The 456819-nt window shown below is 63.0% G+C and carries 388 protein-coding genes, 3 tRNA genes, 8 pseudogenes and 1 riboswitch (2 of these 400 running past the window's edge); of the genes and pseudogenes, 174 read left to right on the forward strand and 225 right to left on the reverse strand.

Annotated features, from left to right (window positions below):
• On the forward strand, nucleotides 1-831 hold the 3' portion of the coding sequence (locus tag LG385_RS07590; RefSeq protein WP_225773743.1) for a LysR family transcriptional regulator. The gene continues 84 nt to the left of window position 1, outside the view; only the last 831 of its 915 coding nucleotides appear in the window; the start codon falls outside the window, past its left edge; its stop codon occupies nucleotides 829-831.
• A 43-nt stretch (nucleotides 832-874) separates the two neighbouring features.
• Here the strand turns inward: LG385_RS07590 and argE are convergent, their stop codons facing one another.
• The 9 genes from argE to LG385_RS07635 form a co-directional block, all read right to left on the reverse strand.
• Nucleotides 875-2026: an acetylornithine deacetylase gene (argE, locus tag LG385_RS07595; RefSeq protein WP_225773745.1), complete on the reverse strand. Its 1152-nt coding sequence runs from the start codon at nucleotides 2024-2026 to the stop codon at nucleotides 875-877.
• Nucleotides 2023-2700 (reverse strand): DUF1028 domain-containing protein, encoded by a 678-nt coding sequence (locus LG385_RS07600; RefSeq protein ID WP_225773747.1) that lies wholly within the window; start codon nucleotides 2698-2700, stop codon nucleotides 2023-2025. The genes argE and LG385_RS07600 overlap by 4 nt, the downstream gene beginning before the upstream one ends.
• A 13-nt stretch (nucleotides 2701-2713) precedes the next feature.
• Nucleotides 2714-3130 (reverse strand): RidA family protein, encoded by a 417-nt coding sequence (locus tag LG385_RS07605; protein ID WP_181116550.1) that lies wholly within the window; start codon nucleotides 3128-3130, stop codon nucleotides 2714-2716.
• 2 nt (nucleotides 3131-3132) lie between these two features.
• Complete coding sequence (locus LG385_RS07610) at nucleotides 3133-4452, reverse strand: flavin-containing monooxygenase (protein WP_225773749.1); 1320 nt, start codon at nucleotides 4450-4452, stop codon at nucleotides 3133-3135.
• A 153-nt stretch (nucleotides 4453-4605) separates the two neighbouring features.
• Nucleotides 4606-5445 (reverse strand): ABC transporter ATP-binding protein, encoded by an 840-nt coding sequence (locus tag LG385_RS07615; RefSeq protein ID WP_181116544.1) that lies wholly within the window; start codon nucleotides 5443-5445, stop codon nucleotides 4606-4608.
• Entirely contained in the window at nucleotides 5433-6236 is an 804-nt protein-coding gene (locus tag LG385_RS07620) for an ABC transporter permease (protein ID WP_181121322.1), read from the reverse strand. Before LG385_RS07620 ends, LG385_RS07615 begins: the two co-directional genes overlap by 13 nt.
• A 10-nt stretch (nucleotides 6237-6246) precedes the next feature.
• The gene (locus tag LG385_RS07625; protein ID WP_225773751.1) at nucleotides 6247-7233 is read right to left on the reverse strand and encodes an ABC transporter substrate-binding protein; all 987 of its coding nucleotides are present in this window, start codon (nucleotides 7231-7233) and stop codon (nucleotides 6247-6249) included.
• Between the two features lie 370 nt (nucleotides 7234-7603).
• On the reverse strand, nucleotides 7604-8056 hold the full coding sequence (locus tag LG385_RS07630) for a type II 3-dehydroquinate dehydratase (RefSeq protein ID WP_225773753.1): 453 nt from the start codon (nucleotides 8054-8056) through the stop codon (nucleotides 7604-7606).
• A 14-nt stretch (nucleotides 8057-8070) separates the two neighbouring features.
• Nucleotides 8071-9438: an MFS transporter gene (locus LG385_RS07635; protein WP_225773754.1), complete on the reverse strand. Its 1368-nt coding sequence runs from the start codon at nucleotides 9436-9438 to the stop codon at nucleotides 8071-8073.
• 152 nt (nucleotides 9439-9590) lie between these two features.
• Between LG385_RS07635 and LG385_RS07640 the strand changes: the two genes are divergently transcribed.
• Nucleotides 9591-10484, forward strand: coding sequence for a LysR family transcriptional regulator (locus LG385_RS07640; RefSeq protein ID WP_225773755.1), 894 nt, complete (start codon nucleotides 9591-9593; stop codon nucleotides 10482-10484).
• A 27-nt stretch (nucleotides 10485-10511) separates the two neighbouring features.
• Here the strand turns inward: LG385_RS07640 and LG385_RS07645 are convergent, their stop codons facing one another.
• On the reverse strand, nucleotides 10512-11891 hold the full coding sequence (locus tag LG385_RS07645) for an aspartate aminotransferase family protein (RefSeq protein ID WP_413247308.1): 1380 nt from the start codon (nucleotides 11889-11891) through the stop codon (nucleotides 10512-10514).
• A gap of 127 nt (nucleotides 11892-12018) precedes the next feature.
• On the opposite strand from LG385_RS07645, the gene LG385_RS07650 reads away from it, so the two are divergent.
• On the forward strand, nucleotides 12019-12639 hold the full coding sequence (locus LG385_RS07650) for a TetR/AcrR family transcriptional regulator (protein WP_225773757.1): 621 nt from the start codon (nucleotides 12019-12021) through the stop codon (nucleotides 12637-12639).
• Here LG385_RS07650 and LG385_RS07655 read toward each other — a convergent pair.
• Complete coding sequence (locus LG385_RS07655; protein ID WP_225773758.1) at nucleotides 12636-13535, reverse strand: LysR family transcriptional regulator; 900 nt, start codon at nucleotides 13533-13535, stop codon at nucleotides 12636-12638. The genes LG385_RS07650 and LG385_RS07655 overlap by 4 nt on opposite strands.
• Before the next feature lie 128 nt (nucleotides 13536-13663).
• On the opposite strand from LG385_RS07655, the gene LG385_RS07660 reads away from it, so the two are divergent.
• Nucleotides 13664-15013 (forward strand): MFS transporter, encoded by a 1350-nt coding sequence (locus LG385_RS07660; RefSeq protein ID WP_225773759.1) that lies wholly within the window; start codon nucleotides 13664-13666, stop codon nucleotides 15011-15013.
• Nucleotides 15014-15192: 179 nt separating this feature from the next.
• On the opposite strand, the gene LG385_RS07665 is transcribed toward LG385_RS07660, so the two are convergent.
• Together LG385_RS07665 and LG385_RS07670 are read right to left on the reverse strand one after the other, a co-directional pair.
• A complete protein-coding gene (locus LG385_RS07665; RefSeq protein WP_225773760.1) occupies nucleotides 15193-15516 on the reverse strand; it encodes a hypothetical protein in 324 nt (107 codons plus the stop codon).
• A 12-nt stretch (nucleotides 15517-15528) separates the two neighbouring features.
• Complete coding sequence (locus tag LG385_RS07670) at nucleotides 15529-15999, reverse strand: Lrp/AsnC family transcriptional regulator (RefSeq protein ID WP_181116511.1); 471 nt, start codon at nucleotides 15997-15999, stop codon at nucleotides 15529-15531.
• Nucleotides 16000-16120: 121 nt separating this feature from the next.
• On the opposite strand from LG385_RS07670, the gene LG385_RS07675 reads away from it, so the two are divergent.
• The 3 genes from LG385_RS07675 (at nucleotide 16121) to LG385_RS07685 (ending at nucleotide 20971) form a co-directional block, all read left to right on the forward strand.
• Nucleotides 16121-18199, forward strand: a complete 2079-nt coding sequence (locus tag LG385_RS07675; protein ID WP_225773761.1) for a transketolase C-terminal domain-containing protein — start codon at nucleotides 16121-16123, stop codon at nucleotides 18197-18199.
• Nucleotide 18200: 1 nt separating this feature from the next.
• The gene (locus LG385_RS07680) at nucleotides 18201-19385 is read left to right on the forward strand and encodes a 2-oxo acid dehydrogenase subunit E2 (protein WP_225773762.1); all 1185 of its coding nucleotides are present in this window, start codon (nucleotides 18201-18203) and stop codon (nucleotides 19383-19385) included.
• Nucleotides 19386-19462: 77 nt separating this feature from the next.
• On the forward strand, nucleotides 19463-20971 hold the full coding sequence (locus LG385_RS07685; RefSeq protein ID WP_225773763.1) for a xylulokinase: 1509 nt from the start codon (nucleotides 19463-19465) through the stop codon (nucleotides 20969-20971).
• 9 nt (nucleotides 20972-20980) lie between these two features.
• On the opposite strand, the gene LG385_RS07690 is transcribed toward LG385_RS07685, so the two are convergent.
• The 5 genes from LG385_RS07690 to LG385_RS07710 all read right to left on the reverse strand — a co-directional run bounded on the left by LG385_RS07690 (nucleotide 20981) and on the right by LG385_RS07710 (nucleotide 26241).
• On the reverse strand, nucleotides 20981-21946 hold the full coding sequence (locus LG385_RS07690; protein WP_181116503.1) for a sugar-binding transcriptional regulator: 966 nt from the start codon (nucleotides 21944-21946) through the stop codon (nucleotides 20981-20983).
• Nucleotides 21947-21978: 32 nt separating this feature from the next.
• On the reverse strand, nucleotides 21979-22842 hold the full coding sequence (locus LG385_RS07695; protein ID WP_225773764.1) for a carbohydrate ABC transporter permease: 864 nt from the start codon (nucleotides 22840-22842) through the stop codon (nucleotides 21979-21981).
• A gap of 1 nt (nucleotide 22843) precedes the next feature.
• Nucleotides 22844-23752, reverse strand: coding sequence for a carbohydrate ABC transporter permease (locus tag LG385_RS07700; RefSeq protein ID WP_225773765.1), 909 nt, complete (start codon nucleotides 23750-23752; stop codon nucleotides 22844-22846).
• Nucleotides 23753-23820: 68 nt separating this feature from the next.
• The gene (locus LG385_RS07705) at nucleotides 23821-25155 is read right to left on the reverse strand and encodes an ABC transporter substrate-binding protein (protein ID WP_225773766.1); all 1335 of its coding nucleotides are present in this window, start codon (nucleotides 25153-25155) and stop codon (nucleotides 23821-23823) included.
• A 54-nt stretch (nucleotides 25156-25209) separates the two neighbouring features.
• The gene (locus tag LG385_RS07710) at nucleotides 25210-26241 is read right to left on the reverse strand and encodes a zinc-dependent alcohol dehydrogenase (RefSeq protein WP_225773767.1); all 1032 of its coding nucleotides are present in this window, start codon (nucleotides 26239-26241) and stop codon (nucleotides 25210-25212) included.
• Between the two features lie 148 nt (nucleotides 26242-26389).
• On the opposite strand from LG385_RS07710, the gene LG385_RS07715 reads away from it, so the two are divergent.
• The 6 genes from LG385_RS07715 to LG385_RS07740 all read left to right on the forward strand — a co-directional run bounded on the left by LG385_RS07715 (nucleotide 26390) and on the right by LG385_RS07740 (nucleotide 31978).
• Nucleotides 26390-27529 (forward strand): sn-glycerol-3-phosphate ABC transporter ATP-binding protein UgpC, encoded by a 1140-nt coding sequence (locus LG385_RS07715; protein ID WP_225773769.1) that lies wholly within the window; start codon nucleotides 26390-26392, stop codon nucleotides 27527-27529.
• Between the two features lie 109 nt (nucleotides 27530-27638).
• Complete coding sequence (locus LG385_RS07720) at nucleotides 27639-28685, forward strand: haloacid dehalogenase-like hydrolase (protein ID WP_225773771.1); 1047 nt, start codon at nucleotides 27639-27641, stop codon at nucleotides 28683-28685.
• Between the two features lie 211 nt (nucleotides 28686-28896).
• Nucleotides 28897-29622 carry an RHS repeat-associated core domain-containing protein gene (locus tag LG385_RS25655; protein ID WP_225776195.1) on the forward strand — a complete coding sequence of 242 codons (726 nt, stop codon included), beginning with the start codon at nucleotides 28897-28899 and terminating at the stop codon, nucleotides 29620-29622.
• A gap of 226 nt (nucleotides 29623-29848) precedes the next feature.
• Complete coding sequence (locus LG385_RS07730; RefSeq protein ID WP_225773772.1) at nucleotides 29849-30682, forward strand: RHS repeat-associated core domain-containing protein; 834 nt, start codon at nucleotides 29849-29851, stop codon at nucleotides 30680-30682.
• A 225-nt stretch (nucleotides 30683-30907) separates the two neighbouring features.
• Nucleotides 30908-31573 carry an RHS repeat-associated core domain-containing protein gene (locus LG385_RS07735; RefSeq protein WP_225773773.1) on the forward strand — a complete coding sequence of 222 codons (666 nt, stop codon included), beginning with the start codon at nucleotides 30908-30910 and terminating at the stop codon, nucleotides 31571-31573.
• Nucleotides 31574-31645: 72 nt separating this feature from the next.
• A complete protein-coding gene (locus tag LG385_RS07740) occupies nucleotides 31646-31978 on the forward strand; it encodes a hypothetical protein (RefSeq protein WP_225773774.1) in 333 nt (110 codons plus the stop codon).
• Here LG385_RS07740 and LG385_RS07745 read toward each other — a convergent pair.
• The 3 genes from LG385_RS07745 to LG385_RS07755 all read right to left on the reverse strand — a co-directional run bounded on the left by LG385_RS07745 (nucleotide 31966) and on the right by LG385_RS07755 (nucleotide 35976).
• Nucleotides 31966-34446, reverse strand: coding sequence for a TonB-dependent siderophore receptor (locus LG385_RS07745; protein WP_225773775.1), 2481 nt, complete (start codon nucleotides 34444-34446; stop codon nucleotides 31966-31968). The two genes, LG385_RS07740 and LG385_RS07745, sit on opposite strands and share 13 nt — an antisense overlap.
• A gap of 96 nt (nucleotides 34447-34542) precedes the next feature.
• Nucleotides 34543-35460 (reverse strand): DUF4880 domain-containing protein, encoded by a 918-nt coding sequence (locus LG385_RS07750; RefSeq protein ID WP_225773776.1) that lies wholly within the window; start codon nucleotides 35458-35460, stop codon nucleotides 34543-34545.
• 3 nt (nucleotides 35461-35463) lie between these two features.
• Nucleotides 35464-35976: a sigma-70 family RNA polymerase sigma factor gene (locus LG385_RS07755; RefSeq protein ID WP_225773777.1), complete on the reverse strand. Its 513-nt coding sequence runs from the start codon at nucleotides 35974-35976 to the stop codon at nucleotides 35464-35466.
• A 229-nt stretch (nucleotides 35977-36205) separates the two neighbouring features.
• On the opposite strand from LG385_RS07755, the gene LG385_RS07760 reads away from it, so the two are divergent.
• Nucleotides 36206-39265, forward strand: coding sequence for an autotransporter outer membrane beta-barrel domain-containing protein (locus LG385_RS07760; RefSeq protein WP_225773778.1), 3060 nt, complete (start codon nucleotides 36206-36208; stop codon nucleotides 39263-39265).
• A gap of 15 nt (nucleotides 39266-39280) precedes the next feature.
• Here the strand turns inward: LG385_RS07760 and LG385_RS07765 are convergent, their stop codons facing one another.
• Together LG385_RS07765 and LG385_RS07770 are read right to left on the reverse strand one after the other, a co-directional pair.
• Nucleotides 39281-39586, reverse strand: coding sequence for a protealysin inhibitor emfourin (locus tag LG385_RS07765; RefSeq protein ID WP_181116469.1), 306 nt, complete (start codon nucleotides 39584-39586; stop codon nucleotides 39281-39283).
• A gap of 38 nt (nucleotides 39587-39624) precedes the next feature.
• A complete protein-coding gene (locus LG385_RS07770; RefSeq protein ID WP_225773779.1) occupies nucleotides 39625-40683 on the reverse strand; it encodes a M4 family metallopeptidase in 1059 nt (352 codons plus the stop codon).
• 190 nt (nucleotides 40684-40873) lie between these two features.
• On the opposite strand from LG385_RS07770, the gene LG385_RS07775 reads away from it, so the two are divergent.
• From LG385_RS07775 to LG385_RS07785, 3 genes are all read left to right on the forward strand, one after another.
• Nucleotides 40874-41095, forward strand: coding sequence for a helix-turn-helix domain-containing protein (locus LG385_RS07775; protein WP_225773780.1), 222 nt, complete (start codon nucleotides 40874-40876; stop codon nucleotides 41093-41095).
• A complete protein-coding gene (locus LG385_RS07780; protein ID WP_225773781.1) occupies nucleotides 41092-42345 on the forward strand; it encodes a HipA domain-containing protein in 1254 nt (417 codons plus the stop codon). Before LG385_RS07775 ends, LG385_RS07780 begins: the two co-directional genes overlap by 4 nt.
• Before the next feature lie 81 nt (nucleotides 42346-42426).
• Entirely contained in the window at nucleotides 42427-43275 is an 849-nt protein-coding gene (locus tag LG385_RS07785; RefSeq protein ID WP_225773782.1) for a PhzF family phenazine biosynthesis protein, read from the forward strand.
• Nucleotides 43276-43340: 65 nt separating this feature from the next.
• On the opposite strand, the gene LG385_RS07790 is transcribed toward LG385_RS07785, so the two are convergent.
• From LG385_RS07790 to LG385_RS07805, 4 genes are read right to left on the reverse strand one after another with little or no spacing between them, the layout of a single operon-like run.
• A complete protein-coding gene (locus LG385_RS07790; RefSeq protein ID WP_225773783.1) occupies nucleotides 43341-44717 on the reverse strand; it encodes a heavy metal sensor histidine kinase in 1377 nt (458 codons plus the stop codon).
• Nucleotides 44707-45384 (reverse strand): heavy metal response regulator transcription factor, encoded by a 678-nt coding sequence (locus LG385_RS07795; protein WP_225773784.1) that lies wholly within the window; start codon nucleotides 45382-45384, stop codon nucleotides 44707-44709. Before LG385_RS07795 ends, LG385_RS07790 begins: the two co-directional genes overlap by 11 nt.
• A complete protein-coding gene (locus LG385_RS07800; protein ID WP_225773785.1) occupies nucleotides 45359-48484 on the reverse strand; it encodes a multidrug efflux RND transporter permease subunit in 3126 nt (1041 codons plus the stop codon). The genes LG385_RS07795 and LG385_RS07800 overlap by 26 nt, the downstream gene beginning before the upstream one ends.
• Nucleotides 48481-49644 carry an efflux RND transporter periplasmic adaptor subunit gene (locus LG385_RS07805; protein WP_225773786.1) on the reverse strand — a complete coding sequence of 388 codons (1164 nt, stop codon included), beginning with the start codon at nucleotides 49642-49644 and terminating at the stop codon, nucleotides 48481-48483. Before LG385_RS07805 ends, LG385_RS07800 begins: the two co-directional genes overlap by 4 nt.
• 399 nt (nucleotides 49645-50043) lie before the next feature.
• On the opposite strand from LG385_RS07805, the gene LG385_RS07810 reads away from it, so the two are divergent.
• Nucleotides 50044-50691 carry a serine protease gene (locus tag LG385_RS07810; RefSeq protein WP_225773787.1) on the forward strand — a complete coding sequence of 216 codons (648 nt, stop codon included), beginning with the start codon at nucleotides 50044-50046 and terminating at the stop codon, nucleotides 50689-50691.
• Between the two features lie 2 nt (nucleotides 50692-50693).
• On the opposite strand, the gene LG385_RS07815 is transcribed toward LG385_RS07810, so the two are convergent.
• The 5 genes from LG385_RS07815 to LG385_RS07830 all read right to left on the reverse strand — a co-directional run bounded on the left by LG385_RS07815 (nucleotide 50694) and on the right by LG385_RS07830 (nucleotide 68086).
• Nucleotides 50694-51905 carry an HlyD family type I secretion periplasmic adaptor subunit gene (locus tag LG385_RS07815; protein ID WP_225773788.1) on the reverse strand — a complete coding sequence of 404 codons (1212 nt, stop codon included), beginning with the start codon at nucleotides 51903-51905 and terminating at the stop codon, nucleotides 50694-50696.
• Nucleotides 51902-52150 carry a hypothetical protein gene (locus LG385_RS25430; RefSeq protein WP_263974680.1) on the reverse strand — a complete coding sequence of 83 codons (249 nt, stop codon included), beginning with the start codon at nucleotides 52148-52150 and terminating at the stop codon, nucleotides 51902-51904. The genes LG385_RS07815 and LG385_RS25430 overlap by 4 nt, the downstream gene beginning before the upstream one ends.
• Nucleotides 52119-54050: an ABC transporter transmembrane domain-containing protein gene (locus tag LG385_RS07820; protein ID WP_263974681.1), complete on the reverse strand. Its 1932-nt coding sequence runs from the start codon at nucleotides 54048-54050 to the stop codon at nucleotides 52119-52121. Before LG385_RS07820 ends, LG385_RS25430 begins: the two co-directional genes overlap by 32 nt.
• Nucleotides 54047-55447 carry a TolC family outer membrane protein gene (locus LG385_RS07825; protein WP_413247362.1) on the reverse strand — a complete coding sequence of 467 codons (1401 nt, stop codon included), beginning with the start codon at nucleotides 55445-55447 and terminating at the stop codon, nucleotides 54047-54049. Before LG385_RS07825 ends, LG385_RS07820 begins: the two co-directional genes overlap by 4 nt.
• 105 nt (nucleotides 55448-55552) lie before the next feature.
• Entirely contained in the window at nucleotides 55553-68086 is a 12534-nt protein-coding gene (locus LG385_RS07830; protein WP_225773790.1) for a BapA/Bap/LapF family large adhesin, read from the reverse strand.
• Nucleotides 68087-68510: 424 nt separating this feature from the next.
• Here LG385_RS07830 and arfB point away from each other — a divergent pair, with 424 nt between their 5' ends.
• On the forward strand, nucleotides 68511-68924 hold the full coding sequence (gene arfB / locus LG385_RS07835) for an alternative ribosome rescue aminoacyl-tRNA hydrolase ArfB (RefSeq protein ID WP_225773791.1): 414 nt from the start codon (nucleotides 68511-68513) through the stop codon (nucleotides 68922-68924).
• A gap of 6 nt (nucleotides 68925-68930) precedes the next feature.
• On the opposite strand, the gene LG385_RS07840 is transcribed toward arfB, so the two are convergent.
• The 5 genes from LG385_RS07840 to LG385_RS07860 form a co-directional block, all read right to left on the reverse strand.
• Nucleotides 68931-70244: an APC family permease gene (locus tag LG385_RS07840; RefSeq protein WP_225773792.1), complete on the reverse strand. Its 1314-nt coding sequence runs from the start codon at nucleotides 70242-70244 to the stop codon at nucleotides 68931-68933.
• A gap of 121 nt (nucleotides 70245-70365) precedes the next feature.
• Entirely contained in the window at nucleotides 70366-70635 is a 270-nt protein-coding gene (locus LG385_RS07845) for a hypothetical protein (protein WP_225773793.1), read from the reverse strand.
• Between the two features lie 77 nt (nucleotides 70636-70712).
• Nucleotides 70713-71132 (reverse strand): NUDIX hydrolase, encoded by a 420-nt coding sequence (locus LG385_RS07850; protein ID WP_225773794.1) that lies wholly within the window; start codon nucleotides 71130-71132, stop codon nucleotides 70713-70715.
• Nucleotides 71133-71284: 152 nt separating this feature from the next.
• A complete protein-coding gene (locus LG385_RS07855; RefSeq protein ID WP_181116426.1) occupies nucleotides 71285-71710 on the reverse strand; it encodes a nuclear transport factor 2 family protein in 426 nt (141 codons plus the stop codon).
• A gap of 75 nt (nucleotides 71711-71785) precedes the next feature.
• A complete protein-coding gene (locus LG385_RS07860; protein WP_225773795.1) occupies nucleotides 71786-74332 on the reverse strand; it encodes an EAL domain-containing protein in 2547 nt (848 codons plus the stop codon).
• 166 nt (nucleotides 74333-74498) lie between these two features.
• On the opposite strand from LG385_RS07860, the gene LG385_RS07865 reads away from it, so the two are divergent.
• A complete protein-coding gene (locus tag LG385_RS07865) occupies nucleotides 74499-75275 on the forward strand; it encodes an SDR family NAD(P)-dependent oxidoreductase (RefSeq protein ID WP_225773796.1) in 777 nt (258 codons plus the stop codon).
• A gap of 146 nt (nucleotides 75276-75421) precedes the next feature.
• Nucleotides 75422-76456, forward strand: a complete 1035-nt coding sequence (locus LG385_RS07870; RefSeq protein WP_225773797.1) for a sensor domain-containing diguanylate cyclase — start codon at nucleotides 75422-75424, stop codon at nucleotides 76454-76456.
• A 6-nt stretch (nucleotides 76457-76462) separates the two neighbouring features.
• Here the strand turns inward: LG385_RS07870 and LG385_RS07875 are convergent, their stop codons facing one another.
• Complete coding sequence (locus LG385_RS07875; RefSeq protein WP_225773798.1) at nucleotides 76463-78055, reverse strand: ABC transporter substrate-binding protein; 1593 nt, start codon at nucleotides 78053-78055, stop codon at nucleotides 76463-76465.
• Nucleotides 78056-78491: 436 nt separating this feature from the next.
• On the opposite strand from LG385_RS07875, the gene LG385_RS07880 reads away from it, so the two are divergent.
• Nucleotides 78492-79238, forward strand: a complete 747-nt coding sequence (locus tag LG385_RS07880; RefSeq protein ID WP_225773799.1) for a zeta toxin family protein — start codon at nucleotides 78492-78494, stop codon at nucleotides 79236-79238.
• A gap of 9 nt (nucleotides 79239-79247) precedes the next feature.
• Here the strand turns inward: LG385_RS07880 and LG385_RS07885 are convergent.
• The 6 genes and pseudogenes from LG385_RS07885 to LG385_RS07910 form a co-directional block, all read right to left on the reverse strand.
• A pseudogene (locus LG385_RS07885) lies at nucleotides 79248-79930 on the reverse strand (SDR family NAD(P)-dependent oxidoreductase).
• A 117-nt stretch (nucleotides 79931-80047) separates the two neighbouring features.
• On the reverse strand, nucleotides 80048-80986 hold the full coding sequence (locus LG385_RS07890; protein WP_225773800.1) for an alpha/beta hydrolase: 939 nt from the start codon (nucleotides 80984-80986) through the stop codon (nucleotides 80048-80050).
• Nucleotide 80987: 1 nt separating this feature from the next.
• Nucleotides 80988-81995, reverse strand: coding sequence for a transketolase family protein (locus LG385_RS07895; RefSeq protein ID WP_225773801.1), 1008 nt, complete (start codon nucleotides 81993-81995; stop codon nucleotides 80988-80990).
• A complete protein-coding gene (locus LG385_RS07900) occupies nucleotides 81992-82834 on the reverse strand; it encodes a transketolase (protein ID WP_225773802.1) in 843 nt (280 codons plus the stop codon). Before LG385_RS07900 ends, LG385_RS07895 begins: the two co-directional genes overlap by 4 nt.
• Nucleotides 82835-82851: 17 nt before the next feature.
• Nucleotides 82852-84150, reverse strand: a complete 1299-nt coding sequence (locus tag LG385_RS07905; protein WP_225773803.1) for an MFS transporter — start codon at nucleotides 84148-84150, stop codon at nucleotides 82852-82854.
• A gap of 74 nt (nucleotides 84151-84224) precedes the next feature.
• Entirely contained in the window at nucleotides 84225-84974 is a 750-nt protein-coding gene (locus LG385_RS07910; protein ID WP_225773804.1) for an SDR family NAD(P)-dependent oxidoreductase, read from the reverse strand.
• A gap of 195 nt (nucleotides 84975-85169) precedes the next feature.
• Here LG385_RS07910 and LG385_RS07915 point away from each other — a divergent pair, with 195 nt between their 5' ends.
• Entirely contained in the window at nucleotides 85170-86084 is a 915-nt protein-coding gene (locus LG385_RS07915) for a LysR substrate-binding domain-containing protein (RefSeq protein WP_181117960.1), read from the forward strand.
• Between the two features lie 58 nt (nucleotides 86085-86142).
• Here LG385_RS07915 and LG385_RS07920 read toward each other — a convergent pair whose 3' ends face one another.
• Nucleotides 86143-87402: an aromatic amino acid transport family protein gene (locus tag LG385_RS07920; RefSeq protein ID WP_225773805.1), complete on the reverse strand. Its 1260-nt coding sequence runs from the start codon at nucleotides 87400-87402 to the stop codon at nucleotides 86143-86145.
• A gap of 211 nt (nucleotides 87403-87613) precedes the next feature.
• Between LG385_RS07920 and LG385_RS07925 the strand changes: the two genes are divergently transcribed.
• Together LG385_RS07925 and LG385_RS07930 are read left to right on the forward strand one after the other, a co-directional pair.
• Nucleotides 87614-88243 (forward strand): LysE family translocator, encoded by a 630-nt coding sequence (locus LG385_RS07925; protein ID WP_225773806.1) that lies wholly within the window; start codon nucleotides 87614-87616, stop codon nucleotides 88241-88243.
• Between the two features lie 105 nt (nucleotides 88244-88348).
• Nucleotides 88349-89731: an MFS transporter gene (locus LG385_RS07930; RefSeq protein ID WP_225773807.1), complete on the forward strand. Its 1383-nt coding sequence runs from the start codon at nucleotides 88349-88351 to the stop codon at nucleotides 89729-89731.
• Here the strand turns inward: LG385_RS07930 and LG385_RS07935 are convergent.
• The 10 genes from LG385_RS07935 to LG385_RS07980 form a co-directional block, all read right to left on the reverse strand.
• A complete protein-coding gene (locus LG385_RS07935; protein ID WP_225773808.1) occupies nucleotides 89701-90669 on the reverse strand; it encodes a 2-oxoglutarate and iron-dependent oxygenase domain-containing protein in 969 nt (322 codons plus the stop codon). The genes LG385_RS07930 and LG385_RS07935 overlap by 31 nt on opposite strands.
• 63 nt (nucleotides 90670-90732) lie before the next feature.
• Complete coding sequence (locus LG385_RS07940) at nucleotides 90733-91764, reverse strand: BMP family ABC transporter substrate-binding protein (RefSeq protein ID WP_219854598.1); 1032 nt, start codon at nucleotides 91762-91764, stop codon at nucleotides 90733-90735.
• A gap of 143 nt (nucleotides 91765-91907) precedes the next feature.
• On the reverse strand, nucleotides 91908-93266 hold the full coding sequence (locus LG385_RS07945; protein ID WP_225773809.1) for an 8-oxoguanine deaminase: 1359 nt from the start codon (nucleotides 93264-93266) through the stop codon (nucleotides 91908-91910).
• Between the two features lie 113 nt (nucleotides 93267-93379).
• Nucleotides 93380-94306, reverse strand: coding sequence for an ABC transporter permease (locus tag LG385_RS07950; RefSeq protein ID WP_181117953.1), 927 nt, complete (start codon nucleotides 94304-94306; stop codon nucleotides 93380-93382).
• Entirely contained in the window at nucleotides 94306-95409 is a 1104-nt protein-coding gene (locus LG385_RS07955) for an ABC transporter permease (protein WP_181121231.1), read from the reverse strand. The genes LG385_RS07950 and LG385_RS07955 overlap by 1 nt, the downstream gene beginning before the upstream one ends.
• An 11-nt stretch (nucleotides 95410-95420) precedes the next feature.
• Nucleotides 95421-96989 carry an ABC transporter ATP-binding protein gene (locus tag LG385_RS07960; protein ID WP_225773810.1) on the reverse strand — a complete coding sequence of 523 codons (1569 nt, stop codon included), beginning with the start codon at nucleotides 96987-96989 and terminating at the stop codon, nucleotides 95421-95423.
• 233 nt (nucleotides 96990-97222) lie between these two features.
• The gene (locus LG385_RS07965; protein ID WP_225773811.1) at nucleotides 97223-98371 is read right to left on the reverse strand and encodes an acyl-CoA dehydrogenase family protein; all 1149 of its coding nucleotides are present in this window, start codon (nucleotides 98369-98371) and stop codon (nucleotides 97223-97225) included.
• Nucleotides 98372-98381: 10 nt separating this feature from the next.
• A complete protein-coding gene (locus LG385_RS07970; protein WP_225773812.1) occupies nucleotides 98382-99575 on the reverse strand; it encodes an acyl-CoA dehydrogenase family protein in 1194 nt (397 codons plus the stop codon).
• A 15-nt stretch (nucleotides 99576-99590) separates the two neighbouring features.
• The gene (locus LG385_RS07975; RefSeq protein ID WP_225773813.1) at nucleotides 99591-100772 is read right to left on the reverse strand and encodes an acetyl-CoA C-acyltransferase; all 1182 of its coding nucleotides are present in this window, start codon (nucleotides 100770-100772) and stop codon (nucleotides 99591-99593) included.
• Nucleotides 100769-102874, reverse strand: a complete 2106-nt coding sequence (locus LG385_RS07980) for a 3-hydroxyacyl-CoA dehydrogenase NAD-binding domain-containing protein (RefSeq protein WP_225773814.1) — start codon at nucleotides 102872-102874, stop codon at nucleotides 100769-100771. The genes LG385_RS07975 and LG385_RS07980 overlap by 4 nt, the downstream gene beginning before the upstream one ends.
• Nucleotides 102875-103172: 298 nt before the next feature.
• On the opposite strand from LG385_RS07980, the pseudogene LG385_RS25660 reads away from it, so the two are divergent.
• Together LG385_RS25660 and LG385_RS25665 are read left to right on the forward strand one after the other, a co-directional pair.
• Nucleotides 103173-104234: pseudogene (locus LG385_RS25660) on the forward strand (cache domain-containing protein); the annotation flags it as partial.
• A gap of 12 nt (nucleotides 104235-104246) precedes the next feature.
• Nucleotides 104247-105083, forward strand: a complete 837-nt coding sequence (locus tag LG385_RS25665; RefSeq protein WP_413247363.1) for a methyl-accepting chemotaxis protein — start codon at nucleotides 104247-104249, stop codon at nucleotides 105081-105083.
• Nucleotide 105084: 1 nt separating this feature from the next.
• Here the strand turns inward: LG385_RS25665 and LG385_RS07990 are convergent, their stop codons facing one another.
• Entirely contained in the window at nucleotides 105085-106497 is a 1413-nt protein-coding gene (locus tag LG385_RS07990; RefSeq protein ID WP_225773816.1) for a YncE family protein, read from the reverse strand.
• 341 nt (nucleotides 106498-106838) lie between these two features.
• Between LG385_RS07990 and LG385_RS07995 the strand changes: the two genes are divergently transcribed.
• The 7 genes from LG385_RS07995 to LG385_RS08025 all read left to right on the forward strand — a co-directional run bounded on the left by LG385_RS07995 (nucleotide 106839) and on the right by LG385_RS08025 (nucleotide 118048).
• Complete coding sequence (locus LG385_RS07995) at nucleotides 106839-107504, forward strand: amino acid ABC transporter permease (RefSeq protein ID WP_225773817.1); 666 nt, start codon at nucleotides 106839-106841, stop codon at nucleotides 107502-107504.
• On the forward strand, nucleotides 107485-108144 hold the full coding sequence (locus tag LG385_RS08000; protein WP_225773818.1) for an amino acid ABC transporter permease: 660 nt from the start codon (nucleotides 107485-107487) through the stop codon (nucleotides 108142-108144). Before LG385_RS07995 ends, LG385_RS08000 begins: the two co-directional genes overlap by 20 nt.
• The gene (locus LG385_RS08005) at nucleotides 108141-108902 is read left to right on the forward strand and encodes an amino acid ABC transporter ATP-binding protein (RefSeq protein ID WP_225773819.1); all 762 of its coding nucleotides are present in this window, start codon (nucleotides 108141-108143) and stop codon (nucleotides 108900-108902) included. Before LG385_RS08000 ends, LG385_RS08005 begins: the two co-directional genes overlap by 4 nt.
• On the forward strand, nucleotides 108899-109777 hold the full coding sequence (locus LG385_RS08010) for a transporter substrate-binding domain-containing protein (RefSeq protein ID WP_225773820.1): 879 nt from the start codon (nucleotides 108899-108901) through the stop codon (nucleotides 109775-109777). Before LG385_RS08005 ends, LG385_RS08010 begins: the two co-directional genes overlap by 4 nt.
• Nucleotides 109778-110503: 726 nt before the next feature.
• On the forward strand, nucleotides 110504-114592 hold the full coding sequence (locus tag LG385_RS08015) for a M10 family metallopeptidase C-terminal domain-containing protein (protein ID WP_225773821.1): 4089 nt from the start codon (nucleotides 110504-110506) through the stop codon (nucleotides 114590-114592).
• A 150-nt stretch (nucleotides 114593-114742) separates the two neighbouring features.
• Nucleotides 114743-116788 (forward strand): M10 family metallopeptidase C-terminal domain-containing protein, encoded by a 2046-nt coding sequence (locus LG385_RS08020; RefSeq protein ID WP_225773822.1) that lies wholly within the window; start codon nucleotides 114743-114745, stop codon nucleotides 116786-116788.
• Nucleotides 116789-117184: 396 nt separating this feature from the next.
• The gene (locus LG385_RS08025) at nucleotides 117185-118048 is read left to right on the forward strand and encodes a CAP domain-containing protein (RefSeq protein WP_225773823.1); all 864 of its coding nucleotides are present in this window, start codon (nucleotides 117185-117187) and stop codon (nucleotides 118046-118048) included.
• Between the two features lie 21 nt (nucleotides 118049-118069).
• On the opposite strand, the gene LG385_RS08030 is transcribed toward LG385_RS08025, so the two are convergent.
• Nucleotides 118070-118663, reverse strand: coding sequence for a cell wall hydrolase (locus LG385_RS08030; protein WP_225773824.1), 594 nt, complete (start codon nucleotides 118661-118663; stop codon nucleotides 118070-118072).
• A 174-nt stretch (nucleotides 118664-118837) separates the two neighbouring features.
• Here LG385_RS08030 and LG385_RS08035 point away from each other — a divergent pair, with 174 nt between their 5' ends.
• Both LG385_RS08035 and LG385_RS08040 read left to right on the forward strand, forming a co-directional pair.
• A complete protein-coding gene (locus tag LG385_RS08035) occupies nucleotides 118838-120253 on the forward strand; it encodes an FAD/NAD(P)-binding protein (RefSeq protein WP_225773825.1) in 1416 nt (471 codons plus the stop codon).
• Between the two features lie 787 nt (nucleotides 120254-121040).
• On the forward strand, nucleotides 121041-123698 hold the full coding sequence (locus tag LG385_RS08040; RefSeq protein WP_225773826.1) for an excinuclease ABC subunit UvrA: 2658 nt from the start codon (nucleotides 121041-121043) through the stop codon (nucleotides 123696-123698).
• A gap of 4 nt (nucleotides 123699-123702) precedes the next feature.
• On the opposite strand, the gene LG385_RS08045 is transcribed toward LG385_RS08040, so the two are convergent.
• From LG385_RS08045 to LG385_RS08075, 7 genes and pseudogenes are all read right to left on the reverse strand, one after another.
• The gene (locus tag LG385_RS08045) at nucleotides 123703-125514 is read right to left on the reverse strand and encodes an ABC transporter ATP-binding protein (RefSeq protein ID WP_225773827.1); all 1812 of its coding nucleotides are present in this window, start codon (nucleotides 125512-125514) and stop codon (nucleotides 123703-123705) included.
• 198 nt (nucleotides 125515-125712) lie between these two features.
• On the reverse strand, nucleotides 125713-127053 hold the full coding sequence (locus tag LG385_RS08050) for an MFS transporter (protein WP_225773828.1): 1341 nt from the start codon (nucleotides 127051-127053) through the stop codon (nucleotides 125713-125715).
• Nucleotides 127054-127270: 217 nt separating this feature from the next.
• Nucleotides 127271-128047: a MetQ/NlpA family ABC transporter substrate-binding protein gene (locus LG385_RS08055; RefSeq protein ID WP_225773829.1), complete on the reverse strand. Its 777-nt coding sequence runs from the start codon at nucleotides 128045-128047 to the stop codon at nucleotides 127271-127273.
• Nucleotides 128044-129225 (reverse strand): N-methyl-L-tryptophan oxidase, encoded by a 1182-nt coding sequence (solA, locus tag LG385_RS08060; protein ID WP_225773830.1) that lies wholly within the window; start codon nucleotides 129223-129225, stop codon nucleotides 128044-128046. The genes LG385_RS08055 and solA overlap by 4 nt, the downstream gene beginning before the upstream one ends.
• Nucleotides 129226-129373: 148 nt before the next feature.
• The gene (locus tag LG385_RS08065) at nucleotides 129374-130657 is read right to left on the reverse strand and encodes a sugar MFS transporter (protein ID WP_225773831.1); all 1284 of its coding nucleotides are present in this window, start codon (nucleotides 130655-130657) and stop codon (nucleotides 129374-129376) included.
• A gap of 383 nt (nucleotides 130658-131040) precedes the next feature.
• Nucleotides 131041-131199: pseudogene (locus tag LG385_RS08070) on the reverse strand (general stress protein); the annotation flags it as partial.
• Nucleotides 131200-131524: 325 nt separating this feature from the next.
• A complete protein-coding gene (locus LG385_RS08075) occupies nucleotides 131525-132088 on the reverse strand; it encodes a type 1 glutamine amidotransferase domain-containing protein (protein ID WP_225773832.1) in 564 nt (187 codons plus the stop codon).
• 339 nt (nucleotides 132089-132427) lie between these two features.
• Between LG385_RS08075 and LG385_RS08080 the strand changes: the two genes are divergently transcribed.
• Entirely contained in the window at nucleotides 132428-136042 is a 3615-nt protein-coding gene (locus LG385_RS08080) for a hypothetical protein (protein ID WP_225773833.1), read from the forward strand.
• 5 nt (nucleotides 136043-136047) lie between these two features.
• On the opposite strand, the gene LG385_RS08085 is transcribed toward LG385_RS08080, so the two are convergent.
• Nucleotides 136048-136233: a hypothetical protein gene (locus tag LG385_RS08085; protein WP_181118385.1), complete on the reverse strand. Its 186-nt coding sequence runs from the start codon at nucleotides 136231-136233 to the stop codon at nucleotides 136048-136050.
• Nucleotides 136234-136339: 106 nt separating this feature from the next.
• Nucleotides 136340-137083, reverse strand: coding sequence for a Mut7-C ubiquitin/RNAse domain-containing protein (locus LG385_RS08090; RefSeq protein WP_225773834.1), 744 nt, complete (start codon nucleotides 137081-137083; stop codon nucleotides 136340-136342).
• 87 nt (nucleotides 137084-137170) lie between these two features.
• Between LG385_RS08090 and LG385_RS08095 the strand changes: the two genes are divergently transcribed.
• On the forward strand, nucleotides 137171-138151 hold the full coding sequence (locus LG385_RS08095) for an MBL fold metallo-hydrolase (protein ID WP_225773835.1): 981 nt from the start codon (nucleotides 137171-137173) through the stop codon (nucleotides 138149-138151).
• Here the strand turns inward: LG385_RS08095 and LG385_RS25670 are convergent.
• Nucleotides 138141-138845, reverse strand: a complete 705-nt coding sequence (locus LG385_RS25670; protein ID WP_375139720.1) for a methyl-accepting chemotaxis protein — start codon at nucleotides 138843-138845, stop codon at nucleotides 138141-138143. The two genes, LG385_RS08095 and LG385_RS25670, sit on opposite strands and share 11 nt — an antisense overlap.
• Before the next feature lie 153 nt (nucleotides 138846-138998).
• Nucleotides 138999-140024, reverse strand: a pseudogene (locus tag LG385_RS25675) (cache domain-containing protein); the annotation flags it as partial.
• 301 nt (nucleotides 140025-140325) lie between these two features.
• Between LG385_RS25675 and LG385_RS08105 the strand changes: the two are divergent.
• Together LG385_RS08105 and bamA are read left to right on the forward strand one after the other, a co-directional pair.
• Nucleotides 140326-140769, forward strand: coding sequence for a hypothetical protein (locus tag LG385_RS08105; RefSeq protein WP_225773837.1), 444 nt, complete (start codon nucleotides 140326-140328; stop codon nucleotides 140767-140769).
• A gap of 191 nt (nucleotides 140770-140960) precedes the next feature.
• Nucleotides 140961-143330 (forward strand): outer membrane protein assembly factor BamA, encoded by a 2370-nt coding sequence (gene bamA, locus LG385_RS08110; RefSeq protein WP_225773838.1) that lies wholly within the window; start codon nucleotides 140961-140963, stop codon nucleotides 143328-143330.
• Nucleotides 143331-143344: 14 nt separating this feature from the next.
• Here bamA and LG385_RS08115 read toward each other — a convergent pair whose 3' ends face one another.
• From LG385_RS08115 to LG385_RS08125, 3 genes are all read right to left on the reverse strand, one after another.
• The gene (locus tag LG385_RS08115) at nucleotides 143345-143482 is read right to left on the reverse strand and encodes a hypothetical protein (protein WP_181111785.1); all 138 of its coding nucleotides are present in this window, start codon (nucleotides 143480-143482) and stop codon (nucleotides 143345-143347) included.
• A gap of 172 nt (nucleotides 143483-143654) precedes the next feature.
• Nucleotides 143655-143909, reverse strand: a complete 255-nt coding sequence (locus LG385_RS08120) for a hypothetical protein (protein ID WP_225773839.1) — start codon at nucleotides 143907-143909, stop codon at nucleotides 143655-143657.
• 121 nt (nucleotides 143910-144030) lie between these two features.
• Nucleotides 144031-144447: a J domain-containing protein gene (locus LG385_RS08125; protein ID WP_181111787.1), complete on the reverse strand. Its 417-nt coding sequence runs from the start codon at nucleotides 144445-144447 to the stop codon at nucleotides 144031-144033.
• 180 nt (nucleotides 144448-144627) lie between these two features.
• Between LG385_RS08125 and LG385_RS08130 the strand changes: the two genes are divergently transcribed.
• Nucleotides 144628-145509 carry a transporter substrate-binding domain-containing protein gene (locus LG385_RS08130; protein WP_225773840.1) on the forward strand — a complete coding sequence of 294 codons (882 nt, stop codon included), beginning with the start codon at nucleotides 144628-144630 and terminating at the stop codon, nucleotides 145507-145509.
• A gap of 102 nt (nucleotides 145510-145611) precedes the next feature.
• Nucleotides 145612-147234 (forward strand): methyl-accepting chemotaxis protein, encoded by a 1623-nt coding sequence (locus tag LG385_RS08135; protein ID WP_225773841.1) that lies wholly within the window; start codon nucleotides 145612-145614, stop codon nucleotides 147232-147234.
• A 73-nt stretch (nucleotides 147235-147307) separates the two neighbouring features.
• Here LG385_RS08135 and LG385_RS08140 read toward each other — a convergent pair whose 3' ends face one another.
• Nucleotides 147308-148192 carry a LysR family transcriptional regulator gene (locus tag LG385_RS08140; RefSeq protein WP_225773842.1) on the reverse strand — a complete coding sequence of 295 codons (885 nt, stop codon included), beginning with the start codon at nucleotides 148190-148192 and terminating at the stop codon, nucleotides 147308-147310.
• 124 nt (nucleotides 148193-148316) lie between these two features.
• On the opposite strand from LG385_RS08140, the gene LG385_RS08145 reads away from it, so the two are divergent.
• From LG385_RS08145 to LG385_RS08160, 4 genes are all read left to right on the forward strand, one after another.
• Entirely contained in the window at nucleotides 148317-149657 is a 1341-nt protein-coding gene (locus LG385_RS08145; RefSeq protein WP_225773843.1) for an MFS transporter, read from the forward strand.
• Nucleotides 149658-149693: 36 nt separating this feature from the next.
• Nucleotides 149694-150968 (forward strand): glucarate dehydratase family protein, encoded by a 1275-nt coding sequence (locus LG385_RS08150; protein WP_225773844.1) that lies wholly within the window; start codon nucleotides 149694-149696, stop codon nucleotides 150966-150968.
• An 86-nt stretch (nucleotides 150969-151054) separates the two neighbouring features.
• The gene (locus LG385_RS08155; RefSeq protein ID WP_225773845.1) at nucleotides 151055-151981 is read left to right on the forward strand and encodes a Gfo/Idh/MocA family protein; all 927 of its coding nucleotides are present in this window, start codon (nucleotides 151055-151057) and stop codon (nucleotides 151979-151981) included.
• Between the two features lie 76 nt (nucleotides 151982-152057).
• The gene (locus tag LG385_RS08160; RefSeq protein WP_181119544.1) at nucleotides 152058-152243 is read left to right on the forward strand and encodes a hypothetical protein; all 186 of its coding nucleotides are present in this window, start codon (nucleotides 152058-152060) and stop codon (nucleotides 152241-152243) included.
• A gap of 5 nt (nucleotides 152244-152248) precedes the next feature.
• Here the strand turns inward: LG385_RS08160 and LG385_RS08165 are convergent, their stop codons facing one another.
• From LG385_RS08165 to LG385_RS08190, 6 genes are all read right to left on the reverse strand, one after another.
• Entirely contained in the window at nucleotides 152249-153859 is a 1611-nt protein-coding gene (locus tag LG385_RS08165; protein WP_225773846.1) for a gamma-glutamyltransferase family protein, read from the reverse strand.
• Between the two features lie 21 nt (nucleotides 153860-153880).
• Nucleotides 153881-154651 carry an amino acid ABC transporter ATP-binding protein gene (locus tag LG385_RS08170; RefSeq protein ID WP_225773847.1) on the reverse strand — a complete coding sequence of 257 codons (771 nt, stop codon included), beginning with the start codon at nucleotides 154649-154651 and terminating at the stop codon, nucleotides 153881-153883.
• 1 nt (nucleotide 154652) lies between these two features.
• Nucleotides 154653-155420: an amino acid ABC transporter permease gene (locus tag LG385_RS08175; protein WP_225773848.1), complete on the reverse strand. Its 768-nt coding sequence runs from the start codon at nucleotides 155418-155420 to the stop codon at nucleotides 154653-154655.
• 11 nt (nucleotides 155421-155431) lie between these two features.
• Nucleotides 155432-156250 (reverse strand): ABC transporter substrate-binding protein, encoded by an 819-nt coding sequence (locus LG385_RS08180; protein ID WP_225773849.1) that lies wholly within the window; start codon nucleotides 156248-156250, stop codon nucleotides 155432-155434.
• A 57-nt stretch (nucleotides 156251-156307) separates the two neighbouring features.
• Nucleotides 156308-156979: a GntR family transcriptional regulator gene (locus LG385_RS08185; protein WP_225773850.1), complete on the reverse strand. Its 672-nt coding sequence runs from the start codon at nucleotides 156977-156979 to the stop codon at nucleotides 156308-156310.
• A gap of 254 nt (nucleotides 156980-157233) precedes the next feature.
• A complete protein-coding gene (locus LG385_RS08190) occupies nucleotides 157234-158157 on the reverse strand; it encodes an NADP-dependent oxidoreductase (protein WP_225773851.1) in 924 nt (307 codons plus the stop codon).
• Nucleotides 158158-158312: 155 nt separating this feature from the next.
• On the opposite strand from LG385_RS08190, the gene LG385_RS08195 reads away from it, so the two are divergent.
• Nucleotides 158313-158699, forward strand: a complete 387-nt coding sequence (locus LG385_RS08195) for a hypothetical protein (protein WP_225773852.1) — start codon at nucleotides 158313-158315, stop codon at nucleotides 158697-158699.
• Between the two features lie 51 nt (nucleotides 158700-158750).
• Here the strand turns inward: LG385_RS08195 and LG385_RS08200 are convergent, their stop codons facing one another.
• Entirely contained in the window at nucleotides 158751-159422 is a 672-nt protein-coding gene (locus tag LG385_RS08200; RefSeq protein ID WP_225773853.1) for a response regulator, read from the reverse strand.
• A gap of 3 nt (nucleotides 159423-159425) precedes the next feature.
• Nucleotides 159426-160811, reverse strand: a complete 1386-nt coding sequence (gene baeS / locus LG385_RS08205; RefSeq protein WP_225773854.1) for a sensor histidine kinase efflux regulator BaeS — start codon at nucleotides 160809-160811, stop codon at nucleotides 159426-159428.
• Nucleotides 160812-160872: 61 nt separating this feature from the next.
• Here baeS and LG385_RS08210 point away from each other — a divergent pair, with 61 nt between their 5' ends.
• The 5 genes from LG385_RS08210 to LG385_RS08230 are packed head-to-tail and all read left to right on the forward strand — an operon-like array spanning nucleotide 160873 to nucleotide 169862.
• Entirely contained in the window at nucleotides 160873-162162 is a 1290-nt protein-coding gene (locus tag LG385_RS08210) for an MdtA/MuxA family multidrug efflux RND transporter periplasmic adaptor subunit (protein ID WP_225773855.1), read from the forward strand.
• Nucleotides 162159-165326 carry an efflux RND transporter permease subunit gene (locus tag LG385_RS08215; protein ID WP_225773856.1) on the forward strand — a complete coding sequence of 1056 codons (3168 nt, stop codon included), beginning with the start codon at nucleotides 162159-162161 and terminating at the stop codon, nucleotides 165324-165326. The genes LG385_RS08210 and LG385_RS08215 overlap by 4 nt, the downstream gene beginning before the upstream one ends.
• Nucleotides 165323-168436, forward strand: coding sequence for an efflux RND transporter permease subunit (locus tag LG385_RS08220; RefSeq protein WP_225773857.1), 3114 nt, complete (start codon nucleotides 165323-165325; stop codon nucleotides 168434-168436). The genes LG385_RS08215 and LG385_RS08220 overlap by 4 nt, the downstream gene beginning before the upstream one ends.
• Entirely contained in the window at nucleotides 168433-169296 is an 864-nt protein-coding gene (locus LG385_RS08225) for a TolC family protein (protein WP_225773858.1), read from the forward strand. Before LG385_RS08220 ends, LG385_RS08225 begins: the two co-directional genes overlap by 4 nt.
• A complete protein-coding gene (locus tag LG385_RS08230) occupies nucleotides 169278-169862 on the forward strand; it encodes a TolC family protein (RefSeq protein ID WP_225773859.1) in 585 nt (194 codons plus the stop codon). Before LG385_RS08225 ends, LG385_RS08230 begins: the two co-directional genes overlap by 19 nt.
• Nucleotides 169863-169889: 27 nt before the next feature.
• On the opposite strand, the gene LG385_RS08235 is transcribed toward LG385_RS08230, so the two are convergent.
• The 14 genes from LG385_RS08235 to LG385_RS08300 form a co-directional block, all read right to left on the reverse strand.
• Entirely contained in the window at nucleotides 169890-170435 is a 546-nt protein-coding gene (locus LG385_RS08235) for a hypothetical protein (RefSeq protein ID WP_225773860.1), read from the reverse strand.
• Nucleotides 170436-170699: 264 nt separating this feature from the next.
• Nucleotides 170700-170969, reverse strand: a complete 270-nt coding sequence (locus LG385_RS08240) for a hypothetical protein (protein ID WP_181111811.1) — start codon at nucleotides 170967-170969, stop codon at nucleotides 170700-170702.
• Nucleotides 170966-171610: a cytochrome c oxidase subunit 3 gene (locus LG385_RS08245; RefSeq protein WP_225773861.1), complete on the reverse strand. Its 645-nt coding sequence runs from the start codon at nucleotides 171608-171610 to the stop codon at nucleotides 170966-170968. Before LG385_RS08245 ends, LG385_RS08240 begins: the two co-directional genes overlap by 4 nt.
• The gene (locus LG385_RS08250) at nucleotides 171597-173210 is read right to left on the reverse strand and encodes a cbb3-type cytochrome c oxidase subunit I (protein ID WP_225773862.1); all 1614 of its coding nucleotides are present in this window, start codon (nucleotides 173208-173210) and stop codon (nucleotides 171597-171599) included. Before LG385_RS08250 ends, LG385_RS08245 begins: the two co-directional genes overlap by 14 nt.
• Nucleotides 173207-174154, reverse strand: a complete 948-nt coding sequence (gene coxB / locus LG385_RS08255) for a cytochrome c oxidase subunit II (protein ID WP_225773863.1) — start codon at nucleotides 174152-174154, stop codon at nucleotides 173207-173209. The genes LG385_RS08250 and coxB overlap by 4 nt, the downstream gene beginning before the upstream one ends.
• Nucleotides 174151-174951 carry an SCO family protein gene (locus LG385_RS08260; RefSeq protein WP_225773864.1) on the reverse strand — a complete coding sequence of 267 codons (801 nt, stop codon included), beginning with the start codon at nucleotides 174949-174951 and terminating at the stop codon, nucleotides 174151-174153. The genes coxB and LG385_RS08260 overlap by 4 nt, the downstream gene beginning before the upstream one ends.
• Entirely contained in the window at nucleotides 174948-175328 is a 381-nt protein-coding gene (locus LG385_RS08265; RefSeq protein WP_225773865.1) for a hypothetical protein, read from the reverse strand. The genes LG385_RS08260 and LG385_RS08265 overlap by 4 nt, the downstream gene beginning before the upstream one ends.
• A complete protein-coding gene (locus LG385_RS08270) occupies nucleotides 175318-176292 on the reverse strand; it encodes a hypothetical protein (protein ID WP_225773866.1) in 975 nt (324 codons plus the stop codon). Before LG385_RS08270 ends, LG385_RS08265 begins: the two co-directional genes overlap by 11 nt.
• On the reverse strand, nucleotides 176289-176828 hold the full coding sequence (locus LG385_RS08275) for a c-type cytochrome (RefSeq protein WP_225773867.1): 540 nt from the start codon (nucleotides 176826-176828) through the stop codon (nucleotides 176289-176291). Before LG385_RS08275 ends, LG385_RS08270 begins: the two co-directional genes overlap by 4 nt.
• Complete coding sequence (locus LG385_RS08280) at nucleotides 176825-177358, reverse strand: DUF3341 domain-containing protein (RefSeq protein ID WP_225773868.1); 534 nt, start codon at nucleotides 177356-177358, stop codon at nucleotides 176825-176827. Before LG385_RS08280 ends, LG385_RS08275 begins: the two co-directional genes overlap by 4 nt.
• Nucleotides 177355-178704, reverse strand: coding sequence for an NrfD/PsrC family molybdoenzyme membrane anchor subunit (gene nrfD, locus LG385_RS08285; protein WP_225773869.1), 1350 nt, complete (start codon nucleotides 178702-178704; stop codon nucleotides 177355-177357). The genes LG385_RS08280 and nrfD overlap by 4 nt, the downstream gene beginning before the upstream one ends.
• A complete protein-coding gene (locus LG385_RS08290; protein WP_225773870.1) occupies nucleotides 178704-181619 on the reverse strand; it encodes a TAT-variant-translocated molybdopterin oxidoreductase in 2916 nt (971 codons plus the stop codon). The genes nrfD and LG385_RS08290 overlap by 1 nt, the downstream gene beginning before the upstream one ends.
• Before the next feature lie 4 nt (nucleotides 181620-181623).
• Nucleotides 181624-182280: a cytochrome c3 family protein gene (locus LG385_RS08295; protein WP_181111821.1), complete on the reverse strand. Its 657-nt coding sequence runs from the start codon at nucleotides 182278-182280 to the stop codon at nucleotides 181624-181626.
• Between the two features lie 12 nt (nucleotides 182281-182292).
• Complete coding sequence (locus tag LG385_RS08300; RefSeq protein ID WP_225773871.1) at nucleotides 182293-183291, reverse strand: COX15/CtaA family protein; 999 nt, start codon at nucleotides 183289-183291, stop codon at nucleotides 182293-182295.
• A gap of 142 nt (nucleotides 183292-183433) precedes the next feature.
• Between LG385_RS08300 and LG385_RS08305 the strand changes: the two genes are divergently transcribed.
• The gene (locus tag LG385_RS08305; protein WP_225773872.1) at nucleotides 183434-183601 is read left to right on the forward strand and encodes a hypothetical protein; all 168 of its coding nucleotides are present in this window, start codon (nucleotides 183434-183436) and stop codon (nucleotides 183599-183601) included.
• 133 nt (nucleotides 183602-183734) lie between these two features.
• Here the strand turns inward: LG385_RS08305 and LG385_RS08310 are convergent, their stop codons facing one another.
• Entirely contained in the window at nucleotides 183735-184019 is a 285-nt protein-coding gene (locus LG385_RS08310) for a hypothetical protein (protein ID WP_225773873.1), read from the reverse strand.
• A 202-nt stretch (nucleotides 184020-184221) separates the two neighbouring features.
• Here LG385_RS08310 and LG385_RS08315 point away from each other — a divergent pair, with 202 nt between their 5' ends.
• The gene (locus LG385_RS08315) at nucleotides 184222-185367 is read left to right on the forward strand and encodes a zinc-dependent alcohol dehydrogenase (protein WP_225773874.1); all 1146 of its coding nucleotides are present in this window, start codon (nucleotides 184222-184224) and stop codon (nucleotides 185365-185367) included.
• On the opposite strand, the gene ftrA is transcribed toward LG385_RS08315, so the two are convergent.
• Nucleotides 185339-186340: a transcriptional regulator FtrA gene (gene ftrA, locus LG385_RS08320; protein WP_225773875.1), complete on the reverse strand. Its 1002-nt coding sequence runs from the start codon at nucleotides 186338-186340 to the stop codon at nucleotides 185339-185341. The two genes, LG385_RS08315 and ftrA, sit on opposite strands and share 29 nt — an antisense overlap.
• Nucleotides 186341-186433: 93 nt before the next feature.
• Between ftrA and LG385_RS08325 the strand changes: the two genes are divergently transcribed.
• The gene (locus LG385_RS08325) at nucleotides 186434-186871 is read left to right on the forward strand and encodes a rhodanese-like domain-containing protein (protein ID WP_225773876.1); all 438 of its coding nucleotides are present in this window, start codon (nucleotides 186434-186436) and stop codon (nucleotides 186869-186871) included.
• Nucleotides 186872-186883: 12 nt separating this feature from the next.
• Here LG385_RS08325 and LG385_RS08330 read toward each other — a convergent pair whose 3' ends face one another.
• The 9 genes from LG385_RS08330 to galB all read right to left on the reverse strand — a co-directional run bounded on the left by LG385_RS08330 (nucleotide 186884) and on the right by galB (nucleotide 195303).
• The gene (locus LG385_RS08330) at nucleotides 186884-187993 is read right to left on the reverse strand and encodes a major royal jelly family protein (protein WP_225773877.1); all 1110 of its coding nucleotides are present in this window, start codon (nucleotides 187991-187993) and stop codon (nucleotides 186884-186886) included.
• Between the two features lie 104 nt (nucleotides 187994-188097).
• Complete coding sequence (locus LG385_RS08335) at nucleotides 188098-188841, reverse strand: GGDEF domain-containing protein (RefSeq protein ID WP_225773878.1); 744 nt, start codon at nucleotides 188839-188841, stop codon at nucleotides 188098-188100.
• Nucleotides 188842-188923: 82 nt separating this feature from the next.
• Nucleotides 188924-189358 carry a hypothetical protein gene (locus tag LG385_RS08340; RefSeq protein WP_225773879.1) on the reverse strand — a complete coding sequence of 145 codons (435 nt, stop codon included), beginning with the start codon at nucleotides 189356-189358 and terminating at the stop codon, nucleotides 188924-188926.
• Between the two features lie 129 nt (nucleotides 189359-189487).
• A complete protein-coding gene (locus LG385_RS08345; protein ID WP_225773880.1) occupies nucleotides 189488-190438 on the reverse strand; it encodes a GlxA family transcriptional regulator in 951 nt (316 codons plus the stop codon).
• Between the two features lie 66 nt (nucleotides 190439-190504).
• Entirely contained in the window at nucleotides 190505-191407 is a 903-nt protein-coding gene (locus LG385_RS08350; RefSeq protein WP_225773881.1) for an NAD(P)-dependent oxidoreductase, read from the reverse strand.
• Entirely contained in the window at nucleotides 191404-192705 is a 1302-nt protein-coding gene (locus LG385_RS08355; RefSeq protein ID WP_225773882.1) for a cation:dicarboxylate symporter family transporter, read from the reverse strand. The genes LG385_RS08350 and LG385_RS08355 overlap by 4 nt, the downstream gene beginning before the upstream one ends.
• A gap of 67 nt (nucleotides 192706-192772) precedes the next feature.
• A complete protein-coding gene (locus tag LG385_RS08360) occupies nucleotides 192773-193846 on the reverse strand; it encodes a 4-oxalomesaconate tautomerase (RefSeq protein ID WP_225773883.1) in 1074 nt (357 codons plus the stop codon).
• 3 nt (nucleotides 193847-193849) lie between these two features.
• A complete protein-coding gene (locus LG385_RS08365; RefSeq protein WP_225773884.1) occupies nucleotides 193850-194566 on the reverse strand; it encodes a 4-carboxy-4-hydroxy-2-oxoadipate aldolase/oxaloacetate decarboxylase in 717 nt (238 codons plus the stop codon).
• Nucleotides 194563-195303, reverse strand: coding sequence for a 4-oxalmesaconate hydratase (gene galB / locus LG385_RS08370; protein ID WP_225773885.1), 741 nt, complete (start codon nucleotides 195301-195303; stop codon nucleotides 194563-194565). The genes LG385_RS08365 and galB overlap by 4 nt, the downstream gene beginning before the upstream one ends.
• Nucleotides 195304-195433: 130 nt before the next feature.
• Between galB and LG385_RS08375 the strand changes: the two genes are divergently transcribed.
• The gene (locus LG385_RS08375) at nucleotides 195434-196615 is read left to right on the forward strand and encodes a LysR substrate-binding domain-containing protein (RefSeq protein ID WP_225773886.1); all 1182 of its coding nucleotides are present in this window, start codon (nucleotides 195434-195436) and stop codon (nucleotides 196613-196615) included.
• Between the two features lie 50 nt (nucleotides 196616-196665).
• Here LG385_RS08375 and LG385_RS08380 read toward each other — a convergent pair whose 3' ends face one another.
• Genes LG385_RS08380 through LG385_RS25685 form a run of 3 tightly spaced genes read right to left on the reverse strand, consistent with a single transcriptional unit; the run spans nucleotide 196666 to nucleotide 197629 of the window.
• Nucleotides 196666-196965 carry a hypothetical protein gene (locus tag LG385_RS08380; protein ID WP_225773887.1) on the reverse strand — a complete coding sequence of 100 codons (300 nt, stop codon included), beginning with the start codon at nucleotides 196963-196965 and terminating at the stop codon, nucleotides 196666-196668.
• Nucleotides 196966-196991: 26 nt separating this feature from the next.
• Nucleotides 196992-197324, reverse strand: coding sequence for a nuclease-related domain-containing protein (locus tag LG385_RS25680; RefSeq protein ID WP_413247309.1), 333 nt, complete (start codon nucleotides 197322-197324; stop codon nucleotides 196992-196994).
• Nucleotides 197321-197629 carry a nuclease-related domain-containing protein gene (locus tag LG385_RS25685; protein ID WP_413247310.1) on the reverse strand — a complete coding sequence of 103 codons (309 nt, stop codon included), beginning with the start codon at nucleotides 197627-197629 and terminating at the stop codon, nucleotides 197321-197323. Before LG385_RS25685 ends, LG385_RS25680 begins: the two co-directional genes overlap by 4 nt.
• 181 nt (nucleotides 197630-197810) lie before the next feature.
• On the opposite strand from LG385_RS25685, the gene treA reads away from it, so the two are divergent.
• A complete protein-coding gene (gene treA / locus LG385_RS08390) occupies nucleotides 197811-199439 on the forward strand; it encodes an alpha,alpha-trehalase TreA (protein WP_225773888.1) in 1629 nt (542 codons plus the stop codon).
• A gap of 194 nt (nucleotides 199440-199633) precedes the next feature.
• On the opposite strand, the gene LG385_RS08395 is transcribed toward treA, so the two are convergent.
• Together LG385_RS08395 and LG385_RS08400 are read right to left on the reverse strand one after the other, a co-directional pair.
• Entirely contained in the window at nucleotides 199634-200914 is a 1281-nt protein-coding gene (locus LG385_RS08395) for an MFS transporter (protein WP_225773889.1), read from the reverse strand.
• 121 nt (nucleotides 200915-201035) lie between these two features.
• Nucleotides 201036-201983 (reverse strand): LysR family transcriptional regulator, encoded by a 948-nt coding sequence (locus LG385_RS08400; protein ID WP_181111841.1) that lies wholly within the window; start codon nucleotides 201981-201983, stop codon nucleotides 201036-201038.
• Nucleotides 201984-202151: 168 nt separating this feature from the next.
• On the opposite strand from LG385_RS08400, the gene denD reads away from it, so the two are divergent.
• The 5 genes from denD to LG385_RS08425 are packed head-to-tail and all read left to right on the forward strand — an operon-like array spanning nucleotide 202152 to nucleotide 208442.
• Nucleotides 202152-203123 carry a D-erythronate dehydrogenase gene (gene denD, locus LG385_RS08405; RefSeq protein WP_225773890.1) on the forward strand — a complete coding sequence of 324 codons (972 nt, stop codon included), beginning with the start codon at nucleotides 202152-202154 and terminating at the stop codon, nucleotides 203121-203123.
• Between the two features lie 58 nt (nucleotides 203124-203181).
• Nucleotides 203182-204555, forward strand: a complete 1374-nt coding sequence (locus tag LG385_RS08410) for an MFS transporter (protein WP_225773891.1) — start codon at nucleotides 203182-203184, stop codon at nucleotides 204553-204555.
• On the forward strand, nucleotides 204552-205460 hold the full coding sequence (locus LG385_RS08415) for an NAD(P)-dependent oxidoreductase (protein ID WP_225773892.1): 909 nt from the start codon (nucleotides 204552-204554) through the stop codon (nucleotides 205458-205460). Before LG385_RS08410 ends, LG385_RS08415 begins: the two co-directional genes overlap by 4 nt.
• Nucleotides 205453-207237, forward strand: coding sequence for an IlvD/Edd family dehydratase (locus LG385_RS08420; protein ID WP_225773893.1), 1785 nt, complete (start codon nucleotides 205453-205455; stop codon nucleotides 207235-207237). Before LG385_RS08415 ends, LG385_RS08420 begins: the two co-directional genes overlap by 8 nt.
• Nucleotides 207238-207263: 26 nt before the next feature.
• Nucleotides 207264-208442 carry a fumarylacetoacetate hydrolase family protein gene (locus LG385_RS08425; protein WP_225773894.1) on the forward strand — a complete coding sequence of 393 codons (1179 nt, stop codon included), beginning with the start codon at nucleotides 207264-207266 and terminating at the stop codon, nucleotides 208440-208442.
• 89 nt (nucleotides 208443-208531) lie between these two features.
• On the opposite strand, the gene LG385_RS08430 is transcribed toward LG385_RS08425, so the two are convergent.
• The gene (locus LG385_RS08430) at nucleotides 208532-209110 is read right to left on the reverse strand and encodes a plasmid pRiA4b ORF-3 family protein (RefSeq protein ID WP_225773895.1); all 579 of its coding nucleotides are present in this window, start codon (nucleotides 209108-209110) and stop codon (nucleotides 208532-208534) included.
• Between the two features lie 84 nt (nucleotides 209111-209194).
• Nucleotides 209195-209404, reverse strand: coding sequence for a hypothetical protein (locus tag LG385_RS08435; protein ID WP_181111848.1), 210 nt, complete (start codon nucleotides 209402-209404; stop codon nucleotides 209195-209197).
• Between the two features lie 125 nt (nucleotides 209405-209529).
• Between LG385_RS08435 and LG385_RS08440 the strand changes: the two are divergent.
• The 3 genes and pseudogenes from LG385_RS08440 to LG385_RS08450 form a co-directional block, all read left to right on the forward strand.
• Nucleotides 209530-209766, forward strand: a pseudogene (locus tag LG385_RS08440) (Na+/H+ antiporter NhaA); the annotation flags it as partial.
• Nucleotides 209767-209890: 124 nt separating this feature from the next.
• The gene (locus LG385_RS08445; RefSeq protein ID WP_225773897.1) at nucleotides 209891-214063 is read left to right on the forward strand and encodes a PAS domain S-box protein; all 4173 of its coding nucleotides are present in this window, start codon (nucleotides 209891-209893) and stop codon (nucleotides 214061-214063) included.
• Nucleotides 214064-214165: 102 nt separating this feature from the next.
• Nucleotides 214166-214444 (forward strand): DUF6021 family protein, encoded by a 279-nt coding sequence (locus tag LG385_RS08450; protein WP_181112217.1) that lies wholly within the window; start codon nucleotides 214166-214168, stop codon nucleotides 214442-214444.
• 40 nt (nucleotides 214445-214484) lie between these two features.
• Here the strand turns inward: LG385_RS08450 and LG385_RS08455 are convergent, their stop codons facing one another.
• The 5 genes from LG385_RS08455 to LG385_RS08475 form a co-directional block, all read right to left on the reverse strand.
• Nucleotides 214485-214853, reverse strand: coding sequence for an FxLYD domain-containing protein (locus LG385_RS08455; protein WP_225773898.1), 369 nt, complete (start codon nucleotides 214851-214853; stop codon nucleotides 214485-214487).
• 147 nt (nucleotides 214854-215000) lie between these two features.
• Nucleotides 215001-215411, reverse strand: coding sequence for a low affinity iron permease family protein (locus LG385_RS08460; RefSeq protein WP_181111852.1), 411 nt, complete (start codon nucleotides 215409-215411; stop codon nucleotides 215001-215003).
• A 73-nt stretch (nucleotides 215412-215484) separates the two neighbouring features.
• Nucleotides 215485-217413 (reverse strand): DNA topoisomerase III, encoded by a 1929-nt coding sequence (locus LG385_RS08465; RefSeq protein WP_225773899.1) that lies wholly within the window; start codon nucleotides 217411-217413, stop codon nucleotides 215485-215487.
• 85 nt (nucleotides 217414-217498) lie between these two features.
• Complete coding sequence (locus LG385_RS08470; protein WP_225773900.1) at nucleotides 217499-219838, reverse strand: FdhF/YdeP family oxidoreductase; 2340 nt, start codon at nucleotides 219836-219838, stop codon at nucleotides 217499-217501.
• Between the two features lie 117 nt (nucleotides 219839-219955).
• A complete protein-coding gene (locus LG385_RS08475) occupies nucleotides 219956-220993 on the reverse strand; it encodes an NADP(H)-dependent aldo-keto reductase (protein WP_225773901.1) in 1038 nt (345 codons plus the stop codon).
• A 311-nt stretch (nucleotides 220994-221304) separates the two neighbouring features.
• Here LG385_RS08475 and LG385_RS08480 point away from each other — a divergent pair, with 311 nt between their 5' ends.
• Nucleotides 221305-221493, forward strand: a complete 189-nt coding sequence (locus LG385_RS08480; RefSeq protein ID WP_225773902.1) for a hypothetical protein — start codon at nucleotides 221305-221307, stop codon at nucleotides 221491-221493.
• A 62-nt stretch (nucleotides 221494-221555) separates the two neighbouring features.
• Here LG385_RS08480 and LG385_RS08485 read toward each other — a convergent pair whose 3' ends face one another.
• From LG385_RS08485 to LG385_RS08500, 4 genes are all read right to left on the reverse strand, one after another.
• Nucleotides 221556-222683, reverse strand: a complete 1128-nt coding sequence (locus tag LG385_RS08485; protein ID WP_181111857.1) for a mechanosensitive ion channel family protein — start codon at nucleotides 222681-222683, stop codon at nucleotides 221556-221558.
• A 76-nt stretch (nucleotides 222684-222759) separates the two neighbouring features.
• Nucleotides 222760-223047 (reverse strand): hypothetical protein, encoded by a 288-nt coding sequence (locus LG385_RS08490; RefSeq protein ID WP_225773903.1) that lies wholly within the window; start codon nucleotides 223045-223047, stop codon nucleotides 222760-222762.
• A 3-nt stretch (nucleotides 223048-223050) separates the two neighbouring features.
• Nucleotides 223051-223224, reverse strand: a complete 174-nt coding sequence (locus LG385_RS08495) for a hypothetical protein (protein ID WP_225773904.1) — start codon at nucleotides 223222-223224, stop codon at nucleotides 223051-223053.
• 56 nt (nucleotides 223225-223280) lie between these two features.
• Nucleotides 223281-223673, reverse strand: coding sequence for a hypothetical protein (locus LG385_RS08500; protein ID WP_225773905.1), 393 nt, complete (start codon nucleotides 223671-223673; stop codon nucleotides 223281-223283).
• A gap of 123 nt (nucleotides 223674-223796) precedes the next feature.
• Between LG385_RS08500 and LG385_RS08505 the strand changes: the two genes are divergently transcribed.
• Together LG385_RS08505 and LG385_RS08510 are read left to right on the forward strand one after the other, a co-directional pair.
• A complete protein-coding gene (locus LG385_RS08505; protein ID WP_225773906.1) occupies nucleotides 223797-224324 on the forward strand; it encodes a DUF4946 domain-containing protein in 528 nt (175 codons plus the stop codon).
• A 23-nt stretch (nucleotides 224325-224347) separates the two neighbouring features.
• A complete protein-coding gene (locus LG385_RS08510; RefSeq protein WP_225773907.1) occupies nucleotides 224348-225040 on the forward strand; it encodes a metallophosphoesterase in 693 nt (230 codons plus the stop codon).
• A 43-nt stretch (nucleotides 225041-225083) separates the two neighbouring features.
• Here the strand turns inward: LG385_RS08510 and LG385_RS08515 are convergent, their stop codons facing one another.
• On the reverse strand, nucleotides 225084-226616 hold the full coding sequence (locus tag LG385_RS08515; RefSeq protein WP_225773908.1) for a diguanylate cyclase: 1533 nt from the start codon (nucleotides 226614-226616) through the stop codon (nucleotides 225084-225086).
• Nucleotides 226617-226844: 228 nt separating this feature from the next.
• On the opposite strand from LG385_RS08515, the gene treS reads away from it, so the two are divergent.
• The gene (treS, locus tag LG385_RS08520) at nucleotides 226845-228911 is read left to right on the forward strand and encodes a maltose alpha-D-glucosyltransferase (protein ID WP_225773909.1); all 2067 of its coding nucleotides are present in this window, start codon (nucleotides 226845-226847) and stop codon (nucleotides 228909-228911) included.
• A 93-nt stretch (nucleotides 228912-229004) separates the two neighbouring features.
• Here treS and tkt read toward each other — a convergent pair whose 3' ends face one another.
• Both tkt and LG385_RS08530 read right to left on the reverse strand, forming a co-directional pair.
• Nucleotides 229005-231077, reverse strand: coding sequence for a transketolase (gene tkt, locus LG385_RS08525; RefSeq protein WP_225773910.1), 2073 nt, complete (start codon nucleotides 231075-231077; stop codon nucleotides 229005-229007).
• Nucleotides 231078-231273: 196 nt separating this feature from the next.
• Complete coding sequence (locus LG385_RS08530; RefSeq protein ID WP_225773911.1) at nucleotides 231274-231996, reverse strand: pirin family protein; 723 nt, start codon at nucleotides 231994-231996, stop codon at nucleotides 231274-231276.
• Nucleotides 231997-232107: 111 nt separating this feature from the next.
• Here LG385_RS08530 and LG385_RS08535 point away from each other — a divergent pair, with 111 nt between their 5' ends.
• Nucleotides 232108-232995: a LysR family transcriptional regulator gene (locus LG385_RS08535; protein WP_225773912.1), complete on the forward strand. Its 888-nt coding sequence runs from the start codon at nucleotides 232108-232110 to the stop codon at nucleotides 232993-232995.
• On the opposite strand, the gene LG385_RS08540 is transcribed toward LG385_RS08535, so the two are convergent.
• The 9 genes from LG385_RS08540 to LG385_RS08580 all read right to left on the reverse strand — a co-directional run bounded on the left by LG385_RS08540 (nucleotide 232990) and on the right by LG385_RS08580 (nucleotide 243194).
• Entirely contained in the window at nucleotides 232990-234195 is a 1206-nt protein-coding gene (locus LG385_RS08540; protein ID WP_225773913.1) for an MFS transporter, read from the reverse strand. The two genes, LG385_RS08535 and LG385_RS08540, sit on opposite strands and share 6 nt — an antisense overlap.
• Nucleotides 234196-234831, reverse strand: coding sequence for a response regulator transcription factor (locus LG385_RS08545; RefSeq protein ID WP_225773914.1), 636 nt, complete (start codon nucleotides 234829-234831; stop codon nucleotides 234196-234198).
• The gene (locus tag LG385_RS08550) at nucleotides 234828-235913 is read right to left on the reverse strand and encodes a sensor histidine kinase (protein ID WP_225773915.1); all 1086 of its coding nucleotides are present in this window, start codon (nucleotides 235911-235913) and stop codon (nucleotides 234828-234830) included. The genes LG385_RS08545 and LG385_RS08550 overlap by 4 nt, the downstream gene beginning before the upstream one ends.
• 160 nt (nucleotides 235914-236073) lie before the next feature.
• The gene (locus LG385_RS08555) at nucleotides 236074-237672 is read right to left on the reverse strand and encodes an ABC transporter ATP-binding protein (RefSeq protein WP_225773916.1); all 1599 of its coding nucleotides are present in this window, start codon (nucleotides 237670-237672) and stop codon (nucleotides 236074-236076) included.
• Between the two features lie 12 nt (nucleotides 237673-237684).
• A complete protein-coding gene (locus tag LG385_RS08560; RefSeq protein WP_225773917.1) occupies nucleotides 237685-238707 on the reverse strand; it encodes an ABC transporter permease in 1023 nt (340 codons plus the stop codon).
• The gene (locus LG385_RS08565) at nucleotides 238704-239762 is read right to left on the reverse strand and encodes a microcin C ABC transporter permease YejB (RefSeq protein ID WP_225773918.1); all 1059 of its coding nucleotides are present in this window, start codon (nucleotides 239760-239762) and stop codon (nucleotides 238704-238706) included. Before LG385_RS08565 ends, LG385_RS08560 begins: the two co-directional genes overlap by 4 nt.
• Nucleotides 239759-241609, reverse strand: a complete 1851-nt coding sequence (locus tag LG385_RS08570) for an extracellular solute-binding protein (protein WP_225773919.1) — start codon at nucleotides 241607-241609, stop codon at nucleotides 239759-239761. The genes LG385_RS08565 and LG385_RS08570 overlap by 4 nt, the downstream gene beginning before the upstream one ends.
• A 153-nt stretch (nucleotides 241610-241762) precedes the next feature.
• Nucleotides 241763-242044 (reverse strand): peptidylprolyl isomerase, encoded by a 282-nt coding sequence (locus LG385_RS08575; RefSeq protein WP_181111874.1) that lies wholly within the window; start codon nucleotides 242042-242044, stop codon nucleotides 241763-241765.
• Nucleotides 242045-242117: 73 nt separating this feature from the next.
• Nucleotides 242118-243194, reverse strand: a complete 1077-nt coding sequence (locus LG385_RS08580) for a 3-deoxy-7-phosphoheptulonate synthase (protein ID WP_225773920.1) — start codon at nucleotides 243192-243194, stop codon at nucleotides 242118-242120.
• A 522-nt stretch (nucleotides 243195-243716) separates the two neighbouring features.
• On the opposite strand from LG385_RS08580, the gene LG385_RS08585 reads away from it, so the two are divergent.
• Together LG385_RS08585 and LG385_RS08590 are read left to right on the forward strand one after the other, a co-directional pair.
• Complete coding sequence (locus LG385_RS08585) at nucleotides 243717-244172, forward strand: GNAT family N-acetyltransferase (RefSeq protein ID WP_225776197.1); 456 nt, start codon at nucleotides 243717-243719, stop codon at nucleotides 244170-244172.
• A gap of 269 nt (nucleotides 244173-244441) precedes the next feature.
• Complete coding sequence (locus LG385_RS08590) at nucleotides 244442-246529, forward strand: putative bifunctional diguanylate cyclase/phosphodiesterase (RefSeq protein ID WP_225773921.1); 2088 nt, start codon at nucleotides 244442-244444, stop codon at nucleotides 246527-246529.
• 147 nt (nucleotides 246530-246676) lie between these two features.
• Here LG385_RS08590 and LG385_RS08595 read toward each other — a convergent pair whose 3' ends face one another.
• Together LG385_RS08595 and LG385_RS08600 are read right to left on the reverse strand one after the other, a co-directional pair.
• Nucleotides 246677-248062: an MFS transporter gene (locus LG385_RS08595; RefSeq protein WP_181111878.1), complete on the reverse strand. Its 1386-nt coding sequence runs from the start codon at nucleotides 248060-248062 to the stop codon at nucleotides 246677-246679.
• Nucleotides 248063-248250: 188 nt separating this feature from the next.
• Nucleotides 248251-248454: a hypothetical protein gene (locus LG385_RS08600; RefSeq protein ID WP_225773922.1), complete on the reverse strand. Its 204-nt coding sequence runs from the start codon at nucleotides 248452-248454 to the stop codon at nucleotides 248251-248253.
• Between the two features lie 63 nt (nucleotides 248455-248517).
• Between LG385_RS08600 and LG385_RS08605 the strand changes: the two genes are divergently transcribed.
• Nucleotides 248518-249018: an MgtC/SapB family protein gene (locus LG385_RS08605; RefSeq protein ID WP_225776198.1), complete on the forward strand. Its 501-nt coding sequence runs from the start codon at nucleotides 248518-248520 to the stop codon at nucleotides 249016-249018.
• 7 nt (nucleotides 249019-249025) lie between these two features.
• Here LG385_RS08605 and LG385_RS08610 read toward each other — a convergent pair whose 3' ends face one another.
• The 4 genes from LG385_RS08610 to LG385_RS08625 form a co-directional block, all read right to left on the reverse strand.
• Nucleotides 249026-249820 carry a class I SAM-dependent methyltransferase gene (locus tag LG385_RS08610; RefSeq protein ID WP_225773923.1) on the reverse strand — a complete coding sequence of 265 codons (795 nt, stop codon included), beginning with the start codon at nucleotides 249818-249820 and terminating at the stop codon, nucleotides 249026-249028.
• A gap of 140 nt (nucleotides 249821-249960) precedes the next feature.
• Nucleotides 249961-250869: an AraC family transcriptional regulator gene (locus LG385_RS08615; RefSeq protein ID WP_225773924.1), complete on the reverse strand. Its 909-nt coding sequence runs from the start codon at nucleotides 250867-250869 to the stop codon at nucleotides 249961-249963.
• A 73-nt stretch (nucleotides 250870-250942) separates the two neighbouring features.
• Nucleotides 250943-251848 (reverse strand): MurR/RpiR family transcriptional regulator, encoded by a 906-nt coding sequence (locus LG385_RS08620; protein WP_225773925.1) that lies wholly within the window; start codon nucleotides 251846-251848, stop codon nucleotides 250943-250945.
• 401 nt (nucleotides 251849-252249) lie between these two features.
• Entirely contained in the window at nucleotides 252250-252639 is a 390-nt protein-coding gene (locus LG385_RS08625) for a response regulator (RefSeq protein ID WP_225773926.1), read from the reverse strand.
• A gap of 219 nt (nucleotides 252640-252858) precedes the next feature.
• Here LG385_RS08625 and LG385_RS08630 point away from each other — a divergent pair, with 219 nt between their 5' ends.
• The 5 genes from LG385_RS08630 (at nucleotide 252859) to LG385_RS08650 (ending at nucleotide 259436) form a co-directional block, all read left to right on the forward strand.
• On the forward strand, nucleotides 252859-256344 hold the full coding sequence (locus LG385_RS08630) for a response regulator (RefSeq protein ID WP_225773927.1): 3486 nt from the start codon (nucleotides 252859-252861) through the stop codon (nucleotides 256342-256344).
• Nucleotides 256345-256385: 41 nt separating this feature from the next.
• Nucleotides 256386-257207: a CheR family methyltransferase gene (locus LG385_RS08635; protein ID WP_225776199.1), complete on the forward strand. Its 822-nt coding sequence runs from the start codon at nucleotides 256386-256388 to the stop codon at nucleotides 257205-257207.
• 13 nt (nucleotides 257208-257220) lie between these two features.
• Nucleotides 257221-257799, forward strand: coding sequence for a chemotaxis protein CheB (locus LG385_RS08640; protein ID WP_225773928.1), 579 nt, complete (start codon nucleotides 257221-257223; stop codon nucleotides 257797-257799).
• Nucleotides 257793-258992 (forward strand): hybrid sensor histidine kinase/response regulator, encoded by a 1200-nt coding sequence (locus tag LG385_RS08645; protein ID WP_225773929.1) that lies wholly within the window; start codon nucleotides 257793-257795, stop codon nucleotides 258990-258992. Before LG385_RS08640 ends, LG385_RS08645 begins: the two co-directional genes overlap by 7 nt.
• A 66-nt stretch (nucleotides 258993-259058) precedes the next feature.
• The gene (locus LG385_RS08650; protein ID WP_225773930.1) at nucleotides 259059-259436 is read left to right on the forward strand and encodes a response regulator; all 378 of its coding nucleotides are present in this window, start codon (nucleotides 259059-259061) and stop codon (nucleotides 259434-259436) included.
• 8 nt (nucleotides 259437-259444) lie between these two features.
• Here the strand turns inward: LG385_RS08650 and LG385_RS08655 are convergent, their stop codons facing one another.
• The 9 genes from LG385_RS08655 to LG385_RS08695 all read right to left on the reverse strand — a co-directional run bounded on the left by LG385_RS08655 (nucleotide 259445) and on the right by LG385_RS08695 (nucleotide 269255).
• On the reverse strand, nucleotides 259445-260695 hold the full coding sequence (locus tag LG385_RS08655; RefSeq protein ID WP_225773931.1) for an ATP-binding protein: 1251 nt from the start codon (nucleotides 260693-260695) through the stop codon (nucleotides 259445-259447).
• Between the two features lie 111 nt (nucleotides 260696-260806).
• Entirely contained in the window at nucleotides 260807-261862 is a 1056-nt protein-coding gene (locus LG385_RS08660; protein ID WP_225773932.1) for a tetratricopeptide repeat protein, read from the reverse strand.
• 78 nt (nucleotides 261863-261940) lie between these two features.
• Entirely contained in the window at nucleotides 261941-263566 is a 1626-nt protein-coding gene (locus LG385_RS08665) for an NADP-dependent glyceraldehyde-3-phosphate dehydrogenase (RefSeq protein WP_225773933.1), read from the reverse strand.
• Nucleotides 263567-263634: 68 nt separating this feature from the next.
• A complete protein-coding gene (locus LG385_RS08670; protein ID WP_225773934.1) occupies nucleotides 263635-264810 on the reverse strand; it encodes an MFS transporter in 1176 nt (391 codons plus the stop codon).
• Between the two features lie 5 nt (nucleotides 264811-264815).
• The gene (locus LG385_RS08675) at nucleotides 264816-266045 is read right to left on the reverse strand and encodes a hypothetical protein (RefSeq protein WP_225773935.1); all 1230 of its coding nucleotides are present in this window, start codon (nucleotides 266043-266045) and stop codon (nucleotides 264816-264818) included.
• Complete coding sequence (locus LG385_RS08680) at nucleotides 266032-267150, reverse strand: aminotransferase class I/II-fold pyridoxal phosphate-dependent enzyme (RefSeq protein WP_225773936.1); 1119 nt, start codon at nucleotides 267148-267150, stop codon at nucleotides 266032-266034. Before LG385_RS08680 ends, LG385_RS08675 begins: the two co-directional genes overlap by 14 nt.
• On the reverse strand, nucleotides 267147-268088 hold the full coding sequence (locus LG385_RS08685) for a C-terminal binding protein (protein WP_225773937.1): 942 nt from the start codon (nucleotides 268086-268088) through the stop codon (nucleotides 267147-267149). Before LG385_RS08685 ends, LG385_RS08680 begins: the two co-directional genes overlap by 4 nt.
• A gap of 31 nt (nucleotides 268089-268119) precedes the next feature.
• A complete protein-coding gene (locus LG385_RS08690; protein ID WP_225773938.1) occupies nucleotides 268120-268416 on the reverse strand; it encodes a hypothetical protein in 297 nt (98 codons plus the stop codon).
• Between the two features lie 20 nt (nucleotides 268417-268436).
• The gene (locus LG385_RS08695; protein ID WP_225773939.1) at nucleotides 268437-269255 is read right to left on the reverse strand and encodes a radical SAM protein; all 819 of its coding nucleotides are present in this window, start codon (nucleotides 269253-269255) and stop codon (nucleotides 268437-268439) included.
• 218 nt (nucleotides 269256-269473) lie between these two features.
• On the opposite strand from LG385_RS08695, the gene LG385_RS08700 reads away from it, so the two are divergent.
• Together LG385_RS08700 and LG385_RS08705 are read left to right on the forward strand one after the other, a co-directional pair.
• Complete coding sequence (locus LG385_RS08700) at nucleotides 269474-270898, forward strand: PLP-dependent aminotransferase family protein (protein ID WP_225773940.1); 1425 nt, start codon at nucleotides 269474-269476, stop codon at nucleotides 270896-270898.
• A 98-nt stretch (nucleotides 270899-270996) separates the two neighbouring features.
• Nucleotides 270997-271842: an NAD-dependent protein deacetylase gene (locus LG385_RS08705; protein ID WP_225773941.1), complete on the forward strand. Its 846-nt coding sequence runs from the start codon at nucleotides 270997-270999 to the stop codon at nucleotides 271840-271842.
• Here LG385_RS08705 and LG385_RS08710 read toward each other — a convergent pair.
• The gene (locus LG385_RS08710; protein ID WP_181119679.1) at nucleotides 271824-272066 is read right to left on the reverse strand and encodes a DNA-binding protein; all 243 of its coding nucleotides are present in this window, start codon (nucleotides 272064-272066) and stop codon (nucleotides 271824-271826) included. The genes LG385_RS08705 and LG385_RS08710 overlap by 19 nt on opposite strands.
• A gap of 80 nt (nucleotides 272067-272146) precedes the next feature.
• Here LG385_RS08710 and LG385_RS08715 point away from each other — a divergent pair, with 80 nt between their 5' ends.
• From LG385_RS08715 to LG385_RS08745, 7 genes are all read left to right on the forward strand, one after another.
• Nucleotides 272147-272503, forward strand: a complete 357-nt coding sequence (locus tag LG385_RS08715; protein ID WP_225773942.1) for a helix-turn-helix domain-containing protein — start codon at nucleotides 272147-272149, stop codon at nucleotides 272501-272503.
• Nucleotides 272504-272600: 97 nt separating this feature from the next.
• Entirely contained in the window at nucleotides 272601-273245 is a 645-nt protein-coding gene (uvrY, locus tag LG385_RS08720; protein ID WP_181111900.1) for a UvrY/SirA/GacA family response regulator transcription factor, read from the forward strand.
• Between the two features lie 3 nt (nucleotides 273246-273248).
• The gene (gene uvrC, locus LG385_RS08725) at nucleotides 273249-275072 is read left to right on the forward strand and encodes an excinuclease ABC subunit UvrC (protein WP_225773943.1); all 1824 of its coding nucleotides are present in this window, start codon (nucleotides 273249-273251) and stop codon (nucleotides 275070-275072) included.
• A 32-nt stretch (nucleotides 275073-275104) separates the two neighbouring features.
• Nucleotides 275105-275662 (forward strand): CDP-diacylglycerol--glycerol-3-phosphate 3-phosphatidyltransferase, encoded by a 558-nt coding sequence (gene pgsA, locus LG385_RS08730; protein ID WP_225773944.1) that lies wholly within the window; start codon nucleotides 275105-275107, stop codon nucleotides 275660-275662.
• Between the two features lie 67 nt (nucleotides 275663-275729).
• Nucleotides 275730-275805 (forward strand) — tRNA-Gly (locus tag LG385_RS08735).
• A 37-nt stretch (nucleotides 275806-275842) separates the two neighbouring features.
• A tRNA-Cys gene (locus LG385_RS08740) sits at nucleotides 275843-275916 on the forward strand.
• A 224-nt stretch (nucleotides 275917-276140) separates the two neighbouring features.
• Nucleotides 276141-276359, forward strand: a complete 219-nt coding sequence (locus tag LG385_RS08745) for a hypothetical protein (RefSeq protein ID WP_225773945.1) — start codon at nucleotides 276141-276143, stop codon at nucleotides 276357-276359.
• Between the two features lie 68 nt (nucleotides 276360-276427).
• Here the strand turns inward: LG385_RS08745 and LG385_RS08750 are convergent, their stop codons facing one another.
• The gene (locus tag LG385_RS08750; protein ID WP_413247364.1) at nucleotides 276428-277603 is read right to left on the reverse strand and encodes an MFS transporter; all 1176 of its coding nucleotides are present in this window, start codon (nucleotides 277601-277603) and stop codon (nucleotides 276428-276430) included.
• A 242-nt stretch (nucleotides 277604-277845) separates the two neighbouring features.
• Here LG385_RS08750 and LG385_RS08755 point away from each other — a divergent pair, with 242 nt between their 5' ends.
• The 7 genes and pseudogenes from LG385_RS08755 to LG385_RS08785 all read left to right on the forward strand — a co-directional run.
• On the forward strand, nucleotides 277846-278739 hold the full coding sequence (locus LG385_RS08755) for a LysR family transcriptional regulator (protein WP_181111904.1): 894 nt from the start codon (nucleotides 277846-277848) through the stop codon (nucleotides 278737-278739).
• Between the two features lie 81 nt (nucleotides 278740-278820).
• Nucleotides 278821-279201, forward strand: coding sequence for a MerR family transcriptional regulator (locus LG385_RS08760; RefSeq protein ID WP_181119687.1), 381 nt, complete (start codon nucleotides 278821-278823; stop codon nucleotides 279199-279201).
• A 60-nt stretch (nucleotides 279202-279261) separates the two neighbouring features.
• The gene (locus LG385_RS08765) at nucleotides 279262-280443 is read left to right on the forward strand and encodes an isovaleryl-CoA dehydrogenase (RefSeq protein WP_225773946.1); all 1182 of its coding nucleotides are present in this window, start codon (nucleotides 279262-279264) and stop codon (nucleotides 280441-280443) included.
• A 32-nt stretch (nucleotides 280444-280475) separates the two neighbouring features.
• Nucleotides 280476-282083 carry a carboxyl transferase domain-containing protein gene (locus LG385_RS08770; RefSeq protein WP_225773947.1) on the forward strand — a complete coding sequence of 536 codons (1608 nt, stop codon included), beginning with the start codon at nucleotides 280476-280478 and terminating at the stop codon, nucleotides 282081-282083.
• Nucleotides 282084-282134: 51 nt separating this feature from the next.
• The gene (locus LG385_RS08775) at nucleotides 282135-282938 is read left to right on the forward strand and encodes an enoyl-CoA hydratase-related protein (RefSeq protein ID WP_225773948.1); all 804 of its coding nucleotides are present in this window, start codon (nucleotides 282135-282137) and stop codon (nucleotides 282936-282938) included.
• Nucleotides 282935-284836 (forward strand): acetyl/propionyl/methylcrotonyl-CoA carboxylase subunit alpha, encoded by a 1902-nt coding sequence (locus tag LG385_RS08780; RefSeq protein WP_225773949.1) that lies wholly within the window; start codon nucleotides 282935-282937, stop codon nucleotides 284834-284836. The genes LG385_RS08775 and LG385_RS08780 overlap by 4 nt, the downstream gene beginning before the upstream one ends.
• Nucleotides 284823-285719 (forward strand): annotated as a pseudogene (locus LG385_RS08785) (hydroxymethylglutaryl-CoA lyase); the annotation flags it as partial. The gene LG385_RS08780 and the pseudogene LG385_RS08785, both read left to right, overlap by 14 nt.
• A 55-nt stretch (nucleotides 285720-285774) precedes the next feature.
• On the opposite strand, the gene LG385_RS08790 reads toward LG385_RS08785, so the two are convergent.
• Nucleotides 285775-285860 (reverse strand) — tRNA-Leu (locus LG385_RS08790).
• 225 nt (nucleotides 285861-286085) lie between these two features.
• Here LG385_RS08790 and LG385_RS08795 point away from each other — a divergent pair.
• On the forward strand, nucleotides 286086-286943 hold the full coding sequence (locus tag LG385_RS08795) for an SDR family oxidoreductase (protein ID WP_225773950.1): 858 nt from the start codon (nucleotides 286086-286088) through the stop codon (nucleotides 286941-286943).
• 111 nt (nucleotides 286944-287054) lie between these two features.
• Here LG385_RS08795 and LG385_RS08800 read toward each other — a convergent pair whose 3' ends face one another.
• The gene (locus tag LG385_RS08800; RefSeq protein WP_181119709.1) at nucleotides 287055-287279 is read right to left on the reverse strand and encodes a DUF6555 family protein; all 225 of its coding nucleotides are present in this window, start codon (nucleotides 287277-287279) and stop codon (nucleotides 287055-287057) included.
• Between the two features lie 202 nt (nucleotides 287280-287481).
• On the opposite strand from LG385_RS08800, the gene LG385_RS08805 reads away from it, so the two are divergent.
• The 4 genes from LG385_RS08805 (at nucleotide 287482) to LG385_RS08820 (ending at nucleotide 293019) form a co-directional block, all read left to right on the forward strand.
• On the forward strand, nucleotides 287482-289728 hold the full coding sequence (locus LG385_RS08805) for an ATP-binding protein (RefSeq protein ID WP_225773951.1): 2247 nt from the start codon (nucleotides 287482-287484) through the stop codon (nucleotides 289726-289728).
• Between the two features lie 31 nt (nucleotides 289729-289759).
• Nucleotides 289760-290221 carry a response regulator gene (locus LG385_RS08810; RefSeq protein WP_225773952.1) on the forward strand — a complete coding sequence of 154 codons (462 nt, stop codon included), beginning with the start codon at nucleotides 289760-289762 and terminating at the stop codon, nucleotides 290219-290221.
• 16 nt (nucleotides 290222-290237) lie between these two features.
• Entirely contained in the window at nucleotides 290238-292640 is a 2403-nt protein-coding gene (locus LG385_RS08815) for a hybrid sensor histidine kinase/response regulator (RefSeq protein WP_225773953.1), read from the forward strand.
• A 70-nt stretch (nucleotides 292641-292710) separates the two neighbouring features.
• Entirely contained in the window at nucleotides 292711-293019 is a 309-nt protein-coding gene (locus LG385_RS08820) for a hypothetical protein (RefSeq protein WP_181111916.1), read from the forward strand.
• 49 nt (nucleotides 293020-293068) lie between these two features.
• On the opposite strand, the gene LG385_RS08825 is transcribed toward LG385_RS08820, so the two are convergent.
• From LG385_RS08825 to LG385_RS08840, 4 genes are all read right to left on the reverse strand, one after another.
• Nucleotides 293069-294493 carry an efflux transporter outer membrane subunit gene (locus tag LG385_RS08825; RefSeq protein WP_225773954.1) on the reverse strand — a complete coding sequence of 475 codons (1425 nt, stop codon included), beginning with the start codon at nucleotides 294491-294493 and terminating at the stop codon, nucleotides 293069-293071.
• Nucleotides 294490-297675 carry an efflux RND transporter permease subunit gene (locus LG385_RS08830; RefSeq protein ID WP_225773955.1) on the reverse strand — a complete coding sequence of 1062 codons (3186 nt, stop codon included), beginning with the start codon at nucleotides 297673-297675 and terminating at the stop codon, nucleotides 294490-294492. The genes LG385_RS08825 and LG385_RS08830 overlap by 4 nt, the downstream gene beginning before the upstream one ends.
• 12 nt (nucleotides 297676-297687) lie before the next feature.
• A complete protein-coding gene (mexE, locus tag LG385_RS08835; protein WP_225773956.1) occupies nucleotides 297688-298923 on the reverse strand; it encodes a multidrug efflux RND transporter periplasmic adaptor subunit MexE in 1236 nt (411 codons plus the stop codon).
• 182 nt (nucleotides 298924-299105) lie between these two features.
• Nucleotides 299106-299987, reverse strand: a complete 882-nt coding sequence (locus LG385_RS08840; RefSeq protein ID WP_225773957.1) for a LysR substrate-binding domain-containing protein — start codon at nucleotides 299985-299987, stop codon at nucleotides 299106-299108.
• Nucleotides 299988-300082: 95 nt separating this feature from the next.
• On the opposite strand from LG385_RS08840, the gene LG385_RS08845 reads away from it, so the two are divergent.
• The 5 genes from LG385_RS08845 to LG385_RS08865 all read left to right on the forward strand — a co-directional run bounded on the left by LG385_RS08845 (nucleotide 300083) and on the right by LG385_RS08865 (nucleotide 307347).
• Nucleotides 300083-300532, forward strand: a complete 450-nt coding sequence (locus tag LG385_RS08845) for a PACE efflux transporter (protein WP_225773958.1) — start codon at nucleotides 300083-300085, stop codon at nucleotides 300530-300532.
• Between the two features lie 18 nt (nucleotides 300533-300550).
• Nucleotides 300551-300761, forward strand: a riboswitch (cobalamin riboswitch).
• Between the two features lie 88 nt (nucleotides 300762-300849).
• Entirely contained in the window at nucleotides 300850-301914 is a 1065-nt protein-coding gene (cobW, locus tag LG385_RS08850) for a cobalamin biosynthesis protein CobW (protein WP_225773959.1), read from the forward strand.
• 3 nt (nucleotides 301915-301917) lie between these two features.
• Nucleotides 301918-305691, forward strand: a complete 3774-nt coding sequence (cobN, locus tag LG385_RS08855) for a cobaltochelatase subunit CobN (RefSeq protein WP_225773960.1) — start codon at nucleotides 301918-301920, stop codon at nucleotides 305689-305691.
• A 1-nt stretch (nucleotide 305692) separates the two neighbouring features.
• The gene (locus tag LG385_RS08860) at nucleotides 305693-306694 is read left to right on the forward strand and encodes an ATP-binding protein (RefSeq protein WP_225773961.1); all 1002 of its coding nucleotides are present in this window, start codon (nucleotides 305693-305695) and stop codon (nucleotides 306692-306694) included.
• 89 nt (nucleotides 306695-306783) lie between these two features.
• Nucleotides 306784-307347, forward strand: coding sequence for a vWA domain-containing protein (locus LG385_RS08865; RefSeq protein ID WP_413247365.1), 564 nt, complete (start codon nucleotides 306784-306786; stop codon nucleotides 307345-307347).
• A gap of 74 nt (nucleotides 307348-307421) precedes the next feature.
• Here LG385_RS08865 and LG385_RS08870 read toward each other — a convergent pair whose 3' ends face one another.
• From LG385_RS08870 to LG385_RS08880, 3 genes are all read right to left on the reverse strand, one after another.
• Nucleotides 307422-308111: a DUF421 domain-containing protein gene (locus LG385_RS08870; protein ID WP_225773963.1), complete on the reverse strand. Its 690-nt coding sequence runs from the start codon at nucleotides 308109-308111 to the stop codon at nucleotides 307422-307424.
• A 37-nt stretch (nucleotides 308112-308148) separates the two neighbouring features.
• Nucleotides 308149-308427, reverse strand: coding sequence for a hypothetical protein (locus tag LG385_RS08875; RefSeq protein WP_181111926.1), 279 nt, complete (start codon nucleotides 308425-308427; stop codon nucleotides 308149-308151).
• A gap of 210 nt (nucleotides 308428-308637) precedes the next feature.
• Complete coding sequence (locus tag LG385_RS08880) at nucleotides 308638-309174, reverse strand: AAA family ATPase (protein ID WP_225773964.1); 537 nt, start codon at nucleotides 309172-309174, stop codon at nucleotides 308638-308640.
• 229 nt (nucleotides 309175-309403) lie between these two features.
• On the opposite strand from LG385_RS08880, the gene LG385_RS08885 reads away from it, so the two are divergent.
• Both LG385_RS08885 and LG385_RS08890 read left to right on the forward strand, forming a co-directional pair.
• Entirely contained in the window at nucleotides 309404-310234 is an 831-nt protein-coding gene (locus LG385_RS08885; protein ID WP_181119729.1) for an undecaprenyl-diphosphate phosphatase, read from the forward strand.
• A 182-nt stretch (nucleotides 310235-310416) separates the two neighbouring features.
• Nucleotides 310417-311454 carry an alpha/beta hydrolase family protein gene (locus LG385_RS08890; protein ID WP_225773965.1) on the forward strand — a complete coding sequence of 346 codons (1038 nt, stop codon included), beginning with the start codon at nucleotides 310417-310419 and terminating at the stop codon, nucleotides 311452-311454.
• A 1-nt stretch (nucleotide 311455) separates the two neighbouring features.
• On the opposite strand, the gene LG385_RS08895 is transcribed toward LG385_RS08890, so the two are convergent.
• A complete protein-coding gene (locus tag LG385_RS08895; RefSeq protein ID WP_225773966.1) occupies nucleotides 311456-312652 on the reverse strand; it encodes an MFS transporter in 1197 nt (398 codons plus the stop codon).
• A 95-nt stretch (nucleotides 312653-312747) separates the two neighbouring features.
• Complete coding sequence (locus tag LG385_RS08900; RefSeq protein WP_181111931.1) at nucleotides 312748-314334, reverse strand: ABC-F family ATPase; 1587 nt, start codon at nucleotides 314332-314334, stop codon at nucleotides 312748-312750.
• A gap of 306 nt (nucleotides 314335-314640) precedes the next feature.
• On the opposite strand from LG385_RS08900, the gene LG385_RS08905 reads away from it, so the two are divergent.
• Nucleotides 314641-314880 (forward strand): hypothetical protein, encoded by a 240-nt coding sequence (locus LG385_RS08905; protein WP_181111932.1) that lies wholly within the window; start codon nucleotides 314641-314643, stop codon nucleotides 314878-314880.
• A gap of 113 nt (nucleotides 314881-314993) precedes the next feature.
• Here the strand turns inward: LG385_RS08905 and LG385_RS08910 are convergent, their stop codons facing one another.
• From LG385_RS08910 to LG385_RS08935, 6 genes are all read right to left on the reverse strand, one after another.
• A complete protein-coding gene (locus LG385_RS08910; RefSeq protein WP_225773967.1) occupies nucleotides 314994-316274 on the reverse strand; it encodes a TRAP transporter large permease in 1281 nt (426 codons plus the stop codon).
• Complete coding sequence (locus tag LG385_RS08915) at nucleotides 316275-316802, reverse strand: TRAP transporter small permease (RefSeq protein WP_225773968.1); 528 nt, start codon at nucleotides 316800-316802, stop codon at nucleotides 316275-316277.
• Nucleotides 316803-316863: 61 nt separating this feature from the next.
• Entirely contained in the window at nucleotides 316864-317847 is a 984-nt protein-coding gene (locus tag LG385_RS08920) for a TRAP transporter substrate-binding protein (protein WP_225773969.1), read from the reverse strand.
• Nucleotides 317848-318084: 237 nt separating this feature from the next.
• Nucleotides 318085-318471: a response regulator gene (locus tag LG385_RS08925; protein WP_225773970.1), complete on the reverse strand. Its 387-nt coding sequence runs from the start codon at nucleotides 318469-318471 to the stop codon at nucleotides 318085-318087.
• A gap of 183 nt (nucleotides 318472-318654) precedes the next feature.
• Nucleotides 318655-318921, reverse strand: a complete 267-nt coding sequence (locus LG385_RS08930; protein ID WP_225773971.1) for a hypothetical protein — start codon at nucleotides 318919-318921, stop codon at nucleotides 318655-318657.
• A 130-nt stretch (nucleotides 318922-319051) separates the two neighbouring features.
• Nucleotides 319052-319936, reverse strand: a complete 885-nt coding sequence (locus LG385_RS08935; RefSeq protein WP_181119744.1) for a Ku protein — start codon at nucleotides 319934-319936, stop codon at nucleotides 319052-319054.
• Between the two features lie 340 nt (nucleotides 319937-320276).
• Between LG385_RS08935 and LG385_RS08940 the strand changes: the two genes are divergently transcribed.
• Nucleotides 320277-320549 carry a DUF1652 domain-containing protein gene (locus LG385_RS08940; protein ID WP_181111939.1) on the forward strand — a complete coding sequence of 91 codons (273 nt, stop codon included), beginning with the start codon at nucleotides 320277-320279 and terminating at the stop codon, nucleotides 320547-320549.
• 52 nt (nucleotides 320550-320601) lie between these two features.
• On the opposite strand, the gene LG385_RS08945 is transcribed toward LG385_RS08940, so the two are convergent.
• Complete coding sequence (locus LG385_RS08945) at nucleotides 320602-320877, reverse strand: peptidylprolyl isomerase (protein WP_225773972.1); 276 nt, start codon at nucleotides 320875-320877, stop codon at nucleotides 320602-320604.
• A gap of 66 nt (nucleotides 320878-320943) precedes the next feature.
• Nucleotides 320944-323073: a response regulator gene (locus LG385_RS08950; protein WP_413247311.1), complete on the reverse strand. Its 2130-nt coding sequence runs from the start codon at nucleotides 323071-323073 to the stop codon at nucleotides 320944-320946.
• Between the two features lie 106 nt (nucleotides 323074-323179).
• Between LG385_RS08950 and LG385_RS08955 the strand changes: the two genes are divergently transcribed.
• Nucleotides 323180-324340, forward strand: a complete 1161-nt coding sequence (locus tag LG385_RS08955) for a PilT/PilU family type 4a pilus ATPase (RefSeq protein ID WP_225773973.1) — start codon at nucleotides 323180-323182, stop codon at nucleotides 324338-324340.
• A 7-nt stretch (nucleotides 324341-324347) separates the two neighbouring features.
• On the opposite strand, the gene LG385_RS08960 is transcribed toward LG385_RS08955, so the two are convergent.
• Nucleotides 324348-325169 (reverse strand): aldo/keto reductase, encoded by an 822-nt coding sequence (locus LG385_RS08960; protein WP_225773974.1) that lies wholly within the window; start codon nucleotides 325167-325169, stop codon nucleotides 324348-324350.
• A gap of 18 nt (nucleotides 325170-325187) precedes the next feature.
• The gene (locus LG385_RS08965; protein ID WP_225773975.1) at nucleotides 325188-326093 is read right to left on the reverse strand and encodes a LysR family transcriptional regulator; all 906 of its coding nucleotides are present in this window, start codon (nucleotides 326091-326093) and stop codon (nucleotides 325188-325190) included.
• Between the two features lie 116 nt (nucleotides 326094-326209).
• On the opposite strand from LG385_RS08965, the gene LG385_RS08970 reads away from it, so the two are divergent.
• The 3 genes from LG385_RS08970 (at nucleotide 326210) to LG385_RS08980 (ending at nucleotide 329117) form a co-directional block, all read left to right on the forward strand.
• The gene (locus tag LG385_RS08970; protein WP_225773976.1) at nucleotides 326210-326908 is read left to right on the forward strand and encodes a CoA transferase subunit A; all 699 of its coding nucleotides are present in this window, start codon (nucleotides 326210-326212) and stop codon (nucleotides 326906-326908) included.
• A 26-nt stretch (nucleotides 326909-326934) separates the two neighbouring features.
• Nucleotides 326935-327591, forward strand: a complete 657-nt coding sequence (locus LG385_RS08975) for a CoA transferase subunit B (protein ID WP_225773977.1) — start codon at nucleotides 326935-326937, stop codon at nucleotides 327589-327591.
• 107 nt (nucleotides 327592-327698) lie between these two features.
• Nucleotides 327699-329117 carry a short-chain fatty acid transporter gene (locus tag LG385_RS08980; protein WP_225773978.1) on the forward strand — a complete coding sequence of 473 codons (1419 nt, stop codon included), beginning with the start codon at nucleotides 327699-327701 and terminating at the stop codon, nucleotides 329115-329117.
• Nucleotides 329118-329191: 74 nt separating this feature from the next.
• On the opposite strand, the gene LG385_RS08985 is transcribed toward LG385_RS08980, so the two are convergent.
• The 4 genes from LG385_RS08985 to LG385_RS09000 all read right to left on the reverse strand — a co-directional run bounded on the left by LG385_RS08985 (nucleotide 329192) and on the right by LG385_RS09000 (nucleotide 331799).
• Entirely contained in the window at nucleotides 329192-329353 is a 162-nt protein-coding gene (locus LG385_RS08985; RefSeq protein WP_225773979.1) for a hypothetical protein, read from the reverse strand.
• A gap of 12 nt (nucleotides 329354-329365) precedes the next feature.
• Entirely contained in the window at nucleotides 329366-329680 is a 315-nt protein-coding gene (locus tag LG385_RS08990) for a hypothetical protein (protein WP_181111949.1), read from the reverse strand.
• 169 nt (nucleotides 329681-329849) lie between these two features.
• The gene (locus LG385_RS08995) at nucleotides 329850-331202 is read right to left on the reverse strand and encodes a GntP family permease (protein WP_181111950.1); all 1353 of its coding nucleotides are present in this window, start codon (nucleotides 331200-331202) and stop codon (nucleotides 329850-329852) included.
• A 3-nt stretch (nucleotides 331203-331205) separates the two neighbouring features.
• Nucleotides 331206-331799, reverse strand: a complete 594-nt coding sequence (locus LG385_RS09000; RefSeq protein WP_181119757.1) for a gluconokinase — start codon at nucleotides 331797-331799, stop codon at nucleotides 331206-331208.
• A gap of 238 nt (nucleotides 331800-332037) precedes the next feature.
• Here LG385_RS09000 and LG385_RS09005 point away from each other — a divergent pair, with 238 nt between their 5' ends.
• The 7 genes from LG385_RS09005 (at nucleotide 332038) to LG385_RS09035 (ending at nucleotide 339832) form a co-directional block, all read left to right on the forward strand.
• Nucleotides 332038-333054 carry a LacI family DNA-binding transcriptional regulator gene (locus tag LG385_RS09005; protein WP_225773980.1) on the forward strand — a complete coding sequence of 339 codons (1017 nt, stop codon included), beginning with the start codon at nucleotides 332038-332040 and terminating at the stop codon, nucleotides 333052-333054.
• 130 nt (nucleotides 333055-333184) lie between these two features.
• Complete coding sequence (locus LG385_RS09010) at nucleotides 333185-333829, forward strand: hypothetical protein (protein WP_225773981.1); 645 nt, start codon at nucleotides 333185-333187, stop codon at nucleotides 333827-333829.
• Between the two features lie 44 nt (nucleotides 333830-333873).
• Nucleotides 333874-334284: a phage holin family protein gene (locus tag LG385_RS09015; protein ID WP_181112197.1), complete on the forward strand. Its 411-nt coding sequence runs from the start codon at nucleotides 333874-333876 to the stop codon at nucleotides 334282-334284.
• Nucleotides 334281-335156, forward strand: a complete 876-nt coding sequence (locus tag LG385_RS09020; protein WP_225773982.1) for a DUF3618 domain-containing protein — start codon at nucleotides 334281-334283, stop codon at nucleotides 335154-335156. Before LG385_RS09015 ends, LG385_RS09020 begins: the two co-directional genes overlap by 4 nt.
• A 271-nt stretch (nucleotides 335157-335427) precedes the next feature.
• On the forward strand, nucleotides 335428-337152 hold the full coding sequence (locus LG385_RS09025; protein ID WP_225773983.1) for a type I secretion system permease/ATPase: 1725 nt from the start codon (nucleotides 335428-335430) through the stop codon (nucleotides 337150-337152).
• Nucleotides 337145-338497: an HlyD family type I secretion periplasmic adaptor subunit gene (locus LG385_RS09030; RefSeq protein WP_225773984.1), complete on the forward strand. Its 1353-nt coding sequence runs from the start codon at nucleotides 337145-337147 to the stop codon at nucleotides 338495-338497. The genes LG385_RS09025 and LG385_RS09030 overlap by 8 nt, the downstream gene beginning before the upstream one ends.
• Nucleotides 338498-338539: 42 nt before the next feature.
• Nucleotides 338540-339832 (forward strand): TolC family outer membrane protein, encoded by a 1293-nt coding sequence (locus LG385_RS09035; protein WP_225776202.1) that lies wholly within the window; start codon nucleotides 338540-338542, stop codon nucleotides 339830-339832.
• A gap of 3 nt (nucleotides 339833-339835) precedes the next feature.
• Here the strand turns inward: LG385_RS09035 and LG385_RS09040 are convergent, their stop codons facing one another.
• Nucleotides 339836-340825, reverse strand: coding sequence for a threonine/serine dehydratase (locus LG385_RS09040; RefSeq protein ID WP_225773985.1), 990 nt, complete (start codon nucleotides 340823-340825; stop codon nucleotides 339836-339838).
• A 176-nt stretch (nucleotides 340826-341001) separates the two neighbouring features.
• On the opposite strand from LG385_RS09040, the gene LG385_RS09045 reads away from it, so the two are divergent.
• Nucleotides 341002-341154: a hypothetical protein gene (locus LG385_RS09045; RefSeq protein WP_181111959.1), complete on the forward strand. Its 153-nt coding sequence runs from the start codon at nucleotides 341002-341004 to the stop codon at nucleotides 341152-341154.
• A 19-nt stretch (nucleotides 341155-341173) separates the two neighbouring features.
• Here the strand turns inward: LG385_RS09045 and LG385_RS09050 are convergent, their stop codons facing one another.
• A complete protein-coding gene (locus LG385_RS09050) occupies nucleotides 341174-342232 on the reverse strand; it encodes a hypothetical protein (protein ID WP_225773986.1) in 1059 nt (352 codons plus the stop codon).
• 361 nt (nucleotides 342233-342593) lie between these two features.
• Between LG385_RS09050 and LG385_RS09055 the strand changes: the two genes are divergently transcribed.
• The 4 genes from LG385_RS09055 (at nucleotide 342594) to LG385_RS09070 (ending at nucleotide 347286) form a co-directional block, all read left to right on the forward strand.
• A complete protein-coding gene (locus LG385_RS09055; RefSeq protein ID WP_225773987.1) occupies nucleotides 342594-343943 on the forward strand; it encodes an MFS transporter in 1350 nt (449 codons plus the stop codon).
• 23 nt (nucleotides 343944-343966) lie between these two features.
• Nucleotides 343967-345520: a galactarate dehydratase gene (garD, locus tag LG385_RS09060; protein ID WP_181111962.1), complete on the forward strand. Its 1554-nt coding sequence runs from the start codon at nucleotides 343967-343969 to the stop codon at nucleotides 345518-345520.
• Nucleotides 345521-345633: 113 nt separating this feature from the next.
• Nucleotides 345634-346785, forward strand: a complete 1152-nt coding sequence (locus LG385_RS09065; RefSeq protein ID WP_225773988.1) for an MFS transporter — start codon at nucleotides 345634-345636, stop codon at nucleotides 346783-346785.
• Between the two features lie 27 nt (nucleotides 346786-346812).
• Nucleotides 346813-347286, forward strand: coding sequence for a GFA family protein (locus tag LG385_RS09070; protein WP_225773989.1), 474 nt, complete (start codon nucleotides 346813-346815; stop codon nucleotides 347284-347286).
• Here the strand turns inward: LG385_RS09070 and LG385_RS09075 are convergent, their stop codons facing one another.
• The gene (locus tag LG385_RS09075; protein ID WP_225773990.1) at nucleotides 347287-348336 is read right to left on the reverse strand and encodes an AraC family transcriptional regulator; all 1050 of its coding nucleotides are present in this window, start codon (nucleotides 348334-348336) and stop codon (nucleotides 347287-347289) included.
• Between the two features lie 241 nt (nucleotides 348337-348577).
• Here LG385_RS09075 and eat point away from each other — a divergent pair, with 241 nt between their 5' ends.
• The 3 genes from eat to eutC are packed head-to-tail and all read left to right on the forward strand — an operon-like array spanning nucleotide 348578 to nucleotide 352197.
• Nucleotides 348578-349939, forward strand: coding sequence for an ethanolamine permease (gene eat, locus LG385_RS09080; RefSeq protein WP_225773991.1), 1362 nt, complete (start codon nucleotides 348578-348580; stop codon nucleotides 349937-349939).
• Nucleotides 349940-349942: 3 nt separating this feature from the next.
• Nucleotides 349943-351337 (forward strand): ethanolamine ammonia-lyase subunit EutB, encoded by a 1395-nt coding sequence (locus tag LG385_RS09085; RefSeq protein WP_225773992.1) that lies wholly within the window; start codon nucleotides 349943-349945, stop codon nucleotides 351335-351337.
• Nucleotides 351338-351360: 23 nt separating this feature from the next.
• Nucleotides 351361-352197, forward strand: coding sequence for an ethanolamine ammonia-lyase subunit EutC (gene eutC / locus LG385_RS09090; RefSeq protein ID WP_225773993.1), 837 nt, complete (start codon nucleotides 351361-351363; stop codon nucleotides 352195-352197).
• A 24-nt stretch (nucleotides 352198-352221) separates the two neighbouring features.
• Here the strand turns inward: eutC and LG385_RS09095 are convergent, their stop codons facing one another.
• Nucleotides 352222-352884: an HAD family hydrolase gene (locus LG385_RS09095; RefSeq protein WP_225773994.1), complete on the reverse strand. Its 663-nt coding sequence runs from the start codon at nucleotides 352882-352884 to the stop codon at nucleotides 352222-352224.
• 161 nt (nucleotides 352885-353045) lie between these two features.
• On the opposite strand from LG385_RS09095, the gene LG385_RS09100 reads away from it, so the two are divergent.
• The 4 genes from LG385_RS09100 (at nucleotide 353046) to LG385_RS09115 (ending at nucleotide 361087) form a co-directional block, all read left to right on the forward strand.
• Nucleotides 353046-354698, forward strand: coding sequence for a VRR-NUC domain-containing protein (locus tag LG385_RS09100; protein WP_225773995.1), 1653 nt, complete (start codon nucleotides 353046-353048; stop codon nucleotides 354696-354698).
• A complete protein-coding gene (locus LG385_RS09105; RefSeq protein WP_225773996.1) occupies nucleotides 354695-356965 on the forward strand; it encodes an ATP-dependent DNA helicase in 2271 nt (756 codons plus the stop codon). Before LG385_RS09100 ends, LG385_RS09105 begins: the two co-directional genes overlap by 4 nt.
• Before the next feature lie 81 nt (nucleotides 356966-357046).
• Complete coding sequence (pgm, locus tag LG385_RS09110) at nucleotides 357047-358690, forward strand: phosphoglucomutase (alpha-D-glucose-1,6-bisphosphate-dependent) (RefSeq protein ID WP_225773997.1); 1644 nt, start codon at nucleotides 357047-357049, stop codon at nucleotides 358688-358690.
• Nucleotides 358691-359113: 423 nt separating this feature from the next.
• The gene (locus tag LG385_RS09115) at nucleotides 359114-361087 is read left to right on the forward strand and encodes a UvrD-helicase domain-containing protein (RefSeq protein WP_225776203.1); all 1974 of its coding nucleotides are present in this window, start codon (nucleotides 359114-359116) and stop codon (nucleotides 361085-361087) included.
• 9 nt (nucleotides 361088-361096) lie between these two features.
• Here LG385_RS09115 and LG385_RS09120 read toward each other — a convergent pair whose 3' ends face one another.
• The gene (locus tag LG385_RS09120) at nucleotides 361097-361357 is read right to left on the reverse strand and encodes a DUF1652 domain-containing protein (RefSeq protein WP_181111973.1); all 261 of its coding nucleotides are present in this window, start codon (nucleotides 361355-361357) and stop codon (nucleotides 361097-361099) included.
• Between the two features lie 326 nt (nucleotides 361358-361683).
• On the opposite strand from LG385_RS09120, the pseudogene LG385_RS25690 reads away from it, so the two are divergent.
• Nucleotides 361684-362226: pseudogene (locus LG385_RS25690) on the forward strand (MCP four helix bundle domain-containing protein); the annotation flags it as partial.
• A gap of 378 nt (nucleotides 362227-362604) precedes the next feature.
• Nucleotides 362605-363309: a methyl-accepting chemotaxis protein gene (locus LG385_RS25695; RefSeq protein WP_413247366.1), complete on the forward strand. Its 705-nt coding sequence runs from the start codon at nucleotides 362605-362607 to the stop codon at nucleotides 363307-363309.
• Nucleotides 363310-363345: 36 nt separating this feature from the next.
• Here LG385_RS25695 and LG385_RS09130 read toward each other — a convergent pair whose 3' ends face one another.
• Complete coding sequence (locus LG385_RS09130) at nucleotides 363346-363510, reverse strand: hypothetical protein (protein ID WP_225776309.1); 165 nt, start codon at nucleotides 363508-363510, stop codon at nucleotides 363346-363348.
• Between the two features lie 9 nt (nucleotides 363511-363519).
• Nucleotides 363520-363822 (reverse strand): DUF1883 domain-containing protein, encoded by a 303-nt coding sequence (locus tag LG385_RS09135; RefSeq protein ID WP_181111975.1) that lies wholly within the window; start codon nucleotides 363820-363822, stop codon nucleotides 363520-363522.
• 119 nt (nucleotides 363823-363941) lie between these two features.
• Between LG385_RS09135 and LG385_RS09140 the strand changes: the two genes are divergently transcribed.
• The 3 genes from LG385_RS09140 (at nucleotide 363942) to gorA (ending at nucleotide 366701) form a co-directional block, all read left to right on the forward strand.
• Nucleotides 363942-364295 carry a hypothetical protein gene (locus LG385_RS09140; RefSeq protein ID WP_181111976.1) on the forward strand — a complete coding sequence of 118 codons (354 nt, stop codon included), beginning with the start codon at nucleotides 363942-363944 and terminating at the stop codon, nucleotides 364293-364295.
• A gap of 144 nt (nucleotides 364296-364439) precedes the next feature.
• Nucleotides 364440-365276 (forward strand): UTP--glucose-1-phosphate uridylyltransferase GalU, encoded by an 837-nt coding sequence (gene galU, locus LG385_RS09145; protein WP_181111977.1) that lies wholly within the window; start codon nucleotides 364440-364442, stop codon nucleotides 365274-365276.
• Nucleotides 365277-365345: 69 nt separating this feature from the next.
• Nucleotides 365346-366701, forward strand: a complete 1356-nt coding sequence (gene gorA, locus LG385_RS09150; protein ID WP_225773999.1) for a glutathione-disulfide reductase — start codon at nucleotides 365346-365348, stop codon at nucleotides 366699-366701.
• A gap of 8 nt (nucleotides 366702-366709) precedes the next feature.
• On the opposite strand, the gene LG385_RS09155 is transcribed toward gorA, so the two are convergent.
• Together LG385_RS09155 and LG385_RS09160 are read right to left on the reverse strand one after the other, a co-directional pair.
• A complete protein-coding gene (locus LG385_RS09155) occupies nucleotides 366710-367348 on the reverse strand; it encodes a response regulator transcription factor (protein ID WP_225774000.1) in 639 nt (212 codons plus the stop codon).
• A 34-nt stretch (nucleotides 367349-367382) separates the two neighbouring features.
• Complete coding sequence (locus tag LG385_RS09160; protein WP_318781389.1) at nucleotides 367383-367625, reverse strand: LuxR family transcriptional regulator; 243 nt, start codon at nucleotides 367623-367625, stop codon at nucleotides 367383-367385.
• Nucleotides 367626-368048: 423 nt separating this feature from the next.
• Here LG385_RS09160 and ahpC point away from each other — a divergent pair, with 423 nt between their 5' ends.
• The 4 genes from ahpC to LG385_RS09180 all read left to right on the forward strand — a co-directional run bounded on the left by ahpC (nucleotide 368049) and on the right by LG385_RS09180 (nucleotide 371369).
• A complete protein-coding gene (gene ahpC, locus LG385_RS09165; RefSeq protein ID WP_181111981.1) occupies nucleotides 368049-368612 on the forward strand; it encodes an alkyl hydroperoxide reductase subunit C in 564 nt (187 codons plus the stop codon).
• A gap of 142 nt (nucleotides 368613-368754) precedes the next feature.
• Entirely contained in the window at nucleotides 368755-370317 is a 1563-nt protein-coding gene (ahpF, locus tag LG385_RS09170; RefSeq protein WP_225774001.1) for an alkyl hydroperoxide reductase subunit F, read from the forward strand.
• Nucleotides 370318-370514: 197 nt separating this feature from the next.
• Nucleotides 370515-370787: a DUF1652 domain-containing protein gene (locus LG385_RS09175; RefSeq protein ID WP_181111983.1), complete on the forward strand. Its 273-nt coding sequence runs from the start codon at nucleotides 370515-370517 to the stop codon at nucleotides 370785-370787.
• A gap of 252 nt (nucleotides 370788-371039) precedes the next feature.
• Complete coding sequence (locus LG385_RS09180; RefSeq protein ID WP_225774002.1) at nucleotides 371040-371369, forward strand: hypothetical protein; 330 nt, start codon at nucleotides 371040-371042, stop codon at nucleotides 371367-371369.
• A 19-nt stretch (nucleotides 371370-371388) separates the two neighbouring features.
• Here the strand turns inward: LG385_RS09180 and LG385_RS09185 are convergent, their stop codons facing one another.
• Nucleotides 371389-372093, reverse strand: coding sequence for an SOS response-associated peptidase family protein (locus tag LG385_RS09185; protein WP_225774003.1), 705 nt, complete (start codon nucleotides 372091-372093; stop codon nucleotides 371389-371391).
• A gap of 163 nt (nucleotides 372094-372256) precedes the next feature.
• Between LG385_RS09185 and LG385_RS09190 the strand changes: the two genes are divergently transcribed.
• Nucleotides 372257-372493: a hypothetical protein gene (locus LG385_RS09190; RefSeq protein WP_225774004.1), complete on the forward strand. Its 237-nt coding sequence runs from the start codon at nucleotides 372257-372259 to the stop codon at nucleotides 372491-372493.
• A gap of 5 nt (nucleotides 372494-372498) precedes the next feature.
• On the opposite strand, the gene LG385_RS09195 is transcribed toward LG385_RS09190, so the two are convergent.
• The 3 genes from LG385_RS09195 to LG385_RS09205 form a co-directional block, all read right to left on the reverse strand.
• Nucleotides 372499-373284 carry a sulfite exporter TauE/SafE family protein gene (locus LG385_RS09195; RefSeq protein WP_225774005.1) on the reverse strand — a complete coding sequence of 262 codons (786 nt, stop codon included), beginning with the start codon at nucleotides 373282-373284 and terminating at the stop codon, nucleotides 372499-372501.
• Nucleotides 373285-373556: 272 nt separating this feature from the next.
• Nucleotides 373557-374507 (reverse strand): LysR substrate-binding domain-containing protein, encoded by a 951-nt coding sequence (locus LG385_RS09200; protein ID WP_225774006.1) that lies wholly within the window; start codon nucleotides 374505-374507, stop codon nucleotides 373557-373559.
• Nucleotides 374508-374597: 90 nt separating this feature from the next.
• On the reverse strand, nucleotides 374598-376085 hold the full coding sequence (locus LG385_RS09205; protein ID WP_225774007.1) for an MFS transporter: 1488 nt from the start codon (nucleotides 376083-376085) through the stop codon (nucleotides 374598-374600).
• Between the two features lie 168 nt (nucleotides 376086-376253).
• Here LG385_RS09205 and LG385_RS09210 point away from each other — a divergent pair, with 168 nt between their 5' ends.
• On the forward strand, nucleotides 376254-377468 hold the full coding sequence (locus LG385_RS09210) for a maltoporin (RefSeq protein WP_225774008.1): 1215 nt from the start codon (nucleotides 376254-376256) through the stop codon (nucleotides 377466-377468).
• A gap of 4 nt (nucleotides 377469-377472) precedes the next feature.
• On the opposite strand, the gene LG385_RS09215 is transcribed toward LG385_RS09210, so the two are convergent.
• Nucleotides 377473-378879: an MFS transporter gene (locus tag LG385_RS09215; protein WP_225774009.1), complete on the reverse strand. Its 1407-nt coding sequence runs from the start codon at nucleotides 378877-378879 to the stop codon at nucleotides 377473-377475.
• A 313-nt stretch (nucleotides 378880-379192) separates the two neighbouring features.
• Between LG385_RS09215 and LG385_RS09220 the strand changes: the two genes are divergently transcribed.
• Nucleotides 379193-379510: a hypothetical protein gene (locus tag LG385_RS09220; RefSeq protein WP_225774010.1), complete on the forward strand. Its 318-nt coding sequence runs from the start codon at nucleotides 379193-379195 to the stop codon at nucleotides 379508-379510.
• 88 nt (nucleotides 379511-379598) lie between these two features.
• Here the strand turns inward: LG385_RS09220 and LG385_RS09225 are convergent, their stop codons facing one another.
• The 8 genes from LG385_RS09225 to LG385_RS09260 all read right to left on the reverse strand — a co-directional run bounded on the left by LG385_RS09225 (nucleotide 379599) and on the right by LG385_RS09260 (nucleotide 386916).
• Nucleotides 379599-380240: a membrane integrity-associated transporter subunit PqiC gene (locus LG385_RS09225; RefSeq protein ID WP_225774011.1), complete on the reverse strand. Its 642-nt coding sequence runs from the start codon at nucleotides 380238-380240 to the stop codon at nucleotides 379599-379601.
• Nucleotides 380237-381910: an intermembrane transport protein PqiB gene (locus LG385_RS09230; protein ID WP_181112201.1), complete on the reverse strand. Its 1674-nt coding sequence runs from the start codon at nucleotides 381908-381910 to the stop codon at nucleotides 380237-380239. The genes LG385_RS09225 and LG385_RS09230 overlap by 4 nt, the downstream gene beginning before the upstream one ends.
• A complete protein-coding gene (locus LG385_RS09235; protein ID WP_225774013.1) occupies nucleotides 381879-382517 on the reverse strand; it encodes a paraquat-inducible protein A in 639 nt (212 codons plus the stop codon). The genes LG385_RS09230 and LG385_RS09235 overlap by 32 nt, the downstream gene beginning before the upstream one ends.
• Nucleotides 382514-383161 carry a paraquat-inducible protein A gene (locus LG385_RS09240; RefSeq protein WP_181111995.1) on the reverse strand — a complete coding sequence of 216 codons (648 nt, stop codon included), beginning with the start codon at nucleotides 383159-383161 and terminating at the stop codon, nucleotides 382514-382516. Before LG385_RS09240 ends, LG385_RS09235 begins: the two co-directional genes overlap by 4 nt.
• Before the next feature lie 91 nt (nucleotides 383162-383252).
• Nucleotides 383253-384134 carry an EamA family transporter RarD gene (rarD, locus tag LG385_RS09245; RefSeq protein WP_225774014.1) on the reverse strand — a complete coding sequence of 294 codons (882 nt, stop codon included), beginning with the start codon at nucleotides 384132-384134 and terminating at the stop codon, nucleotides 383253-383255.
• A gap of 42 nt (nucleotides 384135-384176) precedes the next feature.
• A complete protein-coding gene (locus LG385_RS09250) occupies nucleotides 384177-385751 on the reverse strand; it encodes a cyclic diguanylate phosphodiesterase (protein WP_225774015.1) in 1575 nt (524 codons plus the stop codon).
• Nucleotides 385752-385873: 122 nt separating this feature from the next.
• Nucleotides 385874-386122, reverse strand: a complete 249-nt coding sequence (locus tag LG385_RS09255) for a hypothetical protein (RefSeq protein WP_225774016.1) — start codon at nucleotides 386120-386122, stop codon at nucleotides 385874-385876.
• Nucleotides 386119-386916: a CSS-motif domain-containing protein gene (locus LG385_RS09260; protein ID WP_225774017.1), complete on the reverse strand. Its 798-nt coding sequence runs from the start codon at nucleotides 386914-386916 to the stop codon at nucleotides 386119-386121. Before LG385_RS09260 ends, LG385_RS09255 begins: the two co-directional genes overlap by 4 nt.
• 248 nt (nucleotides 386917-387164) lie before the next feature.
• On the opposite strand from LG385_RS09260, the gene LG385_RS09265 reads away from it, so the two are divergent.
• Nucleotides 387165-389177, forward strand: a complete 2013-nt coding sequence (locus LG385_RS09265) for a PAS domain-containing sensor histidine kinase (protein WP_225774018.1) — start codon at nucleotides 387165-387167, stop codon at nucleotides 389175-389177.
• Here LG385_RS09265 and LG385_RS09270 read toward each other — a convergent pair.
• The 4 genes from LG385_RS09270 to LG385_RS09285 form a co-directional block, all read right to left on the reverse strand.
• Nucleotides 389159-390136, reverse strand: a complete 978-nt coding sequence (locus tag LG385_RS09270; RefSeq protein WP_225776204.1) for a lysylphosphatidylglycerol synthase domain-containing protein — start codon at nucleotides 390134-390136, stop codon at nucleotides 389159-389161. The genes LG385_RS09265 and LG385_RS09270 overlap by 19 nt on opposite strands.
• Before the next feature lie 89 nt (nucleotides 390137-390225).
• A complete protein-coding gene (gene clsB, locus LG385_RS09275) occupies nucleotides 390226-391461 on the reverse strand; it encodes a cardiolipin synthase ClsB (RefSeq protein ID WP_225774019.1) in 1236 nt (411 codons plus the stop codon).
• Nucleotides 391458-392270 carry an endonuclease/exonuclease/phosphatase family protein gene (locus LG385_RS09280; RefSeq protein WP_181112003.1) on the reverse strand — a complete coding sequence of 271 codons (813 nt, stop codon included), beginning with the start codon at nucleotides 392268-392270 and terminating at the stop codon, nucleotides 391458-391460. Before LG385_RS09280 ends, clsB begins: the two co-directional genes overlap by 4 nt.
• Nucleotides 392271-392540: 270 nt before the next feature.
• Nucleotides 392541-393455, reverse strand: a complete 915-nt coding sequence (locus LG385_RS09285) for a LysR family transcriptional regulator (protein ID WP_225774020.1) — start codon at nucleotides 393453-393455, stop codon at nucleotides 392541-392543.
• 203 nt (nucleotides 393456-393658) lie between these two features.
• Here LG385_RS09285 and LG385_RS09290 point away from each other — a divergent pair, with 203 nt between their 5' ends.
• The 7 genes from LG385_RS09290 (at nucleotide 393659) to LG385_RS09320 (ending at nucleotide 402793) form a co-directional block, all read left to right on the forward strand.
• Nucleotides 393659-394681 (forward strand): zinc-dependent alcohol dehydrogenase family protein, encoded by a 1023-nt coding sequence (locus LG385_RS09290; RefSeq protein ID WP_181112004.1) that lies wholly within the window; start codon nucleotides 393659-393661, stop codon nucleotides 394679-394681.
• A 181-nt stretch (nucleotides 394682-394862) separates the two neighbouring features.
• Nucleotides 394863-396317 carry a hypothetical protein gene (locus LG385_RS09295; RefSeq protein WP_225774021.1) on the forward strand — a complete coding sequence of 485 codons (1455 nt, stop codon included), beginning with the start codon at nucleotides 394863-394865 and terminating at the stop codon, nucleotides 396315-396317.
• A 15-nt stretch (nucleotides 396318-396332) separates the two neighbouring features.
• Entirely contained in the window at nucleotides 396333-396953 is a 621-nt protein-coding gene (lexA, locus tag LG385_RS09300) for a transcriptional repressor LexA (RefSeq protein ID WP_225774022.1), read from the forward strand.
• Nucleotides 396950-397579 (forward strand): translesion DNA synthesis-associated protein ImuA, encoded by a 630-nt coding sequence (imuA, locus tag LG385_RS09305; protein ID WP_181112007.1) that lies wholly within the window; start codon nucleotides 396950-396952, stop codon nucleotides 397577-397579. The genes lexA and imuA overlap by 4 nt, the downstream gene beginning before the upstream one ends.
• 7 nt (nucleotides 397580-397586) lie before the next feature.
• Nucleotides 397587-399002 (forward strand): Y-family DNA polymerase, encoded by a 1416-nt coding sequence (locus tag LG385_RS09310; RefSeq protein WP_225774023.1) that lies wholly within the window; start codon nucleotides 397587-397589, stop codon nucleotides 399000-399002.
• Nucleotides 398999-402076 carry an error-prone DNA polymerase gene (locus LG385_RS09315; RefSeq protein ID WP_318781390.1) on the forward strand — a complete coding sequence of 1026 codons (3078 nt, stop codon included), beginning with the start codon at nucleotides 398999-399001 and terminating at the stop codon, nucleotides 402074-402076. The genes LG385_RS09310 and LG385_RS09315 overlap by 4 nt, the downstream gene beginning before the upstream one ends.
• Nucleotides 402077-402157: 81 nt before the next feature.
• Complete coding sequence (locus tag LG385_RS09320) at nucleotides 402158-402793, forward strand: HAD family hydrolase (RefSeq protein WP_225774025.1); 636 nt, start codon at nucleotides 402158-402160, stop codon at nucleotides 402791-402793.
• Here the strand turns inward: LG385_RS09320 and LG385_RS09325 are convergent.
• Nucleotides 402790-404139 (reverse strand): cation:proton antiporter, encoded by a 1350-nt coding sequence (locus tag LG385_RS09325; RefSeq protein WP_225774026.1) that lies wholly within the window; start codon nucleotides 404137-404139, stop codon nucleotides 402790-402792. The genes LG385_RS09320 and LG385_RS09325 overlap by 4 nt on opposite strands.
• A 49-nt stretch (nucleotides 404140-404188) precedes the next feature.
• Nucleotides 404189-405064: a bifunctional transcriptional activator/DNA repair enzyme AdaA gene (locus LG385_RS09330; RefSeq protein WP_225774027.1), complete on the reverse strand. Its 876-nt coding sequence runs from the start codon at nucleotides 405062-405064 to the stop codon at nucleotides 404189-404191.
• Between the two features lie 193 nt (nucleotides 405065-405257).
• Here LG385_RS09330 and LG385_RS09335 point away from each other — a divergent pair, with 193 nt between their 5' ends.
• From LG385_RS09335 to LG385_RS09345, 3 genes are read left to right on the forward strand one after another with little or no spacing between them, the layout of a single operon-like run.
• On the forward strand, nucleotides 405258-406697 hold the full coding sequence (locus LG385_RS09335; RefSeq protein ID WP_225774028.1) for an ATPase domain-containing protein: 1440 nt from the start codon (nucleotides 405258-405260) through the stop codon (nucleotides 406695-406697).
• A 19-nt stretch (nucleotides 406698-406716) separates the two neighbouring features.
• On the forward strand, nucleotides 406717-407085 hold the full coding sequence (locus LG385_RS09340) for a response regulator (RefSeq protein ID WP_181112014.1): 369 nt from the start codon (nucleotides 406717-406719) through the stop codon (nucleotides 407083-407085).
• Between the two features lie 27 nt (nucleotides 407086-407112).
• Nucleotides 407113-408918: a monovalent cation:proton antiporter-2 (CPA2) family protein gene (locus tag LG385_RS09345; RefSeq protein WP_225774029.1), complete on the forward strand. Its 1806-nt coding sequence runs from the start codon at nucleotides 407113-407115 to the stop codon at nucleotides 408916-408918.
• On the opposite strand, the gene LG385_RS09350 is transcribed toward LG385_RS09345, so the two are convergent.
• From LG385_RS09350 to LG385_RS09370, 5 genes are all read right to left on the reverse strand, one after another.
• On the reverse strand, nucleotides 408915-409241 hold the full coding sequence (locus LG385_RS09350) for a DUF202 domain-containing protein (protein ID WP_225774030.1): 327 nt from the start codon (nucleotides 409239-409241) through the stop codon (nucleotides 408915-408917). The genes LG385_RS09345 and LG385_RS09350 overlap by 4 nt on opposite strands.
• Nucleotides 409238-409630, reverse strand: coding sequence for a YidH family protein (locus tag LG385_RS09355; RefSeq protein ID WP_225774031.1), 393 nt, complete (start codon nucleotides 409628-409630; stop codon nucleotides 409238-409240). The genes LG385_RS09350 and LG385_RS09355 overlap by 4 nt, the downstream gene beginning before the upstream one ends.
• Before the next feature lie 65 nt (nucleotides 409631-409695).
• The gene (gene aroQ, locus LG385_RS09360) at nucleotides 409696-410133 is read right to left on the reverse strand and encodes a type II 3-dehydroquinate dehydratase (RefSeq protein ID WP_225774032.1); all 438 of its coding nucleotides are present in this window, start codon (nucleotides 410131-410133) and stop codon (nucleotides 409696-409698) included.
• Between the two features lie 74 nt (nucleotides 410134-410207).
• Nucleotides 410208-412223 (reverse strand): mechanosensitive ion channel family protein, encoded by a 2016-nt coding sequence (locus LG385_RS09365; RefSeq protein WP_413247312.1) that lies wholly within the window; start codon nucleotides 412221-412223, stop codon nucleotides 410208-410210.
• Between the two features lie 150 nt (nucleotides 412224-412373).
• Nucleotides 412374-413441 carry an NAD(P)-dependent alcohol dehydrogenase gene (locus LG385_RS09370; RefSeq protein ID WP_225774033.1) on the reverse strand — a complete coding sequence of 356 codons (1068 nt, stop codon included), beginning with the start codon at nucleotides 413439-413441 and terminating at the stop codon, nucleotides 412374-412376.
• Between the two features lie 311 nt (nucleotides 413442-413752).
• Here LG385_RS09370 and LG385_RS09375 point away from each other — a divergent pair, with 311 nt between their 5' ends.
• A complete protein-coding gene (locus LG385_RS09375; protein ID WP_225774034.1) occupies nucleotides 413753-414181 on the forward strand; it encodes a response regulator in 429 nt (142 codons plus the stop codon).
• A 100-nt stretch (nucleotides 414182-414281) separates the two neighbouring features.
• The gene (locus tag LG385_RS09380; protein ID WP_225774035.1) at nucleotides 414282-414953 is read left to right on the forward strand and encodes a DJ-1/PfpI family protein; all 672 of its coding nucleotides are present in this window, start codon (nucleotides 414282-414284) and stop codon (nucleotides 414951-414953) included.
• A gap of 11 nt (nucleotides 414954-414964) precedes the next feature.
• Here the strand turns inward: LG385_RS09380 and LG385_RS09385 are convergent, their stop codons facing one another.
• Genes LG385_RS09385 through LG385_RS09395 form a run of 3 tightly spaced genes read right to left on the reverse strand, consistent with a single transcriptional unit; the run spans nucleotide 414965 to nucleotide 418804 of the window.
• Nucleotides 414965-416329, reverse strand: coding sequence for an LLM class flavin-dependent oxidoreductase (locus LG385_RS09385; RefSeq protein ID WP_225774036.1), 1365 nt, complete (start codon nucleotides 416327-416329; stop codon nucleotides 414965-414967).
• A 12-nt stretch (nucleotides 416330-416341) separates the two neighbouring features.
• The gene (locus tag LG385_RS09390; protein ID WP_225776207.1) at nucleotides 416342-417523 is read right to left on the reverse strand and encodes an SfnB family sulfur acquisition oxidoreductase; all 1182 of its coding nucleotides are present in this window, start codon (nucleotides 417521-417523) and stop codon (nucleotides 416342-416344) included.
• Between the two features lie 39 nt (nucleotides 417524-417562).
• Nucleotides 417563-418804 (reverse strand): SfnB family sulfur acquisition oxidoreductase, encoded by a 1242-nt coding sequence (locus LG385_RS09395; protein WP_225774037.1) that lies wholly within the window; start codon nucleotides 418802-418804, stop codon nucleotides 417563-417565.
• A 187-nt stretch (nucleotides 418805-418991) separates the two neighbouring features.
• Between LG385_RS09395 and LG385_RS09400 the strand changes: the two genes are divergently transcribed.
• The 3 genes from LG385_RS09400 (at nucleotide 418992) to LG385_RS09410 (ending at nucleotide 420359) form a co-directional block, all read left to right on the forward strand.
• Nucleotides 418992-419768, forward strand: coding sequence for an exodeoxyribonuclease III (locus LG385_RS09400; RefSeq protein WP_225774038.1), 777 nt, complete (start codon nucleotides 418992-418994; stop codon nucleotides 419766-419768).
• Nucleotides 419769-419845: 77 nt separating this feature from the next.
• The gene (locus LG385_RS09405; protein WP_225774039.1) at nucleotides 419846-420202 is read left to right on the forward strand and encodes a hypothetical protein; all 357 of its coding nucleotides are present in this window, start codon (nucleotides 419846-419848) and stop codon (nucleotides 420200-420202) included.
• Nucleotides 420189-420359, forward strand: a complete 171-nt coding sequence (locus LG385_RS09410; RefSeq protein ID WP_225774040.1) for a hypothetical protein — start codon at nucleotides 420189-420191, stop codon at nucleotides 420357-420359. Before LG385_RS09405 ends, LG385_RS09410 begins: the two co-directional genes overlap by 14 nt.
• Before the next feature lie 45 nt (nucleotides 420360-420404).
• Here LG385_RS09410 and modC read toward each other — a convergent pair whose 3' ends face one another.
• The 3 genes from modC to modA are packed head-to-tail and all read right to left on the reverse strand — an operon-like array spanning nucleotide 420405 to nucleotide 422939.
• Entirely contained in the window at nucleotides 420405-421490 is a 1086-nt protein-coding gene (gene modC / locus LG385_RS09415; RefSeq protein ID WP_225774041.1) for a molybdenum ABC transporter ATP-binding protein, read from the reverse strand.
• On the reverse strand, nucleotides 421487-422170 hold the full coding sequence (gene modB / locus LG385_RS09420; RefSeq protein ID WP_225776208.1) for a molybdate ABC transporter permease subunit: 684 nt from the start codon (nucleotides 422168-422170) through the stop codon (nucleotides 421487-421489). The genes modC and modB overlap by 4 nt, the downstream gene beginning before the upstream one ends.
• Nucleotides 422166-422939 (reverse strand): molybdate ABC transporter substrate-binding protein, encoded by a 774-nt coding sequence (gene modA, locus LG385_RS09425; protein ID WP_225774042.1) that lies wholly within the window; start codon nucleotides 422937-422939, stop codon nucleotides 422166-422168. Before modA ends, modB begins: the two co-directional genes overlap by 5 nt.
• A 133-nt stretch (nucleotides 422940-423072) precedes the next feature.
• Between modA and LG385_RS09430 the strand changes: the two genes are divergently transcribed.
• Nucleotides 423073-423810 (forward strand): alpha/beta hydrolase, encoded by a 738-nt coding sequence (locus LG385_RS09430; RefSeq protein ID WP_225774043.1) that lies wholly within the window; start codon nucleotides 423073-423075, stop codon nucleotides 423808-423810.
• A gap of 165 nt (nucleotides 423811-423975) precedes the next feature.
• On the opposite strand, the pseudogene LG385_RS09435 reads toward LG385_RS09430, so the two are convergent.
• Nucleotides 423976-426444, reverse strand: a pseudogene (locus LG385_RS09435) (glycosyl hydrolase family 28-related protein); the annotation flags it as partial.
• Between the two features lie 405 nt (nucleotides 426445-426849).
• On the opposite strand from LG385_RS09435, the gene LG385_RS09445 reads away from it, so the two are divergent.
• The 6 genes from LG385_RS09445 (at nucleotide 426850) to LG385_RS09465 (ending at nucleotide 434207) form a co-directional block, all read left to right on the forward strand.
• A complete protein-coding gene (locus LG385_RS09445) occupies nucleotides 426850-428457 on the forward strand; it encodes a PvdJ/PvdD/PvdP-like protein (RefSeq protein WP_225774044.1) in 1608 nt (535 codons plus the stop codon).
• A 303-nt stretch (nucleotides 428458-428760) separates the two neighbouring features.
• Nucleotides 428761-429981 (forward strand): putative DNA modification/repair radical SAM protein, encoded by a 1221-nt coding sequence (locus tag LG385_RS09450; protein WP_225774045.1) that lies wholly within the window; start codon nucleotides 428761-428763, stop codon nucleotides 429979-429981.
• On the forward strand, nucleotides 429978-430847 hold the full coding sequence (locus LG385_RS09455) for a TIGR03915 family putative DNA repair protein (RefSeq protein WP_225774046.1): 870 nt from the start codon (nucleotides 429978-429980) through the stop codon (nucleotides 430845-430847). Before LG385_RS09450 ends, LG385_RS09455 begins: the two co-directional genes overlap by 4 nt.
• 90 nt (nucleotides 430848-430937) lie before the next feature.
• A complete protein-coding gene (locus LG385_RS25700; RefSeq protein ID WP_413247313.1) occupies nucleotides 430938-431519 on the forward strand; it encodes a cache domain-containing protein in 582 nt (193 codons plus the stop codon).
• Between the two features lie 321 nt (nucleotides 431520-431840).
• Nucleotides 431841-432830, forward strand: a complete 990-nt coding sequence (locus LG385_RS25705; RefSeq protein WP_413247367.1) for a methyl-accepting chemotaxis protein — start codon at nucleotides 431841-431843, stop codon at nucleotides 432828-432830.
• A 90-nt stretch (nucleotides 432831-432920) separates the two neighbouring features.
• A complete protein-coding gene (locus LG385_RS09465; RefSeq protein ID WP_225774047.1) occupies nucleotides 432921-434207 on the forward strand; it encodes an MFS transporter in 1287 nt (428 codons plus the stop codon).
• 1 nt (nucleotide 434208) lies between these two features.
• On the opposite strand, the gene LG385_RS09470 is transcribed toward LG385_RS09465, so the two are convergent.
• A complete protein-coding gene (locus LG385_RS09470) occupies nucleotides 434209-434595 on the reverse strand; it encodes a DUF4124 domain-containing protein (RefSeq protein ID WP_225774048.1) in 387 nt (128 codons plus the stop codon).
• Nucleotides 434596-434703: 108 nt separating this feature from the next.
• Between LG385_RS09470 and LG385_RS09475 the strand changes: the two genes are divergently transcribed.
• The gene (locus tag LG385_RS09475; RefSeq protein ID WP_225774049.1) at nucleotides 434704-435483 is read left to right on the forward strand and encodes a DUF72 domain-containing protein; all 780 of its coding nucleotides are present in this window, start codon (nucleotides 434704-434706) and stop codon (nucleotides 435481-435483) included.
• On the opposite strand, the gene LG385_RS09480 is transcribed toward LG385_RS09475, so the two are convergent.
• The 3 genes from LG385_RS09480 to LG385_RS09490 all read right to left on the reverse strand — a co-directional run bounded on the left by LG385_RS09480 (nucleotide 435451) and on the right by LG385_RS09490 (nucleotide 438178).
• A complete protein-coding gene (locus LG385_RS09480; protein WP_225774050.1) occupies nucleotides 435451-436641 on the reverse strand; it encodes an MFS transporter in 1191 nt (396 codons plus the stop codon). The two genes, LG385_RS09475 and LG385_RS09480, sit on opposite strands and share 33 nt — an antisense overlap.
• Nucleotides 436642-436751: 110 nt before the next feature.
• Nucleotides 436752-436994 carry a DUF3253 domain-containing protein gene (locus LG385_RS09485; RefSeq protein WP_263974682.1) on the reverse strand — a complete coding sequence of 81 codons (243 nt, stop codon included), beginning with the start codon at nucleotides 436992-436994 and terminating at the stop codon, nucleotides 436752-436754.
• 26 nt (nucleotides 436995-437020) lie between these two features.
• Entirely contained in the window at nucleotides 437021-438178 is a 1158-nt protein-coding gene (locus LG385_RS09490; RefSeq protein ID WP_225774052.1) for an aldose epimerase family protein, read from the reverse strand.
• Nucleotides 438179-438385: 207 nt separating this feature from the next.
• Between LG385_RS09490 and LG385_RS09495 the strand changes: the two genes are divergently transcribed.
• From LG385_RS09495 to araH, 4 genes are all read left to right on the forward strand, one after another.
• Nucleotides 438386-439276 carry an SMP-30/gluconolactonase/LRE family protein gene (locus LG385_RS09495; protein ID WP_225774053.1) on the forward strand — a complete coding sequence of 297 codons (891 nt, stop codon included), beginning with the start codon at nucleotides 438386-438388 and terminating at the stop codon, nucleotides 439274-439276.
• A 126-nt stretch (nucleotides 439277-439402) separates the two neighbouring features.
• A complete protein-coding gene (locus LG385_RS09500) occupies nucleotides 439403-440407 on the forward strand; it encodes a substrate-binding domain-containing protein (RefSeq protein WP_225774054.1) in 1005 nt (334 codons plus the stop codon).
• A gap of 23 nt (nucleotides 440408-440430) precedes the next feature.
• On the forward strand, nucleotides 440431-441981 hold the full coding sequence (araG, locus tag LG385_RS09505) for an L-arabinose ABC transporter ATP-binding protein AraG (RefSeq protein ID WP_225774055.1): 1551 nt from the start codon (nucleotides 440431-440433) through the stop codon (nucleotides 441979-441981).
• Nucleotides 441974-442942 carry an L-arabinose ABC transporter permease AraH gene (araH, locus tag LG385_RS09510; RefSeq protein ID WP_181112045.1) on the forward strand — a complete coding sequence of 323 codons (969 nt, stop codon included), beginning with the start codon at nucleotides 441974-441976 and terminating at the stop codon, nucleotides 442940-442942. The genes araG and araH overlap by 8 nt, the downstream gene beginning before the upstream one ends.
• Before the next feature lie 9 nt (nucleotides 442943-442951).
• Here araH and LG385_RS09515 read toward each other — a convergent pair whose 3' ends face one another.
• Nucleotides 442952-445567 (reverse strand): ATP-binding protein, encoded by a 2616-nt coding sequence (locus LG385_RS09515; protein WP_225774056.1) that lies wholly within the window; start codon nucleotides 445565-445567, stop codon nucleotides 442952-442954.
• 210 nt (nucleotides 445568-445777) lie between these two features.
• On the opposite strand from LG385_RS09515, the gene LG385_RS09520 reads away from it, so the two are divergent.
• Complete coding sequence (locus LG385_RS09520; protein WP_263974683.1) at nucleotides 445778-448345, forward strand: M10 family metallopeptidase C-terminal domain-containing protein; 2568 nt, start codon at nucleotides 445778-445780, stop codon at nucleotides 448343-448345.
• Nucleotides 448346-448395: 50 nt separating this feature from the next.
• Here the strand turns inward: LG385_RS09520 and LG385_RS09530 are convergent, their stop codons facing one another.
• The 4 genes from LG385_RS09530 to LG385_RS09545 form a co-directional block, all read right to left on the reverse strand.
• Entirely contained in the window at nucleotides 448396-450906 is a 2511-nt protein-coding gene (locus LG385_RS09530; protein ID WP_225774057.1) for an ATP-binding protein, read from the reverse strand.
• Between the two features lie 20 nt (nucleotides 450907-450926).
• A complete protein-coding gene (locus LG385_RS09535) occupies nucleotides 450927-451232 on the reverse strand; it encodes a DUF6482 family protein (RefSeq protein ID WP_225774058.1) in 306 nt (101 codons plus the stop codon).
• Between the two features lie 82 nt (nucleotides 451233-451314).
• Nucleotides 451315-452412 (reverse strand): tartrate dehydrogenase, encoded by a 1098-nt coding sequence (locus LG385_RS09540; RefSeq protein WP_225774059.1) that lies wholly within the window; start codon nucleotides 452410-452412, stop codon nucleotides 451315-451317.
• A gap of 132 nt (nucleotides 452413-452544) precedes the next feature.
• Entirely contained in the window at nucleotides 452545-452874 is a 330-nt protein-coding gene (locus LG385_RS09545) for a hypothetical protein (RefSeq protein ID WP_181120806.1), read from the reverse strand.
• A 483-nt stretch (nucleotides 452875-453357) separates the two neighbouring features.
• Here LG385_RS09545 and LG385_RS09550 point away from each other — a divergent pair, with 483 nt between their 5' ends.
• Nucleotides 453358-454821 carry a PLP-dependent aminotransferase family protein gene (locus LG385_RS09550; protein ID WP_225774060.1) on the forward strand — a complete coding sequence of 488 codons (1464 nt, stop codon included), beginning with the start codon at nucleotides 453358-453360 and terminating at the stop codon, nucleotides 454819-454821.
• Here the strand turns inward: LG385_RS09550 and LG385_RS09555 are convergent.
• The gene (locus LG385_RS09555) at nucleotides 454812-455261 is read right to left on the reverse strand and encodes an acyl-CoA thioesterase (RefSeq protein ID WP_225774061.1); all 450 of its coding nucleotides are present in this window, start codon (nucleotides 455259-455261) and stop codon (nucleotides 454812-454814) included. The two genes, LG385_RS09550 and LG385_RS09555, sit on opposite strands and share 10 nt — an antisense overlap.
• 209 nt (nucleotides 455262-455470) lie before the next feature.
• Here LG385_RS09555 and LG385_RS09560 point away from each other — a divergent pair, with 209 nt between their 5' ends.
• On the forward strand, nucleotides 455471-456819 hold the 5' portion of the coding sequence (locus tag LG385_RS09560; RefSeq protein WP_225774062.1) for a serralysin family metalloprotease. Its footprint extends 64 nt past the window's final position; the window shows 1349 of its 1413 coding nt (coding positions 1-1349); it begins with the start codon at nucleotides 455471-455473; its stop codon lies beyond the right edge, outside the window.

A 456819-nucleotide genomic window follows, 5' to 3' on the forward strand; every position in this document is an offset into this window, starting at 1 on the left:
TATATCGCCCAGCCGTCGGTGTCTACCGCGATCAAGCAGCTGGAAGAAAGCTTTAACGTGCAGCTGTTCATCCGTCATCATGCCCAGGGTATGTCGCTCACGCCCAGCGGTTCGCGGTTCTATCGCAAGGCGCTGGAGCTGCTGCGGGTAGCCCACGAGTTCGAGCAGAACGCCCTGGCCGATAATGATGTGGTGGCCGGGCAGATCGACATCGGTTGCTTCGAAACCGTGGCGCCGTTGTACCTGCCGCGGTTGATCGCAGGCTTTCGGGATCGGTGGCCGGGAGTGGAAATCCGCATTCGCGACGGCGAGCAGCAAGAGCTGGTGCAAGCCCTTACCGGGGGCAGCATCGACCTGGCCATCCTGTACGAGCACGAGCTGGACAGCACCATCGAAACCGTTGCGCTGATGCCCCCGCAGCAGCCCCATGCGCTGCTCCCCGAAGGGCACCGTTTCGCCCAGCAGGCCAAGGTGTCGCTGAACGATCTGGTGCTCGAGCCGATGATCCTGCTGGACGTGCTCCCCAGCCGTAATTATTTCGTGAGCATCTTCGAAGAACTGGGCCTTAACCCCCACATCGTGTTCAGCTCGCCTTCGATCGAGATGGTGCGCGGCATGGTTGCCCGGGGCTTCGGGTTTTCCATCCTGGTGACCAAGCCGTTCTCGGACTACGCCTACGACGGCCAGAAAATCGTGTGTGTACCCTTGGCCGAAACCGTCACTGGCTCCGGCCTGTCCGCCGCCTGGCTGCGCAGAGGCCAGCTCACCAAGCCTGCGCAGTTGTTCGTGGATTATTGCCAGGAGGAGCTGGGGAAGGGGCGGGACGGTTGATTGGCTCGGTAACTTGCCCAGGGTTCGCGGGTTTCACCCGCCCCTACGCGCGGGCGAAGGCGAGGATTTTTTGCAGCATCCGGTCGCAGGTGGCCAGCTGTTCCAGCGACACAAACTCATCCGGCTTGTGACCCTGGTCCATGCTGCCGGGGCCGCACACCACGGTAGGGATGCCGGCCGCGTCGAACAGCCCCCCTTCGGTGCCAAAGGCTACGGTGTCGAACGCCGTGGAGCCGCAAAACGACGCGATCAGCTCGGCCGCCTGGCTTTGCGGGCTGGTGGCCAGGCCGGGGTAGGCTGAGAGCTCGGTAAAGCGGATACCACTCTGGGCACTCACCGCCTGCATACGGGGCAATACATGCTCCTGCGCATAGCGTTGCAACGTTTGAGCGACGGCGTGCGGGTCATGCGCCGGCAGCGCGCGGATTTCGAAATCGAACCGGCACTCCTGCGGCACGATGTTCAGCGCCTGGCCACCGCTGATCATCCCCGTTTGTACGGTGGTGAAGGGCGGATCGAAGCGGGGATCGTGCTGGTCCGGGGTTTTCAAACCGTCGCCGATCCGGCCCAGTTCATTGATCAGTGTGGCGGCGTATTCGATAGCGTTTACCCCTTGTGGGGCATACGCCGAATGGCAGGCATGGCCGCGCACGTCGCAGCGCATGGCCAGTTTGCCCTTGTGGCCTAGTACGGGCCGTAACTCGGTAGGCTCGCCAATGATGCACAGCCTCGGTTTGATCGGCCGTGCTTCCAGCGCCGTGAGCAAAGCACGCACACCGAGGCAGCCGACCTCTTCGTCGTAGGACAGCGCGATGTGCACCGGCAGGCGCAGCGGTGCTTCGAGCAGGGCGGGCACCAGCGCCAGCACACAGGCGATATAGCCCTTCATGTCGGCTGTGCCGCGGCCATACAGCCGGCCATTGTGCTCAGTCAGCGCGAAGGGGGGAAACGTCCAGGCCTGGCCGTCCACGGGCACCACGTCGGTGTGGCCGGACAGCACGATGCCAGGGCAGTCGTCCGGCCCGATCGTGGCAAACAGGTTGGCCTTGCTGCGCTCGGTGTTGTACACGCGCTGCGCGGCCACGCCGTGCTGGGCGAGGTAGCGCTCCACGAAGTCGATCAAGGCCAGGTTCGACTCTCGGCTGGTGGTGTCGAAGGCCACCAGCTCGCGCAACAGGGCCTGGCTATGGCTCATCGGTCGTCACCCGGCACGCCATAACCGGGGGCTTTCATCGGGTCCAGCGCGCGGTCGATGTAGTCCTGCAACTGGGGCCGGTAGGCCTGCCAGAGTTCGCCGAGTTTGCCGATGGGGTCGGCGTCGGCCCAGTCCACCCGCAGGTTGACGATTGGCCAGGTCAGCTCGCCTACCACAACCAGCGCGGCCGAGTGCACCGGGCCCGCCTCGCCGCCAGCGAGCTGGCCCGCGGTGAGGGCCGCGAGCAAACGGTCAGCCAGTTGCCCTTCGGCGGTTTCGAACGCTTCTACCATTGCCGCGATCACTGCCGTATCGGCGAGCATGTTGCCGGCCGCCACGCATTGCTCGCCGGCTAACGCATTGTGTGTGCCCAGGGTTTCACCGCCGCTGAAGTGCGCGGTGCGGCCCAGGTGATCGATGGCGGTAAGCTGGCGGTATTGGCTATAGCCGTTGCGGGTGAGCACCTGGTCCACAGCCTCGGTGGGCGCCAGGCCTGATTCCAGCGCATCGAGTACCTCCGGGCCCAGTGCGGGAAGGGTGATGTTCTGGCTGGCCACCGCGCCGACGCCCGGGCGCAGCCACGGGCAGCGCGCACCTACGGCGATGCTGGAAGAACTGATGGCAATGCCCAGCTGCCCTGTTTCGGCGCACCGCCCAACGATGGAAAACGTCATGGCCTGGCTCCTGTCATTCCGGAATGACTGCGATCACGTCGATTTCCATCAGCCATTGGGGCTGGCCCAACGCGGAAACCACCAGGCCGGTAGAGATGGGGAACACGCCCTTCAGCCATTTGCCCACTTCCTGATACACCGGCTCGCGGTAGCGAGGGTCGGTGAGGTAGGTGGTGGTTTTCACGATGTGGCTAAGGTCGCTGCCAGCCTCTTCAAGCAACTGCTTCACGTTGCGCATGGCCTGTTCCGCCTGGGCGCGGGGGTCACCCAGGCCCACCAGTTGGCCGTCGAAATCGGTGCCCACCTGGCCGCGCACATACACCGTATTGCCGGCGCGTACCGCCTGGCACAGATCGTTGTCCAGGGTTTGGTTGGGGTAGGTGTCGCGGGTATTGAACATGCGAATGCGGGTATGGGTTGGCTGGGCCATGGTCAAACTCCTGCGACGGCCGAACGCTTCGGCATAGGGCTGGCTGGGTGGGAGGAGGCGGGCAGCGGGCCGCTTTCATACGCCTCGTAAGTGCGTTGCTTGGCGATGTGGCCAGCGATGTGGCGGGCGTCGTGCCACACGCCCCAGATAAATGCCGAGCCACGCCGGGTGAGCCACGGCAGGCCCAGGAAATAGATGCCCGGCTCGCTGCCCACGCCGCGCTGGTGCTGGGGCTTGCCGGCGCTATCCAGGGCGTTGCCTTCCAGCCAGCTGAAGTCCACCGCGTAGCCGGTGGCCCAGATGATCGAGGTGATACCTGCGGCGGCCAGGTCCAGCGACAACAGCGGCTGGGTCACGCAGTCAGGGTTGGGGTACACCCGCCGTGCCTCGGGCTCTTCGGGAAGGTCCAGGCCGTTACGGGCGATGTAAGCGTCCGCCGCGTCCAGCAGCGCCTGGTAGTTTTCGTCGCCACGGGCGAGGTTGTCGACCAGGTCTGGCGCGAAGCTCACCACGCCGTTATCGAAGGCGCGGGTAAGGCCAACGAGGGTGATGCCTTGGTGGGCCAGCGCGCGAAAGTCCACGGTGCGTCCGCCATGGGCGCCGCTCACCGCGATGGTCACATGCTCACGGCCCGGCTTGCGCACTTCGGCGTCCCATTCGCCGAGCACGCCCAGCCACCAGCAAAAGTCCCGGCCACGGTAGGCGCGCGGCGGCCGATCATGGGCGCCGACGGAGAGGTAGACCTGCCGCCCGGCGCCGCGCAGTTCGTCGGCGATCTGTACGCCGGACGAGCCCGCACCTACTACCAGCACCGCCCCTTCGGGCAACTGCCGTGGGTTGCGGTACTCGGCCGAGTGCAGTTGCAGCAAACCTTCGATGGCCGGCGCAATGGCCGGGATCACTGGCCGCTGGAAGGGCCCGGTAGCGGCCACCACGCGGCGGGCCTCGAGGGTGCCTTCGGACGTGTCCACGGTGAACCCTGGGCGGCCGACGTTGCGGGTCACTCGTTTGACCTCCACGCCGGTACGGATCGGGGCGTTGATCTGCCGTGCGTAGGTTTCGAAGTAGGCGGCCACGTCGTCCTTGCCGGCAAAGCCGTCCGGGTGAACGCTGGCAAATTCGAGCCCGGGAAAGCGGTCATGCCACGCTGGGCCGTTGGCGACCAGTGAATCCCAGCGGCCAGTGCGCCAGGCTTCGGCGATACGGCTACGTTCAAGTACCAGGTGGGGCACGCCCAGCGCGCCCAGGTGTTCACTCATGGCCACGCCGGCTTGCCCTGCGCCAACCACCAGTGTGTCGATGAAAGTATTGTTCAGTGTCATCGGTGTTTCCTTGAAGAAGACCGTGTTACATCAGGCTAGAGCGGGGCAGGGCACCGGTAAAATAGTATTAAGTTGGGCACTGAATATATTTGAGCGAAGTGCTGCTGTAGCGAGTAGGTAACTTTGGAATGCCCGCGTTAACTAACGGCGCTGTCAATGTTCTTCGCCTTCGTGTAACAAGTGAAAGATTTCTTTTTTCATCGATATAAACCCTGGGTCCATCACCATGTCCAGGTGGCGCGGCCGTTCTATGGGCACGTCCAGCACTTTCTTGATACGCCCCGGGCGCGCGCCCATGGCGAAGATCTGGTCGCCCAGCAGAATGGCCTCGTCAATGTCATGGGTCACGAACAACACCGTCTTCTTGCTGTGCTCCCAGACCTTCAACAGCAGTTGCTGCATTTGCAGGCGGGTCTGGCTGTCCAGGGCGCCGAAGGGTTCGTCCATGAGCAGGATTTGCGGGTCGTTGGCGAGCGCCCGGGCGATCGCCACCCGTTGCTTCATGCCGCCGGACAGCTGCTTGGAATAATTGTCGGCAAAGCGGGTGAGGCCCACCTCGTTGAGATAATGCTCAACGATGTCCTTGCGTTCGGCGGCGCCGACCTTGCGGCGTTTGAGCCCGAACTCGATGTTCTGCCGCACGGTGAGCCACGGGAACAGGGTGTAGGCCTGGAACACCATCCCACGGTCCGCGCCGGGGCCGTCCACCGCCTTGCCGTTCACGAAAATGTCGCCGCCGCTGGGCTCAGCCAGGCCAGCGGTGAGGTACAGCAGGCTGGACTTGCCGCAGCCCGAAGGCCCTACCAGCACCGCGAACTGCTGGTCTTTTACCTCCAGCGACACGTTTTCCAGCGCGGTGAATACGCCGCCATCCGGGGTGGGATAGCGCAGGCTCACGCTGTCGATCTTCAAGCTGGTCGCGGCGGCAGGCGCGCCGGCCTGGCCGGCAGCCACGCCGCCGAAACGGTTGGACGCTGCGGTTATTGTGCCCATGCTGCCACCTTCAAACGGATCAGACGGAAAAGTTGGTCAGTGATCAGGCCCAACAGGCCGATCACCGCAATGGCCAGGAAGATCACGTCCACCTGGAAGCCGCGCATGGCCTTGAGGCTCAGGTAGCCCAGGCCACTGGAGGCAGCTACCAGTTCGGCAACCACCAGGTAAGTCCAGGCCCAGCCCATGGTCACCCGCAAGGTGTCGAGAATGCCGGGCACCGAGGCCGGGGCAATCACATGCACCAAGGCATCGCGGCGGTTCGAACCCAGGGTGTAGGAGGCGTCGACCAGGTCCCGGGAAATCCCGCGGGACACGTCGGCGATCATCACCAGTTGCTGGAAGAACACGCCGAAGATGATTACCGACACCCGTTGCTCGATACCGATGCCGATCCAGAGGATGAACAGCGGCACGAACGAGGTGACCGGCAGGTAGCGAATGAAATTCACCACTGGTTCAAGGAACGCCTGCACCACCCGGAAGCTGCCCATCAGCAGCCCCAGGGGTACGGCCACAATGGAGGACACAATAAAGCCCACCATCACCACTTCCAGGCTGGCCCATACGTGTTCGCTCAGCGCGCCGTCCCGCGACAGCCGCAGCGCGGCATCCACGACCGCACCGGGTGTGGGCAGGAACATCGCCGGCACTATGCCGCCGTACGACAAACCCGCCCAGAGGCCGATCATCAAGGCCCAGGCCAGGGCGCTGGCGCTCCATACCACGGGCATGGGCAACGAGGTTTTCGGTGTGATGCACCGGTTCAGCCATGAGCTGCGCTTGAACATGGAAGGCTCCTTACTTGGGCGTCACGAAGCGGTTATCGACCAGTTCGTCGTAGGTCACGTTGTAAGGCTTGCCTTGCAAGGCGCTGGCGGCTTCGTTGGCCAGCTTCAATACCGCGGCGGCTTCGCCCGGCTTGCCGTTGCTGCCCAGCAGCTTCTCGCTCATGGCCTGGTCGTAGAAGCGCACGCCCTTGGCGGCGGCGGCGAGTTCTTTCGGGTCTGCCAGGTAACCGCCCACACCCTTGGCCATCGCGGCATAGGCCTGCTCAGGATGGTCCTTGGTGTATTGCACTGCCTTGTAGAGGCCACTCACCAGCGCCTTCACGTCGGCGGGCTGCTTCTCGATCACGTCGCAGCTCAGCGCCACCACGTCAACGATCACCCCGGGGGTGCTGCTGCTGTCCACCAGCACCTTGCCCTGTTGCTTGTTGCGCACCATGGACAAGTGCGGCTCCCAGGTCACGGCGGCAGGCACGCGGCCGGCGATAAAGGCGGTGGCGGCATCGTCTGCGGTCATGTTCTGAATCTTCAGGTCGCTCATCTGCATGCCCGCCTGCTTGAGCAGGTAGCTGAGCCAGAACTGCGACACCGAGCCTTCGTTCACCGCAATGGCCTTGCCCTTCAGGTCGCTGAGGCTGTTCACATCCTTGCCGACCACCACGCCGTCGCCGCCATAGCTTTCATCCAGCGCGGCCACCGCCTTGAAGCAGAACTGTGGGCGGTACTTGAGGATTTCATCCAGGGTAGAGGCCGAGCCAGACAACTTGCCCGACGCCTGCGCGGCCATGTACATGGAGGCTTCTTCGATGGTGGGCAATTCGACTGTAAGGCCTTGCTCCTTGAAGTAGCCCAGATCCTGGGCCAGGTACAGCGTGCCGTAGCCCACCCAGGTGGTATGCCCGATGGACAGCGTGCCGGCCTGCGCCGTAGTAGCGGCGCCAGCCAACAGTGCACCGGATGCCAGCAGCGTGGCGCAACGCGAAACGAAAGAATGGACCATGAATCACTCCCGAGATCGACAGAGAAGGGTTGTTCGAGTTGTCTGGGCAGGAAGCGAAAAGCGAAGGAAGGTACGGCTTCTGACGAGCCTTGATCGGTGGGGCAAGGCGATGGTGGCCGATTGGGAGGGGAAGGAAAATTATTAAATATGTGGTTTGGAACGAGGAAAAAGCTAACGGCGAGGGGCCGAAGTTATCTTCGGCCGCCACCACGCGGGCAGGGCCGAGCTGTAGCAGCCGGCCTTGGCCGCGACCGGCCCGGCAGGGGCGCAGATTCCGCGGTGGCGCGTCGCCTGTAGCAGCCGGCCTTAGCTGCGACCGGCATGGAAGGGCCGTAGATTCAGCAGGCTCTGTCGCAGGCAAGCCTTGCTGCTACGGGTTCGTGTTGGCCTCCAGCAACCCGGCCACCGCTCTGATCGCCAACGGGTACCCCTGCGCGCCCAGCCCGCAGATCACCGCGTTGGCCACCGTGGACATGATGGAGTGGCGGTGCAGTTCGTCCCGGGCATGGATGTTGGACAGGTGCAGCTCGACCAGCGGCGCTTCGATCAGCTTCAGCGCATCGAGCACGGGAATGGAATGGAAGGACAGGCCCGCCGGGTTGATCACTACCGCCGCGCCTTGCTCGAACGCTTCCTGCAGCCAGTCAACCATCACACCCTCGTGGTTGGTCTGGCGAAAGTCACAGCGCAGGTCAAGCTGTGCAGCGGTGGCTTCGGTAAGCCGCTGAATGTCGGTCAGGGTGGTATGGCCGTAGATATGAGGCTCGCGGCGCCCCAGCAGGTTCAGGTTGGGGCCATTGAGTACAAAGACGGTACGGTTCATGGAGGTCTGCCGGGTCATTTGGAAAATTGTTTGGCGAAGAGCGCGTTCCGCTGCTCATCGTCTGGCTGTTCGGGCACCACGTGGTTGAGGTCGATGCCCCGGGTTTCCGGGCCGATGCAGATCATCGCCAGGGACACCAGGTTGATCGCCGCGCACAGCGACACCAGCGGCCATGGGGAGTTACCGGACTGGCTCATCAGCCATACCGCGATCATCGGCATGGGGCCGCCTACCAGCAGGTTGGCACCGGTATAGGCGAGCGCCGAGCCGGAGTAGCGCACCTGGGTGGGGAATGCCTCGGCGAAGGCCACGGGCTGAATGCCGCTCTGGAATTGGGTAAAGCCCAGGAACAGCCCCATGATCGCCATGATTGCGCCCAGGTTGCGGGTATCGAGGATCGGGAAGTACACCATCAGGATCAGCAGGGTCATGCAGGAGCCAAAGGCCAATGCCTTCTTGCGGCCCCACCGGTCAGAGAGGTAACCGCCGGCCAACGCACCAACGATTGCACACACGTTGGCGACCATCAGCGACATGAACCCCGTGGACTGGCTCAAGCCAAGGTGCTTGGTGAGGTAGCTGAGGGAGAAGATCACGATCAGGTAGAACAGCGCCGCTGGCGAGCAGAAGAACAGCATCAGCCGCGTGATGGTTTTGCCGTGGCCGCTCAAGGCGGATTTCAACGGGCTGCGCACTTGTTTGACTGACGCACTTTTCAACGCAACGAAGGCCGGGGTTTCGTCCACCTTCAGGCGGATGAAAATAGCCACCACCACCAACACGAAGCTCATCAGGAACGGGATTCGCCAGCCGTAGCTGTCGAACTGTTCCGCGCTTAACGTCGCCGCGAGGGCCATCAGCACTGCGTTGGCCAGTATCTGGCTCAACGGCGAACATAAGCCCAGCAGGCCGGAATAGCGCCCGCGCCTGTCAGGGGCGGCATGCTCCAGGGCCATAAGCTGCGCGCCGGTCGACTCCCCCCCAAGCGCGAAGCCTTGGATGATGCGCAGCATCACCAGCAACACCGGGGCCCATACGCCCACTTGGTTGTAGGTAGGCAACAGCCCCATCAGTACCGAGGCCAGGCCCATCATGGTGACGGTGGCGAGCATCAGGTTGCGGCGGCCCAGCTTGTCGCCCAGGTAGCCGCAGGTGATCGCACCCAGTGGCCGCGCGGCAAGGCCTACGCCGAAGGTCGCCAGCGAGGCGAGCAGCCCGGCGGTGGGCTCCATCGCCGGGAAGAACAGCTTGGGCAAAACGGTGGCCGACACCGCGCCGTACAGGGTGAAATCGAACCATTCCAGCGCCGTGCCGATGGTCGCGGCGGTAACGGCCCGGCGCGGCATGTGCGAAGCGTGGGGAGAACCGGTGGTTGCGTTCATAAGAAGCCTGCCATTGTTTTTATGGTTATGGGCCCGCTCCTGGCGCCGAAGCATGCACAGGGGAAGACGTGACTGGACGGTACTCCAACGCACCCGCAAAATAACTGGCATTGGCCGAGCAAATCCATAAGGCCGCCTTATGAGTGCGCGCCATGGAACTCCGTCATCTGAAAGCCTTCGTGGTTGCTGCTGACCTCCAGCATTTCAGCCAGGCCGCTGAACACCTCGGTATCGCGCAGCCGGCGCTCAGCCAGTTGATCCGCACGCTTGAGAAAGAGCTCGGGCTGTCGCTGTTCCGGCGAGAAGGGCGGGGCGTAGCGCTCACGCCAGCAGGGCACGCCTTTCTCCCCCATGCACGGCAGTCGATCGAAGAGGGTGAGCGTGCGGTTGCGGCGGCACGGCGGGCGCGGCGTGGTGAAGTGGGTGAGATCAACATCGGTTTCCATTCGGCGCTGCTCGAGCCGAACCTGCCCCAGCTGCTGCGCTACTACTTCAGCGCGTTCCCACAGGTGACCGTGGCGTTGGTGGACGCCGGTATTCGCGGCCAGTTCGAGGGGCTGCTGGACCACACCATCGACCTGGCGTTTGCACGGGTGTTCAAGGACCACCTGCCCGAGCGCCTGCGCACGCACCCGTTCAGCCACGCCAGGCTGGTGCTGCTGATCCCGGATAACCACGAGCTGGCGCACAGCTTTTCCGGAGAGCTGGCGGCCCTCAGGCATGAACAATTCATTTTCCTGCAGGACCCGGCCGGCATCGGCCTTACTTCTCATACCTTGCAGGCGTGCCGGCAAAACCAGTTGCACCCAGGCAACATCCGCTACGTGCCCTCGCTGATGAGTATCCCGGGGCTGGTGGCGGCCGGTATCGGCGTCAGCATCGTGCCTGAGCCCGTGGCGCGGCTGACCATGCCCGGCGTGCACATCGTGCCGCTGGCGCAGCCGGAAATGGTCAGCGAGCTATCGCTCATCTCCCGTATCGATGAACGCTCCAGCGCGGTGCTGCACTTTATCGAAGAGGCCAATGCCTGGGGCCGAACCGCCTGAACGCCAGCGCGGCGCGGCCCAGCTGGGTCAACCGTGGCCAATTTCCTGCGCGGTACGGTCCACGGCCAGGCGGGTCTTGTTCACCAGCTCGTCGATGTCCGCATGGGTGGCGATCAGCGCGGGCGCAAGGATCATTCGGCCCAGTGTGGAGCGGATGATGATGCCTTCCTCGAAGCCAATGGTGCGGCAACGCCAGGCGATGTCATTTTCGTTGTCGAAGCGTTTGCGGGTGGCGCGGTGTTCAGCGAACTGCAGCGCTGCGACCATGCCAAGGCCCTGAATCTCGCCTATCAACGGGTGATGTTCGAACGCTTCCCGCAACCGCTGTTGCAGGTAAGGCCCGGTATCGCTTTTCACCCGTTCCACGATGCCTTCGTCCCGCAGGGCCTTCAGGTTGGCGATGGCCACGGCAGCGGCTACCGGGTGCCCTGAATACGTAAGGCCGTGGGCGAACACACCGCCTTTCTCCACCAGGGCCTCGGCCATGCGCCGCGACAGGATCAGCCCACCCATGGGGATGTAGCCTGAGGTCAGCCCCTTGGCGATGGACAGGGTATCGGGCTCGAAGCCGAACGCTTGGTGCGCGAACCACTCGCCGGTGCGGCCGAACCCGCCGATCACTTCGTCGGCGCACAGCAGCACATCGTATTGGCGGCAGATGCGCTGGATTTCCGGCCAGTAGGTGGCGGGTGGAATGATCATGCCGCCGGCGCCCTGGAAGGGTTCAGCCACGAACGCCGCCACGTTTTCGGCGCCCAGTTCGAGGATTTTTTCTTCCAGCTGGCGTGCGGCTTGCAAGCCAAATGCCTCCGGGGTGAGGTCACCGCCATGGGCATACCAGTACGGCTCGTCGATATGGGCCACGTCCGGGATCAGCCCGCCCATTTCGTGCATGAATTTCATGCCGCCCAGCGCCGTCGCTGCCAAGGTAGAGCCGTGGTAGCCATTCCAGCGGCCGATCATGATTTTCTTCTGGGGTTGCCCCATGACCTGCCAGTACCGCCGCACGGTACGGATCAGCACCTCGTTCGCTTCGGAGCCAGAGTTGGTGTAGATCGCATGGCTGTAGTGGCCGGGTAGCAGGCTGAACAGCAGCTCGGACAGCTCCACCACCGCGGGGTGGGTGGTGTGGAAGAACATGTTGTAGTAAGGCAGCTCGGCCAGCTGAGCGGTAGCGGCGGCGGCCAGGTCCTTGCGGCCATAGCCAAGGTTGGTGCACCACAGCCCCGACATGCCATCCAGGTAGCGCGTGCCGTCGTTGTCCCACAACGTGAGCCCGTCGCCTTTGACCATCACCCGGGGCTTGCTGGCGTTCAGCGCCTTTTGATCGACGAAGGCATGGATGTGGTGCGCGGCATCCAGCGCCTGGTAGTCCTCGGTGCTGCGTTTTACAGAAGGCTGGGCCACGGTCATGTCCTCTGGAAGAAGTGGGGAGCAATTCTTCGCATGCAAAAATATTTTTGTAAACAAAATATTTTTAATGGGAAAGCGTTTCCGGTAGCGTCTACTTCTCCAGCACTCGCGAATCGTGCCCATGAACGACCCGGAAACCCCTGGCCTGAGGGCCCGCCAGAAACAGCAGCGGCGCCAGCAGATTGCTGCCGCCGCGTTGGAGGCATTTGTCGCCAATGGTTTCGCCGCCACCACGCTTGATCAGATCGCCAGCCGTGCGGGTGTGTCCGCGCCCACGGTGGTGAACTACTTCGGCGGCAAGCAACAGATACTGCTGGCGCTGCTCAGCGAGCCAGACCAGCAAGCGATGCGTGAATTTCGCCATCGCTTGCCAGCGTACCGGCATCCGCTGGAAGCGCTGTGTGACCTTGAGCAACTGATGACTCGCAATCAGCTGGACGCTTTACCGGCCTCGCTCTGGCGAGAGCTGGCGCCTTACCTGTTCACGGGCGAAATGGCGGAAATATTCCAACCCTGGAACGCCGCTGTGGTGGAGCAGGCCCGTGCCGTGCTGGAGCATTTCAAGGCCGAGGGCCTGGTCAGCGACGCCACCGATGTGGACGTGGCCGCCACGGTGTTCAACCAGTACGCCAACGTGGCATTCATTCGGCTGGCCACCGAGGCCGAGCCCGACCGGGCCGGCCACGCGCGGCATATGCGCAGCGTGTTCGAGTTGCTGTGCATAGGAATGCTGCGCCACTAGGCTGGGCGGCCAAGGTTGGCGAAGTACGCCTGCGCCATTCGCAGGAACGGTCCCAGCGCCGGGTTATCGTTATCCTTGCGCGAGGCCATGTGCACTTCGGCGAACGCTTCGGCGCCCAGCAGCGGGCGGAACTCCAGCTGGCCAGGGTAGAGGTCCTGGGCTGCCGCGGGCACGATCGCCACGCCCAGCCCGGCGCGTACCAGGCCAAGGATCGAATGGGTTTGCCCCAGGTGATACAAGTAGCGCGGGGTGACACCGGCGGCTGCGAACAGGCCGGCGATGCAGTCATAGAAATAGCGGCCTTCATCAGGTGCGTACATCACGAAGGGGTGTTCGGCCAGGGCAGGTAACCCAATGCGCTCATGGGCCGCCAAAGGGTGCCCGCTGGGCAGCGTGACCAGTAGCGGTTCGCGGCAGATCAGCTGATAGTCCATTTCATCCTGCGCCGCCGCGCGCCGCACGAAGCCGATGTCGATCATTTGCGCCGCCAGCGCTTCGGCCTGGGCACCGGATACCATCTCCTGCAACTCCACTTCCACGTCGGGCAGCACGGTACGGGCGTGGCCAAGCATGCCCGGGATCAGCGCGTAACCGGAGACGGCCGTGAAGCCCAGCATCAACCGCCCGGCCTCGCCGTGGGCCAGGCGGCGCGCCGAGTTACCGGCCTGTTCGGAGTAGCTCAGCACATGGCGGGCGTCCCGCAGAAAGTGGCGGCCGGCGACGGTGAGCTTGACCTGGCGGTTGCTGCGCTCCAGCAACGTGACCCCGAGCGAACGCTCCAGCAACTGGATTTGCCGGCTGAGGGGCGGCTGGGTCATGAACAGCCGCTTGGCCGCGCGGCCGAAGTGAAGCTCTTCGGCCACGGTAACGAAACAACGAAGCTGATGCAGTTCCACGATTCAATTCTTGTATTGATCCATTCAGTATCTATGTTAGACGCGCATGGCTGGGTTTCCTACGCTGGGCTTGCAGGGCTACACCGATTCCAACAATAAACCTCCCTTGAAGGAGGCCGGAGACCGCCATGACCGCCAGAACCGCCTCAATGGCCGCACCCATTGCCCAGGCACGGGTCGGCCGCCGCCGCTTCGTGATCCTCGCGCTGATCTTCATCGTCACTGTGCTCAATTACGCCGACCGCGCCACCATGTCCATCGCCGGTACCGGTGTGGTGAAAGACCTGGGCCTGAACCCGATCATGCTTGGGATGATCTTCTCCGCCTTCGCCTGGGCCTACGCGCTGGGGCAGATTCCGGGCGGCTGGCTGCTGGACAAGTTCGGCGCGCGGCGGGTGTACGGGTGCAGCCTATTCCTATGGTCATTGTTCACCATGTTGCAAGGGACGGTGGGCTGGATCGGCCTGGTAGGTTCGATGGCGGCGCTGACGCTGTTCGGCATGCGCTTCATGCTCGGGCTGGTGGAATCTCCTGCGTTCCCGGCCAACAACCGCATCGTGTCGTGCTGGTTTCCTACCAGCGAGCGCGGTACCGCCTCGGCGCTGTTCAACTCCGCCCAATACATGGCGGTGGTAGTGTTCGCCCCGCTGATGGCCTGGCTCACCCACGCGTGGGGCTGGGAACACGTGTTCCTGTGGATGGGCGCCCTGGGGCTGGTGGCCACGGTGTTCTGGTTCGCCCTGTATCGCGAGCCCTTCAGCGATTCGCGCCTGAGCGAGGCTGAACTGAGCTACATGCGTGACGGCGGCGCCCTAGTGGACCTGGAAACCACCCGCCGCGAGCAAAAGCCCAAACTCAAGTGGCAAGAGGTGAAGCAGCTGTTCACCAGTCGCACCTTGTGGGCCGTCTACCTGGGCCAATACTGCATCACCGCGCTCACCTACTTCTTTATCACCTGGTTCCCGATCTACCTGATCAAGGGCCGCGGCATGACCATCATGGAAGCCGGCTGGGTGGCCGCGCTGCCGGCCATCTGCGGCTTCTCTGGCGGGGTGCTGGGCGGGGTGGTATCCGACTATCTGATCCGCAAGGGTGTGCACCCGTCCCGCGCACGCAAAACGCCGTTCGTGATAGGCATGGCGCTGGCTTCCAGCCTGGTCTCGGCCAACTTTGTGGACGCAAACTGGATGGTGATCGCCCTCATGGCGCTGGCGTTCTTCGGGAAAGGCCTGGCGGCTGTAGGCTGGGCCGTGCTGTCCGACACCGCGCCCAAAGGCATGGTGGGCCTGAGCGGGGGCGTGTTCAACGGCATCGGCAACATCGCCGGGATCGTTACCCCGGTGGTGATCGGCTTCTTCGTGGCCTCCACCGGTTCGTTCAACACTGCCCTCTGGTTTGTCGCGGCCCACGGCCTGATCGGCATCGCAGCGTATACCCTCTTGGCGGGGCGGTTCGAGCGGGTGGTGATTGGGGAATAGGCCTTACCTGGGAGTCGAATGATCCACTTTGTTCGCAGGCTTCGCATATTCCTACAGGGTTGGCGCGGGCTGGAGCAATACCCCTGTGGGACCTGGCGTAGCCAGGGAATGTGCGCTGGGGGAAGGTAGGAAGGCGAACCGAGCTCTCACACCGACGTTCCCCCCCTCTGCCGATGCAGCTACAGGCCGAACTCGGCCTCATACCACAGCGCATAGGGGCTGTTCTTCACCAAGTAACGATTCATGTCCGGGGCGCCGTCGTCCCACCACACCGGGCCGCGTTCGCCCAAAGCCACCTTGGCCGCATTCACCTGCTCGCGGGCTTGCTTCAGCGCGGCGGCATCCTCGGCGGCTTTGGCGGTTTTTACCGCCCGGCGCGCATTCATCAGTGCCTTCACATACTCGGCTCGGGTCGCTTCGGGCAATGCCGGGTTGCTGCACCGCCACAGGCGGCCCTTGACCACGAAGTAACGGCCGTCGGGCGTGGAAGGGTAGGTGGTCATCTTCGGGCCTCGTTATACCGGCAGGGCACCGTGGCTTTTGACCTCGCGCAGCACCACGGCCGAGCGGATGTCATTCACCCCGGGTAGCTTGAAGATCACTTCGTGCAAAAAGGCGTCGTAGCGGGCGATGTCGGGCGTGACCACCTTGAGCACGTAGTCCGCCTGGCCGGTGGTGCTGTAGCACTCCACGATAGCCGGGCACTCGCGCACGGCTTGCTCGAAGGCTTCCACCACGTTTTCCACGTGGCGCGCCAGGTTGATCTCCGCCAGCACGCAAGTGGCCAAGCCGACCTGGGCCCGGTCGATCACTGCGGTGTAACGCTGGATCGCCCCGCTCAGCTCCAGCGCCTTCAACCGCTTCCATGTAGGCGTAGTGGATAGCCCAATGCGGTTGGCCAGGTCTTGCACCGAGAGGCGGCCATCTTCCTGCAGCGCGGCAAGGATTTTCATGGAATGAGGATCTGGCTGATGTTTGTTATTCATATAGGGCTCAGCGAACAGGTTCATGCTCGAATCTGCCCTAAACGGCGAAAAATAAAAAGCCTATTCTCCGCAGCTGTCCCTAGCATGTGCTTACGCCTTTACCGCAAGGGACAATAACAAGATGACGGTATTACAGAGCGAAGCGCTGGCCACGCCCTTGGCTATTGCCGCCCCGGACTGGGCCCGTGTGGCGTACCTGTTGAAGGTGTCACGCGGGCTGGATGAGCTGGAAGAAAAAAACCTGGTGCCGCAGAAAAAGGTGCTCTACCAGTTTTCGGCGCGGGGCCATGACCTGGCGCAGATCCTCCTGGGCCTGCAACTCACCGATCCTCACGACGCCGCGTGTGGTTACTACCGCTCGCGGCCGCTGTTGCTGGCGCTGGGGGTGGAGCTTGCCGACGCGCTGGGCTCGTCCATGGCGCGGGCCGGGGGCTACTCGGACGGGCGCGACATCGGCGTGGTGTTCAACTACCCCAACCCCGGCGGCGTGGCGGCGCTGCCGATGTGCGGCGGGGTAGGCGCCCAGTACACGCCTACCGCTGGCTGGGCGCAGGCGCTGGAATACCGCACCAAAGTGCTCAGGCACCCCGGTTACGAACGTGCGATCAGCGTGGTGCTGGGCGGCGATGGCTCGGTGGCCACCAATGGCTTCTGGTCCGCGCTCACTATCGCTACCACCCAGCAGTTGCCGATGCTGTTTTACATCGAGGACAACGGCTTCGGGATTTCCGTCCCATCGAACTTTCAAACGCCTGGCGGCGACATTGCCCGCAACCTCGGTAGTTTTCAGGGCCTTCACGTGCTGTCAGGCGATGGCAGCCAGCCAGAGCAGAGTGCCCGATTGATCGCCGAGGCCGTAGCGCATGTGCGCTCCCGTCGCGGGCCATGCCTGCTGAGGCTGACGGTGCCCCGGCTGGAGGGCCACAGTTTCCAGGACACCCAAGCCTACAAGCCAGCGGCCACGATCAAGCGCGAATGGTCCCGCGACCCCTTGCCCCGGCTGCGCGAGCTGCTGATACCCAGCCATTTCAGCGCCACGGCCTGGGACCAGCTAGAAGAGCAGGCCGCCGAAGCCGTGCGCCAAGCGTGTGAGCAAGCCGAAGCCCGCCCTCTGAGCGACCCTGCCCGCGTCACCGATCATGTGTTTTTCGACGGGACCTTGCAGCAGCGCGGCGGCCAGTGGCCAGAGGGATACCAACCTCCGCCCACCAGCCTTACGCCCAGGCCCGAAGGGCAGCGCGTGAACATGGTGGCCGCGATCCGGCGCACGCTGGATCACGAGCTGACCGTGAACCCGCGGGTGGTGCTGTTCGGGGAAGACATCGGCCCCAAGGGCGGGGTGCATGCGGTAACCCTGGGCTTGCAGGAAAAGCACGGCGCGCAGCGTGTGTTCGATACCAGCCTGTCAGAGGAGGGCATCATCGGGCGTGCCGTGGGCATGGCGCTGGCGGGGCTGGTACCGGTGCCCGAGATACAATTTCGCAAGTACGCCGACCCCGCCGTGGAGCAGCTCAACGACTGCGGCACCTTGCGCTGGCGCACCCATAACCGTTTCGCCGCGCCCATGGTCGTGCGCATCGCCGGTGGCTTCTTCAAATGCGGCGACCCCTGGCACAGCCAGACCAACGAAGTGCAGTTCGTGCATTCCCCCGGCTGGAAGGTGGCCGTGCCCTCCAACGCCGAGGACGCAGTAGGGCTGCTGCGCACAGCGCTGCGCGGAAACGACCCGGTGATCTTTTTCGAGCACCGCGCCATGCTCGATGCGGCTTCGGCGCGCCGCTGCTACCCCGGCGACAACTTCACGCTGCCGTTCGGCAAGGCCCGTCAGGTGCTCAGCGGCGATGGCATTACCGTGGTGGCCTGGGGTGCGATGGTGGAACGCTGCGAAGCGGCCGCGCAAGGCCGGCCCGTGGACCTGCTGGACCTACGCACGCTGATGCCCTGGGACCGGGACGCGGTACTGGCCTCGGTGCGCAAGACCCACCGCTGCCTCATCGTGCATGAAGACCTGGGCACCGCAGGCTTCGGCGCCGAGGTGGCGGCGGTGGTGGCAGACGAGGCCTTCCTGGACCTCGACGCGCCGGTATCCCGGTTGACCATGCCCGACATCCCCAGCCCTCATCACCCCACGCTGCTCGAAGCGGTGCTGCCGTCGGTGGCGCGTATCCAGGCCAGGCTCGATGAACTGCTGGGGTTTTGAGATGAACGACATGACACTGGGCCATCAGAACATCCTTGCCCCCCTGCAGCAGGAAGGTACTCGCGCCGTGCTGCGCACTTGGCTCAAGGGCGCTGGCGCCGAGGTCAGCCAGGACGAGCCGGTTGCGGAACTGGAAACCGACAAGGTGGTGGTGGAAGTGTGCGCGCCATGCGCGGGGCATTTGCAGGTGGTGCTGGAGGAAGGCGCGGCCGCCGAACCCGGCGCCGTGCTAGGCAGGGTGAGCGTGAGGCCGCTGCAGGCAACGTTACCCCAGCCTGCCCAGGAACCGCTCGCCGACCCGGTCGAGACCCGGCTGTCACCTTCCGTGCGCCGTTTGCTGGCGGACAGCGGCCTGACCGCCGAGCAGCTCAAGGGCCGAGGCACCGGGCGCGGCGGGCGGTTGACCCGCGCCGATGTAGTCGCCGCCCTGGAACAACCCGTCGCGAAGCCGGTGCCCCTGTCCGTGGAAGGCCCCGGCCCTCGTGTGGCAGCGCGCATACCCCACAGCCCCATGCGCAGGGCCATCGCCGAGCACATGCAGCGCTCGGTGAGCACCGCTCCGCATGTGACAGCCATGGTGGAAGCCGATTTCAGCGCCATCATCGCCCACCGCAACGCGCACAAGGCACGGTTCGCCGAGCAGGGCTGCGCGCTCACCTTCACCGCCTATTTCCTCGCAGCTGCCGCCCAGGCCATGGCCGCCGCACCGGCCGTGAACAGCCGTTGGCACGATGATGAGCTGGAGCTGTTCGAAGACATAAACATCGGGGTGGGCACCGCGTTGGGTGATGAAGGCCTGGTGGTACCGGTGGTTCATCGGGTGCAGGAGCTTTCGCTCCCGGGCATCGCCCGGCGCTTGCAGGAGCAGACCGAGGCCGCGCGCGCCGGCCGCTTGCGGGCGGCCGACCTGCGGGGCGGCACCTTCACGTTGTCCAACCATGGGGTGGCCGGCACGCTGCTGGCCACGCCCATCATCATCAACCAGCCGCAATCGGCGATTTTGGGGATTGGCGCGCTGGAGAAGCGGGTGGTGGTCAAGGAGGTGGACGGCATCGACACCCTTCAAGTGCGGCCGCGCGCCTATGTCACCCTCACCATCGACCATCGCGTGCTGGATGGCAGCCAGGCCAACGCCTGGCTCAAGCGGTTTGTGCAGGTACTTGAACGCTGGCCGCTCGAAAGCTGATGCCGGGCGCGGTGGTGTACCCGGCGTTGCGCTAGGCTGTTGCTATCCAAAAATAACAACCAGCGCAGGGGCGGCCCATGGCCAACGTCGTTATCGGCATCGATCTGAGTACAACTACCTGCAAGGCCATCGCGTGGGACGCTGCGGGCAACCTGGTTGCCCAGGCCCGGGCACCGCTCACGCTGCAGCAACCCGTACCTGGCGCTTATGAGCAAAGCCCGCATGAATGGTGGGCGGCGGCCCAGTCGGCGCTTCAAGCCTTGATGGCGCAATTGAACGGGCACACTGTGGCGGCGCTGGCGGTGGTAAACCAGCGTGAAACCCTCGCAGTCACCGATGCCGAGGACCGCCTGCTGCGCCCGGCGCTGTTGTGGCTGGACGAGCGCCGCCAGCATCAAGTGGCCGGTGTGGCCGAGCGGGTAGGGCGTGAGCGCTTGCATGCGCTCACCGGCAAACCCTATGACTGGTCGCCGGCGATCTACAGCCTGGCGTGGATGGCCAGCGCCGAGCCGGAGCTGTTCGCTCAGGTTGCTCACGTGTATGACCCTCACGCCTGGCTGGTGCGCCAGCTCACTGGTGAATTCGCCACCAGTTGGGCCAGCGCCGACCCCTTCGGGGCCTTCGACATTGCCGGGCACCGCTGGGCGCAGGAAGTGCTCGATGCCCTCCCTGGCAAGGTGGCCGCGCAGGCGTTTGCCCAAGCCATGGCGCCGGGCAAGGTGCTGGGTGAAGTGAGTACGATTGCAGCGGCCGCCACTGGCGTGCCGGCCGGTACACCGGTGGTAGCGGGCGGTGGCGATGGCCAGGCGGGTGGCCTGGGGGTTGGCATGGTGCGGCCCGGTATTGCTTATCTCAACCTCGGTACCGCCGTGGTGTCAGGCATGTACTGCGAAACGCCAGCGGTTGACCCGGCGTTTCGAACGATGTGCGCGATCGACCGTCAGGGCTATGTGCTGGAAACCTCCTTGCGTGCAGGCACGTTGTTGGTAAACACCTTGGTGCGGCAATTCTTCGGGCTGGACCCGGCCAGTTGCCTGCCGATGCTGGAAGCCGAAGCTGCGAAGGCCCCTCCAGGCAGTGGTGGGTTGCTGTTGTTGCCTTACTGGAATGGGGTGATGAACCCGTGGTGGGATGCCCAGGCGCGGGGCTGCCTGCTGGGCCTGGGGCCGGAACATGGCCGTGGCGAGATTTACCGCGCACTACTCGAAGGCATCGCCCTGGAGCAGGCGGTGGCGACCCGGGCTGTGCTTCAGGCCACTGGCGGTACGGTGGAACAGTTCGTGGCCATTGGCGGGGGCGCGGCCAGCCGTGTGTGGTGTCAGATCGTGGCTGACATCTGCGACCGGCCCGTGGTGCGGGCCACCACCCAGGAAGCCTCCAGCCTCGGCGCCGGTATCGCCGCCGCCGTGGGCGCGGGCTGGTACGCCGAATTTGCCACCGCTGCTGCGGCCATGACCCAGGGCGGCGAAACCCTGCTGCCCAACGTTGCCGAGCGGGGCTTCCATGCCGAGCTGCTGGCGGTGTACAGCGACCTTTATCCCGCCCTGCGGCCGCTGTATCCACGGCTGGCTGGGCTCAGGAGGTAGCAATAGCGGCTACAGCAACTCCTGCGCCGCCGCTTCGTCGATCACCAGTTCATGCACGAAGCCGCGCTTGAGCACAGCGCGGATGATCTCAGCCTTGTACGGCCCGCCGGACACCAGCACCACGTGCTTGATCCGGCGCAGGTCTTCCAGTTCGATGGACACGGCGCGGCGGTTGAGGGGGTGGTCCACTTCCTCGCCGTCGGCGTTCAGCCAGCGGCCAAGCAGGTCGCCCACCGCACCCGCAGCTTTGAGGCTGTCGCCATCCTCGGGATTCACCAGCCCCAGCTCCAGCATCAACGAGCGCTCGGTGAGATCGCCCACGGTCAATAACGCCAGGTCGGCCTGCTTCGCCTTGCCCAGCACGGCCTGCACCGAGGCCTCAGCCAGGATCATGTCGCGGTAGTGCTCGGAAGGGGCGAACACCGGCGCCGCGAGGTAGTAGTACTCCCCGCCGAACAGCCCGGCCAGGCTGGAGGCGATCTCTACGGTATTGTTCGCCGAGCCGTAGTGAAGCCCCCCCAGCAACGAGAGCACGGTAACCCCTGGCAGTGCGCGGCCCTGCAGCTCGCGAACGGCTTCGCGCAGCGTACGGCCCCAGCCCACGGCAACGATGCTGCCTTCGCCTACATGATCCTGAACCCGCGGCGCGACGCCTACGCCCAGCACGCGGAAAATCATGCGAGGATCATCCGGCGTGGGCACCACCACTGCCCGTTGCAGGCCATAGCGATCCTGTAATTGGTGCTCCAGCGCCACGCAGCTGGCCAGGGGCGAGTTGATACGGATCTGCACCACGCCGTTTTCCCGGCTGGCGGCCAGGGCCTTGTTGACCCTTGCGCGGGTGATGCCGAAGCGGTCGGCGATCTGCTGCTGGGTCATATCGGTGACGTAGTAATACCAGGCGATGCGGATGTTCAGCTGGTCGTCGGCATTGACCGTGTCGGCGTCTGCAAAATCAGGTGGACGAATGTGCACGGTGTGTTCCCTTGGCCCGTAATGCGTGCGCGCTATTTCACCGCGCCCATGGTCAGCCCTTGTACCAGATGCCGCGAAACCATCAACGCGAAAATCACCACCGGGAACACGATCAGCGTGCCGGTCGCGGTGATCTCGCCCCACGGCAGGTCGTAGCCGCTCATGAAGCTGGTAGCGCTCACCGGCGCGGTGCGGGCGTTGTTGCGGGTAAGCACCAGGGCATACAACAGTTCGTTCCAGGAGAAAATGAACGAGAAGATCGCTGATACCGCCACGCCCGGCATGGCCAGGGGCAGCGCGATGCGCCAGAAGATCGCCCAGCGCGACGCGCCCGAAAGCCGTGCAGCTTCGTCCAGGTCCTTGGGCACGCCGCGAAACTGGTCGGTGCAGATCCACACCACGATGGGCAGGTTGAACGTCAGGTACACCAGGATCAGCACCAGATGGGTGTCGATCAAATTGAGGGTACGTGCCATCAGGTACACCGGCAGCGCCACCACAATCGGGCTAAGCATGCGGTTAGTGATGAACCAGAACCACAGATCCTGCTTGCCGCGGAATTCGAAGCGCGCCAGCGCATACGCCGCCGGGGTGCCCAACCCCACCGCCAGCGCCGTGGTGCTCAACGCCACAATCAAGGAGTTGCCCAAGCTGCTCAGCACGTCGCGCTGGAACAGCACCTGTGTGTAGTTATCCAGGCGCGGCGTGAACAGCCATACCGGCGGCGAGGCCAAGGCTTGGGCCTGGGTTTTCATGCTGGTGGCGACCATCCAATAGAACGGGAACACCGCGAACAGCACGATGGCCAGCAGCCCGACCAGGTGCCAGGCATGAATCCGGATGCGGGGGCGTGCCATGCTGTGCGCCGCGCCGGCGGGCGTAGCCAATGTGCTCATGTCAAACCTCCCGGTAAACGAATCGGATATACAGCCGCGCCAACACGATGGTGACGATTAACAGCAGAATCGCCTGGGCCGAGGCCACGCCCTGATCGAACACACGAAAGCCCACGCGCTGGATGTACACGCTCACCAGTTCAGTGGCCGCGCCCGGCCCGCCTCGGGTCATGGTGAACACGGTGTCGAACATCTTCAGCACGTCGGCGGTGCGCAGGATCAAGATCACCGTCACGCTAGGCAGCAAAAAGGGCAGTTGCACATAGCGCAGCACCTGCCAGCGGCTGCGGGTTTCCAGCCGCGCGGCTTCTTCCACTTCGGTGGGTACCATGGTCAGCCCCGCCAGCAGCACCAGCGCGCAGAAGGGCGTCCATTGCCAGATGTCCATCAGCGCCACGGCGAAGAAGGCATTGAGCGGGTCGCCCAGCCACTCCACCGGGCCGGCACCGGCCATGCCGAGCAGGGCATTGGCGACACCGAAGTCCCGGTTGAAGATCAGCCGGCCGATCAAGCCCGCCACGGCCGGCGCGGTGGCCAGTGGCACCACCAGGCTCATCCGCGCCAGCAACTTGAAGCCGCTCAAGCCAGGCTTGTGCAGCAACAGCGCGATGATCAGGCCCAGTGCCAGCTGAACGGGCAGCACGGTGAGCAGGAAGCTGAACGTGCGGCCCAACGCCGCCCAGAAGGACGGGTCTTGCAGCACGCTCAGGTAATTGTCCACGCCAATGAACGGCGTGGGGTCTTTCGGCCGGGCCAGGTTGTATTGGCGGAACGAGTTCACCAGCGCGAACACCGTGGGGAATATCCCGATCAGTGCCAGCGCCACCGTGGCCGGCGCCAGAAACGCCAGCGCCGCGCGAGTGTTGTTCCACAGGGCAGGGCCCAGTTCGCGTACAGGTTTGCCCGGCATGCCGGCGTTCCTCCGCAGGTGTGCGTAACTGCGGCGCCACAGCCGCAAAGCCATGGCGCCGGTTGAGGTCATTTACGCAGGGGCTTGTCGCCTTTGTAGTAACCAGCCTTGCCAAGGATGTCTTCCACGCGGGCGCCTATGGTCTTGGCACCATCACTTACGCTGGCCTTGCCCAACATCATGGCAGTGCCGTGCTCGCCGATCACTTCAGACACTTCCGGCCACTCGGGGAAGCGTGGCCGGTAGTCGGGCACGCCGCCTTCCCATGAGGTCACCATGGGCTGCACGAAGGGGTAGCGTTTTTGCACGTCAGCGTCTTTGTACACGCTGGTGCGCCCGCTCACGCCACCGGCTTCCAGGTAGGGCTTGGCCATGGCTTCGGAGGTCACCCACTGAATGAACAGCCAGGCCGCGGCTTTTTTCTCTTCCGAACTGTTGGCGTTCACGCCCAGGGAGAAACCGCCCAGTGCGGGCTTCAGCCCGGCGGGGCCTTTGGGCTCGGTAGCCACGGCCAGGCAGCTGGTGATCTTGGATTTGTTCGGGTCGGCCAAGGTGCTGTAGAACGCCGACCACTCGGTGATCATCGCCACCTTGCCCTGAGCCAGCGCGTTCACCGCCTCGTTGTGGTCATAATCGACGATGCCTGGCGGCATGAACTTCATCAGGTCCTGGCGGAACTGCAGGCCGGCCTGGGATTCCTTCGAATTGAGGTTGGATTTGAAGTTGGCGTCCAGCAGCGAGCCGCCAAACGGCCAGAGCATGCGCATGAAGCTGTCTGCCGACTGGGTTTCACCCCGCCGGGATTGCAGCGCGTAGGCGTACTGCCCCTTGCCGGCGTCGGTGAGCTTGGGCGCGTAGGTGTGCAGCAGTTCGTCCCAGGTGGCCGGTGGCTTGTCAAAGCCGGCGTCCTTGAGCAGGCACTTGTTGTAGAACAGCAGCCCGGAATAGTTATCGAAAGGCAGGCCGTACAGTTCATCGCCCCAGCCGCCGAAGGATTTGAGCAGGATCGGGAAAAAGCCGTCCAGCTTGAGCTCCGGGTCGGCCAGCGCCTTGTTGCCGGTGAACGTTTTGACCGGCTCCAGCCAGCCGTTGCCGGCGAATTCACCGATCCACACCACGTCGGTGAGCACCACGTCCAGTTCGTCGCCGGAGGTGAAGCTGAGCACCTCGCGTTCGCGGCTGTTTTCGTAAGGCACGGTTTCGTAGCTGACCTTGATGCCGGTGGCCTTTTCGAACTGTGGCAACAGCTTGATGGCGGCGGCGTAACCGGGGCGGTCGAGGAAAATCGCCTTGATGGTAGTGCCCATGTACGGCTTGGCGGCTTCTTCGAGCGTCCAGGCGTGGGCGCCGACGCTGCCCAGGGCAAGGCCGAGGGCCAGTGCCCGGCAAACAGGCTTGTTCATGTACGCAACCTCTCTTTTATTGTTGTGGGTGAACGTCACGTGGGGTGGGGGGCCCTAGCCCGGGTTAGGCAAAATGACCGTTTTCAATGCACCGTCGATGAACTCCGCCGGGTACTGGAAGGCATCGGCGGCGCGGCCCAGCTCGAAGCGGTGGGTGACCAGGCAATCCACATCAACCCGGCCATCGGCCACCAGGTTGATCGCGCGGTCGTACACATGGCCCATGCGCCGGGACATGCGCACGTCCAGCCCTTTGCGCCGCAATACCGACGCACTCAGTGACGTGTATTGGTCGCCGTCGGGAATGCCCACCAGCACCACCCGGCCTCCGATGCGCGCGGTGTCGGCGGCGATCTGGAAGCCTTCCGGCGAGTTGGTCGCCTCTAGCACCAGGTCAACACCGCGGCCGTCGGTCCATTCGGCGATGGCGCTGTGGTGCGCCGCTACCTTGGTGGCCCCCAGTTGCGCAGCCTTGTCGGTGCGATAGTCGATGGGGTCGATGGCGTAGATCGCGTCCTTGCAGCTCATGCGCGCCAGCTGCAACAGGCACAGCCCGATGGGCCCGCAGCCGATGATTGCGACCGTTTCCAGCACGCGTTTGGTCTTGGCCAGGTCCATGGCATGGATCGCCACGCCCAGTGGTTCGAGCATCGCCGCCTGCACACTGGTGAAGTTGGGCGGCACCGGGTAGATCTGGCTTGGCGAGACTACGATGTACTCTGTCATGGCGCCGTGCAGGTTGGGCGGCGAGCCCAGAAACTGTACGTGCGGGCACAGGTTGACATGCCCGCGGTGGCACCATTCGCAATGGCCGCAGGGCTTGGCGGGGTCCACGGCTACGAGTTGCCCGTCGGTAAGACCATGCTGTGGGTGGTCGCCTACCACGTAGCCGGCGAATTCGTGGCCGCAGATGAACGGCTGGGTGATACGGGCGTGGCCGATGGCGGCTTCCTTGTAGTAGTGCAGGTCGCTGCCACAAATGCCCACCGCGCTCACCTTGAGCAGTATTTCGCCCGGGCCCGGGACTGGCTGGGGCCGTTCGGCGATTCGAACGTCCCGCACCCCGTGGATGTAAGCTGCGCGCATGGCTGCTCCTTGACATTTGTATTTTTGGAATTACAAATGATCGTAGAGTGAATTACTTGCCTGTCAAGCCGCCGAGCGCGGCTTCGTTACACACCCGTAAAAACACGCGGGCACTGCCCATCCAGAACAAGAAACAGGGGTAACGACTGTGACCGAGCTCAGCCTGCATGGCGTGGAAAAAGCCTACGGCGACATCAAGGTGCTGCATGACATCGAGCTGAGCATTGCCAGCCGCGAGTTCGTGGTATTCGTGGGGCCATCCGGCTGTGGCAAGTCCACCCTGCTGCGCAGCATCGCGGGCCTTGAGAACATCACTGCGGGCAGCATTCACATCGGCACTCGCGACGTGACCGCGCTGGAACCTGCGGATCGCGGGGTGGCGATGGTGTTCCAGTCTTACGCGCTGTACCCGCACATGAGCGTGTACGACAACATCGCCTTCGGCCTGAAAATGCAGAAAGTGGACAAGGCCCGTATCGAGGAAAAAGTGCATAACGCCGCGCGCATCCTCCAGCTTGAGCCGCTGCTGCAGCGCAAGCCCAAGGCGCTCTCGGGCGGGCAACGGCAGCGGGTGGCCATCGGCAGGGCGATCGTGCATGAGCCTCAGGTGTTCCTGCTCGACGAGCCACTGTCCAACCTCGACGCTTCGCTGCGAGTGCAGATGCGCATCGAAATCGCCAAGCTGCATACCCAGCTGCAAGCCACCATGATCTACGTGACCCACGACCAGGTCGAAGCCATGACCCTGGCTGACAAGATCGTAGTGCTGAACAAGGGCGGCATCGAGCAGGTGGGCTCGCCGCTGGAGCTGTATCACCACCCGCGCAACCGGTTCGTGGCGGGGTTCATCGGTTCGCCCCAGATGCGATTTTTGCAGGTGCCGGTGCTGGCGGTCGGGCCCGAGGGCGTGCATGTGAGCTTGCCGGGAGGGGAACGGTTGTTGGTGCCGGTGCAGGCCGGCGGTGTGCAACCCGGGGCCAGCCTTACCCTGGGCCTGCGGCCGGAGCACTTGTACGCCAACGGCCAGGGCGATGCCCGCATCGCCGCCCAGGCAATTGTGGTAGAGCACCTGGGCGGGGAAACCTTTACCCACGCTGTCGCCGCTGACGGCCAGGAGTTCACGGTGAAGGGCGAGGGCCACCTGGCGGTCACCGCTGGACAGGCCTTGGCTATCGGCGTGACCGGCGGCCGCTGCCACTTGTTCACCGAGGACGGCGCGGCATTGCCGCATTTGCAGCATTACACCGCAGCGCAGGAGGAAGCCGGGCCGGCTGCGGCTGCCAGCTGAGCACGGGTTGTAGAAGCCGGTGGCGTAAACGGAACGGCCATCGTCGCAGCCAGCCCATGCTTGTCACAAGGCTCTGCTAGGGTGCTGAAATCTCCCGGGGAGCACACCGATGAAGCTGATTGCCGCTGCGATTTGCCTGGCCCTCGCAGGGCCTGCCCTTGCCGCCACCGAACTCAAGCACTGGCCACCCGAAGCGGCCAAACAGCTGGACGCCATGATCGCCGCCAACGCCAACAAGGGCAATTACGCGGTGTTCGACATGGACAACACCAGCTACCGCTATGACCTGGAAGAGTCGCTGCTGCCGTTCCTGGAAATGAAGGGCGTGCTCACCCGGGACAAGCTGGACCCTTCGCTCAAGCTGATGCCGTTCAAGGACACCGCCGACCACAAGGAAAGCCTGTTCAGTTACTACTATCGCCTGTGCGAAGTGGACGACATGGTCTGCTACCCCTGGGTGGCTCAGGTGTTTTCCGGTTTCACGCTCAAGGAATTGAAAGGGTATGTGGACGAGCTGATGGCCTATGGCAAGCCCATACCCGCCACCTACTTCGACGGCGACAAGGTCACCGCGATGGAAGTGCAGCCGCCCAAGGTGTTCACCGGGCAGACCGAGCTCTACAACAAGCTGATGGAAAACGGCATCGAGGTGTATGTGATGACCGCAGCCTCGGAAGAACTCGTGCGGATGGTCGCCGCAGACCCCAAATACGGCTACAACGTGAAGCCCCAGAACGTGATCGGCGTAACCACCCTGCTGAAAAACCGTGATACCGGCGAGCTCACCACGGCGCGCAAGCAGATCAGCGCCGGCACTTACAAGCCCGAGGCTAACCTTGGTCTGGAACTCACCCCCTACCTCTGGACGCCCGCCACCTGGATGGCCGGCAAGCAGGCGGCGATCCTCACTTACATTGACCAATGGAAAAAACCCGTGCTGGTGGCCGGCGACACCCCCACCAGCGACGGCTACATGCTGTTCCACAGCGTGGATGTGAGCAAAGGCGGCATCCACCTGTGGATCAACCGCAAGGCCAAGTACATGGACCAGCTCAACGGCATGATCAAGCACAACGCCGAGGCTCAAAAGGCCCAGGGCCTGCCGGTGACGGCGGACAAGAACTGGGTGGTGGTCAAGCCGGAGGAGGTTCAGTAAGGAGGGTTATGAGGCCCCGCCAGCCACCCGATTCAAGCTACGCCCTGCTAGTTTGCCAGGTGGCGGCCCGTGACGTCTGCTTGTTAAATAGCCACTCACCCTTCGATCGATAGCTGCCATGGCCAAGCACCTGTATAACGCCCACTCATTGATTGCTGCGGACTGCCTCACTTCGGTGGTGAGTACGCGTAACCCAGGCGGTAAAGCGCGTATGGCCTATACGTCTTTTGGGCATTCGACGGCTACAGAGAAAGCCCATATGGCATTCACTGGCCAGCGGCGGGAGTGCCAGGAAGCTTATATGTTGGGGAATGGCCGACGGATGTACTGTCCGATACTAATGCGTTTCACCCAGCCCGACCGTTACAGTCCATTCGAAAAAGGGGGGTTGAATGCCTATGCCTACTGCATGGGCCAGCCAGTCAGTCAGAGCGATCCCACGGGTAACTCGCCTCTGCTACACCTCTTTCGGTTGGGTATTCTCCAGACCACCCTATTCGGTGGTTTGACAATAGCTACTGCCGTTGCGGCCGACTCCGAGCCGGTTACCACGGCGTTAGGCATAACCACGGCTGTGTTCGCTCTGGGAACCTTTGCTGTTGGCGCTCGGCTCGCGAGGAGCAGTCGGCGACGCATCAGTACAGTTGCGGCCACGGAGCGGGAGCTATCATCTATGGAAGCTGTTTCTGAGATGTCCCAGGTTGACGCGGCTCGGGCTCGAGCTTCGCTCTTGGCGTGGCTCGACAGTATTAACGAACGTCTCCAGGCCTCCAGATCTGCCCGATCTTCTAATAGCCTACGAGCCCCGGTGCCGGGCCCCTCGCGGCGATTATCTATTGAGCAGCAACGACCACCCTCACCTGTGATCAATTATCAACATTGGCGGGGCCCGAGGCGTTCCTCGACCAACTCGGGGATATTCGAAAGCACTGTGTAACAGGCGCTGCCGCCTGCCGGGTCTATATGCCTTTTCGGTGAATCTGCTATCAATTTGCAACGGCATCAAGCGTAACGCTTGCAAAAGACCGAACATGCTGAGCGTTCGAACGCTGGTGAAACACGGTGTTTACGAGAATACCCAGCATAAGCATCCTCAAGTGCACGCTCCTGAAAAATAGCGACCCGCTCGCCAATTAGATCAATACTGATATTGGGTGACATCCATGATCCTGCAGCCAACTCGCTATAGTGCCTTAACCGTTGTAGATCCGCTGGGTTCGGTTTTGGGGTCGCTTGAGCAAAGCAGCAGTATATTTACAGCCTATATGCCTTTTGGCCACTCCCGGAATAACTCGCCCGCTTGCATGGCGTTTACAGGGCAGTGGCGTGAGAAACAGGGGAGTTATCTACTTGGGAATGGTCGGCGCTCATTTTTACCAACGCTTATGCGCTTCAGTCAACCGGACCACCACAGCCCCTTTGGTAAAGGGGGAATTAACGCATATGGATACTGCGAGGGCCAACCGGTCACCAAGAGCGATCCTACAGGTTGCAGTTCCAGAACCAAGGCCATGCTAAGGTTTTCCTTATTAGGTGCCAGCCTCTTCGGCTTTTTTACCGCTGTTACGTTAACGGCTGATAAGAAGCAGCCGGTAGTCCCAGCGTTGGCCGGGCTTTTCACAATGACTGCTATTGCTTCCGGAATTGGCTGGAAATGGCGAAGGATCCTGCAAGCACAACCGGGTATACGCAAGGCGGTGGACGCTTCGGCCAATATCGCCACCACAGCGCGCACCAATGCTCGCAATGGAATTTCAAGGTTGAATCAATTTCCCGCAGAATTTTACGAAAGACGCGGAGGCGTTGTGGATTTTTTATACCACTACAACCCTTTCAACGGGCCCTATTTTCCACGAAAAGGGAGGATCACAGGCCTCGAAATGCCGGTTCATGCTCCTGAGCTCGATATTTTCGAAGGTTACTATCGAGCTGGGCCTGCTGGCGGGGCATATGTAGACCTTGATCAATTCATGCACGATTACCGCGCCATAAGGTAGTGCTTCAACCATGAATGGGGGGCTGCGGATAGGTTCAAAACGCCGAAGTTCAAAAGGCTTAAGGCCTGTCAGTAACGGCCAATGAGAACTGTGTGATAGTGAAGCCGAAGGAGGTTCAGCAGACGCCGTAAAGAAGCGTTATCGACGTGGCCTGATAGTTTGTCAGGTAGCACCGGGCGATTTATTAGGATCAGATGGTGCGACACGTCATACCGGGTATTCGAAATGTCTGGGTTTGTTAACAACGCCGCTGTATTGCTCTCTACAGATTTGCTCGCTTCGGTGTCGGGTACGTTTGGTCGCAAGCAGAAAGCACGATGGGCCTATACCCCTTTTGGGCAGGGTTTCAACCCTGTGCGGTGCGCTGTTGCGTTCACCGGGCAGCGGCAGGAAAGCCACGGTGCTTACTTGCTGGGGAATGGCCGACGGTTGTTCTCGCCGCCTCTCATGCGCTTTACATCCGCGGATAACAAAAGCCCTTTTGGCGAGGGCGGAATAAACAGCTACTGCTATTGCGCCGGGCAGCCCGTGAGCCATAGTGACCCATCAGGTGAAGCCGCACTGGCGGCGGTCCTTATGGTTTCCGCATTAGGGACCGCGGGTTTCGGGTTTGCAACGATTGCCTTGATGTCGCGCAAGCCCAAACTGGCGGTCTTGCTTGGGTCGGCTGCAGCGGTTTCTCTTGTGGTTTCAATAGGTAGCTGGGCTGCTCTGGTCAGGCGCTCACGCATTCGGTTGCACCGCAGGGGAACTTCCATAGCAAGCGACGGCATTTCCATGCATAGCCTGCAGCGGGACGATCCCCCTCCCACCTATCAAGAGGCGGTGTTTAATCGACAGTTTGACCCGCCAAGCTACGAAGCCGCCACGTCACGGCGGGCCATCATCTAGCTGAAGGCCTCCCAGTACTTTTTTTGAAGTGGAAGTTTGCCGAAAGCGAGGCACCGGCCTCGCCTCGCCCTGTTGGCCGCGCTGATCGCCGCTGAGCCCGCCTATGCCAGCTGCGCCAGCGGCACGATCTATACGGCGGTCACCGAGCCGTGTGTGCTGGGGGGCAACAAGACCCTGGTGGCTACCGAGGAGGGTTCGATCACCGTGAATAGCGGGGCGGCGGTGACGGTCGACCATGTCATGGCGGGAGGCAACCGCTTATATAACAGCGGCAGCCTCGGCGGTGACCTGACCAATCATGGCCAGTGGAATCCAAAGCCATACCCCATTCCCAGGCTCCGCCGGATGGCCGACCCTCATCTCATCAGGTCAGCCGCACTCAGGGCGTTGCCTCAGAAGTCGTAACTCACCGTCGCCATCACATTGCGGCCTTCGCCGTAGTAGCACTGGTACAGGCTGTTGCACGCCGCCACGTATTTTTCATCGGTGAGGTTGTTGAGGTTCACCCGCACGCCTACGCCTTTGAGGCCCACCTGGCCCAGGTCGTAGCCCACCAATGCGTCGTAGAGGGTGTAGGCGGGGATGCGCAGGGTGTTTTCGGCGTCGGCCCAGCTTCGCCCGAAATAACGCACGCCGGCGCCGAGTTGCAGGCCAGCCAGCGCATCTTCGCTGAAGTGGTAGCTCGCCCATAGCGAGGCCATGTTGCGCGCGACGGCGGTAGGGGTGTTGCCCTTGTTGTTGACCCCGGCGGTGCCGACGAAGTCCTTGGTGTATTCCACGTTCAGGTAGGTGTAGCTGGCGATCACGTCCAGATCCTTCACCGGCTTGACCCGCGCTTCAAGTTCCACCCCGCGGGATTCGATCTCGCCGACCGCGCGGTAGAAGCTTTCGTTGGAATCCTTGCTGGCCAGGTTGGATTCGGTGAGTTCGAACACCGACGCGGTGAACAGGTTATCGGTGCCAGGCGGCTGGTATTTGACCCCGGCTTCGTATTGTTTGCCTTTGGTAGGCTTGAGTAGGGCCAGGTCCCAGCCCGTGGTGGTCTGGTTGTACGCGCTGGTGGTGTTCGGGTTGAAGGATTCGGAATAGCTCACATACGGCGAAACGCCATTGTCGAAGGCATACAGCACGCCCACGCGACCAGTGAACTGGCTGTCCTTGTCATGATCGGACTGGTCGCCGTAATAGGCGTCCTCGGTGTGCTGGAATGCTACGTCTACCCAATCCTGGCGTGCCCCCAGGGAGAACCGCCAGCGGTCCAGGCTGATGAGGTCCTGCACGTAAAGGCCGGTTTGTTTCAGCTGGCGGCTTTCATCGTACTGGTGCGCCGTGGTCAGGCCGGCGGGCGGGGTGTAATCGGTATAGGGGTTGCTTGACGTGAGCGCGCCGGCGGCGCTGTCGTAGTCCACCTTGGCCCAGCGGCGCTGGTAATCCAGGCCTGTGACCAGAGTGTGGCTCAGCCAGCCGGTGTTGAATTCGAACTGCAACTGGTTATCCAGGCTCCACGCGTGCAACACCTCGTTGGCCCCGGTGTACGCCCGGTACAGGTCCCCGGCGCTGGTGGTATAGCCATACTGATACACCTGCCGCGAATCCACCCGCGAGTCCACGTACATCAGGTTTTGCCGCGCCGAAACCACATCGTTGAAACGGTGCTCCAGCTGATAACCCAGCATCTGCTGGTCACGCTTGAACCGCTCCAGGTTGTCGTCGCCTTCGAAGAACGAGCGCGATATCCGCTGCCCGTTGAACGAGGTCACCGTACCGCTGGCCGGCAGGCCGCCGTGGTAGCCGCTGGAGGGGTCATGCTGAAGCATGGCCAGCAGGGTGAGGCGGGTTTCTTCGGCCAGGTCGATGCTCAAGGAAGGCATCAGCGCGTAACGCTCTTCGTCCACCCCATCGACCTGGTTGCCGGCCTTGCGCGCCACGCCGGCCAGGCGGTAGGCCACGTTGTCCGTCAGCGGGCCGGTGAGGTCCAGCGCGGCCTGGCGTTCGTCCTGGCTACCGTAGGACAGCTCCAGATGGCGGTGGCTTTGGAACTCCGGCTTCTTGCTGGTCAGGGCCACTAGGCCGCCGGGCAGGCTACGGCCGTAGAGCACCGACGATGGCCCCTTGAGGATGTCGATCCGTTCGATGAAGAACGGGTCTACCTGCAGGCTGCTGTAAGTGCCGCTGTCACCCAGCAACTTTTGCCCGTCGAGGAAGATATTGTCGACCGAGCCGTCATTGATGCCGCGCATGGCCACGTAATCGTAGCGGGTGGTGGCGCCGTAGGGGCTGCTCATCACGCCTGGGGTGTAGCGAACCGCCTGGGCCACCGTGCGCGAGCCCTGATCGTCCATCTGCTGGCGGGTGACCACCGAAACGGTTTGTGAGGTTTCGGCCAGCGGCAGGCTGGTCTTGGTCGCCACGCTGCTATGAGTGGCGTTGTAGCCCTCCATGCTGCCCAGTGCGTTACCCAAGGCGAAGCCTTGCACGGTGGTGGTCCCGAGGGTAACGCCGTCCCCGTCAGGCAGGTTCATCAAGCTGTAGTTGCCGCTGCTGTCGCGCACGGCTTGCAAACCGCTGCCTTGCAGCAGGCGAGCCAGCCCTTCGTCCACGCTGTAGTTACCCTGTACGCCCGGGCTTTGCTTACCTTGGGTCAGCTGAGCGTCCACGGCCAGCAAGATGCCGGCGTCACCGGCAAACTGGCTCAGGGCCGAGGAGAGGGGGCCAGCAGGAATGGCGTACGGCTGGCTGGGCGCGCGCTGGACGCTCGGCAACGTTTGCGCCTGCACGGGTTGCATAGCCAATACTGGGGCAGCGAGGAGGGCGGCGCGCAGGGCAATGGGCAGCGAGCGCGCGGGCAACCGGCGAAGGGGCAGAGGGGGCATGCGTCACATCCTTTATCAGCGTTGCGGGCCGATACGAGGGCCCTTTGCCTGTAAGCCACGCGAGCGCCGAAAAAGGGAACCGCCCGGCTGACTTTTTTACGCCAGGGGCTGGCGCGGCTGCACTGTGAGCCACCACGGCAACGGCCGCCGCACGATCACCGGCAAGGCTCGCTCCAGCGCGGCGAAGATCTGTTCAGGTTCCGCCAGGGGGAACGCGCCCACCAAGCGCAGCTCGGCGACCCGGGGGTCGCACCCCAGATAGCCGTGTTGGTAACGGCCCAGCTCCTGAATGAACGCCCCAAGCGGCATGTTATCGGCCTGGAGGACACCATGGGTCCAGGCTTGCGCTCCCGGGTTCAGCGCGCCCAGCGGGCTCAACCCGTCACGGCGCAACCGGCCGCGCTGGCCCGTCAGGAGGGTGCCTCCAGCCTCTGCTGTAACAGTGCCCTGATAGGCGATGACCTCGGTATGCCCCGGGTATTCACGCAGGCCGACCCGCTGGCCATCCAGGCGCAGGTTGCCGTCGGGAGTGCCCAGGCGCATCCCCATGGCGCCTTCGAGCAGAAGTTCGCCGCGGTACAGGGTGATGCTGTCAGGGCTCAGGTCCGCTGCGCTTCGGGTGTTGAGCCACAGGCCCGCGCCGCCGGGCAAAGGCACCTGGCGGATCTCACCGAGCGCGGTGCTGCGGTCGGCCCGCATCGGCTGCCAGGCCCCGGAACGTTCGCCCATCGCCAGAAGGCAGCCGCCACCCAGCACCGCTCCGATGCTGAGTAATCGACGCCGGCTCACGCCTGTACGTAACGCCTGGTGCGCCGCTGCCGGCTGTGGAATACGCGCGAACTGGCCGCTGATGGCTTCCACGCGGTTCCAGGCCTGGCGGTGCTCGGGGCGCGCATTCATCCACGCCTGCCAGGCGGTGCGTTCGTTGGTGCCGTGCTCACCTTGGAGCGTCGCAAACCACTGTGCCGCCTGCTGCAATACCTCATGGGCCAATGGTTCATGGGAGGTGGCCATGGGTCAGTCCTGTACCGCGGTGAGGCAATGCAGCATCGCTTGCGCCATGTACTTCTTTACCATCCGTTCGGAAACCCCCAGCCGCTCGCCGATCTCCCGGTACCCCAGGCCGTCGAGCTGCGACAGCAGGAACGCGGTGCGCACCTTGGCCGGTAAAGCCCGGAGCAGAGCGTCGACCTCCAGCAAGGTAGCGATGACCAGTTCGCGAGCTTCCGGCGAGGGCGCCACGGCGATCGGCTGTTGCGCCAGCGCTTCAAGGTAGGCGCGCTCGATGGTTTGCCGCCGCCACCGGTTCACCAGCAGCGAATGCGCCACGGTCGCTAGATAGGCCCGGGGTTCGCGCAGCAACGACAACTCCTGCTCCCTGGCGAGCAGGCGGACGAAAGTGTCCTGGGCGAGGTCGGCGGCATCATGATGGCAGCCGGTGCGCTTGCGCAGCCAAGCCTGCAGCCAGCTGTGGTGGTTTTGGTAGAGCGCCGCCAGAGGGGCGCCCGCGAGTGCTGCGCTGCGGGTCATGAAAGGCACGGTTCGCAAATAGGTGCTAAATGATAATGCTTATCAACTGATTTTTACAATTGTCATCGGCCACACCGGCCAGCGGAAGGCTTTGTATTGCTTTTGACACATCCTCGGCACCTGCCTATACCTTGGTTTCACCTCTAGCAGGCAGGGTCGTGTCATGGACAGCGTCAACCCTGGTCAGCTTCGGCAGTTGGCCTGCGCACCTGTTTCTCGTCCTCCATTCATGGCTACCGGTCTCAGTATCGCCCTGGTGGCCGCGCTGATCGCTGCCGAGCCTGCCTACGCCAGCTGTGCCAGTGGCACGATCAATACGCAGGTGGCCGAGCCGTGCGTACTTGGCCGCAACAAGAACCTGATGGTTACCGAGCAGGGTTCGATCATTGTGGGCAGCGGCGCGGCAGTTACCCTTGAACACGCCACCGCTGGGGGGAATAGCCTTTATAACAGCGGCATTCTCAGCGGTGATCAGGCCCTTGTACTCAACGGCACCACAGCCACAGGAACCCTGCAAAATACGGCCACTGGTGTGATGGAAAGCCTCACGGGTTCGGCAGTGCGGATCAGCGGCAGCACCTTTACAGGCAACTTCGCCAACGCTGGGCAGATATCAGCACCGCAAAACGGTTACGGTGTAGAGGTGTTGCAAAGCACCTTGAAGGGCTCGCTAAGCAACAGCGGCACAGTGCAAGGCGGCATAGGGGTGTTCGAAAGCCGCGTGACCGGGGACATCAGCAACACGAAAGCCGGGACGATGGAGTTGTACCTCAACGGCACTACCCTGGATGGCTCGATACGCAACGCTGGCAACATGGCTGCCGGCAACACCGGGCTGGCGCTGGCCAACGCGCTGATCAAGAAGGACGTGCTCAATTCGGGTGTGATGGGCGGGCTGGAGGGTGTGAGCATCCTGTCTACCACCGTGCAGGGCAGGGTGAGCAACACCGGCGAAATCAACGGCACCACCCAAGGCCTGTTTATCAACGGCTCTACCTTGCGGGGCGGGCTGAGCAACGCCGGTGAAATCATCGGCTACAGCCAGAACACCATTCGCTACAGCACCCTGGGCGGCCTGGAAAACAGTGGCACCATCCGCAGTTACATTACTGCGCTGTTGCTCGACAACACCTTTATCCGCGGCAACCTGAGCAATAGTGGCAGTTTTTTAACCTCTAACACGGGCCATGCGGGGCTGGAAATGATTGCCGGCACCGTGACCGGCAACCTCGTCAACGCTGGCACGCTCAATGGTGGCCCGCGCGGATACGGGCTGATCACCTCGCTGGGCACGGAAATAGATGGCGATGTGCTCAACAGTGGCTATGCCATCGGCTACCAGGGCATGCGCCTGAACGACACCGAAATCGGCGGCAGCTTCACTAATACCGGGCGGTTGTTGGGTGGCCTTACCACTGGTCAAACCGTGGGCGATGGGCTGATGATGGTCAACGGCCGTATCGGCGGTAACCTCAGCAACCGTGGCGCGGTGCAGGGGCGCGACGATGCGATCGTGCTCGTGGGCGCGCACATCGAAGGGCAAGTGGTGAACACCGGCTTCCTGGCGGCGGGGCGCAATGCGTTGCGTCTGTTGAACACGCAAGTCGACGGCGGGCTGGTGAACTCAGGCTCTATCGCTGCCCGGGAAGGTGGATATTCCCTGTACGTGGACAGCGACAGCCGGCTGGATGCGCTCTACATCGCCGACGACCACGCCCGCTTCGAAGGGGAGGTGTATGCGCCGGCCACTACGGCTACGGTGTACAGCACAGCCCGCTACATCCTTGAGGCAGTAGACCGCTGGACCGTGGGCAGCCTGGTGAACCGCGGCACGCTGGTGTTGCAGGCGCCTGCCAGCCGCGCTGCCACGCCGGCAACCATTACTGGGGACTACACCCAGCGCAGCAGCGGGGTATTACGCACCGAGGTGAACGACGCCACCCACTACGGCAAGCTGGTGGTCACCGGCACGGCAACCTTGCCCAGCGCGGCGCGCATTGACGTGGACGTGGCCAGCGCCAGCCAGCCGTTCCGGGTAGCGCAGTTGCAGAATGTGCTCAGCGCAGGCACCTTGAAATCCGATGGCACCTATGCCGTGACAGGCAATTCGGCGCTGTTCGATTTTGGCGCGGTGAAGGATGGCAACACGGTCGACCTCACGCTTGCGCCTCGTGCCGACAACGGCGTACGCGCCGCAGTGGCCGCCGCTGGCCGGAGTGAACTGGCCAGCGTGGCCGCAGTGGTGGATGCACAGATCAGCCAAGTTAGCGCGAGTGCGCTCACGCCTTATTTTGTAAGCGCGGGCAGCACCGCAGAAGTGGCGGGCAGCCTGGGCCAGACAGTGCCGCTCGGCAGCGCTGGTTTGCGTGCCAGCCAGGCCGCCTTGATGGAGATGAGCGACGCCCTGCAAACCCGCCTGCTACCCACCTCGACGGGCGCGGGGTTCAACCCGGGGCAACCGGCGCAATTCTGGTCCAGGTCGTTCAATACCCTCGCTGGCCAAGGCCGGGATGCCCGCAGCGGCAACACTGGCACCGTGATCGGCATCGATACGCGCGTATCACCCAGCCAGCGGGTGGGCCTGGCATTCGCCTATGCCAAGGGCGATGCCGTGGGGGGCGGGCTCGATTCCCCCCAAAGCAGCCGCCTGGACCTGTGGCAATTCAGCGGCTACAACGCCTATACCCTGGCGCCCGACACCGAGCTGATGCTGTACGCCGGTGCTGGCCGTAACACCATCAATGGCCAGCGCAACCTGGATATCGCCGGGCTGAACGGGGATGCCAAAGCTCAGTACACCAGCCTGATCGCTACCGTAGGCAGCAGCTTGGGCCATGCCTATCAGTTGAGTGAAGCCACCCGCCTGGTGCCGGCCTTGCGGCTGGACTACAGCCATATTCGCGATGACAGCTATCAGGAGCGCGGCGTGAGCGCGCTGGCGCCCTTGCTGCTCAAGGTGGATGCGCGCCAGACGGACCAGCTGATCGCCGGGTTAGACAGCCGGCTGGAGCATGCCTTCAGCCCGAACGGCGCGCGGCTGAGCCTGAACGTGGGAGTAGGGTACGACCTGATCAACGCCGACAATAGCGCTACCGCCAGTTTCGCCGGTGCGCCGGGGCAGCGTTTTACCACCGCCGGCAGCGAGGCCAGCCCCTGGCTGATGCGCGGCGGCCTGAGCTTCGCCACGCCGTTGCCACGTGGGGCGGAACTGTCGCTGAGTTACGATGTGCAGACTCGCAGTGACTACAGTGCCCAAGCAGCTACGTTGCGGGTGAGCCTGCCGTTTTAGCCGGCGGCGGCAAGCTCAATCATTGATATGCCGCCGCACACACTGCACTAGCCCCTGCAACGGCCCGGCTTCCACCGGGGCCAGCACGCATACCGTGTGCTCGCGTTCACCTTCGCTCACGGTAAGGGTGTAATGCTGGGCGCCCCTTGGGGCCCGCGTGGGTTGTTCCCCCTGTGGCAAGGCAAAAAACCGCGAAGCCTCCACCAGCCCGCGCAGCTCCTGTTGATCGGGCGGGGGCAGGGTGTCCACTTCCAGGGTGCGGGGCTTGCTCAGGCCGGGGAAAACTGCTACCCCGCCGGTTTCGCAGAACGAAATACGCATGGTGCATGGCTCCCTGGTGGTTCAGCTCAAGGCGATCATCATAGCGCGATCCCTACCGCCGCCCAGCCTTCCTTCACCGCTTGCTGCGGGGCTTCGCCCACGCCATACAAGCGGCCGGCCACGTCGAAGCTGATGCGGGCGAACCGCAAAAATCCCGTGTTAGGCCGCAGCCGCGGGTCACGCAGGGTGTCGTACCAGATCCGCCCGGCTTTCTCCCACGCCGGCCCGCCGATGCGGGTGGCTACCTGGTAGAACGCATGATTGGGAATGCCGGAATTGATGTGCACGCCGCCGTTGTCGTCGAAGGTATGCACGAAGTCGTCCATATGGCCGGGCTGCGGGTCCTTGCCCAGCAGCTTGTCATCGAAAGCTGTACCAGGCGCCTTCATCGAACGCAGCGCCACGCCGTCGATCTTCTTGGTGAACAGGCCCTCGCCGATCAGCCAGTCGGCGGTTTCCGCGGTCTGCTTGAGCGCGTATTGCTTGATGAGCGAGCCGAACACATCCGACATGGACTCGTTCAACGCGCCGGACTGGTTGAAATACATCAGCTTGGCTTCATCCTCCGTCACGCCATGAGCCAGCTCATGGCCGATGACGTCGAGCGCCACGGTGAAGCGATTGAACAACTGCCCGTCGCCGTCGCCGAACACCATCTGCGCCGAATTCCAGAACGCGTTGTTGTAGCCCTTGCCGAAATGCACGGTGGCATCCAGCGCCAGGCCCGCATCGTCGATGGAGTTGCGGTCGAACACCTCGGCGAAGAAATCGAAGGTTGCGCCCAGCCCGTCATAGGCTTCGTCCACGGCCGGGTCACCACTCGCCGGCTGCCCCTCGCCGCGCACCAGGGTGCCAGGCAGGGTTTCGGTTCCGTCTGCCGTATAAATTGACCGCCGCTTGCCCACGAACGCCGTAGCTGCCTGCGCCCTGGCACGGGTGGGCTGCGCCGCCATGCGCAGCGAGCGGAACGTGCTGTCCTTCGCGCGGGTGCTCAACGCGGCATCACGCTGCGCCTTGTTGCCATGGCGGGCGATTTGATCCAGCAGGTAAGGAGGAATAAGGCAGAGGATGGGGTTGCGAGAGTGGTGTTGGCACATGCGCGGCGTCCATCGGAGGGAGATGAAGGCAGTCTAGACCATTGAACTGAAGTGATATTTCTAAGGTTTGGTTTCGTTTTTAAGCAAAAACGCTTTGGTTTCATAAAAACGAAGGTATAGTTTCGAAATGCAGTACTACTGCGGTCGCGGATACGAAAACGAAACTATAGCTTCGATTCTGGAGAGGCTCATGTCCTATAAGCAGGTGCAAAGCCCCGAGGAAGTGGGGGCAATCATTCAACAGCTGCGTAAACGCACAGGTATTCGCCAGGACGATATGGCGGCCATTGTGGGGCGTAGCCACGTCACCCTGCGGGATGTCGAGAAAGGCAAAGCGAGCGTGGCGATTGGCACCGTGCTGCAACTGCTCGATGAGCTCGGCGTGCGGGTGTATCTGGACGTACCTTCATGAGGCTGCTTCAGGTGTTCCTGGACGAGGCGGAAGTAGGCGAGCTACAGGAACACGAAGGCCTGTGGCGTTTCAGCTATGCGGACAGCTGGCGGGCTTCTTCCTCGGCTTTTGATCTCTCGCCAGCCATTGCGCGGGCGGCAGGTACCGTCATTGATGGGAGCAGCGTGAGGCCTGTTCAATGGTTCTTCGATAACCTGCTACCTGAGGAGGGCGCCCGGCTGCTGCTGGCCAGGGACGCTGGTGTCGAACAGGCGGACGCCTTCGGGTTGCTGGCGTGTTATGGAGCAGAATCCGCAGGCGCGCTCACGCTGCTTCCACCGGATGGCCAGTTGGAAACGGGTGGCCTGCTGGCTCTGACGGATCACCACCTGAGCGAGAGAATTCGTGCCCTGCCGCGAATATCGCTAACCGGGAATGCTCCGAAGCGGATGTCACTCGCCGGCGCGCAGCACAAACTTGCCGTTTCCATCCGGGAAGGACTGCTTTTCGAGCCTGTTGGCAGCTACCCATCTACCTACATTCTCAAACCGGACCATCCCGATACGGAGGGCTACCCGCACAGCGTAGTGAACGAGTGGTTCGCAATGTCGGTTGCCAGGCACGCGGGGCTCACCGTGCCTGAAGTGGAGATACGCCGCGTACCTGAACCGGTTTACCTGATTCAGCGCTTTGATCGTACGTTCGGTGAGGAACCTGCAAAACGGTTGTACGTGCTTGATGCGTGTCAGCTCCTGGGGATCGGGGCCATCTGGAAGTACCAGAAAGCCACGCTCGAAACCCTCGCCCAGATCCTCGACCTTTGCCGCTTCAAGGCTGCAACACGGATAGCGCTTTTCCGGTGGCTCGTGTTCAACCTGTTGATAGGCAACAACGATTCACATCTGAAAAACCTATCGTTCTTCGTAAAACCCGACGGCGTTGAGCTGGCCCCTCACTACGATCTTCTATGCACTGCTGTCTATTCGCCGGCCAACGATTGGCTTGGCTCGGATCTGGTCTGGAAGTTAGGCGGGATGCGCTGCCACGCCGATGTAACCCGCGCCAGTGTGCTGGAAATGGCTGCTGCTCTGGGTGTACCAACAAGCCTGGCAACCCGGGAGTTGGACAAGCTTTGCGCAACGGTGCCAGCCGGGGCAGCACACTGGTACACGACGTATATGCAGCAGCTATCGGCTGGCGAAGCCCGGCTGGTGCGGCAGATCATTCACGGCGTAATGAAAGACATGTTGGCTCGGCTCGGCCCAGGGTAGGCTCTTTTCGCAGGCCTGGGTCAACAGGCCGCAAACTGTGCGCTACCATCACAGGCCTTCGATGTCACACAGGCCGAATCAATGCCAACCCGCCCCCGCAGCTTCAAGCAAGTCGATGTCTTCACTGCCACACCGTTGCTGGGCAACCCGCTGGCCGTGGTGCTGGATGCCGGAGGCTTGAGCAATGAGCAGATGCAGGCGTTTGCCCGCTGGACCAACCTCAGCGAGACCACCTTCGTGCTGCCCCCCACAACAGCAGGGGCGGATTACCGGGTGCGGATCTTTACCGCCGTTCGCGAGCTGCCGTTTGCCGGCCACCCTACGCTGGGTACCTGCCATGCGTGGCTTGAAGCCGGGGGCAAACCACAGGGTGAGGAAATCATTCAGGAATGCGGTGTAGGCCTTGTACGGGTGCGTGAGCAAACGAGCCAGCTGGCGTTCGTGTGCCCGCCGTTGTTGCGCTCGGGCTCCCCGACCCGCGAGGAACTGGAGCGGGCCTGCCGCGGCTTGCGGCTGGACCCGACCGAGGTTGTATCCGCCGAATGGGTGGACAACGGCGCCGGCTGGCTGGCGCTGCGCCTGCGGGATCGGCCCACCGTGCTGGGCCTGGAGCCCGATTACGCCGCGCTAAAGGGCTTGGCCATCGGTGTGTTCGCGCCGTGGAATGAAGCGCTGGACGGTGGCGAGGCGCAATTCGAAGTGCGCGCGTTTATCGCTGATGACGGCATGCCTGAGGACCCGGTGACCGGTAGCTTGAATGCGGGCATCGCCCAATGGCTGCACCGCGAAGGCCTGGCGCCGGACCGTTTCGTGGTCAGCCAAGGCACCGTCCTCGGCCGTGCCGGGCGGGTGTACGTGGAGCGCAGCGGCAAGGACATCTGGCTGGGTGGGCATGTGAGCACCTGCATCGATGGGCAGGTGAGGTTGTAGGGCTACCGTTCGCGGATTGCGTAGGAGTAGGCGACAGCCTGCGAACATTCCCGGTTTCACAGTTTTCAAGCCACATGGCCAGTCACCGGCAAACTCAAGCCAAAAGTATTCTCCCCACCGCCACTGCGCGCGAACACGCTACCGCCGTGCAGCGAGGCCACGGCCTTGACGATAGCCAGGCCCAGGCCGTGGTTGCCGCCTTCGTTGTAGCGGGCGGCGTCGGCGCGGTAGAAGCGCTCGAACAGCAACGGTAGTTGTTCGTCGGCGATGGGCGGGCCGGGGTTGCTCACGGCGACACTTACGTATTCGCCTTCGGCCAATACGGTGACGTCGATCACCTGCCCCGGCTGGCTGTGCTGGGCGGCATTGTGAATCAGGTTGGTCAGCGCCCGGCGCAGATGGCTGCGTTCCACCCGCACCTGGGCGTCGCCGCTTACGCGGACCGACACGCCAGCGTCTTCGAGAATGAAATCCAGGTAGTCCAGGGACGCGGCCACTTCCTCGGCCAGGCTGCTGGTGACAAGGTTGCGGGCGCGGTCCCCCTGATCGGCGCGGGCCAGGAACAGCATGTCGTTGATGATGTTGCGCAGGCGCTCCAGGTCCTCAAGGTTGGATTGCAGCACTTCGAAGTAATGCTCGGCGCTGCGGCCACGGGTGAGTGCCACCTGGGTTTGCCCGATCAGGTTGGTCAGCGGCGAGCGCAGTTCGTGGGCCACATCGGCATTGAACGATTCCAGCCGCTGATACGCACCTTCCACCCGCTCCAGGGCGGCATTGAACGCCTCCACCAGTTGCTCCAGCTCGGGCGGCAGGTGGCTGGGGCGCAATCGCCCGGACAGTTTTGGCGGCGCAAGCTGCTGCGCCTGACGCGACACGCGGCGCAGCGGGCGCAGGCCGATCCGCGCCACCCAATAGCCGAGCGCGCTGGCCAGCAACACCCCGAGCGCGGCGCAGCCGATCAAGGCCATGGCCAGGTCGTGGTGGGTTTGCCGCACGTTGTCAACGTCAATGCCGATCAGGAAGCGCAATGCCGGCCGCTGATCATGGCCGGGCAGGGTGCTCACCAGCACCTTGAGCGGTGTGCCGTCGGGGCGCTGCCAGTCGTGAATGCCCAGCGGCCCGTTGGCCAGCCCCCGGGTGGCGGCATCGGGTTGGCCGTATTCATACGCGGGATCGCCACTCACCACCCAGAAGTGCAGGCGTTTGTCTTCCTCGCTGAGCAGGTTCAGCTTGTTGTGCAAGCGGGCCCAGTGCTCCGGGTCGCCGAAGCGGGTGATCGCCGACTCCAGTACGCTGTAGCGGGCCTCCAGTTCCGCGTTGGGCAATATGTCGAGGCTCTTGTCTACCTGGCGGTACAGCGCGCCACCGATGACCACGAACACCCCGAGCGCTACGAGTGCAAACAACCCCCCCAGGCGAAAGGCGATGGAGTCAGTGCGCATGCCGGCGCTCCAGCACATAGCCCATGCCACGAATGGTGTGCAGCAGCTTTTCCTCGAAGGGGTTGTCGAGCTTGGCCCGCAGCCGCTTGATCGCCACTTCCACCACGTTGGCGTCACTGTCGAAGTTCACATCCCACACCATCTCGGCGATGGCAGTTTTCGAGAGGATCTGCCCTTGGCGCCGCGCCAGTACCGTGAGCAGGGAAAACTCCTTGGCGGTGAGGTCCAGCCGTTGGCCGGCACGCAGGGCCTTGCGGCTGATCAGGTCGATCCACAAATCGCCCACGCTGATCTGGACTGGCTCGTGGCCGCCGCTGCGGCGGGGAAGCGCCTGCAACCGGGCCACCAGCTCAAGAAACGAGAAGGGTTTGCCCAGGTAGTCGTCGGCACCTTCACGCAGGCCATGGATGCGATCTTCCACGCGCTCCCGCGCGGTGAGCATGATCACCGGTGTCTGCTTGCGCCCGCGCAAGGCGCGCAACACGCCGAAGCCGTCCAGGCCGGGCAGCATCACGTCCAGCACGATCACCGCGTAATCCAGCTCCAGCGCCAGGTGCAGGCCGTTCACGCCGTCATGGGCCACGTCCACGGTGTAGCCCTGTTCCGTGAGGCCACGGTGCAGGTAGTCCGCGGTCTTTTCTTCATCCTCGATGATCAGGATGCGCATGGTGGCCCTCCGGGGCTGGGCCGGGCGCGACGGCGGCGCGGCGGTGGAACAGGCGTTCGAGCTGCAAGTATATGATCGGCGTGGTGAACAGCGTCAGCGCCTGGCTCACCAGCAACCCGCCGACCACGGCAATGCCCAGCGGCTGGCGCAGCTCCGCGCCGGCGCCGTAGCCCAGCATCAGTGGCACCGCGCCCAGCAGTGCCGCCAGGGTGGTCATCACGATAGGCCGCAAACGCGTGAGGCAGGCCTGGCGGATGGCTTCGCGCGGCGCCAGGCCATCGTTGCGCTGGGCATTCAGCGCGAAGTCGATGAGCAGGATGCCGTTCTTTTTCACGATGCCGATCAGCAGCACCAGCCCGATCAGCGCCATGATCGAGAAGCTCTGGCCGGCTGCCCACAGCAATGCCAACGCGCCCAGGCCGGCAGAGGGCAGGGTAGAGATGATGGTGAGCGGGTGCACCAGGCTCTCGTACAGCACGCCCAGAATGATGTACACCGCCACCAGCGCCGCCAGGATCAGCCACGGCTGGCTCGCGAGTGAGCTGCGAAACGCTTGGGCCGCGCCCTGGAAGGTGCCGCTGATACTCGCCGGCATGCCCAGTTCGCGCTGGGTGGTTTCCAGCAGGCTGACCGCATCGCCCAAGGCCACCCCCGGCGCGAGGTTGAAGGAGAGGTTGGCCGCTGGGAACATGCCGTCGTGGGCGATGGACAGCGGCCCGCTGCGGGGCGTGCCCACATGGGCAAGGGCGGCCAGCGGGATCATCTCGCCGGTGAGCGGCGAGCGCAGGTAGAAGTAATTCAGGCTCTCGGCCTGGCCCCGCTGCGCGGTGTCCAGCTCTAGCACCACTTTGTATTGATTGGTCTGGGTCTGGAATTCGCTCACCTGGCGCTGGCCGAAGGCATCGTAGAGGGCCTGGTCCACGTCGCTGGCGCTCAGGCCAAACCGCGCGGCGGCGCCACGGTCGATCTCGATAGGCGTGGTGCTGCCGCCCAGCTGCAGGTCGTTGGACAGGTCGCGGAAGGCGGATTTTTCCCGCAGGGCTTCGGTCAGCCGCTGCGCCCACAGGTTCAAGGCATCCCCATCGTTGCTTTTGAGCACGTACTGGTACTGGCTGCGGCTGGGGCCCGAACTGAGGTTGATGTCTTGCCCGGCGCGCAGGTACAGCACAATCCCCGGTACCTGCGCCAGTTGCGGGCGAATGCGGTCGATGAATTCGCTGGCGCTCACGTTGCGGTCTTCGCGAGGCTTGAGGGAGATCCAGAAGCGCCCGTTGGCCACGGTCTGGTTGCTGCCAGTTACGCCCACCGAGTGCGAGAACGTACGAACGGCGGGGTCTGCCGCCACGATTTTCGCCAACGCCAGGTGGCGCGCCACCATGTCGCCGTAGGAGGTGTCCGCCGCCGCTTCGCTGGTGCCCAGCACAAAGCCTGTGTCCTGGACGGGGAAGAAGCCCTTCGGGATGTACACATAGCCGGCCACGGCCAGCCCCAGCGACACGGCGAATATGGCCAACATCAAGCGCTGATGGTCCAGGGCCTTGCCCAGCAGCCGTTCGTAGCCGGCTAGCAGGCATTCGGAGAAGGTCTGCCGCGAATGGGCACGGTGTTTGGGCGCGTTCATGTACAGCGCCGCCAGCGTCGGCGCCAGGGTAAGCGACACCAGCACCGACAGCAGGATGGTAGAGGTGGCGGTAAGGGCGAACTCTTTGAACAGCCGGCCTACCACGCCGCCCATGAACAGCAGCGGAATAAAGGCCGCGATGAGCGAAAAGCTGATCGACACCACGGTGAAGCTGATCTCGCTGCTGCCGCGAATGGCCGCTTCGCGCCGGCTCATCCCTTGCTCCAGGTAACGGTGGATGTTTTCCACCACCACGATGGCGTCGTCCACCACAAACCCCACCGCGATCACGATGGCCACCAGCGTAAGGTTGTTGAGGCTGAAGCCCAGCACGTACATCCAGGCAAAGCTGGCCACCAGCGATACCCCCAGCACCGCGCACACTATCAACGTAGCGGACAGCTGGCGCAGGAACAGCGCCATCACCGCGACTACCAGCAGGATGGCGATCAGCAGCGTGAGCTCGACTTCGTGCAGGGAGGCGCGGATGGTTTGCGTGCGGTCGGTGAGCACGTTGATGTCCACCGAAGCCGGGAGCATCGCCTGCAGCCCTGGTAATGCGGCCTGGATGCGGTCCACAGTGTCGACGATATTCGCGCCGGGCTGGCGGGAGATCACCAGGTTCACCCCGGGCTGGTTCTCCGACCATGCCTGTACGTAGTCGTTTTCAGCCCCCGCCACCACCTTGGCCACGTCCAGCATGCGCACCGGGGCGCCGTCACGGTAGGCCACGATCAAGTCGGCATAGTCGGCCGGCTTGAACAGTTGGTCGTTGGCGGCGAGGGTGGATATGCGCGTGTCACCGTAGAGCGCGCCTTTGGCCAGGTTAAGGCTGCCGGCCTGGATGGCGCCGCGCAGGTCAGCCAGGGTGATGCCTACGGCGGCAAGCTTGTCCGCCTGGGCTTGCACGCGAATGGCCGGGCGTTGCTGGCCGGTGATGTTCACCTGGCCCACCCCGTCGATCTGGCTGATCTGCCGGGCGAGCAACGTTTCCACCTGGTCGCTGAGGTCAGGCCCGGTGAGCTGGGCCGAGCTGATGCCGAGGATAAGTACAGGGCTGTCCCCGGGGTTCACTTTTTTCCACGTGGGCAGGTTGGGCAAATCCTGAGGCAAGCGCCCCGCCGCGGTGTTGATCGCCGCTTGCACCTCCTGGGCGGCAGAGTCGATGTTCTTATCCAGGGTGAACATCAGCGTGAGGGTGGTGGAGCCCAACGCGCTGGTAGAGGTCATCTGGCTTACGCCGGGGATGGCGCTGAACTGCACCTCCAGCGGCGTGGCCACCGAGGAGGCCATGGTTTCCGGGCTGGCGCCGGGCAGTTGTGCCATTACCTGAATCGTCGGGAATTCGGCTTCGGGCAGCGGTGCCACCGGCAGCCGGGGGAAGGCGATGCCGCCCAGCAGCACCAGGGCAAACATCAACAACAGGGTGGCTATCGGGTGGTCGATGCACCAGGCCGAGGGGGAGCGCACCCCGCTCATGGCTGTGCCTCGGCGGTCGTGGCATTCGCGGGCGGCGGGTCACGTAGTACAGCTACCCGCATGCCCGGCTTGAGCCGGGACTGGCCGTCGCTTACCAGCTTATCGCCCGCTGCTACGCCGTCGATCACTGTGCGTTCGCCGGCCTGGTCGACGACCTTCACCGGCACGCTTTCCACGTTCTCACCCTGCAGGCGGTACACATAGGTGCCGTTCACGCCGCGCTGCACCACGGCATTGGGCACCACCAGAGCGTTACGGCGCAGCAGGGTTTGCAGCCGTACATTCACCAGCTGGCCCGGCCACAGGGTTTGCCCGCCGTTGGCGAACTGCGCCTTGGCTTTTACCGTGCCCGTGGTGCTGGACACTTGATTGTCAATGAGGCTGAGGCGCCCCTGGGCGAGTGGCTCGCCGCCGTTGATGTCACCACCGGCGTAGGCAGTCACAGCCGCTTGCTCCGGTGCCCTGAGCAGGCCCTGTAGTGTGGGCAGTTGGGCCTGGGGGAGGGCGAACTGAACCGAGATAGGGTCGAGCTGGGTCACGCTGAACAGGCCCTGGGCATCGCTCACCCGTAGCAAATTGCCTTCGTCCACTGCGCGAATACCCACTCGGCCGGCGAGCGGCGAGCGGATCTGCGTATAGGACAGCTGCACCCGCGCCGCTGCAGCCGCGGCCTCGTTGCCTTGCAGGGTTGCCTGGAGTTGGTCGTGCAGCGCTTGCTGCTGGTCCAGCTGCTGGCGCGGGATGCTGCGGTCTTGGGCCAGTTCGGTGTAACGCTTGAGGTCCACTTCGGCCACTTTCAATTGCGCCCGCGTTTGCGCCGCCTGTGCCGTGGCCTGATCCAGGCTGGCACGCAGTGCGCGGTCGTCGATGCTAGCCAGCAATTGGCCCTTTTCAACGAATTGACCTTCCTTCACCCACAAGCGAGTGAGGATGCCATCCACCTGGGCCCGCACGGTCACGCTTTGCAGCGGCGTAACCGTGCCAATGGCCGACACCAGTTGCGGCACATCCGCCGACGCCACCTGGATCACCTTTACCGGTACGGCGGCGGCCTTTGCCGGTGCGGCTGGTGCCCTGGCAGGACGGCTGAGCCACCAGGCGGCGCACACGAGAAGGACCACGGCAGCACAGGCGATCGACAAGCGAAGGGGCTTTTGCATGGGGCAGCTTATAAAAAAGAGGGAAGGGGTCACCCGCTTTATAGCGGGTTCAACGGTACGCCAGCATGACGGCTAACTGTCAGGTTTGTCAGCTAGCGAGAGATTCTGTTGAAGAAGGTGCAAAACCCGGAAAAACCTATGACCGTTCGGCTGGATCCGGGTTGACAAATCTGGGATCCAGCCAATTTGGATCCGTCGAGAATATTTCGCTTTGCCGCTCGAGTCCCTCTACGACGGTGGTTTGAAGATGTTGTAAAGCGCGCTAAATATACAGTCCGCCAAATATCGTGGATCCGAACATTTTGTTCACATGGATCCAGACAAAAGGTGCTGGCACCAGTGATGGCTCACTGACATATTCGCGCCACTTCAACAACAACCTAGCAAGTAGCCATCACCATGTTTCCCTTCAAGTCACTTCTGGCAGCCTGCGTGCTGCTCAGCGGGTGCAATGGAGTGCCAACCGCTTATCTCAAGGACCCTGTTTACGACCAAGCCTTCGTGGTGCATTCCGGCGGGCCGCTGCCCCTGATGCTGATGGGCAGCGCCGTGCAGTGGAACGAGGACTACGCAGTCACCGTCAAGCATGTGCCTTATCTGTCAGGTTCGGTTCACCAAGGGAAAGGGGACGTGCAGTTCTTCCGTCACAAGGCTGACCACGCGCCGCAGTGGCGCCAATATGTGCCGGGCGAAACGCTGACGGCGGTGGGCTACAACTCTCTTTATGTGCCTATCACCGGCGCGGGCAAGGCCTTGCCGGCCATGGTGCGGTTGAGCGCCACCGATAACGTGATGTATGGCACCCACAACGGCCCCACCGCCAAGGGCATGTCCGGCGGGCCAGTGTTCGCCGCAGACGGCGAGGCGGTCGGCATCAACGTGGCCTACCTCACCAAGGGGGACCTGCAATCCCTGAACCGGCGCGACCTGACCGACCAGCCCCGGGTAAGTATTTTCATGCCCTACAACGAAATCGCACGGGAATGGAAACGCTTTCAAACCCAGGAGCTGATCGAGGGCCGCGGGGCTCAGTTCGCGTCCAAGTAACATCACCGCTCGCGCAGCGCCTCCTTGGCCTTGTTCAGCGGTTTGAGCAAGTAGGCCAGTACGGTCTTGGCGCCGGTGCGGATGTCCACGCTGGCGATCATCCCCGGCACGATCGGAAAGGTGCTGCCGGCCTTGTTGCGCAGTACGTCATCGGCCGTGCGGATGTACGCACGGTAGTAGAAGACCTCCGGCTTGGCCTCATCCTGCAAGGTATCAGGCGAGATGTTCACCACCGTGCCGTCCAGGCTGCCGTAGATTGAATAGTCGTAGGCGGTGATCTTCACCTTGGCCGACTGCCCCGGATGGATAAAGGCGATATCTCGCGGGGCGATGCGGGTTTCGATCAGCAGGCGGTCGTCCATGGGCACGATCTGCATCAGTTGCCCATTGGGCGGTACCACGCCGCCAAGGGTAGTCACCTCGATATCTTTCACCACACCGCGCACGGGCGAACGCAACGTAAGCCGCGACAGCGAGTCGGCACGGCCCCGAATCACCTGGGCCAGGCTGTCGGCCTCTGCGCTGGCCTTGGCCAGCTCCTCACGGGCGCGCACCACGTATTCGGAACGCGCTTCGCTGGCCTTGAGCTCCAGTTCCGAGCGCTGGCGATTGAGGCGGATCACTTCTACCCGGCTGGAAGCGCCGATCTTGGCCAGGTTTTCGGTGATTTCCAGTTCGCTGCGCACCAGCGCGAGAGACTGATTGATCCCTTTGAGGGTGGCCTCCAAGCCGCGCTTGCGGCTGTTGTACAGCTGCGTTTCGCTCTGGACCAGATCGGGCGAGCCCTGCAACGACGCCGGGAAGCTCAGCGGCTGGTCGCTGGCCTCGGCCTGCAACCGCGCCACGCTGGCCAGGGCGGCGCGGTACCTGGCTTCGCTTTCACCCACGTTGGATTCGTTCTTGGTGGGGTCCAGCTGGGCCAGCACGTCACCGCGCTGCACCACATCGCCTTCGCTCACGTTGAGTGCGGCGACGATTCCGCCCTCAAGGGACTGGATCACCTGTTCCCGGGAGCTGGGCACTACCTTGCCAGTGCCGTTGGAAACCTCCGCCACTTCGAAGTTGGCGGCCCACAGCAGGAATGCCCCCAGCGCCAGGGCAGTGACCCATACCACCCGGCTGGCGCGCACCACCGCGGTGTCGTCGCTGCCGTCCAGGTAGGAGGGGCTGTCGGCGGGTTTCGCCACGGGGGTAACCGGTATCAACGGCTTCATGCCTGGGGCCCTCCGGGTTGGCGCAAGCGCGCAAGAGCAGTGTCCCGCGCGTCATCGATCACGATACGGCCGTTGTCTACCACGATGATCCGCTCCACCAGTTGCAGCACGCTCACCCGGTGGGTCGCTACGATCAACGTTCGGCCGCGGCTCCATTTGCCCAGGTCTTCAAGCAAGGTGCGTTCGGTCACGTCATCCAGTGCGGCGGTCGGTTCATCCAGCAGCAGCACTTGGGGCTGGCGCACCAGCAGCCGGGCCAGCAGCAGGCTTTGCCGCTGCCCCCGACAGCCCCAGCCCACCCTCATGCAGCAAGTGATCAAGGCCCTTGGGTAACTGCCGCACGAAGTCCAGCGCGCCGGTGGCGGCCAGCGCGGCAACCAGTTCCTGATCGCTGGCCAGCCCCGCGCCGAGCGTGAGGTTCTCCCGCAGGGTGCCGTGGAACAACCGCGCTTGTTGCAGCAGCAGGCCCACGTCCCGGCGCAGGTCGGCGGGGTCGATGTGGTTGATGGCAATGCCGTCCAGAGTCACCTGCCCGGTAGCCAGGTCCATGCTGCCAGCCAGTGCCTGCAGCAAGGTGGACTTGCCCGCGCCGTTGCGGCCCAGGATAGCGATGCGCTCGCCGGGGCGAATGCGCAGGCTGGCCACCGTGAGGGCAGGGGGTGCTTCGGGGTTATAGCGGAAGCTGGCCTGTTCCAGCGCATAGTCGCCGCGGATCGCCGGCAGGTGCACGCGGCTGCTGCCCTCGGGGTGGTCCACGGGCAGGCGCATCAGCCGGTCCAGCCCCTGCAGCGCCACCTTCGCCTGTTGCCAGCGGGTGAGCACGCTGGTGAGCTGCGCCATGGGCGCCATCATGCGTGAGGCCAGCATGGACAGCGCCACCAGGCTTCCGGTGGTGAGGTCGCCGCCAATCACCATGGGTGCGCCGATCACGATCACCACGGCGAACACCGCGTTCTGCACGTTCTGGGTCCAGGTCACCAAGGTATTGGTGAGAGTACGCAGCTCCAGGCTGCTTTGCGCGGAGGCGGCGTTGTAGCGGTTCCACTGTTGCTGGAAGCGCTGCTCGGCCTGCAGGCCCTTGAGGTCGTCCAGCCCCTGGATGCTTTCCACCAGCATGGCGTTGCGCAGCGCGGACTCGCGCAGGTTGGCGTTGGCCAGCCGAGCCAAGCGGCGCTGGCACAATACGCCGGGAATGAACATGGCCAGCAGCGCTACCAACGGGATGCCCACCAGCGGGCCGCCAATCAGGTAGAACACCACCGCGAACAGGAAAAAGAACGGCACGTCGGCCAGGGCAGTGGCGGTGCTGGAGGTGATCAGGTCGCGGATCTGCTCCAGCTCGCGCAGCTGGGCAATGAACGACCCCGTGGAGCGCGGCCGTACCGAGTTGCGCAGGCGCAGCGCGTGGCCGTACACCACATCCGACACACGCAGGTCGGCGCGCTTGCCCAGCAGGTCGGTGATACGCAGGCGCATCAGGCGCATCACGAAGTCAAACGTCACCGCCAGCATCACCCCGCCGAACAACACGTAGAGGGTGGGGAGGGATTCGGCCGGTACCACGCGGTCGTACACCTGCATGGAGAACAACACGCCCGCCATGCCCAAGAGGTTGGCCACCAGCGATGCCAGCATCACATGCCCGTAAGGCCGCAGGTCCTTGAGCACGATACGGCGGAACCAGTGTTCGTCATAAGGCGCGACGTAGTCGTCGGTGCGGGCGTCGGCCAACGGCCGGCTGGGCCGTAGCACCAAAATCCGCCGCAGTTGGCCGCTCAGCTCAGCCAGGGTGAGGCGGCTTTGCAGGCCCTGATCGCCGCTGAACACCACGCCCAGCTCGCCGTCCGCGCCCAGGCCCTGGGCTACGCCCACCTGGCCATCGTTCAGCTCTAGCACCAATGGCATACGCCAGCGGCTCAATACCCGGGCGTCCGCGCCGCTGAACTTGGCGGTAAGCCCGGCCTGACGCGCCATCTGGCGCACCACCTGCTCCAGAGGCTCGTCGCGGTGCAGCGAGGCCAGGCGAACGCTTTCAGGGGAGACGTCCAGGCGGTAATGCCGGGCTACCAGCAGGATCGCATCCATCCATGGCTGGAAGTCCGGCGGCGGTGCGGTGGTGGCAGGCACTTGGCTGGCTTCGATCATGGCAATACCTCCACGCCTTGAAGGTTGCGCCCTTCAAGGGCGAATACGCGGCGCATGCCACCGCTGTTGTACAGGCAGTCGACCTGCAGCCGCTGCAGGTCTTCCTGGGTGTTGGTGAGGTCGAAGCGGGCCTGGTGAATTTCCTGCTCGGCATTGAGCAGGTCCAGCAGCGGTCGCGTGCCCAATTCCAGGTATTGCCGGCCATACAGCTCGCGGGCCTCGGTGATGTTGCCTTGCCGGCGGCGCAGCGCTTCCAGGCGATTGCTCAGGCTGAGGGTTTGCACCCGCGCTTCGGCCAACCCCTGCCGGGCCTGCAAGCGCGCGGCGTCCTCGGCGGCATCGGCGGCGCCCAGGGCGTAACCGGCGGCACGGGTGCGCGCGCTGGTGGCGCCGCCCTGGTAGATCGGTACCTCAACATTGATGTAGATCCCGGCCTGGGTGCGGTCCAGGTAGGGGTTGTTGTCGTTGTAGTTGTTGTCCAGGTAATGGGTGATCGAAGGCTCCAGCGATACCGTTGGATAGGCCTGGGCGCGTGCCTGAGCAAGCTCGGCCTGGGCCTGGTCGCGTTGGGCAAAGGCCGCCAGTACGGCCGGCAAGGCGTCGGTGCCGTTGTTCGGGTCGGCCGCTTCGCAGGCCTGGGCAAGGCCGGGGGGCTGGGTGTCATCGCCATCCGGCGTGGTGGCGCGGCCCAGCAGGTTGGCCAGGGTAGCCTGCCAGCGGGCATAGGCCGCGCGGTATTCCTGCAGCGTAGCGCGCCCGCCGTCCACGCGGGACTCGGCCTGCACTACGTCCGACCGGGTGCTGGCGCCCATGTCGCTGCGTTGCCGGGCCAGTTCCACGATCTTCTGCAGCCCTTGTAGCTGGGCTTCGGCCGTGGCCTGCAATTCCCGGTAGCGCTGGCTTTCGATGTAGGCATAGGCCGTGTCCCTGGCCACCTGGTCGATGGTTAGCAACAATTGCGCCTGGGCCTGGGCGGCCTTGGCGCGAGCAGCATTGACCGCACTGTCCACCTTGCCAAAGTCGTACAGCATCTGCTTGAGCGACAGGCTCAGGGACTGGCTGCCCCGTTCGCCATCATAGCCGCTGTCCAGCCCACCCTTGATACCCCCCGACAGCTGCGGATAATAGCCGGCTTCGGCGGTGTTGATGCCTTCGCCCTGCTGATAGAGCACGCTCACCGCCTGAGCAATGCTGGGGTGCCATTCCACCGCCAGCCTTACCGCCTCGCTCAGGTCGAAGCCGCCGGAGGGTATCGCACTGCGCAAGGCGGGGGCGGGCCGCCGCTGGGCGGTATCGTCGCCGCTGGGGTGAGGGCTCACTCGCAGCAGCGCCGGGTCAATGTGTTCCGGCGCGCCGTGCGCCGGAGCGTTCAAAGCGAGCACGGCGAAGGCCAGCATCGCCGATGTGCGCGTAACCGTGTTCAAGCCTGGTATCACCGCTGTCCCTTACTGTGATGGCCGCCCCGGCGGGTTTCCGGGCCGTGACGGCACTGTCCATTTGTTTCAAACCATCTGGATACCGCTCTGTACCCAGAGGTGATGGCTGGGGTCCTCCTGCGGGCTGTATTGCACGTAATCCACGCCGCCTACCTGATGCAGGCCACCGGCGTCCCATTGCCCGGTAATGTGCACCGTGTCCTGGGCGTTGCCCTTGATCATCAGCGTGTCGTTGTCGCTGGACAACACGCTTACAAGGTCCGAGAGGCTCAAGGTGAGGTTTACCGGGGCCGTAGTATTGACGTCGATCACCTCGATGTTATGTATCCGTGCCGCCAGGTTGGCCAGGTTGATATTGGCTGCGCCGCCTCCCCACACCAGGGTGTCGGTGCCGGCTGCTCCATCCACCGACGCAAACTGCTGGTCGACGATGATCAGCGTGTCGTTGCCAGCGCCGCCGACTAGCGTAAGGGCGCCACCGTGGGAACCGTCCAGCGTGTCGTTGCCACTGGTGCCCTGCAAGGTCTCGCCCGTGCTGCTGGCGACCACCAGGGTGTGGGCGTCTGCGTCGCTTGCCACGTTGAGTGTGCTGAAAGCGCTGGCGGCGACGGCAGCGCCCGCCTGGTTCAGGGTCACGGTGAGTGTGGCGGTGTCCACGGTACCGTTGGGGTGGGTGAGGGCGTAGGTGAACACGTCCTGATGCCCCACGGCCGCACCGGTCAGCCCGGCGTTGAGGGTGTAGGTGTAGCTGCCATCGGCTTTTACCAGCAGTGTGCCGTAGGTGCCCGCAATGGCCGTGCCGTTGTAGCCGGGCGTTACGTAGCTGCCCGCGGCAAGTACGCTGAGGAAGGTATAGGCCGAGCCCAGTACATCCGTGCCGCCGCCAGCGGTATCAGTGAACAGGTTGCCGGTGACCGGGGTGTAGCTGCCCACGGTGAACTGGTTGTTGTAGGTGGCGACGTTGATCAGGCCTACGTTCACTGTTGCGAGCAAGCCAATACCGCCCGTGGACAGGCGCACCTGATAGGTACCGGCGGTCTGGTCGTCCATGGTCACCCCATACAGGCCGCCACCCAGGCCGATAAGCCCAGCGCCGCCCCACGCCTGGACCAGCACGTACTGCCCGGTGGCAGGGTTGAGCTTGTACAGCCCCAGCACTACCGAGCCGAGCAAGGACAACAGGCTGCTGGAGGCCAAGGTGATGGTGAGGTCGCTGACGGTGTCGGCGGCCACGCTGAACGAATAGCTGCCCGACCCGCCGCCCAGCAGGATCGACAGGCTGCCCAGGGCGCTGGTGCTGGTCGTCACCTTGTTGGCCAAGGTCAGTGAGGTACTGGCCACGTCGAAGGTGGCATCCACCACCGTGGCTGGTGCGGCCAGGTTGCCGCTGTTCCACACTTCGGCCGCCTGTGGGCTGTCGATGCGTACATACAGGTTGGCGGGGTCGGCCAGGCCGTTGGGGTGCACCAGTTGGTAGGTGAACACGTCTACCTTGCCCACACTGTTTACGCTGCCGTTGGCCGTGTAGGTGTAGTTGCCTTGGGCATCGATAGTGAGCGTGCCGTACAGGCCTTGCACGGTAGTCCCGCCGACGGTGCTGACGAAACTGCCGTTGCGCAGCACTTGCACCACTGCGCCGTTGTCCGGCCCGGTCACGTCGGCGGTGCCGTCGGTGCCGATGTCCGTCACCACGTTACCGTTGAGTACGGCCCCAGCTGTGCCGTTGAACTGGTTCAGGCCGGTGGTATCCAGCTGAAGGTTGCTGGTGACCGTTGTGAGCACGCCGATACCGTTGCTTGCCACCACCAGGCGATAGTTGCCCGCCAGCAGCGTGCCGATATCCACCAATACCCCTTGGCCGGCAAGCAGCGACACGTTCAGCAGTGCCCCGCCGGAGGCATTACCTAAGGTAACCCAGTTGCCACTGGCGTCCTGCACTTGAAGGGTGTACGTGGCGCCGTTATAGAGCGCCAGGGCACTCGTGGTGGAAAGCGTAAGGGTGGGATCAACGCTAGTGCCGCTGGCCACCGTGAAGTTGAACACCTTGTTGAACCCACTGAGCACCGTGGTGAAGCTATCGGCGTAGTTGCGGGTGGTCATTACCGGCGCAAGGTTCACGGTTGCCGTGGTGAGGTTGTCGCTGGCCACCACCGGGCGGTTCACGTCCACATCCGGAGCGGTCACGCTGCTGGTAGTGGACAGGTTGCCATGGCTGTCGCGCAGGGTAATGGTGAGCACCTCGCCGTTGATCTGCGCGCTGCCCAGCGCCACGTTGAAGGTGCCATTGGCCGCCACTGTGGCGGTGCCCAAGGTAACCCCCGCAGCACTGCGGACCGTGACGGTACTGCCGGCCTCGCCGCTACCGCTGAGGCTGTTGCCGTCGCCGGCCACCACCAGTGCGGTGGCTGCGGTAGGTGGCGTGAGGTCCGGTGCCGTGGCGCTCACGGCGGTGGACACGTTACCTGCCGCGTCCACCTGGGTGATGCTCAGGGCCTGGCTGTTGATCTGCGCGGGGGTCAGGGCCACCGAGTAGGTGCCGTTGGCGGCAACTGTCGCGCTGCCCAGCAGTACGCCGAAGGCGCTGCGCACGAAGATGCGTGCGCCGGCAAGGCCAGTACCCGTGACCACCGTACCGCCTGCCCCGACAACCGCCGTGGTGGGGGCGGCGGGCGGGGTGATGTCCGGCGCGGTCACGTTCGCTTGGGAGGAGGGGTTGCCAGCGGCGTCGGTGAGCCGCACCGTGAGGGCCTGGCCGTCTGCCTGGGTGGGGCTCAGCGCGACCGAGAACAGCCCGTTGCTGCCCACGGTGGCGCTGTTGAGCAACGAGCCATTTGCGCTGTACACGCTCGCCGTCGCGCCCGCTTCACCAGAGCCGGTGACCGCGCTGCCATCGGCGGCCACCGCCACGCTGGCAGGTGCGGTGGGGGCGGTGACGTCGCTGGCGGTTACGCTACCTGTGCTGGCGTTACCCGCCAGGTCTGCCTGGCGCACGGTCAGTACCTGGCCATTAAGCTGGGCGGCGCTGAGCTGCACGGTGAAGCTGCCGGTCAACCCTACCAAAGCGGTGCCGAGCACGGTGCCGGCACTGTTGATCACGCTTACCGTAGCGCCCGCTTCGCCATTTCCGCTCAGCTGCAAGCCATTGGTACTCAGCTGCAGGTTCGTGAATGCGCCTGGCGCGGTGATGTCTGCGGCCACCAGCGGCACGGCAATCGAGACGTTGCCGGCGCCGTCAGTGAGGGTCACGCTCAAGGCCTGGCCGTTGAGCTGGGGACTACCGAGGGTGACCGAGAAGGTGCCATTGGCGGCCACGGTGGCGGTGCCCAGTAAGGTACCGCCGGCATCGCGCACGCGGGCGATGGCGCCGGCTTCGCCTGTGCCGGTCAGCGTCAGCCCGTTGGGGGTGAGCACCAACGAAGCAGGGACGGTGGGTGGGGTAATGTCCGGTGCGGTGATTGCCACTGCCGTCGAGGTGTTCCCGGCCAGGTCGGTCTGGGTGGCGCTGAGCGCCTGCCCGTTGGCCTGGAATGGAACGAGCGCCACGGTTACGGTGCCTGTAGCCCCTACGATGCCGGAGCCCAGTGCCGTACCGTCCGCCGCGCGTACGGTCACGGTAGCACCCACTTCGCCGCGGGCGGTCACCACCGCGCCGGTGCCATTGATGGCTACATCGGTGAGGCCCACCGGGGCCGTGGTATCGGTTGCCGTCACCGCTGCCGGTATGGACTCGCCGCCGGCCTGGGTGCTGGCAGTGACGCCAAGCACCTGCCCGTTGGTTTGTGGCGAGGAGAGCGACACACTGAAGCTGCCATCGCCTGCCGCGGTGGCGCTGCCCAGCAAGGTGCCGGTGGCGCCATAGACCTTCACCAGGCTGCCCGCCGTGGCAGTACCGGCCAGGGAGGCGCCATCGCCGGCCAGTACCAGCGCAGTGGGGGCCGGGGGTGGCGGCACGGCTGCAACGGTAAGGGTGGCGGCGGTTGCCAGGTTGCCGGCCACGTCCCGCTGCACCACGCTCAATACATCCGCCGCGGCGATCGGGCCGGTAAGGGTGATCACGAAGGCACCGTTGGCGTCGACGGTGGCCGTGCCCAGCGAGGCGCCACCGAGGGTCACGGTCACTACCGCGTTCGGCTCGCCGCGGCCCGCCAGGGTGGTGTAGTCGTTGCTGACCGCCAGGTCGCTGACCGCCGCTGGGGCGGTGGTGTCCGCCACTACATACGGCAACGGCAGGGATGCGTTGCCGATCACGTCTGTGGCGACCACGCTGATGGTTTCGCCGTTGGCCTGGGCCGGGCTCAAAGTGATGCTGTAGACGCCATTGGCATCTGCCGTGCCGCTGCCCAGCGTGGTGCCATCGGCGGCCAGCACCGTGACGGTGCTCAGCGCTTCCGCGGTACCCGCCAAAACGGTGCCGTTGCCGGTAAGGCTGGTGATGGTCGGCGCTGCCGGGCCGGTAATGTCCGGCGCTGTTACGCTGGCCGCTGTCGAGGTGTTGAGCGCGGCATCGGTCTGCACCACGCTCAGTGTTTCGCCGTTCAACTGAGCGGCTGGCAGGGTAAAGGCAAAACGGCCATCGATCCCTGCGGTGGCGGTGCCCAGCAGCGTCCCGTCGGCACTGCTCACACTCACCACCGCGCCGGCCTCCGCCAGCCCGGTCAACAGCAGGCCATCGGCGTTGATCGCCAAGTTGCTGACCGCTCCCGCCGCTGTGCTGTCACCGGCTTGATAGAGCAGGCCGGGTGAGGCGTTGTTGGCGGTGTCAGTCTGGGTCACCGTCAGCAGCTCGCCATTGCGCTGGGCGCTGCCCAGGGTAAGGCTCCAGGTGCCGTCGGCGTTCACCGTGGTCGTGCCCAGGGCGGTGCCGTCGGCGGCGCTTACCTGAATCACGGCGCGGGCTTCCCCGCTACCGCTGAGGGTCAGGCCGTCCGGCGTCAGGGTGGCGACCGTCGGCGCAGCCGGCGGGGTGAGGTCGGGCGCGTTCAACCCGGCTGAGGTGGACGGGTTGCCGGTGGCATCCTGTTGGACCACGCTCAGCCGCTGGCCGTTGAGCTGCGGCGGGGTCAGGGCCACGGCGAAGGTGCCGTCGGCGTCAACAGTGCCCAATGCCAGGGTATCGCCGTTGGCGTTGCTTACCACCAAGGTAGCCCCAGGCTCGCCAGTGCCGGTAAGCACGGCGCCCGCGGCGTCGATCAGCAGGTTGGCGACGGCGGCCGGTGGGGTGATGTCCGGCGCGCTCAGGGTGGCAATGGGCGAAAGATTGCCCGCCGCATCGCCCAGCCGCACCAGCAGGGCTTCGCCGTTGACCGCCGGGTTGGTGAGGGTGATGAGGAAATTGCCGGTGGCGTCCACGTTGCCGGTGCCCACCACAGAGCCATCGGCCAGTGTGATGCGTACGCTGGCCAAAGGCTCGCCGGTGCCGCTGAGCTGATCGCCGGTGCTGTTGAGGGCAAGGTTGGTGGCCAGGTTGGGCGGGGTAAGGTCCGGTGCCGCGATCTGCACCGGCTGGCTGATGTTCCCGGGCGGGTCCGCCTGCTGCACGGTGAGCGCCTGGTTGTCGATCTGCGGCGGGGTCAGCGCCACTACGAAGCTGCCGTTGGCCAACACCACCGTGCTGCCCAGCAGCGTGCCGGCGGCGTCGCGCACGGTCACGGTCGCACCGGCTTCGCCCCTGCCGCTCACCACCGCACCCGCGGCGTTGATCGCCACGTTGGTCAGTACATCGGGGGCGGTGAGGTCCACCGTGGTCAGGTTGGCGACCGGGGACACATTGCCCGCCGCATCGGCCTGGGTGAAGGTCAGTACCTGAGCATTGAGCAGCGGCGTGCCCAGCACCAGGCTGAAGGCGCCCGTGCTGCCCACCGTGGCGGTGCCCAGCACGTTGCCGTCGGCATCCGCGACCGTGACGATGGAGCCCGCTTCGCCGCGCCCGCTGATGCTCGCGCCATCGGCGCCTATGGCCAACGCTGATACCGCCCCGGGAGCGGTAGAGTCGACCGCGGTAAGCGTGGCGGGCAGGGAGGCGTTGCCAGCCGCGTCGGTCAAGGTTACTGACAATACCTGGCCGTTGGCCTGGGCCGGTACCAGGGTCAGCTGGAAGGTGCCATCCAGGCGCACAGTGCCCGTGCCCAGAACGGTGCCGCTGGCATCCAGTACGTTGACCGTGGCGCCGGCTTCCCCCGTACCGGTCAACAGGGCGCCATCCGGGCTCAACGCCAGACCGGTCGCTACGGTGGGCGCCACCAGGTCAGGGGCGAGGAAGGTGGTGGTCAGCGATTCATTGCCGGCCACGTCCATCTGGCTGAGGGTGAGCAATTGCCCAGCCAGCTGCGCCGGCACCAGCGTAACCGCGAAGGTGCCGTCGGCGGCCACGGTGGTGGTGCCAAGAATCAGCCCGCCCTGGGCCAGTACCCGCAACGTGGCCCCCGCTTCGGCGAAACCGGTCAACGAAGCGCCGTCCTGGGCGAGGTTGAAGGTGGTGACAGCGGCAGGTGCTGTCACATCGGCCGCCAGCAGGTCAGCCGGCGCGGCATTGATGCCGTCCGTGGACGTGGCAATCACAGTCAGGGCTTCGCCGTTGAGCTGGGCGGCCGTCAACGGCGCGCTAAAGGCGCCATCGCTGCCTGCCAGCCCGGTGCCGAGCAATTGCCCGCTGGCGCTGTATACGCGCACAAGGCTCCCTGGGTCGGCACTGCCCTGTACGGTGAGGCCGTCGCTGCTCAACGCCAGGTTGCTGGCCACATTGGGGGCCAGCGGCCCAGGCGCGATCACCGGGATGCTGATGGCAGCGTTACCGGCGGCATCCGAGGCGGTGACCGCCACGGTGTCCCCGGTCGTGGCGGCGGGCGTTATACCCAAGGTAAAGCGGCCATCGCTGCCCACCGTGGTGCTGCCCAGCACGGTACCGTCCGTGGCGGTGGCCGTGACGGTCGATCCGGCTTCGCCCAGCCCGGTCAGCGTGGCACCATCGGTGGAAACGGCCAGGCCGCTTACCGCTGCGGGGGCTGTAATGTCTGCGGCTACCAATGGTGCCGGTGCCGACAGGTTGCCGGCGGCATCACTGGCCGTCACCGTCAGTGCCTGGCCGTTGAGCTGCGGCGCATTCAGGGTAGCGACGAAAAGACCATTGGCGGCGGTAGTGGCGCTGCCCAACACGTTCCCCTGGGCATCGCGCAGGGTGACCACCGAGCCGGCTTCCGCACGGCCGCTCACTTGCAAGCCGCTGCCATTGACCGCCAGGTCGCTGGGGCTGACCGGCGCTGTGGTGTCCGGCGCCGTGAGGCTGGCCGCCGGGCCTTCGTTGCCGGGTGGGTCTTCCTGGTTCACGGTCAACACTTGCGCGTTGAGCTGCGCCGTGCCGAGGGTCACGCTGAAGGCGCCGTTACTGGCCACAAGGCCTGTGCCGAGCACGGTGCCATCCACTGCACGCACGTACACGGTGGCGCCGGGTTCACCGTGGCCGGTGACTGTTACGCCGTCCGCGTTGATCGTCACACCGCTGAGCGCGGCAGGTGGGCTGATGTCCGGGGCGAGGAGGTTGGCCGCAACCGAGGGGTTGCCACTGGCGTCGGTCTGGGTGATGTCCAGAGTTTCGCCGTTGAGAGGGGCAGGGTTGAGTGTGACCGTGAAGACGCCGTTGGGGTCCACCAGCCCGGTCCCCAGCACGGTACCGTTGGCGGTTTGTACTGCCACGGTGGCGCCAGCCTCTCCCACCCCGGAAAGGCTGCTGCCGTCGGCGCTGATCAACAGCCCAGTGACCGTGCCGGGCGCAGTGTTGTCGGGCGTGCCAACCGTAGCCGCCGGGGACACGTTGCCTGCGGCATCGGTGAGCTGAACCGTGAGCGCCTCGCCGGTGTTCTGGGCAATCGGCAGGGTCACCTGGAAAACGCCGCTCTGGTTGACCGTGCCGGTGGCCAGCACTGTGCCGGCCGCGTCACGCACGGTGGCCGTGGACCCGGCTTCGCCAAGCCCGCTAACCACGGTGCCGTAGGTGTTCACCGCCAGGCCCGTGGCGGCTGCCGGCCCTTGCAGGTCTGCGGTTACGAGGGTGTTGGTTTGCGAGACATTGCCGGCGGCGTCGGTCTGCACCACGGTCAGCACCTGGCCGTTGAGCTGCGCCGGGTTGATGGCCACAGTGAAGGCGCCGTTACCGGCAACCACGCCGGTGCCGAGCACGGTGGCGCTGGCATCGCTCACGGTAACGGTAGCGCCCGCTTCACCGCGCCCGGTAATCACGCTGCCGCCGCTGGCGCTGCCCAGGCTTAACGGTGCATCCGGGGCCGTGGCGTCAGCGGCGACAAGAGAGGTGGCCACCGAGGTGGTGCCATTGGCGTCGCTGGCGGTAACGTGAAGGAGCTGGCCGTTAAGTTGAGCGCTGCGCATCAGCAGGCGGAAGGTGCCCGCGCTGCCCACCAGCGCGGTGCCCAGGCTGGTGCCGCTGGCGTCGGTCACGTTCACCGTTGTGCCTGCCAGGCCGGTACCCGTGAGGGTGTAGCCATCGCTGGACAGCGCCAGGTTGGCGGGGGTGGTGACCTGCGTGCCGTTGGGGCCGGCCAGCGTAACGGCACCGGAGGCGTTCCCGGTCAGGTCGGCTTCACTCACGGTGAGTACGTCCACCGCCGTGGCTGCGGGGGTGAGGGTAAGGGTGAATACCCCGTCAGGGCCCACAGTTGTGGTGCCCAACAGCACATTGGCGGCGTTGGTCACGCGTACGGTGGCACCGGCTTCGCCGACACCGGAGAGGGTGGTGCCGTCCGGGCTGATCGCCAGGTTGCGCACGTCTATCGGCGCGGTGGTGTCGGGCGCGCTGATGCCGGCCGGTTGTGAAACGTTGCCGTCGGCATCGGCGGCGGTCACCAGCGCCTCAGCGTTCAGCTGGGCGGTGTTCAACGTGATCGAGAATGCGCCGTTATTGTCGGCGCTGCCGCTGCCCAACAGGGCGCCGTTGGCATCGCGTACTTCGATGTCGGCGTTGGGTTCAGCCGTGCCGTTGAGCACCAGGCCGGTAGCATCCATACCCAGCCCGGTCGGGGCGGCCGGCGCGGTGATATCGCTCGCGTTAACCGTGGCGGGCCCGGACGTATTGCCTATGGCATCGGCCTGTATCACGGTCAGCACCTGGCCGTTCAACTGGGCCGGTGTCAACGCAACGCTGAAGTTGCCGTTCACGTCTACGGTTCCGGTGCCCAGTGTAGTGCCCGTGGCATTGCTCACGGTTACGCGGGCACCCACTTCGCCAGTGCCCGTCAGGGTGGCGCCATTGCCGCTAAGTAGCAGGTTATCGACGTTGTCGGGAGGAGAGGTGTCCGGCGCGGTGGTGCTGATGAGGGCGGAAAGGTTGCCGGCGACATCTTGCTGTTCCACCTGCACGGCCTGCCCATTGAGTTGGGCGGGGGTCAGGTTCACGGTGAAGCTGCCGTCAGCGTTGACAGTGGTAAAGCCCAGCAACGTTCCGCGCAGGCTGCGTACCCGAATGGTCGCGAAGGCCTCGCCCACGCCGCTGAGGCTGCTGCCGTCGCCGGCAAAGCTTAGGGTAGTGGGCGCTGGCGGTGCGACGATATCCGGGGCGGTCAGTGGCGCTGGCGCAGTAGCATTGCCGGCGGCATCGGCCTGGCTCACATTGAGCGCCTCGCCATTCTCCTGGGCTGTGCCCAGCGTCACTTCGAAGCGGCCATTGGCGCCGACCACAGCGGTACCCAAGGCATTGCCGCCGGTATCGCGCACAGTGACCGTTGCGCCCACTTCGCCGTTACCGCTGACCAGGCTGCCGTTGGCCGAAATCGCCAGGTTGCTGAGGGCGGCCGGCGGGGTAGCGTCTGGCGCCGTCAAAGGCACTCCGCTGCCGATGTTGCCGGCGGCATCGGTAGCCCATACCGTCAAGGTTTCGGCCGCCACCTGCGGGCTGCTCAGCGTAACGCTGAAGCTGCCGTCGGGAGCCACCAGCGCGGTGCCCAGCGGGCTGCCGTTGGCATCCAGCACCATCACAGTAGCCCCGGCTTCGCCGCTACCGGTGAGCACCAGGCCCTGGGCATTGACCTGAAGGTTTGTGACCGCCGCAGGTGGGGCAATGTCCGGCGCGGTGAACGGCGCCGCCCCCGAGGCAAGCCCCGCAGCATTCACAGCGCTTACCTGCAAGGCCTGGCCGTTGATCTGGGCGCTTTCCAGGGTCACTTCGAAGCGGCCATCGGCGTCGGCCACGGCGCTGCCCAGCACTGTGCCATTGGCGTCGCGGACGCTGACCGTCGAGCCGGCCTCGCCTTGCCCGCTCAACAGCGTTCCCGTCAGGTCGAGTGCCAGCGCTTCGGGTAGGAGGGGGCCGTTGACGTCCGGCGCGGTTATGCCGTTGGCCGCCGAGCCGTTCCCGGCCGCGTCGTCGAGAGTGACTTGCAAGGCCTGGCCGTCGATCTGAACGGGGTTCAGCGCCACGGCGAAGCTGCCCACGGCATTGACCGTAGCCGTGCCCACCACCGTGCCGTTCGCATCGCGTACGGTCACCAGGGCGCCGACTTGGCCACGACCGCTGAGCAAGGCCCCGTTGGGGTTGATTGCAAGGTCGGTAGCGGCGGCTGGCGCCGTGGTATCCGGCGCGGCCAGGATCGCGGTGACCGAAGGGGTGGCGTTGCTATCGAGCAGTGCGACGTCCAGCAACTGGCCGTCCAATTGAGCGCTGCCCAGCGTCACGCTGAAGGTGCCGTCCGGGGCGACCACGGCACTCCCCAGCAACGTCCCGTCGGCGGCACGTATTTCCACCGTGGCGCCGGGGGTGGCGGTGCCAGCCACGGTCAGGCCATCGGTAGTCACCACCAGCGCGGCCGGAGTCACCGGGGCGGCTGCCGGCACGCTTGTTGTGGCGTCGGGCGACAGGTTGCCTGCGAGGTCGGCCTGGCGCACGGTAAGCGCGGCGCCCACGTCAGCGGCGGGGCTCAGTGCCACTACGAAGGTACCGTTGGCCGCCACGGTTCCTGTAGCCAGCACGGCACCGGTGACGCTGGTCACGGTAACCGTGGCCCCGGCTTCGCCCTGCCCGGAAAGCGCGAGCCCGTCGCTGCTCACCGCCAGGTCGGTAACTGCGCCGGGCACGGTTGAATCGGGCGCCGTGAACACGGCCTGCGCCGAACTGTTGCCGTTGCCATCGGCGGCGGTGACGTCGAATACCTGCCCGTTTGTGTATGCCGCATCGAGCGCGATGGTGAAGGTGCCATCCAGGGCGCTGCGCCCCGTACCCACTACCTGGCCGCTGGTGTTGCGCACCAGCACCCGCGCGCCCGGCCGGGCCGTACCGGTCAGGCTGAGGCCGTCGGCGCTGATCACCAGGTTGCTGGGCGGTGCCGGCTGGGATAGGTCCGGCGCCTGGATCGGCAAATTGGGGGAGACATTGCCCGCAGCGTCGGTGAGGGTGAGCTGGAGCACCTGGCCGCTGATGATGCCCGGCACCACCGGAAGGTCGAAGGTGCCGTCGGCCGCCACGGTACCAGTAGCCAGCACATTACCCACCGGGTCGAACACCGTAACCACGGCGCCGGGCTCGCCTCGGCCGCTGAGCAGGGTGCCGTCCCCGCTGATGGCCACGTCGGTCGCCGCGAGTGGGGGAGTGGTATCCGGCAGAGGCGGCGCGGCGGGCGCGTTGAGGCTGGCATCGGCGGAGGTATTGCCCGCCGTGTCCGTAGCGTTGACGCTTAGCGCCGCTCCGGCACCCGGCGCGGGCGCCAGGGCCAAGCTGAAAGTGCCGTCCGCCGCGGCCACGCCCGTCCCAAGCACGGTGCCGTTGGCGTCGCGCACGGTCACCGTCGCACCGGCTTCAGTAGTTCCGGTGAGCACGCTCAACGTAGCGTCCAGGACCAGATTCGCCGGCACGCTCGGCGCAGTGACGTCGCTGGCTACCAGGTTGGTGGCTGGGGACGTGTTCCCGGCCGCATCGGCCTGCACCACCGTGACCGTTTCGCCATTCAGTTGGGGGGAGGTGAGCACAATCGCGAAACGGCCGTCCGCACCTGCGACGCCGCTACCCAGCCGGTTGCCGAAGGCATCGTTGGCCATGATCGTGGCGCCGGCTTCGCCCAGCCCGCTCAAGGTCAGGCCGTCACTGCTCAGGCCCAGGGAGCCAGGCGCGTCGGGCGCTGTGGTATCGACCGGCGCTGCGCCGCCGCCACCACCGCCACCACCGCTATTGGCCAACCCACCGGTGGCCGCCGCTGTGGCACCGCCCGCGCCCAGGGCGCCCAGGCCTGCGATTGCCCATTCCGGAGTAGCACTGCCCACCACCCCGGCGCCGGCCAGCAAAGTATCGATGGAGGGCAGCTCAGTGAATGTGAAGCCGTTGAACGCTTCGGCGCTGTATTGCCCCTGCCACAGCACGCCGTCCTGGCCTTGGAACACCATGTCGCTGCGCACGCCCTCGGCGGTCGCGTTGAAGAAGTTGCCGACCGTGACCCGTTCGCCAGTCTTGAGTGTAACTATGGCGTCCTGGCCATTTCGAGCCACCGAAGCGACCTGTTCAGGCGGGACGGGGATCTGTACCACCCCCGGTTGGCCAAGCTGGAGGTCCCCCCAGGCGCGGCTTGAAATTTCGCTGGTGGTCTTATCGGCGACTACGATGTTGTCCATGAACTGCCCTGCCTTGATCCTGTGCGTAAGCGTGACCTCTAGCCTTGCTGAGGCATGCCACAGGTCGCGTAAGAATCCACCGGCTCCGAGGGTGGATCCATAACTTGTATAGCAGAATGCCGCCTCGTTGCTTTGCTTGCTAACGTTTAAAAAGACAAAATAATGGCGTCAAGTAAAAGGCTATTACGGTTCAAGCGACCCGCAACTACTGGCTGTCAAGGAATTCGCGGCATTTCCACAACGGTACAATGCAGTACAGATCCGTAGATTTAGACGATAAGCGGTATAACCGTTTATCGGATCCTGTTGCGACGTGTTCCGTTTATGCGGCGGGCTTCTTAGCCTGAGGGGCCTGTCGGGATACCTGCTTGCTGAAAATTGCGGTGTGAGTCAACGTAGCGCCTTCGCAGACCGGAACGCCCAAATGCTTGAAATTTCCAATACCGTTCACCTGCCGGCCCACGAAATAGAGCTCAGCGCCATCCGTGCTCAGGGTGCCGGGGGGCAGAATGTGAACAAGGTGTCCAGCGCGGTACACCTGCGCTTCGACATACAGGGGTCTTCGCTGCCACAGTTTCATAAGGAGCGCCTGCTGGCGCTGCGCGACAGCCGGATCACCAGCGAGGGCGTGGTGGTGATCAAGGCGCAGCAATACCGCACTCAGGAACAGAACCGCGCCGATGCCCTGGCCCGGCTGCGTGAGTTGATTCTAGGTGCGATCCACGTAGAGAAAGCCCGCCGACCTACCAAACCGACCCGCGGTTCGAAAGTGCGCCGCCTCGATGCCAAAGGCAAGCGCGGCACCATCAAGGCGGGCCGGGGGAAGGTGGACTACTAAGCGCCGCTAATGTGTGGCTTGGGTACGGCCCCAGCGCGTCGCGCCATACAGCATCAACCCCAACACCAGCATCAGCCCCGCGCGCAGCCAGGTTGCGGGCCCTTGCTGGGCAAGCAGCAGCAGGCATGACAACACCGCCAACGCAGGGATTGTCCAGTGCACCGAAAAGTGCTCCGTGGTCACCTTGTCGCGCTTGAGGACCAGCACGGCGACGTTGGTGCTAAGGAACACGAACAGCAACAGCAGCACGACCGTTTCGGCCAGGGTTTCCAGGGTGCTGGTGAACGTGAGTGCGATGGCCACCACAGTTGTGGCCAGAATGGCCCAGCCAGGCGTGCGCCGTTGCGGCAGCACCCGGCCAAGCACAGCCGGGAGCAGCCCTTCACGCGCCATGCCGTACGTCAGCCGGCTGGCCATGATCATTGTGAGCAGTGCACCGTTGGCGACGGCAATCAGGGCGATCACCGCGAACCAGCGGGGCGGTATGCCCAGCCCGGAGGCCGCAATCACTTCCATCAACGGCGCACTGGACGCCTTGAGCGCGTCCACCGGCAGCACCAGCGCCGCCCCGGCACCCACCAGCAGGTACATGGCCCCGGCAATCAACAGGGCGCTGAACAGTGCGCGAGGGTAGACGCGACTCACGTCCTGAACTTCTTCAGCCAGGTTCGCCGAGGTTTCGAAGCCGACGAAGGAGTAGAACGCCAGCAAGGAGGCGCCCAATATCGCCGTAGCCGGCGCGGTGGCGTCCACCTCCAGCAGGCGTGCCGGCTCCGCATTGCCGCTGGCTGTGTACCAGGCGGCGGCGATGACCACCAACACCAGCCCGCTGAGCTCCACCAGCGTCATTACCAGGTTGGCGCTCAAAGATTCCTTGATCCCGCGGGCGTTCAGCAGCCCCACGGCGACTAGAAAGCCTGCCGCGACCCACCCGGCAGGCCACTGTACGAAAGCGCCCAGGTAGTCCCCGGCAAATGCTTTGGCCAGCCCAGCAGCGCTGGTGACGCCAGCGGCCAGCATGGAAAAGCCCACCAAAAATGACAGCAGTGGTTTGCCGAAGGCGCGCTCGGCAAACACTGCCGCGCCGCCGGCGCGGGGGTATTTGGTCACCAGCTCGGCGTAGGAGGCTGCCGTGAGCAAGGCAAAGAACAGCGCGATCAGCAACGGCGCCCAGATGGCCCCGCCCACCCGGGCGGCGATGGTGCCAGCCAGGGCATATACCCCGGCACCGAGCACGTCGCCCAGGATGAACAGCAACAGCAGGGGAGTGGTGATGACACGCCGCAGGGCGTGCGCGGGAGAAGCGGTAGCGGTGGTCATTGGCAGGCGCTCAGGCAGGCGGCGGTGCCGCGTTGTTGCTCAGAGCGCCGAGGCGGGGGAATCGTTCGCTTGCGCTGTGGGTTTGCTTGCCACTCAGGGTAAGGCCGTGCCACGCGACCGCTCAGGCCGCGTGCCGCGCGTCCACTACGCGGGACTGGATCGCGTCGAGGTATTGCGCCTTGAGGGCGACCGCGAGGGGGCCCAGGATCGGCTTGCCTTTGAAGTCTGCAAGCAGGGTGTCGATCAGCTGTTCGACCTTCACACGCGCCGAGGCCACGCTGGCAGGGTGCAAGGGATCGAATTCGATACGTTCCATTTCTTCGTCCAGGCGCTGCAGCACAGGGGCCGCATTCTGGATCTGACTGCGCAAGGTCTCATGTGAGAGGGCCATCGATTTCCTCCATGGGGGTAGCCACACCCGGTCCTGATCGTCATCGTGAAGCATTGCGATATTGCTTCACAAATATGTCAGTTGTATGACAGCTCAGGCTTGTGTGCCTCGCGTTGCTTGAGCAGCGATCGAATCGGCCCGCGTACCTTGCGCTTGGTCACGTCCTTGGCACTGAACCAGCGGCAGTCGTCGATCTCGTTGCAAGGCCGTGGCTTCTTGGAGAGGGGCTGTGGTGCTTCGAACAGGAAGTGGATGACCTTGTCTTCGGTAAATTCGGATACGAAGGCCAGCTCGTCGAATTCCAGCCCGGTTTCCTCGCTCATCTCCCGCAGCGCCGCTTGAAGAGGGGTTTCGTTCGCTTCCACCCGGCCCCCGGGCAGGTTCCATTTGGCGTTGCGCTTGCGCACGAAGAGGATCTGCTCATCGCGACGGTAAATCACCGTAGCCCGTCGTTTGATGCTTTTTGCAGTGGTGTCGATGGCTTCCTTCGCGCCCATGCGGCCGTCCTCCGTCTGTGCTGAACCCAACCTGTGTAACCTTCGGCAAGGGCTAGGCATGCCCCCAGGGAGGGGAGCATGCCGCCTTCATGTGTCGATAGGATGACTGCCGGAATGGGGCCGGAGTTCAGCGCAGCCGCACGTCATGGAGGCTAGAAGCGGAAGGCTTGCCTGCCGATCAGCAGCCACTTGCCGTGCTGCTTCTGCCACACCTGGAAGTTCTCGATCTCGGTGGGCACCACCTTCCCGCTGTTCACCGCCTCGGCGGAAAAGTGGTTGCGCACCAGCGCGGTATCGCCGCTGAGAATGATTTTCTGGTTAAGCATTTTCAGGCTGTTGAAGCCGCTGCGGCCGGTTTCGATGTCGGCGATAAAGGCCTGCTTGTCCTGAACGTTGCCGCTGGAGTGCCCGTAGCTGAGGTTATCGGCAGTGAGCGCCTTCAGCGCAGGAATATCTTTGTGCCACATGGCTTGGGTGAGTTGATCCACCGCTTGCTCCACGTCCTGCTCCGGCGTGGCCGCTGCGACCATGCCGGCGTACAGGCAGGCCAGGCCCACTAATACCTTCGATGCTTTCATCCCTTGCTTCCCTTGTTCTTATGACGTTGTGGTGATGCCGCCACTTGGCGGACATCGTACAACGTAGCAGAGATTTCACACCGTGCAGCCCGCGCCTTCGAACAGCGCCCTGAAGCGCTCGGCAGGCATCGGCCGCCCCAGCAGGTACCCTTGCCCCTGCTCGCAGCCGATCATGACGAGCGCCTCACGTTGCGCATCCGTCTCGATCCCTTCGGCCGTTACTGTAAGCGTCAACGCCTTGCCCAGGTCGATGATGGCCTGGATGATTGCATGGCTGGATGCCGAGCCGCCGAGGTCTGAAATGAAGCTGCGGTCAATTTTCAACGCGTCGAAAGGATAGGCGCGCAGGTAGCTGAGCGAGGAATAGCCAGTGCCGAAATCGTCCATGGCCAAACGCACGCCGACGGCCTTGAGCCGCTGCATCGTTAGCAAGGCCTGATTGGCATCGTTGAGCAATACGCTTTCGGTGATCTCCAGCTCCAGCCTGCCCGGGGGCAAGCCAGAGGCCTGGAGTGCGGCCTCTACGCGCGCCACCAGATCGCCGCGCTGAAACTCTACGGACGAGAGGTTGACCGACACCATGAGCGGCACCCGCCAGCTCATGGCTTCCCTGCACGCCGTGTTGAGCACCCAGTCACTGACCGCAACGATCAGCCCGGATTCTTCGGCCACCGCGATAAACTGCCCGGGCGGCAACAGGCCGCGTTCCGGATGCCGCCAACGCACCAGCGCCTCGGCGGCCGCGAGCTGGTTGCCTTGCAGATCGAAACGAGGCTGATATTCCAGGAACAGCTGATCGCCACGCAGGGCCTGACGCAGGTCGGTTTCCACGCGGCGCCGCTCCAGCACGCGCTGGTTCATCTCGGCAGCATAGAACTGCCAATTGTTACGCCCCGCGCCCTTGGCTTCATACAATGCGATGTCGGCGTAGCGCAGCAGGTCGCTGGCCTGGGCGCCGTCATGGGGCGACAGCACCACGCCAATGCTTACGCCTACCGAGACCTCGTGGCCTTCGACCAGCAACGGCTGCGCCACCGCTTCGCACAGGCGGGAGCAAAATCGCTCCACGTCGAAACCGAGCGGCAGGTCGCTGCCCACGATCACGAATTCATCGCCACCTAGCCGAGCCACAAGGTCGCTGTCGCGTACTGCGCTGCGCAAGCGCCTCGCCACTTCACACAGCACCTGGTCGCCTGCGGCGTGCCCCAAGGTGTCGTTGATCGGCTTGAAGCGGTCCAGGTCCAGGCTCAGCAGCAGCAAGGGGTTGTCCGAGCGCGAGCCAGCTTGCAGGTGTTTCTGCAGATAGCCATGCAGGTAGCTTCGGTTCGCCAGGCCGGTCAGGGCGTCGTGCTGGGACAGGTGTTTGATGTGCGCCCGCGCTTCGGTCTCGGCGGTAACGTCCGAGACCGTGCCGCGGTAGCCGCTGATGCGATCGCCATTGCGAACCACGCGCGCCGACAGGCTGCACCAGCGTTGCCGCCCCAGGCTGTCCAAGTGGCTGCTTTCCAGCTTGCGGCTGCCGGCGGCGCCGGGCTCCAGCGCCATGCGGTTGAACGCCTTCCAGTCAAACGTGAGTAGCTCGCACAGCGTGCGCCCAAGCCAGTCTTCCCGGGCAAAGCCGGTGATCACGTCGAAGCGTTCGGAGAGGTAGACCAGCCGACCGTCGCGGTCGGTTTCCCAGATCCAGTCCGAGCAGGCCTCCGCCACGGCGCGAAAGCGTTCCTCGCTCAAGGCCAGGCGGGCTTTGCTGTCGTCGATCATGCCAGCGGCGGCTAGCCCGGAGCGGTAGATCCAGGCCATGAGTATGGCGAAGGCAAGGGCGGTGACAGCCAGCACCGGCAGCACGGAATGGAGAAACTTGTCGCCAGGGTTTTCGGCAGCCCAGCGCAACCGCAACGCGCCCCCCGTGGCGCCTTGCACCACAAGGTTGGGCCGGCTGTCGGTGGCGCCGGAGAGGTCGACCTTCAGGTTCTGCAAGCCGTAGTTCTGCTCCCAGTGGTTGAGCTTGACCGTGTCCAGTACGTCCACAAACACCAGGTAAGGCAGCGACTCGGGCTTGACCTTGCGCGGCAGCTCGGTGGGCTTGATCACCGCAGCGTAAACGATGGCTGGCTGCCCGTTCACGGTGTAAAAGCCGTAGCCGGGCAGTTCATTGGCGCTCTGCTGGCGCGCCAGGGCAAGCAGCGGGGCCAGTTCGCCACCCAGGAAATCGCTGGCTTGCACTTCGGTCAAATGCCCGCCCACGATGGCGTAGCGCGTGGCGGTGTCCGGCGCGACGATGAATACGCCTTCCAGGGAGTAATTGAGATAGAGCGAAGGCCCGATGTTGTCCCCCGCATAGGCCCAGGCGAGGTCGATACGCGGGTGGCCCACGTGAACGTAAGCATCGTTCCAGAAGGCGTAATCCTTGACAGCCCTGGCCAACAGGTCGAGGTTGGCGTCCAACGCCCGGCGAGCATCGGATTCACTGTGTTCCATCTGGTGCCGATTTTCCTGGCCGGCAATCACGAACAGCGTGATCACCGCCAGCGAAAACAGCGCACCGATCAATGCCGACACCACCACCATGGCGCGGCGGGCAATCTGAACGTGAGAGTGGGCAAAGTTGCGAAACAGCAGCATTAAACAGCGCTCTTGAATAACAGGCAGGCAGGGGCCGAATGCACTCTATATCGGCAGGCCGGCGGTGTGGTTTAGCCATGCCTCGGTACGCTATCCGCCGCTTGTCGCGAACATTCGGCCCGGAGCAGGCGCAAGCCTGCGAACATTCGATTCAAGGAGCAATGCAATGAGCGAGCGCACATGGGAAGGGCAGGTCGCCCTGATCAGCGGAGCCGGAAGTGCCGAAGGTATCGGGATCGCCATTGCGCGCCGATTGGGCCGGGCTGGTGCTCGGCTGATTATTACCGCCAGCAGTGCGAGGATCGCCCAGCGCGTTGCCGAGCTTCGTGAAGAGGGCTTTACCGTCGAGGGCCAACCGGCCGACCTTACCGACGAGGCGCAGGTCAAGGCGTTCGCGGTGTGGGCCCACGCATGCTGGGGGAAGGTCGACGTGCTGGTGAATAACGCAGGCATGGCCATGCAGGGCAGCCCCGAGCCTTATGCCGAAGTGGCGTCCATGGACCTCGCCAGCTGGAACCTCTCGCTGAACCGCAACCTCACCAGCGCCTTTTTGCTCACCCGGGCTGTACTCCCCGGCATGCGCCAGCGGCGGTACGGCCGTATCGTGCACGTAAGCTCCACCACCGGCACGCGTGGCAGTAACCCGGGCGAAGCGGCCTACAGCGCGGCCAAGGCGGGGATGGTCGGGCTGAACATGGCACTGGCCCTGGAAGTGGCCGCGCAGGGCGTCACCGTCAACAGCGTGGCCCCGGGATGGATCGCGACGGCGTCCAGCACGCCGGAGGAAGCGCATGCCGCTACCCATGTGCCCATCGGCCGGGCAGGGCGGCCAGCCGAAGTGGCGGCGGCGGTGGCATTCCTTGCTTCGCCAGAGGCCAGCTACATCACCGGGGAAGTACTGGTAGTGGATGGGGGCAATTGCCTGATGGAAACGAAGGGCTAGCAAGGCGCTGCGAGCCCGTATTCACCAAGGCACGGGTGCGTAGCAATGTGCTATCTTTTGCCGGCCGAGCGAAACGGTGCCTACCATCGTGCTTTCGGTATTCCGTTGTTCCATGCACAGGATGCGCGCCCAGCCGGACATTTCACATGCTCGTCGCTCCGTTGCACCCTCGGGAAGCCGAACGCCAGGATTCGCTGGACGATCTCCACGTGCTCGATACGCCCGCCGATCCCTACATGGACTCGCTGGTGCGCCTTACCCAGGACCTGTTCAAGGTGGAGCAGGTGCTGATCAGCCTGGTGGACAAGGACCGTCAGTGGTTCAAGGCCCGGGTGGGGCTGGAAGCCTGCAGCACGTCGCGGGACGTCTCCTTCTGCGCCCACGCCATTCTCGAGCCCGCCAAAACGCTCGTGGTGCCCGATGCCCGTGATGACGAGCGCTTCGCCGACAACCCGCTGGTCACCGGGGCGCCTAATATCCGCTTTTATGCAGGCCATCCCTTGATCGCACGATCGGGCCTGCCCGTAGGTACCCTGTGCCTGCTCAGTTCATCGTCCCGCACACTGGCCCCTGACGAGGAAGCGCGGCTGCGGGACCTGGCTCAACTGGTGGAGGGTTATCTTCAGCTCAAGGGGTTGAGCGAGCACACTCGCCAGTTGCGCGCTGCGGTCAGCCGTGAAAAGCGCCGAGCGTTGCTCGACCCGCTGACCCAGATCTGGAACCGTTCGGCACTGGCGCATTTCTACCCGGGGGAGCAGGACATCGCTCGCCATGGCAACGAACTGCTGGGCGTGCTGTACGTGGACCTGGACCATTTCAAGCAGATCAACGACCAGCATGGGCATGCCATCGGGGACGAAGTGCTTATCGAAGCAGCCCGGCGTATCGCCGCCAGCTTGCGCCCTCATGACCTGCTGCTGCGGCTGGGGGGCGAGGAGTTCGCGGTGGTGTCGCGGGTGAGTGCGGTAGAGCAGTTGCACACCATTGCCGAACGGGTGCGCTCAAGCATCGCCGGCAAGCCGTTCACTACCCAGGCCGGCGTGCTTGACGTGTATGCCAGCCTCGGCGCTGCCTGCGGTGCGCCGGATACGGCGGCCGAGGTACTGCTGGCCAAGGCTGATGCAGCGCTGTATGAGGCCAAGCACAACGGCCGTAACCGCGTGTGCATGGCCACGGGGTAAGGCCCGTTACTGCAGGCTGACGCCGTAGAACCCGGTGACCCCGAACGGGTTGATCTTGAAGCCCTGCACACGCGTGCTCATGGGCTGCGACACCACCGAATGCGCCATGGGGGAAACCGGCATCTCGCGACGAATGATCTGCTGGGCCTGGCCGTACAGCTGGCTGCGCTCGTTGCGGTCGGTGAGGGCGCGGGCTTTCTGCAACAGCGCATCCACGTCCTTGTTGCACCAGCGGGCATAGTTGCTGCCGCCAATGGCGCTGCAGCCGTACAGCACGCCCAGCCAGTTGTCCGGGTCCCCGTTGTCGCCGGTCCAGCCGTAGGTCATCACATCGTGCTCGCCTGCCTTGGCGCGCTTGATGTACTCGCCCCATTCATAGCTCACGATGTTGGCTTTGATGCCCACCTTGGCCCAGTCCTGCTGGATCATCTGCGCCGACTGCCGCGCGTTGGGGTTCGATGCCCGCTGCACGGTCATGGCCCACAGGTTGATCTGGGTGCCGGGCTTCACCCCGGCCGCGGCCAGCAGTTCCCGGGCCTTGTCAGGGTTGTAGGCGGCGCCCTTGATGCTTGAGTCGTAGGACCATTGGGTGGGCGGCATCACGTTTTGCGCCACCTGGCCCGCGCCCTGGAACACGGTGTCGACGATGGCCTGCTTGTTGATCGCCATGTCCAGCGCCTGGCGCACTTCAGGCTTGTCCAGCGGCGGGTGCTGGGTGTTGTAGGCCAGGAAGCCCACGTTGAAGCCGGGTTGTTCCAGCACCTTGAGCTTGGGGTCTTTCTTGATTTCAGCGAGGTCGGCGGGCCGAGCGTAGCCACTCACCTGGCACTCGCCAGCCTTGAGTTTCTGCAGTCGCGTTGCGGCATCCGGCGTGATGGCGAAGATAAGCTCGTCCAGTTTCACGTCTTCGGGCTTCCAGTACGCGGTGTTGCTCTTGTAACGGATAACGGCGTCTTTCTGGTAGCGGTTGAACACGAATGGCCCGGTGCCCACCGGCTGCTGATTGAGTTGTTCGGGGTGGCCTGCCTTGAGCAACTGGGCGGCGTATTCGGCGGACTGGATAGAAGCGAAACTCATGGCCAGGTCGGCGGCGAACGCGGCGTCAGTGTTCTTCAGCACGAACACCACCGTATGGTCATCGACCTTTTTCACCTCGGTGATGTTCTGGTCAAGCTCCATGTCGGTGAAGTAGGGAAACTCGCTGGGGTAGGCCTTACGGAATGGCTGCTCCTTGTCGAGCATGCGCTGGAAGGTGAACAGCACGTCGTCGGCAGTGAAGTCACGTGTTGGGGTGAAGTACGCGGTGGTGTGGAACTTCACGCCCTGGCGCAGATGGAAGGTGTAGGTCTTGCCGTCGGCACTCACATCCCAACCTGTCGCCAGGCCCGGCTCCAGCTCCGTGCCGCCGCGCTTGAATTGCACCAGCCGGTTGAACACGGTTTCGGCCGCCGCATCGAATTCGGTGCCGGAAGTGTACTGCGCCGGATCGAAGCCCGCCGGGCTCGCTTCGGAGCAGTAGATCAGCGTAGACGCCTGTGCCAGAGGGGCCGCGGCCAACACGCCGGCGGCCAACAGGGAAAGGGCGAAAGTAAAACGCATGCGGGAAGGCTCCATCCAGTCAAGTGAGTGAGGCGGTGGGCAGGTTAGCATCTTGGGTGGGGCGTGAGCCTGAAAAGCGCTTGTAGCCTTAATCATGCAGACCGTACAACATGGTGTTTGTCAGTGCTTGACGATAGCCGGGTTTGCTATCAGCCTAACGCTCGAATGGCTTGATGAGAGGAGACCGTTGTGGCGACGAAAACAGATGCACTATCCGATGACCTCATAGAGAAGCTGGAGGCTCAGGTCCCCCTTATTGCGGCCACTGCTACTCGCGCGGCATACAATCGCGCCGTCGCTTCGGGGCGCACATTGGTCAAGCTTGAAGGTGCTTTCATCGTTTCATCCGGGCCAGACGGAAGCAGGCAGGTCCTGTCCCAAGCCAAGCCCCGCCGGAAGGTAACCGTAGGTCAGGTATTCGAGACGCATAGCCCGCATGCCGGTCGCTAGGCTGCGGATGTTCGCTGGGCCGAATGGCTCCGGCAAGAGCACAGTAAAGGACATGCTGCCTGCCAGCCTTATCAGCACTTACGTCAATGCTGACGAAATCGAACAGGCCCTGAAAACGTCCGGCATGTTAGACCTTTCGGTGTTTGATACGGCCGCTAATACCAGCGAAGTCGCCGCGTTCTTTCTACAGCATCCACTTTTACAGAAAGGTGATATGCAATCGGATATCGCGTCAATTTCAGTAAATGGCAAGTGGTTGCGTATACACAGGGCGGATATCAATTCATACCATGCATCCGTCGTTGCCGACTTTATCCGTCGCAAGTTACTCGAAGCGAAGACCAGCTTTACGTTTGAAACGGTCATGTCTTCTCGAGGGAAAATTGACTTTCTCAGAGAGGCCCAAGCCGCCGGGTATCGGACCTATCTTTACTTCGTGGCAACCGAGTCACCCGAGATCAACCTTAGCCGCGTGGCAAACCGGGTCGTTGATGGTGGGCACGGGGTGCCCCGTGAAAAGGTTATCAGCCGATACAGTCGCTCACTGGCGCTTCTACCCGCAGCAATTGAAGCATCGGATAGAGCCTATATCTTTGATAACAGTGGAGAGGAGGCGGTACTCCTGGCGGAAGTTACCAGTGGTACACACTTGGTCTTCCATCAGGAAGATATGCCCGAGTGGTTCATGCAGGCTTACGCTGATGATGTCATCAGCGGCCAGTTACTCAGGTAGAACTGTGAGCTACCACGGCAACCGTTCCCCGCTGTAGCTGAAAAACCCGCCGCTGTCGTTCGCGTCCAAACCCTCCAGTACCCGCAGCATGTCGGCGGCTGCTTGCCGGGTGGGCGGGCCTGGGGGCGGAAGGGTTTGGACAGGTTTGAAGTGACCGTGCCCGGGTGCAACGCCACCAGGCGCTTGCCCGGCCAGCGGCGGGCGGGTTCGATGGCTGCGGTCTTGATCAGCATGTTCAACGCGGCTTTGGACGCTCGGTAGCTGGACCAGCCGCCTAGGCGGTTATCCCCGATGCTGCCGACCTTGGCCGAGAGCACGGCGAATACGCCGTCGGCCGCCAGCAACGGTAAGAACTGCTGCAGCACCAGCGCCGGGCCGAACGTATTGGCCTGGAACGTGGCCAGCAGTTGGTCGAGGTTGATGGCTTCGAGGGATTTTTCCGGCATGAAGCCTTCGCCGTGGAGGATACCGCTCGCCAATATGATCAGGTCGAACGGGCCCTGCGGCACAAGGGCGGCGGCTTCGCTGATGCTCTGCGGCACGGTAAGGTCCAGGGACGGTTGCGTGTTTCGGCCGAGGCGGATGACCTCTGCGTAGCGGCTGTCTTCCTCCAGCAACTGGGCAAAGGCGCCCCCGATGGCGCCGCTGGCACCGATAACCAAAGCCTTGAGATTTGCGGCCGATGTGTTCATGCGTTGCCTCCCCGAAAGGCAGGCCTGTGCGCCTGATGCCAAGCCTACCGAGGCATCTGAACCACGCCGGCGGGGAAGGTGCCCAAATGGGCAAGCCAGCGTGGCCCGGCCCGGCGGCTACGAAAATGACCTTGCCTTGCCGCCGAGGAAGGCCCCCAACGCGGCGCGGGTATCGGCCACGCACTGGTCCGTGACCGGGCCGGGGTACTGATCGAACAGGTGCGGCACGCCAGCGTACAGCCGCGCTTCCACCGGCACTCCGGCATGGCTGAGCCGCAACGCAAAATGCATTGCTTCATCCACGAACAAATCCAACGCGCCCACGGCAATGAAGGTCGGCGGCAGGCCGGCCAGGCTCGGCGCCAGCGCGGGGGAAAACTCACCCCGCCGGCCGTCGTCGACCGGGTAATCCCCCCGCAGGCATTCCCAGCAGAAGTGGTTGGGTTCGGCGCTCCATCCATAGGCACCCGCGTTGGGATTCAGCGGTTGGCCCGGTGCCCCGGTGCGGTGATCCAGCATGGGGTAGATCATCACCAGCCCGGCGAGTTGGCAGCACGGTTGCGATTGATGCCGCAGCGCCAATGCTGCCGCCAACCCGCCGCCTGCGCTATGGCCCATCAGCACCACCGCGTCTGTCCCTACCCCTAAGGTATCGGCATGGGCGACCACCCAGCGCAGCGCCGCTTCACAGTCGTCCAACGGGGCAGGGAATGGATGTTCCGGCGCCAGCCGATAGTCCACCGCCGCGATGGCCACGCCCATGGCGAGGGCGAGTTCGTGGAGGTAGTTGTCGGCCATTTCCGGGCAGCCCAGCACGAACCCACCGCCATGCAGGTACACCACCAGCGGCGGGTTGATCACCCCCGGCCGCGGACGGTACAGCCGCAGCCGTGGCCCGTCGGGTATCCAGTGCTCGTCTCCCTGAGCATGGGCGCGCGGCGTAAAACCTTGGTGCAGCCGCGCCCGTATCGCCTGCAGCGTCGCCAGGTTCCACGGCTCCGGCTGCTCGTCGAGGAACAACCGGTAGGCGGGATGAAGCAGGTGCGCCGTGCTCATGTCACAGCCAGGCCTTGATGCGCGCGCACACGGCGGTTGTGGATATGCCGTAGCGGTCGTGCAAGGTGGGCAAGGCGCCGGCATCGAGGAAGGCGTCCGGCAGGGCGATCTGGCGGAAGGTGGGCGTTACGCCGTTGCGCAGCAGCACGCCGGCCACCGCCTCACCCAGGCCACCGATCTCCGAGTGGTTTTCAGCGGTCACCACCAGCCGCCCTGGTTTGCGCGCCTCGGCCAGGATGCTCGCGGTGTCCAGCGGCTTGATCGTGGGCACGTGCTGCACAGCCACGTCGATGCCGTCGGCCCGCAGTTGCTCGGCCGCTTCCAGCGCGCGCATGGTCATCAGCCCAGTGGAAATAATCAACACGTCGTTGCCGGTGCGCAGGGTTTTCGCCTTGCCGATCTCGAACTGGTAGCCGTATTCGTCCAGCACCAGCGGCACGTTGCCGCGCAGCAGGCGCATGTACACCGGGCCTTGATGCGCGGCGATGGCGGGCACGGCCTGCTCGATTTCCAGCGCATCGCAGGGGTCCACGATCATCAGGTTGGGCATGGCGCGGAAGACCGCCAGGTCGTCCGTGGCCTGATGGCTGGGGCCGTAGCCGGTCGTGAGCCCGGGCAGGCCGCAGACGATCTTCACGTTGAGGTTTTCTTCGGCGATGGCCATGCAGATGAAGTCATAGGCGCGCCGTGATGCGAACACCGCGTAGGTGGTGGCGAACGGCACGCAGCCTTCGCGGGCCATGCCGGCGGCGGCGCTCATCAACAGCTGCTCGGCCATGCCCATCTGATAGAAGCGGTCAGGATGCGCCTTGGCGAAAATGTGCAGGTCGGTGTATTTGGACAGGTCCGCCGACAACCCGACGATATCGCTGCGTTCGTCCGCCAGTGCGGCGAGGGCGTGGCCGAACGGCGCAGCGCGGGTGGCCTGGCCCTCGGCAGCGATCGAGGCAATCATCGCACTGGTGGTGAGGCGTTTGCCGGTGGAAGCCGGGGCTTTGAAGGTGCTCATACGGTTTTCTCCTGGTCCAGCAGCGCCAGCGCCTGGTCCCATTCATGTTCGTCCACGCGAATGAAATGTGTCTTTTCCCGGGCCTCCAGGAAGGGCACGCCTTTGCCCATGCGGGTATCGCAGATAATGACTCGTGGCTGAGCACCGCCGTGGGCACGCGCGGCATCGAAGGCGCCGACCAACGCATCCAGGTCATTGCCATCCACCCGTTGGGTGAACCAGCCGAAGGCCTGCCAGCGGTCGACGATGGGCTCGAAGGCGAGGACTTCGCTGGAATGGCCGTCGGCCTGCTGATTGTTCACGTCCACGATGGCGATGAGGTTGTTCAGCCGCCAGTGAGACGCCGACATCGCCGCTTCCCAGGTGGAGCCTTCGTTCAGTTCACCGTCGGACAGCAGGTTGTACACGAAGCTGTCCGAACCCTTGCGTTTGAGGCCCAGGCACGCCCCCACCGCGATGCCCAGCCCATGGCCCAGCGAGCCACCGGTGATCTCCATGCCAGGGGTGTAGGCGGCCATGCCTGACATCGGCAGGCGGCTGTCGTCGGCGCCGTAGGTTTCCAGCTCCTCCAGTGGGATGATTTCGGCCTCGATCAGCGCTGCGTACAAAGCGATAGCGTAGTGGCCGATGGACAGGTAAAAGCGGTCACGGCCTTCCCATTCAGGGTCATGGGGCTGGTAGCGCATGGCATGGAAGTACGCAACGGCCAGCAGGTCGGCGGCGCCCAGGGCCTGGCCAACGTACCCTTGGCCTTGCACCTGGCCCATGCGCAGGGCATGGCGGCGAATGTTGTGGGCGCGGTCACTCAGCGTAGGCGACAGGTTAGGTAAAGCGCTCATAAGGTGTCTCCAGTGGCTTAACGGTTGACCAGCGAGGCGGGTACGCGCAGCACCAGGCTGGCGCCGAAACACAGCACGCCGGTGATCAGGTACATGCCGATCGCGCTGGAGCCGGTGCTGGTGGTGATCCAGCCAATCAGGTAAGGCGAGCAGAAGCCGGCCAGGTTGGCGAAGCTGTTGACCGCGGCGATGCCGGCGGCGGCGGACACGCCCCCCAGCAAGGTGGTAGGCAGCATCCAAAACATTGACGAGGCGGACAGCACGCCCGCGGCGGCCAGGCACAGGCTGAGGATCGAAAGCAACACGTTGCTGCCCATCACTGCGGCCAAGGTGAGGCCCAGGGCACCGGCCAGCATTGGCACGATCAGGTGCCAGCGCCGCTCGCGGTGTTTGTCGCCGCTGCGCCCGGCCAGCAGCATCGCGGCGATGGCACACAGATACGGCAGGCTGGTGAGCAGGCCGATGTGCAGCGGGTCGGACACCCCGGCATTGCGCACCAGGGTAGGCAGCCAGAAAGTGATCGCGTACTGCCCCATCACCACGCAGAAGTAGATCCCGGCGAGCAACCACAGGCGGCGGTCACGGATGAACGCGGCGGGGGAGGCGTGGGTGACTTTTTTCTGCTCGTCTTCGGCCAGCTCACGGCTGATCAGGGCCTTTTCTTCGTCATCGAGCCATGTTGCTTGATGCACGCCGTCCTTGAGGTAGCTGAGCACCAATATTCCCACTAGCACCGTGGGCACTGCTTCGAGCGCAAACATCCATTGCCAGCCCGCCCACCCGTGCACGCCGGCAAAGTGGTTCATGATCCAGCCCGACAACGGCCCGCCGATCATCCCGGACAACGGAATGGCCACGAACCACAGCACGGTCATGCGCGCGCGGCGATAGGAGGGGAACCAATAGGTGAGGTACAGCAGCAGGCCAGGCGCCAGCCCCGCTTCGGCGACACCGAGGAAGAACCGCAGCGTATAGAACTGCCAAGCGGTGTCGACGAAGGCAAACAGCGCCGAAATGAGGTCCCAACTGATCATGATGCGGGCGATCCAGCGGCGCGCACCCACTTTGTGCAGGATGATGTTGCTGGGCACTTCGCAGAAAAAGTAGCCGATGAAGAACATGCCGGCGCCCAGTCCATACACCGTCTCGCTCAGGGCCAGGTCGTTCATCATTTGCAGCTTGGCGAAGCCCACGTTTACCCGGTCCAGGTAGGCGCACAGGTAGCACAGCATCAAAAAGGGCATCAGCCGCCAGGCGGTTTTGCGGTATGCGGACGAGCGAACGCTCGTGGCCGCTTCGAGGGTGAGGGTGGTCATGGGTCTGATCTCTTGTTGTTATCGCAGGCCAGGTGAATCACCTGGCGCATCGCTGATACAGAACCGCGGCGACTTCAGTGAATCAACATGCCACCGTTCACGTCCAGGGTAATGCCGGTGAGGTAAGCCGAGAGGTCGCTGGCCAGGAACAGCGCCGCGTTGGCCACGTCGTCCGCTGCGCCCAGGCGGCCCAGTGGGATGCCTTCGATAATGGCGTGGCGCCGTTCATCCTGCATCAGGCCACCGGTGATGTCGGTGTGGATCAACCCCGGCGCGATCGAGTTGACGCGGATCTGGGCCGGCCCGAACTCCCTTGCCATCGCCTTGGCAAGCCCCAGCACGCCCGCCTTGGCCGCGCTGTAGTGGGGGCCGCCGAAGATGCCGCCGCCGCGCTGGGCGGACACTGAAGACATGCACACGATGCTGCCGCCGCCTTGCTCGCGCATGGCGGGGATCACTGCCTGAGACATGAGCAGCGTGCCGCGCAGGCTCACGTCCAGCACCTTGTCGTAGTCGCTGCCGCTGATGTCCAGGGTTTTCAGTGGTTGAGTGATGCCGGCGTTGTTGATCAGTACGTCGATGCGCCCGAAGTGCTCGAGCACCTGAGCCACGGCACCTTGCGTAGCGGCTTCGTCTGCCACGTTGGCGCCCAGGCCCAGATGGCCTTCGCCCAGGGAGGCGGCGGCGTCGCGGGCGGCTGCGGCGTCCAGGTCGAGAATGGCAACGCGCGCGCCGTGCCGGGCGAAGGCGATAGCGGTGGCGCGGCCGATGCCGCGAGCGGAGGCGGCGCCAGTGATGATTGCAACCTTGCCTTGGAGAAGCATGAGAGCACCCTCTGATTGTTTTTGTAGGGTCGATCCGTTCGAATCGATGGGCTCAGCTTCCGCCTGCCGTCCAAGGCCAGCAAGGCAGGCCCGCTCACTCGGTGCTGAAAAAAATTCAGCACTCGCCATGGTTGCGCATCAATGCTTGAATGCGGGAGCCACGCGATACGCCGTCTCCACTACAAGAACATGACCATGCCTCTGCCAGACAACAGCTCCCTGACGCTGCCACCGCTGAAAGCCCTTCAAGCCTTCGAGCAGATTGCCCGCTTCGGCAACGTTGCGCGGGCGGCCGAAGTGCTCAACCTCACGCCTTCGGCGGTGAGCCATCAATTGGCGAACCTGGAAGCCCTGATCGGGCGACCGCTGTTCCTGCGTACCGCCCGGGGCGTAACGCTTACGCCGGTAGGTGAGCAGTACTTGCTGGATGTGTCCGGGCTGCTGCACAGCCTGACCGTTGCCACGGAGCGGGCCACCAGCGACCAGAGCCTGGATTGCCTGCGCCTGCATTCCTCGCCCAGCTTCGGCCTGCTGTGGCTGATGCCGCGGCTGGAGGCGTTTCGCCTGAGCCACCCGGACATCCAGCTCAACCTGTCGTGTTCGTATGAGTCGCTGCACTTCAGCCGCGACAAGATCGACCTGGACATCCGCCATGGGCTGCCCAATTGGCCCAGCTTCGAAGTGCGCACTGTGCCCCAGGAGCGGATCGCCGTGCTGGCGTCGCCCGGGCTGTTGGAGAAGTGGCCGGTGCGGCGGATGGGCGACCTGCTGAGCGCGCCGCTGATTCTCTCCGAGGCGACCCTGGTGAAATGGCCGCAGATGTTCGCCCAGCACGGCCTGGCCCGGCCGGAGCAACCTTACTCGTTGAGCTTCGACCGCTCCTACATGACGCTCGAAGCCGCCAGCCATGGGCTGGGTTTTGCGCTGGAGAGCACCTTGCTCGCCCAGGCCTACCTGGCCCGCGGCAGCCTGGTGGAAGTGGGCGAGGGGCTGAGTGCCGCCATCACCGCCCACCACCTGGTATTCCCCAGGGCCCACGCCAACTTCCCGAGGGTGCGGCGCTTTCTGGACTGGATGCAGGCCGAGCTGGGGCAGGGGTTTGTGTATTAGCCCGGGATTATTCGCAGGTTTCGCCTACTCCTTGTATGTCTCCCACAGCGCAGAGGCCTCAAACCAGCGAATACACCAGCGCCGAAATGGACACCAGGCCGATCACCACCACGAACACGTTGGACCACTGGCCAGCGTATTGGCGCAGGGCGGGTACCCGGCGCACGGCGTACATCGGCATCAGGAACAGGATGGCCGCGATCACCGGGCCGCCGAGGGTTTCAATCATGCCCAGGATGCTTGGGTTCAGGGTTGCCACCGCCCAGCACACCACCGCCATGGCTACCGCCACCATGCGATCCCGGCCCTTGCTGGCGCCGCGCCCGCGCTTGGCCAGCAGCCCATGCAGGCCTTCGCTGGCGCCGATGTAATGGCCGAGGAATGATTTGGCGATCGCTACCACCGCGATAATGGGCGCGGCAAAGGCGATGGTCGGGTTGCTGAAGTGGTTGGCCAGGTACGAGAGGATCGACAGGTTCTGCGCCTTGGCTTCCGCCAGTTGCTCGGGGGACAGCACCAGCACGCAACTGAACACGAAGAACATCACCGTCACTACCATCAAGGCGTGAGCGCGGGCCAGCACCCGGCTGCAGCGCGGTTCGGCGGCATCACCCCAGGCCCGTTTGCGGTCCACTGCAAAGGCCGAAATGATCGGCGAGTGGTTGAACGAAAACACCATCACAGGAATGGCCAGCCACAGGGTATGCACCAGGGAGGCGGCAGGCGGAACGTTGCCGGCAGTGGCCAGGATGCCCCCGGTCCAGTGGGGCACCAGGAACAGCCCCAGCAACACCAGCGCGGCAATGAACGGGTACACCAGCAGGCTCATCACCTTCACGATGGCCGCCTCGCCGCAGCGAACCACGATCATCAGCCCAACGATCAGCAAGGCGGCCAGCACCGCGCGAGGGGGCGGCGTGACGTGCAATTGGTGCTCGAGAAAGCTGCCCACGGTGTTGGTCAGGGCCACGCTGTAGATCAGCAGGATGGGGAAGATCGCGAAGAAATACAGCAGCGTGATCAGCGTTCCGGCTTTCTTGCCGAAGTGCTCTTCCACCACGCCGGTGATGTCGGCGCCATCACGCCCCGACAGCACGAAACGGGTAAGCCCGCGGTGCGCGTAATACGTCATGGGGAAGGCCAGCAGCGCCAGGATCAGCAGCGGCCAGAACCCGCCGACACCGGCGTTGATAGGCAGAAACAGCGTACCGGCGCCGATGGCGGTGCCGAACAGGCCCAGCATCCAGGTGGTTTCGTCTCGGCCCCAGCGCGCTTGAACGGCGGGGGTGGCTTGGGTGGCAGTGGCCTGCTGAGTCATTCGGGGTCTCCGTTAGCAAGGCTTCAAGCACGGCCGCAAACCGCTGCAACAGCAGGGCGGCCCATAAAAAAAGCCGCGATTGTGTAACGTTTGGTTAATCTTGCAAAGCCTGAATGCGCCAGGCGGGCGTCAGGCGCCGTGGTTGCAGGCCTTGTGGGGAGCCTCTACGAAGGCCTACCCTTGGCAACCCGACCCCTGCAAAGGCGCCGACATGGACCTGTCTACCTGGGCGCTGTTCGTGCCCGCCTGCTTCGCCCTGAACCTGGCCCCAGGCCCCAATAACCTGTTGTCGGTACATAACGCGACCCACTATGGCTTTAGCCGTGCCTGCTGGGCCGGCGTGGGTCGGTTGGTAGCATTCGCAGGCATGATCGGGCTGGCTTCAGTGGGCCTGGCGGCGGTGATCCAGGCCTCCGCCACGCTGTTCATGCTGGTGAAAATGGTGGGCGCGGCGTATCTGCTCTACCTCGCTTGGCAGATGTGGAACAGCGGGGCTGGGATCGAGACCGGAGGCGCTGCCGTCAACACTCCTACCGCCTGGCGGCTGGCACGGCAGGAGTTTCTGGTCGCGGCAGGCAACCCAAAAGCCATACTAATTTTCACCGCCTTCCTGCCTCAGTTCGTCAGCGCCGGGCAGCCGTTCGCGGCGCAGTTCGTGCAACTGGGCGCAGCGTTTCTGCTGTTGGAATGGGTCGCCATCGCGCTCTATGCCTGTGCCGGGGTGCACCTGCGCCAATTGCTGAAGCGGCCTTCGGCCCAGGCGATGTTCAGCCGCTGCTGTGCGTCGCTGCTGGCACTGGCCGGGGCGGCGTTACTGCTGGGCCGTAAAGCCCCGGCCTGACGACTGGCGCCGCGATGAGCTGGCTAAGGTGGCAATTAGTATTACTATATGGTCATTCCGGGCGCCGCCCGGTACGTCGGCACCCACAATAACAAGAGGTGTTCCATGGCCATACCTGCTGCCGCGCCCCAAGCGGCCGACCCCCGTTCACTTGAAGATGCCCTGTATCGCAAGGTGAACTGGCGCATCGTTCCGCTCTTTATCCTTTGTTTCCTCTTCGCCTACCTGGACCGTGTGAACATCAGCTTCGCCAAGCTGGAAATGCAAAGCGACCTGGGCTTCAGCGACACCGTGTACGGCTTGGGCGCCAGTTTGTTCTTCGTGGGTTACTTTCTGTTCGAGGTGCCGAGCAACGTGCTGCTGCACAAGATCGGCGCAAGGGTGTGGATTGCCCGCATCATGGTCACCTGGGGCATCACCTCGGCCTGCATGATGTTTGTGCAGAGCGAGTTCTGGTTCTACACCTTGCGCTTTCTCATCGGGGTGATGGAGGCCGGGTTCGTACCGGGGGTGCTGTATTACTTCACTCAGTGGTACCCCAGCAGCCGCCGTGGGCGGGTGAATGGTTATTTCAAAAGCTCGATCTGCCTGTGCGGGATCGTCGGCGGGCCGTTGGCAGGGTTGATCCTCGGCCATATGGACGGCGCCATGGGCATGGCAGGCTGGAAGTGGCTGTTCCTGCTAGAGGGCGTGCCCTCGATTTTGCTGGGTGGCGTGGTGTTCTGGCTGCTGAGCGACCGTATCGAAGACGCACCCTGGCTCACTGTGGAAGAAAAACGCCTGCTTGCCCAGCGCATGGCCGAAGACGTGAAACCGGCTGGCAAACCCTCCATGGCCAGCCTGCTGCGCTTGCCCACTACCTATGTGATGAGCGCGATCTACCTTTGCCTGGTAATGGCCCTTACCGGGTTGCTGTTCTGGATGCCGCAGCTGATCCGTAGCGCTGGCGTAACCGACACCTTGCACATCGGCTGGCTGACCATGGTGCCGTACCTGGTGGCGGTGGTGGTGAACCTGCTGATGGGCTACAGCTCGGACCGCAGTGGCGAGCGGCGCTGGCACATGGCGACCTGTGCCTTGCTGTGCGCCGGCGGCTACCTGTTGTGCGCAATCACCGCGGGGCAACTGCTGCCGCTGATGGTGGGGTTGAGCCTGATCATGGCGGGCATCATTGCCTGGATGCCCATTTTCTGGACGATACCGCCGCGTTTCCTTAGCGGTGTGGCCGCGGCGGCGGGTATCGCCCTGATCAATTCCCTGGGCCAGCTGGGCGGGATCATCGCACCGTTCATGATCGGCCGTGTGCGCGACCTCACCGGCGCGGCAACCCCGGCGCTGTACCTGCTCAGTGTCATCAGCCTGGTAGCGGTGGCATTGATCCTGTGGGGCGTGCCCAAGGTGTACTACAGCGCCGAGGCCCAGCCTGAGGCGGAACCCGACGCTTCAGCCGCGTTGCCTCAGGGGGTGGTTTCGATCTCGCGCCGGTAAGCGTAGGTGTCGGCGAAGCGCGACAGCAGGAACTCGGCGCAGGTGGTGGCCGGGTAGCGCGGCGGATTGCTTGCGCTCTGGCAGCCGGGCAGGCACTCGATGGCGGTATCGGGGTGCGGCTCGGCGAAGAACGGCATGGCGTAGCGGTCCACGCCCAGCGGGCTGATCACCCGGTGGGGCGTGGAGAGGTACAGCGCGTTGCTCCAGCGCGCCATCATGTCGCCCAGGTTCACCACGAACGTGCCCTCGATCGGGGGTGCGTCAATCCATTCACCATTCACATTGCGCACCTGCAGGCCGCCAGCGTTGTCCTGATAAAGCAGGGTGATGCAGCCGTAGTCGGTATGGGCGCCGGCCCCTTGCTGCTCGGCAGAGGTGGCGGTATGGCGCGGTGGATAGTGGATCATCCGGAACACGCTCACCGGCTGGGTGAAGCGCTGGTCGAAGAAGTCCTCGGGCACCCCCAGTGCTGGCGTCATCGCCCGCAGCAGCGTTTGCGCCAGCGCCTGCATATCGAGGTAATGCTGCTCCATCAACGCTTCCCAGCCCGGCAGCGCGGGGTGGCGGTTCGGCCCGCGCAGAGGTTTCTCAGCCAGCACGTCGGGATGATCGGCCGGCAGGTGCAGGCCCATGTCGAAGGTTTCCTTCAAGTCGCTGGGCAAGGCAGGGTCCAGCTGTTCGGTGGCAATGGCGCCGTAGCCGCGGTGGTGGCGGGTCTGGGTGATGTCGATGCGCAGTTTGTCTTCGAGGGGCAGGGCGAAGAAGGTCTTCGCGGCCTGGGTCAGCGTTTCGATGCGGGCGGCACTGATGGGGTGGCCCTTGATGTAGAAGAAGCCCCACTCGCGGCAGGCGCGGTCGATGGCGGCCGATACCTGGGCAATGGCATGCGGATCTTGCTGGTACAGCGGGGCGATGTCGATGATCGGAAGGGTGTTCATGCGGGTTGTCCTGAAAGCACCAATGGGCGGCCGCCCTTATTACAGGCGGCCGCGCGGGCAGCGTTATTTCGGCAGTTGCGCGGTCAGGCCTTCAACGTAGTAGTTCATCGAGGCGAGGTCAGCAATGCTGGCGCTGCTGCCCGCCGGGATTTTCTCTGCCCCGGCCTGGTCCTTGATCGGCCCGGTGAACGGCTTGAATTCACCGCTCTTGATGCTGGCGATCAATTGCTCGGCCTCGGTTTTCACGTCGGCGGGCACCACGTCGCTGATCGGCAGCTCTACGGTTCCGTCGGCCAGGCCACCCCAGAAGTCCTGGGATTTCCAGGTGCCGTCGATCACTGCCTGAGTCGTCTGGATATAGTGCGGCGCCCAGTTGTTGACGATGGAGGTCAGTACGGCCTTGGGGCCGAAGTGGGCCATGTCCGACGCATAACCTACTGCGTACACCCCACGGCGCTCGGCAGTCTGGATAGGGGCGGGGCTGTCCGTGTGCTGGAAGATCACGTCCGCGCCCTGGTCGATCAGCGCGTTGGCCGCATCCGATTCCTTGCCCGGGTCGAACCAGGAGTTCACCCACACCACTTTCAGTTCAGTGCCAGGGTTGTACTTGTTCAGGGCCAGCTGAATGGCATTGATGTCGCGGATCACCTCAGGGATCGGGAACGAGGCCACATAGCCGATCTTCTTGGTTTTGGTCATCTTCGCCGCCAGGAAGCCACCCACGTAGCGGCCCTCGTAGGTGCGGGCCAGGTACGTGCCCAGGTTCTTGTCCTGCTTGTAGCCGGTGGCATGCTCGAAGATCACCTTGGGGAATTGCTTGGCCACTTTCACGGTAGGGTTCATGTAGCCGAACGAGGTGGTGAACACCAGGTCGTACTTGTCCTTGGCCATGTCACGGATTACCCGCTCGGCGTCGGCCCCCTCGGCTACGTTTTCAACGAAATTGGTAGTGATCTTGTCGCCCATCTGCGCTTGCAGCGCCTTGCGCCCCTGTTCGTGCTGGTAGGTCCAGCCATGGTCCCCGATGGGCCCCACGTACACAAAGCCCACCTTCAACGGCGCCGCGCTGGCGGCCAGGGTCAGCGTGGCGGCCATGGCAGCGGCCACAGCGGTGAACAACTTCTTCAAAGGGCGTTTTTGCACAGTTACAAGCTCCGTCTCGGGGTAGTGTTGTTATCAGGTGTCAGCTGCCAGGGAGAATGCAAAAAGCTGACCAAGGGGACAGGAGAGGCTGCGTATCAGGTACCGTTTACCAACACCCGTGCCGCCTGGCGGTGATCGGCCATCAGGCCTGACACGTCCAGGCCTTCGATCTGGCCCCCGATAACCCGCCACTGGCCGCCCACCATTACCCGGTCGGCACGGTCGGCGCCGCACAGCAGCAGCGCGGCGACCGGGTCATGGCTGCCGGAAAAGCGCAGGTCATCAAGCTTGAGCAGCGCCAGGTCTGCCTGCTTGCCCGGCGCCAGTTCGCCGATGTCCGTGCGCCCTAACAGTGCTGCCGAGCCGCGTGTGGCCCAACCCAGTGCCAGCTCAGGCGTAATGCGCTCGGCGCCATAGCGCAAGCGTTGCAGGTACAGCGCCTGCCGGGCTTCAAGCATCAGGTTGGAGCCGTCGTTGGAGGCCGAGCCGTCTACGCCCAGGCCGACGGTGGCGCCAGCGGCCTCCAGTTCAAGCGTTGGGCAAATGCCCGAAGCCAGGCGCATGTTGGAGGTCGGGCAGTGGCAAATACCTACGCCCGCGGCGCCCAGGCGGGTGATTTCCTCTGGGTTGAAATGGATGCCGTGCGCCAGCCAGGTCCGTGGGCCCAGCCAGCCTACGCTGTCGAGGTAGTCCACGGTGCGCAGGCCGAACCGCTGGATGCAGAACGCTTCTTCGTCGAGGGTTTCGGCCAGGTGCGTATGCAGCCGCACATCGAGGCGCTGCGCCATGTCTGCGCTGGCCCGCATGATTTCCGGGGTGACCGAAAACGGCGAACAGGGCGCCAGGGCGATCTGCACCTGGGCACCGTCGCCACGTTCATGGTAGCGCTCGATCAGCCGCTGGCTGTCCGCCAAAATCGCCTCGCCCTGCTGCACCGTCTGCTGCGGCGGCAGCCCGCCGTCCGCCTGGCCCAGGCTCATGGAGCCGCGGGTGAGCATGGCGCGCATTCCAAGCTCGCGCACCGCCTCGACCTGCACGTCGATCGCTTCTTCAAGGCCATTGGGGAACAGGTAGTGGTGGTCGGCCGCGGTGGTGCAGCCCGACAGCAACAGCTCGGCCAGCGCTACTTTGCTCGCCAGTGCCAGCTGCGCCGGGGTCAGCCGCGCCCATACGGGATAAAGGGTTTGCAGCCAGGGGAACAATGGCTGGTTCACCACCGGCCCCCACGCGCGGGTGAGGGTTTGATAGAAGTGGTGGTGGGTGTTGATCAGCCCTGGCAGCAGCACGTGCTCGCGGGCATCGAATACCTGCTCACAGGGCAGGGCAGGGTGTTCGCCTGCGGCGAGCAGCTGTTCGATCACGCCGTTGGCGATCACCAGGCCACCTTCGGCGCTCAGGTTGTTGCCGGTAAACACGGCGAGGGGGTTTTTCAACCAGGTACGAATAGCAGGCATGGTGGCCGGCTCCTCTGAAGTGAATGTGAGGGAAGCCAGCTCAGTGTTGCCCTGTCTGCTGATCCAGGGGCGCCTGCCGGTGAGGGCAGGCGCAGGGGGCGTACTCTACGGGTTCAGTGCCCGGGTTGCCAAGGCTGCCCTAGCGAAACCGGCGCATACAGGCGTGTGCGCAGGCCATCGCGGGACAGCAACACTAGCACCACGATGGTCGCCACATACGGCAGCATTGCCAGCAGATTGGAGGGGATGTTCAGCCCCACACCCTGCGCCACCAGGTGAAGGATGCTGGCGAGGCCGAACAGGTAGGCGCCCAACAACAGGCGGCCCACTCGCCAGCTGGCGAACACCACCAGGGCCAGGGCGATCCAGCCGCGGCCGGCGCTCATGTTCTCCGCCCACATGGGGGTATAGGCCAGCGACAGGTAGCTGCCAGCCAGCCCGGCCATGGCGCCGCCGAACAGCACTGCGAGGGTGCGCACGCGCAGCACTGGCAGGCCCATGGCGCTGGCGGCGTCGGGGTTCTCGCCCACAGCCTGGATGATCAACCCAAGGCGGCTTTTGAGCAGCACCCAGGCCACTAATGCGAACAGCGCGAAGGACAGGTACACCAGCAGGTCCTGGCCGAACAGCATGCGGCCCACCACGGGCAGCTCACTGAGCCAAGGCAGGGCGATGGGCTCGAAACCACTGAGCGGCTTGCCCACCCAGGCCGCGCCGACGAAGGTGGACAGCCCCACGCCGAAGATGGTCAGCGCCAGCCCGGTGGCCACCTGGTTCGCGTTGAACGCCAACGCCACCAAGGCAAACAGCGAGGACAGCAACACCCCCGCCAGCATCGCCATCAGCACGCCCAGCCACAGGTTGCCGGTGCTGTAGGCCGCAATGAACCCCACCACGGCGCCGAACAGCATCATGCCTTCCTGGCCCAGGTTGAGTACCCCGGTTTTCTCGCACACCAGTTCCCCCAGCGCCACCAGCAACAGCGGCGTACCGGTGCGTACCATGGCGTAAAACACATTGCTCAGCAGGTCGATATCCATCAGGCGGCTCCAGCGGTAACGACAGCCGCGCGGCGGCGGGCCCAGCGCAGGTTCAGGCGGGGGCGATACAGGATCAGTACGTCGCTGGCCAGCAGGAAGAACAGCATCATCCCCTGGAACAGCTGAGTGATCGCCTGCGGCAGGTTGAGGCTCATTTGCGCGCTCTCTCCGCCCAGGTACAGCAGCGCCATCAGCGCGCTGGCAAACACAATCCCCACTGGGTGCAGGCGCCCCAGGAAGGCGACAGTAATGGCGGCGTAGCCATACCCGGGGCTTACTTGTGGGACCAATTGGCCAATGGGCCCGGTCACTTCGCACACCCCCGCCAGGCCCGCAAGGCCGCCGCTGAGCAGCAGCACCAGCCACACCAGGCGTTTTTCCCGAAAGCCCACCGAGGCAGCGGCACGCCCGTCCAGGCCGAGCACCTTGATCTGGAAACCCAGGAAGCTGCGTTGCAGCAACACCCATACGGCCACCAATGCGAGCAGGGCGAAGTATGCGCCGGCGTGGGCGCGGCCGTCCTCGAACAGCACCGGCAAGCGGGTGGCGTCGGAGAACATGGCCGATTCCGGGAAGTTGAACCCGGCAGGGTCCTTCAGCGGGCCGTGCACGCCATATAGCAACAGGTTGAGCGCCACATAGTTGAGCATGATGCTGGTGAGGATCTCGTTGGCGTTGAACCGTGTGCGCAACCAGGCGGTGAGGCCGGCCCAGAGGGCACCGCCGAGCATGCCTGTGGCCAGCACCAGCACCAGTGCCCAGCGGCTTTGTACGTCGAGGATGTGCACCGCCACTGCGCTGCCGGCCAAGGCGCCGATCAGCAACTGGCCCTCGGCGCCGATGTTCCAGATCCGTGCCTGGTACGCGACCGCCAGGCCCAACGCGCATAGCAGGATGGGCGTGGCCTTGACCAGCAGTTCGGACACTCCGTACAGGTCACTGACCGGGTCGATCAACAAGGTATGCAAGGTGATCAAAGGGTCTTGCCCGAGGGCCATGAACAGCAGCGAGCCGCTGGCCAGGGTAAGTACCGCCGCCAGCACGGGCGACAGCCACAGCATGGCGCGGGACTGTTGGCCGCGGGGTTCGAGGGAAAGCAGCATGACAGGCTCCGTTATGCGGGCATTGCCGGTGAAAGGGGAGAATCGTTCGCGGGCGCCATGGCCTCGAAACGGCCAGCCATCCAGCCGCCCAGTTCCACCGGGGTGGTCTCTGTGGTTGGCTTCAATGTACTGAGGCGCCCGGCACTGAGTGCGCCGAGGCGGTCGCAGATCTGGAACAGCTCGTCCAGGTCTTCGGAAATCACCAGGATCGCCGCGCCGGCATCGCGCAAGGCGATCAAGGCACGGTGAATAGTTGCCGCCGCCCCCACATCCACGCCCCACGTGGGGTGCGCTGCCACCAGCAGGCGGGGCTGTTGAAGGATTTCCCGGCCAAGGATGAATTTCTGCAGGTTGCCGCCCGACAAGCTTCGTGCCGCAGCATGCGTTCCTGCGCTTTTCACCCCGAAGCGCTCGATGATGGTTTCGGCCAGTTGCACAACCCTGCCGCGCTGGATCAGCCCTTTGCTTACCAGCCCTTGGCCGAAGGCGGTGAGCAGGGCGTTGTCTGCCAGGCTCATGTCGGGTACCGCGCCATGGCCCAGGCGCTCGGCGGGTACAAAGCCTAATCCCAGGGCCCTACGGGCATCCGGGCGCAGGTCGCCCACAGGCTTGCCGGCAAACTGCACGCATGCGCTATCGGCCGTGGCGAGGGTGCGTTCGCCGCTGAGCAAGGCCAGCAGTTCGTCCTGGCCATTGCCGGCCACGCCGGCGATACCGACGATTTCCCCGCGGCGTACGGCAAGGTCCACTGCTTTCAGTGAGCAGCCAAACGGATCGGGGTTGTGCCACGAGAGTTGCTGCACGTTGAGAAAATCGACGCCGCCCGTGGCCTTCGCGTATTCGGTTTCCAGCCCTTCGGCATCGCCGACCATCATCCGCGCCAGCGCCAGGTCGCTGCTCTCGTTGGGCACGCACTGGCCTGACACCCGGCCAGCCCGCAACACCGTGGCGCTGTGACACAAGGCGCGGACTTCCCCCAGCTTATGGCTGATGAACAGAATGCTGCAGCCTTCGGCCGCCAGGCGCCGAAGGGTCACGAACAGGTCCTCCGCTTCTTGCGGGGTAAGCACAGAAGTGGGCTCATCGAGAATCAGCAGGCGGATGTCTTGCATCAGGCAACGAATGATCTCGACCCGCTGGCGTTCGCCGATGGACAGGCTGTGCACCAGCCGCTCTGGGGCCAGGCTCATGCCGTAGCGGGCGGACACCTCACGGATGCGCGGCTCCAGTTGCTTTGGCGTTTGCCCGGGCCCCATGGCCAAGGCGATGTTCTGGGCTACGGTGAGGGTTTCGAACAGTGAGAAGTGTTGGAACACCATGCCGATGCCCAAGGAGCGTGCCTGGGCGGGGTTACGCATGCGCACTCGCTCGCCTTCCCAGAGGATCTCGCCGCTGTCTGGCTGGGTGACCCCATAGATGATCTTCATCAGGGTACTTTTACCCGCGCCGTTTTCGCCCAGCAAGGCGTGGATTTCCCCGGCGTCGATACGCAGGTCGATGACGTCGTTGGCAAGGCAGCCCGGGTAGCGCTTGGTGATCTGGCGCAGATGCAGGCGCGGGCTTGCGGTGGTAGAAGGCATGGCAGGCTCGTTCAGGGTGGCTGGCCCTGATAAAGCAATTAGCTGGCCAACAGGTCAGGTTTTGCTCGCATGGCCCATGCATGGCTAGTAAGCGCGGTGGGCCTGGAGGGGCGGAGCATGAGCGGGCGCCGAAGTGGTGCGGGGTAAGCTTGTGCCGAACTGGATTGAGGCATGGAGCGTTAGTCCATTCCCAGGCTATCGCCGGCCATCCGGCGCTAGCTTGGGAATAAATGTCATGCCACAGCCATATCCATCATCGCCGCATACGCCTGTAGGTGGTGATCATCGTCGCCGAACTGGTGGCTGAGCATCACCAGGCGCTTGGCGTGGTGGGCAAGCACATACTCCCAGGTCATGCCAATCCCGCCATGGGACTGGATCGCCTGCTCAGCGATGAACCGCCCGGCGCGGCTGCAGATGAACTTGGCGTTGGCGAGGGTACGGGAGCGTTCGAGGCTGTCGGGTTCGTCGGCCACGCAGGCGGCCAGAATGGCCATGGAGGTAGCCTGCTGTAGCTCGGTGTGCATGTCCACCATGCGGTGCTGCAACACCTGAAACTTGCCAATGGGCACGCCAAACTGTTTGCGGGTTTTGAGGTAGTCCAGGGTCAGCGCACAGGCTGCCTGCATGCTCCCCAACGCCTCAGCGCACTGAGCGGCGATGGCGCGGCCCTGTTGATAGCGCAATGCATCGAACGCCTGGCCCACTTCCCCCAGTACCGCGCTGGCCGGCACCACGGCGCCATCAAGGAACAGCTCGCAGGCACGCGGGCCGTCCACGGTAGGGTAGTCGCGGCGGCGTACGCCGGCTGTATCGGGCGCCAGCACAAACAGGCTGATGCCGATTTCATCTCCAACTTCGCCGTGGGTGCGGGCACTGACGAGGATGGCATCGGCGCTATGGCCTGCGATCACTGCCACCTTGCGCCCGCTCAGCCGATAACCTTCGGGCACGGCCTCGGCGCGGGTTTCCACATGGTTCAGGCAATAGTGGCTGTGAGGCTCCTCGAGGGCCACGGCCAGCTGCGTCTCGGCGCTCGCCACCGGCCCCAACCAGCGAGCCTGTTGCTCCGCCGTTCCCAGCTGAGCCAGCAGCCCGCCGGCGAACACCACTGAATGCAGGTAGGGCTCCAGGCACAAGCCGCGGCCGAGTTCGGTCATGATCAGCATGAGGTCGACACTGCTGCCGCCCATGCCACCCGCGTTTTCGTCGAAGGGCACTGCGGTGAGGCCAAGCTCGCCTAACTGCGCCCAGAACTCACGCGAATAGCCCAGTGCAGTGGCGGCATGGGCCTGGCGGGCCTCGAAGGTGTATTGATCGCGCACCAGCCGCGCGGCGGTGTCTTGCAGCATCTGCTGCTCTTGGCTGAGGTTGAAGTCCATGGCCCGCCCCTTAGAGTTCGAGAATCATTTTGGTGACGATGTTTTTCTGGATCTCGTTGGACCCGCCGAAGATCGACAGCTTGCGCAGGTTGAAATACTCGCTGGCCAGCGGTGCGCTGTCCTCCATATAAAGTGGCTGTTCGTCGTTCAGCACCATCTCTTCCTCTACCAGTGGCAGGGCATAGGGGCCGATGGCTTTGCGTAACAGGTGGGAAATCGCCTGGCGGATCTCGGTGCCCTTTACCTTGAGGATCGAGCTCTCGCTACCCGGCACGCCGCCATTGCTGGCCGCTGCGCAGATGCGCAAGGTGCTGACCTCGATGGCCCGCAGTTGCATCTCCACGTCTGCGACCTGGGCACGGAACAGCGGGTCTTCGAGCAAGGGCTTGCCGCCGCTTTGCGCCTGGGCCGCCACTTTTTTGAGTTGGCGCAGGGCCGCCTTTGACGTACCGATGCCGGCCAGCCCGGTGCGTTCATGGGTGAGCAGGTACTTGGCGCAGGTCCAGCCCTGGTTTTCTTCACCTACCAGGTTGGCTACCGGCACCCGCACATTGTCGAAGAACACTTCGTTGACTTCGTGCTCGCCGTCCAGGGTGATGATCGGCCGTACGGTGATGCCCGGCGTGGCCATGTCGATCAGCAGGAAAGAAATGCCACGCTGCGGCTGGGCCTGGGCATCGGTGCGCACCAGGCAGAAAATCCAGTTGGCGTACTGCCCAAGGGTGGTCCAGGTTTTCTGGCCATTGACGATGTAGTGGTCGCCCTCGCGCACGGCGCGGGTTTTCAGGTTGGCAAGGTCCGAGCCGGCGCCGGGCTCCGAGTAGCCCTGGCACCACCAGTGCTCGCCCGAGAGTATGCGCGGCAGGTAGAAATCCTTCTGCGCCTGGGTGCCAAAGCGGATGATCACCGGGGCCACCATGTTCACCCCGAACGGGACTATCCGAGGCGCGCCGGCCGCCGCGCAGGCTTCGTCGAAAATGTGCTTCTGGATCGGGTCCCAGCCGGTGCCGCCCAGTTCGGCCGGCCAACTGTTGGCCAGCCACCCCCTGGCGGCGAGGATGGCGTGCCAGGCTTGCATGTCTGCCTTGGCCAAGCGTTTGCCCAGCAATACCTTGCGGGCAATAGGCGCTGGCAATCGCTCGGCCAGAAACGCCTCTACCTCTCGGCGAAACTGCTGTTGTGGCTCGGTGTAATGAATGTCCATGTCTACCCCGTGTGGTCAGGCAATTTCGAACAGGCCCGCGGCACCCATGCCGCCGGCGATGCACATGGTGACGACGACATAGCGCGCGCCGCGCCGCCGCCCTTCGAGCAGGGCATGGCCGACCATTCGAGCGCCGGTCATGCCATAGGGATGGCCGATGGCAATGGAGCCGCCATTCACGTTCAGCTTTGAAGGGTCGATGCCCAGGCGGTCGCGGCAATAGATCACCTGGGAGGCGAACGCCTCGTTCAGCTCCCACAGATCAATGTCGTTCACGGTCAGGCCGTGGCGCTTGAGCAGTTTGGGCACGGCATACACCGGGCCGATGCCCATTTCGTCCGGCTCGCAGCCGGCCACCGCAAAGCCTCGCACAATGCCCAGCGGGGCAAGGTTCTGTTGTGCGGCAACGCGGCTGTCCATCAGCAGGCAGGCGCTGGCGCCGTCCGAGAGCTGGCTTGCGTTGCCGGCAGTGACGAACTGATCGGCGCCGCGCACCGGCGCCAGCGCGGCCAAGGCCTCCAGGGTGGTGGATGCACGGCTGCATTCATCCTGGGTGAGGGTCACCGCTTCTTCTCGCGTTTCTCCACTGGCCTTGTCGGTCACTTGGCGCACGCTGGCCAGCGGCACGATCTCGGCATCGAAGCGCCCGGCCTGCTGAGCGGCGGCCGTGCGCTGCTGGCTGAGCAGGGCGTATTCGTCCTGGGCCTGGCGGCTGATGCCGTATCGCTGGGCGACGATGTCCGCGGTGTCGATCATGGGCAGCCAGAGGTCGGGCTTCAACTGATACAAGCCGGCCTCCTGTATCCCGTTCGGATTCAGGGTGGGCTGTACCAGGCTGATGGATTCCACCCCGCCCGCGATCATGGCGGCCACTCCTTCGGCCCGAATGTAATAGGCAGCCTGGGCGATCGCTTGCAGGCCCGACCCGCAAAAGCGGTTCACAGTGGCGCCGCCCACGCTCAACGGCAACCCGGCGCGCACGGCCGCCAATCGGGCGATGTTCTTGCCGGTGGCGCCCTCGGGCAGGCCGCAGCCCAGCACACAGTCTTCGACCACGGCAGGGTCCAGGTCTACGCGGCTCAGCGCATGGCTGACCACATGGCCAGCCAGCACGGCGCCGTGGGTGTTATTGAACGCGCCGCGGAACGCCTTGCCGATAGCAGTGCGGGCGGTTGACACGATAACGGCGTCGTTCATGCGCTGGCCCCCTTGCCGGTAAAGGTGCCGCCTTCGCGGGCCAGCCGCTGCAGCAGTGGCGCGGGCTCCCACCAGGCGCCAAGCTCGCGGTGGAAGGCTTCGATGCGTTCCATTACGGTACCCAGGCCTAACGTGTCCGCATAGAACATCGGGCCGCCGCGAAATGCCGGGAAGCCATAGCCGTTGAGGTAGATCAGGTCGATGTCGCTGGCGCGCAGGGCGATGCCTTCGTCCAGCAGCTTCGCGCCCTCGTTCACCAAGGCCAGGAGGGTTCGGTCCAGGATGTATTCATCGCTCAAGGCGCGCCGCTCCACGCCTTGCTGGCGGGAAGCGGCTTGGAGCAATGCGGGCAGCTCAGGGTTAGGCAGGGGCGTGCGGGCGCCGGCTTCGTAGCGGTAGAAGCCACAGCCGGTTTTTTGCCCCAGCATGCCTTTTTCGAACAGCAGGTCCAGCAGGCAAGGCAGCGGGTAGTTCGGGGGCAGTTGCTGGCGCTGGCGGTTACGGATCGCCATGCCGATGTCCAGCCCCGACAGGTCACGCATGGCGAACGGCCCCATGGCCATGCCAAAGCTGCGCAGTGCTGCGTCCACCTGTTCGGGGGTGGCACCTTCCTCGAGCAGGAACTCCGCCTCGCGCCCGTACTGGAACAGCATGCGGTTGCCCACGAAGCCATCGCACACACCCACCACGGCGCTTACCTTTTTCAGCCGCTTGCCCAACGCCAGACCGGTGGCCAACGCTTCGGCTGACGTGCGGGCACCACGTACCACCTCAAGCAGGCGCATCACGTTGGCGGGGCTGAAGAAGTGAAGGCCGATCACGTCCTCCGGCCGGCGCGTGGCGGTGGCGATTTCGTTCAGGTCCAGGGAGGACGTATTGGAGGCGAGGAGGGCGCCGGGCTTGCACACGGCGTCCAGCGTTTCGAACACTCGATGCTTCACCGCCATGTCCTCGAACACCGCTTCAACCACGACGTCGACTTCGGCCAGGGCAGCGTAATCGGTAACGCCTTCGATCAAGCCCAGGCGCTGCTCCATATCGATGGGGCTGAGGCTGCCGCGCTTCACGCTGGCGGCGTAGGTGTCGCGTGCACGTTGCAAGGCGCGTGCAAGCGCTGTTTCATCCACTTCCAGCAACTTCACCGGCAGGCCTGCGTTGGCGAAGCACAGCGCAATCCCGACGCCCATGGTGCCACCGCCCACCACGGCAGCGTGCTCAACGGAGCGGGGGCGTGTGTCCGCGGTAACGCCCGGCACCTTGCTGGCTTCTCGCTCCGCGAAGAAGGCGTGCACCAACCCGGCCCGTTGCGGAGACTGCAGGCATTCCATGAACAGCTCACGCTCGCGTTTCAACCCCTCGGCCAAAGGCAGCCGAATCGAGGCTTGCACCGCCATCACACAGCGCAACGGGGAATACAGGCCGGGAAAGCGCTTTTCTACGCTGACCTTCTGTTCCGAGAAGTACGCCTGCGGGTCATTGCCCTCCAGGGCTGCGGTGCGTTCACCGGTGCGGCGCACCCCACCTCCCTGGGTGAGAAGTTCAAGGGCATAGGCCGTACCCGCTTGAAGGGCATCACCCTCATAAAGGGTATCGACCAAGCCAGCGGCCAAAGCTGCCTCACCGGTGATGGGAGCGCCGCTGACGATCATGTCCAGCGCCTTAGGCACACCGACTACACGGGGTAGCCGCTGGGTACCACCGGCACCCGGCAACAGCCCCAGCTTTACTTCGGGCAGGCCCAGCGATGTACCGGTTGTCGCGATGCGGTAGTGCGCGCCCAATGCCAGCTCCAACCCGCCACCGAGGGCGCTGCCATGCAGCACCGCGATCACCGGCTTGCTGAAGGCCTCCACGGCAGCGATCACGTCGGGTAGGGCGGGGGCCATGGGCGGCGCGCTGAATTCCTTGATGTCGGCACCGGCGCAGAACAATCGGCCAGTGCCCAGCAACAGCAGCGCATCGAGGCCCGAGGCCTGCGCTGCTTGCTCGAGCGCTGCCATCAGGCCAGCACGGAGCGGCTGGCTGAGTGCGTTAACCGGGGGGTTGTCGAGGGTGATCCACCCCAGGTTGCCTGACTGCTGGAATCGCACTTGCGCCGCCATGCCGCACCTCCTGTTGTTTTTTTGCAACCCTAGACCGCTGCGCAAAACAATCACACCGCTATTCACTGGGTTTATGGGGTACCCAATCGGGGAAGGCATGTAGCTGTGCCCGCCCGTCGCCCCCCACGCCACTTCCCGCCGCGCACACTCAACCTTTGCCAACCGCAGCCGTAACACCGTCCAGACACCCCTTGTTCTGGAGCCCCCTATGGCCCTTTTACCTACGCGTATCGCCGGGCGCATGACCTTCGGCATTCTGGCACTGCTGGCGCTCACCGCACTGGCGATCTACGCGGTGATGGCCATCGGCGGCAAGCCGAGGCTGATCGCAGCTGGCACCGAGGCGGCGGAGCAGTCCGCGAGCGCCATCACCCGGCAGCTGGCGTTGCAGCTCAACCGTATCGAAGGGACCACCGCCGCAGTGGCGCACCTGGCCCAGAGCCTTCCCCACGATGAAGCATTGGTGAAGGCCAACCTGCCGGGCGTGATCGACAGCCAGGGTGACCGTGCCATCGCCGGTGGCGGCCTGTGGCCAGAGCCTAATGCCTTTACCCCGGGTATAGAGCGGCGCAGTTTCTTCTGGGCGCGCAATGCCAGTAACGGCCTGGACTATTCCGAGGAGTACAACGGCGCGCAGGCGGCCCCGTACCATGCCGAAGCCTGGTACACCGGCGCACGCACGGCGCCTGGTGGCCGCTGTGTATGGTCCGACGCGTATCAGGACCCGATCAGCGGCGTGGCCATGACCACTTGCAGCGTGCCGTACCAGGCCAATGGTGCGTTTGCCGGCGTTGCCACCGTGGACTTGAAGCTGGACGGCCTGGCCGACTTCCTTAAGGCCAAGGGCAACGTGACGGGTGGCTACGCCTTTGCGGTGGACCAAAGCGGCAACGTGCTGTTCTTCCCCGAGGCCAAGGGTGATAAAGGCAGCCTGCCGACGATGGCCAACCTGGCCAAGGCCATGCCTTGGCTGCAACCGGTAGCGGCGAGCCTCGGCAACAAGAATACCGCCCCTGCAACCTTGTACCTGGACGAAGACGGCCGCTTGGGCGGGCCGGCCTACGTTACCTTGGAAATCATGGAAAGCACGGGCTGGCGCATTGGCCTGGTCACACCGCAAGCGCGGGTAGTGGGGTTGGCCAATGAACTCACTCAACAAATGATGTTGTTCCTGCTGCCCTTGCTGGGCCTGTTGCTGGGCCTGGCCTGGTTCGCCGGCAAGCGGCTGCTGTCGCAACTGGAAGAAACCACCGCGCAGATCGCTCGCCTCGGCGAAGGTGGGCAGGGTGACACCGAGCTGGACATCCGCCGGGCCGACGAAATCGGCGCCCTGCGCGCGGCGGTGAACCGCTATGCGGGCTCGCTGCGCGACATGCTCAAGCGGATCGCCGATGAATCGGTATCGCTGGAGGCTCAGGCCAACGCGCTCGCCCACTTGTCCAGCGGGCTGGCCGAGCGGGCCGAAGCGCAGCGCGAAGACAACACCCTGCTGGCTGCGGCGGTGACTGAAATGTCCGCCAGTGCCAGCGAAGTGGCGCGCAATACCAGTGACTGCTCGGAAACTGCCCGCCGCTCGCTGCTGGACGCCCAGGACGGGCAGACGCAGGTACACCGCAACAGCCAGTCGATCGAGGCGCTGGCCGGCGACATCAATGGTGCGGCAGGGGCGATCACCCGGCTTGGTACCGACATCGAGCGTGTAGGTAGTGTGCTGGACGTGATCAAGTCCATCTCGGAGCAAACCAACCTGCTGGCGCTCAATGCCGCTATCGAAGCCGCGCGTGCCGGGGAGCAGGGCCGAGGGTTCGCCGTGGTGGCGGACGAAGTACGCACCCTGGCAGGCCGTACGCAAACGTCGGCCAACGAGATCCAGGAGATGATCACCCAGCTGCGCCAGGCTTCCACGGTGGCGGTGACCACCATGCAGAACGGTGCCGAGCGCACCCGTGAAGCGGTGCATCAGGCCAGTGGTGTGTCGGGTACCTTGGGCACCACGGTGAGCAGCTTCGACGACATCGTGCAGCGGGCCCAGCAGATTGCCGTGGCGGCGCAGCAGCAAAGCCATGTGACCCATGAGATCAACGAACTGGCCGTGCGGATTCACACAGCCAGTGAGGAGGGCGCCCGCGATGCCAGTGCCCTGCGCGAGCTGGGGCAAGGCATGCAGGCGATCTCCAGCCGGCTGGGCGGGCTCAGCCGAGGGAAGTAGCTTATTTCACCGGGGTGAAGCGGGTGATGCGATCGCCTTCGGCGTCGTCCTGACCCTTGGCTTTGTTCACGGCGTAAACGTTGCCTTTCCCGTCCACGGTCACGTGGTTGGGGAAGGTGCCGTCGGGCAGGTTGGCGACCAGCTTGCCGTCCGGGTCTACCACAGAGAGGGTACCGGACACGCGGTTGGTCACGTACGCCAGGCGCTTGACCGGGTCGAACGCCACGTTCAGCGGGCCGGCGCCGGTGCTCACCCGGTGCAGCGTCTTGCCGCTGGCCAGGTCGACGATAGCCAGGTTGTCGCTGCCCTGAGCGGCCACGAACAGGCGGTTGGTTTTGGCGTCATACGCTACGCCCATGGCCATCTTGATCCCTTCTACCGGGATCACTTTCTCTACCGTGCCGGTCTTGGCATCCACTACTGCGGCTTCTTCGGTGCTCAGGCTCACGGCGTACAGCTTGTGGGCCGCTGCGTCCAGGTGCAGGCTGGCCACGGAGAACTGGCTGCCCCATTTCAGCGACTTGACCTGGATCGGGGTAGGTTCGGCCAGGGTTTTGGTGTCGAACATGGCAATCACCGGCGTGCCGGTCGCCGAGGCGAAGGCGCGGCCCAGCGTTGGGTCGATTACCACGTCACGGGCGTGGGCCACGGTGCCCGGGGCGAACTGCTTGACCAGGCTAAGATCAGCCTGCCGGTACACGGCTACGGCATTCTGGCGGGTGTTGGTGACCCACACGTTGCCGTTCTGGTCGTCCACGCCCACGCCATACACGGCGAACACGCTGCCGTCGTCGCTGCCGGGAGCAGCTGCGGGGGTAACCCGGGCTTCCACGGCGAGCGTTTCGCCGTTGAGCTTGAGCAGCTCCGAGGCCTTCACTGGCGGGCGGCCCACGGCGGATGTCACGAACACCGCGCCGGTTTTGGCGCTGACAGCAGACTGATACAGCCCGGGCGCCAGTTTGGCGCTGACCTGCTTGTAGGCCTGGGTATTGGACACCGGTACCACCGGCGACACTTTCAGCGGGAACACGGCCGCAGCCGAGGGGTTGCTGACCGCCACCAGGATAGGCTGCAAGCCCACCGCCGCATCGGCCGGCACCTTCAGGCTGGCGCTGAACGTGCCTTTTTCATCCGCCACGTAGGCGTCCGTGTTCAGCACAGTGTTGCCGCGCATGAGGGTAATCCGCTGCCCCGGCTTGAAGTCGCGCCCCTGCAGCTGCACTTCGCTGCCTGCGGTAATGGCGGTGCCACGGGGGCCCTGTGCGTTGATCTCACCTTTATAGGTGGCGTCTGGCGCATCGAACACCGTAGCGGCCTGGGCGGTTTGCACGCCAAAGGCCATCAGGCTGAGCAGCGAAACCATGGTGCAGAGCTGGCGGCCGGTCGGCGCCAGGCGGGCGTTGCCTGTTCCCATCTGGGACTCCTTGTTGAATAGACAGCAGGCGCGCGCAACCCAGTGGTTGCGAAGCGGTGGCGAAGGTTAACAAGAACCATTCGCAAAATGATACAAAAAAGTGCCATCAGGCGATGCCTTTCCCTATCTGCTCCCCGGCCCTTGATGGCCTGCTTGCCAATGGTTTGCCAAAGCACCGCTCTATGCTTATGCGAAACAGGTATTACTGCGTCGTAATAACTTCAAATAAGCTATAAAAAACAACTATTTTCCTTCTAGTGGGTTCTTGCCCAAAGGGCGTGTGAAATGCGTATTTGCCTGATCTGCCATCCGTCCGCGTCGCGCCCTGGAGCGCTGCGCGGATGACCTTCGACGTCGCGTTCTTACTGTCTACCCTGCCGAGCTTCGCGGCCGCCACCCTGATGACACTTAAAGTAGGCTGCCTGGCGATCATCGCGTCCCTGGCCGTTTCGCTTTTGACCAACGCGGCGCTGGTGCTGGGGGTGCCAGGCGCTGCCGTGACGGTGAGGGTGTATGTAGAGCTGGCGCGTAATACCCCCTTGCTGATCCAGCTGTTCTTCATCTATTTCGCGCTGCCGAGCCTGGGTGTGCAGGTCAGTGGTTTTGCCTCGGCGATCATCGCCATGACTTTCCTGGGCGGGGCATACCTCACCGAAGTGGTGCGCGCCGGTGTGGAAGCGGTGCCCAAGGCGCAGCTTGAATCGGGCCAGGCGATCGGTTTGGGCCGTTTGCAGTTGTTGCGTTATGTAGTGCTGCCCCAGGCCGGGATCTTTAGCCTGCCGGCACTGTTCGCCAATGTGATCTTCCTGCTCAAGGAAACCACGGTGGTATCTGCCGTGGCGGTGCCGGAACTTCTCTACACCACCAAGAGTTACATCGCGCTCTACTACAAAACCTACGAAATGCTCGCCGTACTGACCGGCGTGTGCCTGCTGCTGTTTTTACCGCTGTCCCTCCTGCTGGGCCACCTGGAACGGAGGCTTCAACGTGGCCACTACGGGTTTTGAACTGCTATGGCAGGCCGCGCCGCAGCTGGCGACCGGGGCGGCGCGCACGTTGGGTATTTCTGCTTTGGCCATCGCCCTGGCCACGGTGCTGGGCGCGCTGCAGGGTATTGGCCGCACGTTGGAGGTGCGCTGGCTGAATGCAGTGTTGCGCGTGTGGCTTGAATTGTTCAGGGCGATACCGGTGCTGGTATGGCTGTACCTGGGGTTCTTCGGGCTACCCATCATGCTGGGGATCAACCTGCCAGCGTTCGCCTGTGCCGTGCTGGTGCTCGGGTTGTGGGGCGCCACTGAGGTAGGCGAAGTGGTACGCGGTGGCCTGCAGTCACTGCCCCGTGGCCAGCGAGACGCAGGCCTGGCCATCGGGCTGCGCTCGAGCCAGTTGTACGCCTGGGTGCTGCTGCCGCAGGCGGTGAAGCAGATCACTCCGGGGGTGATCAACGTGTATACCCGCGTGATCAAGACCAGCTCCCTGGCCGTACTTATCGGGGTGGTGGACATCACCAAGGTGGGCCAGCAGATCATCGAGCGCACCTATGCCTCGGTGCTGATCTACGGGTTTCTTTTCGTATTCTTCTTCCTGGTGTGCTACCCGCTGTCGAGCATGTCGCGGCGCCTGGAACGACGCTGGAATCATTCATGAGCGCATTGATCGAGCTGGCCGGTTTCACCAAACATTTCGCCGGCACCCCGGTTCTGCAAGGCGTGGACCTTCAAGTGCATGAAGGGGAAGTGATCGTGATCCTCGGCCCCAGCGGCTGCGGCAAAAGCACCTTGCTGCGCTGCCTCAATGGCTTGGAGCAAGGGGATGGCGGCACCCTGCGCCTGGCGGGAGAAGCGCTCACCGCAGACAGCGACTGGCAGCGTGTGCGTCAACAGGTGGGCATGGTGTTCCAGAGCTACAACCTGTTCCCCCACATGACCGTGCTGGACAACATTCTGCTGGGCCCGCTAAGGGTTCAAGGCCGGCCCCGCGCCGAGGCCCAGGCACAAGCCATGGCCTTGCTGGAGCGGGTAGGGCTGGCCCAGCGCGCCCACGCGTGGCCCCGCGAACTGTCGGGTGGGCAGCAACAGCGTATCGCCATCGTGCGGGCGCTGTGCATGAACCCAAAAGTGATGCTGTTCGACGAAGTCACCGCCGCCCTGGACCCCGAGATGGTCAAGGAAGTGCTGCAAGTGATCCTGGACCTTGCCAAGGGGGGCATGACCCTGGTGATCGTTACCCACGAAATGGCCTTCGCCCGGGCGGTGGCCGACCGAATCGTATTCATGGACGGCGGCCGCATCGCCGAACAGAACGACCCCGAGCGTTTTTTCAGTTCCCCGCAGACCGCACGCGCGCAGCAGTTTCTGGAACGCTTCTCTTACGTAGAAAATTTGCCAGGAAGGAAAGCCTCATGAGTGTTAAAGCTGCCGTGTTATTCCCCTTGTTCGCCCTGGGCCTGCTGGCCGGGTGCGACAAGGCCGAAGCGGCCAAAGCCGCCAGCACCGCCAGCGCGCCCGCCGGTTCGATCGCCACGATCAAGGCCCGCGACAAGCTGGTGGTGGGTGTGTTCAGCGACAAGCCCCCGTTCGGTTTCGTGGATGAGAAAGGCGCCTACGTCGGTTTCGATACCGACCTTGCCAAGCGCTTTGCCAAGGACTTGCTCGGGGACGAGAAAAAGGTGGAATTCGTGGTGGTGGAGCCGGCCAGCCGCATTCCCTTCCTGCAGAGCGACAAGGTCGACCTGATCCTGGCGAACATGACGGTCACGCCCGAGCGCCAGCAGGTGGTGGATTTCACTAACCCCAACCTGCGCGTCGCGGTGCAGGCCTTGGTCCCTGAAGGCAGCCCGGTGAAAGCACTGGACGAACTCAAGGACAAAACCATCATCGTCACCACCGGTACCACCGCCGACCTGTGGCTGACCCGCAATCACCCGGACTGGAAACTGCTCAAGTTCGAGAAGAACTCCGAATCCCTGCAGGCGCTGGCCAATGGCCGGGGCGATGCCTATGCCCAGGACAATCTCGTGCTGTTCAGTTGGGCCAAGGAACACCCGGGCTACCGCCTGCTTCCCCAGCCGCTGGGCGACGAAGCGCCCATCGCGCCGGCGGTCAAGAAAGGCAACAGCGAACTGCGGGATTGGGTGAACACCGAGCTGGCCCGCCTGGGTGAAGAGAAATACCTGCTCAAGCTGTACGACCAGTACGTACGGGACAAGCTGGCGCCTGGCACCGACCCGGCGGCGGTGATCGTCGAAGGCGGGCAATGGAAGGCCAACAGCGGGTCCTGAATGCACCAGCACGCGTGAGCTTCAAGCGAAGCGGCAGGGCCATCCGGCCGCTTCTTGCTGTCTCCATGGCCTGCGAGCCGAGATGGCTGATCATCAGGTCGCCATCCTCCTCACGCCATACCTTTATGGGCGTTCGCCCGCGCTCCAACATCTCCAGGCATAGCGCCACGCCCATGGAGGCCGATGTGCAAGCCTTGACTTTTTGTTGACGGCCATTCATCCCGTGCCGAAGTTATCCGGCATTTCTCTCGCAGCTAATTGAGCGCAGTCATTAGCTATCTCCGAGACTTGCGACTATGGTACCCGGGAAAGGCAGTAATGAACTCAGACACAACTAACTAATATGCCACCATCCCTCTGGTCAATTGCTGATCTCAATTTGCAATCATTTATTGCGGCAATATGAATGCTAGAAAACCCTGTGACTCATTGATGTTTAAGGGTTTTCCGCGATTGCATACGGCGTTGGAGTAGTACTGCGCGCCCAGTAAAAGCGGCTTTAAAGTTCCTGAGGCAGAGGGTATCTGGAAGAGAGGTTGATTATCTAGAGAGTCATTCTCGATGAGTGGCGCCGTAAGTTCCAAGAATATTGACGCCATTAAAAGTTAACCACGGCTTTGTTCAATTTTTTAATGCCAGAAAAGGCATCAGCGAGAGACGAATACCTGCGTGAGCAACCCGCACGTAACCATTTTTCGATGCCAGCCCATCATGGAGATAAACCCCTTGATTTATAACGTGAAAGATTATTCAGCGAAAGGTAATGGCGTTGCGGACGACACGCAGGCCATCCAGCGCGCTATCGAGGCGGCGTACAAGGCAGGCGGTGGTGAGGTGTATGTTCCCGCCGGTACCTATAAGGTTTCTGCAGGGGACGAGCCCGGCGATGGCTGTTTGATGCTGCGCAATAACGTCCATCTGTACGGTGCTGGAATGGGCAAGACAATCATCAAGGTTGCGGATGGTTCCGATACCAAGATCACTGGCGTGATCCGCTCGGAGTACGGGGAGCAGAATCACGATTTCGGGATCAAGGACCTGACCATCGACGGTAACCGCGCCAACACAACAGGCAAGATTGACGGCTGGTTCAACGGCTATATTCCTGGCAAAGCCGGGCACGACTCCAATGTCACCATCGACAGCGTCGAAGTCAAAAACTGCTCGGGCTATGGTTTCGACCCCCATGAGCAGACTTGGAACATGGTCCTCAAGAACAGCGTGGCGCACGGAAACGGCCTGGACGGCTTCGTTGCCGATTACCTGGTGAACAGCTCGTTCGTGAACAACACCAGCTACGGCAATGACCGCCACGGCTTCAATGTGGTGACCAGCACCAACGACTTCACCATGCGCGACAACAACGCCTACAACAACGGCAGCACCGGCATCGTGCTACAGCGCGGTGACGAAGACCTCGCTGCACCGAACGACATCGTCATCAGTGGCGGGAGCGTTTACGGTAACAAGGCCGAAGGGGTGCTGCTCAAGCTGGTTCATGATGTGACCGTCAGCGGGGTGGATATCCACGACAATGCTCGCTCCGGAGTCCGCCTGTACGGCAGCTCGGACGTGGAGCTGCTGAACAATTCCATTCACAAGAATTCCCTGGCGGTGACCTCCCCGGAAGTCGTGATTCAGTCGTATGACGATAGCCGTGGGGCGTCCGGTGACTACTTCAATGGCAGCAATAACCTGATCCAGGGAAACACCATCGTCGGCAGCGACCGGTCCACCTATGGTGTGGCCGAAGTGGATGAGAAAGGCACCGATCACAATACCCTGATCAATAACACCATCAGCCACGTCTCCCGCGGTGACACGGCGCTCTACGGCGACGGCAGCACCGTCAGCGGGAGCCAGGGCTCGCTGATCGGCACCAGCGGCAACGACAACCTGATGGGTACCGGTGCCGGCGAAACCCTGATGGGCTATGCCGGGAAGGACACGGTCAATGGCGCCGGCGGCAACGACGTGCTGGTGGGCGGGGCGGGCGTGGACAAGCTCACCGGCGGTTCGGGCAGTGATACCTTCCGCTTCACGGCCGCCACTGACAGCTATCGCACGGCCAGTTTGACAGCCAAGGATACGGTGACCGACTTCAGCGCCAGCGGCGACAAGATCGACGTGGCAGCATTGGGTTTCACCGGGCTGGGCAACGGGCACGGCAACACCCTGAACGTTTCTTACAACGCAACCAGCAACCTTACCTACCTCAAGGACTTTGACGCCGACGGCAACGGCGTGCGCTTCGAACTGGGCCTGACTGGCAATTACCTGAGCAGCCTCAAGGCGTCCAATTTCGTGTTTGCCAAAACATCCACTGCCAAGCTCGATGTCCTGAACCTGGATGCCGCAGTGGCAGTCACCGCCTTGGCAGCGGCCGCCGTGGCCAACCCGCTCAATGGCACGGCCGGCGATGACGTTCTGATAGGCGACGGCCCGGCTAATACCATCAACGGCCTGGCAGGCAAGGACCGCATCGAAGGGATGGGAGGCAACGACCGCCTGACCGGTGGCGCGGGTGTCGATACGCTGACCGGTGGCACAGGCACCGACACCTTCGTCTACACCGCGCGCAGCGATAGCTACCGTAGCACCAGCGGCACGGTGGCCAGCGACCTCATCAAGGACTTCAGCACCGACCGCATCGACCTCTCTGCCTTGGGTATCACCGGCCTGGGTGATGGCTACGGCACCACCGTCAAGGTGAGCACCAGCAGTGATGGCAGCAAAACCTACATCAAGTCCTTCGTGGCGGATGCGGCTGGGGAACGCCTGGAGATCTCGTTACAAGGCAACCAGTTGTCCAACCTGAGCGCCAGCAAGTTCATCTTCGCCGGTACCTCAGGCACCAACCTGACCGGGACCAGCGGCAACGACAACCTGGTGGGCACCGCCAGCGGCGAGTCGCTGCTAGGCCTGGCCGGCAACGACACCCTCAAGGCGGGGGATGGCAATGACACGCTCGACGGCGGCGCCGGAAAAGATTCGCTCTATGGGCAGGGCGGCGCCGATACCTTCCGCTTCAGCAAAATGCTGGACAGCTACCGCGACTATGACTCGGGCGGCATGACGGCCACCGACACTATCTTCGATTTCGTCCGCGGCCAGGACAAGATCGACGTCAGCGCGCTGGGCTTCTTTGCCCTTGGGAGCGGCAGCGGGCATACGCTGTACACAACGTACAGCGCCTCCTCCAACAAGACCTACATCAAAACCAACGATGCAGATAGCGACGGCAATCGCTTCGAGGTTGCCCTCAGTGGCAACCTTGCGCTGACGTCCAGCGACTTCGTATTCGCCCCACACACCACGGCGGGCATCGAATTCCTGCCCACCCTCGGCCAGTCCAACGCACGCCTGATGCGGGTGACCGAAGACGACAGCCAGTCGGGTATCACCGAACTGGTCAAGGACCTGAGCCGCTATACGCCTCTGGATGTGCGCAGCCAGTTCAATGACTCCAACGGCAACCCCGTGGACATCGCCATTGGCGGCACCACCGTCACCGGGCTTTCTACAGATACAGCCGCGGAGAAGGCCCTGAGCTGGTGGTTCACCGACACCAACAAGCCAGGGCCTGTGCTTACCCGGGCAGTCGATCTGCTCAAGAGCCAGATTGCGACCCTGAGCAAGACCGACCCGGTAAACCTGGACATCATCTGGGGCCAGGGCGAGGAGGGCGCCCAGGCAATTGCCAGGGCCAGCGACAAAACGGCAGCGGAAGCCCTGTACAAAGCCTCGACCTTGAAGGTCTTCGACTACCTGCATGCACAGCTGGGAGACTTTACGGTTTACCTGATGGAAACCGGCCACTATGCCGAGGACGGCGCCCGCTACCGGGGCTATTCCGAAAGCAAGATCGCCGGGATTGTCGACGGCACCGTGCATGTGCGGCACGCCCAGGAAGCCATGGCCGCCGAGCGCGCGGACGTACAACTCGCCGTTGACTACACCGACCTGCCGCTGCGCCAGGAAGTGGACCCGGTGACGTACCCCGATGACGTGTGGCACCTGCACGAAGAGTCAGCCGAAATCGTCGGCCAGCGTTTGGCGGACTACATCGCCAACGACCTGGGCTACAAGGGTAACCCCGGCGACAACAACGACCCTGGCGCCATCACCGCCTCGAGCTCGAACCAGAATGGGCGGGTACAGGGCACCGACGTCGCCGACACCCTGGTGGCGACCGGCTCGGAAAGCCAGGTGCTCAATGGTGACGTGGGCGCCGATACGCTGATCGGCAAAGGCACGGGCAGCACCCTGTATATCGTCGACAACGTTGGCGACACCGTGACTGAAACCGACGCCAACACGGCTCATATCGATACCGTGCAAAGCTCCGTGAGCTGGACGCTGGGCAACAACGTCGAAGCGCTCGACCTTGCCGGTAACAAGGCGCTGGCGGGCATAGGCAATGCGCTGGATAACACGCTGACGGGCAACGCGGGGAACAACGTACTCGATGGCAAGGGCGGCAGTGACACCCTGGCCGGCGGCGGCGGTGCCGATGTGTACCGGTTCAGTGCATGGCACGACATGGGCGTGGGCGCAGCGGGCGATCAGATCGAGGGGTTCAGTGAGGCCGAGGGCGACAAGATCGATCTCACCGGCCTGGATGCCAATCCGCTCACAGCGGCCAAGGATGCCTTCAAATTCATCGGCAGCGCGGCGTTCAGTGCCGATGCCACCGGTGAGCTGCGGTTCGCCGATGGCGTGCTGCAGGGCAGCCAGGATGCCAACGGCACGCCGGACTTCGAGGTGCGGATGGTAGGTGTCGATGAGCTCCGCTCGGTGGACCTGATGGGGTAGGGGAACGGGCGCCCGCTTGAAGGTTGCGGCCTTCAGGCGACGGCGCGTTGGTCTCGCTGCGGATTCGGACGAAGCGCCCTCGGTGAAGGCGTATTTCCAACTACCGTTTGAGGCACACCCGACCTCTTTCGTTGGGATTCGGAGATTGTCATGATTTCTGCCTCTTCCACTACCCTGCCAGCTACTACCCTGCGTACCGGCAAGACTGTTGTCGATGTCTCAGGCCTCAATGACTCCAGCCACAGTGTCGCTATTACCAGCACCGGCACGGTGCAGATGGTAGGGCTGACGTCCGACGGCGACCGCTCGGATTACGCGGTGGTAAGCCTGACGTCCGACGGCCAACGCAACTTCAGCTACGACCACGACGGCATTGAACGACTTCCCGCTGTGGTGCCTGTCAGTGACAGCGGTGACCTTACGACGCAACCCTCTGGCCAGAACCTGACCAGCCAGATCTTGAATGACAACGGCACCTACAACCTGAGCATCCTGGCGCTTGGCGCCACCCCGAATGATCGGCCGTCCGAGCTGTTGTCGGTGGCCATCCCCACGCAAGGCGACGCGCCTGCCTACTCCAGCGTGCAAGCGCTCGCCGACGGCATGCTGTTAGCGAGCACCCGCAGCGACACCACCCTCACCCTGGTGCGGTTCAACGACCAAGGGGCCCTCGACCAGGCCTTCGGCCAAGGCGGCGTCGCCACCTTCGCCTTGCCAGACGGGATGCCCGTCATCACCGAAACGTCGCTGGCCCTGCAATCCAATGGTGATGTGTTGCTCGCCGGTTACCGCTACCCCGGCGGAACCGCCGATTTCAGCCTCACCCGGTATCACTCGGACGGCACACTCGACACCCGCTTCGGTACCGATGGCACGGTGACCGTGGACGTGGCCGACGGCAACGATTACGCCCGGGTGGTGACGCAGCAAGCGGACGGCAAACTGCTGATCGCTGGCACCAGTGACAAGGGTGATAACGAAGTGGGCGATGGCAACTTCAACTTCAGCGTGGTTCGGCTGAATGCGGACGGCAGCCTGGACACCAGCTTTGGCGATGGCGGCAAGGCCATGTTCGACTTTGAAGGTGGTCGCGATGGCGCGCAAACCATCACCGTGCTGGATGACGGCAAAATCCTACTGACCGGCGCTGCGTACAACGCCGACGGCAACGCAGACTTCGCCGCCTTGCGGCTTAACGCAGACGGCACGCTGGATACCAGCTTCGGCGACCCGGTTGGGCATTTGCGCCATATCAACGGCCAGGACAGTAACGACCTGATAGTAGGCACCGCTGCGGATGAAGCCATTTCCGGGGGGGCGGGGAACGACTTGCTCGATGGCGGTGGCGGCCGTGACCAGCTCAGCGGCGGCGCGGGCAGCGACGTCTTCCGCTTCTCTTCAAGGGAGGACAGCTACCGTACCGACAACGAGGGCTTCAGCGACCACATCACGGATTTCAACCCGATACGAGATGTGCTTGACCTTGCGGCCCTGGGGTATACCGGGCTGGGCGACGGCTACGGCAATACACTGGCGTTGCGGGTAGACGCCGAAGCCAACCGTACCTACCTTACGAGTATGGAGCCCAACACGGACGGCCATCGTTTCGAGCTTGTGCTCAATGGTGATCTGAGCGGGCAGCTGGACGAATACCACCTCTTGTTTGCGCCTTATGTGTTCGAAGGCGGAGATGACTCGAGTTCCCTGATTGCCGGCAACCTCACCTTCGAACTGCTGGGCAAGGGCGGGGATGACCGGCTATACGGAGGGCTGGGTAACGACATCCTCGATGGCGGCACGGGCCGCGACATTCTCTTCGGCTCTGAGGGGGCCGATACCTACCGATTCACCTCACTAAGCGACAGCTACCGTGACGAAGGGGAGAACTTCAGTGATCGTATCGCCGACTTCGACGTCTTCGCCGACCGCATAGACGTCTCCGCGCTCGGCTTCACCACTCTGGGGGACGGCCATGACGGCACGCTGGCTTTAATGGTGAACGACGATGGAACCACGACTTACCTGAAAAGCTTCGATGCAAATGCAGAGGGCGAGCGCTTCGAGGTCAGCCTCAGGGGCGACCTGAGCCAAACGCTGACCAATGCTGCGTTTGTGTTTGCTCAGCCCGACAGTGATTTGGCGGAACTGGCGCTTCTAGGTGTGGCGGGCGGGCACCAGGAGGCTGCAGCTGCGTAGCGATGGGGCAGGCGGAGGGCCCAGCCGGGGCTGTCCCGGCTGGGACGGATATGAAATGGCTGGGTGCTGAGCCTGATAGCTGTTGATTTCGAAGAGGTGCTGCTTTGGGACGGTTTAGAGGGTTATAGCGTCGACATCACTGCGTCAGCCACTGAAATCATCGTTTCGTAGAATCGATCGTCACCGGTCTAGTCGCCACCTATCAGAAGGATCGCAGTTCGCAGCCAAAGGCACCCAACAGAAACCCCGTACCAACTCCCAACGCCCAGACACAACTGAACTCCAACCGAAGCGGCAGGTCCAACCGCCCGCTTTACGCCGGGCCCCACATCAATGGGGCAGGCGCCAAGCCTGTTCCGGCCATGGCCGGTGTTTTCACTTCGTTTCGATGTGCCCATGCGCTTGATCAATCGTATCGCCTCGCTGTGCCTGTTCCCGCTTACATCGCTGTACCTTGCCACTGTTGCCATGCCTGCGCAGGCGGCAGGTGAGCAACAGTTGCTCTCGGCCATCAATGCCCTGCGCGCTCACCCGGGGCGCTGCGACGCTGCGCCGGTCTCGGCATTACCGCCGCTTGCGCTCAAGGCGGGGCTCGCGGTGCCGCCTGGCTACGGCGGTGGTTTGCGTGAGGGCCTGAAACAGGCCGGCTATCAGGCAGCTGCGGTGCGCGCCATTCGCCTGGACGGCCCGGTCGATGCCGGGGCTGCGTTCCAGATGCTCCAGGCAAGTTATTGCGCGGCGTTGCTCGACAGCCAGTACACCGACATCGGCCTCAGCCACGCCGGGGATGAATGGCGGGTGCTGCTGGCGCGGCCGCTGCTCGATGCTCGCCTGGGCGACACGCGCGGCGCTGCGCAGGCGTTGCTGGCGCAGGTGAACGCAGCAAGAGCGCGCCCGCGGTTGTGCGGCCGTCAACGCTTTGGTGCTGCACGGCCGTTGGCCTGGAGCCCGGCGCTTGGTGCGGCAGCGCTAGCGCATAGCCAGGCCATGGCTCGGGGTGATTATTTCAGCCACACCGATCCTGACGGCGATACCCCCTACGACCGCGCGCGCGAGGCGGGTTATCGCGGCCGGCAGGTGGGGGAAAACATCGCGGCGGGGCAGGGTTCGCCTTCCGCCGCCATGGCCGGATGGCTCGCCAGCCCAGGGCACTGCGCCAACGTCATGAACCCTTTGTTCACGCAGGTTGGCGCCGGATACAAAGCGGACCCCAACAGCCAGAACGGTATCTACTGGACCATGCTGTTCGGGGCGCCTTAACAAATCCTGCATGCGCTCGGCTCAGCTGCGTGGGGCATAGAAGACGAACTTGTCCGTTACGGCCGTGCGCCGGTAGCGCTTGGTCCAGTCGGTGGTTATCCGATGGTCATGGAAGTACAGCGCGCCGCCAGTGGTGTCGCGCAGCTGCTGGTTCAGCGCCTTCCCTGCGATGGCTTTCGCCAGCTGATAGCGGTCTTCTTCCTGAACCTGATCGGCGCGGCCATCGCACCACCAGGAAAACTGGCAGTTCTTCTGTTCCGACCCTTGCTTGACCACGCCGCACACGGTGTTGGCATACCCCTCCCGGCCTAGCCGGTTCATCACCACGCTGGCCACGGCCTCCATGTTGGTTTCGCTGCCACCCTTGGCTTCCCAATACACCGTGCGCGCCAGGCAGGTAATGGCATCGTCCACCGACTCCTGCCCGGCAGGGTCCACGGCTTGTACCTCGGTTTTGCTTAACGTTGCCTGAGGCGGCGGAGGCGTGTCGCTGGCGGCTTTTTGTTCCAATACCTGCGCCTTGTCTTCGGCGCGGGCGCTCACCGTCTCGGCATGGGCCGGGAGGGCATTACACAGCAACACAGCAAGGCATATAAAGGAAGCGAGGCAGCGCATGGTCGAACCTCTGGGCAAACGGGGAGGGGCCGGGCGCGGCAGGGCCGATGACTATTATTGTTGCTCTGCCGGCCAGGGCTGGGTCGAAGAGTGGACAAGCGAAGCGGCGAAACATTCCGCCACGGCCCGGGGTACCATGCGGGATCAACCATCGACAGCGAAGGATGCGGTGCAATGATCGAGCCCGGGGATGCAGTGGAGCGCGGCAAGCGTGCCGATGTAGTGATTGTTGGCGGTGGCCTGAGCGGCGCGCTGTTGGCGATGCAGCTGCTGCGCCAGCCAGGCGCACGACATATCGTGATATTCGAACCGCGTGCCGAGCTTGGTCGCGGCGAAGCCTACAGTGCAGTGGAGCTGGGCCATACGCTCAATGCCAATGCCGCACGGATGAGCGTGGACCCTGACGCCCCCGACGACCTTACCCATTGGCTGGCTGACCATATTGCGGCCGGCGGCTGGCCGGAATCGGCCGGGCAGGGCGTGCCGGTGGCCCAACTGTTCCCGCCACGCGAATTGTTTGGCCGGTATGCACGGCAGCGGCTGGCCGAAGCCCAAGCCGCCGCGCCCCGTTCGCGCTTGACCCACGTGCGCGGCGAAGCCACGGACCTGGTCATCGAGCCCGGTGTTGCGCGAGTCACGGGCGAAGGCGGCGAATGTTGGGAGGCGCCGCTGGCGGTGTTGGCCACAGGGGTGTTCGCCGCGGCCCGCACCCGGCGCACTCAAGATGGCGCCAGAGGCATAACCGGGCTGGACCCGTGGGACGTGTCTGCCCTGCGGCAGATACCCGCCGACGGCGCCGTCGCGATCGTAGGGGCCGGGTTGACCATGATCGACGCGTTGGTGTCCTTGCACCAGGCCGCCCATCAAGGGCCTGTGCGGGTGTTCTCGCGCCATGGGCTGTTACCGCAACCGCGTCGGCAACCGCCTGCCTGGCCAGACTTCCTCAGCGAACAACCAGCGGTGCGCACGCCCCGGCAGCTATCGGTGGCGCTGCGTGAGCAATGCCGCCTGGCCATGGCTGAAGGCGTGGATTGGCAAGCGCCACTCGATACCGTCCGCCAGCATGTGGCCCGCCTGTGGAGCCAGGCCAGCGACTTCCAGCGCAGGCAGTTTGTGCGCCACCTGCGCCCCTGGTGGGAAACCCACCACCATCGCTCGCCACCGCTGGGTGCGGCGTTGCTGGCCGAGTGGCAGCGAACGGGACGGCTTCAGATCACTGCGGCTTCGCTGCTAGGCGTAACGCCTGTGGCCGAAGGGGTGGCGCTGAACCTGCGCCGGCGTGGGGAAGCGGCTGCAAGCGTTGTGCACGCGGCGGCGTTGATCAATTCCAGCGGTATCGAATACGACTGGCGGCGGGTAGACAAACCGTTGCCACGGCAACTGTTGGCCCGCGGCCTCATACGGCCTGGCCCCCTGGCTTTGGGGATTGATGCTGACGCACAAGGGGCGGTGCGCGATGCCTGGGGAACCGCTTCAACGGTGCTGTATGCCATGGGCCCGCCGCTGCGTGGCCTGTGGTGGGAAAGTACAGCGGTAAATGATGTTGCGGCCCAGGCGAAGGCCTTGGCCGCCCACTTGACCCGGCCGTGATCGAGCGCTTGTGGCCGCTGCGCTTTGTATCGTTTTAAGGAGTGTTTTCGTCGTTTTGTATGAGCGCCAAAACACTGTCTTTAGGCAAAGTGCCACTGCCGACCGTTTGGCGACGGAAATCCGCTAAAGGCGCCTGAAAGAGAACCTTTATCAGTTGGTGGCACTTTGGAAAAGTTCAGCTAAACCAGACACTTATAATCACAAACCGGAACGGGTTGGCAATTCGCCACATTCCCGACGATCGGTATGTTTGCCCCCATTGTTTTCCCTCGAAGCGCTGTGCATCATCTGGCCACCTTTCCAAAGATGTCCGTCTGGCCTCGCAAGGGAGTGTTGGCAAATGATGAGTGTGTTCGTAGTTGTAATGAGTATGTGCACCGCGTCTGAAGGGTGCCTGGAAGAACGTAGGCCCACCGCTTATTCCTCACGGGCCGAATGCCTTGAAACCGTAGCGACGATGCCTATGAGCAAAGGCATCAAGTACCGCTGCGCTGCCACGCCCCAGTTCATGGTGAGCGAGGAACGCAGGGCCGCCAAATCGCACCTTGTCACGACTGCGACCGAGGCGCCCATCAAGCCCTGACGCGAACAGGTCACCAGGCTGGCAGACGATTTTGGTGCCCTTGGGCGGCACCAGGCGCTGCCGGCATAGCCCACCCCTCTCCTTGTTTTTCCCCTTCGCTCCTATCTGATGATTCAGCGGGCCACCCCAGGCTTCCCTCCCATGCGCTGAACGATCAAGGCCTTGCGTGGATCGAACGCACGTTCGCATTTGCAAGGAACCGTCATGACTTCAACGCCTGATCAGCCCCGTGATGTGCCGGGGAGTGGCTTCGTGCGGGTGCGCGGCGCCCGCGAGCACAACCTCAAGAATGTCGACGTGGACGTGCCACGCAATGCACTGGTGGTGTTCAGCGGTGTCTCGGGATCGGGCAAGTCGTCTTTGGCATTCGCCACCATCTATGCGGAAGCGCAGCGGCGTTATTTCGAATCCGTGGCACCGTATGCGCGGCGCCTGATCGATCAGGCCGGGGTACCAGACGTCGACAGCATCGACGGGCTGCCCCCGGCGGTTGCGTTGCAGCAGCAGCGTGGGTCGCCCAGCGCGCGGTCGTCCGTGGGCAGCGTCACCACACTGTCCAGCCTGATCCGCATGTTGTATTCCCGCGCCGGCAGCTACCCTGCCGGGCAGCCTATGCTGTATGCCGAGGACTTTTCCACCAATACCCCCCAAGGCGCGTGCGCGCATTGTCACGGCGTGGGCCGGGTGTTCGACGTGAGCGAGGCCTCGCTGGTGCCAGACCCTTCGCTGACTATCCGTGAGCGGGCTGTGGCCGCGTGGCCCACCGCGTGGCAAGGGCAGAACCTGCGCGACATCCTGGTAACCCTGGGCTATGACGTCGACGTCCCCTGGCGAGACCTGCCCCAGGCGCAGCGGGACTGGATTCTGTTTACCGAAGAAACCCCCACGGTGCCGGTATACGCCGGCCTTACCCCGGCACAAACCCGCGAGGCACTCAAGCGCAAGCTGGAGCCCAGCTATCAAGGTACCTTCGCCGGGGCGCGCCGGTATGTGTTGCACACGTTCAGCCACAGCCAGAGCGCCATGATGCGCAAGCGGGTAGGGCAGTTCATGCGGGCCAGCCCCTGCCCGGTTTGCCACGGCAAGCGGCTCAAACCCGAGGCGCTGAGTGTGCGGTTCGCGGGCCTGGACATCGCCGAGCTTTCACGCCTGCCCTTGCAGGCATTGGCCACCCTGTTGGCCCCTGTGGCGAGCGCCGCCTACCTGAGCGAGGGTGAAGCGGGCGGCGATGTGCTCAGCCACGCCCAGGTTCGGGAGGCCCGCGACCGGCGGGTGGCCAGCGGCGGCAGTGCCCATGCCAGCGGCAAGGAGGTGCGACACACGCCCAACCTGTCGATCGAAAAACGCTTGGCAGCCCAGCGCATTGCCCAGGAATTGCTGGAACGCCTGGGTACATTGCTGGAGCTTGGCCTGGGCTACCTGGACCTGGAACGCAGCACGCCCACGTTATCCCCGGGGGAGCTGCAACGGCTGCGGCTGGCGACGCAGCTCAATTCCCAGCTGTTCGGTGTGATCTATGTGCTGGACGAGCCTTCCGCCGGCTTGCACCCGGCCGACAGCCAGGCGTTGCTGGATGCACTGGAGCGCCTCAAACAGGCGGGCAACTCGGTGTTCGTGGTGGAACACGACCTGGATACCCTGCGCCGCGCCGACTGGCTGGTAGACGTGGGCCCGGACGCCGGGGAGCGGGGCGGGGAAGTGTTGTATAGCGGTCCTCCCGCTGGGTTGGCGGGGGTAGCGGCGTCACGCACGGCGGCTTATCTCTTCGCTGACCAACAGCCCCAGCGCCGGCCACCACGCCCGCCGCAGGGTTGGCTGCGCCTCGAAGGTATTACCCGCAACAATCTCAGCCAGCTGGATGCCGCGTTTCCGTTGGGTTGCCTTGTGGCCGTCACCGGGGTTTCCGGGTCGGGCAAGTCGAGCCTGGTCAGCCAGGCGTTGCTGGAGCTGGTGAGCGAGCAACTGGGGCAGCCAGCAGCCGTGGCTGCGGATGAAGAGCAGGCGCTCGATGCCGAACCGGCCCTGCCCAGCGAGGGCAGGGTGGTGGAAGGCGTAGAGCAGCTGCGACGGCTGGTGCCCGTGGACCAGAAACCCATCGGGCGCACGCCACGCTCGAACCTTGCGACCTACACCGGCCTGTTCGACGCCGTGCGCAAGTTGTTTGCCGCGACCCCTGCAGCGCAGGCTCAGGGCTTTGACGCGGGGCAGTTTTCCTTCAACGTTGCCAAAGGTCGTTGCGAAACCTGTGAAGGTGAGGGCTTCGTCAGCGTCGAGCTGCTGTTCATGCCCAGCGTCTACGCCCCGTGCCCGGTGTGCCATGGCGACCGCTATAACCCGCAAACCCTGGCTATCGAATGGCAGGGGCTGAATATCGCACAGGTGCTCAAACTGACTGTGGAAGATGCGCTGGGCACCTTTGCGGATGAACCGGCGGTGCGACGCGCATTGGAGGTGCTGCGCGATATCGGCCTGGGCTACCTGCGCCTTGGCCAGCCCGCCACCGAGTTGTCGGGCGGGGAGGCTCAGCGCATCAAGCTGGCGACCGAGCTGCAACGCAGTGCTCGTGGCGCCTCGCTGTATGTGCTGGATGAGCCCACCACGGGTTTGCATCCTCAGGACGTTGACCGTTTGCTGCTGCAACTGCACCGGCTGGTGGACGCCGGCCACACGGTGATCGTGGTGGAGCATGACATGCGAGTGGTGGCCGACAGCGACTGGGTGATCGACATCGGGCCGGGCGCTGGCGAGGCAGGCGGCAGACTGGTCGCCTGTGGAGTACCCGCCGATGTCGCTCGCAGCCAGGAGAGCCGAACCGCGCCGTTTTTGGCCCGTGCGTTGGGGCTGGAAACAGGCAACGCCTGATCGGCTATCGGTAGCCCTGCGCCTGAAGGTCGAACAGCCGGGCGTAGCGGCCACCTTGGGCCACCAGGCTGGTGTGGTCGCCCTGCTCCAGAATGCGCCCCTGGTCCAGCACCAGGATGTGCCCGGCATTGCGAACACTGGAGAACCGGTGGGAAATCAGCACGCTCATGCGGCCTTGGGCATACGCGCGAAAGCGGTCGAACACAGCCGCCTCGGCGGCGGCATCCAGTGCTGCGGTCGGCTCATCCAAAATCAGAATGTCGGCGTTGCGGCGCATGTAGGCCCGCGACAGGGCGATCTTCTGCCACTGCCCACCGGACAGTTCCTGTCCACCCAGAAACCATTTGCCCAGCTGGGTCTGGTAGCCCTGCGACAGGCGCTCGATAAAGGGGGCTGCCATGCCCGCATCCGCTGCTTGGTGCCAACGCTGCTCGTCGGTGAATGCCTCCACATCGCCAACGCCCAGGTTTTCCCCCACCTTCATCTGGTAGCGCAGGTAATCCTGGAAAATCACTCCGATGCGGCCATGCAGCACGTCGCGGTCCCAGGCCTGAAGGTCGCTACCGTCCAGCAGAATCCGCCCGGTGCTTGGCGCGTAGAGGCGGGTGAGCAATTTGATCAGCGTGGTCTTGCCCGAACCGTTCTCGCCTACCAGCGCCACGCTCTGGCCGGGCGCCAGGTGCAGGTCAATGTCGCTGAGCGCGGGCTGGGTGGCGCCGGGGTAGGTGAAGCCGACGCCTTCGAACCTCAACCCATCGCCGGGCCGGGCGCCTTGGGTAAGCGCGCCGGTATTGGCTGGCACCGGCTGGCCCAGGTAGTCGTACAGGTTGGTGAGGTAAAGCCCGTCTTCGTACAAACCGCCGATGGCGCTCAGGCTGGAACTGATGGCCGCCTGGCCTTGCTTGAACAGCACCAGGTACATGGTCATCTGGCCGAGGGTGATAAGCCCGTCGATGGTATCGAGCACTACCCAGGCATACGCCAGGTAAAAGCCCAGCGTGCCCAGCAGCCCAAGCCCGAACCCCCAGCCATCGCGGCGCAGAGTCAGCCGGCGGTCCTCGGCGTACAGGCGCGCGAAGGTGTCGCGGTAGCGTTGCAGCAGCAGCGGGGCTATGCCGAACAGGCGCACTTCCTTGATATGCGCCTCCTGCGACAGTAGCGCCTCGATGTAATTCTGCTGCCGCGCCTCGGGTGCGCGCCGGGTGAACAGGCGGAAGGCATCGCCGGAGAAGTGGGTTTCCGAGAAAAACACGGGAAGGGCGGCCACCACCAGGATTGCCAGTGCCCAAGGCGAGAACTGCACCAGCAACACGGCGAAGCTGGTGAGCGACACAAGGTTCTGGATCAGCCCCAGGGATTTGGTCACCAGCCCTAGTGGCCGGGTGGACGCGTCGCGGCGTACGCGCACCAGCTTGTCGTAGAACTCCGAGTCTTCGAACTGCAGCAGCGCCAGCGTCTGGGCTTTTTCCAGGATAAGCAGGTTGACCTTCTGTCCCAACTGCACCCTCAGCAATGACTGTTGCACCGACAGCGCTCGCTGCGCGGCGGCGAGTGCCGCCAGCACCCCGGCCTCGGCCAGCACAAAACGCAGCACCGGCCATAGCGGGGCGTGGCCTTGGCGCGCGTGCAGGTCCATGGCGTGCAGTACGGCATCGACGATTTGTTGGCCGATCCATGCGGCGAGGGCGGGCAATACGCCGGCGAACAGGGTAGCGATCACCAACCCGATGAACAGGCCCCGGGAGGTGCTCCATACCAGCGCAACGGCGCGGCGCGCCTGGTCAAGGAAGGCGATAAAGCGGTGCAACGCAGACATCGGGCGGGCTCCAGCCAGGTCACAAGTGCCAGTTAGACCACACGGGCACAGCCCGGGGCACACCTTGGACCGCTGCGCTGTATGGAAGGTCGCTGCCAAGGCACGCTGCTACAGGCGGGTTTCGTTCCTGCTGTCCGGGCAAAAAAAAGCTGCGCCGACCAGCGACGCAGCAAGGGTGGTTCGATGAAAGCCTACAGGTCAGTTGACGGCGATACGGTCCAGCGTGACCGGCTTGAGGCGTGGCGTGAGCAGGTGGATGACCACGATCGCGATCAGGTAGGCGCTGCCCGCCACGATGAAGATCGGCTGGTAGGACTTGAACACTTCAAGAATGTACCCGTTGTAGGTGGTCATGAGCATGCCGCCCATGGCGCCCGCCATGCCGCCGATACCAATCACCGATGCAACGGCTTCCTTGGGGAACATGTCCGAGGGCAGGGTCATCAGGTTCGCCGACCAGGCTTGGTGCGCGGCAGCGGCGATGCCGATGATTGCCACCACCAGCCACAGGCTGGAGACGAACTGTGCGGTGACGATCGGGGTAACCGCCAGGGCGCAGAGCAGCATGGTGGTCTTGCGGGAAGCGTTGGCGGTGCGGCCGTTTTTCATCTGCCGCGAAGAACCCCAGCCGCCCAGTATCGAACCCAGGTCTGCCAGAATGTAGATCGCGATCAAGGGCGGCCCGAAGCTTTTGAGGTTCAGCCCGTAGGTTTTACCGAGGAAGTCTGGCAGCCAGAAGAGGTACAGCCACCAGATCGGGTCTGTGAGGAATTTGCCGCCCGCATAGGCCCAGGTTTCGCGGAAGGTGAGCAGCTTGAACCACGAAATTTTCACCGGTGCCGCTGGCTTGGCTGACACAGGGGTGTCGTCGGACTGGATGTACGCCAGTTCCTCACGGCTCACCTTGCTGTGTTCGTGAGGGCGACGGTACATCAGCAGCCACGCCACCAACCATAGGCAGCTCACGATGCCGATGGAGATGAACGCAGTGCGCCAGCCCCAGGCCAGGGTGATGGCCGGTACCAGCAGCGGCGTAATGATCGGGCCCATGGCGGTACCCGCGTTGAAGATACCAGTGGCCTGGGCACGTTCCTTTTGCGGGAACCACTCCGACACGGCTTTGAGGCTTGCCGGGAAGCTGCCGGATTCACCAAAGCCCAGGACAAAGCGTGAGATGGCGAACTGGGTGACGGTAGTGATCAGCCCATGCCCGATACTTGCAAAGGTCCATACGGTAAAGGCGAGGGCATACCCCACTCGTACCCCAACTTTGTCAATCAAACGACCGAATGTAATAAAGCCGATTGCATAGGCACACTGGAACCAGAACACGATATTGGCGTAATCGGTTTCGGACCACTTAAGTTCCGCCGCAAGGGTGGGCTTGAGGATGCCGATCATTTGTCGGTCGATATAGTTGATGCCGATCGCGATAAACAACAGCGCGCAAATCACCCATCGGTATTTACTGATGCGTGATTGTTCCTGGGCGATGGGCCTTGTGCTGGGCTGAACGTGCGGGGGGACTTGTACTGTCATATGTAGTGGCTCCTTTGTTCTTTTTATTTACCGTACTACCGGCTTCCCATTTTCTGTAACATTTAGAAATGAGATTTGTACGACATCGTATGACAGCGTTTTTCGCCTGTCAATCGCTCGAATCGCTTATCAAGCAGGCACAAAAAAGGGCGGTATAGGCCCGCGATGCGCGCCTTTTCCGCCCTCGGATGGGGTTATGCAGTCAGCGATCCAGGCCTCAGAACGCCGGGACCACATCTCCGTGGTAGCGGTCGAGAATGAATTGCTTGACCTGCGGCGAGTTCAGCAGCGCGCCTAGTTTCTGCACGGCAGGATCGCTCGCCTTGTCTCGGCGCACATACAGGTAATTGGCGTAGGGCGACTCGGAGCTTTCGATGAACAACGCATCCTTATGGGGTTCGAGCTTGGCTTCCAGCGCGTAGTTGGCGTTGATCAAGGCCATGTCCACTTGGTTCAGCACCCTGGGCAGCATCGCCGCCTCCAGCTCCTTGAACTTCAGGTGCTTGGGGTTGCTGGTGATATCTCCGGCGGTGGCCATGATGTTGCTAGGGTCTTTGAGCGTGATCAGGCCCTGTTTCGCGATCAGCAGCAGCGCGCGCCCGGAGTTGGTCGGGTCATTGGGGATCGCAACCGTAGCGCCGTCCTGCAGTTCGGCGATGGACTTGATCTTTTTCGAGTACGCACCGAAGGGTTCGATGTGCACTGCCACTACCGGGACCTGATCGCTGTCGGGGCGGTCTTTCTTGTAGGCGTCGTAGTAAGGTTTGCTCTGGAAGTAGTTGGCATCCAGGCGCCCCTCGTCCACTTGGCGGTCGGGCTGGATGTAGTCGCTGAACACCTTCACATCGAGCGTCACGCCTTGCTTGGCCAACTCGGGCTTGAGGAATTCAAGGATCTCGGCATGGGGGATCGGCACCACCGCGATCTTCAGGGTTTCAGCACTGGCGGTGCCCATGGCGGCCAGCAAGGCCAGCGAAAGCGCGAGGCGTTTCATGATCGTTCAACTCCGAAGCGTTTGAGAGAAAAGGAAGAAAGGTCCAGCTCGGTCGAGCCTTGCGTACACCATTGCGCGAAGGCCTCGCCCAGTGCCGCCGAATGCTTGAAGCCGTGGCCGGAACATGCGGACACCACCAGGGTGTGCTGCAACGAAGGGTGTGCGTCGATGATGAAGTGCCGGTCTTGCGTCACCGTGTAGGCGCACACGGCCGACTTGACCACTTTGCTGGTGACGCCTGTGATGCGCCCTTGCACGTGCCGTTCGAACATGGCCTGCCCGTCCGCGGCCGTCACCGTGCGGTCAAGGGTGTCGGGCGTGGAGGAGGTGTGGTACTGGGCGGTGGCGACTTTCACGCTGCCCTCGCCAGGCAGGGCCGGGAAGCCATAGTTGATGTGATCGTCGCCACGGCCGTGGGTCAGAATAAAAGTAGGCGAAGCACCGACCAGCTCTGCCTGCGGCTCGGTTTCGAACCAGAACAGTTGCTGGCGGTACACCGTGAGTAGCGAATCCACCGGATCACCTGCCAGCGCACCGGCCCAATTGCCCGCAGCCATCACTACCTTGTCAGCCCGCAGTGTTCGCTGGTCAGTGGTTACGGTCACGCCCTGGCCATCGGAGCGGATGCCGGTAACGGTCTCGCCCTTGTACAGCGTGGCGCCGTGCTGTTCGGCCAGCCTCAGTTGCACTTCAATGCAGCGTTCGGGCCGCAGAAAGCCCCCCTCACGTTCGAAGTAGCCGATGGCGTCGTCACGCACCTGTGCGAATTGCGGGAAACGCTGGCGGATTTGCGCGGCGTCCAGCACCTTGTGCTCGATCCCGTACGCTTTCGCAAGGCTGAGGGTGCGCAGGGTGAAGTCGGTTTTATCGCGGGGGTCGAAGTCCGGGCTGGAGGTGAGTACCAGTACGCCAGACTGCTCGAACAGTGCCTCCCCCGTCAGCGCTTCCAATTCACGCCAGATTTCATGCGCCCTGCGAACGATGGGCACGTACTGCGGGCCTTCGCCCACTGACAACCGCGTGATGCGGGTGTCGCCATGGCTTGAACCAAACGTATGAGGAGGGTGATGGCGATCGATGCCAGCGGCTTTTATACCGCGCTTGGCCAACTGGTAGATCGTAGCCGCGCCCATGGCGCCCAGCCCGATGACCAACGCTTCGTAGTGTTCCACCCACATCTCCGGCTCGAAAAATGAGCGCTAGTTGAGGGGCAAAACCTTAGGAAGACAAAGAACCGTTGGGCATAACCTTATGCCAGTGATGCGTAGATTGGGGAAGGGCGCTACGCCAGCGAGGATTTCGCGGCGCAGCGCAGGGCACAGGGTGTTACGCCACAGCGGGGCGGCGGGCGTACCAGCCATAGGCAGCGATAACGGCGTAGCACACCGCCGGAACGGCGAGCGAGAACCCGAGGGTGGTCAGGTCGGCGGCAAAGCCAGTCAACGGCGGCACGATCGCACCACCCACGATGGCGCAGCAGATCAGGCCGGACCCTTCGGCGGCCCGTTTGCCCAGGCCTTCACAGGCCAGCGCGAAGATGGTTGGGAACATAACCGAGTTGAACAGGCCGATGGCCAGGATCGACCAGCCGGCCACCGCGCCGTGGGTAGTAGCGGCGCTGGCGATCAAGGCGATTACCATCAGGGCCGCGCAGGCCAGTACTTTCCCGGGCGCAAAACTGCGCAGCAGGGCAGCACCGATGAAGCGGCCCACCATGGCGCCACCCCAGTAATAAGCCACGTGCTTACCTGCCAGCTCTGCGTCGAAGCCGAAGGTGTTGTCCTGCATCAGGAAGTTGGTGAGCAGGCTGCCGATGGCCACTTCCGCGCCTACGTAGCAGAACAGGCAGGCGGCGCCGAAGGCGAAGCGGGGCTGCTTGAGCAGGCTTAGCGCCGACAGCGGGTTTGCACCCTCGCTGGCGCCCGAGACTGGCAATTGCTTGCGTTGCTGCCACACCAGCATGGCCACGGCCACCAGCGCCAGGGCGATGCCAGCGTAGGTATTGCTGATTACCTTGGCTTCCTCAGCCAGGTAAGCCGCCAGCGCGGAGCCAGACAGGGTGGCGGGGTCTACCTGGCTGAGCGAGCCCAGGATCAGCATGGCGCCCAGGTACGGCGCAATGGTTGTGCCCAATGAGTTGAACGCTTGCGCAAAAGTGACGCGGCTGTGGGCCGTTTCCTTCTCGCCAAGCAGGCAGATCAGCGGGTTCGCCACCACTTGCACCACCGTTACGCCGATGGCGAGCACGAACAGCGCAACGAGGAAGGCCCCGAACAGGCCCACAAGGGCCGCCGGGATGAACATCACGCAGCCTACGGCCATGGTGATCAGGCCGATCGAGGCGGCCCGCATGTAGCCGATCCGGGCGATCAACAACCCTGCCGGAATAGAGGCCAGTGCATAGGCCAGGAAGAACGAGGACTGCACCAGCATCGCCTCGGCATAGCTGAGGCTGAACAGGCTTTTGAGCTTGGGAATCAAGATGTCATTCAGGCTGGTGATACCGCCAAAAATGAAGAACAGGGCGAAAACGAACAAGCTTAACCGCTGGACGTTGGCTGTGCCTGGGGTGGTGTGTTCCGGTGTTACTGCAACGGTGTTATCCGTCATGGCCGCGGTCCTGTTTATTGTCGGGCTGTGGGTCAGTTTTTTCGATTCGACGCGGTTGGGCCGTCACCTGGCGTTCACAAGGCCAGCTGCCGGAGCGTCTTGAGATGAACTGAAACCAGCGAAGCGGGAAAGTTCAGGCTTCCCGGCTCGGGACAGGCTTTGGAACAGGGGTTTGCGCCACAAGGGGACAGGTGGTCAGGTCTGTACCTACAGGTGGCGGCGAGCGGCGGCGCAGCCCGGGTCGAATCCGCGGCGGCGTTATATCAGTGAAGGTAGAAGGGGTCAAATGAAGCGAAGCGGCGGGAGGTAAAACCGGACAGATACTGATAGGGCAGGGCGGGGGAGGAAGGGCAACGCTCGTCGCCCTTCCCGGCTGTCATGAATCAGCTTTTACGGTTGCCGCCGCCGCTGCTCTGGCCACCTTTGCGGCCGGCTTCGGATGCTTTCTCGCGGTCATTGGAGAAGCTGCCGCTGGAGGATTGTCCGCCCTTTCTGCCCGCTTCGGATGCTTTCTCCCGATCGTTTGCAAAGTTGCCTGGATTGCTATTTCCGGTCTTGGCCATGATGCACTCCTAGTCTCAAGTTTGGATGCCCCACAAGCGGGACATTATCTATGACCAAGTAAGCGGTGGGTTTTGTTCCACCTGTTTATTAGCTCCCGATAGGCGGTCCGTTATCTGATTATTTATTTAATAATGGATATTCAATGTTATTATGTTGGCTTCCTTTAGTTTAGCGCCCCAAGTAACCATTTGGTCTCAACTCATCGCCGAATGTTATAAAAGGGCCGCTTCGCTAATTGCCCGTTTATTTTCTGGACGCAAAAAAATGCCCGCACAACGCGGGCATCGGTCACTTGGTGCGTATTCAGGCTGCTTGTAGCGCCTCGATGATCGTTGTGTTGAACGCCTCCAGGTCCTTTGGCGTACGGGAGGTGATCAAGGTCCAGCCGTTGGCGCCGCATTTGAACACTTCAACGTCCTTCCAGCCGGCGGCCTTGGCATTGAGCAAGTCTGTGCGAACGCTGGCGTAGGAGGTAAGGGTTTTGCCTTCCACCACGCCTGCGTCAATCAATACCCAGGGCCCATGGCAAATAGCGGCCACGGTTTTACCAGCGCTGGCAAATGCCTTCACCAGGCGCTGTGCATCGGCGTCCTGGCGCAGGGTATCGGCGTTTACGGTCCCGCCAGGGATCACCAGCGCGTCAAAATCGGCTGCGTCGAGCCCGGCCAGTTTGGCGGTCGACTCCACCGTGCGGTCTTTCTCGGTGTCTTGAACGAAGGTCTGGGTGGTGCCGCCTTCTGCCGAAGCGTGTGTCACGGTGGCGCCTTCGTCGCCCAGTGCCTTCAGCGGCGCCAGCAGTTCGTCACGCTCGATGCCGGTGTTGGAGGTGATGACCAGGATACGTTTGCCAGTGAGACGGTCGCTCATGGGGGGCTCCTTCAGGTGGGTTCAGAGGGATGGCCCGTTGCCGGGCGTCTTGTTTTGGGAAAACGCAGGTGCGGGCAAAGTTCAGCGAATTTGCCTGCCTGGTGGCTGCCGATCGCCTATGCTCTGATTTGCCAAAACCCCCGGCCCCCGCCCCATGCCCCCGGTTGTTCTCGGTCTGCAGGCAAATCGAGTGGCCGCCGAGGCCAGCGTTCAACGTGTGTTCATGTGTATGCCGTCGATGGGCAAGGTCACATCGATGCAGTACGAGCTGGTACCTCACCAACCCGTGGATGGGACCGCTGCATGTCGCCTGGAAGGCGGTGTGTACGGGAGTAGCCAATGGAGAGCAACAAGGAAAGTAGCGGGGGCCTTTCGTTCTGGCTGCCTGGCGGGGCGGTATTGGTGAGCCTGGCAATTTCAACGTTCGTGCTGCAACGGCAACCGTTCGTGGATGCGCGCCCGGCGAGCCCGCCGGTAGTAACGCAGCCCCCGATCGATGCGCGGTTGTGGCAGGACCCGTTCGATGCCTTGGCGCGGTATCGAGCATCGGTCAAGGACACCAAGGAAAAGTCTGAGGGGAAAATCGGCGATGCCTGTACCTACATGGCAACCGCAATTTCCGATCCCGAGGAGCTGAAATCCGGCGGTGAGTCGTTGGTCAACCCCCGGCCGCCGAAGGTGATGGTTGCGCTGGTGCGAGGGGCGGCGTACGCCGATGAGATCGAGCTTCGGCGGCGCATCCGCTATGCCATCCTCGCGGGGTTCAAAACCAGCCGGCGGGTACCGCTGGATGAAAGCCATATCCGCTGCCTTCGCCATGACGTTGCCGGGAATTCCACGGAGATACCCTACGAAGCCTTTGGCCCTGACCCTTTCGACCCGCCGCTCAATATCGATGAGGTGCGGGAAACGACCGACCGAACCGTGTTGTTTTGGGTAAATGAGGAGGCGTTGGGCGATAAGCCGCTTGACGCGCTCGAAACGTTGCGTGAGCCCCTTCACTACCAAGCGCGCATAGTGACCGGCCCGGCCCTGAGCTGTCCTGCCAATTGGCCGGGAGAGGAAGCGCCGCTTAAAATCATCGGGCCTTCCAGTTCCGCCGTGCTTCGCAAGATGTATCAGGAAGAAGCTGCCCTGCGTAGCAAGGGTAAACCAGTGCCGCAACTGGTCGAGATCTATTCGCCCCTGGCGACGGCCGAACGCACGCGCTTAATGGAAGGCATGCAGGAGCCGAGTGATGGTGCCAAGCGCAGCCACCCCGACGCAATGAAGCTGCTGCGCACCGTCAGCGACGACGGCACCCTTTCTTCCTTGTTGCTCGAAGAATTGAAGCTTCGCCATGTGGACCCAGCCCTGGCCATGCAATGCGCGCGCTCTCCCGAAGGCACACCAGGCCTCAAGTGCCCGGCCAGCCGCTGGGAGAAATCCAACCAGGTGGCCATCATTGCCGAATGGGACAGCTTCTACAGCCGCGCCCTGATCGAGAGCTTCAAAGCCCAGGTCGCCAAGCGCGCCGGCCTGATGCCAGAGGATGATCCATCGCCTAATCCGGTACCCGTGCTCAGCACCGTTGCAAGACTGGAGCTGGACCAATGGGTGATGCGCTTCGGCTACCTGCGAGGCTTGGACGGGCGGCTACCGGAAAAGCCATCGACCTCGGCCAAGCCTGCTTCAGAGGATAGAGCGAGCCCAGAGAACGCGCCGCGGGAAACCGCAGATGGCGACGGGCAGCTGGATTATCTGCGGCGCCTGGCCGACCACATCGCGCGCGCCGACAAGAAAATGCGAGATGAGGGAGGAGAGGGCATAGGCGCCATCGGCATTTTCGGCCAGGACACCTACGACAAGCTGCTGGCGTTGCAAGCGTTGAAAAGCCGAATGCCAACCAAGGTTTATTTTTCCACCGATCTGGATGCGCGCATGCTCCAGCAGGGGCAGGCGAAAACCACCCGCAACCTGGTATTAGCCGCGCCCTACGGGCTTACGCTTACCCGTGCCTTGCAGCAAGACGTGCCGCCGTTTCGCGAGAGCTTGCAAAGCGCGGTGTACATCGCGGTGCTGGCGGCACTGGCGCCTCAGGGATTTGAAGCCAAGCGCGGGAAATTCGACTACTCCAAATCCTCGCTGCTGTCGCCGGCCATCTATGAGATAGGCGCCAGCGGCTTCATTCCGCTGGCCAGCACCCTTGATCGCCAGCGGCCCCCCAGCTGCTCCGTGGGGAGCCTGGCTGACAAAGGTGGCCGGGTAAGGGCACAGGACATCATGGCCCTGCAATGCCTGCAAGACCCCCCGCCACCCGCGTATATGGAGGTGTCGCCGCGTGTACAGGAGTGGCTTGGGCAGACCCAGTCGTTCTTCCTGGCCGGCCCCTTGTGCGCGTTACTGGTGGTGATCGGGGCGACACTAGTTTGGTGGCGGAGCGAACCCGATGTCCGTAACGGCGCTGAACAGCGTGCTGGCTGGGCCCAGCGCGCGCCGTTTGCCCTGTATGCCACAGCGGCGTTCTTCGCCTGGATTGCCACCCGTTATTGGCAAGTTGAATTTCTCTGGGTCGCGGGCGGCATCGCGTTGCTGGGCGGCTGGTGTCAGGGGCGCAACAGGCAACAAGTCAGGGCCCGCCTGCCGGTCGATGGTAACGGCACCACGCACCTTAGTGATGGCGGTGCCGGTTGGTATATCGTGATCCCCGCGCTGGTGTTTTCCCTCATGCTGTTGTGGGGTTACCAGCATCGGGCCCAACTGACCGGGCAGGGGCTGGGGGAGCCGATGTTCCTGTTCGAAGGCATCAGCGCCTGGCCAACGGTAGTCTTGCGCTTGCTGGCCGCAGCCATCTCAGTCGCGGCGGTGGTTTGGGGCTGGCGCAAACTGAGCTCCAACCGCCGGGAAATCGAACGGCTTTACTACCTTGAGCCCTATATGCGAAAGCTGCCGATGACCTTGATTCAGCAGTGGCGGCGCTATCGGGCGCCAGGCAAGGGCAAAGGGCCTATCAGCACCGCGGCCGCCGCGGGAGCGTTACTCAACCGTGTGCTACTGCCGCTATCGGATGAAAAACCCGTCCTGCTTAAGTCCGGACGTTCCGCTCGCGCAAATACCAACGCCAGGGAGGGGAGCCCGCCACGTTCACTCGTGCGGTTCTGGGCAGAGCACCGGGTGGCAGGCAGCATGGCTGCGCGAATGGTGCGGGTGATGCTGCTTACGTGGGTTTTCCTGGTAGCCACCAGCGTGCTGTACGTCATTCTGCCGGTAGAGGACGTCCCGATACGCGGTGACTACGCGGGGGTGTGGTTCTGGAGTTGGGTAGTCCACACCGTGGCGTTTCAGATATTGGTGTTCTGGGTCATGGACGCCAACCTTCTACTCAGCCGGTTCATCCGGCAGCTAGGTCGAGACCACTTCATCTGGCCCAGGGCACTGCGCGCCCAATGGGCGACGTTGCCTTCCGGCATGATGGACGCTTATGTCGATGATTATCTCACCGTGACCCTGATCGCCAAGCGCACTTCAGCCGTCAATCGGCTGATCTACGCGCCCACGCTGGTAATGCTGGTACTGATGGCCTCTCGAAGCACCGTGTTCGATAACTGGTCAGCGCCTTTGAGTAGCAGCCTCATCCTTGTGTTGAATGCAGCAATTGTGCTCGGATCCGCCTTGACGCTTCGGCGCGCCGCCGAGCGAGCCCGCAATGTGGCACTGGCACGGCTGGACCACTACCAACTCCAGGGCACCCACCTGGAAAACCGTGGCTCGCCAGTGGACAGTTCACTGACAGATAAGCAAAGCCGGCAGGAGATTCGGGACCAGCTCAACCTGCTTCGCCAACGCATCAAGGACCTGCGCACCGGTGCGTTCGCGCCGTATTCCGAAGAGCCGTTTCTGCGCGCGGTGATGGTGTCGCTCACAGGCCTGGGCGGTACCGCCATTCTGGAGACAATGAACCTGATGCAGTTCTAAAGCATTCAGCAGGCGGCGGGCAGGTGGCGGTTGCCCTCGGAGCGCACACAAGAGGCAGTCACCTCCATCACCGGGCCTCCGAGCCAGGCCAGCGTGGCACCGGGTAGTTCAGCGCGAGCCCAGGAGGTGAGGGCGATCAACAACAGGAGAAAGGCGGCGGCGACAGTGGAGACGGGATCGATTCTGCTCATGGCGGTAGTCACAGGTGAGCCAACGTTGCTGAGAGGGAAACTCTACACCCGATGGCGGTAAAGGGTTTGTAAAGGCAGGTAAAGGTGATGGATACGAAACATTGAGTCATCCAGGCTCCGTAAGCGAAGCCAATAGCGCGTTCATCCTCCGCCAATGCGAGCCCTCCCAGTACAGCCGCTGGCAGTGCAGGCAGGTGAGGAAGCGTTGCTGTCGCTCTCGCACACGGGGCGGCAGCCGGTCGAGCACGTCGTGCCGGTCCACTTCCCGCAAGGCGGCATTGCAGTTCAGGCAAAGGCTGAAGGGTTGAGCGCTGGCGTGAAGGTCCAAGCGGTCATACAGCTCACGCAATTGCGCGGCAGGCTTGAGGGTATGTACATAACAGCCATGTGCCACGGCGCGATGCTTGAGCAGGTCCCGGTCGCGGGTCAATAAAATGCGCGCCTCGCGTCGAGCGGTGGCGGCCAGGGTGGCATCCGCGCCGGCGTTGTCGAACAGCGTGTCGAAGCCCGCCATGCGTAGTAGCCTGGCAAGGCCACCCAGATGCGCGTCGGCAACGAAGCGGGGAGGGCCCGCCGGCGATTGCCGCAAGGGGGTGATAGGGCTGATGTCGAGCTGCTCGAATTTGGGGTATACGGTCACCCGCTCCTCGCCCTGCAGGCGTTGATCGAGCCCTACCGAGTGACCATCAACCAGCAACAGTGCCACCTCGGTGTGCGGAACACCCAGCGCCTCGATCATATGGCGGGCCGTGGCCAGCGGCGGGCAGGCGCACGCGAACGCACGGCCACGGCGCTGGCTGGGCAAAAAGCCCTCGAGGTGCGCATAGAAGCGAAAGGTGACGGTAGTCATAGTGTCACTATAGGTGGTTTTCGCTGGCGCACCGCGGCCCCCGGCCAGCCGGTGGCATACTGTTGTTTTTGGTGCGGGAGCTTGCGCATGGAACTGCTGTTTCTGGGCACCTCGTCCGGCACGCCAACCCGCGCACGGAACGTCAGCGGGCTGGCGGTGCTGGCAGGGCAAGGCAAAGGCTGGTATCTGGTGGATTGCGGCGAAGGCACGCAGCATCGGGTGTTGCGTACGCCGCTGTCGCTGCAAGGGCTGGCCGGAGTATTCATCACCCACGTCCATGGGGACCATTGCTACGGCTTACCAGGCCTGCTGGCGAGCGCCGGGCTGCAGGGGCGAACCCTGCCGCTGGACGTCATTGCGCCTGAGGGTATCGAAACGTGGCTGCGGGCCACCTTTGAGCTGACCCAAACCTGGCTGCCGTTCGAGCTGCGCTTCCACGCCACCGAAGCCTTGGTGGGCGGGGAGTACTGGCACGATTCGGAAATGGCGGTGAGCACTGCGGTGCTGGCTCATCGGGTGCCGTCGTATGCTTACCGGCTCACCGAGCAGGCGCAGCAGCCACGGCTAGACCGCGATAAGCTGCTGGCCGACGGCATCGAGCGGGGCCCCGCCTGGGGCGCGTTGATACGTGGCGGCAGCGTGGAGTACCAAGGCCGCGTGTTACACAGCGCTGACTATGTCCATTTCGACCAGCCCACCCAGTGCATCGTGGTAGCTGGCGATAACAGTGAGCCGCAGCGCCTGGCCAAGGCCTGCCTGGGCGCCCAGGTGCTGGTGCATGAGGCGACCTATACCGCCGAGGTCGCGAAGGGCAAGACCCACCACGGGCACAGCAGCGCCGCTGCCGTGGCAGCCTTTGCCCAGCAGGTACAAGTACCCAACCTGGTGCTCACCCACTTCAGCCCGCGCTACCAGGCAAACCTCCGGCAGGGGCTGTCCATCGAGGACCTGCGCCAGGAAGCCGCCGCCGCGTACGGCGGCAACCTCGTGCTGGCGGCGGATTTCGACCGGTATCGGTTGTCCCGGGAGGGCCTGCTGAGCCGGGTCCCGCAGGGCTTCAAAGAATAAACCGCGCTACCTTGCCGTTCAGGTCCCCAGCGCGCTCTTGCAGCAAACGCGCCTGGTGTTCAGCGCTTTGCGCGATGTCCACCAGGTCTTCGCCCAGCGTCTGGATGGTCACCACGTTCCGGGTGATTTCTTCAGTCACCGAAGACTGCTCCTCCGCAGCCGAAGCGATCTGCTGGGACATCCCGGAGATTTCATCGGCCGAAGCGGTGATCGCCTCCAGCGATGCGCAAGCCAGTTGAGCGTCGGCCACGCTGCGCTCGGCAAGGCCTGTGCTGCTGGCCATACGGTTCACTGCATCCTGGGTAATGCGCTGAATATTGCCCACCGTGCTCTGGATCGACTTGGTCGACTCCTGGGTGCGCTGGGACAGCATCCGCACCTCGTCCGCCACCACGGCAAAGCCGCGGCCCTGTTCACCCGCGCGCGCCGCTTCGATGGCGGCATTGAGCGCCAGCAGATTGGTTTGCTCGGCAATGCCCTGGATGCTGGTGAGCACGCTGCTGATGGACTGTGAATACTCGCTCAGCTCATTCACCACCGCAGTAGCGGCGTTGATCTCGCCGGAGAGGTCACCAATGGAGCCCTGGGTTTTGCGTACCAGTTCCAGCCCTTTCAGGCTGCTGGCCGAGGAATGCTGGGCGGAGCTTGCGGTGCGCTCGGCGTTGCCGGCGATTTCCTGGGTAGCACTGGCCATTTCGGTCACGGCCGTGGCCACCAGCGTGAGCTCTTCCTGCAACTGGCCCAGGCTTCGCGCCGAATCGCTGCTGCGGTCCAGCACCTTGGTCGATTCCTGGTCGATGTCCACCGCCTGTTGGCGCACATGGCCGATCAGGGTGTGCAGGCTGCCCACGAACTGGTTGAAATGCTGGCCCAGCTCGCCCACCTCGTCGCGCGATTGCAGAGTGATGCGCTGGGTGAGGTCTCCGTCGCCGCTGGCAATCACTTGCAGGCCCTGGGACATCGCACCCAGGGGCCGCAACAACCATACGCACAAGGCGTTCACCACCAGCAGCGAGATCACCAGGATGACCGCCAAGGTGCCCAGCGCGACCCAGAGACTGGTGCGCAGCGGTGCGAGCAAGGCTTGGTGGTCGAGCACCATGATCAGTTTTTGATGCTGATGGTTGATCGGCGCCACGTACACCCGTTCGCCGCGGTCGGTCAGCAGGAAGCGGGCACCGTCGCTGCTCGAGAGCGCGTCGAGGTTCGTCGAGGTCAGCGCCGGATACAGGCTGGTCACCGGCTTGTCCAGCGCGCCCTGGTCGGTATGGCCCAGGATGGTGCCGTTGCGGTCCACGAAGAACGCCGAGCCATTGCCCGGCAGCTTGATCTGCTTAAGCTGGCCAAGAATTTCGCTCATGCTCACATCGGCGCCGAGCACACCGAGGGTTTCCCCGTTGTAGCTCAGGACCTTGCCCAGCGACAACACGAAGCTCTGGGTAGCGGCGGCGATCGAAGGCGTGGAGAAGTACACCTCGCCCGGGTTGATCATGGCTTGCTGGTACCACTTCCAGCGACGTGGGTCGTTGTTGTCGGCGGGCAGGCTTACGTGGTTGGCGTTGATCTGCGAGCCGTCCGGGCGGGCCAGGAACACGTTGTCGAAGCCGCCGGCAACCTTGGCTTGTTCGAGCTGCAAGGGCAGGTCGGCAGAATTACCCGTGGCCGTTACCGACGCCATGGCCAGCTGCTTGCTGGTGAGCCAATAGCTCACGTTCGCGGCGAACACTTTTCCGGTGTTGCTGACTTGCGCGGCGATGGACGCTTCGAGGGTGTTCTTGCTCTCAACGTAATGGGTAGCGGTGAGGCTGATGCCCACCAACAGCAACGCGGCGCTGGCAGACAGCGCCAGCTTCTTTCCCAATGTCAGTTTCATAAATACCTTGCGGGGGCAGTGAGAGCCGGGCGCAAGACGCAGCCCAAGAAAGCTCGATGTCAATGTATCGGCGACGCCGCGGTGAACTTAAGGCGGGGCTGTGTAGCAGAATGTAAAAAACATAGAAGTTATGGCGCACAAGCCCCGGCTTATACGAACGGGTATCTGAACGTGCTACACAGTGCCCGTTTGTACCAGCCTGGGTTTGATCCAATATAAACGCTAGATAGTTATTTCACCCCTCATCGTGGTTTGATCTGCCCGGTTAATCTGTTTGATAGCATTGTCATGGGGGCGGCGAATGTTTCTGGTGCATAAAAAAGGCTTCGTGCCGGGCAGCAAAATGGTCGGTGGGTTATTGCCGTATGATTTCTTCTGTGAAGACGATCCCTCGATCAATCTGTTCGTGTTCACCGGCTGCGAAGACAGTGAGCAAAAAGGCGAACAAACCCTGTGGGCATTCTCCAGGCTGGAGCGCTTCGAAGCCATGTTGCACAGTTTCAACCCTGCCCAGGCTGGCGCCGGCTGGTACCGCCGGGTGAGTGTGCTCACCGGCCCCTCGCACAACGGTACCCGCGCGCTGCGGTTCCAGGAGGTGGCCAGGGTGCTCAGGTACGACGGCACCGGCGAGGGCAAGCGCGGCAAACCCGAATATGAAATACATACCCGTGAAGGTGACACTTATTTCACCGGTGCGTGTGTTTCAACGGCTGTTGGTACGCCAACCGTTATTTATCACCAATGACCGGTTGATTGTATTGCGCTTTGTACGCGGGCCAACAAACCCGACAAGTTCATCCGCAGGTGAGTGCAGTAAGCTTCTCGCCGCTTGATAACAGCGTACACCGCACGGCGGTGACGAAACCTTGCTCCTTATCAGCCATGTCGGAAATGCCCGGGCTGAGAGGGGAGTGTGCCAACTGGATATAAACTCGTATGCGCTGCGTCTCGCTGTTGCCCCTGGTGGCGGCCGTGCTGTTTGCCGGTACCGCCCACGCCGAGTCCTTCACCATCTCCGATATTCGCGTCAACGGCCTGCAGCGGGTATCCGCCGGCAGCGTCTTCGGCGCCCTGCCCCTGAACGTGGGCGAGCAGGCCGATGACCGCAAGCTGGTGGATTCCACGCGCGCGCTGTTCAAGACCGGCTTCTTCCAGGACATTCAACTGGGCCGCGACGGCAACGTCCTGGTGATCAACGTGGTGGAGCGGCCGTCGGTCGCCAGCATCGAGATCGAAGGCAACAAGGCCATCTCCACCGAAGACCTGCTCAAGGGCCTGAAACAGTCCGGCCTGGCCGAAGGCGAGATCTTCCAGCGGGCCACCCTCGAAGGCGTGCGCAACGAGCTGCAGCGCCAGTACGTGGCCCAGGGCCGCTACTCGGCCACCGTGGACACCGAAGTGGTGACCCAGCCGCGCAACCGCGTGGGCCTGAAGATCAAGATCAACGAAGGCACGGTCGCGGCCATCCAGCACATCAACGTGGTGGGCAACACCGTCTTCGCCGAGGAAGACCTGGTCGACCTGTTCGAGCTCAAGACCACCAACTGGCTGTCGTTTTTCAAGAACGACGACAAGTATGCCCGCGAAAAACTGTCCGGTGACCTGGAGCGCCTGCGCTCGTACTACCTGGACCGCGGCTACATCAACATGGACATCGCCTCCACCCAGGTGTCGATTACCCCGGACAAGAAGCACGTCTACATCACCGTGAACGTGAACGAAGGCGAGAAGTACAAGGTTCGCGACGTCAAGCTCAGCGGCGACCTCAAGGTGCCCGAGGACCAGATCCAGAACCTGCTGCTGGTCAAGCCCGGCCAGGTGTTCTCGCGCAAGGTGATGACTTCCACCTCCGACCTGATCACCCGCCGCCTGGGCAACGAGGGCTACACCTTCGCCAACGTCAACGGCGTGCCACAGCCCCACGACGACGACCACACCGTGGACATCACCTTCATGGTGGACCCGGGCAAGCGCGCCTACGTGAACCGCGTGAACTTCCGCGGCAACACCAAGACCGAAGATGAAGTGCTGCGCCGTGAAATGCGCCAGATGGAAGGCGGCTGGGCCTCGACCTACCTGATCGACCAGTCCAAGACCCGCCTGGAGCGCCTGGGCTACTTCAAGGAAGTGAACGTCGAAACCCCGGCGGTGCCTGGCACCGACGACCAGGTGGACGTGAACTACACCGTGGAAGAACAACCGTCCGGCTCGATCACCGCCAGCGTGGGCTTCGCCCAGAGCGCGGGCCTGATCCTGGGTGGTTCGATCAGCCAGAGCAACTTTTTGGGGACCGGCAACCAGGTGAGCATCGGGCTTACCCGGTCGGAGTACCAGAGCAGTTATAACTTCGGCTTCACCAACCCGTACTTCACGCCAGACGGCGTGAGCCTGGGCTACAACGTGTTCTACAAGAGCACCGACTACAGCAAGCTTTATGACGATGACGACGTTTCGTACTACTCGATCAACAGCCTGGGTACCGGTATCACCCTGGGCTACCCGATCAGCGAAACCTCGCGCATGACCTATGGGCTGTCGGTGCAGCACGACTCCATCGAGCTGGGCACCTACAGCGCCGACGAGCTGTACGACTTTGTGCAGCGCGAAGGTACCGAGTTTACTAACTTCAAGGCCACCGTGGGCTGGTCCCAGTCGGCATTGAACCGAGGCACGCTGCCCACCAAGGGCTACTCCCAGAACGTAAGCCTGATGGCCACCCTCCCGGGCAGCGACCTGCAGTTCTACAAGCTCGATTACTCGGGTCAGGTGTTCGCGCCAGTGGGGGATAACCAGGCCATTCGCTTCCACACCAAGCTCGGCTATGGCGGCGGCTACGGCGGCACCGACGGGCTGCCGTTCTACGAGAACTACCTGGCCGGTGGGCTGAACTCGGTGCGCGGTTTCAAGGACAGTACTCTGGGCGCGCGCAGCACCCCCGCAACCGGTGCCTACAGCAGCATGGGACAGGCGTACTACAGCGACCGCGACACCGACGCGCTGGGCGGCAACATCATGATCACCGGCGGGGTGGAATATTTGTTCCCGCTGCCGTTCATCAAGGACCAGAAGTCGGTGCGTACCAGCCTGTTCATGGACGGCGGCAGCGTGTTCAGCAGTAAGTGTTATCTGGCGACTACAGGCAGTTGCGGCGGAGTGGACTTCAGCGAAATGGCCGCGTCCCTGGGTGTTGGCGTGACGTGGTATTCAGGGCTGGGCCCGCTGAGCTTCAGCCTGGCGCTGCCGATCAAAAAGCCAGACGGCGCCGAGACTCAGGTGTTCCAGTTCTCGCTGGGCCAAACGTTCTGACGGTTTTACAAAGCTCACGCCATCCACAACCAGGCCAGCGATACCGCCCATCCACAGATGGCGGCGCAGGCAGCGGCGAGCAGCGCGCGGTCAGCGCGGAAGAATGCAGCGGGTGTGCGAGATGAAGCGGTGGTGTGATTGTAATGTGGCATGGCTTATGTCCCCTTTTGCTATGGGGCGTATCGGCGCAGCCAAGCGGTTCTTTATTAAAAAAGTAACCTGAAGTTCAACTAATTGTGGATCCGCTAGTTGAACGTGTTGGATCCGTTACAGAACTTATTACTAGTGTGCATTCTCTAACGAAAGTTAGGCGAATGGCCACTATTACCAAGGGTCGGCCGAGCCCGACGCCGCCCGGCGCAAGGCCTCCAGCCGCTGGGAGGAAACCGTGTCGATGCGTTCGGCCATAGCCTTGCGCTGGCCCAGGTTCACCAGGCCGAAGTCGGTGAGGCAGCGCAGGTAGCCCGTAGCCCTGGCCGCGCTCTCGCGGATCTCTACGTAGTCCGTGGCCTTGTTGACGCCTTCGAGCATGTGGCGCCAGGTCGGTGCATGGAGATCGTCAAGATGAGGCGTCGGCATATGGAGGCTCCTCGTTACCGCTGCGAATCAGCGTTAAGTTAGGCTCCCAAGTCGCTGGGAACACCGGGTAATGTTCATAGACTCACCCCTGTAGCGATAATTCCCGAAAGCGTTGTGCGGTTCAGCGCCGCCACGAAACGGTAGCGGGCGGCTTGGCCTGGCTGGTGAACTGGCTTGCCAATCCCATACCCAGGCCGAAAGCCAGCACCAGCGCGAGGCCAACCCAAACGCGGCGAGGGGTGGGGGAGGCTGCCTTGGCACTGGCTTTGCCGGGTGCCCCCAGTTGTGCCAGCTGCGCACGCAGGCGCTGTTCCTTTTGGGAAGCGATCCATGCATCGTGCCGCGCCCGCTGTTCGGGGTCGTTGAGCACGGCGTACGCCTCGTTGATCAGCCGTACGATCCGTTCGGCGTCGGTGTCTCCCGGGTTTCGGTCCGGGTGATGCTTCTGCATCAGCGCCTTGTACGCGGCGCGGATGACTTCCGGCGGGGCGTTGCGTGCCACCCGCAGGTTGGCGTAATGAGTGGGGACTTCGGGCATTTATAGTATTCCGTCCGGGTGGCCGTCCGCGCAGGTGCCTGGGGGTGATCGCCAGGGCGAGGGGCGGCGTGCAAGCGTATCGGCGCTGTTACATGAAACTTTATCCCCGTTACCAAAGTGGTGTTTGCCGGCATCCGCGCCTAGGCTTCACAGCGACATAACTGCGTGGGACCAAACCGAATGTGTTGTAAGCGTCGTCTGCTGCCACTGGCTTTTGCCTTGGTACAGGGCACTGCCCTGGCCACGGGCGTGAGCGGCGTCAAGCCCACTGTCCGGTGGATGACCGTGGATTTTCCGCCACTATTCATGGTCACCGGCCCTGGGCACGGCGTAGGCGATTATGCTCAGGGTATCGCCGTGGCCAGGCTTGGCGATTACGAGCATCAGCTTCAGGCCGTGCCGCCCAATTACCAGCGGATAGAACAGGAAATGAAAGCCCGCGGTGACGTGTGCTTTGCCGGCTTTCTGAAAACCGCCGCGCGTGAACGGTTTATGGTGTTCAGCGAGCCTTACCTGATGATGCTGCCCATTCAGCTGTTCGTCCCGGCCGACCACCCGCAGCCGCCCGCGACCGATAGCGCGGTGGACCTGGCCGGCCTGTTGGCGGCAGGTACGTTCCGCCTCGGCATACTCGGCGGCAGGCGATATGGCGCTTCGGTGGACCCCGTCATAGACACCTACAAGGACAGCCCCTCCGTATACCGTCGCTATTCCAAGGACCAGCTCGGCGGCCTGGTCAGCATGATGGCGGCTCATGAGCATGGGCTGGACGGCATTCTGGCCTACCCCAGCGAGATCACCTACCTGCAAAAGCAGCCCAAGGCCACGCCGCTGGCGCTTCGCGCTTACCCGCTCAAGGGCGCGCCCGCCTTCATGTATGGGTATTTTGCGTGTTCCAACAGTGATCTCGGCCGTGCGGTGATCGCGGGCATCAACCAGACCATCCCCGGGATACGCGCGCAAGTGGCCGAGATTTACTCGCACGATCTCACCCCGGAGACCCGCGCTTCATACCTGCACCTGCTACACAAAGAGTGGGGGGTGGAGCTGGCGACCAATTAACGCCGGGCTTGGGGGCCATGGCTAAAGTTCGACAGTGTGGGGCCGATAGACAGAGCACTGGAAACCTGCCCGTGTGCCCGCCGCCTACCTCGGACCCTTGCCATGCTCAGAAAAATAAAGATTGCCCACCGTACGCTGTTGTTTTTTGCCCTGGTGGCGCTGTTGCTGGCCGCCGTTGGCGCCTTCAGCCTGATGAAGATGGCCGCCATTCGCGCCTCGGGCGCGACTGTCGAGAACCATTGGATGCAGAGCCAGGCCACCGCCGATAACATCGCGCTGAGCTTCGCCCGCATCCGCGTGGAATCCCTGCGCCAACTGGCCTTTAAAGACCCTGAGACCTACCGCAAGAGCGACGATCTGGTGGCTGCGTCCATTCAGGACATCAAGCGATTGTTGCAGCAATACGAAGCATTGATTGCAAGCCCCGAGGAGCGTCAGGTGTTCAACGCGGCACGGGACACTTTTGGCCAGTACGCCAGCAAGCTCGATGAGCGCCAGCGCTCTATCGCGGCCAGCGCACCCGAGAGTGTGATGGGCCCGATCAACCAGGCCCTTGCAGGCCTGGGCCCGGTGTTGAATGAAAAGCTGTCGGCCCTTCGTGACTTCAACCAGGCGGGTGCCACACGCGCCGCCGCCTATTCCGACGATACCTACAGCAGCGCACGCAGCGTGATCATCGGCGCTATCATCGCCGCGCTCGCCGCGACTCTGGTACTGGCCCTTATGCTTACGCGCAGCATCATTACGCCGATCCGCCAGGCCGTCGGTTTCGCCGATGGCATTGCTCAGGGCAACCTCAGCGGCACCATCCAGCGCGAAGGTGATGATGAAGCCACGCAACTGTTTGCCGCACTCGGCACCATGCAGGCCAACCTGCGTGAAACCATCGGGCAGATCGGCGAATCGGCTCACCAACTGTCTGCTGCCGCTGAAGAAATGAGCGCCGTGATGGAGGAGAGTACCCGTGGTATGCAGCGCCAGAACGACGAGATCGAACAGGCCGCCACGGCGGTTAACCAGATGACCGCCGCGGTGGAAGAGGTTGCCACCAACGCGGTGTCCACCTCCGAAGCGTCCCAGGTTTCGAGCCGATCGGCCGAGCAGGGGCGAGTGCAGTTGACCGACGCCATTGCCTCCATCCAGTCGCTCACCGACGACGTGATGAGCGCCTCCGAGCGCGCCGCGGCACTGGCTACCCAAACCCGAAGCATCAGCACCGTGCTGGACGTGATCCGCGCGGTCGCCGAGCAAACCAACCTGCTGGCCCTCAATGCCGCGATCGAAGCGGCGCGTGCCGGCGACGCAGGGCGCGGGTTCGCCGTGGTAGCCGATGAAGTGCGTGCACTGGCTCACCGTACGGGCGAATCCACCCGTGAAATCGAGAACATGATCGGCAGTATCCAGCAGGGCACCGGGCTGACCGTGGACGCCTTGCAGCACAGCGCCGAGCGCGCCCGCACCACCATGGACAAGGCCAACGCCGCCGGCCAGGCCCTTGGCGCAATCACCGAAGCCGTGGCCAGTATCAACGACCGCAACCTGTTGATCGCCAGCGCCTCGGAAGAACAGGCCCAGGTGGCCCGCGAAGTGGACCGCAGCCTGGTGAGCATCCGCGACCTGTCGGTGCAAACCGCCACTGGCGCTCAGCAAACCAGCGTGGCCACCCACGAACTGGCGCGGCTGGCGACCGACCTCAACGGCCTGGTGAAGCGCTTCTCGCTGTAAGCCTTGGCTTCCCGCAGACTGGACTCAACCTCTGTAGGAGGCCTCTAACTCCTGTGGGAAGCGAACAAGGGCTTCAAACCGCCCCGCGTATGGCGTGTATCAACATGCCGCACGCGGGGTTGTCGTTGTCTTCCCGCCAGATCAGGTGCAGCTCGCTCTGTACCCCTTCACCCAGTTCCATCTCGTGGAACACCACGTCCTTGAACACTACATTGGTGGCGCAGCGGGGCACGAAGGCTAGCCCCAGGCCGGCGTTCACCAAGGCCAGGATGGTCAATGACGAACCCAGCCATTGTACGTAGTCGGGCGTAACCCCAGCCGAACGAAACATGCCGGTGAGCAGTTCGTTGAACGGGGCATAGGCCGCGTGGGAGTACATCAGGAACGGTTGCCCTTGCAGGTCTGTAACCTCTACCCGGGCCCGTCTGGCAAGGGGGTGCGCTGTGTTCACCGCCAGCACGAACGGTTCGCGCACCAGCCGTTCGCTGCAAAACCCTGGCTCGGGCAGTGGCGCCCGTGCAATGCCCAGGTCCAGACGCCGCGCCCGCAAGGCTTCCTGCTGTTGTGCGGTGTTCATCTCCGTGAGGGCGATGTTCACGTGAGGCTGTTGCACCCGTGCCTCGGCGATCACCTTGGGCAGGAATTCGTACACCGCGCTGCCCACGAACCCTACCGTTACCGAGCCAATATCCCCGGCCGCAAAGCGCCGTGCGGAAACCGCGGCCATCTCGGCGCGCTCCAGCAGGTTCTGCGCTTCCAAAAAGAACGCCCGGCCTGCCGCCGTCAGGGCGACGGTTCGGGTATTGCGGGTCAGCAGCGCCACGCCCAGCTGATGTTCGAGCAGCTGGATCTGCCGGCTAAGCGGGGGCTGGGTCATGTTCAAGCGTTCCGCCGCGCGGCGAAAGTTGAGTTCCGTGGCCACAGCGGTGAAGCAGCGAAGCTGAGCAAGTTCGAACACTGATTCATTCCGGGTATCAATCGAGAGCTAAACTAGATTAGACCGCAACAATACGGGCGTCCATCATCGGGGTGTATCCAGCAGGATGCGGCCGACCCAGAAAAACAATAGCGGGAGATGCCCAGTGAACCAGCCCCATAGCGCCGTGCAGGCGGACGTGCTCGCCCGGGCGGCAAGCAAGGTCAAGCGCCACGTGTTGCCACTGTTCGTGGTGATGTTCATCGTGAATTACATCGACCGGGTCAACATCGGCTTCGTGCGCAGCCACATGGAAGCCGACCTGGGTATCGGGGCCGCCGCGTACGGCCTGGGCGCCGGGTTGTTTTTCATCGGGTACGCCCTGTTCGAAGTGCCGTCCAACATGCTGCTGCAGCGTTACGGCGCACGGGCCTGGCTGGCGCGCATCATGCTGACCTGGGGCGTGGCGGCCATGGCCATGGCCTTCGTGAAAGGCGAAACCAGCTTTTACGTGCTGCGGTTTATCCTCGGTGCGGCCGAAGCGGGCTTCTTTCCTGGCATCATCTATTACTTCACCCAATGGCTACCGGCGGCCGAGCGCGGCAAGGCCATGGCGGTCTTCCTGAGTGGCTCAGCCATCGCTTCGGTCATTTCCGGGCCAGTGTCCGGTGGCCTGTTGAGCCTCGGCTTGCCGGTGCTCCACAGCTGGCAATGGATGTTCCTCATCGAAGGTTTTGCTTCGGTGGTGCTGTGCGGTTTTGTGTGGCTGCACCTGCAATCCCACCCCCGGGAAGCCAAGTGGCTCACCCTTGAAGAGCAGCAAGCCCTCACCAGCGCCATCGCCGCCGAACAGGCCGCGCGGGAAGCCGAGCGGGGCGGGCGGCCGTCGATCATTCGCCTGCTGGCAGACCGGCAGATCGTGTTGTTCTGCTTCATTTACTTCTCTGTGGCGCTGACCATCTATGGCGCCACCTTCTGGCTGCCCAGCATGATCAAAAAAATGGGCAGCCTGGGGGACTTCGAAGTCGGCCTGCTCAATTCCATTCCCTGGCTCATTTCCATCGTCGCCATGTATGGCTTTGCTGCGCTGGCCGCTAAATGGCGCCACCAGCAGGCCTGGTGCGCGCTTACGCTGCTGATCGCAGCGCTGGGGATGTTCATGTCCACCACCGGCGGGCCGGTGTTCGCCTTCGTTGCCATCTGCTTCGCGGCCATTGGCTTCAAAGCCGCTTCGGCGCTGTTCTGGCCGCTGCCGCAGGGCTACCTGGATGCCCGTATCGCTGCGGCGGTCATCGCACTGATCAACTCCATCGGCAACCTCGGCGGCTTCGTGGCCCCCACGGCGTTCGGTTTCCTGGAGCAAACCACCGGCTCGATCCAGGGCGGCATGTACGGGCTGGCGATTACCTCGGTGCTCGCCGCCGTGGTGGTGATGTTCGCCCGAGGCAAGCCAGGTGCTGGCAAACAACAATTGGGCGGCGGCAAGCCTTCGCCCGTGACCGCTTGAAGCGGCTATCAAACCCTTGAACCGGGAGCCTCGACCTTGAAGATCATCCGCGTAACCGTCACTCCGATCGCTTTCCGCGATCCACCACTGCTCAACGCCAGCGGCATCCATGAGCCCTATGCGTTGCGCTCGATCATCGAAGTGGAAAGCGACAACGGCTATATCGGGCTGGGCGAAAGCTACGGCGATGCCCCCGCGCTGGCGATCCAGCAGGCCGTACAAGCGCAGCTTGTCGGGCTGGACCCATTCAACCTCAATGCTCTGCGCCAGGTAGTGCAGGCGGCGGTGGCGGCGCACAAGCCAGCGAGCGTGGCGGGGGCCGAACTGGCACCCGGCTCCCATGCCAGCAAGGCTGTGAGCAATGCCTATTCGGCGTTCGAGGTGGCATTCCTCGACCTGCAGGCGCGTTCGCTGAATGTGCCGTTGGTGGACCTGCTGGGCGGCGCGCTGCGCGACCGCGTGCCATTCAGCGCGTACCTGTTCTTCAAATACGCCCAACATGTGGATTCGCCCTATCCGGCCGATAATTGGGGCGAAGCGCTGAGCGAAACACAGATCGTGGCGCAAGCCGCGCGGATGATCGAAGCCCATGGCTTCAAAAGCATCAAGCTCAAGGCCGGCGCATTGGAGCCGGAACACGAAGTGGCCTGCATCAAGGCGCTGAAACGCGCCTTCCCTGACCATCCGCTGCGCATCGACCCCAACGGCAACTGGTCGCTGGACACCGCCATCCGCATGGCCGAGCTGCTGGGCGATGACCTGCAATATTACGAAGACCCCACCCCCGGCCTGGACGGCATGGCCGAACTGCACCGCCGCACCGGCCTGCCGCTGGCCACCAACATGGTGGTGACCGATTTCGACGAGTTCCGCCGCAGCGTGGCCTTGAACAGCGTGCAGATCGTGCTGGCCGACCACCATTACTGGGGCGGCCTGCGCGATACCCAGATACTGGCCAGAATGTGTGACACCTTCGGGCTAGGCGTGTCCATGCACTCCAACTCCCACCTGGGCATCAGCCTCATGGCAATGACCCATGTGGCCGCCGCCACGCCGAACCTGGGCTATGCGTGCGATACCCACTACCCCTGGCAGGAGCCCGACGAAGAGGTGATCAAGGGCGGCAAGCTGGCCATCGAAGACGGCTGCGTGGCCATCACCCGCGCGCCGGGCCTTGGCGTTGAGCTGGACCGCGAGCAACTGGCCAAGTTGCACGATCAATTCCTCAGCTGCGGCATCCGCCAGCGCGACGACGTGCGCCAGATGCAGCGGTACAAGAGCGATTGGAAAGCGGTGAAACCGCGGTATTGAAGTTGGAAGTGGCGGCATTTCCGTCAAAGACCGACTACCATCGACGCTTCGCTTGACCTTCTACAACAACAAAACAGGAGTGTTCGATGCAGCCGATTCGTCTTGGCTTGGTGGGGTACGGGAAGATTGCGCAGGATCAGCATGTACCGGCGATCCAGGCCAACCCGGCGTTTTCCCTGGTAGCAGTTGCTACCCAGGGGCAGCCATGCCCGGGCGTGGCCAATTTCAGCTCGTTGGGCGACATGCTCCGCGAGTTGCCCGAACTGGACGCCATCGCTTTTTGCACCCCGCCCCAGGGGCGTTACGCCCTGGTGCGCGAGGCCTTGGCCGCGGGCAAGCACGTATTGATTGAAAAGCCACCGTGCGCCAGCCTCGGGGAAGCCATGGCGCTGGTCGAGCAAGCGGCGAGCGTGGGCGTGGGCGGGTTGTTCGCCTGGCACTCGCGGTTCGCCCCGGGTGTGGAAGCGGCCCGGGCCTGGCTGGCGGGGCGCAGCCTCAAAGCCGTGCGGGTGGAGTGGAAGGAAAGCGTGCGCAAGTGGCACCCCGGCCAAACATGGATCTGGCAAGCCGGTGGCCTGGGCGTGTTCGATCCGGGAATCAACGCGCTGTCTATTGTCACCGAGTTGCTGCCTTCACCGCTGTTCGTGAGCAAGGCCCAATTGCGCGTCCCCCAGAACTGCCAGTCGCCCATCGCCGCCACACTCTCCCTCACCGACGCGCAAGGGCTGCCCGTGAGCGTGGACCTTGATTTCGACCACGACCATAACGAACTCTGGCGCATCGAGCTGGAAGCGGATAACAGCGTGCTGCGCCTCGACCATGGCGGCGCCAGCCTCAGCATCGATGGTGTGGCCCAGGCGCTGCCGGAGGAGGGTGAATACCCTGCGTTGTACCGGCACTTCCATGAGTTGATCGAGGCAGGCGGGCGCGACATGGACACTCAGCCCCTGCGGCTGGTGGCCGATAGCTTCTTCGCGAGCGAGCGGGTGGCCGTCGAGCCGTTTTACGAATAACCGGCCAACCCGGCCGAACTCTCGGCGCCTCGGCGTTCTCGAAAGCTTAGGTTCGAAAACGTCGAGGAGCCCTACGATGAAAGAAACCCCCATCACCGATAAATGGCCCACCCGCGATTCCAAGGAAGACGCACGCGGCTTGCCCGGGCGCCCGGAAGACGCCCGTAGCGGTATTACCGGCGGCAAGCCGGACGCTGAGAAGCAGCCGACCCGCAGCGGAAATACACAAAGCACCGAGGACGAGAACCTGGGCGCTGATTGACGCCGCTACCACACCGCGACATGGCCGTCCGTGCGGGGCTCGGTGCCCCCGCACAGTACACCTGTGTGCGGGTCTCGCAGGATGATCTGCCCGCGGCCAAAGTCCAACGAGTCATGGGCCACTTCCACCTCATGCCCCCGCCGCGCCAGTGCCCGGGTCAACTCGGCAGGGGCGTGGTGCTCGATGCCCACTTTGCGCCCCCCCATCCATTGCCAGCGGGGGGCATCCAGCGCCGCCTGGGGGTTGAGGCCGAAATCCACCAGGTTCATCACCATCTGCACGTGCCCCTGAGGCTGCATGTACCCGCCCATCACCCCGAATGGCCCCAGTGGCACGCTTCCCTGGCTGATGAACCCCGGGATGATCGTGTGGAAGGTTTTTTTGCCCGGGGCCAAGTGGTTGGCATGGGCGGGGTCGAGGCTGAATTCTTCGCCACGGTTTTGCAGCGAGATCCCGGCGCCGGGCAGCACCACCCCCGACCCGAAGCCGTGATAGCAGCTCTGAATGAACGACACCATGTTGCCCTCGGCGTCTGCAGTGGCCAGGTATACCGTGGCGCTGGCGTGAGGGTCTCCGTGCAATGGCTCGGCGGCCCGTTCGCTGATGAGGGCCCGGCGCATATGCGCGTAACCTTCGCCGAGCAGGTCGGCGGCGGCTACGCGCATATGCGCCGGGTCGGTGATGTAGTGCAGGCCGTCGGCATAGGCCATTTTCATGGCCTCCAGCTGGGTGTGCCACGTTGCGGGGCTGTCGCGGTGATCAAACCTACACCCTTGCAGAATGTTCAGGGTCATCAGCGCGATCAGCCCTTGCCCGCTGGGCGGAATCTCCCATACGTCGTAGCCGCGGTAGGTGGTCTTGATCGGCTGTACCCAGCTGGCGCGGTAGCCCGCCAGGTCCGAGGCCTTGAGGTAGCCGCCCGTAGCTTGGGCATAGGCCGCCAGCCGCTGCGCCAGCTCGCCACGGTAAAAGCTTTCACATTCGCTCTCGGCCAGGGCCCGCAGGGTGAGCGCCTGCCCGGGGTTGCGGAACAGCTCGCCGGCCTGGGGCGCACGGCCTTCAATGAGCCAGGTATCGAACCAGCCTTCCAGCGCAGGTTGGCGGCTGGCCTCGAAACCCGCCCGAGCGATTTCCCACTGCCTTGCCACGGTGGGCGACACGGGGAAGCCGCCTTCGGCCAGTTCGATCGCCGGTTCCATCAGCGCCGCGAACGGCAATTTGCCGAAGCGGCGCGACAACTCGGCCCAGGCGGAGGGGCAGCCGGGCACGGTGACCGGTAACCAGCCATGGGCCGGCATGCGTTCGTGCCCGGCGGCCTTCACCGCCTCGATGGACAGCCCGGCCGGTGCGTGCCCGCTGCCGTCCAGGCCATGCAACTGGCCCTTGTGCCATACCAAGGCAAAGGCATCGCCACCGATGCCACATCCAGTGGGTTCGACCACCGTGAGGCACGCCGCCGTGGCAATGGCCGCATCAATGGCATTGCCGCCCTGGCGCAGAATGGCAATGCCGGCTTCGGCGGCCAAAGGTTGGGATGCGGCCACCATGCCGCGGCGGGCGAACACGCTCTGGCGTTGCGAGGCGTAGGGGTATTGATGTGCGGAAAACGACAGCATAGGACGATCACCTCAAGGCGCTTACAGCACCCGGCTGAGAAATTCCCGCGTACGCGGATGATGAGGGTTGCCGAAGAGCTGCGCCGGCGGCCCCTCTTCGATGAGTTCGCCTTGGTGCAGCACCACTACGCGATCGGCCACCTCTTTGGCGAAGCTCATTTCGTGGGTTACCACCACCATGGTCATGCCGTCCTCGGCCAGGGCCTTCATCACCTCCAGCACCTCGCCCACGGTTTCCGGATCCAGCGCGCTGGTGGGCTCATCGAACAACATGGCCTGGGGCTTCATTGCCAATGCACGGGCAATGGCGACACGCTGCTGCTGGCCACCGGAGAGCTGCGCAGGGTAGTGGTCGGCCTTCTCGGTAAGGCGCACCCGGGCCAGCAGGTTGCGGGCCTCGGCCACTGCTGTGTCGCGGGCTACACCCAGTACCTGGATGGGCGCCTCGATGATGTTTTCCAGCGCGGTCATGTGTGGGAACAGGTTGAAGCGTTGGAATACCATGCCGATATCGCGGCGGCGCCGGGCGATGTTGCGCTCCGAGTCACGAACGAGGCGGCCATCAGGCCGTTCGCGGTAGCCCATGAGCGCGCCGTTCACCCGGATGCTGCCGGCCTGGATGTCTTCAAGCAGGTTGATGCAGCGAATGAAGGTGGTCTTTCCCGAACCGGACGCCCCGATAAGTACAACGACTTCCCCACGGCGCACGTCCAGGCTCACCCCTTTGAGAATCTCCAGCTCCCCGAACGCCTTATGCACGTCCCTGGCCTGGATCACGATGTCACTGTGCATCTCAGCGCCCCCTCAGTAGTTTCATGGTATGGCGGCCGAACAGCCGGCGCGGCGCCGAGGCCTGGGCATCTGCCTTGCCGAAGCGGCGCTCCAGCCAGCGCTGGAAGAAGCCCCACACGGTGGTCAGCGCCAGGAAATAAATCGCCACTACCAGGTACAACTCGAACACCCTGAAGGTGGCCGAGGTCACCATCTGCGTGCTGAGCAGCAGCTCCGGCACACCGATCACGCTCACCAGGGTGGTGTTCTTGAGCATCACGTTGAACTCGTTGCCGATCGGCGGAACGATCACCCGCAACGCCTGCGGTAGCACGATCCGGCGCATCAGCTTCGGGAAGGTCATGCCCAGCGAGCGGCCGGCTTCGTACTGGCCGCGATCCACAGCGCCGATCCCCGCGCGGATGATCTCCGCCATGTAAGCGCCTTCGTTCAGCCCCAGGGCGATGATGGCGGCCTGGATGTTGCCCGGCAGGGTGAACAGGCCCAGGTTCAGGTCCTCGAAGCGGAAGATCCCGCCCGCCGCCAGCGCGGTGTAGAGGAACACGATCTGTACCAGCAAGGGCGTGCCCCGCATCAGCCACACGTAGAAGCGCACCGGGTACTGCAGCAGCGGGTTGCGTGACAGGCGCATCAGCGCCGCCAGCAAGCCCAATGTGCAGCCCAGCAGCATGGCGAGCACGCTGATGGTGAGGGTAAGCCACAGGCCATACAGGTAGATGTCGCTCGGCTGCAGCAGGTAATGCCAGAAAATGTCCCAATTGAAGTTCATCAGCGCTTACCTCAATCGAGTCTGTCGCCTTCGATGTGCCACTTGGCAAGGATGGCCTGATAGCTACCGTCGGCGCGCATGTCCTTGAGAATCTCGGTCACCGCCGCGCTCATCTGCGGGTCGTCCTTGCGAATGCCTAGCCCGGTAAGAATGCGCGCGAAGGCGGGCACGCCCACCTCGAACAGCTCGGGTGCCATGCTCTGGTAGTAGCCCGCCGTTTCCACGGTAGTGCCGTACGCCGCAGCCTGGTTGATCCGCAGGGCCTGGAATGCGTCGGTGTCGGTGTTGTATACCACGATGTTCATGGGCGGCTTGCCGGCCTTGGTCAGTACCTGGTTATGGGCGTCGAGCAGTGTGCGGATGGTGGAACCATTGAGTACCGCGACCTTTTTGCCAGACAGGTCATCGAGGGTATGGATGCCCTGAGGGTTGCCCTTGGCGACCACTACGGCCTGGCTGGAGTACATGTAATTGACCATGTCGATCACTTCGCGCCGCTCAGGCTTGTCGAACAGCTGGTCCACCAGCATGTCGCACTGGCCTGCGAGCAACGCCGGGATCAGCCCGGAGAAGGGCGTGACCCGCCACTCGATCCGCTTGTTGCCCAGCCGTTTCGCGATGGCTTCGCCGAGGTCGACGGTCACGCCGATAAGCTTCTGATTGGCGTCATAGAAGCCCATCGGCGGCGAATCCATGCCGCCGCAGAACACCAGCTTGTCGCTGTGCTGCAGGCGGTCCGGCACCACCGGGGCAGCCTGGCTGAGCGGAGTGGCGAAGGTAGCCGCCAGGGTAAGGGCCATCACGGCCAGGGGTAGCCTGCGTTCGAACATGTTCAGCTCCATGGGGTAGGGTTGCCGGGGCAGTTCACAAGCAAAGCGTCACGGGTCTCAGGTGCCCGCTGCCTCGAGAAAATTCAGCAGGGCCGGGACGGTGCCCTCGATGTGTTCGCATACCACGTGCTCGGCCAGCGCCGCGTCGCGGCTGCGCAGCGCCGTGAGGATTTCGGCGTGTTCCTGGCGAGCACTGAGGGGTTTGTCCACGTGCTGCAGCCACAGCCGCATGTGCGGTTCGATCACCGAATACAGTGCGCTGATCTGGCGCAGCAGGCGCGGGCGCATGGCCAGGCTGCACAGGTACTCATGAAAGGCACGGTGGCGGCTGACCCACTCGGCGCCGTCCTCGCGCACCTCGTCCATGTCGTCAAGCATGCGCTCCAGCGTGGTCAATTGCCGGTCAGTCAAGGTCGCGGTGGCCAGGCGCACCGCCAAGCCCTCCAGCGCACTGCGCATTTCGAACACTTCGCGCATTTCGTCCAGGTTGAGGCCGCTCACGATGGCGCCACGGTTAGGCCTCAGCGTCACCAGGCCTTCGGCGGCCAGGCGGCGGAAAGCCTCGCGCACGGGCATGCGGCTCATACCGATCTCGCCAGCGATGTCCTCGGCGATCAGCCTGTCGCCGGTGCGGTAACGCCCTTGGCAAATGGTATCGAGCAGGTAGCGGTAGGCCTCTTCTTCGGCGGTGACAGGGCTGCGGGCCAATAGGGGGGACGACTGTGACATGGAAGCGCCTTTGAATTTATGTATCCAATTATCCATGGATGCAATAAAGCACGGCGCATGCCAAGGTGCTGTAGTAGCGCGCAGGTCATTGAAACGTGAGGGTATAAAAGGAAATACGCGGGGGAGGCCAGCCGCCGTTTGGTTACCGGCGGCTACCTTTGAGTGCAAGGTGGGCGGGCAGTGATCCCGGTTGGAACACTTTCATGGCGGGCGGCTAGCTGCGGGCGGCCAGCTGCGGGCGGCCAGCTGCGGCACTAAACCACGCGCAGCACGATTTTGCCTTCCACGTGTTCAGTGGCCAGGTAATGCAACGCATCCACGGCATTTTCCAGATTGAAGGTACGGTGCACGTAAGGTTTTACCTGCCCGGCCACGATCAGGGCCGCGACCTCATGTAATTGCTTGCCATCAGGCCGCACCGTAAAGCGGCGGCCGTGCTTGCCCTGTGCTTCCGGCAGCGTGAGGTCGGGCGCCTGCAAGGTGGACACCAGCCGGCCGCCTTCGCGTAGCACCGCCCAGGAGCGCTTTTGGGTTTCGCCGCCAATCAGGTCGATCACCAGGTCCAGCGGCGGGCATTCATCTTCGAACGGCCCGGCCTTGTGGTCTATCACGTGATCGGCGCCCAGTTGCCTCATGAACGCCAGGCTGGCCTTCGAGCCGGTGGCAAAGACTTCGGCGCCGGTGGCCTTGGCAAACTGGATGGCGAAGTGGCCCACGCCGCCCGAGCCGCCATGGATCAACACGCACTGGTTGGCCTGGAGGTCGCCATGGTCATACAGCGCCTGCCAGGCGGTGAGTGCGGCGAGGGGGATAGCCGCGGCGGTTACCTCGTCGATCTCTTTCGGAATGCGGTCGGCATTAGTGGCTTTCACCCGGGCATACTCGGCATAGCCGCCATCGGCACCGATCATGGCAAATACGTTGTCACCTGGCTTGAAACCTGCCACCGCGCTGCCGACCTTGGTTACCGTGCCGGCCACCTCGCGGCCCAGGGTCAGCGGCAAGGCGTCTTCGCCCACCGCCGGGTACTGGCCCTCGCGGATCTTGTAATCCACTGGGTTTACACCCGCTGCAGTGACCTTGATCAACAGCTCGTCAGCTTTTGGCGAAGGCACGGGCACTTCCTCCAGGTGCATAACGTCTTCATGTCCGAAGTGGTCGATACGAATGGCTTTCACGGCGCGAACCTCGAAACAAAGGGTTACCGGTGGAGGGCATGCGCGGCCAGTTGGTTCGGCTTGTGTAGGTGCCGCTCGACAAATGGCACCGGCGGCCGTAGCGTTGGCACCGCGGCCCGGCTGGGCTTACCTGTAGCAGTGGCAGAGTTTTTCTTATGAAAGCAACCGGCGCCCTTTGGGCTGACCGTATAAAGGACCTTCGGGTGCTGGTGGTCGAAGACGACACCCTAGTGAGCCTGTTCGTGGAGGCGTTGTTCGAATCCGTGGGCGTGGGCCATGGTGTGCAGGTGGCGCAGTCGCTGGATACCGGTCAGTGGCTGGCCGAAAGCGGCGAGTTCGACGTGGCGCTGCTGGATGTGTATCTAGGTGAAAAGTCCAGCTTCGAGCTGGCGCACACCCTGCAGCAGCGCGGCATTCCCTTCGCCTTCGCTTCGGGCTTCGCCAGTGGTGAGGTGCAGGCGCGCTTCCCCGGCGTGCCCTTACTTGCCAAGCCGTTCAAGGCTGCGGAGCTGGAAGCGGTGTTGCACGAGTTGTTGAGCTAACGCAGCGCTCATGTTGTGGGGCCGGGGCCGACGGGCCTGGGAACCGGAGCGTCATAACTGCCACTTGTACCCCACCCCGTACAGCGACTGGATCGGATCGTCCACAGCGCTGGCCTGGGCCAGTTTGCGGCGCAGGTTGCGTACGTGGCTGTCGACCGTGCGGTCAGTGACGATACGGCGGTCGGGGTAGAGGCGGTCTAGCAGTTGATCGCGGGAGAATACCCGACCAGGGGCGCTCGCCAGGGTGTCCAGCAGGCGCAGCTCCACACGGGTGAGGTCCAGCAGCACGCCGCCGAACGTCGCGGTGTGGGCGCTATGGTCGATCACCAGCCTGGCCACGGCGTTGTCGTTCGACTGGGCCGGCGCCCGGCGCAATACCGCCTTTACCCGGGCCACCACCTCGCGCGGGCTGAAGGGTTTGCAGATGTAGTCGTCCGCGCCCAGGTCTAGGCCCTGCAGGCGATCGCTTTCCTCCATGCGGGCGGTGAGCATGATGAGAGGAACAGCGCTGAAGGAACGTACCTCACGACACACTTCCAGCCCATCGCGCCCGGGTAACATCAAGTCCAGCAGCACCAGGCACGGCTGGTATACCTGCACCGCCGCTACCACCTCCAGCCCATTGGCAACACATTGCACCGGGTAGCCTGCGGCCTGCAGGTAGTCGCGCAACAGCGCAGCCAGCTTGGGTTCGTCTTCAACAACCAGCACAGGGTGATCCATCGCTTAGCCCTCCAGTGGCAGGCGCAGGGTGAGCCAAAGCCCGCCACGGGGTGAATGGGCGGCGGTGAGGCTACCGCCGTGGGCCTGGGCGATGCTGCTGCAGATCGCCAGGCCCAGGCCGGCACCACCGCTGGCCCGGCTGCGTGAACCCTCGGCGCGGTAGAAACGCTCGAACAGTCGCTCCAGCTGGGCCGCATCCACACCGGGCGCGGAGTCGAGGAAATCCACTCGCACGGTGTGCTGCTCCCTGCGCGCGCTCAGCCGCAATTCGCCACCGCGGTCGGTGTAGCGCAAGGTGTTTTCCAGCAGGTTGTGGAACAGCTGGCGCAGGCGACGATCATCTGCCTGCACAGGTAACGGATCACCGCTCATTATCAGGTCCATTGTCAGGCCGTGTTCAGCGTAACGCTCCTGAAAGCTGGCCACGCAATCGCCGAGCAACTCGGCAAGGTCGCAGGGGAGCTTGCGGTAGGCGAGGGCGCCGACGTCTGCCAAGGACAGTTCGTAGAGGTCGTCCACCAGTTTGCTCAGCATGCGCACTTCGCCCTGCAGGCTTTTTACCGAATTGTGGTCCAGGGTACGCACGCCGTCTTCGATGGCCTCCAGCTCGCCCCGCAGGATGGACAGCGGCGTGCGAAGTTCGTGGGACACATCGGCCATGAATTCGCGGCGTACCTGCTCGTTGCGTTCCAAGGTGTGCGCCAGGTGATTGAAGTCCCGAGCCAGCTGCCCCACTTCGTCCTGGGCCGCGACCGCCACCCGGCTTTTGTAATCGCCGGCAGCGAGGCGGTGGGTGGCGGCGGCCACGCGCTTGATCGGCGCCAGCAGCACGCGGGAAATCCATAGCGCAATCAGCATCGCCAGCAGAAGGGACACGGCGCCCATGGCCAGGCTGGTGCGCAGCTGGTACTGCTGGAAACGCTCACCTCCAGCTTCGCTCACGCTCTGGAAAGGCGATACGGCCAGCCAGCCAACGGTGCGCCCGCCCACCTCAACTGGTTGCAGCAAGGCGTCGGCGGCGATGGCCTGATAACCCGCCACGCGCTTGTGGCGTTCATCGAGCAGGGCAATACGGAATACTGTGCCAGTGAGGTCCGAGGCAGGCGGCAGGCGTAGTTCGTGCTCTTCGTAGCTTTGCGGTGGCTCCGGGCGCAGCAGATCGAACCAGCGCTGTGGATGGTTGTGCAAGAACTCCCAGCTGCCTTCGCGTTGGTAGGCGTCGATCATGCGCGGCACCAGCGAGCTCACCCGCTGCATCGCCAGCTCATTGAGGTAGCCAAGAAAGCCACGGCCAAAGCTCCAGTTGCTGGCCATGCCCATGCTGATGATCACCAGCAGCACGCTGGCGAACACGGCAAGGAAGAGTTTGCTAGAAATGCTGAGTTTCATGGCGGATACATACGGTGGATGGCCCGGCTATTTAGGCCCCTGCCAGCGGGCTAATCAACCCATGCTGGCAAACTCCATTTTCCCTGCACATTTGCACGCCATCATCTGCCCGTATTCGATCAGCAGTGAGCAACAGATGGTCCAGCATTCCAGGCGCACCCTTCGCACCCTCTTCGCCGTAGCGGCCGTGTTGGCCGTGGCGTTCGCCGCCCTCGGCGTGTGGCATTCGTTAAAGCAGGGGCATGGCGGTGGCGGTGCGCCCGGTGCAGGGGTCAAGCCACTCATGGGTGCGCCGGGCGCGGCGATGGGGGGCGGCGTAACCGTGGCGGTCGGCCAGGCCCGCCAGCAGGACGTGCCCGTATACCAGCAGGCGCTGGGCACCGTGATCGCCAACGCCTCGGTCACCGTCACCAGCCGCGTGGATGGGCAACTGCAGGCGGTGTATTTCAGCGAAGGCCAGAAGGTGAAGAAAGGCCAGCTGCTGGCGCAGATCGACCCCCGCGCCTATCAAGCCACGCTGGACCAGTACCAGGGCGAACTCGCCGAGAACCGGGCCCTGCTCAAGAGCGCGCAGCTTACTTTGGCCCGCTATCAGCGGCTGTTCGATAAGGATTCGCTCGCCCGCCAGGACCTGGACACCCAAACGGCTACCGTCGGCCAATACCAGGGCACCGTACAGGCTGATCAGGCGCAGATCGCCGCCGCCCGGCTGAACCTGGAATACGCCCGCATCGTTTCGCCCATCGATGGCTACGTGGGCCTGCGCCTGGTGGACCCCGGCAACATGGTGCATGCCAGTGACACCACCGGCATTGTGACGGTGACCCAGACCGACCCCATCGCAGTGACGTTCAGCCTGCCCCAGGCGCAACTGGCAACGCTGCTGCCCAAACTGCGCAAGGGCGAAAAGCTCCCAGTTCAGGCACTGGACGCGCAACAGAACTCCGAAATTGCCAGCGGCGAGTTGAAGTTCATCAGCAACGAGATCGACACGGCCACGGGCAGCATCAAGCTCAAGGCCCAGTTTGCCAATCCCAACGATGCGCTGTACCCCAACCAGTTTGTGAACGTGAAGGTGCAAACCGACGTGCTGGCCAAGGCGGTCACGGTACCGTCGGCAGCGGTGCAGTTGGGCGCCAGTGGCAACTTCATCTATGTGGTGAAGGCCGACGGCAGCATCGAGCGCCGCAGCGTGACCACCGGCCCGGTGGTGGACGATCGCACCGCAATCCTCACTGGCATGCAGGCCGATGAACGCGTGGTAACCCGCGGCATCGACCACCTGCGCGATGGCATCAAGGTGACAGTGGAGCAATCCACCGAGGTCGCCAGCGGCGGGGCGGGGCAATGAACCCGTCCCGCCTGTTTATCCGGCGACCGGTCGCCACGGTGCTGCTGATGATGGCAGTACTGTTCGCCGGCCTGTTCGCCTATCGGCTGCTGTCCACCTCGGCGCTGCCGGAAGTGGAATACCCCACCATCGAAGTGACCGCGCTGTACCCCGGCGCCAGCGCGACGGTGCTGGCTACTTCTGTTACCGCGCCGCTGGAGCGCCAGCTGGGGCAGATGGCCGGGCTGTCGCAGATGTATTCGACCAGCTCCGCCGGTGCCTCGGTGATCACCCTCAAGTTCGCGCTTACGCTATCGCTGGATGAAGCCGAGCAGGAGGTGCAGGCCGCGATCAACGCCGCGGACAGCCTGCTGCCGTCGGACCTGCCCAACCCGCCGACCTATAAAAAGGTGAACCCTGCGGACACGCCAGTGATCACTCTGGCCGCCACCTCCGACAGCCTGCCGCTTACCCAGGTGCAGGACCTGATCAACACTCGCGTGGCATTGAAGCTCTCGCAGATCAACGGCGTAGGGCTGGTGAGCCTGGCCGGGGGCAACCAGCCCGCGGTGCGGATCAATGCCGACCCCGCCGCGCTGGCCGCCCACGGCCTGACGCTTGAGGACGTGTACGACACCATCAACAACGCCAACGTGAATGGCTCCAAAGGCGGCTTCGATGGCCCGGACCATTCCATCACCATCGACGCCAACGACCAGCTGCGTGACGCCGGCCAGTACGGCGCGCTGGTGCTCAAGTACGAGAACGGCGCGGCGCTGTACCTGCGCGACGTCGCCACCACCGAGGACGGCAGCGAAAATGCCTACCTCTCGGCGACCGCCAATGGCCAGCCGGCCATCGTGATCAATGTGCAGCGCCAGCCCGGCGCCAACGTGATCCAGGTGGTGGACGCGATCGAGGCGCAGCTGCCGGCCCTGCGCCAGGCCTTGCCCGACAGCGTGAAACTCGAGGTGCTGGCCGACCGCACCCAAACCATCCGCGCGTCCATTCATGACGTGCAGTTCGAGCTGGGGCTGTCCATCGCCCTGGTGGTGATGGTGACCTTCGTGTTCCTGGGCAACCTTACCGCCACGCTCATCCCCAGCGCGGCAGTGCCGTTGTCGCTGGTGGGCACCTTCGGCGTGATGTACCTGGCCGGGTTCAGCCTCAATAACCTCAGCCTGATGGCGCTGACCATCGCCACCGGCTTTGTGATCGACGACGCCATCGTGGTGGTGGAGAACATCTCCCGTCATCTGGAGGAAGGCGACAACCCCATGGAGGCCGCGCTAAAGGGTTCGGGCGAGATCGGCTTTACCATCATCTCGCTCACCTTTTCGCTGGTGGCTGTGCTCATCCCGCTGCTGTTCATGGGCGATGTGGTCGGGCGGCTGTTCCGCGAGTTCGCCATCACCCTGGCGGTGTCCATCCTGGTGTCCATGGTGATCTCCCTTACCCTCACGCCGATGCTGTGTGCCTACCTGCTCAAACATGTGGCGACCCAGGAGCAAAGCCGCTTCGCCCGCTGGAGTGAACACCAGTTCACCCGCCTCACTGCCGCCTATGACCGTGGCCTGGGCTGGGTGCTGGCGCACCAGCGGATCACGTTGCTGGTAGCGCTTGGCACGTTCGTGCTCACGGCGCTGCTGTACCTGGTGGTACCCAAGGGGTTCTTCCCGGCGCAGGACACCGGGCTGATCCAGGGTTTCAGCCGTGCCTCGCAGGACGTGTCATTCAATGAAATGGCGCGGCGCCAGGCTGCGTTGGTGCAGGTGGTGTTGCAAGACCCCGCCGTGACCTCCGTCTCGTCCACACTTGGGGTGGACGGCACCAACGCCACCCTGAACAACGGGCGCTTGCAGATCCAGCTCAAGCCGTTCGATGAGCGTGACGACCGCGCGAGCGTTGTAATCGAGCGGCTGAACGCGGCAAGCAAGGCCGTGGCCGGCATCAGCCTGAACATGGTCGCCGCCCAGGACCTGAGCGTGGATGACCAGCTCACCCCCAGCCAGTACCAGTTCACCCTGGATGACGCCGATAGCAGCCGCCTCGCCGCGCTGTTGCCCAGGTTGATGGCCAGCTTGCAGCAGCGGCCGGAACTGCGCGACGTGATCGACAACCTGCAGGACCAGGGCCTTACCGCCTACGTGGACCTGGACCGCCAGGCCGCCGCACGTTATGGCATCACCGCCGCGGCCGTGGACACGGCACTGTACAACGCGTTTGGCCAGCGGCTGATTTCCACCATCTTCACCCAGGCCAATCAGTACCGCGTGGTGCTGCAAGTGCCGGGCAAGTTCCAGCAGTCGATGGCGGCGTTCGAGCAGATTTACATGGCGCCGACGAGCGCCACCAGCACCAGCTCGACCACTGCGTCCACTACCACTACCAGTTCAAGTACAGGCACCACGAGTACCACCACTACCACGGGCCTGGTACGCCTGAGCACCATCGCCCGGATCAGCCAGCGCACCGGCGCACTGTCCCTGAACCGCCTGGGCCAGTTCCCGGCGGTGACCGTGTCGTTCAACATTGCCGACGGCTATGCCCTGGAAGATGCGCAAAAGGCCGTGAGCGCGGTCATGCAGCAGGTGGGCGCACCCAGCTCGGTAACCCTTCGCTACCAAGGCGCGGCGGCCTCGTTCCAGCAAGCGTCGGCCAACACCCTATGGCTGATCCTGGCCGCGTTGCTCACCATGTACATCGTGCTGGGCGTGCTGTACGAAAGCTACATCCACCCGCTGACCATCCTGTCCACGCTACCCTCGGCGGCGATTGGTGCGTTGCTGGCGCTGTTGCTCAGCGGCAGTGATTTCTCGCTGATTGCCTTGATCGGCGTGATCCTGCTGATCGGCATCGTGAAAAAGAACGCCATCATGATGGTGGACTTCGCCTTGCAGGGCAGGGCAGAGGGGCTTTCAGCGCAGGATGCGATCCACCGCGCTTGCTTGCTGCGCTTGCGGCCGATCTTGATGACCACTATGGCGGCGCTGCTGGGCGCGGCACCGCTGATGCTCGCCACCGGTGCTGGCGCGGAGTTGCGCCGGCCCCTGGGCCTGGTGATCGTGGGCGGGCTGTTGTTGAGCCAGTTGCTCACGTTGTTCACCACGCCGGTGATCTATCTGGCCTTCGACCGCTTGGCTGAGCGCCTGCAACGCCGCCTGAGCGCGCGGAGCCCGGCATGAACCTGAGCCGTGTGTTCATCGCCCGGCCGGTGGCCACTGTGCTGCTGACCCTGGCGTTGCTGCTGCTCGGCGCGCTGGGTTACAGCCTGCTGCCGGTGGCGCCGCTGCCCCAGGTGGATTTCCCCACGGTGATGGTGGAGGCGAGCCTCGCCGGCGCCAGCCCCGAAACCATGGCCGCCACCGTTGCCACGCCCTTGGAGCGCACCCTCGGGCAAATCGCCGGGGTAACGGAAATGACGTCCACCAGCAGCCAGGGCTCCACCAACATCATTCTGCAGTTCGATCTCGACCGGGACATCAACGGCGCCGCCCGCGACGTGCAAGCTGCGATCAACGCCGCGCGCAGCCTGTTGCCCAGCGCGATGAAGTCTCTGCCCACCTACCACAAGGCCAACCCCTCCGATGGCCCGGTGGTCATGCTGGCGCTGACCTCGGCCAGCCGCGACGCCGGGCAGCTGTACGACCTTGCCTCCAGCCTGTTGCAACAGAAAATCGCCCAGGTGCAGGGCGTGGGCCAGGTATCGGTGCGCGGTGGCTCGCTACCCGCGGTGCGGGTGGATGTGCAGCCGCAGCAGCTCAGCCATGCCGGCATCAGCCTGAGTAGCGTGAGCACCGCTATCGGCGACGCCACGCGCAACAAGCCGCTGGGCGCCTTGCAGATGAGCGAGCAAAGCTGGGCCATCGAAAGCAACCAGCAACTGGAGACGGCCGCCGACTACCGCGACCTTATCGTCGGCTACAACGACGGCGCGGCCGTGCACCTCAAGGACGTGGCCAACGTGTACGACGCCGTGGAAGACGTGTATGTGAGCGGCTACTACGACGGCCAGCCATCGGTGACGCTGGGTGTAACCCGCTCCGCTGGCGCCAATATGCTGGAAACCATCGACGCGGTGAGCGCGCTGATGCCGCAACTGCAAGCGATGCTCCCCGGCGACGTGCAATTGGTAAAGGTGATCGACCGTTCGCCCACCATTCGTGCCTCCCTGCGCGACACCGAAAAAAACCTCCTGCTGGCCGTGCTGCTGGTGGTGGCCGTGGTGTTCGCTTTTCTGCGTAACCTGCGCGCCACGCTGATCCCGGCCGTGGCGCTGCCAGTGTCGCTGGTGGGCACCTGCGCGGCCATGTATGTGCTGGGTTACAGCCTGGACAACCTCTCGCTGATGGCCTTGATCATCGCTACAGGCTTTGTGGTGGATGACGCCATCGTGGTGCTGGAAAACATCGCCACCTGGCAGGAGCGGGGCATGCGCCCGCTGCGCGCGGCCTTGCAAGGCACCAAGGAAGTAGGCTTTACCGTGCTGTCGATGACGGTGTCACTGGTGGCCGTGTTCATTCCGCTGCTGCTGATGGGCGGCATCGTCGGCCGGCTGTTCCGCGAGTTCGCGGTCACGCTTAGCATCGCGCTGGGCATTTCCATGGTGGTGTCGTTGAGCATCACGCCGGTATTGTGCGTGGCCCTGCTGCGCCCGGCGGACTCCCACCGGCCGGTACCGCGCCTGTACCGCTGGATCGAAGCCGTGCTGGACGACCTTCAGGCGGCGTATATGGAGGCCCTCGCCTGGGTAATGCGACATCGGCTGCTTGCCGTGTTGAGCCTGCTGCTGACCTTGGCGCTGAACGTTTACCTCTACACCGTGGTGCCCAAGGGCTTTTTCCCCAGTCAGGACACCGGCGTACTGATGGGGGCGATCCGGGCAGACCAGAACATCTCCTACCAGGCGCTCAAGCCTTACATTCTGGAAATCTCCCAGGCCATGGCCAAGGACCCGGACGTGGCGGCGGTGATGGCGTCCACGGGCAGCGGCGGCTTTGGCTCGCGCAACACTGCCCAGCTGTTCATTCGCCTTAAAGACTTCGACCAGCGCCACGCCACGGCTCAGCAGATTGCCAACCGCCTGAGCGCCGCATACAGCAAGCACGCCGGCATCCAGATGTTCGCCATGCCCCTTGAAGACCTGCACATCGGCGGGCGCAGCGCCAACGCGACCTACCAGTTCAGCCTGCAGGCCGACGACCTCGCCGTGCTGCGCGAGTGGACCCCCAAGGTCGAGCAAGCCCTGCGGCAGCTGCCTCAGCTCACCTCGGTGGATTCGGACGCCCAGACCGGTGGCCAGGAAGTGATGCTGACCATCGACCGCGCCGCCGCCACGCGCCTGGGCGTGAACGTGGACGACGTGGATACCTTCCTGGGCAATGCCTTCAGCCAGGCCAACGTGGCAACGGTGTACCGAACGCTCAACCAGTACTACGTGATCATGGACGTGGCTGCCCGCTACAACCAGGACCCCGAGGTACTTCGCCAGCTGTATCTGGTGACTGACAGCGGGGCTCAGGTGCCGCTCTCGGCCATTGCCCGCTTCAGCAGCGCCGAGGCTCCCCTGTCCGTGGCCCATGCCGGGCAGTCGGCCACCAGCACGGTGGCGTTCAACCTGGCGGACGGCGTTACCCTGGAAGCCGCGCAAGCCGCGGTAAAGGTCGCGCTGCAAGGGGTCAACCTGCCTGCCACAGTGCACGGCAGCTATTCCGGGACCGCTGCCGCCAGTGCCTCGCTCGCCAGCAGCATGCCGTGGCTGATACTTGCCGCGCTGGTGGCGGTGTACATCGTGCTGGGTGTGCTGTACGAGAGTTACATCCACCCGCTCACCATCCTCTCGACTCTGCCGTCAGCAGGGCTGGGGGCCTTGCTGTTGTTGCAGATCACCAGCACCCAGCTCACGGTGATCGCGCTGATCGGCATCCTGCTGCTGATCGGTATCGTGAAAAAGAACGCGATCATGCTGATCGACTTCGCGCTGATCGCCGAAAGGCAACAGCGGATGAGCCCGGAGCAGGCGATTCTCGAAGCCTGCCGCCAGCGCTTGCGGCCTATCCTGATGACGTCGCTGGCAGCGTTCTTCGGTGCCTTGCCCATGGCGCTGGCCAGCGGCGGTGATGCGGACCTGCGCCGCCCGCTGGGGCTGGCCATCTGCGGTGGGCTTGCGCTCAGCCAGCTATTGACCTTGTTCACCACGCCAGTGCTGTACCTCTATTTCGACCGCCTGAGCCGCGCCACGCGCCGCCTGTGGAATACCCGTGTTCGCCGCCTTGCCCCCGAGAGTTCGCCATGAAGTTGCCTGTAGTTTTCCGTTTCGCCCCCTCCTTGTTATTGCTGGCCGTGCTCGGCGGCTGCATGGTGGGCCCTGACTACCAACGCCCGGCCACCGTGGCGCCAGTGGCGTTCAAGGAGGCCGCGGGCTGGACCGCCGCCGCGCCGAAGGACGACCAGGCGAAAGGCCGCTGGTGGACGATCTACGGTGATGCAACGCTCGATGCGCTGATGGACCAGGTAGCGCTGAGCAACCAGACCGTGGCCCAGTACGAAGCGCAGTACCGGCAGGCACTGGCATTGACCCGCGCGTCGAAGGCCGACCTGTTGCCATCGGTAAGCGCCACCCTGGACAGCACCCGCAGCGAAACGGCCACCAGTTCCTCCAGCGCCTATTCCACCAGCCAGGGCGGCGCCAGCAACACCCACTCCGCCACCTTGAGCGCCAGCTGGGAACTGGACCTGTGGGGTAAGTTGCGCCGTACGGTGGAAGAGGACCGCGCCAGCGCCCAGGCCAGCGCCGCCGACCTTGCCGCCGCCACCTTGAGCGCGCAATCCGAGCTGGCCCAGGATTACTTCAAGCTGCGCCTGCTGGATCAGCAACTGGACCTCTACCGCGATACCGTGAACGCATACGAGCGTTACCTGAAGGTGATCAGCAACAAGTACGAAGAGCAGATATCTTCCCGCGCCGACCTGGCCCAGGCCCAGACCCAGCTGGAAAGCGCCCGCGCCACGCTGCTCGACTACCAGTGGCAGCGGGCGCAATACGAGCACGCCATTGCCTTGCTCATCGGCAAGGCACCGGCCGAGTTCAGCCTGGCAGCCTCCCCTCCAGCGCGCCCAATGCCTGGGCGTGGAAGGTGCCGGCCATTCCGGTAGGCGTGCCCAGCCAGCTGCTGGAACGCCGCCCCGACATCGCCGCCGCCGAGCGCAACGTGGCGGCTGCCAACGCGGCCATCGGCGTGGCCACTGCGGCGTATTACCCGGACCTCACCCTCAGCGCCAGCGGCGGGTATCAAGCCTCCAGCCTGGCAAGCCTGATCAACGCGCCCACCCGGTTCTGGTCCATCGGGCCGTCCTTGACTGGCACCGTGCTGGACTTCGGCGCCACCCGCGCCTCCGTGGACCAGGCCCGCGCCGCCTACGACGCGCAGGTTGCCAGCTACCGGCAAACCGTGCTCGCCGGCATCGGCGAAGTGGAAGATTACCTCGTGCAGCTACGCATCCAGGCCCCCGAACTCGCCGCCCGCACCCGCGCCGCCCAAGCCGCCGCCGAATCCGCCCGCGTGACTGCCGACCAGTACGAAGCCGGCAAGATCGACTACCTAGACGTCGCCACCACCCAGGCCACGCTGCTCAGCGAACAGCAAAGCCTGCTCAGCCTGGTAAGCACACAGCTGGTGACCAGCGTGCAGCTGGTGGCGGCGTTGGGTGGGGGGTGGTAGCGTTTGCTGCCCCGGCCATGCCCGTTGCTACGCTCCGGGTTGGAGTGGAGCAGCTTCGGCCCGCGTGCTCATCTCCTTGATGCGGCCTTCCAAACCGCCACTCTCTTGATAACTTGCATACAGCGTCATGAAGCCGAACAGCGCCAAGGCGACGGCAACCGAGGCTACTCCGCTTAGCGCATGGTTGCCGATTGACCGCCAGAAGCCGGGCTTCAGGCTATCGATCCTTTCCACAACCACGCTGGTGGTGATCGCTTCCTTCATCTCCGCGCCGAGCTGATCCAGGGACTCTTCGATAAAATTCTTCGCAAATTGCTCCGCCTGGTCGCGGTACATGCCCAACTGGAGCGGCGTGCAGGCAATCTGTTTGAAGGTAAGTGTGCTTTGGTCAGGATGAAGACGGATCCATTCGATCTTGTGTCGCTTGTATAGGGAGTAAGCGATCAGCCCAAGAAAGTCGTCGTCGCTGGCTACCAGCTTGCTGAAGACGTCGAAGCCCGCGCAGTGCAGGGTATCGTCGGGGCAGGGAGAAGGGGAAGCATTACTCGCTGAGTCTTGGCTGGCTTCGCGCAAAAGCGCCGCGTCCCCAGTCACTGCGACAGGCGTTCGTAAGCCCGCTTCAACATCCCATTGATCATCTCCTTGGACAACCGGGCTGAGCGTGTGGGTGCGCTCGTTCTGCCGGAAGAGAGTCGTTTGTTGCTTTCTCTGACGATAGCGATGGATACATTGATCATTTAGCCTCCTGGTATCGAAAATTCGCTCCCGCCGAGGCGCCTTGAGCGTGAAAATCTGCGGCCATTTTCCGAGCAGCGGGCCCCAGGGTCAAGCCAAACCCTACCCACCCCCCATCCGTTTCCACAGGTCCATCAGCGTCATCCCGAACAGGATCAGGAAGAAAAACACAGTGCCCAGCGCGAACACCTGTACCAGTGGGCTGCTGCGTTGCAGTTCGATAAAGCAGCCGAGCACGAGCACGGCTTCGAGGGTGGCGCACGCGAACATCCATACCGGGCGCAAGGGCAGGGGGGAGATGGCGATGGCGATGGTAATGCCCAGCAGCGCCATGCCGGCGGCGTAGGCGAGGAGCAAGCGAGGCAGTGTCATGCAGGCCTCCCTATCAGGTAAAGGGTGGGGTAGACGAAGATCCAGATGATGTCGACCACGTGCCAATACAGGGCGAAGGTTTCCAGTAACAGGTAGCGTTCGGGCATGCGCAGCCGGCCGACCTGTAGCCGCCAGTAGATGCCCAGGGCGAAGAGGATTGCCACCGTCACGTGCAGGGCGTGCACGCCGGTGATCACCAGGTACAGCCCTACGAACATCTTTGCCGCCGGCGCCTGCAAGGGATTATCCGCCTGGCCGGGCAGCAGTTTTTCCTCAAATTCGCTGTGGTATTCAAAGCCCTTCAGTACCAGAAACGCTGCGGCCAGGGCGCTGGCCACCAGCAGCCAGTTCTGCACGCTGCGGCGGTTGGCGGCTCGGGCGGCGTACAAAGCGAGGGTAACGGTCAGGCTGCTGGTGAGCAGCAACGCGCTGTTCACCCCTGCGAGCAGGTAGTGGAAGTGCTCTACCGCCTCGGCAATGGCGGCCGGGTGCGCGAGGCGGAAGTAGGTGGCGGCGAACAGCAACACGCCGAACATCATGGTTTCAGTGGCCAGGAACAACCACATGCCCTGATGCACCGCCTCGCGGCGTTGTTCTTCGCTGACGAACTGCTCGGTAACGGCCCGTTCAATCCCGGCCATGGGTGGCCTCCGGCGGGTAATCGTAGGCTTCGAAGTCCACGGTGGGAATGTGCTCGAAATTATGCTCCGGCGGCGGCGACGCTACCTTCCATTCCAGCCCGGCGGCGCCCCACGGGTTGGCTGGGGCAATGGGCCCCCGGTACCACGACCACAGCAGGTAACAGAACGGCATCATGTAGGCCACTGCCAGCACCCCAGCACCCGCGGTGGATAGCACGTTGAGCACCTGGTATTCGGGCAGGTAATGGTGATACCGGCGCGGCATGCCGTCGTAGCCCAGTATGAACTGCGGCAGGAAGGTGAGGTTGAACCCCAGGAAAATCAGGATCGCCGCCAGCTTGCCCAAGGTTTCGGGGTACATGCGCCCAGTGATCTTCGGCCACCAGAAGTGCAGCCCGCCGAAGAACGCCGACACCGCCGCGCCGACCATGATGTAGTGGAAGTGCGCCACCACGAAGTAGGTGTCATGCACATGCAAGTCCGCCGCCAGCAGCGCCACGAACAGCCCGGCGCAGCCACCCAGCAGGAACAGCGCGATAAAGGTGCAGCCATAGAGAAAGTGCGCGGTGATCGCCAGCCGGCTTTTGTAGAGGGTGGCCGTCCAGTTGTACACCTTGATGGCCGAGGGGATGGCGATGAGAAAACTCAGCAGCGAGAACAGAAGGCTGGCATACATCGACTGCCCGGCCACGAACATGTGATGGCCCCACACCATGAACCCCAGAATGGCGATGGCGATGCTGGAAAACGCGATAAAGCCGTAGCCGAACACCCGCTTGTGCGCCGCCGCGGTGATGAGTTCGTTCACCACGCCCATGCCAGGCAGCAGCATGATGTACACCGCCGGGTGGCTGTAGAACCAGAACAGGTGCTGGAACAGCAAGGGGTCCCCGCCCAGGGCGGGGTCGAAGATGCCGATCTTGAACAGGTGCTCGGCGGCGATCAGCACCAAGGTAATGGCCAGCACCGGCGTGGCGAGAATCAAAATGACCGAGGTGGCGTACAACGCCCAGATGAACAGCGGCAGGCGGAACCAGGTCATGCCCGGCGCGCGCATGGTGTGCACCGTCACCACGATGTTGATGCCGGTGAAGATCGAGGAAAAGCCCGTCACGAACACGCCAACGATCACCGCTACCACATGGCCGTTGCTGAACATCGTGGACAGCGGCGTGTAGAAGGTCCAGCCGGTATCGACGCCACCCGCCAGCAGGGCGAAAAGGGTGAACAACCCACCGCCCATGAGCAGGTACCAGCTGGCCAGGTTCATCCGCGGCAGCGCCATGTCCTTGGCCCCGATCATCAGCGGCACCAGAAAATTGCCCAGCACCGACGGAATCGACGGGATGAGAAAGAACCACACCATGATCACCCCGTGCAGGGTGAAGGCGCGGTTGTAGCCGTCGGAGGACAGCACATCCCCCTCTGGCGTAAGCAGCTCCACCCGGATCACCCCCGCAGCCAGCCCGCCGATGAAGAAGAAGAACGTCACCGCCAGCATGTACAGCACGCCGATGCGCTTGTGGTCCGTGGTCAATAGCCAGGAGCGCAGGCTGTGGCCGGCCTCGAGATAGCTGGGCACCGGGGTGTGGGCGTTCATCGAGGCGGCTCCGTGTTACCAAGGGATTGAATGTAGGCGACCAGGCGCACTACGGCGTCCTCGTCCAGTACGTTGCTGTAGGTGGGCATGATCGGCGCGTAGCCGACGGCTACCTGCTTTTGCGGCAGCAGGATCGAGTCCCTCAGGTAACTGGCGTCGGCGGTGACCACACTGCCGTCGGCCAGCGGCACCGGCCGGCCATACAAGCCTTCGAGCTTGGGCGCATGCACTGCCGCCGACGGCCCGTGACACCCGCTACAACCCATTTGCTGGTACAGCGCCTCGCCTTGTTCGGCCAGGCTGCCGGGCGCATCGGCCACCCCTAGCCAACGGGTGTAATCGGCTGGGGTTTGCACCACCAGCTTGGCCAGCATGGCGGAGTGGTCGGTGCCGCAGAATTCCGCGCAGTACACTTGATAGGTGCCCGGCTGGTCGGCCTGGAACCACATCTGCGTGTAACGGCCCGGGAGCACGTCCTGCTTCACCCGCATCACAGGGATGTAGAAGCTGTGAATCACGTCCTCGGAAATCATGTTCAGCTTGATCGGCCGCCCCGCGGGCACGTGCAGCGCGTTCAGCTCGCGCTGACCGCTGGCATGCTGGAATTTCCACATCCATTGCTTGCCGGTGAGCTGGATTTCCAGCGCATCCACCGGCGGTGTGCGCGCTTCAAAGAACAGCCGCGCCGACAGGCCGAAGAGGATCATCGCCGCAATGAACGGGATTACAATCCAGGCGATCTCCAGCTTGTGGTTGCCGATGGCGGTACTGTTGCGCACCGCCTCGCGGCCTTCGCGGTAGCGCCAGGTGAATACGATCAGGCACACCACCACCGGCACCACGAACAACAGCATCACGCCGGTGAACGTCATCACCATCCAGTCCACCCGGCTGGCGTAGGCGGAGCCGGCCATCGGCCACATGTGTGCGAAGAATCCGTTCACCCGGTCGCCCTCCTGCGTTCACGCATCACCGCGATGGCAATGCCCCCGCCCAGTAGCAGCGAGGTGAGCACACCGCCAACCTGAAGCGCCTTGATCACAAGGTTGTCGTAGGCGCCAGTGCGGGGGTCGTAGTGGAAGCACAGCAACAGCAGCTGATCGCCCAGGCTGCCTACCTTGCCCTGGCCCGCTTCGGTCAGGGCAAGGCGCAGGTCGCTGGCCTGATAGCCCAGCCCGTACAGCCAGCGGGCGAGGGTGCCGTCTGCGGTGACGGCGGCGATGGCGGACGTGTGCGCGTATTCACCGAGCTGTGGGTCCAGCCGATAACGGAAGCCCATGGCCCGGGCCAGCCCTGCACTTGAGGCTTCGGGGCCTACCAGGAAATGCACAGCCGGGTTGTTCGCCAGTTCGGGCCAACGGCGGGCGAGGGCATTGAGCTGGGCGACGGCATCGGCGGGTGTTTCTTCCGGCTTGAAGCTGAATGCCACCAGCTCGTAATCCCGCCCGGGCCGGTAGTCCAGCGCGGCCAGCAGCATGAACAGGTTGGCCAGCTGCGCCGAGCATACGTTGGGGCAGGTGAAGTACACCGGCACCACCACCATTGGCCGCTTGCCGCTGTATTGGCGCAGGGTAACGGCCGCGCCGTGCTGGTCGGTGAAGGGCGCATCCAGCGGCAGGTGCTTGCCCAGGTGGTCATCGATGCCTGCGGCGGCAAACGGCGACACGAGCTTGCCCTCCACCGCACCGGCCAACCCCGGCGCAAGCAAAAGGATGCATAGCCACAGCGCTGGGCGAATCATGGCGCACCGCCCGGCTTTTGTGATGGCCAACCCTGTTGGCCGAGCATCTCCATGGCGCGGGAAATGGGGATATGCGCCACGCCGGGCTGCCCGGGTACCCAACCGTAGCCTTGCAGTTTTTCCCGGCCCGCAGTAACGACATGTTCGCCCTCGGCCGGGCTGTTCACTTCCAGGTTTGGCTTGGGCGGCGGTGCGCGTTGCTGTTCAACCTGGGTGAGAGGAGGCTGGTTGCGCTGATAGATCACCGGGTAGTAATGCATGATCACGGCGATCACCGTGGCACTGACCAGCAGCATCACCAGCAAGCCAGCGCCGGTCCACAGGATGCCGCGCACCGAAATGGCATCAGGCTCTACCCTGGGCTGATCATGCTTCATGACGGCGCCTCCACAAGGTGAGCGAAGCGATTGCCCCGGCCCAGGCCAGCCAGGCCAGCGGCAGCCACACCGAAGGCGCCAGCCCGACCGAGGGCAGGCCCAGCCAGGCGCTTTCCACAAAGCCGCTGAACAGCGTGAAGCCGCTGGCCCAGCGCAGCGCCCGCGGCCGCTTGCCCCACGGTAGGGTAAGCAGCACCAGCGGCAGGATCGCCTGGGTGAGTGCCAGCAGCCCGCCAAACGCGCCCCAACCGTGGGCCGTGCGCTCCAGATACCAGTGGATTTCTCGCGGGAGGTTGCCGGCCCACACAATCAGGTACTGCATGAATTGCAGGTACACCCAGAAGATGCAGGCACCCACCAGCAGCCCGCGCAGCAGCCGCTGGCTATGCGGGCCGCTGGTGAGCCCAGCCCAGGCGAGGCCCATCAGCACCGCCCGCAGCACGAAGAACAAGCCGAAGATGGTCGACGCCAGCTCGGCATCCAGGCTCATCAGCCAGTCGATGCCCGCTGCGGATAGACTGAGCACCAGCACGATCAGGCCCAGCCCCGCCCGCGCTTCGCCCACGCCACGATTCACCCAGCTGGCCAGCCACCACCACAGCCCGGCATAAATCAGCACCCGCGCTACAAAGCTCAACGGGTGCAACCAGAAGCCTCGAAAGCCCTCGGCCCCCGCCTGGCTCCAGGGGTACAACAGCCACGCGGCCGGCACCAGAACCAGCAAGCCCAGCAATGCCCAGGGCAAGCTGGCCATACCGATCGCCAGGCTGGGGGTGAGGGTGGTTCGCCACTGGCCCCGAATCAACGGCATCAGCAGGCGCCACAGCACGCAGCCCAGCGCCAGGGTCACGCTGGTGACCGCCGCGCTAAGCCCGGCGCCCAGCACGCCGCGGCCGTCGAAGAAGGCGCCCACCACGAGCACGGCGATCACGCCGAGCAGTGCCAGCAAGGGTGTGCGGTTCATGGCGCTGCCCCCAAGGCCTGGCGATCTTCGGCCGAGAGCTGCCCCGCAGGCGCGTGGCGGCTCAGTTGCAACGCGCGGATATACGCGGCGATGGCCCAGCGATCGGCCGGCGCTACCCGGGCGGCGTAGCTGTACATCTGCCCGTAGCCATTGGTGATCACGTTGACGAAGTAACCGTCGGGCATCGCCAGCAGCCGGGGCTCGGTGAAGTCGGGCGGGGCGGGGAAGCCACGCGCTACCACGGTGCCATGGCCGTCGCCGGCCAGCCCGTGGCAGGGCGTGCAATACACCTGATAGCGATCCTGGCCCCGTTGCAGCAGTTCGGGGGTCATGGTCGGGCGAGTAGCCAGGGTTTGCTGGCGGGCGCCATCCCCGCGGGCGATGGTGCCGCGTGGTGGTACCTGCTGCACCTGGCCGTTGGGGAAGAAGTCACTGGCAGCCTGGTCCCGGGACTTGCGCTGGCGCTCGAGGTTGTCGCACCCCACCATGCTCACCAGAACGGCCAGTATCAGGCCGGCCCGCAGCAGCGCGTTCATTGCCACACCTCCGTGACCGACTCGGCCCGCTCGGCGAGCCAGGCGCGGGTATCGGCCAGGTGGAAGTGGACATCGTCGGCCAGCAGGCACAGCAGGAAGCGGTCGTCGGAAGCACCGGCGAAGGCGCTGGCATCGAACAGCGGGTGGTGCAACCGCGGCAGCCGGCACAGCATGAACAGGCCGAGCACCGTAGCCAGGCAGGCGAAAAGCACGGCCAGCAGGAAGGTAATCACCATGAAAGCCGGCAGCGCGATCAATGGCCGGGCACCGATGTTCAGTGGGTAATCCAGGTTGGCATACACTTGCAGGCCAAAACCGCACGCCGCGCCCAGTACCCCGCCGACGATGGCGAACGCCTGTACCCGGCGGTCGATCAGCCCCAGCGGCGCGTCCAGTTCTTCCAGCGGGAAGGGGCTGAAGGCTTCCAGCCGCCGATACCCCGCTGCCCGCGCGCTTTCGCAAGCATCGATCAACGCCTCGGCACTGTGGAATTCGGCCAGCAGGCCGTAGGGGGTAGGCTCGGTCTTCATGCGCCCTCCCGGCTACGGTGCAGCGCCTGCTTCACTTCGAAGGCCGACACCATGGGCACGAAACGCAGGAACAGGCAGAACGGCACGCCGAACACCCCGAACGTGCCGATGAACAGCGCCACTTCCCAGAAGGTGGGGCTGTAGGCATCGCTCCAGGCCGAGGGCATGAAGTCCCGGGTTTGCGGCGTTACCAGCAACATGTAGCGCTCGCACCACATGCCCACCAGCACCGCCAGCGCGATCAGGCTCAGCCAGCCGGCGTGGCGGCGTACCCAGGGCCACCACAGGGCTTGCAGGACCACTACGTTGCAGAAAATCGCCAGCCAGAAGCTCCATGCGGTGGGGCCGACCATGCGTGCCAAAGTCACCTCGCGCTCCTGGGCCTCGCCGGAGTAGAACGCCATGAAAATATCCGCCAGGTAGCCGTAGGCGGTGAGCCAGCCAGTGGCCAGGATCAGCCGGCCGAGCATGTCCAGGTGGCGCGCTGTAATAAGGTTATCGAGCAACAGCAATCGGCGCACGCCGCAGGCCAGCAGGGCCACCAGGGCAAAGCCGGAGAACACGGCGCCGGCCACGAAGTAGGGCGGGAACACTGTGGAGTGCCAGCCTGCCGCCAGCCCCAGGTTGAGCAGGAACGAATAGCCGCTGGACACCGAGAACACCAGTGGCACTGCCAGCAAGGCGATCACCCGATACGCCTGGTGCCAGTAGCGCCAGTGGGTCGCGGCATTGCGCCAGCCCATGGCGAGAATGCCATAGACCACCTGCTGCCCGCGGCCCTTGGCGCGGTCGCGCGCGGCGGCGAAATCCGGTATGGCGCCGATGTAGAGGAACAGGACCGACACCAGCAGATAGCTGAGCACGGCGAAGAAGTCCCAGGCGGTCGGGCTTTTGAATTGAGGCCACAGGCCAAGGGTGCTGGGGTAGGGCGCGATCCAGTAGAAGTACTGCGGCCGCCCCAGGTGCATGATCGGGTACAGCCCGGCGCAGCACACTGCCATCAGGGTCATCAGTTCGGCCAGGCGGTTGAGGGAGTTGCGCCACGGCCGTTCCATCAACAGCAGCAGCGCCGAGATGAAGGTGCCTGCATGGCCGATCCCCAGCCACCAGATGTAGTTGAGGATGTCGAACGCCCAATTCACCGGCGTGTTGCTGCCCCACACACCCACCCCACGAGTGAACAGCACGATCACCGCGATCACGAATATGCCCAGCAAAGTGGAGCAGGCGCCGAGCAGCATCCACCAGCGGCGGCGTTGAGTGAACCGCAACGGAATGTCCATCACCTGCGCGGTCACCGCACCCGCGGGCATGTCCAGGGGCAGGAAGTGCGGGGTATCGGCCATCAGCTGTCCTCCGCTGCAGGGGTATCGTTGATTTCCCCGAGGTAGGTGGTTTTGGGCCGGGTATTCAGTTCTTCGAGCAGCCCGTAGTGGCGCACCGAGTTTCTGCCCTGGCTTACGCGGCTGCCGCTGTCGGCCAGGTTGCCAAAGGTAATGGCCTGGGTGGGGCAGGTCTGTTGGCAGGCGGTGACCACTTCGCCGTCAGCCACGGCGCGGCCTTCCTTGCGCGCGGTGATCCGCGCCTCACTGATGCGCTGCACGCAGTAGGTGCATTTTTCCATCACCCCACGGGCCCGCACCGTTACGTTGGGGTTGCGCTGGGCCTTGACCGAGGCGCTGTCCTCGGCGGTCCAGTCCAGCCAGTTGAACCGGCGCACTTTATAGGGGCAGAACGACGAACAGGTCCGGGTGCCGATGCAGCGGTTGTAGACCATCTCGTTCAGCCCGCCGGTGCCGTGCACCGTGGCGTTCACCGGGCAGCCGGCCTCGCAGGGCGCCTGGTCACAGTGCATGCACGGCACTGGCAGGAAGTGCGAAGCGGGTGCTTCGGGCGCGCCTTCGTAGTAATGGTCCACCCGCAGCCAGTGCATCTGCCGGCCCTTGAGTACTTCGTCCACCCCTACCACGGGAATATTGTTCTCCGCCTGGCACGCGACCACGCAGGCGTTGCAGCCGATGCACTGGTCGAGGTCGATCAGCATGCCCCAGCGGGTGTCGCTGGCGGGGATCGGCGGGTACAGCGACGGTTGTGGCTCAGGCGTGGCCGGCGGGTGGGCCAATTCGTCACGGGTGAACTGGCGGATCAAATCGGTGGGGCCCATGTCATGCTGCAACTGGGTGCTGGCCAGGCGCTGGTGCTCACCTACCGCTGTCAACTCGGCACTGCCGCGCTGGAACGGCGACAAGGCCGTTTGTAGCGGGGTGATGGAAAAGCCCACGCCGTCGGCAACCTTGCCTGCGCGGTGGCGGCCGTGGCCGGCATACAACACCAGCGTATGTTCGTGCTGGCCGGGCATGATCCACACCGGGCCGGTGACGGACTTGCCCGCTATGGCTACCGTCACGTGGTCGCCATTGGCCAGGCCCCGTTCGCTGGCGAGCGCGGGCGCCATGGCGACCACGTTGGCCCAGGTAAGTTGGCTGATCGGCTTGGGCAATTCCTGTAGCCAGCCCAGATTGGCAAAGCGGCCATCCCATACGGTCGGGTCGGGGCGCATGATCACCTGCAGGCCTTGAGCGGGTGGCTCGGCTTGCAAGCGCAGGGGGGCGGCTTCGGCTTCAATGGCCGGTAATGCACTGCCCTGCACGAAGCCCAACTCCAACGCCTTGCGCCAAGTGTCGTTGTTGAGCGCAGCGTGGGTTTTGCGTACTTCGGTGAGCGCGTCGGCGCTCGCTTCTCCTGCGAACAGCGCAAGGATTTCGGCCAAAGCCTTGCCGCTATAGAAGGGCGATACCAGCGGCTGCTGGATGCACAGGCTGCCGTCCACCGCGCGGGCGTCGTTCCAGTTGTCCAGCGCGTCGCTCAGGGGCAGGTGCCAATGGCAGAGCGCAGCGGTCTCGTCGTAATACAGGCTGGCGCACAGGCGCAGCGGCACCTTTTCCATAAGCGTCGCAAAGTCGAGCTCGCCGGGAGCGTTGAAGGCGGGATTGCTGTCCAGCACCAGCAGCGTTTGCACTTGCCCGTCACGGATGGCCTGGGCCAGCGCGGGGAGGTTTTCCATCGGCGCGCCCGCCAGGCTCAGCAAGGGTATCGGCGCGGTATAGCTAAGGGTACGGCCCACGTTGCCGAGCCGAGCGTTCAACCGGTGCACCGCCGCTTGCACATCGATGGGCGCATAGGCGCCCGCAGTGATCAGACAACGGCCCTTGCGCGCCGTCAGGCCCTCGGCGAGGCGCTGCACCCACTGCTGATCTTCAGCGCTCAACGGGGCGCCAGCGGGTGTTTCGCCCAAGGCTGCCGCCAATGCCTGCACATAAGCCCGTTGTTCGCCGGGGGCGATGCGCTTGCGCTCGGTGGCATTGGCGCCAGTGAGGCTGCTTCCCGGTTCCAGCACCACCAGCCGGGCCTCGCCGTTACCGCCGGCTGCGGCGGCACGCCGTTGGCCCCAGCCCACGCCATGGGCGGTTTGCCACGGGCCGGGGCCGAGCAGGTCATCGTCGAAGGCAACCACCCATTCCGCAGCTTCGAGATGCAAGCGGGTTTCAAGCGGGCGGCCGAACGCTGCCTGGGACGCTTCGTAACGCAGGCCTTCGTAGGGCTCGTGCCGATAGGTGCGCATGTTCGGCCAGCGCGCCTTGAACGCTTCCAGCTGGCGCGCCAGGGTGGGCGAGGTGTTGCCGCTGATCAGTACGTGAAAACCTTCGCCGTGTTGGGCGTCCAGGGCCGGCAGCACTGATTGCTGGTGCAAGGCAAAGGCTTGCCAGCTGCTTTCCTGGCCCTTGTTGCGCGGCGCCGGGGCGCGGTCGGGGTCGTACAGGCGCAGGATCGCCGCTTGAGTGAAGGCGTCGCAGCGGCCCAGGCTGGCGGGATGGTCAGGGTTACCCTCCAACTTTGTGGGCCGGCCCACGTGGGTACGGCCCAGCACCGGTTGTGCGTAGCCGCCCAGGCACACTGACGTTGCGTACCAGCGCGGTATGCCGGGGACGATCGTTTCCGGCTGGAACACATAAGGCACGGCCGTGTCTGGCGCCGGCCCGCAGGCCGCCAGCCCGCCCAATGCCAGCGAAGCGCCCATCAGTTGCAGGAAGCGCCGGCGGTCCATGCCCTCAGGCGTCGCCGCCTCGGGGAACTCTGCTTCCAGACGCGCCAGTGCTTCAGGTGAGTCCACCAACGCGTCCAGGCTACGCCAGTAGCGCAAGCCGCTGGCGTCGTTCGGTTCGCTGCCGGGAAGCTGGGGGTCGAAGGTGCGCACGGTCATGGCTTCACCTGTGGCAAACGCTGCAAGAGGTCAGGTCGCGGGTATCGATGTGATACTCGCGCAGCAGGCGCTGGCCCAGTTCGCGACGGTCCTCGCGGGTTTGCCAGTCCATCTGGGTGACCGCCTCGCGCGGCCGCAACCGTGGCGCCGGGTCCCGGTGGCAGTCCACGCACCATTGCATCTGGAAAGGCTCGGCCCTGCGCATCAGCGGCATGGTGTCCACCCGGCCGTGGCACTCCACGCAGCCCACGCCCGCAGTCACGTGCACGTCGTGATGGAAGTACACGTAATCGGGCAACTGCGCCACGCGGTTCCAGTGCAGCGGCTGGTTGCGGGTGAGGCTCTGGCGCAGCGGCTCCAGCAGGTCGGCGTTGGTCCACACCTGGGAATGGCAGGTCATGCAGGTTTCGGTGGGCGGCAACGTCGCCTGCGCGCTGGTGGCCACGCTGGTATGGCAATACTGGCAATCGAGCTTGAGGCCGCCTACGTGATGCTGGTGGGAGAAGGGCACCGGCTGGTCGATGGTCCACCCGCGCAACGTGGCGTAATCCGAGCGTGCCAGCAGCGTGGCACAGAGAAATACCGTGGCCAGCCCACCGAACAGCCCGAGCAGCCCAAGGCGGAGCCACAGGTCCGCGCCGCGCGAGAATATCTGTCCCATGGGCGCCGCCGGTCACGGTGCGTCGCGCAGCAGCGAAGGCCGCGGCAGCCAGCGCGCGGGCGCTTCGCCTCGGTCGGCTGCCTGCGCGGCAAGGTTGAGGCGGTGGTTCACTTCCACCAAGAGCAGCGCCAGCACAGCGGCGCCTCCGGTATGCGCCAGGGTCAAGGGAATTGGAGTGGCAAGCAGGGCGCCAAGCAGGCCGAGCACGGCCTGGGCCAGGCCAGCGAGCACTATCGCCACTGCCGGGCGGCGCAGGCCGCGGCGATACAAGCCCCAGGCAAGCGCGGCCAGGATCACCAGCAACGCCACCGCGCCGAGGCGGTGCAGCATGTGCAGCCCAGCGCGCTCGTTCAGGCCAAGGTTACCGGCAAGGTAGCTTGGCCCCACGGGTTGGCCCAGTTGCACGGCATTGGAGAAGTCCAGGGCGCTCCAGGCGACCGCGCCACACCCCGGCATCGAGGGGCAGATGGCGCCGGCGTGATTGGTGCTTACCCAGCCGCCGAGGGCGATTTGAACGCCAAGGGCCAACAGCGCCAGCCACGCAAGATGGCGCAAGCGGGGCGGGCTGCCTGTTGGGCGTGCGTTGGCTTGCAGCCGGCGAAAATGAAGGTAGGCAAGGCAAAGCGTAGTGACGCCGCCCAACAAGTGAAGGGTCACGACCTGCGGCCATACCTTGAGGGTGACTGTCCACATCCCCAGCATCGCCTGAAACGTGACCACCGCCAGCAGTATCAAGGCTGCGGGCTCGCGCCAGCCGCTACGTCGCCAGCTCAGCCAGGCCTGGAGGGTAACCAGCACCATCAAGCTCCCCGCCACATAGCGGTGGATCATCTCCGTCCAGGCTTGCACGGCCGCGGGCGCGCCATCCGGCACACCGATGCTGCCATAGCAGCCTGGCCAATCCGGACAACCCAGCCCGGAACCCGTGACCCGGGTATAGGCGCCCAGCAGCACCACCAGCAAGGCCAGGAGGGTGATACCCAATGCAAGCGACGGCTGGAGGCGGGGCATTGTATTACCTCATGTTTCGGGCGGTAGTACTCCTAGACCGCAGCGAAACGGGTAATGCTCCATCGAAGATTGAACGTGGGCAGGGGGCAACGGTCTCCCGAAAACAGGCTTTTCATACCAAGCCATATTGGAGTGCGCCGCCATGCCGGATCCACTGCAACCCTCTGCTGACCCCGCTGCGGTACCGGGTAACCCTGACCCCGCGACGCCTGCGCAAGCGCCAGTGCCAAGCGGGCCTCCCGACAGCGACAAGCGCCCGGAAGACTGGGTAGATCCGGTGGCCGATCCGAATGTGCTGCCTCATCGCTGAAGCTGCGTATTCGAAGCGTATGGGCGGCACAGCCTTACCGCTGGCCGCCTCGCCCCGGGCGGCCTGATTGCAAGCTTAGGCCATTTGCCAGATATCGCTACGAACGCGTTCAAGAACCCGGGCAGGGCTCAGGTCACTCTGCCTTTTTCTTGGTGCGATCGGTTTCGTACTGGTTGTCGTACATTTTCTCCGATTTCCCGGATTTCTGATCTTCCGGGCGTTGCTTCACGGGGCCCATGTCAAGGATGCCACCGCCTTTGCCCTTCACGTCCGCAGGGGTTTCGGCCGCGCCGGAGCGAATTTCGGTATGCACGCCGGTGTCTTTCTTTTCCTTCGCGGTGTCTTCGGCGTATGCGTTTGCGGTTGCCAGCGAGGTAACCAGCACCAGGCCAGCCATGGCAGTTTTATAAATATTCATCAACTTCTCCTTCAGGGTTGGCAGGCGAGCCGCTCTACAGGCCTCGCCAGGCTCACTTCAACCGACCGGTGAACGCGCCTTCGCGTTCCCTGTTTGTGAACCGACCATCGGTCTGCGGTGTGCGGTTTTTTTCAAACTCCGCGGGCGCGCGTCGCCTCTACCGAAACGTGTTTTCGATCATCCGCTTCGAAGGAGGTGACTCATGAAAGCAGTCGTATTTCACGGCCAGGGCGACATCCGTGTGGACGATGTCCCAGACCCGCAATTGCAAGCACCCACAGACGCCATCGTGCGCCTCACCGCATCGGCCATCTGCGGCACTGATCTGCACTTTATTCGCGGCAGCTTTCCTGACATGCAGCCCGGCACCATTCTTGGCCATGAAGGCGTCGGGATTGTGGAAGCGCTGGGTGACGACGTGCGAAACCTCAAGGTCGGGGACCGTGTGGTGATTCCGTCCACCATCGCGTGCGGCAATTGTTCCTATTGCCGGGCGGGGTATTTCGCTCAATGCGATGTGGCCAATCCCAACGGCAAGTCGGCAGGCACGTCATTCTTCGGCGGGCCCAAGGCCACGGGGCCATTCCATGGGTTGCAGGCCGAGAAAGCACGCATCCCTTACGCCAACATCGGCCTGATCAAACTCCCGGACGCCATCAGTGACGACCAGGCCATTGCTCTGTCGGATATTTTCCCCACCGCCTGGTTCGGCGCAGAGATGGCCGAGATCAAGGACGGCGACAGCGTGGCGGTGTTTGGCTGCGGGCCGGTTGGATTATTCGCCATCGTGAGCGCGAAGCTCATGGGGGCCGGGCGGGTGTTCGCCATCGACGGCTTGCCCGACCGCCTGGAGCGCGCCCGCGAACTGGGCGCTGAGATTATCGACTTCGAGAAAGAGAACCCCGTCGAGACTTTGCAGCGGCTCACGTCAGGCATAGGCGTAGACCGTGCCATCGACGCCGTGGGCATCGACGCGAACCACTCACACGGCGACCACAGCCATACCCACGCCCAATGGCAACCGGGCGATGCGCCCGCGCAAGCACTGCAATGGGCCATCGAGGGGCTGGCGAAAGCCGGCACGCTGTCGATCATCGGCGTGTACCCGCCAGGGTTCGATACCTTCCCCATCGGGGCGGCCATGAACAAGAACCTTACCCTCAACATGGGTAACTGCCATCACCGCAAGTACATTCCCAAGCTGATCGAGCTGACCCTGGCTGGCCGCGTAGACCCCGCCAAGGTGCTCAGCCAGGCCGAGCCCCTGACCGACGCCGTGGGCGCCTTCGAGGCATTCGATCGCCACGAGACTGGCTGGATCAAGGTAAAGCTTCAGCCCGAGGCATAGGTATCGAGGGCCCCCGTGCCTTGCCGAACCGCTCTCGGTAGGCCGAGGGGGCCAGGCCGCTGTGCTTGCGGAACGCCAGGCGGAAGCTCTCGATTGAGCCGAACCCGCAGCGCTCGGCCAGCCGCTCCAGCGGCAGCGTGGTCCCTTCCAGTAGTTCTCGCGCCAGCGCCAGCCGTGACTGCTGCAGCCAGGCCTTGGGCGCCAGGCCAGTGGTTTCGGTGAAACGCCGCAAGAAGGTGCGTTCGCTCATCAGCGCACGATCGGCCATGGCCGCCACGCTGAGGGGTTTATGCAGTTGCTGCCGGGCCCACTCCAGTACCTGGGCGAGGTCGTTGCGGCTGTTGCGCGCCACTGGCGCCGGAATGAACTGCAACTGGCCACCGGCCCGCTGCGGGGCCATCACCAGCCGACGCGCCACGCTGTTGGCCACCGCCGTGCCAAAGTCCCGGGCTACCAAGTGAAGGCAGGCATCGATGCCGGCGGCACTGCCTGCCGAGGTGATGATCTGCCCGGCGTCCACGTACAACACGTCCGGGTCCACTTCGATGGCGGGGTAACGCTCGGCCAGCTCGTCGGTATAGCGCCAGTGAGTAGTGGCCCGCTGGCCGTCGAGCAGTCCAGCGGCCGCTAACACAAATACCCCGGAGCAAATGGACACCAGCCGGGCTCCCCGCGCATGGACGGCTTGAATGGCATGGAGCAAGGCCGCTGGCGGGCGCTCATCGCGGTTGCGCCAGCCCGGGATCACCACGGTATCCGCTTCGGCCAGTGCGTCCAGGCCCACGTCTGCGATGACCTGGATACCCCCCATCGCGCGCATCGGTCCGCTGTCAGCGGCCACGATGCGATGGCTGTACCAGGGGAAATCGAATTCCGGGCGCGCCAGGCCAAAGATCTCGACAGCGATGCCAAATTCGAACGTGCAAAGGCCGTCATAAGCCAGGATTGCGACAAGGCCGGGGGAAGTGTTCATTGGCGGAAACTTACCGATGGATGTCGAAGCCGCCACTGTAGCCGGAGTGCCGATGGAAATACAGTAGGCGCCTCAGAACCCAGGAGACACACGATGCCAAGCCTCGTCAGCCACACGCCCGCCGCGTTGCCCTCCGTTGCGTTGATGCATTTCAGTAACCGCCTGGCGTACGAAACCGATTGCTCGGACGTGTACGCCAGCCAGCAAGCCGCAGAGGTGGACTATGTGCTGGTGGACGTGCGCAGCACGGACCTTTACGCCGCCGGCCATATTCCAGGGGCGATCAACCTGCCGCATCGCACGCTCACCCGCGAACGGCTGGCCGGGTACCCCGCGGGTACGCTTTTCGTGGTGTATTGCGCCGGCCCCCATTGCAACGGTGTACATCGGGCTGCGGTGCGCCTGGCTGCACTGGGCTTCACGGTCAAGGAAATGCTCGGCGGGATCACCGGCTGGCTGGATGAAGGCTTTGCCTTGAGCACGCCAGCCGGCGTAGCGGCCAACCCGACATTGGCCTGTGGGTGTGCCTGAAGCAGCGGTCGGTCAGTCCTTGGCGGTGATCTTGTACAGCGTGGTTTCCAGGGCAGGGCCCTGTTTCGGGTTGTAGAAGCTCATGTCGGGTATCCGAGAATCGGTCACGTATACAGTGCCGTCCGGGCCCTGGGTGAAGGTATCCGGCCAGCGCATGTCCTTGTCCTGGAGCAATACCTTCACTTCACTGCCCTGGCGAACCTTGATCGAGTGATCCTCGACGGAGCTGATATAAAGCCGCCCCTCGGCATCGAGCAACAATCCGTCGGCCGGGCCGTTCTCGCCCACGGTGTGCACCTTGCCGGAAAGCTCGGCAAGGTTGGCGCTACGCAGGGCCGCGGTGTCGATGCTGTAAAGCGTGTTGCCTTTCACGGCCTGCCAATAGAGCGTACCGCCGTCGGCCGACAGGGCAATGCCGTCCGCCGAAAACTGCACGCCGCGGCCGTCCGGGCGCCGCAGCGGCTTGCCGTCCACCTTGACCATCACGCCTTTCTCGAACTGGGTGCTGGGGGCGCCATCGAGCGCGCGCCGCGCCTTGCCGGTTTCAAGGTCCAGCACAACGATTGCACCACTGGTGCCGGAGTCGGTGATATAGGCGAACTTGCCATCCGGGCTCAGGCGCACGTCATTGAGATAGCTGCCCTGTGGGGCGATGTCCGGGCCGAAAGGGTACACCTTGGCCACGCGGTTGCTGGCCAGGTCGATCTGCACCAGCTTGGGCGCGCCCGGCACCACCTGGGCCTGGGCCGGCGCCCCGGCGTCAATCACCCACAAGCTGCCACGCTTGTCGGCCACCACCGATTGCACGCACACCCAGTGGGCGCCTGGCGTCATGCTGTCCTGTCGCGCGTTGCGCCAGGCATTCCAGCTGGCATCGGGGAAGGGCTTGAGATCGCCATTGGGCAGCAGCTCGGCCACTGACGTTTCGGTGTCTTCGGTCCAGCGCGGGAAGTTCACAAACATCCGCCCGCTTTCACTGGCCGTGACGCCTGTTACCTGATGATCGAACTCGGCGACTTTTTCCAGTTTATAGGTGGGGGCGGCAATCGCGGCCTGGCCCAGGGTGAGGCTACTGACCAACGCTGCGGCGGCGCAAAGGGCGAAACGGTTATTTCGGGCCATGGGTAACTCCTGTGGGCGGTCACTGGGTTGAGCCAGCCGCGCCGGTTGGAGTTCCTTTTTTATGCCCGGCGCTGATGGCCTCGCACCCTATGGGAGGTACCCGTTCATTGCGCCCAACAGAAGCACCGCTTGCCTTGGCTTTTCGCGGCGTACATGGCGCGGTCGGCTGCATTGATCAGGCTGCGGCGGTCATCGCCATGGTCAGGGAACACCGCCATGCCGATACTCACCCCTACCAGGCTGTCGGGATGGTCTTCCAGCAGCGGGCCCACGGCCAGGTCTATCAGCCGCTGCGCCAGTACCTCTACACCGGGCCCGCTACCGTAGGCCAACAGCGCAAATTCATCCCCACCTAGCCTGGCCAAGGCTTCGTCATCGCGTACGGTGTCCTGCCAGCGCTCGGCGAGGCTATGCAACAGCCGGTCGCCCGTGGCGTGGCCATGGCGATCGTTGATCGCCTTGAAGCCATCAAGGTCGAGGTACAAGAGGGTCACGGCCCGCTGCTCGCGCCGAGCATGGGCCAAGGTCAGGTCCAGGTGGAGGTTGAAGCCGCGTCGGTTGATCAGGCCCGTGAGCGGGTCGTGCTCGGCTTCGAAGGCATACTGGTTGAGAAGGTTCGAGCGTTGTAGCAGCGCGCGGCGCAGGGTGAGAAACAGGTACACCCAACCCAGCAGCAACAGCACGCAGAGGGTAGCGCCGCCGTGCAACCAGAACCGCGCCGACGGGCCCAAGGCTTCCGCTCGTGCCCAGCCATAGGCCACCGCGATGCTCATGCCGGCCCAGTTGAGTGCCGAGAAGCCCAACAGGGCAAAAAATTTGCGACGCACGGGATTGCGAATGGCGGGCAACGGGCTACCTCCCGTGCGCATGCACGGCCTGGGCGATTGGCCCAGACGATAGCATATGGATCGGCCGGACGCGGCCGCACCCTCAGTGCCTGGCGGTCGCGGTTGCGCGTTGACGTTGCGTCGCCGCGCTGGGCAAGTTTCCAACCTGGCGCCGCCGGCCAAGGGCAGTGGGCAGCGTAAACGGCCCGGCCCCCGTGAAGGCGAGCACGGCGAACAGCACCAATAGTGTGGCAGCGCTGAGGTGTGCTTCGCCGCAGGCCAGCAGTGCACCCAGCCACCCGACCACGGTCGCGGCAGCCCATCGTGGCCACACGCCCAGCGCTACCAGGCTGGGGCACACGGCGCTCGTGAACAGCCCCAGGCTCAGGGCCAGGGCGTTGCTTAGCGCCATGGGGGCCGAGCTTGTGTCCAGAATCCAATACCAGCCACTTACCGCGGGCCAGCCATACATCAATAACAAAAGGCAGGCGCCGCTTGCGCGGGTGGCAAGCAGCGCCCAGGCGACAGACGCCGACATGATGGTCCTCCGAAGGAGCGCGGTCGTTCCGTTCGGGTAATGGTGGCAGCTGCTGCGCGGGCCGTTATCGGCAAGAGGGACGTAAAACGGCCAACCAGAGGCTTAATACGGCCATTGACCCTGCAAGCGCTAAGTGAATTGCCGCCGATACTGGTCCGGGGTGAGCCCCAGCCGCTCGCTGAAGGACAGCCGCATGTGGCGCGTGCTGCCGAAGCCGCTGCGAAAAGCCACGGTCTTGAGCGGCAGGTCACTGCTCTCAAGCAACTGGCGGGCACGGTCTACCCGGGCCCGCTGCACGAAGTCCATGGGGGTGGTATTGGCCTCCCGGCTGAACAGCCGGGCGAAATGGCGCGGGCTCAGAGCAGCCAGGCCCGCCAAACGTTCGACGGAGAAGGGCTCCTCGAGGTGCTCGAGCACGTAGTTCTGCACTCGGGCGATGGGTGAATCCTCCTTGGCCAGCGCAGCCACCAGTGGGCTGAACTGCGCCTGCCCGCCCTGGCGCTGCATGACTACCAGCAGCACCTTGGCCACATCCAGCGCGATCTGCCGGCCGTGGTCTTCGCTCACCACCGAAAGCGCCAGGTCGATACCCGCCGTAACACCGCCCGAGGTCAGCAACTCGTCATCCTTCACGAAAATCTTGTCGGTTTCGATATCGGCCCGGGGGAAACGCTGCTTCAGGCGGCTGATGTAGTGCCAGTGCGTGGTGACGTGGCGGTGGTCGAGCAGGCCAGCCTCGCCCAGCACAAACGCGCCGGTGCAGATCGACCCATGGTGCCGTGACGCTCGGGCAGCTTCGCGCAACCAGGGTACGGCGGTTTCATGCCGTTCGTTATAGGCACCCGGCCCACCGGGCACCAGCAGCAGGTCCCAGGCGGTTGGAGCGTCGCTCAGAGGCAGGTCGGCCTGCAAGGTAATGCCGTTGGAGGCACGCACCGAAGTGCCAGTGGTGCCGAGGGTAGAAATGCGATAGCGCTGGTCCTCACCCAGGTAGCGGTTTGCTATGGAAAACACTTCCACCGGCCCGGCCATGTCCAGCATGAGCATGTCTGGATACAGCACGATAGCGATGTCTTTCATGTTTCCCCCGGATGCGTCAGGTCGGCGCAGGCGGGGGAACTATAGCAAGCTTGACGGTACGAGGCGCTACCCGCGGTGCGCGAGCGTGTCGGCAAGGCGGGTCCAGTCGAAGGGCTCCAGCGCCGCATAGTTGAGGCCTTGCGCCGCCATGGCATCCACCAGCCCACGCTGGGCCAGCACGGTCGCCTGGCTCATGTGCGGAGTAATGCCCACGTCGGCAGCGGTCTTGGCCACTTCTTCCATTTCCTCGGCGCGGCGGCGGCCATGTTCGGCGATCCGGCTGATCAGGTAGTGGGGCTGCTGGTCGTTCCAGCCCATCTCCGGAAAGCTCTGGTGCAGCGAGCGCAGTACTTCTTCTTCGGCACCGTAGCGGCGCGCGGTGGCCATGGATTCGGCGGTAAGGGCTTCCAGGCCCTTGATCATGATGCTGCGGCACATCTTGATCGCCGAAGCTACCCCGATCTCCTCGCTCACCGCGCGCACGTTGAAGCCCAGCTGCGCCAGCTCCGGCACCAATGCCGCCGCTTGAGCGCCGCCGAGCAGGATCGGCGTTTTCAGCCGTTTCGGCGGCACCGGCGCCATCACCGCGGCGTCGATATAGCCGGCGCCTGTGGCTTCAATCAACGCGCGCGCGGCGCGCTTGGTATTGGGCGCCACCGAGTTGATGTCGATAAACAACTGGCCTGAGCCCAACACCGGTGCCACTGCGCGGGCGACATCCAACGCAGAGCCTGCGGTCACCGCTGAAATCACCCAGGTAGCCCCTTCAACGGCCTCGGCCGCGCTTTCGACCAGGGGCACGCCAGCGGCGGCGGCACGGGCTTCGAGCAGCGAACGGGCGGAGGGCTCCAGCACCAGACGGTCGTAGGTGCTGACCGCCACGCCTTGGGCGGCCAGGTCGGTGCCCAGGATACCGCCGGCTTCGCCGAAGCCGATCAACGCAATACGGGGCAGGGTAGCAGTGCTCATTTCAATTCCTCTTGCAGGGGCATTGGGGCGTCGGCGGGGCTTTGCAGTTGGGGTGCACCGGCGTCACGGGCGCAGGCTTCGAAGCGGTCGCGATCGAACAGGCCTTCCCAGCGGCTGATCACGAACACCGCCACGCTGTTGCCGATCACGTTCACGGTGGAAGTGGCAATGGCAAGCACACGGTCGATGCCAAACAGCAGGCCAATGGCGCCGTCCGGTAGCAGCTTCACCGATTGCAGCGTGGCGGCGAGCTTGATCACGGCACCGCCGGCCGCACCGGCGCCGCCCTTGCTGGTGAGCAGCATTACCCCCAGCAGGCTCAGCTGTTGGCCGATGGACAGCGGGGTGTCGGTCGCCTGGGCCAGGAAGCCCAACCCGCAGGCCATATAAATGCAGGCACCGTCGATGTTGAAGCTGTAACCGGCTGGCAACACAAAGCCAACCACGGCCTCGTCGCAGCCGGCTTTCTCCAGCTTGGTCACCAGGCGCGGGAAGGCGGCTTCGCTGGACGCGGTGCCCATGGCGATGATCGCTTCTTCCTTGATGATCTTGAGGATCTTGAACAGCGACAACCCGGCGAGCGCCGCCACGCTGCCCAGGATCAGGAAGATAAAGATGAGCACGCTGGCGTAGTAAGTGAGGATGTAGCGCAACAGATACAGCAGGGTAGAGTGACCGTAGCTGCCCACCGCCGCCGCCATGGCGCCGAATGCGCCCAGGGGCGACAGCCGCATGATGTAGCTGAGCAGCTTGAACACGACGGTCTGGCCCTCGTCGAGCAGGCGCAGGCCGATCCAGTCCGGTTTGGCGCAGGCGGCCAGGGCAATGCCCACCAACACCGAGACGAACAGTGCCGGAAGGATCTGATCCCCAGTGAACGCCGACACCAGGGTTTTTGGGATGATCGAGAGGAAGAAGTCCACGGTGTTGAACTGGCTGTCCGCCAGCTTGGGCACCGCGTGGGCCAGGTTGCCATCCAGGTTGGCGTGCAGCCCGGCGCCGGGTTGAACCAGGCTGACCACCACGAAGCCGACGATCATGGCCAGGGTGCTGACCACTTCGAAGTACACCAGGGTTTTCACCCCGATCCGCCCCAGCCGGCGGAAGTCACCGATGTGGGCGATGCCGCGCACTACCGTGAAGAAGATGATCGGCCCCAGCAGCATCTTGAGCAGGGCGATGAACGCGGTGCCCAGCGGTTGCATTTTCACGGCCACGCTGGGCGCCAGCAACCCCAGCGCAATGGCCAGGACCATGGCGATCAATACCTGAATGTACAGCTTGCCAAGCATTTTCATTGAAGGACCTTCGCGTTTTGTTTTTGTGTTTCGCGGTGGGTACTGCATGTGATGCATTTGCACAGGTTTACAGCCACACCCCCCGGGGTATCTGCACCTTCCCGTCGAACAGCAGCCGTGCCGTGCGTAGCAAACCGCAGCCGGCGATCTGGCCGTTGTCCAGGTGCAGCTCTACCGTGAACTCGCCACCGGGGTGTTCCACCGACAGCAGCGGCCGATCACCCACTGGGACGAATGCAAGTTGCCGGGCGACGCCACCTTCGAGCAGGCAGGCCGACGCCACGCTTACGGCCGCGAATACCCCGATGGAGGCATGGCAGCGGTGAGGGATAAAGCTGCGGGTATGGATGGCGCCGCCGTCACGCGGCTCCGCCACCAGGCACATCTTCGGCACGGTGCGCTGGCTCACATCGCCCAGGTTCATCAACGGCCCGGCCTGCAACCGAATGGCCTCGACGCGCCGCTTGAGGGCGTCGTTTGCGTCCAGTTCGGCGGGGGTTTCGTAACCGGTCACGCCCAGGTCACTGGCGCGCATCACGATCACCGGCATGCCGTTATCAATGCAGGTCACCTCGACGCCATCGAAGGTGTCCACGGCATTGCCAGTGGGCAGCAAACTGCCGCAGCTGGAGCCGGCAACGTCGGTGAATTCAACCAGCAGCGGCGCGGCGGTACCGGGTACGCCGTCGATGCGCGCGGCGCCTTCATAGCACACCTCGCCGCCCTGGGTAGGGACCTGAGCAATGGCGATCTGCCCAGTGTTGACCATGTGAATGCGCACCGGGGTCGTGTCACCGGTAACCGCCACCAGCCCGCGCTCGATGGCGAAGGGGCCAACGCCGGCAAGAATATTGCCGCAGTTCTGGCCGTAGTCCACCCGGGGCTCGTTTACCACCACTTGGCCGAACAGGTAATCCACATCGGCATCGGCGCGCTCGGACGCGCCGATGATCGCCACCTTGCTGGTGAGCGAGTCGGCGCCGCCGATCCCGTCGATCTGACGCGGATCGGGAGAGCCCATCACCGCGAGCAATACCTGGTCCCTCAGGGCTGGGCCTTGCGGCAGGTCACTGGCCAGGAAATACGCGCCCTTGGAGGTACCGCCGCGCATCATCAGGCAGGGAATGGCGCGTTGAGCCATGGCTCAGCCCTCCAGGTCGTCAAGGCGGTCCACGTAGCGCAAGCCTTTTTCGGCCAGGCGTGGGCGCATGTTGTAGATGTCCAGCCCCAGCTCGCCGTCCGCCAGGCGCACGCGCTTTTGTTCTTCCACGTCGGCGCGCTTGCGCGTTGCCGCCAGTACCGGTTGCACTTCAGCGCGGCGCACTACTACAACGCCGTCATCGTCCGCGACGATGGCATCGCCGGGGTGGATCAACTGATCGCCGCATACCAGCGGGATGTTCACCGACCCGAGGGTTTCCTTCACCGTGCCTTGCGCGCTGATGGCGCGAGACCACACCGGGAAGCCCATCTCGCGAAGGGTGCGGGTATCGCGCACGCCGGCATCGATTACCAGCGCGGCAGCGCCACGGGCCTTGAGCGAAGTGGCCAGAAGGTCACCAAAGTAGCCATCGGCGCAGGGCGAGGAGGGTGCTACCACGAGGATGTCGCCGGGCTGGCACAGCTCCACGGCAACGTGGAACATCCAGTTGTCCCCTGGTGCTACCAGCACGGTCACGGCGCTGCCGGCGATGCCGAAATCCTGCTGGATGGGGCGGATGTCCCGGCGCAGCAAACCTTTGCGGCCCTGGGCTTCGTGCACGGTTGCCACCCCCAGGGTGGCTAGCTCCTTGAGCGCAGCACCCTCGGCGCGCTCGATGTTGCGCACTACTACACCAGTTTTGCCGATCAGCGCGCTCATCCCAGGTTCTCCGTTACCCGTGGGAAGACGCTTTGGTAGCCTTCGCCGTACTGGATGTTCTTGGTGGAGGTGATGCCCACGTTGCGCTTGGCCTGTACGCCGCGCTGCAGCGCCACGCGGGTGTAGTACTCCCACAGGTGTTCCTGGCCAGCCATGCACTGGATGGCGGCGTACTTCTGTTCCCACACCGAGGTGATGTCCAGCAGCACATCCGGGCACCAGCCGCATTGCTCGGGCTGGTGCGGCTCGAAGCTGTACACCGGCGGCGCGCCCACGATGGGCTGGCCCGGGTCGAAGCCTTCGGCCTGGGCGATGATGCGGGCTTCTTCGGCCAACGCCAGCGCACGGGGGTGATCGTAGTTGTACGGGTCCAGGCGGGAGTGGCTGAGCACAAATTCAGGCAGTACGCGGCGGTACACACGGGCGAGGCGCAGCAGGGCGTCGTTGTCGATGCGCAGGGGGTAGTCACCCAGGTCGAAGAACTCGACGGTGGCACCCAGGATGCTGGCCGCGGCTTCGGCTTCGCGCTGGCGCGATTCCTTCACCTTGGCTTCGGTCATGTCCGCGCCCTTGCGCCACAGCTTGGCCGATTCGCCGCGCTCGCCATAGGACAGGCACACGATATGAACGTCGTAGCCTTGCTGGGCGTGCAGGGCGATGGCGCCACCGGCCCGCCATACGAAGTCGGCGGAATGCGCGCTGACCACCAGCGCTGTTTTCTTGTTGGATTCAGACATGGACGGCTCCTCGTTCGATAAGGAAGGTTTGCATGTGGCGCCGCGCTGGCATAATGCGATGGCTTACAACGGGTATGCGTTTTAATTATCGAAGTTTATGAGGGTGGCTGCGGCTGGCCCGGGTGATCCGATGGACGTTCCAAACCTTATGCAAATCCGCGCGTTTGTGCGGGTGGCCGAGCTGGGGAGTATTTCTCGCGCGTGCGAGACGTTGTATCGGGCGCAGTCCGTGGTTACCCGGGCGGTAGCAGACCTGGAGCAGCGCCTGGGCGCCGTGCTGTTCGAGCGCCGCGCCAATGGCATGCTGCTCACCGAATACGGCAAACGGGTGATGCCGCGGGCCAAGGCAGCGCTCAATGACCTGGCCTCGGTGCCGACGATCCTCGGCGATAGCACGGGTGCAGAGCCGCTGTACCTGCTCAATGCCCGGCGGCTCGAAGTGTTCGTGCGGCTGTGCGCCAGCCGCCACATGCAAACCGTGGCCAGCCATTTCGGGCTGACCCAGCCGGCGGTGAGCTCCGCGCTGAAGGTGCTGGAAAACGGCAGCGGCCAGGTGTTGTTCGAGCGCACCCCGCGCGGTTTGCTTCCCACGCGCATGGCCACTGACATACTGGTGCCCATCCGCCGGGCGCTGAACGAGTTGCGCCATATCGACGCCGACCTCGCCGCCTTGCAGGGCAACGTACAAGGTGTGGTGACCATCGGGGCGCTGCCGTTGTGCCGCACCCGTATCCTGCCCCAGGCCATCACCGCGCTGTTGCACGCCCACCCTCAGGTGCGCATCGCCACTCACGAAAGCCCTTTCGAATGGCTGGCCAGTGAATTGCGCGCCGGCGAGCTGGATTTCATCCTCGGCGCGCTGCGGCCCAGCGATTACGCCTCGGACCTTCACAGCGAGGCCTTGCTGAACGAGGAAATGGTGGTGCTGGCACAGCGGGGGCATCCTCTGTTGGATCAGGGCGTAAGCCCCGCCGACCTGGCCAATGCCCGCTGGGTGCTGCCCCGCGCGGCTACGCCGGCGCGGCAGTTGCTGGAAGGGTTTTTCGAAGCAATGGGGCTGGAGCCGCCTGTGCCGGTCGTGGAAACCGGCGACCTTGCGCTGATCCGTGGGTTGCTGATGAACTCGGACATGCTTACCGCGGTGTCTGCGCATCAGCTCGAATACGAGATCGCCGACGGTAGCCTGCAACGCCTGCCGCTGCAACTTCGCCATACCAGCCGGGCCATCGGCCTGATCCACCGCGCCAACGCGCTGCACTCGCCCGCAGCGCAGGCGTTGATGGAGGAAATACGGCAGGTGGTGAAGGGGTGAGCCCGGGCAGGGCGCTTCCAGAAAAAAATTTGATCAGGTCAACCCGGCACTCACCAATCCCGGCTCCGTGTACCGTTCATGCACTCGCGCACATCGTCGTCGATCAGGTTGCCTGGCTTGATGCAGGCCTGCATGGTTTGGCGGTTGCCGCGGTTAGCGACGGCATCCGCCTGTGCCTGGGTATTGAGGTTGTGCTGCGCGCCTTTGCCTAACTCCCCACCCGAGCCGGCAAGAAACTGCAGGAGGGTGGTGTTGATACCTTTGCCAACTGGCTGCAGTGCTTCGGCGGCCTGAGTCGCTAACGGTTTTTCCTCGGCGTTGGCGCCGGCGCTCAAGGAGATTACCCACAAGACAGCAGCCACCTGCGCCACGCGCCTCATTTTCGGGCCCTCAAATGCGCCACATGTGCTCGGCTCGTCGCCCATGTGGCAGGCAGCCGCTGGCGCCGCAGTTCCCGGCTCATCGCATCGACCTGCGCCTGGCTGAATACCGGCTCGCGGAAGCTTTTGATGTAGGCGACAAACCCCCGCCCTCGTGTCACGTTCGCTGGCATGCCAGTTTTGAAGGTCGCCGCGCCGCTGAACACCACCACCGAATGCACATGCTGCGGGCCAATGCCCAGTGCCGCTTCCAGCGCTTTCACATGTTTATAGTTCTGCCGCAGCGGGTTCTGGAAGCGCCACGTCTTGCGGTAGAGCTTCTGGGTCACTGCGCCTGGCGCTCGCCGCCGAAGATCCAGCCGCGCATGTGTTTGGTCTCCAGCACAAATACCCCATAAGGCGACACGAACACGTGGTCGATCTGGGTAGTGCCGTCCGGCGTGCGCAAGGTCACATTATGCAGGGGGTGGTAAAGGGTGTCGGGCAAGCCTCGGCGCGCCTGCGACCGCACCAGCAGCTCGCCTACATAGCCGCGAGCCCAGGGTGTTTTAAGCAGGTTGATCGCAACCAACGCTGCAACGCCCCAGGCGGCAGGCTTGAGCATGAGCAACAACGCAGGGGTAATCAGGACCACAGCGGCAGGTACCAGAAGAAACGGATCCGATTGATATCACATCGCCAGTTTTTCGGCAAATTCTGCAGCGCAGGCGTCTGTTGCGCCTGTCCCTGAAGTTTTCTTCCTGCAATCCAAACGAACACCTGCTGCTGCCGCCGGTCGACTTCAGGGTGCCCGGAACGCTTGAGAGGAAGTACCTATGACGTCATTCCCCCGCGCGACCACGCTCGCGGTGTCCATTACGCTGGCGGCGATCTACGGATGCTCCACCGCCGAGCAGCAGCCGGTAACGCCGCAATGGACCTGGCAGGCGGTATCGGCCAGCCGAGAAATTCCACCGGATCAAGCCTATCCCGAGCTGTTCCTGGCAGTGCAGCAAAGCAACCTCTTCACCGACCAGAAGCATTTCGTGGACGCCTTGCCTCGCAAAGCTCCTGCGGATATTCGCGCCGCGTATCTTGCCCAGAAGGACGAGCCCGGTTTCGACCTCAAGGCCTTCGTGACCGCCAATTTCGAAGAGTCCGGCACCGCGGATGTGCAGCCTCCCAAGCCGGGCGCCGATCTGCCTACCCACATCAACGATTTGTGGCCTGTGCTCACCCGCAATTATCAGCAGGTGCCGGCCTATAGCAGCCTGTTGCCCTTGCCGCGTTCGTTTGTGGTACCGGGCGGGCGTTTCCGTGAGATGTATTACTGGGATTCCTACTTCACCATGCTGGGCTTGGCGGAAAGCGGCCGCACGGCCCAGGTGCGGGATATGGTGGACAACTTCGCCTACCTGATTGACACCTACGGTCACATTCCCAACGGCAACCGCACCTACTACCTGAGCCGCTCGCAGCCACCGTTCTTCGCGTACATGGTGGACCTGCTGGCCCGGCTGGAAGGGGCCAGTGCTTATCAGCGTTACCTGCCGCAGCTGCAGAAGGAATACGCCTACTGGATGGAAGGCGCGCAAACCCTCAAACCGGGCGAGGCCACGGCGCATGTGGTGAAGCTGGCCGACGGCAGCGTGCTCAATCGCTACTGGGATGCCAGCGATGCACCACGGCAGGAGTCCTGGGCCGAAGACCGCGCCACCGCCGCGCAAGCACCGGACCGGCCGGCCGCCGAGGTATACCGCGACTTGCGTGCCGGGGCCGAGAGTGGCTGGGATTATTCGTCACGCTGGCTGGGTGATGGAAAGACCATGGCAACCATTCGCACCACGGCCATCGTACCGGTGGACCTCAACAGCCTGATGTTCCACTTGGAGCAGACCATCGCCAAGGCCTGCCAGCAGAGCAGCCAGCCCGCCTGTACCGCGCGCTATACCCAATGGGCGCAGGCGCGACAGAAGGCGGTGGAGCTGCACCTGTGGAACCCGGCGGGCTTCTATGCCGATTACGACTGGCAAAAGCAGGCCCTGAGCGACCGCATCAGCGCCGCGAGCCTGTATCCGCTGTATGCCGGCCTTGCGACCCAGGCCCACGCCGAGCAAACCGCCGCCAGCGTCAACCAGCAACTGCTGCGCCCCGGCGGCCTGGCCACCACTACTCAGAACAGCGGCCAACAATGGGACGCCCCCAACGGCTGGGCGCCCTTGCAACTCATTGCCGTGCAAGGCCTGCGCGGCTATGGCCAAGATGCGCTGGCCGAAACCATCGGCCGCCGGTTCCTGGAACAAGTGCAAAACCTGTATGGCCGCGAGGCCAAGCTGGTCGAGAAATACGACATCGAAGGCGGGCAGGGCGGTGGCGGCGGCGAGTACGCCCTGCAGGATGGCTTCGGTTGGACCAACGGCGTGACGCTGGAGCTGTTGAAACTGTATGGCAAGCCGGCGCAGTAGGTACTCATAAGGCTATTGATCAGGCACGCCATTTCTCGTGAGCTTACGCCGGATGGCCGGCCCTGCCGCTTCCCACGGGTGAGCGAGCTCCCTCGGGGTACCAGGATCTACCCTGCGGGAGCCGGGCGCAGCTCGCGAATAAGGCGTAAGCGGCCTGCCAAAGGCAAAGGGCAGTGCCGCCCGTGGGCAGACCGTTACACCCCCGCCCGCACCGCCTCCCCACCTGCAACGATCGGCGCCTTGGCCTGTGGTTCCTTGAGCAGGGCGAAGTAGGCCAGGGCGGAGCAGGCCGCCACCACCGCGCTGATCACGAAGGCCGACGAGAACGAGCCGCTTTGCTGCACGCTGAAACCGGTGAGGATGGGCGCGATGGAGCCGGCCAGGTAGCCGCCGAAGTTCTGGATCGAACCAAATGAGGCCACGCGTTCGGAAGGCACGATGGTGTTCACGATCATCCAGGCGGTGGCGCTGGAGATGCTGATGAAGAACATGGTGAGGCACAGCAGCACCACGCAGGCCACCACGTTGGTGGTGAAGGCCACGATGAGCGTGAACAGCGCGCCGCCAACCAGGCCGAGAATAACCATCAGCTTGCGGCTGGCCAGCACTTTCATACCCTTGGCTACCAGCCGGTCGCAGGCCTTGCCCGCCACGATGGTGCCTACCGCGCCGCAGAGGTAGGCCAGTGATACCACCCAGGCGGTGCGGTACAAGTCCAGGCCGTGCTCGCGCTCGAAGTAGCCGGGGAGCCAGGTGAGGTTGAGCCAGATCATGTAGATCACGCCCATGAACCCCAGGAACGCCCCCCAAGTATTGCGCTCCTTGAACATCGCCGCCCAGCGCAGCCGCGGGGTGGCGCTGCGTTGCGCGGGGATGGGCTCGGCGCGGCCGGTCTCGGCCATGTATTGCGCCTTGCTCTTGTAGAACGCGAACCAGCAGGCAGCGAGCACCAGGCCGATCGCCCCGGTAAGGATGAACATGCCACGCCAGCCCAGCTGCACCATGAACACCGTCAGCAGCGGCGGGGCGAGGCAGGGGCCGATGCAGGTGGACGACCACACCCAGCCCGTAGCGGTGCCGCGCTCCTGAGTGTCGAACCATTCGGAAAGGGCCTTGGCCGCCGACGGAAACACTGGCGCCTCGCCGATGCCCAGCAGCACCCGCAACGCTACCAGGTGGGTGAAGCCGCTGAACAGGCCGAACGCGGCTTGTGCGATTGACCAGACGATCAGCGAACCGCCCAGTGCCAGCTTGCTCCCCAGCTTGTCGATCAGCGCCCCCAGCGGCAGCTGCGAGAAGGCATAGGCAATGGAAAACGCCGACAGCATCACGCCCATTTGCACCGGGCTGATGGCCAGGTCTTTCTGGATGGAGGTATTGGCGATGGACAGCGCACTGCGGTCCAGGTAGTTGACTACGCCGATCAGGAACAGGAACCCGATGGTCAGGGCCTTGTAGCTCTTTATTGTTTTCATGCACGCCTCTGCTGAGCGGTGGCGCCCGGCAGCGCGAGCGTGAGAGGCAGGCTAGCTGCCGATCGCAACGGCGCCAAATGACAGCTTTCGATCATTCGATAACCAATAGTTATCGAAGCCTCTAGCGTGCCGCGCGTGGCCCTTCCACACCGCTCAGCAATTCCTCGATAAACGCCTGCGCCGACCAGCCCGGTAATTCGTTGCGCCGCGTGATGATCCCGTAATCGGCCAATACCAGCGGAAAGGGCAGTTCCAGGCGGGTGAGCCGGCCGGCTTGAATATCGGGTTCCACCATGGATTCCCCCAGCATGGCCACCATGGGTGAGGTCTGTAGCAGTTGAAGGGTGGTTTGCATGGAGATCGTTTCCACGGTGTTGGTGGGCGTCTGCATGCCAGCCTCGGCGAACGCCCGCTCCAGCCGCGCGCGCATGGGCGTGCCGGTGGGGTAGACGATCCATGGCCAGGTTCCCAGCTCTGCCAGAGGCAGCTCGCGCGCACCCGCCAGAGGATGCTGGCTACCGGTGACCAGGCACAACGGCTCGGGCGCCAGCGGCTGGAAGTCGAACAATTGGCGGTGGCGGTCCAGGGTGAAGCGGGCGATCACCAGGTCGAGCTGCTTGTGTTCCAGACGCTCCAGCAGGTTGGCGCTGGTGCCTTCGAGCACTTCGAGGGTGAGCAATGGCCAGCGCTGCTTGATGCCCACAATGGCGGCAGGCAACGCCACGGCGGTAGGCGCGAAAATAGTCCCGACTTTCAGCAGGCCGTGCCCACCGTGGCGCAGGTGATTGACCTGGCCGACGAAATGGCGCGTGTCGTTGAGCGCGATCTGCGCATAGCGCGCCACGTGGCTCCCAAGGTCGGTCAGGCACATGGACCGAGGCAGGCGCTGGAACAGGGCAAAGCCCAACTGGTGTTCCACCTCGCGCAGCATCTTGCTTACGGCCGGTTGGCTGATGCTCATCTCTTGCGCGGCGGTGTGCATGTTCTGCGTGCGCGCCAGGGTGTCGATCAGCACCAGGTGGCGGAAGCGTAACCAGTTGCACAGCTGGGTAAACCCTACATCGGCCATTCGATAACCTCCTGTTATTGAGGCTTGAGATTATCTCATTGGCGATTATCGGCAAGGCGTTCTACGGTTTCTCACGCGGCGGCTGCATACCGCTGCGTTCAAGAATAAAAAAAGGACAATGCCCATGACCCTTGCGATCTTTTCCGGCTCTACTTTCGGGAGCCCGCTATGCGCATCCTGATCACCGGTGGTACCGGCTTCATTGGCAAGCAACTGGCCGAGCGCTTGCTCGCGCTGCACAGCCTGGCGCTCGATGGCCAGCCCCCGCAGGCGATCGAGCGGATCGTGCTGTTCGATGCCTTCCCTGGCGACGGTGTGCCCAGCGACGGGCGGATCGAACTGGTCACTGGCGACATTGCCGACCCCAAAGTGCTGGCGCGGGTAACCGACGGCGTGGACCTGGTATGGCACCTGGCAGCCGTGGTGAGCTCGGCGGCCGAAGCCGACTTCGACCTGGGCATGCAGGTGAACCTGCATGGCCTGATGAGCCTGCTGGAGACCCTGCGCAAACAAGGCAACCAGCCTCGGCTGGTGTATGCGAGCGGTTTCGCGGTGTTCGGCGGCGCGCTGCCTGAGGTAGTGAATGACGATACCGCGCTAACGCCGCAGTCCTCTTATGGCATGCAAAAGGCAGTAGGTGAATTGCTGGTCGCCGATTACGCCCGCAAGGGCTTTGTGGATGGCCGCGTGCTGCGCCTGCCCACGGTGGCGGTGCGCCCGGGCAAGCCGAACAAGGCGGCGTCTACCTTCTTCAGCTCGATCATTCGCGAGCCATTGGCAGGGTTGCCGGCAGTGTGCCCGGTGCGCCCGGACACCGCCGTCTACCTTACTTCACCGCGCCGGGTGGTGGAGGCGATGTTGAGGGCGATGACCCTGTCGCCGGACACCCTGGGAGGGCAGCGGGTGATCCCGCTGCCCGGCGTGAGCACTACGGTGGCCGAAATGGTCGCGGCGCTCCAGCGCGTAGCCGGCGCGGAGGTTACGAAGCTGATTCGCTGGGAACCGGATGCAACCATCCAGCGCATCGTTGAAAGCTGGCCGAGCAAGGTCGACTCGCCCCGCGCTCGCGGCCTGGGCTTTACCGCAGACCCGGACTTCGACGCCATCGTGCGCGCGCACATGGAGGATTGCCCCACTTGAGACTGCGCCACCGTCATCACTGCCCTTTCCAACAATAAAAAACGCGAGGCCGTGCGTCATGATCACTCCACACCCGGACATTTCCGACATCGAAAGGCAAACCATCAAGCGCGTTACCAAGCGCTTGATTCCATTCCTCGTGCTGCTGTTCGTGGTGGCATTCCTGGACCGGAACAACGTCGGCTTCGCTGCGTTGCGCATGAACGATGATATCGGCATCAGCCAGACCATTTATGGCCTGGGCGCAGGCATTTTCTTCCTTGGCTATTTCATCTTCGAGGTCCCCAGCAACGTATTGCTGCATCGCTTCGGCGCCCGCGTGTGGCTGGCGCGCATCATGGTCACCTGGGGCATCATCGCCGGTGCCATGGGCTTTCTGCAGACGGCCGGACACTTCATCACCCTGCGGGTGTTGCTGGGGATCGCCGAGGCGGGCTTCTTCCCGGGGGTCATCTACCTGCTGTCGCTGTGGTTCCCGGCGCGCTACCGCGCTCGTATGATCGCCACCTTCTATCTTGGCGTACCCATCGCCCAGGTGGTGGGCGCGCCGCTGTCGGTGGGGCTTATTTCACTGGGCGACAGCATTGGTGTGGTGGGCTGGCGGCTGATGTACATCGCCGAGGCCGTTCCAGCGATCATTCTCGGGGTGGTGTGCTACTTCTACCTCACCGACCGCCCGGCGGATGCCAAATGGCTGACCAACGAGCAACGCGCCTGGCTGATGAATACCCTGGACCAGGAAGAGCGGGCCAAGCCGCTGGTCGTTGGCCTGCAGCCTACCAAGGGCCAGATGATTCGCAGCGCCCTGGCCAGCCGGCAGGTGTGGATGCTGGCACTGGTGTACTTCGGTATCACCTCTGGCTCCAACGCGATGAACTTCTTCATGCCCACCGTGCTGGCATCGTTCCGTGCCTCCTTCGGGCTGGACATCGGCCTGATGCAGAACGGCTTTATCACCGCCATTCCTTACGCGGTGGCTGCTGTGGCGATGATTGCGTGGAGCCGTCGCTCCGACCGGCTGCAAGAACGCCACTGGCACGCGGGCGGGGCCGCAATACTCGCTGCGGTATCCATCGCGCTGGCGTTGTTGATCAACCAGCCCTGGATCATCGTGATCGGCTTTGTGCTGTTGGCCATCGGCGTGTACAGCGCGATCAACGTGTTCTGGGCGGTACCGGGGCAAGTGCTCACCGGTGTGGGGGCTGCGGCCGGTATCGGCCTGATCAACTCCATCGGCAACCTCAGCGGGTTCACCGGCCCGTACCTCACCGGCTTTTTGTTCAATGCTACCGGCAGCTACACGCCGGGGTTCCTCATCATTGCGGCGCTGGTAGGCGCCGGTGGCCTGGGCATGGTGCTGATGCCGCGAAACCCGGTGCCCGTGGCGGCCAACCCGGGTACCCCTGTTGACATAGTGGGAGGCAAGGCATGAGTGGTACACACGTGGCCTTTATCGGCACGGGCATCATGGGTACGCCTATGGCGTGCAACCTGCTGAAGGCCGGGTTCGCCGTGCGCGCTTGGAACCGCTCGAAGGAGAAGGCTATAGCGCTGGCGGCGGACGGCGCCCAGGTGTACGACACCGTCATGCAGGCGGCCGAAGGTGCAGGGGTGTTGGTATGCATGCTCAGCGACGGGCCCACCTGCGATGCGGTGGTATTCGGCGAGCACGGCGCCGCCTTGGGTCTGGCCCCTGGCGCGCTGGTAATCGTGATGAGCTCTATCCCCGTTGAAACCGCCGCCGCTCAGGCCCGCTGGTGCGCTGGGCACGGCCTGGCTTACCTGGACGCGCCAGTGTCTGGCGGCGAGCGCGGCGCCCACGCCGGCACGCTGGCAATCATGGCTGGTGGCGAACAGGCTGCCTTCGCGCAGGGCCGCGAGGTGCTGTCAGCCATGGGCACGCCAGTACATGTGGGGCCGACCGGCACTGGCGAACTCGCCAAACTGGTGAACCAGCTGATCGTGGCCAGCACCATCGCCACCGTGAGCGAGGGCCTGCTACTGGCCGAGCGTGGCGGCGCCGATCCCGCCAAGGTCCATCAGGCCCTGTTAGGCGGCTTTGTGGATTCGCCCATCTGGCGCCAGCACGGGCAACGCATGCTCACCGAAGATTTCACCCCGGGCGGCATGGCCAAGTGGCAACTCAAGGACACCCATACCGCGTTGGGGTATGCGCACAGCCTTGGCCTGCGCTTGCCGGTCGCCAGCCTGGTGGATGGCCTGTTCCACGCGATGGTCGAGGCCGGCGATGGCGAACTCGACCACGCCGGGCTGATCCGCCAGCTGCGCCGCCACAATAACCTTGCCCCTACTTCTGCCGGAGCCCCCCATGACTGACACAACACCCCGCCGGCTGCGCAGCCAGGATTGGTTCGATGACCCGAGCCATGCCGACCTCACCGCGCTGTACGTCGAGCGCTACATGAACCAGGGCCTTACCCGTGCCGAACTGCAATCCGGGCGCCCGATCATCGGTATTGCCCAGACCGGCAGCGACCTTACCCCGTGCAACCGCCATCACCTGGAATTGGCCAAACGCGTACGCGACGGCATCCGCGACGCTGGCGGCATTCCCATGGAATTCCCAGTACACCCGATTGCCGAACAGTCCTGCCGCCCCACCGCCGCCCTGGACCGCAACCTGGCTTACCTCGGGCTGGTGGAAGTGCTCCATGGCTACCCCTTGGACGGTGTGGTGCTGACCACTGGTTGCGACAAAACCACGCCAGCCTGCCTGATGGCTGCGGCCACCACCGACCTGCCGTCGATCGTGTTGTCTGGCGGGCCGATGCTCGATGGCTGGCACAAGGGCCAGCGGATCGGCTCGGGCACGGTGCTCTGGCATGCCCGCAATTTGCTGAGCGCTGGAGAGATCGACTACGAAGGTTTCATGACCCTCACCACGGCAGCATCGCCGTCGGTGGGCCACTGCAACACCATGGGCACCGCCCTGTCGATGAATGCCCTGGCCGAGGCATTGGGGATGTCGCTACCGGGCTGCGCGAGCATTCCCGCGCCTTACCGTGAGCGCGGGCAGATGGCCTATGCCACCGGCGTGCGCATCGTCGACCTGGTGCGCGAAGATATTCGCCCGTCGCAGATCATGACTCACGCCGCGTTCGAGAACGCCATAGCCGTGGCCTCGGCCCTTGGCGCCTCCACCAACTGCCCGCCGCATTTGATCGCCATCGCGCGCCATAGCGGGATCGACCTGTCGCTCGAAGACTGGCAACGGGTAGGCGAAGACGTGCCGCTGTTGGTGAACTGCATGCCGGCAGGCGAATACTTGGGTGAAAGCTTCCACCGCGCCGGCGGCGTGCCAGCGGTGATGCACGAGCTGGACAAGGCAGGCCGCCTGCACCGCGACTGCCGCTCGGTCAGCGGGCGCAGCATGGGCGAGATCGTGAACGATGCAATGACGCAGGACCGCGACGTGATCCGCAGCTGTGATGACCCGCTCAAACACCGCGCCGGCTTTATCGTGCTCAGTGGCAACTTCTTCGATAGCGCGATCATAAAGATGTCGGTGGTGGGCGAAGCCTTCCGCAGTACCTACCTCAGCGACCCCGCCCAGCCCAATTGTTTCGAAGCCCGCGCCATCGTGTTCGAGGGCCCGGAAGATTACCAGGCGCGCATCAACGACCCGGCGCTGGACATCGATGACCGGTGCATCCTGGTGATTCGCGGCTGCGGCACGGTGGGTTACCCAGGGAGCGCCGAGGTGGTGAACATGGCGCCGCCATCGGCCTTGATCAAGGCGGGGATCGATTCGCTGCCGTGCATGGGCGACGGGCGCCAGAGTGGCACCTCGGCCAGCCCCTCGATCCTGAACATGTCGCCGGAATCGGCCGTGGGCGGTGGCCTGTCGCTGCTGCGCACAGGGGACCGGCTACGGGTGGACCTCAACGCCCGGAGCGTGAACCTGCTGGTGGACGAGGCCGAACTGGCCGCCCGCCGTCAGGAGCCTGTGCCGGCGCTCGCCCCCGCGCAAACCCCTTGGCAGGAACTGTATCGGCAACTGGTGGGCCAGCTGTCCACTGGCGGCTGCCTGGAACCCGCCACGCTGTACTGGCGAGTGATCGCTGAAAACGGACCACCGCGCCACTCTCATTGATTTGTTTACGGGTATGGAATGACGTTATGGATGCGCTGCGACTGACTATCGAAAACACCCTGCCGACGGATTGGCAGCGGGCAACGTTGATTGGCCGTGTGTGGCTGCCGGCTGTGGAAGGGCCAGCGGTGGTTGTGGTGCGCGATGGCGAAGTGATCGACTGCACCTCCCGCTTTGCCACGCTCAGCCAACTGTTGAACAGTGACTCGCCTCTCCAGGCCGTACGCGATGCGCAAGGGCCGTCCCTGGGGCGGATCGAGGCGTTGCTTGAAAACAGTGGGGAAGGGCATGACGCTAGCCAGCCCAGCCTGCTGGCCCCTATCGACCTGCAGGTGATCAAGGCCGCGGGGGTTACCTTTGCCGCCAGCATGATCGAGCGGGTGATCGAAGAAAAGGCCGGCGGCGACGCCCAACGGGCCGAGGCTATTCGCAGCCTGGTGCAGGACGTGATCGGGGATAACCTGCGCGACCTTCGGCCCGGGTCAGCCGAAGCGATGCGCTTGAAAGCGCTGTTGATCGAGCAGCAGATGTGGTCACAGTACCTGGAAGTGGGCATCGGGCCCGACGCCGAGATCTTCACCAAGGCCCCGGTGTTGTCGTCGGTTGGCGCGGGCGCGGCCATTGGCGTGCACCCGGCGTCGCGCTGGAACAATCCGGAGCCGGAAGTGGTACTGGCCGTAGACAGCCAGGGACACATACAGGGCGCGGCGTTGGGCAATGACGTGAACTTGCGCGACGTGGAAGGCCGTAGCGCGCTGCTGCTGGGCAAGGCCAAGGACAATAATGCGTCTTGCGCCTTGGGGCCGTTCATTCGGCTGTTCGACGAGCACTTCAGCCTGGACGACGTGCGCCGCTGCGACGTGACCTTGCGGGTGGAAGGCCAGGAGGGTTACGTGCTGGAAGGCACCAGCGCCATGAGCCAGATCAGCCGGGACCCGGTCGACCTGGTGCAGCAAACGCTGAACGCCAGTCACCAGTACCCGGACGGTTTCGTCCTGTTTCTCGGCACGCTGTTCGCCCCCACCGACGACCGCGACCAGCCAGGCCAGGGGTTCACTCACCAAGCGGGTGACTTGGTGAGCATCGCCTCGCCGACACTGGGCGGGCTGCACAACCGGGTCACCGGCAGCGATCAGGCGCCGCCGTGGGTGTTCGGGGTAGGGGCTTTGATGCGCAACCTGGCGGGGCGAGGGGTGCTGGGCTGATTGTTGGTTGGTGCCTGTTCGCGAGCTCCGCCTTCGGCGCTGTAGGACTGGGCGTAGCCCGGGAATATTTGCGGGCTACGGCAGCGGTGCTACCCCCAGAAGTTATTACAGATGCGCTGCGTCGCCGCGCTGGCGGCGCGGGGGTCGAACACGTCGGGGTCGAAGTTGGGGCCCACCCACTGCCGGAAATGCCGGGCTTCTTCACTGTCAGGGTCTTGCCTGAGCACACCGAGGATGTGCTGGTAGGTGCCTACGCCGCCACAATCCTCGGGTGGGCAGGCGCGTTCGCCGTCCATCACCATGCACCAGCTGCCGCTGCCTTCGTCAGGCGCCTGGGCCTCTACCGCGATCACATGCTGCCAGCTGTCCCCGAAGTCATAGGTGTAACGCAGGCGGTCGCCCACCTTCAGGATGCGCTTGAGCTTGAACTTGCGATCATCGAGCACCCGTGGATCAGGGAACTCCCGGTCCGGTAGCCCGTAGCGTTTTTCATTCAGGTCGAATTCGTACAAATGGCTGCTGTGCCAGCCCATCGCCGCCTGAATGAAGTGGTGAAGCCGACGCAGCGTAGTGTCCCCGTTTACGACGATGCGCCGCCACACTGGTGGGTTCAGCTGCAGGGGTTCCAGCTGAACGAAGAGTACGAAACACGTTGAAGCCTCAGCCATGGGCAGGTCCTGAGATGGAGGGCGGCCCATAGGGTCGGCGCATCAAGGAAGTTTTTCAACGGGTTATGGCAAAGAAGTGGTGCTTCAAACGCCCTTTTTGGTGTCGCAGCGGTATAGAACGCTCAGGTCCTCCCGCTTGGCGTTGAGCTCCGCAGCCTTTTCAGCACATTGCTCCACGCGTTTATCTTCCCGCACGAAAGTTTCGGCAACCCATACGAATTGAGGCGGCATGCAGGTGGTATGGGCTTCACTGGTGCAAAACACCGCATTGAGGAACAGAGCGGGTAAGGGCATCGCAAACTCCAGGCAAGGTCGGCGCCTTGTTTGACGCCTGACTAAACGGACCGGCAGCTGCGCCCTTGGTTCAGGATGTAGCGGTTTTGTTGCACGATATGTGAACCCGCTCTAAGCTCGGCGCGGGTGTGGGCGTGCGAGGGCGCGCGCCGCTCGCACTGCTGACAGGGGTGGGCTTTACCATGGCCATTTTCATGGCCGGGCTTTCCTTCAGCTCACCCGCGTGGCTGGCGGCAGCCAAGCTGGGGGTGCTGGTGGGCTCGACACTCGCCGCCGTGGGCGGGCTGCTGTGGGGGCGCTTCAGGGTTAACACAACTATGGAACGACTTGCCGTGTCATCATGCCCAATGGGGGAGCGCTGAGCGCCGCTGCAAGCTACCCTGCAGGGGCCGGGCTTCCCGGCTGGCAAGGGCACTTTGATCGTTCGGAGGCTATCCTGAACACACCGGGCAGGCAGTTTGAAGGGGCCCACAGGGAAAAGTCACGATGAGCACAAGGACGCGTTCCAGTTTTTATCCCACCGCGTTGGTAACGCTGGTGATCGGCTTGCTGTTGTCCGCAACCGGCGCCTGGCTGATGGGCCAGGCCAACCAGGCGCGGATCGACCAGGCGGTGGATGATATCGTTCACGACACCACCGAGGCGATCTTCAGCCGCGTGCAGATGTACCAGTATGGGCTGCGCGGTGTACGCGGGGCGGTGCTTACCGCCGGGCCGGAAAACCTGACCCTGTCGTTGTTCCGGCGTTACAGCGAATCCCGTGACATCGGCACTGAGTTCCCAGGGGCGCGCGGGTTCGGGTTTGTCCGGCGAGTGACGTCCACGGCCGAGGCCGCGTTCGTTGCCCGTGCGCGTGCCGACAACCGGCCGGATTTCACCCTCAGTAACCTGGGGCCACATGAGGGCGATCGCTGGGTGATCGAATACATCGAGCCCAACCGAGGCAATCGCAGTGCCTTGGGTTTCGACATAGCGTCGGAACCCAACCGCCGCCGCGCCGCTCAGGAGGCGGTCGATACCGGGGAGGTTCGCCTTACCCAGCCTATTACGCTGATGCAGGAGCAATCGAAGCCGCAACAATCCTTCCTGATGCTGATGCCGATCTACCGAGTGCCCAAAACCCCGGCCACGGTGGACGAGCGGCGGGCGGAGCTGGTGGGCTTCAGCTACGCCCCGCTGCTGATGACCGAAGTGCTGCAGGGGCTTCGCATCGATTCTCAATTGCTGAACGTGCAGCTATCGGACGTTTCGGCCAATGGCGTGCCGGTGATCTTCTTCAACAATAATCAGGGAAACGAAGTGGCTTCGGCGCTGCGCCCGCAGCATTTTGAACGTGACATGTTCGGGCGCCGCTGGTCTTTCGAGTTCAGTGTCACTCCCGCTTTCATTGACCGCCAGGGGGTAATCCCGGCGGCCTACCTCTGGCTGGGCGGCATTCTCGCAAGCCTGGTGCTTGCCGGGCTGGCCGGCGCCATCGCCGTAAGCCGTGCACAGCGGCGTGAAATCCTGTATGCCCGAATGGAATTGGGCGCCATCGTCGAGAGCGCCTCGGATGCCATCATCGGCAAAAGCCTGGACGGCATTATCAGCAGCTGGAACCGGGGCGCCGAACACTTGTTCGGGTTCACGGCCAAAGAGGCAATCGGCCGACCAATTACCCGGCTGATCGTACCGGCGGACCGTGTCGACGAAGAGAACAGCATGCTGGCGCGTATCGCACACGGCGACCCGGTGACACACTACGAGACCGTGCGCTTTCACAAGAATGGCCAGCAGTTGCAGGTTTCCATTACCCCGTCGCCGGTACACGGGCCCGGGGGGCAAGTGGTCGGGGCTTCGGTCACGGCCCGGGACATCACCCTGCAAAAGGCCCAGACCGCCCGTATCCAGGTGCAGAACGAAGAGCTGAAGGAGCAGGTGCACGACAGCCAGGCTACCACCCAGGCGATCCTGGATACCGTGGTGGACCCGGTGGTGAGCATTGACGAAGGCGGCAAGGTGCTCTCGTTCAACCCCGCCAGCACCCGGGTATTTGGCTATACAGCCGAGGAGATCATCGGCCAGCATGTGACCCGGCTGATTCCCGAAAGCGATTGGTCAGCCTACGAACGTTTTGTCGCTCGCACCTTGGAAAAAGCCGTGCCTTCGTCTCGCAGCCAGGAAATCCGCGGCCTGCGCAAGGATGGCAGCGTGTTCCCCGCCAGGGTATCAGTGGGCCTGAAGCACAGCGCCGAGGCCCGGGTATTCGTGTGCGTGGTCACCGACATCACCAGCGAGCAGAAGCAGCGCAACGACCTGCTTGCTGCCCGTGACCACCTGCTACTGGCCGCCGACGCCGCTGAATTGGGCATCTGGACGTTCAACCTGCAGGACCGCTCGCTGAGCTGGAACGACCGCATGTACGAACTCTACGGGCTGGTGCCTGCCCGTGGCGAACGCACGCTGCACTATGAAGACTGGCTGCGTTGCCTCTATCCCGAAGACCTCCCGCGCTGCGACGATGCCATGCGTGCCCTGCTGGAGCATGAGGAGCCTTATGCACTGGTGTTCCGGGCCCGCTTGCCGGACGGCCAGTTGCGCCATATCCAGGCCAGCGCACGCGCGGAGCGGGACCCTAGCGGCAAACCCCTGCGCGTGACCGGCATCAACCGCGACATCACCTTGCAACAGGAAATCGAGGCCACGTTGCGCCAGGCCAAGGCCAGCGCGGACGAAGCGAGCGCGGCCAAATCGGCGTTCCTGGCCAACATGAGTCACGAGATCCGTACGCCGCTCAACGCCGTGCTGGGCATGCTGCAGCTGGTGCAGCGCACCGCGCTGGACGCCCAGCAGCGCGACTATGTGGCCAAGGCACGACAAGCGGCCCGTTCGCTGTTGGAACTGCTGAACGACATCCTCGACTATTCGAAGATCGAGGCCGGCAAGCTCAAGCTGGATAACCATACGTTCGAGCTGGATGGCCTGTTGACCGAGCTGGCGGTGATCATTGCCGGTAACCAGGGCACACGGGACGTGGAGGCGGTGTTCGACATCGACCCGGCGGTGCCCTCGATGCTGGTGGGCGACGCACTGCGGCTCAAGCAGGTGCTGGTCAACCTGGTAGGCAACGCGCTGAAGTTCACCCTCGACGGTGAAGTGGTGATCCGGCTCACGGTGGTGCACCGCGAAGACGGCCACGTCACGCTGCGCTTTTGCGTGAGTGACAGCGGGATCGGCATCAGCCCGGAACAGCAGGAGCGTATCTTCGAGGGGTTCAGCCAGGCCGAAACGTCCACCTCGCGCCGCTTTGGCGGAACAGGGCTGGGCCTTGTGATCAGCAACCGGCTGGTGTCCCTGATGGGCGGCGAGCTCAAGCTGGAGAGTGAAGTTGACGTGGGCAGCCGCTTCTGGTTTGACGTGCCGCTCAAGGTTCAGGATGGCGGCGACGTGCCGCTTCCCGTACCGGGCCGGCGGTTGCCGCTGCGGTTGCTGGTGGTCGATGACAACCCCACCAGCGCAGACGTGCTTTCGCGCACCGTGGAAGCGTTGGGCTGGACCGCCCAACACGCCTTGTCGGGGCACGAGGCATTGGAGCGCATCCGCCGTGTGGCCGGAACCGCCGCGCCTTATAACCTCATCCTGATGGACTGGCGCATGCCAGACCTCGACGGTGTAGCCACGGCGCGGCTCATTCATGATGGCCTCCCGGAAGGCCAGGTGCCGCACATGGTGATGGTGACCGCCTATGCCGATCAGCTGTCGCTGGTAGCGCCGGAACAACACCGTGGCTTGTTTGCAGCTACCTTGAGCAAGCCGGTCACGCCCCGGCAATTGCGCGACTGTGTACTGGGCGTGGTTGAAGGGCGCCCGCTGGTGCCAGCATTGCCCCCGCCCGAGCGCCAGCCCAAGCGCCTGGCCGGGTTGCACGTACTGGTAGTGGAAGACAACGCGGTGAACCGGCAGGTTGCCAGTGGCCTGTTGCACCTGGAAGGCGCAAATGTGACCCTGGCCGGTAATGGCTTTGAAGCCATCGCGGCACTCGACGATGCGCCCAATACGTACGATGCGGTGCTGATGGACGTGCAAATGCCGGAAATGGATGGTCTGGAAGCGACCCGGCGCATACGCCAGGACTTGCGCTTCGAGGCCTTGCCGATCATTGCCATGACTGCTAACGCCGCAACCGAGGACAGGCACGCCTGCCTGGCCGCTGGCATGGACGATCACATCACCAAGCCCGTCGACCTCGCAGGGCTGGTAAGCAGCTTGACTCGGTGGGTAGAAGGCGCCCGCCCAGTGCCCGTGCTTCTACCGGTCCAGGAGGAGGGGGGCCTGCTTGAGGCCTGGCCAACCGTGACTGGCCGCTTTGGCGGGGATCTGGACCTGCTCCGCAACGTGCTGGAAATCTTTGCAACGGATACACGTGAACTGCTCAAGCGCCTGGATGAGCTTGCCCGCAGCGGCGATCGCGCTGCCGCCAGGGCGATCTTCCATGCGATAAAAGGTAGCGCGGCCAATATCGGCGCCAAGGCACTTTCCCAGCGTGCCGGCAAACTGGAAGCAAGCCTGGAACGCGGCGAGGCGGAAACGGTGGAGGGCGTGGCTACCGGTGCCTTTGCCCAAGAGCTGGTCATGCTGCTGGAGGCCAGCGAAGCGCAGATGCAGGATCGGCTCAAATAACGAGTGGCCTACGCTGGGCCACTCGCCACTCGTCTTTTGAAGGGCACCAACGGCTCCGCTGGGCTTCCAACCCAAGTACCCCTGATAAAGAGAGCGAGTACCATGGCAATCGAAGGCAAAGACCCGCAACCTCAGAACCAGGGCCTGGCGCCCGAGCGTATCGAACCCGACCTTACTCCAGCACCTGGGACTCCCCGCCCCGGTGCCAGTGGCGCAAAGAGCGATGAGGCCGAACTGGGCTTCGATCCGGAGTCGCCGGACCTCAAAGACCCCCAGATTGATCCGATGCACCCGGCCAAGGCACCTTCGGGGCCCGCGGGGAACACCGAAAAACGCGCCAAGGGCGACAGCTATCCCCCGTATGGCGGCGCCAAGGGCTGATCGGTGGGTTTAGACCGTTAGAACCATCGTCGCCGAGGGCCTACTGTGCGAGCAAGGCTCTGGCCACCGGCTCCAACCTGGTGCTTACACTGATTTGGGGGTCTCTCGCGCTGATGCCGTGAATACCCCCGCTTCCCTCGTCCAACGGTTGCCATAGGCGCCAGGCCTGCCCGGGCTCCAGTGGCGGCACGGCCACTGTGGCACGGCTGATCACCTGATTCGCCTTGGCGACTGCAAGGGCGATCGTCGCTCCGGTGACCGGCTGGTCGCTGAGATTGATAACCGTACCCGTCAAGCTCGTAATGTGCCCGGTGTCTACCAGGCGCACGTTACGCACTTCCAGCTCCGCGCCGAGCGCTGGGGCCGCGCAAACGATGCCCATAAATGTTGCCAGTGCCCAATAGCGCATGTTCCAACCCCCTGGGTTGCATTTCGACGAGCGATGCTACGCAGGGCCGCTGCGCGTTCGCACGGCGCCAGTGATTTGGAGAGACCAGCGGTCAATCAGGCGAGAGAGCCCGTCAAGCACCCGGCATAAGCGTGCGTCAACATCCGTTCAGGTGCCTTGTGGCTCATCCTTGGCGGTAAGGGTGGTTTCTTCCTGCAACAGCTCTACCTGTTCACCCTTGCCCATGCTCTTGTACTGCTTGCGGATTGTTTTCAATTGGCGGGCATCCAGGTCGTCCAGGTTAAGCACCGCCATGCGGGCCTCTTTGGTGGCCCTGAGCAATTCGTCGATCTTGATGTGCAGCACATCGTTGTCACGGTTTTGCGTGTTCTGGATCACAAACACCATAAGGAAGGTGATGATGGTGGTGGAGGTGTTGATGATCAGCTGCCAGGTGTCGTTGTAATGGAACCAGGGGCCCGTGGCCGCCCACAGCACTATGAGCACCAGTGCCGTGGCGAAAGCTTTGGGGCTGCCGGCGCGCTTGGAGAGCGCTTGGGAAAAGCTGGAGAAATTCATCGCGGTTACCTCGTTGATTCACAAGATAAAAGACCACGCGAATAAGCGAACGGCAGCAGGCCTGGATGACATTTCATTCAGCCGGGGCTGTTCGCTTGCGTCCCTTGCCAGCGGGCGCGCGGCGAGCTCCGGCAGGTTTGCGCTTCTTTTTCCACGCCGGCGCCTTCGCCTGGCCCTCAATAGTGACGTTCAGGCCCTTGCATCGCTCCACCAGTTTGCTCATCCATGCCGACTGCCGCGCAAGGAACTCTTCCAGCGGCATCTCCCCGCTTTGCACCATGTCCAACGCCTGTTCCCAGATGGCCGTGGTACCGGGATCGGTGATCGCCCGGGGTACGGCGTCTACCAGGCTGCAACCGGCAGGTGTGGCCGCAAGCGCCTTGCCCGCCTTGGTAAGGTAGCCTCGGTCGAGCAACCCTTGAATGATGCCGGCACGCGTGGCCTCGGTACCGATGCCGGTGGTTTCCTTGAGCTTCTGTTTGAGCTTGGGGTCTTCCACCAGCCGGGCGACGTTCTTCATGGCGCTGATGAGGTCGCCTTCGGTGAAGGGCTTGGGCGGCTGGGTCCAGTTATTCTTTAGCTGCACGTCGCGCACCGGGCACTGATCGCGCCGGGCAAGCGGCGGCAGCGGTTGCGCCGGCTCGCGCCCTGGCTGCGCGGCGAGCGCTTCCGGCAAGGCGCGCTTCCAGCCCGGTTCGATCACCTGCTTGCCGGTAGCCAGCAGTGTTTCCCCGGCGCACTCGAAGGTGGCTCGGGTGCGGTCGTAGCTGTGCTCGAGCAGAAACTGCGCCAAGTACCGCGCGCGGATCAATGTGTATACCTGGCGGTGCCGCGGCGGCAGTTTGTCCAGGTTGGGCGCCACGGTGGTGGGAATGATGCCGTGGTGTGCAGAGACCTTGGCATCGTTCCAGGCCCGGGAACGCCGGCCAGGGTTGATGTGGTCGAACAGCGGCACGAGGGCGGGGTCTGCCCGCTTCAACCCGGCCAGTACCGCAGGGGCTTCGGCATGCTGGCTCATTGGGAGGTAGCCGCAATCGCTGCGGGGGTAAGTGATAGCCTTGTAGGTTTCGTACAAGGCCTGGGCGATGTCGAGCGTTTCCTGGGCGCCCAGCCCGAACTTGCGCGAGCACAGCTGTTGCAGTGTGCCCAGGTCGAACGGCAGTGGTGCCGTTTCCTTCATGCGCTCGGTGCGCACGTCTGTAACCTGGGCGCTGGGCGCGCTGGCCATCTTAGCCTTGGCGGCCTCGGCAATCGGCTGTTGCAGACAGCGGCCTTCTTCATCACACGCCGCCTTCGGCGCCTGCCATTGTGCGATGAAAACCTGCCGCGCGGCCTCCAGCTTCACGTCGATACCCCACCAGGCCACAGGCTGGAACGCTTCGATGCTGCGGTCGCGATCAACCACCAGGCGCAGGGTTGGGGTTTGCACCCGGCCAACGGGCAGTACGCCCTGATAGCCCGAGCGCTGACCGAGCAACGTGAACAGGCGGCTGAGGTTCATCCCGATCAGCCAATCGGCGCGGGACCGGCCAAGGGCGCAATGATACAGGCTGAAGGTGGAGGCGCCCGGGCGCAACGCTGCCAAGGCCTTTTGAATGGAGGCGTCGTCGAGCGCCGACAGCCATAGCCGCTGGATCGGCCCCCGGTACCGGCAGTGGTCGAGCAGCTCGCGGGCGATCATTTCTCCTTCGCGGTCTGCATCGGTGGCGATCACCACCTCACTGGCCTGGCCCAGCAACCGCTTCACCGCCTTGAACTGCGAGGCGGTCTTTGGCTTGACCTGCATGCGCCACTGCTCCGGCACGATGGGAAGATGCTCAAGGCGCCATTGCTTGTAGCGGGGGTCGTAGGCGTCGGGCGGGGCGGTTTCGAGCAGGTGCCCGATGCACCAGGTTACCGTAACCCCGGCGCCCGTCAGGCAGCCCTCACCCTTGCCTCGGACGCCGAGCGCCTTGGCGATATCCCGCGCCTGGGAAGGTTTTTCACACAAAAACAGCCGCATCACGTTTACCCATTGCCACACCCGCCAAGGATGGCCGGGGCAGCGGCGCGATGCAAGCGAATAAGTGTATATCTGTACAGTATGTTCAGCCGCGCTTGAGCTCGATCGGTACGGCGCCAGGCTCCATGCTTGCACGCATCAAGGTCACCGGAATGGACTTGGCCGCCGGTACCTTGCTCTTCTCGGCGTAATGCCATAAAGGCACCAACGGATTGCATTCTGGGTAGTACCCGCCGCAGCATCCGGCCGGGATGTCATACGCAAGGACTTGTAGCGGCCCCACCGTGCGCGGCACGTCGGTTTCCACTGCGGTAGTCACTTTCACCCAGGCTCCAGGGGCGAAGCCCAGGCGCGTGATGTCGTTGGTGTTCATAAGCAGCACCTTGCGGGTGCCCTTCACGCCACGAAAGCGGTCGTCGTAGCCATATATCGTAGTGTTGAACTGGTCGTTGCTGCGCAGCGTCATCAATTGCAACACGTCGCGGCGGCCCTCGCCGGCGTTCACATCGTCGTTAGTATCCAGGGTGGGCATGGTGGTGAATTGCGCCTTGCCGCTTTCGGTTTTCCATTGCCGTTGGGCAGCGGGGAGGGGGCGATGGAAGCCGCCGGGCTCGGCCATGCGCACTTCAAGGTCGTGGAAGGTTTCCGGGTAGACTGCCGCAATGGCCTCGCGAACCTTGCGGTAATCGCGTCGCCAAGCGGCCCAGTCCAGTTTCGGATTCGGCGGGAGGGTAGCCTGGGCGATGCCCGCGATAATCGCAGGTTCCGACAACAGGTCCTCGCTGGCCGGTTCGCTCTGGCCGCGCCAGCCGTGAATGCACCCCGTACTGTCTTCGGTCGCCCATTGCTGTTCCAAGCCGTCCTGGCGATCGATTTCGATACGCCCCAGGCAAGGCAGCAGCCACTGGCTCGCACCCGGCAGCAGGTGGCTGCGATTCAGTTTGGTAGCTACCTGTACGTTAAGCTCCAGGCGCTGCCACGCGGGCTCCATACGGGAGGTATCTGGCACGGCGCGCACGAAGTTGCCACCCAGGCCGATAAACCCCTTTACACGGCCGTCCAGCATGCCTTCGCAGGCATCCACGGTGCAAAAGCCTTTCTCGTCCGGCACCTTGATGCCCAGCACCTGCTCGATCAGCTCGCCAGGTACTTTCTTCGGGTCTTCGGTAATCCCCACCGTGCGCTGGCCCTGGACGTTGGAGTGCCCGCGCACGGGGCAGATCCCGGCGCCGGGCTTACCGATATTGCCTCGCAGCAACAGCAGGTTTACCAGCATCTGTACATTGGCTACGCCGTGGCGGTGCTGCGTGAGCCCCATCCCATACACGCCCATTACCCGCTCACTCCGGGCATACACCCTGGCAGCGGCTTCCATTGCGCCGCGGCCAAGGCCGGCGCGGCGTTCGAGCGTTTCCCAGGAGTAGCCGTCGATCTGGGCAATCAAGGCCTCGAAGCCGGTAGTGTGCTCGGCAATGAATGCGCGGTCTATCACACCGGGCTGGCCAGCCGCCAAAGCTTCGGCGTCCAACTCAAGCAGGGCTTTGATGATGCCCGCCATCGCAGCCAGGTCTCCGCCGATCGCGACCTGATGGTACTGCGTGCTGATAAGCGTGGACTCGGGCCCGAGCATTTCCACCGGGCTTTGTGGGTTCACAAACCGCTCGAGCCCACGTTCGCGCAGCGGGTTGAACGTGATGATCTGCGCGCCGCGCTTACGCGCTTCCTGTAAGGGGTGGAGCATCCGTGGGCTGTTGCTGCCCACGTTCTGTCCGAAGAAGAAAAAGCAATCGGTGTGCTCGAAATCCGCCAGGGTAACCGTGCCCACTGGCACGCCGATGCTCTCCTGCAGGCCCACCGACGTGCTTTCATGGCACATATTACTGCTGTCGGGCAGGTGGTTATTCCCATAGGCCCGCGCCAGCAGCTGATACATGAACGAGGCTTCCAGCGAGGCCCGCCCGGAGGCATAGAACACCACGCTTTCCCGAGGCAACCGTTTCAGGGTTTCACCAATCGCGGCGAAAGCGTCTTCCCATGCCACGGGCCGGTAGGTGTCGGTGGTGGCGTCGTAGCGAAGCGGGTGGGTGATGCGCCCCTGTTGCTCAAGGTCGTGGTCCGGCCAGGTGCGCAACTCGGTCAAGGTGTGCTTGCTGAAAAAATCCACGTCAGCACGCAGGGAGGTGAGCTCCCATGCGGTGGCCTTCGCCCCGTTCTCGCAAAACTCCAACGGGTGAGGCTTGCCGGGTTTGGCCCAGGCGCAGCTTACACAGGCGAAGCCGTCGGGCTTGTTCTGTTTGAGCAGCGCTGCCGGGCCCTTGCCCAGGGCCTTCTCGCGTAACAGGATGGCTGCCACCGACTGCGCCGAGCCCCAGCCGCCCGCAGCGTGGGTGTAAGGTTTGAAGCGGGCATGAGGGGGCAGGTGCATGATGGCGGCCTTCGCGAAGTCATATTCTGTTACGACTTTACGAAGCGGCCAAAGGTTCGGCCAGGTGGCCCGGTGGCCTGGCGCTCGATGAGCGGCCAGGCTAGCGGCTTGGCAGGATCAAGGGGCAGGGTTGGGATGACGGGTGTGAATCGCCTCGATGCCTGCGCGAACCTCGTCGGTAAGTTTCACCTCGATGCTGGCCAGGTTGCTGCGCAACTGCTCCAAGGTGGTAGCACCGATGATGTTGCTGGTCACGAACGGCTGTTCGGTCACGTATTGCAGCGCCATCTGGGCCGGGTCCAGGCCGTGCTGGCGAGCCAGGGCCACATAGGCTTCGGCGGCGGCTTCGGCTTGCGGGTTGTTATAGCGCTGGAAGCGTTCGAACAGGGTCAAGCGACCTGCCTCCGGGCGCGCGCCGCCCAGGTATTTGCCCGACAACACACCGAACGCCAGTGGCGAGTACGCCAGCAGGCCGATCTGCTCGCGCAGGGCGATCTCTGCCAGGCCCACTTCAAAACTGCGGTTGAGCAGGTTGTAAGGGTTCTGGATCGACACCGCCCGCGGCCAGCCGCGGGTTTCGGCCAGGTGGAGGAAGCGCTGGGTGCCCCATGGCGTTTCGTTGGACAGGCCGATATGGCGGACCTTGCCCGCTTTCACCGCCTCGTCGAGTACTTCGAGGGTTTCTTCGATGGGGGTGAACACGTCAGTCTCGTCGTGTTGGTACCCAAGCACACCGAAGAAGTTGGTTTTACGGTCGGGCCAGTGCAGTTGGTAGAGGTCCAGGTAATCGGTGTTCAGGCGCTTGAGCGAGGCGTCGAGGGCCGCGTTGATGTTCTTGCGGTCCAGCCGGGGGTTGCCGTCGCGGATATGGTCCATGCGGCCCGGGCCGGCCACCTTGCTGGCCAGTATCCAGTCGGCGCGGTCCCCGTGTTCGCGGAAATAGTTGCCGATGATCTGCTCGGTGCGGGTATAGGTTTCACCACGCGGCGGTACAGGGTACATCTCGGCCGTGTCCATGAAGGTCACGCCGGCATCTTTGGCCAGGCGAATCTGCTCGAACGCTTCGGCCTGGGTGTTCTGCTCGCCCCAGGTCATGGTGCCCAGCGCGATGGCGCTGACCTTGAGCCCGGTTTTCCCCAATACGCGATAGTGCATGAAAGCTCCTGTGTGCAAGCGGGCCTCGATGGCCCCGGAATATTGAACGGATGGTGCGTCACCTTCGTGCATTCGCCCGACCGGTGAGACAGATTGCCGCACGACTGTTCGTCGTAATGCCTAGCAGGCTAACTATTTGGCTACTTCTGGTTCGGTTATCATACAACCGCTGCGGCAGCCGCATGGCGGTCGACATCGCCCGTGCCGAGCCAATCCCGACGTATCCACATTCAGAGAGGTCTACCCAAACCATGGGGCGCCAAGTATTGCTCTACTTGACACATTTCTTCAAACGCCTGCAGGACATTTTCATGTCCCCGGCCCAGGATGAGGCCGAGCGCGGCACCTCCCCGCTGGCTGTGCTCACGATCGTTGTATTGGGCATGTACATTGCCGGTAGCCTGGGCTTCTTCGTGAAAACCCACTACTGGGATCACCTCACCGAGGCGCAGAAAGCCGTGGTGATCGAGTCGATGGCTTCTACCGAACAAACGCTGTAACCCCAGCGGCCCGTGCCGCCCGGCTGTACTACCCGCACTGCGGGCATCTCACAAGAACAAATTCAAACAGGTGGTTGGCGCTCGACGATATCGGTCTTCACAGGCTGATGCGCATCGGGACGGACGGTCTTTGTCTGCAATTCGGCACGCAGCTGAGGCAGGCATTGCGGAAATTCGTGGTTGATGAAGGTGATCAGCCGCTCGCGCATATGGCAGCGCGCGTCCCAATTGCGGGAAGAGTCCAGCGAGCTGAGCAATATCCGCAGCTGCATGGACTTTTCACTGGTATCGGTCACCTGAAGCACGCATACACGGCCATCCCACAGGTGAGGGATTTCCGCGCAGATGCGTTTCACTTCCTCGCGCAATACCTCCAGCGGGAGTGAGTAGTCGACCCACAGGAATACCGAGCCGATAAGGCTGGACGCGCTGCGGGTCCAGTTCTGGAAGGGTTTTTCAATAAAGTAGGTAAGCGGCACCACCAGCCGACGCTCATCCCAGATTTTCACCACCACGTAGCTGCCGGTGATTTCTTCGATTCGCCCCCATTCGCCTTCCACGATCACGACGTCGTCCAGGCGGATGGGCTGGGAAATGGCGATTTGCAGGCCGGCAATCAGGTTGCCCAATACTGGTTTGGCGGCAAAGCCCGCCGCCAGCCCTGCCAGCCCCGCCGAGGCGAGCAGGCTGGTACCGACCTGGCGCACCGCCGGGAAGCTCATCAGGATCAGGCCGCTGCCGAACAGGATGACCACCACATTCAAGCAACGCACCAGCACCCGCACCTGGGTCTGAATGCGCCGCGCGGTGAGGTTGTCTTCAATGTCCAGCGGGTTTCGGATGGCGATGGTATCCGCGACAGCCGCCACGCAACGTAAGCCCAGCCAGGTGAAGGCGATGACCACGAGCAGCCCGTTCACGTGACGCACGGTGTTGATCATCGGTAGGTCGTCGGGCGCCGAGGTCCATACCGATTGCAGCGCCAGCAATGGCATCAGCCATAGCGAAGGCGGCCGCGCCTTGGAGATCAACTGCTGGGCCAGCAACATGCGCCGGGCGATACGCTTGAGCACGGTGAGCCCAAGCCAGCGCACCACCAGCGTGAACAGCACGGCGGCCAGCGCCGCGATCAGCGTACTCAGCCAGGGCAGGGGGATGCGGTCCAGCCAGGATTCGGGAATCAGGTCCATTGGTACGCCTCGGGTAGCTTCAAACGATACCGACCCGAGGCGGGCCGGCGCGGTTCCCCCCCCCCGAGGTGTCTATTTAGCGGTTGCCAGCGGTTTGAGGCCCGTTACTGCGCTTGGAGGGGGCTTGGGCCACTACGCTTGCATTACGCCTCAAGCCGCGGCAGTTCATGACGCACAAGCACCCCTGCAACACGATCAGCGCCCAGGCTTGGCTGTGCACCCCCCATATGACCCACAGCAAGTTGCTGAGCAGAAACAGCCAGAACCCGGCCATGCGCCGCCGGGGCTGTTGCGAGCCTACCAGCCACGCAGCGACAACGGTGGCCAGCATCGCCGGCCACTGAATCCAGTCGACGTACAGCATTGCTCACTCCTGATCGTCGTCCTCGATCAGCGGAACGGTGGCATCGTCCATCTCCGAGCCCGGGTCTTCATTGAAAGGGTCGTTGAGCACCTTGGCATTGGCGGGCTTGGCGGGGTCGTTGACGAAGGGTACGCCACTGGGGCCTTGCTGCTCGGTGCCTTGGGTTTGCGGGTTCATGGTCAGCTCCTTTGCGGTGGGTGATAAATGACACACCTGCATAAGGGAGGCGATCGTCAGGCCAAAGGTTCCCGCCATTGCACCAGGTTGCCCTCCGGGTCATAGCCCTCGCAGGCGCGGAAGCCCGGGCCTACCCACTCGGCCTCTTCGCTTTCGACCCCCCCGCCCAGCATCGGGCTCAGGGTATGCACCAGTGCCAGCGAGGCCACGGGAAAGATCAGCTTGACCGGCACATCGGTACGCCGCAGGGGCGGGGAGGTAATGATCAGATTGTCCGCCACGATCTGCGGCAGCGCGTGCAATACCAGCATGTAGTGGGGCGATTCCAGCACGATGCGCCCTTCGGCGCGAACCTTGACCGGCAGCCCGGCGACCTGCGAGTAGAACGCCGCCATGCGCTCCAGGTCTTTGGCGAACAACAAGGCGCCGGCTTTGGGCAGTTCGGACATTACACGTCTCCGCAACAAGGTGCGTCACCCTAAGAGAGCCCGCACGCGCTGTCCAGTCTACCGCGCTGTACGAACTCTAGCGCGGCTGCGAGACTAGGTGCTTTTTCGAGGAAGGCTGCGCTCATGCAGAACCGCTTGGCTGTGCTGGTGGTCTCTACCTTCGGTGCTGTGGCCTGTGCCATGGCGGACGACACGGTGGTCGCGTGGCCGCCGGGGTGGCAGGTAGAGCCGATCCCCGCCGAGGCGGGCAGCGATGTGATACGCCAGCGCGCGGTGATGCTTGATGCCCGTGGCGACCCTGCCATGGTGGTAGAGCTTAGTCAAAGCCCGGTAGAGACAGGGCACGTGGTGAACGTGGCAGGGGTGGTGCTGGAAATGCGCAAGGCGGTACAAAAGAACTTTTCTCAAGGCGGCTATCAAAGTGCTTGCACGCGAGTCAAAGCCAGTAGCCTGAACGAGGTACCGGCGGCCGAAACCACTTGCACCATCACCCTCAATGGCGGGCATGTGATCACCCAGACACTGGTGGCGGCAGCCGGGGCGCGCAAGGCGTGGGCGCTGTCGTACGCGGGAACGCCCGCGGGATACCAGGCCAACGAAGGCGCGGTGCTGGAGATTCGCAACTCGTTGGTGCTGGACGCAGAACAATGACCGGGCCGGCACAGGAGCACGCCATGGCGCGATTCGAACACTTTGGGCCAAACCTGGTTGGCCGCGATTATGCGGTGGGGGACATTCACGGGCACTTCAGCCGCCTTGAGGCAACCCTGGACCGGGCGCGGTTCGATGCGTCGCGGGACCGTCTGTTCAGCGTGGACGACCTGGTAGACCGCGGCCCGGAAAGCCCGCGCGCGCTGGAGTGGCTGGAGCAGCCGTGGTTCCACGCGGTGCAGGGCAACCATGAAGTGCTCACTCGCCAGTTCGTGGACGGCGACCCGCAGCTCAACCCTCGTGATTACCTCAACAGCGGGGGCGCCTGGTTCATGCAAAGCCCGGTGGAAACCCAGCGGCTGTTCGCTGACCGCTTCGCCAGGTTACCCGTGGCGCTGGAAGTGGAAACCGCTCAGGGCCTGGTTGGGCTGGTGCACGCCCATTGCCCGTTTTCCAGCTGGACCACCCTGCGTGAATACCTGACCGGCGCCTTGCCGTATGCGATCGAGCTCGAGGAGGCCTTTCAATGGTCCCGCGCCCGGCTCAAGCAACGGGACGAAAGCGAGGTGCGAGACGTGCGCGCGGTGGTGGTAGGCCATACGCCGCTGCGCCGGCCGAGGCGCCTGGGGAACGTATGGCATATTGATACGGCTGGCTGGAGCGAGGGCTATTTCAGCCTGCTCGAATTGGGGCAATTGCGCGTGGTACAGGCGTGACCAGCTAATTCCAGCCAGGCCATTCTCTGGCTTACGCCAGGTCCTACACCGGTTGCGTGCAGGCGGGGTACACCTGATTCCTGCCCTGGGCCTTGGCGCGGTACAGCGCCGAATCCGCCGCCTCCACCAGTGCCTGAGGCCTTGGCGGCAATTCACGGTCGAACCATACGTACGCGCCGGCGCTCACCGTAACCATCCCGTACGGGCTGCCCGTATGAGGAATGCTCAACCCGCGTACGGCTTCGACCATACGTTCGGCCACGCGCACCGCACCGGCCAGGTCGCATTCGGGCAACAGCACGAGCAGCTCCTCGCCGCCATAACGCACCACCAGGTCGCCGGCACGCCCCACGCTCGCCACCACGGCTTGGCCCACATCGCGAATGCAGGCATCCCCCGCCGGGTGACCATAGATGTCGTTGTAAGCTTTGAAGTGATCGATATCCAGCATGATCACGCCCAACGGGCGGCCATTGCGCCGCGCGCGGCCGATCTCCATCGGCAGTGCCTGGTCCAGCTGGCGGCGGTTGGCCAGGCCCGTGAGGCTGTCTTGCATGGCCATCAGCTCCAGCGCGGCATGGGCATCGCGCAGCTCAGCTTCGGTTTGTGCCGTTTGCCGGATCTGCCGGATCAGCATCGCACCGAAAATGCCGGTGGCTGTCAGCAACAGAAGGATCACCATTGCCGTGCGCAGCATATTCTGCCGCCAGTTGGCCAGCAGGAAAGTCTTGGACTCGGCCGCCAGCACCACCAGCGGGTACTGGCTCACTGCCCGGTAGCCGTACAAGCGCTCTACGCCGTCTACCACGGAAGGCAGCATGCGGGTGCCAGCGGTGGCATTGGGCAATAGCTGGGAAAACACCACACCCTTGGCAATGCTGGTACCGATCAGTTGCTCGTCATAGGGGCGGCGCACCAGCACGGTGCCGTCGGCCAGTACCAGGTTTATTACCCCGTCGGGATCAAGGCTGTAGCTTTCGTAGAAGCGTTTGAAGTACTCGACCTTGATGGTTGCAAGTGCCACCCCGGCGAAGCGCCCGTCGCTGTCGTTGATACGGCGCGATAGTGTAATGATCAGGTCACCGGTGGAGCGGCTGCGGATCACCGGGCCCAGATGCGCGTTGAGGTTGTTATGGGTGCGGTGGTAAATGAAGTAATCGCGGTCAGCGTTATTGGCATTAGGTGGGTTGGCCTCGTTGGAACTGACCACCCAACGGCCGTCGCGGTCGTAAATGAACAGGCCGTGCAATTGCTCCAGGGAACCGGTGAGCCGCTTCATCAGCCGGTGCAGGCGCAGCCGTTGCAACTCGCCCGCGGTACCATCCACCTGGGCCCGCTCCACCATGCCGATCAACACGGTATCGGCTTCCTCGAACGTGTGGCCTGCGTGTTCGGCCAGCGACCGAGCCATGTTGGAGGCGTTGGTTTGCGCTGTGAGCAGTGCCTGGTGCCGAGAGGTCCAGCTTTGCCAGATGTCCAGCCCTACCAGGGACGACACAACGATCACGATCAGCATCAGCGCTACCGTGACCGGGCTCCTCTGGGCGAGGGGAAGAGGGGGGCGGCTATCAGGCATTCGCGCTCGCTGTACAGGTTCTGACTATGGGCAGGTCGCCCGACGAAGCCGGTGCGCTGCAAGCGAAGCCGGGGGCGGGACCGCTACAGCTGGGAGCGTAGCGGGTGACCGTCGGGGCGAATGATGACCGCCGCGCCGCCTGGCTGCAACAACAGGGCGTGTTTTCCCATGCAACGTTCGCCGTGCGCGGCACTCTGAACAGAATCCATTGCAACGGAAGGTAGCCCTATGACCACTCCTGATCCGGATTACGTGCGCTGGCTGGTGGAGCGTTCCATGCTCAATGCCGCCAAGCAGCGGGCCAAGCTGTATTCAGGGCAAGCACGGCTATGGCAGAGGCCCTTCGCCCAGGCCCGCCCACGGGACGCCTCGGCCATCGCTTCGGTGTGGTTCACGGCGTATCCCGCTTCCATCGTGACCCGTGAAGGGGGCTCGGTATTGCAGGCGCTGGGCGATGAAACCCTGTGGCATGCCTTGTCCGAGATCGGCATCCAGGGCATCCATAACGGCCCGTTGAAGTTGTCCGGCGGCCTGCGCGGGCGCACCCAGACGCCTACCATCGACGGTAACTTCGACCGCATCAGTTTCGATATCGACCCGGCCCTTGGGACCGAAGCGGAGCTTGTGGCCCTCGCGCGCCTGGCGGCAGCGCACAACGCGGTGGTGATCGAGGATGCCATCCCGTCTCACACCGGCAAGGGCGCGGACTATCGCCTGGCTGAAATGGCCTACGAGGAGTACCCGGGGCTGTTTCACATGGTGGAAATCCGCGAGGAAGACTGGGGCCTGCTGCCGGAAGTACCGCCGGGGCGCGATGCGGTGAACCTGCCGCCGGCGCTGGTGGATACCCTGCGCGACAAGCACTACATTGTTGGCCAGCTGCAACGGGTGATCTTCTTCGAGCCCGGCGTGAAGGAAACCGACTGGAGCGCCACGCCAGTGGTCACGGGTGTGGACGGCAAGGCGCGGCGCTGGGTGTACCTGCATTACTTCAAGGAAGGCCAGCCTTCATTGAATTGGCTGGACCCAAGCTTTGCGGCGCAGCAGATGATCATCGGCGACGCGTTGCATGCCATTGACGTGGTAGGGGCGCGCATTCTGAGGCTCGATGCCAACGGCTTCCTTGGCGTGGAACGCCGGCCGGAAGGCAATGCCTGGTCCGAAAGCCACCCGCTGTCGGTGAATGGCAACCAGTTGCTGGGCGGCGCGATACGCAAGGCGGGTGGTTTCAGCTTCCAGGAGTTGAACCTGACCATCGATGACATCGCGGCCATGTCCCATGGCGGTGCCGATCTGTCCTATGACTTCATCACCCGCCCGGCTTATCAACATGCTCTGTTGACCGGGCGCACCGAGTTCCTGCGGCTGATGCTCAAGGAAATGCACCGCTTCGGCATTGATCCGGCCTCGCTGATCCACGCCTTGCAGAACCACGATGAGCTTACCCTCGAACTGGTGCACTTCTGGACCCTGCACGCCCATGACCAGTTCATGTATCAGGGCCAGACCTTCCCGGGGAACATCCTGCGTGAGCACATTCGCGAAGAGATGTACGAACGCCTCGCGGGCGAACATGCGCCGTATAACCTCAAGTTCGTCACCAATGGAGTGTCTTGCACCACCGCCAGTATCATCACCGCCGCGCTGGGGATCCGCGACCTGGACACCCTCACTGACGAGGACGTGAAGCGTATCCAGCACATTCACCTGTTGCTGGTGATGTACAACGCCATGCAGCCAGGGGTGTTTGCTCTGTCGGGGTGGGACCTGGCCGGCGCATTGCCGGTGCCGCCGGACCAGGTGGCGCATTTGATGGGCGATGGCGACACCCGCTGGATTCATCGCGGCGCCTATGACCTGGTGGATCTGGACCCTGACGCCGAGGTTTCCGTGGGCGGCATGCCCAAGGCTCGCGCGTTGTACGGTAGCCTGGTAGAGCAATTGCAGCGCCCGGATTCGTTTGTTTCGCAGCTGAAGAAAATTCTCGCCGTACGCCGTGCCTATGACATTGCCGCCAGTAAGCAGATCATGGTGCCGGATACCGAGCACCCGTCGCTGCTGATCATGGTTCATGAGTTGCCCGCAGGCAAAGGTACCCAGATCACCGCGTTGAACTTCGGCAACGAAGCACTCGTGGAAACCCTCCACCTGCCTGGCATTGCGCCTGGCCCGGTGGTGGACATTATCAACGAGCGGGTTGAAGGGGACTTGAGCGAACACGGAGACTTCACCATCAGCCTCGACCCATACGAAGGCCTGGCGTTACGCGTGGTGAGCGCGTCGTTGCCGTTGTAGCCGATGCCCATGTAGCAGCCGCCCTTGGCCGCGACTGGCCGTGATCTGTATCAAGGCTAGTCGCGGCCAAGGCCTGCTGCTACACGGGGCGTATTACCTGATCTGCTCTTTCGCCAGCTTCACCACGTTCTCGACGGTAAAGCCAAACTGCGCCTGCAGCTTGCTGATGGGGGCGGAGGCGCCGAAGGTGTTCATCACCACTTTGGCGCCGGTGTTGCCCACATACCGGTCCCAACCCAAGGGGCCAGCCTGTTCGATGGCCACCCGGGCGGTAATCGCTGGCGGCAGTACGCTGTCCTTGTAGTCGGTGTCCTGCTCCTCGAACAATTCCCAGCACGGCATCGAAACCACGCGGCTGTCGATACCTTCAGCCTTGAGCTTGTCATGGGCTTCCACCGCCAGGCTCAGCTCGCTGCCAGTGGCCAGCAGAATCACTTTCGGGGACTCACTGTCGGCTAGCACGTAGGCGCCTTTCTCTACATTGTCCGCGCTGGCATAGCGCTCCCGATCAAGGGTAGGCAGCGGCTGCCGGCTGAGGATGATGCAGGAAGGACGATCAGTTTGCTTCAACGCGATCTTCCACGCCTGCGCGGTTTCGTTGGCATCGCCCGGGCGAAGTGTGAGCACGCCAGGGGTGGCGCGCAGTTGCGCCAATTGTTCGATCGGCTGATGGGTCGGCCCGTCTTCGCCCACGCCGATAGAGTCGTGGGTGAACACGAACACTACCGGCAGCTCCATGATCGAAGCCAGGCGGATTGGCGGCTTCATATAGTCGCTGAACACCAGGAACGTTGAGGTGTACGGCCGCAGGTAACACAAGGCCATGCCATTGGCGATGGCACCCATCGCGTGCTCGCGCACCCCGAAGTGCAGGTTTCGCCCGTTATAGCTGGCGGCCTGGAAGCTGCCGGCGCCTTCGAACGTGAGGTTGGTCTTGGTGGACGGGGACAGGTCGGCCGAACCGCCGAGCAGCCATGGGATTCGCTCGGCATAGGCATTGAGCACCTTACCGCCCGATTGCCGGCTGGCAACACCTTTGGCATCGGTCGGGAAGGGTTCGATAGACGCATCCCAGCCTTCAGGCATCTGGCCGGCCCGCATGCGCACCAGGTCATCGGCCAGCGTGGGCTGCTGGTTTTCCAGCGCCGCGAGCGCGGCTTCCCACGCGGAGTAAGCCGCTTGATTACGTTCGCGCAAGGTGGCTTGCAACCAGCCCTTGGCATCCTCGGGCACGCTGAACTGAGCGTCCGGGTCCCAGCCGTAGGCTTTCTTGGCCAGGCGGATTTCATCCTCGCCCAACGGCTCGCCGTGGGCAGCCGCGGAATTGTGCTTGTTGGGGGCGCCATAGCCGATCACGCTATCCACCACGATGAGCAGGGGTGCGTCGCTACCGCCTTCGAACTGCTCCAGCGCTTGGGAAAGGGCCGCCGTGTCGTTCGCATCGGTCACGTGCAGGGTGTTCCAGCCGTAGCCCTGGAAGCGAGTGATCACGTTCTCGCTGAACGCCAATTCTGTATGGCCTTCAATGCTGATGGTGTTGTTGTCGTAGATCCAGCACAGGTTGCCCAGCTTCAGGTGGCCTGCCAGGGAAGCGGCTTCACCGCTGATACCCTCCATCATGTCGCCGTCACCGCAAATGGCGAATACGCGATAGTCGAACAGCGTGCCGGCAGGGCGATTGAAACGTTCGCCAAGCCAGTGGCTGGCCATGGCCATGCCCACACTGTTGGCGCAGCCCTGGCCGAGCGGGCCAGTGGTGGTTTCTACGCCGGTGGTCATGCGGTATTCGGGGTGGCCAGGGGTTTTGGAGGACATCTGCCGGAACTGCTTGATGTCGTCCAGGCTCACTGCCGGTTCACCGGTGGGTTTGCCATCGGCGTCGATCTCCACCACACCGGCCAGGTGCAGGATCGAATACAGCAGCATCGAGGCGTGGCCGGCCGACAACACGAAGCGATCGCGGTTGGGCCAGTCGGGGTGATCGGGGTGGTAACGAAGGAAGCGGCTCCACAGCGTATACGCCACAGGCGCAAGGGCCATGGGCGTGCCGGGGTGACCCGAATTGGCCTTTTGCACGGCATCCATGCTCAAGGTACGGATGGTGTCGGTGCACAAGCGATCGCGCGCATCGCGGTCGGCGGCAGGGAGGGAGGAGGGTGCTTGCATGGTTGGGGGTCCTTGGTCGACAGAGAGTCGATTAGCGGACCGGCGCGCGGCCGGCTCCGTAACCGTGCTGGTTATGAAGCTGACCGCCGTAGCGCTGATGAGTTGCCTTGGGTTATGCGGTGTTCATGTTGCTAACCCGTAGCAGCGAGCCTTGGCCGCGACCGGGCCGCATGGGCCGCAGTCGGGGATGGTTCGGTCACGCCATGCCCGGAAGCTCATGGGGGCGCAGATCGAACACCAGCACCTCTGCGTTATCGCCTTCGGTCAAGGCCAGGGTGCGTTCATTGCGTACGCGCACGCCGTCGCCTTCCACCAGTTTCTGCCCATTGAGGGTGATGCTGCCTTGGGCCACGTGAACATAGGCGTAGCGGTCTTCGGCCAAGGTCAGCTCGGCGCGTTCTTCGCCGTTGAACAAGCCGGCATACACGCGGGCATCCTGGCGAACCGACAACGAACCGTCCGTGCCCTCCGGCGAGATGATCAACCGCAGGCGGCCGCGCTTCTCTTCGTTGGTGAAGTGCTGTTGCTGGTAGCGCGGCTGGGCCCCTTGCACCGAGGGCACGATCCAGATTTGCAGGAAGTGCACCGGGGCATCGGCCGAGTGGTTGAACTCGCTGTGGGTGACGCCACGGCCAGCGCTCATCAGTTGCACGTCGCCAGGGCGGATGACCGAGCCGGTGCCCAGGCTGTCCTGGTGTTCCAATGCGCCTTCGAGCACATAAGAGAAAATTTCCATGTCCCGGTGCGGGTGCTGGCCAAAGCCTTTGGCCGGGGCCACGCGGTCATCGTTGATCACCAGCAGGTCGGAGAACCCTTGCTCGCGCGGGTCGCGATAGGACGCGAACGAGAAGGTATGGAAAGATTTGAGCCAGCCATGGTTGGCTTGGCCGCGTTCGTTGGATTTGCGCAGAGCGAGCATGTCGTGCACCTCGTGTGAGTGGGTATGGGGCTAGTGTACTGTCGCTCTGCAGATGTATTAAGTAGCTGAAACACGCCATACTGTCTCGTACACGTTGACAGTGAGTGCGCCATGAACCCATTCGAAGACATGCGGTTGTTTACCCAGGTACTGGAGTCCGGCAGCTTCACGGCTGCAGCGGAGCACCTTGGGGTTTCCAAGCAATTGATCAGCCGCCGGGTGATGCAGCTTGAGGAGCGCCTCGGGGTACGCCTGCTTAACCGCTCCACCCGCAGGCTGGATGTGACGCCGCTTGGCCATGCCTACCACGAAGCGGCATTGCGCCTCCTCAATGAAGTGGAACAGGTGGAGCAGAGTATCGCCGGTGAGCATGGCCAGCCCCGCGGTACCGTTCGCTTGAGCGCGCCCTTGTCGTTCGCGGTGGAGCATCTGAGCGGGTTGTTTCCGCTGTTCATGCAGCGCTATCCGGACGTAAGCGTGGAAGTGGACTTGAGCGACCGCTCCGTGGACCTGCTCGCCGAGGGCTTCGACATGGCCCTGCGCATCGGCGACCTGGAAGATTCCAGCCTGATCGCCCGGCGCATCGCTCAGGTGGAGCGGGTATGGGTATGCAGCCCGGAGTACCTGGCAGCCCGTGGCGAACCGGATAACCCCGCCGCCTTGGCCGGCCATGAGTGCTTGCCGTACGGGCATGGTCGTACGTCCCAGTGGCGCTTCGAGCGGGAGGGGAAGGCGCAGGTGGTGCACGTGAGCGGGCGATTGCGCGCCAACAATGGAGAAGTGTTGCGCGACGCGGCTGTCGCTGGGCTGGGTATTACCTACCTGCCGCTCTTTATTGTGCGTAACGCCCTGGCCGAGGGCCGCCTGGTCCGGGTGTTGGATGAATGGCGGCCGCCGGCGCTGGCGTTGTCAGCGCTGTACCCCCAGCATCGGCAAGGCTCGAGGGCTGTGCAGGTGCTGGTGGAGTTTTTAAGGGAGCAACTGCAAGGCGCCTTATGATGACCTGCGCGAGCGCACGAGGAAGATCACCAGCCCCGCCAGGGGCAATGCCATGCCCAGCACCACCACGCCATGCCAGCCGGCGGCTTCGTACAAGCTACTGGCGAAGGCCGAGCCCAGCGCGCCGCCAATGAAGATACTGGTCACGTACAGCCCGTTGAGCCGCGCGCGGCTGCTGGCGTCCAGGGCGTAGATCACCCGCTGGCCGGTGACCATGCTCATTTGCACCGCAAAATCCAGAAGCACGCCCGTAAGCGCCAGCCACAGCACACCGCCGGGCAGTTCCCCCAGCAAAAAGGCGCAGGGCGCCATCACCAGTGCCAGCAGCGTAGCGGCCTGGCTATGCCCGGCATCCGCCAGGCGGCCGGCGACAGGCGCCGCGATCGCGCCCATGGCCCCCACCAGTGCGAACAGGGCGATCTGCGTCTGGCTCAAGCCATATACGCGGGACAGCTCCACCGGCACCGTGGTCCAGAACAGACTGAACGCGGCGAACATCAAGCCCTGGTACAAGGCGCGCTCGCGCAAGGCGGGGAAGCGCTTGAGCAATACCAGCATCGAATGCAGCAACTCTAGGTAAGTCGCGCTGTGCTCGGGTTGCCGACGGGGCAAGGTGAACATCAACAAGGCCAGGATGGCGACCATCCCCACCGCCGCCACTATGAACACCGCGCGCCAGCCCAGATGGTCGGCAATCACGCTGGCCAACGGCCGGGCCAGCAAAATGCCGAGCAGCAAGCCGCTCATGATATTGCCCACTACCCGGCCCCGAATGGCTTCGGGCGCCATGTGCGCAGCCATGGGAATAAGCATTTGCACTGCAACCGAGCTGAAGCCGATAAGCAGTGAGATCCCCAGGAATACCTCTGGCCGAGCCGTGAATGCCGCCCCCACCAGGCTCAATGCCGCTAATACCACGGTCGCAAGAATAAGCCTGCGGTTCTCCAGCAAGTCGGCCAACGGCACCAGCAGGAACAACCCCAGCGCGTAGCCGACCTGGGTCAGCGACACCACCAGGCTGGCCCCATGAGGGGAAAGGCCGATAGCGGGCGCGATCAACTCGATGATCGGCTGGCTGTAGTAGATGTTGGCAACAATCGCGCCGCAGCAGAACGCGAACAGCACTACCAGCGCGGGCGTGAGCGCCGCGTGGGCACGGGGGGTAGAGGTCATTTCCAGGTCCGGGATAGGAGGGTTCATTCAAGCATTGCTGGAGAGGCTTCTGGACATCACCACCAGCTCGGCAAACGATGTGGCGGCCATTTTCTTCATGGCGCGGGCGCGGTGGATCTTCACGGTGATTTCGCTAAGCCTGAGTTCACCGGCGATCTGTTTGTTCATCATGCCGCTGGCAGCGTAGTGCATCACCTGGCGCTCGCGCTCGCTGAGCAGGGCATAGCGGCAACGAAGCTCGGCTTCCCCTTTGCGTGCCTGGTGCTGCTGGCGCGCGGCCTGCAGCGCCGTGTCCACGGCCTGCAGCAGGTCCTGGTCGCGAAAGGGCTTTGGCAGAAAATCCACGGCGCCCGCCTTCATCGCTCGTACAGTCATGGGAATGTCCCCATGGCCGCTCATGAAAATCACCGGCAATGTCGCGCCCTGATTCGCCAGGTGCTGTTGTACCTCGAAGCCGCTGCTGCCGGGCAGTTGCATGTCAAGCAGGAGGCAACTGGGTACCTGCGGCAAGGGGGCTGCCATCAGTTGCGCGGCGCTGGCGAAGGTATCGACCGGGTGGCCGGCCGATCGAAGCAGGCGGCTGAGCGAGTCGCGCACCCTATGGTCGTCATCGACCACCAGCACTATGTGCGAGGTATCACCGGGAGCGAAGCCGGCGCTCATCGGGCCGCCTTTTTGCTGACCAGTGGAAGGCGAAAAACAAAGCAGGCCCCGCCTTGGGACGCATTGGTGGCGGATATTCGGCCACCCTGGGCTTCGATCAGCGACCTGCAGATGGACAGCCCCATCCCCAGGCCGTCCTGGCGGGTGCTGAAAAACGGCGTGAACAGGCCTGGCAATACGGAGGCCGGAATGCCAGCGCCGCCATCGCGGATGCTTACGCTGAGCCAAGGGCCTTGCACGCGGCTTTCGATGTACAGTTCGCGCGCCCTGGGCGCCACGCCGGCCATGGCCTGGCATGCGTTGATCAGGAGGTTGATCAGCACCTGCTGTACCTGCACCGGGTCGGCCAATACGCGTGCCTCCGCTGTGTCAAGGCCGAGCCGGGCGCGAACCCGGTGGCGGCTCAATTCGCCACGGATCAGGGCCAGGGTATCGGTGATCAAGGCGTCCATGCACAGGGATTGCCGCACAGGTTCACTCTTGCGTGCCAAGGCTCGAATGCGAGCGACCACTTCGCTGGCGCGGTGCGCATCCTCGGCCACTCGCTGCAGGGATTCACAGGCTTCCGCCAGCTCGGGCCGAGGGCGTTGAAGCCAGCGCAGGCCCGCGCCACTGTTATTGGCAATGGCGGCCAGGGGCTGATTCACTTCATGGGCAATCGAGGCCGCCAGTTCGCCGAGTGTGGTCACACGGCTGGCGTGGGCCAGCTGGGCCTGCGCTTCGAGCAACGCCTGGGTGGCGCGCTTGCCGCGCAGGGCCAGGAGCGTTGTGATGCCGATGGCGGCCAAACTTATGATGCATCGCGCCCAGGCGGCTGCAGTGTCTACCGCCGGATGGCCATGTACCAGTGCAAACGCCAGCAGCGTAAGCCCTGCGCAAGCGGCGGCCACCCACAGCAGGGTTTTCGCCGAGCTTCGATTTGCGAGCATCAGCAGTACCGCGACATAAAGCACCGCAACGGCGGTGTCCAGGCGGGTAGCCGTATCCACGATGAAGATACAGCAGGCTACCAACAGGGCAGTGAAGCCCCAAAGGCCCTGCCACTCCATGGAGAGGTGCCGGCGAATGCCCAGGCTGGTCATAGGTTTGGCCCCGAAGCGAAAGGGTGAGCGCAATGGCCTGTGGCGGCAGGCGTGGCAAAACAGCCGGGTTTGGAGTTCCGCTATTTCATAAGTCGTTACAGAATAGTCGCAAATGTATCGTGTTTGCGGCGACGTTGCTACCTCGTGCCATGTGTGCGTGCTAGAGCGGCTGGGCGGGTAGCGGCGAGAGCATCGAGGCCGCCAGCAGCTCCCGGGTATAAGGGTGCTGGGGCGCCTCGAACAGCTCGTGGCTGGGGCCGCGCTCCACGACCTGGCCGTCTTTGAGCACGATGATGTCGTGTGCCAGGGCGCGCACCACGGCCAGGTCATGGCTGATGAACAGGTACGTCAGCCCGTGGCGCTCCTGAAGCTGACGGAGCAGGGCCACTACCTGCTTTTGCACGGTGCGGTCCAACGCCGAGGTCGGTTCGTCCAGAAGAATCAACTCAGGCTTGAGCACCAGCGCCCGCGCGATTGCGATGCGCTGGCGCTGCCCACCAGAAAACTCATGGGGATAGCGGTCCCGGGTGCTCGGGTCAATGCCCACTTCACGCAATGCCTGCGCGACCACGTCCTCGCATTCACGTGCACTGGCGTCCAGGTGCACCTCAAGGCCCTCGGCGATGATCTGCCCCACCGACATGCGCGGGCTGAGGCTGCCATAGGGGTCCTGGAAGACTACCTGCATCTTTTTGCGCCACGGCCGCATCTGCTTCTGGCTCAGCCCATGCAGCTCATGCCCTTGGAAGCGAATGCCACCCTCGGCGTCGATCAGCCGCAGAATCGCCTGGCCCAGGGTTGACTTGCCTGAGCCGGACTCACCCACAATGCCCAGGGTTTTGCCGCGTTCCACCGCGAGGCTTACGCCATCCACGGCTTTCACATGGCTCCAAGGCTTGCGAAACAACCCGCCGCCAAGGGCGTACCACACCTTCAGCCCGCTCACATTGAGCACTTCTTCACGGGTGTCTCGGGGCAGGGCCTCGCCGGCGGGTTCGGCATCCAGCAACAGCCGGCTATAAGGGTGCTGCGCCGCGGTGAACAATTGCTCGCATGGCGCCTGCTCGACGATTTCCCCACCACGCATCACGCACACCCGTTGGGCGATGCTGCGTACCAGGTTAAGGTCATGGCTGATCAACAGCAGCGACATGCCCAGGCGCTGTTGCAGCGACTTGAGCAGGGCAAGGATCTTGCGCTGCACGGTCACGTCCAGCGCTGTGGTGGGCTCGTCGGCGATCAGCAGTTCCGGCTCGCAGGCCAGTGCCATGGCGATCATCACCCGCTGGCGTTGGCCGCCCGACAACTGATGAGGGTATGCCTTTAGGCGAGCACCCGGGTTGGCGATGCCCACCAGTTCCAGCAACTCAAGGATACGTGCCTTTGCCGCCTTCCCGGCAATGCCTCGATGCACCAGCAAGGTTTCGCCGATCTGTTGCTCTACCGTGTGCAATGGGTTGAGCGAGGTCATCGGCTCCTGAAAGATCATTGCGATGCAATTACCGCGTATATCCCGCAGGGTTTTGTCATCGGCCCCAATCAGCTCCTGCCCGCGGTAGCGGATGCTCCCTTGGCTGTGACTACCGTTGGCGGGGAGCAACTGAAGAATGGCGTTGGCGGTGACCGACTTGCCAGAGCCAGACTCGCCCACCAGCGCCAGGCATTCGCCAGGGCGAATATTCAGCGACAGGTTACGCACCACCGGTTCACCGTTGAAGGCGATCCACAGGTCACGGATTTCGATCAGGTGTTCGCTCATCAGAAGCTCCGGTCAGGCGCGAGGGTCAAAGGCGTCGCGCAGCGCTTCGCCGATAAACACCAGCAGGCTCAAAATAACCGCCAGCGAAAAGAACGCAGTGAGCCCCAGCCAGGGCGCCTGCAGGTTTTGCTTGCCCTGGGCGATCAGCTCGCCCAGCGAGGCGCTGCCGGCCGGCATGCCGAAGCCGAGAAAGTCCAGTGCGCTGAGCGTGGTAATGGCGCCCGTGAGAATGAACGGCAGGTAACTGAGGGTTGCGTTCATGGCATTGGGCAAAATGTGCCGCACGATCACGGTGCGGGTGGGCAGGCCCAGGGCGCGCGCCGCTTTCACGTATTCCAGGCTGCGCCCGCGGAGGAATTCCGCCCGCACAACGTCCACCAGCGCCAGCCATGAAAACAACGTCATGATCCCCAGCAACCACCAGAAGCCCGGCTCCACGAAACCGGACAGAATGATCAACAGGTAAAGCACAGGCAGCCCCGACCACACCTCCTGCAAACGTTGCCCGAACAGGTCTACCCAGCCGCCGTAATAGCCTTGCAAGGCCCCGGCGGCCACCCCAATCAGCGAGCTGAGGACAGTAAGCGCCAGAGCGAAGAGGATCGAGATGCGGGCACCATAAAGCACCCGTGCCAGCACGTCGCGCGCCTGGTCATCGGTGCCGAGCCAGTTGATGCCCGTGGGCGGGCTGGGGGCAGGGCGGGACAGTTCGTAGTTAGGCGTGTCCGGGCCGAAAGAAATGGGTGGAAACAGCATCCAGCCGTCTTGCTCGGCCACCAGCTTGCGCACGTAGTCGCTGCGGTAGTCGGGCTGGAACGGCAGCACGCCGCCCAGCTGCTGCTCGGTATACCGCTTGAACACCGGGAAGTAATAGTGCCCGCCGGCCTTGAGCACCAGCGGCTTGTCGTTGGCCACCAGCTCGGCGCCCAGGCACACCACAAACAGGCCCAGGAACAACCATAACGACCACCAGCCACGGCGGTTTTTGCGAAAACGGTGAAGGCGCCGCTGCGCCAAGGGGGACAGGCGCATCAAGCGTTCCTCGAAAAGTCGATACGAGGGTCTACCAGGGTGTAGCACAGGTCCCCTACCAGTTTTATCAGCAGCCCGAAGAGGGTGAAGATAAACAGCGAGCCGAACACCACCGGGTAGTCACGCGAGACGGCGGCTTCGTAGCTCATGCGGCCCAGGCCATCCAGAGAGAAGATCACTTCCACTAGCAGAGACCCGGCGAAGAACACGCTGACGAATGCCTGGGGCAGGCCGGCCACCACCAGCAGCATGGCGTTGCGCAGTACATGCCCGTATAGCACCCGGCGCTCGCTCAGGCCCTTGGCGCGCGCGGTGACGACGTACTGGCGGGTGACCTCGTTGAGGAAGGCGTTCTTGGTGAGTATGGTCAGGCTGGCGAAGCCGCCAATGACCAGCGACAGCACTGGCAGCACCAGGTGCCAGAAGTAATCGGCGATCTTGCCCAGCGTGGACAGTTGGTCGAAGTTGTCGGACACCAGCCCGCGCACCGGAAACCAGTTCAGGCCAGTGCCTCCGCAGAACACCACGATCAACAGCATGGCGAACAGGAAGGACGGCATCGCGTAGCCGACGATCACCGCGCTGCTGCTCCACACATCGAAGGGGCTGCCATGGCGTACAGCCTTGCGGATGCCCAATGGGATCGACACCAGGTAGGTAATGAGCGTGGCCCAGAAGCCAAGAGAGAGGGTGACCGGCATCTTGTCCAGGATGAGGTCCGTTACCTTGGCACCGCGGAAAAAGCTGTCGCCGAAGTCAAACACCGCATAGTGCTTGAGCATCAGCCAGAGCCGCTCGTGGGCCGGCTTGTCGAAACCGTACTGGCGTTCGATGTCCTTGATCATTTGCGGGTCCAGCCCACGGCTGGCGCGGGAGCTGCCCTGAGCTGAATCACCGCCACCGCCGCCAGCCGGGCTACCGCCCACACCTTGCAGCCGGGCAATGGCTTGCTCGACCGGCCCACCGGGCGCGGCCTGCACGATGACGAAGTTCACCAGCAGGATCACCAACAGGGTAGGGATGATCAACAGCAGGCGTCGCAGGATGTACAGGGTCATGGTCGCGCTCCCGTGGCCTTGCGCTGCGCCATCTGTTCGGTAGTGAGGGCCGTGGGGCTGACTTCCCACCAGGTTTCCGGTGCTTCGTCGTATGCCGCCTGAATGTCAGGTATGCCAAACCGGTTCCACCACACCGTGGATGTTCCCGGCGGGTAGTAATTGGGAATCCAGTAATCGTTCCATTGCAGCACCCGGTCCAAGGCATGGGCGTGATTGACCATGTCGTCGAAATTCGCGGCTTTCACCACGCCATCGATCAGCTTGTCCACAGCGGGGTCGCGCAACACCATGTAGTTGCCCGAACCGGTATCGGTGGCGGCGGAAGAACCGAAGTAGTTCACCAACTCAAGGCCTGGCGATGCAGACACCGGATAGCCGGCCACGATCATGTCGTAGTCCCTGGCCATCAGCCGATTGAGGTATTGGGAGGGATCGATGCGGCGGATTTGAAGGTCGATGCCGATTTGCGCCAGTGTGCGTTTGTACGGCAGTAGCAGGCGCTCGAGGCTGCTTTGGGCATTGAGAAAGGTAAACGTGAGGGGTTCGCCGTTGGCATTTACCAGCCGATCGCCGTCCGGGTGCCAGCCCGCGTCGGCCAGTAGCTGCAGAGCTTGCAATTGCTTGTCGCGAATGAAGCCTGTGCCGTCGGTTTTGGGTGCCTGGAACGCCGCGCCGAATACTTCGTCCGGCACCTGCCCGCGCAGGGGTTCAAGAATCTTCAGCTCGGCAGGCGTAGGCGGCTGTGTGGCCGCCAGCGGGCTGTTGGAAAAAAAGCTTTGCTGGCGGATGTACACGTTGCGCATCAGTTGACGGTTGCTCCACTCGAAATCCCAGAGCATGGCCAGCGCGCGGCGTACCCGACGGTCCTGGAACACCGGCCGGGCCAGGTTGAACACGTAGCCCTGTGCCGGCTGCAAACCCTTGGGGGCCAGGTGTGCCCGTTGCAGGCGGCCATCGTCCAAGGCAGGCCCGGCGTAACCGATGGTGTAGGCCGTGGCAGAAAATTCCCGGTTATAGTCGAAGCCGCCGCCGCGCAATACTTGCCTGGCAACTTCGATATCACCGAAGTATTCCACGCTGAAGTGATCGAAGTTGTACATGCCGCGGGCCACCGGCAGGTCCTTGCCCCACCAGTCCGGATTGCGTTCAAAGGTAATGCTGCGGCCGTTGTCTACCTTGCCCACCCGATAAGGGCCGCTGCCCAGAGGGGCTTCAAAACCTCCCCCATTGGCAAAATCCCGGCTTTTCCACCAGTGCTCCGGGAACACCGGCAAAGCGGCCACGTCCAGTGGCAACGTACGGTTGTCACGGTTCTTGAAGTCAAAGCGCACTTGGCGCTCGCTCTCCACGACTACCTGGCTTACGTCCGCGAACTGCGCGCGGTAACGCAGGCTGCCTTGGGTCATCAGCAGGTTGAAGGTGTAACGTACGTCTTCGGCGGTAATCGGCGTGCCGTCGGCGAAGCAGGCATTCGGGTCGAGGTAGAAGCGCAGGGTCAGGCCGTCCGGGCTCAGCTCCATCGCCTTGGCCACCAGGCCGTACACGGTGTAAGGCTCGTCCAGCGAGCGGGTGGCGAGCGGTGAGTACACCAGCCCGTCGATCTGGGAAACGCCGATGCCCTTGTCGATGTAGGGCATGAGGTGGTCGAACTGGCCGATGTCCGTGGCCGAGCGCCGGAAGCTGCCGCCCTTGGGCGCATCAGGGTTTACATACTCGAAGTGTTTGAAGCCCTGAGGGTATTTGGCCGGTTCGCCGTAGACCGTCAGCGCTGGCGCGGGTGCTGCGAGGGCGGCGTTGGCCGCACACAGCGCAAACATGCAAAGGAAGGAGATGAAAACCGATCGCATTGGCTACCTTGAGCGGGTCCGCGAGAAATGTCCGGTTGCCATCATGCACGTTCGTGTACAGAAACAAAACGGCTCGCCAACGGCTTGCCAACGGCGGGCGGTGGGCAAGCGGTGGGCGAGCCGTTGGCGAGCCGTCATTCAGCGTAGCGGCGATCAGTCCTGGCGGCTGGTCACTTCCAACAGGTGATAACCGAACTGGGTTTTCACCGGGCCCTGTACGGTGTTGACCGGAGCGCTGAACACCACGGTGTCGAACTCCTTGACCATCTGGCCTGGGCCGAACGAGCCCAGATCACCGCCCTGACGGCTGGAAGGGCAGGTGGAGTTGGCTTTGGCGACTTCGGCGAAATCGGCGCCGCCTTCGATCTGGGCCTTGAGTTCGTTGCACTTGTCTTCACTGGAAACCAGGATGTGGCGTGCGGTGGCTTTGGCCATGGGAAGTACCTCTCGATAAATGAACGCAACAGCCTAACCCGCGCGGGCCCCTGAGGCCAGCGCGATCAAGTGTTCAGCGTCGAGCGCTTGCTGCGATCAGCGCGGCTTCGGTGGCTTCCCAACCCAGGCAGCCATCGGTGATGGACACGCCGTAGCGCAATGCGCCCCCCGTGCCTTGCGCGCCCTCGAACAGGTGGCTTTCGAGCATTACGCCGATCAGGTCGCGGTTGCCCTCGCGTCGCTGGCGGATGACCTCGGCAAGCACCTCGGGCTGACGCAGGGGATTCTTGCCGCTGTTGGCATGGCTGCAATCCACCATGATCCGAGGCGCCAAGCCCGCCTTTAGCAGCTGCGACCGGGCCGCTGCCAGGTGCGCCTCGCTGTAGTTGGGGCCGTTATGGCCACCGCGCAGTACCAGATGGCAATCCGGGTTGCCTTGGCTGCGCAGGATCGCCGGATGGCCATGCAGGTCCAGGCCGAAGTGGCGATGCGGATGGGCCGCGCTGCGGATGGCATCGTAGGCTACGCCCAGGGAACCGTCGGTGCCGTTCTTGAAGCCCACTGGCAGCGCCAGCCCGCTGACCATTTCCCGGTGTACCTGGGATTCAGTGGTGCGCGCGCCCACTGCGCCCCACGCAAGCAGGTCGTCGAAGTAGGGGGTGGCCATTGGCTGAAGCAGCTCGCCCGCCAGCGGCAGGCCAAGGTCCAGCAGGCCGAGCATCAATTCGCGAGAGAGGGTAAGCCCCAGCAGCATGTCGTCGCTGCCGTCCAGGCGGGGGTCGTACAGCAAGCCTTTCCAGCCCACCGTCGTGCGGGGCTTTTCTATGTAGGCCCGCATCACAATCAATAAGTCGTCTTTCAAGGCTTCGGCGAGCCGGGCAAGGCGCTGGCCGTATTCAAGCGCCGAGGCGGGGTCGTGAAGGGAGCAGGGGCCTGTGATGACCAGAAGCCGGTTGTCGCGGCCGTCGAGAATGTTGCGCACCTGTTGGCGCTGCTCTGCCACGCGTGCTTCCAGCGTGCTGGATAGCGGCAGGGCCTGGCGTAGCGCGTAGGCGCTGGGAAGTCGCTGGCCGACGCCTTCATTGCGCTCGGCATCAAGCGTGGGGGCGGCCGTAAGGGCGGTAAGGCACGGGGTAACGAGGGTGTTCATGGGCGATCCTTTTGCCCGCTGCGTTTCAGGCACGCAAGCGGGTAGTCAACGGTGTTCGTAAGCGCAGGTTCGCGCGGGCAAGGGCTTCGCCACCTGATGTGGACCGGTCGGAGGCGGCGTGCTGTACCGAACGGGACGCGCTAAATCGCCAGGCGTAAACAGTGCTGGTGCGGTAAGTGGCGTAATACATGCTGTGAACTCCAAAGTTACAAGGGATGAAAAAGCAAAACCCCCGATCGGGTGGCCGACCGGGGGTTTCGAAAAACGTTGGCAGGCTACCCGGATGCTGGGCGCCTGTATCGGGGAGTCAGGCGCGCGTTTGGCTAAACCAGTAACCAAAATACGAGCAGGCATAAGCGGCCGCGGCGCGCACGGCTACGCCGGCCATGATGGCAGCGTGAGCGACAATACGAAGGGCCTTGGGCATGCTAGTGTCTCCTGATGAGGTTTCGGAGCTTACTGGAGCCGATTGGCAATCGCAATGCCCGTAGTCTCTGTTACGGCCAGGCAGTGGAGCAGCGCATGATCGTCGAGTTTCAACCCGCGGCGGAAGCCGACCTGGCGTTCGCCCGCACGTTGGCACGGCGCACTATGATGCCGTACTACACCCGTCACGGCCTGCTATGGCGCGACAGCGACTTCGATGATGGCTGGGGCTGGCGGGAAAACTACATGCTCCATCATCAAGAGGAGTTACTGGGCTTCGTCAGCCTCAGCGTAGATGCGCGTGCGTTGTACATCCGCGAACTGCATCTGCTGGAATCGGCACGAGGGAGGGGCGTAGGGTCGGCGGTGCTTGATCGAATGCTGGCGCTGGCCGCGCGCCGACACCTGGGGCTACTGCGCCTGATGGTGTTCAAGGACAACCCTGCGCAGAGGCTCTACGCCCGCAAGGGGCTGCAGGTGGTTGGCGAAGATCCATGCTTCTGGCGCATGCAAAAGCACGTGGAGGCACCCGGATCGGTGCTTCCGCGATAAGTGCGATACAAAATACTTAGGTGTACAGGTTGTCGCATTCTGTACAATTCTTGTCGCGCGCCGAGCGCTTTCAGCTACCCTTCAACCGACCGGTGACCCATGTCGCACATACAGTGCGGGCAACCGCGGCCGATAGTACTGATGCAACAAGTATGTCGTCGCGTTCATGTGTGCCGGTGGCTACCTGTTCGCACTGATGTCTGCGTTCCGGGAGCCTACCCGGATCACCGGGCAAGGATGCTTTTCATTTCAGGTTGTCTGGTAGCCGCATGTTGACAGGTATTTATTCTCCCGCTTTGGTGGCGATCTCGTTCGCGGTCGCCATGCTCGCAGCCTACACAGCGCTGGACCTCGCCGGCCGTATCATCAGCGCTCACGGCAAGGCCGCTCTGCTCTGGATGGCAGGCGGCTCGCTGGCCATGGGCGCAGGCATCTGGTCGATGCATTTCATCGGCATGCTGGCGTTTCGTTTGCCGATCGAGCTGGGCTATGACCTGGGCCTTACCCTGATTTCCCTGCTGATCGCGATCGGCAGCTCCGGTTTTGCGTTGTGGATGGTCAGCCAGCCAAGCCTGCCGTGGCCGCGACTGGCCTGCGGCGCGTTGATCCTGGGGGCAGGTATCGCGGCCATGCATTACACCGGCATGGCCGCCATGCGTTTGCAGCCGGGCATCGATTATGACCCGCTGCTGCTGGGTGCTTCGTTGGTGATTGCCGTCGGGGCTTCGGCGGCGGCGCTGATCATTGCCTACCGTTTGCGGCGCCACACACCTTATGTACGCCTTGCCCGGGCCGGCGCTGCGGTGGTGATGGGCTTTGCCATCGTGGGCATGCACTATACCGGCATGGCAGCGGCGCGGTTTCCGGAGGGCTCCTGGTGCGGCGCGTTGGGTGGCGTAAGCCTTACCGGCGACGGCCTTGCCTACCTGGTAGTGGTGACCTCGCTGAGCGTGATCGCCATCGCCCTGCTGACGTCTGTGCTCGATGCGCGCCTCGAAGCACGCACCGCCGACCTGGCCAGCTCCCTTACCGCGGCCAACAAGAAACTCACTCGCCTGGCCCTCCACGATAACCTGACGGGCCTGCCGAACCGTGTGCTGCTGGGTGACCGCATCGCACAGGCCATGCAGAGCGCCAACGAGGCAGAGACGTGCTTTGCGCTGATGTTCATCGACCTGGATGGTTTCAAGCCAATCAACGATGCGTTCGGCCATCATGTGGGCGACCAGTTGCTATTGGGCGTTGCGGAGCGGCTGCGTGCGGGGCTGTCGGCCCAGGACACCCTGGCCCGGATCGGCGGCGATGAGTTCGTGCTGCTGGTCCCGCTGCGTCGGCCGGACGACGCGGTTTCTGTAGCGGCCGCCCAGGTGGCGTTACTTGCAGAGCCTTTCCGCGTCAGCGAGCATGATCTGCAGGTGTCCGCCAGCGTTGGGGTGGTGCTGTACCCCGGCTGCGGCATCGATCAGCATCAGCTGTTGATCAACGCGGACGCCGCGATGTACCACGCCAAAAGCAGCGGCAAGAATAACTACTGCTTTTTTGATGTCTCCATGAACAGCAACGCGCGCAAGCAGTTGCAGCTCATTCAAGACTTACGCATGGCCGAGGCCCGGGGTGAGTTTCGGCTGTTCTATCAGCCCAAGTTCGACGCAGCCAGCGGCCGGCCCGTTGGCGCCGAGGCACTGCTGCGCTGGCAGCATCCTCAGTTGGGGTTGCTTGGGCCGGACAAGTTTATCGAGCTGGCTGAAAAGACCGGCATGATCATCCCCATCGGGGACTGGGTGCTCAACGAGGCTTGCCGCCAGATGGCGCTCTGGGTTCGCGAAGGCTATGACGACTGGCGTGTGGCCGTGAACCTTTCGGCGTTGCAGTTCTGCCATGGGGGCCTGGTGGAAAGCGTGGCGCTCGCGTTGTCCAGGAACGGGTTGGAAGCGCGCAACCTCACGCTGGAAATCACCGAAACCACTGCCATGAGCGATGCGGACGCCAGCATGACGGTGCTGCAGCGGCTCTCGGATATGGATGTGGACATTTCCATCGACGACTTCGGCACCGGTTATTCGAGCCTGATGTACCTCAAGCGGCTGCCAGCGAACGAGCTCAAGATCGACCGGGGTTTCGTTCGCGACCTGGAGCAGGACAGCGACGACGCCGCGATCGTGTCCGCCATCGTGGCACTCGGGCAAGCCCTGGGGTTGCGCATTGTGGCCGAAGGCGTGGAAACCGACACCCAGCAGGCATTTTTGACCCGGCTGGGCTGTGATTCCCTGCAAGGCTACTTGCTTGGCAGGCCCCAACCGGCGGAGCGGTTCATCACCGAGATACGCGAGAAAGAGGTTGCGCCGGAGCGGGCTTGAGCCCTGTAGCGCAATGGCGAACCCTTCGGGGGCCAGCCATGCTCCAGGCGCTGCTCGATCCAAGGGGTGCTCCCGCTAACCTGCAAATAAAGCCCAATAAAAAACGCCGGCATCGAGCCGGCGTTTTTCTATGTCGCGGGAAAGGTATTAAACGCGTGGTGCAGCCTGAGCGCGCATGGCGTCGTAGTCGCGTTTTTCCAGCGGTACCGCGTTACGCTTGCCCAGTTCTTCCATCGGGATGCGATAGGTTTCACGAGCGGTATAAGCGGCGAGGGCGGCCACGGCGGTGACGGCGAACGCGATGCTGCCGACGGTCAGCGGGATGTTGTCCGAGCCCGGTGGTGCAACAGCGGCGAACAGCGCAGGGAGCAACGCAGTGATCATGGTACCCACGTTCTGAGAGATGGCCATCGCCGATACACGGTAACGGGTCTGGAACAACTCAGGATAGAAGCTTGGGAATACCGCGTTATATCCCTGATAAATTACGCCCCACATCAGCAGCGACATGGCAAAGGCCAGCGGTACGCTATGAATGCTGATCGCATACAGGTAACCGAAGGACAACAGGCCTGCGCCCAGCGCGCCACCGATGATCATCGGACGACGGCCAACCCGGTCGGACCAGTTGCCCACGAACGGGATGACCATCACGGCTACCAGGTTGCCTACTACAGGAATCCACAGGTAAACGCTTTTCTCGAAGCCGATGCCGTAGGCCGGTTGCACCGCATAGGCTGCACCAAACACTGTGGCGACTACCGGGATCACATTCATCAACGCCATGCAGGTGACCAGGCCCATGTTCTGCCAGTTTTTCTGGAAGGCTTCTGCAATGGGGGATTTGGTGACCGCACCCTTGGCCTCGGCCTGGGTGAACGCTGGAGTTTCGTGCACTTCGCGGCGGATGATATAGCCGGCGATCAACACGATTGCGCTGAGCAGGAACGGAATGCGCCAGCCCCAGCTATTGAAAGCTTCATCGGGCATGAAGTAGGCCAGAGGCAAGAAGATCGCCGCGGCGAAGATCTGACCCGCTTGCACGCCCTGAAGGGTATAGCTGGCGTAGTAACCTCGCCGCCCGAAGGGGGCGTGTTCCAGAATCATCGAACTGGCGCCCGAGATTTCACCCGCAACGGCAAAGCCCTGGATCAAACGCAGCACCACCAGCAAGGTAGGGGCAAGCATGCCGACTTGGCTGTAAGTGGGCAGCAGGCCCACGGCCATGGTGGCGAAGCCCATCAGGAACATGCACATCAGCAGTACGTTCTTGCGCCCGCGCGTGTCACCCAAGTGACCCAGCACGAACGCGCCAATTGGGCGCGCTACGTAGCCCACACCGTAGGTTGCAAGGGACGCTACGATTGCTACCTTTGGGTCTGTAGAGGGGAAGAAAATCTGAGGAAAGATCAGCGCCGCCGCTTGGGCATAGATGAAGAAGTCGTAGTATTCCAGGGCGGAGCCGACCCAACCGCTGGCGGTGGCCTTCTTCGTCTGTTGTGAGCCTTGCGAATGGATGTCATGGCTAGCCATGTTTGTCTCCGTTGTTTTTATTATCAAGCGTGGCCGTCGTTGTGCCGGGAGGCAAAACTAACCGGGTGGTACATGAATATCAGCCGCCTTGCGGGGCGTCAACCAGCCCAGGGCAAGGCGCCTGAAATGCGTTCGATTAACGAACGAGGCATTGTGCCAAACTCCAGGCCCCATACATACGATTTTGCTTAATTTCCTCGCTCGTCCCAGGCCCCCGCCGCTAGCAGGCGTTCCGCCAGTTCCGCAGATACCGGGGCCTCCAACCCGCCCATCTGGGCGCGGAGGTTGGCATCGCTACCTAGCACGCGCACTTCATGAGCGTCGCCAGGCGATAGCTCGCCAATGATGTCGATACGGGTAAAGCCTTCATCTTCAAACAACGTAACTGGCATGGGCGCCTCGGCACTTAGCGGTACGGTAGGGAGTCAAACGCAATCATGGCTTGGGATACATACATGGACGGCTGGTGGACAGAAGTACTCAGTGCCCTGCAGGAGGAGTTTGCCGATATCACCGACGTCGAGCAGCTCACCAAGGTAACTGCTCGGCTGCTGATTGCGGCATTGCTTGGTGGCATTCTGGGCTTCGAGCGGGAGAACAAAGGCAAGGCTGCGGGGGTACGCACGCATATGCTGGTGTCCATCGGCGCCGCGCTTTTTGTACTGGTTCCGCAAATGGCGGGCTCGCAAGCCGACGCCCTGAGCCGAGTGGTGCAAGGCATTGTTGCCGGTATCGGTTTTCTCGGGGCGGGCACCATACTCAAGGGCAATCGCCTCGATACCCACGATGTGAAAGGTTTGACCACCGCTGCAGGCTTATGGATGACCGCAGCCATCGGAATCGCCGCGGGCATGGGCCGCGAAGCGACTGCCGTATTGAGCACGGTGCTCGCCTGGGCAGTACTGGCGCTCGGGCCGTTCCTGCTCGAGCGCAGCGAGGACAAAGGCGATAAATAAACAGAGTTCACGGCAGTATCTTCACCGTCCTTACGGCTCGGGTTTCGTAGGGCACGCTTATCTCGGCCTTGCCCGCAAGCTCCGGGTGTTCGGCGATCAGCTTGCGTACCCGCTCCATGATCTGGGTTTTCTGAGGCTCGGGCGCGGCCGCGATAAAGCTGATGGACTTGATCCGGCGAACGATAACGTCTTCGGGGCTGCCGGTGTGCAAGTGTTTCCACGTCGCCTCTTTGAGTGGCGCATAACCGTGCCTGATGCCGTTGTTCAGAGGTTCGCGCCACTTGTTGTCATAGTAGCGCGGGTGGTCGCCGGCGAATTCGTTGACGATTTCCGCCAGCTCATGCACCCAACCTACGCTGGCATCCCTCACGTTCCAGAACAATCCGAGGTGGCCACCCGGTTTCAGCACCCGGTGGATTTCCCGCATGCTCTGCTCACTGGCGAACAAGTGAAACGACTGCGCGCACACCACTGCATTCATGCTTTGCGACGGCAATGGGATCTCATCGGCGGTGCCGGAGAGCAGGGTTATACCGGGCAGGGTCTTGTGAAACCGTTCGGCCATGCTTGGCTCAGGCTCTACTGCCGTGACATTGGCATGAAGATCCACAAGCAACCGCGTGAATTTGCCCGTGCCTGCGCCCAAGTCCAGCACCGCGGTCTGGTTCTTGATTTCCATTTCTGCGGTGAGCCATTTCTTGATCTCCGGCGGATAACCCGGGCGGCCCTGGTCATAGGTATCGGAAACAAGGCTGAAACCGTGAAATTTCGGCAGGTGAAGAAACTCAGCGACGGTTTTCATGGTGGTTCCTCGAGCAACTGAGCACAGGCTGCTAACAGCCCAGGCGGAAACGGCGCGACGCCTGATTCAAGCGTAGCGCACCTGCCGCCAGGTGTGAGGCGGGCGACAGCCGCACGTCGCCGCTACCGGCCATGGCGGGCTCAAGCGTGCCGGTTCTGCTCGGTAAGGCGCTGCACCGCAAGACGGCGATAGTGGCTGGGAGTCATGCCCTTGAGTTGTTGAAAGCGCCGATTGAAGTTGGAAATATTGTTAAAGCCGGATTCAAAACACACCTGAGTAACAGGTTTGTCGCCATCGGCGAGCAGCTCGCAGGATTTGCTGATGCGCAGGCGGTTCACGAACTCGACAAAACTTCGCCCGGTGGCTTGTTTGAATACACGTGAAAAATAAGTGGGCTTCATGCTCAAATGCTCGGCCACTTCTTCCAGCGACAACTCGCGGCCATAGTTGGCAAAGATGAAGTCGACGGCTCGGTTGGTCCGATCGACGTTGTTCTCATCGGCCAGGTCAGTAGCACTGGTCGCCGACAGCAGCAGGTAATCCTCATTCGCAGCCAATGTTTCCATGAGGATAAGGAAATAACCCAGCCGGGTGACCCCCGTGTGCGCGGCGATCAGCTCCATCAGCCGAGTGGCTTCGACAATAAGGGCGCGATCCTTGAATTCGATGCCATAACGCGCCCTGTCCAAAAGCGGGGCGAGGGTTTTGAGCTCCATGAATACCAGGTGGCCGGATTCGAACAGGGCACCGGTAAAATTGACCAGCATGTCCCGCTGCGGGTAGTGCTCTTCGCCGTCTAACTGGCTGATCCAGTTATGCGGCAGGTTAGGGCCCGTCAGGAAAAGGCTGCCTGGATTGAAGTTGCCAATGTAATCCCCGATAAACACTTTTCCGGAGCTGGCGGTGATCAGGTGCAGTTCATATTCTTTGTGAAAGTGCCAGCGAACGAGCGGGCACGGGAAACCGTGTTGCCGATAGATGATCGACAAACCCTCATGGTCATCCATCAACTCATAAGAGGGTTCGCTGCCGCGGGCGGATCTGCTCATCACGGGGCCTGGTCTTGTTATGGTGGCCTAGTTTCCAACATTTACCACGCATTGCAACGTGGTTGTTCGAGCATCACGACGCAGCGGAGCCCTTGGGCGATGATTGGCGCAAGCTGTTGACGGCTTCTTGCGCCTGGCGCACTGCCTGGCTGGCTTTTCCCTCGCACCGATGGCGGATGGTAGCTGCAAGCGCTTCGATAAGCGCCACTGCGCTGGTGGTGCTTTCGCCTAGAACAGGGTGATTGCCGGGCGCGTAAAGCGTAAGGCTTGCATGGCGCGCAAGTGGTGCCGCAGGGGAGTCTGTGATGGCTAGCACCGTGGCCTTCCGGCGAAGTGCGTAACGGGCCAGCGCAGTAACTTCCTCGCTGTAAGGCGGCAGCGCCACTGCCAACAACGCATCCTGAGGCCCAACTCCCGCCAATCGGTAGGCTGCCGCTTCGCTACCGCCTTCATTGCTGACCGACGTGGCATGGTGGCACACCGGCAAAAAGGCTGTGGCCGCCAATCCCGCCAAGTGGTGACAAATACCGAAGCCGAGCGTGTACACCCGGGTGGCACTGACCAGCGCATCGGCCATCCCGTTAAACGTGCTATCGGCATTGGCCGCCAGTGTCGCGTCCAGATTGCCTTTGGAAATCCTCGCCTGCAGTTCCAGCGCGAAGGCCCGTCCCGGCCGCTGTGCCATTTCGCTTCGAACCTTGTCCGCAGGGGAGATCAGAGCCAGCAAGTTCTCCACGAGGGCGGCACGAAGGCCGGTGAAACCGGCCAGATCGATGGCATGGGCCAGCCGGTTGACCGCAGCGGTAGACGCCCCAGTAGCGAGGGCGATTTCATCTATGTTCATGGTGGCCGAACGCATCGGATTACGCAGGATGAAATCAGCGACCTTTCGCAGGGCGGGCTTGAGGGAGGGCGTGACAGTGACAAGCTTGCGCATGACGGGCGTTTCGTAAACCAGGCTGCCGGTAACATTAAGCATGGTCGTACCCTGTGGCTGGAACAGCTGTGTAGGAAATTTCTACAAGAGTGTAGAGGTAATTCCTAACGGATCCAATAGTAGCGCTCTGAAAACGAGCTGCTATCGCCGTGCTGATAATGCTCCCATCGTCCCCCGCAACCAGGGGAAGTCTGGAGACCAAAAGGCACTTCAAGGTAAAACTTACAGAGGCATAATCTTAGCGATTTCAGGCACTTGCCAGGGAATAAGGGGCGATTTTGGCTCGCCGAAAAGGAAAGGCCCGCAAGCCAACCTGGCCTCAAGGCTTATCGCGGAAACATCTTGAACAGAATTAAATGATCGTAGCGGCCGATCAAAGGCGAGGCTGATGAGGAACCACGTAACGTGCATGGCTCCTGCAATTGTCCACTTCTTGTATAAGGTTAAACACTAGTGGTGCGTATAGACGCAAGCGAATCCTGCACAGTGTCGCGCAGCGTGTCGATGCTGAAAGGCTTGCTGAGGAGTTTTGCGCCATCGGGCAGCGTTAGAGTGTTGCCGTAGCCGCTAGCAATAAGCACTGGTATGCCTGGCCGCAATATCATGGCTTGCTGAGCGAGGTCGAGCCCGGTTCGCTCTTTCGCATCCCCCAACCCTACGTCCGTAACCAGCAGATCGATGGCCTGGTCACCGGCCAGTGCCGCGATTGCCGGGTCCCAGCCGTCCGCTTCGATGACCTTGAACTCGAGTTCTTCAAGTACGTCCACCATGAGCATACGGACGATGTCGTCGTCCTCGACCACAAGAATGGTATGGAGGTCGGATGAAGGCATGGATACATCCCATAAAGTGAAGGAAACGCTACACGGCCTTAGCCTGGGGGCAACCGGCCACACGAACTGGATGCGAAAACGCAAGGGCCACCGCAGGGGCATTATCCTACGCCAATTCCCGCCCACGCTTAAGAATTTTCATTGTAGAGGCAAGGAAACGGGACCCGTGGCAAAATTTCCGGCAGACTTCCGCTGTTGTCCTCAAGCCAGGCCATGGATATGACCAAACCGTTTTCCCTCGACGAATTCGCCTTCCGCAAGATCCTGATGCGCAACGTAGCGCTCCCCCTCGGTGTTGGGATAGTCAGCGTGCTCGTGTTCGCCGCGCTGCTCAGCTACCTGATGAATGTCATTGGTTGGGTGGACCATACTGACCGGGTGATCAACAACGCCAACGAAGCGGTCAAGCTTTCGGTGGATATGGAAACCGGCATGCGCGGGTTTCTGCTGACAGGTGACGAGCACTTCCTGGACCCCTACGAAGTCGCCAAGCCGCGCATAAAGGCAGAGCTCGACGGCCTCAAGGGGCTGGTGAGTGACAATCCTCAGCAAGTTGACCGGCTTAACCGCCTCCAAGCCCTGCAGGACGCCTGGAATCAGTTCGGCACGGAAATGATCACCATGCGCCGGCAGAACCTGGATTTTCGCAGCGCAGTACAGGCTGGTCGGGGCAAGCGCCTGACGGATGAAATCCGCAGCGAGTACGACGGCTTTGTGGCGATGGAGCAGCAGCTTCGCATTCAGCGCAGCGAGGAAGTTACCCGTACCACATGGGTCGCGATAAGCGTTTACCTGCTGTTCGTGATCATGCTCAGTGGATTGCTGGCCTACCGCGGCCGCCGCGACCTGCTCAACCTTTCCAACCAGTATGGCGATACCCTCGAGGCGCAGAACCGTAGCGCTGAGCGCCTCGAGGCTCAGGCCTGGCTGCGCACAGGGCAGACCGAGCTGGCCGAGCAGGTGCTGGGGCAGCTTACCGTGCAGGCGCTGGGCACCAATGTACTGCGGTTTTTCTCGCAATACCTTGGGTGTGTGGTGGGCGCGCTTTATGTGCGCGACGAGCAAAGTAACCTCCGTCGCGTGGCCACCTATGGGTTTTCCCGCGAGCAGGAAGGCCGGGATCACGTGGTTCGAGGCCCGGAGGGTATTGTCGGGCAAACCGCGCAGCAGGGCAGGCTGCACCGGCTGGATGATGTGCCCGAGGATTATTTCCGCGTGAGCTCGGGCCTTGGCGAAGGCTTGCCGCGCAGCGTGGCAGTGGTACCGGCCATGAACGACGGCCAGGTCAACGCGGTGATCGAGCTGGGCTTCCTGCGCCCCTTGAGCGAGCGCGACATTGCGTTCCTGGAACTGATTGCCGGCAATGTGGGCACGTCCGTCGAAGCCGCCCGCTATCGCCAGCGCCTGCAGGAGGTGCTCGCTGAAACCCAACAGCTTAATGAAGAGCTTCAGGTACAGCAGGAAGAGCTGAAAACGGCCAACGAGGAACTGGAAGAACAGTCCCGGGTGTTGAAGGAGTCCCAGGCGTACCTCGAAACGCAGCAGGCCGAGCTGGAGCAGACCAACGAGCAGCTGGCCGAGCGTACCGAGGCCCTGGCCAAGCAGCGCGACGCACTGGAACATGCGCAGATCCAGCTGGAAGAGCGAGCCGATGAACTGCAGCGCTCCAGCCGCTACAAGTCCGAGTTCCTGGCGAACATGTCCCACGAGCTGCGCACACCGCTCAACAGTTCGCTCATTCTTGCCAAACTCTTGGCCGAGAACCCGGACGGCAACTTGTCCAGCGATCAGGTGAAATTCGCCGAATCGATCTATTCGGCAGGCAATGACCTGCTCAACCTCATCAACGACATTCTGGACATCTCCAAGGTAGAGGCGGGCAAGCTCGACGTGCGTCCGGAGAACACCAACGTACACCGGCTTGCGGACAGCCTGCGGGTGATGTTCCAGCCATTGGCGGCAGACAAAGGCCTGGACTTCCAGGTACGTGTAGACGAGCAGGCGCCGGTTTCGCTGTTCACCGACCGCCAACGGGTGGAACAGATCGTCAAGAATCTGCTTTCCAATGCGCTCAAGTTCACCGAACAGGGGCAAGTAAGCCTGACCGTTACCCGCGAGGGCGAGGACAATATCGCCTTTATCGTGAAGGACTCGGGTATCGGCATTGCGCCGGACCAACAGCAGATCATTTTCGAAGCGTTCCGCCAGGCCGATGGCACCACCAGCCGCCGTTACGGCGGTACCGGCTTGGGGCTGTCCATTTCACGCGACCTCGCCACCCTGCTGGGAGGTGCAATCAGCGTCAGCAGCACGCTGGGCGGTGGAAGCACATTCACGCTGGTGCTGCCGTCGCACTTCGAGCCCGGGGCGCTGCCTACCGTGGGGGCGCTACGGATTGCCGCGCATACCGTGCCCGTTGCGCCTGTGGCTGCCCCAACCGCGCCAGCTGCGGCGCCTTCCGTGCAGGCGCCTGTCCGGCCGCCGGCGTTCCCGGATGACCGCGAACTGGCCCCTTCCGATCAGCGCTGCATCCTTGTGATCGAGGATGAGCCCAGCTTTGCGCGGATCCTCTACGACCTTGCCCATGAGCTCAATTACCGCTGCCTCGTCGCCCACGCCGCGGATGAGGGTTTCCTGTTGGCCGAGGAATTCTTACCCGACGCCATCCTGCTGGACATGCGCTTGCCGGACCACTCCGGGCTGACGGTGCTGCAGCGGCTCAAGGAACAGCCCGAAACCCGGCACATACCGGTTCACGTGATTTCGGTGGAAGACCGGGTGGAAGCCGCCATGCACATGGGTGCGGTGGGCTATGCGGTGAAGCCGACGTCACGAGAGGAACTGAAGGCCGTGTTTGCCCGCCTTGAAGCCAAGCTCACGCAAAAGCTCAAGCACATCCTGCTGGTAGAGGACGATGACCTGCAGCGCGACAGCATCGCCCGGTTGATCGGTGACGAGGATATTGAGATCACCGCCGTGGCGTACGCCCAGGAAGCGCTGGACCTGCTGCGCGAGAATATCTACGACTGCATGATTATCGACCTGAAACTTCCCGACATGCTTGGCAACGATTTGCTCAAGCGCATGTCTACGGATGAGATTCGATCGTTCCCCCCAGTAATTGTGTACACCGGGCGCAATCTCACCCGCGAAGAAGAAGCCGAGCTGCTCAAGTATTCCCGCTCGATCATCATCAAGGGCGCACGCTCTCCCGAGCGGTTGCTGGACGAAGTGACCCTGTTCCTGCACAAGGTCGAGTCCCAGCTGTCCCACGAACGGCAAAAAATGCTCAAGGCAGCCCGCAGCCGGGACAAGGTGTTCGAAGGTCGCAAGATTCTTGTAGTGGACGACGACGTACGTAACATCTTTGCCCTGACCAGCGCGCTGGAGCAGAAAGGGGCAGTGGTCGAGATCGGCCGTAACGGCCGTGAGGCCATCGAACGCTTGAATACGATTGACGAGATAGACCTGGTGCTGATGGACGTAATGATGCCGGAAATGGACGGTTTCGAGGCCACGCGGGAGATCCGCAAGGACCCACGCTGGCGCAAGCTGCCAATCATCGCCGTGACGGCCAAGGCCATGAAGGATGACCAGGAGCGGTGCCTCAACGCTGGCGCCAATGATTACCTGGCCAAGCCTATCGAGCTTGACCGCCTGTTCTCCCTGATACGCGTGTGGCTGCCACAACTGGAGCGGATTTGAGTGTGCAAGAACGTTCGGATCGCACCGAGGGCGCGCCGTCCATGACTGGCGAGCGCACCCGCGACATCGAGATCAAGCTGTTGATCGAGGCGATCTACTTAAAGTACAGCTACGACTTCCGCAATTACTCCGGCGCTTCGATCAAGCGCCGGATACTTCACGCGCTGCGCCAGTTCGAGTGCCCCAGTATCTCGGCGCTGCAAGAGCGGGTGTTGTACGACCCGGGTGTGTTCACCGAGCTGCTGCAATACCTCACCATCCCGGTCAGCGAAATGTTCCGTGACCCGGAGCATTTCCTGGCCATCCGGCGGGATGTTGTGCCACTGCTCAAGACGTATCCTTCCCTCAAGTTGTGGATCGCTGGCTGCAGTACCGGTGAGGAGGTGTATTCCCTGGCCATCCTTTTGCGCGAAGAAGGCCTGCTGGAGCGAACGCTCATCTATGCGACCGACATCAATCCGGTTTCTCTGGAGCGGGCCAAGCAGGGGATCTACTCCCTGGAAGCTATACGTGCCTACACGGAGAACTACCATCGCGCGGGCGGCAAACGCAGCTTTTCGGACTATTACACCGCCGCTTACGATCACGCTATCTTGGATAGCACACTGCGCGAGAACGTGACCTTTGCCGATCACAGCCTGGCAACGGACAGCGTGTTTTCAGAAACGCATATGATAACCTGTCGCAATGTCTTGATTTATTTCGATAAAATCCTTCAGGACCGTGCGTTCGGGTTGTTCCATGAGTCCCTTTGCCACCGAGGTTTTCTCATGCTGGGGGCCAAGGAGAGCCTGGACTTTTCCGGCTATGCCGACCGCTTCGAGACCTTGTCCCGGCAAGAACGGATCTACCGGAAGTTATGAAAGGGCCGCTCGCATGAGGCCTGCCTGCGAAGCCGTGGTGGTCGGCGCGTCGGCTGGTGGCGTGGAAGCGCTGCTTACCGTTTTCGGTCACTTGCCTCCCGCCTTCGAACTACCCGTGGTCGTGGTGCTTCATCTGCCGGAGCGGCGCCCCAGCGAGCTGCCGATGGTGCTCGAGCGACGCTTGCGGCGGCCCGTGCAGGAAGCGCGTGACAAGGCGCCGGTGGAGCGGGGCCTGATTTACGTCGCTGGCCCCAGTTATCACTTGTCCATCGAGCAAGACCGTAGTTTTTCCCTTAGCCTGGAGCCCCGCGTGCACTTTTCACGCCCTTCCATCGACCTATTGTTCGACTCCGCCGCCGATGCCTATGGCCCGGCGCTTACGGGTGTGCTTATGACCGGCGCGAGCGAGGATGGCGCGCGAGGCCTCGCCGCCATCCGCCAGGCCGGTGGCCGAACTGTAGTCCAGGACCCGGCCGAGGCCAAAATCGCAACCATGCCCGAGGCAGCGCTGGCGTTGTTTCGGCCTGACCACATTCTTACTTTGCACGGCATCGGCAAGCTACTGGCCGATCTGGAAACAGGCACATGCTAAGTCAAACCCCCGCCAAACTGCTGATTGTCGACGACTTGCCAGAGAACCTTCTGGCGCTCGAAGCCCTGATCAGCCGAAGCGACCGTGAGGTCTACAAGGCGCTGTCGGCCGACGATGCGTTGTCGTTGTTGCTGCAGCACGAGTTCGCCCTGGCCATCCTGGACGTGCAGATGCCTGGCATGAACGGCTTCGAACTGGCAGAGCTGATGCGCAGCACGGAGAAGACCAAGCATATTCCGATTGTCTTCGTGTCGGCTGCTGGTCGCGAGCTGAACTACGCCTTCAAGGGTTACGAAACCGGCGCCGTGGATTTTCTGCAAAAGCCGCTGGATACCTTGGCGGTGAAGAGCAAGGTCAATGTGTTTGTCGACCTGTACCGTCAGCGTAAAACGCTGAACGAGCAGCTCGAAGCGCTCGAGCGCAGCCGGCGACAGCAGGAAACCTTGCTCAAGCAATTGCAGGCGACCCAGGCCGAGCTGGAGCACGCCGTGCGGATGCGCGATGACTTCATGTCTGTGGTTTCCCACGAGGTGCGCACCCCGCTCAACGGCCTCATCCTGGAAACCCAGCTTCGCAAGATGCATATTGCCAAGGGCAATGCCGAGGCGTTCTGCCTCGACAAAATGCGCGGGATGGTGGAGCGCGACGAGCGTCAGATTCAAAGCCTTATTCGCCTGATCGAGGACATGCTTGACGTCTCACGCATCCGCACCGGCAAATTGTCGATCCGCCCGGCCATGTTCGACCTCGCCCAGTTGGTAGGCAATGTGGTCGATCGCTTCATGCCCCAGGCGATCAACGCGGGTATGGAGATCGAATACAGTGCGGCGGCACCGGTGATAGGAAACTGGGATGAGTTCAGGATCGAGCAGGTGGTGGCCAACCTGCTGACCAATGCCCTCCGATATGGCGGCAAGGGAAAGGTCGAAGTGGCCGTTCGGGCAGAGGGCGACTGGGCTTGCCTGACCGTTCGCGACCATGGGGCCGGTATCAGTGAAGAAGATCAGCGACGTATCTTCCTTCAATTCGAGCGTGCGTCGAATCGCCATGGCGTTGCCGGCCTCGGGCTTGGCTTGTTCATTTCTGAACAGATTGTGTCGGCCCATCAGGGGCGTATCGGCGTGCAAAGCACGCTGGGCGAAGGCGCCTTGTTCAGTGTCCATCTGCCCAGGGCCACTGGCGGGGAGCAATGAAGCAACCTCTTGTATCGGCTGCGGTCACATAGGCAGCCCGACATAACATCATATATAGGCATCGCAATGAGTGGAGACGCGCAAGACGTAGTATTGATCGTCGAGGATGAGCCGGTGATCCGGCAGGTCCTGAACGATTACTTGCGGGGGGAGGGGTATCATGTGCTGGAAGCAGAGAATGGCGTGGAAGCCTTCGGTATCCTTGCCACAAAGCCGCACTTGGATCTGATGATCACCGATTACCGCCTGCCTGGCGGTATTTCGGGTGTGGATATTGCCGAGCCGGCGGTAAAGCTGCGCCCGGAGCTCAAGGTCATTTTCATCAGCGGGCACCCGCAGGAAATCCGCGACAGTACCCACCCCATTGCGCAGCGCGCGCCGGTGCTGGCTAAACCGTTCGAGTTGGACGACTTGCACGCTGCCATTCGCAAAGAGCTTGCCTGAGCGCGCCGTCAGGCGCGTGGGAAGTAGAGTTCCACCCGGCTGCCGCGACCGGCCTCGCTGCGCAGGGTGACGTGGCCGCCTGACTGCCGGGCGAAGCCATACACCATCGACAGCCCCAGGCCGGTACCCAGCCCCGGGGGCTTGGTGGTGAAGAATGGGTCGAAGGCTCGCCCCAGGGTCTCCCGGTTCATGCCACAGCCGTTGTCTTCCACGCCGATGACAATGTAGTCGCCGGCGGGCAGCGCGTGGCTCATGCCAGGCTCGTTGATGCCGACATGCCGGTTGCCCGTGTCGATCACCAACCGGCCGCCTTCCGGCATGGCATCCCCGGCGTTGATCACCAGGTTGAGTAGGGCACTTTCCAATTGCCCGGGATCTACGCAGGCCTGCCATAAGCCCTCGGCAGGGCGGAATTGCAGCGAAATTTTTCCGCTGAGGCTACGCCCCAGCAGCCCGAGACCCGCTTGTATCAGGCTGTTTATATTCAGCACCCGGGCATCAAGGGTTTGCCGGCGAGCGAACGCCAGCAAGCGATGGGTGAGGTGCGCTGCGCGTTCGGCCGAGGTCGCACTCAAGTCGAGCAGGCTCTCCAGCTTTGTATATTGGCCGTTGGCCAGCCGCCGTCGGATAAGGTCCAGGCCGCCGGTGATACCTGTAAGCAGGTTATTGAAATCCTGGGCAATCCCGCCTGTGAGGCGCCCAACTGCTTCGAGCCGTGTGGGAGATTCGACGCATTGCCCCGGAGTATCAGGATCTGCCTGGACACTGTGGAGCTTGTCCCTCATCTGGTATTGCTTGGTACGGTTGGCCAAGCTGGCTTCAACCAGAATTTCCAGCGAGGCGGGATGGTAGGGACGTTGCAACACACGCACATTGCCGAGCGCCGCCAGGGACGGCGGTGGAGCGAGCCGGCGCCCGCCTGTGGCGGCAGTCAATACCAATACTGGCAGGTCGGACCACTCCGGCTGGTTCTCGAGCCACGCTTGCAAAGGCGCAAGATCACCACAGGCCACGGTTTCGCTGGTGGTAATCAGCAAATCCGCGCCGCGTTCAAGTGTAGGAAACAACTCAGCGGGCGCCACTAACTGATATTCACCCCCTGTGCCGCTGAGCACGGCACACAACTGGTCTCGATCCGGGCCCGGGGCGGCGCACACTAACAGGCTGATGGTGCTGGCTGCGGTGGCGCTGGTGCCGTCCAGCGGCCAGTGCCTTCGATCGTCGCGCCAGGCGCGGCCACTTTCTGGTTTTGCTGTCATCACCGTTGCCGTCCCCGTCCATGCGCTGTAGTCGCGCCGCAGGCTCCTGAAATTACCGGCGCTAGTTTCTGGACAGCAGGCGCGCTTCGGGGTTCAGCCGTGAATCGATTGCTACAACCCTTGCTGGACAGCCGGGTCGTCCGGGTTCTGTTGCTCGAGCTCGGCCAACAGCACTTGAACGTTCTGCAACTGCCCGGACTGTTGCCAATAGTCGATCAGGAGCATGCGCGCCTTGCGGTTCTCCGGGTGGCGGCGCACCAGCTGATCAAGCTGGGCCTGGGCGGCGTCCGGCTGGTCCAGGCTATGCAGCGTGGTGGCCAGGTCAAAGCGATAATCGGCGACATCCGGCGCAAGCTCCACGGCTTTTGCCAATGCCAGCAGCGCAAAGGCCGGTTCGCCATGGCCGAGCAGCCACAGGCCCAGCTCGTGCTGAAGGAAGGCATCGTCAGGGTGCTGCCGCAGTGGTTCGGCCAGCACCGCGCGGGCTTCGTCCGGCTTGCCACGTTGGTCAAGCGCTCTCGCCAACAATACTCTTGCAGGCAGGTTGTCGGGGCGCAGCGCCAGCACCGTACGCGCAGCTGTTTCGGCTTGAGCCGGCGCCCCTCGCTGCAGCAGCAGGCGCGCCAGCTGCAGTTGGGCGCCGTAATCGTGAGGCATTGATGCCAACTGGCCGGCCCAGGTATTCAATACCTCGTCCAGCCGATGTGCATATTCACCGGTGCCCGCTGCTCCCAGCTCGAGCAAAACCTGAGCCGCGGCTGTACGCACGCTCTCGTCAGGGTCACCGAGCAGAGGGCCGAGGGCGTCTGCCTGGGCGGCGGTGGGCAGCAACCTGACAAGCGCTGTCAGCGCGGCATGGCGAACAACCGGCGCCGGGTCGGTCAGGCCCTGGTGGGCGAATACCAGTGCTCGAGGGCTGGGGTAGTCCGGCAACGGCCCATACAGCGCGGCTCGGGCGCCTGGCGCGAGGTCGTCGCGGGCCAGCTGTTGGTATAACCGCCGGGCGGCACCGGGTTCTCCCCCGCGTGCCGCGCGCAGGGCTTCGGTGTAGCTGCGGGGCGCGAGCGATGCAACCTGGGGCTGTGGCGGAGCGGAAAGGAACCATATAACCGCGCTTGCCAACAGTGCCAGGCCAATAATCGAAGACAACCGTAAGGCGCGGGTCATGCGTGGGTCCGCCAATGCAGGGCCCACAGCTTCGGGCACAAGCCTTGATGAGTCAAACCAAGGCGTTGATCCCGTGGGTCAGAAGATGTAATCGGTACTGAGAAAGCCCGAGCTGCGCGCCTGGATGATGTCGCTGACCAGTTGCTTGTTCGCCCCGTTGAAGCGTGTTGCGACCAGGGTTCGGATGGAAAAGCTGCGCAGGGCATCATGGACCGAAAGAGTGCCCTCGGCCGAATCCTTGCGGCCGTTGAACGGGTACTGGTCGGGCCCCCGCTGGCATTGAGTGTTGAGGTTGATTCGCCCCACCTGATTGGCAAAGGTATCCACCAGGCGGCCCAATGTCATTGGATCGGTCCCAAACAGGCTCAGTTGTTGGCCATAGGTGGAGTCCAGCACATAGTCGATCACCTCTTCGATGTCGTCGAAGGGCACCACAGGCACCACCGGCCCGAACTGTTCCTCCACATAGACGCGCATGCCCGGCCCGACGGGGTAAAGCACTGCAGGTTGAAAGAAGGAAGCGCGGGCAGTGCCGCCGCCGGGGTTGATCACCTCGGCGCCGTGGGCCTTGGCATCCTCGACCAGGCCGGCCAGGTAGGCCACCTTTCCAGGCTCGGGCAATGGCGTAAGGGTAACGTCGGGGTTCCACGGCATCCCGGCCACCAGCTTGTTCACCCGCGCGCTGAACCGGCCGAGGAAGTCGTCGGCGACGCTGCGATGAACGAAGAGAATCTTCAGCGCCGTACAACGCTGGCCATTGAACGACAACGTCCCCGTAATGCATTCGTTAACGGCATTGTCCAGGTCGGCATCGGCAAGAATGATGCCGGGGTTCTTGGCATCCAGGCCCAGTGCCGAGCGCAGGCGGTGCGGTTTGGGGTGGAGCTTTTTCAGTTCCGCTGCCGCCTTGTGGGTGCCAATGAATGCAAAGATGTCTATCTTGCCGCTTGCCATCAAAGCGCTGACCGTTTCCCGACCACTGCCGTAGATGACATTGATCACCCCCGCCGGGAAGCTGTCCCGGAACGCCGCCAACAGGGGGCGGATCAGCAACACGCCAAACTTTGCGGGCTTGAAAACCACCGTGTTTCCCATGATGAGCGCGGGGATCAAGGTAGTGAAGGTTTCGTTCAGTGGGTAGTTATAGGGCCCCATGCACAGCGCCACGCCCATGGGCACGCGGCGGATCTGCCCTAGCGTGCCTTGTTCCAGCTCGAAGCGGCTGGAACGGCGGTCGAGCTCTTTCAGCGCATTGACCGTGTCGACGATGTAATCACAGGTGCGATCGAATTCCTTCTCCGCGTCCTTCAGCGGCTTGCCGATCTCCCACATCAGCAACTTGACGACCTCGGTGCGTTGTTCGCGCATTCGCGCCAGAAAGCCTTCTACATGATGGATACGTTCGGCTACGCGCATCATCGGCCACACGCCTCGCCCTTTGTCATACGCCCTTGTCGCGGCGTCCAGCGCTTGCATGGCGGCTTCGGCATTGAGCCGCGGCGTGCTGCCCAGTTGGGCATGCTGATCGCCCTGCTCGGTGGCCAGGCAAAGAGGGCTCACAACCGGCGCCAGCGGACCTTCCCAGCGTTCGAAGCGGCCGTCGATCAAGTACTCCCGCTGCTCCTGCGGTTCACCGAATTGCCAAGCCGGGGGAATATCGCCAGGCGCAGGAAAGAGTTGAGGCGGAAGAAGGGCGTCGCTCATGGGGCACTCCACTGGAGGGAAAACCCGAACTTTAGCAGCCCGCGCCCGGCCCGCCACGTGAGGCATGTTTAATGCCTCGCCGCCAATGATCGCCCCATCGGCACGCTCGCACCACCGCGCATGCACAAGAGCGCGATCGTGGCTACCAGCAAACAAGCCCCCGCCGCCAGGGCGAACGTGAGCCAGGCATGGCCCTGCGCCACGAGGTACAGCCCGGTGCCTGTCGCAAGTGCTTCGGCGAGTGCCCAGGTCAAGGTCAACACGGCCATGGCAAACGCGGGCCGGCCTGGGAACAGGCTCAGCGCCATCACCTGATACAGCGGGCCGAACACCATTTCTGCCAACGTGAGCAGCAGTACAGCCCCTAATGCGACTGCCGGGGTGCCGCTTGCATGAAACAAGGCAAGCATGCCGATACCCATCAGCAGGTTGGAACCCACCATCAGCACACCGCGCCGCAGCCCGGCGAGCAAGCGGGTGAGGGGTAACTGAAGCACCACGATCAGCCCGCTACTAAGGGCGAACCACAGACCTATTGCTTCCGGATCAAGACGCGTCTGGGCATGTAGCGGAAACACGTTATAGAAATGGCTGAATGCAAAGAAGGACAGCGCGTTGATAGCCAGGAACAGGGCCACGCCTGCCGCCGACCCTGCCTTGGGCGTTTGGGAATGGCGCTCGCGTTCGCCATTTTGTTCGCCTTTGGGTGCGCCCAGGCAGAGGCAGAGCGCAACCGTGGCCGCGCAATACAGCAGCGGGAACAACGGGTAGTACGCGGGCCAATGCTTGAGAATCAGTGCCGAGGCATACGGCGTAATCCCGGCGCTGAGGTTCAATGCAACGTTCTCCAGCGAGAACGCCTTCACGTGGTCGCTGCCGGTATGGCCTGCGGCGATGTACGTCAGCTGCGCCAGGGACGCCAGGGAATGCCCCAGGCCGTACAAGCACACCAGCGGCAGCCAGGCAGCAAGGGAATAGTTGCGGGCAGCATGCAGCAGGTAAAGCGCGGCAATTGCAAGGCTGATCAGCGATTGGGTCAGTACCAGCAGATGGCGTATTTCCGTGCGCGCAACCCACCGCACGAACAGCAACGAGCCGGCGCGGTTGCACAGGGCGATGCTTGCCCCCAGCATGCTGATCGCACCTGCCGAAAACGGCGACTCTTCTGACAGCCACACGGCAAAGAAGGAGAACAGCAGGCTCCAGCTGCCCCAGGTGGTGAAGCGGATAAGGTAAATGGCCATTGCGCTCAGTCCAGGTTGTAGGCGGGCAATGCCAGGCCGCGGTCGGTGTGAAGCCGTAGCGTGGCCAGGCTGGCCAGCACTTGCGCCTCCTGTCCGCTAAGCATGCCGACCCAGGCGTAGTCCGAGGTGCCTATGGCCGGAACAGACGCGCCATCCACTGCAAAGCGGGTATGGCGCGCCGAGGAGCACGCCACTTCGATACCGCTCAAGACCGCCGCTTCCGGCAGCCCGTACCACACACCAAGGGTGCCCTTGAGCGGCTCGCTCCACCGGGGCAGCGCCGGATAGAAGTGAGCAAGCGGCAACAGCAGCACATGGCCCAGCAGTTCTGCTGGCATCATGTTGCAGGCCAGCGCTACCTGCTCCAGTACGGTCGCGCCACCAATACGGCCCGCATTGGCATCCACCAGGTGAAGCCCGGCTGGGCCGACGATGCACTCGCAGTGAAACCACCCATCCCGGCAACCGCTGCGTTCGAACAGTTGCGTGAGGGAAGCCCAGCCCTGCGCCAGCTGTTCCGGGGCCAGGCTGGTACTGGCGGGAAAACGGTTGGCGACCTCGGTCAGGCCGATGCGGCTGCGGCGGGATACCCCAACCGGGTTCAAACGCCCACCTTGCAGGTAACCCTCGAAGCTGACGAGCACACCTTCAAGCCGTTGCTGGAGAATCCAGCGCTCGGCGTTCAGGTGAAAATGGCGCGCCAGATGCACCCTGATCTTGCCCACGGCGCCCACGCCGCCCGTGATGTGCCCCACAGCTTGGCCACCGGAGCCGCAAGCGGGCTTCACGACCCAGTCGAGCCCCGGAACGGCCAGCACATCCGCCAGTGCTTCCGGGTCGCAGGCTGTGAAAGCATGGCTTTGCGGGGACAATTCACCTGCCAGCTCCGCTACCACTGCCTTGTCGCTCAGCCGTGCCAGGGCGGCGCCGGGGTAATCCCAGCCATGCGCCTTCGCAATCGCCTCAACCAAGGGGAACAATTCATCGAACAGTGTTGTAACGGCGCAGATGCTTTCAGTCAGGCCGGCGTGTTGGCGCAGGTACCGCTCGACCGCAGCGTACTCCAACGCCACATCATGGAAGCGCGACAAGGGGAGGTTGTCCCACACTTCGGCCGGCCGCCCGGGGCGATCGCCGAATACCACCGGCTGCAACCCATAGGGCGCCAGTGCTTGTTCGAGGTATTTCAGAGCCACATTGCCTATGCCCAGGATCAGGAGTTTACGGTCGGTCATGGCAGCAACCCCAAAAGCGGAAAAGAATGTCAGCGAGCACCGGGTTGAACAGCTCGGGCTGTAGCGAAACCCTGGCGATGTGGACGTGCCCATTGAGTGCACCCAGGTACAGGCTTGCACCCTGCGCTAGTAGTTGGGCACGCAGGTTTTCGCCGGCCTGCCTGTCGGGCAAGGGGACGGTAACGAAATTGGCAGCCGAGGGAAGGCAGCGAAGCCCACTGGTCGCGGCTTGTTCCAGGAACCAGGCCTTCAGTCCCTCCGTCGCGGCAATCACCGACCGGTGATGCGCTTGGTCATGGAGTGCCGCCAGCGCCAGGGATTGTGTGACCGTACCGACGCCATAGTGAATCCGAGCGCGATTTGCCACCTCCAGAAGTGCCGGCTCCGCGATGGCGTAGCCGACGCGCATCCCTGCAAGGCCGTATGCCTTGGAGAAGCTGCGCAACCGCACCACGTTGGGCAGGGGATACGCACAATGCTCGCTGCCAAAGGCCTCATAGGCTTCATCCAGAATCAATAGCGTTCCTGCCGGCAGCGCCGCAGCGAAGGCTTCGATCGCTGCTGCACCATGCTCGCTGCCAGTGGGGTTATCAGGGTTGGCCAGGTACACCACCCGCGCCCTCTGGCGTTTTGCTTCGGATGCCAGGCTTGCCAGGTCCACCTGTGCGCTGCCTTCTGCCACCGCATAGCTCACCGAGTACGGGCGAAGCCCCAGGGAACGGGCGAAATAGGCCACGGTGGGGTAAGTGCCCGCCGCATGAATCACCACACTGCCTGGATCGGCGAACGCGCGCAGGAAGAGAAAGATCAGCGCGTCGGCGCCGGCATCAACCAACGTCGAACCCACAGGCACCCCATGGTGCGCCGAGAGAGCCTCGCGCAGCTCGAATGCAGCCGGGTCGGGATAACGTCGTGCCTGCTCCAGCAGGGCTTGGCCGTACCGCGCGGTCAGGCCCTGGCTATAGAACGGCAGCGCTTCGTTGGCGCTTAGCCGCGCGGTAACGGGGGCGCCAAGAGTACGTTCGAGCGCGGCAATACCCGGGAACGGGTTGCTACCCGTCGATGACCGTAACGGCCGTGCAGGGTGGGGCATCAGAGGGTTCATAGGCGGTTCCGATGTTGGCCACTGACCAACAATGTTTTCAGGCAAGCAGCCGCCTGGCGCCGCAGCTCGGGCAGCGCCTGCTCCGAGTAGAACGCGGCATGGGGCGACCACAGTACTTCAGCGGCCATCAACGCCGCTGGCGGTGGCTGTTGTTCGTCCGTGTAGACATCCAGCGCGACGCCCGCCAGTTGGCGCGCACCTACCGCTTCGCACAACGCGGCGGGGTCGATCAGGCCCCCGCGAGCGGTGTTCACCAGGTACTTGCCCTGCAGCCAGCGAAACTCGGCTTTGCCGATAATGTGCTGCGTACGTGGCGTCAGCGGAGCATGCAGGCTAACGAGATCGGCCTCCTGGAGCAGCGTTTGGAGGCTTTCCCTGCGTTCGATTCCCAAGCTTTTTTCCCACCCGCTGTCGCGGGCAGGATCGAAGAACAGCACGCGGCAGCCAAACGCCTTGAAGCGTAACGCCACCGCAGCGCCTATCCGGCCCAGGCCCACCAGGCCAATGGTCAGGCCGCGCAGGCGGGGCACAGGGCCCACCTCGCGCCAGTCCCAGCTACCGCCTCGCACGGTGGCATCCGCGCGGGGCAGTCGGCGGATCAGTGCAAGCGCCATCGCAAACGTGTGATCGGCCACTTCGTCCGTGCCGTAGTCCGGGACGTTGGCAATGGCGATGCCCTCCAGCCGCGCTGCTGTCAGGTCTATGTTGTCGACCCCTACCGCTGCCCGCACGATCGCTCGGCATTGGCTCAACCGCGAGAGGGCATCGCCGGGAAGTGGCACCAGGTGCCAGCTGATCGCACCGTCACAGGCCAGTGCTGTGATGGGAAGGTCCGCCACTGTGTCCACATGAACCAGCGTTACCTCCACGCCGGCGCCAAGCACCTGGGCCTCGATGTCCGGCGTGTTCACATAGCTGTTGCGGGCAGAATCCAGCACAAGCACTTTGTCCCTTTCAAACGGTCGCCGACTACTGAGGGAACACGCATGGCTGGCCCTTCCAATTAGTGAAGTGAATGCGCTCATTACCTTGGGCGTCCACCTCGAGGCGCGTTGAGGTAGCGCCCAGCTCCAGGGGCACGGTGTGCTTGCCACTGAGGTGGGGTATCACGAATTCGGGGACCGCCAGGTTGGACACGTGGCGCTTGAGTTGCCGCAGGAGCGTGAGCGCGTGTTGAATGGAGGCGGCATAACGGCGGTGCCCCGGGGAGAACGGCATGAACTGATACAGGTAGTGAGGGGTGACCCCGCCGCGATACAGCCCCATGCAGAGGCCGCGCAGCGTAGCTAGTTGATCGTTGACGCCAGCCAATAAGGAATATTGGCGAAGAGTAGCGGCACGGCGTTTTGCAATACCGCTACAGCCGTGAAAAAGGCTTCCGTCAGCTCGCGAGGGTGAGCCACATGCAACCCCACCGCAGTCACCCGATGGCGCGCCAGGGATTGTGCCAAGGCAGGAGTAATCCTGTACGGGTTGAAGGTCAGTGCACGGGTATGCAGCCGGATCACGATGTCCGGGCGGCACTGGCGGATGCTCTGCAGCAGCCCCTCCAGGCGAGCATCGGACAGCATCAGCGGTTCGCCACCGCTCAGGATCACTTCCTCGACGCCCGAATGGCTGGCCAGATAATCCAGCGTTGCCTGCCAGTCGCTTTTGCGCAGGGCGGGCTTGCTCGGCTGCTTTTCCAATGTGCGCAAGGCTTCGTAGCAGAACTGGCAGTAGGCGTGGCACACGTTGGCGGCACGCACGATCACTCGGTTGTCATACTTGTGCTGGCAGATACCAGTGACCATTTCGGCATCGAGCTCCCAATTCTCGGTGCTGCCGTCGTATTCGAAGGCGCTGGCCTGGGTGAACTCCGGGATGGTCTGCGCCCAGATGGGGTCGTTCTCGAGCGGCCGCTGCGAATCATCGGTCTCGACGAGCGCCAAGGCATAAGGGGTGAGCGAAACCTTGCGGGTATCGAACGCCCCCCGAAGGTTTTCAAGCCGTTCACTGTTGGCCAAGCCAGGGAATGCCTGAACCAGCTCTTCGAGTGTGGACACGCTGTTCTGTTGTTGCCATTTCCAGTCGAACCAGCAGGGCTGCGGGATGGCCTGGGTCATAACGCGCCTCCTTGGGCAATGGTGCATTCCTTGTGACGGGGAGAAGTCTATGGCGCCGAGCGAGTTGGCGGCCTAACAGCTTGGGCCCCACAACGCCTAACTGTTAGCAGAACGCACCTAACAGCGGCACAACGGGGCTATTTCCCCTGGAGGGGTTATGACCGTTGTGCCCAAAGGGGTACAGTCCGGGGAACACCAGCAAGCGGAACGGCGGGGAAATGATTGCAGGCAGTGGCGACAGCCCAGCGCAAAGGGCTTTTCTGGAGATCAGCGAGGCGCTTGCCAGCGGTACTTTCCAGCCAGGCCAACAACTGCCTTCCATCCGCCGATGGGCCTCACGCCCAGGTTTGAGCTTCCATGGCGTGGTACGTGCCTATGAACGCCTCGAAGCGCTTGGGCGCGTGGTTGCAAACCCTGGCCGGGGTTACTTTATGGCGGCCCAGGGCATGGGCGCCGAGGGAATGCCAAGCGTGGGCATGGCGGGCGAGGGCACCGGTTCGCTCATGGCCGCACCAACAGCCCGGGTGAGCACGGAGATGGACCCGTTCTGGGCCCTTTTCCATGCCTCGGGCACTTCCATGAAGCTGGGTTGCGGTTGGCTTCCGCCAGAATGGACAGACACGCGCTCGCTGGCCCGGGTTATCCGCCGTACCGCGACTTTTGCCCGCAGTTCGCTGGTGGAATACGGCGATCCGGCGGGTTATCTGCCGATGCGAGAAGCACTGGCCTGTCATTTACGAGGGCGCCACTGCCTGCCGGTAACCGCCTCCCATATCCTCACTACATTGGGCGCGACCCAGGCACTGGACCTGATCATCCGGCTGCTGGTATCGCCCGGCGACCGGGTGCTGGTAGACGACCCGTGCAACAGTAACCTCATCCGCCTGCTGCACTTGCGCGGCGCTGAAGTGATTGGCATAACCCGCCTGAACGACGGCCCAGACCTTGAAGCTGTGCGGGCCCGCCTGCAGGAGGGGGCTGTGCGTGCCTTCTTCATCAATGCGCGGCTGCATAACCCGACGGGCACGTCCGTAAGCCCGCGGCAGGCCTGTTCGTTGCTTAAACTGAGCGTCGCGCATGGCATGCTTCTCGTGGAGGACGACGTCTATGGGGATTTCTGTTCAGGGCCGGCACATCATCTGGCCAGTCTCTCGGGATTAACGAACGTGGTGTATGTAGGCAGTTTTTCCAAAACCCTATCGGCCAACCTGCGAGTGGGCTACGTGGCCGCGCCTCCCGGGCTGATTGCTCGGCTGGCAGACCTCAAGCTCTTGACCAGCGTGGCCGTACCCGGGTTTTGCGAGCGTTTCATCGGCGCGATCCTTGCTGATGGCAGCTATGAGCGGCATGTGCGCAAGGCCCGCTTACGGCTGCAAACCGCGCAGGCCACTACCTGCGCTGCGCTCGAGCGGTGGGGCTGGGAGCTCTATTACCCTCCCCGCGAGGGTATGTTCGTGTGGGTACGTCACCCTCGGCTGACATGCACGCGCAGCCTGATCGAGGCGGCGCTCGCGCACCAGGTATTGCTCGCGCCAGGGCGGCTGTTCAGCGCCGACGGCAGGGAAACGCCCTGGTTGCGTATCAACGTTGCGCATTTTGACCTGGCCCGGGCCCAGGCAGTGTTCGAGGCGCTTGTCGATTAAGGGTGTTCGTCGCAATCACCGGCTAAATCGCGCAGCCTGGTTTACCCTTCTTCACTACCCGGCAGGCCTGGTGCCGGGCGTGTCATTGGAGGTTGCGTATGGATCAGACCCAAGCCCTCGAGGCACTTTCCATGCTGTGCCGCAGACTGGCCGGCGCCCCCGTCCTCGCGCTGACCGGGGCAGGCATCAGCACTGCTTCAGGCATCCCGGATTACCGTGATACCGAGGGCGTGCGCCGCGGCAATGCCCCCATGATGCATCAGGAGTTCGTAAGTTCGCTGCAAGCGCGCAAGCGTTACTGGGCCAGGGCGATGGTAGGCTGGCATGGGGTGGTGCAGGCGCGGCCCAACCCTGCCCATGAAGCGCTGGCGCGGCTGCAGGCGGCGGGCCATGTGGTGTCGGTGGTCACACAGAACGTGGATGGGCTGCACGAGCAGGCCGGTAGCCGCGATGTGATCGAGTTGCACGGCAACCTGCACCGTGTGGTGTGCCTGGATTGCGCCGCCACGCTGACCCGCGCGGCGATGCAAACGGCGCTCGAAGAAGCGAACCCGTCCCTCCAGGACGTGCGCGCGGTGCTGGCTCCGGACGGTGACGCCCAGCTTGCCGCCAGGTTCCTTGAACAGTTCACCTTGCCGCTCTGCCCTGCGTGCAGCGGCGACAGGCTCAAGCCCGACGTGGTGTTCTTCGGTGACGGCGTGGCGACGCATACGGCACGGGCCGCCCTGGAGGCGACCGAGCGCGCCGCAGTGATGCTGGTGATCGGCTCATCACTTATGGCCTATTCCAGTTACCGGCTGTGCCTGGAGATGTCGCGTCAGGGCAAGCCCCTGCTGGCAATCAACATGGGCCGAACCCGCGCTGATGCCTTGCTGGCGCTCAAGGTTCGCCAGCCCTGCGAAGGGGCCTTGCCCTGGCTTGCGGATCAGCTGGGCGCCGCGTGAACATCCCGCCGGGAGACCTCCATATCGCCAGGTATCACGCCGTCCTTCATGCCAAGCAGTACCGCTACCTTGTGAGCCTCCCCCCGTCGGCCCTTCTTGCGCCCTGACAGCACCTGGTAGGTGGTGGCGGGGTCCACATTGTGTTCACGGGCAAATTGTTGAACCGATTTCCCCTGATGATCCAGCCAAGCTCTCGCTTGTGCGGCAGTCCGTATACCGTGCATAGTTCAAGTCCGTTTTTCTAGATTTAATAGTGTTGGATTCCACACCGCTTTGGGTGTTTCGGAAAGGATTATACATTCAAATGACTGCAATTGGTTCTCGCATCCGCGAGGAACGTGAACGCCTGCGACTCACTCAGCGGGCCTTCGGCGAGATAGGCGGGGTAGAGCCTAATGCCCAGGGAAAATACGAAAGCGGGGAGCGCTGGCCCAAGGCCGATTACCTGGCCGCGGTGGCGGATCACGGTGTGGATGTGCTGTACGTGCTCACCGGAGCGCGCGCGGCCGAACCCGCCGATCAACTGAGCGAGGACGAAGCCAGCCTGCTGAGGGGCTATCGCTCGCTGCCGGCACCTGCCCAGGCCGCGCTGGCGGGCATGGCAGAGGCCCTGGTGGCGCTGGTACCGGCCAGAAACCCCGACGGCAGGCGAGGGCGCTGAGACCGCCGGTACGCAGTTTTCGTTTAGGCCTAGGTTCGGGTGGTGGAACTTTGTTAATGTACCGTTCTGAATGTAAAGCGTAACGAGAGGTGTCTGCTTGATTAGGGTGCTAGTGGTCGACGATCACGATCTGGTACGCACAGGCATTACTCGCATGCTGTCCGACATCGACGGGCTTCAAGTGGTCGGCCAGGCGGAGTCGGGGGAAGAAGCGCTGAAGGCTGCGCGGGATCTGAAACCAGACGTGGTACTGATGGATGTGAAGATGCCTGGCATCGGCGGGCTGGAAGCCACCCGCAAGATGTTGCGCAGCCATCCGGACGTGAAGGTTGTGGTAGTGACGGTGTGCGAGGAAGATCCGTTCCCCACGCGTTTGCTTCAGGCAGGTGCCGCAGGGTACCTCACCAAAGGCGCTGCGCTTGGCGAGATGGTTCAGGCCATTCGCCTGGTGTTTGCCGGCCAACGCTATATCAGCCCACAGATTGCGCAGCAGTTGGCGCTCAAGTCGTTCCAGCCACAGACCACGGCGTCCCCGTTCGATCTGTTGTCGGAGCGGGAAATCCAGATCGCCTTGATGATCGTTGGGTGCCAGAAGGTGCAGAATATCTCGGATCGGCTTTGTCTCTCGCCAAAGACGGTGAATACCTATCGGTACCGCATTTTCGAGAAGCTTTCCATTACCAGCGATGTCGAGCTGACCTTGCTGGCCGTTCGCCACGGCATGGTCGACGCCAACGCGTAAAACATGACTCAGACTTTCGATCCGTCCGCCTTCCTGGCGACCTGCAGTGGCCGCCCCGGCGTTTATCGGATGTTCGACGAGGGCGGGCGGCTGCTGTACGTCGGCAAGGCTCGCAACCTCAAGAAGCGCCTGGCGAGCTATTTCCGCAAAACCGGCCTGGCGCCCAAAACCGCTGCCCTGGTGGGGCACATCGCCCAGGTGGAAACCACCATCACGGCCAACGAGACCGAGGCGTTGCTACTTGAGCAGACGCTCATCAAGGAGTGGCGGCCGCCTTACAACATTCTTCTGCGCGACGATAAGTCCTACCCTTACGTCTACCTGTCGGACGCCGAGTTTCCGCGGCTGAGCATCCATCGGGGCGCGAAGAAGGGCAAGGGCCGCTATTTCGGCCCTTATCCCAGCGCTGGCGCGATCCGGGAAAGCCTCAGCCTGCTGCAGAAAACCTTCCAGGTCCGCCAGTGCGAAGACAGTTACTTCAAGAACCGCACACGCCCGTGCCTGCAATACCAGATCAAGCGCTGCAAGGCGCCTTGCGTGCGAGCCGTGGAAACCCCGGAGTACGCCGAGGACGTGCGCCACTCGATCATGTTCCTTGAGGGGCGCAGCCACCAGCTCACCAATGAGCTGTCTGAAACCATGGAGCGGGCGGCCATGGACCTGGATTTCGAAAAGGCCGCAGAGCTGCGCGACCAGATTGCTGTGCTGCGCCGAGTGCAGGATCAGCAAAGCATGGAGGGCGGCACCGGCGATGTGGACGTGATCGCCGCGTTCGTGAACCCCGGCGGGGCCTGCGTGCACTTGATCAGCGTGCGCGGGGGGCGGGTGCTGGGCAGCAAGAATTTCTTCCCGCAGGTAGGTATTGAAGAGTCCTTGGACGAAGTAATGTCGGCATTCCTTTCCCAATACTACCTGGGCAGTTCCGAACGTGAGCTGCCCACAGAGCTGATCGTCAATACGCTCCCGGAAGACATCGAGGCACTGGTCGAGGCCGTCGCAACCCTGCGAGGGCGTGAACTTGCCGTCAGCCACCGCGTGCGTGGTACCCGGGCGCGCTGGCAGCAGCTGGCCGTGACCAACGCCGACCAGGCACTGGCCGCGCGGCTGGCGAACCGGCAGCACGTAACCGCGCGGTTCGATGCCCTGGCCGACGTGCTGGGGATGGACGAGCCACCGCAGCGGCTCGAGTGTTACGACATCAGCCACTCCAGCGGTGAGGCCACCGTCGCCTCTTGTGTGGTGTTCGGCCCCGAAGGCCCGATCAAGTCGGATTACCGCCGCTACAACATCGAAGGCGTTACCGCAGGCGACGACTACGCTGCGATGCACCAGGCCCTTACCCGCCGCTTCAGCAAGATCAAGAACGGCGAGGGCAAGCTACCGGACGTGCTGCTGGTGGACGGCGGCAAGGGGCAGCTGAACATGGCCCGCGATGTATTGAAGGAATTGGAGGTGCCCGAGCTGATCCTGATTGGGGTGGCCAAAGGCGTGACCCGCAAGGCCGGTTTCGAAACCTTGTACCTCAATGACGTGGCCAACGAATTTACGCTGAAGGCTGATTCGCCCGCACTGCATCTGATTCAGCAGATTCGCGATGAAGCTCACCGTTTTGCAATCACCGGCCACCGTGCACGGCGAGGCAAAGCGCGGCGTACGTCAACGCTCGAAGGGATCGACGGGGTTGGGCCCAAGCGCCGCCGCGATCTGCTCAAACACTTTGGAGGGCTCCAGGAATTGTCACGTGCCAGCATCGACGAAATCGCCAAGGCACCTGGCATCAGTAAAAAGCTGGCGGAGTCGATTTATGCCAACCTGCACAGCGAGTAGAATGGCCGCTCAACCCGCTGCCAGTCGTGCCGATGAATATTCCTAATATCCTAACTGTGTTGCGCGTCGCGCTGATCCCGATCTTCATTCTGCTGTTCTACCTTCCATACCACTGGAGCTATCTGGCGGCGAGCAGTGTGTTCGCCATTGCCGCTGCCACGGATTGGCTCGACGGTTACCTTGCCAGGCGCCTCGAACAGAGCACCCCCTTCGGCGCGTTCCTCGACCCGGTCGCGGACAAGCTCATGGTGGCGGTGGCGCTGGTGCTGCTGGTGCAGGCCCACGCCAATATCTGGCTCACCCTTCCCGCCGCAGTGATTATCGGCCGGGAAATCGTGGTGTCGGCCCTGCGTGAATGGATGGCCGAACTCGGCGCCCGTGCCCAGGTGGCCGTGTCCAGCCTCGGTAAATGGAAAACCGCCGCGCAAATGGTTGCGTTGATCATCCTGCTCGGCAACCCGCCTGCGCTCAACCTTATTGTGCTCGTTGGCTACGGGCTGCTGTTGATCTCCGCAGCGCTCACGCTGTGGTCCATGGTCAATTACCTGCGCGCCGCGCTGCCTCACCTGAGTACTGATGTAAAAAAATAAAACTATTTTTGAATCAAGGGCTTGACGGCCTGCGCCGTTTAGATAGAATGGCGCCCGTCAACACGACGCGGGAATAGCTCAGTTGGTAGAGCACGACCTTGCCAAGGTCGGGGTCGCGAGTTCGAGTCTCGTTTCCCGCTCCAGTTTTCGCATCGGGCAGGTTCCTGTCAGGTGTTTTGAGGCCGAGTAGCAAAGTGGTTATGCTGCGGATTGCAAATCCGCCTACGCCGGTTCGATTCCGACCTCGGCCTCCATCATTGAAAGCCCCGCAGATCAACGGTCTGCGGGGTTTTTCTTTTGTGCCTTCGAAATGCTTTCAGGCTGACATGGGCCAGATCGGGGACACCCCCGCAAGCTGCCGCGTGCGCCTCGGCGTTGATCACGTCACAAGATTTTCAGAGCGCGCTATGCTGCAAGGGTCGTAGGCAATGCCCGTATGGGCATAGATCATGTACGAAACCTGACCAGCGAGAAGCTTATGGATACTTTGATAGTCCAGCTCCGAGAGGCCAGGGTGAACGGTCGTAATGTATCGCACATTGTTGTTAGGACACCCCCTCTCTGGTACCGCATCGCACTCGATCCGCTGACCGACCGCCAGCCCGACGGTATGGCGTTCCTGGGCGTACCGGTGACCTACCACGAGGCAGAAGAGGAGGGCGACGTCAGCGAATTCAGCCTTGTATTCGAGGAGTAGTGGCACTCCGCTGCGCCAGGCGGGCCCACCCAACGGCCCACCTGGCCGCGGAAGCAACCAGGTGGCATTCAATTGCGAGCCGCACGGGCGGCCAGTGCAGTAAAGCCCGCAGCGATCACCAGCAAGGCCACGCTCAGGCCAAAGGTGGCCTGGTAGCCGCTGGCGTCGTATAGCAATCCACCCAGGGTCGCGCCCAGCATGATCGCCAGTTGCACGATCGCTACCATCAGGCCCCCGCCTGCTTCTGCGTCGCGAGGGAGGGTTCGCGACAACCACGTCCACCAACCCACCGGGGCGGCGGTCGCGATCAAGCCCCATAACCCCAGCAGCACCGCACTGGTACCGGGTGAGGCGCCAATCCAGATCAACGCGCCAGCGATGGCAGCCATCACTACAGGGATCACCATCAGTGTGCCGTACAGGCTCCTTTGCAAAATGCTGCCGATCATGGCGGTACCGGCGAAGCCTGCCACTCCCATGACCAGCAATATCCCCGAAACCGTCTCTACATTAGCGTGGCCTGCCGTTTCGAGGAACGGGCGCAGGTAGGTGAACAGGGAAAATTGCCCCATGAAAAACAGGCTTACGGCGATCATGCCCAGCGAAACGGCGGGCCGTTTCATCAGGTGCCATAGTGCCCTTGCCCCTGCGCTACCTTGAGGTTGAAGGGCAGGTAGGCTCAGTAACTTCCATAAGAACGCGACCATCGCAACGGGGACCACAGCGAAGAATGCCCAGCGCCACCCTATGATCGCGCCCAGGTAACTGCCGAGTGGCGCGGCAATGACCGTCGCCAATGCGTTCCCGCCATTGACGATAGCCAGTGCCTTGGGTACCTGATGGTCCGCCACCAGGCGCATGGCGGTTGCCGCCGACATGGACCAGAAACCGCCGATCGCTACGCCGATCAGTGCCCTGCCAACCATGAAGATGCCGTAGTTGGAAGCAGTGGCCACCACGGTGCCGGAGATCACCATCAACAGTGTGAGCGACAGCAGCAGTAGTTTGCGGTCCACCCGGCCAGCCAAGGATGAAATAGACAGGCTGGTGATCAGCGCGAAAGCGCCGGAAATCGAGATGGCCTGTCCCGCCGCGCCTTCGGTGATATGAAGGTCGGTAGCAATAGGGGTGAGCAGGCTGACCGGCATGAATTCGGACGCCACCAGGGCGAACGCCCCCAAGGCCAGCGCGAACACCGGGGCCCAGCTGGCTGAGGGTTCGCGTGGCCGGGCAATGCCGGGCAGGGAGGGGTGTTCAAGGGTATCTGACACGGTGCGGTCTCAAGCAAGGACGAAGCAGCCATGCTATAGGGGCATACCTTGGGAAAAAATTGCGTGCCGGTTGATGCACTGCTGAATAATCCTCACCAATTGCATGCGTTGTTTGCTTGTCAGTCGCCCTTCACGATCGACTAGGCGCAGCTGACAGCACGGATTACCATCGCCGCGGCGGGAACTCCCTAATCAATCGTGAAGGCAGGTCAATAATGGCGCTTCCCAAGATCAGCGACTTGCAAGCTTTTGTGGCTGTGGCCCAGGACCAGAGCTTTACCAAGGCTGCTGCGCGGCTGGGCGTCACCCCTTCTGCGCTCAGCCATACCCTGAGGGCACTGGAAGCTCGGCTGGGTATTCGCTTGCTCACCCGCACCACGCGCAACGTGGCGCCCACCGAAGCCGGGGCCAGGCTATTGCAGGCAGTGGCCCCGCTGTTCGATCAAATTGCCGAGGAAGTGTCGGCGCTGGGGGAGCTGCGCGACAAGCCGTCCGGCAGCATTCGCATAACCTGTTCCGACGACGCCGCGGAACGGTGTATTCGCCCGATGCTGGCGGGGTTTCTGGCCGAGTACCCTGACATCCAGGTCGAGGTCAGTATCGACTACGGCTTCACCAACATAGTGACGGAGCGATTCGACGCCGGCATCCGCCTGGGGGAATCCATCAGCAAGGACATGATCGCGGTGCGCGTGGGCCCGGACTGGAGGCTGGCCGTGGTAGGGACGCCGGCCTATTTCCGCCGCCACACCGCACCGGTACTGCCACAAGACCTGACACAGCACAGCTGCATCAATATTCGCCACTCGGCCAATGGTGCCTGTTACGCCTGGGAATTCGAAAAGGATGGACGCAAGCTCACGACACGGGTGAGCGGGCAGTTCACGGCCAACAGTATCGTGCATGTGATGAATGCGGCGCTTGACGGCATCGGGCTGGCGTATGTCCCTGACTTTCTCGCCCAACCCTACCTGGAAAGCGGCCGGCTGGTCGAAGTGCTCGCCGACTGGAGCCCCACGTTCGACGGCTTCCACTTGTATTACCCGCACCGCAGCCACGCATCTCCGGCCTTTGCGAAGTTCGTGGAAGCCATCCGATTCCGCGATTGACCAAGGCTGCTGTGGCTACCATTGACAGCGCCTCGACCTTACCCTTACGTTAACGTAAAGCAATTGGCTGGAAGCATTCCCTTGACCACCACCTATACGATCTCCGAGCTGGCCCGTGTGCTGGACGTTACTACACGAACCATCCGGTTCTATGAAGAACAGGGCATGCTGACGCCTGAGCGGCGTGGCCAGGAACGGATCTTCTACCCCCGCGACCTGGTGACGCTCAAGTTGATACTCAGGGGCAAGCGAATCGGCTTTTCGCTGGCCGAATGCAAAGAGCTGATTGACCTGTACGACCCCGCCGGCAATCGCCGGCAGCTTGCGCGTTTCCTTGAAAAGATCGAAGAGCGGCGCGGCCAGCTCAAGCAACAGATGCTCGATATCGAGCAGATGCATCTGGAACTGGACACTGCCGAGGAGCGTTGCAGGGCTGCGCTGGACCAAGCCCCTCTGCCCTGACGCAGCCCCGAAGCGCGCACCTGCACCTCCCAACAATTACAAAAGAGAGAGCACACAGCGATGACCCCCTTGCCCGGCCTTGATTTTTTTCTTGGTGAAGACATCAACATGCTGCGCGATTCGGTCGCGGGCTTTGTAGCGGCTGAGGTGGCACCGCTTGCGGAGCAGGCCGACCGTGACGACGCGTTCCCCATGCACTTGTGGCGCAAATTCGGGGACATGGGGCTTCTTGGGCTGACGGTGCCTGAGGAATATGGCGGCGCCGGCATGGGCTACCTGGCCCACATGGTCGCCATGGAAGAGGTGTCCCGCGGTGCAGGTGGCATTGGCCTTTCTTACGGTGCGCATTCCAACCTGTGTGTGAACCAGATCAACCGCAACGGCACCCATGAACAGAAAATGCGTTTCCTGCCGAAGTTGATTTCAGGCGAGCACGTGGGCGCCCTGGCCATGAGCGAGCCCAACGCCGGCTCCGATGTGGTGTCCATGCGGCTGCGGGCCGACCGTGTGGGTGACCATTATGTGCTCAACGGCACGAAGATGTGGATCACCAATGGGCCGGACTGCAACGTGCTGGTGGTGTATGCCAAGACCGAACCGGCCGCAGGAGCGAAGGGCATCACGGCGTTTATCCTGGATACCGACACCCCCGGCTTCTCCGTGGCGCAAAAGCTCGACAAGCTGGGCATGCGTGGCTCGCATACGGGCGAACTGGTGTTCGACAGCGTGGAAGTACCCCTCGAGAACGTGCTCGGCCAGGTCAACCAGGGCACGGGCGTGCTGATGAGTGGCCTGGACTATGAGCGCGCCGTGCTCTCCGGTGGCCCGCTGGGCCTTATGCAGGCCGCCATGGATGCGGTGGTGCCTTACCTGCACGACCGCAAGCAATTCGGCCAGAGCATCGGCGAGTTCCAGCTCATCCAAGGCAAGGTGGCGGACATGTACACCACCCATCAAGCCTGCCGCGCCTACCTGTATGCCGTGGGCAAGCATCTGGATGCCCTCGGCAGCGGCCATGTTCGCCAGGTTCGCAAGGATTGCGCCGGCGTCATTCTGTACGCGGCGGAAAAAGCGACCTGGCTTGCCGGCGAGGCCATCCAGATCCTCGGGGGCAACGGCTACATCAACGAATTCCCGGTGGGCCGTATCTGGCGCGATGCCAAGCTGTATGAGATCGGCGCGGGCACCAGCGAAATACGCCGCATGTTGATCGGCCGTGAGCTGTTCAACGAAACCCGCTAAGGGCGCTTCTTTCGCATATAAGGGACGTTCACATGAGCATTTTGAATTCCGCGATCAGCGCCCAGGCGGCCGACTTCAAGGCCAACCAGAGCGCTATGCTCGAACAGCTAGGTGTGCTGCGCCAAATATTGGACCGCGTGCATCGGGGCGGCGGGGAAGTAGCGCAGGCACGGCACACCGCCAAAGGTAAGCTACTGCCGCGCACGCGCATCAACCTGTTACTCGACCCGGGTTCGCCTTTTCTCGAAGTGGGCGAGCTGGCGGCCTTCCAGGTGTACGACGAGGAGGTTGCCGCCGCCGGCCTTATCGCCGGCATCGGCCGGATCGAAGGCACCGAATGCATGATCATCGCCAACGATGCCACGGTGAAGGGTGGTTCGTATTACCCGCTCACGGTGAAAAAACACCTGCGCGCCCAGGCCATCGCTCGGCAGAATCGCTTGCCCTGTGTGTACCTGGTGGATTCCGGTGGCGCCAACCTTCCGCGTCAGGATGAGGTGTTCCCGGACCGCGAGCATTTTGGCCGAATCTTCTTCAACCAGGCCAACCTGAGCGCCGAGGGGATTGCCCAGATCGCCGTGGTGATGGGGTCCTGCACCGCCGGCGGCGCCTACGTGCCGGCCATGAGTGACGAAACCATCATGGTCCGCGAACAGGCGACCATATTCCTGGCCGGCCCACCTTTGGTGAAGGCCGCTACCGGCGAAGTAGTCACCGCCGAAGCGCTTGGTGGCGCCGATGTGCATTGCCGCACGTCCGGGGTGGCCGATCACTATGCGGAAAACGACGAGCACGCGCTGGCCATTGCCCGCCGTTGCATCGCCAACCTCAGCCATAAGCCTGCCCAGGCCATTACGCCTGCTACGCCCATGGCCCCACGTTATCCGGCCGAGGACCTGTACGGCATCGTGCCCGCCGACCCTCGCCAGCCTTTCGAGGTGCGTGAGGTGATCGCTCGCTTGGTCGACGACTCGCGCCTGGATGAATTCAAGGCGCTGTTCGGGACCACCCTGGTCTGTGGTTTTGCACGCATCAACGGCTACCCGGTGGCGATCCTGGCGAACAATGGCATCTTGTTCGCCGAGGCGGCGCAAAAGGGCGCGCACTTTATCGAGCTGGCGTGCCAGCGCAAGGTGCCGTTGCTGTTCCTGCAGAACATCACGGGCTTTATGGTGGGGCAAAAATACGAAGCGGGCGGTATCGCCAAGCACGGCGCCAAGTTGGTCACTGCGGTGGCCTGCGCCCGGGTGCCCAAGTTCACGGTGATCATCGGCGGCAGTTTCGGTGCGGGGAACTACGGCATGTGCGGCCGCGCCTATGACCCCAATTTCCTGTGGATGTGGCCCAACGCCAGAATCGGTGTAATGGGCGCTGCCCAGGCCGCCGGGGTGCTGGTGCAGGTGAAGGAAGAGCAGGCCCGCCGCGCCGGGCGCGAGTTTGATGATGCGCAAGCGGAGGCGCTCAGGCAGCCACTGATCGCGCAATACGAGCAGCAGGCCCACGCGTTCTATTCCAGCGCGCGTTTGTGGGACGACGGGGTGATCGACCCCGCGCAAACCCGGGACGTCCTGGCGCTGGCCTTGGCCGTGGCGGCCAGCGCACCTGTGGCCGATACCCGCTTCGGCGTGTTCCGCATGTAATCACGGCGCCGCGCCAATGGCGCCGGCCACACCTTCGAAGAGCACACAACAATGACAAACTTTTCGACCGTAACCCTGGAACAACACACCGATGGCGTCGCCACCGTGTGGCTGAATCGCCCTGACAAGAACAACGCCTTTAACGCCTTGATGATCAGTGAGCTTCGCGAAGCCTTCCGCCTGATCGCCGCAGATACCCGTTTGCGCCTGCTGATGCTGCGGGGGCGTGGCCGGCATTTCAGCGCGGGAGCCGATCTGGCCTGGATGCAAGCCAGCGTGAGCCTCAGCCTGGACGAAAACCTCGCCGACGCACGGGCCCTCGGCGATATGCTCGAAGCCCTCCATACCCTGCCGGTGCCAACCTTGGCAGTGGTCAACGGTGCCGCTTTCGGCGGCGCGGTGGGCCTGGCGTGTTGCTGCGACATGGCCATCGGTACGCAGGATGCGCAGTTCAGCCTGTCGGAGGTTCGGCTGGGCCTTGCGCCTGCGGTAATCAGCCCCTACGTGACACAAGCCATTGGCGCCCGCGCCACTCGGCGCTACACCCTTACGGCGGAGCGCTTCGATGCCACCCAGGCGCAGGCGCTTGGGCTGTTGGCGGAAGTGTATGCGCCTGAAGCCCTCGAGGGCGCAGTGGAGCAGTGGGTTGCCAATGTGTCGAATAACGGCCCCACAGCCTTGCGTGCGAGTAAGGCGCTGCTGCTGGAAGTAGGTGACGGGGCGGTTAGTGAGGCACTGCGTCGTCGCACTGAAGAGGTGATCGCGCAGCTGCGCAGTGGTGCCGAGGGGCAGGAAGGGATCGCTGCCTTCCTGGAGAAACGCTCCCCCAACTGGCGGGCGAGGGCTGGCGCATGAACACACTCGACCGGTTGTTGATCGCCAACCGTGGCGAGATCGCGTGCCGTATCATGCGGACCGCCCAGGCGTTGGGGATCGAATGCGTAGCGGTGTACAGCGATGCGGATCGTCGGGCCCGCCATGTGCGCGAGGCGGACGTTGCCATTGCTTTAGGCGGCACCAAACCCGCCGAGAGCTACCTAAACATCGACAAAGTCATCGCCGCAGCGAAGGCCAGCGGCGCCCGGGCAGTACACCCGGGGTATGGCTTTTTGTCCGAGAACGCCACGTTCGCGCGTCGGTTGGAGGCAGCAGGGCTGATATTCATCGGGCCACCGGCTTCGGCTATCGACGCCATGGGTAGCAAGGCGGCGGCCAAGGCGCTGATGGAAGTTGCGCAGGTACCGCTGGTGCCGGGCTACCACGGCGAGGACCAGAGCTACGAAACCTTCCGCGCCGCCGCCGAGCGCATTGGCTACCCCGTGCTGCTCAAGCCCAGCGCGGGTGGCGGTGGCAAGGGCATGAAGGTAGTTGAAAACGAGGTCGGCCTGGCCGAGGGCATTGAATCTGCGCAGCGGGAGGCCCGGTCCTCCTTCGGCGACGCCCGCCTGCTGGTGGAAAAGTATGTGCTTTCGCCGCGCCACGTGGAAATTCAGGTGTTCGCCGACCAGCATGGCCATTGCGTGTACCTCCATGAGCGTGACTGTTCGATTCAGCGCCGTCACCAAAAGGTCATTGAAGAAGCACCGGCCCCGGGGCTTACGGCTGAATTGCGTCAGGCCATGGGGGAGGCAGCAGTGCGTGCGGCCCAGGCGATTGGCTACGTAGGCGCAGGCACTGTGGAGTTCTTGCTGGACGCCCGGGGCACGTTTTACTTCATGGAAATGAACACACGGCTACAAGTGGAGCACCCGGTGACCGAAGCCGTTACCGGGCTGGACTTGGTCGCCTGGCAACTGCGTGTGGCGCGGGGCGAGCCGTTGCCCCTCGCGCAGAACCAAGTGCCGTTGCGCGGCCATGCCATCGAGGCACGGCTGTATGCCGAAGACCCGGACACTGGCTTTCTTCCTGCCAGTGGGCGCCTTTCGGTTTATGAAGAGCCCGCAGCCGGGGTCGGCCGCCGTGTGGACAGCGGGGTACAAGAAGGCGACGACATTTCACCGTTCTACGACCCCATGCTCGCCAAGCTGATCGCTTGGGGGGAAACCCGTGAAGACGCACGGCTGCGGCTGATCGCGATGTTGGCAGAAACCACCGTGGCCGGGGTGAAGACCAACAGGCATTTTCTACAGCGCTTGCTGGGCCACGAAGATTTCGCCGATGCCCGGCTGGACACAGGATTCATCGGCCGCCATGAGGCCGTACTGCTGCCGCCGGCCGAACCACTGGACGACGCCTTCTGGCAGCAGGCCGCCAGGCTGTACCTCGCTACGTCCGAAAAGCAGACAGAGCCTTCCCCTTGGGCCGCTCCCTCAGGCTGGCGACATGCAAGGCCCGCCGAGGCTGTGCTATCCCTGCAATGTGGCGAGCAGCAGCGCCTTGTAGCTTTTGATCCGACCGAGCCGCAGGCGCGCTCCATGGTCGGCGTGCGCCGCGGTTCGGCGTTGCATCTGCAATGGCAAGGGGCGCAGTACGAAGTGCATGCGGCGGACCCGCTGGCGCAAAGCAGTGCCGCCCATGCTGCACCCGGTAGCCTGGCAGCGCCCATGAATGCAAGCGTCGTCTCCGTGTTGGTAGCCGTAGGCGATCATGTGGCAGCGGGCGCCAGCCTGGTGGTGCTGGAAGCGATGAAAATGGAGCACACCCTTCGAGCACCCCGCAGCGGGGTTGTGACCGCCATCAACTGCGCCGCCGGCGATCTGGTAAACGAGGGCGCGGTGCTGGTCGCCGTCGAGGAGGTCGATAATGCTGCCTGAGCGCGTACGCATTGTGGAGGTGGGCCCGCGTGACGGCCTGCAGAACGAAGCGGCGGTGGTGCCGCTGGCGCAGAAAGTGTCTTTGATAAATGGACTGACCCGGGCGGGGCTGGACTACATCGAGGTCGGCAGCTTTGTGTCGCCCAGATGGGTGCCACAGATGGCGGATACACCGGCGGTGTTCAGCGCCATCGAGCAGCGCCCGGGCGTGACCTATGCGGCATTGACGCCCAACCTGCGCGGGCTGGAAAGCGCGCTTGAGGCAGGCGTGAAGGAAGTGGCCGTGTTTGCCGCCGCGTCCGAAAGCTTTTCGCAACGCAATATCAACTGCTCCATTGCCGAGAGCATCAAGCGCTTCGAGCCGGTATTGGAGCTCGCCTCGCGCCGGGGCGTGCGCGTGCGAGGGTATGTGTCCTGTGTTCTGGGTTGCCCTTACGAGGGCGAGGTACGCCCTGAGCAGGTACGCGAAGTCGCAGGGGCGTTGATCGAGCTCGGCTGTTACGAGGTGTCCTTGGGAGACACAGTGGGCGTAGGCACCGCGCAGGCTACGCGGCGTTTGATCGAGACAGTAAGTGCCAAAGTGCCTCGCGGCCAACTGGCCGGCCACTTCCATAATACTTACGGGCAGGCACTGGCTAACGTCTACGCAAGCCTGCTCGAGGGTATTGCGGTGTTCGATAGCTCCATTGGGGGGCTCGGCGGCTGCCCTTATGCCAAAGGCGCCAGCGGAAACCTGGCCACGGAGGACTTGCTGTACCTGCTCAATGGCCTGGGTATTGATACCGGGGTTAGCTTGCCGGCGCTGATAGCGCTAAGCGTCGGTTTCAATGCTTCGCTGGGCCGATTGCCGGATGCCAAGGTCAGCCGCGCGGGGGGAGCGTCGAGGAGCGAGGACAAGCCGAGGGAGGAGCGTGATGCCAACTTCGCGGGAAAACAGATGGTGCCCGAACCCGGGGTCGAACCGGGACGCCCAGAAGGCGAGGGATTTTAAGTCCCTTGCGTCTACCAATTTCGCCATTCGGGCGGTAGCGCTGGAGTGTGAAGCGCGCTGATAAGCCATTGACGGCAAAGCAGAATCAGCGCAAGGCCAGAATATATACAGCCTGCGCGGTACAGGCAAGAACAAAACTCGCTCGGTGCCCCAACCCGCGTGGTCCAGGGGCCACGCAGTTCGGCAAAACGACTGAACTGGCTCCTTGGCGGGGTGGTCGCTATTTCATATCGACCTCACGACCACGGGAGACCTAGCATGAAAAACTACCCAACGCCGCCTTTCCCCAAGCAAGCCCAGCCAGTGCCTGGTAGCCAGGCGAAGATGAACCCTTTGCCAGACTGCGGCGAGGAGAGCTACAAAGGGTCGGGCCGCCTCGAAGGCAAAGTTGCATTGATAACAGGCGCGGATAGCGGCATCGGCCGCGCTGTGGCAATTGCTTTCGCACGCGAAGGCGCGGACCTGATCATCGGTTACCTGGATGAGCATGAAGACGCCCAGGCGACCGCAAAGATTGTAGAAGCGTCGGGCCGTAAATGCGTGCTCGTGCCTGGAGACCTCTCCAAGCGGGACGCCTGCCTCCAGCTGGTAGACAAGGCGGTAGCAGAGTTTGGTCGGATCGACGTACTGGTGAACAACGCCGCCTTCCAGATGACCCATCAAAGTCTCGATGAAATTCCCGATGAGGAATGGGTGCATACGTTCGATGTAAACATCACGGCCATGTTCCGGATCTGCAAAGCCGCTGTGCCGCACATGAAGCCGGGCTCGTCGATCATCAATACCTCGTCGGTAAACTCAGACAACCCCACGCCGCAGTTGCTGGCGTACGCCACCACCAAGGGCGCCATTGCCAACTTCAGCGCCGGCCTGGCCCAACTTCTCGGGCCAAAGAACATACGGGTCAATAGCGTGGCGCCAGGGCCGATCTGGACCCCGCTCATTGTTGCGACCATGCCGGAAGAGCAGGTGACGCAATTCGGCTCGCAAACCCCGCTGGGTCGCCCGGGTCAGCCGGTGGAAGTGGCGCCTATCTATGTGATGCTGGCGTCGGACGAATCCAGCTACATCTCCGGCACGCGGTTCGGCGTAACGGGCGGCAAGCCCATCCTCTAAGGGATGGGCCTATGGCTTGAAGTACCCCCGGGCAGCGAGCAAGGGCTGCCCGGCCACCAAGCCCGTACACGTTATACAAGCTGATAGGAATGCAGGGGTACGCCAGCTCCGTTACAACAATTCACGAAACCCCACGTCGCTGACGCCGGCCTGCTCGGCAATCTGCCTTACGGCAGTAGCGGTGCCTTGAAGCGCTACTTCATATAGCCCGGCCCCGGCATGCAGCGAGGCGTAGTACCAGGCATCGGCTGTCGACATGCGTGAATCACGCTGGCCAAAACGTCGTGCCTTGCCCTTGTAGCGATAGCGAATCTCGTACTGCTTGTGCGATTCCATTGCGTACCTCCTCCTCGTGCCGAGGTATCGGACCCGGGTCGGATCCAACAGTTCCTTCTCGGCGACGAAAAGCTAGCCTTTTCTGCATGGGCGCACGGCTTTTTCCGGGATTTTTAGTTAAACCAGGCTGTCCCAGCTGCCGAGGTTTGTACAAGTCTGTTAAGGTATTGTCCAATTTATCAATGGTTCCACGGAGCGTTCAGTGATCCCACCCGAATCGGAACAGGCCCTTGCCGCCGCCATCGAGCAATGCGCGCGGGAACCTATTCGGATTCCCGGCAGCATCCAGCCTCATGGCTTCCTGCTGGTGCTCGATCCTGTCAACTTTAATGTCCTTCAGGCCAGTGAAAACATCCGTGCCTGGCTCGGTCTGGACACACACGTGTTGATTGGTCAGCAGTTTACAGCTCTGATCGCGTCCCCTGAGCCTATGCTGCAGCGCCTTGCCGCCGCGCCGACGGAAGACCCACACCCGTTCCACGTCGGCGATGTGAGTTTCAGTGCGCCGGGTACCGCTGGGCCGTATGCAATGCTGGCCCATCGTTGGGACTCGGTGCTGATTGCCGAATTTGAGCCGGCCACGGATGTCAGCGCGGTCTACGGGCACCTCTACCCGCTGGTTCGCGCGTTCGTAACCGGGCTGCAAGAGTTGCAGGGGGTTACCGAACTGTGCCGCCGCGCGGTTAGCGAAATCAAGCGTATTACCGGCTTCGGCCGGGTAAAGGCCTATCGCTTCGATGCCGCCGGCAACGGGACCGTGCTGGCCGAAGAGTTGGACCCACAATACCCAAGCTATCTGGGCATGTGCTTCCCCGCCAGCGACATCCCCGCGCAGGCGAGGGCGCTTTATTGCACCAACCGCATTCGGGTCATCGAAAACGCCGACTACCAGCCGGCGTCGTTGGTGCCCGCGCATAACCCGGCCACCGATCAGCCGCTGGACCTCAGTTATTCGGCCCTGCGCAGTGTCTCCCCGGTGCACCTTCAGTACATGCGCAACATGGGCACGCTCGCCTCGATGTCCATCTCTATCGTGGTGCGAGGCAAGTTATGGGGGCTGGTGTCCTGCCATAACGCGGAGCCTCGCCGGGTGAACTTCCAGGTACGTACGGCCTGTGAACTGTTGGGTAGCGTGTTGTCCTTGCAGATAGAAGCCCGTGAAGCGCATGCCGATACCCAGCGGCTACTGGGGCTGCGCCAGCATGTGGTGGAGCTGTTATCGGCGATGGCAGACCGAGACAGTGTCACCGAAGGGCTGCTGGCAGTGCCTGAGAAGTTTGTAGGCTTTGCGGCCGCCAGCGGTGCCGCGATCATCAGTGATGATCGCTGCGAAACCATTGGCCTGGTTCCTCCGTTGGCTTCTATCGAGACGTTGGTGCAGTGGCTCGGACGGGACGGGGCCGACGACGTGTTCCATACCGACAACGTCGGGCGGGATGTGCCTGAACGCTGCGGTATCGCGGAGCACGCGGCGGGGGTGCTCGCCATTGCGATTTCCAAGATCCACAGCCATTACCTGATCTGGTTCCGCCCTGAACAGGCGCGTACGGTGACCTGGGCCGGGCGCCCCGAGAAACACGTCGCGCCAGGCGGTTCGCTTCACCCGCGGCACAGTTTTGCCCAATGGCAGGAAGAAGTGCGAGGGTATTCGGTGCCGTGGGATCCGCTGGAAGTCGAGGCGGTCATCGAACTGCGTACCGCTGTGCTCGGTATCGTGCTGCGCAAGGCTGAGGAGCTGGCGGCACTGGCGGGCGAGCTGAAAAAGTCCAACAAGGAGTTGGAAGCGTTTTCGTACAGCGTGTCTCATGACCTGCGGGCGCCCTTGCGGCATATCGCGGGGTATACCGAACTGCTCACCGATTTTGACGGGGACAAACTGTCTGATCGGGGCTTGCGCTTCCTGGAGCACATCGGTGACTCAGCGCGCTTCGCTGGCACCCTCGTCGATAACCTCCTGAGCTTCTCCCAGATGGGTCGGGCCGCCTTGCGGCACTCCGACGTGAACCTGGGAGCGCTAGTGGAGGCGATCCGTGAAGAGATGCTTCCCGACTACGAGGGGCGGAGCGTCATCTGGAAGGTTGCCCCCCTGCCAGCAGTACTGGGCGATGCGGCTTTCCTGCACCTGGCGCTGCGCAACCTGATCTCCAATGCCCTGAAATACAGCCGTGAGCAGGACCCTTCGATCGTCGAGATCGGTGCCTTGCGTAACGAGAAAGCCGGCGAAACCGTGATCTTCGTCAAGGATAACGGCGTTGGCTTCGACATGGCCTATGCAGGCAAGTTGTTCGGCGTGTTCCAACGCTTGCATCGCATGGAGGAGTTCGAAGGTACCGGGATCGGCCTTGCCAGCGTGCGGCGGATCATCGAGCGTCATCAGGGAAGGGTGTGGGCCGAGGGCGCGCTGGGCGAAGGTGCAACCTTCTATTTCGCTTTGCCCGATCAACAGTAATTGGCCGGCGTATCTACTCGAGAGGTATTAAATGCTCAAACCCATCCTACTGGTGGAAGACAATCCGCGCGACCTGGAACTGACTCTGGTCGCATTGGAAAGAAGCCAGCTGGCCAATGAAGTAATCGTGCATCGTGACGGTGCCGAGGCACTCGATTACCTGTTCCGCCGCGGCAACCACACAGGGCGCCCCGAGGGGAACCCGGCGGTGCTGCTGCTTGACCTCAAATTGCCGAAGGTCGATGGGCTGGAAGTGCTTAAAGCCGTACGCGCCAGCGACGAGCTGCGCAGTATCCCGATCGTAATGCTGACCTCCTCGCGGGAGGAGCCGGACCTCACCCGTGCTTACGAGCTGGGGGTGAACGCTTACGTGGTCAAGCCGGTCGAATTCAAGGAATTCGTGACTGCCATTTCCGACCTCGGGATTTTCTGGGCCGTGCTCAACGAGCCTCCTCCTGGGTCATTGCGGCTACAGCGGCGCCCCACGAACTGACCTGTCGAGATTACCTGTGCTCAACCCAGCGCCCCTCAAGCTGTTGCTGATCGAAGACAGCAATCGTGATGCCGAACTGACGCTGTTCGCCCTTGAGCGCAGCGGGTTGCGGCTTGAACCGCACCTGGCGTATCACCATGGCGACGTGGCGCGGCTGCTGGATGCGCACACGTTCGACCTGATTTTGAGCGACGTGGTGCTGCCCGGGTCATCCGGCGAGCAGGTACTGGCGATCGCAAGAGAAAAAGCACCCTCGGTGCCGCTTATATTCATTTCCGGCGTGTTCGGCGAAGAGCACGCGGTCAAGATGATGCGCCAAGGGGCTACGGACTACGTGCTCAAGCAGAGCCTGCCATTGCTGCCCGCCGCCGTGAAACGCGCGATGGCGGAGGTGCATGAGCGGCGTCAGCGGGAACTGGCCGAACGCAACCTCCACGAAGCTGAGTCACGCGCCCGTATCGCCATCGAAGCCGCGCGCATGGGCACATGGGAGCTCAACCCACAGACCGGCGTGCTTAACTGGGACGAGCGCATGCGGGTGATGTACGAAGTGCCTGCCGGCGCGCCGGTGACCCTGGAGTTGTTTTATTCCACGATCGTGCCCCACGACAGGGCTCGTGTCCGCGAGCGCGTGGAGGCCGCCCTGGCCGCCGGGGCTGACCACGGCTATCAGGTGGAATATCGGGTGCGCCTGCCCAGCGGCGCGGAACGGTGGTTTTCCAGCAGCGGCCGTTCAAGTTTTGTAAATGGCCAGTGCGTGCGGTTCAGCGGGGTGCTGCAAGACATCACCAGCCAGAAAGAGGCGACGGAGTCTCTTGAACGGCTCAACGACCTGTTGGGCGACCGGGTACAGAAACGCACCCGGGAGCGGGACCGCACGTGGGAGTTGTCCCGGGAGCTGCTGGCGGTACTTCACTTCGACATGCAGCCAGCCGCCCTTAACCCGGCGTGGGAAGCGACGCTGGGCTGGCCCCGCGCCGAGCTCGCGCATATGGGGTTGTGGGGGCTGGTGCATCCGGATGACCTCGCGGCTACCAGCCGTGAAGTGGAAAACGTGGCCGAGGGTATCGTTTCCAGCCGCTTCGTGAACCGCATGCGGCATGCCGATGGCGCATACCGCTGGTTGTCCTGGACCATTGTACCGGACCAGGGAATGATGTACGCCGTGGCCCGGGACATCACCAGCGAGCGGGCGGTGCTCGACGAACTCGCCGCCACCAATGAGCGGCTGCGCGAGCAGATCCGCGAGCGCGAACGGATCGAAGCGGCGCTCCAGCAGATGCAGCGGCTTGAAGCGGTGGGGCAGCTGACCGCCGGCGTAGCGCATGACTTCAACAACCTCCTTACGGTAATCCTGGCCAGCGCCAACTTCCTTATTCGCGACCTGGCCCGGGGCAACTACGCCCGCTTCGAGAGCCGTTTGCATAGTATTCAGGAAGCCGCCGAGCGCGGTGCCCGCCTCACCAGCCAGTTGCTCGCGTTCTCCCGCCGGCAACGCCTCGAGCCCGCCGCAGTCAGCTTGAACGACACAGTGTCTGGCATGCTCGACCTGCTGCAGCGCACCTTGGGCGGTAGCATCTGGATTCAGACTGAAAAGGCGCCAGGCCTGTGGAATGCGCTGGTGGACGCCACCCAGACCGAAATGATCATCCTCAACCTGGCAATCAACGCCCGTGATGCCATGCCCAATGGGGGGACGCTTCGCCTGACCACGGCCAACGAAACCGTGACCCGGCCGCCAAGCCGGCCGGAAGACCCGGACGTGGGTGATTATGTGGTGCTTACCATTCGCGACTCCGGTTGCGGCATGCCACCGGAAGTACTGGCCAAGGCCTTCGAGCCATTCTTCACCACCAAGGATGTGGGCAAGGGTTCTGGGCTGGGCCTGGCTCAGGTGTTCGGCTTTGCCAAGCAGTCAGGTGGGGGCGTTGCGATCGAAACCGCGGAGGGCGAGGGCACGGCCGTGAAGGTGTACCTCCCCGGGATGCGAGCACCGAGCCTGGAGCTGACGCCGGATGGCCCCACCGAGGCCCTGCTGCCGCCCGATGGGCTTCGCCATCGGATACTGCTGGTCGACGATGACCCTAACGTGCGTCAGGTCACGGCTTTGTTGCTGGATGCGCTGGGCTACAGCGTCGTCGAGGCCGACGGCGCCGCTCGGGCGCTGGAGCAACTGGACGACGAGGTGGACTTGCTGCTTACCGATTATGCGATGCCAGGCGCAAACGGGGCCGAGCTCGCCCGCGAGGCCCGCAAGCGATACCCGCACCTTCCTGTTGTCTTCATTACCGGCTATGCGGAAGTGGGTGGCCTAGATGATGGTCAGTACCTGATCGTGCAAAAGCCTTTCCGGGAGGAGGAGCTCACGCAGAAACTGCGCCTGGCCCTGGCAGCACCGGTACCCGCGCCCTCGGCCTAATGAACCAATGGCCCCTGTGGTGTGTCTTTTGTCCATACACCACCGAAACCCAGGCAATAGGGGAAGCAACATGGCACATGGACACGAAAACGAGGATTGGCTAGGTAGCGACCACTCGCCGCGGGAACACACAGAAACCCTCGCCAACGGCACGAGCATTCACGTGTTGGTGAGGCAACTGGCAGCTGATAAATACGAATCGGACGTTCGCGTGCTCGATAGCGATGGCAAGGAATTGCGCCACGTGACCAAGATGCGCGAAAACGATCCGGGGCCGGCCGCCGAAGTGCTGAAGTTTGCCATCGACGAAGCCAAGCGTATTGCAGGTGGCCACCGCGGCGCGCCACTCGACAACCACCACCAGAAAACCCCGATTTAAGCACTTCAAGGTGTAGCGCCCCGGTCTGCAGAGAAGGGGCGCCCTGTTGTCAGCGGGTCGCCAGGCCTTGCTCGCCGGTACCCAGCCCGCCCCCTAGCGCCTTATAAATCGCCACGATGCCGTGGTACAGGTCTACTTCGCCTTGAGCTTGTTGGTCCTCGGCTATCAGCCGTTCACGCTCGGCGTCGAGCAGCACCAGGTAGTCTGCAGTACCTTCGCGATAGCGCACGCGAGCAAGGTCTGCCGCGGTGCGGCTCGCTTCGCTCTGGCGAATCAGTGACACCAGGCGCTGCTGGCGCTTGCCGTAGTCGCTGAAGGCGTTTTCCGATTCTTCCAGTGCCAGCAATACCTGCTGCTCGTAGGTCGCCAGCGCGCCTTGCGCATCGGCGTTGGCGCCTCTGATGCGCGCCCGTACGCTGCCCAGGTCGAACGCTGCCCAGTTGATGCTTGGCGCCAGGCTCCATGCCTGAGCGGCGGCCGAGCCGATTTGCGAGCCACGCCCGGCGGTAAAGCCCAAAAAGCCCGTCAAGCTCACCCGTGGAAACAGGTCCGCAGTGGCCACGCCAATATCCGCCGTTGCAGCCGCCAATTGGCGTTCAGCCGCGCGGACGTCAGGGCGGCGCTGTAGCAGTTCGCCCGGGTCACCGATGGGCAACGCCTTGGCGATCGCTGGCAAGGGCTTGGGTGACAGGTCAATGCTTAGCGCGTCGGGGCGCTGCCCCAGTAGGGTAGCGATCCGGTGGCGTGCCCTGGCCTGTTCGGCCTGGAGGAGGGGAATACTGGCTTCTACCCCCGCAAGCCGGCCATCGGCCCGCACCACATCGAAGGCGTCGCCAACGCCAAGGTCACGCAGCTGCACGGTGATCCCGCGAGAGGCTTCCTGATTGCTCAGGTTGTCCCGGGCAATTCGCTCGCGCAGCTGGGCGCCACGGAGCTGCCCATAGGCGTCCACCAGGTCAGCAATCATCGTCACCTGCAGTTGCTGGAGCTGCGCTTGCGCCGCGCCTTCCTGCGCATCACTGGCTTCCAGCTGACGCTGGATACGGCCGAACAGGTCGATCTCCCACGCCATGTCCAGGCCCAGGTCATAGCGCTCAAGGTTCACCCGGTGATCGGTTTGCCCAGGCACTTGGGCGCGGCCCACTTCGCTGCTGGCGCGGCTGGTCACCACCGGTAGATCATCGTTGGCCACGTCGTCGCGAATCGCCCGCGCCGCTTTCACCCGGGAAAACGCCACGCGCAGGTCGCGATTGCCGGCCAGTGCTTCGCGCACCAGCTGATTGAGGGCCGGGTCGTCGAACTGCTGCCACCACAGGCTCTCGAAACGTGAACGGTCGTACTGCGCGTTGCCCTGGCCCTGCGCTTCGCTGAGGGCCGCTGGCGCAGGCTGGGGCGCCTTGTAATCAGGGCCAACCACACACCCGGCCAAGGCAAGTGTCAACAGCGCCGGGGCGAAACGGAACAAAGCGGTCATGGCTGCGCCTCCAGGCGAGCAGGGGAGTCGGCCGATGCGCGCGCAGCCTGGCGGCGCTCCACGAATCGGCGAATCAGGAAGAAGAACACTGGGGTGAGCAGCAGGCCGAAGAACGTTACGCCAAGCATGCCGGAGAACACCGCAACACCCATGGCATGGCGCATTTCAGCGCCAGCGCCAGTGGAAAACACCAGGGGTACCACGCCCATGATGAAGGCAAACGAGGTCATCAGGATCGGCCGTAGGCGCAACCGGCAGGCCTCCAGTACCGCGGCGAGCGGGTCCAGCCCTTCGAGCTGTTTATCCTTGGCGAACTCCACGATCAGGATCGCGTTCTTGCACGCCAGCCCCACCAGTACGATCAACCCGATCTGGGTGAAGATGTTGTTGTCGCTGCCCGCAATGATTACCCCGGCAATGGCCGACAACAGCGTCATGGGCACGATCAGGATCACCGCCAATGGCAGGCTCCAGCTTTCGTATTGAGCCGCCAGCACGAGGAAGGCCAACAGCACGCACAGCGGGAACACAAACAGCGCCGTGTTGCCCGAGAGGATCTGCTGATACGTCAGCTCGGTCCACTCGTAACTCATGCCATTGGGCAGCTCGGTGCGCAGCAGTTTTTCCATTGCGGCCTGGGCCTGGCCAGAACTGTACCCCGGTGCGGCGGCACCGTTGATCTCAGCGGTCACAAAGCCGTTGTAGTGCATCACGCGGTCTGGCCCGGCGGAATTTTCCACCTTGATCAACGTGGCCAGCGGGATCATCTCGCCGCGGTCGTTGCGCACCTTCAACTGGCCGATTTGCTCGGCGTCCAGGCGGAAGCGTTGATCGGCCTGCACGTTTACCTGGTAGGTACGGCCAAAGCGGTTGAAGTCGTTGGCATACAGCGAACCCAGGTACACCTGCAGCGTGTCGAAGATGTCACTGATAGCCACACCGTGGGTCTTGGCCTTGTCGCGGTCGATGTTGGCGTCTACCTGCGGTACGTTCACGGTGTAGCTGGTGAACAGCGCGGCCAGCTCCGGCACGTTGTGGCTCTTGGCAATGATGTTCTGGGTTTCCTTGAACAGCTCGTCATAGCCCAGGTTGCCACGGTCTTCTACTTGCACCCTGAACCCGCCGATCGTGCCCAGCCCCTGCACAGGCGGCGGCGGGAAGATCGCCATGTAGGCTTCCTCGATGCCGGCGAACTTGCCGTTGAGCGCGCCGGCGATGGCACTGGCGGATTCGCTGGGGTCCTTGCGCTCGTCGAAGTCCTTGAGGGCAACGAACACCACGCCGCTGTTTGGGCTGTTGGTGAAGCCGTTGATGGACAGGCCCGGGAAGGCGATCGCGTTGGCCACGCCCGGTTGCTCCATCGCCATGGTGGACATGCGCTTGATCACAGCTTCGGTGCGGTCCAGGCTGGCTGCATCCGGCAACTGGGCGAAAGCCACCAGGTATTGCTTGTCCTGCTGGGGCACGAAGCCGGTTGGCGTATTGGCGAAGCCGAACCAGGTGAGCACGATAAAGCCCGCGTACACCAGCAAGGCGATACCACTACCCCGGATCACCCGGCGCACCGTGCCGACGTAGCCATGGCTGGCTTTCTCGAACAGGCGGTTGAACGGGCGGAACAGCCAGGCCCCGAACAGCTTGTCCAGCACCCGCGAGAATCGGTCCTTGGGTGCGTCGTGGCCCTTGAGCAACACTGCGGCCAGGGCGGGCGAGAGGGTCAGCGAGTTGAAGGCCGAGATCACCGTGGAAATCGCAATGGTGAGTGCGAACTGCTTGTAGAACTGCCCCGTGAGGCCCGAGATGAATGCAGCCGGTACGAATACCGCGCACAGCACAAGCGCCGTGGCGATGATCGGCCCCGTCACTTCGGTCATGGCGCGATGGGTCGCGGCCATAGGGTCCAGGCCTAGCTCAATATTTCGCTCGACGTTCTCCACCACCACGATGGCGTCGTCCACCACGATCCCGATGGCCAACACCAGGCCGAACAGGGAGAGCGCGTTGAGCGAGAAGCCGAACATGTGCATCACGGCGAAGGTACCGATCAGCGACACCGGCACAGCGGCGAGGGGAATGATCGATGCGCGCCAGGTTTGCAGGAACAGCACCACCACCAACACCACCAGGATCAGCGCCTCGAACAGGGTGTGTACCACCGCTTCGATCGAGCCACGCACGAAGATCGTGGGGTCGTACACAATGCTGTAGTCCATGCCTTCCGGGAAGCTCTGCTTGAGCTCCTGCATCCGGTTGCGCACCTGGTTGGAAATGTCGATCGCGTTCGAGCCAGGGCGCTGGAAGATCGGGATCGCCACGGCGGGCTGGTTGTTGAGCAGCGAGCGCAGGGCGTATTGACTGGAACCCAGCTCCACCCGTGCGATGTCCTTCAGGCGGGTGATCTGGCCATCGGCGCCGGCGCGAATGATGATGTTCTGGAATTCCTCCTCGCTGACCAGCCGGCCCTGGGTGTTGATCGACAGCTGGAAGCTGCTGGCATTGGGGGCGGGCGGTGCGCCGAGCTGGCCGGCCGCGACCTGGCGATTCTGCTCACGAATGGCATTCACCACGTCGGTGGCGGTGAGGTTGCGCGAGGCGGTCTTGTTAGGGTCCAGCCATACGCGCAGCGAGTAATCCCCCATGCCGAACAGCTGCACGTCGCCCACACCGTTGAGGCGAGCGAGCTCGTCCTTGATGTTCAGCACCGCATAGTTGGACAAGTACAGCATGTCGTAGCGCTGATCGGGCGAGGTAAGGTGCACCACCATGGTGAGGTCGGGCGACGCCTTGTCCACCGTGATACCGATGCGGGTCACCTCTTCAGGCAACTTGGGCTCGGTCCGGGTCACACGGTTTTGCACCTGCACCTGGGCGTTGTCCAGGTCGGTACCCAGGGCGAAGGTGATCGTCAGCGTGAGCTTGCCGTCGGCGGTGGCCTGGGAGCTCATGTACAGCATGTTCTCTACGCCGGTGATGGCCTGCTCCAACGGGGAAGCAACGGTTTCGCCGATTACCTTGGGGTTGGCGCCCGGGAAGTTGGCCCGTACCACCACGGTAGGCGGCACAACCTCGGGGTATTCACTGATGGGCAGCTGGAACAGCGAAATCGCCCCGCCGATCAGAATCAGCAACGAGAGCACGGCGGCGAAGATCGGCCGTTTGATGAAGAAGTCGGAAAACGTCATGGCGCTGATCCTTTAGCCGCGTGGGTTGGCGGTGCTTGCCAGTTTCTGTTGGGGAGCGTTGGCGGGCCGGTTATTCGCTTCCAGCGCCTGGCGCTGGCTGGCGAGCGCGGCGAGGGTTTCACTGCTGGCCATGGGCACGGTTTGTGGGTCGACCGTGGAGCCCGGGCGCACGCGCTGCAGGCCATTGACCACAATGCGGTCGCCCTTGGCCAGGCCACCTCGCACGATGCGCAGGCCTTCGAGTTTCGGGCCAAGTTCGACAGAGCGGTAAGTCGCCTTGTTGTCCTTGTCCATTACCAGCACGAACTTCTTGCCCAGGTCGGTGCCTACGGCTTCATCCTTGATCAGCACGGCTTCATACACGCCGCTGCCTACCAGCTTGAGCCGTGCGTACAGGCCTGGGGTGTACTGCCCATCTCGGTTGTCGAACACGGCGCGGCCACGGATGGTGCCGGTTTGCGGGTTCACCTGGTTGTCGAGGAAGTTAAGCTGGCCCAGGTGGCTGTTGCCGTCCTCGTTGGACAGCCCCATGTACACCGGTGCCGCGCTGCTTACCCGGCCATCGCGGGTGAGCTGGGTGTATTTGAGGAAAGCACGCTCGTCGGCGTCGAAGTAGGCATACACCTTGTCAGTGGACACTACGCTGGTGAGCAGGCTGCTGTCGGCGCTCACCAAGTTGCCGGCAGTGATCTCGGCCCGGCCCACGCGGCCACTGATAGGCGCGGTGACACGGGTAAAGCTCAGGTTGAGGCGGGCGAGGTCCAGTTGGGCCTGGATCGCGGCCACCCCGGCGCGGGCGGCGAGTGCCGCACTGTTGCGGCCGTCCGCCAGCTCCGCAGAGATGGCATTGGCGCTGCGCAGGCGTTCGCCACGGCTGGCTTCGTTCTCACTGTTGGCGGCATTGGCCCGGGCTTGTTGCAGCTGGGCTTCCAAGCGGTGCACCTCGGCCTGGAATGGCCGCGGGTCGATCTGGAACAGCAGGTCGCCCTTTTTCACCAGGGCGCCCTCGGTAAATGCCACGGTGTCGATCTGGCCCGATACGCGCGGGCGGATCTGTACGGTTTCCGGGGCCTCGAGGCGGCCAGTGAACTCGTCCCATTCATTCACCGGCTGATCCAGCACTTCGGCAACGCTTACCTTGGGGGCCTGCGGTGCTTGAGCGGTTTCAGGCGCTTTGCCGCAGGCGGTGAGCACAGCGAGCGCCAGCACGGCCAAGGGGTAATGCAAGGGTTTGAATGACTGTTCCATGAGAAGCCCGCCCATTATGTTTATCAGGATGGACGGATTCTGGCGACACGCGGGACCATCGACGAATCGAATGGTTCGAAGGTAACTATCATTGCCAGTGATTCAGGTTATTCAAAAAATTTCTGAGCCACACCCTTGTAGACCCGGCGCCGCCGGGGAACCGTTAGCGGCCTTGACCGCCCCTACGCGCCAGCGGTTTCCAAGGCCCAATCCATGAACATCCGCACGGCAGGCAACCGCTCGCGCCCTGGCAAGCAGCTGAGCCGATAGGTAGCGGCAGGCAGCCGCAGGTGCGGCAGGTACGGCTGCAGCAAACCCTTGCTCACGCTGTCAGCCACCAGCACGTCGCTGGCCAGCACTAGGCCGTGGCCGGAGATGGCCGCCAGCAGCCCGTGCTGTTCATCGGCATAGGAGCGCCGCCCGGGCCGTGACAGCCAGTGCTGGTGCTGGGCCATGGCGCACCATTGGGGCCAGTCGGGCGTACCCGGCACGCTGCTGGCCCACGGCATGTCGATCAGTACCGGGGCCTGGGCGACCGACGGCGACCAACCGTGCGGGGTATACACCGCGAAGTGCTCTTCGAACAGCGTGACCTGGTACAGGTCCGGCTCGGGATTGAAGGTCGCCCGAATAGCCAAGTGCACTGAAGCATCCCGGGCCAGGTCGGTCAGCGCCTCGGCCGTTTCCACGCGCACGTTCAAGTGTGGGCAGCGTGCGTAGAAGTCGCCCAGGCGTGGGATCAGCCACAAGCTGGCAAAGGCTGGGGTGGTGGTGATCACCAAGGTGTTGGTGGCTTCATCCGGCAGCAGCGGTAGCACGGCGCCGTTGAGGCCCACAAACGCCTGATGAAGGCCCGCGTGCAGCCGCTTGCCTGCATCGCTCAACCGCACCCCCTGGCCAGTGCGCTCGAACAGTAAGGTGCCCAACCACTGCTCCAGGGATTTGACCTGATGGGAAATGGCCGCCGGGGTGACCGACAGCTCTTCCCCGGCGGCGGCGAAGCTGCCGAGCCGGGCGGCGGATTCAAAACCGCGCAGGGCGGTGAGAGGAAGGTGGGCAAACACCGGGTTTAGCCTCATTAGGGGTGGGTCAAATCTACTTGCTTGCACCGCCGGGCTCAACCATCGAAGCTGCGCGCACTTTCAGGGGAGTTTTGACCATGCAAGGCGCGAAACGCAAAATCGTCCAGGCGGTGCTCTACGAAGCGGGCGCTCTGATATTCGTGGCACCGGCGCTGGCCCTGCTGTTCGGCCAAGGGATGGGGCACTCCACCGTGCTATCGGTGGTGATAAGCACCGTTGCGCTGGGCTGGAACATGCTGTTCAACCATCTGTTTGAGGGGTTCGAGCGCCGTAGGGGCTGGCACGCACGTACGCCCTTCAGGCGGCTGCTGCATGCGGTGGGCTTCGAAGGTGGCCTTACGGGCATTCTCACCCCGGTAATGGCCTACGGCCTAGGCGTCGACCTGGTCACCGCTTTCCTCACTAATGTAGGGCTGTTCGCCTTCTTCTTCATTTATGCCTACGGGTTTCAATGGGTGTTCGACAAGGCCTTCGGGCTGCCACGGCAAACAACGTTCAACCCCGGCGCCTGCCCCAGCGCGGATTGACCTCTGGGCCGGCACTGCGTAGGCTTGCCCCCTCGAGGTGCTTCCAGGGGCAATGCCTGCTGAAGCTAAGATGGGAACGCGGTAACAAGCCGCGGCTGCCCCCGCAACTGTGAGCGGTAAAGCCTGGCCAATGCCACTGCCTTCGGGGCGGGAAGGCGCCAGGCCGCCATTGGGCATATTGCCCGGGGCGCCGCAAGCCAGGAGACCTGCCTCGTGCCGATCCTTTTATTCAACCGGGCGGGGTGATCCGGTGCGAACCTGCCCAGGCGCCGCCTGCGGTGCCTTCGCGCCTGCCCGCCACAGTGCCAGGGCCACCCATGAAAACGCTCAGCAAGCTCCCCGTTACCATCGTTACCGGCTTCCTTGGGTCCGGTAAAACCACGCTGCTTCGTCACATTCTCGATAACGCCGAAGGCCGGCGCATTGCGGTGATCGTGAACGAGTTCGGCGAGCTGGGCATCGATGGCGACCTGCTCAAGCAGTGCAGCATCGGCTGCACCGAAGAAGAGGCCGTAGGGCGCGTGTTCGAGCTGGCCAACGGTTGCCTGTGCTGCACCGTGCAAGAAGAGTTCTTCCCGGTGATGCGCGAACTGGTACAGCGCCGCGGCACCCTGGACCACATCCTGATCGAAACCAGCGGCCTGGCGCTGCCCAAGCCGCTGGTGCAGGCCTTCCAGTGGCCAGAGATTCGCAACGCGTGCACCGTTGACGCCGTGATCACGGTAGTGGACGCACCCGCGGTGGCGGCCGGTACCTTCGCCGCTTTCCCTGACGCCGTGGACGCGCAGCGCCGGCAGGACCCGAACCTGGACCACGAATCCCCCCTGCACGAGCTGTTCGAAGACCAACTGGCCAGTGCCGACCTGGTGATCCTGAACAAGGTTGACCTGATCGATTCGCAAGGCCTGGAGCGCGTGCGCGCTGAAGTGAGCGAAGAGCTGCCGGCCGCGGTGAAAGTGGTCGAAGCCAGTGCCGGGCAGCTGCCGTTGGCAGTATTGCTGGGCCTGGGCGCCGAATCCGAAGCGCACATCAATGGCCGCCTTACCCACCATGATCAGCACCATGATGGCGAAGAAGCGGACCACGACCATGACGCCTTCGATTCCATCTGGGTCGAGTTGCCGGAAGCGCCAGAAGCTGCGTTGATGGCGGCGCTCGACAGCGTGGTTCAGCAGCACGACGTACTCAGGGTGAAAGGCTTTGCCGCCATCCCCGGCAAACCCATGCGTTTGCTGGTGCAGGGCGTGGGCAGCCGGTTCGATCGGCATTTCGACCGGCCATGGGCCGCGGACGAGGCCCGGGTGAGCCGGTTGGTATTGATCGGCCAGGCGCTGGACGGTGCCGTGCTGCGCGATGAACTGACCCAAGCATTGCGGGGCTGACCGATGCACCTGCTACGCACCCAGCCCGGCGGTTTCGTTCCGGACGACAGCATTGCCGACCTGGGCCAGAGCCCGGCCGAACTGGTGATCCTGTGCAGCGGCGATTCCCATCTGGCCCTGCTGGCCGAAGCGGCAAACGGCCTGCCGGGTGACTACCCGAGCGTGCGCCTGGCCAACCCGATGCAGGTTCAGAACCACGCCTCGGTGGACCTGTATGTGGACCAGGTGCTGCGGCACGCAAAAGTGATCGTGTTGTCGCTGCATGGCGGCGTGGGCTATTGGCGCTACGGCGTTGAGCAGCTGGCACAGCTGGCGGGGCAGGGCGTGCTGATAGTCGCGGTGCCCGGGGACGACCGGCCAGACCCGGAGCTGGGTGCGCTGAGTTCCGTAACGGCCGAAGTCGCCCAAAGCATCTGGCAGTACCTGCGCCAAGGTGGCATGGGTAACGCCCGCTCGCTGTATGCCTACCTCGCAGCACAATTTTTCCCTCAGGCACTGGCGCAGCCCCTGCCATGGCAACCGCCCGCGCCGCTGCCCCGAGTGAGCCTGTATCACCCGGTATCCGGCACGACAAACCTCGAGCAGTGGCAGAGCTGCTGGCAGCCCGGCGCCGTGGTGCCGGTGGTGTTTTACCGCTCGCACCTGCAGGCCGCCAATACGGCGTTCATCGATGCCTTCTGTGACGTGCTTGTCACGGCGGGGTTGAACCCGATGCCGGTGGCGGTGGCCAGCCTGAAGGAAGCCGAATGCCTCGCGCAGCTTGAAGCCTGGATGGATGAAGCCCAGGCAGCGTTGGTGATCAATACCACAGGCTTCGCGCTGGCCAGCCCCGATGCCCCTCGGCAACGCCCGTTGCGCCGCGACATACCGGTGATCCAGGCCATTTGTGCCCAGGATAACCAGCCCATGTGGGAAGCGAGCCCTCAGGGCCTGGGCCCGCGGGACCTCGCCATGCATGTGGCATTGCCCGAATTGGACGGGCGCATCATCAGCCGGCCGATCAGTTTCAAGGACCTGGCCTGGCGCAGCGAGCGCAGCCAGAGTGACGTGGTGTGCTACCGCGCGCACCCCGAGCGTATGGCATTCGTGGCGCAGCTGGCGGCTCGCTGGATTGCCTTGGGCCGCACACCTGCGCATGGCAAACGCGTGGCGTTGATACTGGCCAATTACCCGACGCGGGACGGCCGCATCGGCAATGGCGTAGGCCTCGATACCCCCGCAGCCGCCTTGAATATCCTTCGCGCGATGCAGGGGCAGGGGTATGCCGTAAGCCAGCTGCCCGAAAGCGGCACCGCGCTGATTCAGGCGCTGCTGGGCGGCGTGAGCAATGACTTGGAGCACCTCGACGCCCGCCCTTGCGCTCAAAGCCTTGAACTGGGCGCGTACACCAAGGCGTTTCTGAGCCTGCCTGAAGCCTGCCAACAGGCCGTGACCGATCGCTGGGGCGCACCCGACGCCGACCCGATGTTCCGTAGCGGGCGGCTGATGATCGCCGGCCTGCGGTTCGGCGAAACCTTCGTCGGCATTCAGCCAGCCAGGGGCTACCAACTTGATGCCAGCGCGGTGTACCACGACCCGGACCTGGTGCCCCCGCACGGCTACCTTGCCTTCTACTTCTGGCTGCGGCTGACATATGGGGCCCATGCCGTCATTCACGTGGGCAAGCACGGCAACCTTGAATGGCTGCCGGGCAAGGGCGTAGGCCTGTCCGCCAGTTGCTGGCCGGACGCACTGCTCGGCCCGCTGCCGAACATCTACCCGTTCATTGTCAATGACCCGGGCGAGGGTGCCCAGGCCAAGCGTCGCACCCAGGCGGTGATCATCGACCACCTGATGCCACCGCTCACCCGCGCTGAGAGCTACGGGCCGCTACGGGACCTGGAGCGGCTGGCGGACGAATACTATGACGCTCAGTTGCTGGACCGCCGTCGCGCGCTGGAGCTGCAAGGGGAAATACTGGCGCTGGTGCGCGCCACCCAGCTGGACCGCGAACTGAGCCTGAGCGATGCGGCCTTGAGCGATGCCGATACCTGGTTGCCGCGCCTCGACACCTACTTGTGTGACCTGAAGGAATCGCAGATCCGCGACGGCTTGCACGTGTTCGGTGAGTCCCCTGCGGGGCGCCTGCGCATCGACACCCTGTGCGCGCTGCTACGTGTACCGCGTGGGGCAGGCAAGGGCGCCGAGGCCAGCCTGCCAAGGGCGCTGGCCACGGCCCTGGGCCTAGGGTTCGATCCGCTCGACTGCGTATTCGGCGACCCTTGGCAGGGCCCTCGCCCACGCCTTTTGGCCGATGTGGATGCCGGGCCCTGGCGCACCCATGGCGATACCCGCGAGCGCCTTGAACTGCTTGGCGCTCAGCTTGTGGAAAGCGCCTTGAATGAACGCTGGGAGTGCCCGGCAGGGGCAGCGTGGGAGGGCGTTGCGACCATTGTCGAGGGGCTGCTTGCCAAGGTAGCGCCCGCGCTGGACGCCTGCGGCCCTGCCGAAATAGGCAACCTGCTGGCCGCGCTTGAAGGCCGGTTCGTCGAGCCCGGCCCTAGCGGCGCGCCCAGCCGGGGGCGCCTGGATGTATTGCCCACCGGCCGTAACTTCTACAGCGTGGACGTACGCAACCTGCCTACCCCCACGGCCTGGCGGCTGGGCTTCGCCTCGGCCAACCTGGTGCTTGAGCGCCACTTGCAGGACCACGGCGACCACTTGCGTGCACTGGGGCTTTCCGTTTGGGGCACCGCGACGATGCGCACTGGTGGCGACGATATTGCCCAGGCCATGGCCCTGCTCGGTGTACGCCCCGTCTGGGCCACCGGCAGCCAGCGGGTGGACGATTTCGAGATATTGCCGCTCAGCCTGCTGGATCGTCCCAGGGTGGACGTTACCCTGCGTGTGTCCGGGTTCTTCCGTGACGCCTTCGGCAACCTCATTCGATTGTTCGACGCTGCGGTCCAGGCGGTAGCGGCGCTGGACGAGCCGGAAGACATGAACCCCCTCGCCGCGCGGGTGCGCAGCGAGCAGGCGCAGCTGCTTGCCGATGGTGTCGAGGCCGAAGAGGCTCGGCGCCAGGCCGGCTGGCGAATATTCGGTGCCAAGCCAGGGGCCTACGGCGCCGGGGTCCAAGGGGTGATCGAGTCCCGGCAATGGACCGACCGCGGCGATCTGGCCGAGGCATACCTCAATCACTCCGGTTATGCCTACGGCGCTGCCGATGAAGGCGCCCCCGCGCGCACGGAACTGGCCCGCCGCCTTGGCCAGGTGGAGGCGGTGCTGCAAAACCAGGACAACACCGAACACGACCTGCTCGATTCCAACGATTATTACCAATTCCAGGGCGGCATGCTGGCGGCGGTGCATCAACAAAGTGGTCGCGAAGCCGCCAGTTACCATGGCGATCACAGCCAGGCGGACGTACCGCGCATTCGTACCCTCAAGGAAGCTCTTAACCGGGTAGTACGGGCGCGGGCGGTGAACCCCAAGTGGATCGACGGCATGCGCCGCCACGGCTACAAGGGCGCCTTTGAAATGGCCGCTACCCTGGACAACCTGTTCGGCTTCGATGCGGCTACCGGCCTGATCGAAGACCACCAATATGCGTTGGTGGCCGAAGCGTATGTGCTGGACGCGCAAAACCGCGACTTCCTTCGCGAGCATAACCCTCATGCGTTGCGGGACATGGCCGAGCGCCTGCTGGAGGCTCAGCAGCGCGGCCTGTGGCAACAACCCGGCGACTACCGCCAGGCACTGGAAGATGTGCTGCTGGACAGCGAAGAAGAGGGCTGAGATGACGTTTCACTATCCGCTGAGCGCGGTCGTTGGCGCCGAGCCGCTCAAGCTGGCGCTGTGCCTGGCCGCGATTGATCCGAAGATCGGCGGCGTGCTGATTGAAGGCCCGCGTGGCATGGCCAAAAGCACTCTGGCCCGCGGGCTGGCTGACCTGCTGGAGGGGGCGCCGTTTGTAACCTTGCCGCTGGGCGCCAGTGAAGACCGGGTTGCCGGCACATTGGACCTGGACGCTGCACTGGGGCAGGGGCAGGTCCGCTTTTCGCCCGGTGTACTGGCGGCCGCCGACGGCGGTGTGCTGTACGTCGATGAAGTGAACCTGTTGCCTGACCCGCTGGTAGACCTATTGCTGGATGTCGCCGCCAGTGGAGTGAACCGCGTGGAGCGCGACGGCATTTCTCACCAGCATCCGTCGCGTTTCGTGTTGATCGGGACCATGAACCCGGAAGAGGGTGAGCTCAGGCCGCAACTGCTGGACCGCTTTGGCTTGAACGTCGCGTTGGAACAGCGGCCCGAGCCCGCCGAGCGTCAGGCCATCATCCGCCGGCGCCTGGCGTTCGACAGCGACCCGGCCGGCTTTTGTGAACAATGGGCGAGTGAGCAGGCCAACCTTGGTCAACGCTGCCGCGAAGCACGGGCGCGGTTGAATGACATACCGCTGGACGACGCTGCATTAGCCAGCATCAGCGAGGCCTGCCATGCCTCGGGGGTGGACGGCCTGCGCGCCGATCTGGTGTGGCTGCGCGCCGCCCGTGCCCACGCGGCCTGGCGCGGTGGCGCGCATATCGAGGGCGTGGACATTGAGGCAGTGGCGGAATTTGCTCTTCGTCACCGTCGGCAGAGCCCCGCTCCGCTGACACCCCCGGCGAGTTCAAGCGCCCCGCAACCTCAGCAACCGCAACAGCCCCAGCAAGGGGCGAGTGGTGACTGGGGACAGATGCCCGCGCAAACGGTTGCCACAGGGCCACGCACCGGCTTGCCGGGGTGGCCAAAAAAGCATTGAGCCCCCGCTTGGCCCAGGCGGGGGCGAAGCGCACAAGCGTTGTGGCCAAAGCTAGTCAGCGGAGCGGGCGCCTGGGCCATGGTGGGCGCATCGCTTGGGTGCCCACGCTAGCGAAAGGCCGCCCCGCAAGCCGAGCGGATGTGCAGTGGCAAGCCGGCCCGGCCAATGCGCCGCCGCTGTGGCTGATCGTGGTGGACACTTCGGCATCTACCCGCCGTCACGGCGCACTGTCTCGCGCCAAGGGGTTTTTACAGGCTTTGTTCGATCAGGCTTACCGCCAACGGGCGCGGCTGGCCTTGATCACCGCCAGTGGCGCAGGCGCTCAATGGCAGCGCCATGGCCTTAAAGCCTCCCGCGCGCTGGGGCCCTGGCTGGATCAGCTCGGTGCCGGCGGCGGCACGCCGCTACCTGAAGCGCTGAGCGAAGCAAAAACCTGGCTGGCCCGGCAGCAATCCGTCCAGGCCGGGCGTGTATACCGCTGCGTGGTGATCACCGACGGGCGTTTGAAGACAGTGCAGGGTATACAAAGTGTGGGGTGTGACACCTTGCTGGTGGACATGGAGCTGGGCGGGGTACGGCTGGGCAAAGGCCGTGAGCTGGCCCGGCTTCTTGAGGCGGAATACGTGCATCTTGACGCTTTGCCATCGGGTTGAAAAAACATTGGGCTCTGTGGGAGTAGGCGAAAGCCTGCGAACATTCTCCTACGGTAGCCAACGCGGTCTGACGGCTATCCAGCCCTTGGCCGGGTGATGGCCTGGCTCCAGACCTTGCGCTGGCAGCGGGGGCAATCCAGCGTTTGGTGGCCTGCCAGCCGCTGCACGCCGCCGCAGTGCTCACAGGCATACAGCCCGCTCGCCTCGGGCGCTTCGGAAGGTGAGCGGAACTCCCGCGGCAGGATCGACAGCCCTGGCTGCACTTCGTCCCGTTCGTAGAAGTACACGCTCACGTCGCCGTTCACCTCGAGCAGCGCCAGGCGAATCTGGCCCAGATGTTCCGCCCCATGCAGGCGCAGCTCCATGAGGAACTCGTCGTGGGTAACGTTACCCTTGTCCAGGGTTTCAAGCTCGAATACGCCGTCGCGAATGATGAGGATAGCGCGGCCTTCCAGCCATTCGCCAAAGCGGCTGCTGCGCTCGATCACAAAGGTGGTGAAGCGGTACAGCAGCGTCATTACCAGAAACACTGTGAGTACCGGCAGTATGGGTACATCGTCGTAAAACGTAACGTCGCCGGCCGCGGAGCCCAGCGTGAGGATGACCACCAGCTCGAACAGAGATAACTGGCGCACGCCCCGCCGGCCGGCAATCTTCAGGAAGATGAAGACCACCGCATAGGCCAGCAGCGTGCGCCCGGCCACTTCCCACAGAAAGGCCAGTGATTGCTTGTCCAGCAGCACCCGCTGCCAGTCGATAGACATTACGCGCCGTTTCGGCGATTACGGCCGGTCACGGTAATCAGTGGGCAAAAGCCGGCATGCTCCAGGGTTGCAGGCTATAGCCATGACGAGACAGGCCGGCACGCACTTCTTCAAGCGCGCTGGCGAGTTGCTGCGGGTCGGAGTAGGCACTGGCCGACAGCTGAGCGCGGCACAGGTTGTGACTGGTGTGATCATCGATCACGGTAAGGCTGAGGGCGCCATCACCGTCTTGCTGTGTCCAGGCGACACAGTGGAAGGGTTCGAAAGCGTTGCCGGCGATCAGTAGGGCTTCGTTCACACGCAGCGTTGCGTCCATGAGTTGTTTGCTCTCTCGAAATGCACGTCAGGTTGACATCGCCGCGTCTTTTGAGGCGGCAGTTGAAATACTGATGCCCTGACGCGACCAGCGAGTCACAAAGGTGGCCACAAATTTGTGAAGTATTCCGTTATCACAAGCGGCACCCCTTGCAGCCGTAAGACTTCATCAAAGAGTTTGAATTCCCGCCACCCGATCGCCGGTGCGTACTCATGGACGGGCGGTTGCCCCGAAAACACGGGCGATGGCGGCATGAGCTTGTGCCTCCCGGGCTGCCCAGTCCCCGGTAAGCACAATAAAAGGCTGTTTATTTTTCACCAGCCAGTTCAGGCAAGCCTCGAAAAAAGCGCGACGATCTGCCACATCCGGCTGGCAGCGCTGGCCGTCGGCTACCCAAGGCACCTCTTCAGGAGAAAGCAGGAGGTGAAGGTCATAACGCCGGTCCAGTAACGCTGTGTCGAGCCATGCCGGGTAGCTTCCGAACAACAGGTTGCTCCACAAGATGTTGCTGAGCAGGTGAGTATCCAGCCACAGCCAGTCGGGGTTGGCCATCCGCGCGCAGTCTTCCATGGCAAGTTGGCCACGCGCGATGGTGGGAATATCGTCCAGCGAGGTTTCCCTTTGGTGGGTATCGATGAACTCACGCACGTATTCCGCGCAGCTTAGCCCCCCATAGCACTGCTGCAGGCGCAACGCCAGCGCGCTTTTACCTACGGACTCCGGCCCGGTCAACACCACCACATTCATCTTGCCACGCCTGCCTTTTCTTTAATGAAGGGTGCACATCCTAACCCGTACCGTCACAACCCTCACGCAGGTGTGCTGGCGTTGCTGTCAAGCATCAGTCAGAATCGCCGGCGCGGGCGCGTACCAGCAGGGAAATGCTTGAAAAAACTCAGGAACTTGCGCCTTTGTCACCAAAGTGTGTACCTAATCATTCAAACCGTCATAGAACGGCCGGATCTGGGGGAAATGTATGGACATGTGGACGGCCGCATCGGCCATGGTGCTGGGAATTGTCGAGGGGCTTACTGAGTTCCTGCCGATCTCCAGCACCGGGCATCAGATCATCGTGGCAGATTTGCTCGACTTCGGCGGGGAGCGAGCGATGGCATTCAATATCATCATCCAGCTGGGGGCGATCCTTGCAGTGGTATGGGCGTTTCGCGGCAAGATCATCAGCGTGGTCGGCGGTTTGGGCACCCAGCCCGAGGCGCGGCGCTTCACCGCGAACCTGCTGATCGCGTTCCTGCCGGCGGTGGCGCTCGGTGTGCTGTTCTCGGATGTGATTCACCACTACCTGTTCAACCCGATAACCGTGGCCTGCGCGCTGATCGTAGGCGGGGTGGTGATGTTGTGGGCGGAAAAGCGCAAGCATCAGGTGCGTATCGAGCATGTGGACGACATGCACTGGACCGACGCCTTGAAGATCGGTTGCGCCCAGTGCCTGGCAATGATTCCGGGCACCTCACGCTCTGGGTCTACGATCATTGGTGGGCTGTTGTTTGGAATGTCGCGTACAGCGGCCACTGAATTCTCGTTCTTCCTGGCCATGCCGACGATGGTGGGGGCCGCGGTTTATTCCGGATACAAGTATCGGGACCTGTTCCAGGCCTCGGACCTGCCAGTGTTCGCACTCGGTTTTCTGGTGTCCTTCCTGTTCGCGATGATCGCGGTGCAAGGCCTGCTGAAATTCATCGCCCATCACAGTTATGCCGTGTTTGCCTGGTACCGGGTGGCGTTTGGGCTGCTCATTTTGCTCACCTGGCAATTCCATTGGGTCGATTGGTCCACGGCCCAAGGGTAAACGGCTGAACTCCGCCCTCAACCGCTCAGTCGAACTGGGATGCGCCCGCGTAGGCTCACCGGCACGAAGGAGTTGGCGCAACTTGTGCTAGGTACTATCAGGTTCCCCGCACAACCGCATGGGGCAAGAAGGCTAGGGGCGCCGCCTGCAACGCGCCCTTGAGACGGTTCGAGGGCGTAAGGATGAAGCGTCTGTGTACAGCGTTGGGCCTTTTGGTGCTTCTGGGCCTGTTTTCGGTGCAGCTTCAGGCCGCCCCGCGGGCACACTGGGGCGTGGGCGTGCATCGCTTGACATTCCCGGACCCGCTGGACGGCAAGCCAATGCATGCCTATGCGTTCTATCCCTCCAGCATGACGGGGCATACCGCCCGGGTAGATGGCTATCAGTTGGACGCCGATGAAGATGCGCCCATCGCGATGGGGCGTTTCCCGCTGCTGATGCTGTCCCATGGCAATACCGGAACGCCCCTGGCGCTGCATGACCTGATCACCTCCATTGCGGGCAAGGGATTCGTGGTGGTGGCGGTGCTCCATCCGGGTGACAACTACCTCGACCAGAGCCGGTTGGGCACACTCAGCAACCTGTATGGTCGGCCGTTGCAAATTTCTGCCGCGATTACTTCGGCGCTCGACGAGCCCATGCTATCGCCGTTTCTCAATGCTGAGCAGGTGGGCGTCATCGGCTACTCAGCCGGGGGCGAGACGGCGCTTATTCTCTCAGGGGCGCGGCCTGACCTCTCCCGCTTGAAGGCCTACTGCATCGAGCGGCCTCACGACACCGACGCCTGCAAGGGCCACGGCGAGCTGGTTGCCGACCGTAAGGACCTCACGGCCCAGGCAGATCCGCGCGTGCATGCGCTATTGCTGATGGCGCCCTTGAGCCTGATGTTTGGTCGCCATGCACTGGCAACGGTACAGGTACCCACGCTGATCTACGCCGGCGACAACGACCAGTTGGTCGCGGTCGACAAGAACGCCGAGGCCTTGGCCCGCAAGCTTCCAGTGAAGGCACGCTACCATCCGTTGGCCGGCGCTGGGCACTTCGTATTCATGGCGCCCTGCACGCAGGAGCAGGAACGGGAACTGCCAGCACTGTGCAAGGACGCTCAAGGCGTGGACCGCGCGGGCATCCACCGTACGATGATCGACGAAGCCGGGCGTTTCTTCTCCCAGGCGCTGGGCCGGCCGACCCGCGCTGGATGGCAGACCGCCGATCAATGACTCAGCGGCCGCTGCCTTCCCGCGACAGCCAGCCGATCAGCGCCAGCCCTACGACAGACAAGCCCGACGCGCAGAGGAAGATAGCTGCGTAACCGGCATTGGCCGCCAGCGCGCCCATCAGCGGCCCGGCAATGGCCAGGGCAATGTCGAAGAACACTGCGAACGCCCCTAGCCCCGAGCCGCGGCTGCCAGGGGGTACCTGCGCGATGGCCAGCACGCCCAGTGCCGGGTACACCAGCGACAAGCCGAACCCTGCCAGGCTGGCCCCGATCAACGCGAACACGGGCGACGGCGCCAGCCACAGGAATACAAACCCGACCGTCTCGACGCTGAGGCAAGCGAATGCCACGGCGAACCCGCCATAGTGGTTGATCGCGTTGATGAACAGCAGCCGGGCGAGGATGAAACAGGCTCCGAAGGCCGTGAGGCAGAACGCCGCACCTGCCCAGCCTTGTTCCAGGTAATACAGGGTGATGAACGTGGTGAGGGTGCCGTAGCCGATCGAAGCCAGGCACAGGCCTAGCCCGTATGGCGCGACGCGGCCGAACGCGGACCAGAATGGCAGGCGCTCGCCGCCGCGTATCACCGGTACCGAGGGCCGCTTGCGCAGCATGAACAACGCGAACGCCGCCAGGGCGAACAAGGCAATGCCCAGGGAATGGAAGCCCAGGTCGCTGGTCATCACCACGCCCAATGGCGCCCCCACCGCGATCGCCCCGTAGGAGGCGATGCCGTTCCAGGAGATCACCTTGGCCGTATGCTCGGGCCCCACCTGGCCGATGCCCCACGCGCTGGTGCCAACGCCCACCATACCCTGGCCCACCCCCAGCAGCAGGCGCGCCACCAGCAACACGCTCAGGCTCAGGGTGTTCCATTCATGCAGCAATGTTGCCAGCAGCGTGAGCGCGCCGCTGCCGGCAATGGCGTACAGGCCATAGGTGATGGTGCGTTTGGTGCCCAGGCTATCCGCAAGGCGGCCGGCGAGCGGGCGGATCAGCAAGGTGGCGAAATACTGGGCGGCGATTACCACACCCGCCATCACGGCGCTCAGGCCCAGTACGTCGTGGACGTAGCCCGGCAGCACCGCAATCGGCAGGCCGATGCAGAAGAATGCGATGAAGGTATAGAAAACGATGGACAGGATTTGCAGCGTAACGGCGCCGGAGCGCGGGGGGAGGGTGCTCGAAGGGGTGGTCATCGGTGCGCTCGCGGGCAGTGGGGCTACACCTATGATCGCCATCGGGCGAGAAAATTAAAAGCTGGCTAATGATTTTCTCGCCCGGTACGGGCCGGTTACACCACGCCTTGGCTGCGCAGGTACTCGTCGTAGGTGCCGCTGAAGTCCACCACGCCTTCAGGCGTAAGCTCGATGATGCGAGTGGCCAGCGAAGACACGAACTCGCGGTCATGGCTCACGAACAGCAAGGTGCCTGGGTAGTTCTCCAGTGCCAGGTTCAGCGCTTCGATGGATTCCATGTCCAGGTGGTTGGTGGGTTCGTCCATCACCAGCACGTTGGGCTTTTGCAGGATCAGCTTGCCGAACAGCATGCGGCCCTGTTCACCCCCGGAGATCACCTTCACCGACTTGTTGATCTCGTCGCTGGAGAACAGCATACGACCGAGCGTGCCGCGCACCAGCTGCTCGCCGCCTTGCGTCCACTGGCCCATCCACTCGAACAGGGTGGCATCCTGCTCGAAGTCCGAAGCGTGGTCCTGGGCGTAGTAGCCCAGTTCGGCGCTGTCGGTCCACTTCACGCTGCCCTTGTCTGCCTGCAGCTCACCCATCAGCATACGCAGCAGGGTGGTCTTGCCGGCGCCGTTGGGGCCGATGATCGCCACGCGCTCGCCGGCTTCGACCTGCAGGCTCAGGCGATCGAACAGCTGCTTGCCGTCAAAGCCCTTGCTCAGGTTGTCCAGGGTTACCGCCTGGCGGTGCAGCTTCTTGTTCTGCTCGAAGCGGATGAACGGGCTTACACGGCTGGAAGGCTTGACCTCGGCCAGCTGGATCTTGTCGATCTGCTTGGCGCGCGAGGTAGCTTGCTTGGCCTTGGAGGCGTTGGCCGAGAAGCGGCTGACGAAGGTCTGCAGCTCGGCGATCTGGGCTTTCTTCTTGGCGTTGTCGGCCAGCAGTTGCTCGCGCGACTGGGTGGCGGCGGTCATGTACTCGTCATAGTTGCCCGGGAACAGGCGCAATTCGCCGTAATCCAGGTCTGCCATATGGGTGCAGACGCTGTTGAGGAAGTGACGGTCGTGGGAAATGATCACCATGGTGCTGTTACGCGCCGTGAGGATGGTCTCCAGCCAGCGGATGGTGTTGATGTCCAGGTGGTTGGTCGGTTCGTCGAGCAACAGCACGTCCGGGTCCGAGAACAGCGACTGGGCCAGCAATACCCGCAGCTTCCAGCCGGGGGCAACTTCGCTCATGGGGCCGAAATGCTGCTCCAGAGGAATGCCCAGGCCCAGCAGCAGTTCACCGGCGCGGGATTCGGCCGTGTAGCCGTCCATTTCCGCGAATTCGGTTTCCAGCTCGGCGACTGCCATGCCGTCGTCTTCGGTCATTTCCGGCAACGAGTAGATGCGGTCGCGCTCGGCCTTGACCTTGTACAGCTGCTCGTGGCCCATGATCACGGTATCGATCACGCTGCAGGCCTCGTAGGCGAACTGGTCCTGGCGCAGCTTGCCGAGCCGCACGTTGGGCTCCAGCATCACCTGGCCGCCACTGGGCTCCAGGTCGCCGCCAAGGATTTTCATGAAAGTGGACTTGCCACAACCGTTCGCCCCGATCAGGCCGTAGCGGTTGCCGTTGTTGAATTTGACCGAGACGTTCTCGAACAGCGGCTTGGGGCCGAACTGCATCGTGATGTTGGCGGTGGAGATCAAGAGCCTTACCTATCAGTAACGTGCGAAGTAGATGCTGTGCTTGGGTCGAATCCTTGGCTTGCCAGGCCCTGCCAGTCGTGGACACTCTGGTCCAGCGTGGGCGAGGAAAGAGGCGGCAGCGCGAATGCTCAAGCTGTCGAGCGGTGAATGCGGGGGTTGAGACCAGACATTGCGCATATTGTGGCATAGGTATGCCGGCAGTTATACCTGTGCGGCGCGTGTTTGCGGCTTGTGGTGGCAGGCCGTTACTGGTTGGGTCGGGTCTGGCGTACTAACCTCACCTGACTATGCCGCGGAGCATCAGCCATGAGAACAAAAATAATCTATTTCCATAACGAATACCGCATCGAGACAAACCCCGAGTACCGGCAGGCGACCTTGCTGGAGCGGGTGTATGACCGCTATAGCGACGCCTACATTCCAGAGCCTGGCAAAGGCATCTCGATTCAGCAGGGCAGCAGGGTGTCGGGGTTCAGCGTGGAGAGCGTGCAGGTGCGGCTGGAGGCGGATTTCGACGTGTTTCTGGTCCACCTGCGGGATCACTGACCCAGCGGTTTACTCGAGTTTTATCGTGCAAGGGAGGTATAAGCTTTGCCGCGCTGGCCCGGCGTACGCGCCGGGCCAGCAGGCAGGTTTGAGCGGGGCGTGCGCCAGCCGGTTTACAGCACCACGCTCGGCAGCCACAGCGAGATTGCTGGAATGTAGGTCACGGCCATCAGTACCAGGAACAGCGCCACATAGAAGGGCAGCAACGCCTTTACCGTGGCTTCGATCGTAACCTTGCCGACCGCCGCGCCCACGAACAGCACCGCGCCAACAGGCGGGGTAATCAAACCGATACCCAGGTTCACCAGCATGATCATGCCGAAGTGCACCGGGTCCACGCCAATGCCCACGATCACTGGCAGCAGGATCGGGGTAAGGATAAGGATCAGCGGTGCCATGTCCATCACCGTGCCCAGCAACAGCAGCATTGCGTTGATGCACATCAGGATCACGTAGCGGTTATCGGACAGCGTCAGGAACGCGGTGGTGATCTTGGTCGGAATTTCCATCAGCGTGAGGATGTACCCGAAGCTGGCGGCGAAGCCGATCAGAATCATCACAATCGAGACCGTGCGCACAGCGCGATGCATCATCTTGGGCAGGTCGCGCCACTTGTAGTCCCGGTAGATGAACATCGTGACGAAGAACGCCCACAGTACCGCGATCGCCGCAGACTCGGTAGCGGTGAACACGCCGGTGAGAATCCCGCCCAGGATAATCACCATCGCCATCATGCCCCACAGGGCCTCACCGGCAATCTTCAAGGCCTGGCGCAGCGGGATGACCTCTCCCTTGGGGTAGTTGCGTTTGCGGGCGAAGATCATGCACAGCACCATCATCACCGCGCTGAGCAACAAGCCCGGCCCGATCCCCGCCATGAACAAGGCGGCGATGGACACCGTGCCGCCGGCAGCGAGCGAATAGAGTACCGAGTTATGGCTGGGCGGGGTGAGCAGCGCTTGTACCGAGCCGCTGACGGTCACTGCGGTAGAAAAGTCCCGTGGGTAGCCGTTGCGTTCCATTTCCGGGATAAGCACCGAGCCCACCGAGGCGGTGTCCGCTACGGAGGAGCCTGAGATCGCACCGAAGAAGGTCGATGCCACGATGTTTACCAGCGACAAGCCACCGCGCACGAAGCCCACCAGCACCCCGGCGAACGCCACCAGCCGGCGGGACATACCGCCCTCGGCCATGATCGCGCCCGCCAGCACAAAGAAGGGAATCGCCAGCAAGGAAAATTTGTTCACGCCGCCCGCGACCTGGATCATCAGGGCGTCGAACGGGATCTCGATCCACCAGGCGCCTACCAGGGCCGCCAGGCCCAGCGCGTAGGCAACCGGCATACCAATGATGATCAGTGCGATGAAACTGCCCAGCAAAATAAACGCGTCCATTCAGGCAGCCTCTTCGCTTTCTTCGATCAGGTCGAAACGCACGGCCCTGCGGTGGCTTTGGTCACCGAGAAATAGCCGTTCCAGCACGAAAACCAGGGTGAGTACGCCGCCGATGGGGATCGGCAGGTAGGAAATCCCCACCCGCAACCCAGGCATTTCGCCGAGAAACTGGTTCCAGGTATTGAGGCACAGCTTCATGCCCTTCACGGCCATGAACACGCACACCAGTGCCATCAGCAATTGGACCAGCACGGAGGCGTTACGGCGCAGGGCAGGGGGCATGCGTTCAGTGGCCATGTTCACTGCCATATGCGCACCCGCGCGATAGCTGGCAGCGGCGCCGAAGAAGGTGAACACTACCATCAGCAGAATCGCGGTAGGCTCTGGCCAGCTCGAGCCCGTCCCCAGTACATAGCGGGCGAAGACGCCCCAGGGAATGATCAGGGCCATCGTCAGCATCGACAGCCCGGCAATACCGATGCAGAGGCGATAGATGCCGTCGTTGATTTTTAAAACCGTGTTTTTCATACGCTCACCCCTAGGCCAGCGGGCGTGGGGCCCGCTCGCTTGGCATTAAATGGCCGTAGCCTTACTGAACGGCTTCGATGCGAGAAATGAGGTCCGCGTAGGGTGCGCCGTACTTCGCGCGTACGCTGGCGGTGGAGTCGTAGAAGGCTTTTTTCTGCTCGGGGGTCAGCGTGATGAACTCAACGCCGGCAGCCTTGAGCTTGGCCTCGCTATCCGCCGACTTCTTGTCCCACAGTACGCGCTCTTCGGCCTGAGCCTCTTTGGCCAGCTTCTTGACCAGCGCCTGCTGTTCAGGGCTGAGCTTGCTCCAGGTGACCTTGGAGATCACCACAGGCTCGGGCAGGATCAAATGCTGGGTGAGGGTGTAGAACTTGGCGTTCTGGTAGTGGTTATGCTCAAGCATCGTAGGCGGGTTGTTTTCCGCGCCGTCGATCACGCCGGTCTGCAGCGCACTGAAGATCTCACCGGTGGCCATGGCAATACCATTGCCGCCCATGGCATTGATGGTGTCGATGAACACCGGGTTGCCTTGAACCCGAATCTTCATGCCCTTGAGGTCGGCAATGTCCCGAACGGGTTTCTTGGTATAGAGGTTCCGGGTGCCTCCGTCCATCCATGCCAGTGCCACAAGGTTGAATTCGGAGTTGGTGATCTTGTCGAGGATTTCCTGGCCGATGTCGCCGTCGATTACCTTGCGCATATGCGCATGGTCACGGAACACGAAGGGCAGGTTGAACACGTTCACATCAGGGACCACCGGGCCGACGATGCCCAGGCTTACCCGAGTCATCTGGATGGCGTTGGCTTGTACCTGTTCCACCACCTCCTTCTCGGAGCCCAATACGCCACCTGCGAACATCTTGAAGCTGATCTCGCCCTTGCTCTGCTCTTCGAGCTTCTTGCCCATCTCTTGTTCTGCGACAACCGGGGGGTACCCGGCTGGATGCACTTCGGCGAACTTGATCTTGACATCTGCCATAGCCGCGGTGGACATGCAGAAAACAAGAGGGAGCGCCGCAGTGAGCAGCTTGCGTTTGAAGTCCATGGTGTCTCCGATCGTTATTGTTTTTGTCAGCAGGGGGCCGCAGCGACCTTACGGGAGTAGTTATCCGTTGTCGTACTTCTTGAGGATTATCGACATGCGTCAAAACATTTGTCAACGCGACTTAAGTCGGTCGAGGACAGGAAAGGGCGAGAAAGGTGGGGGCTCGCGGGCGGACATGTCCGCCACGAAATATTTAGCAAAGGTTGGGGAGGAGAGCGAGGGGCAATGAGACAGGTATCAGCGCTGCTGACGTCGCTGGATGGCTGCTACTGCTGAACGGATAAGGTCAGTGAGTTCGCCGATCTGCCAAGGCTTTTGCAAAAAGCGTATGTTGCCTTCGCTTTCACCAGCCGAGCCAGTAGTGAGAATCACCGGTACTTCCGGCCATTTCCTGCACACCTGCTTGGCGAATTCCCACCCGTCGAGCTCGCCGGGCATGATGTAGTCCGTTACCACCATGGACACCTCATCGGGATTGGCGCGCATATAAGTAATAGCCTCGTCGGCGCTTTCGAAGCTGACCACACCCAGCCCAAGTTGCTCTACGACTTCTTCTGCGATCCATCGTAGAAGCTCGTCGTCTTCTGCAATCAGCACCTTCAGGCGGGTTGGCTCTGTAGCCACTGGCACTCCCGTCACAGCATCGAACTCCCTCATGGCTATAAGCATCCCCTGGCTGACAGCCTTGGCATTTGCGCTCGGCCAACGCGGCGCGCAAGCCTATGACCGCAAAATTTCCAAGGGTTCCGCGCGCTTACGCAAATCCGTGTAACAAGCGTGTGACGATTCAGCGAATCCTGCACCCGCTCAGGACGAGAGATCAGCACCCTGCGCGGGCTGTACTGCAACCGCCTTGAAGTGCCCCGCCTGGACGTCATCGGCATACCGCTTGAGCCGTGCCTCGCCACGCTCGAACACCGTGATCATTCGCAGCAGCGCCTGAGCATCCGGCTGGTTGTGGCTATGCTCGAGCCGCTGGGCGATACCCTTTAATTCGACTGCAGACCATTTCAAGTCCGAGGCGATGTTTTCAAGTTCACGCTTGAGGTCCTGTTCGGTCTTGCCAAGGCTCATTTGCTGCTACGCCTCCATTGCGATTCTGGCCGGCCTCGATCATTTGCCAAGGCCTCCATGGCATCATCCGCAAGGCTGAAGAAGCTGGCAAGTTCCGGCGACAATCGGAAGCGCAGCGGCGGGTTCAGCCCTACGATGCTTTACGGGACTTGCGAGGGGTACGTGACTTGGACGTCTTGGCCGTGGCAGGTTTTTCCTCGGTGGCTTTCCCGGCCGCCTTGGGCGCCGTTTTGCCCCCCAGGCTACGCTTGAGCAGCTCGGTAAGGTCGATGACGTCGGCTCCTTGCTTGCCAGTGTCTTCGGCGGTTTCCACTTCCTCGATCTTGCCTTCATGGGCCTTGCGGTCCACCAGTTCCATGATCTTGGCTTCGAACTGATCGGTATACTCTTCCGGGCTCCAATCTCCGCTCATGTCTTCCACCAGCCGCTTGGCCATCTCCAGCTCGCCTTTCTTGAGCTCTGCCTTTTTGGCCTCGGCACTCAGTTCCAAGGTATCCAGGCTACGTACTTCCGCCGGCCAACGAAGTTTTACCAATACCAGAGCATCGTCCAGTGGCATCAACGCGGACAGGTACTGGCGTGTGTGTAAGACAACCAGCGCCAAGGCCACCTTGTTGGTTTGCCGAAGGGTTTCCCGCAGCAGCGCATACACTTTTTCGCCGCGTTTATCGGGGGCGAGGTAGTAAGGCGTGTCGATATTCGGCAGTGGGATCTGCGAACTGTCCACAAACGAGAAAATCTCTATGGTCTGGGTGGATACCGGGTGCGCTGCGCGAATTTCCTCTTCGCTGAGTACAACATAGCGACCTTTCTCGTACTGCACGCCCTTGACGATGTTCTCGCGGTCCATTTCCTCACCGCTGACCTTGTTGATGCGCTTATAGCCCACGGGGTCCATGCTGCGCTTATCGAGCCAGTCGAAATCCACCCCTTTGGAGGCGGTAGCCGAAACCAGCGCAACGGGGATATGAACCAGGCCGAAACTGACGGCGCCTTTCCAAATAGCACGGGGCATGGGGCAAACCTGCAATCAAGCGGGGAGATCCTTAAAGGACCGAGGCTTACACAGCTTAGTTCAGTGCACGCATCCGGGCAGGGTCGTGCAGTTTGCAGGCAGCTGCGCCACCTTTTCGGGCATTGCGCATGGTAGCTTTTCAGATGTTTCTGAAGACTTCAACGTAAGTGATTGATAAACAAGCCCGGACGGACGGTGCCACGGGCGGCATGGAAGGTGCTTTTCATGTAGAAGCCCAGAAACGCCGGATCATGATGAACCGGTCACCTGACGATGTGGCTTCAACCCGAAGCCTGCAGGCGAACGTTCGGGGCGCTAAATGTGACGAGGGAGAGGCGCGATGCTGTCTACACTTGAACTACGCAATATCATTGAAAGCAGCTTTCTTCCCCAGCGGTGCCAATGCACCCAGGGGCCGGATCAGTCGCTCACCGTCAAGGTTTTCGAAAAGGGCTCCGACCGCCCGGATTTCATGGTCACCGGTATCAATACCCGCGAGCTCAACAGCAGCCGCGCGATCTCCAACCTGATCGCCGGCCTTCGACGTGATCTGTCGACGCGCCAGGGGATGAATCAGGTGGAACAGCGCCGCCGAGCCAGCGCCAGCCTCTGATCCCGCAAGATTGGTCAAGAAGCCCGCACCGCCCCAGGCCGTGCGGGTTTTTTTAATCCCGGTAGAACACCTGGACCAGGTGATAACCGAAGCGGCTTTTGACGGGGCCGTGGATCACTTTGAGCGCCTTGCGGAAGATGATCTGGTCGATTGCGCCCACCATTTGCCCGGGACGGACCTCACCGAGGTCACCGCCGCGTTTTCCGGAGGGGCAGGTGGAATGCTTGCGCGCCAGTACATCGAATGGCTCGCCCTTGGCCAGGCGCTGGCGCAGGGTTTCTGCCTCTTGGGCGGTGCGAACGAGTATGTGACGGGCCTGAGCTTTCATGGATAGTGCTGAAATAACGGAAACGGGCGCGCATGGTACTGCCTGAACGCCAGCGCGCCCACCCCGCTAGTCGCCGATCATCTGGCGCACCTTGCTGGCCAGCATTTCCAGCGTGAACGGTTTGCTCACGATGTCCATGCCTTCTTCCAGGTACGTGTCGCGATCCGCCGCCTTGTCGATATAACCGGTCATGAACAGCACCTTGAGCCCCGGCCGACGGTCGCGGGCGATTTCGGCAAGTTGCCGGCCGTTCATACCGGGCAGGCCTACGTCGGTCACCAACAGGTCGATCCGCAGCTCGGAGTCGAGCAACGGCACGGCGACTTCCGCATCGGCCGCCGGGTGGCCCCGGTAGCCCAGCTCATCCAGTACGTTAAGGATGAGCATGCGCACAGCGGGGTCGTCCTCGACCACCAGCACGCTTTCTCCCTCCTGTGCCAGCGGCGGAATGCACTCGGCTTCAAGCGTTGCCTGGGCGGCATGTGGTTCCAGATAACGCGGCAAATACAGACACACTTCACTCCCCTGGCCTAGCTCGCTCACCAGGCTTACGTGCCCGCCGCTTTGTTGGGCGAAGCCATAAATCATCGACAAGCCCAGGCCGGTACCCTGTCCTGTGGGTTTTGTGGTGAAGAACGGGTCGAACGCCTTGGTCCGGGTGGAGGCGGACATCCCGCTGCCGGTGTCTTTCACGCACAGGGTTACATAATGGCCGGGCCGCACCGGCTCCATGGGCGGGTTTTCACGGGGGTCGTCAATCAGCTGGTTGCCGCTGGTGATCAGCAGGCGCCCACCGTCGGGCATGGCGTCGCGGGCATTGATCACCAGGTTGAGCAGCGCGCTTTCCAGCTGATTAGGGTCGGTATGCACCGGCCAGACGTCGGGCGCGAGCTCCAGGCGTAGCTCGATCTGTTCGCCGGTAGTGCGTGCCAGCAGGTCTTCCAGCGAAAGCACCAAGGTATTGAGGTCGATGCGTTGACGATCCAGCGACTGCCGACGGGAAAAGGCGAGCAAGCGGTGGGTGAGGGCGGCCGCGCGCTGCGCCGAGGACAACGCAGCGTCGGCGAACCGGCCGATTTCAGCGCTGCGGCCTTTGGCAATGTAGCGGTTCATCAAATCCAGGCTCCCCATGATGCCGGTGAGCATGTTGTTGAAGTCGTGGGCGATGCCGCCAGTCAGTTGTCCCACGGCCTCCATCTTCTGTGCATGGCGCAGCAACTCCTCGGCGCGTTCACGCTCTTGCGCTTCGGCCAGAAGCCGACGGTTGGCATCGATCAGGGCGCGAGTACGTTCAGCCACGCGCTGCTCAAGCGTTTCGTTGAGCTCACGCAGCGCCTGTTCGGCCAGTTTGCGTTCGGTAATGTCGATGGACGCCCCAATGAAGCGGGCCGGGCGCCCGTGATCGTCACGGAAGCACCGCCCTCGGGCGAACACCCAGCGCCAGCCGCCATCTGCCTGAAGCAGGCGGTACTCCTCTGCGAATTCACCGCTGCCGTGCATGCAGGCCTTGATCCGACGTGCCACGAACACACGGTCTTCGGGATGGACTGCCGCAAGATAATCGCCTATCGGGCGTTGGCCGGCCTGAACAGGATCGACATTGTGCATGTACGCGAAGTGGGCATCGGCGATAAACCGATCCTCACGGATATACCAGTCCCAGGTACCTACCGCGTGGGTCGCATCCAGGGCAAGCCTCAGCCGCTCTTCAGAGGCTTGATGGGCCCGCCGTTGTTCGGCAAGGCGAGCCTCGAGCACGCCGTCGTTGACACCCGTGGAAGGGTCGGCGAGCACCGTGAGCCAGATTCCGATGACCATGCCTTTATCATCGCGCACCGGTGCAAAGTGGGCGCTGAAGCGGGCCGACACAGATGTGCCGGATGCGGGCCTTAAACCGGGTACCACGGAGCGATCGCCCTCGCTGGCTGCCTGCAGCGCCACGGCGAGGGGGTAGTCGGGCTCCGGTAGCAGATCACGCAGGGCTTGACCGGGGCGCGGTATGGGCAACTCCAGCGCCTCAACCAGGGCAGGGTTGGCAATCAGTTGGTGGTGTGCACCCCACAGCACAGCGGTGGGCACTGGCGCATTCAGCGCGATGTCTACCGCCATGCGCAGCGCTGGTGGGCATTGCGACAGTTGTTCCAGGCGCGCTGCGCTGTGGGGTGCCAGCGTAGTCGCCGGTTTGGTAACTGTCATCGGCTTACCTTCGCTTGCCATTCGATTTGCACCACAAGGCCTTTCCCAGCCAAGCTATGCGCCTTGGCGCTTATTGATTTCAACGTATTATTGGCGGACTGCATTCATGGATCTCCCGGCCCTGCTCAAACTGCTTGCCACCCAGGACGGTTCCGACCTGTACCTTTCTACCGGCGCGCCGCCCTGCGCCAAGTTCAATGGTGTGCTGCGGCCCGTGGCCGCCGAGGCGCTGAAGCCAGGGGAGGTGGCGCAGATCGCTGCGAGCATCATGGATGCCGAGCAACGGGTGGACTTCGAGCGAGAGCTGGAAATGAACCTGGCCCTGTCGCTGCCCGGCGTGGGCCGGTTCAGGGTGAACATTTTCAAACAGCGCAACGAGGTCTCCCTCGTAGCCCGTAACATCAAACTCGACATCCCATTGTTTGACGACCTCAAGCTGCCCCCCGTACTGCTGGATGTGATCCTGCGCAAGCATGGCCTGGTACTGTTCATCGGCGCGACGGGCTCGGGTAAATCCACGTCCCTCGCGGCCCTGATCGACCACCGCAACCGTAGCAGCAGTGGCCACATCATTACTATCGAAGATCCCGTGGAGTATATCCACCGCCACAAGAAGTGCATCGTGAACCAACGCGAGGTAGGTGTAGACACACGAAGTTTCCGCGCGGCGTTGAAAAATACCCTGCGCCAGGCACCCGATGTGATCCTCATCGGGGAAATCCGTGACCGCGAAACCATGGAGCATGCGCTCGCCTTCGCCGACACGGGCCATTTGGCAATCTCCACTCTTCACGCCAACAACGCCAACCAGGCACTGGACCGGATCATCAACTTCTTTCCGGAAGAGCGGCGGCCGCAATTGCTCCAGGATCTGGGTAATAACCTGCAGGCCTTCGTGTCGCAGCGGCTGGTGAAAACCGTGGATGGAAAGCGGCGCGCCGCCGTGGAGGTCATGCTCGGCACGCCGACCATTCGGGACCTGATCCACCGCAGCGAATTCGGCGAATTGAAAGGGATCATGGAAAAGTCAGTGAACCTGGGCATGCGTACCTTTGACATGGCGCTGTTCGACCTGGTTGTCGAAGGGGCCATCAGCGAAGAAGAAGCCCTGAAGAACGCCGACTCGGCCAACAATTTGCGCCTGCGCCTCAAACTGCAGCGCGACAATCCGGCCGAACGCAGTACTGCGCCGACAGCCCCGGCGGGTGCAGCGCGGCCGGGCAAACCGGATTGGGGCCTGGTAAATGACGAGGATGGCCACGGCTGACAGCGGGTCACACCATTCGCAGGCGCTGTTTGCGCGTGGGCGGTGGAAACGCAGCGTCTAGCTCCGCGAGGTCCTGCGGGGTCAGCTGCAGCCCGGCGGCCCGGGCGTTGAGGCGCACATGCACGGGGTCCACCGCTTTCGGGATAGCCATTACATTGCCGCTGCGGATGACCCAGGCCAGGCACACTTCAGGCGGCGTTACCTTGTGCCGCACGGCGATCTGCTGTAGGGCCGGGTGTTCCAGAAAGCGCCCGCCCTGGGAGAGCGGGCAGTACGCCATGATCGGCGTATCGTTCTCGGCCGCCCAAGGCAACAGGTCGTATTCGATTCCACGGGCTTCCGGGTTGTACAGCACCTGATGGGTTGCACAATTGTCCAGCGGCGTGCCTTGGAGGTCCGGCAGGTCGAAGTTGGACAATCCCCACGCGCCGATCTTGCCGGCCTCGCGAAGTTGCTCGAAGCCTTCGATGGTTTCCTCGAGCGGGTACTCCCCCGGCCAGTGCAGCAGGTAAAGGTCCAGGCGTTCCACACCCAGGCGTTGCAGGCTGCGTTCACAGGCGGCGATCACGCCATTACGGCTGGCGTTATGCGGGTACACCTTGCTCACCAGGTACAGCGGTTCGGTATTGCCGCGAAGGGCTTCGCCTACCACCCGCTCGGCCTCGCCTTCGCCGTACATTTCCGCGGTATCGATCACCTTCAGGCCCAACTCCAGGCCCAGGCGCAAGGCTGCAATTTCATCCTGCCGGCGGCTTGGGTCCTCGCCCATGCGCCAGGTGCCCTGGCCGATCGGAGGAAGGGCCTGGCCGGCCAGTGTTACAGCTCGCATAGTGATCTCCTTGCGGGGTCATGAGAGGGCGGGATCTGCCGGTACGGCCAGCGTGGCCAGCAGCACATCCCCCAATACCTGGGCAGCGCTGGACAGCTGGTGGTCAGCAAGCCGCATCATTCCGATTCGCCTTTCAATCCGAGGTTCCTCCAATGGCATGCAATGGGCGCCCGACTCTTCCATCTGCTGGCTGCACAATGCCGGCACTGCACTTACGCCCAGGCCGCAGGCTACCATCCGGCCTACGGTGCTCAGCTGATGGCTCTCGAACGCTACGGCCAGGCCACCGTGGCGCTCGCGCAGGTCGGCCTCGAGCAACAAGCGCACCGCGGACGGCCGTTGAAGGGTAATGAAATCCGCTTCCAGCAGTTCAGCCCACGTCACGCTGCTCAGTTGGGCCAAGGGGGAGTCCCGCGGCACCACGGCGACGAAGCGGTCTGTAAACAGCGGCTGAAATACCAGGGAGCGCAACGACTCAGGCTCGAATCCGATACCCAACTCCACGCGGCGCTGGCGCACCATTTCCACCACTTGCTCGTTGACCACGTCATGGACGGCTACATTGACGTTAGGGTGCAGGTCTTTGAAGCGACGCAGGGCCTTGGGCAGGAGATTTCCGGCAAAGGAGGGCATGGCCGCGATGGAGACTTTTCCTCGCTGCAGTGTGAAGTGCTGGCGCATCAACTCCTCGGTGTTGTCCCAGTCGGCAAGTAGCCGTCGTGCCAGCGGCAGCAAGGTTTCGCCCTCCGGCGTAAGCCGTACGCTGCGTGTGCTGCGAACGAGCAACGGCCCGCCAAGGTTTTCTTCCAGCGCTTTGATGGTCAGGCTAAGGGCCGGCTGGGACAGGTGCAGCCGCTCGCCGGCCTGAGCGAAGCTGAGAGTTTGGGAAATGGTCACAAATGCACGAAGCTGCCGGGGATTCATTAAATTTCCATATCAATGGATCAGTAAATCAAACTTATCAAATCAGCCAGCGGGGCGGAAGATAAGTCAGCGCCAGCCCCTCGGCAATCAATAACAACAGTAAAAGGCAGACCTCCATGGCCGGACTCGACAAACGGGTATACAGCTACGAAGAGGCCCTCGCAGGGCTTACCGACAACATGACCGTGCTATCCGGCGGCTTCGGCCTGTGCGGCATTCCGGAGAATCTCATCGCCCAGATCAAGCGTATGGGCGTGCGCGGCCTCACGGTGGTGTCCAACAACTGCGGCGTCGATGGCTTTGGGCTAGGCGTGCTGCTCGAGGACCGCCAGATCCGCAAGATGATTGCCTCTTACGTGGGCGAGAACGCGCTGTTCGAGCGCCAGTTGCTCGATGGCGAGCTGGAAGTGGAGCTTACCCCCCAAGGCACCCTGGCTGAAAAAATGCGCGCCGGCGGCGCGGGCATCCCTGCGTTCTATACCGCAACCGGCTACGGCACGCCGGTAGCCGAAGGCAAGGAAGTACGCGAATTCAATGGGCGGCATTACATTCTCGAGCAAGCCATCACGGGTGATTTCGCCATTGTGAAGGGCTGGAAAGCGGACCATTTCGGCAACGTGGTTTACCGCCACACTGCTCAGAACTTTAACCCCCTTGCGGCCACGGCTGGCCGCATCACGGTGGTGGAAGTAGAAGAAATCGTGGCGCCCGGCATGCTGGAGCCCAGCCAGATTCATACCCCGGGCATCTTCGTGGACCGAGTGATACAGGGCCAATTCGAAAAACGTATCGAAAAACGCACCCTGAAGGCGTGATCGCACCCTATACGAGGCTCTGTAAAATGGCACTTACCCGTGAACAAATGGCGCAACGCGTCGCTCGCGAACTGCAGGACGGTTTTTATGTAAACCTGGGGATTGGCATTCCCACGCTGGTCGCCAACTACGTGCCCGAGGGCATGGATGTAATGTTGCAGTCAGAAAACGGCTTGCTGGGGATGGGAGCGTTTCCCACCGAACAAACCGTGGACGCCGACATGATCAATGCCGGTAAACAAACCGTGACCGCGCGCACGGGTGCATCGATTTTCGATTCTGCCACCTCCTTCGCGATGATTCGCGGCGGCCATGTAGACCTTACCGTGCTGGGTGCCTTCGAGGTGGATGTCGAGGGCAATATCGCCTCCTGGATGATCCCCGGCAAGCTGGTGAAGGGTATGGGCGGGGCCATGGATCTGGTGGCCGGGGCGGACAACATCATTGTGACCATGACCCATGCGTCAAAGGACGGCGAATCCAAACTGCTGCCGCGCTGCAGCCTTCCACTGACTGGCGCGGGTTGTATCCGCAAGGTGCTTACCGACCTGGCGTGGCTGGAGATCGAGGACGGCGCGTTCGTTCTGCGCGAGCGCGCACCGGGCGTGAGCGTGGAAGAAATCGTCGCCAAAACCGCTGGCAAACTGGTTGTTCCCGCTGAAGTCCCTGAAATGGTGTTCTGAAGCGCTACCCTGTTGTCGTGAGCGCGTCGCTACTCAAGGGCTCCACGCCGCCCTCGGGTAGCGGCGCGTTCACGGTTTTACCTATAACGACAATAAAGGTTCTGCCCATGTCTGCTTCGCTGGAAGACAGCCGTTTCGCCCGCTTCGCCCTTCGGTGCTCGCACTTCGCCGAGCGCTGGTTTCCCGACTCTTATGTGTTTGCCGCGTTGGCGGTGGTCGTGGTGGCCCTCGCCGCGCTGGCCATCGGAGGTACGCCCACGGCGACCGCCGCCGCGTTCGGTGACGGCTTCTGGAGCCTGATCCCCTTTACCATGCAGATGGCCTTTGTGGTGATCGGTGGCTACGTGGTTGCCAGCTCGCCGCCGGCGGCGCGGCTGATCGAGCGCTTGGCGCGCCTGCCCCGCAATGGCCGTTCAGCCGTGGCCTGGGTGGCGCTGATCTCGATGGTGGCCTCGCTGCTGAACTGGGGGCTGTCGCTGGTATTCGGCGGCTTGCTGGTGCGTGCGCTGGCGCGCCGTGAGGACCTGCGCATGGATTACCGTGCCGCCGGGGCCGCTGCCTATCTGGGGTTGGGCGCGGTGTGGGCGTTGGGGCTGTCATCGTCGGCGGCCCAGCTTCAGGCCAACCCGGCCAGCCTGCCACCGTCGATCCTGGCAATTACCGGTGTTATTCCGTTCACCCAGACGATTTTCATGTGGCAGTCCGGATTACTGTTGCTGGCATTGGTCGTCGTGTCTCTGGTCGTGGCCTACGCTACGGCGCCTGGCCCGGCCACGGCGAAGGATGCGCGTGCATGCGGTGTCGAGCCGGTCTTCAGCCTGCCCCAGCTACCGAAGCGGGAGCGCCCGGGTGAATGGCTCGAATACAGCCCCGTGCTGACCTTGATCCTGGTGGTGCTGGCCGGGGGATGGTTGGCGAAGGAGTTCGCCAGCAAGCCGGCGATCACGGCTATTTCCGGGCTGAACACCTACAACTTCCTGTTCATCATGTTGGGCGCGCTGTTGCATTGGCGGCCGCGCAGCTTCCTTGATGCCGTGGCCCGGGCAGTACCGACCACCACGGGGGTGCTGATTCAGTTCCCGTTGTATGGCTCTATTGCCGCGATCATGACAACGGTAAAAGGCAGTGATGCGCAGACCGTGGCCCACCACATCTCGACGTTCTTTGTGCAGATCGCAACGCATGACACTTATGCGTTGCTGATGGGCGTGTACTCGGCGGTGCTGGGCTTCTTTATTCCGTCCGGGGGCGGGAAGTGGATCATTGAAGCACCTTACGTGATGCAGGTTGCCAATGACCTGCAGTATCACCTGGGCTGGGCCGTACAGATCTACAACGCCGCCGAGGCGCTGCCTAACCTTATCAACCCTTTCTATATGCTGCCCTTGCTGGGCGTACTGGGGCTCAAGGCGCGGGAGCTGATCGGCTTCTCCTTCGTGCAACTGCTGGTGCATGCGCCGCTGGTGTTGCTGCTGTTGTGGCTGCTCGGCGGGACGTTGGCCTATGTGCCACCTGTGATGCCCTGAAATGACACTGCCCTCGCGATGCGAGGGCAGTGGGGCAGGCCAGGGCCTATGTCACACAATCAGCAGGGGTGCATCTAGCCGCCATCGGTGTCGATGTCGGCATCCTTGGGCTTGTACAGCTTCTCCTCATCCTGCTCGGGCTCAAAGTCCGGGCTGAAGGTGTTCCCTTCCGGGGTTGAGGGGTCATCGCTTTCAGGCTGGCCTGAAGCGCGGTCGTCCGGTTCGCGGGTGGTCATCATTGCCTCCGCTTACTTATCGGTGCCAGTGCCTTCAGAGCCAGTGCCGCCCATTCCCGTCTTGCCATTGGTGGGCTTGGTATCACTGCCCTGAGGCGTCGTTACATCAGCATTGCTGCCTGGCTTGGGCGAGGTCGCGGTGGAGCCATCGGTGTTGCGGTTCGGCAGGGCGCCGGTTCCGGTTCCGGTTGCGCCCCCTTTATTGGCAGGCAAGGTCCCCGGTGTGGTGGGGTCGGTGGTGCCAGTGCTGGAATCGGCCAGGGCGAAAGTACTGCCAGCGCCCAGAGCGGCGGCCAGGAAAAGGGTAGTAAGGCGTTTGCTGATCATGTTCGTCTCCAGTATGAAAGACACATGACTTAAGGCGATCAACGGAGCGCAAGGTGCCAGCGAAGCGACGAATGGTCAGTGGCTGGGCGCGCGGAGGAGGGCAAAAAATCAGTTCGCAAGCTACGCCCTTTCGCCTGTGAAAGCTGGAGGCGTAGCTCGCGAATGGGGGTCAGACCACCATCGACAGCAGCATGATCAGGATGATGCCCACCACCGAGAGGATGGTTTCCATCATGCTCCAGGTCTTGAAGGTTTCTTCCACAGTCATGTTGAAGTACTGCTTCACCAGCCAGAAGCCAGCATCGTTCACGTGCGACAGGATCACCGAACCGGCGCCGGTGGCCAGCACCAGCAATTCGCGGTTCACGTCCGGGATCAGGGTCACTACGGGTGCGACGATGCCCGCGCCGGTGATGGTCGCAACGGTCGCCGAACCGGTAGCCACGCGGATCACCGCCGCCACCAACCAGGCCAGCAGCAGCGGGTTGATCTGCGCGTGCACCGCCATCTGGCCGATCACGTTACCCACGCCGGTATCCACCAGCATCTGCTTGAAACCGCCGCCGGCGCCCACGATGAGGATGATCGCCGCGGTGGGCGCCAGGCTCTGGTCGAGCAGTTTCATCACTTGCTGGCGAGAGAAGCCACGGGCAAAGCCGAAGGTGTAGAAGGCCAGCAGCAGCGCGGCGAGGAGGGCGGTGATCGGGTGGCCGATCAGGTCCATCCAAACCCGCACCACATGGTCTGCAGGCAGTACCACGTCGGCGAAGGTCTTGAGCAGCATCAAAAATACAGGCAGCAGCACAGTGACCAGGGTCACGGTGAAGCTGGGCAGGTCCCGCGCAGTGGATTCCTTGGCGATCTGGTCCATCAACTCCTGGGAGGGGTTGCCCGGCACGTAGCGGGAGATGAAGGAGCCAAACAGCGGGCCGGCGATCATGGCGGTGGGCAAACCTACCAGCAGCCCGTAGAAAATGGTCTTGCCGATGTCAGCACCGAACACGCCAATGGCCAGCAGCGGGCCCGGGTGCGGCGGCACTAGGCCATGCACCACCGACAGGCCGGCGAGCAGCGGAATCCCCACCTTCACCAACGACACGCCTGAACGGCGGGCGACGATGAACACCAGTGGGATCAGCAGCACAAAGCCGATCTCGAAGAACAGCGGAATCCCGACCAGAAACGCCGAGAACATCATGGCCCAGTGCACGTAGCGCACGCCGAACCAACGGATCAGGGTTTGCGCGATCTGGTCGGCGCCGCCCGAATCCGCCATCAGCTTGCCCAGCATGGTGCCGAGCGCGAGCACGATACCGACGAAGCCAAGCACGCCACCAAAGCCGTCCTGGAACGACTTCATCACCTTCGCAACCGGCATGCCGGAGGTAAGGCCAAGGAAGCCGGCGGCCAGGGTAAGCGCCACGAAGGGGTGAACCTTCAGTTTGGTGATCAGCAAAATCAGGCCGACGATGGTAACCAGGGCGTCGATCATCAAAAAGGTATCAAGGGGCAAACCAAACATGGTTCAGGGCCTCGTATTGTGATTATTAAGGGCACAGAAGGGGGCGCCAGCGGTATCGCAGCCGGCCTGGCTGTGATCGTCGGCACCGTTTTCCCGCAGCCAGCCATCGACGTGCTCTGCAAGCTCGGCGATCGGCTCTGCAGCGTTGACGGTCAGGGTGAAGGCTTCGCCGGTGGGCGATTCAAGTGTGGCGAACTGGCTGTCCACCAAGCTGGGCGGCATGAAGTGGCCCGGCCGGTGAGACACCCGGTAAGCCGCTTCCTCGCGGGTCAGTTCAAGGAACACGAAGCCCAGTTCCGGAACCGCCGCGCGCAGCGTCTCGCGATAACGGCGCTTGAGCGCTGAACAGGTCAGCACGGGGCGTTCGCCCTTGGCGACCCAGGCCGCCAGCTCTTCGCCGAGCCGTTCGAGCCAACCGGCGCGGTCGGCGTCATCCAGGGGAATGCCAGCGCTCATTTTTTCAATGTTGGCGGCGGGATGAAACGCGTCGCCTTCGATCAGCCGGCCGCCGCTGCGCTCGACGATAGCCGCGCCCACGCTACTCTTGCCGCAGCCGGACACGCCCATCACCACCAGCGCGCTGAGGGGAGAAACCATCTTTACCTCCAGCGGGGTAGCGCTGTCTCGGAAGAGGTCGACAACCGTTCCGCTGACGCCACACCCAGTTTTGTTGTTGGTATTGTCAAAGCGGTATGACAGCTTCGACCGCGGCAGGGGCACGATTGTGCATTGCTCCCCGCCTGAGACAGCGCTACCTTAGCCAAATTCCTACAATTCGCAAGCGTAAATTCCTACACTGCGCCTCCTGACGTCGTTGCTACCTGGAACCCGCACCATGGCCCGCCCCGGCACCCGTACTACCGGTCGTCCCACGCTTACTGAAGTCGCTCGCTTGTCCGGCGTCTCTCCCATCACTGCATCAAGGGCCCTGCGCGGGGTGAGCACCGTGGCGCCAGAGCTCGCCGAGCGTGTACGGCATGCGGCGACCAGCCTGGGGTACATCGCCAACCCGGCCGCGCGCGCGCTGGCCTCAGCGCGAAGCCATTCGGTGGTGGTGCTGATCCCTTCGCTGTCCAATCACTTGTTTATCGACACCTTGGAAGCCATCCACGAGGTGCTACGGCCCCGCGGAATGGAAGTGCTTATTGGCAACTACCATTACGACGAGAGCGAGGAAGAAAACCTCATTCGCAATTACCTGGCCTACCAGCCTGCAGGGATGCTGCTCACCGGTGTACAGCGCACCGAGGCGAGCCAGCGAATGCTCGCGACCGCCAACGTGCCTTGCGTGCACATGATGGAGCTCAGCGGCGATGACCGCTTGGCCTGCGTGGGGTTTTCCCAGGAGCAGGCCGGCGCCGTGGCGGCGCGGCACCTGCTTGACCGCGGGCGAACCCGGTTGGCGTATGTAGCGGCGCAGCTGGACCCGCGGGTCATGCGCAGGGCCGATGGCTTCCGTAGCGCATTGGCTGCTGCAGGGCTGCACGATCCGGCATTGGAGTTGATGTCGCCGCTGCCCTCATCGATCGAACTGGGGGGCGCGCTGTTCCGTCAGTTGCTTGAGCAACATCCGGAGGTGGACGGAGCGTTCTTTTGTAACGACGACCTGGCCCAGGGCGCCATCTATGAGGCCCAGCGCCTGGGTGTGAAAATTCCCGATCAGGTGGCAATGGTGGGCTTCAACGACCTGCCGACCTCCGCGCACATGGTGCCCCGGCTGACTTCCATTCGCACGCCCCGCGCTGAGATCGGCCGCCAGGCTGCCTTGCTGCTGCTGGCAAGGCTGGACGGCCGGCCGCTGCAAACAGGCCCTCAGGACCTCGGTTTTGAGTTGATTGTCAGGGAAAGCTGATGACCGGTCACCGGAACGCCGGTGATTTCAGTGAACTCTGCTCCAGATCATTGCGTCCTCAATAGTGTAGGGCGATGTGAGCTCGCTACAGGCAGCGCGCATCAACAGTCCACTTCCTTTGAGGAGCGACATGATGACCATACCAAACCAGTCACCGACGCCGAAGGGCGCGGACCGTGCACAAGATCATCTGCATAACCTGAGCGAGGAAGCCAGTTCTGCGGTAGGCGACCTGAAAGAGCAGGGTACCCAGAAGTACGAACAGTACCGTGACCTGGCCGCCGATCAGATCGAAGGGTTGGTGGAAGGCGCACAGTCTGCCGCCTCCGCGATGGAGGGGCATGACACGCTGGGGCTGTCACAGGGCCTGGCGGATGTCGCTACCAGCCTGGGCGAATTTGCCGAGCGCATGCGCAACAAGAGTGCCGAGGAGCTGTTGCAGGAAGGCGCTCGGGTAGCGCGGGAGAACCCGGTGCTGTTCCTCGCGGGTACCGTGGTCGTTGGCTTTGCGCTGTCACGTTTCCTGCGCGCCTCGACGCCAGCCTCTAGCGCATCGGATAGCGACAATGGGCTGGGCGCGCTGGCACCGAGCCCAACCGAAGCCTATGGCGCTTCGGACCCGTACGAGACGTCTCAGCCCGAACAGAGCGCCGTTCCAGCGGCCCGTACCAGTGCAGCTAGCCCATTGCCTGCGGCGGATCCGCTCGGTGAAGCGGCGACTTATCCGACCTTGGACAAGCCCGTGGACCCGCTCAATAAAGGAGGCCTGGTATGAACGTAGACACTCGCACGACGAACCAAGCGGCCCAGCCCACGCAAATGCGCCGTGACGGTACCGTACACACCCCGGAAGGGGACGCCAGTGTAATCGGCTTGCTGCGCCAGCTGACCCATGAAGTACCCGCGCTCTTCACCAAGGAACTGGCACTGGCCAAGGCCGAGATGGAAAACAGCCTCGGCACCCTGAAGGCGGGCATTGCCGCCGTGGCTGGCGGGGCAATTGTACTGCTCGCCGGCTTTATCGTACTGCTGATGGCGGCGGTGTACGGGCTTAGTACTGTGCTTGAGCCCTGGGCCGCAGCGCTGATCGTGGGCGGTATCGTGGTAGTGATCGGCTTTGTGATGATCCAGGCCGGTAAGAAGCAGTTCGAGCCTTCTCACTTCAAGCCCGACCGCACGCTTAATGCCTTGGACAAGGACCAACAAACCTTGCGGAGTAAAATGCCATGACTTCTTCGATTACCGCGCAGTCGCACAAAAGCCCGGAAACGCTTGAGCATGAGATTGACCAGCAGCGGGCCAATATCAGCAGCATCGTCGACGCCCTTGAGAGCAAGCTGACCCCCGGCCAGTTGTTTGATCAGGCTTTGGCGTACACCAAGGGCAATGGTGGCGAGTTCTTTCAGAACCTTGGCACTACCGTGAAAAACAACCCGATCCCTACGGTACTGGCAAGCCTGAGCCTGGCGTGGTTGGCAATGAACCAGAATCGCCCGATCGCTCCAGCGCGGGTACACACCGGCCCAAGCCTGATGGACCGCGCCAGCGCCGCCGCGAGCAAGGTAGGCCAGGCAGTGGACAGCGCCAAGGAACAGCTCCGCGGGGCGGCCGACACGGTGACTTCGCGTGCCTCGTCCGTGGCCGACAGCGTGACCGCGCGAACCTCGGCTGTGAAGGACAAGGCAGGCAACTGGCGTGACGGTGCGAGTGATCGGCTGGCTGACGGCAGCGAACGGCTCAGCCGCAGTACCCACGACCTGACCGCTCAGGCTCGGGAGACCGGCGCACAGGCGAAAGGGCAGTTCGAACATATGCTTCGGGAACAGCCGCTGGTACTGGCCGCTATCGGCCTGGCCCTTGGGGCTGCTGTGGGTGCGGCACTGCCTTCGACGCGCCATGAAGATCGCCTGTTGGGTAAAACCAGCGACCGCTTGACCGACCAGGCCAAAGCCAAGGCTCGTGAGGTGAAGGAAACCGTTACCGCTCAGGCCAGCACCGTCGTTGACGAAGCCCGAGGGCATGACTCGGCTAGCAGCACGGTGAACCCGCCATACAAAGGTGGGGACACCGACCTGTCGCGTGGCCTGGGTACTCATCACTGAAAACGTTTCATTCCGGTTTTAACGCCCGGTTGCCGATTGGCACCGGGTTTTTTTTCGCCTTCAGGTTATTATCGTCAAAATACCGACGCTAATGGGCGACATTCGGCGTGTTGACCTTGCTTTCCGCCAATTTATATACCAGTCTGCCTGCGTGCGTTCCCGAGGCTGGGGCAAGGATGCACATAAAAATGACAGCAAATGGCCGGTAGTGGCGGAATGAAATCGAACTGCTACGGTCTGAGACTCGGTTTTCACACTTGGTAACGCCTTAATGCGCCTGACACTTGATCCTCGCAATGACATCGACGCGGCTCTTCTGAAGTATCGGCGGGGTTTCTGGTCACTGGCGATCTTCAGCGGCGTCATCAACCTGTTGGTCCTCGTCCCGTCCCTTTACATGATGCAGGTGTACGACCGGGTACTGACCAGCCGTAATGAAACCACGTTGCTGATGCTCACGCTGATTGCGATCGGACTGTTTTTGCTCAGCGGGGTGATCGAGTGGCTGCGCGGGCAGGTGATGATCCGCATGAGCGCCGGCATCGATGCCAACCTTGCGCAACGACTGTTCGACGCGGCCTTTACTCGCAGCCTGCGTAAAACCGACAGCAACCCGGCGCAGGTGTTCGGTGACCTCACCCAGGTACGGCAGTTCATCACTGGCCAAGGCCTGCTGGCCATGCTCGATGCCCCATGGTTGCCAGTGTTCATGGTGATTGCCTTCCTGTTCCACCCCTGGTTCGGTGTGCTTTCCCTGGTCGTGGCCCTTACATTGGTGGTGCTTGCCTTGTGGGGCGAGCTGTCCACGCGGCCCAGCCTGGCCCAGGCCAACGCTCTGTCCATGAAGGCCAACCTCTATGTGAACAGCAGCTTGCACAATGCCGAGGTGATCCAGGCCATGGGTATGTTGCCAGCCTTGCGCAAGCGTTGGGGCTGGCTGCAACAAGGGATGATTGCCTCCCAGGCGGTGGCCAGCGATCGCGGTGCGCGGATCAGCGCCATGACCCGTTTCGTACGGATCGCGGCGCAGTCCCTCTCGCTCGGCCTGGGGGCGTTGCTGGTACTGGAAGGGCAGATCTCCGGCGGCATGATGATCGCCATGTCCCTGTTGTTGGGCCGGGCGCTGGCACCGGTAGAAGTAGCCATTGGCTCGTGGAAACAATTCGTCGGTGCGCGCCAGAGCTATCGCAGGCTCAGTGACCTGCTGGCCGAGGAGCCTGTTGCCGTGCCGCCCATGGCGCTGCCTGCACCTACCGGCGCGCTGAAGGTCGAGCAACTGCAAGTGGCCGCGCCGAACTCGCAAGAGCCGATCATTCGCGGGCTCGATTTCGAACTCGCCAAAGGCGAGATCCTGGCCGTTATCGGCCCGAGCGCATCGGGCAAATCCAGCCTGGCGCGGGCCCTCGTGGGCATCTGGCCACCGCTTGCAGGAGCCGTGCGCCTCGATGGCGCGCCGTTGGATCAATGGGCGCCCGAGGACCTGGGCCCGCACCTGGGCTATCTGCCGCAGGACATCGAACTGTTCGATGGCAGCGTGGCCGAGAACATCGCCCGTTTTGGTGAACTGGACTCCGAACCGATCATCCAGGCCGCGCGCCATGCCGGGATTCACGACATGATCCTGCGCTTCCCGCAGGGCTACGACACGGTGCTCGGCCCAGGTGGGCAGGGGCTGTCAGGCGGGCAGAAGCAACGCATCGGGCTGGCGCGGGCCGTGTTCAAGCAACCGGCATTGATCGTGCTGGATGAGCCCAATTCCAACCTCGATGAAGCCGGCGAGAAGGCATTGGTGCATGCGCTGCGCGCGCTGAAAAACGCTGGCAGCACCATCATCATGATCACCCACCGGCCCAGCGTGCTGGGCGTGGTCGACAAAATCCTGGTGCTTAACGAAGGGCGCCAGCAGCTGTTTGGCACCCGTGACCAGGTGCTCAAGGCGGTGCTCCCGCCGGCCAGCGCACCTTCACCGGTAAGAGAGGCACGTTCCGATGCGTGATGTCACTGCGCGGCGCCCCTTGGCGCCGGTTACTCCGATCAGTTCCGAAACCGCCAATGCCGATGCCGCCAGTACAGCGCGCAAGGGGCTGTGGTTTCTGCTGATCGCTTTGGGCGGGTTTTTCCTGTGGGCGTTTCTTGCCCCGCTGGACCAAGGCATGGTGGGGCAGGGCAAGGTGGTAGTCGCCGGGGAGCGCAAGACGGTACAGCCACTGGTGGGCGGCGTGGTCGAGAAAATCCTCGTCAACGAAGGCGACCTCGTAAGCCCGGGGCAGCTGCTTGTGCAGCTCAATACCGTCCAGGCGAGATCCCAGCTTGAGGTCACACTTGGCAAGCTGCTCAATGCGCGGGCCACGGAAGCGCGCCTCACGGCTGAGCGGTTACGCCAGGACACGATCGAGTGGCCCCAGGACTTGCTGGAACATGCAGCCGACCCGCGGGCGAAGGCCGCCATGGCCCTCCAGCAAAACCTGTTCCTCACTCGCAAGGCGGAGTTGGCCAGCCGCCAAGGGATCGTGGACCACGAGGTGACATCCCTCAGCCAGCAGCTGCGGGCATATCGCCAGGTGAAGACCAACTACGATGCCCAGATGAGTTTCCAGAAGGAAGAGCTCAACGGGCTGCGCGACCTCGCCCAGGAAGGCTACGTGCCGCGGGCCAAGCTGTTCGAGGCCGAGCGCAATACCGCTCAGTTGTCGGGCCAGATCGCCTCAGCCATTGGCGACATCGGCAAGACCGAACAGTCCATCAACGAGAGCAAGCTCAAGGCCATGCAGCAGGAGCAGGAATTCCGCCGCGACGCGGAAAGTCAGCTAAGTGATGTGTCGGCGGAGGCCTCTGGCTACGCCGATCAGATCCGCGCCTTGCAGTTTGAAGTGGACAACGGTTCGCTGCGCGCGCCGGTGGCCGGTGAAGTGATGAACCTGACTGTGCATACCATCGGCGGTGTAGCCACGGCCGGGCAAGCATTGATGGAAGTGGTGCCGGTAGGCACGCCCCTGGCGATCACCGCCCGGTTCCCGCCAATGCTGGCCAACAAACTGCGGCCCGGGTTGCCGGTGCAGGTGCACTTCACGGCCTTGCAGCGCGTGGACACACCTACCGTGACGGGCACGGTCATGACCGTTTCCGCCGACCAGTTGATCGACGAGCAGACCCATCAACCGTACTTCTCGGCGAAAGTCGAAATACCGGCTGACACGTTGCCCAAGCTGCAAGCCAAAGGCTTGCCGGTGAAGCCGGGGATGATGGCGGACGTGACGGTAATCACGGGCGAGCGCACCTTGGTCAATTACCTGATGAAACCCTTGCGTGAGCGTTTGCTCGCAGCCTTCAAGGAAGAATGAATGAGGAACCGCTGGCTTGCGTTAACCCTTTTGTGCCTGGCCATGCAGGCCCATGCTCAAAGCCCTGAAACTGACCATTTGACCCTGATGCAGCTGTATGACGCCTCGCGGCTCAACGACCCCGTCATGCGCTCGGCGGACTTCTCCCACCGCGCGGCGCAGAACGAGGAAGCCATCGGCCTCGGCGGCCTGCTACCGCAATTGTCGCTCAGCTCACGCTACGGCAAGGGTGGCCGTACCGACGGTGGCACCGATGAAAGCTACGTGGACAGCGACGACTATCAGTCAAACAGCATGTCGCTGATCGCCCAGCAGCCGATCTACGATAAAGGTCGTTGGGCGGCCTATCAGCAAGGCAAGGCCCGCGGTGAGCTGGGTGAGGTGCAATACGATGTGGCCACCCAGGCGCTGTTTGATCGCGTGGCCAAAGCCTACTTCGCCGTGGCGAGGGTGGAAAACGAGCTGAAGTTGATCGCGCAACAAAAGGCGGCCATCGCCGGGCTGGTGAAACAAAGCCAGCGGCTGCTCGACAAGGGCCAGGGCGCAATCACCGACGTGGACGAAGCGCAGGCGCGCTATGACCTGGTGGAAGCTCAGGAAGCCGAGAATCAGGCGCAGCGGATAGCCGCCCTGCGTACGCTATCGGGGCGCGGCAGCCTGCCGCTGCTGGAAATCACACCGATGCGCGAGTTGCCCCCGGACAGTAACCCATTGAGCGATACCCAGGACCTTGGCTATTGGACAACCCTGGCCCGAGAGGCGAGCCCGGAGCTGGCGGCCCGCTTGGCCCAGGTGAAAGTGGCCGAAACCCAGGCCGACTCGGAAAAGGCCGGGCACTACCCGACGCTGTCGCTGACCACGCAGTTGACCCGCCGGGACAATACGCAATATCAGGAACTGTCGCCTCGCCAGGACAGTTACTACGTAGGCCTCGCGCTGGACATCCCGCTGTATCGCGGCGGTGCCATCAGCGCTTCGGTGCGCCGGGCAACCGAAGCATTGGCCGGGGCCCAGGCGGACGCTGACGCGCAGCGTCAGCAGTTGAGCGAAGACGTGGAAACCGCGTACGCCGGTGTAGTTGCCGGGTTCGCCAAATGCCGCGCCACGCAGCGGGCGGTGGAGTCCAACCAGCGGGCGCTGGTATCCACCGAAAAGGGCTTTCAGGGCGGTGTGCGTTCTACCGTGGATATTCTCGACGCCCAGCAACGGTTGTTCGAAGCCCGCAGGGACCTGTTGAACGCCAAGCTGGACATGCTGCAAAGCTACGTCACGCTGCATGTTCATACCGGCCAGATGGACCGCGCCGTGCTGAGCCACGTGGAGGCGATGTTCTGATTTTCAGGACACCGCTTTCAGAAACACCGGCCAGTCGACGTTTCGGCCGCACAGCACCACCGCCAGCCGTTTGCCCTTCAGGCTACGCGCGACCTTGAGGGCGCCCGCCAGAGACACGCCGGCGGCGCCTTCGACGATCCAGTGTTCATCCACGGCCACGGCGCGCATGGCCCAGCGGATTTCTTCTTCTGTCACCAGCACGCTGCGGTCAAGCAGCCGGCGGCAGAGGTCGAAGGTTACGGCACCTGGGTAGATGCCGCCGATATTGCTGCTGCAGATGCTGACCTCTTCCGGCACCGATACGATTTTTCCGGCTTCCAGCGACCGGTACATGGGGGCCGATTGCTCAGGCCAGCAACCGATAATCTCCGCGCCAGGGTTAAGCCGTGACAGGGCCGTACCCAGCCCGGAAACCAGGCCCCCTCCACCGACGGAGGCGAACACGGCGTCGAGTTCCGGTAGCTGCTCGTTCAGCTCTACCCCCACGGTGCCTTGGCCCGCAATCACCGCAAGGTCATTGTAGGGGGATACGTAAGTCCTGCCCTGCTGGCTTGCCTGCTGCTCCGCCTCCAGCTCAGCGTCAAGAGAAGTGCCGGGCACTGTTATCACGGTCGCACCCAGCGCCCGCATGGCCTCCACCTTGTAAGGCGAGGTTTTGTTCGGTGTGTAGATCGTAACCTCCACGCCTGCAACCCTGCCTGCCAATGCCACGCCCCCACCATGATTGCCCGACGTGGCGGCGATCACCCCCTGGGCACGCTCCGCTGGCGAAAGTAGCCTGAGCTTGTTGAACGCACCGCGGTACTTGAATGACCCGGTATGCTGCTGATGCTCGCATTTGAGATACACCTCGCAACCGGTGGCCGCCGATAAGCGCTCGCTGAATGTCAATGGGGTCACGGCCACCGCCGGGCGCATGGCGGAATGTGCGGCGATGATGTCCCGGTACAATTTGTCGAGCAGTGCGTCCGTGCTTTCTGTCGTCTCGGTCATTCTCGCTCCAGGGGAATAAACGCTCAGGTCAATAGTCAGCCTGCGCCGCGCCAGCGGTGACGAAGGGCCTCGGTAAAGATGAGTGTAGTGGTGCTTCTCGAGTTCAGCCGCAAGCAGAGTGAACCCTGCGAGTGCGGGGCGCCTCGAATGAGCGTGAACCCTGAAGGAGAGCGGAAATGAACGATCCACGGCAGCAGCAACATCCTGGCCAGACGCCCGCCGATTACGATGAATACGGCGATGAACCGCAGCGGGACGAACCGGGCCATGAGGATACCGGGGACTCATCGCCCCTGAAGCCAGACGAGGCGCTCACAGACCCCGCTTGAGCCGGTGGGCTTGAGCCAGCTAGAAGGCGAACGATTCGCGGCGATCGGGCACTGGCAGCCGGATTTCGGCATTGCGCAGTGGGTTGCGGGGCGTTGCCTCGGCCTGGGCTGGTGCCTCTACCGCTGCCTCTGCGGGCGGGACCTGAGCGGGACTGCGCCGGCTGGCCTTGCGGACCGAACGCTTGGGTGGTGACAGGGGCTTGACCGCAGCCAGGGCGCTTGCGCTATCGCTCATGGGCGTTGTGCGCCACGAAGTGCTCAGGCTCCTGGCCTGCGCAACCAGGTCGGCCACGCCGCCCGTGCGGATAATCCCTCCTGCACCATTGGCCAGTACATCTACCCCACAGGCGCTATGGCTAGCGATTGTGCGATTCTCGTCTACGGCGATGGTTTGCACGAAATTGGGATCGGCCACGGTGACAGTAAAGCGCTGCTGCGCCAGTGGCGCGGTCAGGATGGTCAGCGTAGCGGTGCGGCAGGCGGAATAGAAATACAGGTTGCCAGTGCGCTGCAGGTCCAGATGACGGGTTTCGATAGCATCGGCTGGCACTGGGTCGAACACGATATCAAATGCCAGCTGGCGGCCCGCACCTTCGACGATGCCGGACACTGGGACCCGATCCGGGCGGGCGCTGGGCAACAACGCCTGGGTGTCGATGGTGAATGCAAGGCCGGTAATCGCCGGGCCGGAAGCGGGCAGGGCGAGAGGCACGGTTGCGTTATCGCTTGAGCTGGCGCGCGCGGTAGGGTGCAAGGCCAACGAGCTTACCAGGTTGCTATTCCCGATCTTGGTGAGCTGCAGCGCAGTGCCTGCGGTGCCAGGCACCTCTCGGATACCGAAATCAGTGCCATCGCCCACGGCTTCCGAGGGCACGGAAGTCACTTGTGCTCGCTCGCCTGCGCTGGCCTGCACGAGAAGCAGGCTACGTGCGAGGGTAAATTTAGTCAGCCCGGCGTAGTCGCCCTGTGGAGCGCTACCGCCGTCCGAGAACGCAGTGTATTGCAGGGGCGGGCCTTGCACGCATCCGCTCAGCAATGGATAGCCCATGACGAGCGCCAGCACAGATCTGGTTCTCATGATTGTTCACCTCTAATGCAATCCAATTGCGCCGCGACGCCTCCATGGCGCCGTTCGACTGAAGGAAACATATCCTTGCCGGTCGTCGCTGTCCAGTGACAAAAGCCGGAACTGGAAACGTTTTCTACTGTCGCGTTCCAAAGTGACCGGGCAGTCCATTTTGCCATCACTGAGTACGCAAGGGCCCTGTCGGACAACTGCAGTAAGCCATCGCCCCAAATAGCGGGTTGGAAAGCAAGTATTAGCAAAAAAATCCGCCAGCGGGTGCTGGTGCTCGCATAGCTTGTACGATAACGTAGCACCATCTGCCGCCGACCTGATGTGGCAGCCCGCATAATGATAAGAAGTGGGAGTGCTCAGCATGCATGCCAGCAAGAAAACGCATGTGCGTTATCTGATTCTGTTCCTGTTGTTTGTGGTAACCACGATCAACTACGCCGACCGGGCGACCATCTCGATCGCCGGTTCGAATATCCAGAAAGACCTTGGTATCGACCCGCTCACGCTCGGCTTTATCTTCTCCGCTTTCGGTTGGGCCTATGTGGCCGGGCAAATCCCCGGCGGCTGGTTGCTCGACCGCTTCGGCTCCAAGAAGGTATATGCCGCCAGCATCTTTACCTGGTCCGTGTTCACTATCCTGCAGGGCTTCGTAGGCTTCATGCCCGTCGCTACCGCGGTCATGGCTTTGTTTACGTTGCGCTTTCTGGTGGGGTTCGCCGAGGCACCGTCATTCCCGGGTAATGCGCGGATCGTCGCCGCCTGGTTCCCCACTGCGGAACGCGGCACGGCGTCGGCCATCTTCAACTCCGCGCAATACTTCGCCACCGTATTGTTCGCGCCGCTGATGGGCTGGATCGTCCATGCCTGGGGGTGGGAGCATGTGTTTATCGTGATGGGCGGCCTGGGCGTGGTATTCGCCGGCATCTGGATGAAATTCCTGCACAACCCCGGCCAGCACCCAATGATCGGCGAGGAGGAGTATCGCCACATCGCGGACAACGGCGGGTTGGTCGACATGGACCAGCCCGGCCAGAAGCGAGCCGGGCCGCAGTGGGGCTATGTACGCCAGCTGTTGTCCAGCCGCATGATGCTGGGGATTTATCTGGGCCAGTACTGCATCAATGGCATTACCTACTTTTTCCTTACCTGGTTCCCGGTGTACCTGGTGCAGGAGCGGGGCATGACTATCCTGAAGGCAGGGTTCGTGGCTTCGCTGCCGGCCATCTGCGGCTTTATCGGCGGAGTGCTCGGCGGAGTCATCTCGGACTGGCTGCTGCGCCGAGGCCACTCGCTGACCTTCGCCCGCAAGTTGCCAATCGTATGCGGCTTGCTGCTCTCGACCACTATGGTGCTGTGCAACTACGTAGAGCTCGATGCGCTGGTGGTCGGCTTCATGGCGCTGGCCTTCTTCGGCAAGGGCGTGGGTGCGCTGGGTTGGGCGGTGATGTCCGACACCTCGCCACGGCAGATCGCCGGTATCAGCGGCGGCCTGTTCAATATGTTCGGTAATGTGGCCTCGATCACTACCCCTATCGTGATCGGCTACCTGATTTCCACCACCGGCTCGTTCAAGTGGGCACTGGTGTATGTCGGCGCCAACGCGTTGGTGGCCGTGTTCAGTTACCTGGTGATCGTAGGGCCTATCCGCCGCGTGCAGTTGCGCGATGCTGAAGGCCGCCCATTGCTCGAATCACAACCCGTACAAGCCTGATGACATTACAAGGGGCCAACCCCATGCAGTTGATCGAACATTCCGATTCCCCACGCTACGTGCGCTTGCACGAAGCCGACAATGTGGTAGTCGTGGTCAATGACCAGGGCGTTGCCGAGGGCAGTGTATTCCCGGACGGCCTGGTGACCGTCGAAGGCGTGCCGCAAAGCCATAAAGTGGCGCTGGTCGATATACCCGAGGGTGGCGAAGTGCGCCGCTACGGGCAGATCATCGGCTACGCCCTGGAGCCGCTGCGCCGTGGCAGCTGGGTGAAGGAAACCCAGCTGGCCATGCCATCGGCGCCGCCACTGGACAGCCTGCCCATGTCCGATGCCGTGCCGGCGCCATTGCCGCCCTTGGATGGATATACCTTCGAAGGCTATCGCAACGCGGACGGTACTGTCGGCACGCGAAACATCCTTGGCATCACCACCACCGTGCAGTGCGTGACCGGTGTGCTCGATCACGCTGTGAAGCGCATCCGTGAAGAGTTGCTGCCGCGCTACCCCAACGTGGACGACGTGGTGGCGCTCACCCACAGCTATGGCTGCGGCGTGGCGATCAACGCCCGCGATGCCTACATCCCCATCCGTACGGTGCGCAACCTGGCGCGTAACCCGAACCTGGGAGGCGAAGCGCTGGTGATCAGCCTGGGCTGCGAGAAATTGCAGGCCGGGCAGGTGATGCATGAGAACGACCCGTCGGTAGACCTGAGCGAGCCTTGGCTGTATCGCTTGCAGGACGCCAGCCACGGCTTTGGCGAAATGATCGAGCAGATCATGGCGCTGGCCGAAACCCGCTTGCAGAAGCTCGACCTGCGCCGCCGCGAAACCGTACCGGCCTCCGAGCTGATCCTGGGCATGCAGTGTGGTGGCAGCGATGCGTTTTCGGGCATCACCGCCAACCCCGCGCTGGGTTACGCCTCTGACCTGCTGATACGTGCGGGCGCCACCGTGATGTTCTCGGAAGTGACCGAGGTACGGGATGCGATCTACATGCTGACCTCGCGCGCCGAGACCCAGGACGTGGCTCAGGCACTCGTGCGCGAAATGGACTGGTACGACAACTACCTCGACCGCGGCGCGGCGGACCGCAGCGCTAACACTACGCCTGGCAACAAGAAGGGCGGGCTGTCGAACATCGTCGAAAAATCCCTGGGCTCAATCGTCAAATCCGGCAGCTCTGCCATCAATGGCGTGGTAGGGCCAGGCGAACGCGTAACCGGCAAAGGCTTGATCTACTGCGCCACGCCGGCCAGCGACTTCGTGTGCGGCACCTTGCAACTGGCTGCGGGCATGAACCTTCACGTGTTCACCACTGGCCGCGGCACGCCCTACGGGCTGGCGATGGCACCGGTGGTGAAAGTGTCCACCCGCACCGAGCTGGCCCAGCGCTGGCCGGACCTGATCGACGTGGACGCCGGCCGTGTCGCAACTGGGCGTGCCACCATCGAGGAGCTGGGCTGGGAGCTGTTCCACTACTACCTGGATGTGGCCAGCGGGCGCAAGCAAACCTGGGCCGAGCGGCACAAGCTGCATAACGACATCGTGCTGTTCAACCCCGCGCCTATCACCTGATACGCGCGATCACGGCCGCTCGCGGGAACCTTCCCCGTGAGTGGCCGTCGCCTTGCTTTTGCCTTGGCGCATCGGCAAGGTACGGGTTTCGCCGTCGGGATCCACGTACCGCCATGACCGCCAGTTCTACCTTTGCCACCGCCTCGGTGGGCCGTCCACAGCGTATCTCAACGCGTGTCGCATTCTTCATCGCGGGTTTCGTGATGGCCGCCTGGGCGCCCATGGTGCCGCTGGCCAAGGCCCGCGCCGGGCTGGATGACGGCACCCTCGGGCTGCTGTTGCTTGGCCTGGGAGGCGGGTCGATTCTGGCCATGCCCTTCGCCGGTTACCTCACGGCACATCGCGGTTGCCGCTGGACCATCGTGCTGGCGGCGCTGCTGCTGTGCGCGCTGTTGCCACTGCTGGCCATCGCGCCCTCTGCCGCCACGCTCGCCATTGCCCTGGCGCTGTTTGGTGCCACCATGGGTACCCTCGATTGCGCCATGAACATTCAGGCCGTGCTTGTCGAAAAGGCCAGTGATGAAGCCGTGATGTCCGGCTTCCATGGCATGTACAGCGTGGGCGGGATCGCTGGCGCGGCCGGTATGACGGCCTTGCTGAGCACCGGCCTCGGGCCTTTCCCGGCCACGCTGGTTGTGGTCGCGGTGGTGCTGGTGGGGCTGTGGTATGCGGCGGGTTCGCTGCTGCCTGAGGGTACCGAGCGTGATGGCCCGCTGTTCGCTGTGCCCCGCGGGATTGTGCTGTTTCTCGGCGTGCTGTGCTTTATCGTGTTTCTCACCGAAGGCGCTGTATTGGACTGGAGCGCGGTGTTTCTAGTGTCCTCGCGGCAAATGGAGCCGTCTCTCGCGGGCCTTGGGTATGCCGCCTTTGCCGCCACCATGACCATCGGCCGACTCACCGGCGATGCCTGGGTGAACCGGCTCGGGGGTATGCGCGTGGTGTTGCTGGGCGGTGCTTGCGCGGCCGCAGGGCTCGCCGTGGCACTGCTGTTGCCGGGCTGGCCCGCAGCCCTGGTGGGCTTCGCGCTGGTAGGGGCGGGCTGCTCGAACATCGTACCGGTGTTGTTTTCCGCTGTGGGCCGCCAGCGCCGTATGCCGCAAAGTGCGGCCATTCCGGCGATGGTCTCGTTGGGCTATGCGGGCATTTTGTTGGGCCCGGCGGCCATCGGCTTCATTGCTCACTGGGCTAACCTGTCCTGGGCGCTGGCCAGCCTGATCGTGTTGTTACTGTTCGTGAGCGCCAGCGCGCGCTACCTCAAGGCGTAATCCATCACACCCTGCGGAGGATGACCCATGCACCTGGAAGGTTCCTGTCACTGCGGCGCCGTACACTTCAGCCTCGACAGCCCGCACCCGTATCCCTATCAGCGCTGCTACTGCTCGATCTGCCGCAAGACACAGGGCGGGGGCGGCTATGCGATCAACCTGGGCGGTGATGCCAATACCCTGAAAGTAGACGGCGAGGATTCGATCAGCGTGTACCACGCCCGCATGCCCGATGGCTCGCGGAGCACGGCAGAGCGGCACTTCTGCAAACACTGTGGGTCCGGCTTGTGGTTGTTCAGCCCAGAGTGGCCTGAGCTGGTCCACCCGTTTGCCAGCGCCATCGACACCGAGTTGCCGACGCCGCCAGAGCATACGCATTTGCTCCTGAACTCGAAGGCCAGTTGGGTAGAAGTGCAAGGCGGGGCCGAAGACAAGCGTTTTGAGGAATACCCGGAGGAATCCATCGCGGACTGGCACCAGCGCCTCAAACTCGAGCAGTGATCAGCCCAGGCTGCGCCATTGCCGCGGGCTTACCCCATGCCAACGGCGGAAGGCGCGGGAGAATGCGCTGGTTTCCGAGTACCCGAGAAGCCCGGCAAGCTGTGTGACCGAGGTAATGCCTTCGCGCAGGTAACGCTGCGCCAACCGCTGGCGAACCTGTTCCACCATCTGCGTGAAGCAACAGCCGTGTTCGCGCAGGCGGCGCTGCAAGGCCGTGGGGCCGAGATTCACTGCCATTGCCACCGCCTCAAGGCTGGGCTCGCCGCTTCCAAGCTGGTCGGTGATCACGGCTTCCACGCGCAGGGGCAGATCACCTTCCGTGGGATCGCCACTGAGCTGGCGGATCGCGTCTTTCACCAACATCAAAAGGATGGGATCGCTGCCGGGCATTACCCGCCCGGCGATGTCGGCTTTGGGAATCAATAAGCCGTTGCAGGGTTGATCGAAGCGCACCTGCGCACCAAATACCTGCCGATGCTGTTCGCCACTATCGAGCCGGCTGTGTTCGAACAGCACCCCGCGTGGGTGCCACTGATCCCCCAGCACGTGACGCACCAGGTTCATGGCCATGCCCATGGTCAACTCGGCATCGTGGCGCCTTTCGCGAATAGAGGCGTGGCGGATCTGGTAGTCGAAGCGATAGCACTCACCGGCATCCACCAACTGAATCAGCGTGTTGTGCTGGTGAAACGGGAACGCTTCGGCGAAGTTCACCAAGGCAGCTTCCAGTGTGGGTGAGCACAGCCCGACGTAGCCCAGCAGGCCCAACGCCTGGGGCTTGAACTGTTCACCGTAGCGCAGGCCAAAGTGCTCACATCCGGTTTGCCGCGCGGCTTCTTCCAGAACCTGGCAGTAGTTGGGCAAGGCCAGGCTGAGGGTTGGGTGCGCGAGTTGCTCGGGGTTGATGCCGGCGTGGCCGAACACTCGGTCCAGGTCGCCGCCGTGGTCGGTAATGAACGCATCAAGGCCACTGGCTGCCGCCGACAGCACGCCGTGGTGGTGCCGTGGGCCGGAGGATGAGGGGGCTAGATAGGCGTGAGTACGCGTCACGGTCAGTTACCTGCGAGGGCTATATCGCTTGAGCAAGCAAAAGCCATTCCCGCCGGAGCCGCCGTTAGGTACCGGTATCGGCGCCAGCCTGGTGCAACACCCTTCAAGTCGCCCAATGGCGGGGCGTCAAGATGAATTTGACCGCAGGCGCTTCGGGTTCGACCTCTGCGGTCAAGTTTTGCCGGCAGCAGGTGGCTAAGCTCGAGAAAAGCCATTTGCGGCCAACACTGGAAGGTGACTGATGAGCGCGAACACACTCAAACCCACCCTGGGCACCTTGCACCTTTGGGGCATTGCCGTGGGGCTGGTGATCTCCGGCGAATACTTCGGCTGGAGCTATGGCTGGGGTACCGCCGGAACACTGGGCTTCCTCGTGACCACGTTGATGGTGGCAGTGATGTACACCTGCTTTATCTTCAGCTTTACCGAACTCACCACTGCGATCCCCAATGCGGGTGGGCCGTTTGCCTACAGCCTGCGGGCGTTTGGTGTTACGGGCGGTACCATTGCGGGGCTGGCCACGCTGATCGAGTTCGTGTTCGCACCTCCGGCCATTGCCATGGCCATTGGGGCCTACCTCAACGTTCAATTTCCTGGGCTGGAACCTAAGTGGGCGGCCGTCGGCGCCTACGTGGTGTTCATGACTCTCAATATTCTGGGGGTGAGCATCGCGGCCACCTTTGAACTGGTGGTGACCGTGCTGGCCGTCGCCGAACTGCTCGTATTCATGGGTGTGGTGGCGCCAGGCTTCAGCTTCGCCAACTTCGCCCTCGGCGGTTGGGCCGGCGAGAACACCTTCAGCACTGGCGCGCTTGCGGGCATTTTTGCCGCCATTCCCTTCGCCATCTGGTTCTTCCTTGCCATCGAAGGCGCTGCCATGGCAGCCGAAGAAGCCAAAGACCCCAAGCGCACGATTCCCAAGGCCTATATCGCCGGCATCCTGACCCTGGTGGTGCTGGCGATTGGCGTGATGGTGTTTGCCGGCGGCGTAGGCGACTGGCGTGCACTGAGCAACATCAATGACCCGCTACCCCAAGCCATGAAAGCGGTAGTGGGCAACGACAGCAACTGGATGCACATGCTGGTGTGGATCGGCCTGTTCGGTCTCGTGGCCAGCTTCCACGGGATCATCCTGGGCTACTCCCGGCAATTCTTTGCACTGGCCCGGGCCGGCTTCCTGCCACCGTCGCTGGCCCGGCTGTCCCGCTTCCAGACGCCGCATCGCGCTATCCTTGCAGGCGGCGTGGTAGGGATCGCGGCGATCTTCAGCGATGGCTTGATCAACTTGCAGGGCATGAGCCTTACCGCAGCGATGATCACCATGTCGGTATTCGGGGCTATCGTGATGTACATCGTGAGCATGCTCAGCCTGTTCAAGCTGCGTCGCAGCGAGCCAGGCCTTGAACGCAGCTTCCGTGCGCCAGGCTACCCCGTGGTGCCGGGCATCGCGTTGGTGCTGGCGGTGGTGTGCCTGATCGCGATGATCTGGTTCAACTTCCAGGTGGGCCTGGTGTTCCTCGCGCTCATGGTGCTGGGGGCGATCTTCTGCAAGCTGGTGCGCAACCGCACCCCCAACCTGACCGTCGCGGTCACCGAGGGCTGACACATGGGGCAGTACAGCCAGACCATCGGCAGCCTGAGCTGGCACTTCGAAGACCTGCGGACATTGCTGGCCAAGGCAAGCCCTGCACGCTCCGGCGATGCCCTGGCTGGCATCGCGGCGGCCAGCGATGCGGAGCGCGCTGCGGCGCAGATGGCATTGGCGGAGGTGCCACTGACGCGCTTTCTCGAAGAGGCGGTGATCCCGTACGAAAGCGACGAGGTCACCCGTTTGATCATCGACGGCCACAACGCCGAAGCCTTCGCGCCGGTTCGCCACCTCACGGTAGGTGGCTTCCGGGACTGGCTGCTGAGCGAGGCGGCCAGCGGCCCGGTACTGTCCGCGCTGGCACCTGGGCTTACGCCAGAGATGGCGGCGGCGGTGTCCAAGCTGATGCGGGTGCAGGACCTTATTCTGGTAGCGCGCAAGCTGCGCGTGGTCACGGCCTTCCGCGGCACCCTGGGGTTGCCCGGCCGTATGTCTACCCGGCTGCAGCCCAACCACCCCACGGACGACCCCGCCGGCATTGCCGCCAGCCTGCTCGACGGGCTGCTATACGGCAACGGCGATGCGATGTTCGGGATCAATCCGGCCAGCGATAGCCTGCCAGCGATCATCGAGCTGCTGAAGATGCTCGACGGCGTCATTCAAAGATACGAGATCCCCACCCAGGCCTGTGTGCTCACCCATGTCACATCGTCGATCGCCGCCATCGAACGCGGCGCGCCGTTGGACCTGGTGTTCCAGTCCATCGCCGGCACCGAGGCCGCCAATGCCAGCTTCGGCGTTAGCCTGAATGTGCTCCAGGAGGGGTACGAAGCCGGGCTGAGCCTGAAGCGCGGCACTTTGGGGCAGAACCTCATGTATTTCGAAACCGGGCAGGGCAGCGCGCTGTCGGCCAACGCGCACCACGGCGTGGACCAGCAGACCTGCGAGGCCCGGGCCTACGCGGTGGCGCGGCGGTTCGACCCGTTTCTGGTGAACACCGTCGTAGGGTTCATCGGCCCGGAATACCTCTACAGTGGCAAGCAAATCATCCGCGCGGGCCTTGAAGACCATTTCTGCGGCAAGTTGCTGGGCGTACCCATGGGCTGTGACATCTGCTACACCAACCATGCCGAAGCCGACCAGGACGACATGGACACCTTGCTGACCCTGCTGGGCACCGCCGGCGTGAACTTCATCATGGGCATCCCCGGCTCGGACGACGTGATGCTCAACTACCAGACCACCTCGTTCCATGACGCGCTGTATGTGCGCCAGGTTCTGGGGCTGCGGCCCGCGCCGGAGTTCGAGGCCTGGCTGGCCCGCACTGGTATTCTTCAGCAGCAGGGCGGGCACGTGCGCCTGGGCGCCGATCTGCCCGTGGCGTTCGCCGGTGCGCTGGCCCACATTCGATAAGCGCTGTTGGATAAGGAAGTGGTATGAGTGACGAACCCCGCACCCCCGCCCAGGCCGATCCGTGGCAGGCCCTGCGCTCGCTGACCCCGGCGAGGATTGCCCTGGGGCGGGCCGGCACCAGCCTGCCGACGTCGGCGCAACTGGATTTTCAGTTCGCCCACGCGCAGGCCCGGGATGCCGTGCATGTACCGCTGGACGTAACCGCGCTGACAGCCGATCTGGCAAGAGAAGGGCTGCAGGTGCTCAGGGCCCATAGCGCCGCCAGTGACCGGCTCGTTTACCTGCAGCGCCCCGACCTGGGCCGCCAGCTCGATGCAAGCAGTGCGCCCAGCCTGGATACCTTGGCGGCCACGAGCGGGCAGGGCTTCGATCTGTCGGTGGTGATCGCCGATGGCCTGTCCTCGCTGGCCGTGCAGCGCCATGCCGCGCCGATGGTGGGCCGCATTGCCGCACTGGCGAAGGAAGAGGGTTGGCGTATGGCACCGCTCGTTGTGGTCGAGCAGGGCCGTGTGGCGGTCGCCGATGAAGTGGCGCAACGGCTGGGCGCACGCATGGTGGTTAACCTGATCGGCGAGCGCCCTGGCTTGAGCTCGCCTGACAGCCTGGGGCTGTACTTTACCTTTGCCCCGCGGGTGGGGCTTACCGATGCGGCGCGCAACTGCATTTCGAATGTACGGCCGCAAGGGCTGAGCTATGCGACAGCCGCACACAAACTGGCCTATTTGATGCGCGAAGCCTGCAAGCGCCAGCTCTCCGGCGTAAGCCTCAAGGATGAGGCCGAGGTACCGGTAGTCGGCACCAACACGGACCAGGGCCCAGGTAACTTTTTGCTGGCGCCGACACGGCCAGACGGGCCATAGGAGCCTTGTGGGAGGCGGCGGGTTTCAGCCCCGATACCGAGCCTCGATCACTTGCCACAGCCTTGCATCGGTGAAGTCGTCGATTACAAGGTCCGCGCCGGCAGCGAGCAGGGCGGCTTCGCTTTGGCTGGTGGCCAGGCCCACCGTGAACAGGCCGGCGGCCTTGGCGGCGGTCAGGCCCGGGATCGAATCTTCAAAGGCCAGGGCTTGCTCGCTGCTGGCGCCAAGGCGCTCCAGCCCAGTGAGGTAGGGCAGCGGGTCAGGTTTGGCGCGAGACAGCTCTTCAGCGACCACCACGCTGGCGAACGCCTGCTGCAAGCCAAGTGCGGCCAGCATGTGGTCGGCGTTGGCCCGTGGTGCGTTGGTCACCACTACTCGTCCCACTGAGTGTTCCTGGGCCCACGCCAGTAAATCCTCCAGGCCGGCGATGGGTTCCAGGGTTTGGGACAATGCTCGGAATCGGGCTTCCTTTCGATCCGCAAAGGCGCGGTGGGCTTCGATGCTGCGCCCCGGGAATAACAGGGCGCACAGCTCCGGGTTCGCACGGCCGCTGCACAGTGCTTCGAACTCTTCTTCCGTGAAAGGGCGAGCATCTTCTTCCCAAAGCAGCTGTTGAATGGCTATCAGGTGAAGCTTGTCTGTGTCGGTCAGGGTTCCATCGAGATCGAACAGCAGGGCAGTGAGCATGAGCGCATCCAGGGCGAGAAAAGCGCGAGGGTAGCAGGCTCTGGCCGGCAGGCTCAAACTTGCAGGCGCTTACGGCGCTTTGTCACCGGTCGGCGGGTGGCGGTTGAAGCCAAACGCGACTGTATGTATAACCAGCGCCAAGGCGACCTGGACACTGTGGCGTGACTCCCCTCGACAATCCCCTGTATTACCTTCACAACTTCGAGCAGGCACTTGCCTGGCTACGCCTGCGGTACGCAGACGTGTTCGATAGCGAAGAACAGCACTTTGTAGATACATTTCAAGGGTTGCCTCAGGCCGCGCGGTGCCTGCTGGTGCGGCTGATCATGCGCAAGGGCGAGCGGTTTCGCCGGGGCAAGCTGGTGTATAGCGAGATCGGCGATCCGGCAGCGGCGGCACAGCCGTTGCTGGCCCTGGGTTGGCTGGTGGCAGAAGTGCCCCTGGAGCTTGCGGACCTGTTTGCGTTGTTCGGCAAGCCGGAGTTGCGCCAGTGCTTTGCCACCCATCCACTGCCTTCGGCCGGGCGCAAGGATGAGTGGTTCGACGTTCTAGCCCCGCTTCACGACCGAAAGGCGCCATTGCGTGAGTGGTGGCCAGCCTGCGAGGAAGAAGTGTGGGCATTGGCCATCCGGCCACTGTGCGAGCGATTGCGCATGCTGTTCTTCGGCAACTTGCGCCAGGATTGGTCCCAGTTCGTATTGGTGGAGCTGGGTATTCAGCGCTTCGAACAGGTGGACTTCCCTTTGAGCTCCCGGGCCATCCGCCACCGGGACGATCTGCAGATCGCGCTAGGCCTGGCAAAGTGCGCCCAGGCCCTGGAGGAGGGCATGGATACCCAGGTGTTGCTGCAGGCCATGCAAGCGCTTGGCTCGGACAACCCCTGGCTGGCGAGCCGCCGGCAGAAGCTACTGTTCCGCCTGGGCCAACGCTGCGAGCGTGCCGCCGAATGGGACCTCGCGGCGAGCCTGTACGCGCAGTGCGCCTGGCCAGGCGCCCGGCTACGCAGGATGCGGGTACTGGAGCGCACCGGGCAATTTGCCGAGGCGCTGGCCCTTGCGAACCTTGCCAGCCAGGCGCCGGAAAGCCCTGCCGAAGTACAAGGCCTGGAGCGGCTGCTACCGCGAGTACGCCGTGCGCTGGGTGAAGCGGTGAAAGTGCGTCGCAGCGCCGCCACTATCGAGCGCTTGGACCTGTGCCTTCCTCGGCACGCCAGCGTAGAGCGCGCTGTGTGTGAAGCGTTGTTGGCCGCAGACGCCCCGGTGGCCTACGTGGAAAACACGCTGTTCAACGGGTTATTTGGCTTGCTGTGCTGGCCCGCGTTGTTTGCGCCGGTGCCTGGGGCTTTTTTCCACCCTTTCCAGGCCGGGCCGCTGGACTTGCACCAGCCCGACTTCGCCCAGCGCCGCGCAGCCTTGTTCGAGCGCTGCCTGGCAGAACTGGAGACCGGCGAGTACCGGGTTACCGTGCTTGAGCGGTTCAAAGACAAATACGGCCTGGCCAACCCATTCGTTCACTGGGGCGCCATGGATAAAGCATTGCTGGAAATGGCTTTGGCGTGTATTGCGCCCGCTCATTTGCGTGCCTGCTTCGAACGCCTGCTGCAAGACCCGAAAGCCAATCGCACGGGCATGCCTGACCTCATCCAGTTTTACCCGGCCAGTGGCAGCTACCGGATGGTTGAAGTCAAAGGCCCGGGTGACCGCTTGCAAGACAACCAGCTGCGTTGGATAGCCTTCTGCCAAACCCATGGCCTGCCTGTTAGCGTGTGCCATGTGCGCTGGGAAGCCCATGCCCACAGCCCTGAGCCGGCATGAACCAGGCCGTCGCGGTGCGCGCCCTGTGCGAGTTCACCGCCCGCGAGGGCGACCTGGATTTGCGCTTCACCCCATCCCCCAGCGCGCTCGAAGGCATCGTCGGGCATCAGCGGGTTGGTGAGCGGCGCGGCCCTGATTACCGCAGCGAGGTGCCACTGGCTGGTAGCCACCTGGGCCTGCGTGTGCGTGGCCGTGCCGACGGGTTCGACCCTGTGCGCCAGTGCCTGGAGGAGATCAAGACCCACCGGGGCGATCTGACCCGCCAGCCCGCCAACCACCGGGCGCTGCACTGGGCTCAGGCCAAGGTGTACGCCGCGTTGATGTGCGCCAGCGAAGGCCTGGCTTCGCTGAAGGTGGCCCTGGTGTACTGGCATGTGGACCTGGAGCGCGAAACACGCTTTGAAGTGGAATTGGCCGCCGAAGCGCTACAGGCGTTTTTCCAGCAGCAGTGCGAAGCCTACCTGGCCTGGGCCGCGAGCGAAGAAGTGCACGGTGCCGCACGCAACGCTGCGCTGGAACACCTCACATTCCCCTATGCTGTGATGCGCCCTGGTCAGCGTCATCTGGCGGAAACCGTTTACAAGGCTGCCAGCACTGGCCGCTGTGTGCTTGCCCAGGCGCCAACGGGTATCGGCAAAACCCTGGGCACCTTGTTTCCTCTGCTCAAGGCAATGCCGCGGCAGGGGCTGCAGCGGATTTTCTTCCTCACCGCCAAAACCCCGGGGCGCAAGCTGGCCCTGGATGCCCTTCGCCAATTGTATCCCGCCCGTGGCGCCGCCCAGCCGGTTCGCGTGCTGGAACTGATCGCCCGGGAAAAAGCCTGCGAGTACCCCGGCACCGCTTGCCATGGCGATGCCTGCCCGCTGGCAAAGGGTTTTTACGACCGTTTGTCTGGCGCCCGCGTCGCTGCTGCCGAGCGCAGCCTGCTCGACCGCGAAGCCCTGCGAGAGCTGGCTCTGGCCCATCAGGTATGCCCGTATTATCTGAGCCAGGAAATGGCCCGCTGGGCGGACGTGATCATTGGCGACTACAACTACTATTTCGATCTCAGCGGCTGGTTGTTTGCGTTGGCTCAGGCTCAGGAATGGAAGTACGCGGTGCTGGTGGACGAGGCGCATAATCTGGTGGACCGCGCGCGAAGCATGTATAGCGCGAGCCTGGACCAGCGAGTGCTGGCAACGTTGAAAGAAACGCCCCTCGCAGGTACCAGTGGCGCCCTGCGCACTTTGAGCCAGCACTGGGCCGCGCTCGCCAAGGGGCAGGTCGAGGGGTACCACAGCTTGCCAGGCGTGCCGGGGCAGTGGTTGCTGGCGCTGCAGCGCTGCATGAGCCTGATCGGCGAACGGCTGAACCTGGAGCCCACCGCAGTGCCGCCGGCCTGGCTGGACTTCTATTTCCAGGCGCTGCAGTTCTCTCGCATCGCCGAGCTGTTCAGTGACGCTTATGTGTGTGATCTGGAAGTTTACCCGGTGAAGAAGCGACTGCGCGCCCGGCTCAACCTGCGCAATGTGGTGCCCGCGCCCTTGTTGGCCCCCCGATTCACCAGTGCGCGTAGCTGTGTGTTGTTCTCGGCCACCCTCAACCCCGCGCACTATTTCGCCGACCTCCTGGGCCTGCCCAGCGGGTGGGCGTGGCTGGAGGTCGCGTCACCCTTTAATGCCGGCCAGCTACAGGTGCGCTTGGCGGCCGAGGTGTCCACGCGGTACGCCGACCGTCAGCAGTCACTGGCCAACGTTGCGAAGATCATCGCCGAGCAATACCACGCCCGGCCAGGCAATTACCTGGCCTTCTTCAGCAGCTTTGATTACCTCAATCAAGTGGTTGAACGGCTGGGCCAGGACTATCCTTCAGTACCGCTGCGCTGTCAGCACCGGGGCATGGACGAACAGGATCGCCAGGCGTTTATCGAAGGCTTCGAGGCCAGCGGCCGTGGGGTGGGGTTTGCAGTACTCGGCGGGGCATTCGGCGAGGGTATCGACCTGCCCGGCGCACGCCTGATCGGTGCCTTCGTGGCCACGCTCGGGCTCGCGCAGGTGAACCCGGTGAATGAAAGCTTCAAGCGGCGCATGCAAGCGCGGTTCGGCAATGGGCACGATTACGTTTACCTCTATCCGGGGCTGCACAAGGTAGTGCAGGCTGCGGGCAGGGTAATACGCAGCGAAGCGGACCAAGGCACCATCGTGCTTATCGACGACCGCTACGCGCAGCCCAGGGTGCAGCGCTTGTTACCGGGTTGGTGGCCAACGGCCCAGCCGATCCAGGGCTAGCCGCGCGGGGGATCATTCCCGTCGCAAGGCGGTCGAATCGTCAGTAAACTGTCACTGTTTGATACCTATTCGAGGTTTTGCATGACGCACAGTCCGCTAGCGGGCAAGCCGGCACCGGCCGAATTGCTGATCGATATTCCAAGCCTGGTAACCGCCTACTTCTCCAGGAAGCCAGACGCTTCGGTCGCCACTCACCGCGTGGCCTTCGGTACCTCCGGGCACCGTGGCAGTTCCTTCGACAACAGCTTCAATGAAGATCACGTGTTGGCGATCAGCCAGGCCATTTGCTTGTACCGCAAGGCCAAGGGTATCGACGGGCCGCTGTTCATGGGCATTGATACCCATGCGCTGTCGACTCCCGCCGGGATCAGCGCGCTGGAGGTGTTCGCCGCGAACGGTGTGGACGTCATGCTCGCTACCGATGACGAATACACACCCACCCCGGCGCTGTCCCACGCCATCATCTGCTACAACCGCGGCCGCACGTCAGGCCTGGCGGACGGGGTGGTAATCACGCCGTCCCATAACCCGCCGCAAAGCGGTGGCTTCAAATACAACCCACCCAACGGCGGCCCTGCGGACAGCGACGTTACCAAGTGGATCGAGGCCAAGGCCAATGAGTTGCTGGAGGGCAAGCTTGCCGATGTCCAGCGCATGCCATACGAGCGCGCGCTACAGGCAGCCACTACCCACCGTCACGACTTTCTCAATACTTACGTGGCAGACCTCGAGAACGTTATCGATTTCGAAGTAATACGAGGTGCCGGGCTGAAATTGGGTGTGGACCCGCTAGGCGGCGCCGGCGTGCGCTACTGGCCTGCCATCGCCGAGCGCTACAAGCTGGACCTGGACGTGGTCAATCGCTTCACCGACCCCACGTTCCGCTTCATGAGCATGGACTGGGACGGCCAGATTCGCATGGACCCGTCCTCCCGCGACGCCATGCAGGGGCTGATCGGGCTGAAGGATCGCTACGACGTGGCCTTTGCCTGCGATCCCGACCACGATCGCCACGGCATTGTCACCCGCAGCGGTGGCCTGATGGCTCCGAACAACTACCTGGCGGTATCCATCGACTACCTGTTCCGTAACCGGCCGCAATGGCGCGCCGACGCGGCCGTAGGCAAAACCGTGGTCAGCAGCGGGTTGATCGATCGCGTCGCTTCACGGCTGCAGCGCACCCTGTACGAAGTGCCGGTAGGTTTCAAATACTTCGCGGCCGGGCTGTTCGAGGGCTCGCTGGGCTTTGGCGGCGAGGAAAGCGCGGGTGCATCCTTCCTGCGCCGCGATGGCAGCGTGTGGACCACCGACAAGGATGGCTTGATCCCGGGACTGCTGGCGGCAGAGATGACGGCGCGCCTGGGCAAGAACCCGCATCAGCTGTACCTGGAAATGATTGCCGACCTAGGCGAGCCCTTCGCGACGCGCGTGGATGCCAAGGCCGACCCCCGGCAGAAGGCCGCGTTGGGCAAGCTGTCGCCAGAGCAGATCACTTCGACTACCCTGGCGGGGGAGCCAGTGGAGCGCATCCTCAGCAATGCGCCCGGCAACGACCAGGCAATCGGCGGCCTTAAGGTGATGACGGCCAACGGTTGGTTCGCCGCCAGGCCGTCGGGCACCGAAGACATCTACAAGATTTACGCCGAGAGCTTCACCAGCGAAACACACTTGAAGCAGTTGGTGAGTGAAGCACAGCAGTTGGTAGATAGCGCGATCAGCGCCTGATACCGCCGTGATAACCCGGCTTCGGTCGGGTTATTTTTTGCTTCAAGCATACCGTATAAAGATTCTAGATATATCCTGTAAGCCACTGATAAATAAGACTACTATCGCGTGTTCTCGAAATTACATGAAGTTTTGCGGCGTTGGTTTCCCCGGTGGTTGGGCGTAGCCCAAGCACCGTCGGCGCTGCGACAAAAGCCTGCTTCGGCTCCTCGCCGCATCCGCAAGGCGCCCCTGCCGAAAGCCCCCACGCCGAAGCAACCCGGGGGTGAAGGGCCTTTGTTGTTCGCGGATCGGCCACTGAATATCACGCCAGCTATACGCAAGCGCATGAGGGCCGACGTGGCCCGCTTGATAGCGCCACAGGCTCAGCCCACAGCCGCGCAATGGAAGATGATTTTCAGCGGGGCAATCACCACCTGTGTGGTGGCGGGTGCCGGGTCAGGAAAATCCAGCTCACTGGCCTTGAGAATCATGCTGCTGACTCAGTACCTCGGTGTGCCCCTCAGCGATATCAGCGTTGTAACGTTTACGCGTGCATCGCGGGCGGATTTCGCCGAGCGGCTGGTGCGGCTGTTCAAGTTGTGGGGGCAGGCACTCAGCATGGCCGATGCATATGCGCGGGTGACTACCTTCCATGCGATGGCACTGGCATGGGCCAGGACAATGCCGGGGTTTGCGCAGCTTCGAGCCTTCGAAAGCCTGGGTGAGGGGGAAGGCGCGGGCGACGCCTTCCAGCTGAAGGTGAACCCGGCTCAGCGTGACCAGCTCAACGCGTGCTTTCAGCGTTTGGTGGAAACGGACAACGAATTTGCATCAATCATACAGGCGCTTCAGCTGAGGGCTAGCCGAATGGCGCCGCTTCCCGAGGCTCATCCCGAAGTGCAACGGCGCTTGGCGGCATTGGTTCCCGCCGCCGAACGTGACGCTGTGCTATGTGACCTTATCGAAGCCCATTGGCGTGAAGCCGGTCACTGGCCGCTGCCAGGTGTCTCGGCGATGCGTAGTGAGCACAGGATTCATGGCCAGCTATTTCTGTGTCACGGCTATAACGAAGCCCAGGAGGCTTGGGTGATGCTGGGTGCCGACCCGAGCATAGGCGATGCGAGCCGCCCCGGGGCACGCCTGCCTCTGCGGGCGGAATGGGCTGTAAAGCGCACATTATTTCAAGCTTTCTTCGGTAAGCCATTGATTTGGATAGATTCATTTGCTGAAGTTAATGTTGATTCTGAAGTGCTGCATGGGGCTGGTATCGACTACAAGCTCAGCGGCGAAAACAGTGCTCAACCCTTGCTCGACGCCTTCGTTGCAATGGCTGGTTTTATAGAAAATCTAGGGCTGGAAGTCCCCACTGCCGCCGCGTCATTGGAAAACGGCGAGGACGGATTGTTCTTCCAGGCCCTGAGGCGTTATTGGCCGGCGCTGGAGAAGCAGCTGTTAGGGCTGACGCCGCCGGTGCTTAGCTATAACCGCATGTTTGCGATTTTCAGCGCCCCTCAAGGCAGTGCGCTGAGCCGCCTCCCAGAGGCGAAGCTCCACGCCATACGCCATCTGCTGGTAGACGAGTTCCAGGACATCTCGCCGCAGATTGCCCGGTGGTTGCAAGCTGGGCTGGCGGAACGGCTGCGCCGGGACGCGGCTACCAGCGCCACCCTGATGTGTGTAGGGGATGACTGGCAGTCCATTTATGGTTGGCGGGGTAGCTCTCCGGAGTTCTTCATGCGCTTCGAGCAGGCGTTTCCATCCCCGGATATTCGGCGGCTGATGCTCAAAGAAAACTTTAGAAGTAACCGTCAAGTTATTGAAGCAGCAGAGTTTCTGGTGAAAGGTATTGAAGCAATACCGGGCAAGAATGCCGTAGCGGCAGGTGCCCAGCTCGACAACGGGAGTGCCTCAGGCGTGCATATACATGCCAGAAACGACGACACCATTGCCCGCGTCGCCCAGGAGGCGCTGGATACGGGCGCGACGGTATTGCTGCTGTACCGCCAGGCCAGCGATGACCCTCGAAAGGCGCCTGCGGTTCAGGCGTTGCTGCAAGCCCAGGCGAAACTTGCTGCTCAAGCGCGGCGACTGCGTTGCATGACAATCCACGCATCCAAGGGGCTGGAGGCACAAGTAGTACTGCTGATCGGGGATTGCACGGCGCGGCCTGCGGCCCCGGCGCGCAACAAGTTGTATACGTTGGCGGGGCTAGGTCGTAAGGGGGCTGCGGCGCCTTACGATCACGCTCAGGCTGAAGAAGCGTTGCGCCTGGCTTATGTTGGCATTACCCGAGCAGCGAGGGCCGTGCACTGGTTTCTCGACCCCACTGCGGCTGCCCGCGCCCCGGGAGGCGCCGCTGCCCGCGCCACACGCGCAAGGGAGCTGTTTCAGCCCGAGAAAGCGACCGACGCGTAAGCAGTGGGATCACCCGCAGGCGCATAGCGACTGGGGTGGGATAAACGTCTCGAGTTCGGTTTCGACAGCCTCGATCATGCGCTCCACATCGGTGGCGTTCATCACCGTGGCGCAAGGAATCCCAGCAATGGCGATCAGCGTTTCGCCTGTGCTGCGATCGAACAGGCGGGCGACCATACTGCTCGGGGCGTCCATGTTGCCCTCGAAGCCCAGCGGATGAAAATGCCAGCGCATGACTTGGCAGGCATTGGGAAAGGTCATCTTGTTCATGGTGCGTACCTCTGCATCATGCAATATCCATTTGCCGAAGTCGCAATTGAGTCGGGCAGTTGGCCGGTTCAAGAAACATAGCATCGCCATGCTTGCTCTGCGGATTTTTTTCTGTACGAAGTGGCACTTTTTCCAATTATGTTGATCCCTGTCACGCTCGCCGCTGAACAGTGCTGACAAGGCTCCCGGACTTGTACCGTTTCAGCTTAAAGTTTCGATAGTCCACTTCAGTTTCCCTTGTCCCACGCCGATAGCTTCGACAAGGCGGCGCTTCGCGACCTGCCTTCCGTCACGCGGCAGGTCGCTGCGGTCAATCGAGAAACGCCATGGCCACAAGAAGCCTCACCATCGCCCCCCGTGCCTTTATCGGCTTCGCTTTCATCGCCTGCCTGCTCATCGGGCTGGGCGCATTCGCCGTGGACCGTATGGCGGTGATCCGGGGGGCTGCGTCGGACATGGAACAGAACGAACTGCCCAGCATCGGCTATATCGGCGACTTGATGGAAAACGTGTTGCGCCTGCGCATTACGTCTTTCCGCGTATTGGTAAACCGCGAGCCCGCCGCATTGGCCGAGACGGGCACTCGCATTGCGTCGCTGATGGACAAGGTGGCCGAAGCCCGCAAGCAGTATTCACTGATGCCCAAGGGCGAGCGGGAGGCAGCGGTGTTCCGGGAGTTCGAGGCTACGTTGACCGATTACCTCGATGCCCAGCAAAGCATGCTCGCCTTGTCGCGGGACAACCGGCTGGAAGAGTTGCGCACGCTGATCAATGGCCGCATCAAAGCGGGCACCGACAAGATGGGCGATCAACTGCGCGATCTGGTGACCATCAATAAACAGGATGCGGTCACTGCCAGTACTGCCGCCGGCGCGCAATATCATCAGGCGATCTGGACGGTGATCATTATTGCTGCGGTCGCCTGTTTGCTTACCGTGGTACTCGCGCTTTGGCTTACTCGCAGCATCGTCGCCCCGTTGGCGCACGCCGTACGTATTGCCGACGGCATTGCCGGGGGAAACCTGGGGCAGACAATCGACACCACGGGCAACGACGAGCCGGCACGCGTGATGGGGGCGCTGGCCCGCATGCAGTCGAGCTTGCGCAACACCATTGAGGAGATTGCCGGTTCGGCCACGCGCCTGGCCGCCGCAGCCACACAGTTGACCGCGACCACGGCTGAAGCCAACCGGGGCCTTGGGCGCCAGCACGATGAGATCGAGCAAGCAGCCACGGCAGTGAACGAGATGACGGCAGCGGTGGAAGAGGTGGCGCGCAACGCCGTTTCCACCTCCGAAGCGTCGGAAGATTCCAGCCGGATCGCCGATCAGGGGCGAGATCGCGTGAGCGAGACGGTCCAGGCCATCCAGGCCATGACCGGCGAGGTTGAATCCACGGCCCGCCTGGTAGAGGGGTTGGCTGCGCAGGGGCGTGACATCGGGCAGGTGTTGGACGTCATCCGTGCTATCGCCGAACAGACCAACCTGCTGGCACTCAACGCGGCCATCGAAGCGGCGAGGGCGGGCGAAGCGGGCCGTGGCTTTGCGGTGGTGGCTGATGAAGTGCGCGCACTGGCGCACCGCACTCAGCAATCCACCCGCGAAATCGAACAGATGGTCGCCGGAATTCAGACCGGCACCGGTAATGCCGTGAGCGCCATGCAGTCGAGCACACAGCGCAGCCAGCACACGTTGGAGAAGGCTCGCGAAGCTGGTGCCGCGCTTGGGCAGATCACCTCCGCTATCGCTCAGATCAACGAGCGTAACCAGGTTATCGCCAGTGCTTCGGCCGAGCAGGCGCAGGTGGCACGGGAAGTGGACCGCAACCTGGTCAACATTCGGGACCTGGCCAGTACCACGGCCAATGGCGCGCGGCAGACGTCACTTGCCACCGAGGACTTGTCGCGCCTGGCCGAGGCCTTGAACGGGCTGGTAGCGCGTTTTCGCACCTGATGCGGCCGTTGCACCGTACCTGCCTTGCACCCGGACCTAAAGTGCCCGGGTGACTCGAATGTCTTTCAGGCTGTTGGCATGTTCCTGCCCATGGATGGCCAGCAGCGCGGCAAGGGCCTCTTCGGGGGTGCCTTGTTCGAGCTGCGCAAAGTCCCAGCGGCGCTGGCCGTCGAGGGTGTAGTGAATGACATAACGGGTCACGGACAAACCTCAGCTGAAGGAAGAAGGCGAACGGCGGATCAGTTTGATCGAGTGCTTGAACGGCGCTTTTTTCGCGGCGGCATTCAGCTTGCTCCCTGCGGTGTCCAGCGTGATGTTCCAGTAGCCGGTGCTGGGCACGGTGATGCGGGCAGGGAAGCGGTCGAACTCGCCACCGTGATAGGTGTGGCGCGCGCCGTTCTTGAAGGCGCGAAAGTTGGCATCGCTCATCAGCCGGATATTGCAGCGCTGGGAACACTCGATCACGACCACGTCGTCCTCGTTCAGGTGTTCACGCTGGTGTACGAATTTCATGCTGGCTCCAGGTATCGGCAAGGCGCGAACCATAGCACGCCGGCCGCACGCCCCCCAAGCACGGCGCCGCGAACGTTCCTGAGCGGCCACGGTCCTAGCTTCTTTTTGTGGAGGTACACATGAAGGTAGCCGGGCTGTTGCTGGCCGTTCTCTCACTCGGTGGCTGCGCCACGGTTGCAGAGATCGAGAACACGCACGAAACCATGGACGTGATGTCGGGCAAGGACCCTCAAGCCTTTACCGAGTGCCTGGCCCGCAAGCTTGCGGCCACGCGTGGCCCGGCTACGCTGGTGAAGAACGGAAGCGGCTACAAGGTTATCGTGCCGCGCAAGCTGTCTTCAGGGCCTGCGGCAGTGGTGGATGTGCAGGAGCGCTCTGGCGGCAGCACAATCAAGGTTCATGAACGGTTGTCGAATCTCCCGCTACGCTTCAAGGACGTGCAGGCATCCGTTACCGAATGCATCTCCGGATGATTCGGGCACAGCGAAGCGGAACTTACACGTAAGGTTTTTTTCTATTAGTGCAGCAGCCGCTCGAGGCGCCCATTGTAAGCCTCGATGCGCGTGATTAGACTGCGCCGAACCTGTACGTAACGCCCTAAGAATCAAGGACACTTCATGATCAAGAAATGCTTGTTCCCGGCAGCCGGCTACGGTACCCGCTTCTTGCCGGCTACCAAGGCCATGCCCAAGGAAATGCTGCCAGTGGTCAACAAGCCGCTGATCCAGTATGGCGTCGAAGAAGCGCTGGAAGCAGGTTTGAACGGTATTGCGATCGTTACCGGGCGTGGCAAGCGGGCACTCGAAGACCACTTCGATATCAGCTATGAGCTGGAAAACCAGATCCGCAACACCGACAAGGAAAAATATCTGGTCGGTATTCGCAAGCTGCTGGATGAGTGCACCTTCTCGTACACCCGCCAGATCGAAATGAAAGGCCTGGGCCATGCCATTCTCAGCGGTCAGCCGCTGATCGGCGATGAACCCTTTGCCGTGGTACTGGCCGATGACCTTTGTGTAAACCCGGAAGGCGACGGCGTGCTTCAGCAGATGGTGAAGCTGTACAACCAGTTCCGTTGCTCGATCGTGGCGATCCAGGAAGTCGATCCTCAGGAGACCAGCAAATACGGTGTGATTGCGGGCGAGATGATCCGTGACGACATCTACCGGGTCAACAGCATGGTCGAGAAGCCCAAGCCAGAGGACGCCCCGTCGAACCTGGCGATCATCGGCCGCTACATTCTTACCCCGGACATCTTCGACCTGATCAAGAACACCGAGCCCGGCAAGGGTGGCGAGATCCAGATCACCGACGCGCTGATGAAGCAGGCGCAGAACGGCTGTGTGCTGGCCTACAAGTTCAAGGGCGAGCGCTTCGACTGCGGTAGCGCCGAGGGTTACATCGACGCCACCAACTACTGCTTCGAGAACTTCTACAAGAAAGGCCAGTTGTAACCGACAACCGGTTAGACTCGAACGCCGCCATTTCCAGTAAATGGCGGCGTTTTCGTATGAGGAGTTTTCATGGCTTACGATTTTGACCTCTTTGTTATTGGCGCAGGCTCCGGTGGCGTGCGTGCTGCCCGTTTCAGCGCAGGGTTCGGCGCCAAGGTAGCCGTGGCGGAAAGCCGTTACCTGGGGGGCACCTGCGTAAACGTAGGGTGCGTGCCGAAAAAGCTGTTCGTGTATGGCGCGCACTTTCATGAGGATTTTCAAACCTCCCAGGGCTTTGGCTGGGCACCCGGCACGCCATCCTTCAATTGGCCAACGTTGATCGCCAATAAAAACCGGGAGATCGAGCGCCTCAACGGCATCTATCGCAGCCTGCTGGGCAACAGCGGGGTAACAGTGATCGATGGACATGCGCGGATTCTCGATCCACATACAGTGGAAGTGGCCGGTACTCGCTACAGTTGTGAGCGCATTCTCATTGCCACGGGCGGTTGGCCCTCAATCCCCGAGATTCCCGGGCGCGAATACGCTATCAGTTCCAATGAAGCCTTCTTCCTCGAGCAGTTGCCCAAGCGGGTGATTGTGGTTGGCGGGGGTTATATCGCGGTCGAGTTCGCGGGCATCTTCCACGGCCTGGGCGCGCAAACCACCCAGCTTTATCGTGGTGACCTCTTCCTCAGAGGGTTTGATGACGGCGTGCGCAAACACCTCGCCGGGGAACTGACCAAGAAGGGCCTGGACCTGCGCTTCAATACGGACATCGCGCGTATCGACAAAGATGGCGAGGTATTGACGGCCACCCTCAAGAGCGGAGAGGTACTCGAGGCCGATTGCATACTATATGCGACAGGCCGGCGCCCGATGCTGGACAACCTGGGGCTGGAAAACACAGGCGTGCGGCTCGACGACAAGGGTTTCATTGCAGTGGACGATTATTATCAAACTACGGAGCCGTCGATCATCGCGCTCGGTGATGTGATCGGCCGCGTGCAGCTCACGCCGGTGGCCCTGGCAGAGGGCACGGCCGTGGCGCGTCGCCTGTTCAAGCCTGAGCAATACCGCCCGGTGGATTATGCACACATTCCTACCGCAGTGTTCAGCCAACCCAGTATCGGCACCGTTGGCATGACCGAAGCCCAGGCACGGGAAGCGGGCCACAGCGTGCGAATATTTGAAAGCACCTTCCGCCCCATGAAACTGACGCTGACTGACATTCCCGAGCGGGTGTACATGAAGCTGGTGGTCGACAGTTCGTCTGACAAAGTGCTCGGCTGCCATATGGTTGGGCCCGAGGCGGGCGAAATCATCCAGGGCCTGGGCATTGCCTTGAAGGCCGGGGCGACCAAGACCATGTTCGATGACACCATCGGCGTGCATCCGACGTCTGCGGAAGAATTCGTGACCATGCGAACTGCGGTCGGTGAGTAATCTGGCCGTTACCCCGGCGCAAGCGTAGGTACCGAATCGGGGTTCAAGCCCAGTTTGTCCAGCGCTGACCGGCGCTGTCGGCTGATGGTTTTCTCGCTGCGCTTCAATTGCGCGGCGGTCTCCCGGCCCGTGTACCCCGCGGCGATCAGGCGCATGACTTCCCGCTCCCGAGGCGTAAGCGCCTGATGGTTTTCCTGGCCCCAGTGATATCGGGTGAGGTAATGCCGCTCAAGGACGATTTCCAGGCTTGGGCTCACGCAAAGCCTGCCTTGTGCAGCCTGGTAGAGGATGCGAGGCAGCTGGCTGCTGCATTCCCGTTTGTCGTACAAACCCGTTGCCCCGGCTGCCAGGCTGGCCGCCAACACGGCAGGCTGCTGCGAAGCGGTCATTACCACCAGGGTGGTCTGCGGGAAGGTCGTACGCAACCGTGCCAGCAACTCACGCCCCGACGGCCCACGTTCGGGCGGCATGTACCAATCGACCAGTGCAAGGTCGCAGTCTCTACCGCGAAGGCTTCGTAGCAACGCTTGCCCTCCCTCCACAGCATCGGCGATGACGAAGCGGCTGCGTGGAGCGTTTTCGAGCAGCCGCCGCAGGCCATACAGCACGGCAGGATGATCATCTGCGATCATGATAGTGAGGGCCATGGCCGGTCCTTTGAATAAGAAGGTAGAGGTTTCACTAGAGGTCTATCAGGTTGTGCTCCAGAGCGAGCAGAACCGCAACATGGCGAGACTTCACCCCGAACTTGCGGCGAATATTGCAGAAATGGAAGTTGATAGCCGACTCACCGCAGCCCAGTATTCGTGAAATTTCCCACGAGGATTTGCCCCGCGCACTCCACTCCAATGCAGCCACTTCCCTTTTGGTCAGATAAATCGGCTCGGCATGTTGCGCGCGACCGTTGAGGCTGGTGTACGACATCACGATGCTCCCTGGTGAACATGTAAGGCTCGTAAGAGTGGAAGCGCGGTGACTTCAAGGGTTTCCTGCGCTGTCCACTGTTCGATACCTTAATGCGCTTGGTGAGCAAGCCGTGTAGGAAAAGGCGATGAAAGAATGCTGAATATTCAACGGGTTAACCCAAGGGGTGAAAGCCGCAGCTGGGTGCATGGTGGAGGGAAAAAGATCGTACAGGGAGCAGCGCGACATTTTCGGATCCGTTTTGAAAGCAGCTTTACGGACCGCCGGTAGTGTTATACAAAGCTCCGCTGCTGCGTTTTCGTATGGCCCCCGTGCTGGCCATAGCCAAAACCAATGGCCAGCATGTGTATTGCCAATGAGCATGCTAACGATTTCGTAGCTAGGATTGCTCCAGTCAGATTTACCTACCCAGGAGATTCACCGATGCCCATCATCAACAGCCAGATCAAACCCTTCAAAGCCCAGGCTTTCCACAACGGCAAATTCGTTGAAGTGAGCGAAGCGGACCTGAAAGGCAAGTGGTCTGTGGTGTTTTTCTACCCAGCTGACTTCACCTTCGTGTGCCCAACCGAGTTGGGCGACCTGGCCGATACGTACGCTGAGTTCCAGAAGCTGGGCGTTGAAATCTACAGCGTTTCGACCGACACCCACTTCACTCACAAAGCCTGGCACGACACCTCGGAAACGATCCAGAAGATCCAGTATCCGATGATCGCCGACCCGACTCACGTGATCTCCCGCAACTTCGACGTGCTGATCGAAGACGCAGGCATCGCTGACCGCGGTACCTTCGTGATCAACCCGGAAGGCCAGATCAAAGTCGTCGAAATCACCGACGGCGGTATCGGCCGCGACGCGCTGGAACTGCTGCGCAAGGTCAAGGCTGCTCAGTACATCGCCGCTCACCCGGGTGAAGTCTGCCCAGCCAAGTGGCAAGAAGGCGAGGCCACCCTGGCTCCGTCCCTCGACCTGATCGGCAAGATCTAAGATCGTGACCCGGTCTGCGGCGGTGAGCCGCCTTTCTTAAGCGACACCACCGCCCACAAAAGCGCCCGGGCGACCTTCGCCTGGGCGTTTTTATTTGTGCCGGTTGTTCTGAATCGAATGCTAGTAAAAGGAAATCGCCCGTATGTTGGAAGCCAATCTTAAATCCCAGCTCAAGTCGTACCTGGAACGGGTCACCCAACCGATCGAGTTGATCGCTTCGCTCGACGACGGTGCGAAATCCCGTGAAATGCTGGAGCTGCTCAAAGAGATTGAAGGCCTGTCTGCGCTGATCACCCTGCGCGACGATGGCATGGACGCGCGCAAGCCGTCCTTCAGCGTCAACCGCCCGAACGGGAACATCAGCCTGCGCTTCGCCGGCATCCCCATGGGGCATGAATTCACGTCGCTGGTGTTGGCTTTGCTGCAAGTCGGCGGCCATCCGTCCAAGGCCAGCGCAGAAACCCTGGAGCAGATCGCCAACCTTGAAGGCGAATTCCGCTTCGAAACGTACTTCTCGCTGTCCTGCCAGAACTGCCCGGACGTGGTACAGGCACTGAACCTGATGGCGGTGCTCAACCCGGCTATCCAGCACGTGGCCATCGACGGCGCGCTGTTCCAGGCAGAGGTCGAGCAGCGCCAGGTGATGGCGGTACCTAGCGTTTACCTCAATGGTGAACCCTTCGGCCAGGGCCGCATGGGCCTGGAAGAGATTCTTGCCAAGCTCGATACCAATGCTGGTGCCCGTCAGGCTGAAAAGCTCAACGCCAAGGCAGCCTTCGATGTGCTGGTCATCGGTGGTGGGCCTGCTGGCGCCGCAGCGGCGGTGTACGCGGCACGTAAGGGCATCCGTACTGGTGTAGCCGCCGAGCGTTTCGGTGGCCAGGTGCTCGATACTTTGGCGATCGAGAACTTCATTTCCGTGAAAGAAACCGAGGGCCCGAAACTCGCAATGGCCCTCGAAGAACACGTCAAGCAGTACGACGTGGACATCATGAACCTGCAGCGGGCAGAGCAGCTGATTCCAGGCAGGCATGGCGATCTGCACGAGGTACGCTTCGCTGGCGGTGCTTCGCTCAAGGCAAAATCGGTGATCATTGCTACAGGTGCCCGCTGGCGCGAAATGAACGTGCCGGGCGAGCAGGAATACCGTAACCGTGGCGTTGCCTACTGCCCACACTGCGATGGCCCGCTGTTCAAGGGCAAGCGAGTGGCGGTGATCGGTGGCGGAAACTCCGGCGTAGAGGCCGCGATCGACCTGGCCGGTATCGTTTCCCATGTCACGTTGATCGAGTTCGACAGCCACCTGCGTGCCGATGCGGTACTGCAGCGCAAGCTGACCAGCTTGCCGAACGTCAAGGTGATCACCAGTGCGTTGACCACCGAGGTGAACGGTGACGGCCAGAAGGTTAACGGCCTGACCTACAAGGATCGCCAGACCGGCGACCTGCACAAGATCGAGCTGGAAGGGATCTTCGTACAGATTGGCCTGCTGCCCAACACCGACTGGCTCAAGGGCGCGATCGAGCTGTCGAACCGTGGTGAAATCATGGTCGACGCGCGAGGCGAAACTGACCTGCCGGGGATCTTTGCTGCGGGCGATGTGACCACCGTGCCTTACAAGCAGATCATCATCGCCATGGGCGACGGTGCCAAGGCGTCGCTTGCGGCGTTCGATCACCTGATTCGGAGCTCTGCACCCGCTTGACCAATTGGGGGGCTTGCTCCCCTTTGTGATCAATGCAGAAGCCGGCTGTTCTCTCGCGAGGGCAGCCGGCTTTTGCGTTTGTGAAGAAGGCGGGAGCCCGCTCGGCTTACGGAACGGCGAGCCCTCGGCGTACTCTTATGTAGCCTACGGAACGGTGAATTGGCAGCTTCGCGCGGCACGGCAAGGGAGTATCGCAGGTGATTCCAAAGCATGAGGTCTTAAAGATCATCCAGTCCAGCTTCCTGCCACTGCATTGCACCTGCATGCTGCACGATGGTGGGACCATGACGATCGAGGTTACCGATCCCGCCAACGGGCATATCGACCTGCTGGTGGTGGGTGTGCCGCTGGCGCCCCTCACCAATATTCGTGCGATTTCGAACCTGGTGGCCGAATTGCGCCAAGAGCTGCAAGCCAACCAGGAATGGTTCGCCGGCGACCAGCGCAAGGGTGTATGGCCGCGCCGCTAGGTCAGCGGCTTTCCTTGTGGATCAGATACATCACGTAGCCGAAGGAACCGAGAGTACCCGCCACGATGGCGACCATGATAAGACCGTCCATTTACCTGCCCTCTGAAAGAAGTAGAGGGTTGCATGATGCGCGGATGAGCTTGTGCATAACAGCAGCAGATTGATAGGAAAAAAGCGGATCAGAATAAGCGCAGCGCCGAATATTCGAGCGCCTGCTAGAGTGCAGTTACCATTATCAAATGAGGGAACGAGATGCGTCGGCTGATGGCAATGATAGGGATAGCGCTGCTGGCGGGGTGCGCCGGTAAGGCGGCGGACCCGAGGGCACCGCTGGATGAAACAACCAGTAAATCCGCACAGAGCTATGTGGAGTGCCTTGCACCCAAATGGGCGGCGTTCAAGCCGGTGCGCCAGACAGACACCGAAACGGGCTACAAGCTTACGGTAGAGGCGGCGTACACCGCTGCCCCTGCATGGGCACAGGTCGACCGCGCTGGCGAGGGGGCTCGGGTGCAGATCTTCCTGCCGCCAGAGTGGGCTGAAACCAACGGGTGGACCGACATGGCCAAGGACTGCCTCTGATCTGCAAGCGTAACGACATTCAAAACCCCGGCCCTCGGTCCAGCGGTAATATCAGCTGAGGGCCTTCGTTGCGAACGTTGCCCACGGCGCGGTCTACCGGATACCACTCAAAGGCTTCTGCAGGTAGGGCATGGTTCAAGACAATGTCCTGGGCGCGCTCTGGCGTGGTATCCATGGCTACCCATTCACGCGCTAGCGCTGGCGATAACACGATCGGTCGGCGGTCGTGGATGTCAAGCAAGCCCCCTTTGGCGTCGGCGGTGAGTATGACAAAGCCATCACTTTGGCCAGCCTCACCTCCATCGTGGGAAAACTGACCGATGGCCGCCATGAACATGGATTCGCCCCCGCGTAAACGGATGAACCATGGCTGCTTGCGCTTGGGGTTCGCCGGATCGTGAACCCATTCGTACCAACCGTCGGCGCTTACCAGTGCACGGTTGGGCCAGATGCTTTTGAAATATTTGCCGCCCGCCACGGTTTCGACACGGGCGTTGATGGGTGGAGGCATGCGTCCCACCGCCCAGAAGGGCTGCCATCCCCATTTTACAGCTGCGACGACAATGCCGTTCACTACTTCCCGAATCACCTGGACACGGCTGGTGGGCGCCACGTTGTAGCGAGCCAACGGTATATCGTCATAACCCGACAATATGGGGGCATCACTATCGAGCGTAGCCAGATACGCCGCTACCCCTTTGTACTGAGCGATCCGACCACACATCGTCGTACGGGCCTCCTTGGTATGCAAAGCTTGAGCATACCGTACCTGAACACGGGCGGCGGCGCGGCTACCGACCACTGGCATGCCCCTAGGTTATTTCCAGGCCTTGCTGTACGCTCCGCGTGGACAAAGGACGCGACCGGGGCAGTCAAGGAGGGCGTGGGTGAAGTTGAGTAACGACGAGAATCGCGCCGGCCACCAGCGTATGGCCGAGGAGCTCGCCGAATGGGGCCGCCAGTGGCGCCTCGAGGCTGACATGGTCCGCTGCCCCTATTGTCACAGCGTTCAGATCGCCAGCCAGGCCGATCGCTCATTCCTGCACGATTCCGCCTGCGCCGCCAGTGCGCTCGGAGAGCAATACCCCTGGCGTAGTTTGGCCTGGATACTTCGCTCGCTTTAAAGGGCCTAGTGCAAGAGCTTGAGCCCGATCAGGCCCAGCATCACAGCCAGGCACGGCCGCAACACATTATCGGGGACCCGCCCTGACAGGTGACTGCCCAGGTAGATCCCTGGCAACGAACCGATCAGCAAATGGCCCAGCAGCGGCCAGTCCATGTTCCCCATGCCAGCATGCCCTAGCCCTGCCACTAATGTGAGCGGGACGGCATGCGCGATTTCCGTGCCTACCAGGCGGCGTGTCGCAAGAAATGGGTACAGCATGAACAGCGCAACCGTGCCCAGTGCGCCTGCGCCTATGGACGTCAGCGACACCATGGCCCCAAGTATCACACCAGTAAGCAATGTGAAACCATTGAGCGCACGTGGGCTGAGGCTGTAACGGTCGCCTGCGTGTCGGCTGGCAAACGCGAGCAGGCGGGAGCGGAACAGGATTGCCAAGGCCGTGAGGAAGAGCACATAAGCGAGGGATGTCTTGATGACCGCATTAAGTGCCTGGGTATCGGCATGCAGGCTGTTGAGCGCCCATAGCGTAAGTGCGGCCGCTGGCACGCTACCCAGTGCGAGCCACCCAGTGATGCCCCAGTCGATATTGCGGTTACGGCCGTGCACCCAGACGCCGCTGCATTTGGTGACTGCGGCGTACAGCAAGTCGGTCCCCACCGCAGTGGCGGGGTTGATGCCGAACCACAACAGGATCGGGGTCATCAGCGAACCGCCACCTACGCCGGTCATGCCTACGATGAAGCCTACGACCAGCCCCGCGATACTGAAGCCCAGAAAGCCTGAATCCATGTTGCGCACCGACTGCCTATAACCGAACTGGCGGGCAGCATAACCACAAACTATATAGCCGACTATAACGTTATCGAATTTGCTTATTCGACCTGGTTATTAGCCAGTGAATGGGTGAACTCTTGGTCGCAGGGTCCGCCCAATGTGTATCGGTACAGGAGATCACCATGAGCGACGACGAGAAGAAACAGGATGAAACCCCGGCCCATTCCACACCTGAAGAACAGGAACGCCTCAAGGACTACAACAAGGACGGTATTCCACCCGGCAGTTCATGATACGAAGGGCTCCGCGATAAAACTGGGCTCCATGACCGGTGCGGCCTCACGCATCAGGTCTGCCAGCTTGCCGCGTAGCCAACGCTCAGCGGGGTCGGTATCCAAGGCTCCCCGCCACGCCATGGAGACCTCGAACTGCGGTGCATGGAAGGGCAGGGGTTCTGCCCGTACCCCGCCGTGGGCGACCATGGCTTCGGCTACGTACCCCGGCACGGTAGCGACCAGCTCACTGCCAGTGAGTAAAATCGGCAGTGAGCTGAACTGAGGCACCGCCAGCTTGACCCGCCGCGTGCGCCCCAGCTTCTCCAGCTCCGTATCGATAAACCCGCACAGGTCCCCGGCATACGACACCAATGCATGGGGCCGTTCGCAGTATTGATCCAGCGTAAGAGGAGGGCTGCCGTCTTCGGAGCGCAGTAGTGTAGGGCGCTGGTAGCGCAGGAATTTGCGCTTCGCGTTTGCAGGAAGGTCCCGGGTGTAGCTTACCCCCACCGAGATTTCACCTGATGCCAGCAAATGCGGCATCTGCCAGTAATCCACCCTCCGTACCACCAGTGTGATATCCGGCGCTTCTTCACGCAGCTGCCGCATGCAGGCAGGCAGTAGCCCGTACTCCACGTCATCGGATAGCCCGACACGGAACGTAGCCTGGCTGCTCCCCGGATCGAAACCCGAACTGCGACTGAGGGCGGACGACATGGCATCCAGTGCGGGCGACAATTGCACGAGGATCTCTTCGGCGCGGGCCGTGGGTTCCATGTAGCGACCGGTGCGGATAAACAGCGGGTCATCGAACAACCCACGAAGCCTGTTAAGTGCCGCGCTGATCGCCGGCTGACCAAGGAACAGCTTTTCAGCCGTTCGGGTGACGTTGCGCTCGTGCATGAGCGTTTCAAAGACGATCAACAGGTTGATGTCGGCGCGGCGCAGATCATTGCGATTCATGGCGGTCCCTGCGTTCCAGGCGAAGGTCCCGCGAATAATGCCAGTGCGCTTGCTGCTTCGCCAGCGCTTGTGGCAGCGAAGATGCGTTGCTTACGCGGGTTGCGCCTGGGACAACGGCTTGGCCACCTGTTCCAGTGGCTGGCGTTCGGCTGCGACGCCGAACACGGCTTGCACCACTCCGGCAAGCGCCATCAGCGCCGCGCCGATCAGATAACCGATCAGCACATTGCTGCGGTCATGGCTTTCGATCAGGGCCCCGAACAACGTAGGGCCGATAATGCCGCCCAGGCCCGTGCCAAACGCGTAGAACACAGCGATGGCCAGGGCGCGGATCTCCAGAGGGAACGTCTCGGCCACGGTAAGGTAAGCGGAGCTGGCGGCTGCGCTGGCAAAGAAGAAAATCACCATCCAGGCAATCGTCTGTTGCACCACGGTAAGCATTTCCTGTTGGAACAGGTATCCGGAAATCGCCAGCAGCACACCGGACAGAATATAGGTTGTACTGATCATGACCTTGCGGCCGACCACGTCGAACAGGCGCCCCAGAAGCAGCGGCCCACAGAAGTTGCCCAAGGCAAACGGCAGCACGTACCAGCCGATGTGCTCCGAAGGCACGTCATAGAAATCGGTCAATACCAGGGCGTAGGTGAAGAAGATCGCGTTGTAGAAGAAGGCCTGGGCGGTGAGCAGCGTGAGCCCTACCATAGCCCGGCGGCGATGGTCCACGAACAGGCTGTGGAACACTTCCTTGAGCGGTGTGTGATCCCGGGCATGCAGGCGAAGGGGCTTGTCCGCCGGAGGAGGCAAGTCATGGCCCTGGTCGCGGAAGTGTTTCTCGATGCTCTTGACGATACGCTCGGCTTCTTCGGGCTGGTTATGGATCATCAGCCAGCGCGGGCTTTCCGGCACCCACAGGCGCATGAACATGATGATCAGGCCCAGCACCGCGCCAATACCGAAGCACAGGCGCCAGCCCAGGTCGCCGCCCACGATGGCCGGGTCCAGCAGGATCAATGAACCGCCCGCGCCCAGCGCGGCGCCGATCCAGAAGGTGCCGTTGATGGTGAGGTCCACCCAGCCCCGATAGCGCGCCGGGGTGAATTCCTGAATGGTCGAATTGATAGCCGTGTATTCACCGCCGATCCCCGCGCCGGTCAGGAAGCGGAACAGCAGGAAACTCCACAGGTTCCAGGAGAATGCGGTTAGTGCGGTGGCGCCCACATAGAGAAAGAGCGTAATGAAAAAGAGTTTGCGCCGGCCCAGGCGGTCGGTCAGCCAGCCGAAGAACAGCGCGCCCAGCACCGCCCCGGCGATGTAGACGGCGCCTGCCAGGCCGATATCGGCGTTGCTGAGGTGCAGCGCCGGGCTGCCTTTCAGTGCGCCGGACACTGACCCCGCGAGGGTGACTTCCAGCCCGTCCAGAAGCCAGGTGATACCCAGCGCGAACACCAGTAGGGTATGAAACCTGCCCCAGGGTAATCGGTCGAGCCGTGACGGCAGATCGGTTTCGTAGATGCGCTCCTTTGTGTTGCTTGCATCTGCTGGCTGACCCTGAACCGGCACTTCCCGACTTGTCATCGCTCACTCCTTTCACGGCCACAGGCGCCGCGCACTGGTTAACCCGTAGGAGTGGATCCGCTCTGGCAGAGTTCAAAAAGCTCGGATGGCACTTTTTCGGGCACGCCCGGTCAGTCTGGAGGTGCAGCGGCCATGCCTTTGGGTCGCTCAGACAAGGAGTTTCCACTGATGCGATCAAGGATGAGCGTGCTGCTCCCCATGGCCTCGTTACTGGCGTTGGCCAATCCCACTCCAGCAGCAGCCCTGCAGTTTTCAGGCTATGGGCGTATCGGTGTTGGCGATGCTACCAGCGGCGGCAAGCAATCCTGTTTCCAGCTGCCGGGTGCGCCGATGAAATATCGCTTGGGCAACGAGTGCGAAACCTACTGGGAACTGGAGCTCAACCAGGAAGTGTACCGCGGCGCCGATGGCACGGTGATCAAGGTCGATGGGATGGCCAGCCTCGTGGAGCAGTACAACCATGCGCCAACGTTCAGCGGAGAGTATGGCGATATTCGCCTGCCCCAGGCCTGGGCCAGCATTCAGTCGCCGGTGGTGAACGACGCCACAATCTGGGTAGGCCGTCGCTACTACAAGCGCCATGACATCCATATCGGCGACTTCTACTATTGGAACCCAAGCGGCACCGGCGTGGGCATCGACAACTACAAGCTGGGCCACTATTTCCTGAGCTATGCCTTCACCCGCGAAGACACCATCGATCAGCCCGACAAGGCCAACCGCCACGATTTCAACCTCGGGGGTATCCAGACCAACGACCATGGCGACCTTGAGTTGGGCCTGAGCGTTATCCAGAAAGCCGGGCAGGTGGAAGGCGCCCACAGTGGATGGTCGTTCACCGCCGAGCACGACCAGGATGGGTTTCTCGGTGGCGAAAACCGCTTCGTAATGCAGTATGGCGAGGGGCCGGGGATCGGGCTGGGCCAGACCGGCGATCTCACGGCCTCGCGGGGCACCCACACCTGGCGTGTACTGGAGTCGCCCATGTGGCAAGTCACGCCCAACTTCGGTGGCATGCTACTGGCGGTAGTACAGAAGACCAAGGCACCGGACAACGCGGGGCTCATGTGGTACTCCTTCGGCGTACGGCCGTCGTATGCCTTCACTGACCACTTCAAGCTTGTGGTGGAGTTCGGGCACGATCAGATCAACCCGGACGCCGGCGCCACCCGCAAGCTGGACAAATTCACCGTGGCGCCCACCCTCAGCATGGGCAAGGCCTTCATGGCCCGCCCCGAGCTGCGCCTGTACTACACGTATGCAAAGTGGAACCGCGCCGCGCAGGCTGCCGCCGACCCCGGTACGGCGCTGTCCGACAGCGGTGCGTTCGGTTCGCAGCGGCACGGCTCCAATGTGGGCGTGCAGCTGGAAACCTGGTGGTAACGGTTCAGCCCGCGATGTCTTCGAGCGCGAGGTTGCGGGTGCGCGGGCCAAAGATGCCGATGGTGGTCATCACGATCAGCATGCTGGCCACGATGAACGCAAGCACACCCGGCGTGCCCCAATGCTCCAGAAAGAAGCCCATGATCAGGCTGCTGAATACGGTGGACAACCGGCTGAACGAATAGCAGAAGCCTACCGCCCGTGCGCGGATGGCCGTAGGGAACATTTCACTCTGGTAGGCGTGATAGCTGAAGGTGAGCCAGGCGTTGGCAAACGTCACCATGATGCCGCAGATCACCAGCCCTATCGCACTGGATTGGTAGGCGAACAGTGAGCCGAAGATCACCGTACACAACGCTGAGCCGACGATGCCCCATTTGTTCTCGAGCCTGCCGGCCAGGCGCATGCAGAACAGGGGGCCCAGAGGGTAGGCGAGCGTGATGATGAAGGCGTAGCCAAGGCTATGGGCCGTAGCCATGCCCTGGCCGTTGAGCAAGGCGGGCAGCCAGTTGCCAAAGCCGAAGAAGCCGATCGCCTGGAAGATGTTGAACACGATCAGCATCACGGCGCGGCGCCGGTAGGGCGGCTGCCAGATATCGCGGAAGCGGCCCTCGCGCGTCACGCTCACCGTATGCGCTGCGGCGGGCGGTAACGGCGCGCCGAGGTCGGCCTGGCAGCGCGCTTCGATCGCAGCCAGCGCCTGCTCGGCTTCGGCCAGGCGGCCACGCTGAGCCAGCCACCGAGGGGACTCTGGCAAGCGCTTGCGCAGCCACCACACGAACAATGCGAAAACGGCGCTGGCCAGTACCACCCAGCGCCAGCCGGCCACGCCCCACGGCGCCTGCGGCACCAGCCACCAGGACATCAACGCTACCGCAGGCACCGAGAGAAACTGCACAAAGAACGCGAAGGCGAACGCCGGGCTGCGAAGGCGCTTGGGCATGAGTTCGCTCAGGTAGGTGTCGATAGTGACCAGCTCGATGCCCAGGCCGATCCCTACTACGAAGCGGCAGAGAATGATGCCCATCGCGGTGCTCTGAAGGCCCATCAGCACGGTTGCCAGGGTGTACCAGATCAAGGCAAAGGTAAAAATCGCGCGGCGGCCAAACCTGTCTGCGATGGGGCTTAGCACGCTCGCACCCAGGAACAGCCCCAGAAAGGTGGACGAAGCAAAGGCCGCCTGATCCGAAACACCAAAGGCGCCTTCGTCACCCTTGTGGAAGATACCCGCATCGAACAGCCCCGGGCTGATATAGGCGGTCTGGAAAAGGTCGTACAGCTCGAAGAATCCACCAATCGACAGCAGAGCGATGAGCTTCCACAGCGTTGCGACTGAGGGCAACCGATCGATACGCGCGGAAATGGCCGCCGCGTGGGCTTCAAGGGCAGGAGGGGAGATGGCTGAAGTCATGCGCGTCAGGTCCGAGGATCAGGAGCTAACAATGCTAACCAAGTCAACGGAATAACATTTGCAAATTATGTCCGAATCTACGCTTCAGTCGCAATTTTATCGCGCTTAAGGGGCGAGATGGCCTGAATTCTGCGCACACCCGTTAACGGCGCGCTGCAGACCAGGACCGGGGCAAGGGTTGTGCGAAAGGTTCGTCAGGTTTGTATCAATTCTGATGATTCTTAACATCGGCTCAATGAAATTCCGTATTTCGGGCATCCGCGTAGCATTGGCTACACAAACCCTTAGACACCCCTGCAAAGGAAGCCAGATCATGAAACGCCAACTAGTTTTGAGTATTGCACTGACCCTGATGGCTAGCACCAGCGCCTTCGCACGTTCGCATGCTGAACACCCGCTTGATCGTGTAAGCAGCGCGGCCCAATCGACCTATAGCCAGAGCGTTGCCCAGGATGGCGCCGAGCGTCAGTTGAACACTGTGGCTCAGGATGGCGCCGAGCGTCAGTTGAACTCGGTAGCTCAAGACGGCGCCGAGCGCCAATTGAACTCGGTGGCTCAAGACGGTGCCGAGCGCCAACTGAACACCGTTGCCCAGGATGGCGCAGACCGCCAGTTGAACAGCGCCAGCTGATCATCACGCTGTTCTCCGAACCAGCCCGGCCTTTGTGCCGGGCTCGGCTGTTCACAGGCTATTGCCCGGTCCCGTAGCAATCAATCAATCAGGCCCCTCCAGCGGCCGCCACGCTCGGGCAGCCGGCAGTGGTATCGGCCACCCACTGATTTGCCGTGCCTGCAATGGTCGCAGACAGTCGGTCAATAAGATGTTGGTGCGCCAATACCAGCTCATCGAGGCTGCCCGCAGAGGTTTGCTGCAGTAGCGTGGAACACGTCAGGTTACGGCGGCTTTTGCTGGCGGTATCGGAAAGCCCCAGGCTCCACACCACATCCACGAGGGCATATTGCCCAGGCACTGTCTCGAACCGGCGCACGTCGGCGCGTAGCGACAACACAGGCAACCCCGGGGCGCGCGGGAGGCCGGCGATGTCGCGGGTGCCCAGGCGCTGCTCCAGCCGCTGAGTGAGGGCGTCGTTGAACTCGTCAGCCAAGGGGGCACCCCAGCGTTCGCTTTCCAGTATTGCCAGGCTACCCTGGCCCTGGCGCACCACTAACTGAGGTTGGTCTACCTGCACCGGCATGCGCACCTGTTGCATTTCGAACTGGTACGCCGGGGCGGCCACGGGTTGCCTGTCGGGCACGGCCTGCGGCGCCAGCAGCGTGTGGTACCCCGTGGGGGCCGAAGAGCATGCGGCCAGGGCCAGGGGAGCGAACAGCGCCAAGGTGTACTTAAGCGTGGCTTTCATCGTGCTTCGGATTCCCTGGAAGTCGGTGAGGTAGTGCGGTAGGCGTCCGGCTGGCCTTCGCGTGTACGCCCTCGTATGAGGGATTCAGGGTGTCGGCCGAGATAGTCGGTCAGGGCCCGCACAGATTTCGCGGTACGCTCGAGTTCGCCCAGCGTGTCACCGAGCTGCTGACGCTGCGGGGAATCCTCACCCAGCGTTTGCTCTGCCGCGGCGAGGGTCTTGCGGGTTTGCTCCAGCGTATCGTTGAGCTGCGGCAACATGCTGGTATTGACCTGGCGAAGGGTCTTGTTCATTTCTCCCAGGCTGCCGTTGAGGTTGCCGGCAATCTGGTCCAGCGGCAGTTTACTGAACTTGTCGACCATGGCTTGCAGCTGTTCCTGAAGCTTGTCCAGGCTGCCAGGTACCGTCGGGATAAGCAGCGGCCGTGCCGCCGTGTCGAAGTTCACCGGCGCGGCGCGTGGAACGAAGTCCAGCGAAATGTACAGCTGGCCGGTAATGAGGTTGGCCGTGCGCGCCTGCGCCCTCAAGCCTTGCTTGACGAACGCTGCCATCAGCTGCGCCGAGCGCGCGTCGTCTTCCGCGCCCCATTGCGACAGAATTTTCTCGTGGGCCTTGCCAAGGCGGGCAGGGTAGATCACCGCGCCTACCATGGTCGGGAAGGTCCGTTTATCCATGTCGTAGTCCAGGTCCACCGAGACCACGCGCCCGAGGGTTACCCCGTGGAATTCCACCGGTGCGTTAACCGTCAATCCCCGCATGGGCTGTTCGAAGCGCATGCGAATGTAGCGAGGTTCGCCATCTGGCGGTGCCAGGGCGGCTTCCTGGTCCGTGTACAGCTGGAACTGCGCGTGTTCGTTGGCGGGGGTGGCGTCCGGGCTCCAGCGAGGCTCCACGAAAGCGATCCCGCCGGCCAGGATCGCCGACACCGATTGCGTATTGACCTTCAAGCCGTTTGCCCCGAGGGACACGTCCACGCCGCTGGCGTTCCAGAATCGGCTATCGGAGGTTACGTACTTGTCGTTCGGTGCATTGATGAAGACCTGGATGTCCACGCCCTTGCCATCCTCGGCCAGTTCGTAAGAGATCACCTGGCCTACCTGGATTCGCCGGTAATAGACAGGCGAACCGATGTCCAGCGAGCCAAGGTCTTCGGTGTGCAGCGTGAAACGCCGCCCCTGCTGGCCATAGGTGATCGCCGGCGGCGTTTCCTGGCCTACGAAGTCTTTGCGGGTTTCCTTGGCCGAACCGGCATCCGCGCCAATGAAGGCCCCGGACAGCAGGGTATCTACTCCGGAGATACCCTGCGCACCAATCCGCGGCCGCACTACCCAGTAGCTGGAATCCGCGGCGGTGAAGCTTTCGGCCGAGGCATTCAGCGCCACGCTGGCGACCACATGGGTGCGGTCGGGCGCCAACTGGATGTCCGTCACCCGGCCGATGACCACGTTCTTGTATTTGACCTGGGTTTTGTTGGCCTCAAGGCCCTCTGCAGTCTGGAACTGCACCGTGATCTTCGGGCCAGCCGAGAGGGTGTCGTGCACCAGCATCGAAACGCCGACCAGTGCCGCGGCAATGGGTACCAGCCATACCAGCGATACGTTGAAGCGGCGCCGGCGCACCGCAGGTGTCGGCACGCCGTCAGGCCTGGTCGGGTGTGCTTGCTCTGTCATCATCTACCTCTGCATCCCAGATCAACCGGGGATCGAAACTCATGGCGGCGAGCATTGTGAGCACCACCACCAGGCCAAAAAACAGAATGCCGAGCCGCGCTTCGATGGAGCTGAGCGAGTCGAACTGGACCAGCGCGGTCACCAGGGCGACCACCAGCACATCGAGCATTGACCAATAGCCGATCAACTCGATGAAACGAAACAGCTTGGAGCGCTCGCGCATGGCCCATTGGCTTCGCCGTTGAGCGGTGATCAGCAGTAACCCCAAGGCAAAGAACTTCAAGCAGGGCACGACCACGCTCGCGAAAAAGATCAGCAGCGCGATGTCCCACGAGCCACTCTCCCAGAACTCGATGACCCCGCTGATGATGGTGTTTTCGCTGGCATTGCCGAACATCTGGGTGTTCATCACCGGCAACAGGTTGGCCGGTACATAAAGGATCAGCGCCGCGATCAGGTACGCCCACGTGCGGCCCAGGCTGTGCGGCTTGCGCGAATGCAACAGGCCGTAACAGCGGGGGCAGCGCTCATCGGCCCGCGCGCAGGCGCGGCCACAGACATGGCATAGCAGCAGGCCGGCTTCGCTGGCATAGGGTAGGCGGTTCATGTCAGGCGGCCGTCAAAGTCGTCCCAGAGGTAGCGAACTTCACGCCCGCCCAGGGTGATCAGCAGCACCGTCAGCATGGCCAGGGCCCACAGGCCCACGCCTGCATGCACGTCGAGCATGCCGCCCAGCTTGATGATCGCCACCAGAATCCCCAGCAGGCACACCTCGAGCATGCTCCATGGACGCAAGTGTTCCAGGGTGCGCATGCACAGCCTGAAGCCTGGCGCTACCTGATCCCTGCAGGCGAATACCAGTACCCAGCACAAGAGAGTGACCTGCAGTAGTGGGGCGAGGATGATCGTCAGGGCAGTAACCGCGGCCATGGGTGTGATACGGCCATGGTTCAGCGCCTGGACGGATTGGAAGAGTGTAGCGGCGTTGCTGAGGCCTTCGAGGCTGATGGAGATGACCGGAAAGGCGTTGGCGAAGATAAACAGAATCGCCGCAGTGATGGCCAGGGCCAACTGCTGTTGCACTGAAAGGCGCCGCGCACGCTCGAGCACCGCGCCGCAACGCAGGCAGGTAGTCGCCTCGCCGCGGCGCAGCGCTACGGGCTGATAAAGGGTGTCGCAATGCTCGCAGATGAGCCAGGCGGAGGAGCCCGCCGGGGCATTTCGAGGCTGCGCGCTAGGGGTTGATTGCATGGGGGAGCATTCTCGTCAAACTGGCCTGGCCTGTCCACATCGGGCCTTGCTTTGTGCTTGGAAAGCTGCGGCCTGGGAAATATCCGCCTGGCTAGCCGATACCTCGCTTCAGCAGATGACGTAGCCCCTCAAGCACCAGTACGCCCACCGCCGCCCAGATTGCAGCGTAGGTAGGCCATTGCTCGGCGGAAATGGTTTCGCCCAGCATCAGAGAAACCGCCACCAGCAGCACAGGCTCCACGTAGCTAAGAAGCCCGAACAGGCTGAACGGGAGCTGGCGGCTGGCCATGACGTAGCTCACCAGCGCCAGCGCGCTGATCATGCCCAGGCCCGGTATCAATGCCCATAGTGCAGGGTGTGCGGCCAGTTCCCCCGACGACAATGGGCCGGTTATCACGAAATACAGGGCCACCGGGATCATCAACAGCATGTCGGTCCACAGGCCGCCGAGATGGTCGGTACGAAAACGCCGACGAAGGATGAAATAGACCGGGTACCCCAGTGTGACCAGCAGCGTTTCCCAGGCGAAGCTGCCATGTCGGAATAGCTCGTGCCCCACGCCAAGAGCCGCGAGGATCACGGCCAGGGTTTGCGCGCGCGACAGTGATTCGCCCCATAACAGCTTTCCGGTGAGCACCATTGCCAACGGCAGTAGAAAATAGCCCATGGACACTTCCAGGCTGCGGCCATGCAGGGGCGCCCACAGGAACAACCACAACTGCACGCCCATGAGGCTTGCCGTGACCATGGAGCCGACGAGGCGTACCGGCTTTTGCATGATTCGCCGTATCACACCCGTGGCCAGTCGCCAGTCCCCGGTGGCCAGCAAAAACAGCGTGACGCACGGCAGCGTGAGCAGCATGCGCCAACCGAAAATCTCTTCGCCGCTCAGCGGCTGCAAAAGCGACGTGTAGTAGTAGAGCAGGGCGAACAGCGACGATGCCAGTACGGATGCAGCGATGCCTCGGGACACGGGAACCTCAATCAGCAGCGGGGGCGCGGCGGGGCCGGAACGTTACCCTAGCTCGACCGCCGACGCCAGCGGTAGCGCCAGGCCGCGTTCCTGACAGGCCTGCACATGGCTGATGAACGGATCAGCCGGCATCGGCCGCGCAAAGTAATACCCTTGCAGGTAGGCGACCCCATGGCTGGTCAGGTAGTGCTGTTGTTCCTGGGTTTCCACACCTTCGGCCACCATGTCCAGTTCAAGCTTGCCGCACAGCTCGATGATGCTATCCAGAATATGCCTGCCAAATGCCTGGCTGCCGATCATGGCAACGAAGCTTTGGTCGATCTTGAGGTAGTCGACCTTGAACTGGTGGAGGTAAGAAAGGCTGCAATGCCCGGTGCCGAAGTCGTCCAGCGCAATTTTCACCCCCATCGCCCGCAAGGTACTGAACAACTCCAGCGTCTGGGGCGTAGGCGTCACCAGTTCACGCTCGGTAATCTCCAGCACCAGTTGTACCCTGCCCGGCGCAAAGGCTGCCAGAAATTGCCGGCAATCCTCGGCCAGCAGGGGATCCTCGCAATGGGCAGCGGCAATGTTGATGCCCACGTGGAAGCCATCTGCAACGCCGTGCGCTATTGGCGCAAGCACTGCTGCGGTCTGGCGCATGAGGCTGCGGGTCATGGGTACGATAAGGCCGCAGGCTTCGGCATAAGGAATGAACAGATCGGGACGCACCAGGCCTTCGCGGGGGTGGCGCCAACGCATCAAAACCTCCGTGCCAGTGCATTGCCCGTTCTGCGCAGCCACTACCGGCTGAAAGAAAGGCACGAATTCACCCGCCGCGAGCGCCCTCGTCAGCTCCTGGCGCTGCGAGCCGGCTCGCCGTTGTTGTATGTAGCACACGGCGCCAGCGCATCCGCCGAGCAGCACGAGCAGCGCCAGCATCGGGTATTGCTGCAACATGCGGTGCCAGGGAACCGGCTCTGCGTAGCCTCCCCGGACCGTGAACGGATAGCGCGCAGAGGCGGCGCGCGCCTCGCCGGAAGCGAACCGAGGCACAGGGCCCGAAGATACTTGCCCCTGGGCGGTCATCCAGGTGGAGCCGACCTGGAACAGCATCTGGTTGTCGACGTCGGAGGCGGCAAGGGCGTTGGCCAGGTGCTGGCCGTCCACCGTGGCCAGTGCCCCGCCGGTTTGGGCAGCTTCACGGTAAACCAGTAACGCGCGGCCTGGAGTGACAGTGTTTGCCTCGAAAAGGCGCAACCGCCCGGCGGCGAAGCCGTCAAGAGAAAAGCTCTCGCTGAAGGAGCCGTACAACGAGCTGCAGTACAGCCGGTTCTTGGCTACAAGGTTGGTGGATCGAACGTAGGGGTTGCCTGTGACCTGCTCTCGCAGCGCCAGGGTAACATCGGCGCAGGATTTTCCTGCCAGGGGGGCCAATGCCTGGGCAGCACTGGCAGCGTTATCCAGGATTGTTTCGAGGCGTTTGAGGGCAAGCGAAACGTCACGTGACGATTGTACCGCCAGGTTGCGTTCCGCCTGCCAGGCCAACAAGGGAAGGCCGAGGACCAGCGGCAGTAAGGTGACCATCACTACCCATAGCCATCGACGAGCCCCCTGGGGGTTGGCGGGTAAGGACATGGCAACGCTCCTGGGGTCAGAGTGGGCCGGGGTGGCAGGCCTTCAAGCCTGAACCCGGCGCCGCTATTGCCAGGGTCGAGGTTCGATGGCTGGCAGCAGCATAGCCCTGTCCCGAGGTTGGATCACTTTTTCTGTTCGTCCTTTTGTTGCATCTGCACGGAAGCCGGGCTGCTGTCAGTATTTTGCTGTGTCGTGTTTTTTTCACTGCTGTCGAAACAGCCAGCCAGTAATACAAGGCTTGCAGCCAGGACAGCGGTCGATAGGGCCTTCATGAATAACACGCTCCAAGAGTAATGGGTTCGATACTGTGACCCGGCATGCGCCGCATGGTTGCGGTGGTGCGCTTGTGTACCCTGAACCAGATACGTCACTTGCGCCGCTCCGGTCGGCTGATCAACCAGTGGCAAAGACCGCCGCTGAAAACCGAGAGCATCATCACCGGGCCGAGTATCAGTAGCAGCTTGCGGGTGAGGAGGTTGAGGACATCTTCACCAGACAGGCTGCTATGGATCGAATAGCTGAACTGCGTGGAGGGCACCAGAACACGGTAGCGAGGGTTCTGTCGAAGCTCACCGCGGAGCACCGAACCATCGTCCCAAAGATAGGTGCCGGCAACATGCAGCGCTACGTCGGCACTGCCACTGATCAGTTCAAGCTGTTCGGTTATCACCCGGTTATCAATCCTCACGGTCAGCGAATACTGAGCATTACCCTTGATCAGAAGCAACGAGCCGAAGCCTTCGGACATCGCGTCCGGCCTCTGCAATTCAAGGGTCTGGTAGTCGAAAGGACCGGCCACGGCGACAGGCACGCGGGCCGCTCCCGTGCTTCCAGACACCGTATTGCAATAAGGCACGTTCTTGTGTGCATAGGAGGCTGACCGTACCCATGGTGCTTGCGCTACCGCCCGGCGCATTGCGCTCAAGACGGTCTGGCAACGTTTGCCGACCATAGGCGATAAGGCGTCGGCGGTGTCTGAGGCGGCGCTTAATATCTTGTCCATGCGTTCCACGGCGGCCTGGCCGATACGCATATTTTCTTCATGGAGCGCTTGGTCCGAGAGCTTGAGGGTCAGCCCGACGCCGGCGACGAGGGGGATGGCCGCGGCGCCTATCGAAAGAATTGCCGCGCCGAGGGCCGAGCGTTGTTTGTCTGTCCGTGACATAAATGATCCTATTGGTATGAGCCCGGCAGCAGGTTAGCCGCAGCATTGGCCCAGGCCACGGACCGCTGGGGGACTGGTTGGGTAGGGGGTGCACCGTTACGGTGTAGGAAAGAGGGCAAAGGCGCTTTTGATAGGATCCTATCCGTTGCGATCAGTACGGGGATGATCAAGAATGACCGGGTTTATCGCGCGCAGAGCCGGTCATGCCCTACACAGAACAGCTGTCGTTTCCATATTCACAGGGGGTCATGAGTGATCGCATTCGGCATTATCCGTGGCAGGGTAGTGAGCCGGGCCCGTGGCCACACTGGCCTGAAGTCGTTCGGTGCAGCCTGATCAACCTGCTGGGTTGCCGGTTCCCCCAATGCCTCATCTGGGGCGCGGAGCAGTACACCTTCCATAACGATGCGTTCGCAGACCTGTTGGGGCACGGAGCCCCCGTAGTCGAACGCACGCTTGAGCGGCTCTGGCCTCACGCCGGGGCACGATTGGCTTCCGCAGTGCGGCGGGCATTCGCCGGGGAAGCCTGCCACGGGCTCAATCATTGCCTGCCCGTGGAGCGTAACGGGCGTCGGGAACCTGCGTGGTACACCTTTTGTTTCAGCCCCCTGCGCGATGGGCACGGTGTCGTGCTCGGGGTGCTGGCCACCATCATTGAAACCACGGCAACGGTACAGGCCGAGGGAGAGCTTAAAAGCCTGGCCCATCGCTTCGAGCGAGAGGTTGCAGAGCGCACCGCCGACCGCAATCGCCTTTGGCAATTGTCCACGGACATCATGCTGGTGACGCGAAGCGACCTTACGATCACGGCCGCCAACCCTGCATGGGAAACAGTACTGGGCCGGCCGGAGTTGGAGCTGCTCGGCATGAATGTGCTTGAGCTGCTTCATCCCGAAGACGTTGCGGTATGTGAACAGGCCGCACGCGACCTGGCTGCCGGCCATCCTTTGCGGGATATGGATTGCCGCTTGCGGCACAAGCGTGGCGGCTATCGCTGGATCAACTGGGCGGCTGTGCCGGGTGGCGGATTTTTCAATGCCGTGGGGCGCGACGTCACGGTGGAGCGCGAGCGTGCCGCCGCGTTGGAGCAGACCGAGACGCTACTGCGGCACAGCCAGAAAATGGAAGCGGTCGGCCAGCTGACAGGTGGGCTGGCTCATGACTTCAATAACCTGCTGACCGCCATCTCCGGCAGCCTTGAACTTATGGACCGGCGTATCGAGCAGGGGCGTGTGGATCAGCTCAGGCGCTATATCGCCGCAGCCCGTGGCGCTGCGGACCGAGCGGCCACGCTGACCCACCGGTTGCTGGCGTTTGCCCGCAGGCAAACACTGGATGCCCGCCCCGTCGCCGTCCCTGCGTTGATAGAAGGCTTGGAAGCCCTTATCCGGCAAACTTTGGGGCCTCACATCCACTGCGAGCAAGCATTCGGCCTTGAGCCTTGGTGTGTACTTGCCGACCCTAACCAATTGGAAAGCGCGCTGCTCAACCTGTGCATCAATGCCCGCGACGCCATGCCAGAGGGCGGCACACTCACGCTCACGTGTACTGCGCATGCACAGGTGAGCACGTCGGCCGGTGTGGAAGCATTGGCTCCCGGAGATTACGTGGCCATCAGCGTCACAGATACCGGCCACGGCATGACGGCAGACGTACTTTCGAAGGTGTTCGATCCGTTTTTCACCACCAAACCCCTGGGGCAGGGTACCGGCCTGGGGTTGTCGATGGTGTATGGCTTTGCCCGCCAGTCAGGCGGTACTGTGAGTATCGCTTCCAATCCTGGCACGGGTACCCGGGTGAGTATCTATCTGCCTCGATACAGCGAAGCACTGGCACCCACATCTGAGGAACCTCCGGTAGCGATGGCGCAGCCGACTGCGAAAGGCGAATGTATCCTGCTCATTGATGACGAAGCGGCCATTCGTGATCTGGTAAGCGAAACGCTGGAGGGGTTGGGGTATCACGTAGTGTGCGCCGAAGACGGTGCCGGTGGCCTTGCCGCATTGGGCCGTACGCCGCAGGTGGCCTTGGTGATCACCGATATCGGCCTGCCAGGGGGGCTGAATGGGCGTCAGGTCGCCGAAGCGGCCCGCGCCATAAAACCTCACCTTCCGGTGCTTTTCATTACGGGGTACGCAGAACAGTCCGCCCTGGGGCCCGCGCTGCTCCGGTCGGGCATGGAGATCGTCACCAAGCCCTTTGTGCTTAACGATTTTGCCCGGCGGGTTGCGCAGATGCTCCGTCAACCCGCTGCGGAATAACCTTTGCCCTTGTCTGGCGCAGCGGCGGTTTCCTTGCCGGGCTGTTCATCGTTGTCCGCAGGCTCAGGCGTTCCGCCGCGGCGGGTCTTGCGTTCCAGCACCAGATACACCACGCAGGCGATTGCCAGCGGTACCAGAAAATACAACGCCCGATAGGCAATCAGCGCAGCCAGAAGCGCACCCTTTGAATACTGCCCCTGCAGCAGGGAAATGAAGATGGTTTCCAGTACTCCCAGCCCGGCGGGTATGTGGGTAATCACCCCGGCAATACTGCTGATCAGCAGGATGGCCAGCACGGTGAGGTAGTCAACCTTTTCTGGCAGCAGGGTAAAAATCAGCGCCCCCATCAACGACCAGTTCAGTGCGCCTGTAGCGGCCTGGAGCGCGGCGAAGCGGAAGGACGGCAGCGTGACTTCCTGCTTGCGTATCGTCCACGTGCGCCGTTTAGCGAACCGGCATGCCAAAAGGTAAGCAACGCCAGTCGCGACCATTGCAGCGCCGATCAGGCGCAGCCCGGTAGACCCTATTTTCACGCTGTCCGGAAGCGCCGGCAGTCCCATTGCGAAGACCACACCGCCCAGCAGCAAGTAGCCCAGCCAATTGGTGACCAAGCCAAGGCTGAGGATCTTCGTAATGGTTGCGACGCTCAGGCCCAGCTTGCCGTATAGCCGATAGCGCAGGGCAATGCCGCCCACCCAGGAGCTGAGGTTGAGATTGAAGGCGTAGCACACGAAGGCCAGGGGCAATACCTTGGTCGTGGGCAGGCGGTGGCCGGTATAACGTCGGGATAGCAGGTCGTAGCTGCTGAATACCATGTAGCTCACCAAGGCCAATGCGCCACCGAGCAACAGCGTGCTCAGCTTGTAAGACTTGAGCGCATGCACGACTTCCTGCCAGTCAAGATTACGTACAAGCATGAACAACAGCACTGGCACCAGGATGAAGCAACTCCAGGTCATCAAGCGCTTGGTCCATAACCATACCTTGGAGCGACGTTTGGGCTGACCATCGCGTACTTGATTGGTAGCTGCGGGATCGACGGAGGGGTTCATGCGCTTTTCTCCGCGTTCAGTGGGGTATCGCCCGGGGCCGTTTCATTTACGGTTGTCCAGGGTTTGAGCCGGGGGGAGTGTGCAGGCAGCAGGCCAATCCAGGCAGGGAAATGGCGCAGGAAGTGAAAACTGAGGAAGATCAAAGGCGCGCGCCACCAGTAACCGCGCAGCACCCGTTGCAGGGTAATGCTCTTGGATTCTTCTTTGGCGAGCTGCGCCAGGTGGGTGTAAAGGCGCTCGTTGAATGCCGTGTCATCAATTACCAGGTTGGCTTCCAGGTTGAGTGACAGGCTGAGCGGGTCGAGATTGCTGGAGCCGACCGTTGACCAGTGGTGGTCGACCAAGGCCACCTTGCCATGCAGTGGCCGGGTTGTGTACTCGCGTATCACCACCCCATCGCGCAGGAGGTAGTTGTACAGCAGCCTTGAGCACAGCCGTACCAGCGGCATATCTGGCATGCCCTGAAGAATAAGCGTCACTTCTACCCCGCGTCGGGCCGCATTGCGTAGCTCGCGAAGCACACGGTAGCCCGGAAAGAAATAGGCATTGGCGATGATGATTCGCTCTCGGGCGGCTTTGATGGCGTTGAGGTAGTGGGTTTCGATATCGTCGGTGTGGTTTTTGTTGTCGCGGATGCTCAGCAGCATTTTTGCGTGAGCACTGTCGGCTTCCAACGGCACCCGTTCGGTCAACCAAGGCTTGTGGTGCCGGGTAATACGGCTGGTTTCGTCCATCAGGGCCAGCGAGGCCTTGTGCAGGTCGGCAACGATCGGCCCACGTACTTGCACGGCGTAGTCCTGCTTGGCCATGGGGCCGAAGTCACCCAGGTGGTCCGCGCAGAAGTTGATACCGCCAACGAAACCGATCTCTCCATCGACGACCACAATCTTGCGGTGAAGCCGACGGAACAGGTTGGTTCGCATGCCTAGCATGGGCTTGCTCGGGTCAAACGCCAGCACCCGCACGCCGGCTTCCGAAAGGGCGCTCAGGGTAGAAGGCGACAGGTCCGCGCTGCCATAGCCGTCCACCAGCACCTCAATTCGCACCCCACGGGCGGCTGCCTCGGTGAGCACCTGATGCAGCTCCAGCCCCACCTTGTCATCCCGCAGGATGAAGGTTTCGATCAACACTTCCTCTCGGGCCTGGGCGATGGCCTGGAATACGCTCGGATAGAATTCTTCCCCGTTGATCAGCAGCTGTATCTGGTTGTTGCTCCGCCATTGCTCAGTCACAGGCGTACCTCCACAGCCAGGGGCACATGGTCAGACAAATGCGACCAGGGTTTGCGAGACAATGCCAGCGGCGCATGCGCTGTGGCGTTACGCAGGTAAATGCGGTCCAGGCGCAATAACGGCAGCCGCGCCGGGAAACTGCGCGCCGGCGAGCCATGGGCCTCAGCAAAGGCCTCACGCAAGCCGCAGCCAGCCAACAGCTTGCTGGCCTGTTGACGCCAGTCATTGAAATCACCAGCGACGATCACGGGCTCGTTTTCCGGCAGGCCCTCGAGTAATCGACACAGCAAGCGAAGCTGTTCCTGACGCTGTTGCTCGCGCAGGCCCAGGTGAACGCAAATGGTGTGCACCGGCGGTTGCCCCGGCACGGCCAGTACAGAATGAAGCAGCCCGCGCTCTTCCTGGCCGGCGACACTGACGTCGTGGTTCTGGTAATGGAGGATGGGGAATTTGGACAGGAGCGCATTGCCATGGTCGCCGTCCGGGTACACCGCGTTACGCCCATAGGCGAACACCGGCCACATGCTGTCGGCCAGGAATTCGTATTGCGGTACATCGCTCCAGTTATCGTAGCGCTCGCCATGCCGCCGGTGCACACCCAGTACCTCCTGGAGAAACACCACGTCGGCAGAGGTCGCGCGCACCGCTTCGCGCAGCTCGGGCAGTACAAAGCGGCGATTCAGTGGGCTGAAACCCTTGTGCATGTTCACGGTAAGGATGTGCAGCGCATGCACCGGCGGGGCTTCCTGTGGAAGCACGTCCGCAGCCGTGACCTGCTCATCCAGCGGCCGGAAATCCTGTGTCGCCATCGGCCAAGCTCCCCAAATCCTGGTTGAAAAGTCCTCATAGTCGGACTTTCAGAGGGTTGGATGGTTCAGCGCGGGGCGGGAGGTAGGGCATGGCGCTGGCGTTCCAGGAGCGGTAGTGGTTAAGCATGGCTCCGGTAGGCAGCTGTCGAGCAGGCGTAGTCAGGCAAACGGCTCTCCTTTTTAAATCCCATATATCGTGATTTAACTGCCATTTCTGAGCTTGAGGTCGCTTATGGATGCTGTTCGTCAGACGTGACTATTCAAGTCCGTTCACAGGCTATCCGGATCTCCAAAGAACATCTGCAACCGCGAGCGTAGCCAGCGCTCGCTGGGGTCGTTGTCCTGCGAGCCACGCCAGGCCATGTGAAGTTCGAAGGTTTCCATTTCCATAGGCAGTTCCTCGGCGCGCAGCCCGCCCGCTGCGGTGAGCGCATCGGCGGTGTAGTCCGGCACGGTGGCCACAATATCCGTACCGGCCAACAAGGTACCCAACCCATTGAACTGAGGCACGGCGAGCACCACGTGGCGCTTGCGGCCCAGCTTTTCCAAGGTGGTGTCGATGAAGCCGCTGAGGTCGCCCGCATAGGACACCAACGCATGCGGCCGATCACAGAAATCATCCAGGCTGATCGGCCCCGGCATGGTGTCGGCCCTCAGCAGGCGTGGCTTGCTTCGGCGCAATACCTTGCGCTTGGCATTGGCGGGCAGCTCGTTGGTGTAGCTCACGCCCACCGAGATTTCCCCGGAAGCAAGCAACGCCGGCATCAGAATGTAATTGACCCGCCGCACTACCAGCACGATGCCCGGCGCTTCTGCCCGCAACCGCTTGAGCAGTTGCGGCAACAATGCAAATTCAACGTCATCGGATAAGCCCACCCGGAACACTGCCGTGCTGGTGGCCGGATCAAACTCGGCGGCGCGGCTTACTGCCGTGGAGATCGAATCCAGGGCAGGGGACAGCAGCCCGAAGATTTCGGTGGCGCGCGCCGTGGGCTCCATGCTTCTGCCAGTGCGCACGAACAACGGATCATCGAAGAGGTTGCGCAGGCGCGAAAGGGCAGCGCTGATGGCCGGCTGGCCGAGAAAAAGCTTCTCTGCGGCGCGGGTTACGCTGCGTTCATGCATCAGGGTTTCAAAGACAATCAGTAAATTGAGGTCGACGCGGCGAAGGTCGTTACGATTCATCTGGATCGCTCAGGCAGAGGTCGGGGCGCTGGAGATAGTACGGGGAATGATTGCCGCGGTGTACGTCAAATATTAAATCGCCGCTATAGAGATTGAATCGAGGATCAATATTAGGCATGTTGACTATCAATTTCCCTCGGTGGTGATGTGGGCAAAGCCCGGATAACCTACGTGGTAATAGAAGTGATCAGACGAGGTTAGCGATGTCCCGCACAATCCGTTTTCACAAGTTTGGCCCTGCCGACGTGCTCAAGTGCGAAGCGCTCGAGCCTCGGCTACCAGGGCCGGGCGAGGTGCAGGTACAGGTCGCTGCCATTGGCATATCGTGGTTTGACGTGCTTTGGCGGCAGAATCTGGCCCCCTCCCAGGCACGTCTGCCAGCTGGCATTGGCCATGAAATGGCCGGGGTAGTCAGTGCCGTCGGCACCGGCGTGACCGAGTTCAAGCCAGGCGATCGCGTGGCAAGCTTCCCCGCCACCAGCGCCAACGACTATCCGGCGTGCGGGGAGCAGGTGGTCATGCCCGCGGCAGCACTCACCCGATACCCGGATCTGCTGACGCCGACGCAGGCGGCCGTTCACTACACGCCCTTGCTGGTCGCCTGGTTCGCTTACGTGAAGCTGGCCCATGCCCAGCCTGGCCAGACCGCGCTCATCACTGATGCCAGCCATTGCTCGGGCCCGGCGTTCGTGCAACTGGGCAAGGCGCTGGGTGTGAATGTCATCGCGGCCACCCGCAATGAAACGCAGCGCGAAGCATTGCTTGCGCTGGGTGCGCATAAGGTGATCGTCACCGATGATCAGGACCTGCTCATGCAGATCAACAAGTACACCGATGGCAAAGGCGTCAATATGGTGTTCGACGGGCTGGGCGGGCCGCAAATGTCTTTGCTCGGCGATGTACTGGCGCCGCGCGGTACGCTGGTGCTTTATGGTTTGCAAGGCGGGAACCAGACCCCGTTCCCGGCGTGTGCGGCGTTCCAGAAGAACATTCAGTTCCATGTGCATTGCCTGGGTAATTTCACCGGTAAGCCGGAGCTGGGGATCCCTCAGGATGCCGAAGCAGTGCGCCAGGCCCTTGTACAGATCAACCAGCTCACGGCTGATCGCGTGCTTACACCTCAGCCAACTCGGGTGTTCGCGTTCGAGCAGGTAGTGGAGGCCCACCGCTATATGGACGACTGCCCGTGCAGCGGCCGGGCCGTGTTGGAAATAACATCCGCGTAATGCGTGACTGCTGCCGGGCTGCCATTGCAGCCCACTGCCGTGTACCGGCTTCTCCTACAGTCTCTTGAGATTTTTCCTTCAGTAATCTTCCGGTTCGACCCGCTGCTCGGGCGGGCCGGTATGGCTATCCTTCGGCGCGCTGAATCCGCTACCAAGAAAGCGGGTCGCCTGCGGAGGACTCATGAGCGAAATACACCAACAAGCCCTGGCCAGCATCTATCGCCAAGTGCTGCAGCGCCTTGTCAATGCCCATGGCGAGTCACAACGGCATGCAATGCTGCGGCTGGCCGAATGGTTGGGTCGCCGCTTCCCTCAGTTGGAGCAGGCTCGCCTGGTGGTGATGTGCGCGGGTGATCGGGATGGCTTGCTCACAATGGCGCTGCTGCGCGGGGCCCAGTTGCTGTTGGCCGAGGCACAGGGGCAAACGTTCCGGTTGCGCGTGGCCGTGCCCTTGCACCCGGGTATGAGTACCGTCGACCACGGTAACGTACAGCGCGCCTGCGCCGCACTGTTCCTGCATGAAGATGAACGGGTCGAAGTACTGGCGGTAGATGGCACGGCCTTGCGCCCCTACGATCGCGCCGAACCGGGCCGCGTGGCGCAAGTAGGTACTGCAAAGGCCTTGCTGGGTTCGGTCCATGCGGGCCCGGCCGGCATTGGTCTCGAACGCAAGCACTGCATCATCGGCACTGCTCGTTTGCTGCTGCTGGCGCTTGAGGGTAGTCAGCGGTCCAACGTGCTCGTAATGGCCCAGCCGCTCGCCAGCCTGTTGCGTCAATACGCTCGAGCTCGGCGCTTGTTGCGCAAGGCAGGGGGTCTTGGCCCTGATGAGCGCCAGCCGGTGCCGGCTTGGTTGCACAAGGTAGCTGGGCTGATGGAAGGCGCTTCGCCAGGGCAGCACCCGGACCAGGCCTTGGCCACAGCCTTGAACGTGCAAGCGTTTCTTTCCACCAGCCCCAAGGTGCGCTGGGAACAAGCGATGCAGTGCCTGGGCATGCAGCTCGACCCGTTTTCCCTGCGAAGCGATGCACTGGACTGCAGGGATTACCTGCTTGGGGCCCACCTGTCTGCCTTGGCGGCGAAACACCTCAACGGCGAGGATGCCGCTTCAGGGCTTGTGGCGTGGTTACGCCCCCGCTTCGACCGTTTGCGCAAGGAAGGGGTGCCTGTACGCAAACTGGCAGGGTTGCGTGCCGCTTGCCTGGGTGAGCGCGCCATCGACAGCCAGGCGTATCGCCTGCAGCTGCATTCAGAAGAGCGTTATGGCATGAACGAAGAGCAACTGTGCTGCTTGATCTTCAAGCCGTTCGTTGACCGGGGTGCGGGTTTGAAAGCGTTTCTGGAATGCTGCCACCCCGATAAGCTGCATCGTGAAAGTCAGCTACGCCAGGCCCTCGAAGGCCAGATCGGCTCCGCCGAGGCTATAGGGTGGCTGCAGCGGGTATCCGGTTTGCCACTGCCGATGTTACGTCAACTTTATGCAAGCGTTGCCAAGGGAAGTGGGCAGCATGGCCGCCCGGGCGCAGTGCTGCCTGGCCCCTGCAGTTGCCATGCCGCCTCGCTGGCGGGGCGAACTACACATGGCCTTGGCTCAGGGCGACAGGGGCAATCGACAAAAGGGGCTGGTCACGGATAACCCGCTGGAGTACAAATGTACTCCATGAAAACAAACATTCTTTCTCCACGTCGCCGCGCTGTCCTTGCATTCATTCGTGAGCGCATCGCTTTGCACGGTCAATCACCCAGCCTCGCCGAGATAAGCGAGGCCTTTGGCTTTGCCTCGCGTAGTGTTGCCCGCAAGCACATTGTGGCGCTGGCCGAGGCCGGGCATATCGAGGTCCAGGCCCACCAGGCGCGCGGTATCCGGCTGGTAGCGCAGGCCGGCCGTGCCGAACTTGTCCAGGTACCCTTGATGGGGCGTGTCGCGGCGGGGTTACCGATCGATCCGGATGTGGGTGTGCATGACCACCTGGCATTGGACGTGCGGCTGTTCTCTCGTGTGCCGGATTACCTGCTGGAAGTGCAGGGCGATTCGATGCTTGAAGACGGCATTCTGGACGGAGACCTGGTGGGTGTGCAGCGGCTGCAGGAGGCTCGCAACGGGCAGATCGTGGTCGCCAGGCTGGATGGCGAGGTCACCATCAAGCGCTTCGAACACAGCCTTGAAGGTGTGAGGCTGTTGCCCCGCAACCCTGCCTACACGCCAATTGAAGTAGCTCCCGATCGCGATCTGGTGATCGAAGGTATCTTCTGCGGGCTGGTGCGGCGATGAGCGCGGCCGTTGTAAGCCTCGATGGCCTGCTGGGCACGCGCCGTGTCTGGAAAGGCAGCAATACCCAAGGCGAACAGCCCACAACCCCCGCCCAACCCACAGGGCATGCCCAGTTGGATCAGGCCTTGCCCTCAGGCGGCTGGCCGCCCGGGGCCTTGAGCGAAATCCTTATACCGTTCACCGGTTGCGGCGAATTGCAATTACTGTGGCCAACCCTGGCCCGCCTTACACAGGCCGCCGAGCGCGTGGTATTGGTCGCGCCGCCGTTCATACCCAACCCCCAGGCCTGGCTGGCCGCCGGGGTAGACCTGGGCTGGCTGACTCTGGTGCGGGCTGAAGGCAAGGAAGCGTTGTGGGCAGCTGAGCAATGCCTGCGTTCCGGTAGCTGCGCGGCAGTCATGTGCTGGGCGGGGCAGGTCGATGATCGCGCCTTGCGTCGGCTGCAGGTAGCCGCCGAGGCAGGCCAGGCGTTGGGGTTCATATTGCGCGGCAGCCAGGCGGCGGCCAATCCGTCACCGGCCGCGCTTCGCCTGGCGATCGCCCCGGAGCCTGCTGGCTGGACCATTCTCAAATGCCGCGGTGGTTTGCCGCCGGCTCGCCCTATCCCTTGGTTGGCCAACGCCTGAGGTCGCCATGCTCTGGGCCTGTATCCTGTTTCCCCAGTTGGCGCTGGACGTGGTGTTGCGCCATCAACCTGACCCGCTGGCGCCTCTGGCGTTGGTCAGTGGCCCTTCCCAACGGCGCGTGCTGCGCGCGGTCAACCCCGCAGCCCGGGCGCTTGGCCTGCGCCCTGGGCAAAGCCTGAGCGCGGCGCATGCGCTTAGCCGTGATTTCCATCTGGTGGACTACGACCTTAGCCAGGTAGGCCAGGCCCAGCAATTGCTCGCCGCCTGGGGCTATCGCTACAGCTCGCAGGTAAGCCTGCATTTTCCTCGCGCGCTGTTGCTGGAGGTTGCCTCAGGCATGGGGTTGTTCGGGCCATGGCCGGCATTCGAGGCACGGTTGCGCAGTGAGCTGCGTGCCATGGGGTTCGCGCACCGTATCGTGCTGGCCACCAACCCCGTGGCCGCCCGAATGCTGGCCAATGTGCACGATGGCCTTGCGGTCACGTCCCCTACCCAGCTGCAGGCCCTATTGGCCCAAATGCCCGTAGACCGGATTGGCCTGGCCAAAGAGCAGGCAACGGCACTTATGCGCATGGGGCTGCGCAAGGTTGGCCAATTGCTGCGGCTTGAGCGCGCGGCGTTGGCACGACGGTTCCCGGCCCAATTGCTCATGCAGCTGGATCTGTTGCAGGGGCTACGGCCCCAAGCGCTGGAGTTCTTTGCATTACCAGAAGGTTTCGACTGCCGTATAGAGCTCAATTTCGATGTGGAATCCACCGAGGCCTTGCTGTTTCCGTTACGGCGACTGATCAACGATCTGGGTGTGTTTCTGGCCAGCCGTGATGGCGGGGTGCAACGGTTTGTGGTTCACCTGGAGCACGCCGAGGGCGCGGATACCCAGGTTCGGGTAGGGCTGCTCACGGCGGAGCGGGACCCCAACCTGCTGTTCGAACTCACCCGTGGCCGCCTGGAGCCGGTACAGGTTACCCGGCCGGTACGTAATGTACGCCTGGTGGCCAGAGAGCTGCCGGCGTATGTCCCGGTGGCGCATGGGTTGTTCGAGGCGAGGCTGGCCGCCGGGCAGGGTTGGGAACAGCTGCGTGAACGCCTGCGCGCCCGCCTGGGTGACGACGCCGTGGCCTGCCTTCGTTACCTGGCCGACCATCGCCCCGAGCGTGCCTGGGCATTGGAGGACACCCCTGGGCTTGCGCTGCACGCCGGCCCTGCGCCCTTGCGGCCTGGCTGGTTGTTGCCCAGCCCGGAGCCACTTTCCGACGGGCGCTGGCAATCGCTTTCCGGCCCGGAACGGATTGAAAGCGGATGGTGGGACGGTGGCGATGTGCGCCGCGACTACTTCCGCTTGCGCCTGGCCTCGGGGCGGCAAGCCTGGGCCTACAAGGCTGTGAGCGATGACAGCTGGTGGTTGCAGGGGTGGTTCGGATGACTGGGTATGCCGAGCTGCACTGCCTGTCCAGTTTCAGCTTTCAGCGGGGCGCATCTACCGCCCTGGAGCTGTTCACCCGGGCCCGCCGGCATGGCTACCGCGCGCTGGCCATTACCGATGAATGCACCTTGGCCGGCATTGTTCGGGCATGGCAGGCGGCCCGGGAATGCTCGGTGCCCTTGCTGGTGGGCAGCGAGATCCAGGTGGACAACGGTGCGCGGCTGGTCGTACTGGTAAGCGATCTGGGCGGGTATCAAGCGTTGTGCCACTTGATCACTTTGGCGCGGCGGCGTGCCGAGAAGGGCAGTTACCGTTCCCTGGCCAGTGATTATCAAAAGGTAGACCTGTCCGGGCTATTGGCCCTGTGGCTGCCTTCGCCTGAGTTGAAGATCGAGCACGGCCAGTGGCTGCAACAGCTGTTCGGCGATCGCTTGTGGCTGGCGGTGGAATTGCACCGCAGTGCCGATGACACCCGGCGCCTGGCGCATCTGCAGGCCTTGGCCGTCAAACTGGGCATCCGTTGCGTGGCCAGCGGTGATGTGCACATGCATGCTCGCGGGCGGCGGGCGCTGCAGGATACCCTTACCGCCGTGCGTCATCATGTCAGCGTTGCCGAGGCGGGCCAGTGGCTGTTCCCCAATGGCGAGCGTCATTTACGCAGCCTGGCGCAGCTCGCCGAGCTATATCCACCAGCCTTGCTGGCCGAAACCGTGCACATCGCCGAGCGATGCCGCTTCGACCTTGGCCAGCTGCGCTACCAGTACCCCCATGAAGTGGTGCCCGCTGGCCAAACCCCCACGGCATGGCTGCGTACCTTGACCGAGCGCGGCGCGGCCGAGCGCTGGCCAGAGGGTATCCCGGCGCTGGTGCGAACCATGCTGGAGCGTGAGCTGGAGATCATCGCCGACCTTGCCTATGAATCCTATTTCCTGACCGTGCATGACATCGTCGACTTCGCCAGGCGCCAAGGCATCCTGTGCCAGGGGCGGGGGTCCGCCGCGAACTCTGCCGTATGCTTTGCGCTGGGCATTACCGCGATCGACCCGGCCCATACCAGCATGTTGTTCGAACGCTTCATCTCACGCGAGCGCAACGAACCGCCAGACATCGACGTGGATTTTGAGCATGAGCGGCGTGAAGAAGTCATCCAGTACGTGTTCAACCGGTATGGCCGCCATCGGGCAGCGCTCACGGCCATCGCCAGCACCTACCGGGCTGCGGGGGCCGTGCGGGATGTGGCCAAGGCCCTTGGGCTGCCCCCGGACCAGGTGAATGCGCTGGCCAGTTGCGTAGGGCGCTTCAGCGACGCACTGCCATCGCCAGAGCGGCTCGCCGAAGCCGGTTTCGACCCTGCCAGCCCGGTGCTGCGCCGGGTGCTCACCCTCACCGGCGAGCTGATAGGCTTCCCTCGCCACCTGTCCCAGCACCCTGGCGGTTTCGTGATTTCGGAACACCCGTTGCAAACTCTGGTGCCAGTGGAAAACGCCGCCATGGATGACCGCACCGTCATTCAGTGGGACAAAGACGACCTGGACATGGTTGGCCTGTTGAAGGTCGATATCCTTGCCCTGGGCATGCTGACCGCGATCCGTCGCTGCTTCGACCTGGTAAAGCACTACCGCGGCCGTCACCTCACCCTGGCATCGGTGCCCGCCGATTGCGCGGCGACCTACGACATGATCGGCAAGGCCGATACGGTAGGGGTGTTCCAGATAGAATCCCGGGCGCAAATGGCAATGTTGCCCCGCCTCAAGCCGCGCAATTTCTACGACCTGGTGATCGAGGTGGCGATCGTGCGCCCCGGCCCCATACAGGGTGACATGGTGCACCCTTACCTGCGTCGCCGTAATCACGAAGAAGAGGTCACCTACCCGTCGCCGGAATTCGAAGCGGTGTTCAAGCGCACGTTGGGCGTGCCGCTGTTTCAGGAACAGGTGATGCAGCTGGCTATTCTTGCGGCCGATTACACCCCGGGCGAGGCTGACCAGTTGCGCCGCTCAATGGCGGCCTGGAAGCGCCACGGCGGGCTGGACCCGCACCAGCAGCGCCTGCGTGAAGGCATGTTGCGCAATGGCTATAGCGAAGCTTTTGCCCAACGTATCTTCGAGCAGATCAAGGGCTTTGGCAGTTACGGGTTTCCTGAATCCCACGCCGCCAGCTTTGCTTTGCTCACCTATGCCAGCAGTTGGCTGAAATGCCACGAACCCGCAGCGTTCGCCTGCGCCTTGGTCAACAGCTGGCCCATGGGCTTCTACAGCCCGGATCAGGTGTTGCAGGATGCCCGGCGCCACGGCATCGAGGTGCGGCCGGTAGACGTACGCTATAGCGACTGGGATTGCACGCTCGAGCCTTGCGCAGAAGGGCAGCCGGCCATTCGCATGGGCTTGCGGATGATTCGCGGTCTTGCCCGGCAGGCCGCGCAGCGCGTGAGTGAAACCCGCGAGGCAGCGCCATTCTCCAGCGTGCAGGACCTGGCATTACGGGCAGGGCTGGACAGCCGCGCGCGCGAGCTGCTGGCCGATGCAGGCGCCTTGCGGGGCTTGGTCGGGAACCGTCACCGCGCCCGCTGGGAAGTGGCCAGCGTAGAGCGGCAATTGCCCCTGTTCGAAGGGGTCGAACCTGTACCCGATACGGACGTTTCCCTTCCGGTGCCCACTGCGGGAGAAGACTTGCTGGCCGACTATGCCTCGATCGGTACTACCTTGGGCAGCCACCCGTTGGCCATGTTGCGCGGTGCGTTGGCGAAGTGGCGCTGCCGCAGCTCCAGAGACCTTGCCCATATCGCTCATGGCCGCGCGGTCAACGTAACCGGGCTTGTCACTAGCCGACAACGCCCCGGCACGGCCAGCGGTGTCACGTTCGTTACCCTTGAAGATGAATTTGGCATGGTCAATGTGATCGTATGGCGCGACTTGGCCGAACGGCAGCGCAAGGCCCTGGTCGGCGCTCGGTTATTACAAGTGCAAGGCCGGTTCGAACGCCAGGGAGAGGTGTGCCATCTTATTGCGCGTAACTTGCTGGACATGACGCCTCTGCTCACCGGGCTGGATGTTCGCAGCCGGGACTTCCATTGAAGCGGGGTGGTGGGCCAGCTTCGCAACACCGACGCCGTACCGTTGTCATAGCTCACTGGCCAATGAAGGAGAGCCCAGCGCGTGAATATTGATGGTGTGATTTTCGATTCGGACGGCACCCTTGTGGACAGCGAGCGCATCGCCGCGGGCCTGTTGTGGGAAATGCTCGTGGAGCGAGACATCCATTTGCCCCAGGAAGAGGTATTGGCGCGCTTTCGTGGTGTGCAGTTCAAGGTCTTCACGGCGCGCCTGGTCCAAGCGTACCCCTGGCTTGAGGCCGAACCGTTCATGGCGACATTCCGCGAGGTCAGCCTGGCAAGGTTCGCGCAAGGCATGCAGCCCATGCCCGGCGCATTGGCGTTCGTGCGACAGCTACGCCTGCCGCGTTGCGTGGCGTCCAACGGCCCGCGCAACAAGATCGAGACCTGCCTGGGCAGTGCCGGGCTGCTCGACTATTTCGAAGGCCGGATTGTCAGCGCTTATGAGGTGAACGCCTGGAAGCCAGCGCCGGGCTTGATACTGGCCGCCGCCGCCACGTTGGAGCTTGCACCCGAGCGCTGCCTGCTGGTGGAAGACAGCCATGCCGGGGTGGAGGCCGGGTTGGCTGCGGGTACCTGGGTGGCCGGGTATGGCGAAGAGGATTTCAGTGCCTACGTTGGCGAGTCACGCTTCCACCTGGCGTCAACCTACGACGATGTTGCGCGTTTACTGGTTTAGTCCACCGACTGGTTGTTGCGACGCTCATAGTGGTCCAGCAAGGGCTGGGTGCTCACACCATGCACGACGATGCTCAAGGCCACCACGGTAAGTGTCAGGCTGGTGCAGGTTCTGGCCACTTCATCAGCCAGCCCGTGCTGGAGGGCGAAGCATAGGTAGTAGATCGAACCGATGCCTCGTATGCCGAACCAGCCCAACAGCACACGTTGATGCCGGCTGAGGAGGGCACGGCCACCCCCCAGCCACCACACGGCCAGCGGCCGGATGATGCAGAACAATACCAGGCCAATCCCCACGCCACGCCAGTCCCAATAGCCCCATAGCAGCGCACCGAGCAGCGTGATCAGCAGCACCTCCATGGACCTTTCCACCAAACTGCCGAAGGCCATGATATCGCCCATCATCACCCCAGCGGCCAGTTGAGGCGGTGCCAGGCTATCTATGGGCTTGGCCACCGCGTGTTCCACCGGCAAATGATGGTGGCCAATAACGGGGTGCGTCAGCTGCTCGGCTGGCACTTCGGAGTTGGTGGAATGTGCCTCGGCCTGGCGCAGCCCTAGCCCGGCGGCGAACACCGCGAGAAAACCGAAGGCACCTACGTACCATGCGGCCGAATACGCCAGCGCGATCAGCGCAAGGGCCAGAAAGTCGTTGGGCGACAAGGTGCTGTCCTGATGACGCACCCTGAGGAAAATCATCAATTGCCCGATCAGCCTGCCCAGGCCGTAGCCGATCAGCAAACCCGCGCTTACGCCCCAGATCACGTCCTTGAGTACCCACCGAGTGAGCCATTCGCCTTCGAATCCGCCGTGCCCGATCAGCAGCAGGCCAAACAATACAAAGGGGAAGGCCGTGCCGTCGTTCAGCCCGGCCTCACCGGAGAGGCCAAAACGAACACGGTCGAAATCCTGCGCGCTATTGACCTGGACCATGTTGGCCAGTACCGGATCTGTAGGGGCAAGCATTGCGCCGATCAGCAATGACACGCCCCAGTCCAGGTTCAGGGCGTAATGGATAAGCACCGCGACGCCGATGATAGAGGCCACCATGACCGGCCCTGCCAACAGGTAGGCACAGCGCCACGCACTGCGGCCAAACGAGAGGCGCAGCTTGATCCCGGTACCGAACAGGGAAAACAGCACCGCGGCTTCGGTGAGCCTTTCCAGCCAGTGGGTGGACTCACGAATATCCAGGCTGACGACCCCCAGCCCAACCGGGCCGATGGCCAGGCCGAGCAACAGGCAAACGGCAGACGTGGTAACAGGCAGCCAGCGCAGGTAGGCGGACGCGAGGGCCAGCAACAGCAGGACCGCGCCGAGAATGGTGATCGCAGTGATAAAACTCATCAGGTCTCAATCGAAACGGTATGTAGTTTTGTGACTGCGTCTCGCGCTGTTAGTTGGAACGGATTCTAGAAACCAGCCTGTTCGTTTCCAGCTCAAGCAAAGCCTGCTTACGCTCCACACCCCATCGGTAGCCCGATAAACCGCCATCGCTGCGTACCACCCGGTGACAGGGAATGGCCACGGCCAGGCTGTTGGCCGCGCAAGCCCGGGCCACCGCGCGTACCGCCGTGGGCGCGCCGATCCGCCGGGCCAGCTCCGCATAGCTCACGGTCTCGCCAATGGGGATGTCCTGGAGTGCTCGCCACACACGCTCCTGGAACACCGTGCCGCGCAAGTCCAGCGGCAGGTCCAGCCCCAGCCCCGGTGCTTCCACCAGGCCTACCACCTGAGCCACCACGGCTTCGAAGGCTTCATCCGCGCCGATAAGCCGTGCCTGCGGAAAACGGTCCTGGAACTGCTCGAGCAGTGCCTGCGGGTCATCCCCCAACAGAATGGCGCACAGCCCCCGGGGGCTTTGGGCCACCAGTATCGCGCCCAGGCTGCATTGCCCTACTGCGAAGTGAATATCAGTTCCGGTGCCCCCATTGCGCCACGCACTAGGGGTCATGCCTAGCCGCGCCGGAGCGCTTTCGTAAAAGCGGCCGTTGGAATTGAAACCCGCAGCATAGATGGCCTGGGTGACGTTACCGGCACTGTCGAGCTGTGCCTGGGCCCTGCGGGCTTGGGCTGCCTGGGCGTAGGCCTTGGGCGATAAGCCGGTGACGGCCTTGAACACCCGCTGGAAATGGCCCGGGCTGAGCCCGGCCTGGCCTGCAAGGTCGTTCAGCAGGGGCGCTTGCTCGCTGGCATCGATTTGCCGGCAGGCTTCGGTAACCAGGGCAATGTGACGTTGCCGGAGGGCAGAGGGGAGGGTGTCGGTGCTCATGCTGAAGGCTCTGGCTGGCGGGTACAGGCCTAATATCGCCCGGAAGGGCAAAGCCATACACTCCGTTTCTTGTGACGTGCGGTATTAAAGTGTGTTCCCGCCCGGCTCAGTATAGAATTCCTCATCTTACACCGGCGGGGCGCGCCTTCCGTCCGGTCGGCACCGTGTACTTCATATACAGGCAGGTTTGAACTTGGAACAGCTAAAACGCCTAGCGACTGGAATAGCAGGCCTGGACGCCCTGCTTAAGGGGGGGCTGGTAGCGGGTGCCTCCTACATCGTTCAGGGGCGGCCGGGGTCTGGCAAGACCATCCTGGCCAACCAGCTGAGCTTCAACCATGCCCGAAACGGCGGCAAGGTGCTGGTGGCAACCTTGTTGTCCGAATCGCATGAGCGGCTGTTCCAGTACCTCTCCACCTTGAAGTTCTTCGACCCCTCGCGCATAGGCGAGCAGATCCAGTTCGTGAGCGCGTTCGATACGTTGCAGAGCGAAGGCCTGGAGGAAGTGGTCAAGTTGCTGCGCCGCGAAATAGGCCGCCAGAAGGCAACCGTGCTGGTGGTCGATGGCTTGCTCAACGCCCGTACCAAGGCTGAGTCGCAACTGGACACCAAAAAATTCATCGCCGAACTCCAGGGCCATGCCGCTTTTGCAGGTTGCACGGTGCTGTTCCTCACCAGCGCCCGGCTCGATGACGGCAGCCCCGAACACACCATGGTCGATGGCGTGATCGAGATGGGCGAGGAATTGATCGGCTCTCGCTCGGTACGCCGCATCCAGCTGCGCAAAACGCGCGGCAGCGGTGCGTTGTCTGGCCTGCACGATTGCGAAATCAACGACGAAGGCCTGGTGGTATACCCGCGGCTTGAAAGCCTCTACAGCCACCCTTCACGCCAGGATCCGGCCGATAGCACCCTGGTGAGCTGCGGCGTGAAAAGCCTGGATGAAATCATCGGCGGTGGCCTGGCGCGGGCCTCGGCTACTCTGGCTCTGGGGCCTGCTGGCGTAGGCAAAACGTCGCTGGGTATCCAGTTCCTGGCTCAGGCTACCCCCGAGGAGCCCGCGCTGCATTTCGGCTTCTATGAAACACCCCAGCGCCTGGCGTTGAAGGCCGCTGCATTGGGCATCGACTTCCCGAGCATGCAGCGCAGTGGCGCGCTGCATGTGTGCTGGCAGCCCACCACGGAAGGGTTGCTCGACGCCCTCGGCGCCCGGCTGCTCGAACAGGTTGAAACATACGGCATCAAGCGCGTATTGATCGACAGCCTGGGTGGTATGACCCGGGTGACCACCAACCCCGCCCGGCTGAGCGACTTCTTCAGTGCCCTCACCGGTGAGCTGCGAGCGCGCGGTGTGACTATCCTCGTGACCTGCGAGATGCAAGGGCTGATTGGCCCGGAAATCAACTCGCCCATGCCGGACATGTCCAGCGTCGTGGACAACATCCTGGTCATGAGGTTCGTGGAATACGCGTCTGAACTTAAACGAATGATGACCATTCTTAAAGTCAGAGACAGCATTTACGACCCGACATTGCTGGAAGTCGTGATCGGCGCGAAGGGGCTGGATTTCAAAAAAGCGTTCAAACATGCCGAGGCAGTGCTGACGGGCAGCGCCTCGTCCACAAGCCACTGAGTGATCGAGTCAAATTGAAATGACGACCATCCTTATAGTCGACGACGAGTATTTGATCGCCGATATCCTCGGGTTCGCCCTCGAGGACGAGGGGTACATGGTCGTCAAGGCCGGCAATGGTCGAAAAGCCCTCGAGGTGCTGGACCGCGAGCGGCCGAGCCTGGTGATCACCGACTTCATGATGCCGGTGATGGATGGCTTGGAATTCGCTCGCGAAGTACGCAAGCGCCCGCTGTTTGCCAGCCTGCCGCTGTTTCTCATGAGCGGCGCCCAGGGCAGCATCGGCCGGGCAAGCCCGGACCTGTTCGCAGTGGTGTTCGACAAACCCTTCGATATCGAGCAGGTCATCCGTGAAGTCGTCGAGTTCGTCGGGCGGCCTGTAGAGTGATCAATACCGTAATGAAAGAGGTTTCGCATGCCGCATGACGGCAATCTGTTAGGCGCCGCTGTTGTATTCCTTCTCGCCGCCGTTCTGGCGGTTCCCCTGGCTAAAAGGCTTCAACTGGGTGCCGTACTCGGCTATCTGCTGGCCGGTGTTGCCATCGGCCCGGCGGTGCTCGGGCTGGTGGGCAACAGCCAGAGCCTGAACCACCTTTCCGAACTGGGCGTGGTGCTGTTGCTGTTCATCATCGGCCTGGAACTGTCGCCCAAGCGCCTGTGGGTGATGCGTAAAGCGGTATTCGGCATCGGTCTGGCGCAGGTGGCGCTGACCGGCTGCGTGATCGGCGCGGTTGCCATGTACCTGTTCTCCCAACCCTTTAACAGCGCGGTGGTCCTGGGCCTGGGCCTGGCGTTATCGTCCACCGCGTTCGGCTTGCAAAGCCTGGCCGAGCGGCACGAACTGCATAGCCCCCACGGGCGCCTGGCGTTCGCGATTCTGTTGTTCCAGGACATTGCCGCCATTCCGTTGATCGCATTGGTACCGCTGCTCGCCGGAGGCTCCGCCGAGCGGCCGCCTCCAAGCCTGGAGCATGGCCTGCAGGTATTGGGCAGTATCGCCCTGGTAGTGGTGGGCGGGCGCTATCTTCTGCGGCCTGTATTTCGCGCGGTCGCCAAGACTGGCATACAGGAAGTGTCTACCGCCACGGCATTGCTGGTAGTGATCGGCACCGCCTGGTTGATGGATCAGGTCGGCGTGTCCATGGCGCTGGGGGCGTTCCTGGCGGGGCTGCTGCTGGCGGATTCGGAATACCGGCACGAACTGGAAGCGCAGATCGAGCCCTTCAAGGGCCTGCTGCTGGGGCTGTTCTTCATCAGCGTGGGCATGGGGGCCAACCTGGGCCTGTTGCTGGCCGAGCCGGTGACCGTGATCGGGCTCACCCTTTTGCTGCTTGGACTCAAGCTGCCCTTGCTGGCGCTGCTGGGCAAGTATGCCGGTGGCCTGCAGCCTGGTTCCGCGTTGCGCCTGGGGCTGGTACTTGCCACGGGCGGTGAGTTTGCTTTCGTGGTGTTCAAGCTGGGTCGCGACAACGGTTTGTTCGACGCACGCTTGTATGACCTGCTGGTGCTGGCAATCACGCTGTCCATGGCTGTCACGCCCTTGTTGCTGCTGGGGGCAGGCCGCCTGCTGGCCCGCAAGGAACGCCCGGTGCCGGTACCGGAAGCGTATCGAAACATCGACGCGGATGCGCCACGTGTGGTCATCGCTGGCATGGGCCGCATGGGGCAGATCGTTGCGCGTATTCTGCGCGCCCAGAAAATCCCCTTCGTGGCCCTCGATACCTCGGTCGAGAGTATCGAACTGTCGCGTAGCTTCTCGGGATTGCCGGTGTTCTATGGTGACCCTTTGCGGGCTGAAATCCTGCGCGCGGCCAAGGTGGACCAGGCTGAGTATTTCGTGATTGCCACCAACGATCCCGACACCAACATCAAAACCGCCGAGTTGGTGAAACGCCTGTACCCGCACCTCAAGATCATCGCGCGTGCGCGCAACCGTCAGCACGTTCACAAGCTCACCGACCTGGGGGCGGACGCCGTGCGTGAAACCTTCTATTCGAGCCTGGAGATGACCCGGCGCACGTTGATCGGGCTGGGCTTGACCGAGGTGCAGGCGCAAACCCGCATACGCCGGTTCCAGCACCATGACCAGGTGGTGCTGCGCGAGCAGCACCTTGTTTACGACGACGCGGCCAAGGTGATCCAGAGCAATCAGGAAGCCCGGGCGGAGCTGGAGCGGCTGTTCGAAGCCGATGCCCAGCGCGAAGCGAACGAGCCGGTCTAGAACATCAGCACGCCGTAAAGCCCGAGCGCGCCAAATGCCACGCACGCCGCCGCCAGGGCAAGCACCTCAAGCACTGGCGGTGCCGCGCGGCCATCATTGATTGCGGCAATGCTCTGGCGGTAGCGGCGTTGTTGGCCCAACCCAATCGCCAGTGCGGCCAGCAAGGCCAGCGCCACCAGCACGAACGCGAAGCTGCCATGCTGGGGTACCCAACGCAGGCATAGCAGGCTGGCCGCCACCAACGACAATAAAGTGCGGCGCCAGGCCATCCATGTACGTTCAGGCTGCAGGCCCGCATCGGCGTGAGTGCGGGTGAGGTTCATGCCGGGCGCAGGGCAATGAATACCAGCAGCATGGCCGTCGCCAACGCGCCGCCGAACGACAGCAAGGGGACCAGCAGAGGTAGCGGCAGGGCACGGCCATGGCGCATGGCGCGTTCCACGTTCAACCAGCGAACGCCGGCGGTGGCGCTCAGGATCAACCCCAAGGTCAGCAGCAGCACCGCCAGCACTTTGCGCGCGTCCGGCGCGAACACGTCACCTGTGAAAGCCTCCACGGCGATCCCTCCAGCCATCAGTGCCAGTGAGGTGCGTATCCAGGCCAGGAAGGTACGCTCGTTGGCCAGGGTGAATCGAGGATCGGGCTCGATTCCCCCGCCGAGCAGCTTGTCCCGCATTGGCGTGCGAGGCGGGGTGGAAGAGGGTGATGTCATGAGTCGATCCCGTGGACGGGTAGGCAATAACGGCGGGGCGGAGCCGGTGAGGGCCCCGCCAAGGCTCATTTCAGCAATTTGGCAAAGTGGTCGATGGCCAGGGTATAGCCGTGGGTGCCGAACCCGGCAATCACGCCCGCCGCCACCAGCGACACATAGGAGTGGTGGCGGAAGGATTCCCGCTTGTGCACGTTGGAAATGTGCACCTCAAGCACCGGCACTTCGGCCGCCACCAATGCATCGTGGAGCGCGATGGAGGTGTGGGTCCAGGCGCCCGGGTTGATCACGATCCCGGCGATCCGGCCACGGGCCTGATGTACCCAGTCGATCATCTGGCCTTCATGGTTGGTTTGCTGAAACTCCAGCGTCAGCCCATGCGCCTCGGCGGTGGCGCGGCATTGCGCTTCCACATCGGCAAGGGTTTCCTTGCCGTATACGGTGGGCTCGCGGGTGCCGAGCATGTTCAGGTTGGGGCCGTTCAAAACCAGCAAGGTGGTTGCCATCAGGTGCGTCTCTCTCTGCAGCAGGCAGGCGGGGCTGCCATGGTAATAGCCCCACCGGATGGTGCGCTACTGCCTTATGCCTTCACAGGCACAGGGGGCAGGTAATACTGGGCGAAGCGTACGTTGTCCACGCCATCTACCAGCTTTTTGAGCTTCTCGTTGAAGGCACGACCCACAGCATATTGGCCCCCGGAAGTGGTGCGGAACTGGGCGGTCAGGGTAATGCCGTTGAGGTCCATCTTGTCCACGCCAAACACTTGCAGCGGGCCTTGCAGGTTGGTCTTGAGCAGCAGGTCGTCGGCGATCTGATCCGCGGCTTGCTGAATCAGCGCCAGCGCTGTGTCGATATCGCTGTCGTAGGTTACCTGTACCGAGAAGAACGCATTGGCGAACTGCCGCGACTGGTTGGTCACTGCCTTGATCTGGCCGAAGGGCACCGAGTGCACGAAGCCCTTGCCGTCGCGCAGGCGCAAGGTGCGAATGGTGAGGCTTTCAACGGTACCGGCATGGCCCGAGTCGAGCACTACCCAGTCGCCGATGGCGATGGTGTCTTCAATCAGGATGAACAGCCCCGTGATCACGTCCTGTACCAGTTGCTGCGAGCCGAAACCGATCGCCAGGCCGACCACACCGGCACCCGCCAGCAGCGGGGCCACGTTGATGCCCAGGTTGGCCATGGTGGTGATGGTGCCGATCACCACCAGCACAATCTTGGTGGCGTTGCGCAGCATCGGCAGGATAGTTTTGACCCGGGTGCTGGGCTGGCGGCTGGCGCGCTTGCCTACCGCAGGCTTGAGCGCTTGCTGAATCGCGGTGTCGATGACCACCCAAACCAGCCAGGTGACCAGCAGGATCAATCCGATGCTGCTCAGGGAGTTACTGATGGCGCGGCCGACACTGTTGCGTGCCGCGAACTCCAGCACGGAAACGCCCCACGTACGCGCCAGCAGTTCGATGAACACGATGGCGATAATGATCCGCGACACCGCGTGGCCAAGGCTGCGGAACAGCTCTACATAGGGGCGAGGGCGGTCCGGGTCGACTGCGGCCTGGGGTTTGAGCACGTGGTGCATGACGGTGCTGAGGAACACCGCGCCGATCAGCAGCACGGTGCTCATCAGTGCCCGCTGCAACGCTTGCTGGCTTTGCTCGCCGGCGCCGATCAAGTGAATGGCCGACACCAGAATCATCAACAGGATCGGCAGGTACCACACGGCGGCGAATACCCGCAGGGTTTCCTGCACCGCGCGATGATCATGGCGCTGGCGATAACCCCGGTTGCGGATGAGCTGGCCCACGGGGCGACGCATCTTCAATACCAGCACGGCGAAGGTGAAGGTAGCCATCAGCCCCACGAACACGGCAATGCTGCCAGTAAGGTTATTGCCCAGCTGCCGGGCAATCTGGGGGCTGGTGAGCGCATCACCTAGGGCCGCCAGAAAGCCGATCACAAACAGTGGCCTGGGGGCACCCCGCCGCAGCACGTTGACCGCCGCACGCTTGTGGCCAACGTTGAACAAGGTGATGGCGCACAGAATCATGGTGGTAGAGAAGATGCCGCTGCTGGTGGCGTATGCCAGGCACAGCGCCAGGGCCCGGGCGTCGGACGGGGCGAGGTGCCGGCTGACCACCAGCGCCATGCCAAAGCTGAGAAGGGCCGGCACGGTGAACCGCAGCAGGTAACCCAATACGCCGTGCAACCTGGGCCTGCGGTGAAGGAAACCTTGCCGCCCCACCCGCGACCATGCCACCCGGGCGAGAGTGTAAAGGGCGAAGAAGGTCGCGATCCAGGTAAGGCTCAGCACTGCGAAGTCGCGGGCCAGTTCCCAGCCTGATGCGGCCGCCTGTTGGTCGAACAACCGTCCCGCCTCGGCGGCGGCGCGATCGGTGCGCAAGCGCCAGGTGTCCACCAGGTGTTCATTAAGGTCGAGCTTGTCTTGAACGTTATCGAGGCTGGAGGTCAACGTCCCCAGCAGCCCGCCTTGTACCAGCACCTCTTTTTCCGCCGGGGCTTGTTCGGCGGCTGGAGTGTCGGCGAAGGCAGGGAAGGTAAGCAAGGTGGTGAGTAGCAGAATGACAAGGCGTGGCACGAGGGCAAGGCTCCACAAAGGTTCTCCTGACAGACCCTCAGTGCCCGGGAATGTTCGCCCCGCCGGTGAATGAGCGAGTCAACGCTGTCCGTCGGCCGCAAATGCAAAGGCCCGGCATAAAAGCCGGGCCCGGGTCTGGCAAGCCAAGGGTCACGCCGCAGCGGCGTCCTTTTTCAAGCTGGCCATGTCGATCACGAAACGGTACTTCACATCGCTTTTGAGCATGCGCTCGTAAGCCTCGTTGATGGTCTGGATGTCGATCATTTCGATATCCGACACAAGGTTGTGCCTGGCGCAGAAGTCCAGCATCTCCTGCGTCTCCCGTATGCCGCCGATCAGCGAGCCCGCGAGGCTGCGGCGCTTGAAAATCAGGTTGAACACCGTCGGCGCAGGGTGTGGATGCTCAGGCGCACCGACCAGCGTCATGGTGCCGTCGCGCTTGAGCAGGTTAAGGAAAGGATCAAGGTCGTGCTGGGCGGCCACGGTGTTGAGGATGAAGTCCAGGCTATTGGCATGGGCTTGCATCTGGTCGGGATCCTTGGACACGACGACCTCTTTTGCACCCAGGCGCAGGCCATCCTCGCGCTTGTTGGGAGAGGTAGTGAACAGCACCACATGAGCGCCCATGGCCGCGGCAATCTTCACGCCCATATGCCCAAGCCCCCCCAGCCCCACGATGCCCACCGTCTTGCCAGGGCCGACCTTCCAGTGGCTCAGCGGCGAATACGTGGTAATGCCGGCACACAGCAACGGCGCGACAGCGGCCAGGTCGCCCTCGTCATGGCTGATACGCAGCACAAAAGCTTCCTTCACTACAATGCGTTCGCTATAGCCGCCATATGTGTTCTCACCCCCGAACACTGGGCCGTTATAGGTACCGGTGAAACCGTTTTCGCAATATTGCTCGTCGCCTTCGGCGCAGGCTGCGCAGTGTTGGCAGCTGTCGACCATGCAGCCCACCCCGGCAAGGTCGCCTACCTTGAAACGGGTGACAGCGCTGCCCACCGCGCTGACCCGGCCTACGATTTCGTGGCCAGGAACCGACGGGAAGAGGGTGTTCTGCCATTCATTGCGGGCCGTGTGCAGGTCGGAGTGGCATACCCCGCAGTACAGAATCTCGATCTGTACATCGTCGGCGTTGGGCGCCCGTCGTTCGATCGCATACGGCTTGAGTGTGTCGGAAGCGTTTTGCGCGGCATAGGTAAGGGTCTTGCTCATTCGAAATCTCCTTATGAAGTTATTAGTGCCGACAGCTTGGCCGCGTGGAACGTTCGACGGGACGGACATCCGGGAAGAACCGGTTTAGCACAAACCGAGCCGGTGCCAAAGCCGCAGGCGCCATCATTCTGTTGAAACCCCGGCTGGCAAAACTCGAACGCGCTAAGTAATTGCTACGCAAGGCACTGATAGCCAAACGAAAGCATAACCGTCCGTCGATTAACCCTCCCTGAGGGGCGAATCATCTTGGTTTCTGGTTGACGAAGGGAATATGGGCGGTAGTGCCCCGACTTAATGCCAAGGACACCAAGATGCTCAATGCCCCATCCCACACCAACACTGCCAGCCCCGCCGAGCCACGACCAAAGATCATGGTGGTGGAAGACGAAGACATCATTCGCGAGTTTGTTTGCGAAATTCTTGCTGGGGAAGGTTTTGATACGGTCGAATTCGGCACCGCCGACGCCGCCTGGAAAGCTTTCGGGGAAGGGCTGCATGTGAACTTGTTGATTACCGACATTCGCATGCCCGGCGAAATCGATGGCGCCCAGCTGACGCGGCGCGTGCATAGCGAGTGGCCCGAGTTGCCGATCATTGTGATGTCCGGCCACGAGACTCCTGAAACCGCAGACATCGGCGCGGACATTGCCTTTCTTCCAAAGCCTTGGACCATCGGTAAGCTGACCGATGAGGTAATGCGCGCAATCGTCCACGAGGAAGAAGCCAAGCTCGCCCGCTGAGCCTCCTGGCCCGCTTTGGCGGGTTTCTGCCGGTGATTGGCAATTGCCGCGGGCAGGTACCGACTAGTGTGAAGGCGACTACTCACCCCGGAGCGCCTTCATGCATATCGGTTACCTCGTTTTTCCTGGCGTACAGCCGTTGGACCTTGTCGGCCCCTTCGACGTATTCGCCCACTTTCCGGATGTACACCAACACCTGGTCTGGAAAGATACCGTCCCTGTGAGCGCCAGCGGCGGCCTCACGCTGCAAGCGACTACCACCTTCGCGCAATGCCCACCCTTGGATCTGCTCTGCGTGCCTGGTGGGGGTGGCGTGGAGGCGCTGCTCGAGGATGCCGCCGTGCTGGCGTTCCTTCGCGAGCGCGCCCCGAGTGCGCGGTTCGTGACTTCGGTGTGCACCGGCGCCCTTGTACTGGGGGCGGCGGGCTTACTGACGGGCAAGCGTGCCACCACCCATTGGGCCTATCACGAGCTGCTTGAGCCACTGGGCGCGTTACCCGTGCATGAAAGGGTGGTCACGGATGGCAACTTGATTACCGGAGGCGGTGTAACGGCCGGGATTGATTTCGCGCTGGCGGTGGCCGCCCAATGGTTCGGCCACGAGCAGGCCCAGCGGGCACAGCTGGCGCTGGAATACGCCCCTGCGCCGCCATTTGCCTCAGGGGACCCCACTCAGGCTCCCCCGCAGGTGCTCCAGGCCCAGCGCGAAGCCGTGGCGCCCTCCGTGGCGCGGCGGGCTCAGGTCGTTGCACGGGCCGCCGCCCGGTTTTGATGCTGTACCGCTCAGGCCGATTCGAACCGATACGCCGCGCCGGGGTGGTTTCCGGGCAGGCGGTTGCCGGCACCAAACAGCTTGTGGCGCAGGCTCCCTTCACTGTAAGCGGTCTTGTAGCGCCCGCGGGCCTGTAGCTCCGGGACTACCCAGCGGATGAAATCCTCATAGCTTTCCGGCGTAACCGTGCGGGTAAGGTTGAAGCCATCCAGCCCAGTGGTGTCGATCCAGTCCAACAGTTGTTCGGCAACGGCCGATGGGCTACCTACCAACGCCGGATAACGGCCGCCCAGTGCGTTTTGTTCGAGGATGCGCCGTACGCTCCAGTCACCGTTGCGGGTGAGTGCCTTGGCAGCCGATTCAATGGCATTGGTCTGCTGTGGCAGGATCGGCTCGTCCAGCCCGAAGCGGGACAGGTCGATGCCCGTAGAGGCGGCGTAATGTGCCAGACCCGCCTCGGGGCTGGCGTACCGCAGGTACTCGGCGTGTTTCTCCCGAGCCTCCTGCTCGGTAGCGCCCACCACCACGGTAAGCCCCATAAATACTTTGAGGGCCTGCGGGTCGCGCCCGGCAGCCTGGGCTGCGGCGCGCAGGCTGTCCACTTGCCTGCGGACGCTTTCGCGGTCCTGCCCCATGATAAATATGCACTCGGCATGCTGCCCGGCGAAGCGTGAGCCGCGTGGCGAAGCACCGGCCTGGAACAATACGGGCGTACGCTGCGGCGAGGGCTCGCTGAGGTGGTAACCCTCCACCTGATAGAATTCGCCCTGATGGTGTACCGGGCGCACGCGCTCGGGCCGGGCATAGATCCGGCGCTCCCGGTCCGCGATCACCGCATCGTCCGCCCAGCTGCCTTCCCACAGCTTGTACAGCACCTCCAGGTATTCATCGGCCTGATCGTAGCGCCGGTCGTGGGCGGCTTGCTCGCTGCGGCCCATGGCGCGGGCGGCGCTGTCGAGGTAACCGGTCACGATGTTCCAGCCCACGCGGCCGCGGCTCAAATGGTCGAGCGTGGACATGCGCCGGGCGAACAGATAAGGCGCCTCGTAGCTGAGGTTGGCGGTGACCCCGAAGCCCAGATGGCGCGTACTGGCCGCCATGGCCGAAATGAGCAGCAGAGGGTCGTTGACCGGCAGCTGGATGCTCTCGCGCAGGGTGAGGTCCACATTGCCCTGATAAACGTCATACACGCCCACGATGTCCGCCAGGAACAACCCGTCGAACAGCCCGCGCTCTAGCAGCTGAGCGAGCTCGGTCCAATACTCCACGCTGTGGTATTCGCTGGAGCGGTCCCGGGGGTGAGCCCAGAGGCCGTGATTGATATGGCCCACGCAGTTCATGTTGAACGCGTTGAGCAGAACCTGTTTGCGTGCCATGGGCCGCTCCTGTCAGAGGTAACCCTTGCGCGGCGGCAATTGGTCGTTGAGGTGGTAGTTGCCGATGGCGTGGTATTTCCAGCGCACCGGGTCGTGCAAGGTATGGACCCGCGCGTTGCGCCAGAAACGGTCCAGGCCGTCCTCGGCCAAGGCTGCGCGCGCGCCGCCCAGCTCAATCAGTTTGTTGCCCGCCAACAGCGAGACGTCGGTGCCCAGCGCCCTGGCAGTGGCCACACTCAGGGAAGCCGCGGCCACGCTCTGGGCGTCCGGTGCCGCGCGGGCAACGTCCAGGTGGGCACCGGCCCTGGCCAGTACGGCTTCGGCGGCATGCAAGGCAATGGCCACGCGGCCGATGTCGTAGATCGTCAGCGGGTCTTCATGGGCCGCGCTCACACCGCTGTCTGGCCAAGGCCGGGCGCGTTCACGGACAAAAGCCCGCGTGGCCTCGTAAGCGCCACGGGCAATGCCGATGTCGATCGCCGCGTGCAGGATCTGCGCGAACGGCCCCACACTGGTAGGCCGCTCGAACGATGCCTGGAACGGCACTACGTCTTCGGGCGATATGGGAACGTTATTCAGCAGCACGCTGCCACTGCCGGTGGTGCGTTGGCCGAAGCCGGACCAGTCGTCGATCACTTCCAGGCCCTGTGCATGGCGGGGCACGAACGCCATGTACTGCACCCCATGTTCATCCACCACGGAGGTGGGAATGCGCTGGGCGAACAAGGCGCCGGTCGCGTAGAACTTCTGGCCCTGGATGGTCCAGCCATCCGGGCCCTTACTCAAGGCGGTGGTGCGATGCTGGGAATCCTTGGTGGTGAATTCGGCCAGCGCATTGCCAAAGCGCCTGCCTTGCAATGCTTCGCCGAACAGCCGCTGTTGCTGGTCTTCGCTGCCGTTCACGCGCAGCACTTCAAGGGCGTAGAAATGGTTTTGGGGGATTTGCCCTAGGGACCCGTCGGCCTGCGCGATACGGGCGATGACCTTGGCCAGGGTAGCGCTGGACACATCCGCGCCACCGAAGCGCCGGGGCACGGTGATGCCCCACAGGCCCGAGGCACAAAAGGCGTCCAGTTCGGCATGGGGTAGTCGGCGCTCGCGGTCACGGCCGCTGGCGCCTTCGGCAAAGCGCAGGGCCAGAGCGTCGGCGACCGCGAGCGCTTCAGCGTCATCGCGGATAATGGTGGTATCAATGTGTGTCGGTACGGTAGCGAGGGTGAGCGTGTCCATGGGTCAGATCCAGGAGTGGCGAGCGGGATGAGTGCCATTGAGGTGAAAGCTGCCGACTGCATGAACCTTCCAGCGCACTGGGTCGTGCAGCGTGTGCACGCGGGCATTGCGCCAGTGACGATCGAGGTTGTGCTCGCCCAGGGTGGCCCGGCTGCCGGCCAGCTCGAATAGCTTTTCGCTCGCCTTCAAAGCGATCTCGGTAGTAAGCACCTTGGCCTCGGCTACCGCGATAGAAGCACGGGCCGCGCTGTGCTCGTCCACAGGCAAGGCATTGACCTCGTCCAGGGTGGCTGCGGCGCGTTCGAGCAAGGCATCAGCGGCTTCAAGCTCTACGTGCAAGCGGCCTACCTCGGCGATCACGTAGGGCTCCAGGCGGGCCGCTTCGACCTTCGCATCCGGCCACGGGCGCGCGCGTTCCCTTACGAAAGCGATAGCGTCGGCCACTGCGGCGTGGGCGATACCGGCATCAATCGCGGCCTGGATAAGCTGGGCATACGCGCCTTGGGTATTGGGGCGCTGGCCCAATGTGCCGTTGCGCACGATGTTCTCCGCCGGCACGGGCACGTTGTCCAACAGTACGGTGCCAGAGGCGGTGGTGCGCTGGCCGAAGCCCGACCAGTCGTCGATCACCCGCAGCCCCGGGGTTCCACGCGGCACGAAGGCCATTACCTGTTCGCCATCGTCGTCCAGGGCCTTCACGGTAATCCAGTGAGCGAACAAAGCACCCGTGGAATAGAACTTCTCGCCGCTGATGCGATAGCCGTTGCCCTCGCGGCGTGCCCGGGCCCGCAGTTCCAGGGTGTGCCGGCTGTTGCGTTCCGGCCCGGCGTTGCCGATCCGATGGCCCCGCAGCACGCTGCCGAGCAAGCGTTGTTGCTGCTCGGGTGTGGCGGCCAGTTCGAGCACGCGCAGGATGCCAAAGTGGTTCTGCGGGATCTGCCCCAGCGCGGGGTCGGCCGCGCAAATGAGCTTGAACACTTCGGCGATGGTCACGTGGCTCACGCCCGGCCCGCCGAAGGCCCTGGGTACGCCGATGCTGCCCAGGCCACTGGCAGTGAAACGTTCGAGTTCGGCCCAGGGAAGGCGTCGCTCAGCGTCTCGCTCGGCTGCGTGGGTGGCGGCGAAGGCGGCGAATTCCCGGGCAACCTGCAGGGCCTGGGCGTCGTCCTCGAGTACGCGGGCTGGCAGCAGCGGCGGGGCTGTATCGAGCCCGGGGATGGACAGTGATGCGGTTGGATGTGTCACACGAACCTCGCAGACGATAACGAGGCAGGCCCCGGCATCGGTCAAATGATAAACAACGATGTCCGGTGGTCCGGTGGCGCTACCCTAATGTGGAAGGCCGGGGGCGGTGAAATAGCATTTTGGTCTATGGATAAAACCCAGCGCCGCACTGCGTGGTCCCACAGTAAAACCAGGGGAAAGCCCACCGATGAAAATTGCTACGTTCAATATCAATGGCATCCGTGCGCGGCTGGATGCGCTGCTGGCCTGGCTTGAAAAAGAGGCCCCCGACATCGTTTGCCTTCAGGAACTTAAGGCCGCCGATACGGCGTTCCCCCGGGAGGCGATCGAAGCGGCGGGCTATGGCGTGATCTGGCACGGGCAAGCCAGTTGGAATGGCGTGGCCATTCTCTCGCGCGGCAGCGATCCGCTGGAAATCCGTCGAGGGCTGCCTGGCTTCGAAGATGATACCCACAGCCGCTATCTGGAGGCGGCGGTGCAAGGCGTGGTTGTAGGGTGCCTCTACCTGCCCAACGGCAATCCGCAGCCCGGGCCGAAGTTCGACTACAAGCTGCGCTGGTTCGAACACTTCATTACCCATGCCCAGGGGTTGCTCGACAGTGGCCATCCGGTGGTATTGGCGGGGGACTACAACGTGGTGCCTACGGATTTCGATATCTACAATCCCAAATCCTGGCGCAAGGACGCGTTGCTCCAGCCTGAAAGCCGGGAGTGCTTCCAGCGGTTGCTCGACCAGGGATGGACCGACGCTTTGCGTGCGCACTTTCCGCAGGAGCAGGTGTTTACCTTCTGGGATTACTTCCGCCAGCACTGGCAGCACAACTCGGGGCTGCGTATCGACCACCTCCTGTTGAGCAAGGACCTGGCCCCTCGCCTGGAAGACGCCGGGGTGGATCGATGGGTACGCGATCAGCCTCACGCCAGCGACCATGCGCCTACCTGGGTGCGCTTGCGCCAAGGCTGACGCCTTTGGTCCCGGCAGGGGCACCGCCGGCTTGCGCAGCGGTCCATCGACTATCACCCACGTAACGGAGCGCTCCGATGGACACCAATCCCCACTACAAGGGCGGGTTGCAAGGCGCCGACCTGTCTGCCCCCACTGGCGATGAGCTGATGGCCAACGACCCTGCCCAGGCCACGCTGTATCGCCACAGGGTGAGTTACCTTTATAACGAAAAGCCGCGCAATCTGGAGCTGGAATACGAGCAGGCGCATATCCCGCCCGAGGTTGTGGCGCTCAGGCTGCTGGAGATTCACTACGGCGACGCTGAAAACAGCCTGCTGATGCCTGCGGCCGACGACTCTCCCCAGGAGGTGATGGACCAGGCGCAACTGATGGGCATCACCATGATCGAAATTCAAAGCCACGGCAGGGTGATCAACGATGTCAGCGAATGAGAACGACCCTAATCCCACCCCGGAATGGCCACTCAATGCGCCGAGTGATCCGGTGGAGCTCAACGACACCGGCTTCGACCCGGCCCGCGACCCACTGGACGATGCGGCGGCGGATGATAGCGACCTCGATCCGGATTTAAGCGAACCGGACGCTTAGGAATTTCCCACCCTGAAGGAAGCGGCGGGGCCGGAGCGGGAAGGGTTATCCCAACACGGCCACGCCTTTGATCTGAGCCCACACCGCAGTGCCAGGTACCAATCCGAGGTGATCAACGGAATAGCGGGTAAGCCGGGCGAGCAGGGGGGTGCCCTGGCAATCCAGCGTTAACAACACGTCACCTGAAGCGGTGGCGTCGGCTTGTGGGCCGATCACCGCCGGCAGCCGGTTCAATATGCTGCTGTTGCTGTGTGCATCCAGGCTCAGGCTTACATCTCTGGCCAGTACCCTTACGCGCAACCGGCTACCGGTCGGGCGTTCGCCATGAGGCACGCGCAAGGTGCCTCCACCAGCGCCCAGGCTCAGGTGCAGCAGGCGCCACTGCGGGTCGTAGCCGCTGACTACGCCTTCAATGATTACGCCGGCATCCAGCCCCTTTGCCAACGGCAGGTCGAGCCGAGTGAGCAATGTGTTCAGTGGCCCGCTCGCCAGTACCCTGCCGCGCTCCAGTACGACCAGATGGTCTGCCAGCCGCGCGATTTCCTCCATCGAATGACTCACGTACACCACTGGGATCGGCAGTTGCTCGCGTAGCCGTTCCAGGTAGGGCAATATCTCGCCCTTGCGTTCATCGTCCAGCGAAGCCAGTGGCTCATCCATCAGCAACAGCCGGGGTGCGCGCAGCAGTGCTCGGGCGATGCCCACCCGCTGCCGTTCACCACCAGACAACCCGCCCGGGCGCCGTTCCAGCAGGTGTTCGATGCCCAGGGTGCGGAGCAGGTTGTCGCGGTCGACCATGCGTTGCGCGGCAGGCAGGCGGCGCCAGCCATACGCCAGGTTGTCGGCCACGCTCAGGTGCGGGAACAACCCGGGCTGCTGGAATACATAGCCAACGGCGCGACGGTGGGCAGGTACAAAGCGGCGGGAGGTGGTGTCTTCCCACACCTCGTCACCTACCTGTATGAACCCTTCGTCCGCACGCTCTAGCCCGGCCAGGCAACGCAGCAATGTGGTTTTGCCCGACCCGGAGGGCCCGCTCATGGCATTTACGCCTTCGCCGGGCAAGCTGAGGTCCACATCGAGGGAAAAGTCCTGTCGCGCCAGGCGAAGGCGCAGCTCGAGCGCACTCATTCGTCCTCTCTCTGTACAGATGAACGCTTGCGGTACAGCAGCACCAGCACCACCAGGGAAAAGGCCACCAGCAGTGCGGCCAGCCCGTGGGCCTGGCCGTATTCCATGGCTTCCACGTGATCGAACAGTTGCACCGAGACCACACGCGTCTTGTCCGGGATATTCCCGCCGATCATCAGCACCACACCGAACTCACCTACCGTGTGCGCGAAGCCCAGCACAGTGGCAGTCAGTATCCCGGGCCGGGCGAGCGGAAGCGCCACGGTGATGAACCTGTCCAGCGGCGAGGCGCCCAGCGTAGCCGCAACTTCCATCGGGCGCGTGCCCATGGCTTCGAAGGCGTTTTGCAGGGGCTGCACCACAAAGGGCAGCGAATAGATCATCGAGCCCACAACCAACCCCGGAAAGCTGAATACCAGCGTGCCCAGCCCCAGGCTGGAGGTCAGTTGGCCCAGCCAGCCCTGCGGCCCCATCAGCACCAGCAGATAGAAACCGATGACCGTGGGCGGCAGCACCAGAGGTAGCGCAACGATGGCGCTGAACACGGGCCGCAGGCGCGACCGGGTATGAGCGAGCCACCAGCTGACAGGTAACCCTATCAACAACAGCATCACGGTGGTGATGCTGGCCAGCTTCAGCGTAAGCCAGATGGCGCCCAGGTCGCTGGGCGACAGGTCAATCGGACTTGGCATCAAGGGCGTAGCCATAGGACGTAATGATCTGCGCGGCTTTTGGCCCTTGCAAGTAATCGACGAATGCTTTGGCCGTGGCGTTGTGCTCGCCTTTTGCGAGCACCACCGCGTCCTGACGGATGGGTTCGTACAGGCTTTGCGGCACCACCCATGCAGAGCCGCTAGTGATCTTGCCGTCCTTGTACACCTGGCTCAGCGCCACGAAGCCCAGTTCGGCGTTTCCGGTTTGCACGAATTGGAACGCTTGCGTGATGTTCTGCCCCTCCACGATTTTGTCTCGCGTGGCCTCGGTCAGCTTGAGCTGCGCCAATACCTGAGTGGCGGCCAACCCGTAAGGCGCCGCCTTGGGATTGGCGATAGCCAGGTGCTGGTACGCATTGGCCTTGAGTACCTCGCCAGTGGCGTCCACATAGCCGGCCTTGGGCGACCACAGCGCAAGCGTGCCGATTGCGTACGTAAAGCGCGAGCCCTTGGCCGTAGCGCCTTCGCTTTCGAGCCTAGCGGGAGTGGTGTCATCGGCCGACAGAAACACCTCGTAGGGCGCGCCATTCTGGATCTGTGCGTACAGCTGGCCAGTGGCGCCCGGGGAGGCGACCACATGATGGCCGGTGTCCTTCTCGAAAGCGGCGGCGATGGCGTTCAGTGGGGCGGTAAAGTTTGCAGCGACGGCAACCTGAACGTCATCGGCAAGCGCCTGAAGGCTGAACAGGCTCGCGAGTGTAAAAAGCGAGTAGGGCACGGCGCGGATAACAGACATGGAGCATCCTGATAAGTGGCGTTATGCAACGAACTATATAGCGCTAGCCCCAGGGAAGCCAATCACCGGGGCTGAAGCCATGCAAGCGGCAGTGGTACCCTCTGGGGCGACCTTTTTCAGCGAGAGCCCTGCAATGACGAAGTGGTTAGCCGCCCTGTTGTTTCCCTTGATCGCAAGCCTGGCCAACGCCCAGCCGGTGCTGCAGCACGACCTGCCGCTGAGCTACCTGGCCCAGGCGGGTGCCAACCCGCAAGCACACCCCCTGATCATCTTCCTCCACGGCTACGGCGCAAACGAAGAAGACCTGTTCGAGATTCACGAGCGCCTGTTCCCGGACTTCACCTACCTCTCGGTGCGCGCGCCCATGAACCTGGGCGAAGGCCATTATCAATGGTTCAGCAAAACCCCGGAGAACGGACCGTACGAAGGCGTTCCCGCAGAAGTTCAGCGCAGCCTGGAAACCTTGCGTACCTTTGTCTCCGAAGCGGGGCGCAAATATAAGGTCGCGCCCACGCGCATCTACCTGGTGGGCTTCAGCCAGGGCGCGATGATGAGTTATGAGCTCGCGCTGCAGTACCCCGATTCGGTCGGGGGGATCGCGGCGCTGAGCGGCAAGCTCACATCAGGCATGCGCCAGCGTCTGGCTCCACTGCCGGGGTTGGCCCAGCTGCCGGTGTTCATCGGGCACGGTACCGCAGACCCGATCCTCCCCTATGCCGAGGCGACGCAGGCCAACGAAGCGTTGCTAAAGGTGGGGATAAAGGCGGATTTTCATGCCTACCCCGGCATGACCCACGGCGTGAGCAAGACCGAAGTGGATGACCTGGCCAAGTGGTTGTTCCAGGTCACGGGGATAGCGGCCTCGCAATGACGGCCGCCAGGAGAAAGGCCCCGCCGCGTTGGGCGGCGAGGCGTGGCCTCAGGCCGTGGTGGTGTGGTGCTCGGTGTCGGTGGTGGTACCGAGGATCACCACTTCAGTGGCCGAGGCGCTCGTGCCCACAGCAGTTGTATCCACGGTAGTGGTGCTGGCAGGGGTAGTGCTGGCGAACACGAAGTTGGCTGCGGTCAGGTCCGTGCTGTGGTTGCCCGACAGCGCCACTTCGAAGCGGTTGCCGTTGGCATCGGCGTCCAGGTCCTTGATGTAGGTGCGGTCGGTGCTGGCGTTGTACACGATCGACAAGGTGTCGTTGTGCCCGTCGCCCAGGCCGGTGAAGCCCAGCGCGGACACGTCGATCTTGTCCTCACTGGCATTGAAGTCCAGGATCTGGTCATCGAAGCTGCTGCTGGCTGTACGGTAGCTGTCAGTAAGGTTCTCGAAGCGGAAGGTGTCGGCGCCATCGCCACCGGTGAGCTTGTCCAGGCCCGCGCCGCCGATAAGAATGTCATTGCCTGCGGTGCCGGTGAGCACGTCGTTGCCGGCGCTGCCTTGCAGCGTGGTGCCAACCACCGGGGTAGCGAACACAAAATTATCCGCCGTCAGGTCGGTCAGGTGGTTGCCTTCGATGGCAACCTCGAAGCGGTTGCCATTGGCATCCACGTCGCGGCTTTTAATGTAGGTGACGGTGCCAGCGCTGTTCAGCACGACCTGAATGGTGTCGTCATAGCCGCTGCCCAGGCCGGTGATGCCCAGGGCTGATAGGTCGATCTTGTCAGTGGTCACGTCGAAGTCGACGATCTCGTCGCCTTGGTCGGTACCGCCAGTGTTGTAGTTGCGGAAGCTGTCGCTTACCGACGTATACACGAAGGTGTCCGAGCCAGCCCCGCCGCTGAGCGTATCCGCGCCCGCGCCGCCGTAGATGATGTCATTGCCGGCACCGGCATTGATGGTGTCGGCGCCGCCCAGCCCATAAAGGGTTTCACTCAGCCCGGTACCCGTGAGCGTTTCGGCGCTGTCGGTGCCCTGGACCACGTACTTGAACACGAAGTTATCCGCAGTAAGGCTTGCCGTCAGGTTCCCAGCCAGGGTCAGCTCGAAACGGTTGCCGTTGGCGTCGGCGTCCAGGCTCTTGATGTAGGTGCGGTCGGTGCTGCTGTTGTAGACGATGCTCAAGGTGCCGTTGGTGCCGTCGCCCAACCCGGTGAACCCTAGAGCGGCGACGTCCAGCTTGTCCTGGCTGGCATCGAAGTCTGTGATCAGGTCCGTGTAGGACGTGGTGCTGCTGCGATAGCTGTCGGTCAGGGCATCGAAGCGGAAGGTGTCCGCGCCGTCACCACCGGTCAGCGTGTCCTTGCCTGCACCGCCCACGATCACGTCACTGCCGCCCGCGCCGTTCAGGGTGTCGTTGCCCTCGCCACCCAGGATAAGGTCAGCCACGGCGGTACCGGTAAGGGTGTCCTTGCCGGCGGTGCCGTCGATTTCATGCAAAGGCACTTGCGAGCTCACATAGCTGCCGTCGCCGTACAGCAGAGTGGTGCCCTTGGTGGTGCCGGTAATGGTGTTGCCGACCACCGCATTGCCGTCGGTGCCGTCTTCGTTACGCTCGGCCACGCCATAGGTGGAGTTGCTGCCGCCGGTGATAGTGTTGCTCTCGATGACGTTGCCGCTGCCCGCGTAGAACTGGCCCGACACGCCGTTGGTGTCGTCGTAGGACTGGATGATGATCTCCGGCACCGGGTTGTTCTGGCCGTTGGCGGTCAGGGTGTTGTCCACTACGGTCACGTCGGAAGAGCCATAAATGCGGATACCGGCGCTGCCGTTATTGTGAATGTCCACGCCGCTGATGGTTACGTCGTCGGACATCTTCACCAGGATGCCTTCGGCGGCATTGTCGTATACCGCGCCCCCGGTGATGGTGATGTCGGTAGGCGAGGGGATGTCTTCACTGCCGCGCTGCACCACGATCCCGCCGCCGCCGTTACCGTAGGCCACGTTGTCCACCAGGCTGAAGCCATTGGTGCTGGTGACGATGTTGAAACCGTGGCGGTCGTTGTCGTAGGCCACGTTATTGACGAAGGTGCTGTCGATCAGGTAGTCGGCCACGAAACCGTCCAGGCCGTTGCCGTGGGAAATGCAGTTTTCGATGACCATGTTCACGGTTTGCTCGTGCGGGTCGAAGCCGTACCCGGAGCAGTTCATGATTTCCACGCCATCGAGGGTGACGTTCGAATCCTGGCCTTCCTGGCCTGGGATATAGCCGTTGAACCAGCCGTCGACCTTGCCGGTAGTGTTATCACGGTTGCCGTCGATGGTCAGGTTGCTGAGGCCGAAATTGGTGGTTTCCTCGCCGTAGGCCGAGCGCACGACGCCGGTGATGTTCCCGTCGGACCCATCGGCAAGCTTGAGCGTGGTTTCGCCCGCGCCGTCGCCTGACATGTACACGTTACTCTTCAACATGAGGCAGCCATCCGAAGGCTCCTCGCCGCCTGACACGATATAGGTGCCAGTGGGGACATAAACCTGGCCACCACCGGCCGCAGAGGCTGCGTCGATGGCGGCCTGGATCGCCGCGGTGTCGTCGGTTACGCCGTCACCTACGGCGCCATAGTCTTTAACGTTGAAGATCATCGCTTGCTCCTTATCCATTGCTCGACGGCGGGCGCCGGTAAGGGCTCGCTGTCAATCCTGTAGTGTCAATAGTTTGTCGTTCGGAATACTGCAAGGTGCTTGGCGCGCCCACAGCCTGTGACCAAGCGCAACGGCGATAGTTTGGCGCTGCGGCCAGCGTAGGTGAAAAATGTTCGCGCCGTCACATTAAATTTCCCCTGTAACGCCCGAGATACAAGGGCTACAGCTCCTAAGCGCAACGGAAGATTTCATCTTTGAAATGAGCTGGAAAGGCCCACGGGTATAGGGCAATCTGCTACTGTCTCTGTCAATCAACTGGCTCTTTTTCCGAATTTCTGCCGGACGCAGAGGTAAAACGTTGATACAAAAGAAGTATTCGACAGCGTTTAGCATGGACACCAAGCGATGCGGATGACACGGCGCACTATCCTTGCGGGGGCTGCCCTGGGTGGTTTGATGGTTCCAGTGGGTTATGAAGGGGCCCGCCGATGGAAAAAGTGGTGGGCGGAAGGAGGCACGCCCAGCGAAGCCCGGGTGGAGTTGGCAGACTTGCCCACACAACGGCTGGCTGACTTGCTGCGCGGGGTGTGGCAGGTTGACGCGCCGGGCGTTCCGGCCTTGCACGGCACAACCTTGCTGCTTGATGCCGGAGAGCGCGGCCGTGGCTTGCGGGGTTACGTAGATACCTACGAGCGCCTGGCGAGCAATGAGTACCCACGCTTCAAGGTGATCGGCGACCTGGTGGGGGCCAACGCGTCACAGGTACGCTGGCGGCTTATGGAACATGATCCGGCGCCGGGCGCCCCGGGCTACTGCCTGAAGGTGAAGCTCACCGACTTGTGGGGCGGGGTAGGCGTTGCGGATAACGACCTGCTCAGTGGCAACGTGACTGAGCTCCACCCCGACGGCGGCAAAACGTCCACCGCGTTCAATGCCCGCAAGTTGGCGTTTCCCGAGGCGCGAGAGCGCATCCCCCTGGCGCCGGCATTTGCCCAGTGGCTGGTCACGCCCCAGCACCGCCTGGCGCATCAGCTCTGGCACACCGTGCGAGACAAGTGGCACCTGATCGGGGAAGACCGTCGGCAGGCCTTGCGCGGCCTTGGCTGGCAGCCGGGCCCCCGCAATGAAGAGCGTGATGCGCGCGGCCGGTACAAGGACCGTAATGGCTCGGGCATCGACTTCCTTTATATGCACCGCTACATGCTAGGCGAAGCGGCCAAGCTGGGCGCGCCCACGCCCTGGCGGTATTTCCCCTTGCCACGCCCGGCGGTGGAAACCGATCGGGTAGCGTTTATCCGGTATTTCGAGAACGAGGATGGCCGCGCCATTCCGCCCACCTGGCTTGCTCCTGGTGATGAAAGTTATAGCCAGGGGATGGCGGCGATCAAAAGCCGCGACACCTACGATGGCAACTTCCAGGTATGGGAGTCGCGTTATCGCGACCCGGACTACCTGGCGAAAATGACCCTGGGGCAGTTCGGTTCCGAGTTGGAGCTAAGCCTGCACGACTGGCTGCATATGTGCTGGGCCAGCGTAGCCCGGGCACCGACTGATGGCCGCCCACTCCCGATGGCGCGCCAGCCAACGGACTTCGCCGACGCCTGGTTCGACGCCAGCAACGACTTCCTTGGCGACCCGTTCTCCTCCCATGTGCACCCGCTGTTCTGGGGCTTCCATGGCTGGATCGACGCGCGCATAGACGACTGGTTCGCGGCGCACCGGCTGTTTCATCCGGGCGAGGTCAGCGTGACGGAGATTCGTGGGGTTCAGTGGTTTGCTCAAGGCAAATGGGTGGAGCAGGACAACCCCTGGATGGGGCCGGTAAGCCATGCCTGCGCCGATGGCCCGGGTATCTGGATGGGCACCGCGCTGGATAGCGACCTAGAGGTGATGAAGATCGCCTTGCAGCTGGCAGTGGAGCCCCGGGCGACCTTGGGCAATGCGATCGACCAGGCTCAGGAGCGGCCCTGGTATGCGCGTAATCTGCCGGGCACTCCGTTGCAAAGGACCTGACGTGAGCCAACGCCTGACGGCGGTATAGCGAATGTCTTACAGCGCGGCGCAGCGTTTCGCTCTCGCCACCGGGCACCGTGCAACGTATTCTGAATCCATCAACTGAAGCGCAGGATGACCTTCAGCGATAAAGGAAGATCGGCCATGGCCCAGGACGGCTACCGGCAGGATGCTGGAATGGCAATGAAAAAAGACCCGCTTCGGCGGGTTTTTGCTTTTCTGCGCCTGCTACCTCCGACCAAGGGTGCTTGAGGTTGTACATCCAACCAGCTACTGTACAAAAAACCAGTTAGCGGGCGCGTTATGGAGTTGATCGACAAGCTGAGCATCCTGGCCGACGCCGCCAAGTACGACGCGTCGTGTGCCAGCAGTGGCGCTCCCAAGCGGAGCTCCGAAGGCAAGGGCGGCCTGGGCTCCACCAACGGCATGGGCATCTGCCACAGCTATACACCGGACGGCCGCTGTGTATCTCTGCTCAAGGTGTTACTCACCAACTTCTGCCTGTACGACTGCCAGTACTGTGTCAACCGGCGCTCCAGCAATGTGCCCCGGGCGCGGTTCAATCCGGAGGAAGTGGTACGGCTTACGCTGGACTTCTACCGGCGTAACTACGTAAGCGGCCTGTTTCTCAGTTCAGGCATCATCCGCTCGGCCGACTACACCATGGAACAGTTGGTGACCGTGGCCCGCACGCTGCGCGAGGTTCACGAGTTTCGCGGCTATATCCACCTCAAGACCATTCCGGATGCCGACCCCAGGCTGATCGAGCAGGCCGGGCAATACGCGGACCGCCTCAGCGTGAACGTCGAGCTGCCTACCGGAGAAAGCCTGCGCAAGCTTGCGCCCGAGAAACAACTGATCACCATTCACCAGGCCATGGACACGATCCACCAAGGCCAGCAGGCGGTAGCGGGGGAAGCCCGCGCGCCGAAATTCACCCCGGCGGGCCAGAGCACGCAGATGATCATCGGTGCCGACGCCACCGATGACAGCACTATCCTGCGCAGTGCCGAATCCCTCTACGGTAATTTCAAACTCAAGCGCGTGTATTACTCGGCGTTCAGTCCCATCCCGGACAGCCCCGGCAGTGTGCCGCTCGCGCCGCCGCCGTTGCTGCGCGAGCACCGCTTGTACCAGGCCGACTTCCTGCTGCGCGGCTATGGGTATCAGGCGAACGAGCTGCTGAACGGGCCGGGCAATCTGGCGCTGGATATCGACCCCAAGTTGGCCTGGGCACTGGAGCACCGCGACATGTTCCCGCTGGACCTCAACCGCGCCGAGCCGGCGATGATCGCCCGGGTGCCGGGCATCGGCATTCGCACCACCAAACGGATTGTCGAGCTTCGCCGCCAACGGCGTATCCGCTATGCCGACCTCGCGCGCCTGCGCTGCGTGCTGGCCAAGGCCAAGCCGTTCGTGGTCACCGCCGATTACCACCCTCCGCAGGCAGACACCAGCAGCCATGCCTTGCGCCAGGCCATGGTCGAGCGGCCGCAGCCTCAACAGCTGGGGTTGTGGGGATGATTTGCCTGGAGTGCAACGGTCAATTCAGCGACTGGCGCCAGCAGGCGCGGTGGTTGCTCAGCCATCAAGTGGACCCTAGCCAAGTGAGCTGGAATGGCGAGCGCGAAGCCGACCTGTTCAGCGCGCCCCATGGCTTGCCAACGGAACCGGGGCCTTGCCAGTCGCGTATTCCGCAGGCGCTTCCGCCCTTGCTCGAAAGCGCCTCGCAATACCTGGGCGAACAGCGCTGGAGCCTGCTTTATGAAGTGCTGTGGCGCGTGAGCCACGGGGACCGCACGGCGATGCTGGCAGGAGATGCGGTGGGTAGTGAATTGCACCGTCGCATCAAGCAGGTAAGCCGGGAGGCCCATCATCTCCATGCCTTCCTGCGTTTCGTGGAGCGAACAGAAGCTGACGACGGGCCGGCTTATGTGGCCTGGCACGAGCCGGCTCATGACATTCTAGCGCGCGCCGCCGAGCATTTCGTGGGGCGCATGGGGCGGCAGCGTTGGCTGATCGCTACCCCGCGTGACGGGATCTACTACGACGGTGAAGCCCTGCATTATGAGCGGGTGTGCCCGCCGGCCTGGGCAGCGCTGGCGCGGGGGCAGGGCGATGCCACCCATGCGTTGTGGCGGGCCTATTACGCACACACGTTCAACCCTGCCCGGCTGAACCCTGGGATCATGCAGGGCCATATGCCCACGCGGTTCTGGAAGCTGCTGCCCGAGGGCGACCTGATCCCAAAGCTGGTAACCCAGGCACGGCACGGCAAACAACGGGACGGGCAAGCGCAGGCGGTATCGGAACGGGCGGGCAAGGCTATTTGCCGGCCGGGTGAGCGGTTGGGAACGGCTTCGAGCACAACTGCGACCAGCGGCAAGTAACATTTCGAAGTTTTTTGTCACATTCCCTTAACAAGCGAGCCGGGGCGCCGATACAGAGGCTATCAAGCCCTCTACAGATAGCGCCCGGTCATGACCCGAAATCTCAAATTCAGCCACAAGATCCTCCTGGCCGCCTCCCTCGTGGTGGTGCTCGCGTTTACCTTGTTTTCGCTCTACAACGACTATTTGCAGCGGCACGCGATTACCTCGCAGCTCAACAGTTACCTGGCCGAAACCGGCGAAAGCGCGTCGGCCAACGTGCGCAACTGGTTGTCCGGGCGCATCCTGCTGGTAGAAGGCATGGCCGAAGGCCTGGCCACAACGGCCGATGACGACGCCGCCAGCCAATGGATGAAGCAGAAGACACTCCTGGCGACTTTCATGAACGTGTACATGGGCCGCGCCAATGGCGTGTTCGTGATGCAGCCGCCGGATGAAATGCCCGCAGGCTACGACGCGCGCACCCGGCCCTGGTACAAGGGTGCCGTGGACGCTGGCAAGACCACGCTCACCGAGCCCTACACCGATGCGGTCACCAAATCGCTGATCATCACCATTGCCACACCGGTGAAAGGGCCGAACGGCCAAGTGCTCGGCGTGGCAGGCGGCGATCTCACCCTCGATACGCTGGTCAAGACCATCAACGCGCTGGACTTCCATGGTAATGGATAGGCGTTCCTGGTAGACGCAACCGGGCAGATTCTCGTGCACCCCGACCAGGCACTGGTGAACAAAAACCTGAAGGACGCCTATCCCAAGGCGACGCCACGGCTGAGCGCAGATATCAGCGAAGCCGATCGGGCTGGCCACACCGAGGTGCTGACCTTTGCTCACGTCGATGGGCTGCCCTCGGTGAACTGGTACATCGGCCTGGCCGTGGACAAAGAAAAAGCCTACGAAAGCCTCAGCGACTTCCGCACCTCTGCGGTGGTCGCGACCACGGTCGCCGTGGTGGTGATCATCATTCTGCTGGGCATGTTGATTACCGTGCTGATGCGCCCCCTGAACGTAATGGGCCGCGCGATGCAGGACATTGCTGCCGGTGAAGGCGACCTTACGCGTCGGCTGGAGATTCAGAACCAGGACGAATTCGGCCATCTGGGCACCGCCTTCAATCGCTTTGTGCAGCGGATTCACGACTCCATGCGGGAAGTGTCGTCCTCGACCGTGCAGCTCAATGAAGTTGCGCTGCGTGTGGTAAGCGCGTCGAACTCTTCGATGATGAATTCGGATCAACAAAGCAACCGCACCAACAGCGTAGCGGCCGCTATCAACCAACTGGGCGCCGCAGCCCAGGAAATCGCCCAGAACGCAGCGCTGGCAAGCGAGCATTCGAGCGATGCCAGCAACCTGGCGGCCAACGGCCAGGCGGTGGTGCAGCAAAGCATTGATGCAATGAACCGCCTGGGCAGCAAAATCAGCGGGGCGTGCGAAAAGATCGAACAGCTCAACCTGAAGACGGCGAACATCGGCCAGATCCTTGAGGTGATCACCGGTATCTCCCAACAAACCAACCTGCTGGCGCTCAATGCCGCCATTGAAGCAGCCCGGGCGGGCGAGGCAGGGCGTGGCTTTGCGGTAGTGGCAGATGAAGTGCGTAACCTCGCTCACCGTACCCAGGAATCGGCCCAGCAGGTTCAGGGCATGATTGAAGAACTTCAGGTGGGTGCTCGCGAAGCAGTAGCCATCATGAACGAGAGCCAGCGTGAAAGTGATCAAAGCGTCACTATCGCCAACCAAGCGGGCGAGCGACTCACCAGCGTGACCCAGCGCATCGGTGAAATCGACGGCATGAACCAGTCGGTCGCCACGGCTACCGAGGAGCAAACCGCAGTGGTGGAAGCCATCAATGTGGACATCAACGAAATCAACACACTTAATCAGGAAGGGGTAGAGAACCTTCAGGCTACGCTGCGGGCTTGTACCGATCTGGAACAGCAGGCAGGCCGTCTGAAGCAGCTGGTGGGTAGCTTCCGGATCTGACGCCGGCGGCGTGCCGACACACATTGACACAACCTCAGGGAGCGAAGATTATGACGGCCATCATATCAAGCGGATTTTCTGGAGGCGTCAATGGTGTCCGGCACGCTGGCGGCGGCCCTCGGGCGGCGTAATCTGCATTACGGTTGGGTGGTAGTAGCCGCCACTTTCCTGGTAATGCTAGTGGCAGCCGCTGCCATGGGTGCGCCAGGGGTGCTCATTGTGCCCCTGCAGCAGGAGTTCGGCTGGTCCACCTCGCAGATTTCCGTCGCGCTGGCCTTGCGCCTGGTGCTGTTTGGCCTGCTCGGGCCCTTCGCGGCGGCACTGATCAACCATTTTGGCCTGCGGCCTGTGGTCGTCACTGCGCTGGGTTTGATCGCCGCGGGCTTCCTGGGCTCGCGGATGATGACCGAGCTGTGGCAGCTGTTGTTGTTCTGGGGCGTGGTCGTGGGCGTGGGGACCGGCATGGTCGCCATGGTGCTGGCCGCAACCGTGGCCACTCGCTGGTTCAATCACCGCCGCGGCCTGGTACTGGGCTTGCTGTCGGCCAGCTCCGCCACCGGGCAGCTGGTATTTCTGCCGCTGATGGCGCAACTCACCGAGCGCTACGGTTGGCGTGCTGCCCTATTGTTCGTCTGCCTGATGCTAATGGCGACCTCTCTAGTGGCACTGCTGTTGATGCGCGATCGGCCGGCAGACCTCGGCCTGCCCGCTTACGGCGATGATACCGTGGCCCCAGTGGTGCCGTCTGCCAGCTTCCTGACCCACCTGCGTTCTCCCTTGGTGGCCCTGCGTGATGCGTGCGGCGACGCCACTTTCTGGGTGCTGGCGCTCAGCTTCTTCATTTGTGGCGCGAGCACCAACGGGCTGATTCAAACCCACTTCATCAGCCTGTGTGGTGACTTCGGCTTGCCTGCAGTCGGCGCGGCCAGCGTGTTGGCGCTGATGGGCATTTTCGACTTCATCGGTACCGTGGGCTCTGGCTGGCTTTCGGACCGCTACGACAACCGCTGGCTACTGTTCTGGTACTACGGCCTGCGAGGGCTGTCGCTGCTGTTCCTGCCGTCTACCGACTTTACGTTCTATGGGCTGTCCCTGTTCGCGGTGTTCTATGGCCTGGACTGGATTGCCACCGTGCCGCCCACGGTCAAGCTGATCGCCGAGCGTTTCGGCCGGGAGCGGGCGGGCCTGGTGTTTGGCTGGGTATTCGCGGCGCACCAGCTGGGCGCGGCCAGCGCGGCCTATGGGGCGGGGCTGTCGCGTACCTTGCTGGCAAGCTACCTGCCTGCCTTCTACGTGGCGGGCGCCCTGTGCCTGTTCGCCGCGGTATCCATGCTGGTGTTGCGCCGCTATACCGCCCGGGTGGCCGCGCTTAGCTGAATCAGGGGTGCGCCAGGCCGTCGCAGGCGGTGTGCCCGGCCAGGTGCTGGCAGCGCATTGGCTTCGCCTTGGGCAGTGGCTTTTTATCTGGCGCCGGCGCGCTGCCCGGAAGGTAGTGCACGGTGTAGCGGACCTTGGTCCGGTAGCTGGCTTTTAGAATGTCCGTGGCGCGCTTGTTGATCACGTCGGGTTTGGCATCCTCGGGGTTTACGCTTACCCACTGGGCCTGCTCGACCTTGCGCGCCCATTCCGTGTCACCGCGGGTTACCGGGCAGGGCACGAAGCTGAAGCTCACGCGGCCGTTTGCACTCGTGCATTTATAGGCATCGGCCCAGGCGTAAGGTGTGGCGCAGGCGAGGGCAGCGCAGAGCAGCAATCCGAAGCGCATCAGGTCGTCCATAATGGCGATGAGACATCGGCGCATTCTAAAGAGATCGGATAACCCCCACAACGCACGCCGACGGAACGCCAGCGCCCAGCTGTCAGTCCCACCTGCATGACTGCCACGACCCATCCACCGCTGTACATCGGCTGCGCCGGCTGGAGCTTGCCGCGCGAGCAATGGCCTCGCTTCAGTACCGAAGGCAGCCATCTCGAGCGGTACGCCAGCCGTTTCGGCGGTGTGGAAATAAACAGCTCGTTCTACCGGCCGCATCGGCCAGCGACCTATGCGCGCTGGGGCGCTTCGGTACCCGAGGGGTTCCGTTTCTCGGTCAAGGTCCCTCGGCAAATTACCCACGAGCAACGGCTCGAGGGCTGCAAGCCATTGCTGGCCACCTTTCTCGACCAGTGCAACGCCTTGGGTGATCGCCTGGGTTGCCTGCTGGTGCAACTGCCGCCTTCGCTGGCCTTTGACCCCAGCACGGCGGGGCCTTTTTTCGAAGCGCTACGCCGGCTTTACAGTGGTGCGGTAGTGCTGGAGCCCCGACACCCCACCTGGCTCGCAGCCGATGCACTGCTGCAAGCCTGGCAGGTAGGTTGGGTAGAAGCCGACCCGGCACCGCTTGGCGAACCCGCGCCGCTCGGCTGGCAAGGGGTCGCTTACGTACGTTTGCACGGGAGCCCGAAAATCTATTACTCGGCCTATGCCGAGACGGTACTGGCTGATCTGGCTGAGCGACTGCGCAATCGTGCCGTGCCCACGTGGTGCATCTTCGATAACACTGCCGCCGGCGCTGCGGTGCCCGATGCCTTGTGGGTAGTGGAGCAGTTGGGGCTGAGCTCGCCGCCGACAGATGATGCGCTAAGCCGACGTGACGACCCGAGCCGGCCGTGACCGCCAGGTAAACAGTGCTAGCCCGGCCAACAACACGCTGGTCAGCCAGAACACCGAACGCATGCCGTAATGCCCGCCCATGAAGCCGCCGGCCAATGGGCCGAGCACCTGGCCTACGTACTGGCAGGACGTTGAATAGCCCAGCACGCGCCCGGCTACACGGTCCGGTACGGCATGGCGAATCACGCTGGCAATACAAGGCAACAGGCCGCCGAGGGCCAGCCCCATGGCGAAGCGCAGTATTACCAGTTGCCAACCTTCGGTAACCAATGCCTGGGGTATCAGCAGCAGCGCGGCCGTGGCGAGGCAACCGCTGAGCACGGGCCAATGGCCAATGCGATCAGCCAGCTTGCCAAGGCGTGAAGCTGAAACAATGCTGCCCAGCGCAGTGGCGGCCATCGCCAGGCCCGCCATCCACGTCACCTCCGTGACCTGGAGTTGCTGGAAGTACACCGTGATGATCGGCTCGATGGACATGGTGGCGAACATCAATGCCGCCGCGGTGATCAGCATGCTGATCGCCTGAGGGTTAAGCGCAGGCTCGCCGCCTGTGGCTGAAGGGGAGGTATGGGTTTTCGGTACAGGGGTTTCTTTCAGCAGAAACGTAGTGGCGAGAAACGCGATGAAAATAGCCCCGCCACACAGGAAGAACGTACTGCGGATACCTACCAGCGGAGGCAACGCTCCCCCCAGCAACGGGCCGGCGAGGTTACCTGCCATGATCCCCGAGGCGAGCACGCCCAGTGCCCACCCCGAACGGGCTTTGGGGGCCTGGGTGGCCACCAGGATGGTCGAGCCCGAGGCATAGCCGCCGAGCAAACCCGCCAGCAGGCGTAAGGCGACCAGCTGCCAGGCACTTTGCGCCAGCCCGATCAGGGCCATGGCCACGGCCATGCCCAGGCTGGCACGTATCAACATCAGCTTGCGCCCATAACGGTCGCCCAGCCGGCCCCACAACGGCGCGGTGAGCGCGGCCGAGAAAAACGTGGCGCCGTAGGCCGCGCCCGACCATTGTACGATCGCGGCCGTATCGGTAACGCCCAGGTGTTCAACGTACAACGGCAGGAAGGGCAGCAGGATGGTCATGGCCACAATGGTTGTGAACGAGCCAAATACGCACACGTAAAGGTTGCGCTGCCAGTGGGGTTCAGGGGCCATGCCGGTGTGCCTCTATCGCAGGGGAATAGCCCTACGTTAGTGCCCACTCAGGCATAAATAAAATTCATGTTTAGAATTTACTGGATTCCTCGAAGGAATCCGTAGGCAATTCAGCGTGCGTCGAATGCCGGGCCTCTGCGCACACGGATCGGCCCTTTTACCGGGGCGGCAGGGCCCACAACCTGCTGCCCTTGGGTAATCACTACAACGCCTCTTTCTGCCAGTGCCCTTGCTACTTCACGCACGGGCTCCATCAACGCCCTCCAGCCATCAGTGTCGCTCGCCAACGCACGAGCAACATCCGATGGGCAGATGGAAGCGTCCGGGCTTCGCGCGGCGAGCAGTTCAAGCATGCACGCCTCGATCAGCCCGGCCTGTTTCATTGTGCGCTGAAGCGGAACAGCGTGGTCTGGGTGTAGGTTTTCTTGGGATCAAGCCGCGTGCTGGGGAAGTTCGGTTGATTCGGCGCGTCCGGGTAATGCTGGGTTTCCAGCGTGAAAGCACCCCAGTGCGGGTAGGTTTTTCCGCCTTTGCCGGTGAAGCCCTTCAGGAAGTTACCGGTATACAGCTGCACCCCCGGCTCGGTGGTGTATAGCTGCAGCCGCCGCCCCGAACCTGGGTCGAACACATCGGCCGCCAGCTTGCTCAGGTCGCCTGCGCTGTCCAGCACCCAGTTGAAGTCGAAGCCGCCTTGCTTGGGTTCGGCGAACTTCAGCTGCTCGTGGTCGTCGCGGATGTGCTTGCCAAACGCCACGGGCTTGGTGAAGTCCAGCGGCGTACCGGCCACGGGGGCCAATTCGCCTGTGGGGATCAGCGTGCTGTCGATGGGGGTGTACTTGCTGGCATACACCGTAGCCACCTGGTTGAGGATGTCACCTTCGCCGGCACCGGCCAAGTTGAAGTAGCTGTGGTTGGTGAGGTTGAGTACGGTACTGCGGTCGGTGGTGGCCTTGTAGCGGATGCGCAGCACGTTGTCTTCGTTGAGGCTGTATTCCACCTCCACGTTGAGGTTGCCCGGGAAGCCCATTTCACAGTCGGCGGAATGGTAGCTCAGCGTTACGCCCACCCAGCCTTTTTCGTCGGTTTCGCGGGCCTTCCACACATGCTTGTCGAAACCCTTGGGCCCACCATGCAGGGCGTTGGGCCCATCGTTGACTGGCACCTGGTATTGCTTGCCATCCAGGCTGAACTGCCCTTTGGCGAGGCGGTTGCCGAAGCGGCCAATGGTTGCGCCGAAGTACACATCCCCATGGGCCTGATAGCCCTGCACGTCATCGAAACCCAGCACCACGTCGGCAAGCTGGCCTGCGCGGTCGGGCACCAGCAACGATTGCAAGGTCGCTCCGTAGGTCAGAATGCTCGCCTGCATGCCGTGGCCATTACGCAGTACATAGCGCTCTACGGCCGTTCCGTCTTCAAGGGTAGCGAAGCTGGCGTGTTCGCGGGTAAGGCCTGCGGCCTGTGCCGAACTGGCTGCCAGGCCGAGCGCGAAGGCGAGGCCAGCGGCCTGACCGCTGCGCGCGAGAAAGGGTTTCATGAGCTATCTCCATACGGTTGTTGTTATAAATGGATGCATCGCCGAGCGCGACCCCTTGAATATAGTCATACCAATTTCAACATCAAGTCGCGTGTTGCGATGATTCAAGGGGCTTGAAGTCCAAATAGTAATATTATTTAATGCTGAACACCTGCCAACCTCGATTGGCCGGCGAACACACAACAACTAATAAAAACCGGAGGCGCCGTGCACTGGCAGCCTGTTTCGCCCGATCGCTTCAAGCTGGCGGAAGGCCCGTTCTGGGACGCTTCCACCCAGGCACTCTACTTTGTGGACATTGCCGGCCAGGCCGCTTGCCGTTTGAGCAATACTGGCCTTGAACGCTGGCAGCTTGCAGAACCGGTGTCCGCCTGCATTCCTACAACCTGGGACGATGCGTTGGTGACCTTGCCCAGCGGCGTCTACCGGCTGAGCCTGGCCTCTTCCAAAGACCGCCCCGAACTGCGCTTGTTCAGCGCAGTGGATCCTATCGACGGGAACCGCGCGAATGAAGCCCGCTGCGACCCCCACGGCCGCCTTTGGCTGGGCACCATGCAGAACAACCTTGGCCCCGCCGGGGAGGACATCCCTGTCACCCGTGACAGCGGAGGGTTGTTTCGCATAACGGCTGGCCAGCGCAGGCAACCCCCGCAGGTCACACCGCTGCTCGAACGCCTGGGCATTCCCAATACATTGGAGTGGAGCGCCGACGGCCGCTTCGTCTATTTCGCTGACAGCCGTGCGGGGCAGCTGTACCGCTTCCCCCTGCAGGCTGACGGCAGCCTCGGCCCCCGTGAAGCCTGGGCGGCGGATGGCCCTGGCGTACCTGATGGCTCCGCGCTCGACAGCGAAGGCTACTTATGGAATGCCCGCTGGGGTGGCGGATGCCTGTTGCGTTTCGCGCCGGATGGGCGAATCGATCGGCGCGTCGACGTGCCGGTGAGCCATCCCACCAGTTGTGTATTCGGCGGGCCGGACCTTCGTACGCTGTACCTGACATCAGCGATACCGGCCCACGGCGCCACAGCCCTGGACGGGGGTGTGTACTCCGCGCAGGTGAACGTGAAAGGCACGCCGTGCACTCGCTTTGCTGGATAAAAAAACCGCGCCGTTAATGGGTGACACTTCGTTACATATTGGATCGGCGCGCTGTGCTTGACTGAACTCGCGGTATTCGGCCCTGCCGGTACCGTTCGGCTTTCTAACAAGAACAAGGAGTGAGCCATGCCCCTTACCAAAGGGTTTCGCGTCTTTTGTGGCGCTGTAGCAACCACCGCCGCGCTGAGCTGGGCAGGCCAGGCACTGGCCGCCGACCCGGTCAAGATCGGCTTCCTGGTCAAGCAACCCGAGGAGCCCTGGTTCCAGACCGAATGGGCGTTCGCTGAAAAAGCGGCAAAAGAGAAAGGCTTTACCCTGCTCAAGATCGCCGTGCCCGACGGTGAAAAAACCCTCGCGGCCATCGATAGCCTTGCCGCCAACGGCGCCAAGGGCTTCGTGATCTGTGCCCCGGACGTGTCCCTGGGCCCGGCCATTGTCGCCAAGGCCAAGGCGAACGATCTGAAGGTAATGGCGGTGGACGACCGGTTTGTGGACGCCAAGGGTAACTTCATGGAAGACGTGCCGTACCTGGGCATGGCCGCCTTCGAAGTAGGGCAGAAGCAGGGCGCGGCCATGGCCGGAGAAGCGAAGAACCGCGGCTGGGACTGGAAAGACACCTGGGCTGTGATCAACACCTACAACGAGTTGGACACCGGCAAGAAGCGCACCGACGGTTCCGTGGACGCCCTGAAGAAAGCCGGGTTGCCTGAAGACCACATTATCTTCGCGCCGCAGAAAACCCTTGATGTGCCAGGCAGCATGGACGCCACTAACTCCGCGCTGGTGAAACTGCCCTCTGCAGCCAAGAACCTTATCATTGGTGGCATGAACGACAACACCGTACTGGGCGGCGTGCGCGCCACCGAAAGCGCCGGGTTCAAGGCTGCCAGCGTGATCGGGATCGGCATCAACGGCACTGACGCCATCGGTGAACTGAAAAAGCCTGACAGCGGCTTCTTCGGCTCCATGCTGCCTAGCCCGCACATCGAAGGCGAGAAAACCGCCACCATGGTGTTCGAGTGGGTCACCACCGGCAAGGAACCCCCGAAATACACGGCCATGGACGAAGTGACCCTCATCACCCGGGCAAACTTCAAGCAAGAGCTTGAAAAAATCGGCCTGTGGAATTGAGCCAGGCGACGAGGACTTTCCCGATGTTGTCGACCGTTTCGCAACCCGGCGCCGCCCAGGCGCTTTCCTTCAAGGGCATCGGCAAGCAGTTCCCGGGTGTACGCGCCCTGGCCGATATCAGTTTCACCGCCTACCCAGGGCAGGTACACGCCCTGATGGGCGAAAACGGCGCGGGCAAGTCCACGTTGCTGAAAATCCTCGGGGGCGCTTACACGCCCTCCGAGGGTGAACTGTGCCTGGGGGAGCGCAGCCTGAAGTTTCGCAATGCCGCCGACAGCCTGGCCAGCGGCATCGCGGTCATCCACCAGGAGTTGCACCTGGTACCGGAAATGACCGTGGCCGAGAACCTGCTGCTCGGGCATTTCCCCTCACGCCTGGGGATCGTCAACCGGCGCGCCATGCACAAGCGGGCGCAGGAGCTGTTGCAAGGCTTGGCCGAGGAAATCCATCCGCAGACGCGGCTCGGTGATTTATCGCTGGGGCAGCGACAGCTGGTGGAAATCGCCAAGGCGTTGTCCCATGACGCTCGGGTGATCGCTTTCGACGAGCCCACCAGCAGCCTCTCTGCGCGGGAGATCGACCGGCTGATGGATATCATCGGCCACCTGCGCGACGAAGGCAGGGTGGTGCTGTACGTATCCCACCGCATGGAAGAAATTTTCCGTATCTGCGATGCGGTGACTGTCTTCAAGGATGGCCGCTACGTGCAAACCTTCGAAGACATGGCGGTGCTCAGCCACGACAAGCTCGTGACCTGCATGGTCGGCCGGGATATCCAGGACATCTATAATTACCGCGAACGCCCCCATGGCGAGCTGGCGCTGGACGTGGACCGCCTGCTGGGCCCCGGCCTGCGTGCGCCGGCCAGTTTCTCCGTTCGCCGCGGTGAAGTGCTGGGCTTCTTCGGGCTGGTCGGGGCAGGGCGTACGGAGCTGCTGCGCCTGCTCTCGGGGCTGACTCCCGCCAGCGCCGGCACGCTCCAGCTGGACGGCAAGCGGCTGAAGCTGGCGAGCCCGAGGGATGCCATTCGAGCGGGCATTCTGCTGTGCCCCGAAGACCGCAAGAAGGAAGGCATTGTGCCGCTCGCCAGTGTGGGCGAGAACATCAACATTGGTGCCCGCCCACGGCACGTGCGCCTGGGTTGCCTGTTGCGGGGGCGCTGGGAGCGCGACAACGCTGAAAAGCAGATTCGCGCGCTGAACGTCAAAACCCCTTCAGCCGACCAGGCGATGCTCTACCTGTCCGGTGGCAACCAGCAAAAGGCAATTCTTGGGCGCTGGCTGTCCTTGCCCATGAAGGTATTGCTGCTCGATGAGCCTACCCGTGGCATCGACATCGGGGCCAAGTCAGAGATCTACCAGATCATTCATAACCTTGCCGCCGATGGCGTAGCGGTGATCGTGGTGTCCAGCGACCTGATGGAAGTGATCGGTATATCGGACCGTGTGATCGTGATGTGTGAAGGTGAGATCACGGGTGAACTGCCCCGCAACCGGGCGAACGAATCCAGCCTGCTGCAACTGGCCCTGCCCGGCGCCCGTACAGCTCCAGAACAAGAGGTGAACCATGGCTAGCGTACCCCACACTCCGCTGATTTCCGCGCACCGCCTGAACATGCGGCGCTTCCTGGATGATTGGGTCATGCTGCTGGCCGCCGTGGCCATCTTTGCCTGCTCGGCGATCTTCATCGACAACTTCCTTTCGCCCTTGAACATGCGTGGCCTGGGGTTGGCGATCTCGACCACCGGTATTGCCGCCTGCACCATGCTGTTCTGCCTGGCCTCGGGGCATTTCGACCTGTCGGTGGGGTCGGTGATCGCCTGCGCCGGGGTCATCGCCGCCATCGTGATGCGCGAAACCGACAGCGTAGTCTTCGGTGTGGGTGCAGCCCTGGGCATGGGGTTGGTGGTGGGGCTGATCAACGGCATCGTGATCGCCAAGCTGCGTATCAATGCACTGATCACTACCCTGGCGACGATGCAGATCGTACGCGGCCTGGCCTACATTTTCTCCAACGGCAAGGCCGTGGGCGTGATGCAGGAGGATTTTTCGATCTTCGGCAATGGCCAGCTGTATGGCGTGCCTGTGCCTATCGTGATCACGCTGCTGTGCTTCCTGTTCTTCGGCTGGCTGCTGAACTACACCACCTACGGCCGCAACACCATGGCCATCGGCGGTAACCAGGAAGCCGCGCGGCTGGCCGGGGTGTCGGTAGACCGTACCAAGATCATCATCTTCGCGGTGCATGGCGTGATCGGTGCGCTGGCCGGCGTGGTGCTGGCCTCGCGCATGACCTCTGGCCAACCGATGATCGGGCAGGGCTTCGAGCTGACCGTGATTTCCGCCTGTGTACTGGGCGGCGTGTCTCTGGCGGGCGGCATTGGCATGATGCGTCATGTGATCGCCGGCGTGCTTATTCTGGCGATCATCGAAAACGCCATGAACCTGAAGAACATTGACACCTTCTACCAGTACGTGATCCGCGGCACCATCCTGCTGCTGGCCGTGATCATCGACCGCCTCAAGCAGCGCTGAGGCGCTCGCCTATCCGCCGGTGACCTTGTTCACCATCTCCACCAACCGCGCCTGGGAAAACGGCTTTGCCAGGCGCGGGAGGTCCGGCGCCTGACCCGGCATCATGTCGGCGTAGCCGGACACCAGAATCACCGGCATCTGCGGCCGCTGCGCCAGTACCTGAACGGCCAGTTGCGCGCCGGTCATGTGCGGCATGGCATGGTCGGTGATCAACAGGTCGAAGGCTTGCTGTTCGAGCCAGCCCATGGCCTCTCGCGCCGAACTTGCGGGGCGAACATGGTGGCCCAGCTCCCGCAGCATTTCCACGGTATTGGTCAGTACCAGTTCGTCATCATCCACGGTAAGGATGTTCAATACCTTGCCGGTCGCCGCAGCGTCGGGTGGCTGTGCCAGGGCGGCTGACGGTTCTTCGGCGCCAGGTGCGGGGCTTGCCGGTAGCCATACTTCGGCCGTGGTGCCACAGCCCGGGTTGCTGCGCAGGCGCAAGGTTCCACCGCACTGCTCCGCCAGCCCCAATACCATGGACAGGCCAAGCCCGGTGCCCTTGCCCACTCCTTTGGTGGTGAAAAACGGTTCGGCGGCGCGCTTGAGGGTTTGCTCATCCATGCCTTCCCCGGTGTCGGTCACGCACAGGCACCAGTAGTCGCCTGCGGCCAGTTGGGGGTCGCCGGCCGACACCTGCTCAAGCCGGGCGCCAAGGGTGATACGCCCCTGGCCACTCATGGCATCACGGGCATTCACGGCCAGGTTCAAGAGTGCGGCTTCGAGCTGGTTGGCGTCGGTGCGCACCCAGGCGGGTGTCGCGGGAAAGTCGGTGTCCAGTTCGATGGTGGGCCCTAGCGAGCGCTGCAGCAGCTCGTTCATGCCGGCAATCAGTTCACCCAGCTCCACCGTCTCAGTGCGCAGATCCTGGCGCCTGGCAAAGGCAAGCATGCGTGCGATCAGAGAGGCACCGCGCTCTGCCCCTGCCTTGGCGTTGTCCAGCAGGCGCAGCAGGGCCGGGTCGGCCGGCATGCGCCGGCGCAATAGCTCCAGGCTACCCAGTACGGCCATCAGCAGGTTGTTGAAATCGTGCGCGATGCCACCGGTGAGATTCCCCAGCGCTTCCATTTTTTGCGCTTGCTGCAACGCCTGCTCGGTGCGCCGGATGCTTTCCTGGCTCAGCCGCAAGGCCTCGGTTCGCTCGATCACCCGGGCCTCGAGATCCCGGCGGAACCGCTCCTCGGTCTCGCGCCGCTGGATCTCTGCCCGCACACGTTCGATGTGCGCCCAGGAGCGCTCGCTGACCTCGGTCAACAATGACAGCTCCTGCGAAGTCCACTGACGCGGCACGCGGTCATGGATGGCCATGAGCGCGGTGAGTCGACCGTCTTTCACCAATGGCATGCAGATGGTGGCGGCCAGTCCGATGCTCAAGAACGCCTCGGCTTCGCTCGCGGCGAGCTGGGCGGCGTTGTCTTCGAGAATCAGCGGGAGGCCTGCATGAAGGTTTTTCAAGGCAAGCCGGCCGAAGCTGGCGAGGCTGTAATGCCCGACAATGCTTGGCGAGCCTGGAGCGCTCCAATCACCGCGTATGCTGAAGCCGTCCTGATCGGCATCCATGTCGGCATACGCGCACACTGAAACGCCAAGGTGCTCGCCGAGCAGGCGAGTGGTGATCGCCATGATCAGATCGGCGTCGGTGCTCCGAGCGGTTTCCCTGTTCAGCGTATCGAGGAAGCGCAGCCCCCGCTCGTTGGCCCGCAGGGTTTCTTCAGCCTCGCGCCGGGCGCTGATATCGGTTGCCGCGCCGAACCACTCGAGTATTTCGCCGCGCTCGTCCAGCAACGGTACCGCGCGTGAGTGGACCCAGCTGATACCGCCATCCAGGCGGCGAACCCTATGTTCCATGTTGAAACTGGCTGTTGCGCGGATCGCCTCGTCGATACCCTGGCGCACGCGGGGCAAGTCTATGGGGGCCACATAGGCTCGCAGCCAGCCACGGGTGGGTTCCAAGGTGTCCTGAAGCAGCCCCTGGCCGTCCAGCTGCCACATTTCTTCCCAGTCCGGGGACAGCCGATAGATCAGGTCGGCCGTGGAACTGACCAATGTGCGCAGGCGCTCTTCGCTGTGCTGCAGATGGCGCTGGGCAAGCACCCGCTGAGTCGTTTCCACCACGATAGCGATGACCCCGGCGGGCTGCCCGCTTTCGTCGTACACCGGCGAATAATCCAGGTCCATCCATACCTGTTCCGGCTGCCCGTTGCGGTGGAGTGTGAGCTCCTGGTCCTTGTAAGCCAGCGTACGGCCAGCCAGCCCCACCCGCATCACGTTGTCGTTGAAATCGGCGACTTCCGGCCAGCCCTTGCGCACCTCGGAACCCAGCAGCCGGGGATGGCGGCCGCCAGCAAAACCGGAGTAGGCGTCGTTGTAGATCATGATGCCTTTCACGCCCCACAGCAGCACGATGGGTACGGGCGACGCCAGCAGCATGGCCGTGATGGTCTTGAGGCTTTGCGGCCAGGTAGCAGTGGGGCCCAAGCCGCTGGCGGCCCAGTCATGCTCGCGTATCAACCGGCCCAGTTCGCCTCCCGCATGGAGGAATTCAGGGCTGTCGGGGGATAGGGCAGTAGTGTCCAGGGTCATCTAGGCGCATGTCCGTTCAGGGCAGGAATGCAGACGCGTGTCTCGCGCGCGCATCATAGCAGGCGCGTGGCCACGAATCTGACGCTTCGTTCGTCTGGAAGTTGCCTATGCTGAGCCAACTAAGCACGGTTTATCGGGTCACAGGCTTCTCGCTGAAGCGATTCCGGGAACCCCGGCCCCAGGCTTACAGTACCCAGACAGGAGCAGTGCATGACCCAGGTTTTCGATGTTCACGATTATGGCGCCAAGGGCGACGGCAGTACCGATGACACGCAGGCGATCCAGAAAGCGATAGATGCAGCCGCCGCAGTCGGCGGTGGCAAGGTATATGTACCCAGCGGAACCTGGGTGGTGTCTGACAGCGATGGCTCGGGCAATGCCCTGGCCGTGAAAAGCAACGTAACCCTGACCGGCGACGGGGCGGGCGATACCGTGCTCAAGCTGGCCGACGGCGGCGCCAGCAGCACCACGTCGCTGTTGGGCGTTACGAGCGCAAGTACGGTACGCGATGCAGCGGTGAGCAATCTTACCCTTGATGGAAACCAGGCCAGCACCAGCGGGGAGGTCAGTGGCTGGTCGCAGGCTGGCGCCAACAGCGTGACCAACCTGGTGCTCGATGGCGTGACCGCCAAGGATTTCAGCGGCAGCGGCTTCGACCTTACCGCCCCGGCAGTAAACCTTACAGTGCGCAACAGCACCGCGCAGAACAACACCCTGGATGGCTTTACACTGGGCGGCGACTTATCCGCCGCCACCTTCCAGGACAACCACGGGGTGGATAACGGCCGGAACGGCATCAATGTCACCCTGGGTGGCCAGGCGTTATCACTCACCGATAACATCGCGTCCGGCAACGCTGGCGACGGCATTTTCGTACACAACGAAAACGGCGTGGACACCGGCTACTTCAGCGTGATCGGTGGCGACGTCTACGACAATGCCGGTGACGGTGTGCGTGTGCGAGGGATCGAGTACGCCGGCATATACCGCGTGGACATCCACGGCAATGGCGCGTCCGGAGTGAACCTGCAAGGCACGACCCACGTGGAGGTTTCCGACAACATCATCCATGACAATGCGCAGACCACCGACACCGCGGAAGTTGCCATACGCAGCCTGGGCAGCACCAACGGCACGCAGAACTTCGTGTATGACAACATCATCACCGGCGGCGCCCAGTCCACCTGGGGCGTGGCGGAAATTCCATCGAGCACTGCGGGCGTGGACGGCAGCGTTATTTTCGGCAACGTGATCAACGGTACTCAGTCCGGTGACATCAATGCCGTGGGTGCCGAGACCCAGGTCTACAACAATAGCGATGTATTGATCCTTCGCGGCAGCGCCGCAGCCGATACCCTGACCGGCAGCCGTTCGGATGAATTCATCAGCGGGGGGGAAGGCCGGGACCGTATCGATGGCGGCGCTGGCAATGATGTGATCACGGGCGGCGCTGGCGCCGACAACCTTACCGGGGGTACCGGCAGCGACGTCTTCCGCTTCACCGGCCTGAGTGACAGCTACCGCACTTCGACTACCTCGTACAGCGACCGCATCACGGATTTCAACGACGCCACCGATCGCCTCGACCTGACGGCATTGGGACTCACAGGCCTTGGCAACGGGCATGACGGCACGGTCAAGGTGACCTACAACGCAACCACCGATACCACCTACCTTTCGAGCCTGGACGCCGACGCCCAGGGGAATCGATTCCAGCTCGCGCTCAGCGGTAATCACCTGGCTACCCTCGGCGCGGACAACTTCTACACCCTCACCTCGGGAACCTCTCACAACGATCAGCTCACGGGTACGGCAGCGGACGACACCCTGGCCGGGAATGCCGGCCGCGACACGCTGTCGGGCGACGGTGGCGCCGACCGTTTGCTGGGCGGAAGCGGGGGTGACACGCTAACCGGCGGCGCTGGCGCGGATACCTTCGTCTATACCAGCACAAGCGACAGCCTGCGTAATGATGCCAGCGGCAGCTATGCCCAACGTGACCTGATCGTAGACTTCAATAGCAATGGGCATGACCGCATCGACCTTACCGCGCTTGGCTTTACCGGCCTGGGCAACGGCTACGACGGCACGTTGAAGGTGGTGGTGAACCTGGCCGGCGACTACACCGCGCTCAAGTCACTGGAACCGGACGCCAACGGCAACCGGTTTGAAATCCTGCTCAAGGGCAACCACCTGTACGACCTTACGGCCACGAATGTCCTGTTCGCCAATCCGGATACCACGCAAACGGATACATCCCAGCCGATTCCTGAAGTGAACGCCACAGGCACCGCCGGCGCGGAAACTTTGTACGGTGACTGGGGCAACGATACCCTGCAGGGGCTGGCCGGCAACGACGAGTTGGCCGGTAGCGTGGGCGATGACCTGATTGTGGGTGGCGCGGGTAGCGACCGGCTTACCGGTGGCTCCGGTGCTGATACCTTCCGATTCGACAGCGTGAGCGACAGCTATGTGGGAGCCGCGGACCTGATCACGGACTTCACCACCGGGCGTGACGTGCTGGATGTATCCGCGCTGGGCTTCACCGGGCTGGGCAACGGTACCGACGGCACCTTGAAAGTAACCTACAACGCCAGCAGCGACCGAACCTACGTGCGCAGCAGCGAAGCGGACAGTGACGGGCACAAGTTCCAGGTAACCCTTGCGGGGGACTACAGCCACACCCTGAACGCGGATCAGTTCGTGTTCGCGCCAGCGGATTCCACCGCCGAGGTGCAGGTGCTAGGCGTAGCCGCTCACACTGACCACACCGTCTGACGGCGCATCACCGATGCAGGAGGGGGCGAAAGCCCCCGAACCGCCCGGAATCATCGCTGCTCGATCAACCCGCGCACTCGCCTGGCCAGGCTATCCACCGAAAAAGGCTTGGTCATCACGTGCATCCCGTCCTGGGCATCGCCGTTTTCGAACACGCTCGATTCGGCGTACCCGGTGATAAACAACACTTTCAGGTCGGGGCGGTGAACGCGGGCGGCGTCTGCCATTTGCCGCCCGTTCATCCCACCGGGTAAGCCGACATCGGTAATCAACAGGTCGATCTTTACCCCGGAGTTGAGAATCTGCAGCCCGCCGCGTCCATCGCCTGCCTCGATCGCATGGTAGCCCAGGTCTTCAAGCACCTCGGTGACCATAATCCGCACGGTGGGCTCGTCGTCCACGATCAATACGGTTTCGCCGAGCTCCGCCCGGGGCGGCGCGCCTGGTTGGGTGATCAAGGGCTCGCGCACTTCGCCCAGGTGCCGCGGCAGGTAAAGTGTCACCACGCAGCCTCGCCCAGGTTCGGAGTGAATGCGGGCCTGGCCTCCGGATTGGCGGATAAAACCATAAATCATCGACAGCCCCAGCCCGGTGCCCATGCCGATGGGTTTGGTGGTGAAGAACGGCTCGAACGCCTTGGCCGCCACTTCCGGCGCCATTCCGCTACCGGTATCGGACACCGCGAGCGCCACGTATTCACCCGCGCTGAGGTCGAACGTTTGGGCACCCAGTGCGTCAATGGTGCGGTTGCGACTGCTGATGGTGAGCGTACCGCCGTCAGGCATGGCGTCCCGCGCGTTGATGCACAGGTTGAGCAGCGCGTTCTCCAACTGGTGCGGGTCGATCAACACACTCCAGAGGTCGGTGCTCAGGTCGCTGATGATCGACACCGAGGGGCCCATGGTGCGCGAAATCAGTTCCTCCATGCCTTTTACCAACCGGTTCACGTGGGTAGGCTTTGGCGCCAGGGTTTGCCTGCGGGAAAACGCGAGCAGCCGGTGGGTGAGGGCGGCGGCACGGCGGGATGCACCTTGTGCGGCGTTGATGTACCGATCCAGATCCTGGATGCGCCCCTGTTGAATACGGCTTTGCAACAGTTCGAGGCTGCCCGAGATACCGGTCAACAGGTTATTGAAATCATGCGCAATGCCGCCTGTAAGCTGGCCCACGGCTTCCATTTTCTGGGATTGCCGAAGCTGCTCTTCCGAGCGCAGTAGCTCGCGGGTGCGCTCAGCCACCAACTGTTCCAGCCGTGCATTGAGCTCCTGCAACTGGTGCTCGGCGCGCCGCCGCTCGATCGCCGTACGGGTTCGCTCTCCCAGCTCGCGGGTGAACTCTATATCTTCCGGGCTCCAGTTCCGAATGTGCTGGCTGTCAGCGAACATCAGCGCTACCAGCCGATCGCCTTCCATCAAGGGTACGTTGAGAAATGCCCGGGCCTCGAACTGCTCGAAACGCTCCGGCGCCGTCACCCGGGAATCGGCCCGTACGTCGCTGACAGCGATCACGTTACCGGCGAACAGGTCGTCTACGTAGCTGCCCAGCTCTCTGATGTTATGAGGGCCTGCCAGTGAAGCGCGGCCGTCATTGGACCAGTCACGCTGAACTTCGATGATTCCTGAGGTGGCAGCGATCAGGGAATAGCCGGCACGCCCGGCCTCTAGCACGCTGCCGAGGATTTCTGCGGCAACCCCTGCGATATCGTCGGGCGAGTCCATGGTACGCAGGCGGTCACTGAGGTGCAGCAAACCCTCGCGCCGCTGAGCGGCTCGACGTAGCTCACTTACATCCTGGAAAATCACCATGAAACGGTCGCCGGGTAGCGGATGCAACCGCCCCTCGTACCATCGGCGCACATCATCCAGAGGCCGGATGAAAGGGCGTGACTGACCGCTTTCAGCCACACGGGCCGCGTCGGAAATCCAGCCCGGCGCGAGGCCCGGGAACAGCTCGCGCAGTGTACGTGCCCGAACTGCATCGGCCGGGCGATCGAGCAACCGGCAGCAGGCCGGGTTCACGTCAAGGAAACGCCAGTCGACCGCTTCACCCACTTCGTCGCGGATTACCTCGGCCAGCGCAAAGGCTTCGTCGAAGTGCTCGAACAGCCCGCGCCAGTGGCGTTCGCTTTCCGCAAGGGCTTGCTCGGCCAGTCGGCGCTTGGTGATGTCGGTGAACAATACCGAAACCCGGCGCAGGGCGGGGTCGCCGATTCGCGCCGCCTGAACCATGAAGTAACGGCCAAGCACTGTCGCTTCGTTTTCAAACTGAAGGGGCTCGCCAGTGAGCGCTACCTGGCCATAGAGCTTGAACCAATGCTCGTCGTGATTTGGTACCAAATCCCGAATCCAGCGGCCTTCGGCATCAGCCAGACCGGTATGCCTGGAGAACGCGCGGTTGACTGTGAGAAAGCGATAGTCGTCTGCCTTGCCCTGCGCGTCGAAATGCATTTCGATGATGCAGAAGCCGATGTCACTGGCGTCGAACACATCGCCCTTCAGGCTCTCCAGCTCCGCCCGCAGCGAGGCGTTTTCCGCCAGCAGCTGGTCGCGTGTTCCTTGCACCGCGCGCACGTCCATAGGTGTCAGAGGCTGCTATGTAGAGGGATCTGTTCCCTGGAATCGGTGGGGCCGCTGTCCTGGCCTACCATTTCGTCGTACACCGCCGGCTGCACCAGATACAGCGGCACAGTATCCGGCACGTTCACGAGCAACTTGCGCGCCTGATCCACCGATGCCACATGAAGGGTTTCGCCCTCCGCATTGAGCACCCGTTGCGACGCTCCCTCAACCAGAGCGTGGAGCGTGTACGAGCCACCTTCCACGGACACCAGCCGCAGCTCCTGGATGTGGCCGGCCTTTACCTTGCTGGCGAGATCTTCAACCTTCATGCGATTGCCTCCAATTCAGGGTCTTCATCATTCGAGGTGGGCCTGCGCCACGAGTTCAGTAGCGCTTGCGCAAGGCAAACCGTCAGCCACGGCCGGCGCGCTTCACCTGCTCGGCGATGGCAGTGCCCAGCGCCAGGGTGCTGGCGCTGCCGCCCAGGTCCGGGGTGAGGGGCGACTGGTCCGGGCCGCCGGCCAGCACCGCCTCTATTGCCCGTACCAGCGCGGCGCCCGCCTCGAAGTGCCCCAGGTGTTCAAGCATCATTGCGCCGCACCAGATCTGCCCAATGGGGTTGGCGATACCTTTGCCGGCGATGTCCGGAGCCGAGCCGTGCACGGGTTCGAACAGGCTGGGGAAGGTGCGTTCGGGGTTGATGTTTGCTGAAGGCGCTATACCGATAGTGCCGGTACAGGCCGGGCCCAGATCGGAAAGGATATCGCCGAACAGGTTGCTGGCCACCACCACGTCGAACCAATCGGGGTGCAGCACGAAATGGGCGGCGAGGATGTCGATGTGGAAACTGTCCACCTTTACCTGCGGGTAGGCTTCGTGCATCGCCTTCACCCGTTCGTCCCAGTAGGGCATGGTGATGGCGATGCCATTGGATTTGGTGGCAGACGTCAGCGAGCGGCGAGGTCGGCGATTGGCCAGTTCGAAGGCGAAGCGCAGGATCCGGTCCACACCCACCCGGGTCATTACGGTTTCCTGCAGCACGATCTCGCGGTCGGTGCCGGGGAACATGCGACCGCCAACACTTGAATACTCACCCTCGGTATTTTCCCGCACCACATAAAAGTCGATATCGCCCGGCTTGCGTCCAGCCAGGGGCGAGCGCACGCCCGGCATCAGCCGGCACGGCCGCAGGTTCACGTATTGATCGAAGCCCCGCCGGAACTGCAGGAGGGATTCCCACAGGGAAACGTGGTCAGGCACTACCGCTGGCCAGCCCACCGCGCCGAAGTACAGCGCGTCGTAGCCTTTGAGCAATTCGAACCAGTTGTCCGGCAGCATTTTGCCGTGCGCCAGGTAATAGTCGGCGCAGGCAAAATCGAAATGGTCCCATTGGAAGTGGAGGTCGAACACCTCGGCGACAGCATTCAACGCGCGGATGCCTTCCGGCATGACTTCAGTGCCGATGCCATCGCCTGCGATGACGGCGATGCGGTGAGGTGACTTGCTCATGCCGATGCTCCCTTCAATGGCTGCAGGCATTGTGCCGCCTCCGGGGAACCACTACCAGCGAATGCGCAAAAAGAAAGCCCGGCGCGCAATGGCCGGGCGAAGTGGAGAGGGCGCCAGGGGGGCGCCGTACACTTAGTAGTAGCGGTCAATCACATGAATGCCCGAAGCGCCCTGGGCGGCCTGCCACTCGTGTTTGAGGGTGTGCAGCACCCGGCTCACGAACTCCCGGTCAGCGGCAGCCTTTTTGCCGACGTAGCCCAGGCCACGGCGGTAAGTGCGCAACCGGGCCCGCATGCTCGGCCGCTGGCTCTCGAACTGAGCCTCTTCGGCGTGGGCGCCCAAGCCTTCGACATGAACGTTGCCAGCTTCGCATACCCAGAGGATATGGCTGTCGTTGCGGTCCTTGCGGGTAGCCAGCAACTGGGCCAGTTGGTCGATCGTCGGTTCGTCGTTCAGATTCATGGTCATGGTTCCTATACCGCTCATTGGTCTGTCTGGAGGTTGGTATGAACCTGATGTAGCGATGACAGGAGGGCACTACACCTGAACGCTGGGCATGGGCGAGGGCGCAATCGGGATGCGGAAGGGGATGACGGCAGGTTCACCCACAAGTCTCTCGATAACGCGCCAGGCGCCAACCCGGTGTTCGGGGAAGCAGCTTTCCGGCCAATCTGCCTTGTGGGCAGGTACATCAGGAACAGCCCGGCGGCTTGCCGGACAGGCACAAAGTCGTTTACCAGCTCTCCCGATCGGGGAGACGTCTGCATAATGCAAGGGGGGAATGCTGCCGTCAACGGTTTTGTAGTGAAAATATTCTGGCACTACATATTGTCTGACAATTCAGCAAATCTGCCCTTGAAGCGGTAGCCGAGGCCTATCGGGGCTCCTCAGATGGTTGTTATTTCCCGCGCTCGTAAGGATGATTGCCGGGGAAGGAGAAACCCGATGGCGCACAAGCTCAAACGCTATGAACAGCTGGCGGAACAAATCGCGGATATGATTCGCACCGGCGTGCTGGCGGCCCACGAACGGGTGCCCTCGGTTCGGCAGGCCAGTGAGCGCTATGGCGTAAGCCCGGCCACGGTGTTTCGCGCGTACTACCTGCTCGAGGACCGAGGCCTGATACAGGCCCGCGAGCGCTCAGGTTATTACGTTCAGCCACAAGGGCGCCCCCGGCTGGCAAAAGCCCCTGCTACATCGGCCCCCGCCGCCGCTACGGAGGTGGCAGTCAGCGAACTGGTGTTCAGTGTACTGGGCTCCTTGCGCGACCCGGCGACAGTGCCGTTCGGCTCGGCTTTTCCGGCACCGGGGCTATTCCCGCTCGGGCGCCTCGGCCGGTCCATGGGCCGGGCGGTGCAACGCTTGTCACCGCACGCAATCATCGCGGACATGACCGCGGGCAACCCCGAGCTAGCCCGGCATATCATGCAACGGTATCGCTTGAGCGGCGTACAGCCAGCCGAAGATGAGCTGGTTATCACCAATGGGGCCATGGAGGCGCTCAACCTCTGCCTGCAGGCCGTGACCCAGCCCGGCGACCTGGTGGCAATCGAGTCACCCGCCTTCTATGCCTCCTTGCAGGTACTGGAGCGGCTCAAGCTACGGGCCGTGGAAATACCGGTACGCCCGGGCAATGGCATCGACCTTGATCAGCTGGAAGCCACGCTGGGCCGCCTGCCGATCAAGGCCTGTTGGATAATGAGCAACTTTCAGAACCCTTTGGGCGCGTCGCTCGCTGATACGGACAAGGCGCGGCTGTGTGCGCTGCTTGCCAGCCGTCAGGTGCCGTTGATCGAGGACGATGTGTACGCCGAACTGTACTTCGGGACCGTTCCGCCAAAGCCTGTAAAAAGCTTCGATCGCGAAGGCTGGGTGATGCATTGTGGCTCGTTTTCCAAAAGCCTGGCGCCAGGCTACCGGGTGGGATGGACCGCAGCCGGGCGCTTCGCCGGTGCGGTGTCGCGCCTCAAGTTGATGACCACCATTTCACCGTCAGTGCCTGCGCAGGCCGCCATTGCGGACTATCTGCAGTACGGCGGCTACGACCGGCACTTGCGCAAGCTGCGGCACTGCCTGGAAGACCAGCAGCGGGCCATGCTAGCGGCAGCGGCCCGGTATTTCCCTGCCCAAACCAGGGTGACACAGCCCCAGGGCGGGTACTTCCTGTGGTTCGAGTTCCCGCGTAAGGTGGATGCTTTACGGCTGTTTCGCCAGGCGGCAACAATGGGCATCAGCCTGGCGCCCGGGCCTATCTTTTCGGCCACCCAGGGCTTCACCCATTGCGTACGGCTTAACTGTGGCCACCCATGGGATGCCCGCAGCGAAGCCGCGATGCAGACCCTCGGTGAACTACTTGCGGAGCAACTCGAACCCGCGATAGCGCGCACGCAACCCGTAGCTCACTCTTGATTGGCCGGGCTCAGCGGCAGCAGCGCGGCGCGCAATGAGGCGGGTAGGGCACTCAGGGGCCGACGGTTGGCACCATCCACGTACACATGCACAAACTGCCCCTGTGCTGCTGCCATCTGGCTGTCCAGGGGGAACAGGGCCAGTTCGTAGCGCACGCTGCTGGTGCCTTGGCTGGCCACCCGCAGGCCAATTTCCAGCGCCTGGGGGAATGCCACTGAGGCGAAGTAATCGCAGTGGGTATGCACCACCAGGCCCAGCCAATCACCGCCCTGTTTCATATGGGCTTGCTCCAGAAGAAACCGGTTCACGGCGGTATCGAACCAGCTGTAGTACACCACGTTGTTCACATGGCCGTAGCAGTCGTTGTCGGCCCAACGGGTTTGAATCGGCTGCCAGTGTGAAAAGGCGCCGCGAGGCAAGGGCGTGCTGCGAGCGGTCATGGTCTATCCTTTTTTTCGCTCGAGAGTAGCCACAGTTTTACCGCTCGGCCAGCCGTCGACGGAACAGGGCCCGTAACGTCATCTGGCGCTGCGGCGCCTTTCGTCGCGTCTGCCAAAAGCCTTATGGCGGCCATGCCAGAGATGTGCCAGCTTGGATACATCAGGCTGCGCCTGATCACGCTCGCCATAATTATAGTAGGGTTATCGAGATGTCTGACCTTGAGCTTGCCGCTGCCGCCACCGACCTGTCCAAACCCAGCAAGGCTTACCAACGCCTGGACGAATACCGCCATGCCTACGACCGCGGGACGGGTAACATCAATGGTCACCCGTCTTACACCGTGGATGAGGCGGCCGCTCAGATCAACCGCTACGGCTACCATTACACCGACACCAACGGCAACGGCACAGTTGCGCTGACCTACAGCTTCACCGAACGGGAGCCCTCGGACTTTGACAGCAGCCTGGGGGATTTCATCGCCTTCAACGCGCAACAGCGCGCCCAGGCCAAGCTCGCGATGCAGTCCTGGGCGGATGTGGCGAACGTGACCTTTACCCAGGCGGCAAGCGGGGGCGAAGGCCATCTGTCCCTCGCCAGTTATTCCACCTCCTACGGCGAGGCGGCATTCGCCTATTACCCCACCGGCGGCAGCCGGGATGGGCAGTCTTGGTATTGGGTGAGCGACAGCTATCAATACAACGCTAAGGCCGCCGTCAACACCTATGGTGGCCAGACCCTGGTGCACGAGATCGGCCATAGCCTGGGGCTCGCACACCCGGGCGACTACGACGCCTGGAACGGCGTGCTTGGCTACGAGGACGACGCGGCCTACGCCGAGGATTCGCGCGCCTACAGCGTGATGAGTTACTGGGACGAATACAACACCGGGCAGGATTTCAACAACGCCTATGCCTCGGCGCCGCTGATGGACGACATCGCCGCCATGCAACTGCTGTACGGCGCCAATGAAGACACCCGTTCGGGCGGTACGGTGTATGGGTTCCATTCCAGCAGCCACCGCGCGGAGTCAACCGCCACGTCTTCTTCCAGCACCCTGATTTTTTCCGTGTGGGATGGCGGCGGTATCGACACCCTCGATTTCTCCGGCTACACCATGAACCAGAAGATCGACCTTCACGACACGAGTTTCTCGGATGTGGGGGGCCTGATCGGCAACGTGTCCATCGCCCAAGGCGTGACGCTGGAAAAAGCCTTCGGTGGCAAGGGCAATGATTACCTGATCGGCAATGAAGTGGCCAACGAATTGAAGGGCAATGCCGGTAACGACTTGATCGCGGGCGAGGGCGGCGCGGACAAGCTGTGGGGCGGGGCGGGTGACGATAGCTTTGTTTTTTTCAAAGTGTCTGACTCCACGGCTGCCGCGGCGGATCGGCTGATGGATTTCGTCAGCGGGCATGACCGTATCGACCTGTCAGGGTTGCCTACCGATGGCTCCGACACCATCCACTTCACCAAAACCCTGGACGGCACTGCCGGGGCCGCTGTGCTTCGTGATGCCAGCTACGGCACCAACCTGTCCATTGACTTCAATGGGGA

Source organism: Pseudomonas sp. Marseille-Q5115, from assembly GCF_916618905.1.
Lineage (GTDB): Bacteria > Pseudomonadota > Gammaproteobacteria > Pseudomonadales > Pseudomonadaceae > Aquipseudomonas > Aquipseudomonas japonica_A.

What these genes read in the sequence shown, in the direction of transcription:
- denD (WP_225773890.1), top strand. Translation starts at nt 202,152, where the DNA reads ATGCGCATCCTGATCACCGGTGGTACCGGCTTCATTGGCAAGCAACTG.
- LG385_RS09260 (WP_225774017.1), bottom strand. Translation starts at nt 386,916, where the DNA reads ATGTCACGGACAGACAAACAACGCTCGGCCCTCGGCGCGGCAATTCTT.
- LG385_RS08055 (WP_225773829.1), bottom strand. Translation starts at nt 128,047, where the DNA reads ATGAAACGCCTCGCGCTTTCGCTGGCCTTGCTGGCCGCCATGGGCACC.
- LG385_RS08600 (WP_225773922.1), bottom strand. Translation starts at nt 248,454, where the DNA reads ATGCCAGTTACGTTGTTTGAAGATGAAGGCTTTACCCGTATCGACATC.
- LG385_RS08970 (WP_225773976.1), top strand. Translation starts at nt 326,210, where the DNA reads ATGGCCGGACTCGACAAACGGGTATACAGCTACGAAGAGGCCCTCGCA.
- LG385_RS08885 (WP_181119729.1), top strand. Translation starts at nt 309,404, where the DNA reads ATGGACATGTGGACGGCCGCATCGGCCATGGTGCTGGGAATTGTCGAG.
- LG385_RS09310 (WP_225774023.1), top strand. Translation starts at nt 397,587, where the DNA reads ATGCTCTGGGCCTGTATCCTGTTTCCCCAGTTGGCGCTGGACGTGGTG.
- LG385_RS09185 (WP_225774003.1), bottom strand. Translation starts at nt 372,093, where the DNA reads ATGTGTGGTCGGATCGCTCAGTACAAAGGGGTAGCGGCGTATCTGGCT.
- LG385_RS07950 (WP_181117953.1), bottom strand. Translation starts at nt 94,306, where the DNA reads ATGGATATCGACCTGCTGAGCAATGTGTTTTACGCCATGGTACGCACC.
- LG385_RS07605 (WP_181116550.1), bottom strand. Translation starts at nt 3,130, where the DNA reads ATGGCCCAGCCAACCCATACCCGCATTCGCATGTTCAATACCCGCGAC.
- LG385_RS08165 (WP_225773846.1), bottom strand. Translation starts at nt 153,859, where the DNA reads ATGCTGTCGTTTTCCGCACATCAATACCCCTACGCCTCGCAACGCCAG.
- LG385_RS09340 (WP_181112014.1), top strand. Translation starts at nt 406,717, where the DNA reads ATGACGACCATCCTTATAGTCGACGACGAGTATTTGATCGCCGATATC.
- LG385_RS08305 (WP_225773872.1), top strand. Translation starts at nt 183,434, where the DNA reads ATGCCGGATCCACTGCAACCCTCTGCTGACCCCGCTGCGGTACCGGGT.
- LG385_RS07675 (WP_225773761.1), top strand. Translation starts at nt 16,121, where the DNA reads ATGACGGTATTACAGAGCGAAGCGCTGGCCACGCCCTTGGCTATTGCC.
- bamA (WP_225773838.1), top strand. Translation starts at nt 140,961, where the DNA reads ATGCGCTGCGTCTCGCTGTTGCCCCTGGTGGCGGCCGTGCTGTTTGCC.
- cobW (WP_225773959.1), top strand. Translation starts at nt 300,850, where the DNA reads ATGAAAACGCTCAGCAAGCTCCCCGTTACCATCGTTACCGGCTTCCTT.
- LG385_RS07925 (WP_225773806.1), top strand. Translation starts at nt 87,614, where the DNA reads ATGGACCTGTCTACCTGGGCGCTGTTCGTGCCCGCCTGCTTCGCCCTG.
- tkt (WP_225773910.1), bottom strand. Translation starts at nt 231,077, where the DNA reads ATGCAAGCACCCTCCTCCCTCCCTGCCGCCGACCGCGATGCGCGCGAT.
- LG385_RS08545 (WP_225773914.1), bottom strand. Translation starts at nt 234,831, where the DNA reads ATGAGCGCCGGCTTCGCTCCCGGTGATACCTCGCACATAGTGCTGGTG.
- LG385_RS08195 (WP_225773852.1), top strand. Translation starts at nt 158,313, where the DNA reads ATGAAAGCAACCGGCGCCCTTTGGGCTGACCGTATAAAGGACCTTCGG.
- LG385_RS07755 (WP_225773777.1), bottom strand. Translation starts at nt 35,976, where the DNA reads ATGACCCGCAGCGCAGCACTCGCGGGCGCCCCTCTGGCGGCGCTCTAC.
- eat (WP_225773991.1), top strand. Translation starts at nt 348,578, where the DNA reads ATGAGCGCGAACACACTCAAACCCACCCTGGGCACCTTGCACCTTTGG.
- LG385_RS08770 (WP_225773947.1), top strand. Translation starts at nt 280,476, where the DNA reads ATGAGCATTTTGAATTCCGCGATCAGCGCCCAGGCGGCCGACTTCAAG.
- argE (WP_225773745.1), bottom strand. Translation starts at nt 2,026, where the DNA reads ATGAGCCATAGCCAGGCCCTGTTGCGCGAGCTGGTGGCCTTCGACACC.
- LG385_RS08250 (WP_225773862.1), bottom strand. Translation starts at nt 173,210, where the DNA reads ATGAACGCCCACACCCCGGTGCCCAGCTATCTCGAGGCCGGCCACAGC.
- LG385_RS08365 (WP_225773884.1), bottom strand. Translation starts at nt 194,566, where the DNA reads ATGAGCGCGCTGATCGGCAAAACTGGTGTAGTAGTGCGCAACATCGAG.
- LG385_RS09050 (WP_225773986.1), bottom strand. Translation starts at nt 342,232, where the DNA reads ATGAGAACCAGATCTGTGCTGGCGCTCGTCATGGGCTATCCATTGCTG.
- LG385_RS25705 (WP_413247367.1), top strand. Translation starts at nt 431,841, where the DNA reads ATGCGCCCCCTGAACGTAATGGGCCGCGCGATGCAGGACATTGCTGCC.
- LG385_RS09475 (WP_225774049.1), top strand. Translation starts at nt 434,704, where the DNA reads ATGACTGCCACGACCCATCCACCGCTGTACATCGGCTGCGCCGGCTGG.
- LG385_RS08350 (WP_225773881.1), bottom strand. Translation starts at nt 191,407, where the DNA reads ATGAGCACTGCTACCCTGCCCCGTATTGCGTTGATCGGCTTCGGCGAA.
- LG385_RS08395 (WP_225773889.1), bottom strand. Translation starts at nt 200,914, where the DNA reads ATGAAAACAATAAAGAGCTACAAGGCCCTGACCATCGGGTTCCTGTTC.
- LG385_RS08185 (WP_225773850.1), bottom strand. Translation starts at nt 156,979, where the DNA reads ATGTCACAGTCGTCCCCCCTATTGGCCCGCAGCCCTGTCACCGCCGAA.
- LG385_RS08465 (WP_225773899.1), bottom strand. Translation starts at nt 217,413, where the DNA reads ATGCGGCTGTTTTTGTGTGAAAAACCTTCCCAGGCGCGGGATATCGCC.
- LG385_RS08270 (WP_225773866.1), bottom strand. Translation starts at nt 176,292, where the DNA reads ATGAACCGCACACCCTTGCTGGCACTGCTCGGCGTGATCGCCGTGCTC.
- LG385_RS07730 (WP_225773772.1), top strand. Translation starts at nt 29,849, where the DNA reads ATGATCCTGCAGCCAACTCGCTATAGTGCCTTAACCGTTGTAGATCCG.
- LG385_RS08800 (WP_181119709.1), bottom strand. Translation starts at nt 287,279, where the DNA reads ATGGAATCGCACAAGCAGTACGAGATTCGCTATCGCTACAAGGGCAAG.
- LG385_RS07705 (WP_225773766.1), bottom strand. Translation starts at nt 25,155, where the DNA reads ATGAACAAGCCTGTTTGCCGGGCACTGGCCCTCGGCCTTGCCCTGGGC.
- LG385_RS08585 (WP_225776197.1), top strand. Translation starts at nt 243,717, where the DNA reads ATGATCGTCGAGTTTCAACCCGCGGCGGAAGCCGACCTGGCGTTCGCC.
- LG385_RS07815 (WP_225773788.1), bottom strand. Translation starts at nt 51,905, where the DNA reads ATGAAGCCGTTGATACCGGTTACCCCCGTGGCGAAACCCGCCGACAGC.
- LG385_RS08915 (WP_225773968.1), bottom strand. Translation starts at nt 316,802, where the DNA reads ATGAAAAACACGGTTTTAAAAATCAACGACGGCATCTATCGCCTCTGC.
- LG385_RS09545 (WP_181120806.1), bottom strand. Translation starts at nt 452,874, where the DNA reads ATGAATCTGAACGACGAACCGACGATCGACCAACTGGCCCAGTTGCTG.
- LG385_RS08260 (WP_225773864.1), bottom strand. Translation starts at nt 174,951, where the DNA reads ATGATTCGCCCAGCGCTGTGGCTATGCATCCTTTTGCTTGCGCCGGGG.
- LG385_RS09200 (WP_225774006.1), bottom strand. Translation starts at nt 374,507, where the DNA reads ATGAATCGCAATGATCTGCGCCGCGCCGACATCAACCTGTTGATCGTC.
- LG385_RS08775 (WP_225773948.1), top strand. Translation starts at nt 282,135, where the DNA reads ATGACAAACTTTTCGACCGTAACCCTGGAACAACACACCGATGGCGTC.
- LG385_RS08105 (WP_225773837.1), top strand. Translation starts at nt 140,326, where the DNA reads ATGTTTCTGGTGCATAAAAAAGGCTTCGTGCCGGGCAGCAAAATGGTC.
- LG385_RS07660 (WP_225773759.1), top strand. Translation starts at nt 13,664, where the DNA reads ATGACCGCCAGAACCGCCTCAATGGCCGCACCCATTGCCCAGGCACGG.
- LG385_RS09035 (WP_225776202.1), top strand. Translation starts at nt 338,540, where the DNA reads ATGCAGGCCCATGCTCAAAGCCCTGAAACTGACCATTTGACCCTGATG.
- LG385_RS07840 (WP_225773792.1), bottom strand. Translation starts at nt 70,244, where the DNA reads ATGACCACCGCTACCGCTTCTCCCGCGCACGCCCTGCGGCGTGTCATC.
- uvrC (WP_225773943.1), top strand. Translation starts at nt 273,249, where the DNA reads ATGACTCAGACTTTCGATCCGTCCGCCTTCCTGGCGACCTGCAGTGGC.
- LG385_RS07825 (WP_413247362.1), bottom strand. Translation starts at nt 55,447, where the DNA reads ATGCTGGCCTTCGCCGTGCTCGCTTTGAACGCTCCGGCGCACGGCGCG.
- LG385_RS09270 (WP_225776204.1), bottom strand. Translation starts at nt 390,136, where the DNA reads ATGACCTGGAGTTGCTTCATCCTGGTGCCAGTGCTGTTGTTCATGCTT.
- LG385_RS07850 (WP_225773794.1), bottom strand. Translation starts at nt 71,132, where the DNA reads ATGGGCGCGAAGGAAGCCATCGACACCACTGCAAAAAGCATCAAACGA.
- LG385_RS09450 (WP_225774045.1), top strand. Translation starts at nt 428,761, where the DNA reads ATGGAGTTGATCGACAAGCTGAGCATCCTGGCCGACGCCGCCAAGTAC.
- LG385_RS08985 (WP_225773979.1), bottom strand. Translation starts at nt 329,353, where the DNA reads ATGACCACCCGCGAACCGGACGACCGCGCTTCAGGCCAGCCTGAAAGC.
- treA (WP_225773888.1), top strand. Translation starts at nt 197,811, where the DNA reads ATGACGTCATTCCCCCGCGCGACCACGCTCGCGGTGTCCATTACGCTG.
- LG385_RS07800 (WP_225773785.1), bottom strand. Translation starts at nt 48,484, where the DNA reads ATGAGCGGGGTGCGCTCCCCCTCGGCCTGGTGCATCGACCACCCGATA.
- LG385_RS08435 (WP_181111848.1), bottom strand. Translation starts at nt 209,404, where the DNA reads ATGCCCTTACCCGCTCTGTTCCTCAATGCGGTGTTTTGCACCAGTGAA.
- LG385_RS08550 (WP_225773915.1), bottom strand. Translation starts at nt 235,913, where the DNA reads ATGACCAGCCTGGGCATTCGCCGGCACCTCTCCATGGAGTGGCAGGGC.
- LG385_RS08130 (WP_225773840.1), top strand. Translation starts at nt 144,628, where the DNA reads ATGTGTTGTAAGCGTCGTCTGCTGCCACTGGCTTTTGCCTTGGTACAG.
- LG385_RS09020 (WP_225773982.1), top strand. Translation starts at nt 334,281, where the DNA reads ATGACTTCTTCGATTACCGCGCAGTCGCACAAAAGCCCGGAAACGCTT.
- LG385_RS08475 (WP_225773901.1), bottom strand. Translation starts at nt 220,993, where the DNA reads ATGCACTATCGCGTATTGGGGAAAACCGGGCTCAAGGTCAGCGCCATC.
- LG385_RS09480 (WP_225774050.1), bottom strand. Translation starts at nt 436,641, where the DNA reads ATGGCCCCTGAACCCCACTGGCAGCGCAACCTTTACGTGTGCGTATTT.
- LG385_RS09515 (WP_225774056.1), bottom strand. Translation starts at nt 445,567, where the DNA reads ATGACCCTGGACACTACTGCCCTATCCCCCGACAGCCCTGAATTCCTC.
- LG385_RS07610 (WP_225773749.1), bottom strand. Translation starts at nt 4,452, where the DNA reads ATGACACTGAACAATACTTTCATCGACACACTGGTGGTTGGCGCAGGG.
- modA (WP_225774042.1), bottom strand. Translation starts at nt 422,939, where the DNA reads ATGTCTGTTATCCGCGCCGTGCCCTACTCGCTTTTTACACTCGCGAGC.
- LG385_RS07615 (WP_181116544.1), bottom strand. Translation starts at nt 5,445, where the DNA reads ATGGGCACAATAACCGCAGCGTCCAACCGTTTCGGCGGCGTGGCTGCC.
- LG385_RS08980 (WP_225773978.1), top strand. Translation starts at nt 327,699, where the DNA reads ATGTCTGCTTCGCTGGAAGACAGCCGTTTCGCCCGCTTCGCCCTTCGG.
- LG385_RS08605 (WP_225776198.1), top strand. Translation starts at nt 248,518, where the DNA reads ATGGACGGCTGGTGGACAGAAGTACTCAGTGCCCTGCAGGAGGAGTTT.
- LG385_RS08565 (WP_225773918.1), bottom strand. Translation starts at nt 239,762, where the DNA reads ATGACCCTGTACATCCTGCGACGCCTGCTGTTGATCATCCCTACCCTG.
- LG385_RS25655 (WP_225776195.1), top strand. Translation starts at nt 28,897, where the DNA reads ATGGCCTATACGTCTTTTGGGCATTCGACGGCTACAGAGAAAGCCCAT.
- LG385_RS07760 (WP_225773778.1), top strand. Translation starts at nt 36,206, where the DNA reads ATGGCTACCGGTCTCAGTATCGCCCTGGTGGCCGCGCTGATCGCTGCC.
- LG385_RS07635 (WP_225773754.1), bottom strand. Translation starts at nt 9,438, where the DNA reads ATGAACGCAACCACCGGTTCTCCCCACGCTTCGCACATGCCGCGCCGG.
- LG385_RS07795 (WP_225773784.1), bottom strand. Translation starts at nt 45,384, where the DNA reads ATGCGCATCCTGATCATCGAGGATGAAGAAAAGACCGCGGACTACCTG.
- LG385_RS07670 (WP_181116511.1), bottom strand. Translation starts at nt 15,999, where the DNA reads ATGAATAACAAACATCAGCCAGATCCTCATTCCATGAAAATCCTTGCC.
- LG385_RS07905 (WP_225773803.1), bottom strand. Translation starts at nt 84,150, where the DNA reads ATGACCACCCTCACCCTCGAAGCGGCCACGAGCGTTCGCTCGTCCGCA.
- LG385_RS08490 (WP_225773903.1), bottom strand. Translation starts at nt 223,047, where the DNA reads ATGCTGTACGTCGACTGGATTCAGTGGCCGGCGATGCTGGCCACCGTT.
- LG385_RS07920 (WP_225773805.1), bottom strand. Translation starts at nt 87,402, where the DNA reads ATGACTCAGCAGGCCACTGCCACCCAAGCCACCCCCGCCGTTCAAGCG.
- LG385_RS09295 (WP_225774021.1), top strand. Translation starts at nt 394,863, where the DNA reads ATGAGCGAAATACACCAACAAGCCCTGGCCAGCATCTATCGCCAAGTG.
- LG385_RS09180 (WP_225774002.1), top strand. Translation starts at nt 371,040, where the DNA reads ATGCGTCGGCTGATGGCAATGATAGGGATAGCGCTGCTGGCGGGGTGC.
- modC (WP_225774041.1), bottom strand. Translation starts at nt 421,490, where the DNA reads ATGAGTGCGCTCGAGCTGCGCCTTCGCCTGGCGCGACAGGACTTTTCC.
- LG385_RS08280 (WP_225773868.1), bottom strand. Translation starts at nt 177,358, where the DNA reads ATGAAGACCGAGCCTACCCCCTACGGCCTGCTGGCCGAATTCCACAGT.
- LG385_RS08640 (WP_225773928.1), top strand. Translation starts at nt 257,221, where the DNA reads ATGAGGCCTGCCTGCGAAGCCGTGGTGGTCGGCGCGTCGGCTGGTGGC.
- LG385_RS09005 (WP_225773980.1), top strand. Translation starts at nt 332,038, where the DNA reads ATGGCCCGCCCCGGCACCCGTACTACCGGTCGTCCCACGCTTACTGAA.
- LG385_RS08945 (WP_225773972.1), bottom strand. Translation starts at nt 320,877, where the DNA reads ATGAAAGCTCAGGCCCGTCACATACTCGTTCGCACCGCCCAAGAGGCA.
- LG385_RS07600 (WP_225773747.1), bottom strand. Translation starts at nt 2,700, where the DNA reads ATGACGTTTTCCATCGTTGGGCGGTGCGCCGAAACAGGGCAGCTGGGC.
- treS (WP_225773909.1), top strand. Translation starts at nt 226,845, where the DNA reads ATGACCACTCCTGATCCGGATTACGTGCGCTGGCTGGTGGAGCGTTCC.
- LG385_RS08905 (WP_181111932.1), top strand. Translation starts at nt 314,641, where the DNA reads ATGAGAACAAAAATAATCTATTTCCATAACGAATACCGCATCGAGACA.
- LG385_RS08665 (WP_225773933.1), bottom strand. Translation starts at nt 263,566, where the DNA reads ATGAGCGACGCCCTTCTTCCGCCTCAACTCTTTCCTGCGCCTGGCGAT.
- LG385_RS08830 (WP_225773955.1), bottom strand. Translation starts at nt 297,675, where the DNA reads ATGACGTTTTCCGACTTCTTCATCAAACGGCCGATCTTCGCCGCCGTG.
- LG385_RS08780 (WP_225773949.1), top strand. Translation starts at nt 282,935, where the DNA reads ATGAACACACTCGACCGGTTGTTGATCGCCAACCGTGGCGAGATCGCG.
- LG385_RS09240 (WP_181111995.1), bottom strand. Translation starts at nt 383,161, where the DNA reads ATGCAATCAACCCCTAGCGCGCAGCCTCGAAATGCCCCGGCGGGCTCC.
- LG385_RS07625 (WP_225773751.1), bottom strand. Translation starts at nt 7,233, where the DNA reads ATGGTCCATTCTTTCGTTTCGCGTTGCGCCACGCTGCTGGCATCCGGT.
- LG385_RS09280 (WP_181112003.1), bottom strand. Translation starts at nt 392,270, where the DNA reads ATGGCGACACAGGATTTCCGGCCGCTGGATGAGCAGGTCACGGCTGCG.
- LG385_RS09220 (WP_225774010.1), top strand. Translation starts at nt 379,193, where the DNA reads ATGAAACGCCAACTAGTTTTGAGTATTGCACTGACCCTGATGGCTAGC.
- LG385_RS09045 (WP_181111959.1), top strand. Translation starts at nt 341,002, where the DNA reads ATGAACGATCCACGGCAGCAGCAACATCCTGGCCAGACGCCCGCCGAT.
- LG385_RS08010 (WP_225773820.1), top strand. Translation starts at nt 108,899, where the DNA reads ATGAGTGTTAAAGCTGCCGTGTTATTCCCCTTGTTCGCCCTGGGCCTG.
- LG385_RS08220 (WP_225773857.1), top strand. Translation starts at nt 165,323, where the DNA reads ATGAACCTGAGCCGTGTGTTCATCGCCCGGCCGGTGGCCACTGTGCTG.
- LG385_RS08325 (WP_225773876.1), top strand. Translation starts at nt 186,434, where the DNA reads ATGCCAAGCCTCGTCAGCCACACGCCCGCCGCGTTGCCCTCCGTTGCG.
- LG385_RS09065 (WP_225773988.1), top strand. Translation starts at nt 345,634, where the DNA reads ATGACCGCCAGTTCTACCTTTGCCACCGCCTCGGTGGGCCGTCCACAG.
- LG385_RS09230 (WP_181112201.1), bottom strand. Translation starts at nt 381,910, where the DNA reads ATGACAGAGCAAGCACACCCGACCAGGCCTGACGGCGTGCCGACACCT.
- LG385_RS08470 (WP_225773900.1), bottom strand. Translation starts at nt 219,838, where the DNA reads ATGCACCTGCCCCCTCATGCCCGCTTCAAACCTTACACCCACGCTGCG.
- LG385_RS09015 (WP_181112197.1), top strand. Translation starts at nt 333,874, where the DNA reads ATGCGCCGTGACGGTACCGTACACACCCCGGAAGGGGACGCCAGTGTA.
- LG385_RS07785 (WP_225773782.1), top strand. Translation starts at nt 42,427, where the DNA reads ATGCCAACCCGCCCCCGCAGCTTCAAGCAAGTCGATGTCTTCACTGCC.
- LG385_RS07700 (WP_225773765.1), bottom strand. Translation starts at nt 23,752, where the DNA reads ATGCCGGGCAAACCTGTACGCGAACTGGGCCCTGCCCTGTGGAACAAC.
- LG385_RS08410 (WP_225773891.1), top strand. Translation starts at nt 203,182, where the DNA reads ATGATCACTCCACACCCGGACATTTCCGACATCGAAAGGCAAACCATC.
- LG385_RS09135 (WP_181111975.1), bottom strand. Translation starts at nt 363,822, where the DNA reads ATGAAATTCGTACACCAGCGTGAACACCTGAACGAGGACGACGTGGTC.
- LG385_RS08310 (WP_225773873.1), bottom strand. Translation starts at nt 184,019, where the DNA reads ATGAATATTTATAAAACTGCCATGGCTGGCCTGGTGCTGGTTACCTCG.
- LG385_RS08880 (WP_225773964.1), bottom strand. Translation starts at nt 309,174, where the DNA reads ATGAATGTGGTGGTGTTGACCGGGCCGGAGTCCGTAGGTAAAAGCGCG.
- LG385_RS09290 (WP_181112004.1), top strand. Translation starts at nt 393,659, where the DNA reads ATGTCCCGCACAATCCGTTTTCACAAGTTTGGCCCTGCCGACGTGCTC.
- LG385_RS08265 (WP_225773865.1), bottom strand. Translation starts at nt 175,328, where the DNA reads ATGAAGCATGATCAGCCCAGGGTAGAGCCTGATGCCATTTCGGTGCGC.
- LG385_RS08660 (WP_225773932.1), bottom strand. Translation starts at nt 261,862, where the DNA reads ATGACCCGCGCCTTACGGTTGTCTTCGATTATTGGCCTGGCACTGTTG.
- LG385_RS08495 (WP_225773904.1), bottom strand. Translation starts at nt 223,224, where the DNA reads ATGAACCCGCAAACCCAAGGCACCGAGCAGCAAGGCCCCAGTGGCGTA.
- LG385_RS08480 (WP_225773902.1), top strand. Translation starts at nt 221,305, where the DNA reads ATGTCCCCGGCCCAGGATGAGGCCGAGCGCGGCACCTCCCCGCTGGCT.
- galB (WP_225773885.1), bottom strand. Translation starts at nt 195,303, where the DNA reads ATGTCTGAATCCAACAAGAAAACAGCGCTGGTGGTCAGCGCGCATTCC.
- LG385_RS09030 (WP_225773984.1), top strand. Translation starts at nt 337,145, where the DNA reads ATGCGTGATGTCACTGCGCGGCGCCCCTTGGCGCCGGTTACTCCGATC.
- ahpF (WP_225774001.1), top strand. Translation starts at nt 368,755, where the DNA reads ATGTTGGAAGCCAATCTTAAATCCCAGCTCAAGTCGTACCTGGAACGG.
- LG385_RS07940 (WP_219854598.1), bottom strand. Translation starts at nt 91,764, where the DNA reads ATGGCCGCCACGCTGACCCTGGCCGCCAGCGCGGCGCCGTTGAAGGTG.
- LG385_RS08065 (WP_225773831.1), bottom strand. Translation starts at nt 130,657, where the DNA reads ATGACGGATAACACCGTTGCAGTAACACCGGAACACACCACCCCAGGC.
- LG385_RS25695 (WP_413247366.1), top strand. Translation starts at nt 362,605, where the DNA reads ATGACGGCAGCGGTGGAAGAGGTGGCGCGCAACGCCGTTTCCACCTCC.
- LG385_RS07820 (WP_263974681.1), bottom strand. Translation starts at nt 54,050, where the DNA reads ATGATCGAAGCCAGCCAAGTGCCTGCCACCACCGCACCGCCGCCGGAC.
- LG385_RS09085 (WP_225773992.1), top strand. Translation starts at nt 349,943, where the DNA reads ATGGGGCAGTACAGCCAGACCATCGGCAGCCTGAGCTGGCACTTCGAA.
- LG385_RS08535 (WP_225773912.1), top strand. Translation starts at nt 232,108, where the DNA reads ATGAACCCATTCGAAGACATGCGGTTGTTTACCCAGGTACTGGAGTCC.
- LG385_RS08515 (WP_225773908.1), bottom strand. Translation starts at nt 226,616, where the DNA reads ATGCCTGATAGCCGCCCCCCTCTTCCCCTCGCCCAGAGGAGCCCGGTC.
- LG385_RS07935 (WP_225773808.1), bottom strand. Translation starts at nt 90,669, where the DNA reads ATGAACACCCTTCCGATCATCGACATCGCCCCGCTGTACCAGCAAGAT.
- ahpC (WP_181111981.1), top strand. Translation starts at nt 368,049, where the DNA reads ATGCCCATCATCAACAGCCAGATCAAACCCTTCAAAGCCCAGGCTTTC.
- LG385_RS09160 (WP_318781389.1), bottom strand. Translation starts at nt 367,625, where the DNA reads ATGTCGTACACCAGCCTCAACGGTCGCGCGCAACATGCCGAGCCGATT.
- LG385_RS08705 (WP_225773941.1), top strand. Translation starts at nt 270,997, where the DNA reads ATGGATCAGACCCAAGCCCTCGAGGCACTTTCCATGCTGTGCCGCAGA.
- LG385_RS08990 (WP_181111949.1), bottom strand. Translation starts at nt 329,680, where the DNA reads ATGATCAGCAAACGCCTTACTACCCTTTTCCTGGCCGCCGCTCTGGGC.
- LG385_RS08635 (WP_225776199.1), top strand. Translation starts at nt 256,386, where the DNA reads ATGACTGGCGAGCGCACCCGCGACATCGAGATCAAGCTGTTGATCGAG.
- LG385_RS08930 (WP_225773971.1), bottom strand. Translation starts at nt 318,921, where the DNA reads ATGAGCCTTGGCAAGACCGAACAGGACCTCAAGCGTGAACTTGAAAAC.
- LG385_RS07720 (WP_225773771.1), top strand. Translation starts at nt 27,639, where the DNA reads ATGAAGCTGATTGCCGCTGCGATTTGCCTGGCCCTCGCAGGGCCTGCC.
- LG385_RS08580 (WP_225773920.1), bottom strand. Translation starts at nt 243,194, where the DNA reads ATGAACACCCTCGTTACCCCGTGCCTTACCGCCCTTACGGCCGCCCCC.
- LG385_RS08910 (WP_225773967.1), bottom strand. Translation starts at nt 316,274, where the DNA reads ATGGACGCGTTTATTTTGCTGGGCAGTTTCATCGCACTGATCATCATT.
- LG385_RS08995 (WP_181111950.1), bottom strand. Translation starts at nt 331,202, where the DNA reads ATGTTTGGTTTGCCCCTTGATACCTTTTTGATGATCGACGCCCTGGTT.
- LG385_RS07630 (WP_225773753.1), bottom strand. Translation starts at nt 8,056, where the DNA reads ATGAACCGTACCGTCTTTGTACTCAATGGCCCCAACCTGAACCTGCTG.
- LG385_RS07695 (WP_225773764.1), bottom strand. Translation starts at nt 22,842, where the DNA reads ATGAGCACATTGGCTACGCCCGCCGGCGCGGCGCACAGCATGGCACGC.
- LG385_RS09285 (WP_225774020.1), bottom strand. Translation starts at nt 393,455, where the DNA reads ATGAATCGTAACGACCTTCGCCGCGTCGACCTCAATTTACTGATTGTC.
- LG385_RS07640 (WP_225773755.1), top strand. Translation starts at nt 9,591, where the DNA reads ATGGAACTCCGTCATCTGAAAGCCTTCGTGGTTGCTGCTGACCTCCAG.
- lexA (WP_225774022.1), top strand. Translation starts at nt 396,333, where the DNA reads ATGTACTCCATGAAAACAAACATTCTTTCTCCACGTCGCCGCGCTGTC.
- LG385_RS08845 (WP_225773958.1), top strand. Translation starts at nt 300,083, where the DNA reads ATGCAAGGCGCGAAACGCAAAATCGTCCAGGCGGTGCTCTACGAAGCG.
- LG385_RS08825 (WP_225773954.1), bottom strand. Translation starts at nt 294,493, where the DNA reads ATGACCGCTTTGTTCCGTTTCGCCCCGGCGCTGTTGACACTTGCCTTG.
- gorA (WP_225773999.1), top strand. Translation starts at nt 365,346, where the DNA reads ATGGCTTACGATTTTGACCTCTTTGTTATTGGCGCAGGCTCCGGTGGC.
- ftrA (WP_225773875.1), bottom strand. Translation starts at nt 186,340, where the DNA reads ATGAACACTTCCCCCGGCCTTGTCGCAATCCTGGCTTATGACGGCCTT.
- LG385_RS07970 (WP_225773812.1), bottom strand. Translation starts at nt 99,575, where the DNA reads ATGGACATTCATTACACCGAGCCACAACAGCAGTTTCGCCGAGAGGTA.
- araH (WP_181112045.1), top strand. Translation starts at nt 441,974, where the DNA reads ATGGCTAGCGTACCCCACACTCCGCTGATTTCCGCGCACCGCCTGAAC.
- LG385_RS08080 (WP_225773833.1), top strand. Translation starts at nt 132,428, where the DNA reads ATGGAGAGCAACAAGGAAAGTAGCGGGGGCCTTTCGTTCTGGCTGCCT.
- LG385_RS08875 (WP_181111926.1), bottom strand. Translation starts at nt 308,427, where the DNA reads ATGGACGCAACGCTGCGTGTGAACGAAGCCCTACTGATCGCCGGCAAC.
- LG385_RS08420 (WP_225773893.1), top strand. Translation starts at nt 205,453, where the DNA reads ATGACTGACACAACACCCCGCCGGCTGCGCAGCCAGGATTGGTTCGAT.
- LG385_RS07805 (WP_225773786.1), bottom strand. Translation starts at nt 49,644, where the DNA reads ATGCAAAAGCCCCTTCGCTTGTCGATCGCCTGTGCTGCCGTGGTCCTT.
- LG385_RS08415 (WP_225773892.1), top strand. Translation starts at nt 204,552, where the DNA reads ATGAGTGGTACACACGTGGCCTTTATCGGCACGGGCATCATGGGTACG.
- LG385_RS08290 (WP_225773870.1), bottom strand. Translation starts at nt 181,619, where the DNA reads ATGACCGTGCGCACCTTCGACCCCCAGCTTCCCGGCAGCGAACCGAAC.
- LG385_RS08555 (WP_225773916.1), bottom strand. Translation starts at nt 237,672, where the DNA reads ATGAGCGAACACCTGATCGAAATCCGTGACCTGTGGATCGCCTTCAAC.
- LG385_RS09000 (WP_181119757.1), bottom strand. Translation starts at nt 331,799, where the DNA reads ATGGTTTCTCCCCTCAGCGCGCTGGTGGTGATGGGCGTGTCCGGCTGC.
- LG385_RS09210 (WP_225774008.1), top strand. Translation starts at nt 376,254, where the DNA reads ATGCGATCAAGGATGAGCGTGCTGCTCCCCATGGCCTCGTTACTGGCG.
- LG385_RS08275 (WP_225773867.1), bottom strand. Translation starts at nt 176,828, where the DNA reads ATGAACGCGCTGCTGCGGGCCGGCCTGATACTGGCCGTTCTGGTGAGC.
- LG385_RS09055 (WP_225773987.1), top strand. Translation starts at nt 342,594, where the DNA reads ATGCATGCCAGCAAGAAAACGCATGTGCGTTATCTGATTCTGTTCCTG.
- LG385_RS08125 (WP_181111787.1), bottom strand. Translation starts at nt 144,447, where the DNA reads ATGCCCGAAGTCCCCACTCATTACGCCAACCTGCGGGTGGCACGCAAC.
- LG385_RS07945 (WP_225773809.1), bottom strand. Translation starts at nt 93,266, where the DNA reads ATGCCTGCTATTCGTACCTGGTTGAAAAACCCCCTCGCCGTGTTTACC.
- LG385_RS08040 (WP_225773826.1), top strand. Translation starts at nt 121,041, where the DNA reads ATGACTTCAACGCCTGATCAGCCCCGTGATGTGCCGGGGAGTGGCTTC.
- LG385_RS08340 (WP_225773879.1), bottom strand. Translation starts at nt 189,358, where the DNA reads ATGTCGGCGTCTGTCGCCTGGGCGCTGCTTGCCACCCGCGCAAGCGGC.
- LG385_RS08115 (WP_181111785.1), bottom strand. Translation starts at nt 143,482, where the DNA reads ATGCCACATTACAATCACACCACCGCTTCATCTCGCACACCCGCTGCA.
- LG385_RS08700 (WP_225773940.1), top strand. Translation starts at nt 269,474, where the DNA reads ATGATTGCAGGCAGTGGCGACAGCCCAGCGCAAAGGGCTTTTCTGGAG.
- LG385_RS09500 (WP_225774054.1), top strand. Translation starts at nt 439,403, where the DNA reads ATGCCCCTTACCAAAGGGTTTCGCGTCTTTTGTGGCGCTGTAGCAACC.
- cobN (WP_225773960.1), top strand. Translation starts at nt 301,918, where the DNA reads ATGCACCTGCTACGCACCCAGCCCGGCGGTTTCGTTCCGGACGACAGC.
- LG385_RS07960 (WP_225773810.1), bottom strand. Translation starts at nt 96,989, where the DNA reads ATGCCTTCTACCACCGCAAGCCCGCGCCTGCATCTGCGCCAGATCACC.
- LG385_RS07965 (WP_225773811.1), bottom strand. Translation starts at nt 98,371, where the DNA reads ATGGACTTCAACCTCAGCCAAGAGCAGCAGATGCTGCAAGACACCGCC.
- LG385_RS09325 (WP_225774026.1), bottom strand. Translation starts at nt 404,139, where the DNA reads ATGAGTTTTATCACTGCGATCACCATTCTCGGCGCGGTCCTGCTGTTG.
- LG385_RS09405 (WP_225774039.1), top strand. Translation starts at nt 419,846, where the DNA reads ATGGACACCAATCCCCACTACAAGGGCGGGTTGCAAGGCGCCGACCTG.
- LG385_RS09070 (WP_225773989.1), top strand. Translation starts at nt 346,813, where the DNA reads ATGCACCTGGAAGGTTCCTGTCACTGCGGCGCCGTACACTTCAGCCTC.
- LG385_RS08135 (WP_225773841.1), top strand. Translation starts at nt 145,612, where the DNA reads ATGCTCAGAAAAATAAAGATTGCCCACCGTACGCTGTTGTTTTTTGCC.
- LG385_RS07990 (WP_225773816.1), bottom strand. Translation starts at nt 106,497, where the DNA reads ATGGGAACAGGCAACGCCCGCCTGGCGCCGACCGGCCGCCAGCTCTGC.
- LG385_RS09485 (WP_263974682.1), bottom strand. Translation starts at nt 436,994, where the DNA reads ATGCTTGAACTGCTCGCCGCGCGAAGCCCGGACGCTTCCATCTGCCCA.
- LG385_RS08345 (WP_225773880.1), bottom strand. Translation starts at nt 190,438, where the DNA reads ATGAAAGACATCGCTATCGTGCTGTATCCAGACATGCTCATGCTGGAC.
- LG385_RS09550 (WP_225774060.1), top strand. Translation starts at nt 453,358, where the DNA reads ATGGCGCACAAGCTCAAACGCTATGAACAGCTGGCGGAACAAATCGCG.
- LG385_RS08870 (WP_225773963.1), bottom strand. Translation starts at nt 308,111, where the DNA reads ATGTCTATCGACTGGCAGCGGGTGCTGCTGGACAAGCAATCACTGGCC.
- LG385_RS07910 (WP_225773804.1), bottom strand. Translation starts at nt 84,974, where the DNA reads ATGCTTCTCCAAGGCAAGGTTGCAATCATCACTGGCGCCGCCTCCGCT.
- LG385_RS08920 (WP_225773969.1), bottom strand. Translation starts at nt 317,847, where the DNA reads ATGGACTTCAAACGCAAGCTGCTCACTGCGGCGCTCCCTCTTGTTTTC.
- galU (WP_181111977.1), top strand. Translation starts at nt 364,440, where the DNA reads ATGATCAAGAAATGCTTGTTCCCGGCAGCCGGCTACGGTACCCGCTTC.
- LG385_RS09155 (WP_225774000.1), bottom strand. Translation starts at nt 367,348, where the DNA reads ATGGCCCTCACTATCATGATCGCAGATGATCATCCTGCCGTGCTGTAT.
- LG385_RS09215 (WP_225774009.1), bottom strand. Translation starts at nt 378,879, where the DNA reads ATGACTTCAGCCATCTCCCCTCCTGCCCTTGAAGCCCACGCGGCGGCC.
- LG385_RS08295 (WP_181111821.1), bottom strand. Translation starts at nt 182,280, where the DNA reads ATGGGACAGATATTCTCGCGCGGCGCGGACCTGTGGCTCCGCCTTGGG.
- LG385_RS08045 (WP_225773827.1), bottom strand. Translation starts at nt 125,514, where the DNA reads ATGTCTGCGTTGCACCGCTTTATCGCCTTCCTTGACCAGGCGCGCCGC.
- LG385_RS09470 (WP_225774048.1), bottom strand. Translation starts at nt 434,595, where the DNA reads ATGCGCTTCGGATTGCTGCTCTGCGCTGCCCTCGCCTGCGCCACACCT.
- LG385_RS08445 (WP_225773897.1), top strand. Translation starts at nt 209,891, where the DNA reads ATGAGCACAAGGACGCGTTCCAGTTTTTATCCCACCGCGTTGGTAACG.
- LG385_RS09430 (WP_225774043.1), top strand. Translation starts at nt 423,073, where the DNA reads ATGACGAAGTGGTTAGCCGCCCTGTTGTTTCCCTTGATCGCAAGCCTG.
- LG385_RS08315 (WP_225773874.1), top strand. Translation starts at nt 184,222, where the DNA reads ATGAAAGCAGTCGTATTTCACGGCCAGGGCGACATCCGTGTGGACGAT.
- LG385_RS08245 (WP_225773861.1), bottom strand. Translation starts at nt 171,610, where the DNA reads ATGGCCGGGATTGAACGGGCCGTTACCGAGCAGTTCGTCAGCGAAGAA.
- LG385_RS07735 (WP_225773773.1), top strand. Translation starts at nt 30,908, where the DNA reads ATGTCTGGGTTTGTTAACAACGCCGCTGTATTGCTCTCTACAGATTTG.
- LG385_RS08360 (WP_225773883.1), bottom strand. Translation starts at nt 193,846, where the DNA reads ATGGCTCAACGCGCCATTCCCTGCCTGATGATGCGCGGCGGTACCTCC.
- LG385_RS09140 (WP_181111976.1), top strand. Translation starts at nt 363,942, where the DNA reads ATGAAGGTAGCCGGGCTGTTGCTGGCCGTTCTCTCACTCGGTGGCTGC.
- mexE (WP_225773956.1), bottom strand. Translation starts at nt 298,923, where the DNA reads ATGGAACAGTCATTCAAACCCTTGCATTACCCCTTGGCCGTGCTGGCG.
- LG385_RS09345 (WP_225774029.1), top strand. Translation starts at nt 407,113, where the DNA reads ATGCCGCATGACGGCAATCTGTTAGGCGCCGCTGTTGTATTCCTTCTC.
- LG385_RS08180 (WP_225773849.1), bottom strand. Translation starts at nt 156,250, where the DNA reads ATGTTCGAACGCAGGCTACCCCTGGCCGTGATGGCCCTTACCCTGGCG.
- LG385_RS08300 (WP_225773871.1), bottom strand. Translation starts at nt 183,291, where the DNA reads ATGCCCCGCCTCCAGCCGTCGCTTGCATTGGGTATCACCCTCCTGGCC.
- LG385_RS09535 (WP_225774058.1), bottom strand. Translation starts at nt 451,232, where the DNA reads ATGAAGGTTGAAGATCTCGCCAGCAAGGTAAAGGCCGGCCACATCCAG.
- LG385_RS08035 (WP_225773825.1), top strand. Translation starts at nt 118,838, where the DNA reads ATGATCGAGCCCGGGGATGCAGTGGAGCGCGGCAAGCGTGCCGATGTA.
- LG385_RS08030 (WP_225773824.1), bottom strand. Translation starts at nt 118,663, where the DNA reads ATGCGCTGCCTCGCTTCCTTTATATGCCTTGCTGTGTTGCTGTGTAAT.
- LG385_RS08680 (WP_225773936.1), bottom strand. Translation starts at nt 267,150, where the DNA reads ATGAACCCTCTGATGCCCCACCCTGCACGGCCGTTACGGTCATCGACG.
- LG385_RS09225 (WP_225774011.1), bottom strand. Translation starts at nt 380,240, where the DNA reads ATGAAAGCCACGCTTAAGTACACCTTGGCGCTGTTCGCTCCCCTGGCC.
- LG385_RS08240 (WP_181111811.1), bottom strand. Translation starts at nt 170,969, where the DNA reads ATGACACTGCCTCGCTTGCTCCTCGCCTACGCCGCCGGCATGGCGCTG.
- LG385_RS07975 (WP_225773813.1), bottom strand. Translation starts at nt 100,772, where the DNA reads ATGAACGACGCCGTTATCGTGTCAACCGCCCGCACTGCTATCGGCAAG.
- LG385_RS08050 (WP_225773828.1), bottom strand. Translation starts at nt 127,053, where the DNA reads ATGACAGTACAAGTCCCCCCGCACGTTCAGCCCAGCACAAGGCCCATC.
- LG385_RS08765 (WP_225773946.1), top strand. Translation starts at nt 279,262, where the DNA reads ATGACCCCCTTGCCCGGCCTTGATTTTTTTCTTGGTGAAGACATCAAC.
- LG385_RS08025 (WP_225773823.1), top strand. Translation starts at nt 117,185, where the DNA reads ATGCGCTTGATCAATCGTATCGCCTCGCTGTGCCTGTTCCCGCTTACA.
- LG385_RS09370 (WP_225774033.1), bottom strand. Translation starts at nt 413,441, where the DNA reads ATGAGCAAGACCCTTACCTATGCCGCGCAAAACGCTTCCGACACACTC.
- LG385_RS07620 (WP_181121322.1), bottom strand. Translation starts at nt 6,236, where the DNA reads ATGTTCAAGCGCAGCTCATGGCTGAACCGGTGCATCACACCGAAAACC.
- LG385_RS08655 (WP_225773931.1), bottom strand. Translation starts at nt 260,695, where the DNA reads ATGACAGCAAAACCAGAAAGTGGCCGCGCCTGGCGCGACGATCGAAGG.
- LG385_RS08005 (WP_225773819.1), top strand. Translation starts at nt 108,141, where the DNA reads ATGAGCGCATTGATCGAGCTGGCCGGTTTCACCAAACATTTCGCCGGC.
- LG385_RS07875 (WP_225773798.1), bottom strand. Translation starts at nt 78,055, where the DNA reads ATGCGTTTTACTTTCGCCCTTTCCCTGTTGGCCGCCGGCGTGTTGGCC.
- LG385_RS08960 (WP_225773974.1), bottom strand. Translation starts at nt 325,169, where the DNA reads ATGCGAGCTGTAACACTGGCCGGCCAGGCCCTTCCTCCGATCGGCCAG.
- LG385_RS08400 (WP_181111841.1), bottom strand. Translation starts at nt 201,983, where the DNA reads ATGGCCGATGTAGGGTTTACCCAGCTGTGCAACTGGTTACGCTTCCGC.
- baeS (WP_225773854.1), bottom strand. Translation starts at nt 160,811, where the DNA reads ATGAAACTCAGCATTTCTAGCAAACTCTTCCTTGCCGTGTTCGCCAGC.
- LG385_RS09520 (WP_263974683.1), top strand. Translation starts at nt 445,778, where the DNA reads ATGACCCAGGTTTTCGATGTTCACGATTATGGCGCCAAGGGCGACGGC.
- arfB (WP_225773791.1), top strand. Translation starts at nt 68,511, where the DNA reads ATGCTTGAAATTTCCAATACCGTTCACCTGCCGGCCCACGAAATAGAG.
- LG385_RS08940 (WP_181111939.1), top strand. Translation starts at nt 320,277, where the DNA reads ATGCTGTCTACACTTGAACTACGCAATATCATTGAAAGCAGCTTTCTT.
- LG385_RS07810 (WP_225773787.1), top strand. Translation starts at nt 50,044, where the DNA reads ATGTTTCCCTTCAAGTCACTTCTGGCAGCCTGCGTGCTGCTCAGCGGG.
- LG385_RS09540 (WP_225774059.1), bottom strand. Translation starts at nt 452,412, where the DNA reads ATGAGCAAGTCACCTCACCGCATCGCCGTCATCGCAGGCGATGGCATC.
- LG385_RS07895 (WP_225773801.1), bottom strand. Translation starts at nt 81,995, where the DNA reads ATGAGCACCTTCAAAGCCCCGGCTTCCACCGGCAAACGCCTCACCACC.
- LG385_RS07860 (WP_225773795.1), bottom strand. Translation starts at nt 74,332, where the DNA reads ATGCTGCTGTTTCGCAACTTTGCCCACTCTCACGTTCAGATTGCCCGC.
- LG385_RS08745 (WP_225773945.1), top strand. Translation starts at nt 276,141, where the DNA reads ATGGATACTTTGATAGTCCAGCTCCGAGAGGCCAGGGTGAACGGTCGT.
- LG385_RS08540 (WP_225773913.1), bottom strand. Translation starts at nt 234,195, where the DNA reads ATGAACCCTCCTATCCCGGACCTGGAAATGACCTCTACCCCCCGTGCC.
- solA (WP_225773830.1), bottom strand. Translation starts at nt 129,225, where the DNA reads ATGTGGGTGGAACACTACGAAGCGTTGGTCATCGGGCTGGGCGCCATG.
- LG385_RS08645 (WP_225773929.1), top strand. Translation starts at nt 257,793, where the DNA reads ATGCTAAGTCAAACCCCCGCCAAACTGCTGATTGTCGACGACTTGCCA.
- LG385_RS08485 (WP_181111857.1), bottom strand. Translation starts at nt 222,683, where the DNA reads ATGGACCTGATTCCCGAATCCTGGCTGGACCGCATCCCCCTGCCCTGG.
- LG385_RS08570 (WP_225773919.1), bottom strand. Translation starts at nt 241,609, where the DNA reads ATGCGATCGGTTTTCATCTCCTTCCTTTGCATGTTTGCGCTGTGTGCG.
- LG385_RS08860 (WP_225773961.1), top strand. Translation starts at nt 305,693, where the DNA reads ATGACGTTTCACTATCCGCTGAGCGCGGTCGTTGGCGCCGAGCCGCTC.
- LG385_RS08895 (WP_225773966.1), bottom strand. Translation starts at nt 312,652, where the DNA reads ATGACCACCCCTTCGAGCACCCTCCCCCCGCGCTCCGGCGCCGTTACG.
- LG385_RS07680 (WP_225773762.1), top strand. Translation starts at nt 18,201, where the DNA reads ATGAACGACATGACACTGGGCCATCAGAACATCCTTGCCCCCCTGCAG.
- LG385_RS08210 (WP_225773855.1), top strand. Translation starts at nt 160,873, where the DNA reads ATGCTGGCAAACTCCATTTTCCCTGCACATTTGCACGCCATCATCTGC.
- LG385_RS09445 (WP_225774044.1), top strand. Translation starts at nt 426,850, where the DNA reads ATGCGGATGACACGGCGCACTATCCTTGCGGGGGCTGCCCTGGGTGGT.
- LG385_RS09350 (WP_225774030.1), bottom strand. Translation starts at nt 409,241, where the DNA reads ATGAACCTCACCCGCACTCACGCCGATGCGGGCCTGCAGCCTGAACGT.
- LG385_RS07880 (WP_225773799.1), top strand. Translation starts at nt 78,492, where the DNA reads ATGCCGGTCGCTAGGCTGCGGATGTTCGCTGGGCCGAATGGCTCCGGC.
- pgsA (WP_225773944.1), top strand. Translation starts at nt 275,105, where the DNA reads ATGAATATTCCTAATATCCTAACTGTGTTGCGCGTCGCGCTGATCCCG.
- LG385_RS08200 (WP_225773853.1), bottom strand. Translation starts at nt 159,422, where the DNA reads ATGGATCACCCTGTGCTGGTTGTTGAAGACGAACCCAAGCTGGCTGCG.
- LG385_RS25700 (WP_413247313.1), top strand. Translation starts at nt 430,938, where the DNA reads ATGACCCGAAATCTCAAATTCAGCCACAAGATCCTCCTGGCCGCCTCC.
- LG385_RS08170 (WP_225773847.1), bottom strand. Translation starts at nt 154,651, where the DNA reads ATGCACAGTGACATCGTGATCCAGGCCAGGGACGTGCATAAGGCGTTC.
- LG385_RS09375 (WP_225774034.1), top strand. Translation starts at nt 413,753, where the DNA reads ATGCTCAATGCCCCATCCCACACCAACACTGCCAGCCCCGCCGAGCCA.
- LG385_RS09380 (WP_225774035.1), top strand. Translation starts at nt 414,282, where the DNA reads ATGCATATCGGTTACCTCGTTTTTCCTGGCGTACAGCCGTTGGACCTT.
- LG385_RS08890 (WP_225773965.1), top strand. Translation starts at nt 310,417, where the DNA reads ATGAAGCGTCTGTGTACAGCGTTGGGCCTTTTGGTGCTTCTGGGCCTG.
- LG385_RS07995 (WP_225773817.1), top strand. Translation starts at nt 106,839, where the DNA reads ATGACCTTCGACGTCGCGTTCTTACTGTCTACCCTGCCGAGCTTCGCG.
- LG385_RS07650 (WP_225773757.1), top strand. Translation starts at nt 12,019, where the DNA reads ATGAACGACCCGGAAACCCCTGGCCTGAGGGCCCGCCAGAAACAGCAG.
- LG385_RS08820 (WP_181111916.1), top strand. Translation starts at nt 292,711, where the DNA reads ATGGCACATGGACACGAAAACGAGGATTGGCTAGGTAGCGACCACTCG.
- LG385_RS07685 (WP_225773763.1), top strand. Translation starts at nt 19,463, where the DNA reads ATGGCCAACGTCGTTATCGGCATCGATCTGAGTACAACTACCTGCAAG.
- LG385_RS08690 (WP_225773938.1), bottom strand. Translation starts at nt 268,416, where the DNA reads ATGGGGCTGTATCGCGGCGGGGTCACCCCTCACTACCTGTATCAGTTC.
- LG385_RS07830 (WP_225773790.1), bottom strand. Translation starts at nt 68,086, where the DNA reads ATGGACAACATCGTAGTCGCCGATAAGACCACCAGCGAAATTTCAAGC.
- LG385_RS07890 (WP_225773800.1), bottom strand. Translation starts at nt 80,986, where the DNA reads ATGAGCACGGCGCACCTGCTTCATCCCGCCTACCGGTTGTTCCTCGAC.
- LG385_RS07900 (WP_225773802.1), bottom strand. Translation starts at nt 82,834, where the DNA reads ATGAGCGCTTTACCTAACCTGTCGCCTACGCTGAGTGACCGCGCCCAC.
- nrfD (WP_225773869.1), bottom strand. Translation starts at nt 178,704, where the DNA reads ATGGCCGATACCCCGCACTTCCTGCCCCTGGACATGCCCGCGGGTGCG.
- LG385_RS08625 (WP_225773926.1), bottom strand. Translation starts at nt 252,639, where the DNA reads ATGCCTTCATCCGACCTCCATACCATTCTTGTGGTCGAGGACGACGAC.
- LG385_RS07790 (WP_225773783.1), bottom strand. Translation starts at nt 44,717, where the DNA reads ATGCGCACTGACTCCATCGCCTTTCGCCTGGGGGGGTTGTTTGCACTC.
- LG385_RS08095 (WP_225773835.1), top strand. Translation starts at nt 137,171, where the DNA reads ATGGAACTGCTGTTTCTGGGCACCTCGTCCGGCACGCCAACCCGCGCA.
- aroQ (WP_225774032.1), bottom strand. Translation starts at nt 410,133, where the DNA reads ATGGCAACCACCTTGCTGGTTTTGAACGGCCCCAACCTGAACATGCTC.
- LG385_RS08460 (WP_181111852.1), bottom strand. Translation starts at nt 215,411, where the DNA reads ATGAATTTCTCCAGCTTTTCCCAAGCGCTCTCCAAGCGCGCCGGCAGC.
- LG385_RS09355 (WP_225774031.1), bottom strand. Translation starts at nt 409,630, where the DNA reads ATGACATCACCCTCTTCCACCCCGCCTCGCACGCCAATGCGGGACAAG.
- LG385_RS08160 (WP_181119544.1), top strand. Translation starts at nt 152,058, where the DNA reads ATGAAAGAAACCCCCATCACCGATAAATGGCCCACCCGCGATTCCAAG.
- LG385_RS07845 (WP_225773793.1), bottom strand. Translation starts at nt 70,635, where the DNA reads ATGGCCCTCTCACATGAGACCTTGCGCAGTCAGATCCAGAATGCGGCC.
- LG385_RS09010 (WP_225773981.1), top strand. Translation starts at nt 333,185, where the DNA reads ATGATGACCATACCAAACCAGTCACCGACGCCGAAGGGCGCGGACCGT.
- LG385_RS08610 (WP_225773923.1), bottom strand. Translation starts at nt 249,820, where the DNA reads ATGAAAACCGTCGCTGAGTTTCTTCACCTGCCGAAATTTCACGGTTTC.
- LG385_RS09465 (WP_225774047.1), top strand. Translation starts at nt 432,921, where the DNA reads ATGGTGTCCGGCACGCTGGCGGCGGCCCTCGGGCGGCGTAATCTGCAT.
- LG385_RS08975 (WP_225773977.1), top strand. Translation starts at nt 326,935, where the DNA reads ATGGCACTTACCCGTGAACAAATGGCGCAACGCGTCGCTCGCGAACTG.
- LG385_RS09410 (WP_225774040.1), top strand. Translation starts at nt 420,189, where the DNA reads ATGTCAGCGAATGAGAACGACCCTAATCCCACCCCGGAATGGCCACTC.
- LG385_RS09555 (WP_225774061.1), bottom strand. Translation starts at nt 455,261, where the DNA reads ATGACCGCTCGCAGCACGCCCTTGCCTCGCGGCGCCTTTTCACACTGG.
- LG385_RS08355 (WP_225773882.1), bottom strand. Translation starts at nt 192,705, where the DNA reads ATGAAAATGCTTGGCAAGCTGTACATTCAGGTATTGATCGCCATGGTC.
- LG385_RS08375 (WP_225773886.1), top strand. Translation starts at nt 195,434, where the DNA reads ATGGACGTTCCAAACCTTATGCAAATCCGCGCGTTTGTGCGGGTGGCC.
- LG385_RS08090 (WP_225773834.1), bottom strand. Translation starts at nt 137,083, where the DNA reads ATGACTACCGTCACCTTTCGCTTCTATGCGCACCTCGAGGGCTTTTTG.
- LG385_RS08675 (WP_225773935.1), bottom strand. Translation starts at nt 266,045, where the DNA reads ATGACCGACCGTAAACTCCTGATCCTGGGCATAGGCAATGTGGCTCTG.
- LG385_RS08710 (WP_181119679.1), bottom strand. Translation starts at nt 272,066, where the DNA reads ATGCACGGTATACGGACTGCCGCACAAGCGAGAGCTTGGCTGGATCAT.
- LG385_RS09120 (WP_181111973.1), bottom strand. Translation starts at nt 361,357, where the DNA reads ATGAACAAGATGACCTTTCCCAATGCCTGCCAAGTCATGCGCTGGCAT.
- LG385_RS09400 (WP_225774038.1), top strand. Translation starts at nt 418,992, where the DNA reads ATGAAAATTGCTACGTTCAATATCAATGGCATCCGTGCGCGGCTGGAT.
- LG385_RS08075 (WP_225773832.1), bottom strand. Translation starts at nt 132,088, where the DNA reads ATGAGCGACCGTCTCACTGGCAAACGTATCCTGGTCATCACCTCCAAC.
- LG385_RS09385 (WP_225774036.1), bottom strand. Translation starts at nt 416,329, where the DNA reads ATGGCACGCAAACAGGTTCTGCTCAACGCGTTCAACATGAACTGCGTG.
- LG385_RS07770 (WP_225773779.1), bottom strand. Translation starts at nt 40,683, where the DNA reads ATGTGCCAACACCACTCTCGCAACCCCATCCTCTGCCTTATTCCTCCT.
- LG385_RS08715 (WP_225773942.1), top strand. Translation starts at nt 272,147, where the DNA reads ATGACTGCAATTGGTTCTCGCATCCGCGAGGAACGTGAACGCCTGCGA.
- LG385_RS09330 (WP_225774027.1), bottom strand. Translation starts at nt 405,064, where the DNA reads ATGAGCACCGACACCCTCCCCTCTGCCCTCCGGCAACGTCACATTGCC.
- LG385_RS09040 (WP_225773985.1), bottom strand. Translation starts at nt 340,825, where the DNA reads ATGACCGAGACGACAGAAAGCACGGACGCACTGCTCGACAAATTGTAC.
- LG385_RS09490 (WP_225774052.1), bottom strand. Translation starts at nt 438,178, where the DNA reads ATGAAACCCTTTCTCGCGCGCAGCGGTCAGGCCGCTGGCCTCGCCTTC.
- LG385_RS08755 (WP_181111904.1), top strand. Translation starts at nt 277,846, where the DNA reads ATGGCGCTTCCCAAGATCAGCGACTTGCAAGCTTTTGTGGCTGTGGCC.
- LG385_RS07955 (WP_181121231.1), bottom strand. Translation starts at nt 95,409, where the DNA reads ATGCTGCTTTCCCTCGAACCCCGCGGCCAACAGTCCCGCGCCATGCTG.
- LG385_RS08575 (WP_181111874.1), bottom strand. Translation starts at nt 242,044, where the DNA reads ATGGCCAAAGCCACCGCACGCCACATCCTGGTTTCCAGTGAAGACAAG.
- LG385_RS09195 (WP_225774005.1), bottom strand. Translation starts at nt 373,284, where the DNA reads ATGGATTCAGGCTTTCTGGGCTTCAGTATCGCGGGGCTGGTCGTAGGC.
- LG385_RS08155 (WP_225773845.1), top strand. Translation starts at nt 151,055, where the DNA reads ATGCAGCCGATTCGTCTTGGCTTGGTGGGGTACGGGAAGATTGCGCAG.
- LG385_RS08650 (WP_225773930.1), top strand. Translation starts at nt 259,059, where the DNA reads ATGAGTGGAGACGCGCAAGACGTAGTATTGATCGTCGAGGATGAGCCG.
- LG385_RS08935 (WP_181119744.1), bottom strand. Translation starts at nt 319,936, where the DNA reads ATGCCCCGTGCTATTTGGAAAGGCGCCGTCAGTTTCGGCCTGGTTCAT.
- LG385_RS08630 (WP_225773927.1), top strand. Translation starts at nt 252,859, where the DNA reads ATGACCAAACCGTTTTCCCTCGACGAATTCGCCTTCCGCAAGATCCTG.
- LG385_RS08955 (WP_225773973.1), top strand. Translation starts at nt 323,180, where the DNA reads ATGGATCTCCCGGCCCTGCTCAAACTGCTTGCCACCCAGGACGGTTCC.
- LG385_RS07775 (WP_225773780.1), top strand. Translation starts at nt 40,874, where the DNA reads ATGTCCTATAAGCAGGTGCAAAGCCCCGAGGAAGTGGGGGCAATCATT.
- LG385_RS08020 (WP_225773822.1), top strand. Translation starts at nt 114,743, where the DNA reads ATGATTTCTGCCTCTTCCACTACCCTGCCAGCTACTACCCTGCGTACC.
- LG385_RS08455 (WP_225773898.1), bottom strand. Translation starts at nt 214,853, where the DNA reads ATGCGCTATTGGGCACTGGCAACATTTATGGGCATCGTTTGCGCGGCC.
- LG385_RS09025 (WP_225773983.1), top strand. Translation starts at nt 335,428, where the DNA reads ATGCGCCTGACACTTGATCCTCGCAATGACATCGACGCGGCTCTTCTG.
- LG385_RS09250 (WP_225774015.1), bottom strand. Translation starts at nt 385,751, where the DNA reads ATGTCCTTACCCGCCAACCCCCAGGGGGCTCGTCGATGGCTATGGGTA.
- LG385_RS08450 (WP_181112217.1), top strand. Translation starts at nt 214,166, where the DNA reads ATGGCAATCGAAGGCAAAGACCCGCAACCTCAGAACCAGGGCCTGGCG.
- LG385_RS07915 (WP_181117960.1), top strand. Translation starts at nt 85,170, where the DNA reads ATGCCTCTGCCAGACAACAGCTCCCTGACGCTGCCACCGCTGAAAGCC.
- LG385_RS08795 (WP_225773950.1), top strand. Translation starts at nt 286,086, where the DNA reads ATGAAAAACTACCCAACGCCGCCTTTCCCCAAGCAAGCCCAGCCAGTG.
- LG385_RS08225 (WP_225773858.1), top strand. Translation starts at nt 168,433, where the DNA reads ATGAAGTTGCCTGTAGTTTTCCGTTTCGCCCCCTCCTTGTTATTGCTG.
- eutC (WP_225773993.1), top strand. Translation starts at nt 351,361, where the DNA reads ATGAGTGACGAACCCCGCACCCCCGCCCAGGCCGATCCGTGGCAGGCC.
- LG385_RS09205 (WP_225774007.1), bottom strand. Translation starts at nt 376,085, where the DNA reads ATGACAAGTCGGGAAGTGCCGGTTCAGGGTCAGCCAGCAGATGCAAGC.
- LG385_RS08215 (WP_225773856.1), top strand. Translation starts at nt 162,159, where the DNA reads ATGAACCCGTCCCGCCTGTTTATCCGGCGACCGGTCGCCACGGTGCTG.
- LG385_RS09235 (WP_225774013.1), bottom strand. Translation starts at nt 382,517, where the DNA reads ATGAACCGCCTACCCTATGCCAGCGAAGCCGGCCTGCTGCTATGCCAT.
- LG385_RS08430 (WP_225773895.1), bottom strand. Translation starts at nt 209,110, where the DNA reads ATGGCTGAGGCTTCAACGTGTTTCGTACTCTTCGTTCAGCTGGAACCC.
- LG385_RS08965 (WP_225773975.1), bottom strand. Translation starts at nt 326,093, where the DNA reads ATGAATCCCCGGCAGCTTCGTGCATTTGTGACCATTTCCCAAACTCTC.
- LG385_RS08175 (WP_225773848.1), bottom strand. Translation starts at nt 155,420, where the DNA reads ATGAACTTCAATTGGGACATTTTCTGGCATTACCTGCTGCAGCCGAGC.
- LG385_RS08670 (WP_225773934.1), bottom strand. Translation starts at nt 264,810, where the DNA reads ATGGCCATTTACCTTATCCGCTTCACCACCTGGGGCAGCTGGAGCCTG.
- LG385_RS08590 (WP_225773921.1), top strand. Translation starts at nt 244,442, where the DNA reads ATGTTGACAGGTATTTATTCTCCCGCTTTGGTGGCGATCTCGTTCGCG.
- LG385_RS09265 (WP_225774018.1), top strand. Translation starts at nt 387,165, where the DNA reads ATGAGTGATCGCATTCGGCATTATCCGTGGCAGGGTAGTGAGCCGGGC.
- LG385_RS09315 (WP_318781390.1), top strand. Translation starts at nt 398,999, where the DNA reads ATGACTGGGTATGCCGAGCTGCACTGCCTGTCCAGTTTCAGCTTTCAG.
- LG385_RS08530 (WP_225773911.1), bottom strand. Translation starts at nt 231,996, where the DNA reads ATGCTCGCTCTGCGCAAATCCAACGAACGCGGCCAAGCCAACCATGGC.
- LG385_RS08330 (WP_225773877.1), bottom strand. Translation starts at nt 187,993, where the DNA reads ATGGCCCGAAATAACCGTTTCGCCCTTTGCGCCGCCGCAGCGTTGGTC.
- LG385_RS25665 (WP_413247363.1), top strand. Translation starts at nt 104,247, where the DNA reads ATGCTCAAGCGGATCGCCGATGAATCGGTATCGCTGGAGGCTCAGGCC.
- LG385_RS08615 (WP_225773924.1), bottom strand. Translation starts at nt 250,869, where the DNA reads ATGAGCAGATCCGCCCGCGGCAGCGAACCCTCTTATGAGTTGATGGAT.
- LG385_RS08500 (WP_225773905.1), bottom strand. Translation starts at nt 223,673, where the DNA reads ATGTCCGAACTGCCCAAAGCCGGCGCCTTGTTGTTCGCCAAAGACCTG.
- LG385_RS08950 (WP_413247311.1), bottom strand. Translation starts at nt 323,073, where the DNA reads ATGACAGTTACCAAACCGGCGACTACGCTGGCACCCCACAGCGCAGCG.
- LG385_RS08510 (WP_225773907.1), top strand. Translation starts at nt 224,348, where the DNA reads ATGGCGCGATTCGAACACTTTGGGCCAAACCTGGTTGGCCGCGATTAT.
- LG385_RS07750 (WP_225773776.1), bottom strand. Translation starts at nt 35,460, where the DNA reads ATGGCCACCTCCCATGAACCATTGGCCCATGAGGTATTGCAGCAGGCG.
- LG385_RS08810 (WP_225773952.1), top strand. Translation starts at nt 289,760, where the DNA reads ATGCTCAAACCCATCCTACTGGTGGAAGACAATCCGCGCGACCTGGAA.
- LG385_RS25670 (WP_375139720.1), bottom strand. Translation starts at nt 138,845, where the DNA reads ATGGCCAGTGCTACCCAGGAAATCGCCGGCAACGCCGAGCGCACCGCA.
- LG385_RS07855 (WP_181116426.1), bottom strand. Translation starts at nt 71,710, where the DNA reads ATGAAAGCATCGAAGGTATTAGTGGGCCTGGCCTGCCTGTACGCCGGC.
- LG385_RS07870 (WP_225773797.1), top strand. Translation starts at nt 75,422, where the DNA reads ATGCTCGTCGCTCCGTTGCACCCTCGGGAAGCCGAACGCCAGGATTCG.
- imuA (WP_181112007.1), top strand. Translation starts at nt 396,950, where the DNA reads ATGAGCGCGGCCGTTGTAAGCCTCGATGGCCTGCTGGGCACGCGCCGT.
- LG385_RS08695 (WP_225773939.1), bottom strand. Translation starts at nt 269,255, where the DNA reads ATGACCCAGGCCATCCCGCAGCCCTGCTGGTTCGACTGGAAATGGCAA.
- LG385_RS08505 (WP_225773906.1), top strand. Translation starts at nt 223,797, where the DNA reads ATGCAGAACCGCTTGGCTGTGCTGGTGGTCTCTACCTTCGGTGCTGTG.
- LG385_RS07980 (WP_225773814.1), bottom strand. Translation starts at nt 102,874, where the DNA reads ATGGCGGCGCAAGTGCGATTCCAGCAGTCAGGCAACCTGGGGTGGATC.
- LG385_RS08620 (WP_225773925.1), bottom strand. Translation starts at nt 251,848, where the DNA reads ATGCTTAATGTTACCGGCAGCCTGGTTTACGAAACGCCCGTCATGCGC.
- LG385_RS07780 (WP_225773781.1), top strand. Translation starts at nt 41,092, where the DNA reads ATGAGGCTGCTTCAGGTGTTCCTGGACGAGGCGGAAGTAGGCGAGCTA.
- LG385_RS08595 (WP_181111878.1), bottom strand. Translation starts at nt 248,062, where the DNA reads ATGGCTAGCCATGACATCCATTCGCAAGGCTCACAACAGACGAAGAAG.
- LG385_RS09105 (WP_225773996.1), top strand. Translation starts at nt 354,695, where the DNA reads ATGAACCAGGCCGTCGCGGTGCGCGCCCTGTGCGAGTTCACCGCCCGC.
- LG385_RS07765 (WP_181116469.1), bottom strand. Translation starts at nt 39,586, where the DNA reads ATGCGTATTTCGTTCTGCGAAACCGGCGGGGTAGCAGTTTTCCCCGGC.
- LG385_RS07745 (WP_225773775.1), bottom strand. Translation starts at nt 34,446, where the DNA reads ATGCCCCCTCTGCCCCTTCGCCGGTTGCCCGCGCGCTCGCTGCCCATT.
- LG385_RS08425 (WP_225773894.1), top strand. Translation starts at nt 207,264, where the DNA reads ATGGATGCGCTGCGACTGACTATCGAAAACACCCTGCCGACGGATTGG.
- LG385_RS08120 (WP_225773839.1), bottom strand. Translation starts at nt 143,909, where the DNA reads ATGCCGACGCCTCATCTTGACGATCTCCATGCACCGACCTGGCGCCAC.
- pgm (WP_225773997.1), top strand. Translation starts at nt 357,047, where the DNA reads ATGACGCACAGTCCGCTAGCGGGCAAGCCGGCACCGGCCGAATTGCTG.
- LG385_RS09095 (WP_225773994.1), bottom strand. Translation starts at nt 352,884, where the DNA reads ATGCTCACTGCCCTGCTGTTCGATCTCGATGGAACCCTGACCGACACA.
- araG (WP_225774055.1), top strand. Translation starts at nt 440,431, where the DNA reads ATGTTGTCGACCGTTTCGCAACCCGGCGCCGCCCAGGCGCTTTCCTTC.
- LG385_RS07930 (WP_225773807.1), top strand. Translation starts at nt 88,349, where the DNA reads ATGGCCATACCTGCTGCCGCGCCCCAAGCGGCCGACCCCCGTTCACTT.
- LG385_RS07710 (WP_225773767.1), bottom strand. Translation starts at nt 26,241, where the DNA reads ATGCGCGCAGCTTACATCCACGGGGTGCGGGACGTTCGAATCGCCGAA.
- garD (WP_181111962.1), top strand. Translation starts at nt 343,967, where the DNA reads ATGCAGTTGATCGAACATTCCGATTCCCCACGCTACGTGCGCTTGCAC.
- LG385_RS09455 (WP_225774046.1), top strand. Translation starts at nt 429,978, where the DNA reads ATGATTTGCCTGGAGTGCAACGGTCAATTCAGCGACTGGCGCCAGCAG.
- LG385_RS07865 (WP_225773796.1), top strand. Translation starts at nt 74,499, where the DNA reads ATGAGCGAGCGCACATGGGAAGGGCAGGTCGCCCTGATCAGCGGAGCC.
- LG385_RS08085 (WP_181118385.1), bottom strand. Translation starts at nt 136,233, where the DNA reads ATGAGCAGAATCGATCCCGTCTCCACTGTCGCCGCCGCCTTTCTCCTG.
- LG385_RS07665 (WP_225773760.1), bottom strand. Translation starts at nt 15,516, where the DNA reads ATGACCACCTACCCTTCCACGCCCGACGGCCGTTACTTCGTGGTCAAG.